This is a genomic window from Oscillibacter sp. 1-3, assembly GCF_000403435.2.
Classification (GTDB): domain Bacteria; phylum Bacillota; class Clostridia; order Oscillospirales; family Oscillospiraceae; genus Oscillibacter.
In genome coordinates, this window is sequence record NZ_KE159710.1 from 1 (window position 1) to 457,254 (window position 457,254).

Here is a 457,254-nt window from a genome sequence, read left to right on the forward strand (position 1 = left end):
AAAGCGTAAATCCTCTGGAAATCGCTTGCAATGCAGATGTTCACATGGTAAAATCAGGCCTCAATGAGATGTTGCCTTGTGATACTTTGTCCCCCACCCCCGCAAAACGGACAGAGTGTCCCAAATAAAATGACCACACATGGCTTTCAGCATACGGCGTTCAGCCGCAAGTGGCTTGCAGCTGAACGCTGTGTGCAGCCACAAAGGTCCGAGGTAACGACTTGTTGCCCCGGGCCTTTTCTTGCTTTCTCTTGTGACTTTTAGCCGCAGCCATATTTGAATATATCGCCGAAATGGCCTGGTTTTCTGACTTTTTTCTTCTTTTTCCCTGCTGAAAACCCTGCCTGGCCCGCAATACAGCCGAAGTCCATGGCTGCTGTACCTGCCAGGAGAAAACACTACGGTTTACACGGCCGAAAACCGTGATTTCTGATTTTTCTCTTATCTATACGGCTGAAAGTCGTGCGCTGAAGGCCCCTTGCGGCTGAAAGCCGCGTGCTGAAAGCCGCGTGCTGGGCCAAGATAAGAGGGAGAAAGAGAGCGAAATAAAAGGGAGAAGAACAATTGTCTCGATTACGGCCGCAGGCCCGGAGCAACTGTCGTTGCCCCGGGCCTTTTGCCAATATGCGGGAGAGAACAAGAGAGAGAAGAAGTGATATAGATGATTGTTCTGGACCTGGAGTGGAACCGCAGCTATGACAAGAAGCCTCTGGACGAGATCCTCCAGATCGGCGCGGTCCGGGTGGAGGAGATCGGAGGGCCTATTGTGGACACGTTCAGTGTCTTCATCAGGCCCACGGTCCACAAGCGGTTCGATCCAGGGGCGAGGAAGCTGCCGGAATTACAGGCCTCTGTTCAGTCTACAGTGGAATTTCCCGTCGCGTTGGAGCAGTTCCGGGCCTGGTGTGGGGGAGAGACCGCCTTCGCCGCCTGGGGCGGCGGAGACGACTTCAAGGCGCTGCGGCAGAACTGCGAGTACTGGAATATTCCCCCGGTGCCGGTGGAGACGGTTTGCGACCTCCAGACGGCCTTTTCCTACCTGGTGGGCGCCGGCCAGCAGGTGGCGCTGTGGCGGGCGGTGGAGTACTGCGGCATTCCGGATATTTTCGATTTCCATAACGCCCTGTGTGACGCCATGTACACCGCCGTAGTGGCCCGATGGATCACGCCGGAGGCCCTGGCCTACCGGCCGGAGAGGCGGGAAAAGTCTCGCCGCCTGCCCTCGCCCCGCCTCTCCAAGCTGTCCTTTTCCAAGCAGCCCCGCCGGAAGGTGGGCCCTCAGCCCACCCCGGAGGGCGTTCTGAACGCCAGGGCGGGGCGGCAGCCGGCCTGCCCCATCTGCGGGCGGATGGGCTCCGTCAGCCGGTGGAGCTTTGTACGGCCCAAGGGGAAGACGGTGCCCCTGGTCTATTATGCGGTGTTCCGGTGTCAGGAACACGGACGGTTTTTGTGCCGCATGACGCTGAGCCTCCGGGAGGACGGGACCTGGGTGGGACGGCGGTCTGTTCCGGCCATTACGCCGGAGCTGGCGCGGGAGTTTGAGGCGGCGCGGCAGGGCGGCACCCACGTCTGCCGGAGCGAGGGGGGAAAAAAGAGAAAATCCAGACCAACGGGAAAGCCGTCTGCCGCTGCGGACCGGAACGCTTAAAATCCGGAAAATGCCGCATACTATCCCCGGTGATGAAGAATGGAGTCAATTTGGACAAAGGAAACGGCTCTGCCCCGTTTTCCAACTCTGCAGGGGGAACTCCGCACGGATGTGCTGGTTATCGGCGGCGGGCTGGCGGGGCTTCTGTGCGCCCGGCGGCTGACGGAGCTTGGTGTGGAGAATGTGCTGGTGGAGGCCGACGGCATCTGCGGCGGCGTGACGAAGAACACCACTGCCAAGATCACCTCCCAGCACGGACTGATCTATGAAAAGCTCCTGCGGCAGTTCGGCGCGGAGCGGGCCGGGATGTATCTGGCGGCCAACCAGGCGGCCCTGCGGGAGTATCGCCGGCTGTGCGCCGGAGTGGACTGCGGTTTTGAGGAGCGGGACGCGTTTGTCTACTCCAGGAGTGACCGCGCCGGGCTGGAGCGGGAGGTGCGGGCCCTGGAGGCCCTGGGCTTCTCCGCGGAGCTGGCGGAGGAGGTGCCGCTGCCGTTTCCAACGGCGGGAGCGGTGCGCTTTCCCAAACAGGCGCAGTTTGACCCGCTGCGGTTCGCGGCCGCGGCGGCGAAGGGCCTCCGGATCTATGAGCACACGCCTGTTCTGGAGCTGGCCCCCCGTACGGCGGTGACGCCGGAGGGGAGGATTCGGGCGGAGAAAATCGTCGTCTGCACCCACTTCCCCTTTCTCAACAAGCACGGCAGCTATTTCCTCAAGATGTACCAGCGCCGCTCCTATGTCCTGGCGCTGGAGAATGTCCCGGATGTGGGCGGCATGTATGCGGACGGGGCGGAGGACGGACTGTCCCTCCGGAATGCCGGATCGCTGCTGCTTCTGGGCGGCGGCGGGCACCGCACCGGTGGAAAGGGCGGCGGCTGGGAGGAGCTGAAACGCTGCGCGGCCCGGTATTACCCCGCCTCCCGGGAGGCGGCCCGCTGGGCGGCGCAGGACTGCATGACATTGGACGGCGTGCCCTATATCGGGCCTTATTCCGCCCGTACCCAGGGGCTCTATACGGCTACGGGCTTCAACAAGTGGGGGATGACCTCCTCCATGGCGGCGGCTATGATCCTGGGGGATTTGGTGACGGGCCGGGAAAACCCGTGGGTCCCGGTATTCTCCCCCTCCCGGACCATGTTACGGCCTCAATTGGCAGTCAACGCCGCCGGAGCGGCGCTGAATCTGCTGACGCCCACAAGGCCCCGGTGCCCCCACATGGGCTGTGCGCTGAAGTGGAATCCCCGGGAGCGCACCTGGGACTGCCCCTGCCACGGTTCCCGCTTTACGGAGGAGGGGCGCCTGATTGACAACCCGGCCACAGGGGACCTCAAGCGCTGCGGACGGAAAGGGGAATAGCGGCAGGGCCGCCGGGAGACCGGCGGCTCTTTTTGCCGCCGAAAGGCATATCCCGCCGCTCTGCCGCATACAATTTCCAAGACTTAAAAGGGAGGGGACGGCCATGACCTCAAGGCAGGCGGGACGGAGAATCAGCACCATTGCGGCGGCGCGGCGGAGACCGGGCCGCGCAGGCGCGCGGCGGGCGGTCCGGCGGAAAGAGGATTCCCTGAGCGCCGGGGAACGCCGCCGTCTGATTCAGCTGGCGGCCTGCGTGGGGATTTTTATCCTGCTGGTGGCGGTAAAGCTGCTGCTGCCGGGGCGGATGGCCCAGATCAATCAGTTTCTCAACGGCCCCATGGAGCAGAACGTGGATGTGCGGGCGGTGTTCTCCGCCGTGGGGCGGGCCTTTGCTGGGGAGTCCGACGTGGGCGGCGCGGCCCGGGATGTGTACCAGGCGGTGTTTCACCCGGAGGTGCCGGGGGAGATTCTGGAAACTGCCGTTCTGGGAGAGCTGCCGGAATCATCCGCCATGGACACCCTGCGGGCCTATCGGGACGCGGAGGAGCCGCCGGCAGAGACAGAGGACGGCGGACAGACAGGCGGAGAGGGGCAGGCGTCCACTCTGGCCTATGTGCTCTACTCCGACCAGAATTTGCCAAGCAACGTCAGTCTGGAGCAGGCAATTCTTGATTTTGACTACCGCGCCCCTCTTTCCGGGGCTTTGAGCTCCAACTTCGGCTACCGGGAGCACCCGGTAGAGGGGGAGGAGCGGTTCCACTACGGCGTGGACCTGGCGGCGGAGACCGGCACGGAGATCTGCTGCTTTGCTGACGGCACCGTCACGGCGGTAGGGGAGAGCAGCAGCTATGGAAAGTACTGCATTGTAACCCATCAAGGGGGATATACCACGCTCTATGCCCACTGCAGCCGGGTGACGGCTTCCTCCGGCACAGCGGTGCAGAGGGGACAAAAGATTGCGGAGGTGGGGGAGACCGGCATGGCCACCGGGCCGCATCTGCACTTTGAGCTCCAGCGGGACGGCGTGTACTTAAATCCCATCTACTATGTGGCGGCTGTGTGACCTGCGGGGCCGCATCCGCATCTCGCCTGGGTTCTGCCTGCTGACGGTCTGGTTCGCTTTGGACAACGGCTGGGAGCTGCTGGGAACCGTGCTGGGCGCCGCCGCGCTCCATGAGCTGGGGCACTGTCTGGTTCTGCGGCTCATGGGGGTGCCCATCGCCGGACTGCGGATCGGCGTATTCGGCGCGGAGCTGGCGGCGGACCGGAGGGGGATGTCCTATCCCGGCGAGCTGGCGGCGGTGCTGGCGGGGCCGGGGGCAAACATTCTGTGTGCCGTACTGCTGACACTGCCGGGCGGGACGAGGTGGGCGGTATTCACGGGGGCGAATTTGGTGCTGTGTGTTTTCAACCTGCTTCCCGTGCGCCCCCTGGACGGCGGACGGGCGCTGTACCTGCTGGCCGCCTGGGCCGCCGGGCCGGCGGCGGGGGAGCGGGCTGTCCGATGGGCTGGCGGAATCACGGCGCTGGCTCTGTCGGCGGCGCTGGCTTTTGTGATGGCTCGCACCGGCGGCAGTCTGTGGCTTCTGCCCGCCGCGGCGGGCCTGCTGGCGGCAGGGGGCAGAGAGCTGGCCGGACGGGGCGGAGATTTGAAATATTCCTGATCTGTAAAAAAGTGCTTGCATTTTGTCGTGGTCTGTGGTATTCTATTCAGGCTACAAAGGGCGGTCCTCTGCCGTGCGCTGGCGAAATGCGCCGCGGCGCCGTAAAAGGCGGCATGAACGCCTATCATTTAGGAGGAATATATCCATGGATCTCATCAAGGAATTGAACAAGGAAACCCTGGCCCGTGAAGTGCCCGTCGTCAAGATCGGCGATACCGTGCGTGTCCATGTGAAGGTCAAGGAGGGCTCCCGTGAGCGTATCCAGGTCTTTGAGGGCACCGTCATCGCCAAGAAGCACGGCGGCATTGAGGAGACCATCACCGTCCGCCGCATCTCCTACGGCGTGGGCGTGGAGAAGGTGTTCCCTGTGCACTCTCCCTCTATCGACACCATTCAGGTCGTCCGCAACGGTAAGGTCCGCCGGGCCAAGCTGTACTATCTGCGCGGCCGCGTGGGCAAGAGCGCCAAGGTCAAGGAGAAGCTTTGATCCGGAGATAAAGAGAGGCTGCGGCCTCTCTTTTTTCTTGCCGCGGGCTTGTGGAACGGGGGATTATTTGCTATACTATATAAATTAATAAATCAGGAGCTTTGCCAATGGGAAAGAGAAAGAGGGCGCGGCCGCCGGGCCGGGAGCTGTACGAGTGGGCGCAGGCGCTGGTGTGCTCCGTGCTGACGGTGGTGGTGCTGTTCACCTTTGCCGTCCGGATTATCGGCGTGTCCGGCGGCTCTATGCGGGAGACCCTGCAAAACGGCGATCTGCTGCTGGTATTGGACGGGTGGCTCTGCGGGGACTATGGTCCGGGGGACATCGTGATTTTGCGCAAACCGGGCTTTCATGAGGGGAATCCCATCGTGAAACGGGTCGTTGCGGCGGCGGGCCAGACGGTGGACATCGACTTTGACGCCGGTACCGTCTATGTGGACGGCAAGGCAATGGCGGAGCCCTATATCCGGGAGCCCACTCACACGGACGAGGGGACGGAGTTTCCGCTGACGGTGCCGGAGGGCTGTATCTTTGTCATGGGGGACAACCGCAACGAAAGTGACGACAGCCGGAATCCGGCCCTGGGGGCGGTGGATACCCGGAGCGTCATTGGCAGGGCTTTTTTCCTGGCGGTGCCGGGAGCGGCGGAGGAGACGAAGGAGCGGGACTGGTCCCGCATGGGAATGTTAAATCGGGAGGACTGAGAGCAATGGCGGAAAATACGGAAAGGCTGGAAGATCAGAACCAGCAGGAGGAGAAGTCGGACGGCAGAGAATCCTACGAGTGGGTACAGGCGCTGGTGTGCTCCGTGCTGGCGGTGGTGGTGCTGTTTACCTTTGTGGCGCGGCTGATCGGGGTGGACGGACACTCCATGCTGCCCACGCTCCAGAACGGGGACCGGATGCTGGTGCTGAACTCCATACTCTACCACGACTACAAGTACGGCGACGTGGTAGTGCTGCGGAAGGACACCTTTTTGAAAGAACCCATCGTCAAGCGGGTCATCGCCACGGCAGGCCAGACGGTGGACATCAACTTTGACAGCGGCACCGTCTACGTGGAGGGCGAGCCCTTGCGGGAGGACTATATCAACGAGCTGACCTTCCTGGAGGAGGGGACAGAGTTTCCTCTCACCGTGCCGGAGGGACACATCTTCGTCATGGGGGACAACCGCAACCGCTCCAGCGACAGCCGGGATTCCAACCTGGGCACGGTGGACACCCGCTATGTCATCGGCCGGGCGGTGGCGGTGGCCTTTCCAGGGCCGGATGAGGAGACGCAGAAACGGGACTTCCGCCGGATCGGGGTGATCGCGTGAATATCCAGTGGTATCCCGGCCACATGACTAAGACCCGCCGGATGATCGCCGAGCAGCTGCGCAACGTGGACGCTGTGTGCGAGATTCTGGACGCCCGTATCCCGGTTTCCAGCCGGAACCCGGACGTGGACCAGCTGACGGCGGGAAAGCCCCGGCTGGTGGTGCTGAACCGGGTGGACCAGGCGGACCCGGAGGCCACGAAGCGATGGGCCGCGCATTTTCGGTCAAAGGGCTATGCTGTGCTGGAGTCCAACGCCAAGGGCGGCGCGGGGACGGCGAAATTTGCCGCCGCCGTGCGGGAGCTGCTGGCGGACAAGCTCCGGGCCTATGCCGAGAAGGGCCAGGCCGGCCGGGTGGTGCGGGTGATGATTCTGGGCATCCCCAACGTGGGCAAGTCCACCCTTATCAACAAGGTGGCGGGCCGGAAGACGGCCAGGACCGAGGACCGCCCCGGTGTCACCCGGAGCAAGCAGTGGGTGCCCATTGACAAGGGGCTGGAGCTGCTGGACACGCCGGGCATCCTCTGGCCCAAGTTCGAGGACCAGAGCGTGGGGCTGAATTTGGCTTACACCGGCGCGGTGAAGGATGATATTTTAGATGTGGAGACCCTGGGCTGTCATCTGATGGCCTACCTGGGGGAGCGGTATCCCGACGCATTGACGGCGGGGTATAAGCTGCCGTCTCTGCCGCAGCGGGAGGACGGGGAGAACGACATCGCCTACGGCTACCGCCTCCTGGAGGCCGCGGGCCGGAAGCGAGGCTTTCTGATCTCCGGCGGCGAGGTGGACACAGAGCGGATGGCGAAGATCCTGCTGGACGAATTCCGGGGCGGCAAGCTGGGGCGGTTCACCCTGGAGCTGCCCGAACAGGGGGAGGAAGCGGTATGAAGCGAGTGGGCCCCAGCTCATGGATGTTGGCGGTGTCGGTGCTGGTGTGGCTTTTCGCGGTGCTCTGCACCGTCTACGGCGTTTGGGCCCTGGTCACCGGCCAGGTCTCCTCGGACCCGGCGGTGCTGGAGTCCATCGGTGTGGCTCCGGGCCGGGAGAGGCTGATTTATTATCTTGGCGTTCCTCTCTTCGGGGCCTTCGTGGTGTATTTTGCCTTCCATATCTTCTTCATGGGTACAGGCTGTATCCTCTATGACGAAGAGATGGTGGTCTTTGTCCTGAACCGGCGGGAGCGCCGGTCCTACCGCTGGAGGGACCTGCGCCCCGGCGGTGTGACGGTGCGCAGCCTCCGGGAGATCGAACCCGGGGGAGCGGTGTTCTTGCTGGACGGCTGGTATTTTACCTTTTCGGACGGGAGGCGCTTTCCTGTCCGGGCCATCCTTCCAGGCTATGGAGAGTTTGTGAATCTGCTGGCGAAAAAGGGCCTGCTGACCGGGCAGAGAGGTGTGTGAATGCGTGGAAGGTGCCGATGGAACATACGAATCCGCGCCAGGAGCGGCTTTTGGGCCGAATGGTGTTTTCCGGTGTCAGCTGGGTGATTTTCCATGTCTGGGCTGCAATCTATAACGGCGTCCGCTCCATTGACCACGGCGATGGCCACAGCTACGGCTGGCAGGGCTATGCGCTGACGGCGGCATATCTGCTGAGCTTGCTGGTATTTGACGGGCTGGCGTATTTCGTCCGGAGCCGGAGCGCCGGCCGGGTGCTGGCAAAATTTTGGGCTGTATGCGGTGCAGTTATCGCCATGATTCTTGCAATATGTCTGACAGGAGCGACCGACAAAGGACTTGTAATCCTGCTCCTGCTTCTTCTGCCCTTTGTCCCTCTGCTCCCTGTTCTGGAACTGGTGATGGTGAACGATATTCTCATATTGGCGGTGATATTCGCGCTGTGTGCGGGCCATCTTGTCTGGTTCCTGCGGCTGTATCGTCTGGCAGGGGTCTGCAGGGATTTGCGGGCAGATGAAAGCTCCAAGTTGGAGGAGACAAAATGAGTGACAAGACAGGAAAGATTTGTACCATTGCGGTGCTGGCGATGTGGATTGTTCTCCAGCTGTACACAAATGCCATCACGTTTTTTGAGAGCTTTTATTATACCTACTCAGACCGGACCTAGATTGCCCTGGGGCTCTGGATTCTGAGTATACTGGTTCTGGACGTGCTGCTGTATTTTTGTGGAAGTGGAAGGCTGCTATGCAAATTGAAATGGTGGTGGGTGATCTGCTGTCTGTTTTCTATGGTCATGTCGATCATATTTTTGCTTGGGGAGCGTCTGAACGGAGCTGCCGATGGGGCGGGAATCCTGCTCGGTGCCTTTGTGATGCCGCTTTTCCAGTATGGTGCCCTATCGTGGCTGGCACTGGGGCAGAGGATTAGCATACGGATTGTGTTCTGCATCGGCTGCTTGGGAGGGGGACTGCTGTGTCTGGTCCAGTCTGCCTATATAGCTTGGCTCCGCCGCCGGATCAAAAAGAGAGGGGAGACGCCCGATGGACCTGTGGACCCCGGAGCGGGAACAGTGGAAAAAAGGGTATAGCCTCCTCTGCGGCGTGGACGAGGCGGGGGCGGGCCCCCTGGCGGGGCCGGTGTACGCCGCCGCCGTGATCCTTCCCCGGGAGATCGGCATTCCCGGCCTCAATGACTCCAAGAAGCTGACGGAGAAAAGACGGGAGGTGCTCTATGGCCGCATCACGGCCTGCGCCGCCTGGAGCGTGGCCCGGGCGGAGGTGGAGGAGATCGACCGGCTGGACATCCTCAACGCCCGCATGCTGGCCATGCAGAGAGCCATTGACGGGCTTACCGTAACGCCGGATTTGGCCCTGATCGACGGCAATCGGGACCACGGCAGCCGGGTCGCTGTCACTGCGCCCCACGTCACCATCGTGGGCGGCGACGGGAAGAGCGCCTCCATCGCCGCCGCTTCCATCCTGGCCAAGGTCAGCCGGGACAGGTATGTCTCCACGGAGCTGGAGACACGGTATCCCCAATATCAGTTTGCCAGGCACAAGGGCTACGGCACAAAGCTGCACTATGAGATGCTGGACCGGTATGGCCCCTGCCCGGCCCACCGGAGGAGCTTTTTGAAAAAGTGGGAGGCGAGGCGGCCATAAGCGGGACGAGAGATGCCGGAGACCGGGGCGAGCGGGCCGCGGCGGAATTTCTGGAGCGTCGGGGCTGTGAGATTCTGGCTGCCCAGTGGAGGTGCCGGTACGGTGAGCTGGATCTGGTGGCCCGGGACCGGGACGGCGCCGTCTGCTTCGTGGAGGTAAAGCTTCGGAGCACCAGGGCCATCGGCCTGCCCCGGGAGTTTGTGGACGGCCGCAAGCAGGAGCGGCTCCGCAAGACCGCCATGGCCTATTTGGTGGAAAGCGGCATGGAGGATGCCCCCGCCCGGTTTGACGTGGCGGAGGTCTATATGGGAAGGGACGGTTCCCTCCGGGTGGAATATCTGGAGGATGCGTTTACATAACAAATCTCCTGAAAGTGAGGAAATTACTGATGAAATATTACAGCACACGGGACAAATCCCTCCGCATGGACTCGGCGGAGGCCGTGAAGATGGGCCTGAGCCGGGACGGCGGACTGCTGACGCCGGAGGCCATTCCCCAGATCGACCGGGCCTTTTTGGAGAGCCTGGTGAACGCGCGGTATCAGACCCGGGCGGCCAGGGTTATGGGGCTGTACCTGACGGACTACACGGAGGAGGAGTTGCTCACCTTCGCCGAGAACGCCTACGGCCCCGACAAGTTCGACACGGAGGCGGTGGCCCCCGTCCGGACGCTGGACGAGAATACCCACTGCCTGGAGCTGTGGCACGGCCCCACCTCCGCCTTCAAGGACATGGCCCTCCAGATGCTGCCTCAGCTGCTGTCCGCGGCTCTGCGGAAGACCGGGGAGGATAAGACGGTCTGCATCCTGGTGGCCACCTCCGGAGACACCGGCAAGGCCGCCATGGAGGGCTTTGCCGACGTGCCTCAGACGCGGATCTGTGTGTTCTATCCCAAGGACGGCGTGTCCAGGGTCCAGGAGGCCCAGATGGTCACCCAGGAGGGGGACAACGTGGGCGTGTGCGCCGTGGCAGGTAATTTCGACGACGCCCAGGCCGGCGTGAAGCGCATCTTCTCCGATGAGGCTATCCGGGAGACTCTGGCGGGCCGGGGCTATTTCCTCTCCTCCGCCAACTCCATCAACTGGGGGCGCATTCTGCCCCAGGTGGTCTACTATATCTCCGCCTACTGCGACCTGGTGCGGGACGGAAAGCTGGACATGGGGGACAGGGTGAACTTCTGCGTCCCCACCGGCAACTTCGGCGACATTCTGGCAGCGTACTATGCAAAGCGCATGGGCCTGCCTGTTGGAAAGCTCATCTGCGCCTCCAACTGCAACGACGTTCTGACAGATTTCCTCCGCACCGGCGTCTACGACCGCAACCGCCCCTTCCACACCACCATGAGTCCCTCCATGGACATCCTGGTGTCCAGCAACTTGGAGCGGCTGCTGTTCGATCTCTCCGGGGAGAACGACGAAGAGGTGCGGGGCTACATGGAGTCCCTGACGAGGGACGGGAAGTACGAGGTCTCCAACGCCATCAAGGCGGCCCTGAAAGAGGCGTTCTGGGGCGGCTTCTGCGACGAGGCCGGTACTGCCGCTGCCATCGGGGACTACTATAAAAACGGGTATCTCATTGATACTCACACCGCCGTGGCCGCCAGCGTCATGGAGCAGTACCGCCGGGAGACCGGCGACGAGACTGTGACGGTGTTCGTCTCCACCGCTTCCCCCTATAAGTTTTGTAACCACGTCCTCACCGCCATCGGAGAGACCCCGGCGGGAGACGGCGTGGAGCTGCTGGACCAGCTATGCGGCGTCACCGGCGTGACGGTGCCCCGGCGGCTGGCGGCATTGAAGGGCAAGGAACGGCGCTTTGACCTCACCTGCGAGAAGCCGGGCATGGACGGTGTGGTGCTGGACTTCCTGAAATGAACAGGGGAACGGCAGAGAGGAAGGTCAAAACACTGTATGCATGTGGGCATGGTGTTCACTGGGGCTGCGGGTCCTGGGGACAGGACTGATAGCAGCCTCGCCGCTTCTGACTTGGGTCTGGAAGAAGATGGAGAGTCCCTGGGCCGCCAGCCACGCATATCTGCGGCCGGCCTTCATCTTTGACGATGAGATATAGGAGGCACCCTGTATGCAAAGACTGAAACGAAAGCACGCCAAGCTCTTCTGGGCCCTGTTCTGGGTGTTTTGGGGGTTGGAGGGCGCGGCGTGGGCGCTGCGGCTGGCAGGGGAAGAGCACCCCTGGCTTTTAGCTGCGGCCAGCTGGATTACGATTCTGGCCTTTCTCCCCTTGCTGGGGGCGGGCGTAATCTGGCGCCGCCGCCTCCAGTGTCCCAACTGCCATGACCGGGAGCGGAGCGGCTCCGTCCGGCTGAACCCAAAGAAAACGGACTGCTGCAAAAGCTGCGGCCAGCCCATACTCTTTGACGATCAGATTTGACCTGCCCCCTGCAAATACCGTTTTCAAAGCCGCCGCTCCGATTTGGATGATTGCCGGACCATCAGAGCGAGCTGAAATTTTTGGTTACATTTATATAAAAAGTAAGAAGCTGTATTCATGGGCGGGAATGCTGGACGGACGAGGGATTTCCGCGTCGGTCAAGGCAAATTTTTGCGGGAATACTGGATGTATTTCAAGATAATTTAACGGAGAACGGCGCGAAAAGACCCGTCCGGACGCGTTCAACGTCTGTGAATGCAGCTTTTAACGGAAGGGAGGGGCGTATATGGCCCTCTACGCCATCGGAGACCTGCACCTCTCCCTGGCGGTGGATAAGTCCATGGAGATCTTCGGCCCGGCCTGGGAGAACTATGTCGCCCGCATTGAGGAGGGACTGGCCGTTCTGGGGCCGGAGGACACCCTGATTCTGGCCGGGGATACCTCCTGGGGCATGACCCTGGAGGAGGCGGAGGCAGATTTCAAATTCCTGGACCGCTTTCCCGGGAAAAAGTACCTCATCAAGGGCAACCATGACTACTGGTGGACCACCGCCGCCAAGCTTCACCGTTTTTTTGACGAGCGGGGCATCCGAACCCTGGACATCCTCCACAACAGCTGCGTCTTTTATGGGGACTATGCCGTCTGCGGCACCCGGGGCTGGTTCCTGGAGGAGGATCAGAAGCCTCATAACGCAAAGGTCCTGAACCGGGAGGTCATGCGGCTGGAGACCTCCCTGGCGGCGGCCGGAGAGCGGCCCATCCTGTGCTTCCTCCACTACCCGCCGATGTACCAGGGCTACCAGTGTCCGGAGATCCTGGCGGCGCTGGAGAAGTACCGCGTCAAAAGCTGCTGTTACGGCCATCTCCACGGCCCCGCTATCCGCCGCAGGTGGGAGGGAGAGCGGCACGGAACGGAATTTTCCCTGATCTCCGCCGACTATCTGGGGTTTGCACCAAAAAAAATCTGCGAATAGTGGAAAATTAGTTGAAAAAAGGCTGGTAATTTCAGAATTCTTCTGGTAAAATATATACTCGCACCGGCGTGGAGCCGGCGATGAACGGAGGAGTAGACAACATGAGTGTGAAAAGCTGCGAAAAGATCGAAAAAAGCCAGGTCGCTCTGACCATCGAGGTCGGCGCGGAGGCATTTCAGGCCGCTGTCGAAAAGGCGTATCGGAAGATGCGCGGAAAGATCAATATGCCGGGTTTCCGTCCCGGCAAAGCACCCCGCAAGCTCATTGAGCGTATGTACGGCGCGGAGGTGTTTTTCGAGGAGGCCATCAATATAGCGTTCCCCGACGCCTATGAGGAAGCTGTGAAGGAGAAGGAGCTCCAGGTGGTGGGCTACCCGGCGGTGGAGTTGGTGGGCGACGCCTCTGCCGACGGCTTTACCTTCAAGGCCACGGTCCCCGTCTATCCCGAGGTCACCTTGGGTGAGTACAAGGGCTTGACCGCCGAGAAGGAGGAGGTGAAGGTCACCGCCGCCGATGTGGACGAGCGTCTCAAGCAGCTCAGCGACCGGAACACCCGTCTGGTGTCTGTGGAGCGGGAGGCCAAGGAGGGCGACACCGCCGTCATCGATTTTGAGGGCTTCCTGGACGGCGCTCCCTTTGACGGCGGCAAGGGGGAGAATCACAGTCTGGAGCTGGGTTCCCACAGCTTTGTTCCCGGATTTGAGGAGCAGATTGTCGGCATGAAGGCTGGCGACGAGAAGGACATCGACATCACCTTCCCCGAGGATTACCACGCGGACCTGGCCGGCAAGGCCGTGGTCTTCAAGGTCAAGTGCCACGAGGTGAAGGAGAAGGAAGTCCCGGAGATGGACGACGAGTTCGCCAAGGATGTCAGCGAGTTTGACACCATGAAGGAGCTGAAGGCGGACCTGAAAAAGAAGATCGCCGAGGAGCGCCAGAAGGCCGCTGACCGGGAGTTTGAGGACGCCCTGATGACCAAGGTGGCCGAGGGCATCACCGCCGACATCCCCGACGCCATGGTGGAAAATCAGGCCCGGCAGTTTGTGGAGAACTTCAAGATGCAGATCACCCAGCAGGGCATCCCCTATGATCAGTACGCTCAGATGACCGGCATTACCGAGGCAAAGCTCCTGGAGGACGCCAAGGAGCCGGCCCTGCGTCAGGTGCGGATGGACCTGGCCCTGACCGCTGTCATCAAGGCTGAGAACATCGAGGCCTCCGATGAGGATGTGGAGGAGGAGTTCAAGAAGCTGGCGGAGCAGTACGGCATGGACCTGGAGATGGTGAAGAAGTATGTCCAGGCCGACCAGGTCAAGGACCAGGTAGTCAGCCGGAAGGCCGTGGCCCTGGTGGTGGACAGCGCTTCCGCCGTGAAGCCGGAGAAGAAAAAGAAGACTGCCAAGAAGGCGGAGGACACTTCTGAGGGAGCCGCCGAGGGTGAGGAAAAGCCCAAGAAGGCGGCGAAGAAGACTGCCAAAAAGGCCGCCGACGGCGAGGAAAAAGCTGCCAATAAAGCCGCTGACGGTGAGGAGAAGACCGCCAAGAAAACTGCAAAGAAGGCTGTGAAGGAAGCCAAGAAAGAGGAAGAGTAAGCCGGACTTTTTCCCGTTTTACATCGGAACGGCCCCGTCCCGGCGGACCCCCACAGCCCGCCGGGGCGGATTTTTGGGATTGTTCATGGATTCGACACATTCTCTCATGGTGCTTGTGGTATCATGGGAGAATGGTTTATTGGGCAGATTCCGGATGGGCGCCGTATGCAGCGGAAGCCGGAGGGCCATGAACCGCCCCACGAAAGAACGGAGGTTTTCAAGTATGAGTTTAGTCCCCTATGTTGTGGAGCAGACCAGCCGGGGAGAGCGTTCCTATGACATTTTCTCCCGCCTGCTGAATGACCGCATCGTGTTTCTGGGCGAGGAGGTCAACGCTACCACCGCAAGTCTGGTGGTGGCCCAGCTGCTGTATCTGGAGGCCCAGGACCCGGACAAGGAGATCCAGTTCTATATCAACAGCCCCGGCGGCTCCGTCACCGACGGCATGGCCATCTATGACACCATGCAGTACGTCAAGTGTGAGGTGTCCACTATCTGCGTGGGTATGGCCGCCAGCATGGGCGCGTTTCTGCTCAGCTCCGGCGCCAAGGGCAAGCGGCTCGTACTCCCCAACGCGGAGATTATGATCCACCAGCCCTCCGCCGGCACCCAGGGCCAGATCACCGATATGGCCATCCACCTCAAGCGTCTGGAGACCATCAAGAAGCGGATGAACCGCATTCTGGCGGAGAACACTGGCCGCTCGGTGGAGGAGGTCACTGCCGCCTGCGAGCGTGACAACTTCATGAGCGCCGAGGAGGCGCTGGAGTTCGGCCTGGTGGATCAGATCATCACTGCCAGAAAATAAAAGCGAGACTGAGGGTATTTACCATGAGTGACGACGGCAAGAAGACGCTGCGGTGTTCCTTCTGCGGCAAGCATGAGCAGCAGGTCCACCGCATGATTCAGGGGCCCGGTGTGCGCATTTGCGACGAGTGTGTCCAGCTGTGCATGAGCATCCTGAACGACGGGTTTGACGATATGGAGTCCAACCCCCTGGAGGATATTCCCGACCAGCTCCCCACGCCCCGGGAGATCAAGGACGTGCTGGACCAGTACGTCATCGGCCAGGACGAGGCCAAGGTGGCGCTGTCCGTGGCGGTGTACAACCACTATAAGCGCATCTTTTTCGGCGGCGACGAGGACGTGGAGCTGCAAAAGAGCAACATTCTGATGCTGGGCCCCACGGGCTCCGGCAAGACTCTCTTTGCCCAGACCCTGGCCAGGATTTTGAAAGTCCCCTTCGCCATTGCCGACGCCACCACCCTTACCGAGGCGGGCTATGTGGGCGACGATGTGGAGAACATCCTCCTGCGCCTGCTCCAGGCTGCGGACTTTGATGTGGAGCGGGCCGAGCACGGCATCATCTACGTGGACGAGATTGACAAGATCGCCCGGAAGAGCGAGAATACCTCCATTACCCGGGATGTCTCCGGCGAAGGTGTGCAGCAGGCGCTGCTGAAAATTGTGGAGGGCACCGTGGCCAACGTGCCGCCTCAGGGCGGAAGGAAGCACCCCCATCAGGAGTTCATCCAGGTGAACACCCGGAACATCCTCTTTATCTGCGGCGGCGCCTTTGACGGGCTGGACAAGATCATTGAGAAGCGTCTGGACCAAAAGAGCATCGGCTTTGGCGCCAATATCCAGGGCAAGAAGGACAAGGACCTTGACAAGATTCTCCATGAGGTCCAGCCCCACGATATTCTCAAATTCGGCATTATCCCGGAGCTGGTGGGACGTCTGCCGGTGATCGCGCCGCTGAATGCGCTGAAGCGCGAGGATCTGGTGCGGATTCTGAAAGAGCCCAAGAACGCTCTGGTAAAGCAGTACCGGAAGCTGCTGGAGTACGATGAGGTGGAGCTGGTGTTCGAGGAGGAGGCCCTGGAGGCCGTTGCCGACAAGGCCATCGAGCGCAGCATCGGCGCCCGGGGCCTGCGGGCCGTGATGGAGAACCTCCTCACTCAGATCATGTACGACATTCCCTCCGATCCCACCATTGTCAAGGCGGTCATCACAAAGGACTGCGTGGAGGGGAAGGGAGAGCCTCAGCTGACCCGTGACCCCAATAAAATCAATTATTCCGTGAAATTAAACACCGGCAAGGGAGAGAAGCCGAGAAACGGCGGCTCTGCCCCGCGGTCGGCGTCTTAAAGAAAAGAGGAAGGGACGCCGCGCGCCCCTTTCTCTTTTTCCTCTGAAAGGAGAACGCCATGGAACCCATTACCATGAATATTCCTGTGCTTGCCCTGCGGGGCCTGACGGTTTTTCCCCATATGAATCTGACCTTTGATGTGGAGCGCCGGGTCTCCATTGCCGCCCTGGAGCGGGCCATGGAGGCGGATCAGGACATTTTCCTGGTCACCCAGCGGGAGGCGGGCGTGGATGTGCCGGGAGAGGGAGACCTGTATGAAGTCGGCACAGTGTCCCATATCCGGCAGATCCTGCGGCTGTCACCTCACGCGGTCCGCTGCGTGGTGGAGGGCCGGCAGCGGGCGCGGCTGCGCCGTCTGTGGCAGGCGGAGCCCTACCTCCAGGCCAACGTAGAGCTCATTGAGGAATCTGCCGCCGCTGTCCGGCGGGGGCCCAGGATGGAGGCGCTGCTGCGTCAGGCCTGCAGCCTCTTCGGCGAGTATGCGGGACTGGTGAACAGCCTGCCGGAGGAGGTGATCGCCCAGGTGATGGACTGCCAGGACCCCGGGTATCTGGCGGATTTCATCGCACAGAACATCAACCTGCGCTACACCGACAAGCAGGAGATTCTGGAGGAGCTGGTTCCCCATGTGCGGCTGCGCAAGCTCAACGGCTTCCTGGCCCGGGAGTGCGACGTGCTGGGCTTTGAGCATGAGATGGAGGGCAAGGTCCGGGATCAGCTGATCCGCACCCAGCGGGACCAAATTCTGCGGACCCAGATCCGGGTACTGCAAAACGAACTGGGGGAGGACGAGGAAGACGACGAGATCGAGGTCTACCGCCAGAGAATTCTGGAGCTCCAGCTGGAGGAGGATACGGAGAAGCATCTTCTGAAAGAGGTCGGCAAGCTGGCAAAGCAGCCCTACAGCAGCGCCGAGGCCGCGGTCATCCGGAACTATTTGGACGTATGTCTGGAGATGCCCTGGAATGTGACCACCCGGGAGCGGGTCAGCGTGGACGCCGCCCGGAAGGTGCTGGAAAAGGACCACTATGGCCTGGAGAAGGTGAAGGAGCGCATTCTGGAGACCATCGCCGTCCGGCAGATGAATCCGGAGGGCAAGGGGCAGATCCTCTGCCTTGTGGGGCCTCCGGGCGTGGGCAAGACCTCCATTGCCATCAGCGTGGCCAAGGCGCTGAACCGGAAGCTGGCCCGGATCTCTCTGGGCGGCGTCCGGGACGAGGCGGACATCCGGGGCCACCGAAAGACCTACATAGGCTCCATGCCTGGGCGGGTCATTGAGGCCATCAGCCGGAGCGGGTCTATGAATCCCCTGCTTTTGCTGGACGAGATCGACAAGCTGGGCAGCGATTATCGGGGCGACCCGGCGGCGGCCCTGCTGGAGGTGCTGGACAGCGAGCAGAATCACGCCTTCCGGGACCACTTTCTGGAGATTCCCGTGGACCTGCGGAAGGTGATGTTCATCACCACCGCCAACACCACGGACACCATTCCAAGGCCCCTGCTGGACCGCATGGAGGTAATTCAGCTCTCCAGCTATACCGACGAGGAGAAGGTGCAGATTGCCCGCCGCCACCTGCTGCCAAAGCAGCTGTTGGAGCACGGATTGAAGAAGAGCGCCCTGCGGATTGACGACGACGTGATCCGGGCCATCATCCGGGACTACACCCGGGAGTCCGGCGTCCGCAAGCTGGAGCGGCGGCTGGCCGCTATCTGCCGGAAGGCGGATATGCGGCTCCTGCAAGGAGATATAAAGCGGATTGCCGTTACAGAAAAAGAGCTGCCCAAGCTGCTGGACTGCCAGCCCTATCCCCCGGCGCTTCACACGGAGCGGGAGGAGATTGGCGTGGTGAACGGTCTGGCCTGGACGGAAAACGGCGGCGAGATTTTGGAGGTGGAGGTGCTGGCTTGCGACGGCACCGGCAAGCTGGAGCTCACCGGAAACCTGGGGGACGTGATGAAGGAGTCCGCCCAGGCGGCGCTCAGCTGTCTGCGGAGCCGAGCGGCGGTGCTGGGCATTGAGCCCAGCTTCTGGAAGGAGAAGGACATTCACGTCCACTTCCCGGAGGGGGCCGTACCCAAGGACGGACCCTCCGCCGGGATCGCCGTCGCCACCGCCATGCTCTCCGCGTTGACGGACCGGAAGGTCAAAGCCGGCATCGCCATGACCGGGGAGGTGACCCTCCGGGGCCGGGTGCTGGCTATCGGCGGCTTGAAGGAGAAGACCATGGCGGCCCTGCGAAACGGCATCGGCACAGTGCTGATCCCCCGTGATAACGAGCGGGATCTGGAGGAGATCGACCAGACCGTTCGGGCGGCTCTGCGGTTCATTCCGGTGAGCACGGTGGATGAGGTATTTGCCGCCGCCCTCTGCCCGGCCAAAGTGACTGTCCGGGAGGAGGAGCCGCTGCCGCCGCTGGCGCCTCTGGTGCGGGAACAGGCCGGAGAGGCTGTTCTGCCGCAGTAGACGAGAGAAGGAGGGTTCAAATGCCTCTGAACTTTGGAAAGGCGGAGTTTGTCCGCTCCGCCGCCTCGCCGGAGCAGTTCCTGCGGGACGGGCTGCCCCAGTTTGCCTTTGCGGGGCGGTCCAACGTGGGCAAGTCCTCGGTGATTAATCGCCTGCTGGGCCGGAAGAATCTGGCCTACGTGGGTTCCTCGCCGGGAAAGACCACCCAGATCAACTATTTCCAGGTGGACCGCCGGGCCTACCTGGTGGATCTGCCCGGCTATGGCTACGCCAAGGTCAGCCGGGCGGAAAAGGAGCGGTGGGGCCGCCTGATGGAGCGGTATTTTCAGGATGAGGGGAGCCTCATCACCACCGGAGTTTTGATTGTGGACATCCGCCACAAGCCCACGGTGGACGATATGACCATGCACGCCTGGTTCCGGGAGACCGGATGCCCGGAGATCGTTGTGGCCAACAAGCTGGATAAATTGAAGCGCAGCCAGGTGGAGCCGGCCCTTGCTCTGATCCGGGAGACGCTGGAGCTGACGGCGGCCGACACGCTGGTGCCCTTCTCCGCTGAAAAAGGGGCGGGCAAGGAGGAACTGATCCGGCTTTTGAACGAGGCCTGCGAAAAACCATAATTTGGCGCTTGGCAAACAGCCTTCCGGCTATTGCAATTTTGGAAACAATTGCGTATAATAGAAGCAGAGAAAAAGCGGGACGCGAGGATTCTCACGTCCCGCTTTACACAGATGAGATGGATGGGAGCGGAAAGCCATGAAAAAGGGGATTATTACGTTATTACTCACTGTTGTCCTTCTGCTGGGGACATCTGCTGCTGCGTCGGCAGCGTCGACGGGCTTCTCCGATATTCCCGCCGGGTACTGGGCCGGAGAGGCGATTCGGAATGTGGCCGGAAAGAACATTGTCTCCGGGTATCAGGACGGCACCTTCCGGCCTGGGCAGAAGGTGAGCAACGCCCAGTTCGCCGTGCTTCTGGCCCGGGCGTTTTATCCGAAGGAGGCCGCGGCCTATGAGGACCAGGGCTATGGCGGTTCGGCCCCCTGGTATTGGGCCAGCATGGCGGCGCTGCGGGACCATGATATTTTGAAGGGCACCGCCATGGGCTGGGACACCGGCTGGCCGGAGCTGGGCTGTGACGGCGATTATGTCACTCGGTACGATATGGCCCAGCTGGCCTATAACATCATGCTGGATCACGAGCAGACCGGCAGCGGGGTGGAGCGGGAGATCGTCCACCTGCGGGTCAGGGATTGGTCTGTCATTCCGGAGGAATATCAGGACGCGGTGACCGCATGCTACGTGCTGGAGGTTCTGCAGGGCCATCTCGACGGGGATTTTGACGGAGCGGCCCTGATGACCCGCGCTCAGAGCTGTGTGGTGATTGACCGCCTGGGGAAGGCGCTGGGCGTTACCATCGGCATGGGAGAATATACGCCCGCTGGGCCCGCGGGAGCGGCCCTGCTCAGCGGCCTGCCTGTTACGGAGGAGAACGTGAAGGACCTGCTTCAGCGGGTTGCCGCGGAGTGGCAGGGAGACGTCCGGGCCTCCACCTATGCTGCCGGCAACTCCAGCGCGGAGGTGCAGGCCGTGATCTGGTCCTATACGGACGCAAACGGCAAAAAGCTGAGCATGACAAGCGGCTCCGGCGGATATGCGGCGTTGCTCAGTGACCGCGTCTTTGGACGGTACGGTTTTCCTGCCCGGAAGCTGGATGACATCACAAAAATGCGGGCCGGAGACATTGTGATTACGCTGGACAATGGGAAGATTGTCCGGGTTTCCACGTACAGCGGCACGAAGGGGGATATGATGACCCTGGAGGGCAGACTGGAGACGGGATACGGCATGTTCTATTTGAAAGACGGCGGCACCGCCGGGAGTATGGTCATCACGCCGGATGATGAATTCCCCGGCAGGACTTACGAGGTTTGGACCCGGTATCCGGAATAAAGAGAACGAACGCCCCGCCGGAAGGCGGGGCGTTTTTCTATGGCAGTTCGGATGGTGAATGGGGAAGACCGCCGAAGTCGTCCCGCTCCGCTGCTTCCAAATACAGCAGCATCAGGCGGCACCAGCCCGATTCCTCCGGAGTAAACATTCCGCTGGAGAGCGTGGTGTTCAGAGTTTCACGGGCGGCGGCCAGCTCCTGGGGATGCCAGACACCGTCAAAGGCCGCGCCAAGGACAGAATGGAACCGCCAATCCTCCTTGCTGTCCAAGTCACGGGTAAGACTGCGGATGAAGCCGGCAGGATCATAAAAAAAGACGCGGGAGAGCAGGCCGTCGTAAGATTCCGCATAGGCGCCGTCGATTCCTTTTGCCACAGAGCCTGCCTGGGTCCAGAAGATTTCAGATTCGGTATAGGCGTCCTGCTGTTGCAGCCAGTCCATCAGGGCAAAAAAGATGTCCTCCGGGTACTCCGCCGCCCCCATCCCGCGCAGTTCTTCCCAGTCCAGGTCCGGCAGGAGGGTGAAGATATCCCGGCGATAGGCGTACCGCTCCTCGGCAGTGAGGTTGTTGTTGGTCGCCAGATGGTTGAAGGCGATGTAGACCCGCCGGGCATCGCTGAGCTCCTCCCGCTCCGGCTCCTCCCGAAGGGAGAAGTCCGGCTGGCCGTCCTTCATGGGGAAGCGGGAGACATTGTCTGCATTGTCCGGCGTGTAGCAGTCGCCCAGGTCATACATTCTCTCCATACGGATGCCGGATACGGTCCCTCGCTCAACATAGAAAAAAATGGTGGAGTATCCGTCCGCGAAGGCCGACCAGGCGTAGAAGCAGTCGTGGGGAACCAGGGTATAGCGCTCCTCTTTCAGGCAGTATACCAGCTCATCGCCATAAGCCGCCAGCAGGTCCGCCTCACTGCTTCCGGAGGCAATGCCGCGGGGAGTGGCGTATCCGGGCACGATGGTGGAGAGGGCGTCGATGTTTTCCCATTTCTGTGTCGTTCCCTCGGGCCCCGGAGGATCTTCAATGCGGCTGTATTCAATAAAGACAGCACCGCAGTCCGCCCGGTGGGCAGTCATGCTGCCAAAGTCCGTGTCCAGAACCTCCTCCGGCGCGTTCAGCTCCAGGGGGGCACCGAAGGGGAAGAAATCCGCCTGCGTACCCAGCTCCAAAAACTCCTCATGCCCGTCGCTGCTGGTCCAGATCAGGGCGAAATCTGTGGCCGGGGCAGGGATGGGCACAGTCGTCTCAGTGGAAACCGTGTCCTTTGGCGGCGGGGCGGCGGAAGGGAGTGTGTCCGGCCGGAAATTAGTCCATAAAATCAGTCCCGCGGAAAACAGGACCAGCGTCAGTAAAACGATCAGAGTGGGGAAGATGAACAGCCGCAGATTTTCCCGGGACGCTTTTTCCTCTTTCGGCTGTTCCGGCGTCTCCGTCAGTTCTGCAACAGATACGCCGAACTCCCTTGCCAGGGCGATGAGGTTCGCCATGTCCGGCGTGGCCGCGCCTGTCTCCCACTTGCTCACCGCCTGGCGGCTGACGCCCAGCCGCGCCCCCAGTTCCTCCTGGGACACGCCCTGGGATCTGCGGTTTTGACCGATCCTCTCGCCTAAGCTCATAAAGCCGCCTCCTTTTTCTCTCTCAGGATACCATATTTCCCGGGAAAAGGCTACCACCCGGGTGTCAAATATCGGTTGCGGGCTGCGGATTCGGGGATCTTTTTCCCGGAAAAGCAGTGCGGCGGAAGGGGAGGCGTGATGATTTATTTGTAAAATCTTTGTCTACCCCCTATGCAAAAGCGGAAAAATAAGTTAAAATAGACAAAATCACTCTTGTACCACAACAACAGAAAAATGGAGGGCTCACTATGGAAAAACCTGTTTACCGGCGCGTCCTTTTGAAGATCAGCGGCGAGGCCCTGGCCGGCGGCAAGGGCACGGGCCTGGATTTTGAGATGATCGGCAGCGTGTGCGACACCATCAAAGAGTGCCTGGACATGGGCGTCCAGGTTGGTTTGGTGGTGGGCGGCGGCAACTTCTGGCGTGGCGCCAAGAACAGCGGCGGCAGGATGGAGCGTACCCGGGCCGACCATATGGGCATGCTGGCCACCGTCATGAACTGCCTGGCCGTGGCGGATGTCTGCGAGCAGAAGGGAATCCCCGTCCGGGTGCAGACTGCCATCGAGATGCGCTCCATTGCGGAGCCCTATATCCGTTCCCGGGCCATCCGGCACCTGGAAAAAGGGCGGGTTGTCATCTTCGGCGCAGGTACCGGCAACCCCTATTTCTCCACGGACACCGCCGCCGTGCTGCGGGCCGCCGAGATTGAGGCCGACGTGATTTTGCTGGCCAAGAACGTGGACGGTGTGTACAGCGCCGACCCGGTAAAGGACCCCGCCGCCGTGAAGTACGACACCATCAGCTATGACGACGTGCTGGCCCAGCACCTGATGGTGATGGATACCACCGCCACGTCGCTGTCCATGGACAACCACATTCCTGTGCTCCTCTTTGCACTGAAAGATCCCCGGAATATCATCCGAGCCCTGTGCGGCGAGAAGGTGGGCACCATCGTCAAGGAATAACCGCAGACGCGTTTCACATATTTTTACATTGAAAGGAAGGACCCCATTATGCTGAAAGACGAGTATAAAGTTTACGAGGAGAAAATGAAGAAGAGCATCGACTCCGTAGCCGCAGACTTCGCCTCCGTGCGGGCGGGCCGGGCCAACGCCGCAGTGCTGGACCGCATTATGGTGGACTACTATGGCACTCCCACCCCCATTCAGCAGATCGCGGCCATCGCCTCTCCCGACCCCCGCTCTCTGGTCATCACCCCCTGGGACGGCTCCGCGCTGAAAGCCATTGAGAAGGCCATCCAGAACTCTGACCTGGGCATCAATCCCCAGAACGACGGCAAGGCCATCCGCCTGTCCTTCCCCCAGCTGACGGAGGAGCGCCGCAAGGAATTGGTGAAGCAGATCCGCAAATACGCCGAGGGCGGCAAGGTGGCGGTGAGGAACATCCGCCGGGACGCCATGGACAACTTTAAGAAGCAGGAGAAGAAGTCCGAGATCACTGAGGACGAGCTGAAAATGGTGGAGAAGGATCTCCAGAAGCTCACCGACGACAGCTGCAAGACCCTGGACGATCTGCTGGCGAAAAAAGAGAAGGAATTGATGGCGGTCTGATGGAAAGGCAAAACAACGATACGGGGCGGCTTACGCCGCCCCGCTCTAATGAGACTGGCGGACCGGGAGGGCCGCTTCCAGGCAGGTCTTTGCCCAAAGGAACGGAGCAAGACAGACTTAGCGGGAATATCCCAAGGCACATCGCCATCATTATGGACGGCAACGGCCGCTGGGCCACCCGGCGGGGCCTGCCCCGCACCGCCGGGCACAAGGCGGGGGCGGAGACCTTCCGGCGCATCGCCACTTACTGTAAGAACATCGGCGTGAAGTATCTGACGGTCTACGCCTTCTCCACGGAGAACTGGAAACGGTCCGAGACGGAGGTATCCGCCATCATGGCGCTGCTGAAAAAGTATCTCCTGGAGGCGGTGGATACCATGGAGCGGGACCACATCCGACTCCACTTCTTCGGGGACATGACGCCCATCGCCCCGGAGCTTCGGGCTCTGGCCAAGGAGACAGACGAAATCACGGAGCATCTGGCTGCCGACGATTTCCAGGCAAACGTCTGCCTGAACTATGGAGGCCGGGATGAGATCCTGCGGGCGGTGCGGCGGTTTGCGGCGGACTGCGCGGCGGGGGAGCGGAGGCCGGAGGAGCTGGACGAGGCTCTGTTCTCCGGCTATCTGGACTCCGCCGGGATTTCAGACCCGGAGCTGATTATCCGCCCCAGTGGGGAGCTGCGGCTGAGCAACTTTTTACTGTGGCAGTGCGCCTATTCGGAGTTCTATTACACCGATACCCTCTGGCCGGACTTTGACGAGGCGGAGCTGGACAGGGCGATCCAGGCGTTTCAGGCGCGGGACCGCCGTTTCGGCGGAGTAAAGAAATAAAGTTTTCGTCCACCTTTTCCAAAAGGTGGCGGGGTGCAGGGGCAGAGCTCCTGCGGATTGCGGCGATGCGAAGCGAGCCGTACACCAAAGGATGTGATAGCTTGAAATCAAGAATCCTGGTAGCAGTGGTGGGCGTCCCGGTGCTTGTTTGGGTGGTATTGTGGGCGCCGTCCATTGTGATGCTGGCCGCCCTGTGCCTCCTGGCGGGCATTGGGGCCATAGAGCTTCAGCAGTGCGTCAGCGGAGTGAAGCGGAGCGAGCTGGCAGGCATGGGTGCCGTGGCGGCAGTGTTTGTGGTGGAGTGGTACTATGACCGGCCTGAGGCCATTGCGCTCCTCTTGATTATTGAGGCGGTACTCTTCTTCGGCTACGCCATCAAAAAAGGCGGCGAAGTGAAGTTCAACCAGATCATGGCTGCGCTTTTTGGCAGTATCGCCATCGCCTGGTCCTTCTCCGCCTTCCTCCGCCTGGAATCCGCCGGCATCCACCGGGCCTGGCTCCTCCTGCCCTTTATCCTCAGCTTTGCCTGCGACACCTTCGCCTATTTCGCCGGCCTCACCCTGGGCAGACACAAGCTGGCCCCCAAGGTCAGCCCCAAGAAAACGGTGGAGGGCTCCGTCGGCGGTCTTGCGGGCAACGTGGTCTGTGGCCTGCTCTTTGCCTGCGTCATGGACCGCTGGTTCGGCGCGTCCATTGCCGCCGTCCCTATGGTGCTGCTGTCCCTCATCTGCGGCGTGGTGGCTCAGATCGGTGATTTGAGCTTTTCTCTCATCAAGCGGGAGTTCGGCATCAAGGATTACGGACACCTCTTTCTGGAGCACGGCGGCGTGCTGGACCGGTTTGACAGTGTGCTGTTTGTGGCCCAGACAGTTGAGATCGCCCTCATGCTTTTTCCCGCAGCTTTTTCGATTTGGTGAGGTAGGACAGGGGATATGACGAATATAATAACAATACTGGGCTCTACCGGCTCCATTGGCCGACAGACGCTGGATGTGGCGGAGCAGCTGGGGCTGACTGTCGCCGCCCTTACCGCCAACAGCAGCGTAGAACGGGTGGAGGAACAGGCCCGGAAATTCCGGCCCCGCCTGGCAGTTATGACCAACGAGACAGCGGCCAGGGAGCTGGCCGTCCGGCTGAAAGACACGGATACCAAAGTTTTGGGCGGCCCCGCCGCTCTGGAGGAAGCCGCCGTGCTTCCAGAGGCGGATACGGTGGTTACCGCCGTGGTTGGCATGGTGGGACTGAGGCCCACCCTCGCCGCCATCAGTGAGAAAAAGCGCATTGCCCTGGCCAATAAGGAGACTCTGGTCTGTGCCGGAGAGCTGGTGATGGACGCGGCGGACAAGAGCGGTGCGGAGATCATTCCAGTGGACTCAGAGCATTCCGCCATCTTCCAGTGTCTCCAAGGCTGCGGGGACCGGCGGGAGATCAAGCGGCTGATCCTGACCTGTTCCGGCGGACCCTTTTTCGGCATGAACCGGACGGAAGCGGGCAGAATGAAAAAGGCGGACGCCCTGAAACATCCCAACTGGAAGATGGGGCCCAAGATCACCGTGGACTGCGCCACGCTGATGAACAAGGGGCTGGAGGTCATTGAGGCCATGCGGCTCTACCGCCTGCCGCTTCAACAGGTGGACGTGGTGATCCACCGCCAGTCCATTGTTCACTCCCTGGTGGAGTTTCGGGACGGGGCGGTGCTGGCCCAGCTGGGGACGCCGGATATGCGTCTGCCCATCCGGTATGCCATGACGTACCCAAAGCGGGGAGAAACGCCGGCAGAGCCGCTGGATCTGCTGACCTGTCCGCCGCTGACCTTCGCAGAGCCGGACCGGGAGACATTCCCCTGCCTGGCTTTGGCGGAGGAGGCGGCCCGGCGGGGCGGTACCGCCTGCGCCGTGCTGAACGGCGCCAACGAGGAGACTGTCCAGCTGTTTTTGCTGGATCGGATCGGGTTCTATGATATTTTTCGTTTGACAGAAAAAGCCATGGCGGCCCTCCCGGTGGTGAAAGCCCCCTCTCTGGAGGAGATTTTAGAGGCGGACCGGGCGGCCCGCGAGATCGTGAGCAAGGAGCATTTGGCATGAAACTCATCTATATCCTGGCGGCAGTCCTGATATTCGGCGTTTTGGTTGCGGTCCATGAGCTGGGCCACTTTCTGGCGGCAAAGCTCTGCGGCGTGCGGGTCAATGAGTTTTCCATCGGCATGGGGCCCACGGTCTGGAGCCGGAAGCGGGGAGAAACACAGTATTCCTTCCGAGCCCTGCCGATTGGCGGCTTCTGCGCTATGGAGGGGGAGGACGAGGACACCGGCGACCAGCGCTCCTTCGTCCGCCAGGGCTTTTGGCAGAAGCTCCTGATTCTGGCGGCCGGAGCGGGGATGAATTTTCTGGCGGGCCTTCTGATTCTGCTGTGTCTGTACGCCGGGGCGGGGGTCTTTTACACCGACCAGATAGCGGACCTGGCCCCGGAGTTTTCCCGGCAGGGGGAGCTGCTGCCCGGGGACCGGATCTACAAGATCAACGGCTACCGCGCCTATCTTGCGGGGGATTCCAGCATGTTTTTGAGCTATGCCCGGGACGGCGTGGACCTGGAGGTCATCCGGGATGGTGAGCATATTGTGGTAAAGGACCTCCGGCGGCAGACCTACACCGCCCAGGACGGCGCCGCCTACCGGGGCTTCGGCCTGTACATGGGCCGGTATGCCGAGGAGGCCACACTGGGAAATAAGCTGAAATACACCTGGAACACGGCTTTAGATTTTGTCCAGCTGGTGCGGTTCAGTCTGGTCCAGCTGTTCACCGGCGGAGCTTCCGTGGAGGACCTCAGCGGCCCGGTGGGTATTGTTTCCGCCATCACCGAGGTGGGAGACCAGGCGAAGACCCAGCGGGACGCCTGGTCGCAGATCTTCTATTTCGCCGCGCTGATCGCGGTGAATCTGGCGGTGATGAACATGCTGCCCATCCCGGCGCTGGACGGCGGACGGGTGTTCTTCCTGTTGGTGGACCAGCTGACGCTGCTGCTGTTTAAGCGGAAGGTGCCTGAGCGGTACCAGGCCGCTGTGAACACGGCGGGCTTTGTGGTTTTGATGGGCTTCATGCTGCTGGTGACCTTCCATGATGTATTCAAGCTGTTTCAATAGGAGAAAAGGCTATGAACTTTACACTTCGTCCCTGGCGGGCGGAGGATGCCTCCGCCATTGTTCCCTATGCTGACGATCCGCTGGTGGCCCGGAACCTGCGGGACGTGTTTCCGAATCCCTATACCTTGGCGGACGCTGAGTCCTTCATCAGATCCTGCATGGAGATGGAGGGACGGGGCCAGTTGTGCCGTGCCATTGTGGTAAACGGTGAGGCGGCGGGAAGTATCGGCCTTTTCCTGGGAAATGACGTGTACCGCAGAAGTGCGGAGCTGGGCTACTGGCTGGGGCGTCCCTTCTGGCGGCAGGGCATCATGACCGCCGCCGTAAAGGAGATGTGTGCCCTGGGCTTTGGGGCATGGGACATTGTCCGCATCTATGCGGAGCCCTATGCCAAAAACGCAGGCTCCCGGGGCGCGCTGGAGAAGGCGGGCTTCACCCTGGAGGGGATCAAGCAGAAGAGCGTATTCAAAAATGGGGAGCTGCTGGACTCCTGCATCTATGCAAGGCTGAGAGAGGAAGCGGAGCAATGACAAAGCAGCTGATGGTGGGCAATGTCCTGGTAGGCGGCGGCGCCCCGGTGAGTATTCAGTCTATGTGCAATACAAAAACCGACGATGTGGAGGCCACTGTGGACCAGATCCTGGTCCTGGAGGATGCCGGGTGCGAAATCATCCGTGTGGCTATCCCAGATCAGGCGGCGGCGGAATCGGTGGACAAGCTCAAAGAGCGCATCCGCATCCCCCTGGTGGCGGACATCCATTTCAACTACAAGTACGCCCTCGCCTGCGCAGAGCGGGGGGTGGACGCTATCCGTATCAACCCTGGCAACATCGGCGGGGAAGAGAGGGTGAAGGCGGTGGCGGACCTGTGCCGCCGGAAGTCCATCCCGATCCGCATCGGTGTCAACGGCGGTTCTTTGGAAAAGGAGCTGCGGGCAAAGTACGGCGGCGTTACTGCAGAGGCTTTGGTAGAGAGCGCCATGGGCCATGTACATCTGCTGAATAAATTTGACTTTGACGACATCTGCATCTCCGTCAAGTGTTCTGACGTGCCGCTGACCATGGCGGCCTACTGCCTTCTCAGTGAGCGCACGGATTACCCCCTCCATCTGGGCGTCACCGAGGCGGGCACGCCCTCTATGGGGCTGGTGAAGTCCGCCATGGGCATTGGGGGACTGCTCTGCATGGGGATCGGCGACACCATCCGGGTGACGCTGACCGCCGACCCGGTGGAGGAGATCTACGCCGCCAAGAAGATTTTGAAGGCGGCGGGCCTGCGGAAACAGGGGGTGAACCTCATTGCCTGCCCCACCTGCGGACGTACCCGCATTGACCTCATTCCCATGGCGGAGGAGGTGGAGCGGCGGCTGGCGGACTGTGAGAAGAATATCACCGTGGCGGTGATGGGCTGCGCCGTCAACGGCCCCGGCGAAGCCGCCGCCGCCGACATCGGAATTGCCGGAGGCAAGGGTGAGGGACTTCTGTTCCGAAAAGGAGAAATCCTTTATAAGATGCCGCAGGAACGGCTTGTGGATGCCTTGATAGAGGAGATTGAGAAGCTGTGAGAACCAGAGGATGTTGATATGACAAAGCGGCAAAATTTGCCCGGAAATCCTATGTTTGTCCCATGTGAATTTGTCCTTGTTGATGTTTTGGCGTGTGTAGGAGGGTTTTGTTATGAAAGCGGCTTTTTTTGCGCTGGCGCTCGGCGTATTCCTCAATATGTCGACTTTTGACGGGCAGGTGTGGCCCATTGGTTCAGTTGCCGCCATTGTGATGATGGGTGTATGGATCAAGGTCTCCATGGACAGGCGTTTTGAAGAGCTTGAAAAGCAGATCAAGGACCGGAGTACGGCTCAGAACGAAGAGAAGGAAGATCAGTAAAACACTATGTCGAGAAACATCCCATTTTTTGAAATGTTCACGGAGCTGCAGCTCTCCCCGGAGCTGCGGCTGAAACTGGCGGGAGCAGTGCTGACCGGCGCCGCCATTGATCAGGGGGAGATGTCTATCCGTCTCCAGCTGACGGTGAAGAGCCAGCTGAGCGAGGGGGATTTGCAGAGAATTCAGGATGCCCTGCGGGCGGTCTACGGCTTTTCCAGGGTGGAGATGGACGTCACCTGCAAGGCGCCGGAGGCTCCGCGGCCTGCGCCGTCCGCCTCTGCTCCCAGGGCGGGGAAGGGCGGCAAGCCCGTTGTGGGCAAGGTGCTGATGGGAAACCCCATCAAGGCAAAGGCCGTGCCTATGAAGGATCTGGATCTGAAGATGAACAACGCGGTTGTGACGGGGAAGGTTTTTTCCTTCGAGTGCCGGGAGACCCGGCGGCCGGGCATGTGGCGGCTGAGCTTTGACATGACAGATTACACAAACTCCGTGACGGTGCAGAAAAACCTCACCGCCAAGGAGGCCCAGGCTCTGGAGAGCGCCGTCAAGCCAGGCATGTGGCTGTGCGTCCAGGGAAAGATGGAGCCCACCTGGGACGGCAAGGACATCCAGCTGAACCCCTACCACATCAATGTCACCGAGCACCAGCCCCGGCAGGACACTGCCTCGGAGAAGCGTGTGGAGCTCCACCTCCACACCAAAATGAGCAACATGGACGCCCTGACGGACACAAAGGAGGTCATCCAGACCGCCATCCGCTGGGGCCATCCCGCCATTGCCATCACAGACCACGGCGTGGCCCAGTCCTTCCCGGACGCGTGGCACGCCGCCGGGGACAAGATTAAGATTCTCTACGGCGTGGAGGGCTATTTTGTCAACAACTTGGACGACCGGGTGGCGGTTCACGGTTCTCTGGACTGCGCCCTGGATGACGAGATCGTCTGCTTTGACATTGAGACAACCGGACTCAAGGTGGACCGGGAGGCTATCACAGAGATCGGCGCGGTGGTGCTGAAAAACGGGGAGATCGCGGAGCGGTTCCAGACCTTTGTCAACCCGGGCCGCCGTCTGACGCCGGAGATCATCGGTCTGACAGGCATCACAGACGAGATGCTCAAAGACGCCCCTCAGCCCAAAGAGGCATTGGCGGATTTTCTGGAGTTTGTGAACGGCCGCCCTCTGGCGGCCCACAACGCGGAATTCGACATCGGCTTCATCCGGGCGGGGTGCCGGGAGGCGGGGCTGGACTTTCAGCCCACTTACATCGACTCGTTGATTCTGGCACAGAACCTGCTGCCGGGCCTGGGGAAATACAAGCTTGACGTTGTGGCGGAGCATCTGGACCTGCCCGCCTTTAACCACCATCGGGCCAGCGACGACGCGGCCACGGTGGGCTATATGCTGATTCCCTTCTGGAAGATGCTCCACGAAAAGGGCATTCACACCCTCCAGGCGGTGAACGGAGAGATGGAGAAGCTGCGGCCTCTGGGGGGGAAGTCCAACCGCTTCCCCAAGCACATCATCCTGCTGGCCCGGAATAAGGTGGGGCTGAAAAATCTCTACCAGATGATCTCCGCCTCTAACCTGAAATATTTTAAGCGGGTGCCGATTATCCCCAAGAGCCTTTTGAAAGAACACCGGGAGGGGATCATCGTGGGCTCTGCCTGCGAGGCGGGGGAGCTGTTTAAGGCTGTGGTGGACCACAAGGACTGGGACGAACTGAAACGGATCGCTTCCTTTTACGACTATCTGGAGATCCAGCCCCTGTGCAACAACCGCTTTATGCTCCGAAACGGCGATGCCAGAAGCGAGGAGGATCTGCGGAACTTCAACCGCACCATCGTCCGCCTGGGAGAGGAGCTGGGCAAGCCCGTCTGCGCCACAGGGGACGTCCACTTCCTGGAGCCGGAGGACGAGGTGTACCGCCGCATCCTGCTGGCGTCCAAGAAGTTTCCGGACGCCAATGAGCCTTTGCCCATCTATTTCAAGACTACGGACGAGATGCTGGAGGAGTTTGCCTATCTGGGGAAGGAGAAGGCCTACGAGGTGGTGGTATCCAACACCCGCCTCATAGCGGATCAGATTGAGACCTTTGAGCTGCTGCCTAAGGAGTTGTTCCCGCCAAGGCTGGAGAACTCCGAGGAGGATCTGAACCGCCTGGTGTGGGAGAAGGTCCACCGGCTCTACGGAGAGGAGCCGCCGGAGCTCATCGTAAAGCGGCTGGACGTGGAGCTGGGCGGCATCCTGGGCAAATACGACGTGGTGTATATGTCCGCCCAAAAATTAGTGCAGCGGTCCCTGGAGAACGGCTATCTGGTGGGCTCCCGTGGATCTGTTGGGTCATCTCTGGCGGCCTACATGTCCGGCATCACAGAGGTGAACTCCCTGCCGCCCCACTACCGTTGTCCCCAGTGCAAAAAGAGCGAGTTTATTGAGGACGGCTCCTACGGCTGCGGCGCTGACATGCCGGACAAGGTCTGCCCGGTGTGCGGCACGAAGTACGAAAAGGACGGCTTTGACATTCCCTTTGAGACCTTCCTGGGCTTTGGCGGCGGCAAGGTGCCGGATATTGACCTGAATTTCTCCGGTGAGTACCAGGCCCGGGCCCACCGCCACGCCATCGAGATGTTCGGCGAGACCCAGGTGTTCCGGGCGGGCACCATTGGAACCCTGGCGGAGAAGACCGCCTATGGCTTTGTGAAGAAATACTTGGAGGAGAACGCCATGACGGCGGGCCGGGCGGAGGAGAACCGCCTGACGCTGGGCTGTGTAGGCGCCCGGCGCACCACCGGGCAGCACCCGGGGGGGCTGGTGGTGGTGCCGGATGACAAGTCTATGGAGGACTTCTGCCCCGTCCAGCACCCGGCGGACGACGACGGCTCCGACACCATTACAACCCATTTTGAATACCACTCCATGGAGGCCAATCTCCTAAAACTGGACATGCTGGGCCACGATGACCCCACCATGGTCCGCATGATGCAGGACCTCACCGGGGTGGACCCCCAGAAGATTCCTCTGGATGACCCGGACACTATGTCCATCTTCACCTCCAGCAAGGTGCTGGGATATGAAAACGATGAGATTTTGGGCCCCACCGGGGCCGTGGCCATCCCGGAGTTCAACACCCGCTTCACCCGGCAGATGCTGGTGGACACCCAGCCGAAGGATTTCAGCACGCTGGTGCGACTCTCCGGCTTTTCCCACGGCACCGATGTGTGGCTGGGCAACGCCAAGGACCTGATTCTCAGCGGCACCGCCGGCGTTTTGGATACGGTGGGCTGCCGGGACGACATCATGCTGTACCTCATCAAAATGGGCCTGGACCCCAAGATGAGCTTTAAGATCATGGAGTCCGTCCGAAAGGGCAAGGTGAAGAAGGGGGGCTTTGAGCCTGGCTGGGAGGAGGCCATGCGGGAGCACGATGTGCCCGGCTGGTACATCGAGTCTCTTGCCAAGATCGGCTACCTCTTTCCCAAGGCCCACGCCGTGGCCTACGTTATGATGGCCTTCCGCATTGCCTGGTACAAGGTCCATGAGCCCCTGGCCTTCTACGCCACCTTCTTCTCCGTCCGGGCCAAGGCATTTGATGCGGAGTATTGCTGCGCCGGAAAGGATGCGGTGAAGCGGAAGATCCGGGAGATTGAGAACAACAAGGACGCCACCGCCGTGGAGCAGAACCTGCTGACCACGCTGGAGGTCTGCTATGAGTTTTACCTCCGGGGCTACCACTTCGACACCATCGACATCTACAGATCCGACGCCACGAAATTCCTGGTGACAGACGGCGGACTGCTGCCGCCCTTTGTCTCCGTCCACGGCCTGGGCGACGCGGCGGCGCTGGACACGGCGGAGAAGCGGGAAGGGAAGGATTTCATCTCCATCGAGGAGTTTGCCATGTGCTGCAGCAAGCTCTCCAAGACCCACATTGAGCAGCTGAAGGCTTTGGGGGCTTTCGCGGGGATGGCGGAGACCAGCCAGATGACGCTGTTTTAAGGCGGGAGGACCGCGAAAAAAAGAGGCTTTTTGATCGCCGCCGTCCTGCTTTTCGCGCTCCTTCTCTTTGCGCTCTTTGTGCAAGAGATGCTTCGCTCCCCTTATATCGCGGCGGCGGCGGTGTTCTGCCTCCTAGGCCTTGTTTGGCGAAAAAATCTCTCGCCGTTGGGCATTCCGCCATTCTTCAAACAAGGCCTAGCCGGACTTTTCCTGTGCGGGAATATTCGTTCACTGGCCCTGCGCTTTGCGCCGTGCCTGGTGGCCGGGCGGAGGCTGAGACGGTACGTCCAGTCCGGTGGAAAGGCCCGAGTGGTCTGTTTCGGCAGGCCGGAGGCAGGGGAGGAGGCTGGCTTCTATCTGGCTTTCGATACGGTGCTCCGGCAGGACAGCAGTCTCCGGTTTCTGCGATGTCGAGCCCCCGGGCCTCGCTGCGGCTTTGCCACAGGAACGGGGCCGGGAGGCGGAGGTCTACTGTTTCCAGAATCAAAGAGGCCGGGGAATCCGGCTCACCGGCAGCCTGGAGCAGGGGAGATGTTGGTTCGAGATTGCCGTACACAGAGTTCAGATTGCCGGAAGAGCGGATGAGGTGTCCGTTTTGAAGGGCTGATCTGAAAATTATGTTGCTTTTGCACTGGCTTTTTCCCTAAAATATGGTACAATATTTTTATAAATATAGAGAGGAGCATCTGTCATGCTGAATGAAAAAGTTGCCGCGCTGCTGAACGACCAGATCAACAAGGAGTTCTATTCTGCCTACCTCTATCTGGATTTTTCCAACTACTTTGAGGCCCGGGGGCTGGACGGCTTTGCCAACTGGTACAAGATCCAGGCCCAGGAGGAGCGGGATCACGCCATGCTGTTCTACCAGTACCTTCACAACAACAGCGCCAAGGTAACCCTGGACGCTATCGCCAAGCCGGACAAGGCGCTGGACAGCGACATGGCCGTATTGAAAGCCGGTCTGGAGCACGAGCTGTATGTCACCGGTCTCATCAACGACATCTATGCCGCGGCTTATGAGGTGAAGGATTTCCGCACCATGCAGTTCCTGGACTGGTTCGTAAAGGAGCAGGGCGAGGAGGAGGACAATGCCAACGACCTGATCTCCAAGATGGAGCTCTTCGGTTCCGATCCCAAGAGCCTGTATATGCTCAACAGCGAGCTGGCGGGCCGCGTGTACAGTGCGCCGTCCCTGAGTCTGTGAAAAGCCTTACATAAAAGGAATCCCCGGAGGCGTTCCTCCGGGGATTCCTTTTTTATGGATTATGGTTCCAGTTTTCCGTTGCACTTGTCCAAAAACCGCTGGCAGTTGATGATGGCCCGGGTGTGGGTGCCGCCGCCCACAGGACCGCGTTCATCCCATGCGGAGACCTTGAAGTCCACCATCTTTCCGTTTTCCGACACGCCGGTGATTTCCGCCTCCGCCCAGACCTTCATGCCGATGGGGGTGGGGGCGTCGTGGTGTATGTCCAGGCGGGTGCCTACGCTGCCCTGACCCTCCTCCAAAAAGTTCTGGAGGGCCGTCAGAGCGGCGTTTTCCATCATGGCGGCCATGAAGGGTGTGCCGAATACCGCCAGGGCTCCGGAGCCCACGGCGGCGGCCGTCAGCTCTTGGGTGACGGTCTGTTCCAACTGACATTTCGTTCCGATCAAAATCATAAAAAGACCTCCAAATCAGTAGATTTTCGTTGCTGCCGTGTCATCTCATCAGTCTCTGCCCATCAGAGCGCGAAAAAGCTTTTTGGGCTGCTTTTTTCAAAGACCAGCGAAGCCGTGTCTGATAAATGACGGAATGCCCGGCGGAAAAAGATCCGCCGCTTGGGCGCTTTGACATTTTTCGAGCGCCGCCTAGATCCCAAGCTCTGTCCAGAGGTCGTTGTAGAGTGCGCGGATGCTGGCGGGCAGGACCAAATAGGCCTCGCAGCGGTCCAGGACTTCCTGCGGAGCTGCCATGATCTCGTAAATCTCCGGGTCCAGCGGTTCGCCGTACAGTTCCTCATAATAGGCCGGGTACTGCTCCAGAGCCTCCTGATTGGGGGAGGCGTACCAGAGATAGTCCATGTTTTTGAGGTTTGCCTCCGTGGAGGCGATGAAGTTGATCCAGGCCATGGCCTCGTCAAAGTGGGGGGCGCCTTTCAGGACGCACATGGCGTCCATGAACCAGTTGGAGCCCTCCTCCGGTACAACAAAGGCCAGATCCTCGTTGTTCTCCAGCATGGTGAGGTAGTCTCCGGCGTAGTAGGCGCCGATGGCGGCGTTGCCGCCCTCCAGCTTCTGGAAAATCTCATCCATGACGAAGGATTGGTACACCCCGCGGCTTTTGGCGTCCTTGAGCAGTTCAAAGGCCTCCCGCAGCTGGATGGGGTCAGTGGTGTTCAGCGAATAGCCCAGATAGCTCAGGGCAGTGGCCATGGCGTCCCGGGAGTTGCGGAACATCAGCACGTTTCCGGCGTACTGGTCGTCAAACAGCGCGCTCCAGCTGGTAATGGGCTCACCGATCATTGTGGTGTTGTAGATAATACCCACGGTGCCCCAGGCGTAGGGGACGGTGTATCTGTTCTCCGGGTCATAGGGCAGGTTTTTGAACCGGCTGTCCACCAGAGAGAAATTGGGGATGCTTCCGTAGTCCAGCTCCTCCAGCATGTCCTCCTCGATCAGCTGAGAGATCATATAGTCGGAGGGGACGATGACGTCATAGTCCCCGGCGCCGCTTTTCAGCAGGGAATAGAGAGCCTCGTTGCTCTCCGCGGTCTGGTAGTTCACCAGGATGCCGGTCTCCGCCTCAAACTGGGTGATCAGATCCTCGTCAATATACTCGCCCCAGCTGCACACGTTTACCACCGGCTGTGCGTTGGTGGCGCTGGTGAGAAGGATCACTGTGACCAGAAAGGCGGCCGTCAGCACTCCCGCCGCGCCCCGGCGGAACCATCTTCCCCTGGGGGAGTCCAGGAACCGGGTCAGGCGCTGGAGAACCGGCTTGGGCCGGCGCTCCTGCTGTCCGGTGCGCTCCATGTGGGCCTCCCGGAGATTGACAATGACCAGCAGCAGCAGTACGGTCACAAAGAGCAGGGTGGAGATGGCGTTGATCTCCGGCGTCACCCGTTTTTTCGTCATGCCGTAAATGGTCATGGCCAGGGTGGAGCTGGAGGACCCGGCGGTAAAGTAGCTGATAATGAAGTCGTCCACGCTCATGGTGAAGGCCGTCAGGGCCCCGGAGGCGATGCCGGGCTTGATCTCCGGCAGAATCACCTTCCAAAAGGCCTGCATCCAGGTGCAGCCCAGGTCCTGGGCTGCGTCCACCAGATTTTTATCCATCTGCCGCAGTTTGGGGCCTACGGACAGGATCACATAGGGGATGTTGAAGGTGACATGGGCGATCAGCAGGGTGCCGAAGCCCAGCGTCAGCCTTGCGGGCAGGGTGACCATGTGCTGGACGCCGTTGAACCAGACGGCAAAGTCGCTCCAGAAGGCGAAAAAGGCCACAAAGAACAGGCACATGGCGACGCCGGTGACAATGTCAGCGTTCATCATGGGAATGCTGTTCACCGTGTTCAGCACGGCCCGGGGTCTGCGGCGGAGACTGTAAAAGCCGATGGCGGCAAAGGTTCCGGCGAAGGTGGCGATGGCCGTGGCCAGCAGGGAGACCAGCAGCGTGGTGTACACGCTGCGCATGATGAGGCGGTTGTGGAACAGGGACTTGTACCAGTCCAGGGAAAAGCCGGTCCAGACGGTGTTGCTGTTGCCCTTGTTGAAGGAGAAGACGATCAGCAGCAGAATCGGCGCATAGAGGAAGAGGAACACCAGCGCCGTAAAGACGCGGCTCATAGCGGAATAACGGCGTTTCACAGCATCACCGCCTGTTCCTCGCCCTCGCCGAAGCGGTTCATGACCACCATGCAGACGACAACGATAACCATCATCACCAGGGATATGGCGGCTCCCAGCTGGGGATTATAGGCCCCGCCCAGGAACTGCTGCTCGATCAGGTCTCCCAGAATCATTTCTGTGCCGCCGCCCAGCATTTTGCTGATGGCAAAGGTGGAGACCGAGGGGACAAAGACCATGGTAATGCCGGAGAGCACCCCCGGCAGGCTCAGGGGCAGGATAACCCGCCGGAAAACATTGAGGCCGTTGGCCCCCAGATCCCGGGCGGCCTCGATGAGAGAGCCGTCCAGCTTGACGATGACGGAGTAGATGGGCAGGATCATAAAGGGCAGATAGTTGTACACCATGCCCAGCACCACCGCCCCCTGGGTATTCATCATGGGGAAGTACTCCAGGTTTGCCCCGGACAGGCTGTTGTACAGGTCGATGAGACCAATCCTCTGAAAGAGCTGGTTCAGCAGGCCGTTGTTCTCCAAAATGGACATCCAGGAGTAGGTACGCAGCAGGAAGTTGATCCACATGGGCAGCATAATAAGCACCATGGCGGCCCGCTGGAACCGGGGCCCTTCTTTGCTCATCATGTAGGATACGGGATAGCCGATCATCAGGCAGATGACTGTGGCCACCAGGGCCAGCTTAAAGGAGCGGAGGAACACCACCCCGTACAGTCCCATCCGGGAGAAATTATCCAGGGTAAAGCCGCCCTCTGCGGCGGTGAAGGCGTAGACCACGACCATGACAATGGGCGCCACTACAAAGAGGGCCATCCAAACCACATAGGGAACGGCCAGCCGGGAGAGCTTATTCTTCATCCCCGCTCTCCTCCTCATCCAGCGCAAGGCTGGCGTCGTCCAACTCGTCGTACTCATCGGAGAAGGAGGAGTAGTCGCCGAACATGCCGGAGTACTGGCTCTTTTTCATGACGTGAATGCCGTCAGGGTCGATTTTGATGCCGATACGGGCGCCCTCGGGGCTGTGGTCCGTGGTCTGGATCAGCCACTTGAAGCCCTTAAAGTCCACGATGATGTCGTACTGCATCCCCTTGAAGGTGACGCTGGTGACGGTGCCTGTCAGCTGGCCCTGCTCCACGGGAACAATGTCGATGTCCTCGGGCCGGATGACCACGTCCACCGGTTCGCCGGGTCCAAAGCCGCCGTCCAGGCAGGGGAACTGGCGGCCGTACATCTGGACCAGCTGATCCCGGACCATAACGCCGTCTATGATGTTGGACTCACCGATGAAATCTGCCACAAAGGCGTTTTTCGGCTCGTTGTAGATGTCCTCCGGTGTGCCGATCTGCTGGATGGAGCCCTTGTCCATGACCACGATGGTGTCCGACATGGTCAGGGCCTCCTCCTGATCGTGGGTGACATATATAAACGTGATGCCCACCTGCTGCTGGATGCGCTTGAGCTCGATCTGCATATCCTTGCGCAGCTTCAGGTCCAGCGCGCCCAGGGGCTCGTCCAGAAGCAGAACCTTGGGCTTGTTCACCAGCGCCCGGGCAATGGCCACCCGCTGCTGCTGGCCGCCGGAGAGGGCGTCGGGCCTGCGGTTTTCAAAGCCCTTGAGGCTGATAATCTCCAGCATCTCCAAAACCCGCTCCCGGATTTCCTCCTCGGGGATCTTCACCTTTTTCCTGGGATCGGAGGGGGCCGGGCGGCGCTGCATCCGAAGGCCGAAGGCGATGTTCTCGAACACGTTCAGGTGCGGGAACAGCGCGTATTTCTGGAACACGGTGTTGATCTGCCGCTGGTGGGGCGGAACGTCATTAATCCTCACACCGTCAAAGAGGACGTCTCCCGACGTAGGTGTCGTGAAGCCGCCAATCATCCGCAGCGTGGTGGTTTTGCCGCACCCGCTGGGTCCAAGCAGTGTGAGGAATTCTTTGTCATTGATGTAAAGATTGATGTTGTTTAATACAAGTTCGTCGTCAAACGCCATGCAGATGTTCCGCAGGCGAATCAACTCTTTGGACATGTATCCTCCCCCATTTCAATAGTAATTTTTATAACAGCGCCGCTGAAAATGCCTTCCGCGGCGGTGTTCAAGAATCATACGCCTCTTTTCTCTGTTGAGGGGGAACCTTTCTCGTCGAAATTCAGCAATATCTGCATGATAACGGAAGCGGCCTGAAAAGTCAAGGGAATTATTGCATGGGAACTATTGATTTTTTTTCAGTAGTTCTATTGACTTCCGCGGGGAGAGGATGTATACTCATGACAACACCTACTGTGTTTTTTACAGTAGTTTTGAAAGGAGCGGCTATGATGGAGCGGGATTATCTCTCCAGGATGTCCCGGGCGGCCCGTTGGTGTCTGCCGCCGGCAGAGGCGGCGGAGGTGCTGGAGGACTATCGGGAAATTGCGGAGGGCAGGAGCGAGGAGGCGTTGCGGCGGGACCTAGGCAGCCCCTGGGAGGCCGCGCGGCAGCTGGCCCAGACGAGGGCTTACCGGCGGTGGGTGGCTGTGTTTGCCGTGCTGGCGGCCTGTGTGCTGCTTCCGGCGGTGCTGCCGGTGCTGAGTGTGCTGTCAGGTATGGCAATCTTTCGGTTTCAGGCGTATGGCGTAGATTGGCTGTGGTGGTTCCCTGGCCTCTGCGACACAATCGCACCCTTTCGCAGTGGATTCTTTGTGACGGGCACGGCGCTGGCCCTAGTCTGGTTCCGGCGCGGGAGCGGAGAGGGAAGGAGACGGACCCTGCCCAAAGGGGCCGTGCTGCTTCTGGTCTTTTTGCTGATCGGGATAGCATTTCAATGGCTGGTCGCCTGGATTATTTTAGCTGAGCCGGCGGAGATTTTGGAGGCAATGACCTACCAAATCGCGGACGCTATGCGGCTGACAATGACGTTGGATATGTTTGTCATGGGGGCCATTGGAATGTTTGCCCTGGTGCAAGCCCGGATGACGGACCGCCGCTGGCGGGCGGTGTACATTTTGGCGTTGGCCGGGTGCATTCTTGGGCTGTCGATCTATGCACTGTGGAGCAGCATGGACGTATCGTTTGGCTCTGCCGGATGGCAGGCGCGCATTCTGCTGCAGTACGTCGCCATCACCGCTCTGGGCCTCGTTGGAACGGGGGTTTCCCTATGCTGAAACGCGACCTTTTGGAGCTGTGCCTTCTTCACCTGATGGCCCAGGGGGACCAGTACGGCTATGAGCTTCTGCGCCGCCTCCATGATGTTTTCCCAGATGTGCAGGAGAGCGCCCTCTACGCCATCCTCCGCCAGCTCTGCCGGGAGGGGGCCACGGAGCGCTACCAGGGGGAGATTTCCGGCGGTCCGGTTCGGAAATACTACCGTCTCACCGAGGCGGGACAGGACCGCTATGCCGCCCTGCTGACGGTCTGGCGGGATATGCGGGACGCCCTGTCCGTCCTGGGGATACAATGAGAGACGGAAGGGCCCGTCCATACGGACGGACCCTTCGTCAGCGGTCCGAAAAATACTTTTTCACAAAAGGCACGTCGGGAACCGTGAACTCTCTGCCCCGCAGGTAGTTCAAAATTCCGGCGTCCGTGGGAAGGGGAAAGGCCAGCTTGTAGGAGTACAGCGCCTGACGGGTCTCATGATAGCGCCGGTTTACGTCGCTGGAGCCATATTTGCCGTCTCCCAGCAGGGGACAGCCGATCTCCGCCATGGAGACCCGGATCTGGTGAGTGCGCCCGGTGAGGAGGCGGCATTCCACCAGGGACAGCTCCCCGCGGCTCTCCAGGGTCTCATACAGCGTCACGGCGCTGCGGCCTCCGGGGACTGGGCGGCGGTAGAAGGAGACCTGCTTTTTTGTCTCGTCTTTTAATAAAAACCCCTCGATCTTTCCGGCGGCTGGTCTGGGACGGCCCACGGTGACGCAGAGGTAGGACTTCTCCAGCTCATGGTCCCGGATCTTCGCGTTGACGATTCGCAGAGTCTCCGCGTTTTTGGCGGCGATGACAATGCCGCCGGTGTTGCGGTCAATGCGGTTGCAGAGGGCCGGGGCGAAGGCGTTCTCCCACCGGGGGTTCCACTCCTTTTTTTGGTAGAGGTAGGCCTGGATGTGGTTGATGAGGGTGTTGACCTTCTCTGTCTCGTCGGCGTGAACCACCAGGCCGGGGCGCTTGTCTGCCAGAAGCAGATTTTCGTCCTCGTAGACGATGTCCAGCCTCGGCTGAAACAGGGTGAGGAAGAGATTTTCCTCGTTGGGCTTGTCAAAGAACTCGTCATTGATATATAATTGTAAAACATCGCCGGGACACAGCCGCACGTCCCGCTTGGCCCCCCTGCCGTTGACCTTGATCCGTTTGAGGCGGATGTACTTTTGCAGCAGGGCAGGGGGAAGCAGGGGCAGGTTCTTGGACACGAAGCGGTCCAGCCGTTGTCCGGCGTCGTTTTTTCCTATGGTGAATTCCCGCATAAAGACCTCCCGGAATGTGGAATTGTCTTTATCATACCTGTTCTTCCAGGAGTTGTAAAGCCTGGGAAGGCAGGAATTTAGAAAACCTGGAGGTAGAGAGCATGGATATGGAGATGCTTTGCCGGGCCGTTCAGGAGACGAAGCCCTGGATCGACGATTTTCGGAAGCGGACCTATGAGAAGGCATTCCGGGCCTATACGGACCGGTTTGGCCCCAGCTATCTGGAGGCTGTCGGAGAGGCGGGGGAGGAGGGGCTCCAGCGCCTTGCCGGCGAAATTCTGGACGGCATTGAGGCGGGTTGGAAGCGCCAGCGTCCCTGGAACCGGGCGGCGGTCCGGGTGATGGAAAAGCAGATGGCGGTGGACTATCTCTCTCCCATGCTGCTGGAGCTGCCGGAGCCCATGTGCCAGACCCTCTGCGAAATGCTGCGGGACGGCTGGACCGCCCGCTGGCCCAAGGACACATACGGCGCAGCCACTTATCAGGAGCTGAAGCGGGGATTCCGGGACACCATCATGGGTATTGAACTGGGAAGAAGGCGCAGGGACGAGGAGTGAGGCACATGGAGGTCCGGTACTTGAACGCGGCCGACGACCGTCTGGCCGTCAGCGGGATCTACGAGGCCAGCTGGAAGTACGCCTACCGGGATATTCTGCCCAGGGATTATCTGGAGAGTATCCCGGCGGGGAGGTGGGCCGCCCATCTGGACAGCGAGGGGATGACCACGCTGGTCATGTTGGAGAATGGGCGGTACGTCGGCACCTCCAGCTGCTGCGCCTCCCGTTTTCCGGAGTTTGACGGCTGGGGAGAGATCGTGTCCGTCTATCTCCTGCCGGAGTTTATGGGACAGGGCCGCGGAAAACGCCTGCTGGAGGCGGCGGTCTCGGCGCTTGTGTCCGGAGGATACCGGGACATCTTTCTGTGGGTACTGTGGAAAAACCGGCAGGCCAGGGCCTTCTATGAGAAGGCTGGCTTTCAGTTCTGCGGGGCACATCGGGAGGATGTGATCGGCGGAAAAACGGTGCGGGAGCTGGCCTATTGCCGCCATATTCCATAAATTGGTCTAATGGCTTGTATTTTGCGCGGATGTTTGGTATAATGCTTCTATATTTTGGGTTTTGACGACTGGAGAGGCCTCATGCTGCACTATCTGGAAAACCTGTTTCACGCCCTGGACCTGGGCTCCATGAGGGACGCTGCGGCGCGGATAGCGGCGGTCCTGCTGTGCCTGACGGTGCATGAGACCTGCCACGGGCTGGCGGCCTGCGCGCTGGGGGACCCCACCGCCAAGTCCAGGCGCCGTCTGTCTCTGAACCCCCTGCGGCATATCGACTGGTTCGGCCTTTTGATGATGTTTGCGGTGGGCTTCGGCTGGGCTAAGCCGGTGCCGGTGGACCCCAGGTATTTCAAGGACCCCAAGCGGGGAATGGCGCTGACCGCCCTGGCGGGGCCAGTATCCAATTTTCTGCTGGCAGTGTTGGCAATTGCGATCAGTAAAGTGATTTACCTTTGCGGATATTATCACCCGGCGCTGGAAGCTGTATTTATGTTCTGCCTGTACACTCTTGCGCCGCTGTCTGTGGGTTTAGGGCTTTTTAACCTGTTGCCCATCCCGCCGCTGGACGGCGCAAAGGTTTTGGGCGCGGCGCTGCCGGATGAGGCGTACTTCCGCGTCATGCGCTATGAGCGCTATGGGATGCTGGCGCTGATTCTGCTCTCCTTCACTGGTGTTGGAAGCACGGTAATCAGCTGGGGCATCATGGCCGTGTACAGAGGTCTGTTCAACTTGTTTTATTGAGGTGTGGCTTTGGAAAATCCCGTGTTCAAACTGGAAAAGGTGGTCCGCTCAAAAGAGGAGATGCAGGACTTTGAGGGACCGCTGGACCTGATCCTGTTTCTGCTGGGCAAGAACAAAATGGAGATTCAGGACATCTCCATCTCCCTGATCTGCGACCAGTACCTGGAGTGGCTGGCGGTGCGGCAGGGCATGGATTTGGAGGTGGCCAGTGAATTTGTCACCATGGCCTCCCATCTGGTGTACATCAAGACCCGGATGCTCCTCTCCATTGAGGACGAGGAGGCCCAGAGCGAGATGGACGCCCTGATCCAGTCCCTGGAGGAGCGCCGCCGGAATGAGCAGTATGTCCAGGTCAAGGCGGCAGCGGAGCAGCTGTCCCCCATGAGCGAGTTCGGGCGGAACATTCTGACCCGGCCCCCAGAGCCGGTGAAACGGGGAAAGATCTACGAGTACGACCACGTTCAGGCGGATCTGATTCTGGCTATGGCAGAGATCCAAAGCAGGGCGGAGCGGGCGCTGCCCCCGCCCAGAACGGCCTTCCAGGACATCGTTCAGCATGAGCCGTATCCGGTGGAGAACAAGGCCCGGGAGATTTTGCAGAGGCTGAAAACGTTTGGTGTCACCCGGTTCCACCTGCTGTTTCGGGGCAACCGCAGCCGCAGCGAGGTGGTGGCCACCTTCCTGGCGGTACTGGAGCTCTGCCGCGCCCATGTTCTGCGGCTGAACGGCTCTGAGACGGAGTGCACTGTCCGGCAGGAGGGGGAATACCCGGAAGACTTGACAATATAGTGCAATAAATAATTAATATATCGGAAATGGAGAACGACCTTGGAAACCTTGGAGACAAAAGAGATCGAGTCCGCCGTAGAGGCGATTCTGTTCGCCTCCGGCGAACCCGTGCAGACGGAGCGGGTCTGCATAGCCCTAGGCTTGGAACGGCCTGCGGCGGAGCAGATCCTGCAGAAGCTGATGGACTATTACGCCTACGAGCGCCGGGGGATTCGGCTGCTACACATGGAGGACAGCTGGCAGCTGTGCTCCGCCCCGGATCATGCGGACGCCGTCCGCCGGGCCTTTGAGATCCGCAAGCCCGCAAAGCTCAGCCAGCCGGCGCTGGAGGTGCTGACCATTATCGCCTACTACCAGCCCACCACCCGGGCTTATGTGGACCAGATCCGGGGCGTGGACAGTTCCTACACGATGAGCCTGCTGCTGGACCGGAAGCTGATCGAGGAGTGCGGGCGGCTCCAGGTGCCGGGGCGGCCCCGCCTGTACCGCACTACCAGACAGTTCCTGCGGGCTTTTCACCTGACCAATCTGGAGGATCTCCCAGAGTTGCCGGACTTCGGCGTGGAGGGGCAGATGCGTCTCAATGAAAACGGCGAGGTCGTTGATCCGGAGCTCGAAGAGGAGGAGACCGCCGAGACCCCGGCAGAGGGTGAAAGCGGCTCGGAGGCAGGTCTGTAAGGGCTGCGGGGATTGCTGATTAGAGAGGGGGCGGCCTGTGGACTGGCGCTGGATATTGGGTGTTCTGATCCTGCTGATCGCGCTGTTGTGCTGGACACGGGTCGGCGTGCTGGTCACGCTGGGGGATACGCTGCGCGTAGAGGTAAAGGCCGGCTGGCTCCGCTTTCAGGTTGTTCCTGGAAAGAAGAGACGGCCCAGGAAGAAAAAGCCCCCAAAGAAGGAAAAAGCATCCTCCGGCGCAGATCGTGCGGAGGGGGAGAAGAGGAGGGCTTTTCCGAAGTTCTCCCTGGGGGAGATTTGGGATGCGGTGCAAACGCTGGCCCCGCCGCTGAAAAGAGCTCTGGGCCGCACCCGCCGGGGCGTCCGCATAGCCCCCCTGCGTCTCTCGCTGATTCTTGGCGGGCAGGAGGACCCGGCCGCCGCCGCGAAGCTCTACGGGGAGCTCAATGCCGCCGTCTGGTCGGGAATGCCTGTCCTGGAGCAGCTGCTGGACATCCGGGACCCCCGTATTCACACAGAGGTGGATTTTGAAGCGGATAAAAACCGGATGGAGGGAACGCTGGGTATTACAATCCGCATTGGAACGGCGTTTGCCGTGGGGTTGGGGATTGCTGTCCCGGCGCTGCGGTGGCTTCTGCGTTATATAAAGCAGCATCGGAAGAAGAAGCCGGCACCGGAGAAATCCGGCGCTGCGGCGTGATAAGGGAAGGAAGGTTTTAGTATGGAGAACAATGTGGAAAAGAAGAGCCCTCTCAATGATCTCATGCGCTCCGCTATGGAGAAGGTCCGGGAGATGGCGGACACCAATGCCATCGTGGGGCAGCCCATCACCACGCCCGACGGCGTGACCCTGATTCCCATCTCCAGAGTTAGTCTGGGCTTTGGCTGCGGCGGCGGAGACTACGGAAAGGTCCAGCCCAGAAGCTTTGGCGGCGGCAGCGGCGCGGGGGTGAACATCGCTCCGGTGGCGTTCTTGGTCATCAAGGACGGCATTACCCGCGTACTGCCGGTGGCGGTGCCGCCGGTGTCCACTGTGGACCGGGTGGTGGAGATGGTCCCGGACGTGCTGGACCGTGTGGAAAAATTTTTCGACAAAAAAGAAGATAAAGATTTGGAGTAATGGGGGTATACTACCATCACCGTAAAAAACGAGGTGATGGTTCTTGCCAAAGCGTATACTCTGCTGCCTGACTGCAGTCCTTATACTATACAGCGCTTTTCCTTGTCGGTCATACGCGGTGAGTACCTCCGCTGCGTCCGCCATTCTGGTGGATGTGAACAGCGGACGGGTGCTCTATGAGCAGAACGCCGACGCGAAAATGCTGATTGCCAGCACTACCAAGATCATGACAGCGCTGGTGGCAATTCGGGAGGGAAACCTGGGCGACGTGGTGACAGTCGACCACGAGACCACGCTGACCGAGGGGTCCTCCATGTATCTGAAAGAGGGGGAGCAGCTGACGCTGGAGACGCTGCTCTACGGCCTGATGCTCTGTTCCGGAAACGACGCCGCCGTGGCCATCGCGGGCCACGTGGGCGGCAGTCAGGCGGGTTTTGTGGCGCTGATGAACGAGACGGCCAGGGAGCTGGGGATGGAGCACAGCTCCTTCGCCAATCCCAATGGCCTGGATCACGAGGACCACTATTCCACCGCCAGGGACATGGCCCGCCTGGCCTGCGCGGCGGTGCAGAACGAGACCTTGGTGCGCATCGCTTCCACCCGGACGGTGACCGCCGGCGGGCGCACCATGACCAACCACAACAAGCTCCTGAGCTATATGGACGGCTGCATCGGCCTGAAAACCGGATACACCCGTGCGGCTGGCCGGACGCTGGTCAGCTGTGCCGAGCGAAACGGGCAGCGTCTGGTAGCGGTGACGCTCCAGGACGGCAATGACTGGGCGGACCACCAGGCACTTTTTGAGTACGGATTTTCCGCCTACCCGGCCCAGCGGGCGGCGGTGCTGGGACACACGGTGGGTACGGCTGAGGTACAAGGCGGCGTGTCCGGCACGGTGCCGCTGACGGCGGCGGGCAGCTTCTCCTGGCCCGTGGGGGCGGGGGAGTGGCTGGAGACCCGGATTGAGCTGAACAGGCCCCTGGCCGCGCCGGTGCTGGCCGGCACATCGGTGGGGCAGGCGGTTTTTACGCTGGACGGCGCGGAGGTGGGCCGGGTGGATCTGTTGTGCGGCAGAACGGTGCCGCCGGAACTGAGGACCGCCATGAGCACCCTGAAAACAGGACTGCCGGAATGAGGATGGAGTTAAAGAGATGGAAGAGCGTCTGCAAAAGCTCCTCTCCGCTGCGGGCGTCTGCTCCCGGCGGACAGCGGAGGGATATATCGCTGCCGGACGGGTGACGGTCAACGGTTTTACGGCTTCTCTGGGACAGCGGGCGGACCTGGAACGGGACGAGATCCGCATTGACGGCCGCCGCCTCTTGTCCAAAGCCGCGCTGGTCTATCTGATGCTGAACAAGCCCCGGGGCTATGTGACCACGCTCTCGGATGAAAAGGGCCGCCATACGGCGGCGGATCTTGTGAAGGACTGCGGTGTCCGGGTTTACCCGGTGGGCCGGCTGGATCTGAACTCCGAAGGACTGCTGCTGATGACCAATGACGGAGAACTGGCTCAGCGGATGACCCATCCCAGCCACGAGGTCTCCAAGACCTACCATGTCTCGGTTTCCGGGGCGGTGGAGGGGGCGGCGGAGCGGCTGTCCGCCCTGCGGGATCTGGAGGGCGAGGTCATCCGTCCTGCCCAGGTTTCGGTGCTGAGAGGCTCCGAAGAGACGGCGGAGCTGTCCGTCACCATTCACGAGGGAAAGAACCGGCAGGTGCGGCGGATGTGCGCCGCCTGCGGTTTGACGGTTCGGCGGCTACGCCGTGTCCGGGAGCATACTCTGGAGCTGGGAACGCTTCCAATCGGGGCATGGCGGTACTTAACAAAGAAAGAAATAGATGAGCTGAAGCAGTTGTGAGAAAGCTGTTTTCTGTGTGAAAATGGCCGCCGTTTGGCGGCTGTTTTGCTGCCCGCGGGGCCTGACCGTCGGACACCTCGTGAACTGCGGCTGGAAAAATCGCGATTTTTCCGACGGATGATTGGAAAGTATTGCGAAACCCGGAAAATTCATATATAATGAAATAATCAAATTTTTACGATTCAGTCCCGTTTTTACTGGCGGGGCGGGAACGGTGCGGGGACTGCGTGCCGGAAATGGAGGGCTTTGTCATGAGCGCTGGCTTGAAACTGGCGGAATTTGTGAGTTTATCCCATTTGGAGATCCTGAACAAGGGCAGGGATTACGATTCCACGCGCCTGACGATTACGGATGTGAATCGTCCCGGCCTGCAGTTCCAGGGATTTTACGACTATTTTGATCCCATGCGTCTCCAGGTGATCGGCAAGGCGGAGGTTATGTACCTCAAGGGCCTGCCGGAGGAGGCGCGCCGGAAATGCTTTGACGATTTTTTCCTGTACGACATCCCGGCTCTGGTTATCGCCCGTGAGCTGGACTGCTTTCCGGAGTGTCTGGAGAGCGCCCGGCTCCACGGCCGGACGCTGCTGCGCACCAAGGAGACCACCGTGGACTTTACCAGCCAGACCATTGAGCTGTTGAACCGGGTGCTGGCCCCCTGCGTCACCCGCCACGGCGTGCTGCTGGACATCCACGGTGAGGGGGTGATGATCACCGGCGACTCCGGCATCGGCAAGAGCGAGGTGGCCATTGAGCTGATTATGCGGGGCCACCGCCTAGTGGCAGACGACGCGGTGGAGATCCGGAAGTTCTCCAACGGACTGGTAGGTACCGCGCCGGAGGTGATCCGGCACTACATCGAGCTCCGGGGCATCGGCGTCATCGACGTGCGGCAGCTCTTCGGCCTTCGGTCCATCAAAAATGAATCCCAGCTGGATCTGGTGGTCAATTTTGAGCAGTGGGACAACACGAAGTTCTATGACCGTCTCGGGATCGAGGATCATTTCATCGACATTCTGGATGTGCGGGTACCCTGCGTTACCATTCCAGTACGTCCGGGGCGGAGCCTTGCAAGCATTGTGGAGGTGGCGGCTATGAACAACCGCCAGCGCCGTCTTGGGTTCAACGCCGCAGAGGAGTTGGCCCGCCGTGTGGACCAGCGGGCAGACCTTGGAAGTGGAAAGATTGGCTGATACAGGCATAAACGGAGGATAAGATATGTATATCGGTATTGACGTGGGTGGAACGAACCTGAAGGCCGGTCTGGTAGACGGCGATGGGAAGATCCTGCGGGTCAAGCGAGTACCTCTGGACTTCCAGGGGCCGGAGAATTTCGCCGGGACGCTGGCGGAGCTCTCCCGGTCGGTTCTGGCGGAGGGGGGATCTGCCGAGTACGTGGGTATCGGCCTGCCTGGGGCGGTGTCCGGAGGCGATGTGCTGTTTACCACCAACATCCCTATGGAGAACGTGCCCCTGGAGCAGCTGTTCCGGCAGCATCTGGACCTTCCGCTGCTGCTGGGCAACGACGCGGACTGTGCCGCCGTGGCGGAGTTTTTTTGCGGGGCGGGCAAGGGTACGGAGGATTTCGGCATTGTGACCCTGGGCACTGGCGTCGGAGTGGGGCTGATTGTGAACGGAAAGCTTCGGGGCGGCCCCGCCTCCAGTGAGGCTGGGCATATCGTTATGCGCCGGGGCGGTGAGCTGTGCAACTGCGGCCGCTACGGCTGCTGGGAGCGGTACGCCTCCGCCACCGGCCTGATCCGCCTGACAAAGGAGGTTATGGAGTGCCAGCCGGACAGCCTGCTCCATGAGATCGCCGCCCAGCAGGGCGGCGTGGAGGGCAGGACGGCTTTCCTGGCGGCGGAGCGGGGAGACCAGGCCGCGCTGGAGGTGTGCCGGGAGTATGTGGAGGATCTGGCGGACGGCGCTGTCAGCCTGATTAACGTCATCCGCCCCGAGGTCATCGCCATCGGCGGCGGCGTGGCGGCGGCGCCGGATCATCTGCTGCTGGAGCCCCTGCGGGAGATCGTGGCACGGGAGAGCTTTTCCAGCCACGGCGGACGGGTCACGAAGATCCTCCGGGCGGAGCTGGGGAACGACGCCGGCATCATCGGCGCGGCGTTCCTGGGGCGCGTCATGTGAGAACCTGGATTCCCTGTCTCGAGCGGCGAAAACATCCCTCGCCCAGTCAGCGTTTTTGATGATGGATACAGGTTTCAGGCATTTTAATGAAGGAGGCCCGTGAATGAACTGGGTGGCAGAGCTTGACAAGTGGGCGGCGGACTATTTGCCGGATATGAGAATCGCGGAGGAGGAGCCGATGGCAAAGCATATCTCCTTCCGCGTCGGCGGCCCCGCCCGGCGGATGGCCTTTCCGGAGAGCGGGGAGCAGATGGTGCTGCTGCTGTCCTTTGCCAGAGAGTGTGGGGCGCGGCCCCTTGTGATTGGCAGCGGCACCAATCTTCTGGCCCCCGACGGTGGTCTGGACCGACTGGTGATCGTTGCGGCGGGTCTGCGCCGGGTGGAGGCCGGACCTGAGCCGGATACCGTTTTGGCGGAGGCAGGAGCTCCGCTGGCCCAGACGGCGGACTTTGCCTGCGGGCAGGGGCTGACGGGCCTGGAATTCGCCCACGGCATTCCCGGCACGGTGGGCGGCGCGGTGTACATGAACGCCGGCGCCTACGGCGGGGAGATGGCCCAGGTCATCCAGAGCGTGTCGGTTCTGTTTCCGGAGGAGGGGGTCAGGCTCATCTCCGGCGGGGAGATGGCCTTTTCTTACAGGCACAGTTTACTGATGGACTGTCCGGAGGCGGTGGTCCTCCATGCGGTGTTCCGGCTGTCCCCGGGCGATCCCGTTGTGATTCGGGAGAAAATGCGGGAACTGATGGCCAGGCGGAAGGCCGGCCAGCCGCTGGAATACCCCAGTGCGGGCAGTACCTTCAAGCGGCCGGAGGGCCATTACGCCGGTACGCTGATTGAACAGTGCGGGCTGAAAGGGTTGACCGTGGGCGGCGCCCAGGTCAGTGAAAAGCACGCGGGCTTTCTCATCAACCGGGGCGGGGCCTCCTGCGAGGATGTGCTGGAGCTGGTCCGCCAGGTGCAGGAGCGGGTGCTGGCAGAGACTGGCGTCCGTCTGGAACCGGAGGTCCGCATCCTGGACGTAGAGTGAGCCGCTTTCGGCTGGAAAGGAGAGCATATGGACGTTTTGATCATCTCCGGCCTCTCCGGAGGCGGAAAGAGCAAGGCGGCCTCCTATCTGGAGGACATGGGCTTTTATATTATCGATAATATGCCCGCCGCCATGATCCTGAAATTTGCGGAGTTCTGCGCCGGGGCCAGCAGCCGCTATGATCGGGTGGCCCTGGTCTACGACGTGCGGACCAGCAGCTCCCCCGCAGAGCTCTTTGGTATTCTGGACCAGCTCAAAGCCATGGAGTCCAGCTGCCGGATGCTGTTTTTGGACGCCTCGCCGGAGACCATTATCAAGCGCTACAAGGAGACCCGCCGCCGGCATCCCCTCAGCGCTCAGGCCGGCTCTTTGGAGGACGCCGTCCGCCGGGAGCGGGAGGTCATGGAACCGGTGCGGCAGCGGGCGGACTTCGTCATCGATACCTCCCGGCTCTCCACCGCCAAGCTGCGGGGAGAGCTGCTGCGTCTCTTCGGAAATGCGGAGGAGAAGGGGGGCATGGCGGTCAGCGTCACATCCTTTGGCTTTAAGTACGGGCTGCCCATGGAGGCGGATCTGGTGCTGGACGTGCGGTTTATGCCCAACCCCTTTTACATTGAGGAGCTGCGGCCGAAGACCGGTTTGGAAAGCCAGGTGTCGGACTATGTGTTCAGTTTTCAGCAGACCCAAGGGTATCTCCGGCGGCTGGAGGAGCTGATGGCCTTTACCCTGCCTTTGTATGCAGAGGAGGGCAAGGCCCTGCTGGTCATTGCCGTGGGCTGCACCGGAGGCCGCCACCGCTCCGTGGCGGTGACCCGCGCTCTGGCGGAGTTTATCCGGCAGCTGGGCTATCAGGTGACGGAGAACCACCGGGACATGGGCCGGGGCGGATAAAACCGCCGCCCGGGTACGGAGGTCTGGAAAGGAGCGAAAACGCCTGTGCGGCACTGGAATAAAATCCTTCTGGGTTTCGCCCTTTTGGGGCTGGTCCTGCTGATGAGCGCGAATATTCTGCTGATGTGCGCACCCAGCCATCTATATGGGAAATTGGCTCTTTTCACGGTTGGGCTTTTGATTTCCATAACAGCGATGATCCTGCAGGTGCGAACCTGGCGCCGGCGTCAGGGGAGCGGAAGGCGGATCTGAAATAAAAGGAGAGACCATGGAACAGCGAGTATCCTACCGGGTCCCCAGGGAATACGGGCCGCGGGTCGCCGTCATCGGCGGCGGACACGGCCTTTCCACCATGCTGCGGGGCCTGAAGCAATATACGGAGAATATCGCCGCTATTGTCACGGTGGCGGACGACGGCGGCGGCTCTGGAATGCTGCGCCAGGATCTGGGAATGCCGCCTCCCGGCGACATTCGCAACTGCTTGGAAGCTCTGGCCAACACAGAGCCGCTGATGAGTCAGCTGATGCAGTACCGGTTTTCCGAGGGATCTCTGGCGGGGCAGAGCTTCGGCAACCTCTTCCTGGCGGCGCTGAACGGCATTTCGTCCTCCTTTGACGCGGCAGTGAGCCGCATGAGCGAGGTCTTGGCCATCACGGGCCGGGTCCTGCCGGTGACCACGGCGGACGTACGGCTGGAGGCGGAGTTTGAAAACGGCGCCAGCGTGGTGGGGGAGTCCAAGATCTTCTACTGCAAGAAGCGGGAGGACTGCCGCATCAAGCAGGTGAGGCTGATTCCTGAGCGCCCCAAGGCCCTGGCGGAGGCCATCACTGCCCTCCGCCAGGCGGATATGATCGTCCTGGGGCCCGGGAGCCTCTATACCAGCATCATCCCCAACCTTCTGGTGGACGGCATCGTGGAGACCATCCAGGAGTCCAGTGCCCTGAAAATCTATGTGGCCAACGTGATGACTCAGGAGGGGGAGACAGAGGGATACACGGTCTCCGACCATATTGCGGCAATCATTCACCACTCCGCCCCGGGGCTTGTGGATCTGTGCCTATGCAATTCCTCTCCCATCCCCAAAAGCGTTGCCGCCCGGTACGCGGAGGAGGGAGCAGAGCCGCTGCGGGGAGACGTGGAGGCATGCGCCGCTCTTGGGGTGGAGGTGGTCAGCCGTCCCATTGCCACGGTGGAGGACGGCTATGTTCGCCACCATTCCGTCCATCTGGCCCGGGAGCTGATTCTGCTTCACGCCGAACGCAGCGTCCGGATTGCCGGGGACCGCTTTGGCCGTCGTGACAACGGCTACCGGATGGAGGGTAGGAGACGCACTGAGAGGGGATATGAAGATGAAAAAAAGTGAATTTCAGCAGTCTCTTATCTTAGCGTTTGATCAATCGGTCGACGGTATGTCTTTTGAAGAGCGGATGGAGCTCATAGAAAAATGCTTCTCGGAGTATCAGAAGAAGAATGACAAAAAGCGTGAGCGGCCAAATTACGGAAAGCCGTGGAGCGACCAGGATCTGCGGATTGTTTTGCAGAGCGCACCCACAGTTGAGAACTGCCTGCGGTATGCCAAACTGTTTGGAAGAGGGTACGGCAGTATTGAACTGATTTACCGCTGGGCGTCAACGGCGGATCAGGATATACCGGAGGACAAGTCTGACGACGTGTTTATTGCCCATGTCAAGCGGATTGCGAAGGAAGTGGGATGGCGGGCATCATAGGACCTGTTCGCATCAACCAAATCAAACGGCTTTCCGGCAAGATTTACATGGAATCCCGAATATTTGTCTTATTTGAACAGACGCTAGAGCAGTCCCCAAAATACTGAGAAGCGTTCAGCGGTTCGAGGATCTGACGTCCTTGACGGGCGCCAGCCCGCCTGCGTCCTTTGCCTACCGCAATCTTGATCCTCACTTTCTTTTTTTGATTATTTCCGGGAACTGCTCTGGGCTGATTTATGGCGAACAGGGAGATGTTTCTCATGTCCTTTTCCTACGACACGAAAAATGAATTATGTAAACTGCCTGTTCAGAAGCTGTGCTGCGCCCGGGCGGAGGCCTACGGAATCCTGCTGTACTGCAACACCTTCAGCTCCACCGAGGTCCGGATCATCACGGAAAACCCCAACTTCGCGGGCCGGCTCCCAAAGCTCTTCCAGCGGGCGTTCAGCTTCCAGTTCGACCGAAGGCCGGAGCGGGTCGAGGAGGGGCAGGGGAAGATGGTCTTTCAGATCACGGAGCGGAAAAAGCTGGAGCGGATCATCAATCTGCTGGGCTATGACCCGTTGCAAAATCTGGTGCTCCATATCAACTTCGGATTGCTGGAGGACAGCTGCTGCCGGGGAGCTTTTCTGCGTGGGTGCTTTTTCGCGGGCGGCAGCGCCATTGATCCCCTCAAGCGCTACCACCTGGAACTGACTACCTCCCATCTCCAGGCCAGCCGGGAGCTGGAGGTGCTGCTGCGGGAATGCGGATACCCGCCCAAGAGTATTGCCCGGAACAACAGCTTTGTGACCTATTTCAAACAGAGTGACCAGATTGAGGATTTTCTGACCTTCATCGGCGCGCCGGTGGCCTCCATGCAGGTGATGTCCGCAAAGATGGAGAAGGATCTGCGCAACAGCGTAAACCGGCGGCTGAACTGTGATACCGCCAATCTGGACAAGGCCGTGGAGGCTGCCCAGAAGCAGGCGGAGACCATCCGGAAGCTGCAGACGGCGGGCAGACTGGACCAGCTGCCGGACAAGCTGCGCCAGACGGCGGAGATGCGGCTGGAGAATCCGGAGCTGCCCCTGTCCGAGCTGGCACTGATTCTGGACCCGCCGGTAACAAAGTCCTGCCTGAACCACCGTTTGCGGAAGCTGATGGAACTGGCGGAAGAGCTGTAAAGAGAAAATGCTGTACAAGCGGTGGAGGGCAATGGATGAAGCATCATCAGTTTCACAGTGAGCTGACATGCGACGAGGTCTGGTACCGGCTGAATATTCTGCTCCAGAGCTTTGCGGTCTGCGGGGCGAAGCGGTATGAGGTCCGCGGCGAGCTGACGGACTGGGGGTGCTATCTCTGGCTGCGGAATTCGGACGGCTACGGCGGAACGCCTGTGCCCCTGCGGCTGTGGACAGAGGAGGGGCAGTCTCCGGGATGTGTTATTACCGGCTCCTTCCTGCCAGCGGGGCGGGAATTGTGGGGACTGCTGATCGGCGGCGTCGGCTTATGTCTGGAGTTTTTTCTCGCGGAGCTTGTGTGTGGCGTCCCATTTTCACGTGCGCTGATGACCGGACTCTGGGTGGGATGTGCAGCAGCCGCTGTGCTGTATCTTCTGACTTTTGGCATTATACGTTTTTTTTCCAGAAAGCGGGAGAGAGAACTGCTTCAATGGATTCAGAAATATCTGCTCCTTCGGGAGCCGGATGGCGTTTTGTTTCCAGATGCTGAGACCCAGCGGGCGGAGTGGGTAGGGCTTCCCCAGAGAGTGAAGTCCACGAGGAGGAGACGCTTTGTCTTTTACAGTGTCCTGCCGCCAGAGGAACTGCCCGCCGCTGTGGAGACCTGGATTTCCCAACAGGGAATGCTGACGGAGGATGTGCGGGTCAAGTGGTCTGCGGAGTGGCGGGGACCGTGTTTGAAGCTCTCCCGGACAGAGATAGAAGAGGGGCAGAGAGAGGCCGGATCTTTGCGGATTTTCGCAGGCTGGTTCAAAACCTGGCAGTTTGCGGACCCCTTTTGCGGCGCTGTGGAACCGGATGGCCGGGGCGGGAGTATCCTGCGGGGAGCGTTTTGCTGTGAGCCAGTTTCGTTTCTGCCGTTTTTGGTTGCTTTTTTTGTGGTTTTCAGCTGTCTTTGGCGGGAATATCCGCCTTGGATCGCCCTGCCGCCGTTCTTTTTCACGGTAGTCTGCGCTGTTCGTCAAATGCGGAGCAGCCCCTTAAAAAGCCCAGGTTCCCGCAAGATATTAGAGTTTTTGCAGACATATTTTGAGGAGGTGTGATATGTCCTTTGTCCATCTGCATGTCCATACGGAGTACAGCCTGCTGGACGGCGCGTGCCGCATCCGGGATCTGCCCAGAATCGTGAAGTCCATGGGACAAACCGCCTGCGCCATCACTGACCACGGGGTCATGTACGGCGTTATCGACTTTTACCGGGCCTGTAAGGCGGAGGGGATCAAGCCGGTCATCGGCTGTGAGGTCTATGTCACCCCCCAGGGCCGCACCCGGTTTGATAAGCTCCATGAATTTGACGCAGAGAGCCGCCATCTGGTGCTGTTGTGCGAGAACGAGGAGGGGTATCGGAACCTCTCCTACATGGTCTCCATGGCCTGGACAGAAGGCTTTTACAACCGACCCCGGGTGGATATGGAGCTCTTGAGGCGCCACAGCGGCGGCCTTGTGGCCCTGTCCGCATGTCTTGCGGGGGAGATTCCCCGGCGGCTGCGGAATGGGGAATACGAAAACGCAAAAAGTTATGCTCTGGAACTCAGCGGGATCTTCGGACCGGAGCGCTTCTATCTGGAGCTCCAAGACCACGGCATTCGGGATCAGGCTGTTGTGAACCAGGGTTTGCTGCGAATCCATCAAGAAACGGGCCTGCCCTTGGTCTGTACCAACGACGCCCACTACCTCCGCAAAGAGGATGCCGAGGCCCACGACGTACTGCTGTGCATTCAGACCGGCAAGACCCTGGACGATGAGAACCGGATGCGTTACGAGCCCCGGAATTTCTATCTCCGGGACGAGGCGGAGATGGAGAGCCTGTTTGGGGAATATGAGGGCGCCCTGGAGAACACGGCGAAAATCGCGGACATGTGCAATCTGGAGTTTACTTTCGGCAAGTACCACTTGCCGGAATTTCAGTTGCCCCCAGGGTACGACAGCTTTTCCTACCTGAAAAAACTCTGTGACGAGGGCTACCAAGCCCGATACGGCGAGGACGGCAGCCACCGGGAACAGTTGGAATACGAGCAGAACATGATCGAGAAGATGGGTTTTACGGACTATTTCCTCATCGTCTCCGACTTTGTGCGCTTTGCCAGGGAGGCCGGCATTCCCGTGGGACCGGGGCGGGGCAGCGCGGCGGGGTCCATGGTCAGCTACTGCCTCTCTATCACAGACATTGACCCGGTGAAGTACGATTTGTACTTTGAGCGGTTTTTGAACCCGGAGCGGGTGAGTATGCCGGATATTGACATGGACTTTGGCGATACCCGCCGGGGCGAGGTGGTGGACTACGTACGCCGGAAATACGGCGATGACCACGTGGCCCAGATCGTCACCTTCGGCACTATGGCTGCCCGGGGCGTCATCCGGGACGTGGGCCGGGTGATGAATCTGCCCTATGCCGACGTAGACCAGATCGCCAAGCAGGTGCCCAGCGGGCCCAACAATCTCCATATCACTCTGGAGGAGGCATTGCGGCTGTCCCGGTCCCTGCGGGAGATGTACGAGACCGACGAGACCGTAAAACGTCTCATTGACACCGCCAAGGCCCTGGAAGGGATGCCCCGTCACGCCTCCACCCACGCCGCCGGCGTAGTCATCACACGAAGGCCCGTCTATGAGTATGTGCCTCTGGCGAAAAATGACGAGTCCGTAGTCTGCCAGTATGTAATGACCACTCTTGAGGAACTGGGCCTCCTCAAGATGGACTTTCTGGGCCTGCGGAACCTGACGGTGCTGGACGACGCTGTAAAGATCCTCCAGGAGGAGCAGCCCGGTTTCCATTTGGAGGATGTGCCGGAAGGCGATGTGCAGACTTATGAGATGCTCTCCGCCGGAAAGACATCCGGCGTGTTTCAGATGGAGTCCGCCGGCATGACCGGCGTGTGTGTGGGACTGAAGCCCCGGAGTATCGAGGATATCACTGCCATTATCGCCCTGTACCGCCCCGGCCCTATGGATTCGATTCCGCAGTTTTTGGAGTGTGCCAGAAATCCGGAGAAGGTCCGCTATGACCACCCACTGCTGGAGCCGATTCTCTCCAATACCTACGGCTGTATCGTCTATCAGGAGCAGGTCATAAAAATCTTCCAGGAGCTGGCGGGCTATTCCCTGGGCCAGGCAGACATGGTGCGCCGGGCCATGAGCAAAAAGAAGGTTAAGGACATCGAGAAGGAGCGGGAGGCCTTCCTGCATGGTGACAAGGAAAGAGACATTACAGGCTGCCTGGCTCATGGGATTTCCGAGGCTACTGCCCAGCTGATCTACGACAAAATCTACGATTTTGCGGAGTATGCCTTCAACAAGGCCCACGCTGTTAGCTACGCGGTGGTGGCCTATCAGACGGCCTGGTTTAAGTGCCACCACACCAAGGAGTACATGGCAGCGCTGCTGACCAGTGTTCTGGATAACTCCGACAAGGTGGCGGGGTACATCAACGAGTGCAAGGAGTGCGGCATTGCTCTGCTGCAGCCGGACATCAACCGCTCCGCCGACTGCTTTGCTGTGGAGGAGGGAGGCATCCGGTTCGGCCTGGTGGCCATCAAGAACATTGGTCGAAGCTTTATTCAGGCGGTGATGCGGGAGCGGCAGGTCCGTCCCTTTGACTCCCTCCACGATTTCTGTGAGCGGATGCAGGGCACGGATATGAACAAGCGGGCGGTGGAGAATCTGATCCGCTCCGGGGCCTTCGACAGCACCGGGGCCCGCCGCTCCCAGCTGATGAAAGTCTATGAGGGGATTATGGACTCCGCCGCCGCCCAGCGGCGGGACAATGTGGAGGGACAAATGGACTTCTTCTCCATGGGAGCCTCTACTGGCAGGACGGCGCCGAAACGGGTCCGCCTGCCGGACATCCCGGAGTTCACCGCCCAGCAGATGATGACCATGGAGAAGGAGACCACCGGGCTGTATCTCTCCGGGCATCCAATGGACCAGTACCGCAAGCAGGTGCAGATGCTGAACGCGCCCACTATCGGCTCCATTCTGGCGGACTTTGCCCAGGAGGGCGGTCCTGTCAGGTTTGCCGATAACCAGCGGGTGGTTCTCGCAGGGGTGATTACCTCCAGCAAGACCAAGACCACCAAGAACAACAGCCTGATGGCCTACGTGACGGTAGAGGACGACACCGCCTCTATTGAGATGCTGTGTTTTTCCAGAACGCTGGATCTCTGCGGCGCCTATCTCAGAGAGAATCAGGCGGTGGTGGTAAAGGGAAAGCTGTCCGTCCGGGACGAAAAAGCGCCCCAGATCATGTGCGACAGCGCCTATCCGCTGGCCACAGTCACTGGCAGCCTGCCGCCGGAGCAGGCTATGGAGCTCCCTGCGGACAAGCTGGAGAAAGGGGAGGTTCTCTATTTGAAATTTCCCAGTTTGGACCATCCTGCCCTGAGACACTTAAAATTGGTGTTCACTATGTTTCCCGGGGAAACACAGGTGAAAATGGTGATGGCGGATACCCGAAAGGTCTATGGAACGCGGGTTCTGCTCCACAAGGCTTTGCTGAAAGAGGCCCGTGAAGTCCTTGGAACTGAGAATGTTGTGGTAAAATAACCGATATAATAGCTGATTTGACCAATATAAAGGAAACCGGTGCTGTGAGCAGCTCACAGCGCCGGTTTTGGCTGTTTTCTGTCACTTTTGGCTGGGGTCAGACGGCTCCTCAGCCAGCAGGACATTCATGATTTCACTGTATGTCCGTTCTGGGGCCTGACGGAACCGTTCTGCCAGAATGTTTGCCATATCCTCCCGGACTGTCATCAATTTCAGGTCCATAAGGCTGCCCATATCGTCATTCAGAGAGAGGCGCACCGTATAGGTCCCATTGGGGCGCTTCTCACAGGAGGCGCGCACCTGACTCTTGCGGCGAAGCTTCCGGTTACACTCGCTGATGTTTTTGTCACACCGCAGCCGGACAGAATAGGGAAGGCTGGATTCGCAGATCTGGCTGTTTCGCATCCCTTTTTCTGTGATCGTGTACATGCCGTCATTGGAAACTGTTAAGTGTTCTGTCTTTACAAGGTCCCGCAGGCATTCGGAGAAGTCAAAGTAGTCCACGCCCTCATCGCACATAGCCAGGTCCAGTACCAGATCAAAGGGAATGGGCTCGATGATTCTGGCGGCAATGTAGAGGATCAGGAATTTGATTTCCAGTTTGTCTTGGATAAATCCGGCCATGGCGGCACCTCCGTCGTGTTCTGATTTCCTGTCCTCCAGTATACCGCATTTCCGGCTCGGTTGTACAGGGCGAAATTCCCGAAATTTGTAGATTTTTGCCTTGACGGCTTGGACAGCGGTTGGTATGATTGGAGCAGCACAGGAAAGGCGGCGATTTTTTATGAAAAGACGGGTCCTGGCCCTGCTTTTGGCCATTTGGATGACCTGCGCGCTGGCGGGCTGCGGAAAGGAGACTCCGGCGCAGCCGGAGTCCCCGGCGGCCCCCCCGTCCGTGGAGGAACCGAAACCGGAACCGGAGCCCGAACCCTATGTTCCGGCCGGCACCAATCCGCTGACAGGGGAGCCCATGGAGCCGGAGTATGAGAACAACCGTCCTGTGGCGGTGATGCTCAATAATCTCAAAGCGGCGCAGCCTCAGCTGGGTGTCTCCCGGGCGGACATCATATACGAGGTGCCCGCCGAGGGCGGCATCACCCGGATGCTGGGGGTGTACCAGTCTCTGGAGGGCGTTGGAAATCTTGGCAGCGTCCGCTCCGCCCGCTCCTACTATCTGGAGCTGGCGCTGGGACTGGACGCGCTGTATGTACATGCCGGCGGCAGTCCCGGCGCCTATCGGGACATCCCCGCCTGGGGTGTGGACAACATGGACGGCGTCCGGGGTGACGAGGACGCCGAGATCTTTTGGAGGGACCAGGATCGGCGGAAGACCAAGGGCTATGAGCACAGTCTGCTGACCTCCGGAGAGAAGATTCAGGCGTATCTCGATACAGGCCGCCTCCGCACGGAGCACCGGGAGGGCTATGTCTATCCCCAGGCCTTCGTGCCGGACGGCACCCCGGCGGGCGGCAGTCCCGCGGAGCATGTGGCGGTGCGGTTCTCCGCCTACAAGACCGGCACATTTGACTACAACGCAGAAAGCGGCAAGTACCTGGCAGGGCAGTACGGCAAGGAGTATGTGGACGGCGACACCGGGGAGCAGGTGGCCGTCACGAATCTGCTGGTGCTGGAGACCGGCATCTCCGTGATCTCCGGAGACGCGGAGGGGCGGCTGAACGTGCGCCTTACCGGCGAGGGGACGGGGACCTTTTTCTGCGGAGGGAAGTCCGTGCCCATTCTCTGGAGCAAGGCGGACCGCAGCAGTCCCTTCGTCTATACGCTGGAGGACGGGAAGCTTCTGGCCCTGGGGCAGGGAAACAGCTACGTCTGTATCATCAGCCCCAAGACCAGCAGCGTGACATTTGAATAGAGGTCTTTCCAAGACGCGCCATATCCGGCGCGTCTTTTTTTCACCCTCCGGCCTCGGTGGCATACACTGGATTGAAAGAAATTTTCTTTCACCAGCTACTTATTAGGAGGTATTGCAATGCCCGAGAAAGTTATGCCCGGTCCCGTGGAGGATCTCGGCGGCATCCGGGAGGCAGTTTGCATCCATACCAGGAAGATCTATGATTCCTGCCGAGATAAGGACTGCATTGAGGATCTGCGCTTCTACCCCAAGATGCAGTATGTGGATGTCATCAACCGCGCCCTGTCCGTCAAGGGCGGCTCCGCCAAGCTGCTCTATACCTATGTGGATGTGGAGCCCGTCAGCTTCAACCGGGGTTTCTACACCGTGGATATGCGCTTTTTCTACTCCGTGACCCTGCAGGCCTACCTCAGCTGCCCCGCCCCTGTCACCGTGGAGGGCCTGTGCGTGTTTGACAAGCGGGTAATCCTGTTCGGCAGTGAGGGGAACGCCAAGATCTTCTCCTCCCAGATGAGCACCGGCGGCCCCGACGCCCAGATGGTGAAGCGGGCCAATGCCCCCATCGCCGTGGTGGAGGCGGTGGACCCCATCGTGCTGGACGCCCGTGTCATGGACTGCTGCGGCAAGCGGGACTGCGACTGCGACCTGTGCGAGGTGCCGTCCTTTGTCAACAACTTCTTTGACTGCGAGCTCTCCAGCGGGGACGACTCCCGCCGGATCTACGTCACCCTGGGCCAGTTCTCCATTGTGCGCCTGGAGCGGGACTCCCAGCTGCTGGTGCCCGTGTACGACTACTGCATGCCCGATAAGGAGTGCTCCTGCGGCAGCGACAAGGAGGACCCCTGCTGCATCTTCCGGAACATCTCCTTCCCGGTGGGCGAGTTCTTCCCGCCCAACACCGTGCGGATGCCGGAGAATTACGAGGATACCAAGAGCTTTTGCAGCTGCTGCAACAACTGAGAAAACGAAGAGGCCGTCCGAAAGGGCGGCCTCTTTTCGTCTACATCTCCTGCTGATAGCGAATCATCAGGCACAGCTCCAGCAGGCTTTTCGCCACGAATACTGCCGCCGTAAGCAGCAGTATCCAGGACGGCGCACCCAGACCGAAGGACAACCACGATATGCCGACAACAGCCCACAGCAGCACATCACCGGATAATGCCTTTGCCCGGCAGCGAATAGCCAGATTCCGCTCGTCCTTCCGCTCGATCTCATTCCGTTTCCGCAGGGAGGGATCGGTATCCTCCATCCGCAGGGTGAGCAGCTGAGAAACGCTCATACCGATTAGCCCCGATGCGATGCCCATCAGCGCACCGATTCCGCGGGGTGAAATTCCTTTGTCCAAAAACAGATACACCGTTCCAATCAGACCAAGGCCGACGGCAATCAGTGCGATATACAGGTTTTTCTTCCATTTCATAGCTGCTCCTCCTCATAGATGAATATCTCTTCAATGGACATCCCGAAGTACCGGGCGATCTTGAACGCCAGCAGAATAGAGGGGTTGTACCGCCCGTTTTCCAGAGAGCCGATGGTCTGGCGGGAGACCTCCAGCACGTCCGCCAGCTCCTCCTGACGGAGCCCATGGGCTTTCCGCAGCTCCTCCAGCCGGTTTTTCACTGGCATTACCCCCTTTATGGAAAGTTTGCTTTCCATAAACAACAATAACACAAACAAGAAATGATGTCAAGTATGCTTTCCGTTTTGAGGTGATTTTTTTCAAAGGGCAGAAAGAAAGATGGCATACCAGGGGACAACCTCTCATAGAGTGTAGCAATCGGAAAGGGGGAAGTCCCTTGCAAAAGGATTTGAATATTCTGCGTTATGAGGACGCGGCGGTCTGTCTGCCCGTCCGTTTGCGAAAGGCGGCCCTGGCCCTGCCGGAGGATCGGAAGGCCCTGGCGGAGGAATTCCGCCTCCGGGCCGGACAACCCATGACGGTGCTTCTGCCCACGGGGGAGGTGTCCCTGCCGGTTCATGTGGAGCCGGAGGAGCTGGAGGGATTGTGTGATCTTGCTACGGAGTTCTCCCGCTACGCCGCAGTGGAGACGCTGCGGGAGGGGTATCTCTCCGTCCGGGGAGGCTTTCGGATCGGTTTGTGCGGCACGGCGGTGATGAAGGACGGTGTCAATACGAATCTGAAAAGCCTCTCCTCGGCGGCAGTCCGCATCGCCCGGGAAAAGCCTGGGATCGCCGACGGTGTGGCCCCAGGGCTGTTTCGGGACGGAGATTTTGCCAGCACGTTGATTCTCTCCCCGCCGGGAGGTGGCAAGACCACCCTTCTGCGGGATCTGGTGCGGCGGCTGTCGGAGGGCGTAGGGGAGTATGGTCCCCGGCGGGTGTCCCTGATCGACGAGCGGGGGGAGGTGGCGGTGATGTACCGGGGAGAGCCCCAGATGAACGTGGGCCCCCATACCGACGTGCTGGACGCCTGCCCCAAGGCCCTGGGAATCCCCATTGTTCTGCGGGCCATGAACCCTCAGATTATCGCCGTGGACGAGATCACGGTGCGGGAGGACCTGAATGCTGTCTCCATGGCCGCCGGATGCGGCGTGCGGCTGCTGGCCACCATCCATGCCTCAGGGGTGGAGGAGCTGCGGCAGAAGCCCCTCTATGCCCAGCTTCTGGCAGACAGGGTGTTTCGTCTGGCGGTGCGGGTGATACCTACAGAGGCGGGGCGGTTTTATCAGGTGGAGGAACTGCCATGCTGAAACTCTTTGGGAGCGCCTGTATTTTGGGCGGCGGGATACTGGCCCGGTACTTCCAGGTGGCGGAGCGCCGCCGGGAGATGGACACGCTGTCCGATCTGCTGTGGGCCCTGCGGCGGATGGCGGAGGAGATCCGCATGGCCCGGACGCCTCTGCCGCTCCTGCTGGACCGGCTGTCCAAGGGCTGCGGGCGGGAGGCGGGGGCGTTTTTTCAGGAGGTATCCACCGCCGCTCGGCGGGGAGAGGACCTGGGAGTGGCCTGGCGGCAGGCGGCGGCGGCCCTGCCGCTGTCCGCCGTATCCTCCGCCGCGCTGGCGGGGATGGGGAATGACTTACACGGCGATGAGGAGAATATCTGCAAAGCAATTTCCCTTGTCATTTATTCCATGGCACAGGACATGGAGGAACGGACCCGCCGCCAGCCGGAGGAGAGCAAACAGGCCGCAGCGCTGTGGTTTTCCGGCGCGGCTCTGCTGGTGATTTTACTGATTTGAGGATTGCACGATATGGATGTGGATTTGATTTTTAAGATCGCGGCCATTGGAATTCTGGTGGCGGTGCTGAACCAGCTGCTGGTGCGCTCCGGCCGGGAGGAACAGGCGATGATGACCACCCTGGCAGGGCTGGTGGTGGTGCTAATGATTATGGTGCAGGAGATCAGCGACCTGTTCGATCTGATCAAGACGCTGTTTAACTTTTGAGTATGGAGCAGGTCTTTCAGGTGACTGGCCTTTGTGTGGTGGGGGCTCTGCTGGCGCTGGTGCTGAAAAAGGGGAGCCCAGAGCTGGCGCTGCTGCTGGCTCTGGCCGCCGTGGCGGCGGTACTGCTGTTTTTGGCGGAGGCCCTGGGGGAGCTGCTGGACTTTCTCCGGGAGGTCGGAGCGGCCAGCGGTCTCTCGGAGGACCTTTTCATCCCCCTGTACAAGACGGCGGGCATTGCCTTGGTGGTGAAGGCCGGCGGCAGTCTCTGCCGGGACGCGGGGGAGTCAGCCTTGGCCTCGGCGGTGGAGACGGCGGGGACGGTGTGCGCCCTGCTGGTGTCCCTGCCGCTTCTGCGGGCGGTGCTGGCGCTGCTGTTGGAGCTGACGCGATGAAACGACTGATTTTTTTGATCTTGGCCCTGGCGGCGCTGACCATTTCCGCCCGGGCGGCAGAACTCCCTCGGGACCTGACGGAGGCCCTGCCGGAGACGGCGGGAGATCTGCTGGAGCAGGTGGACGCCTCCGGACCGAAGGGACTCTCCTCCGGAATCAGCGCCATTTTGGAGTGGATGGGCCGGGAGGCGGGCGGGATTATCCGCCAGCGGATTCGAGGGGCGGCGCTGGTGCTGCTGGCGGTGGTTCTGTGCGGCGCTGTGGACGGTTTCTACCAGGGGGTGGACGGCGGAAAGGTGACGGTGTTTCTCCCCATGGCCGGGGCGCTGTCTGTGACGCTGCTGACGGCGGGGAGCCTGGACTCCCTGATGGGTCTGGGTGCCAAGACCATTGAGGAGCTGTCCACCTTTTCCAAGGTGCTGCTGCCTACGCTGGCGGCGGCCACGGCGGCCTCCGGGGCAGTGACCTCCGCAACGGTGCAGCAGGTGAGCACCGTTTTCCTGGCGGATGTGCTCATCAGCCTCATCGACCGGCTGCTGATGCCGCTGGTCTACTTATACGCCGGCGCGCTGGCTGCCTCCGCCATGCTGCCGGAGAACCGTCTGGGCGCTCTGGCGGAGGCTTTGAAAAAGGTTATTACCTGGCTCCTGACCACGGTGCTGCTGGCCTTTACGGTGTATCTCTCCGTGGTGCGGGTGGTCTCCGGGTCGGCGGACGCCGCCGCGCTGAAGGTGGCCAAGGCCGCCATCAGCGGTGTAATCCCGGTGGTGGGAAGCATCCTCTCTGAGGCGTCGGAGACCGTGCTGGCAGGTGCGGGGATGCTGAAAAACACCATCGGCGTCTTCGGGATGCTTGGAATCCTGGCGGCCTGTGCCCACCCCTTTTTGCAGCTGGGCGTTCAGTACCTGCTGTACAAGCTCACGGCCTTCCTGGCGGCCACGGTGGGCGCGCCCAGTCTCTGCAAGCTCATTGACGGCCTGGGAGGGGCCTTCGGGCTGGTGCTGGGCATGACGGGCAGCTGCGCCTTTTTGCTTCTGATCTCGGTGCTGTCCTCCGTGGCGGCGGTGACGCCATGATCGCCGCAGTGCGGGAGTGGCTGACGTCGGTAGTGGCGGTAACGCTGCTGCTGACGGTGGCCCAGACCCTGATCCCGGAGGGGAACATCCGAAAAATCGCCGCCTTCACCGGTGGACTGGCCCTGCTGGCGGCCCTGCTCCAGCCGGTTCTGCGGACAGATCTGAGCCGCCTGGAGTTGGACCTGGACACTTACAGCAAGGCAGTGGAGGAGCGGCAGGCGGAACTGGAACAGGCCAGGGAGGAGGAGCTGGCTTCGGTCATAGCTTCGCGGACGGAAGCATATATATTGGACAAAGCCGCCCAGCTTGGACTTTCCGTCACGGTCCGGGTGGAGACGGAGACCGGGGCGGAGGGCGTGCCCCTCCCCTCGGCGGCGGAGGTGGAGGGCCCCCGGTCGGAGGAGCTGGCGGCCTATATGGAGCGGGAGCTGGGCATCCCGCGGGAGAGGCAGGTTTGGCATGAAAATGAAAGCTGAAGGAGTGCGAAAGATATGGGACAGGTACAAATACGCGGCCCTGGTGGCGCTGATCGGCGCAGGGCTGCTGCTGTGGCCGAGTGGGGGGAGCGGCCCTGGCGGCGGTCTCTCCGTCGGACAGGAGAAGGGGGATCATCCGGAACTCCAGGCACAGCTGGAGGACATTCTGAGCACCGTCAGCGGCGTGGGACAGGTGCGGGTGCTGCTGACGGTGGACTCCGACGGGGAGCGGCAGCTGGCCCAGGACACGGAGCTGGAGTACAGCGGTCCCACATCCTCGCCGGAGGACTACTCCAGGCGCTCCGAGACCGTGCTGGTCAAAGGGGGAAGCGGTGCGGAGACGGTGACGGTCCGGCAGACGTATCCCACGTACCGGGGAGCCCTGGTGGTGTGCCAGGGGGGAGACCGGGCGGAGGTGCGCCTGGCAGTGACGGAGGCCGTGGCGGCATTGACCGGCCTCACCACAGACCGCGTCACAGTGGCAAAATGGCAGTAATTATTTGGAGGAGGAAACGACCCATGAGTGCGAGACTGAAACGAAACGCGGTGGTAGTGACCATGGCGGTGCTGGTGTGCGCCGCGGCGGCGCTGAACTGGAAGTATGCCGGCCAGGAGGTCCAGGAGGGCGTACAGGATGCCGGGACGAAGATCCTTGGGGAGGCGACGCTGGTCTCCGGCACAGAGGACGGCGAGGACACCCCTGCCGCCGCGCCGGAGGACGAGTCCGGCGTCTACACCGGTTCGGACTACTTCGCCTCCGCCCGGCTGACCCGCCAGCAGGCCCGGGACAGCGCCATCTCTCTTTTGCAGGAGGCGGCGGCCCAGGAGAACGCCGACGCCGCCGTGGCCAACGAAGCCTCGGAGAGCATCCAGGTCCTGGCCTCCTTCACGCTGAAGGAAGCGCAGATTGAAAATCTTGTCACTGCCAAAGGATACGCCGACTGTGTGGCCTTCATGGGGGAGGACAGCATCAGCGTGGTGGTATCCACCGCCTCCGGGGAGCTGACCGGGGAGGACGTGGCCAAGATCACGGACATCGCCATGACGGAGACCGGCTACGGCGCCGGCGGAATCAAGATCATGGCCGCAAATTAGAGGTTGTATTTTCCTGCTGGATGTGGTACAATAACAACTCGGAAATGTCGCTATTCTTTACACAATGATATTACGAGTTAAGGAGAGTCAAGCCATGGGCGAGAGCAGAGAATACATGACGCTGCCGGAGGAAAACGGGAGCATCAACATCTCGGAGGAGGTCATCGCCTCCATTGCCGTGGGCGCCGTGCGGGAGGTGGAGGGCGTGTCCGGCATGATGACCGCCATGGGCAACAGTGTCACCGACCTGATGAACAACCGTAAAAACGCCCAGAAGAGCGCCAAGGGCGTGAAGATTGACGCCACCGGCGCGGCGTTGACGCTGGACCTGTACCTGACAGTGGAATACGGCCACCCCATCCCCGAGGTGGCGGAAAACGCCCAGAGGGCGGTGATGTCCTCTGTGGAGGCCATGACCGGCTGCGCCGTGGAAAAGGTCAACATCCACGTGGGCGGCGTGACGCTGAACTAGAGAAAGACAGAGGAACAAAGAGTATGGTACGGAACACCGCGCGGGAGATCGCCATCCACCTCTCCTATGAGCTGAGCTTCACCGACAAGACCGTGGACGCGCTGCTGGACGAGCGGCTGACGGCGGAGGCCTTCGCAGCGCTGGCAGGGGAGGACGCCCTCTACGCCGAGGCCCCGGGCCCCAAGCAGGGGGAGTATATCCGCCGCCTTGTGAAGGGTGTGGACGAACACGGGGCGGAGCTGGATGGCTATATTGGAAAATATGCCAAGGGCTGGAAGTTTGCCCGCATCCCGCTGGTGGCCTCCGCCGTCATGCGGGTGGCCATGTATGAGATCTTGTACATGCAGGACATCCCCAACGGCGTTGCCATCAACGAGGCGGTGGAGATTGCCAAGAAGTATGAGACGCCGGAGACGGTGAAGTTCATCAACGGCATTCTGGGCAGCTTTGTCCGGCAGGAGATCGCGGAATAAATAAAAATAAGGCAGAGCGGGCATGGAGCGCGTCCATGTCCGGCTCTGCCTGTTTCCGTATGGGCAAAGCGTTACCGCGCGGCGGCGGACAGGCCCGCCCCGGTGCGGAGGCCCAGCAGGAAGGCGTGGATGGCCGTGAACTCCTCGCATTTTTGCAGGTCGGGGAGGAGCCCTTCGGGCAGGCTGTCTATGACATTTTGAAAGTGATCGATATATTCCCCCTCATGGATTTCATACAGTTGCGGGTGAATATAGTTGGCGTAGAGCCAGGGCATGAAGTCGGACATTGTTATCACCTTCTTTAATAAATTCAGCATATATGTGAAATTGATTTCGTGAAACCAGGATACTACGAAATTGGTTTCGTGTCAAGGGGTTATTATGGAATTTTCGGAAAGACTGCGAGAATTAAGAGCAGAGCACAAGGAAACACAGGTGCGGGTTGCAGAGGCGGTTGGGATGACATCCCGCCAGTATCAAGGACTTGAGGCTGGGACCAGTGTACCGAATTTTCACAACCTCTGCGCACTGGCGGACCATTTTGGCGTGAGCCTGGACTATCTGGCGGGCCGCACTGACAGGAGGTAGCTTCTAAAACTTGTGGGAACAGCCCCGGCAGAGTACTGCTGGATGTTGGGGGAATGGCCTGCACAGGGTGCAGGCCCCACAGTTCTCTTGGAAGGGAATGGTCTGGTCAGGAGTTTAGGCCCCACAGGGGTCTTCCACCGGAAAAGCTGGAGGTTGAGCAGAGGCCTGCTGGCCCCACAGATGTTCTATCGGAAAACAGAAGATTGTTGGGGGCGGGCCGGGTTAGAGCCCGGCCCCTACAAGAAAACCGGGAGAATAGAGTTTCATCTCACATGGAACGTGCTAGGCGCGAAGCGCGGGAAGAGGAGAGAGTCCTTGCGTCTACCAATCAAATTTTCTGCATGACCTTCAATCGAAGCAAAAAGCTCCCGCAACTACCAAAAAGTCTTTTTCTCTTTTGGACCGTGCACGGCCCGTTTTCTCTTTTTCTGCGCTCAGAAAAAGAGAAAATGGGGGGTGCATTGGACCAGCCATCGTCATGGCTGAAATCCCCCCGCCCGTCAGGGCAGATACATGCCATCTCTCATAAACTTTAGACACACTGACGTGAGGTAAGAATGGAACAACACATTTTCGGCGTGGCCGAGGTCAACCAGCTGGTCAAATGCCTGCTGGACAACGAGCCCATGCTCCAAAAGCTCTATGTCCGGGGCGAGCTCTCCAATTATAAAATCTATCCCTCCGGGCACCACTACTTCACCTTGAAGGACCCGGAGGGCGCTTTGCGCTGTGTCATGTTCCGGGGACAGGCGTCAAAACTCCGCTTCCGGCCGGAGAACGGCATGAAGGTCATCGCCGCCGGGCGGATCTCCGTCTTTCCCAGGGACGGGGCCTACCAGCTCTACTGCGATTCCCTGACCCCGGAGGGGGCCGGAGACCTGGCGGTGGCATTTGAGCAGTTAAAGACCCGCCTCTACGCTGAGGGCCTCTTTGACCCCGCCCATAAAAAGCCCCTGCCGCCCTATCCGGAGCGGATCGCCATTGTCACCTCCGCCGCCGGGGCGGCGGTCCACGACATGATCCGCATCCTGAACCGGCGGTATCCCCTGGCCAAGGTGATTCTGCTGCCCGTCCGGGTCCAGGGGGCCGAGGCCCCGCCGGAGATCGCCGGTGCCATTCGGTACGCCGACAAATGGAAAATCGGCGACGTCATCATCACCGGCCGGGGCGGCGGGTCCATGGAGGACCTGTGGGCCTTCAACGACGAGCGGGTGGCCCGGGCCATCTACGGCTGCGAAACCCCGGTAATCTCCGCCGTGGGCCATGAGCCGGACGTGACCATCGCCGACTTTGTGGCAGACGCCCGGGCGTCTACCCCCTCCAACGCGGCGGAGATCGCCGTGCCGGACCAAATGGAGCTGCGGCGGTGGCTCCGGGGCGCGGGGGAGCGGATGGAGCAGAGTCAGGAGGCCCGTCTGGAGACCCTGCGGCAAAGGCTGGAGACCCTGCGCTCCAGCCGGGTGATGACGGATCAGCTGGCCTATGTCCAGGACAGGCGCATGGAGCTGGCCCATGTCCAGCGGCGGCTGGGAGACCTGTCCGGAGTGCTGGTGTCCCGGAAGCGGGAGCGGTTCTCCGCCCTGGCGGCGGCCCTGGACGCCATGAGCCCGCTGAAAGTGCTGGGCCGGGGCTATGCCATGGCCCGGAGTGAAGCCGGGGCGGTTTTGAAGAGTTATCAAGACGTGTCCGCCGGGGACCATGTGTCGGTGACGCTGGGCGAGGGCGGTTTTTCCTGCACGGTGGACACATCCTACAAAAAGGAGCGGAAGAGATGAGCGCAAAAAAGGTGACATTTGAGCAGCAGCTCCAGCGGCTGGAGGAGATCGTGGCGGCACTGGAGAAGGGGGATGTGCAGCTGGCGGACTCCCTGTCTCTCTTTGAAGAGGGGACGAAGCTGATCTCCGCCTGTTCCAAACAGCTGGACCAGGCGGAGCAGCAGGTGGTCAAACTGATGAAGGGCCCTGACGGCGCGCCGGCGGAGCTGCCCTTTGAGGACGGAGAGGAGTAAGCCATGGATTTTACAAAGGAGATGGAGACGCTCCGCCGACTGACGGAGGACCGTTTACAGCAGTTTTTCCCCGGCGGGGGACTGGAGGAGGCCATGCGGTACAGCCTGCTGGCCGGTGGCAAGCGCGTCCGCCCTGTCCTCACCATGAAGTTCTGCGAGGCGGCGGGGGGAACGCCGGAGGAGGCCCTGGATTTCGGTTGCGCCGTGGAGATGCTCCACACCTACTCCCTGATCCACGACGATCTGCCCTGCATGGACGACGACGACCTGCGCCGGGGCAAGCCCACCTGCCACATTAAATTCGGTGAATGCACGGCCACCCTGGCGGGGGACGCCCTCCAGGCGGCGGCGTTTCAGACGGTGCTCTCGGCAGAGGGGGCCTGGCGCCACGGCGGACAGATGTACAAGGCGCTGGCGGCGGAGATCCTGGCGGAGGCCGCCGGTTTCCAGGGGATGTGCGGCGGACAGTACTGGGACACCCTCGGCGACGGACAACCCCGCACAGAGGAGGAACTCACCGCCATCAACGACAAGAAGACCGGGGCGCTGCTGCGGGCGGCCTGCATGATGGGCGTAGCGGCCTCCATGGGCCGCCGGGCGGTGGATAAGTCCTGCATGGACGCCGCCAGAGAGTACGCCGCGAACCTGGGCCTGGCCTTCCAGATCCGGGACGACATGCTGGATGTGACGGGGGACGCCGGGGAATTCGGCAAGCCCATCGGCTCCGACGCCTCCAACGGCAAGACCACCTATGTGACCCTGCTGGGCCTGGAGGCCTGCGGAGCCCGGGTCCTGGACTACACAGAAAAGGCCAAGGCGGCGCTGCGGCGCGGGAGCTGGGCTGGGTCCACGGCCTTTTTGGAGGCCCTGGCCGACAGCATGGCGGTGCGGAACTTCTGACTGGAAAAAAATTTACACTTTGTGTATACGGAATATATTGTATATTTATCAGGAATGTGCTATACTGGATACCGCTAAGCGGCGGCGCAGTATTCTAGTCAGATCTGCCGTTTCCCAGGAAGGGCCTAAAAATCCTTTGAAGGGCATATCGATGAAACCCGTGGTGCCTGCTTGATACGCCCAGTTTTGGGTGGGTGCTGGGGGGAAGCGCGTGAAAATGTGCTTGCGGATTCAGGGCGATGACCAATGGCATGGTCAACCCGCCCCTGTTTCTGTGGAGACCTGTTCTTGTGCGCGGACGTACTCCCATTGTGGTATTTCCGGCCCGCGTACGAAGCAGATTGTGAACCTGCAATGCGGTGCATCGGTCTTTCGGGGCCGTAACGCTGTGTGCAGCCGTAGCCTGCCTTGACGTGGGGCGGGTGGATGGGGGATCTACGTGGCGTTCCAGCTCCGGCCAGAGCGGGAGATCCACGATCGCCTCCTGAAACCCGGTCTGCAAAAGAGGCTAAAGAAGCGGACAGACTGTGGTGGAAAACACCTAGGCTGTTCTAGCGAGGCAGAAAAGGGATTGCAGTGCGGACTAAGTGGCAATCGGGTAGCGCGGACAGGCGACGCCGTGCCGGAGCGCTGAAAGGGGAACCGCCTCCATCGGCAACGAGGGGTGCGCTCCGGGGAAATCCAACCCGTACCTAAGCCGTAAGATTTACCTTTTTTGCCGCCGCCGTCTTAGCATATGATTTTTCTGTAAGCCGTTTCCAAATAGCGGCAGGGAGGATCTTTTGGCAAAGAAGGGAAAGAAAAAGAGTGGACCATCCGCCCAGTACCGCTGGGCGTTTACCGTGTTTTTGATGGCGGTAGCTCTGTCGGCCGTGCTGAGCCTGGCGTCGGAGTCGATGCTGAGCGGCGCGGGTGTGGCTGCCGCCCTTTTGATGCTGGCCGTCTTTATCGGTCTTGGCATCCTGTTTGACATCATTGGCGTGGCGGTGACCTCGGCGGACGCAAAGCCCTTCCACGCCATGGCCTCCCACAAGGAGAAGGGGGCAAAGCAGTCGTTGATGCTCCTGCGGAACGCGGAGCGGGTCTCCAGCGTCTGCAACGACGTAGTGGGGGACATCTGCGGCATCGTCAGCGGCGCCACTGGGGCAGTGATCGTAACCCAGCTCCAAAAGGCGTTGAATCTGCGGTCCGTGCTGATTTCTGTCGGTGTGACGGCGCTGATCTCCGGCGTGACCATCGGCGGCAAGGCGCTGGGCAAGGCCGTGGCCATCAAAAAGAGCACCCAGGTGGTCTATTGGGCCGGGCGTTTTTTGAATCTTTTCCACTGGTGAGAGGAGAAGCTATGCTGTTAGAATCCATCCATTCCCCAGCCGATGTCAGAGCGCTGCCGGACGGACAGCTCCCCCAGCTCTGTCAGGAGCTGAGGGAGTTTCTTGTCAAGAGTGTCTCTGAGACCGGAGGCCATCTGGCCTCCAACCTGGGGGCAGTGGAGCTGACGGTGGCCATCCACCGGGTGTTTGACACCGCTGCCGACCGGCTGGTGTTTGATGTGGGCCACCAATGCTACGTCCACAAAGCCCTCACGGGGCGGCGGGAGCTGTTTTCCACCCTGCGGCAGTTCGGCGGGCTCTCCGGCTTCCCTAAGCCCAGGGAGAGCGAGCATGACGCCTTTATCGCCGGGCACGCCTCCAACTCTGTCTCGGTGGCTCTAGGAATGGCAAGGGCAAGAACTTTACAGAACGGAAATTACAGCGTTTTGGCCTTGATTGGAGACGGTGCGCTCACCGGCGGGCTTTCCTATGAGGGCCTCAACGATGCCGGGGCCTCCGGGGAGCCGCTGATCGTGATCCTCAATGACAACGGCATGTCCATTGACCCCAATGTGGGAGCGCTGTCCAAGCACCTGAGCCGGCTGCGGAGCAAGCCCGCCTACTACCATTTCAAAAAATTCTACCGCCAGCTCTTTGGCGCCCGCCCACAGGAAAACCGGCTCTACCGGTTCAATCACAGGGTCAAGACCTCTCTGAAACGGGTCATGTGGCCCAGCAGCACGCTGTTTGAGGACATGGGCTTTACCTACCTGGGGCCCATCGACGGCCATGACCTGGACCGGCTGTGCCATGTGCTGGAGTGGGCCAGGGAGCTCTGCGGCCCAGTACTGCTTCATGTGCATACCGTGAAAGGGAGGGGATACTCCTTCGCGGAAAGGGACCCCAGCAAATTTCACGGGGTTTCGCCCTTTGACCCCGCCACCGGCCTTTTGCGAAAACCGGGCGGGGAGAGCTTCTCCGCGGTTTTTGGCAACACCCTCGCCGCCATCGCGGCGGAGAACGACAGAGTCTGCGCCGTCACAGCCGCCATGGCGGACGGTACCGGTCTCACCGGCTTTGCCCGGGAGTTTCCGGAGCGGTTTTTTGACGTGGCCATTGCCGAGGGGCACGCCGCCGCCATGGCGGCGGGCCTGGCGAAGCAGGACATGGTCCCTGTGCTGGCGGTCTACTCCACCTTTTTGCAGCGGAGCTATGATATGCTGATCCATGACGTGGCCCTCCAGGGTCTTCACGTGGTGCTGGGCGTGGACAGGGCTGGATTGGTAGGTCCTGACGGCGAGACCCACCAGGGCTGCTTTGACACCCTGTTTTTGTCGGAAATTCCCGGATTTACAGTGCTGTGCCCCGCCAATTTCGCGGAGCTGCGCTCCATGCTGCGGCAGGCCGTCCTTGAGATATCCGGCCCGGTGGCGGTGCGCTATCCCCGGGGCGGGGAGGGTGCCTTTCGGGAGGATACCTCAGCGGAGCCGGCAACCTGTCTCCGGCAGGGGAGCGGTGTGACGCTGCTGGCCTACGGTCTGATGGTGAACAATGTTCTGGGGGCGGCGGAGCTGCTCCGCGCAGAGCATGGAATCGAGGCGCGGGTCTTGAAGCTAAACCGGATCGCCCCGCTGGATATAGACCTTCTGACCCCCTGGTTTCAGGGCGGAGAGATTCTGGCGGTGCCGGAGGACGCCTTCGGCGCCGGATGCGTGGGACAGCGGGTGTCCGCTATCCTGGCAGAGCACGGAAAGGCCCCTGGCAGGCTGGTCCTGAAAAATCTGGGCAAGACCTTTGCTCCAGAGGGGTCCGTTGCCCAGTTGGAGCACAGTTTTGGTCTGGACGCCGCCGGTATTGCGGCGGCGGTGTGGGAGGCGGTAGTCCATGAGCAATAAGACGCGGCTGGATGTGCTGCTGGTGGAGCGGGGGGTTTTGGAGAGCCGTCAGAAGGCCCAGGCCACTATCATGAGCGGGCTGGTGTATGTAGGCGGCCGGCGGATGGACAAGCCGGGGGCCGCCGTTCCAGATGACGCGGAGATCGAGATTCGGGGAAATACGCTGCAGTACGTCAGCCGGGGCGGATTGAAGCTGGAAAAGGCCATGGCCTCGTTTCCCATCACCCTGGCGGGGGCGGTCTGCGCCGACATTGGCGCCTCCACCGGCGGATTTACGGACTGTATGCTGCAAAACGGCGCGGACAAAGTCTACGCCGTGGACGTGGGCTACGGCCAGCTGGCCTGGAGGCTGCGGAGCGATGAGCGTGTTGTCTGTTTAGAGCGTACCAACGCCCGGTATCTCAGCCGGGAGCATATTCCGGAGGAGCTGGACTTCGCCTCTGTGGACGTGAGCTTTATCTCCTTGAAGCTGATCCTGCCGCCCCTGTGCGCCCTGCTGAGAGAAGGGGGGCATGCGGCCTCCCTCATCAAGCCCCAGTTTGAGGCTGGGCGGGAGAAGGTGGGCAAAAAGGGCGTGGTCAGGGACCCGGCGGTGCACCGAGAGGTGCTGGAGCGGTTTTTGGAACACGCCCAGGCCGCCGGGTTTGCCGTCCTGGGGCTGACCTATTCTCCCATCCGGGGCCCGGAGGGAAATATTGAGTACCTGGGGTATCTGGAGAAGGGTCCATGGGCGCCCGTGGAGTTTGATCTGGAGGCGCTGGTGGCGGAGTCCCACCAGGTTTTACAAGAGCGCGGAGAGGGGAACAGCCAATGAACAGCAAAAAGATTATCCTGTGTCCCAACCCCAATCGGGACCAGGGCATGACAGTCACCAGGGCCGCAGAGAAGATCCTGCGGGAGTTGGGTTTCCAGACGGTGGTATGTTCCCCCTTCAAGGACCAGCGGCCGGGGCTCTTCGCCGGGTATGAGGTGCGGCCCCTGCTCCAGGAGCTGCGGGACGCGGACCTGCTGATTACCTTCGGCGGGGACGGCACGATTCTGCACCTGGCCAAACTGGTGGCTTTGAACAAGATCCCGGTCCTGGGCATCAATATGGGAGGCCTGGGGTTCGTGGCGGAGCTGGAGGCCGGTGAGCTGGATGCCCTGCGGAAGCTGGGGCAATGGAACTTTGCCGTGGAACAGCGGATGATGCTGGACGTGGCGGTCCTTCGGGAGGGCCGGCAGATCTTCACCAACCTGGGACTCAACGACGCCGTGATCCGGGAGGGGCCCATCTCCCACGTCATTCATTTGAAGATCTCCTCCGACGGGCGGCATCTGACGGACATTGCCGGCGACGGCGTCATCATTGCCACGCCCACGGGCTCCACGGCTTACTCCCTTTCCGCCGGCGGGCCGGTGGTGGAGCCGGAGGCACAGACCATGGTAGTTACCCCCATCTGCACCCACAATATGCGGTTTTCCTCCTATGTGCTGTCTCCGGAGCACACACTGACGGTGGAACTGGAGCGCAACGGCAGAAAGCCGGTCTACCTCTTTGTGGACGAGAGCCGTCCATTTGCCCTGCGGTCCGACGACAGGGTGGTGGTGCGGCGAAGTAAACATGTGACCAAGCTGGCCCGCCTGTCGGAGCGGAGTTTTTGTGAGATATTTGCCCAAAAAATGCTGCCGGGAGGGCTGAATGATGAAAAATAACCGTCAGGCAATGATTTTGGAGATCATCTCCCAGGAGAATATCGAGACCCAGGAGCAGCTGCTGTCCAGGCTCCAGGAGCGAGGGATCAACAGCACCCAGGCCACCATCTCCCGGGATATTAAGCAGATGCACCTGATTAAACAGCCGGCAGGGCAGGGCGTCTATAAATACGCTGTCTCCGACAACCGCAACCGCCTGAATTTTGCCGAGAAGCTGCGCACCATCTTTCGGGAGTGCATTACCAGCATTGATTACGCGCAGAACATCGTGGTCATTAAGACCATGCCGGGCCTTGCCAACGGGGCCTGTTCCGCCCTGGATAATATGGATCTGCCCTATATCGTGGGTTCCCTGGCAGGAGACGACACAGCGTTTTTGCTGATGAAGGACACGGAGGCCGCTGAGGCATTCTGTGAAGAGATCAAGGAAATGCTGTGAGACAGAGTGAAACACAGCGGCGATTGGACGCGATTTTAGCAAGACACGGTGTCCAGCCTGTGGGCAGCGGCTATATTGACTGCATCTGTCCGCCGGAGGAAGCCAAGGCCCTTTTGGAAGAGGTGCAATCCGCGGGGATCTCCGTGAGCGATTATAGCCTCTGGCAGTATGTGCCCTCACCAGAAGAGACGGGTCGGGGTATGGGCGGTCCCTGCTGCCGGTACTGGGCGGGCTGGTACAGTGAGATGGACGTTCTTCGCTCCTGGCAAGGCGTCGCGGAGCTGGAGACATTTCTCAACACTGCGAAAGAGCGGCTGCAATGTGCGCTGTCTCCGGGCTTTTGGCTGACGGTTCCAGAGCCTTGGCAGTACCTGCCGTGAGAGATGGGAGGTAAGAGGGAAATTTATGCTGGAAGTGCTTCATATTGAGAATATCGCGGTAATCGAGGAGGCGGACATCCAGTTCCGTCCGGGCTTCAACGCCCTGACCGGCGAGACCGGCGCGGGCAAGTCCATTGTCATTGACGCCATGGGCGCGGTGCTGGGAGGCCGTACCTCCAGGGAGCTGATCCGCACCGGCGCGGACAAGGCATTTGTCAGTGCCTCCTTCTCCGGTGTCGCACCGGAGCTGCCGGGACTGGCGGAGAACGGCGTCGCGCCGGAGGAGGACGGGACGCTCCTGCTCCAGCGGGAGATCGGGGGAGACGGGAAAAACGTCTGCCGGATCAACGGACGGCCCATCACCGTGGCCCAGCTGCGGCGGATCGGCGGGGAGCTGCTGAACATCCACGGCCAGCACGACGGCCAGCAGCTTTTGGACGAGGAACAGCACGGCGCATATCTGGACCGCTTCGGCAGGACGGAGACGGCGCTGGCAGCCTATCAGTCGGAATATCAGACTATGGAATCCCTGCGAACAAAGATGTGCTCTCTGCAAATGGACGAGGCGGAGAAGGCCCGCCGGGTGGACAGCCTCCGCTTTCAGATCGACGAGCTGGAGCGGGCAGAGCTGGTTCCCGGCGAGGAGGAGGAGCTGACCGCCCGCCGGAGTCTTCTGCGTAACGGGGAGAAATATCTCTCCGCCCTCTCCGGGGCGGATTACGCCCTGAGCGGCGGCGATGAGGGCGGCGGCGCGGTGAGCCAGCTTCGGGAGGCGGAGGACGCCCTGTCCGCCATCCGCACCCTGAGCGACGACCTGGGAGACTTGTACAAACGCTTGGAAGACCTCCGCTGTGAAGCCTATGACCTTGCAGAGACGATTCGGGATAGGCGGACAGAATTTGACTTCTCCCCGGCGGAGCTGGACGCGGTGGAGAGCCGCGCCGACCAGCTGTACCGCCTGAAAAAGAAGTACGGCGCCACGGTGGAGGAGTGCCTTTCATATCTGGACAAGTGCCGAGCGGAGCTGGACGCCATTGAGACGGCAGACGACACGCTGGTGCGTCTGGAGCAGAAGCTGAAAAAGGCGGAGAAAGCCGCTCTGTCCGCCGGAGCGGCCCTGACCAAGGTTCGAAAAGCGGCCGCAAAGGCCCTGGAATCCCGCATCCAGACCGAGCTGCGGGAGCTGGACATGGGGAAGGTCCGCTTCTCTATTGCCTTCGAGTCCAAGGAACCGTCTCCGGACGGGTGCGACGTTATCCGCTTTCTGATGTCGGCCAACGCCGGGGAGGATCTGAGGCCCATCGCCAAAATCGCCTCTGGCGGCGAGCTGGCCCGGATCATGCTGGCGCTGAAAAATGTGCTGGCGGAGCAGGAGTCCATCGGAACCCTGGTGTTTGACGAGGTGGATACCGGCGTCTCCGGCCGGGCGGCCCAGAAGGTGGCGGAGAAGCTGGCCCAGGTGAGCCGCCGCAAGCAGGTGCTGTGCGTCACCCATCTGCCCCAGCTGGCGGCCATGGCGGACACCCACTTCTCCGTGGAGAAGGGAGAGCGGAAGGGCAGAACCTACACAGAGGTGGTCCGGCTGGACCGGGAGCGGCGGAAAGCGGAGCTGGCCCGGATCACCGGCGGCACCAAGGTGACGGATGCCCTTCTGGAGAGCGCCGGGGAGCTGCTGGACGGTGCGGAGGCCTACCGGCGGGGCTTGTGAGATTTTTACAGAATACAAAATCGGCTGAGAGGAATGTCAGCCGGTTTCCCACTATGCCAAAGCCCTAAGTTTCTGAGGCGGATGAAGAAGCGGAGAAGGTGAACAAAACCAGTTGACAAACCGGCATCGATCCGCTATAATCCCCGATATATATGGTGAGGAAGAGGAAGAGTATCCGCCATGGCGTTGCGCAGAGAGCCCCTGTTTTGCTGAAAAGGGGAGAGGGTCAGACGGAGAATACCCCTCAGAGCCGGCACCCCAACGGCCTTACGGCCCAGTAGGCGTGCTCCGGGTGCGCCCGTTACCGCGCGGGAGTGTGCTGGCACTCCATGAGGCCGTCTCCGCGAGGAGGCGGCGAACCAGAGGTGGTACCGCGAAGTTGCTTCGCCCTCTGTCCCGGCCCGGGACGGAGGGCGAATTTTAATTGAAGGAGAAAGATTATTATGACTTGTTATGATGAACTACAGGCTCGCGGGCTGATTGCCCAGGTGACCAGCGAGGAGGAGGTCAAGGACCTCATCAACAACGGCAAGGCAACCTTTTATATTGGGTACGACTGCACCGCCGACAGCCTGACAGCCGGGCACTTTGTGACCCTTACCCTGATGAAGCGCCTCCAGATGGCTGGAAATAAGCCCATTGCCCTCATTGGCGGCGGCACCACCACCATCGGCGATCCCTCCGGCCGCACAGATATGCGGAAGATGCTCACCCGGGATGACATCGATCACAACGCCGAGTGTTTTAAGCGCCAGATGGAGCGGTTTATCGACTTTGGCGAGGGTCCCGGCAAGGCCATGATGCTCAATAACGCCGATTGGTTGCTGAGCCTCAACTATGTGGACCTGCTGCGGGAGGTCGGGGCCTGCTTCTCCGTAAACAATATGCTCCGGGCGGACTGCTACAAGCAGCGCATGGAGCGGGGGCTCAGCTTCCTGGAGTTCAATTATATGATTATGCAGTCCTACGATTTCTACCACATGTTCCAGACGGTGGGCTGCAATCTCCAATGCGGCGGCAATGACCAGTGGAGCAATATGCTGGGCGGTACAGAGCTGATTCGCCGCAAGCTGGGCAGGGACTCCCACTGCATGACCATCAACCTGCTCACGGACTCCCAGGGCAACAAGATGGGAAAGACCGCTGGCAACGCCGTGTGGCTGGACCCCAGCAAGACCAGTCCCTATGATTTCTACCAGTACTGGCGCAACGTGGGAGACGCGGACGTGATGAAGTGCGTCCGCTGGCTCACCTTCCTGCCTCTGGAGCAGATCGACGAAATGGACCATTGGAAGGATGCCCAGCTCAACCAGGCCAAGGAGATTCTGGCATGGGAACTGACCAATATGGTCCATGGCAAAGAGGAGGCGGACAAAGCCCAGGCCGCCGCCCGTGCGCTGTTCTCCACCGGCGGGGATGTCAGCAACATGCCCACCACGGAGCTGGACGCCGGGAAGTTTGAAGGCGGAAAGATCGGCGCCGTCAATCTGCTGGTGGCCTGCGGCCTGTGCCCCTCCAACGGCGAGGCGCGGCGGCTGATCCAGCAGGGCGGCATGGCGGTCAATGACCGGAAGGTGACGGACATCGGCGAAGCCTTCGACCAGTCGGACTTCGAGGGCGAGGGCATCATTATCAAAAAGGGCAAGAAGGTCTATCACCGGGCCGTTGTAAAGTGATAGGAGCTGTATCCCAGCCTGCGATGGTATTTGATAACTGATAGCGGACATCAAAATTTCCGGCAAATGGGCGGCCCCTACAGGCGATGCGTAGGGGCCGCCGTTTTGGTGCCCGCAATTTTGAGGATTGCTGTAGAAGCTGTATTCACAGGCGTTGAACGCCGTCTGGACGGGTCTTTTCACGCCGCTCGCGGAATTCTCTCGCCCATCCAGCATTTCCCGACTATGGACACGGTTTCTTAAATATTATCTCAAAACTATAAATTGGGGGATCAGAAATTATGAAAATTGAGAAATCTCCGCAGGTTTGTCCGGAATATCGGAAATCAACAGGTCCGTCCGCATCATCAAAAACCTTTGGACAGGTGATGCAGGCGAGATCTCAGGACCGTTGCGTTCCTAGCACGAATACCCAATTGTTCAATACAGAAGCGAATTTTACCAGTGCGGAATTGGCTTATGGGAATCCCGCTGTCTGCAACGCGACCTTTGCAAAACTCAATCAGCTGGCGGAAATAACCGAGCAGACGGACTATACCGGAATGAGTTCCGAAGAGATCTATGCGGAGATATGGAATCGCTATAATGAAGCCTTTGACGGGAATATGATCGCCATTACAGCCGGTATTACCAGGCCCATGGAATGGGCGCGGGTCAATAACCATTTTGTAAATGAGATCAACCGCCGTATTTTTATTCCTGAAGTAAATACCGCACGCGAAGCGGCTGGAGAAGCCAACAGTTATGAGGAAAAATGGCTTTGGAAAAAGCTGCCGGCAAGGTTCTCCATGATTCTCTTTTGAAGGGCCATATTTGAAAAATGGCGGAATGCCCAACGGCGAGAGATTTTTTCGCCAATCAAGGCAAATTTTTGCAGGCGGGCTGACGCTCGGCAAGAAAATTTAACGCAGAGTGGCGGATCAAGATCCACCGTTTGGGCGTTTTGACTTTTTTCAAACATGGCCTAGGCTATGATGGAATGAATTTTAATGAAATGGAGGCAGCAATTAGGGAGATATATGCCGGTAAAAATACGACTTTGTACTTCCTAAAAATGCAGAGTGAGCTGAGAAGAACTGGCGTTCTGGAACACAAGATGGGCGATCAGGCGTGCATTTGCTGCGCTCTCATACAGACTCAGTTTGAGTATGCCTTTAACCCCGACTACACCAAAAAAGACCGTTCAATAGGAGCCAATCTCCACATGTCAACGGATCAACGGAACCGTGTCGCAAATTAACCTTTCGACGCGGCGGAATTAGCGGCTGGAATAAAGGAACAGCTGAGCCGCATCCGCTCTGCAAATGAATATAGAGACGACATCGTAAAAATGATGGAGGACTGCATTGACCTGTTTGTCAAAGGGGTCATTGGCAATAGCTTTGAAGAGCTGGTCGGCGAGACAAAAGAATAACTGTACTGGAAATTCTAAATCCTCAAAGGGGGAGAGGGCCGCGGCCCTCTCCCCTGATTTTCCTGTTACCAGGCCGTTACTTCTTTTACCGCACTGTCATTTTTCTGTAACCGGGCTGTGGTAGACATAATATTCCATTTTCCGCTATACTGATTTCCATCAAGAGAGATGAGGGTGGAGCTTATGAAGAGAGAACAGATCATTGGCCTGTGTGCGCTGCTTCTGCTGACCGCTGGAACGGTTTTCGCGGTCTCCCGCGGTCCGGCGGCGGACGGCCTGTCCGACGGAGAGCGGGCGTACAAGGAGATGCTGGAGGCCGCGCCTCTGGCAGTGGTGGAAGGGGAGACCATCTCCCCCGATCAGCGGTTACTGGTCCGCACCGCGGGAGCGACGGATTTCTATGTCAGCGGCGTCCGGGTGCCGGAGAAGGTCCAGGTGGTGGACCGTCTTACAGAGGAGGTGCTGTGGGAGACGGAGGGCATGGTGAGCCAGAGGGCTCTCTGGTCTCCGGAGGGAGGGTATCTGGCCCTGGCCCGGTCCGCTCGGACCTGGTGCTCCGTCACCGTCCTTGAGACGGAGCACTGGACCGCCTGGGACTTCACTCTGCCGGATGGAAACTCCATCCCGGAGTACACCTTTCCGGCGTATTACGAGCCCTGGGGAGAGTGGCGGTCAGAGCACTGTCTGGACCTGACCTTTGACGATGTGAACGAGGGACAGTCCCGCTGCACCTGCTATATCACCACGGAGCAGGGGCAGATCACCGGCGAGACGCTGGAGCGTACGGAGGAGATCCTGCCGGAGACCTATGACTTCAACCACGACGGACAGCCGGAGACGGTGGAAATTACATCCGTTCAAAGCGCCCACACCCTCCGCGTTGTGGACGCGGACGGCGCCACGCTGTGGGAGGAGGAGGCTCACACCGCCCACGCCGGGTGGACGAGTATTTTCGCTTTCTCCATGGACGGACAGGACTATCTCATCCGGTATCTCCCTACCATGTACCAGGGCCAGGCAGAGTATTCGCTCCGGGTGTTCTCCCTGAACGCCGTAGGTGGGGAAGAGGTCCTCCATGAGAGCGGCGTGATCTGGGACTGCAATTTCCGCATGGACGGGCACCAATACGATGTGGAGGCCATGACAGATTTTTTGTGGGAGGTCCACACCTATCTTCGGGACAGCACGCTGCTCATAAGCACGGAGAATGGGATGTTTCAGTCCAATCTCCCGGGGCTCCGGCTGAATTACTATCCCTTTGGGGACGCTCTGGAGCTGGACAGCCGGGAGGCACTGGAAAAAGCGGTCCTTAAAGCTGAAAGACTTTACAAGGAGGAAGAGGGAATCACAGAATAAAGAGGCGGGGAAATCTCCCCGCCCCTCTTTACTCCGCCGGCAACAGCGCGTATTTCACCAGCGTCTCCCGGATGCGCGCCAGATTGGCGTCACTTGGCGGGCACAGGGGAAGGCGGAGTTCTCCCATCTCCCACCCCAGCAGATTCAGCGCCGTCTTGACGGGAATGGGGTTCACCTCGCAGAACATGGCGTCGCAGAAGTCCTTTAAGTACAGCTGGAGCTTCCCGGCCTCGGCAAAGTCGTTATCCAGGCACAGCCGGGCCAGGGTGTGCATCTCAGCGGGGAGGACGTTGGCCGCCACGGAGATTACCCCAACGCCGCCCAGGGCGCAGATGGGGACCGTCTCGTCGTCGTTGCCGGACCAGATGTAGAAGTCCTCCAGGCACAGGTTTTGGGTTCGCTGGATATTTCCCAGATTTCCGGAGGCCTCCTTGGTGCCGATGATGTTGGGGTGCTTCGCCAGCTCGGCGTACGTCTCCGGGGCGATGGAGACCCCGGTGCGGGAGGGCACATTGTAGAGGATGCAGGGGAGGTTCACCGCGTCGGCGATGGTCTGGTAGTGCCGGATCATCCCGGCCTGGGAGGCTTTATTGTAGTAGGGCGTCACCAGCAGCAGCCCGTCGGCCCCGGCGTTCTCCGCCTCCCGGGAGAGGGTGACGGCCACCTCCGTGGAGTTGGATCCGGCCCCTGCAATCACCGGGACTTTTCCCTTCACACGCTCTGCGCAGAACGCGATGACCTCTGTCCTCTCACGGGGTGTCATGGTGCTGGCCTCCCCGGTGGTGCCGCAGGCGATGACAGCATCCGTACCACTCTCCAACTGGAAATCCAGTAGCTTTCCCAGGGCGTCAAAGTTCACGCCGCCGTTTGTGAAGGGCGTGGCGATGGCCACACCGGAGCCTGTAAAAATCGGTTGTTTCAAGCGCATCACTCCTTTCATGATCGATGGACAAAAAGCGGATGCCCGGTTTGGGCATCCGCTTTCTTTTGTAGACAGTGCCGTTTATTTTGCCTCAATATATCCCTTTGCGCACAGCAGCTCCGCCAGCAGCACTGCGCCGCCGGCAGCGCCCCGGAGGGTGTTGTGGCTGAGGCCCACAAATTTGTAATCATACTGGGTGTCCTCCCGCAGACGGCCCAGGGAGACAGCCATGCCGTTTTCCAGATTCCGGTCCAGCCGGGTTTGCGGCCGGTCCGGCTCCTCGAAGTAGTGGAGGAACTGTTTGGGGGCAGAGGGGAGGTCCAGTTCCTGGGCGGGACCCCGGAAAGCGGCCCAGTCGGCCTTGATCTGTTCTGCGGTCGGCTTACGGCTCTCCTGGAACTTCATGAATACAGCCGCCATGTGGCCGTCCTGGCAGGCCACCCGAAAGCACTGGGCTGTGATGGCGGGGCCGGCGGCCTTGATGATTCTGCCGTCCTCCACCACGCCCCACAGCTTCAGAGGCTCCTGCTCGCTTTTTTCCTCCTCGCCGCCGATATAGGGAATACAGTTATCCACCATCTCCGGCCAGCGCTCAAAGGTTTTGCCTGCGCCGGAAATGGCTTGATAGGTACAGACCAGGGCCCGTTCCAGGCCGTATTTCAGCAGAGGGTGCAGGGCGGGGACATAGCTCTGGAGGGAGCAGTTGGACTTCACGGCGATAAATCCCCGCCGGGTCCCCAGACGTTTGCGCTGGGCCTCGATAACCTCCAGGTGCTCCGCGTTGAGCTCCGGCACTACCATGGGCACGTCGTCCGTCCAGCGGTGGGCGGAGTTGTTGGAGACGATGGGGCACTCCAGTTTGGCGTACCGCTCCTCTAAGGCCCGGATATCCTCTTTTTTCATGTCCACAGCGCAGAAGCAGAAATCTACCTGCTCCGCCAGTTTTTCCGCGTCAGCCTCCGCGTCCAGAATTACCAGCTCTTTAGCCGTCTCCGGCACCGGGGCGGACATGGCCCAGCGGCCCTCCACAGCTTCGCCATAGCGCCTCCCGGCGCTGCGGGCACTTGCAGCCACGGCGGTCAAGTGAAACCAAGGGTGGTTTTCCATCAGGGTGACGAACCGCTGGCCCACCATGCCCGTACAGCCGATGACACCCACTTTGTACTGTTTCATTATATGCTCCTCCTGCTGTGTTTGTTCCGGCGTCTTTTTTTGTTGCTTCTGGCGCCGTTTTGTACTATAATGTTTTTTACTGAGAAAAAAACAGCCCTGTATTTGTAAGACGGACATTTGTATGTATATTAACATACTTTTTGGGTTTCGTCAAGGTCAGGGCCATGGGGAGGTTCCATGAAAAAACTGCTTTTGACGGCCCTGTTCGTTGTGACTTTTTTCTCACTGTCTGCTGTCTCCGCATCCGCGGTGGTGAACGACAGGGTAAAGGTGGGACTCTGGTACGGCTCCAACGCGCTCTTTTCGGCCAATCTGGAGAACAGCCTGGGAGAGGGCTATGAATTCGGCTGGTTTGATGAGAGCCGGGAGTTCCGCTCCCTGGGGCGGACGGGGGAGACGCAGATCTCCATGACTGCCGCTGGTGATATTTATATGAACGGCAGCGGCGCTTATTCCCCGGACATCCCCTCCGGCGGCTACCGCTTTTTGGGCGGATGGCATGTGGAGCTTGCAGGTTTCCGGGACTATGAGGACGCTGCGGACGCCGCCCGGGAGTACGGCGGCTATCCCGCCTGGATCTCCGGCGAATTCGTTGTACGGATTGGCAGCTACCAGTCCCGGAGCGAAGCGGAAAACGACGTGAACCGCTATGGCGGGGACGGTGTGGCCCAGTCCTCCTCTACGGGCATTGTGGTGACAGTGACCAAGACAGACCAAATCCTCTTTGAGTTCGACTGCGGCGGCGCCCGTAATCTTGGCATACTGCCCGAGGGATGGCGGGGGGAGACTGCCACCTGGTTCAAGGGCTACAAATACGCAGGAGGCTTTGAGTACGCCCGGGTCACCGGCGGAAACATCAATGTCTCCAACGTGGTGGATGTGGAGGACTACGTCAAAGGCGTCATCCCCTATGAGATGAGCGGCGACTGGCCCCTGGCGGCTCTGGAGGCCCAGGCGGTTTGTGTGCGCACCTTTGTCTACGGCAACAACAAGCACACATCGCTCTACGGCTTCGACGTGTGCAACGGCGCTGACTGCCAGGTCTACCGGGGCCTGGGAAGCGGCGGCGCCGCCGGGCCCAGCGATCAGAGCAACGACGCCGTTGACAACACGGCGGGGGAGTGTCTCTACTACCGGGGCGAGCTGGTGAAGGACGCGGTGTACCACTCCTCCAACGGCGGCGCCACAGAGGACTCCGCCAACGTCTTCGGCGGAGACCCGGGGTATCTCATCGGCAAGCCGGACCCCAATGAGGCCCGGATCAATATCCCCAGTTACAGCTACTCCGTCACATACAGCGCGGACGAGCTTACCTGGATTTTGGAGCAGAAGGGCTACTCCATCGGCATGGTCCAAAACGTCTACATATCCGAGTACACCCCCATGGGCAACGTGAAAAAAGTGACCTTTGATGGGAGCCGCGGCTCCACCACCGTCAGCGGCGATACCTGCCGCACCATTTTTTACAGCAGCACATACAACAAATCCGTCCGCAGTATGCGCTTTGACATCAACGGCAGCAGTGCGGGCACCGGCGGCAGCGTCTATGTCAGCGGCGGCGGGCAGTTGCCGTCCCTGAATGGGACTTTCGTTATTTCCGGCGGCGGGACCATGGAAACGCTGGCAGGCGACTCCGCCTCCGTCATTTCCTCCTCCGGCATCTCCACGGTCAGCGGCGGCGGGGGAACCGTCTCCCAGCCCAGCGCCGGCTCCGCCAACGGCAGCTTTACCATCACCGGCACGGGAAACGGCCACAATGTGGGCATGAGCCAGTACGGCGCCCGATCCATGGCGGAGCAGGGATACAATTATCAGGATATTCTGGAATTTTACTATACAGACATCACCATTCGGTGAGGAACGGACACGATATGAAGACCAGCGATTTTTACTATGACCTTCCCCAGGAGCTGATTGCCCAGACGCCTATCCAGCAGCGGGACGCATCCCGGCTGATGACGCTGGACCGCTCCACCGGAGAGACCAGGCACTGCCATTTTTATGACCTGCCGGACTTTCTGCGTCCCGGCGACTGCCTGATCTTAAACGACTCCCGGGTTCTGCCGGCCAGGCTTCTGGGCCAGCGGCTTCCCGGCGGCGGCGCCTGCGAGGTTTTGCTGCTCACCGACAGGGGGGAGGGGACCTGGGAGTGTCTGGTACGTCCCGGCCGGAAGATGCGCCCCGGAGCAAAACTGTCCTTCGGAGACGGTGAGCTGACGGCGGAGGTGACCGGAGAAATTGAAGGGGGCAACCGCCTGGTCCGTTTCACTTACCAGGGAATTTTTCTGGAGGTCCTGGAGCGGCTGGGCAAGATGCCTCTGCCGCCCTATATCAAGGCGGAGCTCCAGGACCGGGAGCGGTATCAGACAGTCTACTCCCGGCACAACGGAAGCGCGGCGGCCCCCACGGCGGGCCTCCACTTTACGCCAAAGCTTCTGGAGACCATAGCGGCAAAGAGCGTGGGGATCGGATATGTGACCCTTCATGTAGGTCTTGGCACCTTTCGACCTGTAAAGGAAAAAGACATTACAGATCATACTATGCACAGCGAGTACTGCATCCTGCCTCAGGAGACAGCTGATCTGATCAATCAGACCCGGACCGCTGGGGGCCGGTGCGTGTGTGTGGGCACCACCTCCTGCCGGACGCTGGAGTCCTGGGCCGGGGAGGATGGACACATGGAGGCCAGAAGCGGCTGGACGGACATCTACATCTATCCCGGCTACCGCTTCAAGGTGACGGACGCGCTTGTGACCAACTTCCATCTTCCGGAGAGCACCCTGGTCATGCTGGTGTCCGCCTTTGCCGGGCGGGAGCATGTTTTGGCGGCCTATCAGGAGGCTGTCCGGGAGAGATACCGCTTTTTCTCCTTCGGCGACGCCATGTTTTTGTATTGATGGAGGAGGCTTTTGCTTATGGAATTGACAGATCTTCCCAATATCGGCCCCAAGCTGGCGGAAAACCTATGCCGGGTGGGCGTCACCACCCCGGAACAGCTGCGGGAACTGGGGGCGCAGGAATCATTCCTTCGCATTCGCGCCCAGGTGGACCCAACCGCCTGCTTCCATCAGCTGACCGCCCTGGCCGGCGCGGAGGACGGTATCCCCAAAAAGGCGTTGTCCCAAGAGAAAAAAGCGGCTCTGAGGACATTTTTCGACAGTCTTTAATAAAATTAAGGAGTAACGTCCATGTTCAGAGTTCTCAAAACTGAGGGCCGCGCCCGGCGCGGCGAGTTTTCCTGCGCCCACGGAGGCCTTGTCCAGACTCCTGTCTTCATGAACGTGGGGACACAGGCGGCCATCAAGGGCGGCGTCTCGGCCTTTGACCTGCAGGAGATCGGCTGCCAGATCGAGCTCAGCAATACCTACCACCTGCATCTGCGGCCCGGCGACCAGCTGGTGCGGCGTATGGGGGGACTGCACAAGTTTATGAATTGGGACGGCCCCATCCTGACGGATTCCGGCGGGTTCCAGGTGTTCTCCCTGGCAAGTCTCCGGAAAATTAAGGAGGAGGGCGTGTATTTCTCCTCCCACATCGACGGCCGGAAGATCTTCATGGGACCGGAGGAATCCATGCAGATCCAGTCCAACCTGGGCAGCGACATCGCCATGGCCTTTGACGAGTGCGTGGAGAACCCGGCACAGTACGACTACGCCAAGGCCAGCTGCGAGCGGACCTTCCGCTGGCTGGAGCGATGCAAGGCCGAGCACGACCGTCTCAACAGCCTGCCGGACACGGTAAACCCCGGTCAGATGCTCTTCGGCATCAACCAGGGGGCCACCTTCGCGGATCTCCGTGCCTGGCATATGCGGGAGATCGCAAAGATCGACTGCGACGGCTTTGCAATCGGCGGATTGGCCGTAGGGGAGCCGGCGGAGGTTATGTATGAGATGATCGACGTGGTGGAGCCCTTTATGCCGAGGGAGAAGCCCCGCTACCTCATGGGGGTCGGCACACCCAGCAACATTATCGAGGGCGTCAGCCGGGGGGTGGACTTCTTCGATTGCGTCATGCCCTCCCGAAACGGCCGCCACGGCAAGCTCTTTACCTGGGAGGGCACTGTCAATATCCTGAATGAGAAATATGCCGCGGATGCGCGGCCTATCAGCGAGAGCTGCGGCTGTCCTGTGTGCCGGCGGTTTTCCCGGGCGTACCTGCGGCATCTGTTCAAGGCGGACGAGGTACTGGCCCTGCGTTTGGCGGTGCTCCACAACCTGTATTTCTATAATGAGCTGATGACCCGAATCCGGCAGGCCCTGGACGAGGGAACCTTCGCGGACTTCCGCGTCCGGTACAGTGGGCGGCTGGAGGAACGGGCATAAAAATGCAAGGACGTATCCGGGGTGGATACGTCCTTGTCTGACTATTTTGTGCAGAAAAATCTCATAGAGCACATAAAGAGAAGATCTTCATATCCGGCGCTGCGCCAAGTCGGCCAGTGTCTCCAGGTCACCGCGCTGGATGGAGTGGAGCCCCTCCGAGATCCGCTCCAGGGGCCAGTCCCACCACCGCAGCTGCAGCAGGGTATCCGCCGTCTCATCGGAGAACCGCTTTCGAATAGGACGGGCCGGAACGCCGCCCGCAATGGTATATGGCGGCACATCCTTCGTCACCACGGCACGGGCGCCGATTACCGCGCCGTCGCCGATGGTAACGCCCGCCAGGATCACGGCCTCATAGCCAATCCATACGTCGTTCCCGATGACGATGTCCCCTTTGTTGTCCCAGGCCTCGGCGGGACTTATGCTGTGGTCCCATGCCTCGTAAAAGATAGGGAAGGTGTAGTTGGAAAGGGAGTGCAGGGTGTGGTTGGCGCTGTTGAAGAGAAAACGGGCGCCGCAGGCAATGGAACAGAATTTCCCGATGTACAGGCAGTCGCGGTTGATGGGGTAGTGGTAGAGAACATTGTTTTTCTGAAAGTCCCTGGGATCGCGTACAAAGTCGTTATAAATGGTAAACGCCCCAATTTGAATTGCCGGGTCGTCCACCACGTTTTTCAAATATACAGTCTGTGTATCTCCGGTCCTGGGGTATACTCTGGTGTGGTCTGGAATCGCCATAATCAAACTCCTTTTCTGATTACTTTTTCAAGACGATTCCAGAGACGGCAATGCAGCGTTTCACAGGCGTGTCCACCTCTCTTCGTTCCGTTTTCAGCGCATGCGCCGGAGAAATTTTACCACAAAACCGCCTCTTTGGCAATTCTTTTGGAAAACACAGGGGCAGTGTGGTTCATAATGCAAAGAAAGTTCTTGCAAAACCGGTTAATTCTGGTATAATGGTACCATTCTGAATTTACGAAGGAAAAGGAGTTTTATCAACATGGAACCTATTTTTATGATGGTTGCGATGCTGGCGATCTTCTACTTCATCCTGATCCGTCCGGAGAACAAGCGGAAGAAGCAGGCTCAGGAGATGCGGGACAGCCTGAAAAAGGGCGATACTGTCACCACCATCGGCGGGATTGTGGGGAAGATCGTCTCCACCGATCAGAACACCATCATCATTGAGACCAGCGAGGACCGTGTCCGCATGGAGCTGACTCGCTGGGCCGTCTCCACCGTGGGCGTACAGACCGGCGAGCAGCCCGAGAACGCCAAGAAGGAAAAGAAAGAGAAGAAGGAGGAGGCCGCCGATCCCGTTAACGAGATTCCAGCCCCTGAAAAAGAGGAAAAATAATCCCGGGCATTCATAAAAACCGCCTCCCTTGCAATATGTTCTGATTAGGAACGATTGTGAGGGAGGATTATTTATGGGCAAAGGAAAAAAACAATCGCCGAACGGGCTGGTATTTTTAGAAGGACTGTGTCTGTCCTTCGGGATCTATCTCCTGGGGCAGCTGCTGGTGACGCTGCTGGTGGTGAAGGGCGCGCTAACGGAGGCGGGTATGTTCCCGGCAGTGGCGGCACTCTGTCTGCTGTCCGCATTGGCCGGGGGATTTCTCTGCGCCCGGAGACCCATGTGGGGACCGCTGCCCAGCGCCATGATGTGCGCGGCGCTGTTCGCGGGTATTCTGGCGGCGGTGGGGATTCTTTGCTGGGAGAAGGGGATCAACTGGGCAGGACACGGCGGCATCCTGATACTGTGCGCCCTGGCGGGCGGCCTGCTGGCCGGCGTACTGGGCAGCGGACAGCGGAAAAAGAAAAAGCGGAAAATAGGAGCGCTGTAAGATTTCACAAAAATGTGTGCATTGCAAACTTATAGATGTTTTTGACTTGACAAAGGGCTGTGCAGGGAAGTGGGGCAGATATGGGGGCGTTGTCTGATACTGGAATACCAGATGTCGGCCTTTTCCAAAAGGTGGATCCCCCTGTTTGCTCAACTTTACGAAGTTTACATAAAATTGTTTACATAACATTTGTTCATAAATTACAAAAAAGATTTTTTTCATTGAAATTCCTTGATAATTTTGGAAATTTGAACTATTATTTAATAACAGTCGGTTTACGTCAACCATCTCATAAACCGCCCGCTTCGCTCATAGGATGAAGTGAGGTGAGGCGGTTTGATTTGGAAAAAACAAGGAAAAGACGGGCAGTCCGCCCCGCTGCCCCGCCTGGTGCTTCTGGCGCTGTTCTTTTTGGGCGGCGTGCTTTTGGGACAGGTCCTGTCAGGCCGTGTGCCGGACGCCACAGGAGACGAGTTGGGCCGCTATCTGACGGACTATCTCCGTTTGGACGGCGGCGCGGATCGAACGGCCTTGGCGGCGCTGTCCGCCGCGGTGATCTACTTCCGCTATCCGCTGCTGGCCTTTTTGCTGGGCTTTACCTCGCTGGGGGTACTTCTTTTGCCCTTTGCCACAGCGACCTATGGTTTTTTTCTGTCTTTTTCCGTCTGCTGTTTTACTGCCGCCTTTGGGACCGACGGAGTTCTGCTGGCTTTGGCGGTCTTTGGTCTGCGGTGTGCGGTGACGCTGCCCTGTTACCTTCTGCTGGCGGTCCCTGCATGGGGAACCAGCGCGGCGCTGGCCAGTCTGTCCTTCGGACGGGGAAGGCGGGCAGCTCCGGTGGTCTATGGCCGGAGCTGCTGGGTCCGGTTTGGCGGTGTGATAGCTGTGCTGCTGGCGGGTATGTGTGTGGACTTATTTCTATCGCCCTGGCTGCTCCAGCTGATCCTGGAGCGGATTCTGGGCATCGTCTGAACAGAAAGAGAGAGGGAGGTGTTTCTCCAAACATGGACGATGTGACACGATATGGTACATATTTGACTGAGGAGAAGCAGGCCTCCCGAAACACTGTCGCGTCCTATCTACGGGATGTGAACCAGTTTGCGGACTATTTGCAGAACCACCGGGAGTGCGGCCTTCGGCAGGCAAAGGCCGAGATGGTGCGGGATTACATGGATTGGATGCTGGGACACGGAAAATCCACAGCCTCTGTTACCCGGTTTCTGGCCTCCGTCAAATCCTTTTACAACTTCCTTCTGGCGGAGGGCTCCGTGGCGTCCAATCCCGCCAAAGGGCTGGCCGCCGCCAAATCAGAGCGCAAATACCCGGAGATCCTCACCTCCCGGGAGGTGGAGCTGTTTTTAGACCAGCCACAGTGCGTGGATGCCAAGGGCTTCCGGGACCACGCTATGCTGGAACTTCTGTATGCTACCGGCATTCGGGTCAGCGAACTGATCTCCCTGGATCTGGACGATCTGAACCTCTCCGCCGGCTTCATCCGCTGCCGGAGCAAGGGGAAGGAGCGGATTATCCCCCTGTACCACGGTGCCGTGAAGGCTTTGCAGGACTATGTGAAAAACATTCGCCCCCAGCTGATCGCCGATGGCGGGGAGGAGGCTCTGTTCGTCAATATGAACGGCGAGCGCATGAGCCGTCAGGGCTTTTGGAAGATTATCAAATGCTACCAGGAAAAAGCGGGTATCGAGAAGGACATCACGCCCCATACCCTGCGGCACTCCTTTGCGGTGCATCTGCTGGAGAACGGGGCGGACCTGCGCTCCATTCAGGAGATGCTGGGCCATGCTGACATCTCCTCCACCCAGATTTACACCCACGTTGTCAAGCGGCAGCTGAAAGACGTGTATCAGAAGGCGCATCCGAGGGCTTGAAGAAGTCCGCTCACTGTTGTATTCGCCACAAAGGTGAACGGACGGAGGTATATTGGGGCAGGCGCATGTCCAACCGAAAATGACTGTAATTTTTCCTTTCGTTTTGGGCGAAAGAATTGGGGGAGCCTAGGCGTCCCCCTAGTCCCTTTCCGGGCAGCACGGCAGAGCCGTGCTGTTTTTGCATTTCGGAAAATTTTTCTTTTGGAAAACAAAATGGAGTCCTGGAAACTCTAATAGATAAAGAAAGGAGGTGGCGCTTTGGACGGGGAGGAATTTGCCGGCAGGGTAGAAGCGGTGAAGGAGCGGCTGTACCGTGCCGCGTATCTGTATCTTGGCAGCGAGGCCGACGCCCTGGAGGCCGTGGACGAGGCAGTATACCAGGCTCTTCGGGGACTGAAAAAGCTGCGGCAGCCGGAGTTTTTTGAGACCTGGATCACCCGTATCCTGATCAACGAATGCCACCGGGAGCTGCGCCGCCGGAAGCATCTGGCAGGGGAGGAGACCCTTCCGGAGTCCGCCGGGCCGGACGAGTATGACGCCCTACCGCTGCGGGAGGCCGTCCGGCGGCTGCCGGAGGAGCTGCGGCAGGTGGTGGTCCTGCGGTTTTTTGCCGGGTACACCCAGGTGGAAACTGCTGCCGCCTTGAAGATTCCCCAGGGAACTGCGGCCACCCGCCAGCGCAGGGCTCTTGCGCTGCTGCGCCTGGAATTGGGAGAGGAGGAGTGCGTATGAACCGAAACGAGGAATATCAGGCCCTGCTGACAGGACTGGAAACAATGCCGGATGCGTTGGAAAGCACGGCACAGAGAGCATTGATAAGGAAAAATGCTTTACAAAAGAAGCGGCGTCTTTTTCTGGCTCCGGTTATTGGGATGGCCGCCTGCTTTACAGCCTTTGTGCTGCTGGTGAATCTCTCCATCCCCTTTGCCAGCGCCTGCGGGCGGATTCCCTGGCTGCGTGAGCTGGCGAAGGCTGTGGCCTTCTCGCCATCTCTCTCCGCCGCCGTGGAAAACGAGTATGTCCAGCCCATCGGCGAAACGAAGAGTCAGGACGGCATCACTGTCACGGTGGAGTACGTCATTGTGGACCGCAAGCAGGTGAATATCTTTTACACAGCGCAGTTTCCAAAGGAACAGGAACTGTATGTGAATTACGACTACGGTCTCGACGAAGACCACGGCAGCCTGGAATTTTCCGGCAGTACACAGGTGACCAGCGGCGAGCTCCAGCTGATCAAGCTGCAATTTGTGGAATGCGATGTTCCGTCTGTCATGGACCTGTGCTTTCAGTTTTATAACTATGACCAAGCGGCCCGCCTTAATGCGGAACTGAACGCTTCCGCCTTTGAGACGCCGGAGCACCGGGAGCCGGACTACCTGACCGAGATCCCTTTCCACCTGGAGTTCGATCCCTACTACACTGCCCAGGGGGAGATCATCCCTGTGGACACCGCCTTTACCCTGGACGGCCAGCGCTTCATCCTGACGGAGGTGGAGCGGTACCCCACCCATCTCCGGGTCAATCTGAGGGCCGGCGAGGGCAACACCGCGGACCTCACAGGATTGGACCTGTATCTGGAGAACGAGCACGGCGAGCGGTTTGAGCGCCCTGGCGGTCTCACCGCCTCCGGCGCCCCCGAGAGTGAGGAGGGGGCCACCTTCTGGCTGGACAGCACCTTTTTCAGCCACGGGCAACATCTGACCCTCTATATTACCCAGGCCCGGTGGAAGGACAAGGACGCCCCCAGAGTGCGGCTGGACCTGACGGAGGGCACCGTGGAAAATCTCCCCCAGGGTATCCGGCTTCTCAAGGCGGAACGTCCATACGGCGGCTCCTGGGAGGTGACGTTCCTGAAATTCACCGAAGAGATCGGAGACCTCGGCAACCTTATGAGCTGCCACGGCTTCTGGGACGAAGCCGGGAACCACTACGAGGTCTTGCAGAGCGCCTCCAACTACGGCTATCTGGACCCGGAGACGGAGGAGTGGGTCGAGGAGGACGGCGTCATCAGCGAGAGCTTCCCCCTGCGGGGCTTCTACGGCACCGTGGTTTATCTGGACCCCACCTCCAATCGGATCACGAAATTCGATACCCCTGTTGCCATCCCCATCAAATAAAAAAGAGCGCCTGCGGGCGCTCTTTTTTTATAGTTGCGCTTTTTCCTAAAATTTGCTATACTATCGAAGTATGCAATCTGAAAGGGGAGCGCCATGCGCATTTTAGGCATCGACCCCGGCTTTGCCACCATCGGCTTCGGCCTGGTGGAGGCGGAACGGGCACAAGTCCACATGGTGACGTACGGCGCCATTACCACTCCGGCGGGTCTGCCCCTCAGCCGCCGCCTGTACCAAATCAGCTGCGACATGGAGGAGCTGATCGGCCAGCTGAAACCGGATGTGATCTCCATTGAGGAGTTGTTCTTCAACACCAATATCACCACCGGCATCGCCGTGGCACACGGACGGGGGGTTATCCTCTGCGCCGCGGAGAAGTGCGGAATTCCGCTCTATGAATACACGCCCTCGCAGGTGAAGCTGGCAGTAACGGGCTACGGCAAGGCGGAGAAACGCCAGGTGATGGATATGACCAAGCGGCTCCTGAAACTGAAAACAGTCCCCAGGCCGGACGACGCCGCAGACGCATTGGCTCTGGCCCTATGCCATGCAAGGAGTTTTACTTCACGGATTCCCCAGGGGAGGGACGTGAGGGAGACTATTTGAGGAGGTCCCTATGTTCTACTATCTCGACGGTACCGTAGCGGAGCTGCTGCCGTATCTCGCGGTCATCGACTGCGGCGGCGTGGGCTACGCCTGCAAGACCACCAACAACACCCTCTCCGCCCTGAAAAAGGGCCAGCGGGGTCGGGTCTATACCTATTTGAATGTGGGGGAGGACCTCTTTGACCTCTACGGCTTTGCCACCCAGAACGAGCTCAACAGCTTCAAGCAGCTGATCGGAGTATCCGGCGTGGGCCCTAAGGCGGCTTTGGCGATTCTGTCCATCGGAACGCCGGAGACCCTGGCTATGGCCATTGTAACCGGAGATGAAAAGTCCCTGACTGCCGCGCCGGGCGTGGGGAAAAAGCTGGCACAGCGGATTATATTGGAATTAAAAGACAAAATGTCGAAGGATGTCTCGTCCGGACTGGATTTTTCCGGCGGCAGGGGAGTGCCTGCCCCGGCTATGTTCGCCAGCAAGGCCACGGAGGCGGCCCAGGCCCTGGCGGTGCTGGGCTACTCCAGCCAGGAGGTCTCCGCCGCCCTGAAAGGTGTGGACGTGGAGAAATTGCCTTTGGAGGAGATCATTCGTCAAAGCCTGAAAAAAATGGTGCGGTGAGGCATATTTATTTCATCGCGGCAGAGAGGAGGCCGTCCTGTGCGTTTTTCTGATCTGATCGGCTGGTGTTTTCTGGCCAGCATTTTCATGATGTGGCGGTTTTCCAAGTACAGCCGCATTCTTATCAACAGTAAGAAACTGGACGCAGAGGAGCAGGCGCGGTACCGCAAGAAGGCCCAGGTGGCTCTGGGGGCGGCAGGGGGATTTCTGGCCCTGAGTATCCTCAGTATTATTCTGGCGATCCTGTTCCAGTGACGCGCGGCAGAGAGGAGGAAGCGGCGTTTTGAGCATCGACTTTGGAAGCGACATTTACGAGGAGCCCATCGTGGCCAAGACCTTCCTCCAGGAGGATGTGCAGGAGGGCTCCCTCCGGCCGAAATCCCTGCGGGAATACATCGGTCAGGAGAAAGCAAAGGAAAATCTGGCCATCTTCATCGCCGCCGCCCAGAAGCGGGAGGAGGCCCTGGATCACGTTCTGCTCCATGGCCCCCCAGGGCTGGGTAAGACCACTCTGGCAGGGATCATTGCCCAGGAGATGGGGGTCAATATCCGTATCACCTCCGGCCCCGCCATCGAAAAGCCCGGGGATCTGGCGGCGCTTTTGACCAATCTCAACGAGGGGGACATCCTCTTTGTGGATGAAATCCACCGGCTGAACCGCTCCGTAGAGGAGATTCTGTATCCCGCCATGGAGGACTACGCCCTGGACATCATCGTAGGGAAGGGGCCCAGCGCCAACTCCATCCGGCTGGACCTGCCCCAATTTACCCTGATCGGCGCTACCACCCGGGCGGGACAGTTGTCCGCGCCGCTGCGGGATCGCTTCGGCGTGACATTGCGGCTGGAGCTGTATACGGCGGAGGAGCTTGCGAAAATCGTCACCCGGAGCGCAGGTATTTTGAATGTGGACATCGTGCCGGAGGGGGCCTATGAGATTGCCCGCCGCAGCCGGGGCACCCCCCGAATTGCCAACCGGATGCTGCGCCGGGTCCGGGACTTCGCCCAGGTGAAGGCCGACGGCGTCATCGCCCGGGAGGTGGCGGACCACGCCCTCTGCGCCCTGGAGATCGACTATCTGGGTCTGGACCCTGTGGACCGGCGGATGCTGGGGGCCATCATCGACCACTATAACGGCGGTCCCGTGGGGCTGGAGACCCTGGCGGCCACCATCGGTGAGGAATCCGTGACGCTGGAGGATGTATATGAGCCCTATCTCATGCAACTGGGATTACTGACCCGGACGCCCCGGGGCCGGTGCGTCACACAGAAGGCGTACCAGCATCTTCATAAGCCCATCCCCGGAGGCGCAGCGCCGGAGAATCCCATGGAGCAGCTGACACTGTGAAGAGGAGAGACGATGGCAGATCTGTTGTTTTGGCTGTTCATGCTGGTGTCGATGCTGCTGATCCCGGCGTGCATGCTGTATTTTGGCCGGTGTTTTCAGAAGAAACCGCCCCAGAGCATCAACAGCGGCTACGGCTACCGGACCGCCCGCTCCATGCAAAGTCAGGCGGCCTGGGACTTCGCCCATGCCTACAGCGGGCGGTTTTGGGTACTGTCCGGCAGGCCCGCGCTGGCGGTCTCGCTGGTCTGGATGCTCCTACTTTTCGGGCAGAGCATTGATAAGGTGGGTGCCTCCGCCATGGTCTTGACGGGAATCCAGATGATTCCATTTTTGGCGGTGATTCCCGCCACAGAAGGGGCTTTGAAGCGGAAATTTGGCTGATGGAAGGGAAGATGCGGCTGATTTTCCCGGAAAACGGCTGTTGAATTTCATAAAATCCCAGGTTTTTTCAGAAATTCCCTTGTTAATTTTGATAATTCGCTTGACATTTCTATCAGGAAACAGGTATAATGCAATATGTATAAATCTTATGAGCATCCACAGCTTTCTCTGGAGCAGATGATCGACGAGGACCTCTGTGGTCTGGCGGCCTCTGGAAACCGCATGGCGGAGGAGGTTCTGGTCACACGCTATAACCGTTTGGTCCGTACCTGTGCCCGTCCGTTCTTTCTCTTTGGCGGCGACAGCGAGGACCTGACCCAGGAGGGCATGGTGGGCCTCATCAAAGCCGTTCGGGAGTATGACGCCTCCAAAGAGGCATCCTTCCGGACATTCGCGGAAATCTGCATTCGCAGCCGGCTGTATTCCGTTCTCCGCGCCGCGGCGCGGGATAAGCATGCACCGCTTAATCAGTCGGTTCCTCTGGATACACCCTTCTTTGACAGTAATTCCTACACCTCTGGTACCAATAATTTGGCGCAGCGGAACCCTGAAGATGATCTGATCGACAGGGAGCACACGGCAGCCCTCTTATCCGGTGTCCGGAAACAGTTGTCCGAATTTGAAGCGAAGATTTTGGGGTACTATTTAGACGGTCTTTCATGCAGGGAAATTGCCAAGACGGTAGGCAGGCCCCCAAAGTCCGTGGACAACGCTGTGCAGCGCATTCGGCGCAAGGTAGCGCAGCAATTACTTTCCGGCGATGTCAGCGAGAGCTGAACGCAATATATTTTTCTTTTCAAAGAGAGGGTAAAAACATGTACGAAGACAAGACTTTAGTGTGCAAAGAGTGCGGCCAGGAGTTCGTATTCACCGCCGGTGAGCAGGAGTTCTACGCGGAGCGCGGCTTCCAGAACGAGCCCCAGCGCTGCAAGGCCTGCCGTGACGCCCGCAAGAACGCCGCCCGCGGCCCCCGTGAGTACTTCACTGCCGTGTGCGCCGCCTGCGGCGGTGAGGCGAAGGTTCCCTTCGAGCCCAAGTCTGACCGGCCCGTCTACTGCAGCGAGTGCTTCGCCAAGATGCGCGAGGAGCAGAGATAACGATTATTTCGTTTTGTCTCTTACAGAGAAAACCGGCGTCCGTATATACGGACGCCGGTTTTTTACGAAAACACCAAGGTTTTCTTCGGTTTTCTATTGAACTTGCGTGGATAATAGAGTATAATACCACATGAACAGTTTTTTGCCGAAAAAGGCCGCTCCGTTCCGTTGGAACACGGGCGGAGTCCCGGCATGACTATTTGAAATTGGAGGAAACATCTCTATGGTTACCATTACAAAAGATACCATCATCGGCGATATTCTGGACGTAGCACCCCAGACGGCGCCCATCTTCCTGTCCATTGGCATGCATTGCCTGGGCTGTCCTTCTTCCCGGGGTGAGACTGTGGAGGAGGCCTGCATGGTCCACGGTGTAGACGTTGACAAGCTTCTGACTCTGGTGAATGAGGAGGCCAACAAGGCCGCCCAGTAAAGGACGACTCTAACAAGGACGCATACGGGAATCCGTATGCGTCCTTCCGCGGGACGTTTCAAGGAGGTTTTCCATGAGGCACCTGGAGCTCTCGCCCCGGCTGCGGCTGCTGGCCGGCTGGGTGCGGCCCGGCGCGCGAGTCGCTGATGTTGGCACAGATCACGCCTATTTGCCTGTGTGGCTGGTACTTCACGGCCGCGTGGCCTCTGCCATTGCCAGCGACCTGCGAGAGGGCCCTCTGGCGCGGGCGCGGGAGACCGGACGGACCTATGGAGCGGAGGGCGTGGACTTCCGTTTGTGCAATGGTCTCTCGGGTATTCAGCCTGACGAGGCGGATACCATTGTTATTGCCGGGATGGGCGGGGAGAACATCGCCGCCATCCTTGCCAGCGCGCCTTGGACGGCGGACGGTGCCCACACGCTGCTGCTCCAGCCCCAGACCAGGGCGGAGGATCTGCGGCAGTTCCTCTCGGAGCATGGCTATCGGATCATCCGGGAGGCCCTGGTCCGGGACCGGGGGATTTTGTATCCCTGCATAGAGGTCACGGCAGGGCAGGAGGCGCTGAGTCTCGGCCAGCTCTACGGCGGGGCCAGGCTGCTCAAAGACCCGCTGGGGGAACAGTACATCATTGGGAAGATCATCCGCCTGCAGAGCGCTGTGGCGGGGCTGAACCGGGCCGGCGGCCCGGAAAATCAGGAAAAAGCGGACGCACTGCGGGAGGTTCTCACCGCGCTGCTGTCCATGAGAGAGGAGTGGCGCCATGCCAACTGTCCGTGAGATCGAGCAGGCTTTGTTCGACTGGGCGCCGAAGGAACTGGCTGCGGACTGGGACAATGTGGGGCATCTGCTGGGCGGCCCCGGCGATGCGGTCTCCCATGTTCTGGTGGCCCTGGATATTACGGAGGAAGTGGCGGACGAGGCCCTGGACCTGGGCTGTCAGCTGATTGTGTCCCACCATCCGGTCATGAACTGCAAGTGGCTGCCGGTACAGACTGTCCGGGAGGACCGTCCCCAGGGGCGGTTGCTGCTGAAGCTCCTGCGGAACAATATCTCCGCCATCTGTATGCACACCAATCTAGATGCGGCCCAAGGGGGCGTCAACGACCTGCTGGCAAAAGCGCTGCATCTGGCAGACCCCGTCCCGCTGCATGAATCGGGAATCGGACGGCACGGCACCTTGGCTGAGCCCATGGCTCTGCTGGAGTTCGTGCGGTTTGTCCGCAGGACACTGGGCTGCAGCGGCGTACGCTACGCCGGTGCCGGAGGTCTGGTTTCCCACGTAGCAGTAGGCGGCGGCGCCTGCGGGGATTTCGAGGATGACGCCATCGCCGCCGGGTGCGACACCTTCGTCACCTCCGACCTGAGCTACCACCAGTTTCTGGATGCGGCGGGGAAGGGGATTAGCCTCATTGACGCCGGACATTTCCCAACGGAGGATTTGATCTGCGGTGAGATTGTCTCGTATTTATTGGCCCGCTTTCCTGAGCTGACCGTTACAAAATCCGCTTCCCACCGGGAAGTGATTCAGTATTATATTGAAGGAGAGTAATACACTATGTCCGGACATTCCAAATGGCATAATATCCAAAAGACCAAGGGTGCGGCTGACGCCAAGCGCTCCGCCGCATTCACCAAGATCGCCCGCGAGATCATTGTGGCGGTGAAGGAGGGCGGCTCCGGCGACCCCAATAATAACTCCCGTCTGGCCACCGTCATCGCCAAGGCCAAGGCCGTGAATATGCCCAACGACAACATCAAGCGCACCATCGACAAGGCTCTGGGCTCCGGCAACACCGACAACTACGAGGCTGTGACCTACGAGGGCTATGGCCCCGGCGGCGTGGCCGTCATCGTGGAGGCCCTGACCGACAACCGTCAGCGCACCGCTCCGGAGGTTCGCCATGCCTTTGACAAGTGCAACGGCAATCTGGGCGCCCAGGGCTGTGTCAGCTGGTCTTTTGACAGAAAAGGCGTTTTGGTGATCGACAACGAGGAGGGCGAGTTGGACGAGGATACCGTCATGATGGACGCTCTGGACTCCGGCGCGGCGGACTTCGAGGCTGATGGCACCGCCCTGGAGATTACCTGCGACCCCGACGTTTTCAACGATGTGGTGAAGGCCTTGGAGGAGAAGGGGTATACCTTCGCCAGCGCCGAGGTGGAGATGGTCCCCCAGAATTACATCCAGCTCTCTGGTGAGGGCGATGTGAAAAACATGGAGAAGCTCATCGACATGCTGGAGGACAATGACGATGTGCAGAACGTCTGGCACAACTGGGACAACGGCTAAGACATGGGGACGGCGTGAGCCGTCCCTCTCTTTTTGGCAATATATAAACAAAAACTAGGTTTTGTTTATATATTGGTGCGCATTATTTGACTCTACCGCTGGTCGGTTGCTTTTTCAGCGGGGAGGGGTAGACTGAGGGCGAGGTGATTCCATAACAAAAGAACGGCTTGGCACATTTATCGCCGAAAACCGGAGAAGCCGGGACATGACCCAGCGGGACCTGGCAGAGCGGCTCCACATCACGGACAAGGCCGTGAGCATGTGGGAGCGGGGGATTGAGCTACCCGGACGTGACGCTGCTGGAACCGCTGGCGGAAGTCTTTGGCTTGGGGGTGGAAGAATTGATTGCCTGCCGCAGGGCAGAAGAGAAAAAGAAGGAGGAACAGCCTGTGAAAAACATTTTGGAGATTTCCCGGGAAAACCAACAAACGGACCGCCGGAGGACAGCCCTCCGCACGGCTCTGGCTGTTTTGGCCATTGTGGCCGCTGTATTGGCGGCGATTTTCTATGCGGCCACCACGATCCATGAACAGATGGGGACGTCTATTGTCCTCTAGGAGTCCGTGGGAAATAGCGACTACATCTACATTGAGAAGCAAGGCCACCTGATTCGCCTGAAGTGTGCCAGCGGTGTGGACTTTGATACCCTTACCACGGTGAACGAGTGGGGAGATATTCCTTCATACGAGATGGACTATCAGTGGAACCGTCTGACCCGCCGCGGTACCCTCCGTTCCTTTGAAGACCGGGGCACGGCTGTTTTGGGTGGGATGGTCAGTGTGACCTTTGAACCCGAGAGTGCTCCGATGCTTGGCTGTGATCAGGTATTCTATGAAAACGAGTCCCGGTATCCGGACCCTTACAGTGAGCCACGGGGCCGCGTGTACCTCAGCACCTACCGTTTCTGGACAGGGACATGGAACAGCGAGACTTTCGAGTGGGATGACCGGCAGCAAGTTCTCAAGGTGGAGGACTGCCTGTCAGTCACGCCGGCGGATGTCGATGGAGACGGGGAGAACGAGCTGATGGTCCGCAATCGCTGGCCGGAGAAGCCCTACCGGGTTACGACTGGGCCGATGGAGAGGTGACTGCATTCTGGCCGGACACGGTGCCGGAGGAGGTCCGGGAACGGCTGGTGTGCATTTGGGAACAGTAAAAAATACAGGGCCCCCGCTGGCGGATATGCCAGCGGGGGCCGTATTTCACGAGCAAAACTGTAAGCCGGGTTCTGTATTTGACAGTCATCTATCTAGGCGCACCGTTGCCGGTACGCTCAAGCCACCTCCTGAGGACGGCCGGGCCGGCCTTCTGTGTCCTCCCACGGTGTTGCTCCGGATAGAGTTTACAGCGACGGACAGTTCCCAGCCGTCGGGTGCGCTCTTACCGCACCTTTCCACCCTTACCGCCACAGAGAAGCTATGGCGGCGGTATATCTCTGTTGCACTTTTCCTGAAGTCGCCTTCGGCGGGCGTTACCCGTTATCCTTGCCCTATGGAGCCCGGACTTTCCTCATGGACGGCCTTTCGGCCTGCCCACGCGACTGTCTGTCTTACTCGCCCATTCATTTTACAGGAAAGGCACTGGATTGTCAACGGATAAAATCGCCCCCGGTCTCCCGCAGCCACCGCTCCAGGGCGGACAGATCCGACTCTGTGTGGAACCAGTGCTCCGCGGTCTCCTCCGTCCGCAAGCGGCAGGAAAACCGGTCCGCAAATGAGGCCGTCACAGCCGGATCGCACAGTGTGTCCCGACCTCCGGTCAAAATCTCCGTGGGAATGGGCCAGCGGCGGATAGGATGTTCCCGCACATAGCAGTAGTAATCCCAGTAGAGTGTCTGTCCCATGGGGGTGGGGACAGCCTGTTCCTGTTTCAGCCGCTCCGGAGACACATCAAACCAGGTCATCATGTTGTTAATCAAAGCGCCCATGTCCACCACAGGGGAGAGGAACCAGGCCCCCTCGATCCGGCGGTCCCAGCAGGCCAGCAGACTGAAATAAGCGCCCATGCTGACTGCAAAGAGCCCAATGTGTTTCCACCGGGCCTCTGCATAGTCCAGAACGGCAGTGAGGTCCCGGACACAAGACGGAGGCTTGCACAGCTCCCCCTGCCGGTCTCCATGATCCGGCAGGTCGAAGCAGAGGACCTGACAGCCCGCGGCGGTCTCCGCCAGGAGGCGGAAAGGCGTATCTTCCTTATGGGACTGCGCTCCGTGAATTCCCACAATGACCCGGTCTGACTCCGCTCCCCAGAGGACACAGGGAATTGTCTCGATTTCAAAACGCTGTAATTCCAAGCTCAGCGCCTCCTTATGTGTTTATATCGCTCCCATTATAGCACAACACGCCGTTTATGGCAAGGACAGGAGGACCTGAGAAAATTTCTCCGCCTCGTTGTAATTCGCCGCCGCTTGCGGTATAATTTCTATGTCTATTCTTTAATGAATATGTAAGGAGCGGTTTCCATGACATTTGAGGAATACCTAAAAAGTTTACAGGATAAGACCGTGGCCGTCATCGGCATTGGCGTCTCCAATCAGCCGCTGATCCAGCTGCTGCTCTCCCGGGACATCGACGTTACCGCCTGTGACAAAAAGAGCCGGGAGGCATTAGGCCCTCTGGCAAACGAGCTGGAGGCAAAGGGCTGCCGCCTGCGCCTGGGTGAGGGCTATCTCCAGGGCCTGGATCAGGACGTCATCTTCCGTACCCCCGGCATGCGGCCCGACCTGCCGGAGCTGAATGCCGCCGTGGAGCGGGGAAGCCGGCTCACCAGTGAAATGGAGGTGTTTTTTGAGGTTTGTCCCTGCACAAAAATTGCGGTGACCGGCAGTGACGGCAAGACCACCACCACCACCATCATTGCGGAATTGCTGAAAGCTGCGGGGAAGACCGTTCACCTCGGGGGAAACATCGGGCATCCTTTGCTGGCGGAGACAGGGAAAATGCGGCCAGAGGACATCGCCGTACTGGAGTTGAGTTCCTTCCAGCTGATGACCATGACCCATAGTCCTCACATCGCCGTCGTCACCAATCTGGCGCCCAACCATCTGGATGTTCACAGAGATTTTGCAGAGTATATATCTGCAAAGGAGAATATCTTTACACATCAGACAGCAGAGGATATTGCAGTATTCAATGCCGATAATGATATTACGCTGGAGGAATCCGGCCGCATTCCGGGACGGGCGAGGCTGTTTTCCCGGCGGCGGGAGGTGAAGGACGGCGTATTTCTGCGGGGAGACGCCGTAACTGCTCGGCGCGGCAGTGAGGAGCGGGAGGTCCTGCGCCTCTCCGGCATCAAGCTGCCCGGTATCCACAATGTGGAAAACTACATGGCGGCCATTGCCGCCGTGGACGGTATCGTGCCAGATGAGATCATCCGGAAGTTTGCAGCGGAGTTTGGCGGTGTGGAGCACCGTATTGAGCTGGTTCGGGAGCTGAACGGTGTGCGCTACTACAACGATTCCATCGCATCCAGCCCCAGCCGCACCATCGCAGGTCTCCGCTCCTTTGACCAAAAGATCATTCTCATTGCCGGCGGCAAGGACAAGGGGATTCCCTATGACGCTTTGGGGCCGGAGGTCAACGAACATGTGAAGCTCTTGATCCTCTGCGGCGCCACAGCCGGGGTGATCCGCCATGCCGTGGAACAGGCGGAGAACTATGCCGGACTGGAGGTTGTGGATGTAAACGACTACCAGGAGGCGGCCGCCCTGGCCCAGAGCCGGGCGGAGGAGGGCGACGTGGTGATGCTCTCTCCGGCCAGCACCTCCTTTGACCGCTTCGCCAACTTCATGGAGCGGGGCTGGGTGTTCAAAGAGATTGTCAACGCCCTGAAATAGAGAGATAAGGGCAAGCCGCCTCCGCATAGAATTGCCGGAGGGGGTGGCATTTATGAGGCCTGGATTTTTCTATTACCGCCGCTGGCTCAATCGCCGGACAATACTGCGGTCTCTTTTGTTCACGCTGGCAGTGATGGTTATCTCATCTCTGATTCTGACTACGGCCCATCTGCGTCCGGTGCTGGAGAGCCTGGCGGCCACCAGGGTCTCCTATGTGGTGAATTCCATCATCTCCCGGTCGGTGCAGGAGGCCATTGACAGCGGCGAGATCAGCTATGAGAAGCTGGTCTCCTTTGAGAAGGATTACGAGGGCAGGATTACCGCCGTCCACAGCAACATGATGGCCTGCAACCGGCTGCAGTCGGACATTCTGGACATCATTCTGGATCGAATCGACCAGGTGCCGCCCCAGGACCTGTCCATCTCCATCGGCAGTCTCAGCGGCTCTGTGCTGCTGGCGGGACGGGGACCGGAGATCTCCGTGCGGATGGAGTCGGTAGGGAGCTCCTCGGCCTGGTTTGAAAACGAGTTCATCTCCGCCGGCATCAACCAGACCAAGCACCAGATCGTTTTGAATATTGAGGTCTACGTCAGCATTCTGCTGCCCGGCTTTACGGCGGATACGCAGGTGTCCAACGCCGTCACCGTGGCAGAGACCATCATTGTGGGCTCCGTACCGGACACCTACACCTATTTCGCCACCGTTCCATCCAACTATGACGAGTATATCCTGAGTACCAATTGATATGGAGGAGTTTCCCATGGACTACCGCGAGGAGATCAGACATCTGCGCGACGTATTGAACGAAAACGGCTACCGCTACTATGTGCTGGACGCGCCCACTATGAGCGACCGGGAGTACGACCTGCTGAACCGCCGCCTGGAGGAGCTGGAGGCGGCTCACCCGGAGGAGATTACACCGGATTCACCCACCCAGCGCATCGGCGGAAAGCTCCTGGAGGGATTTTCCACCTACACTCATGAGGTGCCGCTGGAGAGCCTCCAGGACGTGTTCAACGCCGAGGAGGTGGCGGAGTTCTGCCAGCGTATGGACGAGGCCCTGGGGGCTCCGACGGAGTACTCCGTGGAGCCCAAGGTAGACGGTCTCTCTGTGGCCCTGGAGTACCGGGACGGTGTCTTTGTCCGGGGCGCCACACGGGGCGACGGCATGGTGGGAGAGGACGTGACGGAAAATCTCAGAACCATCCGTTCCATTCCCATGGCGCTGCCGGAGAAGCTGCCCCGGCTGATCGTTCGGGGTGAAGTCTACATGGCCCGGTCGGTGTTCGAGGAGATCAACGCTCTGCGGGAATTGCAGGGCAAGCCCCTGATGGCCAATCCCCGAAACGCCGCCGCCGGCTCTCTGCGGCAGCTGGACCCAAAGATCTGCGCGGAGCGGCGGCTGGACATTCAGATATTCAACCTGCAGATGGCGGAGGGACGGGAATTCTCCACCCATGCTGGGACACTGGACTATCTGGCCTCCCAGCGGTTCAAGGTCATCCCCCACGCAACGCTCTCCGGCGTGTCCGCCTGTCAGGCTGAGATCAGCCGCATCAACGATGAGCGGTTGAAATATCCCTTTGATATTGACGGCGCAGTTATAAAGATAAACACCTTGTCAGACCGCGCTGTACTAGGAAGTACCGCCAAATTTCCCAAGTGGGCGGTGGCCTATAAATACCCGCCGGAGAAGAAGCCCTCCAGGGTGCTGGACATTGTCATTCAAGTGGGGCGCACCGGCGTTTTGACGCCCAAGGCCGTACTGGAGCCCGTGCGTCTGGCGGGCACCACCGTCACCAGCGCCACCCTCCACAACCAGGACTATATCACAGAGAAGGACATCCGGATTGGCGACACGGTGATTGTGCAGAAGGCAGGAGAGATCATTCCGGAGATTGTGGAAGTGGACGTTTCCAAGCGCCCAGAGGGCACAGAGTCCTATTTCCTGCCGGAGTCCTGTCCGGTCTGCGGCGCACCGGCGCGCCGGGACCCGGACGGCGCCGCGCTCCGCTGTACCGGCGCGGAGTGTCCCGCTCAGCTGCTGCGGAATATCACCCACTTCGCCAGCCGAGACGCCATGGACATCGAGGGCCTGGGCCCTGCCGTTGTACAGCAGTTGGTGGACAGCGGGCTGATCCGGAACGCCGCCGATCTGTATGCGCTCCGCGCCGGTGACGTGGCTAAGCTGGAGCGCATGGGAGCCAAGTCGGCGGAGAACCTAATCCGGGCCATTGAGAAGTCCAAGGGCAACGACCTGAGCAAGCTGATCTACGGCCTTGGCATCCGCCAGGTGGGGGAGAAGGCCGCTAAGGTTTTGGCCTCCCACTTCAAGACCTTTGACGCCCTGAAGGCGGCCTCCCTGGAAGAACTGACGGAGATCGACGATGTGGGAGAGATTACAGCCCAATGCATCGCAGATTATCTGGCGGAGCCGCAGTCTCAGGATCTGCTCCGTCGCCTGCGGGAGGCAGGCGTCAATATGGAGAGTATCCAGCAGATGGTGGACGAGCGCTTCGCCGGAATGACCTTCGTCCTCACGGGAACCCTCACCCGGTTTGACCGCAAGGCTGCGCAGGCCATGATTGAGGAGCGGGGCGGCAAGGCCGCCGGCTCCGTCTCCAAGCGCACCACCTATGTGGTGGCCGGAGAGGCCGCCGGCAGCAAGCTGAAAAAGGCCCAGGAGCTGGAGATTCCTGTTCTGACGGAGGAGGAATTTGCGAACATGCTGGAGTGAGCGCAGGATCAAGCCCCCGGGCCGGAGAAAATTCTCCGGCCCGGGGGCCTTTTACATCTTCTGATTCCTATTTATCGAATGCGGGGTTCATATAATATACGTTTTTCTCGTTCATCTTGTCCTTGGCCAGCCGCAGACCCTCGCCGAACCGCTGGAAGTGGACCACCTCCCGAGCCCGCAGGAAGCGGATGACATCGTTGACATCCGGATCGTCGCTGAGCCGCAGAATATTGTCATAGGTCACGCGGGCCTTCTGCTCCGCCGCCAGGTCCTCCGTCAGATCGGCGATGACATCGCCGGTAACCTGCATGGTGGAGGCAGACCAGGGATAGCCGGAGGCGAACTGAGGATAGACGCCCGTTGTGTGATCCACAAAGTAGGTGTCAAACCCAGCGGTTCGGATCTGCTCCTCCGTCAGATTCCTGGTCAGCTGATGAACAAGGGTGCCCACCATCTCCAGGTGGCCCAGTTCCTCCGTTCCGATATCGGTCAGCAGCCCCTTCAGCTCGGCATAGGGCATGGAGTACCGCTGGCTCAGATACCGCAGGGAAGCCCCCAGCTCGCCGTCGGGCCCGCCGTATTGACTGATGATGACGGACGCCAGTCTGGGGTTGGTGTTCTTGATTTTCACCGGGTACTGCAATTTCTTCTCATAGACAAACATCAGTCATTCCCTCCAAAATCCCAGGGCCAGGGGTCCTTCAGCCAGGCATAGCCGTCCTCCGGGGTCAGATCGGTCTGGAGCAGGGGACCGTGCATCTTCTGATACTTCTCCTGTCCCTCTTTCAGCAGCTTGACGTAGGACCAGTACAGCTGCAGCGCCTCCTGGTCCTGGGCGTGAGTGGTCAGATACAGCCCCAGCTCGTCGACGGCGAAGCTCAGAGCCATCAGCTCCACCAAAGCGGTGTTGGCCAGCTTGGTTCTGGCCTGAATAGCCGCCTTGAAGGGCAAGTTCAGTCCGGGAAACAGGGTGCCGGTCTCCAGCGCCTCCATGCGGCTGTAACGGGCGGGATTGTTCTCCTGTATGGGAATATAGGGAAACGCCAGCTGAGCGCAGCTGGGCAGGGGACCCTGCCCTACGCCGCAGGCGGAATTTTCAGGCCTGTTCTGTTCAGGTTTTTCCATAAGTTATGGACGCCTCCTTCTGATGAGACGCGCAAATAAAGACGGCAGCGCTTTGATCTGCGCGCCACGCCTTGGCACAGCCCGCCCGAGATAGGCCGCCGTGCCGCGCGTTACTCCATTGTATGCCGGAATTAAGGGAAGGGGAACGCGGTCAAAATTAGGTTTGCTTTCCCCTTTGAAAACGGTATAATAAAAATAATATGCGGCGGTAAGCAGCATATGGGATAAGCTGTCTGGCATAGCCTCCAAACGGGGGTGCTGTCTGTGATTATTCTGATTCGTAAACGCGTATTTCTGCTCTCCGCGCTCTTTTGCTGTTTTCTTGCGGGCTTGGCTGCCGTCTTCTGGTTCGGACATACGCCTGCGGCGCCGGCTTTTGCCGCCCGGGACGACGTACCGGTCACGGTGGTGGTGGACGCCGGACACGGCGGGGAGGACGGAGGCGCCATATCGCCGGACGGAGTGGAAGAGAGCCATCTCAACCTGGAAATCGCCCTGCGGGTCAATGACCTGCTGCGCTTTGCGGGACAGCGGACGCTCCTGACCCGCAGCGAGGATATTACCATCGCCGACCCGGACCTGAATACCATCCGTCAGCGGAAGGTGTCCGACCTGAAAAATCGGGTGGCCTTAGTGAACAGTACGGAGAACGCCGTACTGCTGAGCGTCCACCAGAACAGTCTTCCATCCTCTGTTGTGACCCACGGGGCCCAAGTGTTCTGGAACCGGCAGGAGGGTGCAGAGGAACTGGCGGAGATCATTCAGGACGCGCTGAACGGGCACATCAATGCGGGAAATGAAAAGCATCCAAAACCTATTCCCACCACCATCTATCTGATGAAAAACATCACGGCTCCGGGAATCATCGTAGAGTGTGGTTTTTTGTCCAATCCGGAGGAGACCGTGCGGCTGCAGCAGCCGGACTATCAACTAAAGCTGGCCGCCGCCATTGCCGCCGGGTATCTGCGGTGCGCGGCGGGGGAGGAAGTGCCATGAAGCAAAGGACTATGTTCTACTGCACGGAGTGCGGAAACGAAACGGCAAAATGGGCGGGGAAGTGCCCTGCCTGCGGCGCATGGAATACCATTGTAGAACAGCCCGAGACACCCCGGGCTGGGGCGAAGGGCGGAAAAGCGGGCCGTTCCCCGCTGACCGCCCGCCGGGCCTGCCCGGTGACGGAGCTGGAGACGGACGAGGAGATTCGCTTTCCCACCGGAATGGGGGAGCTGGACCGGGTCTTGGGCGGCGGCGCCGTGAAGGGCTCCCTGGTGCTGGTGGGCGGCGCGCCGGGTATCGGAAAATCCACACTGATGCTGCAGATCTGCAGCAAACTCAGCGAGAGCTGCAAAATTCTGTATGTATCCGGCGAGGAGTCGGAGCACCAGCTGAAACTCCGGGCCCGGCGGCTCCGGGTGGAGAGCGGAAACCTCTATGTGGTCTCGGAGACCAGCCTGGGAGGGGTGCTGGAGTCCGTGGCGGCGGAACAGCCGGATGTTTTGATTGTGGACTCCATTCAAACGCTCTATAACGAGTCCCTGGACTCCCCGGCGGGCAGCGTCAGCCAGGTAAAGGACTGTACCATGGCCCTGATGCAGCTGGCAAAAGGGCAGGGGGGACTCACGGTTTTCGTCATCGGCCACGTGAACAAGGAGGGCTCCATCGCAGGGCCCAAGGTTTTGGAGCACATGGTGGACTGCGTGCTGTACTTCGAGGGCGACCAGCACACCTCATACCGCATCCTGCGGGCGGCGAAGAACCGCTTTGGAGCCACCAATGAGATCGGGGTCTTTGAGATGCGGGACGAGGGGCTGACAGAGGTGGAAAACCCCTCGGAAATGCTGCTCTCGGGCCGTCCGGAGGATACGCCGGGGACCTGCGTCACCTGCGTCATGGAGGGGATGCGCCCAGTGCTGGCGGAGATCCAGGCCCTGGTGGTGACCTCTGCCGGAGGCAATCCCCGGCGCACCAGCAACGGCTTCGACTACAACCGGGCGGCCATGCTGCTGGCTGTTTTAGAAAAGCGGGGGGGGCTGAAAGTCTCCGCCTGCGATGCCTATCTCAACATCATCGGCGGTCTTTGGCTGGACGAGCCCGCCGCCGATCTGGCGGCGGTGGTGGCTCTGTCCTCCAGCTATTTGGACAGGCCCATTCCCAACGACCTGGTGGCAATTGGGGAGGTAGGCCTGACCGGGGAACTGCGGACCGTCAATCAGCTGGCCCAGCGCATCTCCGAAGTGCGGCGGCTTGGCTTTCGGAAATGTGTCATTCCAGCCCACCGTGCGGGAAATCTGGGGCCGTTTCCCGGTCTGGAGCTGCTGCCGGCTCGAAATATCGGTGAGGCGATCCGAGCCGCTTTGCGTCCGCAGGAATGAAGTGGACGCAGGCGCCTCCCAGGGCGGGCACCCCGGCGGCCGCCGCACTGTCTAGGGTGCAGACGCCGTCAGACTGATAGACGCAGGAACTGGTGCAGGGAATCAAGCTCATGGCGATCATCCATTCTCTTTGAATTTTTCTTAGCTTGACCCGCCTGGGGAGATTTCATGCAAAAGAGGAGGCGGCAGACGTGAAGCCATGGCTGGATATTCTAGCGCTTGGAACAGTGACAGGCGTTGTAATCTATCTGCTGTATTGCCGTGGGATTGCGGTGACAAAGAGCGTTGCCGCCGTTCTGTTCGTCTTTCAGACCCGGAAAAGCGAGGACCGGGCCGCTCTGAACTCCTGTACCGGCTGGGTCCGGCATATGGGCAGGTTCCGCAGAAGAGGGACATATACGTTCACTCTGGACTGCCAGTTGTCAAACGGGGATGCCGCTGTGTCGCTGCTGGACAAAGAGAAGCGGGAATTACTGTGCCTGAACCGGTATGTAACCACCGGAAGCATAGAGCTGGAAAGCAGGTGTTATCTGCACTGGGAGTTCAAGGGCGCTACGGGAAAGTGCACCCTATACTGGAAAAACACCCCTATACCGTAGAGCTTTTAGGACTGTTGGATAACACATGGACATTGTGAAAATCTATGCGCTTGTTATAAACTGTTAAAAAAGTTCCGCTGTGATCCTCTGTAGGTTCAAACAGCACCCATTGCTCTTGCTCTTCATCATAATGTGGGTAAGCATTTGCAATCAGGCATTCAATTACAACATTGTTATCTAGTTTGATGCGTAAATCATACCACGGACTGATTTCCACAGAAATAACGGTACCATCAATGATTTCGGAATAGAATTTTTCCGCGTTGAACCATTCATCATTGTGGGTGCTTTCAGATAGATCCCACAATTGATAGTCAAAAGTCGTCACCAAAATATCATTGTTTTTGATTACTCTTGAACATCCCATAGCATGAAGTGCAAGAGGAGCAAAATCGAAATCCAGTATTTCAGCCTCACAGCAAAAATGGAGCAGTCTTTTGCCCACCAATTGATTTACAAATTGAGCAGCTGCGTAATCCATACCAAGTTGACCTCCATCATTTCTGATTTTGGAGGATGCTGTTTAATCAGGTCCGCACCCTCCGCCTATGAATACATTTTCTTAAATTTTACCATATGGACCATCCTCATTCAACAATTCGCTTTTGTGGAATTGTCGGAGTTCACGCCACAGAAGAGGGGACAATGACCTTTTGATTGACAGATCACCAATAAAGTGGTAAAATGCCAGCAGTCTGTTAATTATTGTATTTTATGTATGCGTCCGTAGCTCAGCAGGATAGAGCGTCCGCCTCCTAAGCGGAAGGCCAGCGGTTCGAATCCGCTCGGGCGTACCAGTTCAGAAATTCCCATCACCGCTCCGTTTTTGCCTTCCGGCGAAGACTGCGCTATGATGGGAGTTTCTTCGTTTTTGGTTTCGACTTGCTCCGCTGGACGCGGGACCGAAGGGAAAACGGATGCGGAAGTCTTCACGGGTTTCAGCCGTTCTAGGCCTTGTTTGAAAAAAGGCGGAATGCCCAACGGCGAGAGATTTTTTCGCCAATCAAGGCAAATTTTTGCAGGCGGGCTGACGCCCGGCAAGAAAATTTAACGCAGAGTGCCGGATAAAGATCCACCATTTGGGCGTTTTGACTTTTTTCAAACAGGGCCTAATACGGATTAGGGGAAATTTTGGCGAGAAGAGATCAAAGTGGAGATTGATTTTTGGCGGCTCCTGGACGCCATACATCGGAAAATATCCATCCGTTACGAAACTCTGATATTCTTCAAACAGGGCTGATTCAAAATTTAATAGGCAAATCCTCTGGAGGTTCTTGCAGAATTTGAAAAAAGCACAAAGCGCCGGAAATGCTCCAGCAATCCGCGGCACTGGACTTGCTGGGCAAGCCGTGGTATAATCATTTTTAGAATTCGGGGAGGAGGGATTTGCGGGTATAGATTTAATTGAACAAAATAAAAATTTTGTTCAATTAAGGGGAGCTGAAACCGTAGCAGAGGCCTCCGAGACGCGTTTTTGCCCATAGATCCGCAAAACAGTAAACATGGCCGATTATCTCACAGAAGCTCCGCAGATTCTGCGGGACTTTCTCTCATATCACGAGAATGTCAAAGCTCATTCCAAACGCACAGTCGATGAATACTTTTTGGACCTTCGAAATTTCTTTCGATATATCAAGCAAATTCGTGATCCGGCTCTGGCCGGCAAATCGCTGGATGAGATCGACATTATGGACGTCGACATCAGCTTAATCGCCAGCGTGTCGCTGACGGATATTTACGGCTATATGACCTATCTCAGCCGTGAGCGTGCCCAGCACCCCAACAGCCGTCACTCCGACTATGGCCTCAACGCCTCATCCCGCGCCAGAAAAATCGCCACCATCCGCTCCTTTTACAATTACCTGACCAACAAGGCCCACCTACTTCGTGAAAATCCTGTCAAAGATATGGATTCTCCCAAATTGCGAAAATCCCTGCCAAAATACCTGACTTTAGATGAAAGCCTGAATCTCTTGTCCTCCGTAGACGGCAAAAATCAGGAACGGGACTACTGTATTCTGACGCTGTTTCTCAACTGCGGCCTGCGGATCTCCGAGCTGGTGGGACTGAATCTCAACGACATCCAGGGCGATGCCCTGCGGGTCCTTGGCAAAGGCGGCAAAATCCGTATTATCTATCTGAACGACGCCTGCCAGGATGCCCTCTCCCGGTATCTGGCGGTACGGCGGAATATCACCGGCCGCCATGCGGGAGCCCTGTTTCTTTCGTCTCAGAATGAGCGGATCAGCCGTTCCACCGTCCATGCCATGGTCAAAAAGAGGCTGACGGCGGCGGGGCTGGACAGCACCCAGTACTCCTCCCACAAGCTGCGACATACCGCCGCTACTTTGATGCTGCAAAACGGTGTAGATGTCCGCGCGGTACAGGAGGTCCTAGGACACGACCACTTGAACACCACCCAAATCTATACCCATATTGACAATGAATCCCTGCGAGTTGCTGCAAAGGCAAATCCCTTGTCACGTGTTAAAAAATCAGGAAAAACTGACAATCAATAGAAAAACGCCGCCTCATAGGGCGGCGTTTTCCTATTCCCTGCCGCTCAGCTCACCAGCAGATTCATCCAGTTAAAGCTGGCCCTGGTCGGCACAATTCCAAGGCGCCAGATGGAGACATCCGTGATTCCCAGAAGCTTTGCGGCATTCAATTTTACCTGGACGCTGGTACTGTCATCATACCAGGTAAAATACCGCTCACCGCTCTCGGTCGTATAGATGGCGTAGCTGGTCTGATAGCTGTCCGACCAGCCGCGAATGGTGTCCGGCTGTTCCAGCCGTCTGTACAACGTCTCATTGGAGGGATACAGAGGCTTGCCGGAGACCAGCCGTTCGTTTTCGTCAATCTGCCAGGCGATATTTTTGCAGCTAAAGCCCAGCGCGATTTTTCCGGGGTCCTGAACCGCGGCGGCAATGGCCTCCAGCGACATAAATACCTGATCGATAGGTGCTGGGGCGATGTTTTTGTAGTACTCCGTCCCCTCGAAGCCGGAGAGATCCCGGGCGTCGTAGTCGTAGGCCATCAGAATGACCTGGTCTGCCAGAGCGGCAATGGAACGGTAGTCATATCCGTCGTAATAGGGCCCAGATAACAGCACCGGGGAGACACAGACATACAGCGTCTTTCCCAGACCGTGGACCTCCCTGCTCAAATCTGTCAAAAAGGCGGTGAAATCGCTCCGGGAGGCGGCCCGCAGGCCCTCAAAGTCCACTGTGACGCCGCTGTATGGATTCCGGCCCAGCTGACGGTAGGAGACGGTCAGCTCGTTGACGATCTCCTTCACGGCTTGGGCACGTCCCTCCCGGCTGGCCAGCAGCTCACGGGGAGCGGTACCGTCCATATAGACATTGAGGTGCATCCGCTTTCTGCCGTCTGCCAGAAAGGCGGCCACCTCCTGGTATCCGGTGGGGATGTAGTATTCATTGCCGCCGGCGCTGGTGGTGGTCAGCCGGGCTTGTCCACCGTCCCAGGTCATCCGGCTCCAGCCCACACTGACGGCGTCCAGATAATCCGTCAGATATAGCTGGCTGTAGGAGGCGCTGGCGTAAAACCCGTGGACCCAGCCGTTTTTCTGGTGGAGCTTCTCATAAATGCGTACCATCATGGCCGCGGCATGGGCCCGGGTAGCGGTGCTGTCCGGTGAAAATGTATCTGCAGAGGTGCCGTTGGTCATGCCGATGGTGTAGGCCACGGCGATGTATCCCCGGCGGTTGACAACATCGCCGAAGGGCAGGGAGATTCCCCTTTCAGCCAGCGCAGCCGCGCTCTTTAATCCCAGTGCCCGCACCAGCATCTCAGACATCTCTGCCCGGGTGATCCGTTCGCTGGGCCGAAATGGGGCATTGGCGTCCACCACATCGTTTTTTACGGCATAGTTAATGGCGCTCTGGTAGGTGTCAGAGAGCTTTGCCGGCAGCTCCATGGCGGAGGTGATGAAATTTTCTGCCGGGGAGGCCGCCCAATTCATCATCCGGCCCAGTACGGTTACAAACTGGGCCCTGGTCATGGAGTCCCCATAGCCGAATCTGGCGGCGCTGTATCCCTCCATCAGGCCGTATTGGACGGCTCTTTGAACCTCACCCGATAAAGCGCTCCCGGCGGGAATGTCCATATAGACGGCTCCTGCCGCCGGAACAGCCAAAATTGCTGTCAATACCGCCGCCAGAAGCCATGAAATCACACGTTTCATGGAGCTCCTCTCTCTTTCTCTCAATTCCTGAACATTTATGACTCCTATTTCTTTCCGGCAAGAGGAAAACGAACCTGAAAACCATCTTTTCCAACTGCCTGGCAAGGGCGGGAAAATAGCCGAAATGAAATATAATAGCCGCATTGCGGCTATTATAGCATAAATGGCGCTGAAATGGTAAGGTTTTTTAAGATTTTACAAATATTTTTTACGGCCAAATAATCCCAGTAATGTGTAAAAAACGGATGTCCCGATATTCGTAGGTGACCAGAGGGCGGTTGTCGGCATCATAGCTGTGGGCGGCAATGAGGATATTTTTCGGATCAGGACGCTCCCCCACGGATACTACGATGGGCGAATGCTGAAAGTCCTCCCCCTTGAAGGACAACTGGATCAGATCCCCGGGACGCAGATCCTCTATGGCGCAGGGCTCCCCTATCGGTCCGACGGAGGGTCCCCGGCGGGTCAGAAAATTGTAGAGATATGGGACGCCCGTCCAGGCCGGCGCCTTTTGGTTTGCGTCAATGTAGTACCACCCGATGTCCGGCGTAAAATTCATAACACCGCTTCCGGCGTAGATGCACTGAGAGGCGAAATTGGTGCAGTCTCCGCCCAGATTCTCGTAATCATAAAACCGGGGATTCCGCCCATAGGCCCACTTGTGGGCGTACATCACCGCGGCGGCGCGATTGTAGTTTTGGATAAAACGCATGGTCTCCCCTCCTCTTCCCCTCATCCTATGCAGAGGAGACCGGTGAGGACACAAAAGACCGGAGGCATAACGCCTCCGGTCCCTGACAGCTTGTAAATTACGCCTTGCCGTTGCAGCCCAGGACGTCCACCAGCTTGTGGCGAACCAGCTCCTTGATGTTGGCGCGGGCGGGCTTGAGATACTCGCGGGGATCAAACTTATCGGGATGCTCGTTGAAGAACTGCCGGATGGTGCCGGTCATGGCCAGACGCAGGTCAGAGTCGATGTTGATCTTGCACACGGCGCTGCGGGCGGCCTTGCGGAGCTGCTCCTCGGGGATGCCGACGGCGTCGGGCATCTTGCCGCCGTTGGCGTTGACCATCTTCACATAGTCCTGGGGAACGGAGGAGGAGCCGTGGAGCACGATGGGGAACCCGGGCAGGCGCTTGACAACCTCGTCCAGAATGTCGAAGCGCAGCGGGGGCGGGACCAGCTCGCCTTTTTCATTGCGGGTGCACTGGGCGGCGGTGAACTTGTAGGCGCCGTGGCTGGTGCCGATGGCGATGGCCAGAGAGTCGCAGCCGGTCTTGGAGACGAACTCCTCCACCTCTTCGGGCCGGGTGTAGTGGGACTGCTCGGCGGAGACATTGACCTCGTCCTCCACGCCGGCCAGAGCGCCCAGCTCTGCCTCAACAACCACGCCGTGGTCGTGGGCGTATTCAACCACCTTCTTGGTGATCTCAATATTCTCGGCGAAGGGCTTGGAGCTGGCGTCGATCATGACGGAGGTAAAGCCGCCGTCAATGCAGGACTTGCAGGTCTCAAAGCTGTCGCCGTGATCCAGGTGCAGCACGATGGGAATCTCCGGGCACTCGATAACCGCAGACTCCACCAGCTTCACAAGATAGGTGTGGTTGGCATAGGCGCGGGCGCCCTTGGAGACCTGGAGAATCACAGGGGCCTTCTCCTCGCGGCAGGCCTCGGTAATACCCTGCACAATCTCCATGTTGTTGACGTTGAAGGCGCCGATGGCGTAGCCCCCGTTGTAGGCCTTCTTGAACATTTCGGTAGAAGTGACCAGTGCCATAACAATCATCTCCTCATTATTATTGCGTCCGCCCTTCCCCATTCTGTCTTCACAAGGCAGGCGGTTCCCCGCCAAATTGAAAAAAACAGTTTTTGAAAAGGCGAAAACGTTTTTCTCCCTAGATAATATCACAAAAAAATTAAAATGCAAGTATTTACAATTCTTTTTTTCAATGATATGATAAATCACACCTTTGATTACCGCTTACGATCAGGGACAACACAAATTTTTAGGAGGTTTTTCCCATGAGTGAATTGAAAGGCGCCTGTATCTTTGGTCAGTCCGGAGGTCCCACCTCTGTCATCAACGCCAGCGCCTACGGCGTAATCAGCACCGCCCTGAAAAATCCCAACATCACCCGGGTGCTGGGCGCGGAGCACGGCATCAAGGGCGTTCTGAACGACCGCCTGTTCGATATGGGCCAGGAGGACCCCGCCGAGCTGGAGCTGCTGAAGTACACCCCATCCTCCGCCCTGGGCTCCTGCCGCTACAAGATCGCGGACCCGGACGTGGACGACACCGACTACAAGCGTATCCTGGATATTTTCAAAAAGTACGACGTCCGTTATTTCTTCTACAACGGCGGCAACGATTCCATGGACACCTGCAACAAGATCAGCAAGTATATGCAAAAGGTTGGCTATGAGTGCCGGGTGATGGGCGTGCCCAAGACCATCGACAACGACCTCTTCGGCACCGACCACTGCCCCGGCTTCGCCTCCGCTGCCAAGTATATCGCCACAAGCTGCATGGAGGTCTATCAGGACGCCCGGGTCTATGACACCGGCATGATCTGCGTCATTGAAATCATGGGCCGCCATGCCGGCTGGCTGGCCGGCGCCGCCGCCTTGGCCAGCGCCTACGGCGCGGGTCCCGATCTGGTATATCTCCCCGAGGTGGATTTCGATATGGAGCAGTTCCTCAGCGATGTGGACCGCATCTATAAGGAGAAGGGCAACTGCATGGTGGCCGTCTCCGAGGGCATCCACTACGCCGACGGCTCCTTTGTCTCCGAGGCGAAGACCTCTGCCACCGACGGCTTCGGCCACGCCCAGCTGGGCGGTCTGGCCGCCACCCTGGCCGAGGCCTGCAAGCAGAAGACCGGCGCCAAGGTCCGTGGCATCGAGCTGAGTCTGCTCCAGCGCTGCGGCGCCCATTTGGCCTCTGAGACCGACATCGAGGAGAGCTTCATGTCCGGCAAGGCTGCCGTGGAAAACGCCGTGGCCGGGATCACCGACAAGATGGTGGGCTTTGAGCGCAGCTATGAGGGCGGCCAGTACGTCTGCAAGACCAAGCTGCTGGGCCTCACCGACGTGGCCAACACCGAGAAGAAGGTGCCCCTGGAGTGGATCAATGAGACCCATAACGGCGTGAAGAAGGAATTTATTGATTACGCCCTGCCCCTGATCCAAGGCGAGCCCAAGCTGCCCAAGCAGGACTCCCTTCCCCGGTTTGCCAAGCTCAAGAAGGTTCTGGTGAAATAATCACAAAACGATATATGAAAGGCGTCCTATTTTCAAAAATGGGACGCCTTTTATATATTGGTAACCAAATATCAAACAGAAACCAGGAGGCTTTTTAGTTGTTCCTTTGTCAGCCAGGGACGCCTTCGATGAATCATACTGTGACAATTGGAACAAAGCAAAGAGATATCCTCTACCCGTGTCTGTTCACCGGGTTCCAACTCAGAAACTGGCTTTGTGTGGTGGCCTTCTATAAACTCCTGACCAATTTCACCATAATGCGCCTCAAAATCAAAACCGCAGACTTCGCATGCCAAATGTCCATGCTGTTCCAAATACCGCTTTTTTGCCAATAGGATTACCTGATGATTTCTCTCACGGAGAAGATGATTCCGTAAAACGGCACGTCCCTCTGGAAAGCCGGAATCATCCTGGGTAATATCCATGGATTCTACTGTGGGCACAAAGCTTCGCAATCCCCATTTCCCGCCGCCAAGCCCGTGAGCAGAGTAAAATAAATCCTGATTTCCATCAAAATTTTGAGAGTCAGAAGATGCTCGTTCCAACTCATGACGTACAGTGGCCTTCCAACTGCTGGTAAGAGACTTTTGGCTGCTGCTTTCGACGTAACTATAGATCTCTTCTAAATGTGCCTCTCCTCCCAATTGATTCAACGCGTCTTGAAGAAGTTCTTTCCAAGTCATAGTATCCCCCATCTCTATCTCTGTTTATCGATTCTTTTGGTAAATTGTCCAGAGCCCATCCATCAGCAAAAACTTATCATACACAATGGGATTCCGGCAGTACCGCACGATAACCGGGGCATTTCCTCCAGTGGCCACCACGCTGACCTCCTGCCCCGGAAACTCCTCTCGGATGCGGTCGATGATGCCGTCCAGCATTCCCGCGGTACCGTAGACAATTCCGGAGCGCATGCAGTCCTCCGTGGTCTTTCCAATCAGCGACTTGGGATGCTGGAGGGAGATGTCCGGCAGTTGGGCGGCCCGGCGGCTCAGGGCCTCCAGGGATACGTTGACACCGGGGAGCAGCAGTCCTCCCTCATAGTTCCGCCCCTGGGAGATGACGCCGATGGTGGTGGCGGTACCCATGTCGATGGTGATGATAGGCGGGGAAAACTTCTCCAGCGCCGCCACGGCGTCCGCCACAATGTCTGCTCCCACCTGGGTTTGGACCGTCAGCCGGATGTTCAGACCCGTCCTGACACCGGGGCCCACCACCATAGGCGGGCGGCCCAAGAGGCGCGCCAGGGCCTTTTCCATCATAAAGTTCAAAGGCGGTACCACACTGCACAAAATCGCACCGCTGACCTTGGTATAGTCAAAATGGTACAGAGTGAACAGATTCATCAGATCCACACTGATCTGGTCGGCGGTCTTCCGGCTGTCCGTGTCCAGGGAGGCCAGGAACTGCAGATTTTTTCCCCGGTCAAACAGTCCCACCGAGGTGTTGGAATTGCCCACGTCAATGGCCAGCAGCATAGCGGCAGCCTCCTTAAAATCTCAATTTCTTTTTATTGGAATTATGATACCACGTTTTTCCGCCTCTTGCAAGACTTCCGGAAAACCGGTATACTGAAAGGAAAGAAAGGAGGCGCGCCATGTTTTTCACTGACATCCCCTCCCCTGTCGGCCCGCTGCGTCTGGCCTCTGACGGGACATCCGTCACCGGACTGTGGCTGGAAAACCAGAAGTATTTTTCCACCGGATTGGACCCGGCGGCGCAAAAGGCGCCGGCGCTTCCCATATTTCGAGAGGCCGCGCTTTGGCTGGACGATTACTTTGCCGGAAACCGCCCCTCTGCCCTGCCGCCTCTGTCGCCTGCGGGGAGCGCGTTCCAACAATCGGTCTGGAACCGGCTGTTGGATATCCCCTGCGGACAGACCCGCACATACGGAGCCTTGGCGGCGGATCTGGGCTCCTCCCCCCGGGCGGTGGGAAGCGCGGTGAGCCGTAATCCCATCTCCATCCTCATTCCCTGCCACCGGGTGCTGGGGACAGACGGAAGCCTGACAGGCTACGCCGGAGGTCTGGAGAAAAAGCGGTTTCTTCTGATGCTGGAGGGTGTGGACACGACAAGGCCTAACAGCCGCGAACGCGGGAAAAGGCCGAAATTCCAGTACCTGCCGGAGGCCAGGAACAATCTGTCCCTCTCCCCAGAGGAGCCGCCTCCCCCGCCGGAGCCGGGGAAATTCCCCTGTCCCTGCTGCGGATACAAGACGCTTCCCGTGCCGAAGGCAGATGCCGCTGCCTGCATCTGCCCGGTGTGCTTCTGGGAAAACGATGTATTTGACCCCGGCGAGGACCAGCCTAGCGATGAAAACCGGGGCATGACCCTGCGCCATGGCCGGGAGGCCTTCCGGCGTCTGGGCGCCGTCCGGGAGGAGTTTTTACCCTATGTTCGGGAGCCTCTTCCAGAGGAAATTCCATGATTAAAGAGAGGGCATTGGACCGCCAATGCCCTCTCTTTAATTTATAGGATGATACAGATCAGCCCGCCGCTGCCCTCGTTGATAATTCGGGTCAGGGTCTCCTGGAGCTTCTTCCGGGCGTCCTCCGGCATCCGTTTCAGCTTGGCCTGCAAATCGTCGTTTACCAGCTCGTGGAAGCTGCGGCCAAAGATATTGGACTGCCAGATCTTGCTGGTATCCCCCTCAAACTCCTGGAGCAGGTAGTTCACCATATCCTCGGACTGTTTCTCATTGCCCACAATGGGCGAGACGGCGGTCTCTATATCCGCCCGGATCATGTGAATGCTGGGGGCGCTGGCTTTCAGCTTTACACCGTACCGTCCGCCCTGCTTCATGATCTCCGGCTCCTCCAGTGTCAGCTCGCCGATGCCGGGGACGACAATGCCGTATCCCGTCTCCCGCACGTCCCGCAGGGCTCCAGCCACCTTGTCGTACTCCGCCTTCACCGCCGCCAGACGGGTCAGCAGACTCATGAGGTCGCCATCGTCCCCCACCTCAAAACCAGACTGCTCCGAGAGCGTGTGGTAGAACAGCTCCCTGGGCAGGCTCAGTCTGGCTGTGGCCACTCCGGTGCCCAGGTCGATGCCTGTGATCTTTGCCTCGCTGATATTCTCGCAGCCGCCCAGAGCGCCGATAACGCCTTCAATCTCCCGGATATGGCGCAGCTCCGCCGTTCCCTGGCGGATGGCGTCGTACAGCCCCGCCTTGATGGGGTGATCCGCTGGCAGGGCGTCCACCCAGGGGGGCAGGAACAGATCCAGCTCCTGCATGGGAAACTCATAGAGAACGGCCTTGAGGATATTCGCCACGTCCTCCTCTCCCAGGTCCAGACAGTTCACCGGAGCGCAGTTTACCTCATACCGGGAGGTGATGTCCCTGGCGATGGCCTCCGCCCGGTCCCCCCTGGGGTCCGCGGAATTCAGCAGAACGATGAAGGGCTTTCCCAGCTCCTGGAGCTCCCGGATCACCCGCTCCTCCGCCTCCAGGTAGTCCTCCCGGGGAATGTCGGACACTGTGCCGTCGGTGGTGATGACAATGCCGATGGTGGAGTGCTCGGAGATCACCTTCCGAGTGCCGATCTCCGCCGCCTCGGTCATGGGAATCTCATGGTCGAACCAGGGAGTGGTGACCATCCGGGGCGCGTCGTCCTCAAACTGGCCGATGGCGCCCCGAACCATGTAGCCCACGCAGTCGATGAGCCGCACAGAGAAAGAGCCGCCGCCCTCCAGCTGGATCTGGGCCGCCTCCTCCGGTACGAACTTCGGCTCCGCCGTCATGATGGTGCGGCCGGACCCGCTCTGGGGCAGTTCATCCCGGGCCCGCTCCTTACGGTAGACATTTTCAATGTTTGGAATCACCTGGGTCTCCATAAAGCGCTTGATAAAGGTGGATTTGCCAGTGCGCACCGGCCCCACCACGCCGATGTAAATATCCCCCGCCGTGCGGGTGGCGATACTCTGGTAGATCGTGGTATTCATAGCATCCCGTCCTTTTTCCGCTCCATATTCATGGTTTACTCTATGTCCGGCAGCGGCAAAGTATGACAGCCCGTCTTTTTTTGGCAAAAGCGCACAAATTAGGCCTGGTTTTTCTCCATAGTTTCCGGTAGTTCTTCTTATTTACAGATACAATTTAGCGTGATAAACTGCTAATGTACTAAACGGACGGTCAGCCGCCCGAATCTGGAGGATGAAACGATGAAAAACAGGAAGAAGATTTTGACCTTGCTGCTGATGCTGGCCATGGTCCTGTCGCTGGCCGCCTGCGGCGGAAAGAAAAACGATGATCCCGTCATCGGCGGCGCGGACGGCCCCACAGACATTCAGGTGACCGACAGCGATCTGGCCTATGTCCAGGACAAGGGTACCCTGATCGTAGGCATCACGGAGTTCGAGCCCATGGATTATCAAAATACGAGCGGCGAGTGGATCGGCTTTGACGCCGACATGGCCAAGGCCTTTGCCGAGAGCCTGGGCGTAAAGGTCGAGTTCCAGGTCATTGACTGGGACAACAAGGTCTTTGAGCTGGATGGCAAGACCATCGACGTGGTTTGGAACGGCATGACTCTCACCGATGAGGTGAAGAGCGCTATGGAGTGCTCCAACGCCTACTGCAACAACACCCAGGTGGTGGTGGTCCCTGCCGCCAAGGCCGCGGATTACCAGAGCAAGGAGAGCCTGTCGGGCTTGAACTTCGCCGTGGAGTCCGGCTCCGCCGGTCAGGCCCAGGTGGAATTGCTGGGTGAGAGCTACACCGAGGTTCTGGATCAGGCCACTGCCCTGCTGGAGGTCAACTCCGGCACCGCTGACGCCGCCGTCATTGACTCCCTGATGGCCGGTGCCATGGTAGGCGAGGGCACCGGCTACGCCAATCTGACCTATACCGTCTCCCTCAACGAGGAGGAGGGCGAGCAGTACGGCGTGGGCTTCCGGAAGGGCTCCGACCTGGCCGCCGCGCTGAACGATTTCTTTAAGACAAGCTACGCTGACGGCTCCATGGTGACCTGCGCCGAGACCTACGGCATCCAGGCCGCGCTGATTGAGCAGTAATTCCGTAACACAGCTTTCTAAATCAAACCGCAGACAGAGAAACGCGGAGGGGATTTCTGCCCCTCTGCGTTTCCCCGTCTAGTAAAATCAACGACAAGGTGGGACTAACTGTGTTTGAAACCGTCCTAGGCGCCCTGACCATGGGCTTTCTCCAAACGCTGAAACTGTTTGCCGTCACCCTGATTGGGGCCATTCCCCTGGGATTGGTGGTCTCTTTCGGCTCCATGAGCCGTTTCACCCCCCTGCGGTGGCTGACCAGGACGGTGGTGTGGGTGATCCGCGGGACGCCGCTGATGCTCCAGTTACTGATTATCTTTTTCATCCCCGGCCAGCGGCTGGGTTCCAGTCCCTGGCCCAGCGGAGAGTCCGGCCGCTTTCTGGCCGCCGCCATTGCCTTCATCATCAACTACGCCTGCTACTTCTCCGAGATTTACCGGGGCGGAATCCAGAGTATCCCAGTGGGACAGCAGGAGGCCGGTCTGGTACTGGGCATGACAAAAAAACAGATTTTCTTCAAGGTAACGCTGCTGCAGATGATTAAGCGTATTGTCCCTCCCATGTCCAATGAGATCATCACCCTTGTGAAGGATACCTCCATTGCCCGCATCATCTCCCTCCAGGAGGTCATCTGGGCTGGCTACGCCTTTTTGAAGGGTTCCCACGGCTATTCCGGACTGACCTGGCCCCTGTTCTTCACCGGCGTGTACTATCTGGTGTTCAACGGCGGTCTGACTCTGCTCTTCGGCAGGGTAGAGAAGAAGCTGGACTATTTCAAGTAAGGGGGATAGCTACATGTCTATTTTGGAAGTACATAATATCGAAAAGCACTTTGGGGCCACCCGTGTGCTGGAGGACATCAGCTTCTCTCTGGAGCAGGGCCAGGCCTTGGCTATCATCGGTTCCTCCGGCTCCGGCAAAACCACCCTTCTGCGGTGCCTGAACTTTCTGGAGACCCCGAACAGCGGCTCCATCTCCGTCAATGGAAGCGTGATCTTCAACGCCGCGGACCCCGCAACGCAGCTGGAGAGCGAGATCCGGAAAAAACGTCTCCACTTTGGTCTGGTATTTCAGAACTTCAACCTCTTCCCCCAGTATACGGCCCTGCAAAACGTCACTCTGGCCCGGGAACTGCTGGCCAAGGAGCGGGGCGGCGAGAGCAGGGACCACATTTTGGAGGCCGGAAAGGAGCTTCTTGCCCAGATGGGCCTTGCGGACCGGGCGGGCCACTATCCCCACCAGCTCTCCGGCGGACAACAGCAGCGAGTGGCGATTGCAAGGGCTTTGGCTTTACAGCCAGACATCCTCTGTTTTGACGAGCCAACCTCCGCCCTGGACCCGGAGCTCACCGGCGAAGTTCTGCGGGTTATCCGGGGATTGGCAGAACAGAAAACCACCATGATTATTGTCACCCATGAGATGGCCTTTGCCCGGGATGTGGCGGATCAGGTCATCTTTATGGACGGAGGCGTAATCGTAGAACAGGGCGACCCCCGCCAGGTCATCGACCATCCCCAAGAGGAGCGGACCCGGCAGTTTTTGGCCCGGTACGGGGAGGGCTGACATGAATACGCTGACGCTCACCAGCCCCGCCTTTGCGAAGGGCTGTCCCATCCCGAAGAGGCACACCGGCTTTGGAGAAGACCTCTCCCCTGCCCTGTCCCTGTCTGGCCTCTGTGACGCAGCTGTCTCCATGGCTCTGGTTCTGGAGGACCTGGATGTTCCCTTCTGCAAAGCATACTGCCACTGGCTGGTTTGGAATCTGCCGCCCATGGCGGAGATCCCGGAGGGGATTCCCCACGGACCATCGGTCCCGTCCCTGGAAAACGCCGTTCAAGGCATAGGATACGGCGTCCATCGCTACCGGGGCCCCTATCCGCCGCCGTTTCTCCGCACCCCCCACCGGTATGTCTTTCGAGCCTATGCACTGGACTGCCGTCTGGACCTCTCCCCCACCGCCCGGCGGCGGTCGCTCATGAACGCCATGTCCGGCCACATTTTGCAAGAGACCTCCCTCCTGGGTACTTTTCAGCGAACATAAACTGAAAAAACGTGGAGACTGCCGGAAGGCGGTCTCCACGTTTTTTCCTCATGTCCGTTTTCTGGGGATCAGCAGCAGCTTCTCTCTGGGGATGTCCTGTTCCGTCTCCAGCTGGTTTGCCGACAGGATGGTAGGGATGGTGGTATTGTACTTCTTCGCAAGATCCCATGCGGTCTCCTGCTTACCCAGGCACCGCAGTACCAAAGACGGTGCGCCGCTGAGATCCTTGGCCGACTCTGTATCCAGCTTGGCTGCGGAGATACAGATCTTCTTCACTCTGGCCGTGGCCTCCACCCGGAAGTCCACCGGGAAACGCACTTCAATTCCCCGGTCTCCCAAGGTACCCTGCACCTCCTCGGCGCAGATGGCCCGGGCGGTAATCCGGCAATCCTCCGGCAACTCCAGCTGGCAGACTACATCAATGCACCGATCCGCCACCAGAGGCACCCCCCCCTCGTCCAGATACAGCGCCTGGACAGAGGCTCCGGTGCGCAGGGTAACTCCCTCTCCTTCCCGGATGGCGGACACCGGTCCGCAATTGACCGACAAGGACAGGATGGACTCCGCCACCACACCGATCTCCAGGACCTCCCGGACAGTCTGTCGGCGGCTCATGGTTTCGCAGAAGCTGGTCAGATTCAGCGGCGCCGCCTCGTACGTCATGTCATAGGCGGTGGAATAGAGGTCGTTCAGCATTGTGACCTCCTCCTCCGTCCGCAGAAGGGCTACGGCGTGGAAATACAGCGTCACCGCAATCTGGCGGCCCTCGTCGTCCGCGTTGTCGATCTGAAAATCCGTTCCGGTGAGTTGCAGCTGCACAGCGGCCGCGGCTCCCTCTGAAGCGCCCTCCATCTCCATGATCTGAGAGAAGGGCAGCTCGGCGGAGGTAGTACAGCAGCGGCCCTCTGCCGTTCGATACAGCAGGGCGACGTTAAACATACCCTTGAATACCAGTTTGCTGCCCACCACCTTTGCCTCGGTGACGGTACCGCACACCCGGCTGGTCAGAAGCTCCGCCGCTCCCTCCCTGCCCGGAGAGAGATTCATCTCCTCTGAAAAGGTATAATCCTTTTCAGCAATATGTGTCAGCAGGATTGCGTGCTGCTGTTCCTGCCGCTTCTCCACACACAGCTCCTTCTCTGCCTCCACGTCCGTGCAGAAGTCCAGCGGCACCCGCTGATAGCCGGTAAGGCGTGTCACCAGCTTGCAGTGCGTAAAGACCTTCCTGGGATTCAGCATTCGGGTCTCCAGAAATTCCGACTCTGTCTCCGCTGTCAAATATGTACAGCCCGCCATTGCCCGGCTGTCGCTCTCCACGGTGAATGGCATGGCAAATTCCAGCGTGCGAATTCCGCTCTCTCCATCCGGCGTGTACAGCACCGTCACTCGAATGGTGCCGGATACCTCCGCCTTACCATCCCGCAGCTCCCGGCTGTGGAGGAACACCTTCCCCTCTGTCTCAATGATCCGCGCAATGTCCGGGCAGTAGTCCGGCACAATGGTCTCCGTCGTCTCCTCCTGGGTCAGCGCCAGCTCCCCGCCTACCTCATAGGCGTCCAGACCGGCTCTTTTTAATTCCAGCTCCATATGACAGTCCTTCCTTTCCCGGCAGTTCATGTCCCAATCTATGAATTGCCGGCGGTGTTTATGCCACCTTTTGAAGGACAATTCGCTCTCTTAATCCTTAATCTTGAACAGGCGGCGCAGAATGCCCCGCAGAGCCTTGGGTGATTTCCAGACTACGATGTTCATAAAAATACTCCTTTCTACCGCTTGCAGCAGGCAAGGCCGCACGCGATCAGCACACAGGCCACCAGGAACATCAGCGCTCCCACAGGGAAAACAGCGGCGATCAGGATTCCGACGCCCAGCGCCACAGCGAAAACCCCGATAAACCAGCCGCCTCCCGGTTGTTGATTGCACATACGTCCCGCCCCCTCTCCTGATAACAGTATATCCAATGGGATTGTCCCAGGTGCAAGGGTATGAAAAAAGCCTGCCGAATGGTTTAATCATCCGGCAGGCCGTCTCTATATTCCGTTATAATGTTTTTTTAACTCAATATATCGGAATTATTTTTTGCCCTTTTGCACCTGCCAATCCTGAATCGGTTTCAGCTCCTCATAGAGCCGCAGATAGCTCCGATGGCGGCTCTCCTGGATCTTTCCCTGCCGCAGGGCTTCCAATACAGCGCAGCCCTTCTCCTTGGTGTGACTGCACCCCACAAACTGACACTTGTCCAAATAGGATACAAATTCCAGAAAGGTCTCCGGCAGCCGGCTTTTCAGCTCCAGGTTCAGCTCGTCCGTCTCAAAGGAGGAAAAGCCCGGGGAGTCCACTACCGCGGCTCCACAGCTCAGCTTGTAGAGCTCCACATGGCGGGTGGTGTGACGGCCACGCCCGAGGGCCTGACTGACCTCCCCCACCTGGATACGGAACGTCGGGTCCAACGCATTCAGAATGCTGGACTTTCCAACGCCAGAATTCCCTGTAAAGGCAGATAGCTTTCCAGCAATCAGATCTTTCAAATCCTCTATCCCCTCCCCTGTCTCCGCACTGACGCGGAGTGTGGGAAAGCCGGCGGCGTGATAGATTTCGTATAATTCATCCGCCCGATCCAGGTCGCATTTGTTCAGGAGAACCACAACCCGGCACTCTTTCAGCGCCGCGATGGCGGCCACCCGGTCTATGAGGTACGGGTCCGTCCTGGGAATGGCGGCGGAGGCGATGACCACCAGCTGGTCGATATTGGCCACGGCGGGCCGGGCAAAGGTGTTTTTTCGGTTGCAGATTCGCTCCACAAATCCCTCGCCGCCGCCCAGTTCCCGGACCTCTACCAAATCTCCCACCAGGGGGGAAATTCCATCCTTACGGAATTTCCCCCTGGCGCGGCAGGTGAGAATCTGACCGTTTGTCTCCACATAATAGAAGCCGCTGAGGGCCTTTTGAATCCGTCCCTCTGTCATCATGTGCCAAACGAAATATCTTCGTCCCGGAATAGCTCACCGTCAATATAGACGGTGATGTGGGCCGTTCCCGTTCCCTCCAGGAGTATGAAATAGCTGCCGGGACGGCAGTCCACAGGCTCGTTTAGCAGGCAATCCGCATCCTGGAAAATCTGCAGCACTGCACTGTCACGGTCTGCAGGCAGGGGGATGGTAAGACCATAAGTCATGATGTCGCCCTCTCCTTCTTCCGGACCGTCGCTGACCACCACGTTAATCTTAGTGCCGGGAGCAACCTCGCCAGTGCTGGGGTCCTGGCGAATAATCAGTCCCGCCCGCACTTCTGTGCTGGGCTCGGATGTGACCTCGCCAATCTCCAGGCCGCCAACCTGGAGCAAACTTTTCGCCAGATCCAGATCAATACCGGTCACAGAGATTACCTGGACCGGCTGCGGTCCTTTGCTGAGGACCACCCGGACCGTATCGCCGTCCTTTAGCACCGAGCCCTCGGCCGGCTCAAAGGAGATCACGTGGCCTTTGGTCACCTCATCACTGTACTCCCTCTCCCCCTCCTCAATGGTCAGATTGAACTTCTTCTTCAAATCCTGCATCATCACCGTGACTTCTGCCATAGAGCGGTCCTTTAGATTCAGCATGTTTCCGGTCTCCTGACCGGCGCTGATCCAGACCTTAATCTCCAGACTGTCGCCCTTGCGGGTCTCCCCTGCCGCCGGCTCCTGTTTGGCAATCTCTCCCGGAGCAAAGTCGTTGGAATAGATGGTCTCATTCTGTTGGGTAAGTGTAAAAATGCCTTTTATCTCCGCCAGCTCGCCCGCACTCTCCAGGGTCTGGCCCAGCACATTCGGCACGGCGTACTGCTCCGGCGCTGCCGGCTGGAAAGACCCCAGAATAGAGCGGAACAGCACCCCTGCCAGAGCCAGCGCCAACAGACATGCCACGACAACCAGCGCCACCCGTCCTTTGCTGACGACGGGCTCCGGCGGGTCATAGTCATCGTAATCCCAGCGGCGCTCCCGCTCCCGGACCGGGGTAGAGCGGTGTGAGACCGCGATGCTGCCGCCATGCGCCCCGCTGGTCCGCAGCTTCATGGTGGGCTCATCCACCTCCTCGGGCCGCAGGTCCTTCATCTCGAAGTCCAGGTTGGTGTCTGGATTCTTGCGGAATGTTTCCAGATCCAGGATCATCTCCTCCGCGGAGCTGTACCGGAGGTCGATGTTAGGGGCCATGGCCTTCATGCAGATCAGCTCCAGCTGCTCCGGAATCTCTGGATTGATCTCCCGGGGAGCCAGGGGGATGGAGCTCAGGTGCTGGATGGCTACGGATACGGCGGAGTCCCCCTCAAAGGGCAGCCGTCCCGCCAGCATTTCATACAGCACCACACCGGCGGAGTAGATGTCGCTGCGGGCGTCGGTCCGGTCGCCCCGGGCCTGCTCCGGCGAGATATAGTGGACAGAACCCAGGGCCTCCTGGGTCAGCGTCTGGGCAGAGTTTTCAAGGCAGGCGATACCGAAGTCGGCCACCTTCACGCTGCCGTCCCGCAGGACCATGATATTCTGGGGCTTGATGTCCCGGTGGACGATGCCCCGGCTGTGGGCGTGGGAGAGGCCCCGCATGATCTGGGTGATGAAGTGCAGAGACTCCCGCCAGTTCAGACGGCCCCGTTTTTCCATATACTGCTTCAGCGTAATGCCGTCAATCAGTTCCATGACGATATACTCAATATCGCCGCCCTTGGAGACGTCGTATACAGACACGATGTTGGGGTGGGACAGCTGGGCGACGGCCTGGGATTCCGCATTGAAACGGCGGCGGAAATCCGCGTCTTGGGCCAAGTCGCTCTTCAAAATCTTGATGGCCACCAGACGGTTGAGCCGGTGGCACTTGGCCTTGTAGACCACCGCCATGCCGCCCATACCGATCCGCTCCAGAATCTCGTAACGGTTATCCAGCATTTTTCCAATGTATTGATCCATATTGCCTCCCCCTTTCTTACACTACTTGCAGCAGCACGGCCGTCACATTGTCCGGCGCGCCGTGCTCTCTGGCGATCTGTAGCAGCTGCTCCAGGGACTGCTCCACTCCCTCGCCGTGAAGGACCACGGACAGCATCTCCTGGTCGGTGACCGTGTTGACCAAACCGTCGCTGCACAGCAGCAGAAATTCCCCTGCCGCCAGGGGGCAGATGTACCCGTCGCATTCGGCGTCGATGTCCGGACCCAAGGCCCGGGTAATGAGGTTCCGGTTGGGGTGGCGGCGAGCCTCCTCGGCGGTGATGTCCCCCCGCTCCACCATGCTCTGCACCAGGGAGTGATCCTTGGTGACCCGTGTAATCTCCCCGCCGGCGATGCGGTAGGCGCGGCTGTCCCCCACGTTGGTGATCACTGCCCCGCCCTCGTAGACCACGGCAGATACCAGGGTGGTGCCCATGCCGCCGTACTCCGGCGATTCCCCAGCGGCGGCTTGGATGGCTCGATTGGCCAGAGAGACGGCATAGGACGACGCCTCTCGCAGCTGCTCAGGGTCCATAGAGGCCGAGAGTACCTTCTCCAGCTCCTCCAGATAGGTGGTGACGGCGATCCGGCTGGCCAGCTTTCCGCCGGCAGTGCCGCCCATGCCGTCGCAGACCACGCAGACCGTGTGGCCGGAGGCGGTTTCCTCCCTCACCGCATAGGCGTCCTGGTTCTCCTTTCGGACCAGTCCCACGTCAGTGATGCCCTGTACTCGAATCATTGGGAATCCTCCCCTTTCTGTGCTTCTTCCAATGCCTTCCGGCGGAGCTGTCCGCAGGAGGCGTCAATATCTCCACCCAGGCTCCGCCGCACGGTGGCGGTGAGGCCGTGGGACTCCAGGCGCTTTTGAAAAGCCGCCAGCCGCTTCGAGGGCTTCAAGGGACTCTCCGCCACGTTGTTGAGTGGGATCAGATTTACGTGGCTGGGCATTCCCCGCAGCTTTTGGGCAATCAGATCCGCCTGCCAGTCATGGTCGTTGACGCCGTTGATCATAGCGTATTCAAAAGAGATCCGCCGCCCGGTCTTTTGGAAGTAGCTGTGGCAGGCGTCAAACAGCTCCTCCACGTCATAGGCCCGGTTCACCGGCATGATTTTAGAACGGGTCTCGCTGTCCGGCGCGTGGAGGGAGACGGACAGCGTCAGCTGCAGTTCCGCCTCCCCGAGGCGGCGGATGCCGGGGATCAGCCCGCAGGTGGACAGGGAGATGTGGCGCATCCCGATATTCAGCCCCTCCGGGTGGTTTACCAACTCCAAAAAACGCAGCACCGCGTCCAGGTTGTCCAGCGGTTCGCCAATGCCCATCAGCACGATGTTGGAGACCGCTTCCCCGGAATCCAGCTGGGTGAAAATTACCTGATCCAGAATCTCGGCGGGCGTCAGGTCCCGTACCTTTCCCGCAATGGTAGAGGCGCAGAATGCACAGCCCATCCGGCAGCCCACCTGCGTGGAGACGCACACGGTATTGCCGTGGCGGTACCGCATGAGAACGGACTCGACACAGTTGCCGTCCGCCAGCTCCCACAAATATTTTACGGTTCCGTCCAGCCGGGAGACCTGCTTCCGGACCGCCTTCGGCACAGCAAGGGGATAGGCTTCCGCCAGCTTCTCCCGAAGGCCTTTGGGTACATTTCCCATCTCATCATAGGATTGTATCCCCTTATGCAGCCAGGTAAACACCTGCTTTCCCCGAAAGGCCGGTTCACCCATGGCCCACAGGGATTCCGTCAGCTCCGGAAGGGTCATCGACTTCAGCTCGTTCATAATTTCCTCGCTTGCCGCCGCATACGGCAGATGTAAAAGCCGTCTGTCCCATGGCGCTGAGGCCACAGGGTGATCTCTCCCGGGACCTCGCCCAGAAACGGCAGTGAAAAGGTTTCCCGGGAAAAGTCCGGGTGCTCCGCCAAAAAGGCGTCTGCCGTCTGGCCGTTCTCCTCCGGCAGAACGGTACAGGTGGAGTACAACAGCACGCCGCCGGGGCTGACATAGGCGGCTGCGTTGTCCAATATATCGTGCTGTATCACCGGCAGGGAGAAGAGCTCATCCGCCTTCTTATAACGGATGTCCGGCTTTTTCCGGATAATGCCAAGCCCGGAGCAGGGAGCGTCCACCAGCACCGCGTCAAACTGACCGATCCATTCCGGACAAGCTCTCCGCCCATCGGCGGCAGAGGTCTCAATACTGGCGAGTCCCAGCCGTTCCGCGCCATCCTGAATCCGTTTCAGCTTTTTCTCGTGGAGATCACAGGCCAGAACGCGGCCCCGGTCCTCCATGGCGATGGCGGCGGCAAAGGATTTGCCCCCAGGGGCGGCGCATACGTCCAGCACCCGATCTCCCGGCTTCACATCCATTGCCATGACCGCCAGACGGGCCGCTGGGTCCTGGATATAGAACGCTCCGTCCCGAAAGGCTTTCAGACGCTCCAGCTCCCCCGTTCCGGACAGCAGTAGACAATCCGGAAGCCAGGGGTGGAAGTCGGCCTTTACACCCTCCGCTTCCAGTGACTTGCAGAGCTCCTCCGCCGTTCCCCGCAGAGAATTGACCTGAGCCGCCGCAGGCGGCTGGCTGTTGCCGGCGGCCAGGAACCGCTCTGTCTCCTCCCTGCCCAGCAGAATCAAAAGCCGCTTCACCAGCCACTTGGGATGGCTGTACCGGATAGAGAGGTACCTTGCCTCGTTCTGTTCCGAGATGGAGGGCAGACTGTCTCTATTTTGGGAGATCTTCCGCAGGACGGCGTTGACCAGGCCGGCGGCCTGTCCCCGCCCCGCCGCCTTTGCCAGCTCCACGGAGGTGTTCACCGCGGCGCTGTCCGGCACCTTGTCCAGAAACAGAATCTGGTACGCGCCGATGCGGAGAATGTCCAGCAGGGGCGGCTGTAGGTGGTCCGGCTTCTGGGAGCAGTAGGCGGAAAGATAGAAGTCCAGCAGCAGCCGGTTCTGGGTCACGCCGTAGACAATCCTGCTGCAAAGCGCCGCCTCCGGACCAAACAGGCCGTCCCGGCCCAACTGGGCTTTCAGGGCGGCGTCCGCCCAAGCCCCGCCCGCACGGCAGCTGGTCAGCACCCGCAGGGCCGTCTCCCGGGCGCTCACCGGCCGCCTCCTCTGCGCCCGTTATTGCTCCGGCCCAGAAAGATCAGCACGAACCGCAGCAGCTGCAAAGCCGACATCAGCAGCGCCGCCACATAGGTCATAGCCGCCGCCCGCAGAACTCTTTTCGCTCCGCTTACCTCGTCTCCCTCCAGCAGCCCCTGCCCCTCAATGGTCTGGATGGCCCGGGCGGAGGCGTTGAACTCCACCGGCAGCGTCACCAGCTGGAAAAGCGTGGTCAGGGAAAACAGCAGGATTCCCGCAAGAAACAGCGTCTGGCTGTACAGCGCCATGCCGACGATCAGCAGGATAAAGGAGAACTTGGAGCCGATCTGCGTGGCGGGGATAATCGCCCCCCGCAGCCGCACAGGGCCGTAGTTCTCGGCGTACTGGACGGCGTGTCCCGCCTCATGGGCCGCCACGCCAACCGCCGCAATGGTGGGGGCGTTGTAGACAGCATCCGAGAGATAGATGGTGTTATCCCTGGGATCGTAATGATCCGTCAGCTTTCCACGGCAGGAGCGGATGGGAACATCGTACACGCCGTGGGCCCGAAGGACCGCCTCCGCCGCCTGGGCTCCGGTCAGCCGCCTGCGGTTATTGACGGCGCTGTACCGCCGGAAATTCCCGCTGACCTGGGCCTGAGCCCAGAGAGAGAGGATCATCACCGGGATCAGCAGAACGCAGTAGATGTTGTTGGCAAGAAAATCACCGTAGTTGTAGTAATAAGGCATAGAATTCCTCGATTCAGCATTGGATTGGATGCCCCAGCAGGTAGGCCGCCGCAGTCATCCGCTTTCCCCCCTGGGCCTGGAGCTCCAGAATCCGGAGGAGTCTGCCGTCCCCGCAGGCGATGTCGATGCCCTGTTTTCCCGCCGCCGCGATGGTTCCGGGCCGGGCTGCGGTCTCCTCTCCGGTCTCCCGCACGGAGAACAGCTTTATGGGTGCCCCGCCGATCACGTCCGTGGCGGCGCAGGGCCAGGGGATCAGCCCCCTCACCTGACAGGCGATCTCATGGGCGGAGCGGGTCCAGTCCACGGGAGACATCTCCCTGCTGAGCATGGAGGCATAGGTCTGCCGGCTTTCATCCTGGGGCATCCTTTGGGCGGTCCCCGCCGCTAAAGCCGCCACCGCCTCGGACAGCGCCTCCGCCCCCAGCTCCGCTAACCGGGCCGTGAGAGACTGGGCGTCCTCCTCCACCCCGATGGAGGTGGACTTCTGCAGGATTACATCCCCGGCGTCCAGCTCTTTTGCCATATACATGATGGAGACGCCGGTCTCCGTCTCACCGTTCAAAATTGCCCAGTTGATGGGGGCCGCCCCCCGGTACTTTGGCAGAAGGGACGAGTGGACATTGATGGAGCCATAGGGCGGAACGTTCAAAATGTCCTCCGGCAAAAGCTTTCCATAGGCCGCCACTACGATCAGCTCCGGCGCCAGCTCCCGCACCAGGTCCAGAGCACTTCCGTCCCGCATAGAAGCCGGCTGATAAACCGGAACGCCAACTGTAACGGAATATTCCTTCACAGGGGAGAAGGTCATCTTATGTCCCCGGTTTTTCGGCTTGTCCGGCTGAGTAAAGACGCCGCAGACTGTATGTCCGTCCTCCACCAGCCGCCGCAGTGACGACACGGCGAACTCCGGTGTTCCCATGAACAAAACGCGCACAGACTCACTCCTCCTCTTCGTCCAGATACTCCTGCAGTTCCTCCTCCGTGAGGAAGTGGTCAATGTGCTCAGTGTACATATGGCCGTCCAGATGCTCGATCTCATGGCAGAAAGCCTGGGCTGTCAGACCCTCGCCCTCGGCCTCAAACCACTCCCCATTCCGGTCCTGGGCCCGTATCCGAACCACCTCCGGCCGGGCCACAAGGCCCCACTTGCCCGGAATGCTGAGACATCCCTCCAGACGCATCTGCTCGCCGCTCTGGGACAGGATCTCCGGGTTAATCAGCTCCAGATACTCCTCCGAATCCTCATCCAGCACCAGGCAAGCCCGGCGCAGAACCCCCACCTGGGGGGCCGCAAGCCCCGCTCCGCCGGCCTCCGACAGAGTCTCCGCCATGTCGTCCAGCAGCTGGTGCAGACGAGCGTTAAAGTTCGTCACGGGGCGGCAGACCTTTGTTAGGCAGTCGTCCCCCTGTTCAACGATTTTTCGCAATGCCATAAATTTTATCCTCCTAATGGTTCGGACAACTCTGTCCCGCTCTTACTCCAGGCCGTTGCAGTCCGCAAAAATATGAAGTCCGCGGTTTTCGCGGTTATTGGCAAATTCCTTCAAAACCCAGCTCACCAGTTCCCGGGCGGCCTTATCGTTTTTCCCCACCAAAAGCACCCGGTAACGGTAGCGGTTGTTCAGCTTTACCACCGGAGCGGGCGCGGGGCCCAGAACCTCCGGCTGGCTGGCCGAGACCGGCGGCGCGGCGCACAAGGTCCGCAGACGCTCCCGCAGGGCCGCGGCGGCCCGTAGAACGACGCCTTCCTCCGTCCCGGAGACTGTGAAAGTAAAGAGGTCCGCAAAAGGCGGATAGCGCCGCAGACGCCGCAGGCGGATCTCGTTTTCATAGAAGCCGTCGTAGTCCTGCCGGGCGGCGCACTGAATGACATCGTTTCCCGGCGTGTAAGTCTGAATCACCGCACGGCCCGTCCGGTTTCCTCGTCCCGCACGGCCCACCACCTGAGTCAGCAGACTGAAGGTGCGTTCGGCGGCGCGGTAGTTGTCCACATACAGCGAGAGGTCGGCGGACAGGACGCCCACCAGCGTTACATTCTCAAAGTCCAGCCCCTTGGCCACCATCTGGGTACCCAGGAGGATGGGGACTTTTTCTTTTTCAAAGTGAGACAATATCTCCTCGTGGCGGCCGGAGGCGGTATCCGCATCCATTCGCAAGACCCCCGCCTCCGGAAACAGATCCCGCAGTTCCTCCTCCACCCGCTGGGTGCCGGTGCCCACATGCTTCATCATTCCGCCGCATACGGGACATGTATCGTTCAGCGGCCGGGAGTGGCCGCAGTAATGGCACATCAGCCGCCCATTGGCGGAGTGGTATGTCAACGCAGTACTGCAGCGGGGACACTCCGGCACATGGCCGCACTCTCCGCACAGCAGCATGCGGCTGTTGCCCCGGCGGTTCAAAAACAAAATGCTCTGCTCCCCGCGGGAGAGGTTCTGCTCCAGCTCCCGGCGCAGAACGGCGCCGATCAAGCCCGGATTCCCGGCGCGGATTTCCTCCCGAAGATCCGCCACCAGCACTTCCGGCAGGCCCTGCCGGTTATACCGCTGCCGCAGCAGGGCCCTGTGGTAAATTCCGTTCTTCGCGGCCCAGGCTGTCTCTACCGCCGGTGTGGCGGACCCCAGCACCAGTGTGGCCCCTTGACGTCCGCAGAGATATTTCGCCACGTCCCGGGTGTGATACCGGGGCGGGTTCTCCGACTGGTAGCTGCCCTCCTGCTCCTCGTCCAGAATAATCAGCCCCAGGTTTCGAAGCGGCGCGAATATGGCGGAGCGAGTGCCCAGAACTACCTGGACCTCCCCCCGCCGGATACGCTTCCACTGGTCATAGCGCTCCGTCATGCGCAGGCCGCTGTGGAGCATGGCGGCCCGGTCTCCGAAATAGGAGGAGAACTTCCGCATCATCTGAGGCGTCAGCGCAATCTCCGGCACCAGCACCATTACCTCTTTGTTTTGGGCCAGCATCTCCTGTACCAGCCGCAGATAGACCTGGGTCTTTCCGCTGCCGGTGACGCCATGGAGCAGCACCGCCTGCGCCGAGGGTCTCTCCGTCAAAGAGAGGATCTGTTCAAAAGCGGCCTGCTGTTCCCCGCTCAGTATGATGGGCGGTCCCGGCTCCGTCTGCTCCGGAATCGTGAGCCGCAGCGCCTCCTCCTCGGAAAAAGCAATCAGCCCTCTCTTCTCCAAGGCCCGCAGGGTCCGCATGGACGCGCCGGTGAAGTAGCACACGTCAGCGGCGGAGATCCGCCCGGCAGCGGCCAGAAGACTTACCACCTCATACCGCTGGGGCGCGGAGCGCCGCTTCGGCTCCACCGCGGCCAGAGCCTCCTCCACAGGAACGGCCAGCTCCGCCATCCGGCGGGACCGGTCCCCGATCTTCCGTCTGGCGGCAGTCTCACAGGTAACCACGCCGGCCTTCTGGAGCTTGCGCAGCACCGCGTCCGTCTGACTGCCGCAGCTGCAGCGCAGAGTCTCCAGATCCGCGCTGCCGCCGCCGGCGTACAACATGTCCAGCACAGGGACCGCATGCTTGATAGAAGCGGCCATGCCGTCAGCCGTCAGCCGGTCCATCTGAATGTCCGCCAGCCTCCAGATTTCCCGGAGCTGATACCACAGCCCGGCAGGCAGGATGGTCTTCACCGCCTCGAACAGCGTGCAGAAATACCGCTGCCGCATCCACAGCGCCAGTTCAATCCCCGCCCTATCCAGCACTGGCGACTGGTCCAGCACTGCTTTCAGGGGCTTGAGTCTTGGCGTCCGCTCCCCTGTTCCCCGGGCCAGAACCACGCCCTCAGAGCTCCGGTTTCCCCTCCCAAAGGGAACCATCACCCGGACGCCGGGAACCGCGGTCTCCAGCATCGTCTCCGGAACCAGATAGTCATAGGGCTTGTCTATGGCATAGGGCGCGGCACTGACCGCGACCTTGCAAATCACAGCGGCCTCCATGCCCCGCCCCCTTTCGCCCTGTTATTCCCCGTCCTCTTCCGCCTTCAGATCCACGCTGCCGGCGTCCAGACGGCCCTCAGCCACCTCATGGATGGCCAGGGTCACTGGCTTCTCATCCAGCGGTTCGCCGATCTCCTCAGCGGCCTCGGCGATCTGGCGGGCCCGGCGGGCCACCACATTCACCAGCATATAGCGGTTGGGCACATAGCTTGTCAGTTTGTCCATTGCGGGATACAGCATCATAATACTCTACTTCCATTCTGCCAAATCTGGCTTAAAAATTTTGGCGGAAACTGCCGCATGTGAGAATAAAGCCTCAGTTTCCGTTTATAATCTCCATGCGCTCCTTGGGCTTGCAGTGTTCAGCGGTCATGATGGCCTCCAGCTCCCGCACCGCGTTCTCCACATTGTCGTTGATGACGAAGTAATCGTAGGTGTGGGCCGTCTGAAATTCCACCTTGGCCCGCAGCAGCCGCTTTTGAATCTTGTCCGGGCTGTCAGTTCCCCGCTCAGTGAGGCGGCGCTCCAGCTCCGTCCAGCTGGGCGGGGCAATGAAGACGCTCACCGTCTCCGGCCGCTTGCTCTTCACTTGGATGGCTCCCTGGATCTCAATGTCCAGAATTACATCCTCTCCCCGGTCCATGGCCTCATCCACATACCGCTTGGGCGTGCCGTAGAAGTTGCCCACATACTCCGCGTACTCCAGAAACTCCTCCCTGGCAATCCACTGACGGAAGGTGTCTACCTCCAGAAAATGGTAATGCACGCCATTCTCCTCCCCGGGACGGATCTCCCGAGTGGTTGCGGACACGGAGAAGTACACATCCCTCCGCCGCTCCAGCAGCGACTTGAGTACGGTACTCTTTCCGACTCCCGACGGGCCGGAGACGATAAAGGTCTTTCCCCTCTTCATATGCGCTCACTCTCCTCTGTATTCTCCACTTTGCCGCCAAACCGCTCCGGCGGTAAGGCCGACAGGATCACATGGCCGCTGTCCGCCACAAAGACGGAGGCGGTCTTCCGCCCGTAAGTGGCGTCGATCAGCAAGCCCCTCTCCCGGGTCTCCTGGATCATGCGCTTCACCGGAGCGGAGTCCGGGCTGATGACAGCCACCAGCCGCTCCTCCGAAACCAGGTTTCCAAATCCAATGTTGATCAGCTTCATTGCTCACTCCACGTTCTGGACCTGCTCGCGCATCTTCTCCACCTCGGCCTTGAGGCCCACCGCCACTTGGGCGATCTCCACATCGCTGCACTTGGAGCCAATGGTGTTGGCCTCCCGGTTGACCTCCTGGATCAGAAAATCCATCTTCCGCCCCATGGGCTCGTTGGATTCCAGCATGGTCCGCAGCTGGCTCACGTGGCTGCGCAGGCGGACGGTCTCCTCGTCCACCGCCACCTTGTCGGCGTAGATGGCCGCCTCGGTGAGGATGCGCTGCTCGTCCACCGATGCGTTCTGGAGCACCTCCTGCATTCTGGCGGTGAGCTTCCGGCGGTATTCCGCCACCGTCTCCGGGGAGCGCTCCTCCACCTGGGCGGTGTAGGTCAGGATGTTGTCCAGCCGGTTTGCGATGTCCTCCGCCAGCTTGGCGCCCTCCGTGGCCCGCATGGCGTTGAAGGCCGTCAGGGCCTCCCCCAAAACAGCGCACAGATCCTCGCTGACCACGTCCAGGTCCTCGTCCGCCTTGGTGACGGTGAGAACGTCCGGAAAGCGGGCCAGCTGGTCCGGCGTGACCTTGTAGGCTGTGGGGCCGCAGACCTTCGCCAGCTCGTTCAGGGCGGCGGCGTACTGTGCCGCCAGCTCTCGGTTGACCGTGACCTTCGCCACGTCGGCAGCGGAGGCGTCCACGGTGATAAACACGTCCACCTTTCCCCGGGAAACGGCCCTTTGTACGCACTGCTTCACGGCGTCCTCGGCAAAGGCGTACATCCGGGGCATCTTTACCGTGCAGTCCAAATAGCGGTTGTTGACAGCGCGCACCTCCACGGTGATGTCCCGCCTATGCAGCTCCTGCCGCGCCCGGCCGTAGCCGGTCATGCTCTTGATCAAATCAATCCCCTCCCCGACTCTCAGCAGCAGCAAAAATATCCGCCGCCGCTGCAGAACGTATAGATACAGCACAGCTCCAGGCACAGACTGCCCGGGCAGACCTCCGTCCCAAAGGGGCCGCCGCCGGGCCGGTAGGCGCCCCGGGGTCCGCCCGCCATAAAGTTCCGCGCCTGACGGTATTCCGGATTGCCCGGGTCCATCTGGCAGGCGGTCTCATAGTACCGCTTGGCCTCGTCCATCCAGCCCCGGCGGTAGCAGATCACTCCCTTGAGGAAGTTCCACTCGGCGTTGTGGTCGCTGTAATTGGCCAGCAGCGCCTCGGCCCGGCTCAAATCGCCGGAATTGACAGCCATGCGCGCCTGCTGGAGCACGGAGGATGTGGAGGACCCGGACTGGCGGTACTGCTGTCCGCCCCCGTATCCATAGCCGTATCCGCCTCCCGGCCGCCCGCCGCCTCCGCTGCGCTCCTTGGTGATCTGCTCATAGGCGGCGTTGATCTCCTTCATCCGCTCCTGGGCCAGATCCGCCAGGGGATTATCGTGGTAGTTGTCCGGGTGATACTTCCGTGCAAGGTCCCGGTAGGCCTTTTTGATCTCTTCATCTGTGGCGCTCTCAGAGACGCCTAAAACTTGATAGGGATCGTTCATGTGGTTTCCTCTTCATTCTTGTGATTCTTTCTGATCCTGCCCCGCCTGACCGCCTGGAACGTGCCGTCCAGCACAGCTTTTCCCACCTGAAAGAGACCGGTGTACAGGGTGCTTTCCAAAACCGGCGTCCATACGCCGAAGTCCCACAGCTCAAAAGCCGTCGCCATCATGTGGATCGAATGGTCCAGCGTTGCGGCGAACTCCCGCCGCGCCTCCGCCGTCCATACGCCGTCCTCCAGACCGAAGCGCAGCGCCACGGGATTGTAGTTTCCGGAGACGGCGTCTTTTTTCAGATCGTCAGCTGCGTCCACCAGGTAGACCCACCGTCCCAGGTGGTACAGCAGCTGTTCCAGCACCCGCCGCCGGATGGGGCCCTCCACCTCCTGAGCAGCCGCTTTCAACAGTGCCGCGAAGGCATCCGCCGCCCGGTCAATGGAGGAACACTGCTCCGTCTCTAACCGCCCCAGCAGCTCCAGCTGCCGGCGGGTCCTCTCGTCAAATCCGGGCCGCAGGGATGCCGCCTTGCGGTAAGCCGGTTCCAGAACCCTGGATACGCCCCGATATTTCAGCCCGTGCAGCCAGTCGTGATCCGCCGCGCCGTCCCGCAGCTGCCAATAGGCCAGGATGACGCTCTCATCCGCCGCCAGCTCCAGCGCGTTGTTGGACGACTGAAAGCATCGCCGCCGGACAGGACTGACAAGGCATCTGGATTTACAGCAGTTCCCCTCTGTAGGCTCAGAGAGGAGGACCGCCAAAAATGTGAAGTCGTAATTGAGAATGAACCGGGCCGCTGTGCCATACCGCCGCCCCAATGTGTGGCACAGTCCGCAGTAGACACGGCGGAACCGCTCCGTCTCCTCCTCCGGCAGCGCCCCAAGGGGCGGCCTGACATAGCCGTACATCAGAACAGCCGGACGATCTGAAAGGAGAGACCGCCCTGCCGGCGAAGACGGCGGTCATAGAGGACCGCCAGAAAAATCCCCACGGCAAAGCCGATTCCGGCAATGAGGTACTGAACGGCCGCGCTGGGTGTCACTGCCACGGTGATGAAGTACCCCGCCAGAAACAGCAGCACCGGCGTAAGATACACCAGGGCGATGATGCGCAGCATCTTATTGGTATCACTCTGCACCACCACCTTCTGCCCGGGAAGGGCGCCGATGGGATTCAGCGCCCGGGCGTGGACCGCCGCGCCGGTGACGCCGCAGCCGGCGCACTCCTCACAGTCATGCCCGCAGGCGGACTTTCTGGGCACGGAGATCTCCGCATGGTTTGCGTCGATAATCCTCTCCACTGTGGCGATCTGGGTCATGGCTCCTCACCTTCTTCCTCTCCGCCCTCCTCCGGGTTCATGGCGGGAATCTGGTCTTCCTCGGGAAGCTCTAGCTCGTCTCCAGGCTCCCGGATCGTCACCTGGATCTCATACTCCCCGGTGACGCCGATGTCTCCGCCGGAGTCAATCTCCACCTCTGCGGGAATGGCGTAGCTGCCCAGGGCAGAGCCGTAATCGCTGAGATCCGCCACCAGAGTGATATTCTCCCCGTTGATGGCCGACACATCCGCATCCGTGCCAAAGACTGTCACCACGATCTGCGGTGTCTGCACATCCAGATTCTTCCCCTCCGGAGCATTATCAAACCGGATACGGTCCGTCACCACTCTGGCCGTGATCTTGTCCGGGTAGGAGATGGTCAGCGTGGACCGGGTGACACCGCTGAGGTTGGTGCATCCATCCGGCACTGTGATACCGTAGGTGTGAGTGCTCTCCGTATTTCCAACGGACAGCAAATCAAAGTCGCCCAGGACGATGGTCTCCTGATCCCGCAGCACCTCCGCAGGTCCCGAGACCATAATGGTCTCCGGGTCCAGCTCGGCGCGCATATTCCGCCGCCGGGCTCCGGGCGCGTCAATATAATTCATCGTCAGCCGCAGCTCCTTGGTAACGAACACCGGCAGAGATACCTGAATCCGCTCCACAGTGGTTCGGATACCGGCGGAGTCCAGCGCCTCCCCCTCCGCGGTGTAATACTGCACTGCCAGCGTCTCGGAGATACTTCCCGTGGCGCTGCCGATGTCCAGCTTTACCTTGGCGTAGGCCACCTGGTCGATGAGCTCCTGCTGACCCCAGATCTCGATCTCGCTGTGGGACATCTGGAGCTGTCCGGCGTTGTAGCCCTCCGCCACGTTGCCCACCAGCTCGCACTTGACCTCCACCCGCTTGCTGTACAGCTCGCTGATGTTCACTGTGGCCATGGAGATGCTCTTCTTGGTCACCTGCACAAGATCATCAAAGCTTGAAACCACTGACAGCTGATAGGGCACCCGCTGATCTCCCGGAGAAGTGACATTCTTCAACTCTACAATCACACGGATGCTGCTGCTGTCCATCCGGGAGACGTCCCAGCGTTTTCCCTTGACGGTGACGTCCATGACAACGTCCGTGCCCTCCTCCAGCAGCATCAACCCCCGGTCCGCCAAAACCGTGTCCTCGTCCGTATAAATGATAGAAACGTCTGTGATCTCCCGTTCCACCACCTTGTCATTGGTCATATCCACGAAAAACCAGATCATGGCCGCCACGCAGAAGGCCAGGAGAAGGTATAGCACCTTGCGTATTCCGACGCTCTTATTCTCCATCGTCAGCACCTCCGTCCTTCCTGCTCCGCAGCAGGCGCAGCAGGCTGAACCTCTGCTTCGCGCCGTCAGGGTCCTCCTGGGGCAGCAGTTCATTGCGCAGCAGATTCTCCAGCGTCTCCGGTTTCAGGTGCCGCTTGAGCATTCCTCCGATGGCCACGGAGATGGAGCCCGTCTCCTCCGAGACAATGACCACCACCGCGTCGGAGTTCTCGCTCATGCCGATGCCGGCCCGGTGGCGCATTCCCAGGTCCCGGCTCAAATTCACGTTCTTGCTCAAAGGGAGCATACAGCCGGCGCCCAGAATCCGCCCGTGGCGGACGATCACCGCCCCGTCGTGCATGGGGGCCTTTACAAAGAAGATGTTCTTCAAAAGCTCGCTGGAAACCGACGCGTCCAGCACGGTGCCGCTGCGAACCAGATCATCCAGCATGATCTCCCGCTCGAAGACAATCAGCGCCCCCGTGCGGCTCTGAGACATCTCCGTGCAGGCCAGCACCGTCTGGCCGATGGTCTGCTCCATCACGTTCCCCGCCTCGCTGTGGCTGAAAAACGCAACAATGCGGCGGCTGCCCACCTGCTCCAGAATCCGGCGGATCTCCGGCTGGAACAGGATAATCAGGGCCAACACGCCCATCTCCATCATTTTGCTCAGGATGTAATAGATTCCGTTGAGCTGGCAGATGTAAGACAGGGCCAGCACAGCGAAAAACACCAGCAGACCTTTCAACAAGCTGGCGGCTTTGGTGCTGCGCACCAGCGTCAGCAGCTTGTACAGCAAAAACGCTATGATGAGAATATCCAGCACGTCGGTGATCTGGAGTGTCAGCAGATACCTGCCGGCAAACGCCGGGATCTGCGAGAACTTCAGTTCCATAGTTGGGTCATCATCCCTTTCAGGCCATGAATATTTCAATTATATAAAATATACCGGTAGATTGCAAGGCAAACCGGGGAAAAATTCACGGACTGTTTAGAAAATTCCAGTTATTTCAGGGAGAATCCGCCGCAGGAAGGGATTGGAAAATAAAAACCGCCTTCCGGCGGTTTTTATTTCGGAGTCATTTTCCGCATATCAGGCGAGAATCTCCCCCATGGCGGACACTAAGCGGGACACCTCCTCTGGCGTATTGAAGTCGGAGAAGCTGAGGCGGACGGTGCCGCTGCCCAGCGTTCCGGCGGAGCGGTGGGCCAGGGGCGCGCAGTGGAGCCCCGCCCGCACGGCGATGCCCCGCTCCGCCAGGGCCTGCCCCATGGCCTCCGCCTCCCAATCCTCCGCCGTAAAGGACAGCACTCCCAGCTGAGCATGGAGGCCCGGGCGGGCATACACCGTTACACCGGGCAGCCCTCTCAGCTCCTCCGCCGCCATGTAGGCCAGCTGGCGCTCCCGGCGGCAGATGGCCTCCAGCCCCCTCTGGCGGACATACCGGACGCCTGCCAGCAGGCCGGCAATGCCGGGCATGTTGTGGGTGCCCGCCTCCAGGCGGTCCGGCAGAAACTCCGGCATCTCCTGCTGGATGGAGAGGCTCCCGGTGCCTCCCTCTAAAAGTGTATAAGGCTTGACACCCTCTCCGCACAGCAGTACGCCGGTCCCTTGTGGCCCGTAGAGCCCCTTGTGGCCCGGCATGGCGGCGAACGCGGCCCCCAGAGCCGCCATATCCAGCGGCAGTACACCGGCGGCCTGGGAGTCATCCACAATCAGCGGCACGCCCCGGGTTCTGCAAAGGGCCGCCACCGCCTCCACTGGCTGGATGAACCCGAATACGTTGGAGACGTGGCTGCAGATCACCGCGTCCACCCCACTGTCCACCAGCTTGGAAAAGGATTCCGACACCGCCTCCGGATGAAACAGCGGCGCCTCCGCGATCATCACATCCGCCTCCAAAGCCGCCAGGGGCCGGGTAACGGCGTTGTGCTCATAGCCGGAGATCACTACCCGGCCACCGGGAGGCACCAGGGTCTTGATGGCAATATTCAGAGCATGGGTGGCGTTCAGAGTGAACACAACCTGCTCCGGGTTTTTCAGGCTGTACAGCTCCGCCAGCTCGCTCCGGCAGTCAAAGGCGGCATCGGCGGCCGCCATGGCGGCGGGATAGCCCCCCCGCCCCGGAGAACTCATGGTGCGCAGGGCATTCACCATGGCCGTCTCCACAGCGGGGGGCTTTTGGAAGGTGGTGGCGGCGCTGTCGAGATAGATCATCTCCCCACCTCCCGGTACAGTCCGCGTTGGTACAAAAATATTTGAACAGGGTCCAGCGATTCCCTGTGAAGGGCAGTCAATGCGTCGGTCAGGTCGCTGACCGCCACGCGCACGGCGTAAGCACAGCCCAGCTCCGTCAGATCCCGGGGGGCGCGGAAAATCTGGCAGCGGACGCCCGCCCGTGCCAGCGTCCGCTGCATCCGCTGCGCGTAGGTGACAGACCGTGCGATAATCAGATAGTGATCCACAGGCACTCCTCCTCTCTACCCATTCTATGGACGGAACGGAGAAATGTGCGCCAAAAGGGGGCCCCGCAGCAGCGGAGCCCCCTTTCATATTTCGCGTATATCGGTCCTGCCGCGAACCGTCTTTCAGATCTGCGGACTAAACCAGCTCAATCTCCAAAGAAGATCGTCCGCGCCGCATATGGCGTCAAATCCCATAACCGGCAAAGCTGACAGGGTTCATCTCAGCCTCTCCAGAAGCACTACGGCGTGGGCCGCCATTCCAGAGCCGTCCCCGGTGAAGCCCAGTCCCTCCTCGGTGGTGGCCTTTACATTGACCCGCTCAGACTCAATCCCCAGCGCCCCGGCGATATTCTCCGCCATTCGCTCCTTGTAGGGGGCGATCTTCGGCGCCTGGGCCAGGAGTGCGGCATCGATGTTCACCACGGCGAAGCCCCGCTCCACCATCAGACGCCCCACCTCTGCCAGCAGCTTGAGACTGGAGATCCCGGCATAGGCCGGGTCCGTGTCTGGAAACAGCCTGCCGATGTCCCCTAGGCGGGAGGCTCCGGTCAGCGCGTCCATGACGGCGTGAACCAGCACATCGGCGTCGGAGTGACCCAGGAGCCCACGCTCCCAGGGGATCTCCACGCCGCCCAGAATCAGCTTCCGTCCCTCCGCCAGCCGGTGGACGTCATACCCATGACCAATGCGCAGATTCGTCATCGCCCTTCCTCCCGGGCCCGCAGGATGGCCTCCGCCAAAATCAAATCCACCGGAGTGGTGATTTTCAGATTCTCCTCCTCGCCCTCCACCAGGAATACCGCCTTACCCAGACGCTCCACGGCGGAGCAGTCGTCAGTGACAGGCGCGCCACTCTCCAGCGCCGCCTGGAGTGCCGCCTTCAAAAGACTGGACTCAAACACCTGGGGGGTCTGGACGGCCCGCAGGGCATCCCGCTCAAGCGTCTCCGCCACAGCACCGTCGGCCCGGACCATTTTGACAGTATCCTTCACCGCCACGGCGGGAGCCGCCGCGCCGCAGCGGGCGGCGGCATGGATCACGCGGCCGATCAGCTCCGGCGTCACCAGGGGACGGGCGCCGTCCTGCACCGCCAGCAGCGCCGAATCCGGCGAGGCCTCCAGGGCCGCCAGCAGTACGGAGTGGACGCGGCTCTCGCCGCCCCGGACCACCTTGGCGCATTTAGTGATCCCATATGTATGACACAGCCGGGAGATCTCCACCAGATCCTCCTCCCGGACGGCCACCACGATCTCGTCCACCTCCTCCGCCAATTGGAGCGAGGTCAGCGTCCGCACCAGCACCGGCACGCCCTCCAGGGGCTCCAGCAGCTTGTTTACGCCCTCCATGCGGCTGGAGACACCCGCGGCGGCTACCAGCGCGGTGCAGCGCGGACGGCTTGCGCCTTTAATCCTGCGCAGAAAAGAAAACATATCGGCCTCCCTGCGCCTCTCCGGCGCTCTTAAAGAAGTGATACTCTGTATCCGCAGCTGCCGGTCAGACGGCGGCCTCCTGGGTCATGGCGCAGTCAACACGGGTCTCCACGGCCTCGTAGTCCACCTGCTCTGTCAGAACAATCTCGGAAATCAGAATCCGCTTTGCCGTCTGGAGCATCTTCCGCTCGCCGGTAGACAGACCCCGCCGGGTGTCCCGGGTCATCAGCCCTTTGATTACCCGGGATACCTCCCGCAGATCTCCGCTTTTCAGCCGCTGCAGATTCTCTTGATACCGCTTGTTCCAATTGGCGCTGCTCTCCACCTCCAGAGAGGGAATTCCCGCGATCAGCGCCTCCGCCTCCTCCGGCGTAATGATGGTGCGAAGGCCGATGGCCTCGCTGTTGGCCACCGGGATTTTCAGCAGTAGCCCGCCAACGGGCATTTTGAAGACATAATACTCCTGCGTGCTTCCCGCGACCTTCTCCTGAATAATGGCGTCTATGACGCCGGCCCCGTGCATTGGGTGCGCGACGAAATCCCCGATCCTGAACATGGCAAGCCCCTCCCCTTTTTCATCGGTTCATTGTGGTGCCTGGTATTCGCTTATACGCCATTTGCTATATTTTTCCTATGTAATATCTTTATTATATCCTTTTTTCCTCATTTTTACAAGCACTTTTTCAAAAAAATTACAGATATTTTTCCAAGAATGCTGCAAAAAATGGCGGACAGCCTCATACTGTCCGCCATTTTGAATGAATGCTTACCGCTTGTTGGAACGGCGCCAGATGTGCATCTTCTCCGCCTCGGCGATGAGTTCCTCTCGGAACTGGGGATGGGCGATGCCGATGATACCCTCGGCCCGCTCCCAGGTGGACTTTCCCTTGACGTTGAACTTGCCATACTCCGTCACCAAGTAGTGGAGATTTGTGCGGGTAGCGGTCACAATGGAACCCTCCAGCAGCGTCGGCCGGATTCGGGACTTTAACTGACCGCTCTTTTTATCCATGTAGGAGGAGGAACAGCAGATGAAGCTCTTGCCGCCCTTGGCCAGGTATGCGCCCATGACAAAGTCCTGCTGGCCGCCGGCGCCGGAGATGTGGCGGGTACCGGAGGACTCGGAGGACACCTGGCCGAAGAGATCGATGTCTACTGCGCCGTTGATGGAAATAAAGTTCTCAATCTGGGATACCCGGGCGATGTCATTGACGTAATTCACCGGCGCGGCCATGCACTCCGGGTTGCTGTTCAGGAAATCATACAGCTTTTGAGATCCCGCGGCGAAAGCGTAGGTCTGGCGGCCCCGGTCAAAGGGCTTGTGGATACCGGTAATCCGTCCCGCTTCGGACATATCCACAAAGGCGTCCACATACATCTCCGTATGTACGCCCAGATCCCGCAGATCGGACTCCGCCACCATCTTACCGATGGCGTTGGGCATTGCGCCGATGCCCAGCTGGAGGCAGGCGCCGTTGGGGATCTCCGGCACAACCAGACGGGCCACCGCCAAATCCACCTCAGAGGCGGCTCCGCCACCGCCCAGAACGTCCATGGGAGGATTCTCCCCCTCCACAATCATATCCACGTCGCTGATATGGATGCAGTTGTCATAGCCGCCAAGGCATACGGGCATATTTTCATTGACTTCCACAATAATGGTCTTTGCGCACTCGCAGACGGCCTTCAGGTGGGAACCGCCGGGACCGAAGTTAAACCAGCCGTGCTGATCCATCGGCGCAACCTGAAACATGGCCACATCCAGAGACTGGATGCAGTTGGTATAGTACCCCGGCAGCTCGGAATAGCGCAGGGGGATATAAAAGGCAAATCCTGCACTGACGGCCTTGCGCTCAATGCCGCTCATGTGCCAGGAGTTCCAGGTGAAATGGCTAGCGGCGTCGGGCACATCAAAAATCGCCGGCTGATGGGTCAGAATACCGCCCCGGATCTTCACATCCGTCAGCTCGTCCGCCCGCTGTGCCAGGGCCTTGTCCAGCGCGATGGGAGAACAGACGCTCCACCCGTAATCCAGCCAGTCGCCGGACTTGACCACCTTTACCGCCTCGCCGGCAGAGGTCAGCTTTTGTTTATACTCGTCCTGATAGTTCATCGTTGTTCCTCCTGTTTTCCCGTTTATATAACCAAGCGGACAAAAAACCGCAGCGGCGCGGCCTCCGCTTAGATCACTCAAAAAGCCATTCCCTCAATGCGGCCCTGGTCGCCCCCGCTTCATAAAACAAGCGGGGGCAGGATTGTCACACTTTTCACAAGAGAAAATTATACCACACCATTTCCCTAATTGCAACGAAAATGTCAAAAATATCACAATTTGTTCAAAAAGAGAGACGGGCCGTCAGCCCGCCTCTCTCCATGAGCACACTTATTCCTCGGTCTCCAGAACCTCGGCATCCTCCTCCGGCTCTCCGGCGGGGGCCAGCAGGGCGCGGATAGACAGGGAGATCTTCTGCTTCTCCTCGTCGATGGCGGTGATCTTCACATCCACGGTCTGATTCTCGGACAGCACATCCTCGGGCTTGTCGATGCGGCGGTCCGCGATCTGGGAAATGTGAATCAGGCCGTCCACACCGGGCACCACCTCGGCAAAGGCGCCGAAGGTCATCAGCTTGACGATGCGGACAGTGGCCACATCGCCCACGGCGTACTTATCCATGAACACCTGCCAGGGATTGACATTGTGGTCCTTGACGCCCAGGGAAATCTTCCGCTTCTCCGCGTCGAAGGAGATGACATACACCTCCATGGGATCGCCGACCTTGCACACCTCGGCAGGGGTCTTGATCCGGCTCCAGCTCAGCTCGGAGATATGTACCATCCCGTCCACGCCGCCGATGTCCACAAACACGCCGTAGCTGGTCATGGACTTTACGGTGCCGGAATAGCGCTTGCCCACCTCGATGTTGGCCCACACCTCTTCCTGGGCGGCCCGGCGGGCCTCGTCAGTGACGGCCCGGATAGAGCCCACCACACGGCGGCGGGCGCGGTTAACCTCGGTGACGCGCAGCTGCACCCTCTGCTTGACCATGGCGCTCAGATCCGCGCCGCGGGGCTGACCGCTCTGGGAGGCGGGGACAAACACCCGCACGCCCTTGACGGAAACCACGATGCCGCCCTTGTTCTCCTCGGTGACAGTGCCCTCCAGCACGGTCTTCTCCTCGACGGCAGTCTCGATGTTCTCCCACACCTTGACGGCATCCAGGCGCTTCTTGCTCAGCTCGGCGTAGCCCTCCACGTCGTTGACGCGGACGATGTAGGTCTCGATCTCGTCACCTACCTTGACGATGTCCTCGGGCTTTGCGTTGGGGTCGTCGCTCAGTTCACTGAACTTGATGTAAGCAGCCTGCTTGGCGCCCACATCCACCTGCACCTCAGTCGGCGTGATGGCCGTGACAATGCCGGTTACTTTCTCTCCTGTATTTAAAGTTTTGAAAGACTGATTCAGTAATTCCTCGAAGGACTCCTCTTTGCCCTCGGCCGCTTTGATTTCTTCGCTCATCGTTGCATATACCTCCTTAATAATGCCCGCTGGCGTGGAGGCTCCGGCCGTAAGGCCCGCAACAGAACAACCATCGAAAAAAACCGGCGAGAGCTCGTCCGCCCCCTCGATCTGGAGGACGCGGGGACATCTCTCTTTGCAAATTTCCGTCAAATGTTTGGTGTTGGCGCTTTTACGGTCTCCCACCACGACCATTACGTCCGCCCGGGCGGCGATTTCCACCGCCTCGGACTGGCGCTTGTGCGTAGCATTGCATATTGTATCAAATATTTTCGCGTTTGTACACTCTTTTTTTATGATTTTCCAAGAAGTTTCAAAAAGTTCACGAATACAGGTGGTCTGAGCGGCCACTGTCAGCGGAATCTCCCGGTTTTCCGGGGCGCTGTCCAGCCAGCGGCGGACGGCCTCCGGCCCGTCGAACACCAGGGGCTCCCGGCACCAGCTGGCCACGCCCGCCACCTCCGGATGGCCGGGGTCGCCGATGATCGCCGCCCGGCGGCCCTCCGCCTCGGCCTGGGCCACAAGCCGCTGGATGCGCACCACGTTTGGACATGTGGCGTTGACACAGCGCACTCCCCGGGCCTCCAGATCGTCCAGCACGCTCTTCCGCTCCCCATGGGAACGGATCACCACCGTATCTCCGGCCCCCAGTGAGAGCGGGTCCGCCGTCTTCCGGACGCCTTTCCGGGCCAGGTCCTCCACCACGTGGGCGTTATGGATCAGATCACCCAGCATCCAGCAGCCGTCTGTCTCGGCGGCAGTTTCCTCCGCCAGCTCCACAGCCCGCCGCACCCCATAGCAGAACCCGGCGCTTCGCGCCAGCAGAACCTCCTTCACAGCGGCTTCCCCCCTACGGCCTGGCCGCCCAGGGCATAGGCCGCCGCCAGAACATCGTCCGCGATCTTCTGCATCTCCTCCGAGGTGCCCCGCCGCCCGGTATAATGGGGCTCATAGGGCTCGCCGAAGATGATGCGGGTGCGGTGAAACAACTTCTTCTCCCCGTCCACAAACACAGGCACCAGCGCCGCGCCGGTCCGCACGCCGATCATGGCTACGCCCGCCTTGGCGTGGGCCGGCAAGCCGTCTATGTACCCCACGCCGTTCCGGACCACAGTTCCCTCCGGGAAGATCAGCAGATTGTCGCCATCCTTAATGGCCTGCATGGCGGTGCGCACGGTATTGATGTCGTTGTTCCCCCGGCTGACCGGGAATGCCCCCACCTTCCGCAGCAGCCAGCCCAGCAGCGGGTTTTTGAAGAGTTCCTCCTTGGCCATGATGTGAAGGCGGTAGTTCTTGGGCAGCTTCAGCGCCACCAGGATGGGGTCCCAGTTGCTGGAGTGGTTGGGACACAGCAGCGCACCGTTTTTTGGCAGCCGCTCCACCCCCTCCACGGAGACCGGATGCAGAATGTCCGCCAACAGACCCGCCGCATAATAGATAAAGACAAATAAACGGTTAAATGGCTTCATGCGCCGCCCGTCCTTTCGCGGATGATTGCCAGCAGCGCCGCCTCGCTCTCCTGAAAATCCAGCGCCGTGGTGTCCAGCAGCACGGCGTCCTCAGCCTGACGCAGAGGCGCGACGGGACGGTGGGTGTCGTTCCAGTCCCGCTCCTCAATTTCCCTCAGAACCTCCTCGTAGGGCTGCGGCGTTCCCCGCCGCTCCAGCTCCAGACAGCGGCGGCGGGCCCGGGCCTCCGGTGAGGCGGTGAGGAAGATCTTCACCTCCGCGTCCGGCAGCACCACGGTGCCGATGTCCCGTCCGTCCATGATGACGCTGTGCTCCCGGGCCAGCTTCCGCTGCATCTCCAGCAGGAAGGCCCGTACGCCCGGGTGGGCCGAGACAGCGGAGGCGCACAGGGAGATCTCCGGCAGGCGGATGGCCTCCGTCACGTCCTCCCCGTTCAGCAGCATGTGCTGCAGCCCGTCCTCTCCGTAGGTCATCTCCACAGAGACCTCCGGCAGAACTGCCGCAACGGCCTCCCCGTCTTTCAGGTCCAGGCCGCGGCTGCGGGCATAATAGCCGACCGTGCGGTAGATAGCTCCGGTGTCCACGTACAAACAGCCCAGCGCTCCGGCGGCCGCTCTGGCCAGAGTGCTCTTTCCCGCGCCGGAGGGTCCGTCAATGGCAATGCGGATGGTATTCATCTCTCTTCTCCCCTGTCAATCATCGTTATTCGCCGTCTCCGCCGCTGCGAATCCGGCGGCGCGGCCCGTCGCCCAGGCGATCTGCAAATTGAATCCGCCGGTATAGGCGTCCACATCGATCAGTTCACCCGCAAAGTATAATCCCTTTACAATCTTTGACTCCATTGTATTGGGGTTGATCTCCGCCACCTTGACGCCGCCGGAGGTGACGATTGCGTCCGTCACAGGGCACGGGCCGGCAATCACCACGGGAAAATGCTTCAAAACCGTCAAAAGGCCCCGGCGCTGTTCCCGGGTGACGTCATGCACCTTTCGGCGGGGCTCGATCTCAGAGAGCCGAATCACCATCGGAATCAGCTTTTTGGGCAGCAGATCGTCCAGGGCATTGCAGAAGTCGTGATTGGCGTATTTCTCAAAATCCGCCAGCAGACGCCGGTCCAATGTCTGCTCATCCAGCGCGGGCTTCAGATCGATCTCCAGATGATAGGCCCGCTCACCAAACCGCCGCATATGGGCGGAGGCCGACAGAATCAGCGGCCCGCTGACGCCGAAATGGGTGAAGACCAGCTCCCCGAAATCCGTGTAGATTTTCTTGTTGTTCTCAAAAACCGTCAGCCCCACATTCCGCAGGCTCAAACCCTGCAATTCCCGGCCCGTGCCAAAATCCCGCAGGGGGACCAGTGAACCTCGGAGGGGCGTCACTGTGTGCCCTATCTCCGCCGCCATGCGGTGCCCCTCTCCCGTGGAGCCGGTGGCGGGATAGGAGACGCCCCCCGTGGCCAGGACCACCGCCGCCGCCGGATAGCGGCGGCGCTCCCCTGCTACGCCTCGGATTGCGCCGTCCCCGGTCTCCAGTGTTACCGCCCGGTCCCGGACCAGGGAGACATCCAGGGCTCTCAGCCGCCGTTCCAGTGCGGCGCTGATGTCAAAGGCCCGGTCGCTGACCGGAAAGACCCGGTTTCCCCGCTCGGTTTTCAGCGGCACGCCCAGAGCCTCAAAAAAGGCCATGGCATCCCGTCCGTCAAAGCGGGAAAAGGCACTGTAAAGGAATTTTCCATTCCTGGGAATATTGGCCAGCAGCTCCTCTGTACCGGCGCTGCTGGTCACATTGCAGCGGCCCTTTCCAGTGATATTCAGCTTCTTCCCCAGCCGCTCGTTGGGCTCCAGCAGCGTGACCGCTCCTCCCTGCTCAGCTGCGGAGACAGCCGCCATCATCCCGGCGGCGCCGCCGCCGACCACAACAATTCCCTTACTCATCGTCCGTCTTCCCAAACACGTCGTAGGCATTCCAGATGTCCTCCAATTCCGCGAAGGTCTTGGCCGCGTTGGTTCCCAGACGGACGCCGATGGCAATCAGCAGCGCGTTGACCAGGGACAGCGGCGCCACCATGGAGTCTACAAAGGAGATCATCTCACAGGGGGCCAGCAGGGCCGCGTCCGCCATCTGGTACACCGGGGACAGCTCGTTGTCCGTAATGGCGATGATGGACGCCCCCCGGTCCTGGGCAAACTTCACGGTGTTCAGCGTCACCCTGGAGTACCGGGGGAAGCTGATGGCCACCATTACATCCTCCGGCCCAATGCGCAGCAGCTGCTCGAAGATCTCTCCGGCGGCGTTGGACTGCACCAGCGTCACGTTCTCCGTCAGCAGGTGCATGTAAAAATTCAGATAGCCCGCCACAAAGGAGGAGGAACGAACGCCCAGAATATAGATGTGGCGGCAGCTCAGCAGCTGGTCCACCACCCGGTCAAACTCGCTCTGATTGGCCTCGCTGGCCATCAGGCGCAGCTTCTCAATGTCCGACTGCACCACCGACGGCAGGATGGACCGACGGTCAAAGAGATCTCCAGCCGCCTGGATGCGCTGGGTAGAGGTCAGGCGGCTGCGGATCATCTCCTGCAGGGCCCGCTGCATACTGGGGTAGCCGTCGTACCCCAGCTCCGAGGCAAAGCGCACCACCGTGGACTCGCTGACCTCCGCCAGCTTTCCCAGCTTGCTGGCGGTCAGAAAGGCCGCCTTGTCGTAATTTTCAAGGATATAGTTGGCAATTCGCTTTTGTCCTTTGGAAAAGCCCGCCATATTGGTCTCAATGGTATGTAAAATGCTCTTTGCCACGGTAGTTCCTCCAGCCCGCTCCAGGCGATGGATTCACGGTCTCCAGTTTACAGGATGAGAAAATGCATCTTGTGGTATTGTACCACAAATTCCAGGGGATTCAACCGTTTTTTGCAGGATTTTTTTCGTGTCTTGCAAAATCACGGGGAAGATCTCCCCTGATCTCCTGTCCTGTCAGCTCAAAAGGCCGTTATTTTCCAAATTATTTTGAAAAATAGTTTGACAACCAGGCCGCTATCCCTTATAATACTAGTCGTGTCATTGCGAGGTAGCTTATGCTTTTAGATGTAAAACCGATCCTGCACACCCCGGGCGGACGCCTGGATTTCCAATTTGACCTGGACCTCTCCGACGTGGAGTTCTCCGGCCGGTATCCGGTCTCCAGTTCCGTCTCTGTCTCCGGCGAGGTGCGGAACGCCGCCGATGTGCTCCACCTGAATCTGACGGCCCGGACAACGCTGGACGCCGTCTGCGACCGCTGCGGCAGGGAATTTTCCATGGAGAAGGAGATTCCCTATCACTGTATGCTGGCGGAATCTCTGGAAAACGGGGAGAGCGACGAGATCGAGCTGCTGGAGGACGGCAAGGCGGATCTCGGCGAACTGGCCCGTACCGCGTTCATCCTCGGGATGGACACTAAAACCCTGTGTTCTGAAGATTGCAAAGGACTGTGCTCCCGCTGCGGCGCCGACCTGAACCTCGGCCCCTGCTCCTGCAAAAAGGAGATTGATCCGCGGCTGGCGGCCCTTGCCAAGCTTTTGGAGAACAAATAGAGAAATGAGATAAGGACAGGCCCCGCCTGTGCCTTTGAACGATCAAGGAGGTGTCACAATGGCAGTACCCAAGAGAAAAGTATCCAAAGCAAGACGCGACAAGCGCCGCAGCTCCACCTGGAAGCTGACGTCCCCCGCTCTCGTCGTTTGCCCGAAATGCGGTGCGCAGCACCTGCCTCACAGAATGTGCCAGGAATGCGGTACGTACAATGGCCGCGAGGTCAAGGTCGTCAAGTCCGTTGTCGCAAAATAAGGGATTTTGTACGCTTGCTTAGGAGGGAAGCTCTGTCTTCCCTCCTTGCTTTTTGTCTTGCTATCCTGTCCTTGGGCGGGTATAATACCTATATCAATCATCATTTATAGAGAGAAAGGAAGTGAGTGCCTATGAAACCCATCGTCGCCATTGTGGGGCGGCCCAACGTGGGCAAGTCCCAGCTGTTCAACAAGCTGGTGGGGCGGCGGGTCTCCATTGTGGAGGACACCCCCGGCGTCACCCGGGACCGCATCTATGGGGAGACCGACTGGAACGGGCGGCAGTTCACCCTCATCGACACCGGCGGCATCGAGCCCCGCACCGACAACCTGATCCTGGAGTTCATGCGGGACCAGGCCCAGACCGCCATTGAGACCGCCACGGTCATCATCTTCTTGACGGACATCCGCACAGGGCTCACCGCCTCCGACCACGAGGTGGCGAATATGCTGCTGCGCAGTGGAAAGCCCATTGTGCTGGCGGTGAACAAGATGGACTCTACCGGCGCACCGGACCCGGATTTCTACGAGTTCTACAATCTGGGTCTGGGGGACCCCATCGCCGTCTCCGCCGTCCACGGCCACGGCACCGGCGATCTGCTGGACGCCTGCGTGGCCCACTTTCCTCCCGAGGAGGCCGAAGAGGAGGAGGACGACGCCATCCATGTGGCGGTCATCGGCAAGCCCAACGCCGGTAAGTCCTCTCTGGTGAACAAAATCCTGGGCGAGGAGCGGGTCATCGTCTCGGATGTTGCCGGCACCACCCGGGACGCCATCGACTCCCGGTTTGAAAACGACAAGGGCAGCTTCGTCTTCATCGACACCGCCGGCATCCGGCGGCGGTCCAAGGTGTCGGAGGACATCGAAAAGTACAGCGTCCTCCGGGCCACCATGGCCATTGAGCGGGCGGACGTGTGCCTGATCCTCATCGACGCCGTGGAGGGCGTCACGGAGCAGGACACCAAGGTGGCAGGTCTTGCCCATGAGGCGGGCAAGGCCAGCATCATCGTAGTAAACAAGTGGGACCTGATCGAAAAGGACGGCAAGACCATGGACCGGATGCGGGAGGAGGTCCGGCAGGGCCTCAGCTTCATGGCCTACGCCCCCATCCTCTTCATCTCCGCCAAAACCGGACAGCGGGTGGAGCGGCTCTTCGAGCTCATCGACTACGTCTCCAACCAGGCCGCTACCCGCATCACCACAGGAATGCTGAACAACGTCCTGGCGGACGCCCAGACCCGGGTCCAGCCCCCCACCGACAAGGGCCGCCGGCTGAAAATCTACTATATGACCCAGGTGGGCGTGAAGCCGCCCCACTTCGTGGTCTTCTGCAACGACACCCGGCTCTTCCACTTCTCCTACCAGCGGTATCTGGAGAACTGTATCCGCAACACCTTCGGCCTGGAGGGAACGCCGGTCATCCTCTCCGTCCGGCAGCGGAGCGATAAGGAGGAGTGAGAGATGGAATGTTCAATCTACGCGATCCCCTCTGGAATAGAGCTGATTTTAATAGCGGTCGTCACAGCGGTGGCCTCCTATTTCCTGGGTTGTTTCAACGGTGCGGTCATCGTATCCAAGTATGTTCTGCGGGACGATGTGCGGGGCCACGGCAGCGGCAATGCCGGCCTCACCAACTTCTACCGCACCTTTGGCGGCGGGCTGACTTTTGTGGTGATCCTCTGCGACGTGCTGAAAGCGGTTATCGCCGTACTGCTGGGAAGCTGGCTCTTCGGCGGATTCTTTCTGGTCGGTAAATACTGGGCAGCTCTTTTCTGTCTCCTGGGGCATATGTTCCCCTGCATGTTCCATTTCAAGGGCGGCAAGGGCATCCTCTCCGGCGGCACCATCGCCATTATGATCGACTGGCGGGTTGCCCTAGTGGTCTGGGGCGGATTTCTGCTCCTGACCATTCTCACCCGGTACGTCTCTCTGGGGTCCCTGTGGGCCGGTGCCAGTTTCCCCTTCGCCACCTGGGTCCTCTACCCGGACCCGGTGATCGTGGTGCTGGGGTTCCTCTGCGGAGGCCTTGTGGTCTGGCAGCACCGAGCCAACATCAAGCGCCTCCTCTCCGGCACGGAGAACAAATTCAGCCTGCATCACAAAAAGGAGGACGGTTCATGAAGACGACAGTTTTAGGCAGCGGTGGCTGGGGCACGGCTCTGGCATTGGTCCTGTGCGACAACGGGCACAACGTAACCCTCTGGTCCCACTCCCCGGAGAAAGCGGATCAGATGGCTCAAACCCGGGAGAATCCTCTGCTGAAAGGCGTTCCCCTGCCGAAGACGCTCCACATCACCGGCAGTCTGGACTGTCTTGCCGGCGCGGACATGGTGGTCAGCGCTGCGCCCTCCTTCGCCGTCCGGACCACAGGGGAAAAGGCCCGGCCATATCTGCGGCCTGAGACCGTTCTGGTCACAGTCTCCAAGGGCATCGAACGGGAGACAGGGCTCCGCATGAGCCAGATCCTTCAGGAGGCAACCGGGAATATCTGCAGGGTGGCCGCCCTCTCCGGTCCCTCCCACGCGGAGGAGGTGGGACGGAAGCTGCCCACCGGCTGCGTCTCCGCCTGTCCGGACCGGGCTGCAGCCCGATTTGTCCAGGACGCCTTCATGAACGACTATTTCCGGGTCTACACCAGCTATGACATCATCGGCGTGGAGCTGGCGGCAGCCCTGAAAAATGTCGTTGCCCTCTCCTGCGGCATCTGCACGGGCCTTGGCCTCCAGGACAACACCAAGGCCCTGCTGATGACCAGGGCCATGGCGGAGATCACCCGCCTGGGGGAACAGCTGGGCGGCACCCGTCGGACCTTCGGCGGCCTTGCCGGCATGGGGGATCTGATTGTCACCTGCACCTCCCTCCACTCCCGGAACTACCGGGCCGGAATCCTCATCGGCCAGGGCAGGACTGTTCAGGAGGCCATGGAGGAGGTGGGCGCCGTGGTGGAGGGCTACTACGCCGCCGAGAGCGTCTACCAGCTGGCGGAGAAGGAGCAGGTGGAGATGCCCATCTGCCGCTGTGCCTACGAGGTCCTGTACCACGGCAAGCAGGCCCGGGATGTGGTCAGCGAGCTGATGGGCCGGGCCAAGAAAGACGAACTGCTGGAACGAACCTGGATGTAAATGAGAAAAACCGGGCGGAAATATTCCACCCCGGTTTTCTCCAAAGAAAAAATCCCGGACATCTGTCCGGGATTTCGTTTGTACATGTCAAATCGCTCTGGTGACCTTACCGGAACGCATGCACCGGGTACAAACATACACATGGCGAGGCGTACCGTTGACAATGGCCTTCACACGCTTCACATTGGGCTTCCAGGGACGATTGGAACGCCGGTGAGAGTGAGAGACCTGAATGCCGAACGTAACGCCCTTGTCGCAAAACTCGCACTTTGCCATCCTTTGCACCTCCTTGCTATTGCGCACTTTAATTATAATATCAGGAATACTTACAAAATGCAAGAAAAATTTTCAGCAATTTTCCCTGCCCTTGATCTCAAATCAGGCGACAGCCTTCTTGGCGATTTCGGTCAGCTGGGTGAAGGCGGCGGCGTCGCTGATGGCGATCTCGGAGAGCATCTTCCGATTAATCTCAATGCCGGCGGCCTTCAAGCCGTGCATGAAGGTGGAGTAGTTCATCCCGTTGAGCTTGCAGGCGGCGGAGATACGGGTGATCCACAGGGAGCGGAAGTCGCGCTTTTTCAGCCGGCGGCCGGTATAGGCGTAGGTCAGGGACTTCATGACCGCCTGGTTTGCCACGCGGAAGTGCTTGGACTTGGAGCCCCAGTAGCCCTTGGCCATCTTCATGACCTTATTTCTTCTCTTGCGCGTCATCATCGCGCCTTTGATTCTAGCCATTGTAAAAAGCCTCCTATTCTATACAGCTTACTTGTAGGGTATCATCTTGCGCACGGCATCCACATTGGTGGCGTCCGCGTAGCCGCCCGCCCGCAGACGGCGAGTGCGCTTGGTGTCCTTCTTGGTCAGGATGTGGCTCTTGAACGCCTTGGCGCGCTTCACCTTGCCGGTCTTGGTCAGGTTGAATCTCTTCTTGGCGCCGCTATGGGTTTTCAGCTTAGGCATAGTAAATTGCTCCTTCCGTTTGTTTGAAAATCCTCGGTTACTTGCCGCCCTTGGGAGAGAGGAAGATGGACATCATTCTGCCCTCCAGCTTGGGGGCCTTGTCCAGATTGGCTGTCTCGGCACACTGCTCGGCAAACCGCTCCAGCAGCTCACGGCCAATACTGGTGTGGGCCATCTCCCGGCCGCGGAAGCGGACAGAGACCTTTACGCGATTGCCGTCGGCGATGAACTTCTGTGCGTTTTTGAGTTTTGTGTTGAAATCACCAATGTCGATGCCGGGAGACATCCGGATTTCCTTGATCTCCACCACATGCTGGTTCTTTCTGGCCTCTTTTTCCCGCTTGCTCTGCTCAAACCGGAACTTTCCGTAGTTCATCAGCTTGCACACCGGCGGGGTGGCCTGGGGCGAGATCTTGACCAGGTCCAGACCCTGCTCGTCGGCGATCCGCAGCGCCTCTGCGGAGGACATGATGCCCAGCTGCTCTCCCTGAGAGCCGATCAGACGGACCTCTTTATCATTGATGGCTTCGTTCAGTTCATGCACTTGCTTACTAATGGCCGAAACACCTCCGTTCCAAAATTCACAAAACGCGGATACCAAACCGGCACCCGCGCAACAACAAACCACCTCCCGGCAGTTTGATTACAACGTTGTTGACCTCTTCACCCATCTGGCTGGAGGTGAGGCGGATGCGTCGCCTTCTTTGTTTTGCTTGATTAGTATATCAGCGCTCCGCCGGTTTGTCAACAATTTTTTTCCATTGCTGAATATTTTCCGGCCTTCTGGCAAAAATAACGCCTGTACGGGTGAAAGCGGCTCGTTCCGTTTTCATCCGCAACCGCATAGCAGAATTCCGAAAGGAGGTGTCCCCTCATGTCTCAGAACAACCAGAATCAGGAGCAGAACCGTCAGAACCAGCAGAATCAGCAGAACCAGGAGCAGAAGCGCAATCAGAAGGAAAACCGGAAGTAACACTTCTCTCTTGAGAAAATCGCGGCGGGAAACTCCCGCCGCGATTTTCTATGGTCTGCGGGGCGTCCGGCGCTTCTCCATGTGGACGGAGCCCTCCTTGTCCGGTTCTCCTCTGCCTTGCATATAGGCGTATCCCATCTTTTTGTAAAAGCCATGCGCCGTGATGGAGGAGCTGAGCTCGACCCGCTCCGCCCGCAGAAAGATCTCGTCCGCCTCCAGGGTCTCCAGGAGCTTCCTGCCCACACCTCTTCCCTGACAGCCGGGCAGGACAAATAGAGTCATGATATAGCTCTCCGTCTCGCTGCCGTCATAGCTGGAGACAGCGCCGCAGCCGACGACCGCGCCGTCCTCACACCCCACATACATATGGGACTCCCCTGCCCGCCGCAGCACGCCGGCAGGCGAGTAGAACTCCGCCAGCTCCTCGATCTCCTCCGCCGGATAGTCCGGTCCGTTGGTCTCCCGCAGGGCAGCGGCAATCATCCTGGAGGTCTCCTCAGCGTCCTCCGGACGAAATCTTCTGATTAGCATGTCCTCTCCCCCAATCTCCATTTTCCTTTTCTTTTCACGGGAATCGATTCCGCATCTTTAATTTATCAAAAACGGCTGAAAAAGTCCGAACTGAAAACAAAGTGCCAACACGGTCATCACGGCCTTTATTTTCTGCCTAAGCGCAGTTTCCGCCACTTCTCAAGCTCTCTTTGAACGTTCTCGGTATCCGAAAGCCAATCAAGCCACTCCCGATAGAATTCATTAAAACTGTGAGCCGTAAAAGCATAAGCGCCTTCATTGTCCGTATCAAACACCTGTCCCGTTCGCCCGCCTGATACGATGAGTCCGAAATCCCATTGGCATCCGCGGGTTCCAAGAAGGAAAAAACCGTCCGTTCCGCAAATGTCATCATCTTCTTTCTCATAGATAAAATATTTATCTGGCTCCTGCTCATAAGCGGCTTTGAAAAAGGAAAACTTTTCCACTTCCTCCAGCATCATCCGCCGGGGAGTAAACGGCTTTTTTAAGCTGCGTTTATATGCTTCCTGAAAACAGTTATACGCCCCGGTCATAAGCGACTCCTCAAACGGCATAATCCCATAATCAGGACCAGCTCCTCCGTTGGCGATCTTGGTGATAAAGCAGACATAGTCCTCCGGAAGTCTAAAATTATATCTTTCTTCTACCGCACGGACAACCGTCTCATCGATTGGCGGATTTAGTCTGTATTGATGTTTTGATGCGCCGAACAGTTCACATTTTTGGTCGATGCGGTGTGCCTGATCCAGTACTGCCGCTATTCTCTCATAAAACAGCTCTTCCATCTTTCACCCCGGCAATTGTAAGAAATGCCTGCCTTTATATCTCTCTTTGCGGAAAATACAGCGCAGAATTTGGACTTTTCAATAAATACAAGCGGCCTTACCGCTGCGCGCGGCCACGCAAAAGATCTGATTCTGCAACTCTGCTCTTTGGCGCCTCTGCCGGATTCAGCCATTCAAGCACGTTCGCCAAACCGTTTATTGCCATACCTCAATTCGTGCTCTTCTCCGCATTCATGTTCGCAGACAATATTGCCAACCAGGCACCACTGCCACCCCTGTCCCGCAGATGGTGCCTCATCTTTCGGTCTCACCGCATTTACCACCCTATAAATACCAATTCCATAAAAACTATATCATATCGGAACGACGTGCGCAAGTTTCTTTTACGAATCATGGATCGACTTTCCGCCAGCATCTTTCTGAAAAGGAAACGCGGTCTCATCCGCTTGCCTTTTCCCCGCCGATGTGTTATCATGAGCACCGTGTCGAATTTCCGGGGAAAGGACAAACTGCCATGAAAAACCGTGAACGGCTCACCGGTAATCTCTTCGCCATCTTCACCATTATCGTTTGGGGCTCCACCTTTATCTCCAGCAAAAAGCTTCTGGTCTCCTTCACCCCCGCCCAGATCATGCTGACCCGCTTTCTGCTGGCCTATTTCTCCCTGTGGCTCCTGCGGCCCAGGAGGCTGAGCCTCACCAGAAGACAGGAGGCCGCCTTTTTGCTGCTGGGCCTGACAGGCTGCTCCGTCTATTTTTACACAGAGAACACTGCCCTGACTTATACGCTGGCCTCCAACGTCAGCATCATTGTGGCGGCCGCTCCTATCTTTACCGCAATCGCCGCCCACTTCGCCGGAGAGGAGCGGTTTCGCCGGAGTACCCTCTGGGGCTTTCTGGTGGCCTTCACCGGCGTAGTGCTGGTGGTGTGCAACGGCACCTTTGTTCTGAAGCTGAATCCCCGAGGCGACCTGCTGGCCCTGTGCGCCGCACTCTGCTGGGCGGTATATTCCGTGCTGCTCCGGCGGGCGGGCCAGGGGCTGGACCCGGTGCTTGCAACCCGGCGGACGCTCTTCTGGGGAATCGTCACGGCCCTCCCCCTGGTAGTTCTGGAGGGCGCTCCCTTTCCCGCCGCAGCGCTGCTGACGCCGGCGGCAGCCGGAAACTTCCTCTTCCTGGGCCTGATCGGCAGCGGGCTTTGCTATGTGCTGTGGAACAACGCCTTCCGCCTGCTGGGCGTGGTGGCCACCAACAACTTCATCTATCTCAATCCCTTTATCACCATCGTCACAGCCCGAATTTTTCTGCAAGAGCCCATCTCCCCTCTGGCCCTGCTGGGCGCGGCGCTGATCACTGCCGGCGTCGTGGCGGCTCAGCGAGGACCCAAAGAGGCAAAGACAGCATCCTGACACCAAAAGAGGCGGCAGGCCGTTGGCCTGCCGCCTCTTCACATTTACCAGGGAATAAACTGGAGGTTGGCGTCCACCCGGCCCCCGATGCCGGCAATGGAACAATTGCTGGTGAACTGCCAGTAGTCCATCTGATAGCGGATGGTGGGGTACAGCTTCTCCGAGGTGTCGCTCTTATACTCCGGATACCAGCTGAGATACGGGGCAATGGCCCCCTGATCGTACTTGATGTAGCTGACATAGGTTCCCGCGTAGATCATGGGCGTATAGCCCGCCTCCGCGATGCGCTCACAAAAAGCAATCGCACAGGCCGTGGCCATCTCCGGCGGGGTGCCGTAGACACGGTAACGGGAGTCGCTCATCTCCCAGTCATAGGCCACCGGGCCGTTAATCTCGTGGTCCCGCAGCAGCTCGATGACGAAATCCGCCTCCTCGATGGCCTCCTCCACAGTGATGGCCTGGGCGAAGAAGTACACGCCGGTCTCAATGCCCGCCGCCATGGCCCCGTCGATATTTCTGGCATAGTAGGCGTCGGCGTTGATGCCGCCGCTGGAGTAGCCCCGCAGGCCGACGCGCACCATGGCGAACTCCACACCGTCGGCGGCCACGGCCTCCCAGTCGATGGTCTCGTTCTCGCTGGCCCGGTTCTGGTAGGCGGACACATCAATGCCGAAGCGGGTGCGGAAGCGGTCCCCGGTGTAGATCAGGCGGTCCCCGGTGTCGTTCCACATGAAATCGCCCTGATAGAGCTGGATGGGCTCCGCGTCGGCGTAGACGGGGATCTGCCGCTTGTCGTATTCAAAGGTCTCCCCGGTGGTGATGCCCGGAGTATAGACCTCGCTGGGCTGGATGCCGGGCCCTGCCGGCGTCACCGGGGTCACCGGCGTCTGGGTCTCCCCCGGCTGCGCGGGGTCCGTGGGCACCACCTGGAACACCGTGAGCTCCACGCTGCTGAAATTCCGGACGGCGCCCTGGACGGTCACGTTGTTCAGCGTCACCGGCCCGGAGACGCCAGGAGCCAGAATCAGGTCTCCAGCGATGGTCATATCCGCCAGGGACGCGCCGCCCTCGGCGTTAATCATCAGCGTACCGCTGACATCGCTGGAATAGTTCACAGTCTCCTGCACCAGCACCTGGATCATGTTGTTCAGGATGCTGACGATCTCCGCTCGGGTGATGGGTTCCAGAGGACGGAAGCTGCCGTCCTGGCTGTCGGTGATGTAGCCCCGGGACGTCATCTCCGCCACAGGGCCCCGGGCATACTCCGCAAACTGCTCAGCGTCCAGATAGGGCAGCGTATCGGTGGCCGCGTCAATGCCGAAGGCCCGGGCGATCATGGTCACCGCCTGCTGGCGGGTGATGGTATCCGAGGCCAGGGCTTTCCCGTTGTTTCCAAGGTAAATCCCGGCGGCATTGAGCTTGAGGATCGCCGACTCCCAGTAAGTCCCCGCCGTGTCAGAGAACGTCTCCGCCGGGGCCTGGGCCTGGAACTTCAAAAACCGATCCAGAATGCCGGCGAAGGCCCCCCGGGTGATAGAGTTGTCGGGGCGGAAGGTTCCGTCCTCGTATCCTTGAATGATCTGGTATTCCTCGCTCCACTTGGCGATGGCGTCCGCGGCCCAGTGGGCCTCAGTGTCAACGAAGGCGGCGGAAACCGGGGTCATGGCCAGCGCCCCCGCCAGCGCTGCGGCCAGGAGGCGTTTTGGCAGTCGAATATGCATGGCGGCAGTTCCTCCCTGTCGAAAATTGTCGGCACAAAATGAAAAAAATGCCGCGGCTCCGGAAAGAGCCGCGGTGTTATGTCACCTTTAGGCGCCGTTTCCCTATTATACCGAAAAAAACACACAGGGTCAATATCTCTTTTCCGGCTTATTCTTTCCAAACATTACGTTTTGAGGAAATCAATGCCGTCTTTTCGGCTGCCGCCGCAAAACGGCTTCAATTAAATGGCATGATTCCTGTGTTAAATCACAGAAATCATGCCGTAAAATGCTGTCAAAAGCTGGTAAACAGCGCATCCAGATAGGCGAACCGCCGGGGACCGTCGGCGCCGGCCACGGGGTCGTGGATCACGTCGAAGACGATCACCGGCTCCGCGTCCTTCATAAGCGATTCCGCCCAGGCCAGAAAGGCGGTAATCTCCCCCTCGTCCGCGTCTCCCTCCCGGGTCTCGCTGTCCCCCGCCGGGAAGAAAATCCGCTCACGGACATGGTCCAAAACCGCGCCGTCCTCCCCCAGGAAGAACTGGGCCGCCTGAAAATCCCCCCGGCCCGAGGCGGTATAGGGCGCGTACCACACAAGATAGTCCGCTCCCTCCTCTTTTTTCAGGTACAGCTCCCCCCACTGGCTGTGCTCCGCGCCGCAGGCAAACTCGTAAATGGGCAGGACCTCTCCGCCCTCCCTCGCCCGCAGTACCGTCACCTGGGCACGGGTAAAGCTGTCGGCGTCCAGGGTGCCGCCGTGGAGCGGCATGGACTCCCCGGTCCGGCTGTTCTCCACTGTCAGGACCAGAAGCTCCTCCACGCCGTCGTGGGTCAGGTCCGTGTAGACGGCGGAGCAGCTGGCTTCGCTGTAATGATCCATGAAGTATGTACGCAGAATCTGCCGGGCCTCGTCGGCGTCCAGCGCCGGCTCCGCCACGGGCTTTGGCAGGCGGTCCTCCGCGGTGCCCCAAAGCCGGCCCTCTTCCCACCGGGCCAAGCCGAAAGCCAACGCCGCGGCAAAAAACAATCCCATCACGCTCAGAGCGCGCCGTCTGTCCATTCCATCATCCTCTGTCTATAATCTCTCTGATTATTAAGACGTTTCAGGAGGCCGGTTTGTTTCACCATTTTTCCAAATTTGGAGAAATGCACAAAATTTTATTTTTCTTTTGTGGAAACAATCAATATTTTTATCCGCCACGGAAAGAAAGAACGGCCATTATCCGCCGACGGCTCATCCCGGAGGATACTGCCGCCCCGGAACACGGACAGGACCAGACCAATGAGCGCCAGATCCAGCACCGTGTGAAGATTTCCGACAATCAGAGGCAGATGGGATGAAAACATCACAAAACCCAGATTCAGCGCGGCGCTGAACAGAGTCTCCAGTCCCAGACTCATTACCACCGCCAGCGCCGTCAGGCGGCCCAGCTGCTGTTTCTGCCGCAGGCACCGGATCAGAAGCCAGACCAGCAGGGCGGCAATCGCTGCCATCAGCAGAAGATAAGCCAGCCAGCCCCATCCCGCCAGCAGCTTCAATGGCACAAAATCCTGATCCATACTAAATTCCACATAGCCCTTCTCACCGAACCAACTGCCGTATGCCCTGCCGCGGCTTGCAATGCCAAAAGAGGCGTGTTCATCCCGCCGGATGAACGGGACATCCCGCAGCGTCATTCTTGTCATCCAGCCCCAATATCCGCTTCCATAGGGGTCCAGCTCCGGATGGAACGCAAAACGCAGTCTCATGATGAAGGACGCTCCGTAACCCATTCCGAAAAAGAGGACGGGCACCCCCACAGCCAGAGCCAGCGCGGTTCCGGCAAATTTCCACCGGCCGGGACCGAACCACCCCATCCGGACAGCGCACAGCAGAAGAATCAGGCCGCACACCAGCAGAATAAACAGGCCGAAGCTGAAAGGGGCCAGCATGCAGATCAGCGCCAGTGGAATCCCTCCGGCAAGTGCCAGAACAAAATGTCTCCAGCTGCTTCCCCGGCAGCTGTACAGCCACAGTGCATATACAACCGGATAGAGCAGGATGATGTAGCGAGTGTAATAAGCGGCGTTGTTGACATGGGGCAGCAGCCAGGACAGCACACCCGCCGCCAGCGCCCCCGCATAGACGGCTCTGGGATGGCGGACCAGAGCCGTAAAATCCCAAAAATACGCCCCCAGCAGGGCCGCCGTCCCCAGCGTCAGCGCCAGAGCCGCCATGACCGGGCTGACGGCGTCCGCTCCATCCCCCCGGGTAAGCCAGACCCGCAAAAACGCCCCCACGCAGGCCAGGGCGATGGCCAGCCCCAGCAGCCCCCATTGGGGCCGGGGCCGGTGGAGCCGGTCCAGCTCCGTGCCCACGGACACCGGGTCCCCCATCTCCTCTACCGCCAGCCGCTCGGCGTCCTCCAGGCCCTCCGCCGCAAAATCGTCCCGCTGGTCTTCCATGTGGCGGCGCAGCTCCAGAGAAACCACGGATCGGGCCCGCCTCCAGCGGATCTGCTCCTCCACCGCCTCAATATACCCTTGAATGGTCTCAGGCAAAGCAGGCGCCCCCCTTCAAAACCCTTCCCACAGCCTGGGCGTAGGCGTTCCACGCCGTTTCCTTCTCCCGCAGGGCCCCATGGCCCCGCTTCGTCAGGCGGTAGTACCGCCGGGGCTTCCCGGCGGCGGCCTCTCCCTCGTAGGCGGTCACCAGCCCCTTCTCCTCCAGGCCGTGGAGCAGGGGGTACAGCGTCCCGGCCTTCAAGTGAAAGGTGTCGTCAGAGCGGCGGCACAGCTCCTCGATCATCTGGTAGCCGTACTTATCCCCGTCCTCCAGCAGTTTCAGCACCAGCATGGCCATACTGCCGCTGACCAGGCTCTTGTCCAATTCCATGGCGGTCTCCTCCTTTATATCGGTTATCTATATAATATATTGGCAGTCGATATATGTCAAGAAAAAACTGAGCGGCGTTTCCAAAAAACGCCGCTCAGCTCTGTCAGGTGTTTCGGACCGGATACCGGGTCAGGGGTTTCCTTCGGCCTCACTTCCGCCGCACAGGATAGCAGACCTCCGTCAAAAACTCGTCGGGGTTCCGGGTCTCATGGGGGCTGATGTGATAGATGTTGAAAAACAGCCCGTCAAACTCCCAGCCGTTCTCCCGCACCCAGGCGGCTACCGCCTCATTCACTTCGCCAATCTGGTCATAACTCCCCCGGAAAGTGGCGGAGGCCACCTGCACCGCCGGCACGGTCTTGAATTTCACGTGCTCCGTGTCGGGATAGGTCCCCACCACGTTTTTCTGGATTTCTACATCCACGTCCTGGTCCTTGAATTCGCCGTCATGATACATGGCGGTGCAAAGAACCGGGCTCCCGTCCTGGATGTTCATCCGGGCGGTCTCCTGGCAGTAGATGTGCCACAGGTCTCCCTCCCGGTCATAGTTGGGGATAATCTGCCGGACGCTGGCCACAGTCCGCTCCGGCACCGTTTTGATCGTCACATCGTATTTCATCTTTGCTTCGTCCTTTCTCAGCCGTTCCAGGGCTGTGTCCAGGAGCCGCAGACGCCGCTCCGCCTCCTCCAGCGCCGCAGAGGCCTCCGCCCGTTTCAGCCGCAGGCACCGCTCCAGCAGCGCTGGATCGTCATAGCAGTCCAGCACTTCAGAGACGGCACTTGCTGTAAAGCCCATATCCTTTAATGCTCTGATCCGATTTGCCGTAAGGAGCTGGTACTCGCTGTAATAGCGATAGCCGGTGAAGGGGTCGGTAGACTCCGGGGTAAGCAGGCCGCTCTCGTCGTACTGGCGCAGCAGGCGGATGCTGATCCTGGACAGCTTTGAAAATTCGCCGATTTTCAGCATGGTGTGTTCCTCCACATCGATGTGAATCTTGAGCTCAAAAACAGCATAAGCCCTCTCCCAGGGTGAGAGTCAAGAGGGATTTTGAAATTTTTTCTGCCGGTTAAAAAACCGCCCGCGTCTTTTGACGCGGGCAGTTGGAATCATTCCACAGTGACGGATTTTGCCAAATTCCGGGGCTTGTCGATGTCGCACCCCCGCTGCAGCGCCACATAATAGGCAAACAGCTGGAGGGGCACGATGCCAAGAGATGGCTGGAGAATGGGATGGGTGTCCGGCACGGCGACTACTGCATCGGCAGTCTTTGCCATCTTCTCCCGGAAGCCCTCTGTGGTAACGGCCAGAACCTCTGCGCCTCGGGCCTTTACCTCCACCACATTACTCATGGCCTTGTCAAACAGCGGCCCGTAGGTGCCCAGGGCCACCACCAGCGTTCCCGGCTCAATGAGGGAGATGGTGCCGTGCTTCAGCTCGCCGGAGGCATAGGCCTCGGAGTGGATGTAGCTGATCTCCTTCAGCTTCAAAGAGCCCTCCAGGCCCATGGCGTAGTCCAGATTCCGGCCAATGTAAAAGACGGAGTTGTGGTTGAAATACCGGGAGGCAAAGTACTGGGTATCCTGAAAATCTTTGAGATACCGCTCCATCTTCTCCGGCAGGATCTGGAGCTCCGCCAAAACGGCGTCATACTCGCTCTGTTCCACAGTACCCAGCAGGTCCGCCAGATACAGCCCCACCAGGTCCAGCGCCGCCAGCTGGGTGGAATAGCCCTTGCTGGTGGCCACGGCGATCTCCGGCCCAGCCCAGGTGTACAGCACATCGTCCGCCTCCCGTGCGATGGAGCTGCCCACCACATTGCAGATGGCCAGCGTCCTGCCTCCCAGTCGCTTGGCCTCCCGCAGGGCGGCCATGGTGTCCAGTGTCTCGCCGGACTGGCTGATGGTGATGACCAGGGTGTTCCCGTCCACCAACGGCTCGCTGTATCGGAACTCCGAGGCCAGCACCACCTCCACCGGCCGCCGCAGCAGCTGCTCCCAGACATACTTCCCCACGATCCCCGCATGATAGGCGGAGCCGCAGGCCACCATATAAATGCGGGAGATCTTTCTGGCGTACTCCGTTGTCAATGTAATGTCGTCCAGCACAATCCGACCATCCCGAATGCGGGGCGAAATGGTCTTGCGGATGGCCTCCGGCTGTTCCAGGATCTCCTTAAACATGAAATGGGCATAGCCGCCCTTTTCCGCCGCAGACACATCCCAGTCCACTATATTGTGCTTTTTGTCCACTGGAATCAGCTCATCGTCAAAGACGTCAATGCTGTTGGGCGTCACCACGGCGATCTCACCATCTTCCATGTAGATGACGTCCCGGGCGTACTTGATGATGGCCGTCACATCCGAGGCAATAAAATTGCCGTTTTCGCCTTTACCTAAAATCAGCGGGCTGTCCTTTCGGGCTGCAATCAAAGCGTTGGGATAGTCCGAGCAGACGATGCCGAAAGCGTAAGAGCCCTCGATCCGGCGCAGGACCCGGCCCACGGCCTCCAGCATATTATGGCACTCGTTGTAGTGGTACTCCAGCAGCTGGGCCACCACCTCTGAGTCCGTGTCGGAGGCGAAGTTCACACCCAGCTTCATCAGGTGCTCCTTAAGCTCCAGGTAATTTTCAATGATGCCGTTGTGGACCAGGGCAATACTGCCGTTCTCACTGACGTGGGGATGGGCGTTGACGTCGTTGGGCTCTCCGTGGGTGGCCCAGCGGGTGTGGCCGATGCCCAAAACTCCCTCCAGGTCCGCCCCGCCGCGGGTCAGGTCCGACAGCGCCCGCAGCCGGCCCTTGGTCTTGCGCACCTGGAGACCCCTGGTCTCCGAACGCACCGCGATTCCGGCGGAGTCGTATCCACGGTACTCCATCCGCTCCAGTCCGTCCAGCAGAATCGGGGCGGCCTGGTCCTGCCGTCCCGCAAATCCAATAATTCCACACATGATAAATCATCCTCCTGATTTTTGACCAAGAGAACAAACGCGCAGGATTTGTCACTCTCTCCGCGGCCGCGGCCTCTTTGTTTTGCGGTCACCCGCATATTTCAAGGCCCGCGTCACGCATCCGCGGGATACGGAGGGACATCCGCCGAATTTTCGATTCTTCCCTCTCCTCGTCATCCTGTAAAGTACAATTGCATTACAGGCTCTGGCGCTTTTGATGGGTGGCTCCCATTATCCTCCTTTCTCTCTGCGCTTTGTATGATAAAACCTCTTTTTTAGAGGCAATATCCAGGAATAATTTCACGGCGGAGGCAGAAACTATCCGAACGGAGGGAAACCGCTTATGATGACCGCCTTCGCACGCACCGTAATACTCTATTTCCTCATCATGATCGGCCTGCGGCTGATGGGCAAGCGCCAGATTGGCGAGCTTGAGCCCAGCGAACTGGTGCTGACCATGATGATTTCAGACCTGGCCACCGTGCCCATGCAGGATTTCGGCATCCCACTGCTGGCCGGGGTCATCCCCATTCTGACGCTGCTGGCCCTGTCCATACTGTTGAGCCAGCTGTCATTGCGGAACCTGCGGTTCCGAGAGCTGGTATGCGGCACACCCGCCGTGCTGATCCGCCGCGGGGTCATCCAGCAGCAGACCATGCGCGAAAACCGCTACACCCTGGATGAGCTCCTGGAGGAACTGCGGTGCCAGGGAATCTCCTGCGTAGAGGATGTAAAATACGCCATTTTGGAGAACTCCGGCCAGCTTTCCGTCTTGCCCTGGACGCATCAGCATCCCCCCACCGCCGCCCAGCTCCATCTGGAGGTGGAGGACGACGTAATGCTGCCCACGGTCCTCATCAACGACGGGCGGGTACTGCACAAAAATCTCACCGCCTGCGGCCATGACCGCGCCTGGCTGGAGGAGCAGCTGCAAAAACAGCACCTGTCCTCCCCCAGGGAGGCCTTTCTCCTGACCCTGGACGAACATGGCCAGGTATCCTGCGTGAAAAAGGAGGACGGTCCATGAGGGGAACCCTGCCGCCCCTGATCCTGCTGGCGTGTCTGCTGTCCTTTGCCCTGTGGAACGGAGCCCGGATCACAGACGACACCGCCCGCTGGCGGGCCCAATTACAGAAGGCGGACACCCTGGCGCAGTCGGAGGACTGGGCCGGGGCGGCCGCCGCCCTCTCAGAAAGCCACGAGGACTGGAGCGGACGCCAGCCCTACCTCCGCACCGTCTCCCAGCACAGCGCCGTGGACGAGGCGGAGTCTATGTACCGCCGCTGTCAGGCCTTTGCCGCCGCCCGGGAGCTCTCGGAGTTTCGGGCAGAGCTGGCCGGCCTGCGGGAACAGCTGCGGCTGCTGGCGGAGATGGAGCGGTTCAGCATCCAAAACATCCTCTGAACAGCCAAAATATCACTCATTCTCCAGAAGAAGCTTGTTCAGCTCCTCCTTGAAAGTGTCGATGTCCTTGAACTGGCGGTACACGGAGGCAAAACGGACGTAGGCCACCTGATCCACCTTCCGCAGCCGCTCCATGACCTTCTCCCCCACGTCCTCGGTGCTGATCTCCCGCTCCATGCTGTTCTGGAGATCCTGCTCAATCTCGCCGGCGATCCGCTCCAGATCCGCCAGAGGCACCGGACGTTTCTCGCAGGCGCGGATCATGCCGGAGAGCACCTTCCGCCGGTCAAAGCTCTGGCGGCTGCCGTCCTTTTTCATGACCACCATGGGGAGGCTCTCCACCGTCTCATAGGTGGTGAACCGCTTGCCGCAGGAGAGACACTCCCTCCGGCGCCGGATGCTGGCCCCCTCCTCGGCGGGCCGGGAATCGATGACCTTGCTCTCGCTGTACCCACAAAACGGACACTTCATAAAAATGGCCTTCCCTTCTCTCGCCGGCAGTCCGCCGGCGTTTTTCTTTTGCGCTCTCCCGCCCATCCGACCCGATATTCGCCAGGCGAACACGGATACCTATCTATATTTCCGGTAATTATAACACAAAAATGTCGAATGTGGTATACATTATTTTATTTTTTCAAAAGTTTTTTCCCGCTTCCGGGAAATGGCGGCGGCTTCTCACGGAAACACCGGGCGCTCCTCACTGTCAAAGACAAAAACGGCGTACTTTTCGCCGTTGATGGAGCGGACGTCGGCAAGGCAAAACAGCGTGGGCAGGGGGAATGCCTTTCCGCTGTCATAGGGCAGGGCCAGAAACATCCGCCCCTGCCCAGTTCGGACCAAGGCCCCCGCGGCGCCCCGCAGCCGTTTTTGCAGCCAGGGAGCATGGAACAGTGCCTCCGGGTCCGGCGCGGCCTTCCAGGCCTCCCGGTCCTCCGCCGCCGCAGGCCGGACCTCCCCCCGCAGCAGGCGCCCCAGGGGCTCCGTCATCCGCTTGGAAAACCGCCGCCGGATGACCGCCTCCTGGCCCAAGGGCTCCAGGACACCCAGGCGCAAAGAGCCCTCCCGGCCCACGGCCCAGGCACACCACAGCCCCTCCCCCGGCAGGCGGCAGCGGGCGTCAAACCAAGTGTAGAGGGCCTCCCGCTCCACGGTCAGCTCCCCCGCCGCCCTGCCGTCCAGCAGCAGCGGAAACTTATCCATACATCCTTTGTTCATGGAAACACCTCCCCGCCGGAGGAAATTTCAGCGCGTCATTTCACAGGCCGGGAAAAGATGCATACCCCGCCTGTGCCAATCTATGCACAGACGGGGGCTGTTATGTAAGAAGCTGTGCCAATCAGCAAAAATGTGCGTGCTGGAAGAAATTTTCTCGTCAATTCACGCACTTTTACTGATCGGCACAGCTTCTAATTGTTGTCTCAGGCGATGGTATACGATCCCCGCACCAGCAGCTTGGTGGTGGCGGCAGTGGCTCGGACGGCCCGGTTCTCAATGGTCATCATATACAGGTGGTTTTGGGCCAGGGCGCCGCCGTTGTTCAGCGTACCAGCAGTGGTCTCGTCGATCAGCCCCGGCGCGGACGGCGTCACACAGACGGCGGCGCCCACCCGCAGCATCACCTCGCAGCCGATGTCCCCGGTGAGGGTCTGTCCGTTGGAGAGAGTCACCACGGTGAATACAGACGCCGTGGCTGTCCCCGTGCCGGAGACCTGTCCTCCCAGCTGGCCGCTCCAAGCGGCAATCTTCTCATCCACCCGGGCCATGATGGTGTTCATAAACGTCTCGTTCAGGTAGCTCAGGGTCACCAGAGGGTCCTGGGCGGACCCGGCCTCCGCCGCAAACGCTGTAGTCACCAGCACACCGCAGAGGGCGGCTGCCGCAGCCAAACGCAAAAACCAGTTTTTCCTTTTCATATGTACCTCCTTTGTAAAACCGTCCTCCCGGAAGAGCGAACCTCCTCCGGGAGGATCGGCGACTCACACCAGTTGATCGTGCGGCAGTCCGAAGCTCGCCGCGATGGCCGTATCGCTTTCCCACACCGGCCCTTCGGGCCGCTGCGGGAGCCCTTTTGATCTCACTCAAATCGCCGGAAATGAATTCCGCCGATTTCAGGGTTTCGCCGCCGCGAAACGCCTGACGCCGCACTCGCGGCGGAGTCGATCCGGCGCTTTTCCACCGCACAACACATTCTCAAACCAGTTGATCGTGCGGCAGTCCGAAGCTCACCGCGATGGCCGTATCGACCTTTTCCATCACATGCTCCTCCACGTGGCCCATGCGCTCCCGCAGCCGCTTTTTGTCCAGGGTCCGCACCTGCTCCAGCAGGACCACGGAATCCCGGCTCAGGCCGCAGCTCTGGTCCACAGGGAGATCGATATGTGTCGGCAGCCGGGCCTTGCCCGTCTGGGAGGTAATGGCCGCCGCGATCACAGTGGGGCTGTAACGGTTTCCGGTGTCGTTCTGAATAATCAGAACCGGCCGGACGCCGCCCTGTTCGCTGCCCACCACCGGGGAGAGATCGGCATAGTAAATATCGCCGCGCTTGACACTCGTATCCACAAAGTTCACACTCCGCCGAAAGAAGTACCCGTCACCGAAGTCTCTTCGGTGAGGCCACTTTCATTCTCCCACGCAGTTCCGGAATTTATACGCTGCCCCGCAGGGAAAATTCCGGCGTCTCCGCCCCGCAGTATCCTATGCGCGGGACAGGGCCGAAGTGTGCGAATCAAACTCAGAGCAGCAGCCGCAGGCTCCGCTCCACAACCCCGCCCCCCTGGATATACAGCCGGGGCACCCGCTTACTGACCGCGCAGGTCAGCTCGTAGGGAATGGTCCCCAGGACCGCCGCCAGCTCGTCCACCGGCTGGCGGCCTCCAAAAATCTCCACCTCGTCGCCCTCGCAAACATCCGGCAGGCCGGTGAGGTCCACCATGGTCATATCCATGCAGATCCGTCCCAGGACAGAAGCGGGACCTTGGGCAGTCCACACCGCCATGCGGTTGGAGAGTCCCCGGAACAGCCCGTCGGCGTACCCGATGGGCAGCACTCCCACCCGGGTCTCTCCCCCTGTGCGGAAGGTCCTGCCGTAGCTGATGTCCGTCTCCGGTCCAAAGCGCTTGACGGTGTAGACGCAGGATTTCAGCGCCATCACCGGCCGCAGGCCCAGCCGCTCCCGGTCCGCTCCCGCCCCGTACAGGGCGATGCCGGGGCGCACCATGTCCAGATACATCTCCGGATACCGGGCCAGAGCGCCGCTGTTGGCACAGTGCCGCAGGGCAAACGTCCTGCCCTTTGCCGCCAGAGCCTCCAGTACCCGGGTAAAAACAGCGAACTGCCGCCGGGTGTAGGCCTCGCTGTCCCCGCCGTCCTCGTCGGACACAGCGAAGTGGGTGAAGATTCCCTCCGCCTCCAGGCCTGGCAGGGCGCAGGAGCGGGCAATGGACTCCACTCCGCTGTCAAAACGCCCGTCCCGCACCTGAACGCCCAGGCGGGACATACCGGTGTCCACCTTGATATGCACCTTCAGCGTTCCGCCGCAGGCGGAGGCGGCGGAACTGTAAGCCTCCGCCTTGGCCTGGTCGGAGACCGCCTGGGTGATATTATGGGCAATCAGCTGGGGCGTCATCTCCGGCGGAGTGTGGCCCAGAATCATGATGGGGGCCTGAATCCCTCCCCGGCGCAGCTCCTGGGCCTCGTCCAAACTGGCCACCGCCAGGTACTCCGCCCCCAGCCGCTCCAGGCAGGCGGCCACCTGCACCGCGCCGTGACCGTAGGCGTCCGCCTTCACCACACCCAGGTACCGGACCTCCGGCCCGGTCAGCGCCCGGGCCCGGTGGTAGTTGTGGGCCAGGGCGTCCAAGTCGATCTCCGCCCAGGTCCTTCTCAAAATCGTATCGTCCATTCTGCAGGGCCACCTTAAAACATCTCTTCCGCGGGGCCGGGAAGCCCTCAGGCCGCGCCACTCTCCCCCGCGGGCTCTATTGTATCACAAAAAGCAAAACTCGTAAAGTCCGCCGTCAAAATGATTTCCCCATCCACGGCGACCTCCCCCCGGAGAGGCGTTCCGTCCTCCTGCCGCAGCCAGACCGTGGAGACGATCTTTCCGTCCTGGAGGCCGCTCTGGTCCACAGAGAGCCGCAGACAGGGCGTCTCGTTCCACTCCTCCCGGTTCTCCTCCAGCAGCCAGCCGTCCCGCAGGGCGCTCATCAGCCGGGGCAGACAGACGGCGGGGCTAATCTCCTCGCTGCTGAGCGCTCCCGCGTTCAAACAGGCGTCCTCGTATTCGATCTGCCAGTCGCTGCCGCTGAGCATTGCCCTGACTCCGGCGATGGACTCCGGCTCCAGCACCTCCACGGTGCTCTCTCCGTCCGGCGCGTATTCGCACCGCAGCAGGGCCTCCCACTCCAGCCCCTCCTGGCCGCAGGTCACGACGGCCTCCATGGTACAGCCCGTCATGTCGTGGTAACGCTGGCGCAGATCCACAGTCTCCGCCTCCCCTGTCCCGCTGCCGGCGCAGGCCGCCAGCAGCAGGAGCAGAGCCATCATTGGTACACAGAATACTCTGCGCACCGAATACCCCCTTCTGAAAATCAGGAATGAGAAATTAGGAATTGAACCAGGTGGAAGGAGCCAGACCTTGTTTGAAAGATCAAATCGCCCAAGCAGCGGATTTTTTTACGCTGTGCCGCCTTAAAAATTTTTTGAGATCCGCAAAATGTCCCTGGGAATTTTTGTCTTGCCCGGCGCAGAAACCTCTCTCCGCTGGGCACTCCGCCATTTATCAAACAAGGCCTGGTGAAACACAGAATTTTCTCGAAAACACAAAGTCGATAATGAAGAGGAGCCAAAGTTTCCGAAAAGGAAAAATTCCTAATTTCCAATTCCTAATTCCATAAACGCCTCCGGCATTTCCCGGATCACAGCCTCCGGCGTCATGCAGTAGGCCGTCAGGCGTTCCGCCGCCAGATCCCCGGCGCGGCCGTGGAGCCATACGCCGCCCGCCGCCGCCCGGACCGGCACGGCCCCCTGGGCCAGGAGGGAGGCGATGATCCCCGTGAGCACATCTCCGCTGCCGCCCTTGGCAAGGCCTGAATTGCCGGTGGTGTTCACCAGCACGGTGCCCGCCTGTGTGGCCGTCACAGTCCTGTGACCCTTCAGCACCAGCGTACATCCGTGCCGGAGGGCAAAGCGCCGGACTGCATCCGCCCTGCCGGCTGAGAGATCCCCTCCAACGCGGGCAAACTCCCCGTCGTGGGGCGTCAGAATCGTGACCCTGTCCCGCCGGGCGTCCAAAGTATCTATATGCCCCTCCAGGGCGTTTATGCCATCGGCATCCAGCACCACCGGCTTTTCCGTCCGCTGCAGAATCTCCCGTACCAGCCGGGCGGTATCCTCATTCCGGCCCAGCCCTGGGCCGATGGCCAGCGCGTCGCAGCCCTCCAGCTTTTCCAGGATAGCCGGAAGCGCCGTCCTCTGGAGCTTCCCGCCCCCGTCCGCCAGGGGAAACGGCATGGCGGAGACGCACCGGGATGCCTCGACCGCCCAGATACTCTCCGGCACCCCCAGATACACCAGCCCGCAGCCGGACCGCACCGCCGCCGAGGCGGCGAGATACGGCGCGCCAGTATAACCCACCGCGCCGCCCACGATCAGGAGCTTGCCAAAATCCCCCTTGTGGCCGTCGGGCTTCCGGGGCGGCAGAGCCTCTTGGACATACTCCCGCTCCACCGTCATCACCATACAGGCGGTCCGGCGGACCAGGTCTGACGGAATGCCGATTTCCCGAACCTCTACCCAGCCGGAGCACAAAACACCATCCCCCGCAAATTGGCCGATTTTAGGCAGTGTAAAGGTAACTGTCCTGTCAGCTTTTACGGCACAGCCCAGGACCCTTCCCGTGTCGGCCTCCACGCCGGAGGCGATGTCCGCGGCCACCACCCTGCCCCGGCTTTGGTTTATCAGGCGGACGGCAGCCGCGGCGGCGGAGTCCGGAGCGATCTCCCGGGAGAGGCCCACGCCGAAGATCGCGTCCACCAGCACATGGCTGGCGGCGATCCACTCCGCCTGGTCCTGACTGCCGGGGTCAAAGGGCTCCAGCTCCACTCCGCACTCCGAGAGCCGCCGGGTCTCCTCCAGGGCGTCCGGCGTCAGCCGCTCATAGCGGCCCGTCAGAAACACCCGGACCCGGACCCCCTTCAAAAACAGCAGCCGGGCTGCAGCGATACCGTCTCCGCCGTTGTTCCCCGCGCCGCACAGCACAGCGGCCCGGGCCTTTCCCGGCTGAACGGGCAGCAGATCCAGCGCGGCCTCCGCCACGCCCGCCGCCGCCCGCTCCATCAGGTCGATGGAGGGAATCTTCCGCTCCTGAATCGCCCGCCTGTCCAGTTCCCTCATCTGGGCCGATGACGCAAGCTTCATTGTATCTCCTTCCTTTCTTCACAGGCCGTATTCAAAAAATGAAAGTCACAGTACTGCGCGCCGCCGCCCAATGTCCCGGAGCGTTCAAAACGGATCTTCGGCAGCAGTCCGGAAAAAACGATGTCGTCATTTTCACAATAGACGCGGCACAGCTCCGGACAGCCATGGGCGTTTGTCAAATCCCAATAGATACAGCGGTGCAAATTAAAATGAATCTCCTGCCCGTTCCGCTGGACCCACTCCGTCCGCCATCCCTCTTCCGGAAAGAATTTTTTCATATATCGCTTAACGGTCATCCTGTAAAGACGGTACGCAAAAGGGAAGCCCGCCAGATTCCGCATTCGCTCCCGCTTGCTCTCCGCCGCCCGGCGGGTTTCTCTCCTCACATATTCCAGCGCCTTCTCCAGGGAAATTCCCCGCTTTCGCAGCGTCTGGTAGAACGCCATGGCCGGAAACAGCTTCCGCCGCAAATGCTCCTGAATGGCGGCGCTGTCCGCTTCATCCGCGCCGCGCAGAAGCTCCTGAAAACGGGCCTCTGTCTGCTGGAAAACCGCCGCTCCTTCCGACTTAAAAAAACGGAGACAGTCCTCTTCCAGAAAGGAGAGCGTTGTCTCAGCCAGCATCATCTGCTCCACCCCCTGCAATCTTCCGGAAAACCTCCTTGGCGTGCCGCTCCAGTACGTCCGCCTTTGTGACGGCAAGCCCCCATTTCTCATCTCCAAGAACGATCATTGTGTCCCCCGCGCGGATCTGGAACACCTCTCTCGCCTCCTTTGGAATGACAATTTGTCCCCGCTCGCCCACCTTTACCGTGCCGAAAATGTAACGCCCCTTTGGAACCTCCATGTATTCCATCCTCCATTGCATATAAATCATATTTTTCATATTTTAATGAATTTTAGCGGATTGAACAGGAAAAGTCAAGGAAATTTTGCATGCAGTACTTCTTTACAGGCAAAAAAGCTGGTAGAATGGTACGCGCAACCCAAAGTTTACACGATTTTCTCCAAACGCAACACGAAATCGCTGGCGTTGCGGCCTCCGCTCCGGTACGCTGAGATCATCAAACACAAGGAGGAATTTCCTATGGCATTTCCCGAAAATCTGCAGTTCATCCGTGCCCAGGCCGGCATCACCCAGGAGCAGCTGGCGGAGCAGTTAGACGTCTCCCGCCAGTCCGTCAGCAAGTGGGAGGGCGGCCAGAGCTTTCCCGAGATGGACACTTTGCTGCGCATCTGCGACCTCTACAGCGTGAATCTGGACACCCTTCTCCGGGGCAGCGTGGAGGAGAGCCGGGTGGAGGACACCGCCCGCTATGACCGTTTCATGACCCGCTTTGCCAAAAAGATTGCCTTTGCCACCGGCGGAATCATCGCCGGTGTGGGCCTGTGCGGCCTGCTGGAGGCCCGGGGTGTGTCGGAGATGCTCAGCGGCGCATTTTTGCTGCTGGTGATCGCAGTCTGTGTGGTGGTCATTGTGGCCAGCAGCATCCAGCATGACATCTTCTGCAAACGCTATCCCGTCATTGCCGACTTCTATACCCAGGAGCAGAAGGACGCCTTCCACCAGAAATTCGTCTGGTACATCTCCGGAGGCGTGGGGGCCATTCTCTTCGCCGTGGCGCTTTTGCTGCTGTTTTTCTTCGTCTTCCCGGAGCAGGAGCCCTATGAATCCTACGGAATAGCCCTCCTCCTCCTCATCGTTGCCGGCGCGGTAACCTGCTTCATCTACGCGGGAATCAACGACGACAAGTATAACATCGCCAAATATAACCGGGACAACAATCCCACCCCGGAGGCCAGACAGAGACTGAATCTGATCGGCACCATCCAGGCCGCCATGATGCTGCTGGCCACAGCGGTATACGTGGGGCTGGGACTGACCCGGAACCTGTGGGGCACCGCCTGGTGGATTTTCGCCGTGGCGGGGATTCTCTGCGGCGTGGTGGCCGTGATTCTGAATCCCTACAAAGGCAGTGATTGACAAATTCCCCCATTCCGCCGTATTCCGGCGGAATGGGGATTTTCCCTCTTGCATTTCTTTTATTTCTATGGTATAAGTGATAGTTGAAATCAGCGATGAACGGGAAAATAATGGATTCCGCAGCGCTCAGAGAGGACTGGCCGTCGGCTGTGAGCCGGTCCGCGCCGCGCCGTTTGGTTCGCCCGGGAGCCGCCGTGGAGACACGGCCGGAGGCCCACCGTTACAGGGGCCAGAGCGCGCGCCGTCAGGCGCGAATCCGGGTGGTACCGCGGAGGGGTTGCCTTTCGTCCCAGGTCATGGGAGGGAGGGTCTTTTTTATACCCAAAGCGGCCGCACAACTACACAGAAAGAAGGAACTTCTCTTGCGTCACCCATGGAAGCGGGCCTTTTCCGCCCTTCTGGCCCTCGCGCTTCTTCTCTCTCTTATGGCCTGCCAGTCCTCAGGCGATCCGGAAAATCCGTACAGCGGCAGAAAACTGCCCGTCCTGATGTACCACCACGTGGTGGAGGACGGCCAGGAGTGCAACGACATGACCATCACCGTCTCCCGCCTGCGGGAGGATCTCCAGTGGCTCCAGGACAACGGCTACACCACCGTCCTCCCCCGGGAGCTGGCGGCGGGGGAACGTCTGCCGGAAAAGCCCGTCCTCATCACCTTTGACGACGGCTACCGCAGCAACTACAACCTGGCCTTTCCCATCTTTCAGGAGTTTGAGGCCAAGGTGGTCATCTCTGTCATGGTCTATATGCAGGACAACGCCGCCAGCGACTTCATCACCTGGGCCATGTGCCGGGAGATAACAGACTCCGGCCTCATCGAGATCGGCTCCCACACCTACCTCCTCCATAACCTGGACGAGCGGGGCGGCAGCTTTGACCCGGAGGGCGTCAACGGCGTCCAGCGAAAGCCGGAGGAGACCGACAGGGAGTTTCAGTCCCGGGTGCTGGACGACATCCAGCTGAGCTACGATTTGATCGCAGAGAAGCTGGAGCAGCCCCCCACCTTCTTCGCCTATCCCTTTGGCCTGACGGAGCCGGACGCCGACGGCCTGATCCAAGAGCTGTTTCCCGTCACGGCGGTGACGCTGCCCAAAACGGCGGACCTCTCCGACGGTCTGTACGACCTGCCCCGGCACACCGTCACCATGAACAAGAGCCTGGACAGTATTCTGAACCCGCCGCTGAAAACCGTGGTCAAGGCCAAAATCAAGGACTTTCTAGGTCTCTCGTAAAGGAGGCGCGTTATGCGTGTACGAGTTTACGACGAAATGTCCCGGACGTATTTCCACTCAGAGCTGTACGCCGTTTTGTACAGCGGTATCTTTGAGCAGTATCTCATCATGCAGAAAGACCGTCTGCTTCTGGCGGACAAGTGGCGCCGGGAGGGGAATTCCTATGACTCTCAAATCCATCTCATTGACACAGACTTTCCAGAGAACTGGATCGCCCTGACCAATGGAAACATTTCCAATTTCCCGGACTTCCCCAAGCGCCTGCCCGAGGACAAGTGGACCGCTTTCCGGGGCTTCCCCTGGGTCTGGGAGGACAAAGACGCGCTGCGCCGCATGCTGAGCGGGGAAGCGGTTCCTCTTTCAGAGACGGTTTTTCCGCCTGTCTCCTCCCTCCTCCCCGGCTGGAGCTATGTGCTCTCTCAGGAGGAGGCGGAGACGCTGCTGCAACGCTACCATGACTTTCACGATTCCGTTCTGGTGGACCTCCGCTATACCAGCGGCTCGAAACAGCTTCCGGACGGCAGTATGCTGGTCGCCGATTATGTCCGCCAGGTGACCATGCATTTCCACAGCGACTGGGCGCCGCCCCTCGAAATGGTTTTTGAGGGCGTAGAGGGATTGGACCTCCGCCCCGCTGACGAGGACTGCTTCTCCTGTCTGCAGGAAGCCGCTCTCCGCTTCCGGGACGGGGCTGTGTTCTTCTGCGACGGATTCTGTGAGGATGAAGCCTCGTACCCCGGCACTAAAATTTCAGCCTATTCTCTGCGCTGGCGGTTCCTGCCGCCTGTAAAGCAGCAACCCACATCCAAGTAAAGGAGTTAAACGCATATGAAAGCACAACTGGAAGCCATTCGCAAAGGCGCACTGGAGGCCATCTCCGCAACCCAGGCCGTGGCGGACCTGGAGTCCCTCCGGGTGAAGTATCTGGGCAAAAAGGGCGAGCTCACCGCGGTCCTCAAGCAGATGGGCAAGCTCTCCGCCGAGGAGCGCCCCGCCATGGGCCAGATGGCAAACGACGTCCGCACCCGGCTGGAGGAGGCCATTGAGGCCCAGTCCGCCGCCCTCTCCCAGAAGGCCCTGGAGGCCAGACTGAAGCTGGAGGCCGTGGACGTAACCATCCCCGGCAAAAAGCCCGCCCAGGGGCACAAGCACCCCATGTACTCCGTGCTGGACGAGATGAAGGAGATCTTTTTGAACATGGGCTTTGAGATCATGGACGGCCCGGAGATCGAGCAGGCGGACTACAACTTCACCAAGCTCAACGCCCCGGAGAACCACCCTTCCCGGGACTGGACCGACACCTTCTATTTGAAGGAGGACTCCTCCGTCCTGCTGCGGTCCCAGACCTCCCCCATGCAGATCCGGGCCATGGAGACCTACGGCGTGCCCATCCGCATGATCTCCGCCGGACGGGTGTACCGCAAGGACGAGGTGGACGCCACCCACTCCCCCATGTTCCACCAGATCGAGGGTCTGGTGGTGGACAAGGGCATCACCATGGCGGATTTGAAGGGGACGCTGAACGCCGTGATCCGGGAGATCTACGGCCCCGAGACCGTCACCCGTTTCCGCCCCCACCACTTCCCCTTCACCGAGCCCAGCTGCGAGGTGGACATCCAGTGCTACAAGTGCGGCGGAAAGGGCTGCCCCACCTGCAAGGGTGAGGGCTGGATCGAGATTTTGGGCGCAGGCATGGTCCATCCCAAGGTGCTCCGGAACTGCTGCATCGACCCGGAGGAGTACTCCGGCTATGCCTTCGGCATGGGCCTGGAGCGGCTGGCGCTGGGCCAGTACAAGATCAGTGATATGCGGCTGATCTTTGAAAACGACATACGCTTCCTGGAGCAGTTCTGAAACTGGCGGGAGGTTCTGATATGGCGGATTATGTATCGGTTTTCACCTATAACGACAAAGTGTCCCTTTCTTTTGCGGCTGAGGATCCCAAGGTCATGTCCCTGGGGGAAAACTGGAGACCCTCTCCCCGGAGAATGAGGCCCGGGCGGAGCGGTTTGAGAAGCTCATCCGCTCTTTGATAGAAAACGAGGAAGAGCTCTGCCGCATCGTCCGGGACGAGGGAGATGAAATCGAGTGGGACTGACCAACGATTACGCCGGACGGACGGAATTGACCTGGCCATCCTGAACAAGGACGCCGCCCGCCAGAACGCCATGTATCTCGTGCCTGGACCCATTGCCGAAAATATGAAAACCTATCCGAAGCGAAACGCTCCGGAAGAAGGAGTTTGACATTATGAAACTTTCCCGTAAATGGTTACAAGAGTTTGTAGACATCGGCCCGGTGAACGACCGGGATTTCGCCGAGGCCATGACCCTCTCCGGCTCCAAGGTGGAAGTCACCGAGGACCTGGGGGCGGAGATCTCCAACGTCGTCGCGGGCCGCATCAAAAAGATGGAGCGCCACCCCGACAGCGACCATATGTGGGTCTGCCAGGTGGACATCGGCGAGAAGGAGCCTGTGCAGATCGTCACCGGCGCCTGGAACATCCACACCGGCGACCTGGTGCCGGTGGCCAAGCACAACTCCACCCTCCCCGGCGGCAAGAAGATCACCCGGGGCAAGCTGCGGGGCGTGCTGTCCGACGGCATGATGTGCGGTCTCAGCGAGCTGGGCCTGGACGAGCGGGACTTCCCCTACGCCGTCATTGAGGCCGCCGCCCTGCTGAACGACTACAAGCCCATCGAACCGGAAAAGCCCTCCATCCCCGCGGACATCCAGCCGGGACATAAAATTTTCGGGCCGGTGGTCTGCGCCCGGGTGGAAACGGTGATGGACAACGGCGGCGGACACTGGACCTTCGCCCTGGACTGGGGTGAAAGCAGCGGCAATGTCCACAATGTCCGCCTCCAGAATATCCACCAGGGAGACCTGGTGGCCTACAACACCAAATCTCAGTCCATCTGCACCCTGGCGGACCTCCACGCAGAGCAGAAGGAGTTCCCCCACTGTATCCCCGACGGCATCTTTGTCATGCACGAGAAGTGCAGGCCCGGTGATGACATTAAGCCCATCATCGGCGCGGACGACCACGTGGTGGAGTTTGAGATCACCCCCAACCGGCCCGACTGCCTCAGCGTCATCGGCCTTGCACGGGAGGCCGCCGCCACCTTCGACAAGCCCCTGAAGCTCCATACCCCCGTGGTGAAGGGCTGCCCCGAGGACGCGGACAATCCCCTGGCCCAGTCCATCGCGGAGCGCCTGGACGTGGAGACCCCGGACCCGGATCTCTGTCCCCGCTACACCGCCCGGATGGTGCGGAACGTAAAGATCGCCCCCTCCCCCAAGTGGATGCGGGAGCGGCTGCGGAGCATGGGCGTCCGGCCCATCAACAACATCGTGGACATCACCAACTACGTCATGCTGGAGTATGGCCAGCCCATGCACGCCTTTGACTACCGCTATGTCAAGGGCGGAAAGATCGTGGTCCGCCGGGCCCAGGAGGGCGAGGAACTCACCACTTTGGACGGTAGCATCCGCAAGCTGAACGCCGACATGCTGGTGATTGCCGACGACACCCGGGCCGTTGGCCTGGCGGGCGTCATGGGCGGACTGAACAGCGAGATCGTGGAGGACACCGCGGACGTGGTCTTCGAGTCCGCCAACTTCGACGGCGCCTGCATCCGCAAAACCGCCCTGGCCCTGGGCATGCGGACCGAGGCCTCCGCCAAGTTCGAAAAGGGCCTGGATATTCTCAACACCCTCCCCGCCGTCAACCGGGCCTGCGAGCTGGTGGAGCTTCTGGGGGCCGGCGAGGTGGTGGACGGGGTCATCGACATTCTGAACTACGTCCCCCAGCCCACCGTCCTGAAAGTGGAGCCGGACAAGATCAACGCCCTCCTGGGCACCGATGTGGCGGAGAACGTGATGTACACCACACTGCAAAAGCTGGGCTTTGAGACCACAAAGGACCGCGGCATGATGAAAGTTCCCTCCTGGCGGAGCGACGTGGAGGGCATGGCGGACCTGGCCGAAGAAGTCGCCCGGTTCTACGGCTACAATAAGATTCCCGACACCCTCTCCTCCGGCCTGAATGAGCGCCGGGGCTGGAACTTTGTCCAGCGGGCGGAGAACGCCGCCGGGGCTCTCTGCCGGGCCGCCGGGTACAGCGAGATCATCACCTATTCCTTCATCAGCCCCACCTATTACGACAAAATCGACCTGCCGGCGAACTCCCTCCTCCGGAATTCCATGAAAATCCTGAACCCCCTGGGGGAGGACACCTCTATCATGCGCACCACCACCCTGCCTTCCATGCTGGAGATTCTGGCCAGGAACTACAACTACCGCAACAAGTCCGTGCGGCTCTATGAGCTGGGCCGCACCTACTTCCCGAAAAACGACGGCTCCGGCATGGCCGACGAGCCCAAGGTGTTGTCCCTGGGCGCCTATGGCGGCGGAATGGATTTCTTCACCCTCAAGGGCACGGTAGAGGCCGTTCTGGAGGGTCTTCGGATTGCCGGCGTGCGCTATGAGACGGAGCGGGAGAATCCCTCCTACCACCCCGGCCGCTGCGCCAGGGTATACAGCGGAGAGACTCTTCTGGGCGTCCTGGGTCAGATCCACCCCCATGTGGCCGACAACTACGGCGCAGACTGCGAGCTGTATACCGCAGAGCTCCAGTTTGACGCGCTGTATCAGTGCGCCGGCGGCAAGCCGCTGTACCGCCCCCTGCCCAAATTCCCCGCCGTCACCCGGGACATCGCCCTGCTGTGCAGCCGCAGCATCCCCGTGGCCGCGCTGGAGGACTGCATCCGCCGGGGCGCCAAGGGCCTTTTGAAAAATGTGACCCTGTTTGACATCTACACCGGTCCCGGCGTACCGGAGGACAAGAAGAGCGCCGCCTTCAGCCTGGAGCTTCGGGCCGACGACCGCAGTCTCACCGCCGAGGAGGCGGACGAGGATGTAAAGAGCATTCTGGAGCTGCTGAAAACCGAACTGGAGGCCGTTTTGCGCTGAAAAATGCCCCTCTCCCCGCCGCAAATCGTTCCCAGGCGGGGAGAGAGTAAAAATCTTTTATAAATTTCCAGCAGAAACTCTTTACAGTTTTTCAAAAAAAGTGTATACTAGCACTATAATGAGTTTTCCTGTGAGAGAAAGAAAGGTGGTGTCTGCATGGACGATTATACCCGGAAATTCAGCATTGCGATGGACAAGGATGAGGAGATTTATCAGATCCTGTCCACGGTCTATCGGGCTCTGGAGGAAAAGGGCTACAATCCCATCAATCAGATTGTGGGATATATCCTGTCCGAGGACCCCACCTATATCACCAATCACAACAATGCCAGGACCCTGATCCGCAAAATCGACCGGGACGAATTGTTACAGGTTCTGGTGCGGAAATACCTGAATCAGTAACAAAAGTAACAAAGATTACAATCTTGTAAAAATTTTTTCTGCGGAATTTTTCATGTCGCTTAACGGGTGATTTGAATGATTCCGCAGATTTTTTCGCACTTATTGGCGAATTTTTGCGGATTTCGGGAGAGATTTCAATCAAAATCCGCCCGTCGTTTCATTGACAAAGAGGGAAAAACATGTTACAATTTGGTTACAAAATTTCAAAGGAGTGTTTTGATGGCAGATAAGAAAAGCACAAAGAACGAAGGTCTCCTCTATAAGGGTCATCCTCTCCGCCGGGTGGACAACCTGATTTACTACGGATCGATGACGGACAAATATATTATTATGATGCAGGTCCTGGAGAACAGACAGGAACAAGACATCAAGCTGGCCACCAAGGTGTCCATCCAGCTCCAGCTGACGGAGCCGGAGAACTCCCGCAGCCGCATTGTGAAAAAGAGCGAAAAGGACAGCCTGTACGCCGCCATGGACATCGCTGCCATCTGGCTGGACCGAGCTCTGGCCGGAAAGTAATCCCTCACCACCTTCTACAAAAGCTGAAACGAAAGGATGCATATACGTATGACACACCTCGTTGGAAAGGCGGTCAGGATCGCCTCCCTCTCTGTGATTGCGGTCTTGCTGCTGGGCGTCACCGCCCTGGCCGCTGAAGAAGATATGGCCGTTGCCATCGGTGCCACCACCGGTTCCTCTCTGCGGCTCCGTTCGGGCCCCTCTCTCGACGCCTCCATCATTACCATGCTGGATGAGGACGTGCCTGTGGCCGTCCTGGACGACACGCTGGACGGCTGGTACAAGATTAACTACAACGGAAACACCGGCTACGTCTCCGCCGACTATATGCTCATCGACCAGGACAACATCTTCGACGCCTATGGCCGGGTGGAGGGCGACGGCGTCAACGTCCGCTCCAACTCCTCCACAGACGGCCAGGTGCTCACGGTGATGAACCGCAACAGCATCGCCACTGTCAACGGCTTTGAGGACGGCTGGTACAAGATCACCGCAAACGGCGTGGACGGCTACATCCGCAGTGACTATCTCACCATGTGCGGTTCCAGCGCCGCCAGCGCCACCGGGTCTCTTGGCAGCACTGCCAACGATGTGGTGAGCTTCGCCAAGCAGTATCTGGGCACCCGGTATGCCTACGGCGGCTCCTCCCCCAGCGGCTTTGACTGCTCGGGCTTTACCATGTATGTCTACAAGCACTTTGGCTACTCCCTTCCTCACACCGCCACCGGTCAGTGGCAGAGCGGCTACGGTACCCGCATTTACAATATCAGCGAGCTGCAGCCCGGCGATCTGGTGTTCTTCTGTGACCCCAGCCGCTCCAACGGCAAGGCCTGCTCTCACGCCGGCATCTATGTGGGCAATGGGCAGCATATTCACTCCTCCTCTTCCCGGAGCGGCGGTGTGATTATCAGCGACCTGACCAGCGGATACTACAATACATATTTTGTCGGCGGCATCCGCCTCTGAGGAAAATTATTTCAGAACCGGCACGGTTTCCGTGCCGGTTTTCCCTTGCTATTTTTTCAAAACTCTGCTATATTTGGACAGAAACCAACAAAAGGAATTGAGAATCATGGAACAGATATATGAACAGCTCGGCGTCAGCCGGGAAGTATATGAATACGGCGAGGCGGTGCTGGCCGCCCTGCGACCCCGTTTTGACGCCATTGACCAGACAGCGGAGTACAACCAGTGCAAGGTTCTGGCCGCCATGCAGAAAAACCGGGTCAACGCCACTCACTTTGCCGCCACCACCGGCTACGGCTACGACGACGAGGGCCGCGACAACCTGGAACGGGTCTACGCGGACGTCTTTCACACAGAGGCCGCCTTGGTGCGCCCTCAGATCACTTGCGGCACTCATGCGCTGACGGTGGCGCTGTCCGCAAACCTGCTTCCAGGTGATGAGCTCCTCTCCCCCGTAGGAGCCCCCTATGACACCCTGGAGGAGGTCATCGGCATCCGGGAGAGCAAGTGCTCCTTAAAGGAATACGGCGTCACTTACCGGCAGGCGGACCTGATGCCGGACGGCTCCTTTGACTATGACGCCATCCGGGCGGCCATCAATGACCGGACAAAGCTCATCACCATCCAGCGCTCCAAGGGCTACGCCACCCGCCCCTCCTTCTCCGTTGCGCAGATCGGAGAGCTGATCTTCTTCTGCAAGTCCGTGAAGCCGGATGTGAAAGTGATGGTGGACAACTGCTACGGCGAGTTCGTGGAGCGGCTGGAGCCCTCGGACCTGGGGGCCGACATGGTGGTGGGGAGCCTCATCAAAAACCCCGGCGGCGGTCTGGCCCCCATCGGCGGCTACATCTGCGGCACACGGGAGTGCGTGGAGCGGTGCGCCTACCGTCTCTCCGCCCCGGGCCTGGGCCAGGAGGTGGGGGCCAATCTGGGACTGATGCCCGCCTTCTACCAGGGGCTGTTCCTCTCCCCCACCGTGGTGGCCGGGGCGCTGAAAGGCGCCGTCTTTGCCGCCAGCATCTATGAAAATCTGGGCTTTTCCTGCGTGCCTGCCGCCGCGGAGGAACGCCACGACATCATCCAGGCGGTGACCCTGGGCAGCCGGGAGGCCATGGTGGCCTTCTGCCGCGGCATCCAGGCCGCCGCCCCGGTGGACAGCTACGTCACCCCGGAGCCCTGGGCCATGCCCGGGTACGACAGCGACGTCATCATGGCGGCAGGGGCCTTTGTCCAGGGCAGCTCCATCGAGCTCTCCGCCGACGGCCCCATCCGCCCTCCCTACGCCGTGTACTTTCAGGGCGGGCTGACGTGGTACCACGCCAAGCTGGGGATTTTGATGAGCCTCCAGAAGCTGACGGAAGCGGGGATTATTGTCCGGCTGCCGGAGTGAATAAAAGCCAGGCGGCCATGGGCCGCCTGGCTCTGTCAGTTATGCGCCAGGTCATAGGGGTAATAGGGATTTTGCGCGAACCCGCTGTCATCAACTCTGAATATTTTGGACAGCGCCGCGATTTCAAAACACCAATATCCGCAGTATGTATCGTTTTTAGAGCGGTGAGCATTATACCAATACGCGTCCTTGCGGCGCTGGTACCACTGGGACAATTCCAGGGACAAAATCTCGGCCGGGTTCTCGCCTTCTGCAATACGATTGAAATAATCCAGCTGAGACGGGCGTATGGTCAAGGGCTCATCTCGCAGAGATTGGATCAAACAGCAGATCAGCCCATCCCGGGAATCAAACTTTTCCGTAATGCTCTCCAGACCTGGGAGGAAGTTGGATTTTGCCGCCTGGAACAGCACCCCCAGCGAGAGCGCGTCAATGACATCATAGGCGCTGTCCACTGGGGCGCAGACATCCTTGTAACTGTCAATAAACTGGAGATAGTGAGCATACACGTCCTGAATTCCGGCTCCTGCGGAGTAAGCCGCCTTCAGAGAGTCCAGATGCAGCCTAGACAGCCAGCCCTTTCCAATTCTGATCCCGCGCTCGTTGGATGGCTCTATACCAGTGAGAAGCGTTTCAAATTTCAGAATACGCGCCTGGTTGGATTGTAGTTTATTGGTAAAATACTCCTCACTTTTGATGGTATCCCTCATACTCTTTCCCCTCTCGCTTCATGAGTGGTCCGGCGTCACGCCGGATCGTCCATCTTCATCCGCTGGTCCAGGCGGGCCAGGAAGTAGGCCAGGGCGCAGCCGCCCGCGCAGCAAAGCGCCGACAGCACAATCTCTTCCGCCCCCCGGTAAGAGGTTGGAATAATCACCAGTGTGGAAGCCAGCACAATGCCGAAAGTCCCGTGGAAGGCCACGGAGTACCAGCGGCGAAAACACCAGGTCACAAGGCGCGCCAGCAAAAACACCGTCAGCAGCAGTCCCGGCAGCGAGGCGGACAGCACCAGAAAATCTAAGTTTGCCAGCCCCTCCAGCACAGGCTGGTACAGGTCCAGGGCCATCATCACCGAGGAGGAGGTCATCCCAGGAATCACAACGCCCATCCCCCACAGCACACCGCAGAAATTGTACCACCAGAAGTTTGGCTCCGCCGAAAAACAGGCGATGCGGCTGATGTAAAACAGCCCGGCGAACACACTGCCAGCGCACAGTAGCAGGCTCACCCAGGAGGCGGCGGAGCGCCCCTCCTTCCCCGCCTCCCGGTACAGGGCGGGCACTGTGCCCACTATGAGCCCGATGAAGAGCCAGGTGGTCACGGTACTGGAGAAGTCGATGGCCGCCGCGATCCCCTTGGCAAAGCCCATAAAGCCCGCGCACCATCCCAGTCCCAAGGGCGGAAGCCATCTCCAGTACTTTGGAAGCGCCCGCTTGGGATGGGTGAGGATCTCCATAAAGGGGCGGTAGATGTCGAACACCACCGCCAGCACGCCGCCGGACACGCCGGGCAGAATCGCTCCGGCGCCGATCAGGATACCGCAGAGCAGATTCCGCAGCCAATGAATCACCCGGTTTCCTCTTCCTCTCACCCTTGGGTCCCCTCTCTTTCTCTGTATACTCATAGATAATAGCAGTTTTGCCCTCCCTTTTCAATCCAATACCGGCCTCCGACATGAAAAATTTTCCCCCAGAGGCCGGGATGTTTTTGCTTCTTTTGTCTAAATCCGATAAAGTTTCTGACAGAAAGCGCGGATATTATAGCGGTTTCCCCCGTTGACAGCCGCCCGCTTTTTGTGTAAACTGCAAGATACATAATTGCATACCGCAAAGACGATGAAGAGAAGAGTAAGCAGGCAGATACGGCACAGAGAGCCCCGGTCGGTGCAAAGGGGTGCGGAAGGGCCTGCCGAACATGGTCTTGGAGTTGCGTGGCCGACTGCGTCAGCATAGGTCACGACGGGAGCCGCCCGTCACAGCGCAGAAGTGTAGATTGCACTTCCAAAGGCCGTCTCCGTGAGGAGGCGCGCGAACCAAGGTGGTACCACGGCGTTTGTACGTCCGTCCTTGAAGCAGCTGCTTCAAGGATTTTTTTATTGTTTCCCTCCCAAATGAACCGTAAAGGAGTTTCGATACTGTGAGTCAATCGATTATTCAGATCCAGCATCTGAGCAAGACCTTCGGCAGCGGAGCGGAGGCCGTCCACGCCCTGGAGGACATCAATCTGGACATCCGGCAGGGCGAGATCTTCGGCATCATCGGCCTCTCCGGCGCTGGCAAGTCCACCCTGGTGCGGTGCATGAACCTGCTGGAGCGTCCAACCTCCGGCACGGTAATGGTAGACGGCCAGAACATGACGGAGCTCAGCGAAAAGACCCTGCGGCTGGCCCGGCGGAAGATCACCATGATCTTTCAGAGCTTCAATCTGCTGATGCAGCGCACCTGCCTGAAAAACGTGTGCTTCCCCATGGAGATCAGCGGCCTGCCTGCCGCCCAGGCGAGACAACGGGCGGCGGAGCTGCTGGAGATCGTGGGCCTTCGGGACAAGGCGGACGCCTATCCCGCCCAGCTCTCCGGCGGACAGAAGCAGCGGGTGGCCATTGCCCGAGCCCTGGCCACAGACCCCAAGGTCCTCCTCTGCGACGAGGTCACCTCCGCTCTGGACCCCACCACCACGGCCTCTATCCTGGACCTTTTGAAGGATCTGAATCAGAAGCTGGGCGTTACGGTGGTGGTCATCACCCACCAGATGAGCGTCATTGAGGACATCTGCACCCGGGTGGCCATTCTGGACGGCGGCGTTGTGGCGGAGCAGGGGGACGTGCAGGAGATTTTCTCCAATCCCTCCACTGACGCGGCCCGGCGGCTGGTGTATCCCGGCGGCGTCACCCCGGCCCAGTACCCCGCCAGCACCCACGTCATCCGGATCTCCTTCAACGGCGGCACGGCCTACGACCCGCTGATCGCCTCCCTGGCCATTGACTGCGGCGTCAAGGTGAACATCCTGGGTGCCGACACCCGCAACGTGGGCGGGAAAGCCATCGGCACCATGCTGCTGGGCCTTCCGGAGAATCCCAACGAGGCCGCAAAGGCCCTGAGCTACATCCGCGCGCAGAAAAATATTACGGTGGAGGAGGTTCCGGATTACCATGAGTGAGATATTTATTACCCTGTTTGAAAGCTGGGGTATTGCCAAAGTGCCGGAGCAGATCGCCTACCTCTCCGATTTCAGCACGCTTGCCTTTAATGTCTGGGAGACAGTCTACGCCCCCGCTCTGGCAACGCTGTTCGCCTATGTGATCGGTCTTCCGCTGGGCATTATCCTGGTCATTGGCGAGAGCGGCGGCGTGCGTCCAATGCCCAAAGCGCTGATGAGCGTTTTGAATACGGTCGTCAATCTCCTGCGGTCCGTGCCGTTCCTGATTTTGATGGTCATGGTGGTGCCCCTGTCGCGACTGATTCTGGGCACCAGCGTGGGTACGGCGGCAACCGTCGTTCCGCTGACTGTGGCGGCGGCCCCCTATGTGGCGCGGCTGGTGGAGATCTCCCTGCGGGAGATGGACCGGGGCGTTATCGAGGCGGCCCAGGCCATGGGCTGCTCCCCCTGGCAGATCGTGGTCAAGGTCATGCTGCCGGAGTGCCGCCCCTCCCTGATTAACGGGGCCACCAACGCCGCCATTACGATTCTGGGCTACGGGGCCATGGCGGGCGCCATCGGCGGCGGTGGTCTGGGCGCGGTAGCCCTGATGCGGGGCCACGGGCGCAATCAGGTCATTGTCATGTATGTGGCGGTGATTATCCTGGTCATTCTGGTCCAGATCATTCAATCCATCGGTACCGCCTGGTCGATAAAATCCGACCGGCGTATCAATCCAACCGAAACAAAAAGGAGAACGTAACATGAAAAGAAGAATTGCAGCTCTTGCGCTGGCCGCTCTGCTGGTCCTGGCTCTCACCGCCTGCGGCGGAAAGAAAGCGGACGGTACCACCATCAAGGTCGGCGCAACCCCCGCGCCCCACGCGGCCATTCTGGAAGTCGCCAAGGACATCCTGGCGGAACAGGGCTATACCCTGGACATCGTGGAATACGACGACTATGTGACGCCCAATACCTCCCTGGAGGACGGCTCCCTGGACGCCAATTACTTCCAGCACATCACCTACATGAATGAGTTCAACGCCGAGCATGGCACTCACCTGGTCAGCGTTGCGGACATTCACTACGAGCCCTTCGGCCTGTACGCCGGCAAAACCGCAGCCCTGGCCGACCTGGCCGACGGCGCACAGATCGCGGTTCCCAACGACGGCACCAACGAGGCCCGCGCACTTCTGCTGCTGGAGCAGGAGGGCCTGATTAAGCTCAAGGAAGGCGTAGGCCTCTCCGCCACGAAGAGCGACGTTGCTGAAAATCCCCACGACTATGAGATCATCGAGCTGGCCGCCGACCAGCTTCCCTCCAGGCTCCAGGACGTGGATATGGCCGTCATCAACGGCAACTACGCCATCGATGCGGGCTTGAAGGTCTCCGACGCGGTGGCGGTGGAAGCCGCTACCGGCGAGGCTGCGGAGGCCTATGTCAATGTGCTGGCCGTGAAGGAGGGCAATGAGAGCAGCGAGGGCATCCAGGCCCTGGTGAAAGCCTTGCAAAGCGACGCGGTAAAAACCTTTATCGAGGAGACCTACGACGGCGCCGTGGTGCCGCTGTTTTGAGAAAGACACCCAGACGGGGAGGAACTTTCGTTCCTCCCCGTTGTTCGTCTGATTACACAAATAGTATGTATTTTTATCGTAGAATTCAGCTGAAATTTCCGGCGGTCCCAGTGGCTTTTCCGCTAAGACCATGTTAAAATAATAGAAATCTGTATTCACAAACGGCGTTCAACGGCTGTCAATACAGGTTCCAAACGCCGGTTGAGACCGGCAAATTTACAGGAAACAGGAGGCTGTTGTTATGGCGCGGGGCCAGGGAAAAACCTATGAGATCGATATGTGCAGCGGGGCAATCCTGCCAAAGCTCCTGCAATTCGCCCTGCCGCTGATGTTCTCCAGTATCCTGCAGCTTCTCTTCAATGCGGCGGACATCATCGTGGTGGGCCGCTGGGCCGGGGACAATGCCCTGGCGGCGGTGGGCTCCAACGCTTCCATCATTGGCCTTTTGACCAACCTCTTCATCGGCCTGTCCGTGGGCGCCAATATTCTGGCGGCCCGGTTTTACGGTGCCCGGGAGGAGGAGAGCCTGTGTCAGACCGTCCACACCGCCATCCTTCTCAGTCTCCTGGGCGGGCTGTTTCTGACGGCGGCGGGCGTCTTTGGTGCCCATACCATCCTGGTATGGATGCTGTCTCCGCCGGAGGTGCTGAATCTGGCCACGCTGTACCTGCGCATCTACTTTCTGGGAATGCCCGCCATGATGCTCTACAACTTCGGCGCGGCGCTGCTGCGGGCCGTGGGCGACACCCGCCGGCCCCTGTACTACCTCTCCTTCGCCGGCGTGGTCAACGTGGCGCTGAACTTGTTCTTCGTCATTGTCTGCCGCCTGGATGTGGCCGGTGTAGCCATTGCCACCGTGGCCTCCCAGTGCGTCTCCGCCCTGCTGGTGCTCCGCTGCCTGACAAAGGCAGGCGGGGCCGTCTGCCTGGACCTGCGGCAGCTGCGAATCCACCCTCTCCGGCTCCGGCAGATCATGAAGGTGGGGATACCCGCCGGTATCCAGGGCATCCTGTTCTCCCTGTCCAACGTGGTGATCCAGTCCTCCGTCAATTCCTTTGGGGAGATCGTCATGGCCGGAAACGCCGCCGCCAGCAATATTGAGACCTTTATCTACGCCTCTGTCAATGCCTTTTATCAGGCCAACATCTCCTTCACCAGCCAGAACCTGGGCGCCGGGCGGATCGAGCGCATCCGCCCCATCATGGTGCGGGCCCTGGGCTGTGCCGTGGTAGTGGGCGGCGTACTGGGCGGCTCCGCCATGCTCCTGGGCCCCCAGCTGCTGGGCATCTACTCCGACAGTCCCGCCGTCATCGCCGCCGGGATGGAACGTCTCCGCATCGTCTGCGCCCTCTACGCCCTGTGCGGATTGATGGACGTGATCGTGGGCTCTGTGCGGGGCATTGGCCTCGCCGTCACGCCCATGCTGATCTCCCTTATCGGCGCCTGCGGCCTGCGGATTCTCTGGATCTCCGTCCTCTTCCAAATCCCGGCCTACCATACCATCCAAACCGTCTACATCTCCTACCCTGTCTCCTGGACCATCACTTTTCTATCTCAGCTTACCTGCTACTGTCTGGGAATGCGGCACTTGAAACGCCGCATGGGTGCGACGGAAATAACGCCGGACGCCGCATGACGTCCGGCGTTCACCCTGTTCACAGACCCAGCCAGAGCCTGACGGTCAGCACCCCGCAGCCGCCCAGCAGCAACGCCAGCGCTCCGGTGCCCCAGAGAAGGCTGTAGCTCACCGCCTCCCTGTCCCGGGACCGTCCAGCGGCCACGGAGGCAAAGACGTAGACCGATACCATGCCAAAGGCCACAGCCGTGATGTCCGCCGCCGTTTCCAGCCCCAGGGCGGACAGCGCCAGATACAGCAAAAACCCCAGGCCGGAGACGATTGCCCCAGCCCGCATCTGCGCTAATGTATAAAGCAGAAAACCTTTTCTCTCTTTCATTGCTTCCTCCATTATTTTCAAACTAGGATACAGCCCCCAGCTCGTTCCACATCGCAACAGACTCTGTGATACGTGATCTTCAGCCTGACGCTGTCGCGGGGGTCAACGTTGTCAAGCAGAGCAAATATATCGGCCTCAAAGCCCCTTTCCGCCCCCGACTCGTCAAAGGACAAGATCTCCAACTGCCGAAAGTCCAAAGCCTGCAGATGGCCAATGGGCTCCAAGTGCTCATCCGCAAAGGAGGGATACAGCTGCCCGCTCAAAAAACCGGCTCCAGCAGCTCGATCCTCCCCGGACCGGACTGGCTGACCTGAGGATAGGGGTTCTCCGGGTGTTCCCGGCAGACCTGTCAATATCCGTTGACGATCACATCCAGCACCTTTCCCGCCACGGTCCCGGCCACAGCGTTTCCGCCGCCGCCGTTCTCCACCAGCACCACAAAGGCATAGGGCGCGTCCTCGTTCCGCAGGAAGCCCGCGAACCAGGCGTGGGGCGTCTGCGCCTCCCCCACCTCGGCGGTTCCGGACTTGGCGCACAGGTCCATATTGGGAAAACGACCTGTGCCATAGGTCTTCTCCACATTGGCGGACATCATGTCCGCCAGCTTCTCCGCCGTAGCGGCACTCACCAGCGCCCCCGTTCTGCGGGAAAAACGGGGCAGAGACGGCAGTCCCAGGGCATTTTTTGTCCGCAGGATCAAGTACGGCTCCGCAGCCCTGCCGCCGTTGGCAATGGCGCCCATATAGACCATCAGGGCGCAGGGGTTCACCATATCCTGGTCCTGCCCCACGCCGGCCCAGCCCAGGCGGCCCTCCGTCATGCCCTCCCAGGTGAAAGTGCCCCGGGCTGTGGGAAGGCCGTCAACAGAATAACTGCTGGTGAGGCCCGCCTTCTCCGTGTACCGTTTCAGTGCGTCCGCTCCCAGCTCCGCCGCAATCTGGGCAAAGGCGGCGTTGCAGCTGTTGGCAAAGGCGTCCCCGATGTCCTGCTCTCCGTGGACGCCGGAGCAGACGATAGTTTCCCCCCCTGCCTGTACCGAGCCGGAACAGGTCCAGGTTCGAAGCTCCAGGTCCGGAATGTTATCCAGCGCCGCCGCAAGGGTGACTGTCTTATAGACAGACCCGGGAGTGAACGTGGAGGAGAGGAAGCGGTTCAAATACGCCCCCCTCCAGCAGTCACCGGTCTCGATGTCCTCCGGGACATGCAGCGGGTCATAGCTGGGAGCGGAGATCATGCAGAGGATTTCCCCGGTCTTGTAGTTGTACACCGCCGCTGTTCCGGCATGACCGTTCAGAGCACGGTAGGCCTCGTAGTTGTACCGGGCGTCCAGGGTCAGGTACAGCTCTCCGCCCCGCCCGGCGCCAAAGGCCCCGTTCAGCAGACTGTATCCCGTCAGCTTGTCGGCAAAGGCATTCAGCGCCCCGGTGCCAATGCTGCCCTGCAGGTCCCCCACCGCATGGAGGGTGGCCTTGCGGACGGTCTCGCCGTCATAGTAGGTCCGTTTCCCGTTCTCCACCCAGGACAGCAGGTCTCCGTCCCGGTCCAGCACCGTTCCCGCCGCCAGCTGGCCCTCGGTATTGTACAGGTGGCGGTTGAAGGGCGAGGAGGCCCAGTCCCCGGCGCTCCGAAAATACCGCGCCAGAAAGAGGCACAGCCCCGCCGCCAGCAGCAGCGCCAGAATGCGGCAGACCAGGGCCCGCTGTTCAATCTTCTTCATGGGATTCCTCCGTTTCCCGGACAAAGGGGGCAGACTCCGCCCGCCGCCGGGCCTCCTCCGTCAGACGGCGGGCGGGTCTCCGGCGGATGGCAAAACTGGCGTTTTCCCGGGTGTCCGTGGCCTTCAAAAAAGCCAGCAGCCCCCAGGCGGACATCATGGCGGAGCCGCCGTTGGACACAAAGGGAAAGGTCACGCCGGTGAGGGGCAGCAGGTCCACAGAGCCGAATACATTCAAACAGGTCTGGAACACCAGCAGGGAGCCGGCGGCGCAGGCGGCAATGGTATAGAAGCTGGACCGCCCCACCCGGACGGCCCTGGCGGCGAAAAAGGCCAGGGTGATGATGGCCCCCACCGCCAGCACGGCAATCAGCAGCCCCCATTCCTCACAGAGCATTCCGAAGACCAGATCCGTGTCCGCCGCGGCAACGCGGTGGAGCCAGCCGCTGCCGGCCCCCATGCCCAGAAGGCCGCCGGAGGCGGCGGCGGACATGGTGCGGGTCTGCTGGTAACCGGTGGTGGAGGCGGCCTCCCAGGCGTGGCCCCAGGAGGCAAAGCGGCTGAGAATGTAGGGCTTAAACCGCAGAATGATCCCCGCGCCGAACACCGCCCCGCCGCAGATCAGCGCCAGCGTGGCAAAGTCCCCGGAGCGGAGGTAGGCGATGACCAGGAAGGTGACAAAGAAGATGGCCGCCGTGCCAAAGTCGCTCATACAGCCCAAAAGGCCGATGCAGACGCCCGTCAATACGATGAAGAGAGTCAAGTTCCGCCGCCGGAACAACCGCTCCAGCGTGGCAGAGCCTGCGAAAATATAGCAGATCTTGGCGATCTCCGAGGGCTGGAAGGAGAGGCCCCCGATGGAGATCCAGTTCACCGCGCCGTATTTGGAGCGGCCCAGCACCAGGGTGATCCCCAGAAGGCCGATGGCCGCCGCGGCCATGAGCCAGCGGTTCTTCTGCACCCGGGTGAGGTCCCGGAGGAAGATACCCAGCACCAGGAACAGCCCCAGTCCCAGCACAATGGAGAGAAACTGCTTAAAAAGGCTCCCCGGGGCGCTGGAGGCCGTCACCGCGAGACACAGCGTGGAGAGGAAAAAGGCGATGGTCTCCATCTCAAATCCAACGCACCGGGTACAGCGCAGAACGGCGAAATAGGCCCACATCACTGCCGTCAGGCCCAGAAAGGCCAGGGGGATGGACACCGGCGCCGCCGCTCCCGCCGCCACGATCAACTGCAGACAGGCCAGCACCTGGAACACCGTCAGCCACAAGAAGGACGGGAAGATGGCGGCAGGACGCTCGCCGCGCCGCCGCCGCTCCAGCTCCTCCCGCTCCTGGACGGTCTGGGGCAAAAGCACCAGAGGCACGCCTCCAAGGGTAATAGAGTCTCCCATGGCCACCGGCGCGGAGCCCTCCACCCGTACGCCGTTGACCTCTGTTCCGCCCTTGGAGCCCAGGTCGTAGAGGGTCCAGCCCTCGTCCTCCCCCCGGCAGAGGGCCGCATGCTGGCGGGAGACGCTGGGATACCCCAGCTGTATGTCCGCGCTCCTGCCGCGTCCGATGATGTTCTCCCAGTGGGTCAGGGGGATGGAGGCGCCGTTGGGCAGACTCAAAAGTCCCCAGGTCTCCGGCGTGTGGGGAATCCTCAGCAGGGAACGCACCGCCCGCCACAGGATCAGTACCGCCAGCACCGGGAACAAAAACCGCACAAAGGCGGTGTACCAGACACCTGCCAGCGGATACTCCGCCAGCAGGCCGCACACCAGATCCAGCAGAGTCTGGAGAGGCGCCGTCAGCTGCTCCATGCGATGGTCCCCCTTCCCGATTGATGACTAGGCCTTGCTTGATGATAGTATACCATTTTTTCTCCCCGCTGTACAGCCTCCCCTCCACTCCTTTTTATTTTGCCTGGAATTTGAACGGAATTTCCCTTTTCCTCTTGACCTTTTGGGGGAAATCCATTAATATTGTATACTGCACATGGGTTCCACCGGGCACAGCCCCTCTGGATTCCCGGCTCCTATCCACATTACGAAAGGCCGATCAGAACATGACACATCCCTACAAGACGCGGGAGGGCGGCGCCACAGTGACGATCTTCGTCCCCTACGACTGCAAGAACCACTGCCCTTTCTGTATCAATAAGGAAGAATACGCAGATATGACGGGCTTCTCTCTGGAGAAGATCTGCCAGAGCATCCGGCGGATGGACGCCATTACCCCCCGGTGTGACTTTGTCTTCACCGGCGGCGAGCCCTTGTCCGACCTGGGCGCTCTCCAGGTCATGCTGGACGAGATCCCCACCACCCACAAAGTCTATATCAACACCACCCTCCCGGTCTCCGAGCACCAGTCCGAGGAGGATGTGCTGGCATTCCTGGAGCGGAACAAGCACAAGATCACCTGTGTCAACGTCTCCCGCCACATGCAGAAGTATGTGGTGGAGTCCAACGACGGCCTGCTTGCCAAGCTGCCGGTGCGCTTCCGGGTAAACTGCGTGCTGTATCAGGACTACCCGGCCAAGGACCTGGTCCCCTATCTGGACCGGTTCCGCCAGATTCCCGGGGCTTCCATCCAGTTCCGCTTCGACTACACCGCCACCACGCCGGAGAACCTGTACGAGGAGGACCAAGACAAGATTCTCCAGGACCTCAAGCAGATTGCCCGGTACACCGGTCTGGACGGCTGCCGGATGCGCTGCGGCTTCCACTTCGACTACCAGGGCATGGAGCTCACCTACCACAAGACCCTGCCCTACTCCACCATCGTGGAGACCGACGCGGCGGACGGCGTGACCTACGACATTCTGTACGACATCCTCATCAAGCAGAATGGCGACATCCACTCCGACTGGACGGGCGTTCTGCTGGATGTGGACGCCTATGAAAAGGTGGTCTACGAGCCCTATGACCTCCGCTGGCTGGCAAAGATCGCGTAAAAGCCGGGTCTGCCCGGATCAATCACAGCGGTGACAAAACGGCGCCTCAGTTTGAGGCGCCGTTTTCCTTATACTCCCAGTCTCGCCAGCAGGGCCGCCGGGTCCACCACCCTGCCGTAGGGATACTCCTTCCCTTCCGCCGAGGAGATGGAGACAGGGCTGGCCGTGGCCTGGGCCGCGGCCAGGAACTCCTCAAAGGTGACCTCCGGCCTCGCCTGGCAGGCCAGGGCGTACAGCCCCGCCACATAGGGGACTGCCCAGCTCATGCCGCCCTCGGCAAAATAGGCGTACTCCCCCTCCCCCGCCGGGGAGGCCGCGGTCCGGCGGTCCATGGGGACCAGGAGGAGAGAGCCGTCCGTGCCCCGGTACTCCCCGCTGTACAGGCTCTCCTCCCAGAAGGCCCCAGGGCGGCAGTCCACCCGCCGGTTGGGGTCGCCGTACGGAGTGCGGCCCATCCCCATCCAGGGCTCCAGCAGCGGGTCCCGGCTGTTGACACAGACGACAGCGATGCCCGCCGCCCGGGCCCGGCCGATGGCATCCTCCAGCTCCGCCGCTCCAGCGGTGTCCGCCATCCAGCCCACGGACATGGAGATCACCCGGATCTTCTCCCCCTCGAGCAGGGTCTCATTCAGAGCGACCAGCCGGTCCACGTCCTCCGCATAATACGTCATGTCCCGGACAAAATTCTCCCCTGTACCGGTTCCCACGTCGTCGGCGATGAAATACAGCAGGGCCTCCGGAGCCGCGCCCACTGTCTCTCCCAGGGCGATGGAGGCCACGGCGGGACCGTGGGTGGAGGCGTCGTCCTCCGCGGCGGTGTGGTACTCCTGATAGAGCCGCAGGCGGTTTGCGTACTCCTGGTGATCCACCAGCAGCGTCTGGTCGATGATGGCGATCCCAACGCCCTTTCCGGTGATCCCCTGCTCATGGAGCGCCCGAAGCCCCAATCCCGGGTCCTTCCCCAGCTCCAGAAGCCGCCCGGGGGCGAAAGCCGCCGGCAGACTGTCCGGCCACTGGGTCCGGGTGTCGAAGTCGGCTGAGAAAAGTTCCGTCTCCATGTCTGTGAGGTCCCAGCTCCGCAGGTCGGCGCAGCGGAAATCCCCCCAGCCGGCGTCAACGTTCGGGTCGTCCGCCAGGGAAGCTGTGACCGCCTGCGGACGGCGGCAGACCGTGCCCGCCCGCAGGGCATCGGCCTGCGGCGGGGCGCAGGCCGTCAGCAGGGCCAGCAGAAGGCACAGAGCCGGGTAAACGCGCTTTTTCAATGAAACCATCTCCTTTGTTTGGTAGCCCCATCATACCAGCCGTTTCTTACAAACAGCCTGACATTTTTCTTACAAATTTCTTACGATTTCCCGCAACCTTTTGCTCCGAAAGCCGTCTATATAGGTAACGACATAAAGGAGGAACCGTGATGAAAAGAAATCTCCTGCGCCTTTCCTGCCTGACGCTGACGCTGCTCCTGCTCACCGGCTGCGGAAGCGCTGGCGCCGCCCCCAAAAGCCTGACAGCGGATTTGAACACCCACACCCCCGACCTCCGGCCCATTACGGAAGCCCAGGCCGGGGCGCTGGCCGCCTTCGCCCTGGACCTTCTGCGGGAGAACTGGACGGGTGAGAACGTCCTGCTCTCGCCCCTCTCCGTTCTCTCCGCCCTGGGCATGACCGCCAACGGAGCCGGAGGCGAGACCCTGGCCCAGATGGAGTCCGTCCTGGGCCTTCCTGCGGAGGAACTGAATGCGGCCCTCGCCGCCTGGGCCGCCGGACTGCCCCAGGAGAAGGACTGCCGGGTAGACCTGGCCAACTCCCTCTGGCTCCGGGACGACGGGAGCTTTACGGCCGATCCGGACTTTTTGCAGACCGTCACGGACTGGTATGGGGCCGGGGTATTCCCCTCAAAGTTTGACAGCGAAGCAGTCAAGGACATCAACGGCTGGGTCAGCGGCAGTACCCACGGCATGATCCCGGAGATCATCCGGGAAATTCCGGACGAGGCGGTCCTCTACCTCATCAACGCCCTGGCCCTGGAGGCGGAGTGGGAGCGTATTTACAAGGATACCCAGGTCCATGAAAACCGCATCTTCACTACAGAGGACGGCCGGGAACAGTCCGTGACGCTGATGTACTCTGACGAGGGATTTTATCTGGAGGACGCCCGCGCCCAGGGCTTCCTGAAACCCTACAAGGGCGGCCGGTGGGCCTTTGCCGCCCTGCTGCCGGAGGAGGGCATGAAGCTGGAGGACTACGCCGCCGCTCTCACCGGGAAACGGCTCTATGAAATTCTGTCAGGCGTACAGGAAACTCTGGTGGAGACCGCCATTCCCAAATTTCAGTGCGAATTTGCCGCGGAGCTGTCCGACAGTCTGAAATCGCTGGGCATGACCGACGCCTTCGATTGGGCGACCGCCGACTTTGCCGCCATGGGCTCCTCCCCCAACGGCCCGCTGTATATCAGCAGGGTGCTCCACAAAACCTATATCTCCGTCGACGAAAAAGGCACAAAAGCCGGAGCCGCCACAGCAGTGGAAATGCCTGCCGGCGGCGCCGGTCCCGATCTCAGGACGCCCCCTCGTGTCTATCTGGACCGCCCCTTCCTCTACATACTGGTGGATCTGGAAACCAGCCTGCCCGTCTTCATCGGGGCTGTGACAACCATGGAATAGAGAAAAGCGGACGGCTGTGCCGTCCGCTTTTCTTATCTCAGGAAAATGCGCTTTCCGCCCCGGTACTCCTGAACTTCGCCGATTCTCTGGGCGCTTGGGACCGCACCGCGCAGCTCCACCAGCAGCGCCTCCGCATCCTCCGGGTCCACCGCCATCAAAAGGCCCCCGGCGGTCTGGGGATCGTAGAGCAAGTCCTGCTTCCACAATGGCGTATCTCCCGCGTCCACAGTGCTCTCGGCAAAGGCCCGGTTGCGGTACATCCCCTCCGGCAGGATGCCGATCTTCGCCAGCTCCGCCGCCTCGGGGATGAAGTCCACCGCGTCCGTCCAAAGCGCAATCTCCACGCCGCTGCCCTGGGCCATCTCACAGGCGTGGCCCAGCATCCCAAAGCCCGTCACATCCGTACAGGCGTGGACGCGGTAGTTTACCATAATATCCCGGGCAGACCTGTTCAGGGTGGTCATCAGCCTCTGGGTCAGCTCTATGGATTCCGGTGAGGCCATATCCGCCTTGGCGGCGGTAGTCAGCACGCCGATACCCAGGGGCTTGGTGAAGAGAAGCACATCCCCCGGCCTGGCTCCGGAGTTGGTCAGCACCTTGTCCGGGTGGACGAACCCCGTCACCGCCAGGCCGTACTTGGGCTCGTCGTCTAAAATACTGTGGCCTCCGGTAATCAGCGCCCCGGCCTCGTAGACCTTGTCATATCCGCCCCGGAGCATCTCATGGACCGCCTCTTTCGGCATGGAGTCCGGCACCGCCATGATGTTCAGGCACAGCTTGGGCTCGCCCCCCATGGCGTACACGTCGGAGAGAGCGTTGGTGGCGGCAATCTGGCCGAAGAGATAGGGATCGTCGGCGATGGGCGGGAAGAAATCTACCGTCTGCACCAGCGCCAGATCATCGGAGATTTTGTACACCGAGGCGTCGTCGCTCTTGTCAAAGCCCACCAGCAGATTCGGGTCCTCATGGACCCGGATGCCCTCCAGCAGCTGGCTCAGAACGCCCGCGCCCACCTTGGCCCCGCACCCGGCGCACTTGGCCAGCTTTGTCAGCTTCACTTCATTTTCAGCCATGGTCCTCTCCTTCCCGCAGCGCGCCGGACAGCGCCAGAATCGCCTCCAGCACACCGCCGCCCACCGCCAGCGCCTTGTCGCTGGCGCAGTAGCAGTGCTTTTCCTCACACCGGGGGTCAATGTCCCCGGCTTTCATCCCCTGACGGACCGGGGTCCCGTCCGCCAGGATGCCCCGCAGAACGCCGTCCAGGGTGCAGACCATGGGCCGTCCGTTCACCGTGGCGGCCACGTCCCCCATCTTCACCTGGGCGCCGATGTCTAAAATCCGGCGGAACACACCGTCCGCCGGGGCCCGGAGCACCCGCTCCCCGGCAAAGCCGCCGATGAGGCCCGGGATGCCGGTGTTGGGGATGGGGGACCCGTCATAGATCACCCGGCCCAGATAGTGGCCCCGCATGGTCTCCACCGCGGCGTGACAGTCCACCCCCGCCGTAAAGCCGGGGCCCACGCCGATGACCACCGGGGCGTCGGTAATCCTTGTGCCCAGGTTCCGCTTGGCTAAAATGGCGTCCACCACTGCGGCGGGCCGCAGGTCCGGGATGCAGCGTCCATCCGGGTCCGCCAGCACCGGGATCACGCCGCCGCGGAGTAGCTCCAGCGCCTGAAGGGCAGTCTCCACCCGCCGGGCCGTCACATCCTCCACCGTGGTCTCCCCATGGACAATGGCCTGAGAAAAGCACACCGTCCGCCGGATGGCGGTGGGCCGCTCTATGTCGGTCATCGCCACCTGGATATGGCTTCGCCAAAGCCGCAGGGCAATGCCGGAGGCCAGGTCTCCGGCCCCCCGAATCACCGTGAGCATTGTTGATACTCCCCCCTCCGCAGAGACCCCGCCAATACGGGGCAGTCCAGCAGTTTTGCCAGAGCGGCGGCGGACTCAAGAGCCTCCGCCGTCTCCGCCTGATTTACATAAACCCGGTTCTGCAGCCCCTCGGCCCGCAGAACTGCTGCCTCCGCCTCCGGCGTGACAGCGGCCGTCTCCGGCAATCCCGCGAGAAGCGCGTAGAGCGCCGGACGGTGGGCCGCCTCCGCAACGGGCTGGCCAAAGCCGGAGGCCCCCGCCACCAAAATCGTCTGATTCGCAAGGGGCGGGATCACCGGCTCATGGGGCGCGTGGGCCTTCATGGGCCGGCCAGCGGAGCCGTCCGCCTCCGCCAGCACATAGTCCGCAAGCCCCGCCAGCCGCTCCATGGGAACTTCCGGCGCCGTCAGCTTTCCGGCGCCGGGAACCGGCGCGCCGGCGCAGACCAGACGGTGCGCCGCCAATGCCGCCCGCAGCGTCTCCTCCACGGGGGAGAGCAGGTTCTCCAGCCCGGAAAAGGGAATAATCTTGGTTGTGGCGCACAAAAGCACTGTGTGTCCCCGCCGGGCCAGCTCCTCCCCCAGGGTCCGCAGAAGAGACGTCTTGCCGCCGCCGCCGATGACGGCGGTGACACCTGGCCGAATCTCCAGCAGCTCCGCCAATTCCACGGCGCTCCCTCCTCCGTTGTCTTTTCCATAGAATAACACTCTTCCCGTCCCGCCGTCAAGGTCAATCCGGCTGATATAAGGAAATTACCGATTAGGCCTTGTTTGACAAATGACAAAATGCACAGCGGCGGAAAAAGATTCGTCGCGTTTTGACATTTATCAAACGGAGCCGAGCGGTGCTCGGCATAGTGACAGCCCCACGGCCTTTGGCCGTGGGGCTGTCACTATGCCGCGGGGGTGTTCCAGAGGTTGTCAAACCAGTTTCCGTCGCCGGGGACGCTGGGGTCCGTCGCCGGGGGATCTGCGGGCTCCTGGGGCACGTCGGGCTCCGGCGTGGTGGTTCCCGGGTCCGGAGTCGTAGTGCCTGGGTCCACGGGCTCCACAGGCGGCTGATAGTTGGGATCAAAGGGGTTATTCGGGTCATAGGGATTGTTGGGGTCCTGCGCATTGGGGTCGTAGGGCATCCCGTTGCCTCCGTGGAAGGGACAGCCGCCGGCCTCCTCCGCCGCCTTCTGGATGTTCACCAGCAGATAGGCGTCGTCCTCCGCCGAGATGCTGGGACCGTAGTCCTCCCGCTCATAATTCAAAACGCCCTTTTCCACAATGGAGGACTCGGGGCACAGCGCCCCGGCCAGACAGTCGCCCTCAATACAGTAATTGGCCATAGTATGGAGGGTGCACTCCTCCGTGGGGGCCAGACCCGCAGGGATCTCAAAGGATATGGCCCGGCTGCCCCGAATGTCCGCGAGGCAGGCGTCAGTCAGTTTCATCCCGCTGTCGGCGCAGACTGTGACGGTGGTCAGGCCGCTCTCCGGCTTTTCAAAGGATTTATTGGGCAAGTCCTCATGGATCTGCTGCATAACCTTCTTCCACATGGTGATGGCTGGGTTGCCGTTGTAGGAGATGCGCTCGGCATACTGGAAGCCGGTCCACACCGCCGCGCAGTAGTATGGCGAAAAGCCCGCGAAGTAGCGGTCACAGGCGGTGTTGGTGGTGCCGGTCTTGCCGGCGATGGTCATGCCGCTGAAACTGGCGGAGGCGCCGGTGCCGGTGGTTGCCGCCATGTTGAGCATCTTGGTCATGAGGTAGGCCGTGGTCTCCTTCATGGCCACGTGGGACTCCGGCTCGTTCTCCAGAATCACATCACCCCTGGAGTTCTCCACATAGGTATAGGTGCGGGGCTTGTTGTAGATGCCCTTATTGAGGAAGCAGGAGTAGGCCGCCGCCATCTCCACGGTGTTCAGTCCGTAGGTCAGGCCGCCCATCCCTAAGGGGCTGGGGGCCATGTCGTTGGGATGCAGGTCCAGCCCCAGGTTTTCCGTGGCGAAGGCATAGGCCTCCACTGTACCCACCGACTCCAGCGACTGCACGGCGATGGTATTGATGGACCGCCGGATACCCTCCTGCACCGAGGTCCAGCCGGTGTAGCGGTTGGGGGAGTTCTTGGGCCAGGGACTGCCCCCCTCCAGCCGCACAGGGTAGTTGTCAAAGGTGGAGGCCGGAGTGATGACTCCTGCGTCCAGTGCCGGGGCATAGGCCGTCAGAGGCTTCATGGAGGAGCCCACCTGCTTTTTCATGGTGGCGTAGTTGGACACCAGATTCCCCTCCTTGGGGTCCATGGCGCCCACGATGGCCACCACATTGCCGGTATAGGGGTCCATGACAGTGATGCCCGACTGAATCACCTGTCCCTTTTTGGAGGTGACATCCAGGTTGCTGCGGTCCGCATAGACGGCCTCGGCGATATTCTGGATCTCCGGGTCCATGGTGGTGTAGATCCGGTAGCCGCTGCGGTACATCAGATCCAGAGCCGCGTCCTTGTCGATGTCGTACTTCTCGGCCAGGTCCTTGGACACGTCCAGAAGCACCTGGTCCACAAACCAGTTGTTGATGCCGCTGCGGCCCGCGCTGGCGGTGGCCTCGGCCACCAGCTCGTCCGCCTTCACAGAACCGTCCGTGAAGTTCAGCGGCTCCGCCTTGATCTGGTCCCGCTGCTCCTCGGTGAGATAGGGCTTGCCGGTATTGGGGTTGATGACCTCCTCGTCGGCCATCCGGTCCAGCACCCACCCCTGCCGCTTTTTGTTGGCCTCCCGGGGAGTAGTGGTGGTGCCGTCCTCTCGGGTGATGGTGATGGTGGACATGGGACCGTAGATCTCCGGGTTGTTGGTGATGGCGATGATGCTGGCGCACTCCGCCGTGGTCAGATCCCACACATCCTTGCCGAAGTAGTACTGGGCCGCCGTCTGGACGCCGTAGCACCCCTTGCCCAGATAGATGGTATTGAGGTACCGGGTGAGAATCTGCTCCTTGGTGGTGTTCTTCTCAAACTGCAGCGCCCGGATGATCTCCCGGATCTTGCGGTTGATGGTGACCTCCTTGTCCTTGGTGATATTCCGCAGCACCTGCTGGGTGATGGTGGACGCGCCTCGGGTGTCCCCACCCGTCAGGAAGGTCTTCACTGCGCCCAAGGTCCCGTACCAGTCCACACCGTGGTGCTGGAAGAACCGGTGGTCCTCGATGGCCACCGCCGCCTGCCACATGGCCTCGGGAATCTGGTCATAGGTCACCAGAATCCGATCCTCGACGCCGTGGATGGTCTGGTATTCCACCCACTCCCCCGTCTCCTTGTCCTGATAGTAGATAAAGGAGCTGAGGTCCAGCTCGTAATCATCCATGGACACGGTCAGATTGGGGGCCACCGTGGTGTTGATATACTGCAAAAAGATATAGGCGAAAATTCCGGCGGTGAGAACGCCGATCAGCGCCACTGTGAACAGCGCAAAAAACACGCGGCCAACAATCCCGGCCGCCGTGCGGGCCGGGCTGCCCCGCCGCTTCCGGGGACGCCGCTCCGCATGACCGCCCCCCCGGGGCGCCTGCGGTCTCTTATCGTGCTCCAAAACTAGGGCACCTCCATTTCTGAATCAAAAATTCCGGCAAACTCCGCTCAAAGCCTGTCCCGGCTGGACAGCCGCCTGCGGAAAACAATAATTCACCATAATATTTACTATTGTACCATCCCCTGTCAAGCTTGAAATTGTCGCATTTTCCGGAAAAATAGTTCTGGATTTGTATGATTCAGGCGGATTTGCGCAGAATATATCCCGTCAGAGGACTGTCTTTCCTGTATTTTCACAAGTTCCGCTCTTGCAATCCGGGAAAAAGTCATGTACAATACATTTTAATCTTACTTGAAACCGCCATGGCAGAAGGAGGACGCCCTATGAGCGAGGAGTTCGGCCCCACCTTTATTACCGTCACCGACGAGGACGGCAACGAGATCGCCCTGGAATTTATCGACGCCCTGGAATATAACGGCCAGATGTATCAGGCCTTCTTCCCCGCCGAGACCGAGGAGGACGAGGACGATCCGGACAACGGCCTGGTCATTTTGAAGGTAATCCACGAGGACGGCGAGGACCTTCTCTCCACTCTGGATTCCGACGAGGAGTTGGAGGCTGTGTACGAGCTGTTTATGGAGAGTTTATTTCAGGAGGACGGCGAATAACCTCTTGCGTTCCGGCAAATAGTGTGATAGGATAATAACTGCCCTGCGGGGTTCGTGATAGATCTTTTTTTAACCCACATTTCGTTATACGGGATGCCGGATCAGCGCGTGGTTCGCAGGCCTCCCGGCTGCCGTCTGCGGCTGGAAGTTGGAAGCGATAAAGCGCGTTGGAGGCGACCCACCTGTCCGTAAAGGTGCAGGTTATAACGGGTCTACACGGCCTTCGCGGGGTACGTCTTTTCAGGGCAGGTGATCTGCCCTGTTTTGCTGTGTAAAAATCGTTTCAGGCTGATTTCAGGCTGAGAGCCTATTATAAAGATTGTGTACGCTGAAAGGAGGTCATCGGATGCGGATCTTGCGCCAAATGCGGGCGATAGCGTCGGAGGACTGGACTATTTTTGGAGGTGATGAAAACATATAGACAAAAAGGAGAATTTTTATGAGGAAAATTCCGGACCCCAATACGATTTTTCCCAATGAATACAAGACCTCTTGTTTTCTTAAAAATGTGATTACGGCCCCCAACATCTCCGTGGGAGACTACACCTATTACGACGATCCCGTGGACCCCACGGGCTTCGAGCGGAACAATGTGCTCTTCAACTACCCGGAGTTTGGAGACCGGCTTGTCATCGGCAAGTTCTGCTCCATTGCCAGCGGCACCCGGTTCATCATGGGCAGCACCAATCACCGTATCAGCAGCGTCAGCACCTATCCGTTCAGCGTCTTCGGCGGCGTGTGGACGGAAAACACCCCGCCCCACCTCTCCCAGCTCCCCTTCAAGGGGGACACCGTGGTGGGAAACGACGTGTGGATTGGCCGGGAGAGCATCATCATGCCCGGCGTCCGCATCGGGGACGGGGCCATTGTGGCCGCCTGTTCCGTAGTTGCCAGGGATGTGGAGCCCTACACTGTGGCGGGCGGAAACCCTGCCCGGCCCATCAAAAAGCGGTTTGGCGAGGAACTGATCTCCCTTTTGCAGGAGCTGCGCTGGTGGGACATGGAGCCGGAGGCTCTGGCGGACTTCCTGCCCGTCCTGTGCGACAGCGATCTGGAGGCTGCAGAGCGCGCAATCCGGCGGATTTTGGAGGATCGGAGGCACATTCCGTCCAAAAAACTATAAATCCGTTGAGCGGTTTAGAATTTCCACTTGCACAATGGGCCGGAATCCAGTATAATAGGCAAGTGCGTAAAATCCCGGCCGCGGAGGCGGCAGGAACTACCAATACTTGAGAGGACTGAAACAACAAATGAGCGCATCTAGAGAAAAGAAATCCCGTCAGGAGCTGAACAGCACCGGCTGGACCGACCCCAAAACCGCCCGTGAAGCGCAGCAGCGCAAGGAGGAGCGGCGCAGCAGCATCCTCTACGGCGTCATCGCCGCGGCGTTTGTGCTGGTGGCCATCACTGTCGTCGTCTGGAAGTCCAACATCATCCAGAAGACCGCTACCGCCGCCACCATCGACGGGCAGAAATACACCGCCGCCGAGGTGAACTTCCACTACCAGAACGTCTACCGCAACTTTATCAACAACAACTATGATCTGCTCTCCTACGGGCTGCTGAGCCTGAATCCCAACGCCTCCCTCTCCAGCCAGACCATCAGCGACGGCGACGCCGCCATGCTGGGTCTGGAGTCCGACGCCGAGGGGCAGACCTGGAAGGACTACTTCGCAGACCAGGCGCTGAATCAGATGGCCGCCGTCCAGTCTGTGCTGCAAACCGCCAAGGACGAGGGCTTTGCCTATCCCAGCAGCGTACAGGAAAACTACGACGCCGATATGGAGTCCCTGCGCGCCGCCGCCTCCGCCAGCGGCGTCTCCGTGGACCGCTACCTCCAGGCCAACCTGGGCAGCACCATGACGGAGAAGGTATACGGCCAGCGGCTGATGGCCACCCTCCAGTACGAGGCCTATGCCACCGCCCAGGAGGAGAGCCTGGTCTATTCCGACGCGGATTTGGAGGAGGCCTACAAGGCCAACCAGAACACCTATGACCGGGTGAATTACGAGTATGTCACCATCCCCGGCACCGCTGATTCCACCACCGACGCCGAGGGCAACACCGTGGAGCCCACCGCGGAAGAGGCCACTGCCGCTATGGATGCCGCTCAGGCCAAGGCGGAGGAAATCCTGGCCGCCTATGAGGGCGGCGAGAGCCTGGAGTCCCTGGCAGACCCCGACAACGGCATCACCTATTCCCACTTGGAGACCGCCGCCTACTCCAACACCCCTGTTCTTGAGTGGGCCTTCAACGATGCCCGCCGGGAGGGCGACGCGGACGTGATCGAAAATTCTTCCTCCTACACCGTGGCCCTGTTCCACAGCAAGTCCCGGTTTGAGTACAACACTGTGGACATCCGCCACGTGCTGATCCGCCCCGAGGAGACCACCCTCTCCAGCGAGGACGAGGGCTACCAGGCGGACGTGGATGCTAAGCGGGCCGACGCCAAGGCAACGGCCGAGGCACTGTATGCCCAGTGGAAGTCCGGCGGCGCCACCGAGGACTCCTTCGCCGACCTGGCCCGTGAGAACTCCGCCGACGGCAATGCCGCTGAGGGCGGCATCTACACTGAGGTCTATCAGGGTCAGATGGTCCCCACCTTCAACGACTGGTGCTTCGATGACAGCCGCACCCCCGGCGACAGCGGCATTGTGGAGACGGACTACGGCTACCACATCATGTATTTCGTGGGCCAGAACGCACCCTACTGGCAGGTTCAGGTCCGTAACAACCTGATGAACACCGCTATGGACGAGTGGTACGAGACCTTCACCCTGGATCACACCATCACAAAGAGCGATTCCGGCATGAAGTACGTCGGCTGATCTCAGCGAATTCTTTGGATAACGGGACGGCCTGCGGCCGTCCCGTTTTTACGGAGGCCGTCTATGAACGAGCAATTCCTGCGCAATGAGATGCTGTGGGGCCGGGAGGGCCAGCAGCGGCTCACCGCCGCCCACGTCATCGTCTTCGGCCTGGGCGGCGTGGGCAGTTACGCCGCTGAGTGTCTGGCCCGCTCCGGCGTCGGGGAGCTGACGCTGGTGGACAGCGACACCATCTCTGTCACCAACCTGAACCGGCAGCTGGAGGCGCTGTGGTCCACTGTGGGCCAACCCAAAGCGGCGGCCGCAGCCGCCCGCATCCGGGACATCCATCCGGAGGCCGTCCTCCACCCCATCCACGCTGTCTATGACGCCGCCCACCGGGAGGATTTCTTCCCCGCCGGATGCCGTTACGACTACATCGTGGACGCCATTGACCTTGTGAGCTGCAAGCTGGACCTGGCGGAAACCGCCCGGCGGCTGGACATCCCCCTCATCATGGCCCTGGGCACCGGCAATAAGCTGGACCCCACACTTTTGCGGGCGGCGGACATCTCCGAAACCTACGGCTGTCCCCTGGCCCGGGTCATGCGGAAGGAGCTGCGAAACCGGGGCATTCTCCACCAAAGGGTGGTATTCAGCCCAGAGCAGGCCGCCCCATCCCGCCAGCTGGAGGCTCCGCCGCCGGGGCGGCGCAGCGTCCCCGCCAGCAATCCCTGGCTACCCGCCGCGGCGGGACTGCTGCTGGGCAGCGTAGTGGTACGGGACATTCTGAATCAGAAAGAGAGAGAATCCATATGCTGACAGGTACCATCATCAACGCCCTGGCGGTCTTGGCCGGCTCCATGGCGGGACTGCTGCTGAAATGGCTGGCGGCCCATTTCTCCTCCCGCCTCCCCGCCGGGAGCGCCGCCCTTGGGCAGCGGCTCCAGAGCATCATCATGAACGGTGTGGCCCTGTGTGTCCTTTACATCGGCGTCAGCGGCTCTCTGAAAGGCAGCAATACCCTGACCGCCATCCTCTCCATGGTGGCGGGGGCCATTACTGGCGAGCTGCTGGACCTGGACCGGCGAATGAGCGCGTTGGGCGACTGGGTGCAGAGAAAAACGGCCCGTCTGACACGGGGCGAAGGCGGCGCCTCCGTGTCGGAGGGCTTTGTCACCGCCAGTCTCCTCTTCTGCGTGGGAGCCATGTCCATTGTGGGAGCGCTGGAAAACGGCCTTACGGGGAACTACGAAACCCTCCAGGCCAAATCCCTGCTGGACGGCATCAGCTCTATTGTCTTCGCCTCCTCCTTAGGTGTCGGCGTGGCCTTCTCCGCTGCGGCGCTGCTTTTGTACCAGGGGAGCATCTCCCTGCTGGCCTCCGTCCTCTCCCCCTTTTTGGGGGACGCTGTCATTGCCGAGATGACCTGCGTGGGATCGCTGCTCATTGTGGCCCTGTCCTTAAATATGCTTGGTCTGACGAAGATCAAGGTAATGAATCTGGTGCCCGCCATTTTCTTCCCCATCCTGCTCTGTACATTTATGTAGAGGCTTTGAAAATCGGCGGAAAGACGGACTGGCGCAGATTTTTGCGCTGAACAGGGCGTTTTGGCGCAGGAATTCTGACGGATTGCGCGCGGTCCTCAGCGGAAAAAATGCGCCAAAGACGGCGTCTTGCCATCTTTCAAACAATGCCCAGACCAAAGACAAAAAGAGCCGCGAAAGCGGCTCTTTTTTCGATGTACCTCAGCGCACAAACGGCATCAGCGCCGAGGCCACCAGGGCCAGCAGCAACACCGCCACCAGCACAAGCGCCATCACGCGCTTCATCTTTCCTCTCATAGCCTCTCCCCCTCCATCAGGATTTTTCGGATGCTCTTCTCCGCCTTGGACCGGGGCACCATCAGCTCATGGCCGCAGCCCAGGCATTTCAGCTTGATGTCCATCCCCACCCGCAGGATCTCCCACTGGGTGCTCCCGCAAGGATGGGGCTTTTTCAACTCCACTTTGTCGTGCAGACGCAAGTCCATACGGTTCCTCCTGTCATCACTTTCGCATATACTGTCTCATATAAAAACGCCGCGCCTGGCGGCAGATAGGATGCGATCAATATGCCGGAAAACAAGCTGTTTCTCCCGGAGGGCCTTCGCCCTCCTATCCGCCTCACCCTCGACCGCCTGCGGGAGGCCCTGGAAAGCGGCGCTGTGTTGGAGGCCCCCGTCCAGCGGTGCGACACCAGCCATACCCTACATATCGACCTGAGCGGCATCCCGGGCCGGATCTTCCGGCCGGAGGCCATCGCCCCCTGGATCAACGGGGCCGGCAGGGACATCGCTGTCCTGTCCCGGGTTGGAAAGCCGGCCTGCTTCAAGGTCGAAAGTCTCCAGGCCGACGAAAAGGGCGCACCGGAGGCCCTTCTCAGCCGCAGGGCCGCCCAGGAGACCGCCATGGACTGGTTTCTTGAAAATCTGGAGCCGGGAATGGTACTCACCTGCCGGGTGACCCGGCTGGAACCCTATGGGGCATTTTTGGACATTGGCTGCGGCATCATCGCCATTTTGCCCATTGAGCTGATCTCCGTCTCCCGCATCAGCCACCCCGGCGTCCGCCTGCGGGAAGGGCAGAAGATTCTGGCGGCGGTGCGGTCCTTTGACCGGGAGAACCGCCGGATCACCATGACCATGCGGGAGCTGCTGGGCACCTGGATGGAGAACGCCAGCCGCTTTGCCCCGGGGGAGACCGTGCGGGGCATCATCCGCAGCGTCAAGGAGTACGGCAGCTTCATTGAACTGGCCCCCAACCTCTCCGGTCTGGCGGACAGCCGGGAGGACCTGTCTCCCGGAGACGGGGTGTCGGTCTTTATCAAGAGCATCCGTGCAGAGCGGATGAAGATCAAGCTCCAGGTGATCGAGAAGCTGCCTCCGCTGGATACGCCGGAGCCCCTGCGCTATCAGATCACCGACGGGCGGCTGGAACGCTGGACCTACTCTCCGCCGGGATATGAGAAGGAACCGGTGGAGACGGTGTTCACAGCTCCTTCCCCTTGAGCTTCTCCCAATAGGCCTTTGCCGCCTGCTCCGTCTTATTGTCCCCGAACTCGTAGTATTTCACGCCCTTTAAGGCGTCGGGCAAGTACTGCTGGTCCACCCAATGGCCGGTGAAATTGTGGGGATACAGGTAGTGCTGCCGGTTGTCAAAACCGGTGGTGTCGGCGTGGACATTCTGAAGCTGCCGGGGCACGTCTCCGGTGCGGCCCGCCTTCACGTCCGCCCGGGCCCTGCCGATGCCCTCGATCACGCTGTTGGACTTGGGGGCCGTGGCCAGCAGCACCGCCGCCTGGGCCAGGGGCAGCTGGGCCTCCGGGAGCCCAAGCTGCATGGCGGTATCCACGCAGGCCTTCACAATCGCCACGGCCTGGGGATACGCCATGCCCACATCCTCGCTGGCGGAGCAGAGGAGGCGGCGGCAGGGCGTCACCAGGTCCCCGGCCTCCAGAAAGCGGGCCAGGTAGTGGAGGGCCGCGTCGGGATCGCTGCCCCGAAGGGATTTCATCAGGGCGGAGGCGATGTCGTACATGGCATCGCCTCCCTTGTCATAGCGCATGGCGCTGCGCTGGGAGACCTGAGCAGCGTCCTCCAGCGTCAGACGGAGCTTCCCCTTCTCCGGCACCGCCGCCTGACAGAGGAGCTCCACGGCGTTGATGGCCTTGCGCACATCGCCGCCGCAGGCGGTGGCGATATGGAGGGGCACCCCCTCCTCCCAGGCAAGGGGCAGAGGACTGCGCTCCTTCTCAATCTCCAGGGCCCGCGCCACGGCGGGCTCCGCCTCCGCCGGGGAGACGGATTTGAACTCAAACACCGTACTGCGGCTGAGGAGGGCACTGTAGACATAAAAATAGGGGTTCTCTGTGGTGGAGGCGATCAGGGTCAGCTTGCCGTTTTCCATAAACTCCAGCAGGCTCTGCTGCTGCTTTTTGTTGAAGTACTGGATCTCGTCCAGGTACAGCAGCACGCCGCCGGGGGCCAGCAGGGTTCCCACGTCGCCGATGATGTCCTTGATGTCCTGGAGGGACGCCGTGGTGGCGTTGAGGCGGTACAGTGTCTTCTGCGTCCGCTCCGCGATAATATTGGCGATGGTGGTCTTTCCGGTTCCGGAGGGGCCGTAAAAGACCATATTGGCATCGGTGCCGCTCTCGATCAGGCGGCGGAGCACCGCGCCGGGGGCCAGGATATGGCGCTGTCCCACCACCTGGTCCAGTGTCTGGGGGCGGATCTCATCCGCCAGGGGGCGCTGCATAGGGAGACCTCCCTCCTGTTTTAGTCTTTCCGGTATGCCTCCACAAAACAAAGCAAGAGGCCGATACACATCACAACAGTCGAAACAATAAATGGGACCAGGGTATCCGCTCCCAGGAAGGAACCCATTAAGCCGCCAATCCCATTGTAAATGCAGGGATTCATAATCGTGTAAATGAAGCAGAATGCAGAAAACACAAATTCCGCAACTGTGACCAGAATCCCGAAAACCATTTTTTTGTTCACCCAAATCCCCTCCAAAATGGCTGTCATAAGGCTACCAGTGGATTATACCACAATTTACCGGGAGATTCCACTCTTTTTCACAGGGAGCTTTGCCCAATTAAAAAAATTCAATATTTCTCTCGCCAAGGGTCGAATTTTATGGTATCCTGTCATCGTGAGGTGACGAATATGAAATCCAAGGCCGCTGTCAAGCGCATCATTGAGACCCTAAAGGGCATCTACCCCGACGCCCTGTGCTCCCTGCAATACGAGAAGGACTACGAGCTGCTCTTCGCCGTGCGGCTCTCCGCCCAGTGCACCGATGCCCGGGTAAATCAAGTGACACCGGCTCTGTACGCCCGCTTCCCCACTCTGGAGAGCTTCGCGGAGGCCGACCCGGCGGAGGTAGGGGAATACATCCGCTCCTGCGGGTTCTTCAACGGCAAGGCCCGGGACATCGTGGGCTGCGCCCGGCGGCTGATCGACGATTTCGGCGGCAGGGTCCCCGGCACCATGGAGGAGCTGACCAGCCTCCCCGGCGTGGGCCGTAAGACCGCCAACCTGATTCTGGGGGACATCTTCGGTCAGGAGGGCTACGTCTGCGACACCCACTGCATCCGCATCACCGGGCGGCTGGGGATCACCGACGGCTCCAAGGACCCCCTCCAGGTGGAAAAACAGCTGCGGCTGGCCATTCCGCCGGTGGAGTCCAACAACTTCTGCCACAGGATGGTGCTCTTCGGCCGCGATACCTGCACCGCCCGGTCTCCCAAATGCCAGGGCTGTCCCCTGGCCGGGGACTGCGACACGGCAAAGGCGCAAAAATAAGAAGCTGTATTCATAGGCGGGGAATGTCGCATGGACGAGGGGGTGCAGTCCGGTAAGGCAAAGAATCGCAGGAATACTTGGTGTAATTCAAGATTTTTAACGCGGCAGGGCGGCAAAAGACCCGGCCAGCCGGCGTTCAACGCCTGCGAATACAGGTTCTAAGAGGAATGTGCCTGCGGAGATCCGCAGGCACATTTTCGCGCCCTCCCTCATATACTGGATAAAAACCACCGTTTGGAGGATGTTCTTATGGATGACAAGACCAGCCGGCTGGTAAACCAGCTGAAAGGCAACCCCGCCATGCTGCGGGCACTGATGCAGTCCCAGGACGGGCAGGCCCTGATGCAGATGCTGACCCAGGGCGACCAGGGCGCCGCTCTGCAGCGGGCGGTACAGTCCGCCGCCAAGGGGCGGCCCGAGGAGATGGTAAAGATGGTAAACCAGGTAATGCAGAGCCCCGAAGGGGCCGACCTGGTGGAACGGATCAACAAGGCGGTCCAGAAATAATCCGGCAAAGGGGTGGAGGATATGGCGGAATTTGACGATAAGCTGAACAGTATCCTGTCCAATCCGGACGCCATGTCCCAGATCATGCAGCTGGCCCAGTCCCTCTCCGGGCCCGGGCCGGGACAGGAGGCGCCGTCCGCTTCCCCGCCGCCTCCGCCCCAGCAGGCCGCCGCACCGCCGCCTATGGGGGGCGGAGACCTGTTCTCCTCCCTCTCCTCCCTGGCCGGGGGAATGGACCCCAAGCTGCTCACCCGGCTTCTGCCTCTGGTCCAGGAGCTGGGCGGCCAGCGGGACAGCAACGCCCGAGCGCTGCTCTACGCCCTGCGGCCCTATCTGAAGGAGGAGAAGCAGAACAAGGTGGAACGGGCCCTCCAGCTGGCCCGGCTGTTCCACCTGGGAAAGAAGTTTCTGTCCGGATGGGAGGGGTGAGGAATGTATAACCGCTATATCCGCAACGATAACGGCACCTACACCCGGATGCCGGAGGAGGAGCCCCATGCTCCCCCTCCGCCCCAGCCGGAACCACCGCCGCCTCCGCCGTCCGGCGGTTCCCCTCCTCCGCCACCGCCTCCGCCGCCAAAGCAGGAGCGGCCGGCGGGGCCGGGCAGGCCGCCACCAGGGCAGGCCGCCGACGGGCTGACCGGCTTTCTCCGGCACATTCTGGACCAGCTGCATCTGAACAATGTGGACACCGGCGACCTGCTGCTGCTGGGCCTCCTGTTCTTCCTCTCCAGGGAGGAGGCGGATGAGGAGCTGCTGGTGGCCCTGGGACTGCTTCTCATCTTATAACCGGCAGACCTGATTAACACGCGGCGGCAGAATTTCCTAAAGCCGCTGAAAGCGGCCGTTTTTCGATTTCACCGACTATAAAGCCAGCCGGAGCCTGCGGCTCCGGCTGGCTTTATTCCGCTTCCAAAAGCATCGTGCCGTCCGGCAGGGTGAAGTCCTCCGCGGTGGGGAGGTCCTGGTCCAGCGACAAAGCCGCCATGCGGTAGACCGGCTCTCCGTTCAGCATCCGTTCCGAAACTGTCAGCAGCCCCGTGTCCACGCTGACCCAGTACCGTAGAACATACCCGTCCGGGTCCTCCGCCGTCTCCACGTAGATACAGTTGACGCCGGAGATGGTCCGGTAATCCGCCGCGGCGATGGACTCCAACCGCAGGTCCAGGATCTCCTCATAGGTGGGGATGGTCTGCTCGTTGTCGGCGGAGATCCCCCCCGCCGCTACGGTGCAGACCTCCGTCTCACTGTCATACCAAATATAGGTGGTCTCCCCGTCGGTGATGGTGTGGCGAACCCGGCCCCCGGCCAGTGTCCTGTCTGTCCGGGTCCAGCCGCCGCTGACCGCCGCCGACGTCTCGTATGTGCCGCTGCCGCCCGTCCAGAGCTGCTCCACCGTCACCGTGCGGCGGTACTCCTGGGGCCGGGAGAGTGTGGCGACGGCTGTCTGGACCGTCTCCGGCGTCACCTCCACCACCGTCAGCGCGTCTCTGGTCACGGCGGCCTGACCCGGCGTCTGCTCACTGGAGGGCAGGGTGATATGGGAGGTGCGGTGCAGCGTGCCGCTGAGCATCACCGCGATCACAAGCACGGTAACCGCCAGAAAGGCCGCCGTAATTTGGCTCCGCCACCGCTTATCCATCTCTTCCCTCCTCTTGTTCGTGCGCTTAGGCCCTGTAGTCCTCCGGCCGCTCCTTCCGCAGGCCGTACCGCCACTCGATGGCGTCGGCAATGCGGCGGCAGGCCTGGCCGTCGCCGTAGGGGTTGACGGCGTGGGCCATCCGGTCATAGGCGGCTTTGTCACAGATCAGCCGCTCCGCCATGGTGACAATGTCGTCCTGTACCACCCCGGCCAGCTTTACGGTCCCGGCGGCCACAGCCTCGGGCCGCTCCGTCTCCCGGCGCATCACCAAGACGGGCTTTCCCAGGGCGGGCGCCTCCTCCTGCAGGCCGCCGGAGTCCGTCAGCACCAGATAACACCGGGCCATCAGGTTGTGCATCTCATCGGCGGGCAGGGGATCGATCAGGTGGACTCGGGGCGCGCCCCGGAGGTACTTGTCCACCGCCTCCCGAACCACCGGGCTCAGGTGGACGGGATACACCAGCTCCACGTCCGGGCGCTGCTCCGCGATCTGCCGCAGGGCCAGCATGATATTTTTCATGGGTTCACCGTAGTTCTCCCGCCGGTGGCAGGTTACCAGGATGACCTTCTTCTCTCCGTAGGGCAGCCGGTTCAGCTCCTCCGTTGAAAAGCGGTAATCCTCCCGCACGGTGGTCCGCAGGGCGTCGATCACTGTGTTGCCGGTGATGAAGAGATTTTCCCTGTGCCCCTCCCGCATCAGGTTCTCCCGGTTTCCTTCGGTGGGGCAAAAATACAGCTCCGCAATGCCGGAGACCAGCAGGCGGTTCATCTCCTCCGGAAAGGGAGAGTACTTGTCATACGTCCGCAAGCCCGCCTCCACGTGACCCACAGGAATCTGGTGGTAAAAGGCGGACAGGGCTCCGGCAAAGGTGGTGGAGGTATCCCCATGGACCAGCACCATGTCCGGCTTCAACGCCTCCAGCGCCTCGTCCATGCCGGTGAGGCACTTGCTGGTGATGGTGGACAGCGTCTGCCGCGGGGTCATGATGTCCAGATCCCAGTCCGGCTTCACGTCAAAGACATCCAGCACGCTGTCCAGCATCTGCCGGTGCTGGGCGGTGACACAGCAGAGGCTCTCGACCCCCGGACGGGATGCCAGCTCCTTTACCAGCGGACACATCTTTATGGCCTCCGGCCGGGTGCCGAAGACACTCAAAATACGCAGCTTGTCCATTTTTAAGAATCCTCGTCTTTCTTCTCTTCCTCGCGATGCCCATGGTCTTTCAGCTCCTCCAGCTCTTCCTGGAGCTCCTCCCGGAGCTCCTTGGGAAACACCACCCGGGCGGCCACCGCTCCCACAATGCACAGCGCGGCAAACAGCAGCATGGCCTTCTGCTCCCCGCCGGTGGTCAGCACCACGGCGGAGAGACCCAGAATGGCGGAGATGACGTACAACGTGGCCACCGCCTGCTTCTGGCTCAGTCCCATGTCGATGAGCCGGTGGTGGATGTGGCCCCGGTCGGCGTGCATGGGGCTTTGACCGTGGGCAATGCGGCGGATAAAGGCAAAGGCGGTGTCAAAAATAGGCAGGCCCAGAATCAGGAAGGGCACCGCGAAGGAAATCACCGCGTAAAACTTGAAAAGGCCCTGGATGGACATGGTGGCCAGAATATACCCCAGGAAGGTGGCCCCGGTGTCCCCCATAAACATTTTGGCCGGATTCAGATTGTAGGGCATAAAGCCCACACAGGCCCCCACCAGGGCCGCCATAACGATGGCCACCTGAATCTCCGATGCCATCAAGGCGATGACCAGCACCGTGGTGGCGGAGATGGCGGACACGCCGTCCGCCAGTCCGTCCAGGCCGTCAATGAGGTTCACAGCGTTGGTGATGGCCACGATCCACAGCACCGTGAAGGGCACGGACAGCCAGCCCAGGACCCAGTAGAGATTATCCGAGAAGATATTGGGATTGGAGAAGGCCTGGATTACCACGCCGTTCAGGGTGGGGATCAGGGCGGCCACGATCTGGATCACAAATTTCAGCATGGCGGGCAGGGCCATAATGTCGTCCACCACTCCCAGCACCACGATGATGGCCCCGCCCAGAAGGATGCTGCGCATCTCCGGCGTAATCTCCACAAAGAGCAGAATGCTGACCATAAAGCCAAAGAAGATGGCCAGTCCTCCCAGGCGGGGAATGGGCTCCTTATGCATCCGGCGGTCGTCCTTCGGCACGTCGATGGCCCCCACCTTGTAGGCAAAGGATTTCACCACCGGGGTCATCAGAAAGCTGACCACCAGAGCCGCCAGCAGGGCCAGCACCACATAGGCCACCGACTGTGTTTGAAAAGCCATGGCGCGCCCCTCTCAGCGGGCAATGAAGCCGACCTTGCGGTGGACCTTGTCCAGCGTCCGCTGAGCCACGCGGCCGGCCCGCTGGGCCCCCTCCCGGTAGACGCTCTCCAGATGGGCCTTATCCTTCATCAGGCGGGCCGCCTCCTCCCGGATGGGGCGCAGCAGCTCGATCACCGCATCACCCACGGCGGGCTTGAACACGCCGTAGCCCTGACCGGCAAAGGCCGCCTCGGCCTCCTCCAGACTTTTGCCCGTGGCGGCGCAGTAAATCGTCAGCAGGTTGGACACGCCCGGCTTGTTCTCCTTGTCGTAGCGGACGCTGGTCTCGCTGTCGGTGACGGCCCGCTTGAACTTCCGCTGGATCACCTCCGGCGGGTCCATCAGATTGACGCAGCCCTCGGGATCGGATTTACTCATCTTGTTCAGCGGATTCCCCAGGCTCATGACCCGGGCCCCCTGGTCCACTCGGGGGATAAACGCCTCCGGCAGAACGAAGGTGTCGCTGTACACGCCGTTGAACCGCTGGGCGATGTCCCGGCACAGCTCCACATGCTGGCGCTGGTCCTCTCCCACCGGCACAAAGTCCGCCTGATAGAGCAGGATGTCCGCCGCCATCAGCACCGGATACGTGAAAAGACCTGCGGTGATGTTGTCGGCGTGCTGCTGGGACTTCTGCTTGAACTGGGTCATGCGGCTCAGCTCGCCGAACTGGGTATAGCAGCCCAGAATCCAGCCCAGCTCCGCGTGCTGGGGCACATGGCTCTGGACAAACAGGATGCTCTTCTCCGGGTCCAGGCCGCAGGCCAGATACTGGGCCAGCTGCTCCAGCGCCCGGCGGCGCAGGTCCGCGGGGTTCTGGCGCACGGTGATGGCGTGCATATCCACGATGCAGTACACGCAGTCGTACTCGTCCTGCATGGCCACCCAGTTCTTGATCGCGCCCATATAGGAGCCCAGGGTCAGATCACCGCTGGGCTGGATGCCGCTGAACACTCTCTTTTTCCGCTCTTGATTTTCCATAATTAGACACCTCGTATCTGCGATTTGACGCCGCCCGTCCGGCGGCGGAGTGAACGTTTTGGGGTTTATCGGAGCTTATTCGGTAGATATTGTACCACGTTCTTCTCGTTTAGGCAACGAAAAGGCTCGGAATGAACGCCCGATTTGCCGGGAAATTTTAAGAACCTGCATTCACAGCCGCCGAACTCTGTTTTGGCGGTCTTTTTCCCGTCATACTGCGTCGATTTTCCCTGTCTGCCGGAAAATCCTTGACAATCCCGCATTCCCCGGCTATACATGCAGGTCCTGAGTCTGTTCACAGTATATGCGCCCTCTTTGGGACACGGCAAACAAAAAGCGCCCCTGTCCCCCGCATTTTGCGCTGGGACAGAAGCGGTTCCTCACTTCTGCGGTGCCACCCGGCTTGGCGTGACTTCCACGCCCGCTTAAGGCGTACAGACATACGCCGGATTTGATAACGGAGTCCCCTCCGGCTCGCCTACTTGACATCCGTTCGGTCCGCCCTCAAAAGCCCATTCCCGCCGACCGTCCCCGCTCCGCTTCCACCATCCGGAGCTCTCTGAAGAGTACCTGCCAGCGTTACTTACACTTTCTCAAAGGTTTTATTGGCGTATTGTACCACTTCATCAGAGGAATGTCAAGTTGTATTTCGCCGTGGCAGTATCCAATCTTGCATTATCATCCGCGATTTTGGCTTTGCGGCCGCGGCTTTGTAGGGGCGGGGCTCTGTCCCTGCATAAAATCCGCGAAGAAGCACGCCCTTTCGCTGGAGAGATTCACGGAGCAAAGCCTGTCCTCAGAAGCGCCCCCCTCCCCGGCGGTGATGAAAAATCGGCAAAAACACCTATCTCCAGGGCGATCCCAGCCTTGACAATCCACGCCGAAACCGCCATAATGTCAAATGTATGTCGAGACGAATTTCCAACAGGAGGTATTTTTATGGTCCTTGACCACGCTTTTTTTGAGGAGATGGAGAAGCGGATTCCCAGGGGGAAAGTCCGCACCCGCTTCGCCCCCTCCCCCACCGGCTATATGCACGTGGGCAACCTGCGCACTGCGCTGTACACCTGGCTCATTGCCCGCCACAGCCGCGGCACCTTCATCCTCCGCATTGAGGACACGGACCAGGGCCGTCTGGTGGAGGGCGCCACCGACGTCATCTACCGCACCATGCGTGAGTGCGGCCTGACCCACGACGAGGGCCCCGACGTAGGCGGCCCCGTAGGCCCCTATATCCAGTCGGAGCGGCGGGATCTCTACGGCAAATACGCCCACCTGCTGGTGGAGAAGGGCGCGGCCTACTACTGCTTCTGCGAGAAAACCGAGTCCGAGGAGGATTCCGGCAGCTTTGACCGGGCCGCAGACCCCTGCCGGGATCTTTCCCCGGAGGAGGTCAAGGCCAACCTGGACGCCGGCAGACCCTATGTCATCCGCCAGCGCATCCCGCAGGAGGGAACCACCACCTTTCACGACGTCAGCTTCGGAGACATCACCGTGGAGAACAAAACCCTGGACGACCAGGTCCTCTTAAAACGGGACGGCCTGCCCACCTACAACTTCGCCAACGTGGTGGACGATCATCTGATGGGCATCACCCACGTGGTGCGGGGCAGCGAATATTTGAGCTCCGCGCCCAAATATAATCTGCTGTACGAGGCCTTCGGCTGGGACATTCCCACCTATGTCCACTGCTCCCCCGTCATGCGGGACCAGCACAACAAGATGTCCAAGCGCCACGGGGACCCCTCCTACGAGGACCTGATCGCCGGAGGGTACCTGACCCCCGCCGTGCTGAACTACGTGGCCCTGCTGGGCTGGGCCCCCAAGGGCGAGCGCAGCGAACAGGAGATCTTCTCCCTTTCAGAGCTGGTGGAAGCCTTTGACATCGCCGGCATCTCCAAATCCCCCGCCATTTTCGACATGGCCAAGCTGGACTACTTCAACGCCACCTACCTCCGCGCCCTGCCCCCGGCGGCATTTGCCGCGGCTGCGGAGCCCTATATCCGTCAGACGGTAAAAAATCCCGCCATTGACATCTCCGCCGTGGCCGCCCTGCTTCAGGCCCGGTGCGAGAAGCTGACGGACATCCCCGAAAAGGTGGACTTCTTTGACGCGGCGCCGGACTACGGCGTGGAATTCTTCACCAACAAGAAGTCCAAGACCAACCCGGAGGTCTGTCAGGCGATGCTGGAGGCAGCCATCCCCGCCCTGGAGGCCCTGCCGGACTGGACGCAGACGTCGGTCCACGACTGCCTCATTGCCCTGGCGGAGTCCCTGGGCGTGAAGAACGCCACGCTGATGTGGCCCGTCCGCATCGCCGCCGCCGGCAAGCTGGTGACCCCCGGCGGGGCGGTGGAGATCTGCCACATTCTAGGCCAGGAGGAGGCCCTGCGCCGCCTGCGGGCGGGGCTTGAGAAGCTGCGGGCATGAACCTCTCTCCTTCCCCGCTGCGCGACCTCCGGGAGGCCTGGACCGACGGTCTCAAGGAGGAGGTCAAGCGCTCCGCCATCGCCTTTCTCACCATCTGGGCGCTGTTTTTCGCTGTCTGCGCCATCTTCCCGGACCTGCGGGCCAAATTGGTGCAGATGATGTTTTCCACTCTGAGCAGTAAGAATCTCTCCAACGAGAGCGGAAAGATCTCCGTTCTGGCGCTGTTTCTCAACAACGTGCAGGCCACCGCCTTCATCATGCTCTACGGCCTGCTCCCCTTCATCCAGCTGCCTGCTCTGGCCCTGGGCGTCAACGCCATGATGCTGGGGGTGATGGCTTCGTGGTATGCCGCGGAGGGGATCTCTCCTCTAGCCTATCTGGCCGCCCTGCTCCCCCACGGGGTCCTGGAGCTGCCGGCGCTGTTTCTGGCCTTCGGCACGGGGCTGTACATCTGCGGACAGCTGACCCGCCGCTGCCGGAAGGATCAGAGCGCCCGCTCCCTGTGGGCGTGCATGACGCTGGCCTCCCAGACGCTGCTGTCGGTTCTGGTGCCCCTTCTGCTGATCGCCTCCTTTGTGGAGGCCTACGTCACCCCGGCAGTGGCCGCCCTCTTCCTCTGATTCCCCAAATTCATATAAAGGACTGGTTTTATCACATGAGCAGACTCACCATCCCCGCCGGCTACAAAATGCCCCTGACCAACAATGAGCTCCAGCGGGCCATTGAGCTGATCCACGCGGACTTTCAGCACAACCTCACCGTGCGGCTGAACCTGCACCGGGTCTCCGCCCCCCTGTTTGTGGACGGCGCCACCGGCTTGAACGACGACCTCAACGGCGTGGAACGCCCCGTGTCTTTCGACATCCCCGACGTGGGAACCGAAGGGCAGGTGGTCCACTCCCTGGCCAAGTGGAAGCGTTTGGCCCTGAAACGGTATGAGTTCCAGGAGGGCACCGGGCTCTACACCGATATGAACGCCATCCGCCGGGATGAGGAGCTGGACAATCTCCACTCCATCTATGTGGACCAGTGGGACTGGGAAAAGCACATCTCCCCCCGGGACCGCACCGTCCCCTATCTGAAAGACACCGTGCGGGATATTGCAGGCTGCATCTGCGACACCGCCACGGCCCTGCGGAACGCCTACCCCGTCCTCACCTTCCGGCCCGACCGGGACGTATACTTCATCACCACGCAGGAGCTGGAGGACCGCTACCCCAGCCTTACCCCCTCCGAGCGGGAACGGGCAGTCTGCGAGGAACACCACACCGTGTTTTTGATGCAGATCGGCAAAACCCTGGCCTCCGGCATCAAGCACGACGGCCGGGCCCCGGACTATGACGACTGGGAGCTCAACGGCGACATTCTCATGTGGAACCCGGTGCTCCAGAGCCAGTTTGAGGTCTCCTCCATGGGCATCCGGGTAGACGCTGCGGCCTTAGACCGCCAGCTCACCGCCGCCGGCTGCGACCACCGCCGTTCCCTCCCCTTCCACCAGATGCTGCTGAACGGTGAGCTTCCCCAGTCTATGGGCGGCGGCATCGGCCAGTCCCGCCTCTGTATGCTGCTGCTGGGCACCTGCCACATCGGCGAAGTCCAGGCCAGCCTGTGGGATCGGGAAACCGTGGCGGGCTGTGAAAAAGCGGGGATCACCCTGCTGTAAATTCCTCCAAAGCGGCAAAGACGCGTTGGGAAAAGCAGCAGCTGGTTTTCCTTCTGTTTTCTCCCCAAATCAACAAACTGCCGGGTCGTGCCAAAGGGAAATGGACCATTGATGGATCACCTGTTTTTTGAGGAAACTGAGAAAATCGGACTTCGGAAGGGATCTATGCTCCATTTCGATGATCCAATTGACAGCGAAACCATTTTGAAGCTGGAAACAATTCTGGAACAATTTCTGATTCTATCACATACAAAGTTCAGCAAAAAACGGGGCGGCTTGGGCCATGTCAACATCCGGAATCTTCGAGGCAGCTGGAAACGGTTTTTTACAGAGAATTTGACAAACGAGAACAGGCGGACAGCCAGTGTTTAACACTGGAAAACAGCAGTCCCCAGCACCTCCAAACCAGCCGGGCTGTCATATCGCTGTCCAACAGGTCGCCAAACGTTTATCAAACGCTCGATTTTCAATGGCCCATCCAGACAGAATGGTCTGTTTTATACAATTTTTTGGAATCGGTGAGCGGACTGCTGGATTTGAAGTACGCAAGCACCGGGTACGATATGGCCCTCAATATTTTTTACTACCCCGGCAGCGTGGGGCAGGCCGTGCTGGCCGCTGAGGAATCCGCCTTATGTAAAAGCGAATACACGGAGTGGAGCCCCCGCATATCGTCTGAAAGCGAAGACCCAAAACGGAATTCCGTGTCCAAAGTTCATCCAGGCGTTCAGCTCCGAATTCTTTTCCAAAGTTCAAATTCCCTCAGCCGAATCCCATGCTGGACTGTATGCAAAGCACATGGACGGTCTCTGGTTTCTCGATATTCTCGATCACCGCGAACCGTCTCTCTCAGAAATTGCGAACCGCTACACAGCGCTTTATAAACGGCTCAAGCCTATGGTCCTCCTCTATGACTGGCCAAACCAGATGAATGGGCAAAGCTGCAGAACCGCTTTGCAGCACGGCCATAGACCGGCGCAAAGAAAAACAGTACCGCCCGGAGACCTGCACAGGTCTCCGGGCGGTACTCGCTTTTCCAGTCTGTTAAGTCAGATCCGCCGCAATCGTATCCGCCAGGGCCAGCAGTGCCTCCCGCTGGGGCTCCTGCACGGCGGACTTCACCGTCACGCCGCTCTCCAACACCGTCATGTTCTTCATTCCGGAGAGGATCTCCCGCATCAGCTTCCCGGCCTGGGGACCCCAGGAGCCGTTTTCAATCACAGCCGCCGTGCGGCCTTGCAGATTGTGAGCTTTCAAATCCAGTAGCAGGTTCTCCATGGGCGTGAAAATGCCGTTGTTATAAGTAGCGGCGGCAAACACCAGGTGACTGCATCGGAAGCACTCCGCCACCAGCTGAGACACATGGATGTGGGACACGTCGTACTGAACGATATTCCTCACACCCTTCTCCGCCAGCCGTACAGCCAGGATGTCGGCGGCGTTGTCCGTATTGCCGTAGACAGAGCCGGTGAAGATGGCCACCGCCCGGTCCTCCGGTGTGTAGGCGCTCCATATCTGATACTTTTCAATGAACCAGGCTATGTTCTCCCGCCAGATGGGGCCATGCAGCGGGCAGACCATGGAAATCTCCAGTCCGGCGGCCTTTTTCAGCAGGGACTGCACCTGCATCCCGTACTTGCCGACGATATTGGTGTAGTACCGGCGGGCGTCGTCCAGCCAGTCCCGCTCAAAATCCACCTGATCGGCAAAGAGGTTGCCGCTGAGGGCCCCGAAGGTGCCGAAGGCGTCGGCGGAGAAGAGGATCTTGTCCGTGGTATCATAGGTCACCATGACCTCCGGCCAGTGGACCATGGGGGCCATGACAAAGGTGAAGGTGTGCCGCCCCGAGGAGAGGGTATCCCCCTCCTTCACCACCACAGCCCGGCTGGAAATATCCTCCCCGGTGAACTGAGCCAGCATGGTGAGCGTCTTGGCGTTGCCCACCACCCGGGCCTCAGGCCAACGGCGCAGAACCCCGGCCAAGGACGCGCTGTGGTCCGGCTCCATGTGGTTCACCACCACGTAGTCCAGAGGACGTCCGCCCAGACTGTGCTCCAGGTTCTCCTGGAACCGCACAGCCACAGCCTCCTCCACAGCGTCCAGCAGTACGGTCTTCTCGTCCAGCACCAGATAGGCGTTATAGCTGACACCCCGGGGAATGGGATAGACATTTTCAAAAAGGGCCAGGCGTCGGTCCGAGGCCCCTACGTACACCAGATCCGAGTTAACATTCTGTATGCAATACATGGTCATTTCTCCTTTGTGCCGATATTTTCCGGAAACCACTTTACTCAACTTCTCCCTGTTTGTCAAGGTTCTTAGGAAAAATTGTGAATCTATAAACAAAACGAGAGGGCGGCAGGGGCCGTCCTCTCGTCTGTTCTGCTGGTCTTAGAATTACACCGGGTCCTGTTTGCTGCCAAAGGCCTCCACAGCCCTGGCATTCGCCGCCCGCTTCTCTTCCAGAGATTCCTTCAAAATCATGTCCTTCACCTTTATGGGGCCACGCTATTAGGCAGTGCTAACATATCACAAATAGTCCCATTTGTCAACGATTCCGCTTCCCTGTTCTCCCGGTTAGTCCCATCACTTCACAGCCAGTCCCAGCCTGGAAGCGGTAAGAATCCGGCAGCCCAAACAGCCTCTTTTCCCTCTGGCCTCTTGGCTTTTCCCATACTCAAAGCCCTGTATTTCAGCTCCCGAAGCGGCAAAAACCCGGTAAACCTCACGCCGCCTTTTGATAGTCAATCACAGCGACCTCCTGCATGAGCCGTTTGGCCGCAGATACCAGCTCTTCCAAACGCTCGGTAACTTCATCTGTGTAAAACTTTTCCCCACATTGCTCACATTCCTCGCAAGGAACGTTTTTGATTACAATAATACAATTTCTGTAATTTACCACATGCGTTGTAACAGATTCTTTCACTGTGTCGCATTTACAAAACATACACATAAATCAACGCTCCTTTCTGGTTCTCAAATCGGCTTCGAATTTATCCGTACTGGGATAGTAGGCGGTAATGACATAAGCGGTGGTTTCGTCCGCCCCTATTACAATATGGAGAACCTTGTCCTGTGTAGTATATCCAAAAATCAAACAACTCGGGTATGGGAAATCGTTGGGGTAGTCCTCTATGATCTCTCCCCGAAGCACGCAGGAGATTACATCATCCCTTAAAATATCACGCTCCTGCATCCGTTCCAAACAGTGGGTAGACCATTTGACAGAACGATTTTGAAACAGCGTTTGAATTTTATGAATGTCCATCTCTACCCCTCCAGCTTATGAATATCATATCGCATACCGGCTAAAAATTCAAGCGAAATATCTTGAAGCGGCAAAACCCCGGCAGCCCTCCCCCAAGGCTGCCAGGGCTTCTTTCTCATGCTAATAGTCTGTCGATACCTTCCAGCTTGTCAATCTCCTTCTCTTTCGTATCCTCCAAAAGGTGGACGTAAATATTATAAGTGGTCTTGACATTTGCGTGTCCCAACTGCTCACTGATTGCTTTAATGTCCACCCCGGCCTCAAAACATCTTGTAGCGTAAGTGTGACGCAACGTGTGCATGGTCGCTCCCTCAATCCCAGCCTTGGCGAAGATTCTACAAAGCAAATGCTGCAAATTTCGATTATGTACCATGTTCCCCCGTGTGTTCGGGAACACCAAACGGCTTTCGCTCCATTTCTCCCCGGATTGCTCTACCCGCTTCATCATTTCCGCTTTATGCTCTCTCAACACTCCGACCAAACCAGATGTAATAATCACCCTCCGCTTGCTGGACTTCGTTTTACAGAAGTCTTGAACCACCTGCGGCGCTGAATGACTGGTGTAGTCGTGGCAGACAATCGCCTTCTTATTCACTCGGATCGTCCGCTTCTCCAAGTCAATGTCCTCCCACGTCAGCGGGATTCCCTCCCCCATTCGCAACCCTGAATACAGATACATGAGCAACATGGGCCGATAGTATTCACCTTCCAACTGCTCAATAAACCTTTGCTGTTCCTCCTTGGACAGTACCCGCATTTGCTCCGTATCATCCTTTGGAAACGTCACGCCTTTACAGGGATTCCGAACCATCATCCCCAGTTCAACCGCCTTTTCCAAACTGCCATGAATGATGTTATAATTTTTCACGAAAGTCGAACAGCTTCCCCCGATTGCGTCCAAACATCTTTGAATATGATATGTACTCAACTCCCGCAATACAATTTCCCCAATGTATGGCCTGATATGGATTCTGAAATTATTGCGATAACTCGTCAAAGTAGCAGGAGCCAGCTTTGGAGACTTGTGCTTTTCAATCCATGTATTCATCCATTCCCCCGCCTTGATTGCCGCCTTGCTCTGACTAACCCCCATTCCCTTCTCCGCTTGAAGCTGGCGCAGAATCTCCGCCGCCTCCGCCTGCGTATCGGCGTAGCGGTAAACATATTCCCGCTTGCCATTTTCTTTATACAGACCCGTTGGAAAAGTCACCAGCCATTTGCCGTCTGTGCGTTTCCTGATACTGCCCTCGCCATTTGCCCGTTTCGCCATATCTTAACGCCCCTTTCTTAAATGAGTGGGGCAGATGATAACGCCATCCGCCCCACTTGTCAAGACTTTTCACTCATCCCAGTTTTGGAGAGGTGAAGTCAGCTTATCAACGGCATTTGCCCTTTGAGGATCCAACTTCTGCGAGAAGTATTCCATGTCGAGTAGGCAGTAGCACCACTCGAAAATAGCATTACCTTTCTCGTCTTTATGCGTCGGAACCTTGACCTGATACCCACAGCATGAATCTGTTAAGTAAAGAAGACGATTCTTTTTCAAAAGCTCCAGTAGCTTTTTATCGTTCATCTCCATTTCTCGAGCGATTCTTCCTACCTCCTGTTCGGTCAATATAAAGTATCCACCTCTTCGGTAGTACCTGGATACTTCTGAACAGTAAAAGTTTATGACTTTCAAAACCTCAGAGTACAGCTGTGCACGGCTCATTTCTGATCTCTCTGACACAACTGGAAGTTTACTCAAAACCTCCGCCAGAGAAGTAATTACCTCCAAAATATTGGGAATCTCCTTCCCACAGCACTTGTTGAGATAATCCGTCCGAATCCGCCTAAGGCATCTCCGGCAATCCCTTTTCGTTTCGGAGTCTTGCAAATTGCTTTCCATGCTTCCCAAAGCTACAGTCAGCAGATCACTCTGACTAATACTGAACTCAGGAGAATATCTCCCGTCCTGGTACTGCTGGATAAAACGGATATCCCTTTTACCATTTTCATTCTCCTGGACGTATGCAAACAAACGTCCACTAAACTTGTTGAGAATCTGAAGCATCCCCACAGTTGGCTCAAAAAACCCTTGGGCTTCATACTTTTTCATCTCATCAGGGATGCAACCAATTTCGGCTTGAGCGTCCTCTGAAACCAGTGCTTCAAAGGGGGTGATCAGCCTTGTAATAGTTGGCTGCGTTGTTTCTGAATCATCCAACGCAGTTGTCACTAATTCAAGATTCTTCGCCTGTCCCTCTGGTATAAATGCACCTGTGTTCATATCAATATTGTTTTCCATAATTTGTCTCCTTAAACTACTTCCTCGACTTGGCTGAGCCAAGCCAGGAACTTATCTCTACGTACCCGATACTGCTTCCCAATTCTAAAACTCGGAAAATCTTTACTATGGACAATCTCATAACATTTGTTACGAGAAATCCCCAGCACACGTGAAATGTCCTGGGGTGTTAAATTAATAGGTAGACCGCTTTCATCCATCTGTATCACCTCCTTTCGGGATGGTGACATGATAAACAACTGACCCCCTCCAACACAAGATTTTATTCTCCACGTTCAGACCCAATTCTTTATTTAATATGTATAAGTGTCCATTCTAAAAGTAACCAGTAAAAATAATAAATCATTGTCCCCATTGCCAACAGCTTATTTTGCATTTTAATTCTCAGTTAAATTTTCATTAGAAATATTTGTAATTTTAGCAATATCATAGAATATCAAACAACATCAAAGCCGTAATGTTATTTTTATAAGAATTTCTAAAAACGGTTGTTATTAATAATCCCCTAACCGACGCCGGAACTGTGGGTGTCCCGCATCCTATTATCAAGTTAGTCAACATCGAACATATTAAATAAACCCGCCAGCCTGATTCAATCAAGCTGACGGGTACAGTTGGAATTTTTAGAATTTTTGGAATTTTCAGTCGTCCCGCAGTTCCTCTAAACACTCTTGGAGCATTGATACCAACGCTTTTCCCACCTCCGCCAGTTCATGGAGCAGATACAGAAAGGCCACCATACTGCAACAAGTGAAGCCTGCCAGAAATTCAAAGGAGACGGTCATTTAGACCGCCCCCTCTCTGGCCCCCGTGGAACCCTCTGTGGCCTCGCTTACCTCCACCCCCTCATGGATTACCACCCAGCCCTTCTCGTCCAGTCTGGCACCCCCTACACGAATCAGGGACAACAGAGCCTTCAGCCTGTCAGCCTCCACCACTTCCAGCTTGAACCGATTGCTGACCAACTCGTAACGGTCGCCAGCCTTGCCGCCCTTGATAACCTTGGTAACTGCGAAATACTTCGATACGCCGCCGTCCTCGTCCTCCTTGATAGGCGTGAAGGTTGCAAGCCCGGTCTTGCTCAACAGGCCAGTGGTGAAGGTTTCATCCATCACAACCTCCCCGGCCTCGGTCACAGTCACGCCGTTGATCCGCTCACCCGCCGCAATCTTGGCTTTGATTTGTTTGTCAGAGTACCAAGTAAAGTCCCGGCTCTGATTCAGATAAACCGCCCAGCCCTCACGCCGCTTACCCAGCTTTTCCTCAAAGATAACAGTAGCCTTACACATAATAATTCATTCTCCTTCAATTTTGATTTTCTGAAAGTTCTTTTCCCTTTCAACAAAATCATCTTAACGCTGGGTTCATTGACGTGCAAGACACGATACTATACGGGAATGAATCCTTAAAATTGTGGAGTTTGTAGAAGTCAAACAGGTTGTAGCCGCCAACCGCTCTATTCTGGTAAACATTTCAGCCTTTTCATACTTCCCACATTTGTCATAATTTCAATTTGCAACATTTGAAACACAATCGCAACTAGCCTAAATCATGTCGAACCCTGTTCTGTTTCATCTTTCTTTCTCTTGCCTTCCTCTTCTGGAAAATCACCCATTTCCACCTTCTCAACCCTTCTAAATCTTTGAAAAAGTCACTCTGAATCTTAAATCTAAATCTCCTTGAAATTTTGAGCATATTTCAAAAATTGTCCTATGAAGTAGAATCCGACAAACTTACATTTGTCAAACTCCACGCATTTTCTGATTCCTTTAAGATATGCTTTATCTATGGAATGCTGACAGATTTGAATGGAGTGATAGGATTGATGATTAAAAATCAAATGCAGTTGGATATACCAACTGCATTTACTGGATATAGTATGTAGACTCGCTTGCATCTACTGCTGTATTGGGATTTATGATGTTTCCATTTTCGTCTATAATGGCCCCAGGCCTTAACTCGGGATGGGCCTCTCCTGTATTATGTTGATTTGCCCATGCATCCATACCAGCCAAAGCCAATTGACTGCATCCATGTTGTTTGTGATATTATTAGCCACCGTTTAGTAGCTTGCCTAGTATTTCTCTGTCTGCATCCGAATAGGTGTTGTTGCCTCCAGATGTAACTAGACCTTGGGATTCTAGGTCCTTTAACTGTTGTCTAATGCTAGGCTTTTCAGTATCAGATGGTTGTGTTTCGGTTTGCGTTTGCTGTGTTTGCTGCTGTTGTGTACTTTCACTCGGTTTTGACTGCTGTCCGACACTGGGGTTGCTGGTCTGCTGTTGCTGAACTACGGGCTTTGTGGTGCTTAAGTATTTGTTGCTCACATAAACTGTACTGCCATCACTTAATTGGATTCGGCTCCAACCTTCTGCGTCTGCTGTTCCAATGCCTACACGGGTTACGCTGTCACTTTTGTTGAGGGAACCCACTTTGTCATGCGCTGTACTCGGACCACTGCGTAAATTCACCGTTCCTGTGGCATAGACTGTCTCGTTGACCTCTGTGAAGGGGTCTACTTCCTCTAAGTCACTTTCTGCATTTCCAGCACCTTCTAATATACCAGCCCCGTCCGCTTCTTCTGGTTCTATGTCCTCCAACTCTGTTAAAGGTTTAGTGGTGTCGTTTTCATTTTTTACCTCCATTGATTCAACTGGGGGCGCAGTGCTGGTGGGCTCGCTCTGTTGGACTTTCCCTTGATCCGGCTCCTGCGGCTCCTGCTGGGCTTGCTGGCTTCCGCAACCCGCCATCCCTAGCATAAACGCAAGGGAAAGAGCAACTGCTAAAGATCTTGTTTTCATGTTCCTTTCCTCCAAACTGTATTCTTAACAGGTTCCGCATAAACCGCCCTGACTGGCGGTCAGGGACAGTCTATGCTTTCCCTGCCAAGAACAACAAAAGCAGTGCGACGGATTTGTGTAAACCCATCACACTGCCTGATTTTTCATCAAAGCAAACACAGCTATTTTTCCCGCCCTATTGCTAAATCTGATTTGGACAGGTATAATAATGCTGGGTGCAGAGTAACTCTGCTGTGCTGGGTAGTGCGTGTACCCGTACAGCCTGGGGGCGGGCCGCAATCCCGTCCCCAGGTGCCTGCAATTCGTTATTCTTGTATCTTTTATTCTACCGCAGGGCCTACTTTTCGTCAAGCCCTCTATTCCCATTAAAGTTCTCTAGGAGTTAAAATATCCATAGCTAAGTTTCCGTATATCTTTCCTAAACGGTGGCCTACTGTTGCCCCCACTCATATCACAAAACTACTTGTTAGCAATTTATTATACGTTTTACGTCGAATTGCAGGCTTTCGCTTACCTTTGCCATTTGGGGACACAAGTCATTCCAGTATCTAAAGATATTTTTTTAACCTCTAATGTTACCTTTGCTTATCCACGCACCAGCAACCTAAAAAATTTTCCGATTTTGAAAATCATGTCATTTTGACTCCAATGCTCCCCTAAAAATTTTACCGTGTATACCATCAAAAAAGCCCCATGTATCTGACATTTTTTTGATTGTAGAGAGCAAATTTGCCTTCCTTACTTTTTCATCACAAAGGATCCAGAAAGACAAAAAAAGCTGGTAGCTGTACTGCTACCAGCTTTTTTCACTATGTTTCCTTACAAATCAACAAACGGGTCATCCTCATATTCACGCACTTTTCGATACCATGTCGAGCGTGAAATTCCCAACTGTTTCGCTCCTGCGCTGGCTGACAGCCTCCCCTCCTTCACGTTGAGATAAACACCCTCGAAAGTATCAACCGCTTTCTTGGGTCTGCCAGTCATGCGGCCCTCTGCCTTGGCTATGGCGATTCCCTCGGCTTGACGCTCCAATATATTATCCCGTTCGAGTTCAGCCAAAGCGCCAAAGACCGCCAGTATGAATTTTCCTGCCGCTGTGCTGGTATCAATGTTTTCTTTCCTGCTTATGAACTGCACACCTTTTGCGTCCAGTGTTGCGGTTAGGTCAAGCAAGTCCCTCGTATTTCTAGCAAAGCGTGAAATACTCTCTACAGTCAGACTGTCACCCTCCCGCACAAAATCCATCATCTTGCGCAGTTCTGGCCTTTCCTGATTCTTTCCGCTGACCTTATCGGTGAACACCCGTTCTACCCCTAATTCCTGCATGAGCAAATCCTGTCTTGCCGTGTTCTGCTCCTTGGTCGATATCCTCACATATCCGACTTTCATTGTACTTGCTCCTTTCAACTAGATTTTCAAATGAAACCAAACACCGAAACTGTCCCGAAAGTGTTGCGCCCGGAAAGCTATACCATTCAGAGCGTCCCAAACCCTCCCCCTTCTCTCCCTCTGGAAGTGTCTCGAAAGCTCCGTTTCTGTTTTCGGCGCACTCTTTCGGTGCGTCTCATTTGATATTTAAACTTCATTTTAGAGCAAAAACAAAAGAATACCCTCCGAATTTTTGGTAATGTGGTAACTGCTGGCACAAAAAAGATACTGCCCGGGATCCATCCCGGGCAGTATCTTTTCTTTTCTAATGCTTTATATGACAGACAAAATCAAATTCCTGCCATCGTCAGCATCAATCATCAAATCACCGCAGTATGTACGGTGTTGGTCGTGGTCGGCGGGTGTCACCGCCTCCAACATTCCGGGCAGATGATTGAACTTACTTCCCTTGTGGTGAGCAAATTGTCCTACTTGCAATCCTGGACACAGCTCCCTGTGTAAGTAGACTGTCTTGCCATCACGGCAGGTACTAACGTAATTGTTAGTTCCCAACCAATATTCAGTTTTTATTTTTTTATAGTCCGTCTCACTCACAATAGTGAAATATGTTTCCCCTTTCTCGGTGTACTGCATGAAGACTATACCCGGCAAGTCTGGGCACATATATGCTGGATTCTTTTCAGCACTTTGCAACTTCACCATGTACCTCGCAATCACCATCATGCAAATAATTAACCTGTTGAACTTCATTGATAATGCCTCCTTAAATTTTTTAGACTTCAATTATAAATTAAAATCTACTTTCTATTCCTAACACAGCTTTTTGGTAGGCACTAACACTGATTTCCTAACAGTATCCAGTTTTCAACCTTGCTGACAAAAAAAGAGGTACTGCCCGGGATTCCTCCCAAGCAGTACCATCTTTCACTTTTTAGGCCCATCCTAGAAGCGGTAAATAAGCGGTACAGCTACCCCTTAAACCTCTGACGGCGCCTCACTCGAATCCCCGAAAGTCCTTATGGCTCTAGCGGTTTCAGCCCGCTTCTCTTCCAGGGATTCCTTCAAAATCATGTCCTTGACCTTCATAAGCCGGATGGTAGTGGCGCGGTCGTTCTCGTCCAGCTTCATGTTGATATATCGGATAGCCTCCTGGGTATTGGGGATCATCACATACTCCAACGCATTGACCCGGCGGCGGGTCTTCTCGATCTCCTCCGCCATCAGCTGGGCGGACTTCTCGATCTCCGCCAGCTTTAGCATCTTCCGAAACACTCTCCCCAGGGCGTCCACAGCGGTGTCCAGCTCGCCGGAGGTGGCCGCGAAACCGTAGGGATAGATGTCGGAATCAGACCGGGTCTGGGTCTGGAAGTCGTAGACAGGCACGTTGACGGACATGATGTTCTGGAAGGTCATGGTCAGCTCCACGCTCTGCTTTGGATAGACCAGAGCCTGCTCTAAGGCCTCGGAGCTCATGAGGGCGGAGGCGACGGTGAAGGACTTGTGCACCGTCATCAGCTCCTCCTCCACCTCGGCCCGGAGGGCCCGGACCTCCCGGACCGTATCCAGGAACTGCTTCATCAGCTCATCCCGCTTGTCTTTCAGCAGCTTGTGGCCCCGCTGGGCGGTGCGCAGCTTGCCTTTCAGGCGGGTGAGCTCCATTCGGGTGGGGCTTACCGTGATATTCGCCATGGCTCACCCCTCCTTACTGCTCGTCTTTCTTCGGCCAGTACTTCTCGATCAGCTCCGGTTTGATACGTTTCAGCTCGCTCTTGGGCAGGATGCTCAAAAGCTCCCAGCCCAGGTCCAGTGTCTCCTCAATGGAGCGGTTCTCCTCGTAGCCCTGGTTCACGTACCGCTTTTCAAACTCGTCGGCGAACTTGGCGTACAGCAGGTCCGTGGGCGTCAGGGCCGCCTCGCCCAGAATGGACATCAACTCCTTGTTGTCCTTACCGGTGGAGTAGGCGGCAAAGAGCTGGTTCATGGTGCTGGCGTGGTCTTCCCGGGTCTTGCCCTCGCCAACGCCCTTGTCCTTCAAACGGGACAGGGAGGGCAGCACGTCCACCGGCGGGTGGATGCCCTGTCGGTACAGCGCACGGCTCAGAATGATCTGACCTTCAGTGATATAACCGGTCAGGTCGGGGATGGGGTGGGTCTTGTCGTCCTCGGGCATGGTCAGGATGGGAATCATGGTGATGGAGCCCTTCTTGCCTAGCTGACGGCCGGCGCGCTCGTACAGCGTAGCCAGGTTGGTGTACAGGTAGCCCGGGAAGCCGCGGCGGCCCGGAACCTCCTTCTTGGCGGCGGAGACCTCACGGAGAGCCTCAGCGTAGTTGGTGATGTCGGTCATGATGACCAGCACGTGCATATCCTTCTCAAAGGCCAGATACTCCGCGGCAGTCAGGGCCATACGGGGAGTGGCAATACGTTCAACAGCGGGGTCGTTGGCCAAGTTGGAGAACAGCACGGTACGGTCGATGGCTCCGGTGCGCTTGAACTCGTTGACGAAGAACTCAGACTCCTCGAAGGTGATGCCGATAGCGGCGAACACCACGGCGAAGTTGGCCGCCTCGTCGCCCAGCACCTTGGCCTGGCGGGCAATCTGGGCCGCCAGGTTGGCGTGAGGCAGACCGGAGCCGGAGAAGATGGGCAGCTTCTGCCCGCGGACCAGGGTATTCAGACCGTCAATCGTAGAGACGCCGGTCTGGATGAACTCGTTGGGATAGTCACGGGCGGCGGGGTTCATGGGCAGGCCGTCGATGTCCCGGTACTCCTCGGCAAGGATCTCCGGGCCGCCGTCGATGGGACGGCCCATGCCGTTGAACACACGGCCCAGCATATCGCCGGACACGCCCAGCTGCAGGGGATGGCCCAGGAAGCGAACCTTGGCGTCCGCCAGGTTGATGCCGGCGGCGGACTCGAACAGCTGCACCACGGCGGTGTCGCCGTTGACCTCCAGCACCTGCCCGCGGCGGGTGCTGCCGTCATGGAGCTCCACCTCAACCAGCTCGTTGTAGGTGACGTTCTCCACCATGCGGACCATCATCAGAGGACTGACAATTTCCTCTACGGTTCTGTATTCACGGATCATCAGTTCTCACCTCCCTGAGCGGCCACGGCGTCGATCTGCGCCGCCATGTCCTTCTCGATCTGCTCATAGACCTGGACGTACTCCTCCGCCGGAACGCTCTTGGCGCGGCCGATCTGCTCCCGGGCCGGGATGTCGAAGAGCTTGGAAACGGGAGCTCCCTTGGCGATGGCAGCGCGGCACAGATCCTCGTAGCGCAGCACCATAGCCAGGAGCTTCTGCTGCCGGTCATAGCTGGAGAAGCCGTCGATGTCGGTGAAGGCGTTTTGCTGCAGGAAGTCCTCACGGACCATGCGGGCCACCTCCAGCGTCAGCTGGTCGGCGGGAGACAGGGCGTCCTTACCAACCAGCTGAACGATCTCGTTCAGGCTGGCCTCATTCTGGAGGATGCTCATGGCCTTGCTCCGGTCCTGCATAAACTCCGGCCCGAAATTCTCGTCAAACCAGGGCTTCAAGGTGTCCAGATACAGGGAGTAGGAGGTCAGCCAGTTAATCGCCGGGAAGTGGCGCTTATAGGCAAGAGAAGAATCCAGTGCCCAGAACACCTTGACGATGCGCATGGTGGACTGGGAGACAGGCTCGGACAGGTCGCCGCCGGGAGGCGACACAGCGCCCACGGCAGTCAGGCTGCCCCGCCGCTCGTCGCTGCCGAGGCACTCCACAGAGCCGGCCCGCTCGTAGAACTGGGCCAGACGGGATGCCAGGTAGGCAGGATAGCCCTCCTCGCCGGGCATCTCCTCCAGACGGCCAGACATCTCACGCAGGGCCTCGGCCCAGCGGGAGGTGGAGTCAGCGATGACGGCCACGTCGTAGCCCATATCGCGGAAATACTCGGCGATGGTGATGCCGGTGTAGACGGAGGCCTCACGGGCCGCCACGGGCATATCGGAGGTGTTGGCAATCAGCACCGTCCGCTTCATCAACGACTCGCCGGTGCGGGGGTCTTTCAGCTCAGGGAACTCCCGCAGAACGTCGGTCATCTCGTTGCCGCGCTCACCGCAGCCGATGTAGATCACAATGTCCACATCGGACCACTTTGCCAACTGGTGCTGCACCACGGTCTTGCCGGAACCGAAGGGGCCGGGGACCGCGGCGGTGCCGCCCTTGGCAATGGGGAACATGGTATCAATGATCCGCTGGCCGGAGCACAAGGGCCGCTCCGGGGAATACTTCTTCTCATAGGGACGGCCCACACGGACGGGCCACTTTTGGATCATGGTCAGGGGAACGTCCTTCCCGTCCTCGGTGGTCAGAGTGGCAATGGTCTCCGTCACGTTGAAGGACCCGCTCTTGATGTTCTTGATGGTGCCCTTCATATTGGGGGGCACCATGATCTTGTGGAGCACCACGGGAGTCTCGGGCACGGTGCCGATGATGTCACCGCCGGTGACCTTGTCCCCCGCCTTGGCGGTGGCGGTGAACTCCCACTTCTTCTCCCGGTCCACGGCGGGAACCTCCACGCCGCGGGAGATGTTGGCGCCCACCTTCTCCACGATCTTCTCCAGCGGGCGCTGGATACCGTCGTAGATGCCCTCGATCATGCCGGGGCCAAGCTCCACGCTCATGGGCGCGCCGGTGGTGATGACGTCGGCGCCGGGGCCCAGGCCGGAGGTCTCCTCGTAGACCTGAATGGAGGCGGTGTCGCCCTTCATGGTCAGGATTTCGCCGATCAGACGCTGGGGACCCACGCGGACCACGTCGGACATATTGGCGTCCGAAAGTCCCGTGGCGACTACCAGCGGTCCAGAAACTTTAACAACTTTTCCGCTCAAATTCTAAAACCTTCTTTCAGGATAAATTCGCCGGAAGGATGCCCTTTCCCGCCAAGGCACGCCCGGAAAAGGGTCCAGGGGAAAAGCCTGTTTTCCCTTGGTTTCTCCGCCTGCGGCGAAGAAAAATTTTTCAATCATTTTCGTCAGAGCGTGTACCTGACGAAAATATTCCGGCCCGTGCGCCCCCTGGGGCGCACACAGCAGTGAGCGGATCTCACTGGGGGTTCAGCGGAGAGGCGGGCAGCGCCCGCCGAAGCGTCTGAGGGGGACGCAGTCCCCTCCTTAGAGGATCAAAGGATGTCCGCCCCCACAGCCCGCTCAATGGCCCGCTGGATGTTATTTTTGCCAATGCCCAGGGAACCTTCCCGGCCGGGGATCAGGATGATGGCGGGACGCAGCCCGTCCTTGTACCGGGCCAGCACATCCTCCATGTCCTTTGCCAGCTGCTCCGTGAGATAGATCACCGCGCAGCTGGTCTTCGCCAGTTCCCGCACCTTTTCCCTGGCCTCGTCCACAGACGTGACGGGATAGGTGTCCAGCCCCAAGGCCCGGAAGCCCATAACGGACTCCCAGTCGCCGATGACGGCGATTTGATATGCAACAGCCATAACTTACACCGCCTTACACATAGCTCGCCCGCAGGCGGGAACGGATGACGTCCGGGTCAATGCCCGCGCCGCGCCCCATCAGGAGAATGCGCAGGTTGGTGTACTCCGTCTCCCGGGCCGCCAGATACCCCACCAGCGGGGCCTCGCCGAAGGGCACAAACAGCGCGCCGGCAAGGTAGTCCCCCACCACGTCGTCGCACAGCTTTTCGAACTCCGTCAGAGGACCGCCCTGGAGCGCCCGGGCGCCGCTCTCTGCAGTCGCCTGGAAGCGGGTGGGCGCGTACAGCTCCGCCAAACCGCCGCCTCTGGCGGCGCTGACCGCCAGGACCGCATCCGGAGCGATCTCACCGCCCTCGAAGAGGACGCCACGCAAAAACTCCTCGTTCTTGCCCATCCGCAGAGTGCGGACCAGAGTCCGCAGGTTGGCGGCGTCGATCTGCACCTGCACATAGCCGTGGAGAAAGGCGCTGCCGGTGGCCTCCGCCACGGCGTCCATATCTTTGTAGGACCAGCGGTCCAGCACAATATCGCACAGCTGGGGGTCCCGGGTGGTCTGCAAAACCTCTTTAGCCTCCGTCACGGCGGACGCCAGGAAGGGCGGCAGATTGTCCAGTTCCCCGGAGCGCATGGCCTCCCGCAGTTCCGCGGCGGGCACGCGGCCCATATCCATCAGCATATGGCCGGGATCGGTATCCATGGCCTCCGCCTTCAAGATGGCCTTCACGTTGTGATAGTCGTATTTCAGCTTGAAAACGTCGATATACCTGGGGTCCGGCGCACCGTCGGCCAGATCGGAGAGCGTGGCCTCCCGGGCGGCGGCAAGAGCCGCGTCCATGGCCTCCGGGTCCGCGGCGTCCAGCTCCGGATAGCCGCAGTCCTGGAGGATCTTCTGGACCTCCTCGCCGCTGCGGGCGTCCAAGAGCTGTTCCATCCGCTCCCGGGTCAGCAGGGTGCTCTCCATGGCCTTGATACGGGCGGAGATGACCAGGTAATCGGTGTCTTTGATTCTATTAGCCAAGACACTTCCTCCTTGTTGTGGAAGCTCTGATTCAATCAGCCTGCGCAGATCTTCGGCAGAAATTTCTGGCGCAAAGACTGCGTACGGAGATGGATTCAGAGGTTCCTTATGCCTCCGGGAACAGCTTTTTGGCAACCATCCCCGCGGTCTCCGCCTTCTGCAGGCGAACCAGGGTATCGAAGGTGCAGTTGACCTCCACGTTCTCATCTTTGAGAATAAAGCCGCCCTGGATCGCTCGGGTCTCCTTGGACAGCGTCAGCATTGCCGTGCCCTTGGCAATGGCGGTCACGCTGGTGGCCACCTTGCTCAAAAGGTCCGTCACCTTGGAGCCGCCCTGGGGAACGTCCGGCGCGGCCTGCTTGGCCAGAATCTCATTGGCCTTGGCCACAGCGGCCTTACCCACGCGGTCCCGGTCCGCCTGAGAGAAGATAACCTCCTCCCGTCCGGTGGAGGACGCCTGTACCAGCAAGTCCGCCAGCACCTGAACGTACCGCTCCTCCGGCATGGCGCACAGCTTCTCCAACGCCAGGGCGTAGGTCTTTTCCACCATTTCCTGCTTGGCAGCCAGCTGGACCTTGCGGGCCTCCATCTGGGCGACGCTCACAAGGCGCTCCTCCCGCTCTACGGCGGCCTTGGCGTTCTTCGCCGCCAGGTCTCCGGCCTCGGCCTCGGCCTCGGCCTTGTACTTCGCGGTGATCTGAGCGGCCTCCTCACGGGCGGCGGTCAGGACGCGCTCCGCCTCCGCCTGGGCGTCTGCGGTGATGCGTCCGGTGATTTTTTCAATTCCGTTCATGTTTGAATCCCCTTTCTGCGGGGCTGATTAAGAGATGTTGATAATCATCAGCATGGAGGCCAGCAGGGCGAGGATGGCGTAAAACTCCACGGTGATGCAGAGCACCATGCCCTTGGACCAGTCGTCGGGCTTCTTGGCCAGAATGTTGATGGAGCCGGCAGCCACACGGCCCTGTGCAATGGCGGAGAACAGACCGCCCAGCGCCATGGGCAGGCAGGCGCAGAGGTACTGAAGTCCCTGGGCCACGGTCATGCCGGAGACGTCGCCGCCCAGCAGACCCATGGAGTAAATGGCGAAGAACCACACCACCAGGCCGTACAGGCCCTGGGTGCCGGGGATGACCTGGAGAATCATAACCTTACCGAACTTGCTGGGGTCCTGGCACAGAAGTCCCGTGCCCGCCTCGCCGGCGATGCCGGTGCCCTTGGCGGAACCGATGCCGGGCAGCACCGCCGCAAGACCCGCGCCCAGCAGGGCCAGAGCCAGACCGCCGAAGGCGCCCAGGAAGGACTGCGCCGCCGCATTCTGTTCAATTGCCTGAATGATATCCGTACCCATAGTTGTGTTCCTCCTAAATTTTGATTACTTTGTGATGTCCACGTATTTCGTCTCCATGGCCAGGGGCCGGAAGGGTCTGCCGCCGTCCTCGTAGAACTTGCCGAAGTACTCCAGGCACTGGAGACGCAGGTCGTGGACATAGCAGCCCAGCAGGTTCAGCGCAAAGTTCAGCGCGTTGCCAGCCAGGGAGATGATGAGGAAAATAATGATGTTGTTGGGGATGGCGCCCAATGTATTGAACACTTGGGCGATAACGCTGCCCGCCAGCATCAGGGCCATAAGACGGGCATAGGAGAGAAAGTCTCCGAAAAAGCCCGTCACATGGTTGTAGAGGGACCCGAAGATGCCCATGATCTTGCCAAAGCCCTGTCCGGTAACCAGAGGACCGACGACAACCAGGGCCAGGCCCGCGTAGAGCACGATGTTCGTCACACCCGCAGCCATGAGGCCGATGCCGATAAAGACAATCCACCAGGTGGCCTCTTCAAAGACGGCGTCCAGCACCGCTCCGGCTTTAAGCTTGCGGATGAAGCTGACGGCCATGCCGACAACGATATGCACGCCGCCCAGCGCAATAGCGCCCACCAGGATCATCAGTGTGTCGTTCAGCGGCGTAAACAGCGCCGGCAGGGCGAAGTCTCCGCCGGTGGTGAGCTTCACCACCTGGGTGAGGAAGTCCCCGAAGAAGCCGCCGGTGATGGCCCCCATGATAAAGGTGGACACGCCGCACAGCTGCATCAGGCCCATCATGTGGCCCATGGTGCCCTTGGGGCGGTACTTTCTTGAGACGATAGTACCCGCCAGGAACATCAAAAGCCCGTAGCCCATGTCCGCCATCATGATGCCGTAAAACAGGATAAAGAACGGCGCCATCAGGGGATTGGGGTCCACATTGTTGTAGGCGGGGAGAGAGTACATCTCCGTCACCATGTTCAAAGGCCTTGTGAACCAGTTGTTTTTCAGCTGCACCGGAACCTCGGGGATCTCCTCCTCCGTGGGGTCCGACGCCTCCCACGCGCAGCCCAGCTTCTCCAGCAGGGCCTGCACGCCGTCCATACGCTCCGCCGGGGCCCAGCCCTCGAAAAAGAGGATGGTTCCGTCAGTCAGCAGACGCTCGGCGTTAATCTCCCGGGCCTCCTCGGCCCGCAGGCGGTCAGTATAGAGCTGGAGCAGCTCCTTCTCGCCGCCCTTGGCGGCAATGGCCTCCGCCGCCCTGGTCTGCGCCCCGCGGTTCTCCTCCAGCTGCCGGTCCAAGGCCTGGAGATTCTCCGCCGCCGTGCCGGTCATTCCCTGGAAGGACACCACGCTGAACGCATGGGGCCGCAGGAGCTCCATCACAGACGGTTCGTCCGCCTGATGGCACACCAGCAGGCAGTAAATCTGCTGTTTATCCGCGCTGAGCTCATAGATCTCAGCCGCTGTGTCCGCCGCCGCCAGTTCAGTCTTGACAGCACCGGTGTCGGCTCCGCCCGGCAGAACCCCCAGCCGGAACAGCACGTTTGCCGTGCCCTCCTGCTCCAGAGGCATGTCCAGTGATCTCCATGGCAGCAAGGACGCCTGCCTTGCCAGCAGGCGGCTCTCCTCGTTCTGGAGCCGGGTCAGAGCCTGGAGCTGCTCGCCGATTTCCCGGCTCACGGCTCTGGCCTTCTCCACGGTCTCCCCGCCCAGGAACTCCTCCTCAGAGATGGGGCGGCGCTGGATAAACAGTCCGTCCTTGGTCTGGGCGTACTTTTTCAGAGCCGCCAGGGCGGTGCCCGCCTGGGTGATGTCCTCCTTGGCGGAGAGCAGGCGGGACTGGCCCCGCCGCAAAAGCGCGGACCACTCCTGTTCCTTTCCGTCTGGCTCGCTGATCTCCACACACCCCAGGCGCAGAAGCCCCTCCAGCAGTTCCTCTCGCTGGCCGGCCATCGCGATCACGCGGAGCTTCTTCATTTTTACAATGGCCATATCAGTGCTTCACAACCCTTCCGACAATAAACTCCGCGGCCTCCTCCAGGTGCTGTCCGGCCGTCTCCCGCAGGGCGGCGGCCTCCGCCTGGGCAGTACGGCCGATCTCGGCAGAACGCTCCGCGGCCTTAGCTTCCGCCTGCCGCAGCAGCTCCTTTCCACTCTCCGCCGCGCTGGTCCGCGCCTGCTGCAAGAGCGCAAGTCCTTCCCGCTCCGCGTCGGCGACAATTCTCTGCGCCTCAGCTTCGGCGGCCGCCTTACGCTCTTTATTTTCGGCCTCCACCTGTGTGACCTTCTCGATTGCTTCCAGGGACATCCGTTTTCACCTTCTCTCCTGCAACGCGATTTTAGAACCTGTATTTATAATCGAAAATGCTAACTGGGCAAGGGATTTTTCCGCCGGTCAAGGAAAATTTTTCAGCGATACTCTGTGTCCCCGTAAAGGGGACGCCGGATCTCCGAGCGGCAAAGCCGCCAAAAGATCCGCCATATCACCATAAATTTTAACTTAACGGCGGCAAAAGACCCGCCCAGGCGGCGTCTGAGGTTTTGAATACAGGTTCTGAACGCCGCTGTCAAGCCGTCCGCCGGGTGTATGGACGGTTCTACATAAGCTAAATTATCATACCATATCCGCACCCACAACGCAAGAGATTTTTCCCAGTTCCGGTGGTTTTTGACTTTCCGCTTTCCCAGCGGCTCCGGCAGATTTTCCAGTCTTTCCCTCCTTAATTCCAGAGTCTGTTTTCAAACCGGCGGAAGCCGCCTCGAGGCGGCTTTTTGCAGGCGGGCTGTCGCCCGGCGAGAAAATTTTACGCAGAGCGGCGGAAAAGTATCCCCTTTGGGCGTCTTGACTTTTATCAAACAAGGCCCGCAGCGCCCGCGGTCAGCGGCGGGCAATGCGGCAGCCTTTGCCCGCCGCGCGGGAGAAATACGCAAAAACCGCGGCGGACACCTGGTCCGCCGCGCGCCGCTTAATCCTCTTTTTCCCTGCGCTCCAGCAGCGCCTCCAGCTCCTTCAGCTCCGCGCCGGACTGGTCCATAGCGCGGGGCAGCTGAGTGAGGTTCACCTCAATTTTCCGCAGCTCGCTGTTGACATGGGCGGCGGTGGTCTCAAAGGTGCTCATCAGCGCCCGGTACTGGGTTTGGAACTGGTCCGCCAGCCGCCGCAGACGGGTATTGGCCTCATCCTCCAGCCCGGCGGCCCGCTGGCGGGCCTCGCACTCAATAGCCCCGATCTGCTCCCGGAACCGGGCGTAGGATTCCGCGTCGCGCCGCAGGGCCTCCGCTTGGGCCCGCAGGCGCTTCGTCTCCGGCTCCAGCGCCTCCAGCTCCTCCCGGCGGGCGCTCTCCCGGGCCAGCTCCTCCTGCAGGCGGGTGTTCTCGGCCTCCAGGGCCTCCAGCCGGGCCTGGAGCTCCGAGACCTGACCGCCCAAGGCCTGGGACTCCTGGCGCAGGCCGTCGTTCTCCTGCTGGAGCTTCTCCTGGGCCTCCGCCGCCTCCCGGGCGGTCCTCTCTATATAACTGACGACATCCTGCTTGTCGAATCCTCCAAACGCCACGCTCTTGAAAATATTGTTCTCCATGGGACCACCACTTTCTTCATACTCTTTCGCCACTTTAACACACAATGCCACAATTTACAAGAGAAAATGAAACAGGCCGGGAAAATCCGGCCTGTTTCGCACTTTACTGGATTCCGGTAACTTGGTAATCCTGATCCTCCACGGCCTTTTTCAGCGCCGCGTCGGAAATCTCCCCGGACAGCGTCACCACGGCGGTGCCGCTCTCGTGGCTGACGGCGGCCTCCGCCACCTCCGGCAGAGCCTCCAGGGCCTTCTTCACCCGGGCCTCGCAGTGTCCGCACATCATGCCCTCGATCTTCATGGTCTTTTCCATAATATTCGCTTCCTCCTTGTGTTTTACTCTGATTTTTTTATCCCGGCCCGCGTCCCGAATGTCAAAGAGATTCAGCCGCAAGGCATTGGAGACTACGCAGAAGCTGGAGAGGCTCATGGCCGCCGCGCCGAACATGGGGTTCAGCGTCAGCCCCAGGGGGATGAAGAGCCCCATTGCCAGGGGAATGCCGATGGTGTTGTAGAAAAACGCCCAGAAGAGGTTCTGGTGGATATTCCGCAGCGCGGCCCGGCTGAGCCGGATGGCGGCTGGCACGTCGCTGAGGCGGCTTTTCATCAGCACCACGTCCGCCGCGTCGACGGCCACATCCGCTCCCGCGCCGATGGCGATGCCCGTATCCGCCCGGGTCAGGGCCGGGGCGTCGTTGATGCCGTCGCCCACCATGGCCACTCTCCCCTGCTTTTTCAGATTCCGGATCACACTCTCCTTGCCGTCCGGCAGCACCCCGGCAATCACCTCGTCCACCCCGGCCTGTCTGCCAATGGCCTGGGCGGTGCGTTCATTATCTCCGGTGAGCATGACGACCCGGATGCCCATGTTCCGCAGTTCCTTCACTGCCTGAGGACTGTCCTCCTTGATGACGTCCGCCACCGCCACCACGCCCAGCAGGGTCTTCCGGCTCTCGCTGGCGAAAAACATGGGGGTCTTTCCCTCCGCCGCCAGCGCCTCCGCCCGGGCGGCCAGAGGGGCGGGGTCAACGCCAGCCTCCCGGATCATGGCAAGATTGCCGCCGATGAGGGTCTCCTCCCCCACCAACGCCCGGACGCCCCGCCCATGGACGGCGGTGAAGCCGCCCACCGAGGTGACAGGCAGGTTGCGGCGTTTGGATTCCTCCACAATGGCCGCCGCCAGAGGATGCTCGGAGGGCCCCTCCAGGGAGGCCGCAGCGGTGAGCACGCTCTCCTCCGTGTTTCCGGAGGCGGGGATGACATCCGTCACCTTGGGCTCGCCTCTGGTGATGGTGCCGGTCTTGTCCAGGGCCACGATCTCCGTCCGTCCCGCCGCCTCCAGGGAGGCTGCGGTCTTAAAAAGAATGCCGTTTTTCGCCCCCATGCCGCTCCCCACCATGATGGCCACCGGTGTGGCCAGCCCCAGGGCGCAGGGACAGGAGATCACCAGCACGGAAATGCCCCGGGCCAGGGCAAAGCCCAGCCCCTCCCCCAGCAGAAGCCACACGGCGGTGGTGACGGCGGCGATTGCGATGACCGCCGGAACAAACACGCCGGACACGCGGTCGGCGATTTTGGCGATGGGGGCCTTTGTGGCCGCCGCGTCGCTGACCATCTGGATGATCTGGGACAGCGTGGTGTCCTCTCCCACCCGGGTGGCCCGGCACTTGAGAAAGCCGGACTGGTTCACCGTGGCGGCGGAGACACCGTCTCCCGGCGCCTTGTCCACAGGAACGCTCTCCCCTGTCAAGGCGGACTCGTTGACCGCGCTGGCGCCCTCTACCACCACGCCGTCCACTGGGATATTTTCCCCGGGGCGGACGAGAAAAATGTCGTCCCTCCGCACCTGCTCGACGGGGACCTCTGTCTCCCGTCCGTCCCGCTCCACCACGGCGGTCTTGGGGGCCAGCTTCATCAGACCCTTCAAAGCGTCGGTGGTCCGGCCCTTGGACCGGGCCTCCAGCATCTTGCCCACGGTGATGAGGGTCAGGATCATGGCGGCGGACTCAAAATAGAACTCCATCATATAGGTCATGACGCCGTCCATGTCCCCCCGGACCTGGGCGTCCGTCATGGCGAAGAGAGCGTAGGTGCTGTACACAAAGGCCGCCGAGGACCCCAGGGCCACCAGGGTATCCATATTGGGCGCCCGGTGCCACAGGCTCTTGAAGCCGCTGATAAAGAACTTCTGATTGATAACCATGACCGCCACTGTCAAAAGAAGCTGCAAAAGGCCCATAGCCACGTGGTTGCCATGGAAGAAGGCCGGAGCGGGCCAGCCCCACATCATGTGCCCCATAGAGAAGTACATCAGCACCAGCAAAAAGCCCAGGGACCACACCAGCCGCCGTCTCAGAACCGGGGTCTCATGGTCCCGCAGGGCCTCCTCAGTCTCCGGGGCGGAGACGGTCTTTCCGCCCGCGCCCTTGGGCGAGGCGCCGTACCCCGCCTCCTCCACCGCCCGGATGATCTCCCCGGCGGAGGCGCTGCCCTCCACGCCCATGGAGTTTGTCAAAAGGCTCACGGAGCAGGACGTGACGCCCGGCACCTTGGCCACCGCCTTTTCCACCCGGGCGGAGCAGGCGGCGCAGCTCATCCCAGTAACATTGTATTGTTCCATAGTTCCTCCCCGCGCGCACCCTACTCAGCACGCACCGCACATAAATTCCGTCACTTCATCAGCTTTTGGATCGTGGCAACCAGCTCGTCCAGGGTCTCCTGCCTGCCCTCCCGCACATCCCGGGCCACGCAGGTGCGGATATGCTCCGCCAGCAGCTCCCGGCTGAAGGCGTTCAGCGCCGCGTTGGCGGCGGCCACCTGGGCCAGGATGTCCGGACAGTAGGCGCTCTTTTCCACCATGCCACGGATGCCCCGGATCTGGCCCTCGATCCGGTTGAGGCGGTGGATCAGGCATTTGTACTCCTCCGGAGAGCGTTCCTTCGTCTTATGGCAGTTACAGTTTTGAGATTCCATCGCCATGCCTCCCGATTCACATATACCCCCTCGGGGTATTGTTATCATATACCCCTCACAGGTATTTGTCAAGCGCCCTTCAAAAGAATTTTCCCACCAGGGCAAAAATGTCTATTTTCGTATTTCGGAAACGTTTACGATTCTATATCTGTATATTATTTGAAAATTCAACCAATTTTTTCTCAAAAATTCCACAAACAGCAAGTTCCGCTCATTCCGCTCCCGCTTCAAGAGATGATTTTTGAAAAAAGCCGCCAAAAAACATACGGCTTTTTTATTGAAATAACCGAACTTTTTACAAAAAACGCAGATATGATTGACAATCTCCGTGGATGTATGGTAAATATAGATTGACAATTGCCGGAGAGCAGAAACGCAAACGTTTTCAACCAGTTCTCCGGTATCCCGAGCGGAAGATACGATTGGGGAAGAAGCGGCAGCGGCCGGTTCTTCTCCTCTCTTATTCCCTGACCCCGCCGGGAAACGGGAGGGAGGCTGTTTTTGTGATCGAGGCATTGGACTGCCTGCGGCAGTTGAACATCGCATCCGTGATGCTGCGGCTGACGCTGGCCATGCTGTTCGGCGGCATGATCGGCCTGGAGCGCGCCCGCAAGGGCCGACCGGCCGGCTTTCGCACCTATATGCTGGTGTGTCTGGGCGCGGCTCTGACCATGCTGCTGAGCCAATATGAGTACTATATGCTGAACCACAGGTGGGCGGCGCTGGCGGCGGAGGTCGGCATCCGCACGGACGTCAGCCGCTTTGGCGCCCAGGTGATCAACGGCATCGGTTTTTTGGGCGCCGGCACCATCATCGTCACCGGCCGGCAGGAGGTCAAGGGTCTGACCACCGCGGCGGGCCTCTGGGCCTCTGCCTGTATGGGGCTTGCCATCGGCGCCGGGTTCTACGAGTGCGTAGCCGTGGCGTTTTTGATGATCTTCCTGTCTGTCCACGTCCTCACCCCCATTGAACTTCTGGTGATTGAAAACGCCCGGAATATGAACATCTATGTGGAGTTCCAGTCTCTGGACAACGTTGGCGAGATCATCAACCGCATCAAGGCCCAGAATGCGCAGATCTATGAGGCGGAGGTGGATCACGGGCAGGAGAGCCTTTCCCACCACCCTAACGCCATCTTCACCATCCGGATGATCCACCAGAGAGGCGGCCACGCCCGGCTACTTGCCTCCATCTCCGAGATGGAGAGCGTTTATGTGGTCCACGACATTTAGGGAAAGGGGCAAGAAGTATGCTTTCAATTTTTGACGGCCTGCGGGAAGTCACACTGCTGTCAGTGTCCCTCCGGCTGCTGCTGGCCGTGATCTGCGGCGGCGTCATCGGCATCGAGCGGGAGTTCAAACGCCGTCCCGCCGGCTTCCGCACCCATATCCTCATCTGCCTGGGCGCGGCCATGACCACCCTCACCAGCCAGTACCTCTATTTATATATGGGCCAATATACCGACATGGCCCGACTGGGCGCCCAGGTGGTGGCGGGCATCGGCTTTATCGGCGCGGGCACCATCATCGTCACCCGCCGCCAGCGGGTCAAGGGCCTGACCACCGCGGCGGGCCTTTGGGCCGCCGCCATCATCGGCCTGACTCTGGGCGGCGGCTTCTACGAGGGCGGCCTGTTCGCCACGGTATTGATTTTGGTGGCGGAGCTGTTCTTCTCCCGCCTGGAATACAGAATGCTGAAGAACTCGCCGGAGGTCAACCTCTACATAGAGCACACCGACAAGGCCTGCATCGAGGTCATGCTCCGCTTTTTCCGGGAGACGGATCTGAAAATTCTGAACATGGGCATTATCCGCTCTGACCGCAGCGAAAAGCACAACGCCTGCGCCATTTTCACCCTCCGCCTGAAAAAGGGCACCAACCAGGAGGAGCTGATGGACCACATCCGTGCCATCGCCGGCGTGGTATCCGTGCGGCAGCTGTGATTTGCCGCGTGCAATCGGAAGCTCGATGGACCGTCCGCCAGTGCGGGCGGTTCATTTTGTCCATATATTAGGAATATACGTCTTTATAGAGCGGACATTTTGTGGGAAAACGCAATTGACAATTGCACAGGATCGTGATAAGGTAATACAACAATAAAAGAACGGCATAGGAAGTTTCTGGGAAAATGGCGTCTGCCTGCCGAAGGAGTAACACTCTCAGGTATCCGGAGGACCGGATGAGGACCAGGAATGGATGTGGCTCTGGAGAAACCCGGCAGAGCCGGGTACCGAAGGTGCAAGGCGGAATACCGCTGAATCTCTCAGGTAAAAGGACAGAGCGGACGTTTCCGCCGGCTGTGTGTGTGCCGGCGGATGGCCCGTTGATTTTCCGGAGCTGCGTTTGCAGCTCCTTTTTGCCGTTCAAAACCGATTATGGAGGGATTTTATGGAGATCTTTGATACCATCCTGGGGTTTTTGAAAGGCCCCCTGAACGACTTCGCCTGGATGTACACCTTTCTGCCCTGCGCCATTCTGGGCGGCCTGTTCCTGACCATCCGCAACGGCGGCGTGCAGTTCCTGCACTTCGGTCACGCCATGAAAAACACCGTGGGCAAAATGTTCCAGAAGCAGGAGGCCGGCGAGGGCGCGGTGACGCCCCTCCAGGCCGTAACCACCGCTCTGGCCGCCACCGTTGGCACCGGCAATATTGTGGGCACCTCCCAGGCCATCGCCCTGGGCGGCTACGGCGCGGTGCTCTGGCTGTGGCTGGCCGCTCTGGTGGGTATGGTAATCAAGTACTCCGAGATCGTCCTGGCCATCAAGTACCGTGAGCGGGACGCCAAGGGCGACTGGGTCGGCGGCCCCATGTACTATATCTCCAAGGGTCTGGGCAAAAATTGGAGATGGCTTGCGGCGCTCTTCGCCGTTTTCGCCGCTCTGGCCTCCTTCGGCATCGGCAACATGTCCCAGGTGAACAGCATCACCGGCTCTGTTATCGGCGCCTGCGCCGCCTTCACGGAGGTCTCCTCCGGCATGGAGCTGGCCCTCAAGTGGATCATGGGCATTCTGCTGGCCATTCTGGTGGCGGTGATCCTGCTGGGCGGCATCAAGCGCATCGGCGCCGTCACGGAGAAGCTGATCCCCTTCATGAGCGTTTTCTACATTCTCTTCACCCTCATCGTTATCGGTTTCCACATCGGCAGCGTACCAGATGCTTTCGTGAAGATTTTCTCCACGGCCTTTACGCCCCAGGCCATGTTCGGCGCCGCCACCGGCATCGTTCTGAAGCAGACCATCATCTGGGGCCTGCGGCGCAGCGCCTTTTCCAATGAGGCGGGTTTGGGCTCTGCGGCCATTGCCCATGCGGCGGCGGACACCAAGGGACCCGTGAACCAGGGCCTCTACGGCATCTTCGAGGTCTTTGTGGACACCATCGTCATCTGCACCCTCACTGCCCTGACCATCATTGCCAGCGGCGTGGCCATCGACTTCGGCGTAAAGCCCGGCAGCGAGCTGATTACCGCCGCCCTGGCTACCGTCTTCGGCGACAAGTTCGCGGCGCTGTTCATCGCTATCGCGCTGGCTCTCTTCGCCTTCTCCACCGTTCTGGGCTGGTCCCTGTACGGCACCCGCTGCATCCAGTATCTCTTCGGCCACAGGGCCGTTCGGGTGTTCCAGGTAATCTTCATTTTGGTGGTTGTGGTCGGCTGCGTGTCCCCTCTGGAGTTTGTGTGGGATGTGGCGGATACCTTCAACGGCCTGATGGCCATCCCCAACTTCATCGGCCTCTTCGCCCTCTCCGGCGTGGTGGCCATGGAGACCCGGAACTATTTCAGCGATAAGAACAACCTGCGATAAAGTAAGAAAGGCAGTATGGCATTCATATGAAAATCTCAGGAACAGTGCGATATTGGTTTAACTACCGCATCAAACGCCCTATGATTGAAAAGCTGTACAGCCTATGCAACGCCCTGCAAGGTAAGCTCGCAGACGGCGCAAAATTTCTGGAATGTCATGCGTATGGGCCCGCTATACACTATGAGCGGCCTACAAAAGCCGAGCGGGAGGAACGAAACAAAAATCTCAGAATCGGAACAGCTGTTGTCTTTGTAGTTACAGTCTTATTCGTATTAATTGGCTGGTTTGCAGAATACTATTTTACGGTTTGGGGAAACAGCTTATCTTTCGATGAGTGGAACAGCTCTGCCGGGTCATTCTGGGGCGCCGTTTTGGGCGCTGCGATTGCAGGAATTGTCACAGTATGTACCACCATTCTGGTTATCCAAAGAAGTTATAAAATCGATTATCATCGAGAACGGCTTGAAGCACTGCCTGTGTTAGATATGAAAGTTTTTCTGGAACACTGTACAATGACAGAAAACTTTGAAAAAGATCTCCAGCGCAAGGCAAAGGGTCAGGCAAGAGATTTTATGATTTCTTTTGGCGCCGCCAGTATTGGGGAGGATGTCCGCGTATATACCATCAAAAATATTGGGGCGGGGATCGCCTATAACATCCAGACCTCTCATTTCTTTTCAGAGGAATTTGAAGAGGCATATTTCAGAGGTATCCTGCCGCAGAACGACATATTATTACTTGCTACGAGCAAAAAATCAGAGGAGGAGGTTTTTATCACTTTTTTTGACCTGTATGAGAATAAATATCGCCAAAAATATTCCTTATATCAGTGTGGCGGGCGAACTCAGGTGACTACTTATCCCCCGGAGTTAATTCGCAAAACACAGCGTATCCGATATACTCAATAAAGTGAATAAGTCCCGCTTTTCAAACATCGTCATTGAAAAGCGGGACTTGTCATACTCAGATAACTTTAATACTGTATGATCTGTTTCCCTGCTGCCAAAAGAGCTTTCCCCAAACACGCCAGATTTTGTCTGAACATTGGTGGAATGACGGATTGGCGCAGAATATTTCGCCGAACATCTCCTTATGCCTTGTTTGAAAAATGGCGGAATGTCCAACGGCGAGAGATTTTTTCGCCAATCAAGGCAAATTTTTGCAGGCGGGCTGACGCCCGGCAAGAAAACTTAACGCAGAGTGGCGGATCAAGATCCGCCGTTTGGGCGTTTTGATTTTTTTCAAACAAGGCCTAATCCAAAGATTTTTTCACGGTCCCTCACTTATTAAAAGGGGGAATTTGCCGATATATTTTTTGAAATGCTGTTCGGAGAGTAAGAAGCTGCATCATAGGTGGGGAATGCTGGATGGGCGAGGGCGTTCCGCGCCGGGCGAGGCAAATTTTCACAGGAATACTGGATGTATTTCAAGAATATTTAACGAAGAACGGTGTGCCCCCCCCTCCAGACGGCGTTCATCGCCTGTGAATACAGCTTCTAAGCCTATTTTTCACACTTGGCGGTTACGGACAGCGAAAGAAAGAAGGAGACTGATAATTATGATTAATTACATACGGAATTTAAGAATCAGGTTAAAACTTTATATCCTCATAGGGGTCGCGCTGTTTGGAATGCTTATTATCAGCGGCATGTCATTTTATCTTATGGGCCAGATGAACGATACGACAAGTGACATCGCGGAAAGCTGGCTTCCCAGTGTTGATATAGGAAGGGACTTAAGCACCACCATCTCCAATATTCGTCTGAATGAATTGGGGTATCTTACCGCAATTTCTGACGATGTAGAGAAATCCAGCCTCCAGTACCTTCAAAGTGAGAAAGCAGATATGGCCGCCCTCTTAGCCACATACGGGGAATTAATTGACGAAGAGGAAAGTGCTTTCTATCATAATGCGATGAATTACTGGACTCAGTACAATGAAGCGGATGAAAGAATGATGGCGTTAGCCAAACAGGGCCGTATTGATGACGCACGCGCGATTCTGGAAGGCGAATGCGTAGATCTCTACAATTCCTTAAACAGCGCCTTCAATGATATTATCGCCTACAATACGGAGGGCAGTGACGGTGCGGCAGAGGAAAGCACTTCACTATACAAAACCGCTGTCTGCCTTATGGCGGTGGTTGTCATTGTCATAATCCTCGTGGGCGTCTTCTTCTCATTTGTGATTATACGCCTGATTAAGACTCCTATTTCCGAAATTGAGAATGCCGCCATCAAAATGGCCGAGGGTAATTTGGACGTTGAGATTTCCTATACCTCTAAGGATGAGCTGGGCGTTCTCGCAACCCATGTCAGCAGGCTGATCCATAAGCTTCAAGTGATTATTGATGATGAGAATAAATTCCTTGCTAAAATGGCTGAGGGAGATTTTACGGTGGATTCGATCTGCGAAGAGGAGTACACAGGCGGCTTCTATCCCCTGCTTGTCTCTTTCCGGGGCATTGCGGAAAAGCTCAGCGACACCATGCTGCAGATCAGTCAAAGCTCCTCGCAGGTTGCAAGCGGAGCGGACCAGGTGTCGAACGGCGCCCAGGCTCTCGCCCAGGGAGCAACCGAGCAGGCCAGTTCCGTACAGGAACTCGCTGCCACCATTGATGAAATCTCCAACAAGGTGAATCAGAACGCCAACAATGCGCGGCAGGCCAGCGCTGCGGCAGGCTGCGTCAGCACAAAAATGAATGTGAACAAAGAAAAGATGGAGCAGATGATACAGGCAATGAGCGATATTAGCAGCTGCTCCAGTGAGATCGGCAAAATTATGAAGATCATTGAGGACATTGCTTTCCAGACCAACATCCTTGCTCTGAACGCCGCCGTAGAAGCCGCCCGCGCAGGCACTGCCGGAAAAGGGTTTGCCGTGGTAGCCGATGAGGTCCGCAATCTGGCGAATAAAAGCACAGAGGCCTCTGAAAACATCTCCGCTTTGATTGAAAATTCCTTAAAGGCAGTCGAAAACGGAACGCAGATTGCAGACGATACGGCGCAGTCTTTGATTCAGACAGTCAATGACGTGAACGAAATGACAGCCATTATCGGACAGATTTCGGAGGCCAGCAGCGATCAGGCTGATTCTATCTCTCAGATCCTTACGGGAATTGACCAGATTTCCAGTGTTGTACAGACAAATTCGGCAACCGCAGAAGAAAGCGCGGCGGCGAGCGAAGAACTCTCCAGCCAGTCGCAGCTTATGAAAGGTCTCGTAGGGAGGTTTAAGCTAAAGGACAGCTCCTCAAAATGAATCCTGAAACGGCCCGCCTCAATTGAACAAGCCAAACAAGGTTTGTTCAAATCGGGGCGGGCCGCTCTGATATGAAACCATTGCTGCGCCAGGACTTTTACCCTATACCGCAAGAATATTCCCAAAAGAAAGAAACGCAGTTTCTCAGCGGCGTCCGCAAAAGAAGCGTTCGCCCTGCGTTGGTGGGGTCCGTAAGCCGGGATGATGCAGACCCAAAACAACCGATCATCTCACCCCCCAAATTGGCAGATCCGATGCTCACAGACAATCAGCCTGCGGGGCTGGTTCAGACAGAGATGGAACGTCAACTTGGCGAAGAAGCCGCCATCTGTCATAGAAAGGCACCAAGACGCCGAAGGCAGGGTTCTTCCAGGAAGAACGGGCGCAGTTTGGCATTCATGCGGCGCTGAGGTAAGATCGCATCTATTCTATTTCCGCCAGCTCCGCCTTCCAATCCCGTACGGCGGTTCCGGCATAGCATCCCAAAAACAGCACGATCTGCACGACGGTGGAACAGGGTGTCGCCAGCCCCACCTGGAACAGTGACACCGGCTCCAGCCGGCTCATGAACAGAGAAACGGGTATCCGAACCAGGAAAGCTCCCACGATGCCCTGGACCATGACGAAAGCCGTGTTTCCCCGCCCGTTGAAGTAGCCGATGAAGCAGAACAGGATCGCGGTCAGCAGGGTGTCGATGGCATAGGCCCGCAGGTAGTCCGCCGCCGCGCCGATCACCGCCGCGTCCCGAGCAAACAGGCCCGCCAGCAGACTGCCATGGAAAAAGGACAGCCATGCCAGCACCACGCCGCAGCAAAGAGAGGAACCCATGCCATAGAGCATCGCCCGTTTTGCCCGGTCTTTCCTTCCCGCGCCGATATTTTGCGCCACAAAAGCGGACAGGGACTGCCCAAAAGAGGACGGCACCAGCATGATAAAGCCGCACAGCTTCTCCGCCACGCCTACTCCGGCGGAGGCAATGACCCCCAGGCCGTTGACAATGGCGGCGATGGCCAGGAAGGAAACGCTCACCAGCACGTCCTGAAGGGCCACCGGAACGCCCAGCCGCAGGATACGCCCTGTATGCCTGGGATCAAAGCGAATATCCCGCGTAGAAAACGAAAAAGGCAATCCCCTTCTCTTGATAAACAGCAGACTCAGCGCCACACTCACCGCCTGAGCCAGCACCGTAGCCAGCGCCGCTCCGGCCACGCCCAGACCGCAGGGGCCTACCAGCAGCAGGTCTCCGGCGATATTCGTAGCACATGCGATGGTCACAGTGAGCAGCGGCGTATTGGAATCCCCAAGCCCCCGGAACATGGCCCCAAGAACATTGTAGGCCACGATGAACACCGCCCCGCCGGAGCAGATCCGCACATAGAGCACCGTCTGGGCAAATGCTTCCGCAGGGGCCTGCATCAGCCGGGCCAGCGGAGACGCCGCCCACAGCATCGCCGCCGTCAGGACCAGGGCCACAGCGGCAAACAGGGCGATGGCGCTGCCAAGGACCTTTCCGCCTTCCTCCGGCTTTCCTTCGCCCAGCTTTTGGCCCAGCAGAACCGTGGCTCCCATGGAAAGCCCGGTAACCAGGGCGGTAACCGTATGCATTACCTGACTGCCGGTAGATACGGCGGAGACGTCGGCGGGCTGGCCGAACTGCCCCACCACCATCAGGTCCACTGCACCGTACATCGCCTGTAAAAGCAGCGCCAGCAGGACGGGAAAGGTGAATCGCAGCAGAGGATTGAGAATTGGGCCCTCAATAAAACTTCCATTTCGTTTCATAAAAACCGGCCTCCAAGATATTTGCGCGAGAAAAAAGCCCGAATAAGCAACGGGCTTCTCAGCCCGCCATCTTATCCGGACTCACGCCTCCAACGGGCGCTTCTCCTCCGATGACTAGGCCTTGTTTGATAAATGGCAAAATGTGCAGCGGCGCGAGATTTTTTTGCCGGTCAAGACAATTTGACGCCGCCATACTTTGTGTATTGCAAGGAAAATCAACGCGGAACGGCGGAAAAAGATCCGTCGCTTGGGTGTTTTGACATTTTTCAAACAAGGTTAGAGAGAGTATACACCGGAAACGAGCGGTTGTCAAGCTTCTGTGCCGCACGGATGTGTTCAACCGCGCATTTTATCATCCGCGATTTTGGCTTTGCGGCCACGGCTTTGCAGGGGTGGAGCTCTGTCTCCCTGTTTTCCCGAAAACGCCAGGTTTCCTGCGGACGGGCCGGGACAGAACCCGGCCCCTACATAAGATCTGCGAGAAGCGGATACCCCCTCCCGCGCTCTGCCCGCTTCTGTGACAGACCATACGCGAAATGAACAGGATCTTTTATACTTCCAAGCTTTGTGGACGGTCATGCTCAGGAAACTCTTCCAAATTTCATATTTTCGCCCATGTGTTCAAAGGTATCCTCCCATTGGAGCACCCCGCCCTCATCCAGATAAAGCATTCCTGTCTCCTCCTCCAGCACGGCGGTGGACTGTATCTCCCCGCCGTCCAGCGTCTGCTCCGAATACCGGGCTCCAATATAATCAATCCCCTCCCAGATCTCGTCATAGGTCCCAGTGAAGCGCCAACGAGAGTCATCCCAGCGAATGTCAATGGCATAAATCCCATCCGCTCCACAGTCAATGGACAACCGGCATTGTCCGCCGGAGGGTCCGTCCTCAGCATCCTGCCACTCCCCCACATAGGCGTCCGCAATCCCCTGCGGGGCCGGTTCCTCCTCCGGCGGCGCATCCGCTTTCACAGGATTCGCCGGTGTCTCTGTCTGTGCCGCAGATGCCGGCGGCCCGGCAGAGAGATCTGCGGAAGGGGACTGCGTGCCACTGCAGCCCGCCAGCAGAACGCAGAGGACCGCCGTCAAAATTCCTGCCTGTCTCTTTTTCATACCAATACTCCTCACTCGTGATAGGATCAGCCTTCATCTGCGGTCTACAGAGGAAGCCCGTCATCATATAAGTCAGCAGTCGGGAAAAAAAGTTCTCATTCCCCGGCGCAGCAGAAAATTTTTTGGTCCTGTCTGAAAAATGGCCTGAGCGGAAAAGCCCTGCCGTTTTCACGGCAGGGCTTTTTTCAATCACTGCGGCAGCGTCTCCACCGCCCGTCGGATGTCTCCGGAGAGGTACAGCGATCCCAGGGCGCAGACAATGCCGGACCGTCCGGCGGCCTCCAGGGCGGATCGGACCCCCTCCCCTGCTGTACCGCATACCTGGGAGGGGACGCCCCGCTCCTCCAGGAGATCCGCCAGCGTCTCCGCCTCCATGGCCCGGGGGCTCTCCGGCCGGAGGGTAAAGACCCGCTCCGCCAGGGGCGTGAGGCAGTCCAGCATGGCGGACACATCCTTGTCCGCCAGAACCCCCAGCAAAAAGACGGCCTTCCGGCCCGGAAACAGGGCCCGCAGACTCTCCGCGGCGGCGGTCATGCCGTGGGCGTTATGGGCCCCGTCCAGCAGAAACACAGGGTCCCGGCGCAAAACCTCAAACCGCCCGGGCCAGCGCACCGCCGCCAGTCCCCGGCGGATGGCCTCACCGGAAATGCGCCACCCCTTTTTCCGGAGGATCTCCAGTGCGGTGATGGCCGCGGCAGCGTTTTTCAGCTGGTATCCCCCTGCCAACGGGAGGTACAGGTCCTCATAGGGCAAAAAGTCAAAACGGGCTCCGTCCAACCCCGCGGAGCGGGGCCGCAGACGGGAGAAATCCACCTCCACAAGGCAGGCCCCCCGCTCCCTGCACACCCGGCGGAACACCTCGTCCGCCTCCGGACAGCCGCCGTAGCTGACCACATCCCCGCCGGGCTTGATGATCCCAGCCTTGGCGGCGGCAACGTCCGCCTGGGTGGGGCCCAGCAGGGCCACATGGTCCATTCCCATAGCGGTGATGACCGCCGCCTCCGGCACGCCGATGACGTTGGAGGCGTCCAGCGCGCCGCCAAGGCCCACCTCCAGCACGGAGATGTCACAGTTTTTCCGTCGAAAATACAGCAAGGCCAAGGCGGTAATCAGCTCGAACTCCGTGGGATGCTCCTCCATGGCCTCCGCGGCGGGACGGATCTCCTCCACAAGCGCTGCCAGCTCATCTTCGGAGATCATCTCCCCGTCCACCCGGATGCGCTCATGGAAGGTCATGAGATAGGGCGAGGTGTTCAGCCCCACCCGGTACCCGGCGGCCCGAAGTACGGCGGCAATACAGGCACAGGTACTGCCCTTGCCGTTGGTGCCCGCCACATGGACAAATTTCCGGTCCGCCTGGGGGTTCCCCAGAGCACAGAGCAGGGTCCGGATGCGGTCCAGCCCCGGGGCGCGGTGTTTCCACTGGTGAGAGTGAATATAATCAACAGCCTCCTGTCCGGTCACAGCGCTCCTCCTATGCCCGGGCCAGTCCTTGGCGGCGCAGCAGCGCGGCTATGGGCAGGGCCGCGCTGGCGATGATCACGGCGATCAGAACGCCGGAGCCCAGGCGGTAGAGCAGTTCCCCGAAGACATAGGCCCGGGAGTAGTAGTGGCAGATCCACGCGTCCACGGCGATGACGGCGGTGTTGGAGATTGTGGTGCACAGCGCCGCCAGAATACAGACGGCGTACCCCAGCACCGGGCGGCGTTCCAGGGGACGGTCCGTGCGCCGGAGGGCCGCGGCCGCAATCCCGATGACCACCCCCCGCACTGCCGGGGGAATGAGCCACAGGCCCGTGGTGGCGGTGATGCCGTAGCCGCCGATCAGCTGGTTGATAAACTCCCCCACAAGGGCCGTCAGCGCGGACTCCAAGGGGCCGAACAGCAGCGCCGAAAGCACTACCGGCAGCGAGGCGAAGGTAATGCGCAGATTGCCCGCCTTAATGGCGATGGTGTTGTTCAGCAGTACGTACAGCGCCGCCAGCATGGCGACGCGGCACAGGGCCCGGGTGTTGAGTTTTTTGGACATAAAAATACCTCCTTCTGATACGGCAGTACGCCGCACAGAGGAGAGCTCCTTCATGCGGCAGCGGGATGCGGGACACACACTGCGGTTTCCCTTTCGTCCGGAAAGCAACTCCCCGTCTTCCCAGCACTGCGGACGGCCCTTGCCGCCCGTTGACACGTGTGTCCCTACTCTGCCTGTTGGTTACCATTATACATACTTTTCGGAAAATAGCAAGAGCGGAGATCTCCGGAAAAACATCCAAAAAAGAATCGGAAAAAGTGTTGCGTCCGCAACATTTTGTCATCTTCTTTTGCGGTATAATGCCGTCAAAGCACATGGGAGGAGATCACAATGCTGCGAAAGATCATCAAAATCGACCAGGAGAAGTGCAGCGGCTGCGGCGCCTGCGCCGATGCCTGCCACGAGGGCGCCATCGACATGGTGGACGGGAAGGCCGTTCTCACCCGGGAGAGCTACTGCGACGGCCTGGGGGACTGTCTGCCCGCCTGTCCCGCCGGAGCCATCACCTTTGAGGAACGGGAGGCCCCGGCCTATGACGAAGCCGCCGTTCTGCGGACAAAAGCGGAAAAAAACAAGGGCTGTCCCGGCGCCCGTCCCCAGACACTCCGCAGTCAGCCGACGGAAGAGGCCGCCGTTTCCAATGCCAGCCGACTGTCCCAGTGGCCGGTACAGATCAAGCTGGCTCCCGTCCGCGCCCCCTACTTCGACGGGGCAAATCTGCTCATCGCCGCCGACTGCGCCGCCTATGCCTTCGGTGATTTCCACAACACCTTCATCAAAGACCGCGTCACCCTCATCGGCTGTCCCAAATTGGACGAGGTGGACTATGCGGAGAAGCTGACAGAGATAATCGCCGGAAATCAAATCAAAAGCGTAACCATCGTCCGCATGGGGGTCCCCTGCTGCGGCGGTCTGGAAAACGCCGTGAAGCGGGCCCTCCAGTCCAGCGGGAAGCCGATTTCCTGGCAGGTGGCGGTCATCTCCACTGACGGAAGGATTTTGGAGCGGTAACAGGCGCAAAAACGGCCGTCCCGGTTTGGGACGGCTGCTTTTATTTTTCTCCCTTTTGGGAAACGTGTTCCATTAACTATTCCACAAATACAGAATTTGTGTTTATACAGGTTTAGGCCTTGTTTGAAAAATGGCCTAGGCTCTGTTTGATAAATGGCAAAATGTGCAGCGGCGAAAGATTTTTTTGCCGGTCAAGGCGATTTGACGACGCCATACTTTGTGTATTGCAAGGAAAATCAACGCGGAACGGCGGAAAAAGATCCGTCGCTTGGGCGTTTTGACATTTTTCAAACAAGGGCTGAGTGTAATTATAATTTTTCCTTAACGGATACGCAATTCCGAAAAGGGAGTTATTTTTTGAATTTTCCCTTGACAAGAACGAACGTTCGATATACAATAGAAATCGAACAAACATTCTATTTTGCCGCATATCTCCAGCGGCACCTTCAAGGGAGGTCTTTTCATGACTGGCTGGACTCTTTTCTTCATCGTCGTCGGTGTGGCCGTTCTCACCGCCCAGCTTTTCCGGCTGATCGACGCCATCGAGCGCCCCCGGCGGACCAGGTGAGCCGTTCCCATGGATGTCCTGGAAAAACTGACCATTCTCACCGATGCCGCCAAATACGACGCCGCCTGCACCTCCAGCGGCGGCAGCCGTACGGCAAAAAAGGGGTATATCGGCAACACCTCCACCTCCCTGGCCGGGTGCTGCCACACCTTCTCCGCCGACGGGCGGTGCGTCACGCTTTTGAAAGTGCTGATGACAAACCGCTGCGTATACGACTGCAAATACTGCGTCAACCGCCGCAGCAACGAGACAAAACGGGCCGCCTTTACCCCGGAGGAGCTGGCGGACCTGACCATCAACTTCTACCGGCGGAATTATATTGAGGGGCTGTTCCTCTCCTCCGGCGTGTTCCGTAGTCCGGACTACACCACGGAGCTGATGATCCGCACTCTGCGGCTCCTGCGGGAGACCTGCCGCTTCAACGGCTATATCCACGCCAAGGCCATCCCCGGCGCCGCGCCGGAGTTGGTGGAGCAGCTGGGATTTCTGGCAGACCGCCTCAGCGTCAACATCGAGCTGCCCTCGGAGGCGGGACTGAAGTCCCTGGCGCCGGACAAGACCAAGGGCGCGATTCTCGCCCCCATGCGCCAGATTCAGGTTCGGAACCGGCAGAGCAGAGAGGAGCTGGTGAAATACCGCCACGCTCCCAGGTTCGCTCCCGCCGGGCAGAGCACCCAGCTGATCGTGGGGGCCACGGCAGACAACGACCTCCACATCCTGCGGCTGACCCAGGGTCTCTATGACCGCTATCGGTTGAAACGGGTGTTCTATTCCGCCTATGTGCCGGTGGTGGAGCACGCCCTGCTGCCCGCCAGGGACGTAAAACCCCCGCTCCTGCGGGAGCACCGGCTGTACCAGGCGGACTGGCTGCTGCGGTTCTACGGCTTCCGGGCAGAGGAGCTGCTGGATGAGGAAACGCCGGATTTTGACCCTCGGGTGGACCCCAAGTGCAGCTGGGCCCTGGCCCATCTGGAGTTTTTTCCCGTGGAGGTCAACTCTGCGGACTACGAGTCATTGCTGCGGGTTCCCGGCGTGGGCGTCACCTCTGCCAGGCGCATCCTGTCCGCCCGCCGGACAGGACCGCTCCACATCGAAAACCTTCCAAAGCTGGGCGTGGTGATGAAGCGGGCCCAATACTTCCTCACCGCCTCCGGCAAAATTGCCGACGGCCTCCGCTTTACCCCGGACAGCCTCCTGCGGGGGCTGATCGCTGCGGAGCATCCCCTGCTGCCCCAGCCGCCCATGGAGCAGCTGTCCCTCTTCGCCGCTGTGTGAGGCTTTTATGACGGAAATGATCTATTGCTACGACGGCAGCTTTGAAGGCTTCCTGTGCTGCGTATTCGACAGCTACGCCAACAGAGAAGTCCCCACCGCCATCTGCCGCGATGAGGACTTTGTTCCAACGCTGTTTGCAAGCCGCTCCATTCCGACGGATCGGGACCACGCGGGCCGGGTATACCGAAAGGTGGTCAAATGCTCCCCCTGGGCGGCGGAGCTGCTGCGCAAGGGGTTTCTCACCTGCCTGCCAGATCGGGAGATCCATCTCTACCGCCTTGTTCAAAAGCTGCTGCGGGAGGGGCCGGGCTTCCTTGGAAACCTCTCCGACCCGGTCCTCTGCCCAGTGGCCGGGGCGGTGCGGCATCTGGAGGGCGAGGCACATCTCCTCAAGGGGTTTGTCCGCTTCTCTGATCTTGGGGGCGTGCTGGGCGGTGAGATCGAGCCGAAGAACCGAGTGCTGCCCATTCTGCGGGTCCACTTCTGCGCCCGCTATCTCAACGAGCGTTTTTTCCTCTACGACCGCACCCATCACGAGGCCCTCTTTTATGCCGCCGGAAAGGCTGTCATCCGTCCTCTGGCAGATTTTCAGATGGCCCCGCCGGACGAGGCCGAGGCCTCCTACCGGCTTTTGTGGAAACGGTTTTACGATACCATCGCCATCAAGGAGCGATATAATCCAAAATGCCGGATGACAAATATGCCCAAGCGCTACTGGAGCACCATGACGGAATTTCAGGACGAATCGTATTTCAAGGCCCGAAGCTCTCCCGCAGCCGTTTCAATCCCCGGCGCTCCAGCCGGGATACCTGCACCTGGGACACCCCCAGCACCCGGGCCGTCCGCTCCTGGGTCAGTCCCTTGAAGTAGCGGAGCAAAATGGTCATCCGCTCCTTCTCCGGCAGCTGGTCGATGGCCTCCCGCAGAGCGATCCGCTCCACCAGGGCCTCCTCCGGGGCCTCCGTGCCCAGCACCCCCTCCAGGGTCAGTCCGTCGATGGTCTCCTGCTGGAGGGATTCCGGCGTATCGGTGGCCAGGTCAATCTGGGCAATCTCCTCCGCCGTCAGGCCGGAGGCCTCCGACAGCTCCGACAGGGCCGGTTCCCGGCCCAGCTCGTGGCGCAGGCGCTCCCGCAGTCCGTAGAGCATCTGGGACTGCTCCCGCAGGCTCCGCCCCACCTTTACCGCGCCGTCGTCCCGCAGGAACCGCCGGATCTCCCCTGCAATCTTGGGTACGGCGTAGGTGGAAAAGCAGGTGCCGTAGTCGAAGTCAAAGCCCTGAATGGCCTTCAAAAACCCAAGGCATCCCAGCTGATACAGGTCGTCCGGGTCCACGCCCCGGCCATAGTACCGGCGCACCACGCTCCAGATCAGACCGTTGTTCTCAATGACCGCCTGCTCGCAGGCGTCCCGGTCCCCCTCCTGCGCCGCCCGCAAAAGCTCCAGCGCGGCGCTCATTTCGCCGCTTTCAGCCGGGGCGCCAGCCGCTTTTTCATCACTACAGCCGTACCCTTTCCCGGCACAGAGCGCACGGCCAGCTTATCCATAAAGCTCTCCATGATAGTAAACCCCATGCCGCTGCGCTCCTCTCCTCCGGTGGTAAACATGGGCTGCCGGGCCCTGTCCACATCCGGAATGCCCCGTCCATAATCCCGCACTGTGATCTCCAGAGTATTCTCCGGGCAGATACGCACCTTCACCACCACCTTGCCGATGGAGTCCGGATAGCCGTGGACAATGGCGTTGGTCACCGCCTCGCTGACGGCGGTCTTGATGTCCTCCAGCTCATTGAGCGTGGGGTCCATCTGCGCCGCAAAGCTGGCCGCCGCGGCGCGGGCAAATGATTCGTTGCTGCTGCGGCTGGGAAATTCCAGCGTCACTTCATTGAATGCTCTTGTCTTCATTATGTAAACCTCCCTCTATCGAATCGTCACCAGCCGGCCCACACCAGCGGCGTCCAAAACCCGCCGGGCCTGGGGCGGCACGTTGCAGACCAGAACGCTGCCGTCCAGCAGCTGCATCCGCTGCTGCGCCCGCAGGATCAGCGCGATGCCGGAGCTGTCCATAAACGTCACGCCGGTCATATCCAGCACCAGCCTGGCGGGCAGCGCCGCGTCCACCGCCAGCTCCAGCTCCCGCAGGGCATCCCGCGCGCCATGGTGGTCGATCTCCCCTGACAGCTCCAGCAGCAGTTTCCGGTCCGCGCTCTTTGCGTTGATCTCCATATTCTTCGCCCCTTTTTATCCTTTGCATAGAAAAACACCGTAAGGCTCTATGCCTTACGGTGATGATAGCATGTCTGACTTTTACTTTCTGTCGAAACCCTTGGAAACCCTATGGAAATTTTCATCTTTTTTCATTTTCCGGACTTTCCGGGCGGTTTTCGCAGCCGCAGGTCGATTCCCCGCCGGGCCGCCGCCTCTTTGCACAGCGCCGCGGCCCGGCCGGCTCGCTCCCGGGGCGGCAGTCCGGACGCCTCCTCCGAAAGCCGATCCAAAATCTCCCGCAGGTCCTCCAGCTTCAGCAGATTTGCCGCCAGGGCAAACAGGGTCTTCCGCCTGCCGTCGTTATAGTTCTCCAGCAGGAAACGCAGAATTCCGCACTTTTCCCTCTGCTCTGCATGATAGGACTCCATACCGGTCCGCCGGGCCTTTTCCAGATCCCGCAGACGGTTTTGATGGGTGATGAAGCTGTCGTATTCATCCTCCTTATAGCGGGCGCAGGGGAATTCCCCGCATTGAAAGCAGTATGCAATCCCGCCGTGTTCCAAACTGCACCGGGCAATGGCGCAGCTCTGGTTCCCCTCTCCTCCGCCGCAGCCAGGGCAGTACCCGCCAAGGCGCATGGTACAAAGGCCGCAGTTCAGCCCGCAGAGGGAGAACATCTGGTCTGATCTTGCAAAGTCCTTCATATGTACTCCAAATGCTCTGATTTTCGGAATGAAATTCATGAAAGAGGTCCTTTTCCGCTTCTGGACAGTTGCGTCGAATGGGAGGTCACGCCTCTCGCAGCAGCCATCCGCCAGAGCGGCAGTTACCAGGTAAAGACCGTACCCTTTGGCACGGCCCTCTGCCGGCAGGAACAGGCCGTCCCGGACGTCTGATGTCTCGCAGGGCCCCGCCGGTGTTCCGGTGGGGCCCTCGGTATTTTTACGTCCGCATGGCCCTGGCGGATTCCTCCAGCTTGGCGATCAGCTCCTGGAACTTAGCGGCCTTCTCCCGCTCCACGTTCACAACCGCCTCCGGGGCCCGGGAGACAAATTTCTCGTTGGAGAGCTTCTGTTCCACAATCCGCAGTCCATTTCTAGTCTTTTCAATCTCCTTTTCGATCCGCGCAAGCTCCTCGGCCACATCCACCAGCTCGCTGAGGGGCAGGTACACCGTGGCATTGTGGGTCACCACCGTTACCTGTCCGGCGGTGTCGGCGGGGGCCGCGTCAGCGAAGGTCACCCGGGAGGCATAGGCCAGCCGCTGAATGAAGTGCAGACCCTGGGCATAGATGTCCGGCGTGGCGGTGACCAGCAGGACCTCCGCCTTCTTGCTGGGGGGCACATTCATCTCCGCCCGGCGGGCCCGAATGGCCTTGATGGTGTCCATCACGGCCTCCATGGCGGTCTCCTCCGCCGGGAAGCTCAGCTCCGCCCGGTACTCCGGCCACTGGGAGGTCATCAGAAACTCGCCCTCATGGGCGGAGCCTGCCTGGCCGGGCAGGGCCTGGAAGATCTCCTCAGTAATGAAGGGCATGAAGGGGTGCAGCAGCTTCAAAAGCTCCACCAGCACATAGCACAGGACGTTCTGAGCCGTCAGGCTGGCGTCCCGGTCCTCTCCGTTCAGCCGGGTCTTGGTGAGCTCGATATACCAATCGCAGTAGGTATCCCACAGGAAGTCGTAGACCTTGGCGGAGGCCACGCCGATCTCGTAGCTGTCCAGATTCTCCGTGACCTCTTTTACCAGGGTGTTCAGCTTGGAGAGGACCCACTTGTCCTCCGGGGCCAATCTTTCCGCCTCCGGCAGGGCATAGCTGTCAACGGTCAGGTTCATCATCACGAACCGGCTGGCGTTCCAGATCTTGTTGGCGAAATTCCGCATGGCCTCGCACTTCTCGGTGTAGAAGCGCATATCGTTTCCGGGGCTGTTGCCGGTGATGAGGTTGAAGCGCAGGGCGTCCGCGCCGTACTTCTCCGCCACCTCCAGGGGGTCGATGCCGTTGCCCAGGGACTTGGACATCTTCCGGCCCTTGTCGTCCCGCACCAGGCCGTGGATCAGAACTGTGCGGAAGGGAATCTTTTTCATCTGCTCGCAGCCGGAGAAAATCATCCGGGAGACCCAGAAGAAGATGATGTCGTAGCCGGTGACCATGACGGAGGTGGGATAGAAGTAATCCAGATCCGCAGTCTTCTCCGGCCAGCCCAGGGTGGAGAAAGGCCACAGAGCGGAGCTGAACCAGGTATCCAGCACGTCCGGGTCCCGGGTCAGGTGCGTACTGCCGCACTTTTCGCACTTGTCGGGGTCCTCCCGGCTGACGTTGATGTGTCCGCAGTCGTCGCAGTACCAGGCGGGAATCTGGTGGCCCCACCAGAGCTGGCGGGAGATGCACCAGTCGTGGACGTTTTCCATCCAGTTGGTGTAGGTCTTGCTGAACCGTTCGGGGACGAACTTCACCTCGCCCTCCCGGACCACCCGGAGGGCTTCCTTCGCCAGGGGCTCCATCTTCACGAACCACTGGGCGGAGATCAGGGGCTCCACGTCGTTGTGGCAGCGGTAGCAGGTGCCCACGTTGTGGCTGTAGGGCTCGGTCTTCACCAGATACCCCTGCTCCTCCAAATCCTTCACAATGGCCTTCCGGCATTCATAGCGGTCCATCCCGTTGTAGGGCCCGCCGTTTTCGTTGATTTTCCCGTCGTCCCCGATGCAGCGGATGATCTCCAGATTGTGCCGGAGGCCCACCTCGAAGTCGTTGGGGTCGTGGGCGGGGGTCATCTTCACCGCGCCGGTGCCGAAGCCCAGCTCCACGTACTCGTCCGCCACAATGGGAATCTCCCGGTTCATAATGGGCAGGATGCAGGTCTTGCCCACCAGATGCCTGAACCGCTCATCCTCCGGGTTCACGGCCACGCCGGTGTCGCCCATCATGGTCTCGGGCCGGGTGGTGGCTACCACCAGGTCGCCGGAGCCGTCGGTGAGGGGATAGCGGATGTGCCAGAGGTGGCCGGGCTTGTCCTGGTACTCCACCTCCGCGTCGGAGAGGGCGGTGACGCAGTGGGGGCACCAGTTGATAATGCGGCTTCCCTTGTAGATGAGGCCCTTGTCGTAGAGCTCGCAGAAGGTCTCCCGGACGGCCTTGGAAAGCCCCTCGTCCATGGTGAAGCGGGACCGGGACCAGTCGCAGGACACGCCCATCTTCTTTTGCTGCTGGACAATGCGGTTTCCGTACTTTTCCTTCCACTTCCAGACCCGCTGGAGGAACTTCTCCCGGCCCAGGTCATAGCGGCTCAGGCCCTCGTTGACCCGGAGGTCCTCTTCCACCTTCACCTGGGTGGAGATGCCGGCGTGGTCCACACCGGGGACCCAGAGGGCGGCATAGCCCTGCATCCGCTTAAAGCGGGTGAGGATGTCCTGGAGGGTGCAGTCCATGGCGTGGCCCATGTGGAGCTGGCCTGTGACGTTGGGAGGCGGCATGACGATGGAAAAGGGTTTCTTTCTGGGGTCCGGGTCGCCCTTGAAGCAGTCCCCCTTCTCCCACATCTCGTAGATGCGGCCCTCCACCTGCTGGGGCTCGTACACCTTGGGCAGTTCTCTTTTCATATTGACTCTCCTATCTTAAGCGTTGTCGTTTTGCAGAATAGACCATTCTCAATGAACCGGACTGACCGGCAGGACCTGCTTTCCCGTCCGCTCCTGCCAGAGAGCCGGGAGATCCTCCGGCACACCCTTGGCGAAGGACCGCTTGGGGAGAATATAGATCCGGCAGCCCGGCAGAACCAGGTAATAGTGTCCGGCGTCCTCCCAGAGCTTATCCAGCAGCCCGTAATCATAGCGGTGATCGCTCTGGGCGTCGTAAATCCAGCAGCCCTCCCCGTCAAACCGGCAGCTGCGCAGACGCGGGGCGGCCTGATACCGTTTCCAGGCCCTCTTCGCCCAGCGGGGGCAGGACGGCGCCCGGGACTCCGAAGGGGATTTGGCGTCCCGCCGAATCTGCCGGAGGCACAGCGCGCCAAAGGCGATGACCAGCACTCCGCCAAGAGGCGTGGTGAGACCGAGATTCAAAAACCAGATGAACAGTCCGCCGCCCTCCATGCGCATACTCTTTCCCTGCCAGAGGCTGTTGACAATACACAGCGGGCCCATCACAATAAAAAACCAGCTGAAAAACCGCCCAGCCGCCAGCACGGGCTTTGGGGGAATGGTATTCGGTGGCGGGGCCCCCGGCGTCTTTTCCATGAAGCCATGCCAGAAGGCCGCGAAATCCTCCACAGCATAGTCCTCCAGGCAGATCTCAAATTCCACATGCTCGCCTCCCAAGATAAAAACGCCCCGAGCCTTTCGGCTCAGGGCGAACAGAAGTCCGTGGTACCACCTGAATTCGCGCCCGCAGGGGCGCGCGCTTACGGGCGCCTTCACGCCCTCTCCCGATAACGGGGGACCCCGCCGCGGCCTACTCTCCATTCAGCCGCGATGCTCCGGGACGACTTCTCCGGGGGCCTCCCGGGAGCTTGCACCATCCGCTCCCTCTCTTCGCTTCCGCCCGCCGGGTACTGCTTCCCTTCTCCGCAGTTCCATACTTGCGACAGTATAATATATCCGCTCCCAATTGTCAAGTCCTCTTCCTTCATGCCTCCGACCCGTTCAGCCAGTCCTCCACCACATCCCGGACCGCGGTGGGCGTAACGCCGCCCCGCACCAGGGTATCCAGCAGCGCCTGGATCTGCCTCTGGGAGCTGGTGATGTCCGCCACCGTCTCCGTCTCGTTCCCGCAGCTGACCTGGAGACCGTAGCGCTCCACCTCCGCCGTCTCCTCCGCCACCAGGTAATAGCATACCGCCGCTCCACAGCACTCCGACTGGCCAAACCAAATTTTCCGCACACAACGACCTCTCTTCACAAAAAATACGACCCCGCCTGAAACATGCGAAATACTCAGCGGTCAAAAAATCCGGTTCCGGGTATTTCGGCATTTTTCAAACAGGGTCATTGCAAGTATACCACCGTTTATTTGTTGTTTTTCATCGAATTTTGTCGTTTTCTGGAATTTTCGCAAGTTACAGCGGCTCCGCTCCCCGCCGTCCATCACCGCCCTGGAGCAGCGCTTCCAGCTCCTCCCGGTCATAGAGCAGGTTCAGCGCCTCCAGAAGGCCGTTGGCGGTCAGGTGCTCCGGCAGGTCCAGCTGCCGCAGCAAAGTCCTGCGCCGGGCGGCGCTGTCCTGCCCGCCTGTGAGACCCAGTTCAAAGAGATCCGCCTTGGTCAACCGCTCTTTATCAGCTGCCTCTGCCGTTTCATCCAGGAAGGTTGCCCCCGCCCTTTGGAGTGCCTCCAGCAGCACCTCCGGACGCATTCCCTCCACCCCCAGCTTGCCCTCCTTGCCGGGGCGGCGCTTGCGGCGCTCCTTGCCCTGGACGTCCGGGATATACGCCTGTCGCACCTTGTCCCTGGGCAGGGCGCCTTTCAGATAATTCCGAATGACAAAGCCCGCGCCGTCGCTGTCCGTCAGAACAATCAGGCCCTGTTTCTCCGCCAGGCGGCGGAGAAAGGCCAGCTTCTCCCGGTCGTTGAACACGGAGAAGCCTCCCAGGGTGACGATGACGGCCTCCACCGTCTGGGAGAGGGTATTTTTGTCGTACCGCCCCTCCACCACGATCACCTCTTTAATTTTCCTCATTTCCGCGCCGCCCCCAGCCGTACCAGCAGCAGCTTCAGCTCCCCCACCGGATCAATCCCCTTCTCGCTCTTCATCCGGCGGTCCAGGGTCTGGCACATACGCACCGCGTCTGCGCACCACTCCGCGGTGGTCCGCCGGGCGGCGGACAGCAGCAGCTTCGCCGGGTAGTCCGACCGCATATCCCACAGCTCCATGAGCCAGTACCTGTCATGTCCGCTGTCGATGGCCAGCCGGGCTGTGTAGATACGCCGCAGCTGCCCTCCCAGGGCCGCTAGAATCACGATAGGCTCCGTCTGCATCTTCAAAAGGTCTCCCAGGATGGCCGACGCCCGGTCATAGTCCCCCTGGAGCACCGCGTCGGACAGCCGGAACACCTCTGCGGACAGCACCGGGTCCGCCACGGCGTCAATGTCCGCCCGGGTGATGGACGGGCCCTTTGCGTAGGCCCCGATCTTGGCAATCTCCGGTACCAGCCCCGTCATCAGCCCGCCGCAGGTGAAGATCAGATACTCCGCCGTCTGACGGTCGATGTCCTTGCCCAGGGCCCGGAAGCGGCGGGCAATCCAGGCCTCCAGGTCGCTTCCGCCGGCGGGGCGGAACTCCACCGCCTCCACATGGCTGTCGATGGCCTTGCACAACTTCTTCATGGTCTTGTTGGGCTTGTACTCCACCGTGTCGTATACAAACACGATACAGCAATAGGGCGGGATGTCCTCCAGCAAGGCAATGAGCTTGTCCCGCTGCTCCTCGTTCAGCTTGAAGATGTCAAAGTCCACCGCTGCCAGCAGTGTCCGCTCCGCCATCATGGGCATGGCCTCCGCCATCTCGGCCAGCGTCTGGACGTTTACATCCTTTCCCTCCACCCGGTGATAGTTGAAATCCTCAAATCCCGCGGGAACCAGCTTTTTCCGCAGTGCCTCCAGATAGTACTCCCGCAAATAGCTCTCCTCGCCGTAGAAGATGTAAGCGCCGCCCAGGGTTCCCGCGGAGAGGTCCCCCTTGAACTTTTGAAACGCCCCGCCGATGCCGGACGATTTTTTTCCATAGGCCATGGTCAATTCTCCCAATTCAATGATAGATGGATGTCCCCGTGGAGGTCCGTGCGGAAAACGGTACACCCCTGCCGGGCCAGCCGCTCCAGGGCCTCCTCCGAGGGATGCCCGTAAGAATTGCTCCCCACGCTGACGCATGCCGTCTCCGGCCGAAGGGCCTCCAGCAGCTCCTCCGATGTGGAATACCTGGAGCCGTGGTGGCCGGCCGCCAGAATCTCAACATCCGGCAGGTCATACGCCGCCAGGAGCTTTTGCTCCGTGGCCCGGTCCATGTCGCCGGTGATCAGCAGGTCCAGATCCCCGGCGGAGGTCAGAACGGCCAGTCCCTCCTCGTTGTCCCCGCCCTCTCCCACCGGCGGATAGACGGTCAGCATCGCCGCGCCCAGGGAGAGCGTCCGCACTTCCTCCAGGGACGCGGCGGACGCGCCCGCCGCCTCTGCCGCGGAGAGGACAGTCTCCCGCAGTCCCGCGCTGTCCGCGCCGTCCGGCGCCAGCAGAACCTCCACGCCCATGCGCTCCGTCAGGGCGGTGACGCCGGAGACGTGGTCGCTGTCGTAATGGGTCAAGATGAGATAGTCCAGCCGCTTGCAGCCCAGGGACGAGAGGTGGTCCGCCGCAATGTCCCCGGCGCTGAGCCAGCTGTTTCCGCTGCCACAGTCCACCAGGGCGAAGCGGCCCTCCGAGGCCAGCAGCACGCACTGGCCCTGCCCCACATCCAGAACAAAAATATCCAGATCCGCCCGGCAGCGCCATTGACCCAGCTTTACCGCCGCCGCCAGTGTCAGCGCCGCTAAAAGGGCCGCGGCGGCGTACTTCCGGCGATTCCCGGGCCGGAGCACAAAGGCCAGGGCAAAGAGCGCGTAGACATAGACCAGCCAGTATTTCAAATAGGGGTTGGTGTAGTACAGCGCGTGACAAGGAATACCCGCCAGCAGACGGGCCGCACAGAGGATATACCCGGCCAGCGCCCTGGGAAGCAGCGCCAGCAGGGCCCCCAGAGGCGTGCAGAAAAATCCCACTGCCACGGACAGCAGCCCCAGCATAAACGCAAGCCCCGCCGCCCAGAGGCACAGCAGGTTGCTCAGGGGCGACACCAGCACCAGCCTCCCGAAATACCAGGCGGTCAGCGGTGTGGTGAACACCAGCGCGCCCATGGTAGCGGAAAAGCCGGCGGATACAAGGCGGAAGACCCTGCCCCGGGGCCGCTCCCCCGCTAAGGTCCTCATCAGCCTCGGCGTCAGCCACAGAAGGCCCGCCATGGCGGCAAAGGACAGTTGAAGGCTCACCGAAGCGGCAGCAAAGGGATTTACCAGCAGAATCAGAAACAGCGCCGCAGCCAGGGCCGTAGGCGGGTCGCTGTCTCGCTGGAGCAGCGGCGCGGCCAGCAGAAACGCCAGCATAACGCAGGCCCGCACTACTGAGGGACTTCCGCCGGTGAGCAGGACGTAAAACACCAGCAGCGGCAGCGTGAGCGCCGCCGTGAGACGGCGCCGTCTCCCCGTCAGCACTGTCACAAGGGTCAGGAGAAATCCGCAGTGCATCCCGGAGACTGCCATGATGTGGTACAGTCCCGCCTCGGACAGCGCGATGCCGTCCCTCTCGGAGAGGCCGCTCCTGTCCCCGGTGAGGACGGCGGTCAAAAAGCCCGCCGTGCCGTCCGGGCAGAGCTCCCGGATCTTCTCTGTCATGGCCCGGCCCAGGCGGGCAGGCAGCCAGCGGAGCGAACCGGCGGTCCCAGGGCCGTATGACATCTCACCCCGCCCGTAGGCCAGGAGAAATATCCCCTTGGAGGTAAATGCGGTAATGTCCGTATCCCGAATTTTCGCGGCGCTCTGAAAGCGGGCCGCGCCGGCAACCGTCTGCCCCGGCTCCAGCTCCAGCAGGGACGCGTCGCCGTAGAATACAGCCTTTCCTAAGGGAAATCCCTCCAGCTTTACAGACGCTCTTGCGCCGTAGTCCGTCTTCTCCGCATAGTCCCACAGGGTCATGACTGCCGCTCCCTCCGTGCCCGCCAGGGATTCCAGGGGCCTTTGCACCTGCCGGACGTACAGCCAGCTCCACCCCAGGGCCAGCGCCAGTGCGGCGAAGGCCGCCGCGCTCCGGCGGCGAACCTCCCAGGGCAGCAGAAACGACGCCCAGCCCAGCCCCAGAAACACCAAGGCTGCAGGAAGAACCCACTCCGGCCGCAGTAAATACTGTGCCAGAAAGGCCCCCAAGGAGAAGGCCCCGGCAAAAACCGCCAGCTTTCTCATCTCCTGCGGGCAGGCGGATAGGGCGTCCGCTGGTCCGTGCGGCCCAGGAGATAGTCGGTGCTGACCTTGTAGTAGTCGGCCAGCTTCAAAACCGCCCAGGTGGGAATTTCTCGTTTTCCCTTCTCGTAACGCCAATAGACGTTACGCCCCATGTTCAGGTATTCCGCAATCTCGATCTGCGTCTTGTCATGATCAACCCGCAAATCCTCCAAACGTTGAAAGTGCATGATATTCACCTCAGAAAAATGCTACCAAACGGTAACATTCCCTTGGCGAAATTCATCCATACGGATTCACTCTCATTTGTATTTTACCACAAGCGGCAAAAAAATGGAAGCATATATTCGCCATGCGCGGAAAAAATCGGGGGCCTGCTTGCAATCCGTTGAAATCACATATATACTTGTTATATTATGAGGTCCAGAAATTTCCAACCGGACAGAAAGCAGGTGTCCCTATGGCTCACTACGAGGAACTGCGCGCCGCCCTCCAGTCCATGCGGGAGGGCATTTTGATGATCGACACCGAGGCCAGGATCATATTCGCCAACCAGCCCTATCTGGACTTTTTGAAAAAGTCGGAAGCGGAGATTCTGGGCCGCCCCCTGCGGGAGGTGCGCCCGGGAGCGCGGCTTCCAGAGGTGCTGGCCACGGGACAGCCCATTCTCCACGCCCCCCGTATGGAGGAAAACGACGACGTCTACTTCGTCAATATGTATCCCTTCTTTTTGGACGGCGCAGTGGCCGGCGGGCTGTCGGTGGTCACCTTTATCCGGGACGCCTACGACTTCCGCACAGAGCTGGAGGCCTATGAAAAACGAAACAAGCAGGTGCTCCGCCGGGTAAATAAAGCCAACTCCACCCGGTACACCTTTGACTCCATCGTGGCCGTGGGCGAAAACGTGCGCGCTGTCAAGTCCTTGGCCCAGCGGGCGGCGGCCACGGACGCGGCGGTCCTGCTGGCCTCGGAGAGCGGCACCGGCAAAGAGCTCTACGCCCAGGCCATTCACAATGCCAGCCCCCGGTGCCGGGAGGTCTTTGTGGCCATCAACTGTGCAAACTTCAACGCGAATACCCTGGAATCCGAGCTCTTCGGCTACGTGGAGGGCGCTTTCACCGGAGCCAAGCGGGGCGGCAGGATCGGCCTGTTCGAGGCCGCCAACGGCGGCACCATCTTCCTGGACGAGGTGTCCGAGATGGATCTGGGGCTCCAGGCAAAACTGCTGCGGGTCCTCCAGGAGGGACGGGTGCGCCCGGTGGGCGGCGTGGAGGAGGTGGAGTTGGACGTACGCCTGGTCTGCGCCAGCAATGCAGACCTGCAGTCCTACATTTCCGCCGGGAAATTCCGCAGGGATCTGTACTACCGCCTCTCCACCTTCCAGATCCGCATTCCGCCCCTGCGGGAACGGCGGGGAGATATTCCCGCCCTGGCCTTTGTGATCCTGCAGGAGCTGTCCAAAAAGCTGAAACGATCCGTGACCATCTCCCCGGAGGCGCTGGAGGTTCTCACCGCCCATGACTGGCCGGGGAATGTGCGGGAACTGCGCAATGTGCTGGAATTTTCCGCCTACCTCTCCGACAACGGCGTCATCGTCCGGGACTCCCTGCCGGAGAGCCTGGTGCGCCCCGCCACAGAGCTTGAAAATATTCCCCTGGCCCAGCGGGTACGGATGTTTGAACAGAGCGAGATCCATAAGGCGCTGCTGCGCTGCGGCTCCTCACTGGAGGGAAAAAAACAGGCCGCGGCGGAACTGGGCATCTCCCTGGCCACACTTTACAATAAACTCGGCTCCGATTGAGTTCTACATTTTTAGAATCGACTTCTAATATTTTAGAACCCCAGTCATTACAGGCATAACGCTCAAAACCTTCTCAATTCTCTTTTGTGAAATTTCTAAAATTTTAGAATTTCTCTTTGCTGCTATGGACAAAACAGCGGAATGCACAAGCGTCCGGTCCCTAGTCTCCCAGACACTTGGTGATTTTTGCGAGGCGCCTCCTGCTGTTGGCATGATTTTTGCTTTTATAGTTGGCATAGCTGCAGCGTGCCCCGTGCCATTTCTGGGCCTGGCGACCCCGCGGTACATACAGGCCCAAAAGCGAAAGAGAAAAGAAGAGGAGGACAATTCTATGTTGGCATTTTTGGGCTTTCTGACCGTGGTGCTGATGCTGGTCCTTATTATGACCAAAAAAGCATCGCCCCTGGTGGCTCTTATTGCAGTCCCTGTGGTGACCGGCATCATCTCCTGCGCGTTTTTCATCACCGACCCTGAGAACGCTCCCGGCGTAATTGACTTCATGGCAAACTTCAAAAAGCTGGGCGGCTTCATCACCGGCTCCAGCGGCATCGGCTCTGTGGCCGCCACCGGTGTCATGTTTATCTTCTCCATTTTGTTCTTCGGCATCCTCACCGACGCAGGCACTTTCCGCCCCATCATCAAAAAGGTGCTGGACCTTGTGGGTACCGATCCCATCAAAATCGCCATCGGAACCGCCATCCTGGCAGCTATCGTGCACCTGGACGGCTCCGGCGCCGTGACCTTCCTGATCTGCGTCCCCGCCCTTCTGCCCTTGTATGACGCCCTGGGCATGAAGCGCACCACTCTGGCCACCATCGTGGCTCTGTCCGCCGGCACCATGAACATCCTGCCCTGGGGCGGCCCCACCATCCGCGCCGCCACCGCCCTCACCGCCGAGGGCCAGCAGACCGACGCCGTGGCCTTCTTTATGCCCGTGCTGCCCGCCGTGCTGGCAGGCCTTGTGTGCGTGCTGGTGATCGCCGTGTTCCTGGGCCGCGCGGAAAAGGCCCGTTTGGGCACGGTGGCCCTGGCCGGCAAGGCCTATGTGGAACCCGAGCTCTCCGACGAGGAGAAGGCGCTCCTGCGCCCCAAGCTGTTCTGGGTGAATATCATCCTCATCATTGCCGCCATTGCCGCCCTGCTGAAATCCGGCTTCGCCCCGGCGGTGATCTTCATGGTGTTCTATGTGCTGGCCACCCTCATCAACTACCCCAAGGTAGCCGACTCCAAGGGCCGGGTAGACGCCCATGCCAAGAGCTGTTTGATGATGTGCTCCGTGCTGTTTGCCGCAGGCTGCTTCACCGGCATCATGAAGGGCACCGGCATGATTACCGCCATGGCCGATGCTCTGGTATCCATCATTCCCGATACTCTGGGCCGCTTCTTCCCCATCATCGTGGGCGTTGTGGGTATGCCCGCCTCGCTGCTGTTTGATCCCGACTCCTTCTACTACGGCGTGCTGCCCGTGCTGGCCCAGACCGCCGAGGGCTTCGGCGTGGCCGCCCAGTCCGTGGGTCGGGCCGCTATCCTGGGCCAGATGACCACCGGCTTCCCCGTCTCCCCGCTGACCGCCTCCACTTTCCTGCTGGTGGGCCTGGCCGGCGTTGACTTCGGCGAGCATCAGAAGAAGACCATCCCCATGGCCTTTATCGTGACCATCGTAATGCTGGTGGTGGCTGTCGTCACCGGCGGCGTGACCATGTGAGAACCAGTTGATCCGTCCATCCAATTCTGCTGAAAGGAAGCGAGTTTTTATGAAGTCTATCCGCATCGGCTCCGGCGCCGGGTACGCCGGCGACCGCTTGGAACCCTCCCTGGAGCTCATCGAAAAAGGCAATCTGGATTACATCAGCTACGAGTGCCTGGCCGAGCGCACCATTGCCATCGGCCAGCAGGCCAAACTAAAAGACCCCAGCAAGGGCTACAACGGCCTGCTGGAGTACCGCATGGAGAGGGCCCTCCCCCTGTGCTGGAAGCATAAGGTGAGGCTCATTACCAACATGGGCTCCGCCAATCCTCAGGCAGCGGCGGCCAAATGTGTGGAAATCGCCAAAAAGCACGGCCTCACCGGCATGAAGATCGCCTGCGTCACCGGCGACGACCTGCTGCCCGTTATCGACAAGTACATGGACACGGAGGTGTGGGAGACCGGCGAGCCCCTCTCCAAGCTCCCCGGCGAGATCGTCTCCGCCAACGCCTATATGGGCGTAGAGGGCATCCTGAAAGCGCTGGAGCAGGGCGCCGATGTGGTCATCACCGGCCGCGTGGCCGACCCCGCCATCTTCATGGCTCCCGCTATCCACGAGTTCGGCTGGTCCTTAGAGGACTGGGACAAGCTGGGCAAGGGCACCATCATGGGCCACCTGCTGGAGTGCGGCGGCCAGGTCACCGGCGGCTACTTCGCCGAGCCCGGCAAGAAGGATGTGCCCGGCGTCGGACACCTGGGCTTCCCAATCATCGAGATCTCCGAGGACGGCTCCTTCTTTGTCACCAAGGTCCCCGAGGCCGGCGGCCTTGTGACTGTGGAGACCTGCTCCGAGCAGATCTGCTATGAGATCCATGACCCCGAGAACTACTTCACCCCCGACGTGGTGGCAGACTGCAAGAACATCACTTTCACCGAGACGGAGAAGGACAAGGTGATGGTCACAGGCGTCACCGGCAAGCCCAAGACCGAGACCTTCAAGTGCTCCATCGGTTACCGGGACTGCTTTATCGGCGACGGTGAAATCAGCTACGGCGGCCCCGGCTGTGTAGCGCGGGCCAAGCTGGCTCTGGAGATCATGAAAGAGCGTCTGGAGCTGGTGGCCCCCGGTCAGTTCGACGAGCTGAAATTTGACCTGATCGGCTGCAACAGCCTGTACTGGAACCCCGACCGCCCCGCCGGCGGCGAGCCCTCGGAGGTCCGCGTCCGGGTGGCCGGCCGGGCCAAGACCCGCGCCATCGCCGACCTGGTGCCCAACGAGGTGGAGGCCCTGTACACCAACGGCCCCGCCGGCGGCTGCGGCGCGGTGAAGCGCACCCGGGACATCGTGTCGGTGGCCTCCATCCTGGTGAGCCGCTATGACGTGAAACCCGAGATCCAGGTCTTTGAGGTATAAGAAAGGAGAAGCCGCCATGAAACTCTGGGAAATCGCCCACTCCCGCACCGGAGACAAGGGGAACATCTCCAACGTCTCCCTGATCGCCTATGACGCAAAGGATTTTGAGATGCTCAAGGAAAAGGTCACTCCCGAACGGGTAAAGGAGCATTTCAAGGGCATGGTCCACGGCGACGTGGTCCGCTATGAGCTGCCGAACATCCACGCTCTGAACTTCGTGATGTACGCGGCCCTGGGCGGCGGCGTCACCCGGTCGCTCTCCGTGGATATGCACGGCAAGGGCCTGTCTTCCTATTTGTTGGATATGGAGATTTGATTCTGATACCCTGCAAGAAGGGGCAGCCCGCCACAATGGCGGGCTGCCCCTGTTCTGCCGGATACCGCCGGAGATTTACCTGCGGCCGATATAGCCGCAGATCAGCTCCGCCGTCTTCTCCGGTCCAATGGAGCTGTCCACACTCAGCTCATATTGATGGGGATCTCCCCACTCATGGCCGGAAATGCTCTTGTAATAGGAACCTCTGGCGGCATCTGAGCGGGCGATGCTCTTCTTCCCCTCCTGCTCCGTATCGCCGTACATCTCCATAACCTTCCGCACCCGGTAGAGCTTGGGCGCATGGATGAAAATCCGCACCACATTCTCCCGGTTCCGCAGAACGTGGTCCGCCGCGCGGCCCACAATGACGCAGGAGCCCATATCGGCAATCATGTTGATGGCCTTTTCCTGGGCGATCACCGCCTGCTGGACGGCACTGGTGCTGAGATACAGCTCCCGCATCACCGCGTTTTCATTGGAGTTGATGTCAGAAATAAACTCCTTCGCCAGCCCGCTCTCCTGGGCGGCCAGGGCGGTCATCTCCTTATAGTAGCAGGGGATTCCCAGCTGCTGCGCCACCAGCTGTCCAATCCGCTTTCCGGCCGTGCCATGCTCCCGGGCAATGGTAATGATTACGCCGGGACGGGATGCTTGCAGAACGGTCTGCGTGTCCACAGGCTGGCCGTCCTCCGCCTTCAGCTGGCTCCAGAGGCGAACCATAACGGCCGCCGTCACCGCAGCCGCCAGAACGTCCGCTATGGGTGCGGCCCAGAAGATGCCGGTCACTCCCCAGAAGATTGGAACCGCGACGGAAAATACGATCAGCAGCACGTCCCGCAGGATCGACAGCGGTGCGGCGGCCTTTGCATGACCAATGGACTGAAGGAAAATGGCGCAGACCTTCTGAACGCAGGTGAACAGGATCAAGGAAAGATAAATTCGCAGGCATTGTACCGCGAATTGGGTATAAAGCTCCCCGTCCGCGCCGAACATCCGAATAAAGAACAGGGGAAACACCTCAAATAAAACGGTACAGATCAGGCAGACGGCAGCCGTCCACTTGACAATCAGCCCCAGCAGCTCCCGCACCCGGCCGTACTTCTTCGCGCCGTAATTGTACCCCACAATAGGCTGCGCTCCAGCGGCGATGCCGATGGCAATGTTCAGCACGATCTGGAACAGCTTCATAATGACCACAAAGGCCGCCAGAGGGATGTCCGCGCCATAAGGGGATACCGCGCCGTACTTCACCAGCAGGATGTTGTTGATGACTGTGATAATCACGATGGACAGCTGGGTCAAAAAGCTGGAGGCCCCCAGGGCCATGACCTGTTTCAGCAATGTCAGCTCCAGGCGGAAACTGGCCCGGCAAATGCGGAAGGATTTGCTTTGGGTCAGATAGGCCGCACAGATCAGGAAGCTGACGAACTGCCCCAGAATGGTGGCATAGGCCGCGCCCTTGATGCCCATGTCCAGCACAAAAATTGCCACTGGGTCGCCAATGATGTTCAGCACGGCGCCCACCAGCATGGCGCCCATGGCATACTTGGGACTGCCGTCGGCGCGGATGATGGAGGCCAGTGTGTTCTGCACCAGGGCCAGGGGCATCATGGCATAGATGATAAAGCCATAGTCATGGGCCAAGGTCAGGTTGGCATCTGTGGCGCCGATGAGCCGCAGAAGGCCGTCTCCCCAGCAATAGCTGATGAGGATAATCACCACGCCGCCCAGAAAGGAACAGAGGATGCTGTTCCCTACGCTGCGGTGGATGTGCTCCGTCTCATTTTTTCCCAAGGATACGCTGAGAGCGGCCGCCGCGCCGTCGCCGAAGAACAGCGACACGCCCCAGCCGACGACAGTGACGGGAAAAATGACCCCCGTAGCGGCATTGCCCAGATACCCCACGCCGTTGCCCACAAAGATCTGGTCAACGATATTGTACAGGCAGGAAATAATGAGCGAAAAGATGCAGGGAACCGCAAATTTCAGCAGTAATTTTCCGGTTTTTTCGGTTCCCAGGTAATTGGATGTCTCCATGACAACTCCTCCTTCAAAGTCAACGGACAGAGAAAGGCACATGCGGACGCATGTGCCTCAAAAGACGACACACGCAGAGCATCACTGTACCGTAATCAGATTTACGTGCAATGCACCACATGTGTCGTTGAATGACCGTATGAAATTGAAAATTAGTTTAGCAGAGCAAACCGGGAAAATCAAAGGGCAATTTTCACAAATTTTCAGCGGGCCTGAATGGGCCGGCTTTCAGAAAGCTGTACCATTAGGCGGCGGTACGCAGATTGGTACAGCTTCTATAGAAACCATGAGAATTCCCGGCAACCAGGCCGGCGCCTTTCCCCAATCCATTGAGGGGAAACGCGCCGGCCATAATCTTTTCTCTATATGACAGCGCCTCTACGGAAGACGACCATCATATTCCCTTTCTTTGGCATGTCACAAATCAGGTTCTGCCGCCTGCGGACCATTTTAGACAATACAGCCCGCTGTTTTCAGGCGGCCCCGCTTTCCGCCCCCCTTTAGAAGCTCAGGTCATTCCAATGCAGGCTTCCATTGACAATATTGATGCCCTTTACGTAATCGTTGTAAGCGACGTAAGTGGCCTCGCTGTAAAAGGGAATAATATTCCAGTTTTCGAACATCTCCTTCTGGATCTCTCCGACCTTCGCAATCCGCTCGTCCGCGTCCACCGTAGCCGCCGCATCGGCCACCGCGGCATAATACGCGTCCGTATTGCCCGGAGCATTCTGATCGTAATAGCAGGCGTTCAGGATCAGGATGGGTTCCGCCCACTCCAGCCATTCGATTCCGGCATCATACTCATCGTTGTTGATATTCTCGTAAATATAGTTCCAGTCAAGGGCCTCGATGTTCATCTTGATGCCGACCTGCTTTAGCTGCTCCTGCAGTCCCTGGGAAACGATCACGTTGGGGCCGGTGGACCAGGAGTAGAAGGTGAACTCCACATTCGTGCCGTTCTTGTCCACATAGCCGTCGCCGTTGCTGTCGGTGTAGCCCGCGTCCGCAAGGATCTGCTTTGCCCGTTCACGGTCATTGGCGTAATTTGCCTGGAAATTATCCTTCGCCTCCTGGGAGAAGCCCTGCATGGAATCATAGATCATGGAATAGGCCGGCAGAACGGCGCCGTCTGTCAACTCGCTGAGCGCCTCCCTGTCAATGCTGAGGGCCACGGCCTGACGGACAGCCACATCCGCGAACGCGCCTTTGTCCGTATTCATCTCAAAATAATCGATGTTGGGATAGGTCTTCTCCGCCACGGTCACGCCGCCCGCGGCCTCCAGCTGCTGCTTGCCATCCATGGTGATGCCGTTGATATAATCGATGTTTCCGGCTTTCAGCTCCTCAATAGCGGTGAAGTCCTCCATATTGAACTTGACCTCGACATGCTTAATGGCGGGCGCGCCCTTATTCTCCACCAGGGGATTGTCGGTCCTATACCCCTCGTTGGCCACCAGGGTCACACCGGAACCAGGCTCGTAGCTCTCCACGGAGTACATGCCGTAGGGAACCGCCTGCCACATCAGCTCGTCCTTGCTCAGGGAGTCCAGCTGATCCTTGTCGATGACACCCATGAAGACCTCGCCCAGGTAATAGAAGAGGTCCGAGCGGAACTCCGACAAGTGCATAATCACCTGCCGGCCGTCCACCTCCATGGACTCGATGTTGCTGTACCCATCGGCATAGACGCTGACTTCCTGGCCCCATTCGATGGAGGCCACCACGTCCTCCGGCTCCACCTGCTCGCCTGTTGCGTAGTACTTGCCCTCCGGGACCGTCATCGTCAGGGTCAGGCCGTCCTCACTGGCAGTCAGGTCTGTGCAGATGCCGTCCAGCAGGTCGCCGCCCTCCGGGTCCAGGGTAAACAGGGCGTCTGCGATCAGGGTCTGTCCGGAGCTCCAGGAGTCCTGCTGATAGAGATCCGTGCCGTACCACTCCTCGTCCGCCAGCGTAAAGGTATCCTTTCCGGCCCCATCGGCGCCGCCTTCCTTCGGCCCGGTAGCATCCACATAGCCCCCGCCCCCGCAGGCCGCCAGCGACAGGATCATGGCGGCAGTCAGCAAGAAAACTGTAACCCTTCTCTTTTTCATAATCTTCCTCCTTCATTTTAATGAAACCTCTGCCTTATGGTTCTATTTTCAGCGGATGCAGGCATGCGACCTGATGCCCATTTCCGGCACTCAGGATTTCAGGGTCCTCCTTTTCACATTCTGAAGTCGCATATTTGCATCTGGCAAAAAATCTGCAGCCTGTCCCAATGTTGATAAGACTTCCCGGATCGCCCTTCATCAGTTCCTTCTCCCTGCCCCGAAGGCGGGGGTCCAGAATCGGAGCAGCGTCCATCAGTCCCTTCGTATAGGGATGCTTCGGATGTCCCGTCACCTCCTCCGTCGGTCCGAACTCCACAAGCTTCCCCAAATACATCACGGCGATCTTATCACTGATATACCGGATCACGTTCAGATCATGGGTGATGACCAGATACGTAAGATTCATCTTTTCCTGCAGATCCAGAAGTAAATTCAGGATCTGCGCCTGCACGGACACGTCCAGGGCGCTGGTGGGCTCGTCCAGAATCATGATCTTCGGCGACAGGGCCAGGGCCCGTGCGATTGCGATCCGCTGCAGCTGCCCGCCTGAGAGCTGATGGGGGAAGCTGTCCAGATACCGCCGGTCCATCTTCACCATGTCCAGAACTTCCTTCGCCTTATTCTGCGCCTCCGCCCGGGGAACTCCGTGGATCACCATGGGCCGCATGATGGAGCTCTCCACCGTCTGGCGGGGATTGAGATTGGACGCCGGGTCCTGGAACACCACCGCGATCTCCCGGTGCAGCTTCTTCATGTCTTTTTTCGTGGCCCTTGAGAGGTCCACGCCGTCGATCATCGCCTTGCCGCCGGTCATCTTCGTAAGGCTCAAAAGCACCCGCGCAAGCGTCGTCTTTCCGCTTCCGGATTCTCCTACCAGACCGACGATCTCTCCCTCCTCAATGGAAAGGGAGACCTGATCCACCGCCCGCACCACTCTGTGGTCGGTGTCAAACATGCCTTTGGAGATCTTAAAATGCTTTTCCAGCTTCTCCAGCTCTACCATTTTTGCCATCGCTCACGCCCCCTTCCCGCTTGAAGCGTGTTCCCCCGACACCAGAAAGCACCGGCAGCGGTGGGTCTCACCGACCGTTGTCTCGCCCGGCGTCCGGCTTCTGCACAGCTCCTGCGCATAGGGACACCGGTTGGCAAAGCGGCACCCCGGCTTTTTATCCAGAATCCGCGGCACAGAGCCGTCGATGGTCTCCAGGCGCCCCTCCCGTTTCGTCTTTCGGGGGAGCGCCTTCATGAGCAGTCTGGTATACGGATGCATGGGATTTTCAAAAATCTCAAACACATCCCCGCTCTCCACCACTTCCCCCGCGTACATGACCGCAATCCGGTCCGCCGCCTCGGCGACCAGCCCGAAATTGTGGGTAATCATCAAAATCGCCGTATTCCGCTTCTCCTTGAGCTCTTTGATGATCTCCAGGATCTGCGCCTCGATGGTCACATCCAGGGCCGTCGTGGGCTCGTCCGCGATCAATAGCCTGGGATCTCTGGACAGCATCATTGCAATCATGACCCGCTGGCGCATTCCGCCGGAGAGCTCGTGGGGAAAGCTGTCCGCCCGCTCCTGAGCATCCGGCATCTTGACATCCTGAAACAGCTTGATGGCACGGCGCATGGCCTCCTGCTTGTCCACCCTGTCCAGCATGATCGCCTCGCCGACCTGATTTCCCACCGTGTACACCGGGTTCAGAGAATCCAGCGGGTTTTGAAAAATCATGCCGATCTCTTTTCCCCGGACGGCCTCCATCTCTTTTTCCGAGCAGATCATCAGATCCCGCCCGTCAAACAGGATTTTCCCCTCGATTTTCGCGTTTCCGCCGGAGAGCAGCCGCATGACGCTGTGGGCCACCGTGGACTTTCCGCAGCCGGATTCTCCGACCACCGCGAAGATCTCCCCCTGGCGGATGTCCATGCTGACATCGTTGACCGCGGACAGGTATCCGCCCTTGATCTTATAATCAATGCTGAGATGCTCCAGGCTTAACAATGTCTCCTTCATACCTCACACCTCTTTCATTGTGATTTCATATGGGGGTCCAGAATATCGCGGAGTCCCTCGCCAAGGAGGTTGAAGCCCAGCACCGTATACACCAGCGCAATGCCCGGAAAAACACTGAGCCACGGAGCCGTCCCAATGTAATCAATTCCCTTGGAAAGAGCCAGCCCCCAATCCGGCGAGGGCGCCTGGGAGCCAAGTCCCAGGAACGACAGCGTTGTCGTCGAGAGGATCGTGGCCGGAAGGCTCATGGACACCATGACGATAAGGGACGGCACAACATTGGGCAGGATGTAGCGGAACATCAGGGAGAAGGAGGACTCTCCAAAGGCCGTTCCCGTCTCCACAAAGGCCATGTTCTTCAAAGACATGGTCTTTGCGCGCACCGGCCTTGCGTAGGAGGCCCAGCTCACCAGGGAGATGGCGATTACGGAATTGGTCAGTCCCTTTCCAAGCAGGGTGACCACCGCCAGCGCCAGAATCGTCCCCGGAATGCACCAGGTGAGGTCGGTCAGGAAGGAGAACACGCGGTCGATCCACTTGCCGAAATACCCGCAGATCAGGCCCACCGTCACGCCGAGAACCAGCTCCAGCGTCGCGCCGATGAAGGCCACCCACAAGGTGATCCGCGTTCCCGCAACCACTCGGGAAAACACGTCCCGCCCCAGCTCATCCGTCCCGAACCAGAATTCCGCCGACGGCGGGGAAAATTTTCCGCCCACCAGCTGCTCCGTATAACCGTAGGGCGCGATCTGCTCGGAAAAGAGGGCAACCAGAAGGACGCTTAAAAGGATCAGAAATCCCACCATGAAATTTCCGTTTTTCAAACATGCCTGAAGGGTCTCTCTCACTTTTTCCCGGTCACGCATCACTTCTCACCCCCGCCCATAGAGATCCGAATCCGCGGATCCAAAATGCCGATGACGACATCGCTGATCAGATTGCAGACAACGGTCAGCGCCGCAACGATCATCAGCACCGCCTGCACCACCGGAAAATCCTGCACAATGATGGAATTCAAAAGCAGGCCTCCCATGCCGGGAATATCAAAGATCTTTTCAATGACCACCGCGCCGGAGATCAGCCAGGGAATGGACATAAACACCTGGACAGTGACCATAATCAGGGCGTTGCGAAGCACATGCTTCACCATAACAGTCCGCCTGGGAAGCCCCTTTGCCGTGGCTGTCGTCACATATTTTTCATTAAGTACCTCCAAAACCTCCGACTTTGTCAGACGGATGGTTCCCGCAATGCTGGCCGACACCAGGGCAAATACCGGGAGAACCAGATACTCCGCCCCCTTATAGCCGCTGATCGGCAGTATGTTCAAGCCCACGCCAAAGGCCAGGATCAGCAGCGCCCCCAGCCAGAATGCTGGCATCGCCGTCAGAATCAGGGTGAAGACCACGGTAAACCGGTCGAAAAACGAGTCCTTCTTAATAGCACAGAGAAGCCCAATGGGCAGGGCGATCAGCATCTCGATCAGCAGCGACCACCCGCAGAGCACCAGGCTTCTGGGAATCCTGTCCCTCAAAAGACTCACCACCGGCACTTTGTACCGGGTGGAGTTCCCAAAATCATGGTCCACCACGATCCCCTTCACCCACCGCATATACTGCTCCGGCAGAGGCAGGTCGTAGCCCATCTCATGGGCCAGCTCCGCCTTCTTCTCAGCGGACACCTTTCGGTCGACGATCATGTCCACCGGATTGCCCGGCATCATATACAGCAAACTGAATACCAGCATTGACACCGCCACAATCAAAAGGAGCCCTTGCAGCACTCGTTTGATCAGATACCCTTTCATAATTACCTCCTCTTTCGTACAGGTACGGCCGCCGGCCGGGACATATCCCGCACAAGCGCCGGCCTCTATCCGCCGGCCGCTGTGCGCTGATAGATCCTGGTGTCACATTTCACCCCCCAGGCCTTTCCGTCTCTGATATAAAACCGCAGGGTCTCCACACGTCTCTCCGGATGATCAAACTCCACCGCCGCAAAGCAGGTGCCGCCGCAGTGGAGCAGCCGGACCTTTCTTCCATGATAATCCGCCGTCAGCTCACCCTCCTCGACGCGGACGGCGCAGCGGGCCGGAAGTCCCTCCTTGGACAGAAAATCCCCGCAGAGCATGTCCGGCCTGCTGAATTTCCGTCCAGAGGGCACAGCGTAATCGTGCCTCGTCTCCAAAGGAAGCCCCAGGATAAAATTGTAGCAGATCCACTGGAACTCCTCCATGTCCAAATCGCCCTCGTTGCAGAGCACAACAGCCGCGTATCCGCCCTCCATGAAGCCCCCCTTGGAGGAGACCCCGTGGAGCCCGCCGGAATGCTCGCACACCATTTTCCCGCCGATCAGCCGCTTTTTCAGTCCCATGCAGTAGAAGGGCCTGTCCCGAAGGGGGAACTCCCTCCCATACATCAGCTCGGCGGCCTCCGCCGGAATCACCTGACGCCCCATCCACCGGCCGCCGTCCGCGAGCATCTGGTAGTATTTCGCCATATCCCTTGCCGTGGACTTGACGCAGGCGCAGCCCCGGAAGGGCGGCAGGACAGACCAGTTGTCGTCCCAGACCATTTTCCCGTCCTCATCCCGTTCAAAAAGGCTGGTGATATTGCCCTCCGCCAGCTTTCTCGCCTCGCTGCCGTCCAGATCGAGAACGGTCCGCGTCATGCCGAGCGGCCGAAAGATCCGCTCCTCCAGAAATTCCTCCAGCGTGATCCCCGCCGCCTGGTCGACAATATAAGAGAGCAGAGCATAGCCCTCGTTGGAATAGCTCATATATTCCCCAGGCGCGCCAAGGGGCTCATAATTTCCCGCGGAGATGTAGTCGACGATTTGCTCGATCCTGTCCATCTGGTTGGGAGCCGTCCGCAGCATCTCCCGATACCACCTGCTCTCGCGCTCGATGCTGTTTTTGGCGATAGACCATTCCAGGGGTTCCATGGGCGGAAGGCCGGCCCGATGCATGGCCAGCGTCTTCACCGTGACGCACTCGTCCGCCGCCCCGGGAATATGAAAATCCGGAAAATAGTCTGTCACCGGATCGTCAAGGCTCATCTTCCCCTCCGCCTGCAAAATGCAGCAGGCCAGTGCCGTCATGGACTTGCTCATGGAAGCGATTCCAAAGACGGTATCGCCGTCCACGCCCTTTTTCGGCTCCATGCTCCGATAGCCAAAGCCCTTTTCAAAAAGGACTCCCTCCGGCCCCCGGACGCATACCGCCATGCCAGGATACCCCCTCCTTTCAAACAGCTCCGCCAGGCAGCTTTCCAGTTTTTCCACATCTCCCATACCGCTCTTCTCTCCCTGCAATTCAATTTAGCTAATTAAATTATAAATGATATTGAGGATTTATGCAACCGCTTTCTGGAATTTCTTTACTTTTCTCAAAGCGGTCCGCCTGCTCCTCCGTCTTCCGGCAAGCCTTGGCTATGAAAGGACCCGGATATTCTTTGCGGCAGCAAATGATTCACAAAAGCCACAAAAGCACTTGCCCCAGGGCGTTTTTTTCTCTATAATAGCACTGTCGGCTGATCGGCCATATGTGAGCGCCGATAGACGCGGAGGCATTCCATGGAACTTTCATAGAAATGAAAGGATTTTCTAAAATGACAGATTATCATTATGAAAAGCAAGTTCTCGGCCATCGCATTGCGGTCAATCTTCATCAAATCGGGGAGGATTGGCTGGCAGAGATTTCAGGAGGATGCCGGCCTCACATCGGCAGCGTCAGTGTTGGAACATTCGTAAACGGACAGGTTTCTCTGAAAAAGATCCTGCTTCCAGAGCACCGGGATGACGTGATTGGCGACCTCTTCGCCGCAGAGCTGTCCAAATCCCTTCAAACCACCGTCACTGTCGTCTGCGGTATCCACTATGAGCTGCCGGGGCCGGAGGGGATTCAGCAAATAATCGTCTGTGCAAAAAGCCTGCTTCAAGAAATCAGCTCGGAGTTTTCAAAATAAGAAGCTGTCCCAATCGGCAACGGCACGCATTTTGATACAGCTTCTAAATCCGGAAACGAAACCGCCAGGTACCCCTGGCGGTTTCGTTTCGTTTGGAAAGTCACAGCATTTCGTTTATTCGCTTTGTCATTCTTTACAGCCAAAATACGAAAGCAAAAAAATTTGAAAAGCGATTCCGTTTTTTATCTGATCCGTCACATAACCGAACCCAGAATTGTCAAAATTAACAAAACTATTCCCGCCTTCCGTTTTGGTTTGGAATTTTCGACAAAAAAACCACAAGGGAACCACCCTTTATGTTAAGATTTTTGACAGGACATCATCGCGGTGAGGATTCCGATCCCAAAGGACATCCGGCGGATGCGCATCCGCCGGAACGAAAAATGAGCTGTTTTCTTGTTGAAAACAGCATGGAAGAAGGAGAGTCCAATATGACCAACAAAATGAAACGCGTCATATATCTGGTCCTGATTTTTGGCGGTTTCGCAATTCTGCACAACTTTGTGCCCGCAGGCCTTGACCAAGCCGGCTGGGACGGCTTTCTGGTACTCTTTGTCACCGTTCTTCTGTGGCTGACCGAAGCGGTGCCCATGGCGATTACATCCATTTTCGCCCTGTTCTTCGGCGCTTGGGTGGGCTTTGAGGCAGAGGGCGCCATTCTGGCGGGCTTTGCCGGTACAGGCGTATTCTTCCTGCTGGGCGCCATGATTATTGGCCAGATTTTCTCCAAAGTGGGACTGGGACGGCGTCTGTCCCTCTATGTCCTGCCCATGTTCGGCAATAAATCCAGGGCGGTTCTGCTCAGCGTCATGCTGGGCACCTGTATCATCTCCATGTTTCTGGCGGATATTCCCACCGCGCTGATCTTCTTTGGAATCTGCCACCCCCTGCTGGAGAAGAATAACTGTGAGCCCGGCAAGTCAAAATACGGAAAGGCGTTGATGCTGGGCATCCCCGTAGGCGCGGCCATCGGCGGCATCGGCACTCCCGCCGGCAGCGGCATGAACGCCGTCACCATGTCCCTGCTGAAATCCATCTGCGGCGTGGAGATCTCCTTTGCGCAGTGGTCCATTGTGGGCGTTCCCGTGGCGGTCATCAGCACGGTTCTGGCATGGCTGTTCCTCTGCGTGGTGTTCAAGCCGGAGATCGACGTCGTCAAGGGGCTGGATTCCCTGAAAGAAGACCGAAAGAGCATCGGCCCCCTCCAGGGCGACGAGCTGAAATTCGCCGTCGTCTTCTGTGTGATGATCGTGCTTTGGTTCATCCCCAAATATACGGGCATCGACATGTACATGACCACCTGGGCCGGTATCTTCGTGATGTCCCTGCCGGGTATGGACATGGTGGACTGGAAGGAGATGAGCGGACGGATCGAATGGTCCGCAGTCCTGATCTGCGGCGCCGCCACGGCTCTGGCAACCGTAGTCTCCAATTTGGGCACGGGCGAATGGCTCAGCGGCATTCTGGCCGACCTCTTCCTGACCAGAGTCGCCGGTATGGGCATTTTGATCCTGCTTCTGGTCATCAACCTCATGATGATGGCGGGTCACTATCCCATGCCCCAGGGCGTCTCTCTGGCAGGACTGTGTCTGCCCGTGGTGGGCGCGCTGGCGGTAAACCTTGGACTGAATCCCGCCGTTGTCTGCCTGCCCGTGTGCATGTCCACCAGTATGCTTCTTCTGGTCCCCATTGACCCCACCTGTTTCACCACCTATTCCGGCGGTTACTGGAAGATTAAGGACATGATGTGGACCGGCATTGTCATCACTTTGGCCTATGTGGTCGTCAACGCCCTTTGGACCACAGTGGTCAGCGGCATCGGCCTTCTGGGCTGAATTCCATCCCGTCCCCGCACCCCCCAGGTCTTGTTTGATAAATGGCGGAATGTTCAGCGGCGAGAGATTTTTCCGCCAATCAAGGCAGATTTTTGCAGGCGGGCTGTCACCCGGCAGGAATTGTGAGCGCAGAGCAGCGGAAAATATCCGCCAGTTGGGCGTTTCGTCATTTTTCAAACACACCTTAACCATTATGTAAAAAATAAGGAGGCGCTGCAATGATCCAGTTGGACGCAACGGACTATGCCATTCTGGAAATCTTAAAAGACGACGGCCGCTGTTCCTACTCGGACATTGCGGAACAGGTCCATCTATCCCGGGTAGCGGTTCGGGAGCGAATCAACAGCATGAAGGAAAGCGGCATTATTCACGGCTTTACCGTCGTAATAGACGCCAAAGCATATCAGAAAAAGGCCGGTGTATTTATGGATGTTGAGGTGGCGCCAAGCAAGCTGGAGTCTGTGGCCGCCAGGCTGGTGGAACAAAAAGAGATCGCCATCGTATCCCAGCATACTGGAACCACCGGATTACATGTCCATGCGTATATCGATGATGTCAACAAGCTGTCCTCTTTTTTGGAGGAGAACATTTACAGCATTGACGGCGTAAAAGCCGTTCGGTCCCAGCTTTTGATCCACCAGTACAAAACCAATTCCTATTTGGCCCGCTATCAGGAATAACGCATCTTTTAATTGAGGAGGCTACTTTATCTATGTGGGAATTCAAGTTTTATTCCCGCGGCGGTCAGGGCGCGGTCACCGCGGCGAAAATCCTGATTAACGCCGCGATTCTGGAGGGAAAATTCGGCCAGGCCATCCCCTCCTACGGCCAGGAGCGCAAGGGCGCTCCGGTCTATACATACGCCCGCATCGCCGATGGTCCCATCGAAGTCAAGTCCTATGTCTACCGGCCCAACTGTGTCATCTGCTTTGACACGGGCCTTGCCGATCTCGGCATTGACATTACCGAGGGGGTACGTCCCGGCGGAACGCTGGTGGTCAACACCAACGACCCCGGCTACGCCTGCCCCGCGTTTGCCAATGTGACGAAGATCGACGCCGACAGGATCACCCATGAAACCCTGGGAGAGGTCCCCCCTAATGTCGCCATGCTGGGCGCCCTGGCGAAGGCGACCGGCTGTGTCTCTCTGGAGAGCCTGATGCAGGCCGTCCAGATGAAAATTTCCGGAAAGGCTGGTGAGATGAATGCAAAAACTTGTGCAGCAGCGTATGAAAATGCTTGAGACCCTGCCCGAGATTCTGGGTCCTGTCTCCGTAAAGGTCTCCGATGTCCACACCGGCGCCTGGCGCTACCGCCGCCCGGTGATCCGCAAGGACGACTGTGTGCTCTGCGGCATCTGCGCGGAATACTGCCCCTGCGGCGTCATCGAAAAAGAGGACGGCCGGATGACCGTTGATTACACCTATTGCAAGGGCTGCGGCATCTGCACTGTGGAATGCCCCAAGAAGGCCATCGATTTTGTCCTGGAATCGGATTGTGAAAAGGAGGACGAGTAAGCATGGGCACCATCAAAGCACTGGACGGCAACGCCGCCATTGCCTACGGCGTAATGCGTTCCAAGGTACAGCTGGTCGCGGCGTACCCCATCACACCTCAGACCCCCATCGTGGAAACAATCTCCTCTTTGATTGACACCAAGCAGTATGACGCGACGTACATCACAGTGGAATCCGAACACTCGGCCCTCAGCGCCGTGATTGGAGCCGCCTCCACCGGGGTACGCACCTTCACCGCCAGCGCCTCCCACGGGCTGGCCCTGATGCACGAGGTCACCGGCGTCACCTCCGCCTCCCGCCTGCCGGCGGTGATGGCGGTGGTCAGCCGGGCCATTCCCGGGCCAATGTGCCTGTGGTGCGACCACTCCGACATCATGACCCAGCGGGACCAGGGGTGGATTCAGCTCTTCGCCAAGAGTCCCCAGGAGGCCCTGGACTTCATGATGATCGCCTACCGCACCAGCGAGGACGAGCGGGTGCTGATCCCCACCATGGTGGATATTGACGGGTTCTTCTGTTCCCATCTGACCGAACCGGTCAACGTCCCCTCCGTGGAGGAGGCCGAGCGGTTCATTCAGGACTTCAAGCCCGTCAACGCCCGGCTGGACACCGATCACCCCTACGCCATCGACAATCTGACCTCTCCCGCCATTTTCACCGAGATCAAACGCTCTCAGGATTTGGGAATGCGGGCCGCCGCCGGCGTGCTGGACCAGCGCTTCGCAGAGTTTGAGAAGCTCTTCGGCCGCGGCTACGGCCGGGTTATGTGCGACGGCACAGAGGACGCCGACACCGTGGTGGTCTGCATGGGTTCCATGTCCGGCACTGTACAGCACGTGGTCCATCAGCTGCGGTCTGATGGAAAAAAGGTCGGCATTGCCCGTGTGGTGGCCTTCCGCCCCTTCCCCCAGAGAGAAATCGCAGAGGCGCTGAAAAACGCCAGGACCGTGGCGGTCATCGACCGTGTCTCCGGTATGGGTTCCTTTGGTCCCCTGTATGAGGAGGTCCTGGCCAGCATGAGGATCAGCGGCAGCAACGCCAATGCGTACAGCTTTGTGGCAGGTCTCGGCGGCCGCGACATCTGGGAGCAGACCGTGGAGGACGTATTCACAAAAGCGGAATCCCTCAGCGCGGAGAATGCGGTCTGCGATCAGCCGATTTGGATCGATTTGAAGGAAAGCGAGGTGCGCACCCATGGCTAAACTGGACCTGTTGAGCAAGGGCCTGACCACCTGCCAGGGCTGCCCCATGGAGCTGATCGGGCGCGCCGCCCTGGAGGTTCTGGGGCCCAAAACCATTACCATGACCCCTCCCAGCTGCTCCGCCATTCTCACCGGCAGCGGCGATGAGACCGGCTGGGGCATCCCCTCCGTGCAGACGGTGCTGATGAGCCTGCCCGCCTTTGCCTCCGGCGTATCCGAGGCCCTGAAGATCCAGGGGCGAAACGATGTGACGGTGATGGGCTTTGCCGGAGACGGCGGCACCTTTGACATCGGTCTTCAATCGCTCTCCGGCGCCATTGAGCGGGGACATAAGGCGGTTTTCATCTGCTACAACAACGAGGCGTACATGAACACCGGCAACCAGCGCTCCAGCGCCACAACACTGGGCGCCTCCACCAAGACCACGCCCACCGGCAAGAAGGAGGTCAGCAAGAACATCGATTTCATGCTGCTCCACACCCCCCTGACCTATCAGGCCACCGCCTCCGTGGGCAACATCAAGGATTTCAAGCGCAAGCTGGCCAAGGCCGCGTCCAAGGACGGCCCCTGCTTCATCCATGTGCTGACACCCTGTCCCTCCGGCTGGAAATTTCCCACGGATCAGACCATTCAAATCGCAAAGCTCGCCGTCAATTGCGGCGCGTGGCTGCAATTTGAGCGGGAGGACGGTAAAATCACCATCAACCAGAAGCCCGCTGATTTTGAGCTGATTCACGATTACTTAAACCGGCAAAAGCGGTTCAGCCGCATCGACGACGGCATCCGCGCACGCATTATCGCCGAGGCCAGGTCCCGCTATGAAACGCTGCAGCGTCTGGCGGAGCTGGCGTGTCTGTAAGGCGCCTCTCTCTTTGGCGCGGGGGACTGCTCCGCCCTTACCTCCGGAACAGTCTCCCGCGCCGCTCTATGGATCTGTAAAAGGAGCGACATATATGGCAAAAATCATTTCAATCAACCAGGCGGTTGACCTCATTCAAGACGGTATGACCGTTGGCATCAGCGGTTTCGGCGCCTTTGCCTCCCCGGACAGCGTTCTGGCGGCCATGGGCAGAAAATTCCGTGAGCAAAACACCCCTAAAAAACTTACCATCGTCTCCGGCGTGGCCCCCGGCGACTTTGCAGAGGACGGCTGCGGCATGTCCAAGATCAAAGACGAGGGCCTCATCGACACCCTCATCGCCTCTCACCTGAGAATGTCTCCGGCCATTGGGCGGGCTGTCAGCGAAAATAAAATCGCCGCTTTCAGCATGCCTCTTGGCGTATACGGCCAGCTGATGGCCGCCATCGGCGGAAAACGCCCCGGCGTGCTGACCCATGTGGGCCTTCACACCTATGCCGACCCCCGGCAGGAGGGCTGCAAGCTGAACGGACGGGCCAAGGAGCAGGACCGGGAGATCGTCCAGCTGGTGCAGGTGGACGGAAAGGACTATCTCCTCTATAAGTCCTTCCGCATCGACGCCTGCATTCTCCACGCCAGCTATGCCGACGAGGACGGAAACATCTCCCTGCAGGACGAGCCCATCCGCGGCGAGCTGCTGGAGCTGGCTTCCGCGGTTCACAACAACGGCGGCATCGTCATTGTGGAGGTCAAGGACATTGTCAAATCCGGCTCCCTGGACCCCCGTCAGATCCTGATCCACAAATCCTATGTGGACTACCTGGTGAAGGCGGAGAACAGCGAAAACATCGCCCTGGCCTACAACGCCTCCCTGATCGGCGACATCCGGGTACCCACCGAGGGCAGCGTAAAGGCCCTTCCGATTTCCTATAAGAAGGTCATCGTCCGCCGGGCCGTAATGGAGCTTGAGAAGGACGCCCTGGTGAATCTTGGCATCGGTATCCCCGCGGGCGTGGCGAATGTCGCCAATGAGGAGGGGCTGAGCAATCAGGTGACGCTGTCTCTGGAAACCGGCATCTATGGCGGCGTGCCTCTGGACGGTCCTCTGTTCGGCGCCTCCGTGAATCCGGACTCCATCTCCCGCTCGGCAGATATGTTTACCACATACGACGGCGGCGGACTGGACATGACGGTGCTGGGCTGTGCGGAGATCGATCCCATCGGCAATGTCAATGTCTCCAAATTCTCCGGCCGGTGCGTAGGGCCCGGCGGCTTTGTCAACATCTCCCAGAACACGCCAAAGGTCTGCTTTGCCTTCTCCTTCACATCCGGCAAACAGGACATAGCCGTAGAGGACGGCAGGCTGGTCATCCGGCAGGACGGCTCCGGCGTAAAGTTCAAAAAGTCTGTGGAGCAGATCACCTTCTCCTCCGATTACGCTCAGGAGACAAATCAGACTGTGCTCTTTATCACTGAGCGGGCGGTATTCCGCATTCTGAACGGCAAGGTCACCCTGACGGAAATTGCCCCCGGCGTCGATTTGAAGCGGGATATTCTGAATAAGATGGAGTTTCTCCCGGAGATTGCCCCGGACCTGGCAGTAATGGACGAGCGGCTGTTCCGCCCGGAAAAAATGGACCTGTCCTTCTAGACCTTGTTCGATCAATGGCGGATTGCGCAGCGGGAAAATATCCGCCGGTTGGGTCTCTTGACATTTTCAAACACGGCCCGTATAATTTTCCGGAAAGCCGTGCGTCTGGGATTATATGAACAGGCCCTAAATTTTTTCTGGGAGGATCGCATATGCGGAAATTGATTATCGGCATCAGCGCCGCGGACGGCATGCGGATCGGCATGCGGCTTCTGGAACTCCTGCGGGAGATGCCGGAGGCAGAGACACATCTGGTGGTATCCCGCGCGGCGGAACGGAACCTCCAGCTGGAATGCGGAGTCAGCACGGCACAGATTCAGGCGCTGGCGGACTACTCCTATGCGCCGGAGAACATGGCGGCGGCAATTGCCAGCGGTTCTTTCCAAACGGATGGCATGATCGTGGCCCCATGCAGCATGAAAACGCTGGCGGGCATCGCCCATGGCTATACGGATAACCTCCTGCTCCGCGCAGCGGACGTCTGCCTGAAAGAACGACGGCGGGTCGTTCTGATTCCCCGGGAAACCCCCTTGAGCCGCATCCATTTGAAAAATCTGCTGGCGGCAGACAAGGCCGGCTGTATGATCCTCCCTCCCATGCTGACCTTCTATCATAAGCCGGCAGATGTCGCAGCCCAAATCGACCATATCATTGGCAAGGCGCTGATGCCCTTTGACCTGACGCCCGCCGCCTTCCGTCCTTGGGAGGGAATCACATAAATTGAGAGGTGCACAAATGGATCTGAAAGATTGCCTGAAAAAGATGGAGCAAGCCGGACGGCTGGCCCACGTCACCACACCGGTGGACGCGGTCCACGAGCTGAGCGGCGTCGCCGCCAAAATGGACGGCGGCAAAGCCCTGGTTTTTGATCGTGTAAAAGGGTACGATTACCCGGTATCCACAGGCATGTGGTGGAACCGGGAAAATGTGGCTCCTATCTTTGACACTCCCGCAGACCAGCTCTCCAATCTCTTCGCCCAGGCGACTGCCTCCCTGCGGCAGAATCCAGTCGCCCCTGTGACAGTGGAGAACGCTCCCGCCCAGGCGGTTACAATGCCGGAAGTGGATCTGGGAAAGATCCCCGTACCCACACACGCTCTGCTGGACGGGGGTCCCTATTTCTCCAACTGCGTAATCATTGCCAAGGACCCGGACACCGGTGTCCGAAACACCTCGATCCACCGCCTGATGGTCACGGGAAAAGACCGGCTGGGCCTTTTGATGGACATGGGCAGGCATCTGCGGGACTACTATGAGCGTGCGGAAGCCCGCGGTGAGCCCCTGGAGATCACCATCAATAACGGCGCTCATCCCGCCTACTTTGTAGCGGCCACCACGCCCAGCTCCGCCGCGCCCATTGACGTAGACGAACTGGCCGTGGCCTCCTATCTGCTGCGGGAGCCCGCGCGTCTTTGCAAAAGCCGGACGGTGTCTGTGGAGGGAATTGCCGATGCGCAGATGATTCTGGAGGCGGAGATTCTGCCCCATGTCCGGGAGCCGGAGGGGCCCTTCGGCGAGGTCAGCGGCTACTACGCCACGCGGGCAGACCGCTGGGTCGTTCATGTGAAGGCAATCACCATGCAGCGAGATCCCATCATCCACATGCTCCATCCCGGGCGGGAGGTCTGGAACGGGCAAGGCCTTGGCATTGAGGCCAATCTGTTCCAAACCATCGGCAAGCAGGTCAAGGGCTTAAAAAATGTTTACATGACCCATGGCGGCAGCCACTATCACATTGTTCTGCAGATGGACCCGCCCAATAACGGCATGGCAAAAAATGCGATTATGGCAGCATTTGCAGCCTTTTCCGATTTGCAGATGGTCACTGTGGTAAACAGTGATGTTAATATTTATGATGCCGAGGACGTAGAACGGGCGATGGTCACCCGCTGTGATCCGGCCAAAGACATTGTAATCATCCCGAATGCTTTCGGCCACGAGCTCAACCCCGTGGTAGAAAACAACATGGCTTCCAAAATGGGTTTCGACTGCACGTATCCTGTCCCTAAACCTGCCGCCTACACACGCGTCTCGTTCCAGGACGTTGACCTCTCAAATTACGAAATTCTATAATATATCAAATGAAGGCAGGCGGTTGGACAGCCAATTTGGACTGTTCAATATGCCTGTCCTCTTTTGCAAATCCCGCACGGTCAGTTTTCTATGCTGCCTTGCGGATTGTTCGTCTTGATTGTACCCAGAGAGCTGCCGCTGTAATCGTGGATTGGTAAACTGTTGAGAACAGCATCTGCCGGCCGCCGGCATGATCCCCATCTCAAAAGAGCGCTTCGCCGGCAGCATACGGCATCAGCGGCGCCGTTTTCCAAACAGAAAAACGGCCTTGCTGATTCCCTCTCCTCTCATGCCATTCTGCACCGTCCGCTTTTCTGCGCAGCCAAAAGGGCCCCGCCTGTCCGAAACAGGCGGGGCCGCCGTTTATGTAAGCTCAGACAAATACGCCCCAGACCAGCGCCAGCAGCAGCGAGCCCACCACAGGGATGATGCAGGTGGTGACGCAGACATCCCAGTAGGACTCCTTGTGGGTGCAGTTGGACACCGCCAGCAGCGTCAGAACCGCGCCGTTGTGCGGCAGCGTGTCCAATCCTCCGGAGGACAGGGAGGCGACGCGGTGCAGATACTCCGGATTCAGGCCAATGGTGTTTGCCATCTCCAGATATTTGGGGGCCAGGGCCTCCAGCGCGATGGACATGCCGCCGGAGGCAGAGCCGGTGGCGCCGGCCAGAAGGTTGACAGCCACGGCCTCAGAGAACAGGATAGAGCCGGGCATATTCAGCGCAGCCCTGGTCAGCAGTCCGAAGCCGGGGACGACCTTCACCACGGAGCCGAAGCCCACCGCGCAGGCGGTGTTCATAATGGCGCTCATGGAGCCCACGGCGCCCTCGTTGATGGCGCTGATGAAAATCTTAAACTGCGAGGCGTTCATCAGCAGACACACCAGAATGCCGCAGATCAGAGCAATGACGATGGCCTGGCTGGGAGTCAGGGCGATGCCGGCGGAATCCTCCAGCACCTTGGGAAACAGGTTCAGCATCAGAACAACCACGACCAGGGGGAGCAGTCCGGACAGCCAGTGCCAGGAGGGCAGCTCCTTCTCGCTGTGGTCGATCTCCTTGTGCTTGGGGTCCGCCACAAAGTGGAGCCCCTTGGCGCGGGCCTGGTGGACGCGCCACTCCAGATATGCATAGCCGGGAACTCCGACGATGATAATCGCCGCAATGGACATGGGCAGGCCGGCCATGGCGGTGGTGCCATAGTACTCCGTGGGAATCAGGTTCTGGATCTGGGGGGTGCCGGGAATGGCGGTCATGGTCAGACCGAACGCGCCGAAGGCGATGGCGCCTGGCAGCAGGGTGCGGGGCAGGTCTGCCGCGCGGTAGATGGCGTATCCCATGGGGTAGATAACAAACACCACAACAAACAGGGAGATGCCGCCGTAGGTCATCAGCAGGCAGGGGACCACGACGGCCGCCACGGCGAACCGGGAGCCGATCAGCCGCACCAGCCAGTCTGCCAGACTGCGGGCGGAACCGGTCATATCCATGACCTTGCCGTACACCGCGCCCAGGAAGAAGGCTGGGAACCAGGAGAGGACGTAGCCCGACATACCGGCCATGTAGTCGCCAAGATAGGCGTCCAGCAGGGAGTAGCCGCCCATCACAGCCACCACCATGGCGCAGACAGGGGCCAGCCAGATGATATTACAGCCCTTAAAGGCCAGGTACATCAAAAGGACCAAACCAATGATGATGCCGAACAGAGATACCAATTCCATAAATTCTCCTTTCTGGGCCCTGCTTGATAAACGATGAAATTATCAACGGCGGAAGGCCGCTTCGCCGCGTGCGGAAAAGCGCCGCCGGAGAGCTTGACACAGTTCAAACAGGGCCGAAACCACACACTTGATCTGCCCTGCCCCGCTCCGGAGGGAGAACCAGGCCGAAGCGGGAGGGGCATGGCTGTCATGCTTTTACTCGTACAGGCATTTGGCCAGCTTGGTGAACATCTGATCCCGGTACTCGATCTTCTCCTCCGCCTTGCCGCCGGAGTAGTCGTAGAACCCCTTGCCGGTCTTGACGCCGAACTCCCCTTTTTCGAACCGTTCCGTCAGAATGGCGCAGGGGTCCTTCCGGTCGCACAGGTCGGCGTAGAGATAGGAAGCGATGTTGTAGAAAATATCCAGGCCGCCCAGATCACAGACCTCAAAAGGACCTAGGCACGCGTAACGCAGGCCCAGACCGTACTTCATCACGTCGTCCACGCCCTCATAGGTGGAGATACCCTCGCTGACAATATGCAGGCACTCCCGGAGAATGGCAAGCTGGATGCGGTTCAGCGCGAAGCCCGGCGCGTCCTTGACGATGACCGGCTTTTTGTTGACCTTCAGCGCCAGATCACGAATGACGCCTGCAGCCTCATCGCTGGTCTTCTCGCCTTGGATAACCTCAATCAGCGGAATGATATGGGGCGGGTTGATCCAGTGCATGCCGCCGAAGCGCTGGGGCAGACGGACCGCCTCGGCAATTTTGGTGATGGAGAGGCCGGAGGTGTTGCTGGCCATCACCACGTCGTCGTCCACCAGGGCGGAGGCCTCAGCCCAGAACTTGTGCTTGACCTCCAGGTTTTCCAGCACGGCCTCCACCACAAAGTCCGCGGTACGAAAGGCCTCCATCTCACCGGTGTACTGGATGCGCCCCAGGAGCGCGTCGGACTCCGCCTGGGTGACGATGCCTTCAGAGACCTCGGTCTTCTGGTTCAGCGTAATTAGATTCCTGGCCTTCTCCAGCGCGGTGGGAAAGATGTCATACAAAACGACCTCATAGCCGTACCGGGCAAAAATCGCGCCCATAGACGCGCCCATGGTGCCGGCGCCGGCAATGACGATTTTTTTGATCTCCCGCATTTATTCTTCCTCCATTCTCTTGAGGTCGGGGCTGACGATGAGCTCGCAGCCGGTGGCGGCCTTGATGTCGTCCAGGGAGTAGTCGGGGTGCAGCTCCTTGAGGACGATGCCCTCGGGAGTAACCTCCATCACGCCCATCTCGGTGATAATCATGTCCACCACGCCCACGGCGGTCAGGGGCAGGGTGCATTCCTTGAGGATCTTGTGCGCGCCCTTCTGGGTGTGCAGCATGGCCACGATCACCTTCCGCGCGCCCACCACCAGGTCCATGGCGCCGCCCATGCCGGCCACCATCTTGCCGGGGATGATCCAGTTGGCGATGTTGCCCTTCTCGTCCACCTCCATGGCGCCCAGCACCGTGGCGTCCACGTGGCCGCCGCGGATGATGGAGAAGCTCTCCTCGGAGCCGAAGAAGTTGCCGTAGGGGGCGTAGGTGACGTAGGCGCCGCCGGAGTTGATGACGTCCACGTCCTCCTGGCCCTTCTCGGGGGCGCCCAGCAGGCCGGTAAAGCCGTTCTCGGAGTGCAGCACGATGGTCACGCCCTCGGGCAGGCAGTTGGCCACCATGGTGGGCAGGCCGATGCCCAGATTGGCGATGTCGCCGTCCTTAAATTCTTTCGCCGCACGCTTGGCGATTCTCATCTTCAGATCTGCCAAGGCTGCTCACCTCCTACGATATAGTTCACATACACGCCGGCGGTGGTGAAGGTGTCCACATCCACCTCGCCGATCTCCACAACCTTCTCCGCGCCGAGGATGACGGTGTCCGCCGCCATGGCCATGACGTGGTTGAAGTTCTTGGTGGCCTTGGCGCAGCTGAAGTTGCCGAACTTGTCGCAGATGCTGGCCCGGCACAGGGCGAAGTCCGCGCGGAGGGGCAGCTCCAGCAGATACTCCCGGCCCTCGATGGTCAATGTCTCCTTGCCGTCGGCGATGATGGTGCCAACGCCCGTGGGGGTCAGCACGCCGCCCAGGCCCGCGCCGGCGGCGCGGATCTTCTCCGCCAGGGAGCCCTGGGGCACCAGAGTGCATTTCAGGGTGCCGTCGTTCATGCCCTTGCCGATGATGGGGTTCATGCCCACGTGGGAGGCGATGATGTGGTCGATCATACCCGCGCTGAGGAGCTTGGCCACGCCCCGGTCCGTGGTGCCGGTGACGGAGGCGGGCAGCCCGCCGTCGTTGGCGATGACGGTCAGGTGTTTTACGCCCTTTTCCACCAATGCGTCGATCAGGATCTCCGGCGTCCCGGTCCCCAGGAAGCCGCCCACCATGACGGTCATCCCGTCCTGGATTCCTGCAACAGCTTCCTGGGCTGTTCTCATTTTGTTAATCATAGTCTGTTCTCCCTTCTTGGCAAACCATTTGTGGGACAAATTTCGTCCCACACAAACGGGCATGCCCGTTTGCGCAATGCTGCGCGCCCTGCGGCCCAAGGGCTCCCCTTCCCGCCGGAATCAGCCCGCAGTCCAACCGCCATCGATGGTCAGCGCGGAACCGGTGATGTGAGAGGCCGCGTCGGAGCAGAGGAATTTGATGACCTCGGCAATATCCGTGGGCTCCAGCAGCGTCTTAATGGCCGCTTTCTGCAGCATGATTTTGCTGACCACCTCGTCCTCGCTGATGCCGTGGTTCCGGGCCTGGTCCGCAATCTGGTTGTCAACCAGGGGCGTGCGCACATAGGCGGGGCAGACGGAGTTGACGGTGATGCCGTAGGGCCCGCCCTCCAGACCGGCGGTTTTGGTCAGTCCGGTCAGGCCGTGCTTTGCGGACACATAGGCGGATTTGAACTCAGAAGCCACCAGACCGTGGATGGAGTTGAGATTGATGATCCGGCCCCACTTCTGCGCCTTCATCTCCGGCCACACATACTTGGTCAGTAAGAAGGGAGAGGTCAGCATAAGGTTGATGATGTAGTCCCAGCGGTCCTCCGGAAACTCCTCGATAGAGCAGACATGCTGGATGCCGGCGATGTTCACCAGGATATCGGTCTTTCCGTACTTCTCCCTGGCGTAGTCCGTCACGGCTTTGCATCCCTCCCGCTTGCTCAGGTCCACGGCGAAGGGATCTCCGCCGATCTTCGCGGCGGACTCGGCCAGAAGGGTTTCATTCATATCGGCCATAACGACCGCCGCCCCCTCCCGGGCAAGCGCCTCCGATGTGGCATAGCCCATGCCGCTGGCAGCACCCGTGACGATAGCAACCCGATTTTTCAACATAGCAGTTTCCTCCTGAAATATAAGATTACGGCGCCAGGCTCCAAGGTCTTGCCCCTCTACCGCTGCCAGCTTATTCAAGCAAAAAATATGCCAGCTCTCCCCCACTCTCTAAAACCCAGAGATTGCAGGAAAAAGCTGGCATATACTGTCTGTAAATTTTTTGCTCTCAGCGTTTTCTGGCAGAAACGCCAAAAAAACGAAAGAGCATCCGTACATCTCTGTACGTTTTGATTTCAATCTGTAAGATTTTCCGTACATTACCAAAAATGTGTTGGTTTTCCGTACGGATATTCAAACACTCCCCTCTCCTTCACAGTCGTCATTCCCGCCTGTAAGCCGGTGCTGTGCCATTTTTTCATACAGTGTGGTCCTGCTGATCCCCAGCGCTTTGGCTGCTTTGGTCTTACAGCCGCCGTTAGTCAGCAGGGCATTGACCAGCACCTGCCGTTCCGCAGCCTCCATCATCTCCTTCAAAGTCTTCTCAGAGGCAGGCGCAAAATCCATATCCCCGCCGGTGATTCCCGCCGGCAGGTGCTTTCCCCTGACAATCCGGTCCTTTCCAATAAAATTGATGGACCGCTCCAACACGTTTTCCAATTCCCGTACATTCCCAGGCCACTCATAACGGGTGAGCAGCTCCATCGCGTCCTTGGAGATGGCCGCTATGCTCACGCCCTCCCGCGCGGCAATCTTCCGGGACAGCGCCTTGACCAAAAGGGGGATGTCCTCCCTGCGGTCCCGCAGAGCGGGGATATTCAAAGAGACCACGTTCAGTCGGTAGTAGAGGTCCGCACGGAACTTATCCTCCTGCACCAGGCTCCGCAGGTCCTTGTTAGTGGCCGCGATAATCCGCACGTCAATGCGCTCGCTGACGCTGGAGCCGATCTTGCGGATCTCCCGCTCCTGGAGGGCCCGCAGCAGCTTCACCTGGAGCGGCAGGGGAATATCGCCGATCTCGTCCAGGAAGATGGTTCCGCCGTTGGCGGCCTGAAACAGCCCCTGTTTACCGCCCTTCCTCGCCCCGGTAAATGCCCCTTCCACATAGCCGAAGAGCTCCGACTCAATGAGCTCCTGGGACATGGTGCCGCAGTTGACCACAACGAAGGGCGCCCCTGCCCGCGCACTGGCCTGGTGGATCGCGTGGGCAAAGAGCTCTTTTCCCGTTCCGCTCTCGCCCAGAATCAGAATGCTGGAACTGGTCTTGGACACCTGGCGCACCACCTCTTTCAGCTCCTTGATGGAAAGGCTCTTTCCGATAATATCATCCACGGAATAACGGGCGGTACTGACCTGCTCAAAGGCCTTCTTGTACAGGTTCAGCTCCATAATCATGGTATCCATCTTCTTGCTGAGATCCTGCAAATCCTTCATATTCCGCAGCAGTACCCGGCCGAAGGCACCGATGACCTCTCCGTTTTTGAAGATGGGAATCCGGGAGGCGATCATCTTCTCCCCCTTAATGACCTGCGCAACACCTACCTCGGGTATGCCGCTCTTGGCCACAGTGTCCATCCGCGTGTTCTCAATGACCTCTTTGACGTGCCGACCCACCACCAGCCCAGGGTCCACCTCCAGGAATTCCGCATAGGAGGTAGAAAGAGCCTCTATGTAACCGTCCTGATCCACAATGACGATCCGTTCATCCACCGCCGACAGCATGGTATCCAGCAGAATTCCCGCCTCAATGCTCTTCTTTCGCCTGACCTGTGTCAATGCTATCCCCCCCGTATATGCCGTACGCTCTGCGGCAGCCCCCGCTCGCGGCTTCCGCCCTGCCGGACGCTTGCTTTGATGTAGGCCCTGTTTGAAAAATAGCAAAATGCCCAACGGCGAGAAATTTTTTTGCCGGTCAAGGCGATTTGACACCGCCATACTCTGCGTATGGCAAGGAAAATCAGCGCAGAGCGGCGGAAAAAGATCCGTCGCTTGGGCGTTTTGACATTTTTCAAACATGGTCCAGTCCAGTTTACCAAAAATGGAAACGATGTTCAACTTTATTTTTCGGTCAGTCACGCATTGATCATCATGTCTCGAAGAACTTACAAGGGTTTGCCAAATTCCTCATTCCCGAATCACCGGCAATGCCCACTATGTGGCCTGCCGGCATATGGTTTATTGCTCACAGCATGGCGAAGGACACAGGCTGGTGTGCTGCCCGGATGGTATTTCAGCCCTCCGGCAGCGGGATCGAACGCCGTCTTCTTTCACGACTGCATCAAAAAACAATATGAAGTAATTGAAATTAGCAAAGGAATATGTTACCATAAACATAACAACAGCCGAGCGGCCTGAACCGGGCCGCAAAATAACTCTTAGGCGGCAGATAAAAAGCTTGGAAAATATTCGCCGTATCTGGAGCTGAGAAACTGCTTTACGGCTTTGGGCAAACGAACCGTATACAGACACGCTGATTCATGGAACGCAAGGCAGCCGGCGTCCTCCAGCCCTTTGGTCCGTGTCATTGAGACTGTCCGAAAAACCACGGTCCAGCAAGCATTTACTTTTAGAAGTTTTGTCATACGACAGAAAGGGCGGATGAGCTCTTATGCGGAAATATGAGCGGAAAGAGCAGCGCTCTCTGATTCTCAGCGAGCAGACTTTTCCCATCATCGAGCAGATCACTGCGGGAATGCCCGGCGGTTTTTTCATTTATCACGCCGATGAGGAAGAGCGTCTGATTTACGCCAATCAGGCGCTGATTCAGATATACGGCTGCAAAAGTCTGGAAGAATTTCAGGAGTATACCGGCTATACATTTCAAGGGCTGCTCCACCCAGAGGATATAGAAGCGACCCAGCAGAGCATCAAACAGCAGATTTTTACACACGGCAGCGATCTGGACCACGTGGAATACCGCATTGTGCGGAAGGACGGCACGGTCCGGTGGATTGAGGACTTCGGGCACTTTGTCCGCACCGACCTCTACGGCGATGTCTTTTACGTTTTTGTGGAGGACGCCACGGAAAAACACTTCAAAGCGATCAATGACGCTCAAACGGTCCAGCTGGCCCAGGAACGTCTGGAGGCGCTGGAGGCGCTGGAGCATGAAACCACGGCGCTGAAACTGGTACACGAGATCCTGAGCTCCGGGATGTGGACCATGGAGTTTAACCGGCAGGGGCAGATGGTCAGAGTCTTCTGGAGCCAGGATTTCCGCGCCATGATCGGCTATAAGGACGAGGAGGACTTTCCCAATGTCCTCTCCTCATGGTCGGATCTGCTCCACCCCGAGGACCATGACCGGGTGCTGAGGGAATACTATGCCACCATTGAGGATTACACCGGCCGGCGGCTTTACAATGTGGAGTACCGCCTCTTGACCAAGGACCGGGGCTATCGCTGGTTCCAAGCCACAGGCAAGCTCTCCCGACGGGAGGACGGCACACCCATCACTTACGTAGGTATGTTCGTGGATATTACGGAGCGCAAGGAGACGGACGAAAAGCTCCAAGAACAGCATAAGCTTTTGGAGGAAGCGCTGGTCAAGGCCCAGCGTGCCTCCCAGGCCAAGACCATGTTCCTCAACAACATGTCTCACGATATTCGCACCCCCATGAACGCCATCATCGGCTTCACAAATCTGGCGGCAACCCATCTGGACAACCAGGAGCTGGTACGGGACTATCTGAGCAAAATTACAGCCTCCTCCAGCCACCTCCTCAGTCTCATCAACGATGTGCTGGACATGAGCCGCATTGAGAGCGGAAGGGTGGTCATTGATGAGGCGCCCTGCAGCCTGCCCCAGCTTCTGATCGACCTTCAGTCCATCCTGCGGGCCGACCTTGATACCAAGGGACTGAACTTCCGCATGGACGGCCACGCCCTGCTCCATCCCTATGTGATCTGCGATCAGCTGCGGCTGAACCAGGTGTTGCTGAACATATTGAGCAACGCGCTGAAATTCACGCCTGCCGGCGGGCATATATCCATTTCAGCCGCCGAGCGGCCCGGAGACGCGGCGGACAGCGCCGTCTATGAATTCTGCATTCAGGACACGGGCATCGGCATGGCTCCGGAGTTTCTGGAGCATATCTTTGAGCCCTTTGAGCGGGAGCGGACTTCCACTGTCAGCGGCATCCAGGGTACTGGGCTGGGCATGTCCATTACCAAAAACCTGGTCGAGCTGATGAAAGGACGGATCACCGTGGAGAGCCGGCAGGGACAGGGCAGCACTTTCATCTGCACGTTTCCCTTCCGCCTCAGCGAGGCCCCGGACGCACAGGAGACACTGGAGAGCCCCTGCCCGCAGCAGCCCGCCGGCTGGCACATCCTGCTGGCCGAGGACAACGAGCTGAATCGGGAGATTGCCGTGACCATTCTGGAGGAGGCTGGCTGCATTATGGATGTAGCCTCAGACGGAGCTGAGGCGGAGGAAAAGGTCCGCAATTCCCTGGACGCTCCCTACGATCTGGTCCTTATGGACATCCAAATGCCTGTGATGGACGGCATCGAAGCCACCAAAGCCATCCGCGCCATGGCCGATCCCCGGCTGGCCCGCCTGCCCATTGTTGCCATGACTGCCAACGCCTTTGAGGAGGATCGCCAGCGCGTTCTCTCCGCCGGCATGAACGGCCATTTGGGCAAGCCCATCGACGTGGACAAGCTGTTTACAACATTACAGAACATTCTGGGTAGTGAACAATCGGGATAAGCCGGTATCTCTTTATGTAAAACAAGACAAATGGAAAGACACACTGAAAGTGTGTCTTTCCGTTTGTTCCGCTTGAATCAGCAGTATTTGGCAATGGCAGAACGAATCATCTCATGGGCCTGGACGACCGTTTCCTGATCGCCGGGCTCCAGCTCCAGCAAAGGCGCCCGGACGCCGCCGATGTCCGGCCCGCCCTGGAGACGGAGGATCTCCTTGATTACGGCGTACATATTCCCCTGAGCGGAGCACATCTTATAGATGATCCGGCAGCACTCGTTTTGGACCTCCCGCCCCTTGGCCAGTTCTCCGGCTTGGAAACAGCGGAAAATCTCCAGATACAGCTCCGGCATGGCGGCGTAGGTGCCACCGATGCCACCGGCGGCGCCGGCGGCCAGACCGCTGAGGAGCTGCTCGTCGGGTCCATTGAAGACCAAGGCCCCCTCGTCGTGCCACATCTGAATATCCTGGACGGGCATGGAAGAGTTTTTCACCCCGATTACCCGGGGATTTTTCAGCATCTCCTGGAGCAGGGGCACCGTCAGGGCCACGCCCGCCAGCTGGGGGATGTTGTAGATCACAAAATCCGTGTTGGGGGCGGCTTCGGAGATGTCGTTCCAGTACTTGCCGATGCCCTTGGGCGGCAGGTGGAAATAGATGGGCGGGATCGCGGCCACGGCGTCCACACCCAGTCTCTCGGCGTGGGCGGCCAGCTCCCGGCTGTCGGCGGTGTTGTTGCAAGCCACATGAGCGATGATGGTCATCTTACCGCCCACCTCGGACATGACGTTCTCCAGGGTTTCCTTCCGCTCGGCCACGCTCTGGTAAATGCACTCGCCGGAGGATCCGCCCACATACATTCCCTGTACGCCCTTGTCCAGCAGGTATTTCGCAAGAAGCCGGGCCGCCTTGCCGTCCACTCTGCCATCCCTATCGTAGCAGGCGTAAAAGGCGGGGAAAATGCCCTGGTATTTGGAGAGGTCTCTCATTGTTGTCACTCCTCAATCATCAATAATTCGTACCTTGAAGACCACCTTGCTCACAGTCTCCGGGCCGTCCAGCTGCATCTTAATGCGGTGGGCATCCCCTGGAAAGACCGTCAGGAAGTCCCCGGGGGAGAGCGTCAGCTTGTAGTGTCCCCGGCCCCGGTAGGCGTAGAAGTCGTTGGCCTCCGTGCGGTCGAATTCCTCCAGCGCCTCTGGCGGGGCGATCTCCACGCCCTCAGAGCCGTCCACCATGATGTGAATGTCCAGATATTTTTTGTGGGCTTCAAAGAAAGTGTCCTCCGCCGGGACGGTCTCGTAGGTGAAGCGGGTGGCGTAGACATCGCCGCCTTTGAGTTCCGTGCGCTCCGGACCCACGCCGGCGAGAAATTCCGGCGTAATGTGGTCCAGAGCGAGGTCCAGATTTGGGTGGATGCCCCGGTAAGCCGGGGCGTCCTTGTTTTTGGCATAGATCATATTGTCTCCTTGTTTTACGGGGGCAGGCGCAGCCTTCAAGGACAGGGCGGGACTTGGCTGCTGTCCTTTTTGCATGCCGCCTGCGCTACACGCGGCGCCGCAGGGGCTCTGCCCCTGCACCCCGCAAGCTTTTTGAAAAAAGCTTGCGCAAAAACCTTTATCTGCCGTTCAACCCTTTACGGCGCCCATGGTGATGCCCTGGGTGAAGTACTTCTGGAAGATCAGAAACACGGTGATGATGGGCGCCGCCGCCAGGGCCGCGCCGGCCATCAGCAGGCCGTTGTCCACAGAGGTCTCCGCCTGGAGGGTGGCAATGCCCAGAGGCATGGTATAATTGCTGCCGCTGGCCAGCATGACCAGCTGCATAAAGTAGTCGTTCCAGCAGTTAATGAAGGTGAAGATAGCCAGAGCGCCAATGCCCGGCTTAATCATGGGCATGACCACGGTGGAGAAAGTATTCCACTCGCTGGAACCGTCAATGCGGGCCGCCTCCAGAATCTCGCCCGGGATGCTCTCTGAGAACTGCTTCATGAGGAACACGCCGAAGGGCCAGCCCACTGTGGGGAAGATGACGGCCCAGAGGCTGTCGTACAGGTGCAGGGCAGACATCTCTTTCAGCAGGGGGATCAGGATGACCTGCTTGGGCAGGGCCATGGCGCAGACAATCAGAGAGAACAGGAGGGCACGGCCATTGAACCGCTTCTTGGCCAGGGCGTAGCCCGCCATGGCGGCGGTGAGGCAGGTGAGGAGCATCGCCATTGCGGACATGAGCACCGCATTGATGAGCCAGCGAATGGCGGCGGGGGCGTCCGGTCCGGCGGTGAGAAGGATCTTTTTCCCGCCGTTGAAGAAGCTGCCGAAGGGCAGATAGATCTCCCACAGGGGGACGCTGCGCTGCTTCATCAGCTTGTTGAAGTTATTCATCACCCACTCGGTGGGAACCCAAATGGGTTTGGGGGCGTTGATGTCCGCGCCGTTTTTGAACGCACCGGTGACGATCCAGTACAGCGGGAAGGTGAAGAGGAACGCCAGAATGATCAGAATCATGACAGAGGCGATCTTATACGCGCGGCTGCGCCCGTTTTCGATTTTCATACCAGCACCCCCTTACTTTTCTTTCGCCAGCTTGAACTGGAGGGCGGACAAGAGTCCGATGAAGATGGCCAGCACCACGCCCATGGCGTTGGCGTAGCCGAAGTGGCCCGCCTGCTCCGTCAGTTTGAAGGCGGTCCAGTAGATGTGGTACATCACCGTGTTGGTTCCTGCGCCGCCCTTGGTCAGCAGCTGGATCAGCGCGAAGCACTGGAAGGAGTTGATGGTGGTGATGACCAGGATGTACAGGGTGGTAGGCATCATCTGGGCCCACTTCACCTTCCAGAAGACCTGGAAGCTGGTGGCCCCGTCCACCTCGGCGGCCTCCACCAGGGTTTGGTCCACGTTGCCCAGAGCGGAGACGTACAGCACGATGGGCTGGCCCACGGAGGTGGTGAAGAGGATCAGGATGATGCACCAGAGGGCGTATCTGGAGTCGCCCGTCCAGTTGATGTTCTGTTCAATCAGGCCCGCGCCCTTGAGAACGTGGTTGAAGATGCCGGTGTAGTTGTCATACATCCACTTCCACACCACGGTGACGGCCACAGAGCCGGTGACCACGGGGAGGTAGAAGATGCAGCGGAAAGCGGACAGCACGGGTCCGCTGAGCTTATAGATGGCGGAGGACACCCACAGAGAAAATGCGCATACCGCCGGGACACTGACGATGACGATAATAAAGGTGTTTTTCAGTGCCTCCAGAAAGGTCTCGTCCGACCACAGCCGGGAGAAGTTGGAAAAGCCGATAAAATTGCCGAACATACCGGCGTCGTGCATGTTGGCGTCGGTTAGGCTGGTAATGATACAGATAATCATGGGGACGACCACGAAGCCGAGGAAGAAGATCAGGCTGGGCAGCAGGAACAGGTAGCCGGAGATGTTCTCCCGCCGTTGGAGAGCGCGGCTCATGGTACGGGTGGGCTGTCTTGCCAAGGTCAACACTCCTTTACAACTGGAATCGAGCCCTGGAGAGGGCGGGCCCTGCCGGGAAAAAGCAGGCCCCTCTCCCGCCCTTCGCGGGAGAGGGGCGCAGAAACCCTATATCGCTTTGACTGCTTATTGGGACTTAGCCGGCGTTGGCGTTGGCATTGCCGGCGTAGGTGGCGACGGTGGAGGCGATGTCAGCGCCCTCGCCCACCTTCTGGAGCATGGTCCACCACTCGGTACGGGCGCCGGCCCAACCCTTGGTAACCTGGTAGTAATCGCCCAGATAGGGCATGAGGACCTGATACTCGTTCATGATCTCATTGTCGGCCCAGATGTCGGAGAGGTCCGTGCCCTCGGCGGCAGAGCGGGCGGCGAAATAGTTGGCGGTCTTCACCGCGTCGACGGTGTGCTCGGAGTCGCACATCCACTTGATGAACGTCTTGGCGTTGTCGACCTTGGCCGGATCGCCGTTGTCAAACACGCCGAAGCCCCAGATGCCGCCCTGGAGGGCAGGCGTGCCGCTCTCAGAGGGGAAGCCCATGAAGACGATCTCTTCGCCATTGGCGGTGAGACCCGCGCCGGTGTCGGCCAGGTTGGGGTTGAGCTGCTGGGCGATGTTCCAGCAGAAAGCCATCTTCAGGATGCCCTGATAGAAGACCTTGATTTCATCGCCGCCTTCCAAGGAGGCGTCGAAGGCGATGCCGGGCATGCTCTTGAGCTGCTCCAGGGCCTTGATGTTCAGGGGATCGTCCCAAGTGTACTTGTCGTGGCTGGCAGTGGCGAAGGTGCCGCCGTACAGGTTGTTGACGAGGGCGCGGGTGCCCTGGTCGCCGCCCTGGCCCTTGCAGTACACAGCGCCCACGGGGGCGTTAAAGTGCGCATACAGGGCGTCCACGGCCTTGATGAAGTTCTCCGTGGTCCAGGTGTGCTTCTCGAGATCAAGGTACTGGTCGGCCCCTGCCTCCTTAAAGGCGTTGAGGTTGATGGCCATGCAGTGGGCCGTCACGACCAGGGGATACTCGTATACCGCGCCGTTGGAGTGGGTGCAGGCGGCCATGGCGGCGGCGTTGATCTCGCTCTTGTCGGTGTCGTCAAACATGTCGCTCAGGTCCACCAGATAGCCCTTGTCGCCCCAGTTGGTCACCAGGCGCTCGGGACCCTCCATAATCAGATCGGGGGCTGCGTTGGCAGTGATGGCGGAGTTGACCTTGTCGTCGCCGTCGGCATAGGCTAAGTACTCCACTTTTACGGTGATGCCGGTGTCGGCGGTGAAGGCGTCGGTGATGGCCTTGACCTTCTCCTCCTTGCCCCAGTCGCCGATGGGATAGGTCCACAGGGTGATCTCGCCGCCGTCGGCGGGAGCGGAATCACCAGGGGTGTCCTGGGTCTGATCCTGGGCGGGAGGCGTGTCATTGCTCTGGTTGCCTCCGCAGGCAACCAGGGCCATGACCATGGTCATGGCCAATAGGATTGCAAGCAGCTTCTTCATCGCGGATCCTCCTTCAATATCACAAAAAATAGGACTGTGAGGCGTTCCTCACTGTATAAATTATACAAGTAATTCCTATATCTGTCAATTAAAATCGAAAACATTTGCGAAAAATCCGCATATTTAGTGGATGTTTCAAAAATTATTTCGATTTTTAGGCAATTTACACTCAAAATTTTTTGCTGCTGCGCACAGGACTGCCTTGACAAACAAAAAAAAACTGGTAGCCTTATAGAAAAGAGGCATCCGGAGACGAGGAGATCTGAAAATAGAAAGGGAGCGGAGCCATGAAAAAACATATTCTCTGCCTGGGGGATTCCAACACCCACGGCTATTGCGCAGACCCCGCCGACTGCGCCGACGGCGGCATTCGATTCAATGAAGACGAGCGCTGGACCTGTCTTTTGCAAAAGGCGCTGGGACCGGAGTATCTCGTGACGGAGGAGGGGCTCAGCGGCCGCACCACTGTGTTCCCGGACCCCCTCCATGAGAGCATGGACGCCCTGGGCGTCCTCTACGCCCTGCTGAAAAGCCATGAGACCGTGGACCTGCTGGTCATCATGCTGGGGACCAATGATACGAAGGAACGCCTGGGGGTCAACGCCTCCTGCATTGCCATCGGCATGGAGCGGCTGGTCCGCAAGGCTCAAAGCGTGGACTGCTGGGGGAGCCACGCCCCCAATATTCTGATTGTCTGTCCGCCCCCCATCCGCCCGGAGATGGAGCTGGCGGAGTGCGGCCAGCCCATGGGACGGGGCTGCCTGGAGAAGTCCCGGGAGCTGCCGGGATACTATGAGAAGACCGCGGCGCTGGTAGGCGCCCACTTCCTGAACGCCAAGGACTGCGAGTTCAACGCCCTGGACGGGATGCACCTGACCCGCAAGGGTCATGCCCAGCTGGCGGCAATGCTGGCGGAGGCCGTGCCGGGACTGCTGTGACCGTCTCGCCTGGGAGATGGCGGCAGTCTCTGAAAAACAAAAACAGGTCTGACGCCAGTTGAAGCGGCAGACCTGTTTTTCTATTCGTTTGGATCGGACTCCTCCTGCGCAGCCAGCTCCGGGGAGTGCTTTTGAAAAATCCGCTCAAAGAACAGCGAGACCAGCAGCATGGCGATCACAGGCATAAACAGCACCGGCCACCACCGCTGGACGCAGAAGACGGCGGTCTGGGCCGTCAGCAGCACAACCACGACCGTGCTGGGCAGGTGAGCGACGGTCAGCTGGAGGGCCGCGCGGAACAGGCCCGCCACGGTGTACTCAAACCGCCCCAGCAGGGGGAACAGCCAGCACAGCACTCCCGCCGGGAGCGTCAGGGCAAAGTAGTAGGCCACATACAGGATATAGGCCGCGCCGCCCCATCGGGTGCCGTACCAGCGCACGATGAAATGACCGCCCAGCAGCGCCGCCGCTGCGGCCAGGGCGACGAGCCCTGCCAGAAATCCGGTCCGGAAGTTCTGCCGCAGAGAGCGGAAGTAGTACCCAAAGGCCCCGCTCTCCCGTCCCCGGACGCACTTGACCACCGTGTAGTACAGCGCCGCCGTGGCAGGACCGGCGGTGACGACAGGCAGGCACAGGAAAATCCACAGGATCGACAGTCCGCAGATGTCCACCATCGTACTCAGCCAGACCCAAATTCCCTTTTCCGGATTGAAAAAATCGCCCATGAACATCCTCCACGGAAGATTCGCCGTCCAAAGGCGGCAAATACAGTCAAATTTTGCATCCTGCGGCTCCGCCCGTCATCACACGCATTTCTTGGTCAGCGCCTTGCCCACGGACTGGCGGCTGCGCTCCGCTGTCTCCGGGTCCCGGCGGATAAATTCGCTGAGGAGCACCTCCACCACATAGAGCTGGGCCATGAGGGCGGAGGAGGAGCCGAACTGGAAAGGCTGCTCATTGGGGCCGCACAGCAGCACCGTGTCGGCGTAGGCGCTGGCGGGGGAGTTGAGATACCGGGTCACCAGAATCAGCCTCGCCCCACGGTTCCGGATCACCTCCGCCGCCTCCAGAACCTCGTGGGTGGCACCGGAGTAGGAGAAATAGAGCACCGCGTCCTCCGGCGACAGGGTGGCCAGCACCACCGTCTGCATATGGGAGTCCTGAATGGTCTTGAACTTGGGAGAGGTAGTGGAGAACTGGGCCCAAGCCGCCAGGGCAACCACGGAGTGGTTCCCCTGGCCCAGGCAGACCACCTGTCGGGCCCGCTGGATCAGATCCGCCGCCCGCTCCAGAGCGGTCTCCGACAGCATGTGGTAGGCGTTGTTCAAGGCGTCCTGAGCGGCGTGGAGCACCTTGCCCATCACCTGTCCCGTGGAATCCTCCCAGGTGATCTCGCCGCTGGACTGGCTGGCCTCCGGCACGGCGGGCAGCGCCGCCCGGGCCAGCTCCAGCTTGAAGTCGTTAAATCCCGCCAGCCCCAGCTTCCTGCAGAACAGCGACACCGTGGACACCGCCACCTCGCACTCCGCGCTCAGATCGGTGATGCTGATATACTGGGTCTCCTGCTGATGCTCCAGTACATAGTCCGCGATCTTCCGCTCCGAGCGGGTAAAGCTCTCGTACTCCTGCATCATCAGCGCCACGATATTCTTTCCCAAAGCGCACCTCCCGCCGGCCGCGGCGGTATCCCGCCCGTTACAGCCTTGCTGAAATCTCCTCGATCATCTTGTCCACCAGGACCATGCTCCGGGGCATGTGGAAGGGCCCCTTGAAGGTGCTGCCCTTGGTGGAGGGCTCTGTGGGCAGGCCGTCCCGGCGGAGGTAGCCGTACCACTCGCCGTATTCGGGGTCCGCGAAGTGCTCTTTGCAGTAGTCCACGGTCTTATAGAACCAATCCAGATACTTCTCCTCCCCGGTGTCCCGGTAGAGCATCATGGAGGCGATGAGGATCTCGTTGTGGGGCCACCACAGCTTCATGTCGTGCTCGTAGGCCTCCGGGGGCTTGCCCAGGCAGTCGGTGAAGTAGAGCAGTCCGCCGTACTCCTCGTCCCACCCGGCGGCAATGGCCCAGTCGAACATCTCCGCCGCCTTCTTCACCAGCTCCTTGTCCCCGGTGCGCCGGGCATGCTCCAGCAGGAACCACACGCCCTCAATGTCGTGGCCGGGGTTGACAGTGCGGCCCTCGGTGTAGTAGAGGCGCGGCGTACCGTCTGTGTCCACGTTCTCCAGGGTGCATTTCAGCTCCGGCTTGACGTGGTATTTGAAAATATCGTCTACGCACTGCTGGGCCCGCTCCTCATAGAGGGCCTTCCGCTCCGGGTCGGTGCGCAGCAGCACGCCGGTGACGTTGAGGATAATCATAGGGGTGCCGAAGGCCCGTCCCGTCCGGGTCTCGGGGATGGTCTTGGGCCCCATGCCGACAGGGTCGGGCATTCCCCGGCTCAGGTCCCAGTACAGATCGTAGCACTGCCGGGCCCGCTCCAGCCGGGATCTCTCGCCGGTGATGCCGTAGTACTCGGCGTTGGCGATGGCGCAAAAAGCCTCGGAGAAGTAGTAGCGCCGCTGGCGCAGGGGCTGTCCCTCCGCCGTGACGGTGAAGTACATCCGGTCCCCGGCCTCGTGGTTAAAGCAGTGGGCCTCCATAAAGTCCAGACAGCTTCTGGAGGCATCCAGCCACTCCTGCTTCACGCCGTAATGATGGCACAAAAACGCGAATATCCAGCCGCAGCGGCCCTGCATCCAAACGCTCTTGTCGGTGGAGTAAATCTCCCCCTTCCGGTCCAGGCAGGTGTACACCCCCCCGTGCTCTTTGTCCATGCCGTGTTCCAGCCAGAAATTGGCGGAGCGGTCCAGCTCCCCCCGAACCCAGGCCTGGGTCTCTAACAGTCTTTTCCGATCCATACGTTCACTCTCCTATTCTTTTTTGATTTCCGGCAAGATGGCGGCAGCCGCAGGCCAGGCCGCTCCGGCGAAACTTCTCCTCCTGAAGCGCCGTCCCGAAACGGCGCTCCAGGAAGTTTACGATTGCTTCGCAATCCCGCTTCCGCCTGTGCGCATGACGCTGATGCCAAAGTCTTTATGGAGCTGTTCTGATTCCGTCTGGTTTTTCTCCGCCTAGGCCTTGTTTGAAAAATGGCGGAATGCCCAACGGCGAGAGATGTTTTCGCCAATTAAGGCAAATTTTTGCAGTCGGGCTGACGCCCGGCAAGAACATTTAACGCAGAGTGGCGGAAAAAGATCCGCCGTTTGGGCGTTTTGACATTTTTCAAACAAGGCCTAAACATACTATGAACGTATTCTACCATAGATTTCCGGAATATGCAATCAGGCCTTGTCTGATAAATGGCAAAATGCGCAGCGGCGATGGATTTTTTGCCGGTCAGGGTGATTTGACACGGCCATACCTTGCGTATGGCCAGGAACACCAATACGGATTGGTGCAAAGATGTCTGCCGTTTGGGCGTTTTCACATTTTCCAATAAAACCGGGCTCTTTTCCAGCTGCACCGGCGGGCCAGCAGAATAATACTTGATAATTTCCCATAGGGATGATACAATATAAATTGTTTAATATTTGGAGCGAGCTGTCTTGGTTTACAGGAAGCGCTTATCAATACGAGGTTTAGAAAAGGCAGGAGATGAAAGTGTCGGTTTTTGATCGTTTTGTCTCAAGAGGGACGGGCGAGCAGGAAAGAAAATCATTTCTCCCCACTCCTTACATGAAGCTGTTCTCAGTGTTGGAAGTGTCAGGGAAAGAGGCGAAAGCCCAGTATCCAGACGACAGCATGATCGTGGATGATTTTATTTGGGCCTTAAAGGATGCGTGCAGGACCCGATATAAAAAGGCGCTGAACGACCCGGCCCCGCTGAAGGCGGAGACGCATTTTTTTCTGTCGAAGGACCGGATGAGCGCCTATGCGTGTGTGCTTCCGCCGGAGAACGACGGGGACGGGCTTACCCTGGAAAAATTCATGGAGGATATGTACTGCGAGGGCATTCACTACGGCGTTTTGCAGGAAGAGATCCCGCAGGAGTTTGCTTTGGGATACCTTCACATATTTCCGGCGGCGCGGGGAAAGCCGTTCCAGACGGGGGAAGACGGCAAAGTAACGGAGCTCTTCCAGCGGCGTAAAAATATGGGCCTTGAAGTGCAGAATGGCAGCGAGGTGGATTTTACAGAAGGCGCCCAGCTCCAGCCCATCAAAAAAGGGGGCGTTATCTGTCTGATCCGGCCTCCGCGGGCGGGAACTGACGGCATGGATGTAACTGGGCAGGAAATTCCCAGCCCGCAGACCGTCAGCGCCTTTGTTCCCCAGGGGAAGAATACCGTGATCGGCAGAGGCGGGCAGGCCCTGATCGCGCGTGTGGATGGAATCCTATACATCGAAAACGACCGATTCTGCATTCACGAGCAGAAGATCATAGACGGCGATCTGGACCAATTTCAGGGAACGCTCCAGATCTCCGGCAATCTCTATATAGGTGGAAATGTGGATGGCGGGGTTGATATTCAGGCCTCCGGAGACATCATCATCAACGGCAAGGTCGGACGGGCACGCGTAATGTCTACCAACGGAACCATCCGGGTTCAGCAGGGTATCCATGGAACGGACGGAGAGACTTTTATAACCGCAGCCTGTCAGGTGCAGTCCCCTATGATGGAATGGGCAAGAATCGAGGCCGGGACCAGCGTGATTGCGGAGGTCATCCTGAACAGCATCATCCGCTGCGGCGGAACGGTCTATGCTATGAGCGGGCGCGGGATGATCGCGGACAGCCAGATACAGGCGGGAGACAGCGTCCTGTGCATGCGGATCGGCAATCTGGCTGGGGGCCGCAGTCAATTTTCGGTGGGCTATCCTCCGCATATTCCAGAGCTGTGGAAGAAGCTCAAGGCAGATGTGGCAAACGTACAGTCCACCTTTGAAAAGCTGTGGGAGCCCATCACCGCCCTGCGGAAAAAGGGCACTCGGATCTCAGACGAGGAGGAGGCGCTGCTGGAGCAGTTGGTGGAGCAGCGGGACCTTTGCACCGAAAAGCGGAAATCGCTGGCCGCGGAACTGAAAGCTGTAAACAAGACCCTGGACAAAAAGAGCAGGGGAAGGATTCGTTGCGAGAAATTGTATCCTGCTCTGGATGTGCAGATTGGCAGATCGACAGAGGAAATTACCACAATAGAGGAAAACTGCAATATTCACGTCGAGGAAAATCGAATACTCTTGAAGTGAAAACCAATCGTTTTTATATACATTTATATACAAGACGCCGTCAGGACAAAGGTCCTGACGGCGTTATTTTAACGATGAGCAAACTCAATTCCCGGTGAGGTCTCGCTTGAAAAAGCCAAAACGCTGCCGCGCGGCATCTTCTTCTGTCAGGTCCGCGTTGATTTCTCTTGAAATCCGTCAGGATTCCTGCGCTCTTCTTCCCTTCCAGGCAAAAAATTCCCTCATTGGTCCACGCACAGCTGCCGATCGGTATGGCTACTCGCTGCCAGGGCGTCGTCGACGCACATTTGATCCGCTCTCCTCACGAACGGAACGGCGGCCGTTACCGCTGCACGCGGCCGCTGCCGTCGCCGCTCATCAGCTTTTCTACGTCAGAAACGCCAATCCGGTTAAAATCGCCAATGATGCTATGCTTCAGACAGGATGCCGCCGCCGCGAACTCCAATGCCCGCCGCTTGTCCTGATATGTATGCAGTCCATACAGCAGACCGCCGGCAAAGCTGTCGCCCCCGCCCACACGGTCAATAATATCATTTATCAAATACCGCTTGGACTCATAGAATCGCTCTCTGTCATTCAGACATGCCGCCCATCCGTTGGTGTCTGCGCTCCTGGATTCACGCAGGGTTATGGCAATCATCTCCATATTGGGATATTCTTCCAAAACCTTGTCTCCCAAGGCCTTATACTTGCCGCGGTCCAACTCTCCGGACTCCACAACAACGTCCGTTGTGATGCCAAGCGCCTTTTGGACGTCCTCCTCGTTAGCAATCGCAATATCCACATATTTTGCGATCTCGCGCATGACCTCACAGGCGTCCTTCCCGTACTTCCACAGGTTCTTCCGATAGTTCAAATCGCAGGACACCGTGATTCCCCGTTTTTTTGCCTCGCTCACAGCGTCTATGGACAGCTCCATAGCATTGCCGGACAGCGCCGGCGTGATGCCGGTGATGTGGAACCAGCCAACTCCTGCAAAGGCCTTCTCCCAGTCAATCGTCCCCGGCTTCGCCAGAGAAAGGGCCGAATCCCCGCGGTCATAGACCACCTTGCTGGGCAGCTGATTCGCACCGCTCTCCAAAAAGTAGATTCCCATGCGGCCGGAACCATACTGGACTCGGCTCATATCCACGCCGAACCCGCGCATCTCCCTGATACACGCCTCCGCAATTTCGTTTTGGGGCAGCACCGTTAAAAACGCCGCATCCATCCCATAGTTTGCCAAAGAAACCGCCACGTTGGCCTCGCCTCCGCCAAAGGTTGCCTCCAGCATTGGGCTCTGAAAAAAACGCTCATGCCCGGGCGCTTTCAGCCGAAGCATAATTTCGCCGAATGTCAAAAATTTCATAGTACTCCTTTTCCGTTATACGGCGAAGCCCATATTCAATAGGCGCCGTCATAATACACCGCGGGAAACGCGCTTGCCATGCGGGAGAGGAATTGCGCGGCTTTCTCCAGATGCGGAAGCGTCTGTATGATCTTCTCATCCGTAACGCTCCGTACAGAGCCGGATATGCTAATCGCCCCCACCGCCCTGCATCCGCCGCCGCGTACAGCCACTGAGGCGCAGCGAACCCCCAGCGTCTCTTCCTCATTATCCACAGAATACCCGTTTGCACGGATCTTCGCCAGCTCCGCAATCAGCCCGTCCTGCGTGCAGATGGTATTGGGCGTTGATTGGACCATGTTGTTCTCTGTAATCGCCAGAACCAGACTGTCAGGAAACGTGCTGAGAATCATTTTCCCCGCGCTGCAGCAGTGCAGCGGCAATGTCTTACCGGCAGTAGAATAGGCGGCAAAACGGCGGTCCGGATAGATTCCCTCAAGGATAATCAGTCTGTTCCGGTTCACTGTGGACAGGTAGGTAATCTCTCCTGTCAGGCGGGTGATGTCCTCCATAATCGGAATCGCGTACGAAATAATCGGAAGAGAATTCCGCACACAGTACCCCATCTCAAAGGGCTTCAATCCCAGCAGATAATTCTGAGACACCTCAGACTTCCGCAGAAATCCCTCACCCAGCAGAGTTTTGACCAGATTGTAGGTCGTGCTCTTCGGCACGCCGATCTTGGCGCTGATCTGCGCCAGGCTCTGTTCGCTGTGACCGATGTCAAAACTATTCAAAATCGCAAGCGCCTTGCCGACAGAACCTACCTTCCAGCTGTTCTTACTTTGCTCATTTGTACTCATGCAACCTACTCCACATATTATTATTGTACAAGATAATCTCGCCCGTACAATTTAATTTTAGGCGCATTTCCCTCAAAAGTCAAAGGGTTCCTCTATCTCTGCATCAGATGGACCGCAAAACCGCCGATCTCCTCCTGAAGGAACACGGCAATCAGCTCCCCCTTTTCATTGTAAGTCCATGTGTTTTCGTCCAACGCAATCCCCCGCCTGCGCATCTCGGCCACAGCGCAGGGGAGGCAATTCGTTTCCACCGCCAAATGTCCGCAGCTCCCCCGGCCGGAGTGCTTTTTGACCTCAATATCTCCGGAGGAAAAGTCAGAGGAGCCCTTCCCCGGCCTGTATGGAAAATCAAATGCCGCCTGAAACGCCATGCAGATCTCTCTGGCATTCTCCACGCCGCCGGCGTTGATGCCAATGTGACCCAGTTCAAAGCCGAGAATCCGTTTCCGCGTATCCCTGCACAGGGCTGTGATCTTTTCATAGTTTTCCGCTTCAATATCCGCCTTCGGGCAGGTCCAGCTCCCCCCTGCCGCAAACACAAAGGGCGCGCGAATAAACTCCCCCACATTTTCGGCGCTGATACCGCTGGTAGGAATAAATTTCACACCGGGGAACGGCCCCGTTAACGCCTTCATGGCATCCAGCCCGCCATAGATATTGGACGGAAAAAATTTTACGACTTCAATGCCGTACTCCAGCGCCGCCATAATCTCCGCGGCGGTGACACAGCCCGGCACAACGGGGACCTCGTGGTCCACGCACCATCCAACCACTTCCCTGCTGAAGCCCGGACTCACAATAAACTGCGCGCCGCTTTCCACCGCAAGCCTGCACTGTTCCAGGGAAATCACCGTGCCCGCACCCGTCAGCATATCCCGGCAAGACCCTCTGATTGCTTTGATCGCGTCCGCTGCCGCCGCAGTGCGGAAAGTGACCTCGATCACATCTACGCCTCCGTCCAGCATGGCCCTTGCCAGGGGAACCGCCTTCTCCACGGCGTCGATAACTGCGACGGGCACAATTCCAGACTGCCCGATCCTCTCCATAACCGCATTTTTTTCCATGTTCGATTCCTCCGATCCCAGTCATTCGGGGCTGCCGGCCTTCCCTGCCGAACAAAAGCACCTCGCTTTTCCCCGCGCCAAAACGTCATAAACGGCTACCGCTCAACCCTGCCCGTGGCATTGCCGCCCACAAGCTTCTCAACCTCTTCCGCCGTGGACAGGCTGAAATCCTTCTCCATGGTCTGCTTCAGGCAGGATGCCGCCGCCGCATACTCAATCGTGTGCTGCGGGTCAAATCCGCTCACCAGGCCGTAAATGAGGCCTGCGGCAAAGGAGTCCCCGCCGCCGACACGGTCCACCAGATGAATCATGTAGCGTTTTGAAAAATACGCCCTTCCATCCTGATAGAGCATGGCGCCCCAGTCGTTGTCAGAGGCGCTGAGGCTGCGGCGCATGGAAATCGCAGCCGTATGTATCCCATATTCCCTTTCAATCCGGCGCGCCGTTTCCTCATAGCCCTTGTCATCCAGGACCCCCTGCATCACGTCAGATCCCGCCGCTTTGATTCCCAGGACCAGCTCCGCGTCCTCCTCATTGGCAATCAAAACGTCGATATACGGCATCATTTTTTTCATCGTGACCCCGGCCTCCTCAGGCGTCCACAGGTTCGTTCGGTAATTCAGGTCACAGCTCACCGTCAGTCCGAGCTCGCGGGCCGTCCGGCACGCCTCAATACAGATCTCCGGCATTCCGCCTCCTAGGGCCGGCGTGATTCCGGTGATGTGGAACCATCCAAACCCATCCAATATCGCTCTCCAGTCATAACACTCCGGCGGGCTCTCGGCAGCGGCGCTGTGCTTCCGGTCATAAACAACCCTGGAGGGCCGCTGCGCCGCCCCCTTTTCCAGGTAAAACACGCCCATGCGGTCGCCTCCAAAGACGATCCTGCTGGTATCGACACCATGCCTGCGAAGCTCGCCAATCCCCGCATAGGCGATGTCGTTTTTTGGCAGCCGTGTCACAAACGCTGTCTGCACGCCCATATGGGCGAGCGCAACCGCAACATTGGCCTCCGCCCCGGTATAATTGATGTCAAAGCTGCCCGCCTGAAAAAAACGCTCGTAGCCCGGGGGGCTCAGCCGGACGATAAAATCTCCAAAGCCCAACATTTTCATCATAAAAACTCCATTCTATCCCCGCGCCGGCGGAACCGTGCCTCACCGGCAATATTTCCCGCCGCCTCATGCGGAGCGGGCGCATTCCGCAGCCGACCGCTCCAGCCGCTCCAGCATGGCCAAGGCAGAGGGCATGTTGTTTGCATACAGCATAACGCAGTCCAGCAGAAACGGCGACCACTCCAGCCCCAGCATCTCCTGTGCAAATCCCATGGCGGCGATTTCCGCCAGCGGGGGCAGGCACACCTTTCTCCCCAGGAAACCGAGGGGCTCTCGATAGGTGCGCGTAAATACGGTCTTGCTGTCACGGGTTTCAAGAAAGTGAAAAAACTCATGGCATAAGACCACATCCACACAGCAAAAATCACCTAGAAACGCATCCATCCCACTCTCTTTGACAAGACGGTCACAGCCGGAAAGGAGACCAGCCCGAACAAGGATGTCGGAAGGCGGCTCAAAAAGCGCGAAAATCTCCATATTCGGCAATTCCGGTATGGTGAGCTCGCGGACCTCCAGGCCATTTTCTGCGCACAGCTGAGACGCGCGCGCTCCCTCCGAACGAATCCCGTACATCCGTCCGCACGCGTCCGCCGCGGCGCCAAGCGTTCGCATATCTTTTATGGACTTTTGTCTTGTCAAGGCGCTGCGCAGAAAACACTCCCTCCAAAACACCTCGGCCGGCGCAGAGGCCAGCCGCGCGATCCTGCCGACAAAATTCTGATCCACCGCGTTCTCCCCCTGTATCCGGCCACGCCTTATAATTTAAGAGCGGCACCCACGATAATCACCTCATAATCCGGCTCATAGGCGCCCATCTCAAGCTCCATCAGCATCTTCACATTGTTAATGTCGATGGAACCGGAAAAATCCATCACCCTGCCGCCGGCACAGAGATAAAAGTCGGGTCTGGTAATCGAGTCGCCCTTATACTCCGCCAACTCGTCCCACATCCAGTCAACAAGCTTTTCATACTCGGCCGCCGAGGTTTTTCGGGCCATCGCACAGCTGCGCTGCACTTTGATAAAGCCCTTGCGGTCCAGAATCCGCAGACAGGTATTTCTCTTTTTATCCTCTCCTGCAAATACATAGAGCTGTCCGTTTGTGCACTCTGTGCGCACATTGCTGATGCCAGGGCCAAAGTCCTCCCTCGCAAGCTCCAGCATTTCCCCTTCGGAGCACTCCTTCAAAAGGTCGGTAGTCTTGACCTCCGTGGAACCCAGGGCAATCGCCGTGACCTTTTGCGTCTGGCTCTCGATTTCAATGTGCACCTCGACAGACTCCGGCACCGCACCGGATTCAATCGCTTTATCAATCGCCTCCTGTTTGATCGCACGAATCTCCTCGCTGGTGGGATTGGGTATCACCCGTTCCACCACGTCGCGGACCATGGACAGCGCGACACCGATAGAGGAAATGACCTCCGCGTTTTGAGGAATATTGTACTTAATGTTGTACTTTTGCGCATAGTAGCAGATCAATGCGGCAGCGCCGCCGCCCACGCCCACAAAGGACATCTGCTCCGGCTCCATCCGGTATTTCTCAGCCAACTCGTCAATAATCGGTTTAATCTTCTCCACAGCCCGATCCAAAATCTGCGCGGCGGCCTCGTCAACCGTTAAGCCGGCGTACTCCGCCAAAGGCTGAATCGCCCGACGCGCGGATTCCCGGTTTCCATGGGAAAAATATTTTGGATCTACCAGGCCCAGCGCATTGGCCGCGCATGTGTTCGTAATCGCCACCAGTTTACCGCTTGCAAGACGGATCGCCGCGTAATCCTCCGGATCGCCGGGTCTCGGCGAAATGAATTCGAGCTTGGGGTCAACCACTTCATCCTCCGGCGTGAATACCGCATACTCCAAACCCGCAATATGCGCACTGCGTGGACCAACGTCCACTACTCCCTCCCGGTTGGCGCGTATCATGCTTCCGCCCGCATCGCCAATTACCCGAACGTCCAGTGAGTTGACATAAGTCCGGTGTCCTCCAATGATCGTATAGTCAATTGCGGGGCGGCCGTTCTTGATGACGCCGATATTGGTCGTCGTTCCGCCCACCTCAAAATACACGCCGTTGGACGCCCTCAAATACATCAAAGACCCCATCACCGATGCCGCAGGACCTGAGAGCATGGTCAAAACCGGACGCTTTTTCATCTCGTTTATATCCATAACGCCGCCGTCGCCGCGCATAATCATCAGCGGTACGCCGACATTCGCCGCCCGGACCGAGTGCTCCGTGCTCAAAGCTGTATCCATCATTTTCGGCAATATGCTTGCGTTAATGCAGGCGGTGCGTGTTCTGCGGGTAAGCCCGTAGAGCTTTGTGATGTCGGAGGCCATCGTCGTAAAAAGACCGCGCTGCTGCGCCGCATCGGCAATGACCTGTTCCGGTCCGTTATCGTCAACCCCGAAGGCCATGGAGGACACAATTACCTGGGCCCCCTCCGCAACGAGCTTGTCCAAATTCTCCTGGACAGTCTTTGCGTTAAATTGCTTCTTCTTGAGGAAACTGTTGCTGACGGTTATCTTTTTGCCGTTGCCAAGGCCAATATCGTCGATCCTGCTCTGGCTCTTTGCCAGCAGGCCCTCCAGTCCGCCGGCCGCAAGGGCAAATACGCCCACATGCGCCACATCGCCCTCTACAAGCGCGTTTGTCGCCTGGGTTGTGCTGTGTGCCACGAAAATAATATCATCAGGGGCAATTCCATTTTCCTGCATACAATTTGTAAAAGACTGTACGACGCCTGCCGCAACGCCGTCAGGATGGTCATGGGTCGTTTTAACCTGTGATATACCGACGATTTCGTGGGTGTCGTTATCGATTGCCACCGCCTTGGTATGGGTCCCGCCGACGTCGATCCCCATGCGGATATTTCTTTTTTCCATTTGAATCTCCTCCTGTCCTGAAGGGAACCCAGCGGCCCTATTGGGAGTGGGGAAACCGCCAAACCCTTCCATTCGTCTTTACCGGGAAACAGCCGAACTTCCAACCTTGGAAACTCTTTTCCGAAGGGGTGCGCAAGTCCATTTTCAGGACCTGATTTCTCGCAAAAGCCCAATTGGGGAAAACGGGCATCCGTCCTTGCGGCTTTTGCACCAGCCGCATGACGGACACCCGTCCCGGCACTATGAAATTTAGAAGCTGTATTCATAAGCGGGGAACGTTGAATGGGCGGGGGATTTCCGGGCCGGTCAAGACCTGCGGCAGCGCTTCCGCAGAAAAACGCTGCCGCCAATAAGCCCCCGCTTTCAGACAGGCCGGCTGCCACAGCGCTGTCAGCCGCGCATGACCCAGCTGACAATCATCACCATCGCGGTCATAACCCAGCCCACAGGGATGGAAAGCTTCAAAAAGTCCTTGGTCTCACACTTCGTATAGCCTACCGCCCAGGAGTTCCAGGACTGCGTCAGGTCCGTCGCGCAGTTCATGATGATGGTTGTACCGGTCAGGAAGGGGAACATCAGCGTCGTCGGCATACCGATGGTGTTCAGAATGCCCACGGTCACAACGCCCGCGCCCATCAGCGTCAGCGGGCCGCGGTTCATGCCCAGAGGCGCCAGAACCGCCAGCGCAGCGGCAATCACCAAGGTGTTCTTCGGCACCACCGGGGCCAGAAGGACCTTGAAATATGGAGCGCACAGGGAGGCGGCGTTGCAAAACATCGGAACCGTCAGGAAGAAACCCATGATTGCGGCGGAGTCTACAACACCGTCGGCAAAGGCCTTGCTGATGCTGCGGGACAGCTCACCGCCGGATTTTCCTTTGCCGCACAGCAGCAGCGCCAGAATGGAGGTCACGATCATAGCAAGGATCACATTGACCTTGAAGATGATGACCAGAAGGATGGGAACCACCGGGCAGAGCAGCGCAATGCCGGGCACATGGCCGCTCTCCGGCACGCTCTTCGGCGCCGCCCAGGCGGCTGTTTTTCCGCCGCGGATCGTCAGTACGCTGGAATAAACCAAAATGACTCCCATCATGATGCCGCAGGCGACGGCGGCCCAGGGCAGGTTGTCCTGATAGGTGTACTCTGTGCCGCCCTCAGCATTGGCAAAGTAGGCCACGTACTGGGCAAAGATGACGGGATTCAGCAAAAAACCGGCCGCGACAGAGGCCACATAGGACCAGACAGCCACATTTTTCTTGATCCCCAGGGTCAGCAGAATGGGAAGCACAATAACGCCGATGGAAATAACGGCGCCGGGTCCCGTCATTGTGGTGAAGCAGGCGGCGGAAACGATGCAGAGCAGGATGTTTGTCACAACCGGCTTGTCGCCGCCCAGCTCCACGGTCTTGCGGATCAGCGTGGAAACAATGCCCGTATCCAGCAGGACGCGGCCGAAGAACGCGCCGAACATGACATTGACCAGAACAACACCCCAGCCCACAGGGCCCGTGGTGTAGACATTGGTCAAAATGTCATTGATGCTCATCCCAATGACGTTTGCGTTTTCCTCCGCGAATCCCGCTCCGCAGGCATATTTTCCGACAATCGCCAGAATGGTCCACAATGTGGCCATCATCAACATGGTGATCATCAGATTGCTGCCTCTCAGGATATAAATGATACACGCGATAAAAGAAAGAATGAGAATAATCGCAATTACATACTCCATATGGATGCTCCTCTCCAAATCGTGCTTCATATATAACATGATTCTTGTTATGTAAAGATTCTCTCCGGCGCCGGGGAATCCCCACCCATTTCCCGCAAACGCTTCAGAATCATTACATCAGGTAGTCTTCGCCTCCCGCGGGCAGAAGCACGGCGCTTGCAGCACCGGATCGTACTTGACCCCAAATTCCACCTCGTCCATAATGCCGATAAAAATATTGACCGTATTAAGCGCCTTGTTCCCCTCGCCCATCAGGTGGCCGCCGCTGACGCGTCCTTCTGAATCCGCAAAAGCGGCATGGACGTGGATGCTCCTCTCCCCGTTCTCCAGAATATTGATCTCTCCATGGGCGCTGATCAGCTCCGCCGGGTAACGGACGTAGAGCGGGTCGCCGTAGGAAATGCCCGCCGGATTGCTGTCATCGGGACGCGGGTCGTAGAAGACAGCCTCCTGAACGCTGCCCACCATGCTCATAATGCATGCGGCACGGATATTATGCTCCTCACAGGCGGCACGGATACTCCCCATGATGTCCTCGCCGCGGCACAGGCGGAGGACCAGCACACGGCTGATCCGGGCGATGGCCTTATCCACAGGCGCTTCCCTCCTCCCTCATCATTTTTCGGACCGCCGCCGCAATATCCGCTGTATTGGGGAAAAAAGCATCCTCCAGCGTATGGGCAAAGGGCGGAACGATATTTTTAGCGCCGATCCGCACCACCGGCGCTTTCAGCGCCCCAAACAGATTCTCCGAGATCTGCGCGGAAATTTCGCCTCCATAGCCGCCGCGGTTGACGCACTCCTGCGCCACAACCGCCCTGCCGGTCTTGGACACTGAGGCGGCGATTGTATCGAAGTCCAGCGGCACCAGGCTGCGGATGTCCACCACCTCAGCGCTGATTCCCTCTTTTTCCAGGATCTCGGCAGCCTCCAGCGCATTCAGCACCTGGCGGGACCAGCCGATCAGCGTCACGTCCGTTCCCTCGCGGCGAACGGCCGCTTTGCCAAACGGCACCGTATAGTCCCCGTCCGGGACCTCTCCCCGGATGTTGTAGCAAAGCTTATGCTCCAGCATCACCACAGGGTCGTCATCCCGAATGGCCGCCGTCAGCATTCCCTTGGCGTCGCAGGGAGTGATCGGCGCCACAATTTTCAGTCCCGGGATATGGGTGAGCAGGGACTCCAGATTCTGGGAATGCTGCCCCGCATTGCGGCGGCCGCTTCCCATGGGAAGCCGCAGCACCATGGGTACGCTGACCTGGCCGCCGGTCATGTAGCACATCTTCGCGGCCTGGTTGATGATCTGGTCCATGCAGACGCCGATAAAATCAATATACATGAGTTCCGCCACAGGCCGCATCCCCCGCATAGCGGCACCCACGGACATTCCGACAAACCCCGCCTCGCTGATGGGCGTTGCAATAACGCGTTTATCGCCGAACTCCTTTTCCAAATCCGTCGATACGCCGTAAAGCCCATCAAAACCGCACTCCTCTCCAATGGTGAACACCTTCGGGTCCCGGAGCATCTCACCGCGAAGCGCTTCATGGAGCGCCTCGCTGATCGTCATGACACTCATCTGACAACACTCCTCTCATTGTCGTTCTTATAGACATTCTCACATACCGTCTCCGGCGCGGGATACTTGGAGGCCGCAGCAAATTCGCAGGCCTCTTCAATTTCCGCATCGGCTTCCGCCTCCAGTTCTTCTAGCGTCTTCTCCGCAACGCCGCCGGCAAGAAGCTTCTCCCGGAGCCGCTTGATGGGCGATTTCTCCTCCCACGCGTCCCGCAGTTCCTGAGACCGGATCTCCTTGTCGGACGAGTTGTGGGCCCGCATCCGGAAGGTATAGAGCTCTACAATCGACGGCCCCCCGCCGGACCGCGCCCGCTCGACCGCCGTGCGGACCGCCTCATAGACCGCCTCCGCATCATTGCCGTCCACACGGACGCCAGGAATGCCATAGCCCGCGGCTCTCTCAGCAACACCAGGGGTGTTCAGCACCGCCTCCGCAGGCGTATTGACTGCCCACTGGTTATTTTCGCAGATGTAGACCACCGGCAGTTTCCAGATGGCAGCCATATTCACGGACTCGTGAAATGTGCCCTCATTGGAAGCGCCCTCGCCAAAGAAGCAGGCTGTCACCTCATCCGTCCCATTAATCCAGGAGGCCAGCGCCGACCCTGTGGCAATGGGAATTCCCCCGCCCACAATTCCATTGGCGCCCAAAATCCCCCTGCTGACATCCGCAACATGCAGGGAGCCGCCGCGCCCGCGGCAGTATCCTGTCTCCCGGCCAAAGAGCTCTGCCATCATTCTGCCGGTGTCCATTCCCTTGGCGATGCAGTGGCCATGCCCACGGTGGGTCGTCGTCAAAAAATCCTTTTTGTCCAGCGCACAGCAGGCGCCTACCACCGCGCCCTCCTGACCGATACAGGTGTGAAAATTGCCGTAGAGCATACCTTTCGGAAAGCAGTCGTCTACGATCTTGCACTCAAATTTACGAATACGCACCATATCCCGGTACATATCCAGCAGGACACCCGTTTCCATCAAATCGTCACTCCTTTTTTCATTCAGGTTCTATATACATGATGTCTGGCGACCAGGCGGAGCCCTCCGCCAAGGGCAGGCACCTGTACATCCGCAACAACGGGCGCCATGTTTTCCCCGTTGACCAGAACCCTGCCGTCCAAGCCAAGCTCTCTGAAAAACGCCAGCGCACGCTCCAGCGAATTTGCATAAAGTCCAGCCACAGGATTTCCGCTCAGATTTTGGACTTCTTCCGGAATCTCCGGCACATGGCCGCGTGCCTGGGAATAGAGACTCAGAGCCTCCGCAAGCCTCCTGCCTGCGGCGTCCAGCCTACTGCGGTCAACGTACATGAGCTCCAGCCCGAGCGACCCGGCCACGGTCTGCCGCGTGAACTTTGCGATCTTGTTCCAATCATGCGCCGCCACCAGCTCACGAGGCATCATGCACACGGTCCCAACCGCCATCACATATGGATTCGGCGCAAATTCCAGCAGGTCGTCATAGCTGATGCCGCCTGTCACCACATAGCGGACATCGCTGTAAATCTCACTAATCTGCCGGATGGCCTCCACTCCTCCCAGCTGCTTTACCGGAAAGTACTTGAAATACCGCAGTCCGCTTTGATAGCCGCAGCTGACCTCCGTGATCGTCGCGCAGCCGGGGATAACCGCCACACCATAACCGCAGCACCAATCGACAATCTCCTGGCTGTAATAGGGCGAGACAATATAGTCCGCGCCCGCGGCAGCCGCCTCCTTTGCAGCTTCCAAAGTCCGTACCGTCCCCGCCCCGACGACCATGCCAGGAATCGCCTCTTTCACCGCGCCGACAGCCCTCAGCGCATCAGGCGTTCTTTGCAGAAGCTCAATGACGCGAATTCCGTTCTCATGGAGGGTCCTGGATAGAGAGACGGTCTCCGCCACGTCGTACACAAAGGTCGTCGGCATAATTCCGCTCTCGATAATTCTCCTGTATACTTCCGAACCGTTCATCCATTATCACTGTCCAATCGTTTAGTATTACTGAATTATATCCCGCTTTTCTACATTTTTATTGTAAATTTGCATACTAAAAAAGTCAAGAGACTTTGCATTTTTCGTCGCTTTATACTACTTTCAACTCAAAAAAACGTTTGATTTCACCACGGTTTTCCGCCATTTTGAACTCACGTTTTTTATTTCTGAACGCACGTTTTTTAATGCGGAAAATGCGTACAGTGCCGTCTTGAGAACGCATCGAAAGATCCCCGCATTCAAAACGCGTGTACCGGAAGACCATTTGACTTTTCTTCCCCGATGTGCAATATTACCCTTACAGCATCCGCACATGCCACGCGCTGAAAACGGAGGTACTCATGAAAAATATACTGGTTATTGGCAGCATCAATATTGACTTGGCAATACAGGTCGACCATATGCCTAAAACGGGAGAAACCCTAAAAGGCTGGGGTCTGACCGCTAACGCCGGCGGAAAGGGCGCCAATCAAGCCGCGGCTATGGCAAAGCTCGGCGCCCCTGTGCGTATGCTGGGCGCCGTGGGACGTGACAGTTACGGCGCGCAGCTGCGAGCGGCTCTGGACGCCTGCGGCGTCGACTGCGCCTCAGTGTCCGCAATTCAAGACCTTCCAACAGGGCTTGCTCTGATCACCGTGTGCCGCGGAGACAACTGCATTATCATCGAATCCGGCGCAAACGCCGCGGTTCTTCCAGAGATGATCCATCAAAATGCCTCTCTTTTGGATTGGGCGGACCTTGTGGTCTTACAGCTGGAAATTCCGCTGGAAACCGTGGTATACGCCGCAAAGGCGGCAAAGGAGGCGCAGGCCTCCGTAATCTTAAATCCTGCCCCCGCATACCGCACGCTGCCGGAGGAACTATTCTGCAATGTGGATCTCCTGATTCCAAATGAACACGAGGCATCTCTGCTGCTGGATGGCAGACCGGTTTCAGAAAAAAATGCCCAGGAGGCGGCGCGGGAATTACATGAAAAATTCCACAGCAGCATAATTATCACGCTCGGCAGCAAGGGCTGCGTCTATTGCGACGGCAGAACCTCCCTGTATCAGCCCGCGGCTGCAGTTACCGCTGTTGACACGACAGCGGCCGGCGACAGCTTCATCGGCGGATTGTGCTGTGCCATCGCGGCTGATACTCCCATAAAAGACGCCATCCGGTATGCCACGGCGGTTTCCTCCGTAACCGTTACGCGGCGCGGCGCCATTCCCTCCCTCCCAATCAAGGCCGAGGCTGACGCCGCCTACGGAATGCTTTCTCAGTAAAATCGGCTCGTCCTCAAAAGTTTCGGAAATCTCATAGGAAGTTTTTTCTTGACAAAAGTTCCATTCTGTGGTAGTGTAAGTTTCGTAGTTAGTTTAAGCTAACTCCTGGCGGTAAGGTCATCACCCGTTCTCTTCTTTCCCAGGGTTCCCTTTCCTCTGGATTTCTTAACCGCGTGAGTTAGTTAAAACTAACTACAACCAAAAATATCCCGTAAAAGGAGTGCCTGATATGAACAAAATCGCAATCGTATTTTGGAGCGGAACCGGCAATACGGAGGCAATGGCCAACTATATCGCCGAAGGTATCCGGACCGCCGGCGGAGAGGCGGAATTATTTGGCCCCAGTGAATTTTCCGCCGGGCAGCTGGCGTCGTTCAGCGCAGCCGCCTTTGGCTGTCCTGCCATGGGCAGCGAGGTGCTGGAGGAAATGGAATTTGAACCCATGTTTGCTTCGCTGGAGGGCGCCCTCAGCGGCAAGCGGATCGCCCTCTTCGGCTCCTACGGCTGGGGCGACGGCCAGTGGATGCGGGACTGGTGCGCCCGGTGTGACAACGCCGGCGCCAGCCTTCTGGACGAGAATGGGCTGATCGTCAACGAAGCACCGGACGGGGACGGCGAAGCCGCCTGCAGGGAGCTGGGAAAAAGGCTGGCCCAGTGGTGAGTGCGGTTCCAGGGCCGGCCCGAACCTTTGAAAGCGTGTTGATCCGGCAATGCGCCCCAACGCTTGCGGGCCTGAAACCGGGAAGTATCTTCTGCGTTAAATTTCTCGATTCCGAGTCCGTTCAACAAAAGGTCCGGCAGTGGGACAAAAAGCTGAGCCCCCGGGGACTGTCGGCACAGGTTCTTTTGAAACGCCCTGATTCCATGCTTATTTACATTTATCGAAAAAAGCACCTGGAACAAATTCTGTTCCAGCGTGATTACCAGCAGTTTTTGAGGGAATCCGGCTATTCAAACGCAAATCTGGACGGCCTGTTGGCGCAGCTCATCCTCCGGCTTCGGACCCGTCCGGAGTTTCCCCACGAGATTGGCGTATTTCTGGGCTATCCGCTGGAGGATGTCATCGGATTCATCGAAAACCACGGGCAGAATTTTACCTGCTGCGGTTTTTGGAAGTCCTACAGCGACCCGGCGGAAATCCAGGCTTGTTTTGACCGATACCGCAGGTGCATCCATATCTACACCATCCTGTTTGAACAGGGAATCCCGATTGAACGGCTTGCAGTATCAGCATAGGGCAAGATCCCTGCCAGGCCTCCGCACGGTGTTATAGCCTACGGGGGCCGTTTCCCATTACAGACAAGGAGGTGGTTATCATGGAATTACGGGCGTCCGGAGAGGACTACCTGGAGGCGGTTTTGGTTCTGGACCAGAGCATGGAGCAGGTCCGCGCCATTGATGTAGCCCAATATCTGGGCTTTGCCAAGACCAGCGTCAGCCACGGACTGCGGCTGCTGCGGGAGGGCGGATTTCTGGATCGGGACGCAGCGGGATATTTGCATCTGACGGAGATCGGGCGGGAGACGGCGGAGAAGATCTATGCCCGGCACTGCTTTTTTGCCCAATGGCTGACCGGCGCGGGCATTGACCCCGAGACCGCCGAGCGGGATGCCTGCCGCATGGAGCACGCCATCAGTGAGGAAAGCTTCCGCATACTGATGAAGGCGCTGGAAAAACGCTGAACAAAGTTTCCCTAAAAATGCGCAAATTATAACAGTTCGTCTTGACTCCCCAAAGATTTGCGGGATATAATCCATTCAATTCCAACATACCAATCTGCGTATTCCCGCAAAAAAGCGTCGATATTCCCGTCAGATGGAGGTGATTCCAATGAAGCAGCACCGGTTCTGGGCCTGGGGCGCCGTCTTTTGTATGGTCATGGTGATGATCACGGGATACAAGCACAAATAACGGTCTTTGTTTAGGAGGAATGATTATGGATTATGATAAGTACTGCAAAAATCTGGCCGTCTTTGCGGGCGGCGTACTGTTCGGCTCCGCCGGAGTGCGGCTGCTGACCAGCCGGGACGCGAAAAAGGCGTATACCCACGCCACCGCCGCCGCTCTCCGGATGAAGGAGTCGGTGATGGAGACTGTGACCACAGTGCAGGAAAATGCCGCCGACATCCTGGCCTCGGCCAAGGACATCAACGCCCGGCGGGCGGAGGCGGAGACAGCGGTGGAAGATACCTCTGACGAAACCTGATCCATACGACAGGGGGACTGCTCTGCGGCCCCCTGTCTCTACATTTGGAGGTCAATATGAAGTTTATCATCAAGCATGAGGCACAGGGCCGCATGCGGATACAGCTCGCTCAGCCGCGGATGTCTCTGGAGCAAGCCGATCTGCTGGAGCTGTATCTGCGGGGCCTGCCGCAGGTCACCCGCACCGCGGTCCATGAACGAACCCGCTGCGCGATTGTGGAGTATCAGGGCCCAAGAGAGGACATCATTCCCGCTCTCAGCCGGTTCTCCTATCAAACAGAGGGCTTGAAAGAACATCTCCCATCCCACAGCACCCGCGAAATTAACCGGGCCTATGAGGAAAAGCTGACGGGGATGATCGCACTCAAGGCCGCCGGCGCGCTATTTTTCCCCGCCCCCCTCCGGGCCGCCTACACCATTTGGAAGGCCCTTCCCTACCTGCTCCGCGGGGCAAAATGCCTTCTGCGGGGACAGCTGTATGTGGATGTGCTGGACGGGTTGTCCATCGGAATCTCACTGCTGCGAAAAGATTTTGCCACCGCCTCCTCGGTGCGCTTCCTGCTGGGACTGGGAGAGCTGCTGGAAGAGTGGACCCACAAAAAGTCTGTCAGCGATCTGGCCCAGTGCATGTCCCTGAACATCGACCGCGTCTGGCTGAAAACGCCCCAGGGGGATGTGCTGACGCCGCTCTCGCAGATTCAGACAGGCGACCGGATATGCGTCCGGCTGGGCGGCATGATCCCCCTGGACGGCGTGATCGCAGAGGGAGAGGTCATGGTCAATCAGGCGTCCCTCACCGGGGAATCCGTCCCGGTGCCCAAGGGCGCGGGCATGACTGTCTATGCCGGGACCGTGGTAGAGGAGGGCGAGTGCGTCCTGCAGGTAGCCGGCCAGTCCGGCAGCAGCCGCTATGACAAGATCGTCGCCATGATCGAGCAGTCGGAGTTCCTGAAATCCACAGCGGAGAGCCGGGCGGCCAATCTGGCGGACCGGCTGGTACCCTATACTCTGACAGGCAGTATGCTCACCTGGCTGTTGACCGGAAATGTCACCCGGGCCCTTTCCGTCCTAATGGTGGACTTCTCCTGCGCCTTGAAGCTGGCTATGCCTCTGGCGGTCCTCTCCGCCATGCGGGAGGCCAGCGGCTTTCACATCACAGTAAAGGGCGGCAAATATCTGGAGGCTGTGGCCCAGGCGGATACCGTCGTCTTCGACAAGACCGGCACTCTGACCCACGCCTGCCCGGTGGTGGAGGCGGTCATCCCCTTCGGCGGGCAAAATGAGGCCGATATGCTCCGGGTGGCCGCCTGTCTGGAGGAGCACTTCCCTCACTCCATGGCCAACGCCGTGGTCCAGGCCGCCCGGGAGCGGGGGCTGTCCCACGAGGAGATGCACTCCGAGGTGGAGTATCTGGTGGCCCACGGCATTGCCAGCCGAATCAGCAGCAAGCGCGTTGTGATCGGCAGCGCCCACTTTGTTTTTGAGGACGAGGGGTGTGTTATTCCCGAGGGGGAACAAGTGCGCTACGACACCCTGCCGGAACACTATTCCCACCTGTATCTGGCCATTGGAGGCGTGTTGTCGGCGGTCATCTGTATTTCTGATCCCCTGCGGGCAGAGGCCGGTCAGGTTATCCGCAGTCTGCGCAGCCTGGGTATCCGGCGGATTGTCATGCTCACCGGAGACAGCGAGCGCACTGCCGCCGCCATTGCCGCCCAGGTAGGGGTGGACGAGTACCGCGCGGAAGTTCTGCCGGAGGACAAAGCCAGCTTTGTAGAGACGGAGCGGGCAAAGGGCCATACTGTAATCATGATCGGCGACGGCATCAACGATTCCCCTGCGCTGTCAAAAGCGAATATCGGCATTGCCATCAGCGACGGGGCGGCCATCGCACGGGAGATCGCGGATATAACCATTGCCGCGGACAGCCTCTACGAGTTGGTCAGTCTGCGTATGGCCGCTGAAAAGCTGATGAAACGCATCCGGTCCAACTACCGGTTTGTGATCGGCTTCAACAGCGGTTTGATTGCGCTGGGAGCGCTGGGTGTCATTCCGCCGGCCACGTCCGCCGCACTGCACAATCTGTCCACGCTGGCAATTAGCCTGAGGAGCATGACAAATCTTCTGGAAGCAAAATAAAACAGGGGTATGCCGTTTTGACATAGGCGTCGCCAAAAATCCCTATTATCAGGGTAGAATATCTAGGATTTTGGAGCCTCAAGAATATGACAGCACGAACTGCCGCCATGTAACCAATCAACAGATTTGCCCCCAATGCCGGTCAAAACTTCATATGCGCCAAGAAAACGGACATCAGAAGATGTCCGTTTTTTTCATTCTACAGAAGGTGAGAAATTTTGAGCCATCCTGACCCCGCCTCTCCCATAAGACGAAGCAGGTCATCAAAAACGCGGGAGATCTCTGCCCTCGGTTATTGCCCGGCCCATGAAGGAACTGCGTCAGTCCGAGAAACCAAACAGAGGACACCATGATGCCTCCCCCGCCTCCGCTCCTGCACATCCTGATAAGCGGCTTGCACTCATCCAGCCATATGGGGGTATGGCATCCAGGAGAAAATCACCCGTGCCGCGTATGGATCCCCAGAGGCTATCTGAAGGCAGCGAGGAGCTGCAGCCGAGTGCGCGTCACACCCGCACGGATACAAGTGATGTGGAATTTACGGAGACGACAGCCGTTTTATTGTTTGCCCGGATTGCAGGTAATAGAGAGCCACGCTGAATATCGAGATATTTGTGATTGTCTGAATCAATAGACCATTCTCATTTCAAATTGATAATTTGCTGATTATCTTGCGATTGATAGAAACTTACTTGTGTTTTTTGCCGCCGCCGGATACACTTGACTTAACAAAGGCGGCCTCATACACGCAGCCGGCCATGGCTTTGCTGCTGCGGGACTGCGGCCCGCATAATCGCGGACACCCGCCCAGAAGACCTTGAAACCACCAATAACCACCAAATGCTAAATGACGGAGGATGAGACCATGAGCTACTGCTTTGACCAGTTGAAAGACAGAAGGAATTCCGGCTGCACCAAGTGGAACGTCAAGGAAAATGAACTGCCGATGTCGATGGCAGACATGGACTTTGAAACCGCGCCTGAAATCAAGAAGGTCTTTGCCGACCGGATAGAGCACGGCGTGTTCGGCTATGCCGACTTGCCGGACACCTGGTATGACGCCTATATTGATTGGTGGGCCGCACGTCATCAGTTCAACATCCAGCGGGACTGGCTGATATACAGCGCCGGTGTGATCCCCACCATTTCCAGCGTCATCCGCAAACTGACCACCCCTGCCGAAAAGGTGGCGGTGCTGACACCCTCCTATAACATTTTTTATAATTCCATCCTCAATAACGGCCGTGTGGTGGCAGAATGCCCGCTGTGCTGCCATGAAGGTACATATGACATTGATTTCGCCCTGCTGGAGGAAACGCTGTCCGATCCCCAAGTGTCCATTTTGGTACTGTGCAATCCCCACAATCCCGTGGGAAAGATCTGGGGGCGGGACACATTATTGCAGATTACCGCCCTGTGCCGCAAATACGGCGTGCTGGTGCTCTCTGATGAGATCCACTGTGACCTGACAGACCCCGGTAAAGAATACATTCCCTATGCCAGCATTTCCCCTGATGCAGCGCAGATCAGCATCACCTGCGTGTCCCCCACCAAGGCCTTCAATCTGGCAGGCATCCAGAGCTCTGCCGTCATCGTACCCAACCCTGTCCTGCGTCATCGGGTATGGCGCGGCTTGAACACCGACGAAGTGGGCGAGGCCAGCATTCTGGGTGCTATTACCCCGAACGCGGCCTTCGGCCAGGGCGGCGCGTGGCTTGACGCGCTGCGGCAGTATGTGTTTGAAAACAAGTCCTACGTGCGGGATTATGTGGCCCGGCAAGTGAAAGAGGTGCGGATAACGCCCTCCGAGGCCACGTATCTTCTGTGGCTCGACTGCCGGGCCGTTTCCGAGCATTCCACACCGCTGGCCGGCTTTCTAAAAGAGAATACCGGACTGATCCTTATCGACGGCGCCGGCTATGGCCAGGGCGGCGACGGCTTTCTGCGGATCAATCTGGCCTGTCCCCGCTGCACGGCGGAGGACGGTATGGAGCGTTTTGTCCGCGGCGTCTGGGCCTTCCTGGAGCAGAAATAGCCTCTTCGGTTTTGAAAACCGTCTGTCCGACAGCGCAGCGCGTTTGGACGCCGGCGCCCCCATATGGCCGGCGATGGCGTTCAGGCCAATCGGTCCATTATCATAAACAATAGGAGGATTTAATATGAAAACAGTATTTACTCCCAAGGCTCCCGCGGCTATCGGGCCCTATTCTCAGGCAATTGGGACCGGTGATTTCCTTTTCATATCCGGGCAGACCGGCCTAGTGCCCGGCACCGGAGAAGTCTCCGGCAATACCGTTGACGCCCAGGCGGAACAGTGCTGCCAGAATGTGCAGGCAATCCTGGAGGCCAACGGCATGGGATTTGAAAATGTGGTTAAAACCACTTGTTTTCTGGCTGATATGGCGGACTTTTCGGCGTTCAACGCCGTGTACGAAAAGCACTTTGTCAGTAAGCCCGCCCGGTCCTGTGTGGCGGTGCGGGAGCTGCCGAAAAAACTGTTATGCGAAATTGAGGTCATTGCTGTTAAGGATGAAACGCTTCGATGAAAGGAGAAAGCGCATGAAAGACATAGTAGAAATCCGGTGGCATGGCCGAGGAGGGCAGGGAGCAAAGACGGCGTCCCTGCTGCTGGCGGATGCCGCGTTCAACACGGGGAAATACGTCCAGGGCTTCCCGGAGTACGGCCCGGAGCGGATGGGAGCGCCCATCACCGCCTATAACCGCATCAGCGCTGAGCGGAGCACAGTCCACTCCAATATCTACGAGCCGGATTATGTGGTCGTCGTGGACGAGACCCTGATCTCCGCGGTGGACGTAACAGCCGGCCTCAAAAAAGAGGGCGCCGTCCTCATCAACTCCAGCAAATCCCCGGAAGAGCTGCGGCCCCTGCTCGAGGGCTACGAGGGCCGGGTCTGCACCATCGACGCCGGCAGGATTTCCGAGGAGGAGCTGGGAAAGAACTTCCCCAACACCCCCATGCTGGCGGCGATTGTCAAGGTCAGCGGGGTGGTGGACGCCGAACAGTTCGTCAAGGATATGGAGGCGTCTTTCAAGCACAAGTTCGCCGCCAAGCCCCAGGTCATCGAGGGGAATATGCGGGCGCTCAAACGTTCGATGGAGGAGGTCAAGGAAGGATGAGCCATTCAGCGAAGGAAATGACCCCGCAGGTCACGTGGAAGGACATCACCCCCGGCGGCGCCATCTTTGAGGGCGGCACGTCCCAGGCCGTGGAGACCGGCGACTGGCGGACCGTGAAGCCGGTGCTGGATAAGGACAAGTGCAGACAGTGCCTGCTGTGCGCGCCGGTGTGCCCGGATATGTCCATCCCCGTGGGCGGGGACGGCAAGCGCCAGGACTTCAATTACTTTTTCTGCAAGGGCTGCGGCATCTGCGCCAATGTCTGCCCCTTCGGGGCCATCGCCATGGTCAAGGCCGAGAAGTAAGGAGGGGTAAGGAGAAATGAGTATCAGAGAAAGACTGTCCGGCAACGAGGCCGTAGCCTACGCGATGAAGCAGATCAACCCCGGCGTCATGGGCGCGTATCCCATCACGCCCAGCACCGAGATTCCCCAGTACTTCTCCGCTTACGTGGACAACGGGGAGGTAGACACAGAATTCATCGCCGTGGAGTCCGAGCACAGCGCCATGTCCACCTGCATCGGCGCGGAGGCGGCGGGCTGCCGGGCAATTTCCGCCACCAGCTCCTGCGGCCTCATCTACATGGCCGAGATGCTGTATGTGGCGGCCAGCGACCGCCTTCCCATCACTCTGGCGGTTTCCTGCCGGGCCCTCAGCGGCCCCATCAACATCAACAACGACCACTCCGACGCCATGGCGGTGCGGGACTCCGGCTGGCTGATGCTGTTTGCCGAGACGAACCAGGAGGCTTACGACAATTACCTCCAGGCCATGCGCATCGGCGAGGCGGTGAGCCTGCCCATCATGATCTGCCAGGACGGCTTCATCACCTCCCACGCCATCGAGAACATCGAGCTGGAGGAGACGGAGGCGGTGCGGAAGTTCGTGGGCGAGTACAAGCCGGCACACTTCCTGCTGAACAAGGACGAGCCCATGGCCGTGGGTCCCTACTCCACGCCCGTTTACTATATGGAGACCAAGCGCCAGCAGGCCCAGGCCATGCTGGACGCCAAGAAGGTCATTAAAGACGTGGCCGACGAATTCGCCGCCTGGACAGGCCGTCAGTACGGGCTCATCGAGACCTGCGAAATGGACGATGCGGAGACGGCGATCATCATCATCGGCTCCTCTGCCGGCACGGCCCGGGAGACCATCAAGCAGCTCCGCGCTCAGGGTAAGAAGGTCGGTATGATTAAAATCCGCTCCTTCCGTCCCTTCCCGGCCGAGGAAATCGCCGAGGCGCTGAAAAACGTGAAGGCCTTCGCCGCCATGGACAAGGACGACAGCTTCAACGCCCACTGCGGCCCCATCTTCGCGGAAACCTGCGCGGGGCTGTACGCCAATGGAATCAGCGGCCCCAAGGGCATCAGCTATATCTACGGCCTGGGCGGCCGGGACGTGCGCGTGGAGAGCATCCGGCACGTGTTCGCGGACCTGGAGAAGATTGCCCAGACCGGCGAGGCGGGCGAGACGTACCGCTATCTGGACGTGCGCGAGTAAAGGAGGGAACCGTCAAAATGGCCTATAATCTGAAAGAAAATGTCATGAAAGAGGACCGCTTTACCGGCGGTCACCGGATGTGCGCGGGCTGCGGCTGCCCTATCGCGGTGCGGACGGTGCTGCGGGCGCTAGAGCCGGAGGACCACGCGGTGGTCTGCTCCGCCACCTGCTGCCTGGAGGTCTCCTCCTTCATGTATCCCTATACGTCTTATAAAGACAGCTTCATTCACAACGCCTTCGAGAACGCGGCGGCGACCCTGAGCGGCGTGGAAACCGCTTACCACGCCATGAAGAAGCGGGGCAAGATCGACAGCACCTACAAATTCATCGCCTTCGGCGGCGACGGCGGAACCTACGACATCGGCTTCCAGAGCCTCAGCGGCGCCATGGAGCGGGGACACGACATGGTGTATGTCTGTTACGACAACGAGGCGTACATGAATACCGGCATTCAGCGCTCCAGCTCCACGCCGAAGTTTGCCGACACCACCACCACTCCGGTGGGGAAGGCAGTCCCCGGCAAGCCCCAGCAGAAGAAGAACCTGACGAAAATCATGGTGGCCCACGGGATTCCCTATGTTGCCCAGACCACCTTCATTGGGAACTTCAAGGACATCACGGAGAAGTCCCGCAAGGCGGTCTATACCCCCGGCGCGGCGTTTTTGAACGTCATGGCCCCCTGTCCCCGGGGCTGGCGGTATCCCAGCGAGAAGCTGATGGAGATCACCAAGCTGGCCGTTGAGACCTGCGTGTGGCCGCTGTATGAGGTGATCGAGGGCAGGTACATCCTCAGCTACAAGCCGAAGAACAAGCTCCCTGTCACGGAGTATCTAAAGGTTCAGGGCCGCTTCGCCCATATGTTTAATCCCGGTAATGAGTGGATGATTGAGGAGGTCCAAAAAGAAGTCGACAAAAACTGGGAGGACCTTCTCAAGCTCTGCGAGTTATAAATCTGCTTACCTTCTATTCTCTCTAAAAGGCTGCCAGGGTCTCGGATCTTCCGGGGCCCTGGCGGTCGTTATGGACCCGTCTAGGCGGCAATTGTTCCATAGGCGGCTGTTTATCCGGAAGTGGGTATATCCCCAACTGGTGTTTTGACGGATCAGCGACCAGGAAATGCAAGCGCGGCGGCATTGCTGCCGCTAAAATTGGCAGGTAATATCCTTTTTCTCCACACTCTGTGGCGAAGGGCCTGTAATTAGCGAGACCATCGAGAAAAGCAACCCCGGATTCGACTTCTTCTTTGAGAAAGACGAGGATACCCAAACCACGCAGCACACGCATTTTCCTTGACAAAACCAGCTTTTTCTCTGGCTAAAATACCAGGTACAGACATCTATTTCTTTCGCTCTGTTTCCTGAAAATCAACCCCATTGAAAATTTCAGGATCTGGCTCAAACATTTTTTGTGTTAAATCCTTCCGGCCGCCTGTTCTCTTACGGTGACGATATTATGGAAAGCTTTGGAGATATAACGACCGCCAGGGCCCCGGAAGATCCGAGACCCTGGCAGCCTTTTAGAGAGAATAGAAGGTAAGCAGATTTATAACTCGCAGAGCTTGAGAAGGTCCTCCCAGTTTTTGTCGACTTCTTTTTGGACCTCCTCAATCATCCACTCATTACCGGGATTAAACATATGGGCGAAGCGGCCCTGAACCTTTAGATACTCCGTGACAGGGAGCTTGTTCTTCGGCTTGTAGCTGAGGATGTACCTGCCCTCGATCACCTCATACAGCGGCCACACGCAGGTCTCAACGGCCAGCTTGGTGATCTCCATCAGCTTCTCGCTGGGATACCGCCAGCCCCGGGGACAGGGGGCCATGACGTTCAAAAACGCCGCGCCGGGGGTATAGACCGCCTTGCGGGACTTCTCCGTGATGTCCTTGAAGTTCCCAATGAAGGTGGTCTGGGCAACATAGGGAATCCCGTGGGCCACCATGATTTTCGTCAGGTTCTTCTTCTGCTGGGGCTTGCCGGGGACTGCCTTCCCCACCGGAGTGGTGGTGGTGTCGGCAAACTTCGGCGTGGAGCTGGAGCGCTGAATGCCGGTATTCATGTACGCCTCGTTGTCGTAACAGACATACACCATGTCGTGTCCCCGCTCCATGGCGCCGCTGAGGCTCTGGAAGCCGATGTCGTAGGTTCCGCCGTCGCCGCCGAAGGCGATGAATTTGTAGGTGCTGTCGATCTTGCCCCGCTTCTTCATGGCGTGGTAAGCGGTTTCCACGCCGCTCAGGGTCGCCGCCGCGTTCTCGAAGGCGTTGTGAATGAAGCTGTCTTTATAAGACGTATAGGGATACATGAAGGAGGAGACCTCCAGGCAGCAGGTGGCGGAGCAGACCACCGCGTGGTCCTCCGGCTCTAGCGCCCGCAGCACCGTCCGCACCGCGATAGGGCAGCCGCAGCCCGCGCACATCCGGTGACCGCCGGTAAAGCGGTCCTCTTTCATGACATTTTCTTTCAGATTATAGGCCATTTTGACGGTTCCCTCCTTTACTCGCGCACGTCCAGATAGCGGTACGTCTCGCCCGCCTCGCCGGTCTGGGCAATCTTCTCCAGGTCCGCGAACACGTGCCGGATGCTCTCCACGCGCACGTCCCGGCCGCCCAGGCCGTAGATATAGCTGATGCCCTTGGGGCCGCTGATTCCATTGGCGTACAGCCCCGCGCAGGTTTCCGCGAAGATGGGGCCGCAGTGGGCGTTGAAGCTGTCGTCCTTGTCCATGGCGGCGAAGGCCTTCACGTTTTTCAGCGCCTCGGCGATTTCCTCGGCCGGGAAGGGACGGAAGGAGCGGATTTTAATCATACCGACCTTCTTACCCTGAGCGCGGAGCTGCTTGATGGTCTCCCGGGCCGTGCCGGCAGAGGAGCCGATGATGATGATCGCCGTCTCCGCATCGTCCATTTCGCAGGTCTCGATGAGCCCGTACTGACGGCCTGTCCAGGCGGCGAATTCGTCGGCCACGTCTTTAATGACCTTCTTGGCGTCCAGCATGGCCTGGGCCTGCTGGCGCTTGGTCTCCATATAGTAAACGGGCGTGGAGTAGGGACCCACGGCCATGGGCTCGTCCTTGTTCAGCAGGAAGTGTGCCGGCTTGTACTCGCCCACGAACTTCCGCACCGCCTCCGTCTCCTCCAGCTCGATGTTCTCGATGGCGTGGGAGGTGATGAAGCCGTCCTGGCAGATCATGATGGGCAGGCTCACCGCCTCGCCGATGCGCATGGCCTGGAGGTAATTGTCGTAAGCCTCCTGGTTCGTCTCGGCAAACAGCATCAGCCAGCCGGAGTCCCGCACCGCCATGGCGTCGGAGTGGTCGTTGTTGATGTTGATGGGGCCGCTGAGGGCCCGGCAGGAAACCGCCAGAGTGATGGGAAGGCGGTCGCTGGCCGCCACATACAGCATCTCGGCCATGTAGATGAGGCCGCAGGAGCTGGTGGCGGAAATTGCCCGGCAGCCCGCCGCCTCCGCGCCGATGCAGGTGGACATGGCGCTGTGCTCGGACTCCACGGCGATGAATTCTGTGTCTACCTCCCCGTTGTCCACGTAAGCGGAGAAGTACTGGGGAATCTCGGTGCTGGGCGTGATGGGATACGCGCCCATGACGCCGGGGTTGATCTGCTTCATCGCGTAGGCTACGGCCTCGTTGCCGGACAGTCTTTCTCTGATACTCATTTCTCCTTACCCCTCCTTACTTCTCGGCCTTGACCATGGCGATGGCCCCGAAGGGGCAGACATTGGCGCAGATGCCGCAGCCCTTGCAGAAAAAGTAATTGAAGTCCTGGCGCTTGCCGTCCCCGCCCACGGGGATGGACATATCCGGGCACACCGGCGCGCACAGCAGGCACTGTCTGCACTTGTCCTTATCCAGCACCGGCTTCACGGTCCGCCAGTCGCCGGTCTCCACGGCCTGGGACGTGCCGCCCTCAAAGATGGCGCCGCCGGGGGTGATGTCCTTCCACGTGACCTGCGGGGTCATTTCCTTCGCTGAATGGCTCATCCTTCCTTGACCTCCTCCATCGAACGTTTGAGCGCCCGCATATTCCCCTCGATGACCTGGGGCTTGGCGGCGAACTTGTGCTTGAAAGACGCCTCCATATCCTTGACGAACTGTTCGGCGTCCACCACCCCGCTGACCTTGACAATCGCCGCCAGCATGGGGGTGTTGGGGAAGTTCTTTCCCAGCTCCTCCTCGGAAATCCTGCCGGCGTCGATGGTGCAGACCCGGCCCTCGTAGCCCTCGAGCAGGGGCCGCAGCTCTTCCGGGGATTTGCTGGAGTTGATGAGGACGGCGCCCTCTTTTTTGAGGCCGGCTGTTACATCCACCGCGGAGATCAGGGTCTCGTCCACGACGACCACATAATCCGGCTCGTAGATATTGGAGTGGACTGTGCTCCGCTCAGCGCTGATGCGGTTATAGGCGGTGATGGGCGCTCCCATCCGCTCCGGGCCGTACTCCGGGAAGCCCTGGACGTATTTCCCCGTGTTGAACGCGGCATCCGCCAGCAGCAGGGACGCCGTCTTTGCTCCCTGCCCTCCTCGGCCATGCCACCGGATTTCTACTATGTCTTTCATGCGCTTTCTCCTTTCATCGAAGCAAACCTTCTGAAAAAGTACAGGTCTTGCGCTTTTCGTCCCGTATTGCAGGTGACTGTACTCCGCTGTTGTCCAAGACAATCCGGATGGATCGCTCAGCGCAAAACAACCACTGCGCTGATTTCCACATCCAGGCCGCCCCAGACGCCAGCTTCTACGCACTGCCGCGCGGGAGGGTTCTCGGAATTAAAATATCGCCGGTAAACAGCGTCCATCTCATTAAAATCCTTCAAATCCCGCATGAAGATGTTGGTTTTGATGATATGTTCCATTGTGAGACCCATGTCTTCCACAATGTTTTTCAAATTTTCCAGTATTAACCGCGTCTGCTCTGCCACGGAAGTTCCCGTTATGACTTCGCCGCCGGCCTCTTGGGAGATCAGTCCGGAAACCCAGGCGGCTCCCAGAGCGTCCGATTTGCTGACCTGCGCAATCCAGCTGGAAGGCCGCGGAGCGCTGGGGGTTGACCATGCTGACTTCATAAATGGTTTTCTCCTACCTTTTTGTGACGACTACTTCACCGGTGCCGCCATCTAATTCCACCCAGTCCCCTGTCTTAATCGCTGTGAAAAGGTCGACACTTGCCGGAAAATCCGCCACGGCGGGGACCTCCAGGGCCGCAGCAGCTACGCCGCAGCGAGAGTCGATGTTTGAGAACAGCCAGCCTGCCGGGGAAAAACCGGCGACAGCGGCAGAGTGGAAATGCCCGGACCAGCCGGTGGAGCCCTTTCCATAGGGGATTACGAGGATCTTGCCCTGTATGCTTTTTCCAAATTCCGGGTGCCCCGCCTCAATAATGCAGCCGGTTTCCTCACTCACTCCGGCCCAGCCCTGGATGCTGTGGGGACAGACCAGGGCTTCTCCGGCAGCCCTGCCAGGATAGGCCGGACGTCCTTTTAACTTCAACCGTTCCATACTCACGTCTCCCATCTTCCTTGAATGGCGGCCTCCACGCACTGCGCCGTGCTGCCGTAAAACACTTTGCAGTTTCTGCCGTTTAAGTCGGAATGGACATAGTGGGACTGCTTCGCGCCGTCGGCGGCAAAGCCTGTGGTCACAATGTCATAAGCGGTTCGGGCAGCAACCATTGGGCAGGAGCTGTTGAGAAGATACGCTCCCGCGTCCCGGATGATCTGCGCGTAGCCATTGACCTCCGCCAAATGCTGCATTGTCATGTCCGTCCAGATTTGCAGCCGGACCCCATCGGCGACCTTTCGCCCTTTCAGCAGCATCGCCACATTGCGGATCTCCTCCAGCGTATAGTGGGGGCAGCCCAGCGTCACCAATTGTACATCAGCGGAGCCCTCGTCGCAGACTTCCGCAAGAGAATTGTCACAATCCCGCTGCGTGAGCGTGATCTGTGCGGCGGGCCGGCGGCCCATCAGAGCGGCTTCCAGCGTGGGAGCTTCCGCAGTGCAGCCTACAATATGGCAGATTTCGCAGCCGCTGGTAGTTGCCAGAGAACTAAAAAACTTCTTCAGTTTGTTCACATCGGGACGGTGAAAATTCCCGGTCAGGACCGGCCTGGCATTGCCGTCCGTCAAAAGCCGCCCCAGCGCATGTCCCATGAGGTCCCAATCCACGGCGGACTCGCTCCTGCACTGTACGTCGATCACATGCGTGGCATAACGGTTTTCAAGGATATGATTTCCCCACAGCGGCGTTCTGCCGCAGATCGCCGACCAGGCGGAGGCCTCCAGACCGTCGGCATTGGCGCAGGCGCCATAGACCGAATTGCAGAAAAGAATATTGCTGGATTCCGTGGATACAAAATGCTCACCCCGCAGGGGAATCCAGCCGCTGAGGTACGGGGTGCAGCTTCCGGCGATGCTGACTCCGACATCCCTCGTCAGATCGAGGAATCTACGGTTCTTCTCGTACACTTCCCTCGAGAGATTTACCGGCTCATAACAGAACTGGTCGCAGGCGCCCACGCAGGTCTGCGTAAAGCAGGTATCGCAAAATTTCTCCAAATGATACTTTTGATCACTGCACAGAACCATTCTGGAAAAAATCTCATCGTAATCTTCGGATTTCACCGCATCCAAATAGGCGTGATAGCCAAAATATACGGTGGCCTTTGTGACTTCGCACAGTTCCTCCGCGCCCAGGGCGTTGGCGTAATCGACAATCTTTCGGATGGCACGCTGCTTAAAAGGCCCCATCTCCCCATCCAGCATTTTCTGCTCGTATTCTGTAAGTTTTACCACACGTTTCACCTTCTTCATTTTGTAGACATCACCCGGCGGTCAAGCTCCCCTCGTCCGGCTTTGACTCGCGGCCCTTCTTAATAATGCTCGTTGTTTTCATAGAAGTGACTGCCAGGAAATTCTGTAAAAGTAACCTGAACAAAATCCTTACCCTTGGTTTTCATCAGCTGAGTCAGTGCGCCTGCTACATTGTCGCAGAGCTCCTGGGGGCGATGCATCCAGTAGACGTCCACCGCCACCTCCTCCGGCGCGTCTACCCGGCACACGGGAGAGTAGAAGACTTTTACATGCTCCTCTTTCACTTGGGCGGCGTCGACAACGGCCTTTTTCAGCTCCGTGCTCATTCCGCGGAGCTCCTGGGAATCGATTCCCCGAACAGTGATATGCGGCATAAAATTTCCTCCTTATAAAATTTTATATCTGTGATTTTTATTTTACAACAAATTCTCAAAATGCAAAGATGGTATATTGACGGTTTTTTATAAAAAAATTTGTAGAATAATACAATTTGAAATTGAAAACCAAGGGACTGCAGTGGTTTTATCGGTTCAAAAAATTTTATAAATGAAAATGGTTGATTATCTCAAAAAGGCCTTGATTTACGGGCATATAAGCAGGATTCTAAGCCGAATTTACTACTTTTAAGGGAAAGATCCTTGATATGCGCGGAATCCTGCAAGCCCCAATATCAGCACAGCATTGAAAGAACAAATGAAAACTGAATATGACATGGACACGGCGTTTCTCTATCCCATAACAGGGAGAACAGGAACGCCGCTTTTTCATACCCTCATGTTGCGCAATAGAAGCCCAAAGAGCCTTACTGCAAGCGGCTTTGTGGACGTGTTTTTGCAGGAGGATTTATACCTAACCCCGGCAAAATGGCGTTCTATTGCGTAACATACCCCAAGCAAAAGACGCTCTGAAGCTATGCAAGAGAATCACAACCGAATTTGCCCGATATTGGAAATCCAATGCAATTAAATAAAGATATACTAAATACTGATTTGGACGCTGGCTTTGTCATTCAGAATGGCGTGAAAATCCTTATCAAACGCCAGCGATTTGAGCAGTTTTTGGATGAGCTGTCGTCAATTTAAGCGCCGCACTTTGCGAAAAGTTTCAAGAAAGCGGTCAGATTGATATGGAAAATGAGCCTCGGTTATGGTATAATATAATTATATCGTGCCGAGGCTCTTTTCACAGAAAGGAGCATAGACGTGAGCGAAAAGCGACGTGACAGCAAGAACCGCATTCTTCGCAGCGGAGAGAGCCAACGCAAAGACGGACGATATGCGTACAAATACATCGACACCACCGGCAAGCCACAGTATGTTTACAGTTGGAAGCTGGAAGCCACGGACAGCACGCCCCAGGGCAAACCAGACGGGCTTTCCCTGCGGGAAAAGGAGAAGCAAATCCGGCGGGACATTGAGGACGCCATTATTCCCCGCGGCGGAGAGATGACCGTTCTGGATTTGGTGAAGAAGTACCTCTCCCAGAAAACCGGCGTCCGGCACAACACAGAAGCCAACTATAACTTTGTCCTCAATATCATCAAGAAAGAGGACTTCGGCAGACAGCGCATTGACCGGGTGAAGCTGTCCGACGCCAAGTGCTGGCTTATCAAGTTACAGCAGGACGGCAGGGGGTACAGCTCCATCCACTCTATTCGGGGCGTTGTCCGGCCTGCGTTTCAGATGGCTGTGGACGATGATTTGATACGCAAAAATCCCTTTGAGTTTCAGCTTGCCACCGTTGTTGTCAACGACAGCGTGACAAGGGAAGCGATCACAAGGAAACAGGAGCGGGCATTTCTGGAATTTGTAAAGGGTGACAAGCACTTTTCCCGGTACTATGATGGCATTTATATCCTGTTCAAGACGGGGCTTCGCATTTCGGAGTTCGTAGGGCTGACGCTGGCTGATCTGGACATGGAGAACCGCAAAATCAGCGTCAACCACCAGCTTCAGCGAAAGCGGAATATGGAGTACATCATTGAGGACACGAAAACTGCCAGCGGGACGAGGGAAATCCCCATGACGGACGATGTGTACCAGTGCTTCCAGCGCATTATCGCCAGCAGGCCAAGGCCCAAAACCGAGCCGATGATTGGCGGAAGGTGCGGCTTTCTGTATTTGGATAAGGACGGCAAGCCGATGGTGGCGCTTCACTGGGAGCATTACTTCAAGCACATCTGCCAGAAATACAACAGCATCTACAAGGTGCAGATGCCCAAAGTCACCCCGCACGTTTGCAGGCACACATTCTGTTCCAACATGGCAAAGAGCGGCATGAACCCCAAGACGCTGCAATACCTCATGGGCCACTCGGATATGGGCGTCACGCTGAACACCTACACCCACCTGGGCTTTGAGGACGCGCAGGCGGAGCTGGAACGGGTTGCCAGCGGCGGGTAGTAAAACGGGATAAGCACCCTTGATTTACTACCTTTCCTACTACTTTTGGGGTCAAAGCTGTGCTATTTTATGCCGGGATATGCCAAGAGAATGAGCAGAAGAAACTGCCGCAAAACACCTGCGAGGCCCGGAATATCAATACTTTCAAGAGGTTTCAGGATATGACAAGAATTTTGTTCGTCTGCCACGGCAACATTTGCCGCAGCCCGATGGCCGAGTTTGTAATGAAGGACCTGGTGAAACAAGCGGGGCTGGAGGGCCAATTCCAAATTGCCTCTGCCGCCACCAGCACCGAAGAGATCGGCAATCCGGTCTACCCTCCCGCCCGTCGGAAGCTGGCGGAACACGGAATCAGCTGTGCCGGGAAAACCGCCCGGCAGCTCACAAGGGCCGACTATGCCCGGTACGACCTCCTGATTGGCATGGATCGGGCTAACATCCGCAATATGAACCGTATCTGCGGCGGCGATCCGGAGGGGAAAATCAAGCTGCTGCTGGACTTCATGGACCGCCCCGGCGATGTGGCGGACCCCTGGTATACGGGTAACTTTGACACCACTTGGCGAGATGTGCTGGAAGGCTGCCAAAAGCTGTTAGAGCGTATTTCAAATCTAAGTGCGGGAAGAAATCAGAGGTAATGCCGTATGAGTTGTTCCCCAAAAAACGCAATTATAACTGTCCAGAACATCCCCGTGACAATTCTCAACTTGGATCAGCGGGAATACATCAGTCTGACCGATATGGCAAAAGCCCGCACAGATTCCTCCAGAGCCGCAGATGTAATCAAAAACTGGCTGCGTGCCCGTTCCACGTTGGAATTTTGGGGAACATGGGAGATTCTTTATAACCCAGATTTTAAAGTGGTCGAATTCGACCACTTTAAAATCTGGGTGGGACTGCATACATTCACACACAGCACAAAAGAGTGGATTGAGCAAACGCACGCCATCGGAATGTATGTACAGTCTGGCCGGTATGGGGGAACTTACGCCCATAAAGATATTGCCTTTGAATTTGGCTCCGCAATCAGTCCCGTATTTAAACTTTATCTCTTGAAAGAATACCAGCGCCTGAAAGAAGACGAGAATGACTGTCTCAAGCTGGAGTGGAACGCAAAGCGGTTCTTAGGCAAGAGCAAGATGAAAATTATGTTTCCCTTACCAAGATCGCCCAGGCTCAAAGCGAAGATTCACCGGGATATGTGATTCAAAGTTGGCTGCGGAGTGGTAACACATTGGCATTTTTGAACTTATGGGAGAAAGAGAATAATCCTGACTACAGTGAGGCCGGTTATATGGAACTGCTGGAGAAAAAGAAAGCGGCTTCATTTACGCTGACGCCAAAGCTGTGGATCGACAGAACAAAAGCGATTGGCATTTTTTCTAAGCAAGGCAAATCTGGAGGGACCTTTGCGCATCCGCTGATTGCCTGTGAGTTTGCTTCATGGCTTACTCCAGAGTTCAAAATGCTGTTGTTGAAATTGTCTTTGAATCGAGGCAAATTAAACTAAAAGTTTTATTTGATGTAGGAATCAGCGATGATGTGACAGGCTATGAAATACAACATCGCCTTGGTGTTATCGAAAGGAGGGAATTTGATTGCCCTTTGAGAACAAGTTCAGGCCGCTGACACCCAATGACGCGATTGACCTTCATCATTATCAGGAAGCCTTGGATTACGTATTTTTCAGCGGCAAAATCCGCAATATTGCCCTTACCGGCTCCTACGGTTCCGGGAAAAGCAGCGTTATCCGCAGCTATGAAAATATCCACAAAAAGCAAACCTTCATCCATATTTCCCTGGCCCGATTTGAAGAGCAAGGGCAATCCGCTGGCAATCCGGCCGACCCGACAAAAACGGTAAACATCCTGGAAGGAAAGATCATCAACCAGCTTCTGCACCAAATCCCGGAGAAAGAACTTCCACCGTCCTACATTCAGCCGCAGGGCAGAATCTCCTGGAAACGCCATCTCCTGATGGTGCTGAGCTTCTTGGCTTTTATCGTGTCCGGCATATACGTTTTTCAGTTTCAAAAATTGGTTTCCGCAGTCTCCGGTTTAGGCGAAAGCCAGGTAAAATCCCTTCTGCAAATTACCACCAACCCCTATGGCCGTCTGATTGGCATAGGGTTATTTCTGATTCTGCTTGGCTGCGGGATGTTCTACATTCTGCGGACATACCCTTTCCGGGTATTCTTTAAAAAGGTAGATTTAAAGGGACTTGTGGGTATTGAACTGTTCAGTGCCGAGGAGGATACGTATTTTGACAAATTCCTGCACCGTGTTCTCCAATTATTTGACCAGGCCAACGCCGACGCCATTATTTTCGAGGACTTAGACCGCTACGATGTGACCTTGATCTTTGAAAAGCTCCGGGAGATCAGCGACCTGGCATACAGCCGTGAAAAGCTGGGACTGCGTCAAAGGAAAAAGCCTCTTCGGTTCTTTTATCTCATTCGGGACGACGTGTTCACGGCCTCGGACCGAAGCAAGTTCTTCGATTTTATCATCCCTGTCGTACCCTACGTAGATGCCTCCAATTCCTGCGACCAGCTCTTGCAGCAATTCGAGGAAGCCGGCTTTTCTGGGCTTTTTTCCAAACTGTTTTTACAGGACGTGTCCTTATATCTTGGCGACATGCGCCTGGTTTCCAACATCGTCAACGAATTCAGCGTTTACCGTGGACGCCTCAGCGGCAGCGGGCTGGGGCCACGAAGCCGGACCGGCAGCTGGCCATGGTCATCTATAAAAATCTCTATCCCGAGGATTTCGATTTGCTCCAAAAAGGCCATGGGTATGTTTACGCCCTTTTTGAGCAGAAAAAGCAATTGCTGGGAAGCGCAAAGGCGTGCCTTGAAGATAAATTGCAGGCGCTTCACGACCGCCTTGACAATGCCGGAATGGAAACACTAAGGTCCATGGACGAGCTTAACGCCCTGTACTTCCCCCTCTCAGGGAGCGAGATTACTATTGAAGAAACCGACGTATCGAATCTGAGTCGTATAGAATTGGTCCGCCGGATTTTAGAAAAACCTGATACGGTAAAATACACTTACTTCACAAGGATTAATTATTCCAAATACACCAACACCGAATCTTGGATAGACGTGGCGGAAAACGGGCAGAAATGGAAGCAAATGAGGAGTATATCCGCCGCAAAGCCTATATAGAGGATCAAGGCTCCCAGCGGCAGAAAGAACTCTCGGAAGAAATCTGGAGTTTACAGGAAAAACTGGCAAAATGGGACACCATGAATCTGCGGGAAGTACTTTCGGACCTTGATCCGAAAATGGAAGACACCTTTTGGTCGCCCGAGCTCCCTTCCTATGAACCGAAAAACTATCTGGCAGAAATCCAGAACAGCAAGAATTTCGGTCTTTTAAAATACCTGGTGAGGAACGGCTATATTGACGAAAACTATGCCGCCTATGTCAGCTATTTCTATCCCAACAGCCCTACTGCTCAGGACCGGAACTTTCTTCTGTCCATTACAGATCGCGCATCTTTGGAGTATGTCTACCACTTGGATCAACCAGATGCGGTACTGGAATGCTTGGAGGAAGCAGATTTCTTCCACCGGGAGGTGCGAAATTTCGACTTGCTGTCTTATCTTTTGAGAACCAAAGGCCCCCACCTTCGCACACTTTTGCAAAGCGCTGCGACAGACCAAAGCGCTCATACTTTCTTTGTCGAGTTCTGGCGCACCGGGCGGCGGTCCACTCGCGCTTTCCGTTTCATCTGCGCATTATGCCAGGAACACCCGGAGTGGTTCCGTATATGGTGCGAAAGTAAGTCCATTCTTTTGGAAGGCGAATGGCGGCTTTTCGTCCTGGACGCGCTCTATTTTCTTCCTCCAGAGCGCCTCAGCCGTATCAATAAGGAAAACTGGCTGACCGAGAGAATCTCCGACGATCCAAAATTTCTCCAGCTGGACTCCCCCAATGTCCAGCGGCTCATACCAGCCCTGAAAGCGTTGAGCGTTCGATTCTCCCAAATTGATTACCGGGAGGAGGATATTTCCCTGGTGCGGGAGGTCTGCCAAGAAAATCTCTATACGCTGAATCTCTCCATGTTGAAAACCGCCATGGCAGTTATTTGGAGCATCCCGCCCGCCGAAGTGGAGAGCCGCAGTTATACCCACATCCTCCGCCATCCGGGGTAGCCGCCGTCTCTGCGGATTCTTGGAAACATGGATGTCTACGCCGGTGCGATTCTTCTCGAGAGCGATAGCCGCTTTTTCGACAGCGAAGAGGCCCTCATAGATTTTCTAAACTGCGAAAGCCTCTCTGAGCCGTATAAGGAGGAGTATATCCAGCGGTCAGATACTGTCTTGCCGGACATGAACACCATAGCCTCTCGCACACTTTGGCCTGAATTGATTGGGAGCCAAGCAGTTGCTTATGCTTGGCAGAATATGGCGGATTATTTTGCCGAATTTGGCAGAGATACAGACATCCTCCCGCCGGAACTGGCAGCTTTCATCAACAGCGGCAGCGGCTCTTTAGGCTGGAAGTATGAACAACTGAATCAGCGCATCAACGATCAGGCAGAAAATCTGCGCCAAGCAATTCTTGTCAACGAGGAGCTCTCCCTGGAACGCTATCAGACCGCCTTGGCAGGCATGACTTTCTCCTACAAGAAGTTTCCCCTCCACGGAATTCCTGATGAGCGGATGAAAATTGTCTTGGAGCTGGAAATTGTACCCGTTACCATCGAAAATATCGCAGTAATTAGAGAAGACTATCCGCAGCTTTGGAATGATTTCGTCCTGTCAAAAGACGCAGATGATTTGACAAAGCTGATGGATACCGATGAGGTCCAGCTGACAGAATCAGAGCTGGCAAGCCTTTTGGAGGATGCCCGGATGGAGGACAGCATTGCCGAAAACATGCTGTTCATTTTCTCTAAAACCGTTTCTTTGCAGAATAGAAAATTTTCCACTCCTGTCCGTGCCCGCATTGTAGCGGCCCATCTCGCTCCTGATGATTTGCCGTTCTTGCTGAAATCCTTTACTCAGGAGCCTCTCACTGTTCGTTCCGCATTTTTGGATTACACCGCAACCCATGCGGATTCGATTGCCGACGCGGCAGAGCAAGCCCAGTTTGTCCCTGTAGAGGTCTATGCCGTCTGCTTAAATAAATTGACGGAAGACCGGCTTCTTATCCTGCGGCCTTACCTGGCGGACAAGAATTTTGAGATCGTATGCATGGAAAATAAGAAGCCCAAATTCCCCAATACACCGGAAGTACGGGCAATCCTGGCTACCTTCGAAGCCTATCGCTGGATCTCCAGCTGGAAGAGCAAGGACGGCAAACTCATCGCCTATCCTACGCGCAAATAAATACAGTTAAATAATATCAAACGAAAGGATCTGTCATCGTGAGAAAAAAAGTTTACGCTATCGTATTTATGGCCTGCTTGACGCTGCTTTTGGGCTCCGGCTGTTCCGGGAAACCGTCGGCGGAGACGGAGGTAACCGGCCCCGAGACTCAGCAACCCGAACCCCCGGCGGAGAACTCCTACACCGCAGTCATTGAAATCGAGGGATATGGTACGATCACCCTGGAACTGGATGCCTCCGCAGCGCCTGTGACCACGGAAAATTTCGTGTCGCTGACCCGTGAGGGCTTTTACGACGGGTTGACATTCCACCGCATTATCGAAGGATTCATGATCCAGGGCGGCGATCCAGATGGAAACGGTACAGGCGGCAGTGAACAGACGATCAAAGGAGAGTTCCGCGAAAATGGGGTGGAAAACAGCCTGTCCCATACGCGCGGCGCAATCTCCATGGCCCGCTCCAATGACTACGACAGCGCCAGCTCACAATTCTTCATCGTCCACGAGGACAGCACGTTTCTGGACGGAAGCTACGCCGCGTATGGATATGTGACGGAGGGCATGGAGGTGGTAGACGCCATCTGTGCGGACGCTGAACCAATAGACGGCGACGGCTTTATCGCTCCTGAGAATCAGCCGGTGATTCAAAGTATCACCATTCAGTAAATCGCAAATTACAAAAAACGAGATGAGACGAGAGTGGTGAGACCCTGTGAGACGCCGGATCATGTGCTTTGGAGATTCCAACACCTACGGATATGATCCCCGGTCTTATTTAGGCGGGCGTTACCCAAGATCTGTCCGTTGGACGGGTAGGCTGGAGGAGGACGGCTGGGAGGTCTTTAACCAAGGCGAGAATGGCCGCTCCATCCCCCGGCTGGATTTTGAAATTGAGGCGGCGGTGCAGTCCGTCCCAAAAGCGCGGCCGGATATACTGACGGTCATGCTGGGAAGCAACGACCTGTTACAGTGCCCCGGTCTTACCGCTAGGGTATGCGGGGAACAAATGGAGCGGTTTCTACCGCATTCTTGAGGAAGGTCTCTGTGATTTTGCTGATTGCTCCGCCGCCTATGGAACCGGGGGATTGGGTGCCGAACGAACGCCTGCTGATAGAATCCCAGCGGTTAGCAGGCTGCTATGAAGAACTGGCCCGGCGGTTAAACATCCACTTTGCCAACGCTGGGGCTTGGAATATTGAGCTGACTTACGATGGAGTGCATTTTTCGGAGAGCGGACATCGGGCGTTTACCGATAATCTATTAAAAGTTTTGACTGCCATGTTTCCAGATACGAAATAGCCGGACGCTGATGGAAAATATCCAGATTGTCCGAGGATTCCATGATAAGTGGACAGATTGCACTAGGGGGGTAGTCTGTCCACTTTTATGTATAATCACATAAAACCTTTGTGCCGCAGTGATTTCATTGCGGTATTTTTATTTATAGAAGGAGAATTATAATGAACGTGATACAAAAAGAAGAAAATTGACCTGATTCTGAAGAAGTCTATCAGCCGTTTTGGCCGCAATACAGTGAATATGCTGCGTTCGCTGAGGGATCTGCACGGTTTGGGTGTAGAAGTCTATTTTGAGCAGGAGGATATGAGCCGAACTATGAAGTGCCCCCTGTCAAGTAGACAAAACAGAGAAAAAGAAAGGCAGGAATGGCAATGAGATAGCTTTTGCCTCTATTTCACCCCAGCTGCCAAGAATTCCATAGGCGTCACACACCCAAGCTTTTTTTGGTATCGTTCATGGTTGTAGAAATAGATGTATGCGGCGACCGCCTCGCAAAGCTGGCTGTAGTCATCAAAATGATGTAAATAGTACATCTCGGATTTCAAAGTACCCCAAAATCCTTCCATGGGCGCATTGTCCAGGCATTTTCCTGGACGGGACATACTTTGACAGACACCGGCCTCCTTCATCCTTTTTTGAAAGGCGCGGCTGGTATATTGTGCGCCCCGGTCGCTATGAACCAGCGGATGCGCATCGGGATACTGCCGGAACGCCCATTCAAAGGCTTCGAAGACCAAAGCGATGTTATTACGCTGCCCGAATGAAAAACCTACAATATTCCTTCCGTACAAATCCAGGACTGCGCACAAATAAGCTTTTCCGCTTGTCCCATATTTGAATTCTGTTACATCCGTCAGCCACTTTTCATTTGGTTTCTTTGCCGCAAAGCCCCTGTTCAAAATATTTTCCGCAAGATATTCATCCGAAGACTTCTTCCTGCGTGTCCGCTTTCTTCTCCTGCATACAGAGCGGAGGTCAAGGAGCCGCATCAGCCGGTATACCCTCTTCAGATTACACTTGATTCCATACCGTCGTTCCAAAATGATCTGCATCTGCCGGTAACCGGGAACGCCGTGCTGGCTTTGGTATATTTCAACAATTAGATGAGCCAGCTTTTCGTCTTCCCTCTGCTTGGGACTTGCCGCTCGGTTGAGCCATTTGTAATACCCAGCCCGGCTGACGCCTGCTGCCATACAGAGCTTGCACACAGGCCAGTGATACGTCTCATGCAGTTCCTTGACGGTTTGATAGGCCGTTTCATGCCGGACCCCGCTGAAGTCCGGCAGCTGATTTCTGGGCCAGCATATCTGCTGGTATCTCTGCTGTACCGCCATTTTCATTTCCAGTTCCAGGCTGTTCATCCGCAGGCGCTGGTTCTCCGCGGCAAGGCCGGACGAACGATGGTCACCGTCCAACCCCTCCAAGCCTGCCTTGTGGTATCGCTGTACCCAGCCATAAACCTGCTGATATGTGAACCCGAAGCAAGCCGCGGTCAGCTTGTAGTTTTTTCCATGAGTGATGCAATACTCCACCGCTGCTTTACGCTCTTCATAAGATACCATGGTCAACGGAACACTCCTTCTGCCTCCGGGAGAACGGAATCCTTTTTGACCATTATACAACTTAATCCACTGTTCCAGCTGCGATCTTGACCGCAGCTGATATTTTTTGCAGACTGCCTCTATACTTATCTGACCGGACAGATACAGCTCTGCCGCCTGCTGCTTTACGATTGCGGGATAGTGATGATTCCCCTTCCGGTGACGCAGCCCTTCCTCACCAAACAGATCATAATTCTGAAGCCATTTCTGTAGGGTGCTGCGCTGCACCCCAAATCTTGCTGCGATTTGATTCAGGCTCCCGGCTCCGGCATAGCACTGCTTCACTGCATCGATCTTTGTTTCCGCACTGATTGCTGACATAATGATGCTCCCCTTCGAGTAGTCTGCAAGTTTTTCTCGCTTTGTCTACTCTATGGGGAGCATATCACTATCAAATGGGGAATCAAGAGAGGCTTTGAAAAGGGCACCTCGGGCTGCGCTGAATTTGTGTGTTTTGGGTATAAGCGTGGAGATGATGGAAGGCTGGCTATTGATGAGCCTGACGCTAAAATTGTTCGGAAGATGTTTGAGATGAGGGCTGCTGAAAGTAGGCCTTGTTTGATAAATGGCGAAATTCGCAGGGGCGAGAGATTTTTTCGCCGGTCAAGGCGATTTGACGCCGCTATACTTTGTGTATGGCAAGGAAACTCAACGCGGAGCGGCGGAAAAAGGTTCGCCGCTTGAGCGTTTTGACATTTTTCAAACAAGGCCTAGTCTTGGAGCAATTTCAAAATGGCTGTATGAGAGTAAGGTTCCATCCCCAACAGGGAAACCCCATTAGAGTCGGGAGACAATCAGCAAGCTGTTGAGAAACGAGAAATATGTGGGGGATGTTCTGCTCCAGAAAACCTTTATAGCGGATTTGTTTTCTGGGAAACAGGTTAAGAACCAGGGTGAGTTAGAGAGATTTTTGATACAGGAGCACCACCCGGCGATTGTAGGCAGGGAGCTGTTTGAAACAGTCAATCAGGCACGCGAAATAGATCCATAAAGGACTGATAAAAGTCAATACCGGCAAACAACAAAGTGATTGCTTTTCCCTCTCCGGCATCAGCCTTTCTTCCTGAATCGTTGTGCCGCAAGGGATTCAAAGAAAAATCGATTTTGTCCGTTTACTCCAAAGCCACGGAAATTCATTGGATTTCCGTGGCTTTGGTCTTGCTTTCTGCACTTTTGGGGGCGGTTGAATTTTGTGGCTCCGGTTTGACCCAAGCCGTGACCCATACGGGAACTTGGAGCAGAAATCATCAGAGCGTACCGGAGAGGAAACTCCCTACGAGGGAATCAGAATCAGATCAAAGTCCTTTTGCAGCATAGCAGCCCGCAGCACTCCGGCGCTGGTATCTTCCGCATGGACAAAGAGCAGCTTGTGAAAAGTCGGGGCCTTTTCGCCGGATAACTGCCGGTAGGCGTATCTCACCAGCATATCCTGTAGCAGCATCCCTTTCATTTTGTCCATACACAGCGTCGCGCCCCGTTGCTTGGCCTCCTGTTCGTAGTCCTCTTTATCATGACAGGACACCAGAATAAAAGGCAACTCCTTGTCTGTGGCCCGCACCTCGTCCAGAAAGTCCATGCCGGAACCGTCCGGCAGGTCGAGATCACAGCAGATTACCAGAGGCATTTCCTCTTGGATGACTGTCCGAGCTTCTTTCAGTGTGGAAGCCGTTTCTACCGGGTAGCCTCGTCGTTGTAAATATTTTTGCAGACATCATATATAGGTGTCGCTGTCGTCGATCAGCAGTATCTTTTTCATATGTCCTCACCCACAATATTGATTTACTACAAGCATAAACTACAAATGTTACACAAATGTCCGAGGGGCATTTGATTTCGACAGAAAAACAGGCTGAATTGTTACAAAGCTCGGACATTTCAAAATATTTTATCAAGGGATAGCAAAAAATCAGTGGCGCAGCTAATGAACCGCTCCACTGATTTTCCCAAATGTCCAATTTACTTTTGTGTTTTCTTTCACTTTGCATATTCATTCGTAGTGGCATTTGTTTTCCCTTTTATGGGAATCTATAACAGTAGCACTATGATTAAATAGTATTCGTTCCTATTTCTCAAAAACTACAAAACCACATTCATAAGGATGGTCGCAATACACACTTTCTTGCTTATCAGTGCGGTATAACATACTTTTCAGTATAATTAGAAAATCTCCACCACCCGATAGAATCATGTATTCTGCCAGAAAAAACAGCAGTAATTGATTTACCATTACAGCAACTACTGCAACTCCGCCTCCTAAAACTAATGTAGGCATAGCAACCCCCAAGAGATATTGCCATTTTTTCAGTGGATTTGAACAAGTGCAGTACGGAGAAAAACTACTCCAAATAATTCCAAAATCAATTGAGTGAAAATGATTTTTTGCAAAAAGGCTCCAGGTAATTCCATGTATTAACTCATGCAGAATGGATAGACATAAAATAAGCATAAGTAATGCTACAACAAATCCCCACGAAAGACAATCTAAATCAAAACCATTCACATTATAGTATATCCAAAATGCTAAAGCCATAAATGGCAGCATAATTAAAAGACATAACGGTTTTGCTTGTTGAGTATTGATAATTATATTCTTCATTTTATATCCTTTTTGTTGCATTTCAGAATTGAACTTTTCAAAGTTATTTTTACGATTCAATTCTTTTTCTGTTAATTTTCTTTTATCGTTATCCATAGATAATTCCTCCAAATTTTATACGCTTATTCCATCGCCCGCATTTGTTCAATCAGGGATTGTTTTTTCTGTCTGCGGATTGTCCAAACAGACAAGATCAGCTCCATTCCAAACAATACCAGAATGAACAGGCCCATTTCCAAAACCGGGAATTTGTAGGGTACTACATTTCCGGCAAAAGTATCTATGCTCATTTTTCTGCAAGCAAAGATGGAAACAGGAAGCCCAACAATCAGCATCGCTAATGTTGCAAAGAACGCATAGCATAGGCCCTCGCAGATGTTCATTTTACATAGCTGCTTTTGGGTCAGACCGATGGAACGCAAAACACTGTTTTCTTGCTTTCGGGCTATCTGGTTAGAGAGTGTCGTGTTAATCAGGTTGATAACGCCAAAGAGGAATACCAGCCATGAAAGTACCTCCATGCTGCCAAATGCAAAGGAATTTGTCATTTCTTCATATTCAATCACTGTATTGATTTCATCTAAGGCAATATTACTATGGCTGGCAACAATATTTTTCAATTCAGCCCCCACATAGTCCGTTTTTTTCGGGTCGTTCACGATGCTCCATGAATAATCGAAAGAAGCGATTTCCGGGTGCAGTTCATGGAACAACGCTTCTGGTGCAAAAAGAGTCGCTCCATCTAAGTGCATCCTGCCATGTCCTGAATATGCCTTTGCGGGAGCATATAACCCCGATATAGTAACAGAAACAGATGGCTGTCCCTCTCCAAAAGAAATTTCAACCATTGAGCCAACCCCCATATCTTCATTCTTCTTTACCACATTATAGTCAATTACAATACTACGAGAATCTGTTGGCATGGTTCCCGCTGTCAGAGCTGCTTCAACGGTCGCATAATTCTGGTCGGTCAGCATATCACACATACCACCAGCTTGATGAATCTCCGTTTTATAAGTTGCATGGAGAGATTGCCTGCTTGGAATTATATCAGTAATGCCATCAATAGATAAGATTTCCTGCTTTAATTCCTCATTCAAAGGATTTCCCGCTGCCATAGTTTTTTCTTCTGTTACTTCGGAATCCAAATAAATTTTATAGTCACCGTCTGGGAAAAACTGTCTTGCAAGCGTCTCTGGGGAGCGTAGCAAAACAACGGAGGATACCACAAGCAGGATAATTCCACCCAAACTCAAAGACGCTATAATAGAGATTGTCTTTTTGCGGTCACGCTTAAAATTCGCAATTCCCATTGAAACAGGATTGAGCTTAATATTCTTTTTCCGACTGCGGATGTCCTTTTGCGCCGGGGTAAAACGGACGGCTTCAATGGGGGAAATCCCTGCTGCAATCTTTACTGGCTTACGGATGGAAACAGATACCATGATCCAACTGCTTATGAGTGTCAAAATAACCGTTGTCACATAGGAAACAGCGTTAAATCCCTTGGAAAACAGGAGAAAACCGCCGCATACGCCCAGCACTGTACCAATCAGAATCCCGATACTGCCGAGTTTGTGTCCCTCCTGTTTTACAATCCGCTTGATTTGCTTTGGCGTTGCGCCAATCGTCCGAAGCTGCCCGTAGCTCTGGATTTTGTCATTGATGGAGATACGGAAGATACTCTGGATCACAATATAGCCGCCGATCAGAACAATAGCAATCACACCAACAATCGGTAAAAAATCAAAGGATTTAGAAGCATAAGCAAAATATTTGCTGTTCATTTTGGGCATAGAAAGCTGATATTCCTCCGCAACCTCCCTGCAATAAGAGGTCATCAGTTCTTCGTCCAACTGAACGCTGTTTTTGAAATGGGCATAGGCGCGATACCCAGCGGGGTTAAACCCGTCCCATTCTTTCAGGGCAGCTTTGGAAAGAATGATGGCACAGGTATTCGCTTCTTTTTCATTTACGCTGTCCAGAATGCCGGTAACGACATAATCGCCATGAAAACTCTCTGTATCTAAGGTCACAGTGTCCCCGATCTTGGCATTGTGTCCATAGGTGGAAAGAAAGTATTCGCTTACGACAACTTCATTTGCCTTTTGGGGCAGATTTCCCTCCAATAGCTTCATTTGGTCGCGCCCAATCTCCATCATTTCTGCGTCATTATATACATAAGAGGCATGATAGCCCTGTTCTGAAAGTTCCTCACCCAGCATATAGTAGCCGCCTACGCGCTCAAACTCCGGCACTCCTTTCAGGGTTTCAATGTCGTTTTCCTCTATACCCAGCCAAACCGCCTCATAAGTATCGACAACCTGATTGCGCTGCATTTGTGTCAGGGAAGTAGACACAATTCCCGTAAAGCAGATCAGAAACGCCGCCAGCGCAACGGCGATCACCACCATCAGATTCCGGCGCTTCTCGCTTATCAGACTTTTCTTTGCCAGCTTCTTTGTAATGGCGCTGGTATCATTCTCAAAAGGCCATGTCATAGCCTGCCACCTCCTTATTCCACAATCCTGCCATCCTCAATGCGGACAATCCAATCTGCAAGGCGGGCAATGTCATTGTTGTGGGTAATCATCACGACAGTTTGCCGGAACTCCGCGCTGGTGCGTTTGATAAGCCCCAGCACCTCGGCGCTGGTCTTGCTGTCAAGGTTGCCGGTCGGCTCGTCGGCCAGCACGATAGCCGGTTTGGTAATCAGGGCGCGGGCAATCGCCACACGCTGCTGCTGGCCGCCGGAGAGATTGTTCGGCATATTCTTCAGTTTATCTTCCAGCCCCAGCAGGTGAACAATCTCGTCTAAAAACGTTTGATCCACCGTGTCCCCGTCCAGCTCCACCGGCAGGACGATGTTCTCATACACATTCAGGATGGGAACAAGGTTATAGTTCTGGAAGATAAAACCGATGTTGCGGCGGCGGAAGATGGTGAGCTGTTCGTCGTTCTTCTTTGCCAGTTCTTCGCCCCGGACAATCACGGTTCCGCTGGTGGGAGTGTCCAGCCCGCCCATCATGTGAAGCAGGGTGGACTTGCCGCTGCCGGAGGTTCCCACAACGGCCACAAATTCGCCCTCGTCCACGGAGAAGTTCACGCCGTCAAGGGCGCGGGTGATGTTCGGCTCTGTGCCGTAATACTTTTTCAGGTCAATCGTCTGTAAAACGCTCATACTCAAAACTCCTTTCAAGGCTTTCTGGCTGTTGATAAGGCTATTGTAAAACCCAAATGTCCGCGAAATGTTGCAGCGGACCAAAAAAATCATTAAAAATCGGGGTGAAATGTTACAACGCTCGGACATTTCAAAAAAATTTACGGCGGGCAGCCGGAAATGGCCGTCCGCCGCGTTCTATTTTATTGAAATTGAAAGACAGCAGTAGCTCAAAGCAAGCTGCCTTTCAGCCCTTTTTTGAAAACTAATACGGCTCTTTCTGTTCCCCAAAATGACATTGTGACAAGCCGATAACTTTGCTTTTCCATTTCTTCTATTTTTGCATTGATTTTCTCTGTTACATTTTCAACGGTAATTTCTTCGACTAATTCAGTCCAATACATCTTTATTACCTCCGTCAAGTGCATTTATCAGTTCTTGTACCTCATTAAAAAATCTACACAAATGAAACCCATCTGCCACAGCATGATGAATGTTCATAGTAAGCGGCATCATGTACCTGCCATGTGACATTTCATATTTTCCCCAAGTAATGACTGGTGCAAGAAATTTACCCTCATCAAAAACATGAACATCAAAGTGGCTGTATTTTACCCATGGTAAACAAGATACATCAAAAAAGTTCAAGGGCTGGTTTTCCACAAAAGCACGATCCGCTTCATGTTTTTCTTTGTCAACCATGAAACGCTCAGAAAATTCAAATATATCATCAGAAAATTCCGTGACTAATTTTGTGAAATTTTCATCTTCTTTATGAAATTCTGTATATGACGGACTAATAAAATTCCATTTTATTAGATCACCAGTATCGTTCCAGCTATATTTGAACTCATCATGTGTATTAACAACTTTTGATACAATCCATATCATAGACGGATAAAATTTCAGATTATTTCTCTTTGAAAATTCTATTAGATTTGTCACATCAATCTCCACAGTTAAGCTCATAACAATACGCATATTTTCAATGTAGCTCTTAAATAGCTTTCCTCTGCTCCACTCATTCAAATCAATTTTTGTATAGCTCATTTCCATATTCATTCTCCTTTTCATTTTTAAACTTTTTAAGAAAACACAAGCCTCTCCGAATTGTATAGAACTTCATACACTTCTAAAACCAATTCGCCTTTTGATTTCTAAATTGAGGGATGTCGCTTTCTTGATAGGGATTATAAGTATTGCGGTTACACCCAAACTCTTTTAATGCTTTTATTTTATTGTCCTCTGTCCATTCAACCAAAGAAATGCCGTCAAATTCCTCTATATCCCCATTGTTCATTTCATTTTTGAAATACCATTCTACAATCGTTTGATTTTCTTTATGGAAGAATTGCCTGATTTCCCAAATTACCACCTTTCCACGGGTATTCCACTCCTGAAACCAATGCTTTACGGTTTTACGATTGCTATACTGGGGACACCAACTTTCTGTATAGAGGACATCTTCTGTAAAAATATCATCAATGCCCATATCTTTCTGATAAAGCCACATATCAAACCACAGTCGGATCGTTTTTTCTCGTTCATTCATAATAGAAACACCTCGCTCATTTACTTTCATTTTGTAGGCAGCATAATGGAAAATTCCGAACCCTTGCCCGGTTCCGAAACTACTCTGATATAGCCGCCCTGCCGCGTTGTGATCTCGCGCGCCAGATACAGGCCAATGCCAACGCCCTGCTGTTCGTGTACTTCTTCCTCACGATAGAAGCGCCGGAAGATGGCGGCCTGATTGCTTTCGGAAATGCCCTTGCCGGTGTCGGCCACTTTGATCTCCACATACATTTCCCACAGTACCACCGACACATCAATTTTCCCGCCTGCCGGGGTGTACTTCACCGCATTGTCCAGCAGGTTAAAAAGGGCTTCGGATGTCCACTTGCTGTCATGGGAAACGGCCAAATCCTCCGGGCAGTCCACGGACACGGCGATTTCCTTTTTCTCCGCTGCATACACAATCCCACTCATAGCCTGCGCCACGGTATCAAAAAGGCGGCCCGGTTTCTTATCCAACTGGATCACGCCCGTTTCCAGCCGGGAGGTTTTCACAAGGGCCTGAAAGAGAAAGTCCAGCTTATCCGTCTGGCTGCGGATTCCCCGGATAAAGTCAGTGCGCTCCGCCTCAGTCATAGGCTTTTCCAGCAGGGTGTCCGTCGCCATTTTCAGGTTGCTTACCGGTGTTTTCACCTGATGGGAAATATCCGATACAAGGGCCTGTAACTCCTGCCGTTCCTCGTCCACAAGACGGCGGTTCTCCTGCATGATCTGGTAAAGCCTTGCCAGCCGGTGTCCGATTCTGGCAAGCTGGGTTTCGCTGTCCTCTGGCCGCTGGGGCGCTTCATTCCCGGCGATCATGTGGTCTAAAGTCTGGCACAGGTCAGCGGTAAACTGTGACAGCCGTTTTCCAAACGCCTGCGTCAGTACAAAAATCCCCACAAGGGCGCACAGCAGCAGCGCCCCGCCAGTCAGCAGCACCGCTGCCTGTTTTGTCACAAAACACAGGGCTATGGTAATCCCGGACATAGAGAGGACAAGTCCCATTGCTACCCGGCCAAACAGCCGCTTTACCGAGAGGTTTTGAAACTTCATTTCGCCTCGCCTCCCGTCCACTGATAGCCCATGCCGTAAACGGTCTTGATGTAGGGCGCGCCGCCGTCGGATTCAATCTTGCTGCGAATCCGGCTGATGGAGGTTGTCAGGGTGTGTTCATCCACAAATTTCTCGTCTATATCCCACAGCTTTTCCAAAAGCTGCCCACGGGTCAGCACTTGCCGGGGATTTTTGCGGAACAGGTTCAACATTTTGTATTCCATCGGGGATAGGGTCAGGGGCTTGCCGTTTAGGGAAGCCGCCTGCTCCGAGAAGTCCAGAAACAGCCGCCCGTCGTCGTAAATGTCCTTGGCCGGTTTGTGGTGTTCCAGCATGGCGAACATGGCTTTGATTTTCCGCTGCAAGGCCCCGATCACAAAGGGCTTTGTGATGTAGTCCACCGCGCCCACCTCATAGCCTCGTATCTGGTCGCTTTCCTGATCGTTGGCGGTCAGGAAGATTACAATGGTGTCCGGGTGCTGGGGCTTTATCAGCCTGCACAGTTCAAAACCGTTCCCATCCGGCAGGTTGATGTCCAGCAGCACTAAATCAAATTCCCGCTGGCGTAGGACATCGGCTGCGGTTCTGGCAATTAGGACAGAAGTCACGCCGTATCCGTCTGCGGTCAGGTTATAGGCTAACATCTTATTCAAAAAACTGTCGTCCTCGACAATTAAAATCTGCTTCATATCCGCACTTCCTTTGCTTTTTGCAGATAGTATAACAGGCAAATGTCTGCGAAATGTTACAGCGGACAGATTTTTTCAAAAAATATCCACCTCTATTATAATTTGATTTGGTTAATGATACAAGGATAGCGTTTATATCTCACTAAAAAAACAGTATAATCATACCTGTTAGTCGGCACAATAAGGTTATTCCTTTGTTTAAATCGGCACAATAGAATATATTTGAGATGAATGATTATGCCGATTGATGATTTAACAGCTTTGGGGCAAAAAATGCGGGAAGCCCGAAAAAGAAAAGACCTGACACAGCAGGAGCTTTCTGATTTGAGCCATGTATCTGTAAAGCAGATTGCCAAGATTGAAAAAAGGCAGATGAATCCGTCCTTTTTGATTTTGAAGGCACTGGCAAAGGTACTGCTGATTTCTCTGGATTCTTTAATCAATCCAGATGTTTCCCCGGAAGATGAGGGAGCCAGTCAGATGAAGATGCTGTATTGCGGCTGCCCGTCAGAAATGCGTGAACCCCTCTTCCAGAATCCTTTCCCAAATTCCCTTATCCCGCCATCGACAAAACCGTCGGTGTACATTCTTCCAGTTTTCATAAGTTTCTGGCAAGTCCCGCCAAGGCGCTCCGGTGCGCAGAATCCAGAATACTCCGTCGATAAACTGCCGGGTGTCTCGAGCATTCCCTCCTTGTGTTCCCTTTTCGCCTATAGTGTATGGCTTGATTTTCTCCCAACCTCTATCGCTTATACCGTGTCGCCGCTGTTCCTTTCCCATTTTTCAGCCCCCTATTTCTTTGAGGACTATTTTATCATATTTATATTGATGATACCATCTAATCGCCAAAAATCTCCTCTCCCTTATACACTGGTACAATCCGCAAACTGTCCAGCAGCATTTTTGCAGCTGACTGACACCCCATGTAGAAGGACCTCGGCAAATGCGGCAGACTCTCCGCATTTGCCGAGGCATTTTCCGCTCTATATCTACACTACTGGTATTCTGCAATTTTCCAATTCCGTCTGATGGCTTATCCGTAAAACCGCAGAGACTCAATCGCAAACCGCTCCAAAGAACAATCCCTTTTTTCCTGCGCCTGCCGCCAAGTTCCCCGTAAGGCCGTCTTTCCTGGGGATGCCTTCTCTTTCAAGCATTTCCGCCCCTGAAAAGCCCGCTGTTGAACAAAATGTACCGAAACGTTCATTATCTAACCCTCCAGCATTTAGATTTATCAAAACATCGATGGATACCGGCTGTTTCTATTTTTAGTATACGGTACAAAATTCACCTTTTATATGTTGACACTCTACAAATTTATTCTTATAATTTATGATAGCATCACAATAAAGAAGAGGTACTGCACAGTGGAACACGCAAATTATCCAACCCTTGAGGAATTATTGCGACAGGATATATTTTCAAATAGCCAAGTGCTGAGCGGAGAGGCCGCCCTGGATATTCCCGTCGCCGGTGTAAATTTGACAGACACGCCGGATTACTATGACTGGGTCTCCCCCCATGAATTGTTGGTTACAAACTGCTACGCCATCTGCGGTGATGCACCCGCTCTGTCCGCATTCATTGGACACCTTGCGGAAAAGGGGTTGGCGGGTGTATGTATCAAGCCCTCACGGTTTCTGGGAACAATTCCAGAATACATGATCTCGGCGGCAAGAGAGCAGGAGTTTCCTTTGATAGCGCTGCCGCCTACGATCCGGTTCGCCGATATCACCAAGGCGGTCTCTGACGAACTTCTCCGCCGGCAGACCGCTCTGCTACACAACAGTATCGCGGTAAACCAGATGCTGCTCCAAACCATTACAGAGGGAGCGTCCCTGGAGGATCTTGCCCGAAGGATACGAGAAATTGCAGGCGGAAGTGTTCTTTTGGTGGATAGCATCAACCAACGCCAGGCATGCAGCCTATCCAAGGCGGACTCTGCGCGGCTGGCCGCTTTGGAGCATGACGCCCTATGCCAAACCCTTCTGGAAGAGGCGGATGTCTATGAAATGCAAATCGATGGCCACTTGTTCGGTACCGTCTGTCTGTGCCGGGCGAAAGATCAGCCCCCGCTTCAAACGGACATTCTCTCCCAAATTCTCCAGACAATCCCACTCGAAATATCCAGGGAACACTCCATACGGAAAACCGAAAGCCGGAGCTTTACTGAGTTTTTTCAGCACCTGATTTCTGACCACATTCTGGATGACAGTTGGGAGCAATCCCGCGCCAACGCCTTCCATTTGGATTTATCCGCATCGCATGCTTTGTTGGAACTTCATTTTCAGTCAAACAATTCTATCAGCGAATATACAGCCACCTTTCAGCGTACTGCTTTTTTTCATACTCTGCGTCAAAGTCTGGAACAGCTTGGTATAGATGCCCACATTATGGATCAACCCGACGGCTGTCTAATCCTTATGGGTTCCAAAGAGGACTCCATCCCGCTGGATCATGCGTTAGCCCGTCTGTCCTCTACCTTTGAGACCTTTCGAACCGGCTACCCAGATTTGTCCCTCGCCGGCGGATGCAGCCGCTCACACGCCGGAATCCCCGGTCTCTCTCTCTGCCGTTGGGAAGCACAGCTTGCGCTGAAAGCCGCCTGTTCAAAGAATGGAAATTCTTTTTTCCACTTTGACCAGCTTGGAATTTTACGGCTTTTATACTCCAGTAATCCGTCCCGTGAAATCGGGCGGTTCATCAGAGAGACGCTGAAAGAACTGGCATCACCGAAACTGTCCCACGAAAAAGAACTGCTTGAAACGCTGGAATCCTACTTCCGAAACCTCGGCAACCAACGCCGCATCGCGCAGGAACTCTATATTCACTATAACACTGTAGCATATCGGCTGAATAGTATCCAAGAACTCACACGGATGAATCTGGATAATCCTGAGCATCGTATGCAATTAGAGTTGGCGTTGTACCTCCGGCGGATCCACATCATGGATAAATTAGGCCATGTTTGAAAAAAGTCAAAACGCCCAAACAGTGGATCTTTTTCCGCCGCTCTGCGTTAAATTTTCTTGCCGGGCATCAGCCCGCCTGCAAAAATTTGCCTTGATTGGCGAAAAAATCTCTCGCCGTTGGGCATTCCGCCATTTTGCAAACAAGGCCTAGCTTCTTTTGTAAACGGGGATCCATAATTCGGAATCACCATATTGGGATCAAACAAGCCAGTGGTAACGGCGAAATTGCATTTGACCCATTTTTGACCCAGAACAGGAAATTCCTCTGCGGAACCAACGGAGCGGATGGTAAATGAGGGACTCTATCAGCTGAACGAACACTGCCAAACAAGGCTGAAAGAGTCTGCCACCATCCCTCCAAGCTACGGACCAGCCGGTGTTACCCAGCGTGGCGGCGCAAGACGCCACGCTTTTATCCTGCTTTTCCTTCGTTCAATCATCAGGGCTGGTTTGAGTACTGCCTTTGTACATAATGATGCGGCCTCCGCCTTGCCAACAACGCCTGTAGAAGTCTTAACACGGTGCTTCTTTTCGCTGGATAGGATATCCAGTTCCACTGGCCCACACGCCGAAACACGGGCTATCCTGCCAGTCTGCAGCGCGTTTCCCTTCTCGGCACTCCTTTCTCCTCTCCCCCTTCAGGTGGTATGGGGTGCCAGGGCTTTGCCCCGGCGCGTGTGGCCGTCGGTAAGCCTGCGGCAATGCTTGGTCCCACCCCCGGGTGGAAAAACTCGCCTTTACAGCTGCACCTTATTGGGGAATTTTGGTATTTTGTTTTGCCGCATACCGCTGCCTGTCGATGGGGACACAGATGCCCCCCGTCCTCAAATCCCCTGATTTCCTCTGTTCCGTTCCTTGTTCGGGGATGGAGACCGTATGCGTTTCATCCGCAATGATCGTTCCCACTGTGGACATCTGCCGCTTATTCGTGCTATGATGAAAAAAACAGTTCACGGAGGCAGATCTCATGCAAAAGATCATGATCGTAGAAGATGACCCGGCCATTCGGGAGGAACTGGCGCTGCTCCTGGAAAATGAGGGATATACGCCTTTTGTAATTACGGAGTTTATCGATATACCCGCTCAGGCGGCGCTGGAACGCCCGGACTTAATTCTTTTGGACATTGGCCTTCCGGGCAAGGACGGTTTCTCTCTTTGTGCGGCGCTGCGGAAGGCCATTCCCGCGCCGGTGGTTTTTGTCACCAGCCGGGACGCCGGTGTGGACGAAGTACGGGCGCTGAGCCTGGGCGGGGATGACTACATCACCAAGCCATACAGTGTTCCCGTCCTGCTGGCCCGGATCAAGGCCGTCCTGCGCCGAACCGGCCGCGGGCTGGCGCAGGCGGATATTCTGGAGGCTGGCGGGCTGTGCCTGAGCCTGACAAAAGGCATTGTGTCGGCCAATGGAAACACCGCGGACCTCACCCGAAATGAGCTGCAAATATTAGCCTGTCTGATGGCTCACGCGGGGCAAATTGTCTCCAGGGCCGATCTGATCGATACGCTATGGGACCATCAGATTTACATCGACGACAATACGCTCAGTGTGAATATGACCCGGCTGCGGGGGAAACTGGCGGCGCTTGGCCTGCCCGATGCCGTCAAGACCCGGCGGGGAATGGGGTATCAGCTATGACCCCTCTGGAATTTTTGTCGGACCGGCTGGGGCGGCTCGCGCTCCAACTGATTTGTATTGGGCTGGCGGTGCTGTTCCTCTTTGCCACAGGAACACAGCCGGGTGTTCTGATTATTCTGCTGTTTGTTCTGCTGTTTATTTTCGCAGCGGCACAGATTTACGACTTTTTCCGTCAGCGTATCTATCTTCAGGAGCTGGAATCCATCCTGGACAGTTTGGACCAAAAATATTTGTTTGCCGAGTGTGTTCCGCCTCCCCAAAATCTCTATGACCGGCGGTTGTTTAATTTAACCCGCCGGGCGGGCCGGGCCATGACGGGGGCGGTTTCCGATGCCCAGGCCGCTCAGCGGGAGTACCGGGAGTATGTGGAACGCTGGGTACATGAAATCAAGGCCCCGATCACCGCCGCCCGGCTTATCTGCCGGGATCTGGACGGGGACACCCGTCGGAAGCTCACAGCGGAACTTGGTCAAATCGAGGCTCATGTAGAGCGGGCATTATTCTATGCCCGGGCAGAAAACCCGGAGCAAGACTGCCTGTTCCGGAAGATAGAGCTGGAGAAAATTGCTGCCCAGGCCATTGAAAACCACCGCTCCCTATTGATTCAAAATGGCATCCAGGTGGAGACAGAGGGGCTGAGCGGTACGGTTTATACCGATGAAAAATGGGCGGTCTTTATCCTGGGCCAACTGCTCCAAAACGCCGCCCGCTACCGGGGAGAATCCCCGGTCATTACAATCTCAACCCGTCCCCTCGGAAAGCGGGTACAGCTTACCGTCTTCGACAATGGCATCGGCATTCCCGCCCATGAGCTGCCCCGTGTGTTTGAGCGGGGCTTTACCGGCAGCAATGGACGCTCTCGCGGCGGCTCTACCGGCATGGGCCTGTATCTATGCAGGAAACTGGCCGGTTTTCTGGAGCTGGGACTGGATATTTCTTCCCGGGAGGGGAAGGGAACGGCGGTAACGCTGACCTTTCCCGCAAAGGAAAGCCTTACAAAACTGTAAGGTAAATCAATATAACCTCGATACAACGGCCTTCGCTTTTGGTATACCATAGAGCCGCAAGCAAAGGAGGCAAACGATATGCTGCAGGTACAAAACATTGAAAAATATTACGGAAGCAAAAACAACGTCACCAAGGCGCTGGACCGGGTAAGCTTCGATGTGGAGGCCGGGGAGTTCCTGGCCATCATGGGTGCGTCAGGAAGCGGAAAAACTACTCTGCTCAACTGCATCTCCACCATCGATACCATCAGCGCCGGGAAGATTCTCTTGGACGGGGTGAGTGTAGCCGACCTGTCGGAAAGTGAACTGGCTAAATTCCGCCGGGAGCGGCTGGGCTTTGTGTTTCAGGACTTCAATCTGCTGGATACCTTGACCATCGAGGAAAACATCGGTTTGGCCCTCTCTCTGAATCACCAAAACCCCGGGACAGTACAGAACCGGGTGCGGGAGGTGACTGGAAAGCTGGGCATCACCGACATCCTGGCGAAATTTCCGTATCAGGTTTCCGGAGGCCAGAAGCAGCGCACCGCTGTCGCCCGGGCAATGGTTGCGGGACAATCCCTGCTCTTGGCTGACGAACCCACCGGGGCGTTGGACTCCAAGGCATCTAAGAATCTGCTGGAAATCATGACCACCATGAACCAGGATATGGGCGCCACCATCCTCATGGTCACCCACGACGCCTACAGCGCCAGCTATGCCAAACGGGTGCTGTTCCTGAAGGACGGACGGGTGTTCAACGAGCTGCTCCGGGGAGAACGGGGGCGGCCTGTGTTCTACCACGAGATTCTGGATGTTCTGGCCGCGCTGGGGGGTGATGTCAGTGACGTTATCTGAGCTCTCCCTGCGCAACGCCAAGCGGCAGGCCCGGGACTATCTGGTCTACTTTGTCACAGTGGTCATGGCCGCGGCCCTGCTGTATTCGTTTAACGGGCTGGTATTCTCTCAGGAGATCATCACCTTGTCCAAGGGTATCTCCGTACTTCCCCTGATGATTGTGCTGGCCAGCGTGGTGGTGGTGTGCGTCTTTGGCTGGCTGGTGGCCTACGCCACCAGATTCATGCTTCTGCGCCGGGGCCGGGAGCTGGGGCTCTATCTGCTCATTGGCTTGGAAAACCGGCAATTGGCCCGGCTGTTCTTTCTGGAAAATCTGGCTGTGGGCGGCTGTGCCCTGGTGCTGGGGACCGCCCTGGGCGGGCTGCTCTATCAGGCCTTCCGCGCCATTGTGCTGGCGCTGTTCGGCCTGCCCTACGCCTTTTCGTTTGGATTTTCCCTCCCCGCCTTGGGGCTGACGGTCCTCTATTTTGCCTTGATCTATCTCTTTGCCCTTCGCCGCAGCCGCAAATATATCCGCAAGGCGAATATCCACGACCTGATTTATGTTGACCGCGCTAACGAGGGCATGGTCATTCAAACGGGAACTGTGCGCCGCTGGATGTTCTCTTTCTCCATTGTGCTGGGTGTGGCCGGAACCTGTCTGCTGATGGCGGGAGGCGCCATTTTGGGCGTCATCGGGGCGGGATGCGTCATTGCGTTCCTGTTCGGATTTTTCCTTAGCTTCGCCTCCGGTGTACCCGCCTTCTTCGACCGGCGGCCCGCCCGGAAGTACCGGGGGCAAAGCCTGCTGGTATTTCGTACCCTGACAGCCAAGCTGGCCACCATGGGTGTGCTGATGGCCACCATCTCCATGATTTTTACGGCCACCCTGATCTCCGAGGGGGCCGGGTTGGTTTTCCGGGGGCTTTTCGCGGGCCGTGCGGCGGAAAACGCCTGCTTCGACCTGTATATCGGCGCTGCCGGCGACGGACCGGTCAGCCGGGATTATTTCGATTTCATCCAGGACAATATTTCCGTAGAACGGGAGCTGCACTACTGCGTCTACCAAGCGGAGGACAGCCGGGTCATGGACTATGTGGAGCGCATGGGAGAGGACTATCACCGCTACTTTGACCGGGACCCGGTGCTGCGGTACAGCGACTACGCCGCGCTCCGCGCCATTGCTGGATACCCGCCGGCGGAATTGAAGCCGGGGGAGTATCTCATCCACTGCAGGGCCTACCTGGAAAAGCACTTGACCGGCTACACCAAGCCCATCTCCCTGGGAGGCGCCAGCCTGATTCCCGGCGGGGTCCATGCGGAACACCTGCTGCAAAATTACGACACGGGCAACGGGGCGCGGTATATCCTCATAGTGCCGGACGAGGCGGCGGAGGGCCTTCCGGTGTTTCACCACGCCTATGCGGCCAAGACTGCCCAGCCGGTGGCGGAGTCCCAATTTGACCTTCTGTGTGACATCAATTACAGGCTGGGAGAGCAGAATCTTCTGGAGCCAAGCTATGATGAGATTCACACCAGAGCCTCGGAAAAGGCGGAAGAGGCGGCCCAGACGGTCCTGTTCGTCTTTCCCCTCTTCTATCTGGCCCTGGCCTTGACCATGACCGCCGCCACGATTCTCACCATCCAGCAGCTCAGCGAGACAGAGCGGTACAGGCGGCAGTTCCAGCTCCTGCAAAAGCTAGGGATGGACCGGCGAGAGATGGCAAAGGCCCTGGGCCGCCAGTTCACGATTTACTATGCCCTGCCCGCCGTGCCGCCTGTGCTGATCGGCATACCCTTTATCCTCCACTTGTCCCGCGCCCCCGAGCCGGGAGTGATGGTGGGGATGAACAGCCCTGGGGCCATTGTGGCAATCTCACTGGGGATTTTCTTCCTGATCTATGCTATCTACATTCTGCTGGCCTATACCAGCTTGAGGCGGAACGTACTGCCGCAGTGAGCGTAGGGAGAAGCGGCCTCCTGTCCCCCGCTGGGCTGTTTGACCCATAACTTGACCCGGAACAGGAAATTCCTCTGCGGAACCAACGGAGCGGATGGTAAATAGGGGACTCTATCAGCTGAACAAACAGTGCCAAACACGGCCGAAAGAAGCCGTCGCCATCCCTCAGACAAGCTACGGACCAGAAGGCCGGGGGTTCGAATCCCTCAGGGCGTACCAAAGCAAAAGCCCACTTTAGATGCCGTAGGCTGAACGCCTACGGCATCAGTGGTTTCCGGGGATTTCAACCCCCGATTTTTCACCAGTCAAACGGGAGATGTAAATAAGGGTTTTCGAGCAACTTGGGGGATTTGAACCCTCGTAATATTCAATTGAAAAAAGGCGCTAAATTTCAAGCGCCAATTTTATGCGTCGATCAGGCGGCAATGAACAGCCAACTGACCGGCGCTTTTTTTATTGCAGGCAAAAAGGGCACCGCAGCAATGAAGTGCCCCCTGTCAAGTAGACAAAACAGAGAAAAAGAAAGGCAGGAATGGCAATGAGATAGCTTTTGCCTCTATTTCACCCCAGCTGCCAAGAATTCCATAGGCGTCACACACCCAAGCTTTTTTTGGTATCGTTCATGGTTGTAGAAATAGATGTATGCGGCGACCGCCTCGCAAAGCTGGCTGTAGTCATCAAAATGATGTAAATAGTACATCTCGGATTTCAAAGTACCCCAAAATCCTTCCATGGGCGCATTGTCCAGGCATTTTCCTGGACGGGACATACTTTGACAGACACCGGCCTCCTTCATCCTTTTTTGAAAGGCGCGGCTGGTATATTGTGCGCCCCGGTCGCTATGAACCAGCGGATGCGCATCGGGATACTGCCGGAACGCCCATTCAAAGGCTTCGAAGACCAAAGCGATGTTATTACGCTGCCCGAATGAAAAACCTACAATATTCCTTCCGTACAAATCCAGGACTGCGCACAAATAAGCTTTTCCGCTTGTCCCATATTTGAATTCTGTTACATCCGTCAGCCACTTTTCATTTGGTTTCTTTGCCGCAAAGCCCCTGTTCAAAATATTTTCCGCAAGATATTCATCCGAAGACTTCTTCCTGCGTGTCCGCTTTCTTCTCCTGCATACAGAGCGGAGGTCAAGGAGCCGCATCAGCCGGTATACCCTCTTCAGATTACACTTGATTCCATACCGTCGTTCCAAAATGATCTGCATCTGCCGGTAACCGGGAACGCCGTGCTGGCTTTGGTATATTTCAACAATTAGATGAGCCAGCTTTTCGTCTTCCCTCTGCTTGGGACTTGCCGCTCGGTTGAGCCATTTGTAATACCCAGCCCGGCTGACGCCTGCTGCCATACAGAGCTTGCACACAGGCCAGTGATACGTCTCATGCAGTTCCTTGACGGTTTGATAGGCCGTTTCATGCCGGACCCCGCTGAAGTCCGGCAGCTGATTTCTGGGCCAGCATATCTGCTGGTATCTCTGCTGTACCGCCATTTTCATTTCCAGTTCCAGGCTGTTCATCCGCAGGCGCTGGTTCTCCGCGGCAAGGCCGGACGAACGATGGTCACCGTCCAACCCCTCCAAGCCTGCCTTGTGGTATCGCTGTACCCAGCCATAAACCTGCTGATATGTGAACCCGAAGCAAGCCGCGGTCAGCTTGTAGTTTTTTCCATGAGTGATGCAATACTCCACCGCTGCTTTACGCTCTTCATAAGATACCATGGTCAACGGAACACTCCTTCTGCCTCCGGGAGAACGGAATCCTTTTTGACCATTATACAACTTAATCCACTGTTCCAGCTGCGATCTTGACCGCAGCTGATATTTTTTGCAGACTGCCTCTATACTTATCTGACCGGACAGATACAGCTCTGCCGCCTGCTGCTTTACGATTGCGGGATAGTGATGATTCCCCTTCCGGTGACGCAGCCCTTCCTCACCAAACAGATCATAATTCTGAAGCCATTTCTGTAGGGTGCTGCGCTGCACCCCAAATCTTGCTGCGATTTGATTCAGGCTCCCGGCTCCGGCATAGCACTGCTTCACTGCATCGATCTTTGTTTCCGCACTGATTGCTGACATAATGATGCTCCCCTTCGAGTAGTCTGCAAGTTTTTCTCGCTTTGTCTACTCTATGGGGAGCATATCAGAAAACGGCGCGCAGCCAACCGGCAAAGCTGCCGGTCCCCAGACAAACGGTCGGGGAGGAAATCGTATGAGCTATGTGATCAAGGCGGTGCTGTCCAATCCCCGGCACCCGGAATGCGGGCAGATCACCATTCCCTTCCCCATCCCCGCTGATCAGTACGATCAGACGATTGAGATGCTCCAGGCGATGGATCTGGGGTACTCCGTAAACCGGGACTGCACGGTGGATGAGGTGGACAGCCATTACCGTGTGCTGGGCGCCCTGAATGGTACGCTGGTCAATGTGGACCAGCTGGACTATCTGGCGAAGCGGCTGGACAGCTTTTGTGTGGGTGAGGACGCCCAGTTCCAGGCAATGGCCCATAAGATGGAGTTAGCCGACATCAAGGACTTCATCAATCTCACGTTCTGCTGCCAGCAGGCCACGGTCATCACAAACTTTTCCGATTTGGAATCCATAGGGCGCGGCCATTTTCTGAACCTGAATGGCGGCAGCGCCAGGACGGAGGAGCTGGAAAACCTGGACGGCGCCGAAACCGCCTTGCTGCTGATCGACAGCGGCGGCGAAACGGTCACCCCTTACGGTGTGGTCTACAGCAACGGCATAGTGCTGGAGGAGCTCTATAACGGGCATCAATTCCCCGCATATCTCTATGACAATCCCCTCATGGTGCTGGAGATTACGCCAAATCGGGGCCTTGCGGAGGGAAAAAACCCGGAATACCTGTACCTCCCCGCTTCGGAACACCAAATTGAGCGGACACTGCTCCGCGTCCATGTTGATACAGCGTCCGACGCGCGTCTGCGTTTTGACTTCAATGAACTGCCGGAAAAAGTGGCGGACGCCCTGGATCTGGAACAGCTGTCCGGTGATGACCTTCCCAGCTTTAACCGGCTGTGCCAGGCCATAGAGCCGCTAACGGACGCGGACATCGAAAAGCTGAACGCGGCAGTGCTGATGACAGAGACCTCTGGCATTCTTTCTGTCTGCCGCCTGGCGGAGAATCTGGACCAATTCAGCTTTGTTCCCGGCGTCCAGACTCCGGAGGAGTATGGCAAATACATGATCCAGCAGTCCGGCCACTTCGAGTATGACAAAAATCTGGAGGGCTTCTACGACTACCGGCGCTATGGGGAACAGCGCATCCGGGAGGATGGCGGACAGTTCAACGAGTGCGGTTATGTGGCATATCAAGGCGCGATTCCACTGGAGGAATTGATGCGGGACAATCCTGAAGAACCGTGTCAGCAGGGACCCCAGATGGGAGGACTGTCATGCTGAGACTTCACATATCAAGCGGAATCAGCAGGGCGGGACAGCTGGAGCTGCCGATGCCTCCGGGTGATCTCAAACGGCAGACGGAAACGCTCCGCCCTCCAGCGTCTAATCACCCCCTCCATGTCTCCTCAGTGGACTCCCCCATCCCCAGCCTCGGCTGGCATCTCCAGCACGTCAGGCTGGACAGCGGCACCACGCTTCAAAAGCTGAATCGGCTGGCGGAGACAATTGATGGGATGAACGAGGCGGGATACTACCATCTGGGCAAAGCTCTGAATACAGAGTCCCGGCAGAGTCTGGATGAGGTGCTTCGGACCGCCGCCCATATAAAACCGTCCAGTATGGACTGTTATGAAATCATCCCGGATGTCACCACCCACCAGGCGCTGGGCGAGTGGCTTGTAGAGCATGACAGCCTGGAGGAAAAGGTTCCCGAGAGTCTGCGGCCCTATCTGGACTACCACAGCATTGGCGTGGATTATTGCATCGCCCATGAGGGGGAATTTCTGTCCACCGGATATGCGGGAATCCGAATGGGGGCGGCAGAGCAGGTTCTGGAGGAACAGGGAATCCTCCACCTGACGCTTACCACAGCGGAAAGCTGGTATTACCTGACGCTTCCCGCCTCAGAGGAAAAGCTGGAGGACGCGAAAAGGGATCTGGATGTGGAGGATTTTGCCCAGGCGATGATCGCAGGCGTAAAATATACGGCGCCTCATTTAGGCCGGCTGATTCCCGCAGACTGCATCACGGTGGAGAACGCCAACGAACTGGCGCTGTGTCTTCGGGAGATGGAGCAGGAGGAGGGCGAAGTAATGAAGTTCTGCGCAGTCCTGGAGGCGGAGCAGCCGGATACCTTTGCGGAGGCCCTCAACATCGCCATGGACCGGGACGACTATGAGCTGGTTCCGGAGAACGCGGAGGGGTACGGAAAGCAGGTGCTCCGCCGCATCGGGGCGGATGACGAGATCATCGACACCATCGACAGCTATATGGATTTCGCCCAGCTTGGCACAGATTCCCTGGCGGAGGATGGCGTTCGCCGGACAGAGTTCGGTATGGTGCGCCGCCTGAGCAAACCGTTCCCACCTGCGCCGGAAATCGGACAGGCAATGATGTGAAAACTTCTGCTGGACTTCCAGGCGAAACTGTGGTATCTGTTGAGATCACAAACGAGAAAAAGGAGATGAACGCGTTGTACATCGACATCTACAAGGACCAGATGCTCCCGATAGAGCTGTTTGGCAGGCAGGTACTTTATACCAAGCACCCCATTGCCCGAGAGGAGGTTCCGGAGGGGTGGTGCTGTTATGACCTCTGCGGGACAGACCGAAAGCCGAACCAGTCGCTGAAGCTGACGGACGCCGCCCTGATCTACCATACCGGTACGGTGCTCTCCCCGCGGCCATTGAAGCGAAGTACCACATTGGAACGAAAAGTGACGGATTTATTTTTCCCAAATGCGGAGCCGCTCACTCTGGCGGAATTCTGCCGCAATCAGAATCTGCCCTTTCCCCAGGACCCGAGAAAATACGTTCTGCGTCCCGCTTCCCCCGAGGAGGCGGGATTATTTTACGCCCTGCCGCCGGAGAGGGATGAGGCGCTGGGCGCTATCGGCCATGTCCGCATTGACTTTGGCGGCGGCGGCAGCAACTTCCATCACAGCTGGTGGCCCAGAGGCCCCGAGGAGCTGAATACTCAGGAGTTCAGGGATGAGCTGGGCAGTGTGGTGGATGAACTCCGCAGAAGCGTTTTGAAAGACCTCTCCTCCATGCGGCGCTATTGCTGGGGCCATAGCGGAGAGATCAAGGGCGGCGTCTGCTGCCAGAATTACGGCTATGTGGTGGAAACAGACCGCTGTCTCTACCGCCTTCGGTGCAACCCAGCACAGGGAGATTACCATGCCTATCTCGGGTGCTTTGATAAGCAGGCGCAGAAGCAGATCATCGGACGTGTCACGTTTGCCAGCGGCGTGAGCGAGGACTTTACGGACCCGCAGAAATACCTCCGGACCCTCCGGGAGGAACTTCCCTATCACCCCACCACTGGCTTCCGCTATGAGACCCTGACCGATGATCCGGAAATCCGCAAGGCGGTAGATGACATGCTCTATGATCTGTATGGCGAGGAAAATCCACGTCCTTTGGAGGACTATGGCAGCAGCGGCATGATGGGGGGCATGAGCCTGTGATGGAAATGACGAAAGACGGCTTCTGGGACCTGATCGCGGAGGCAAAGAAGAGATACGGCCAGGACCAGGACGGCTCGTTCCAGTGGCTGAAAGACCAGCTCACCATCCTTGGCCCCCAGCAGGCCCAGGACTTCCATGACATTCTCCACGGATACCAGCAGCTTGCCAATCAGTACGGACTCTGGAGCGCCGCAATATTGATATGTGAACACGGCTGTACGGACGACGGCTTTATTGACTTCCGGGCCTGGCTGATCGCCCAGGGCAGGGAAGTCTATCTGGCGGCGCTGGCAGATCCGGACTCCCTGGCGGAGGTGGAGGCATATGGCGGCTGCCAGTTTGAGGAGCTGACCGATACGGGGAATACGGTGCTGGAGACACTGACAGGCCAAAGCGCCTATGAGGGCACAGACCTGGCCGCCTGCAATGCGCTGGCGGCGGAGCTGCGGCAGGATATTGCCTATGGCGGGGGTATCGGCTATCCCTGCGAATGGGATGAGCTTGAAGCGCATTTCCCCCGCCTGTGCGCCAAATATCTGGAGCCGGGCACAGTGGAGTCCATGCTGGAGACCGACAATACGATATGGTACTCCGGCAGTCCGGACATCCAGAAAGCGCGGGCGGGCGGCCCGCCGCAGCTCAATATGAATATGGAGGGGATGTAAATGAACCAAATATCAAAAGAGTGGCTGGACTTCCTGCGCCAGCAGTTTCCGCAGGGCAGCCGGATACAGCTCCGTGAGATGAAAGACGTTCCCCGCCCGGTGGAGCCGGGAAGCAGGGGTAGGCTGGAGGGCATTGACGACGCCGGAAACTTCCTGGTACGCTGGGACAGCGGACGCAGCCTGAATCTGGCACCGGGCGAAGACAGCTTTACCGTCCTTCCCCCACCCCTCCAGATACTGAAGTTGTATATGCCCATGACCGCGACCTATTATGATGAGGAAGACGGTGTAGAGAATGAGATCACAATGGACTACCGCGAGACAGTGGAGTATGCCCCGCAGATCATCGCGGCGTTTCAAAAGGAGCGTGCGTGGCTGGAACAGCACGCGGGCAGCCTTGAAGATGCGGAGCGCGGTCTCATGGCCTATTTCAGCGGTACGGAAAGTGTACATCAGAAAGTACGATCCTGCTATTTCACCGCTGAGGTGCGGGAGGGACAACTCTGGGGTGTGGCGGAATGCAAGATATGCGGCAGCCTGACGCCGATGGAACTGGAGCACCTCATAGATGAGATTGGCGGACAGGCCAGCGATGGTGTTGGAGAGGTCTTTGAACAGCATGAGATCCAGATAGGCAACGGCCTGAAAATCTACCCTCACCTGTGGCAGAGCGAGGGTTGGAGTATCATGCCGGAACAGGATCGCTTCGATCCCCACTTTTCGGAGCGGCTCCCGGATATTTGCCTCTCGGTTCTGCCGGAAAACAACGCCCTGATCTATATTACCAAGGGCACTGGCTGCCAGATATCGGAAGACAGCAGTGAGAAGCCCGGCCTGAACCGGCACATGGCAGACTACTGCAATAGAAAGCGGGGCATCAGCAAGGCTCAGGAGGCGGCTATGCTGGGCGGATGTCTGCACGGCTGGGAGTCCACCGCCGCTGATCCCAAACGCTATATGCAGGAACAGTGCCAGACTTCCGGGCGGAAAGTGACAGAGGAGCTTCCGGAGCTGTGCTTCTCTGTCCTTCCCAGCACCGGGGCACTCATCTGCATCAAGCGAGGCGAGAGCGGCTATTTTCCCTCGGACTGGGATACCGGCGATCCGGCTCAGAACCGGGAGCTGGCAGACTACAACAACCAGCGCCTCGGCGTCACGGCCGCCCAGCGGCTGGCGATGGAGGCTGGGTCTATGCATGGCTGGGACTGCCCTGCCGCTGATCCCAAGACCTATGAGCAAACCCCGCAGACGATAGGGGGGATAACCCTTGCGTAAAGTGTTTGAGGTCTATCTGGCGAAAGCGGACCAACCGGACAGCGCCGCGTGTGCGGAGCTGTCCCTCCCTGCGGCGCCCTATCAGCTTCAGGACGCATTTGACAAGCTCCGATTGGCAGACGGCGAGTCCCTGTACTGGGAGATCACAGGGTATCAGCAATTTGAAGAGCTGTCCTCCGTTTTGAACGATACCTGCGGGCTGTACGACCTGAACGCCCTGGCGCAGAAAGTGTCAGAGCTGGATGAACAGCAACGCGCCGCTTTCGCGGGGCTTCTGGCCATAGAACAGAGGAAAAACCAGCCCATCCCAATCTCAAGGCTGATTGACATTGCCCATAGCACGGATTGCTGTCATATAGTGGGTTCGGCTCTGAACGACTCCCAGTTGGGCCTCTTCTGCGCGGAAAACGGTTTTCTTCCTGAACTGGATAATCTGCCGGATACGGTGTTCAGCCTGCTGGACTTTGAGCGGATCGGGCGGGAATACCGTCTGCGGGAGGGCGGAGTCTTCATAGAGCGCAGCACGGACCATCCCGGAGGTTATGTGGAACAGAGCAACGCACTGGCAGAGGTATACAAAACGCTGGACCTGACTCCCGAAATACCGGACTACGCCATACTGCTGGAGTTGTCCAAGGGGTTCTTCAACGATCCCGGGTATGACAGCGATAAGACCGCCCAGCTGAAGTTGCCCGCTTCGCCGGAGGAGTTGTCCTCCGCGCTGGATGCTGTGGAAGCCCGGGACTGGCGGGAAGCTGGCTGGAGCTGCCTGGACTGCCGGGTCCCGGCGCTGACGGAGATGATCTCTGACGCCGGGGAGGGGATCGACTTTCTCAATTGCCTGTCCCAGCGGCTGGCGGACATGGAACCGAAGGCCCTGACCGCATACAAGGCCCTGCTGGACGCGGTAAAGTGCCATGATCTTCAAAACGCCGCTCTGCTGGCAGATACGCTGGACAGGTACATCTTCTCTCCGCAGTACAGCTCCCCCGCCGAAGTGGCGAAAGGGGAGCTGTCTGCGATCCTCTGCGAAGTGGAGTCGGAGATTATCATGCCCCATGTGAACCTGTATCAATATGGACAAGCGCTGATCCAGAAGTACGGCGGAACGCTGACCTCCTATGGCCTGATCGAGCGGGTGGATGGACAGCCGGTCCTGAATATGGAAAAAAGACCCCAACAGGGCGGAATGGAGTTGAAGTAACATAGAAAAGTTTAATCATCTGCTGGAGCTGCCCGGCACACCCCAGGAGCGGATGTGGCTGGAGGAGCGGCTGGAAACACTGAGCGTTCGGGAGAGCTATATCCTCGCCGCCATTTCTATGCGGCATCCGCCTGAAACCGCGGGCAACGCCATCAACAGCATTCAAAATCTGTCCGGGTGTGAGACGCATCCGGCTGGCTGTTACGAAGAATTAGGCCGGTTCAGTTTGGGTCAGGCGTCCCAATTGCCGGAGGAGGTTCTGCCCTATGTGGACTTTGAGCATATCGGGCAGCAGTTTGAGAATGAGCATCCCGGCCTGTTCATCGGAAGTATTTATGTGGAATATCCAAAAGAACCGCCAGAGCCAGCTTACTGCGGAAAGAACACGCTTCTGCCGGAGGACAGCGATTGGAGCGTCAAGCTGAAGCTGGCCTCCCCCGCTGTGCCGGATGGGGTATGGCTTCGCCTGCCGGACTATGATGGGCAGACGCCGGAAAAATCCGGCGAGGTCAAGCTGGTTCTGGAGGAACTGCGGGTCAAGTCTCTGGAGGACTGTACGCTGCTGAAGGCCCGGTGTATTCTCCCGGAAGCCGGCGATCTGATGAAACAGTATGACAGCGTCACGGATCTGGTTCGGGACGGAGATAATCTGGGCTATGTCCTGGATGAGCAGGGGCAAGGCGCCCCCCACTGGCTGGAGAAGTTCGCCGCCGCGCTGGAATACGAGAACTGCCGCACCCTGAAATTTGCTCTGGATATATCCCAGAACCTCCACTGCTATGAGTGGGTGCCGCGCGGCAGTTTGAAAGAATTTGCTGCGGACAATCTCCGTTCCCATGGCGTGTCAGAGGCGCTGATCCAATCCGGCAATATCAATCTGAGGGAGTACGGTTCAGATCTGCTGGATGCCTCCGGATATATGGAGGCCAGCGGCGAGACCGGCTATCTGGTCCGTAACAGTCAAATATTTGTCCACGAATACACGGCCTCTGTGGAAGGTTCCCCCTCCTGGCGGGATATTTTGAAGGCGCTCCCCCGTCTGGAACAGCTCTCCAGCCAGGCCGGCCCGGAGGAAACCGCCAGCGCAAGAGCCGCCATGATGGAAGCTCTCGCAGAGAGCGGCACTGACGGTATCCGGCATCTCCAGACGGCGATGGAATATGAGAGATGCGGCAGTCTCGAGGAGGCCGCGGAAATAGCCGCCCATCTGGGCAGCTATGACTTTGTGGAGAAAGCCGAATTTGAGGAGAGTGTAAGGCAGGAACTGCTGGCAAAGGGACTGAGTGAAGAAATGATCCGTTCCTGCATTGACTTTAAGGCTTATACGGCAATCGCCTATGGATATGATTCCATCTACAGCTCTTATGAAACCGGACTGTACGTCCACAGAAGCGCCGCCCTGTCCCAGCCGGAACAGGGCGGCATATGCATGCAGTGAGCATACCGTCAATTTGAGGAGGTGGTGTGAAATGGGCGCAGCCCATACCCGGCGAAAAATGAATAATTAAATCATCACAGGGGCCGTTTTCCGAAAGGGACAGACGGCCCCTTCTTTTTTTATGTCCATTTTCGGAAAACCGACTCCGGAAAGGACGAGAAAATGCGGAAAAAACAGCTGTTAGCCTACCTGAAAGACGCCTGCCCCGGACGCCGGTATACCGTGAAAGGCGCCGAGCTGGAGCAGGTGCTTCACCTCAGCGGCACAGACCTGCGGAAGCTGGTAAACCGCCTGCGTCAGGACGGCGTCCCCATCTGCAGCAGCCGGAACGGGTACTTCTACGCCAGAACTGCCGGCGAGATCTACACCACCATCCTCCAGCTCCAAGCCATGGTGCGGGGCCTGGAGGCCGCCATCCGCGGTCTGGAGTCCGCGCTGGAATACTTTGGAGAACCCCGCGAGGCTCCCGCCGGGCTCCCGCGAAGCGGAACCGGCGGCGAGGAAGGAGGTGTCTGAGATCGCAAGGCCGGTCATTCCATGGGTAGGCGGAAAAGAAAAGCTGGCGCCCTATATCACCCAGATCTTTCCGCCCAACATGAAGCAATATCTGGAGCCTTTCGGCGGCAGCGCCGCCGTGCTGCTGAGCATGCCGTCCTGCCCCGGCAGGCTGGACATCTACAATGACCTGAACGCGGAGCTCAGCAACCTCTTCCTCTGCGTGAAAGAGCGGTGTAATGCCCTGCTCCGGGAACTTAGCTTTCTTCCCATCCACTCCAGGGAGGTTTTCGAATTCTACAAAGACTTTGCCGCCCACAGGGAGATCACCCTGCGGAATATTCAGGAGGAGCTGCGGATTCTGGACGATCCGGCGTGCTTCACCCCGGAGCAGGCTGCGGAACTGCGGCCAATTTTCCAGGAGAGGCTGGAGCTCTATGACGTCCAGCGGGCGGCGGCCTATGTCATGCGGGTCCGGGGCAGCTTCAACGCCACCACCACCTCTTTCGCGGTGAAAGGTTTGAACCTGCCCCGGTTCCTGTACCTGTTCAAGCCCGCATCCGAGCGGCTCCAGGATGTGGCGATTGAGAACAAGGACGCCATCCAGATCATCCGGGAGCGGGACGGCGTCAACAGGCTCACCTACTGTGACCCGCCCTATTTCGGCGCGGAGCGAAGCTATGATCTGGAGATCGCGGCGCAGTATCACACCCGGCTCCACCGGGTCTTGCGCAAATGCCGGGGACCCGTGGCGGTATCTTACAATGATCACCGCTTCATCCGGCGGCTGTATGACGACTTCCACATCCTGGCTTTCGCGCGGGACAACCCCATGGCGAAGCGGAGCGGCGCGTTATATGGCGAACTGCTCATGACCAATTATGACCCCACTCCATTCCTGGCGGACCAGCTGACGCTGTTTGGCGGGCAGGAGACGGAAAAGCTCCGGCTGGAGCTGGTTCATATTCCGAAAAAATCACTGATTACACTTTGATATTGGAGGTTTCCTATGAATTCCCAGAAAATGATGAACTGCAAGAAGTACAACACGGCAGAATCCGCCGGCCCTCTGTCCCTGATCCTCACCGCCGGCGGTATGGAGCCTGATACGCCTGTCGATATCCATGCTTCCGCGGACACGGCGGTAGTTTTGAGAGAGACGATGACTGCCGCGGAGCTGGTCAGGACCATCCAGTTCCTGCGGACAGTTACGACAAATCTGCTGATCCATCTGGCAAAGGCGTGCGGCCCCTGTGACAACTGCGATGTGGACTGTCCCTGCCTGAAAGATGAGGAGGCGTTTCCGATTCCGGACGCGCTGCTGGAAGAGGCCGGCATCCCCCGTGGCGCCAGGCTGGACGTCTTTGCGGAGGATGGTGCGATCCACATCACAGCCGCGGAGGGGCCGGACCTGCGGGACGTGCCGGTGGACCTTCTGGAGCTGTTCCGGCAGACGGGGATCTGCCTGGATGAGCTGGACGGCCTGCTGCGGGAAAACGGGGTGATCTATGGCGGCTGATTATCCCTGCCTCTACCCCTATTCCCGGCAGGAGGCCCAGCGGCGAAAAGAGGTGAAACTGCACACGGAGAGCTTCAAGATAAACGTCAGCTGTGCGCGGGCCATTGAATGCGCTGTCCGTGACTATTGCAATGAGGCGGATGGGAGTCTGGCGGAGAACTGCGCACAGTCCGTGCTGGAGCAGTACGGATTTAAGCGGGTGTGCTTCGTCCTTTCCAACTCTATCAGACAGATGGCTGATCCGGACCAGATCAGCGGCGAAGCCCGCCAATGGGTGCGGAGAACTTTTGTGCCTCCCGGCCGCAGATACAACATCTATTTTGCAGTGGATGCTGCGGCGCCGCAGCTGGAATCTTTTATCAGGCAGACACAGGAGGCATATCAGTCCCTTGGCCTGTTTGGACCGGAGCATTGCACCGGCGTCCGGTATGAACAGGACTATGAGGGCAAGGTGCTGGTCATGAGTCCGGATACCCTGCGGGAGAGCTGCTGGGACCCCCGCAGTCAGCTCTGGCTGGGTGAAAGCGGCTTTGGATGCTCCCCGCACGCTAGAGGGCAGGCGGTCTACGCCACCTGCCTGGGGGACGGGGAACGGACCCGCTGGAACCGTGCCGACTTCACCGGTGTATTGGATGAGCAGTACCTGCCGGACTGGGCGCGGGAGAAGCTGGAGGAATTACGCAGCGCCCGGCAAGAGCAGCACGTCGGTCCCAGTATGGGCGGTATAAGCTGAAGGAGGCGTTTGCTGTGAAGAAGGCGGAATTACAAAATCAGCTCATAGGAAAGGTACAAAAATGCTGGGATACCTATACAGACAGTCTGCTGGAGCTGAGTCCCGGCGAACTCATCAGCAGCGCGAATGAAATCGCCGCTGCCAGCTGCTGCCACGAACAGCTGAATGGCTGTGCCGACTCTTGCTCGGAGGATTTACTGGAATATCTCCTCCGTTTTGACGACCCGCTGAAAGCCATACGGGATCAATGGATGGCAGAACTGGATATGGATTGCGGCGAAACGTTCAAACAGGTCCTGTGGAGCCTGCGGCAGTACGGTCCCGAACCGGAAAACAGCCCCGCTGTGGGCGGTTTGACTATGGAGTGACCCTGTTTTATCTAAACTCTGTATTACTTCAAGGAGGAAACGATTATGCAAAACACCCCTGCCCCGGCATCCACTCCCCAGCGAGAAGTGTTTCCCATGCAGGTGGATGTGAAAATCCACACGCTTCACACCAGCAGCCCGGTGCTGAACGCTTACCAGCAGGCGCTGAACCAGATTCCTCAGCGGCAGCAGGAGAGTCAGGAGGCTCCTCCCGTCCGGGAAATGAAAATGTAAAGGAGAAGTGAATATGAAAAGATTAACCACCGTCTGCGCCTTGGCACTGGCGTTGACCATGGCCCTCACTCCCGCCGCTCACGCGGCGGAGTGGGCCGATCCCGCCCAGGTGTGCTATCCCACCTCTGTTACCCAGAATGAGGACAGCACCGAGATCCGCAAGTTCTACGACCTGTCCCCAGAGGACGATCCCACTGGCATCCCCCGCTCGGACTTCCAACAGGACGGGTACCATTACACGCTGGTAGAGCTGCTCAAGCAGGAACTGCCGGAGAATGAGAGCCGCCAGCACACCGAGACCGTGACGCTGGAGAGCAAGAACAAGGATATGGCCTCCGTTCTGGCCCTTCTGCCGCAGCAGCGGGAATTCGTGACGGATGATGGGCTCACAGGCATCCTCACCCTCCAGCTGGATACCGTACAGGTGGATGTATCCGGCTACGGCAGCTCTACCAGAGCGGTCAATGTCACCCGGTCCTATCCCAATTTGGCGGGGCAGGACACCCAGTACATCCCCAAGACCATTACCGATAACGGCAGAACCCTGACGCTGCAGGACATCAACTGGCAGACGGACAATACCGGCAGTCTGGACGGCTATGCCCTGGGCGACCGCTACACTGCCGTGGCCACCTACACCGGCAGCGCCACCAGCAGTTATGTCAAAGGATATACTGTCACTGCCGACTATACCGGCACTGTCAGCCGGATCGCACTGAACAAGACCCGATATGTGGCTATATTTGAGGGAACTCCCCTCCAGCCGGTGGAGCCTGTGTTCGATGCCGCGAATACCGCCGGTTCCAACTTTCACTGGGCCTATGTTCTGATTCCACTGGGCGTAATCACCGTGGCCGGCGGCGGAATCGGTATCGCTTTGTTCCTCAAGCGGCGCAGTGAGCTGGCCGAGTGTGAGGACGGAAATGTGTGATCTCAAGCCCATATCATAGGAAAGGACAGGAGAATATTATGAAGAAGAAACTGATCACGCTCCTGCTGACGCTGTATGTGACGGCCTTTATGACGGCGGCCGCCTATGCTGCGGAGCCGCTGGAGTACACCATTGCCGGCACAGACAATCCGGAGTACGGCAAACCCACCTCCATTGAGGTAGTGCATACTCCTGACGGCGGGGCGATGAAAAACGAGGACATCAGCAAAAACGCTGCCCTTGCCCCACCTGCCTTCGGCAGTGCCAGTGCGGATACCCTGCATACCGGTATACCCATTACTCCCAATCTGGCTCCCGGCTATATGCCGGATACCAACGCGGTTATCAATGGCAGCGCCGCCGCGGTTCAGCCCCCCGCCATGGGCGGCGGAACGGCCTCCGATACCGGGGCGCTTTATGTCCCCGGTTCGTCCACCGTGACAGTGACCAATCCCGGCGGTGCTGCGGGCGGTTATACGGAGGTGACAGATGACCTCTATTACAGAGGCGGGCATCTCGGCACACTGGAGATCCCCGCTATTGACCTGGATGTGAAGATCTACCAGGGTACGGACAGCAGAACCCTGGCAAAGGGCGTGGGCCACTTTACGGAGACCACCATCTGGGCTGGAAATGTTGGGCTGGCCGCTCACAACCGGGGGACTAACTCCTACTTTGGGAAAATTCACACACTCAAAGCGGGAGACCGGATCACCCTGACCACCAAGCTGGGGACGCGCGTCTACGAGGTAACCACAGTTTCCAAGGTCAGCGAGACGGATCGAAGCAGCCTTGCGGACACGCGGGACAACTGCTTGACCCTGTATACCTGCGTCCGGAATGAGCGGGACCAGCGGTGGTGCGTCCGTGCTGTGGAGGTGAAATGACTATGTAATCTGCTTCATTTCGCCCCTCTTTTTCTACCTTTGCTTTTCCATGTTTCCATAGCTTTCATGTCCGTTTTGCGGTATGATATGGGACAAGAAAAGTCATAGGAGGCACAGAGAATGAAAAAGAGAGAGCTCGGAACACTGGCTGTGGGCATGGCGTTGGGCGCGGTGCTGACCGGCGGCGCTGCTGCTGCGGGAGTCATGGCAGAACCCTCCTGGTCTCCCATCTATGTAGACGGCCAGCAGGTGCAGATGACCGCCTATAACATTGCGGGCAATAACTACGTCAAGCTTCGGGACATCGGGCAGGCAGTGGGCTTCAACGTCTACTGGCAGGACGGCGTCCAGGTGGACAGCACCTCCCCCTACACCGGAGAGGCGCCGGCCCAAACACCTCCGACCACAACGGCGCAGGCGGTCCGGGTGAGCAGCTACAAAGGAGATACCCTGAGTGTCGGAGACCGCAGCGGCATCATGATCTCTCCCAGTGGAACGACCTATACGGTGACCTCCAGCAACCCGGCAGTCATTGCAGTTGAAAAGGTATCCGGGAACTGGGTTGCCGTGGCGAAATCCGCCGGGACTGCTGCAATCACCGTCAAAAGCAGCTCTGGGGAGACCGGACAGCTCACGCTGACCGTGACCGGCGGCACAGCAGATCCCGAGGCTGATAGACAGCTCTCTGCCCCAGATGGCGGGATCGATCTGTCTGCCAATATGGAGATCCGGCAGGAGATGATTCGGCTCATCAATGAGGTGCGCCGCAAAAACGGTGTGGCGGAGCTGGAGGTAAATGAGGCTCTGATGAATGCCGCACAACACTGCTCTGCACAGGGTTTCACCACACACCACACTGAGTATGAGTGCAGGACAGCACTGCGATACGGCTACCCATACGGTTTTGGGGATAACCTGACAATTTTTACACCCACCAATACAGCAAGCATCGCACAAAACGCTGTTTCCAATTGGGAATATTCGCCCGGTCACTTCCAGACAATGACTGCGGAGCGATACGACTGCATTGGCGTCGGCGTGACGATCATAGACGGAAGAGCCTACTGCTATATGTTCGCAGGAAATCCCAATGGACATAATCCCTACGAATAAGCGAAACAATCACGTTCCCATCCTGAGTTCCCCGGAATACCGGGGAACTTTTTTCTGAATTTTTTTGGAAAGGAATCACAATATGAATCGATTACAGCATACATTGCAGACACGCCTGACTGCAATGTTTTTGGCACTGATTTGTTTGTTCAGTCTGTTACCCGTTCCTGCATCCGCAGCAGGGCCAAGCACGATCAAGCTGGACCGTTTCGGGTTTTCGGGTGTCACCTATGAATCCGCCAGTTTGGGCCGGTGTCTCATCCACCAAATGTACTACGACTATGATGGAAAAAGTACCATCGGGTTTTGTGGTACCAAGGGTGCCACAATGAACCAGTCCCTGACGGGGCAGACCTGGGGTAATCCACAGGCCATCTCAGATCCTACCGTGGAGATGATGATGGCCTATTATTATGCCCACTCCACCAACAATTTTACCGATCAGGCACACGCCCTCGGTGTAGATGATGTCTGGGACAGCGGTTATACATGGTATATGAATGCCTGGGTGCAGGCAATCGTATGGCGCTACAAAGCCGGGACTCTCTCCGATCCTGTGGTGGCCTGCGCTGAGGAACTGATGGCTGTATTTAACTCGCTGGAGGGTACACATTTTACCAGTATCGATCAGGAGAAAGACGGCACTTCGTTTCGATCCCGTGCCCAATATATCCTTGATCTGGGGCGGCAGGGTGTTTGGGACAATTGCTCGGTACAGGAATATACTTTCACTGGAGCAGCAGCCGGCAATGTACAGAAGATCATGATTGGCACTTTGGATTCGCCGATGACAGAGGATAAATATGCGCTGACCATCAAAAAAGTAGATTCCACAAATCCCGCCAAAGGCTTGCAGGGAGCAAAATTCCATGTTGAAGCTGTGAACGGTTCATACAACAAAGAGATTGTAACTGGACCCGATGGTACCTACACGTTAGAGAATCTGGATGCAAACACCTACGCCGTGACGGAAACAGCCCCTCCTCCCGGCGGGTATGAGATTGACAATCCTGGCCCGGAGTATGTGGTCCTGCCCAACGGTTCCAGCAATACCGTGACCGTTACCTTCACAGACACGCCGCCCTCCACCGGCGAGGGAACCATCCGTAAAGTGGACGTTGATGATCCCTCCAAAGGACTTGCCGGAGCGGTTATCAAGATCACCGGCGTGGACAACAACTTCGTGGGCACCTACACCACCGGCGCGGGCGGCTATCTCACAGATGTCCCCTGGGATCAGATGCCTGTGGGCAGCTATACCGCAGAGGAGGTCACGCCGCCGGAGGGGTACACCAAGAGCCCGGATGTCAACAAGACCAAGCAGACCTTTGTATGGGACGGACAAACGGACATCTCCCTCATTTTTGAGAATGACGCCCACGTAAAAATCCGCCTCATAAAGTTAGATGATTCCAATAATCCCCTCCCCGGCGCTGTGTTCAACATCTTGCGGGATGGGCAAATCATCGGCACGGAGGCCACCAAAACCGATGGCACCATCACCGTCACCGATGTCACCGAGGGGATGTACGCATTTGTTGAGGTAAGCGCTCCGACGCCTTTCGCCAGGCTTACAGAGCCTGTCATTGCCCACGTGGATCAAGCTACAATCAACGGCGGCGGAACAGTCACCGTAACAGCGTCGGACAAGCGCCTGCCCAATCTCACCATTTTGAAGAGGGATGCCCAGACACAAGACCCGGTCCCCGGCACGGTCTTTGAGGTCAAGGGCATCCATTTTCATTACCATGAGGATGTGGAGACCGGGCAGGACGGAAAAGCGGTCCTGTCCAATCTCCCCGTGGACAGTTATGAGGTCCGGGAGAAGTCCGTGCCGGACCCTTATGTTATAGGAGACGAGCCGGTCCAGACCATCTACCTGGGCCCCGGCGAGAACCGGGAGCTGATTTTTGACAACCTCAAGCAGCCGCTGCTCACCATCTCGAAAGTGGACGCCGTGACCGGCAATCCGGTCCCCGGCACAGTCCTGACCGTTGAGGGCATCGACAGCGATCACAAGCACGACGTTACCACCGGAACGGATGGCACCGTCTCTCTGCGGCTTGCTCCCGGCAGCTTCAAAATCACGGAGAAATCTGTCCCCTCTCCCTACTACCTGCCGGACAAGGACGCGGACCGGGTACAGATCATCTCCCTGAACGCAGGCGATGAAAAGACCGTGGTATTCAAAAACCACCGGATGCCGGAGGTCATGGTCTATAAGGAGAACAGCATCACCAGGGAGCCGATTGAACATGCCAAATTCCACATTACCTATACGTCCAACGGTGAATCCGCAGACGCACCTTCCACCATTGACTATGGGTACTTTTTTACGGACGTAAAAGGCGAGATTCGCCTCCATGAGCAGGGCAAGCGGCTGTACCCCGGCGAATTTACCATCACCGAAGTGGAGCCGGCGGACGGTTTCCAGCTGAAAGAACCCATCACTCAGAAAGTCATTCTCCACGGAAGTGAGAGCAAGACAGTTGTGTTCCAGAATACCCCGCTCTCCGCTTTGGTAGTCTGGAAATATGATTCCGTCACTGGTGAGCCTGTTGAGGGCGCCGTCTTCCAGGTCCGGTATATGTCCGGAACCAGCGGCAGCGGCGGAACAGTCATCGGCACCTACAAGACCGGCCCCGGCGGCAGTTTCACTATCAACCGGCTCAAGGCAGGCGCATACACCGTGGAGGAGCTCGCCAGCGACGGGAACCATGTGATTGACACGGCCCCGCAAACAGCCTATATCTCCGGCGAGGAGCAGGACGTGGTGCAGCTCTACTTCGGCAACAGTCCCAAGGGCAGCCTGCTCGTCAAGAAAATTGACGCCGCGACCCACGAGCCTTTGAGCGACGTTGAATTCCTTGTCACCGACAGCCACGGGACTATGCTGGGCGATGCCAACGGCAAGTTTGTGACCGACAGCGCGGGCACCATCCTGATTTCCAACATCAACCCCGGTACCACACTGGTGGTGCGTGAGACCAGAACCAGAGAAAACTACATTCTGGACGATGTGCCCCAGACGGCCACCATCCAGGCGGGCCAGACTGTGAGCCTTGAATTTAGGAACCAGCCGAAAGGCTCCGTCACTCTTTATAAGTTTAGCAGCCTGGACCGGAGGACTCCCCTGGAGGGCGTGGGCTTCAAGATTACCTTTGCGGACGGCAAGGTCGTGGACAACATCGGCGGCAAGCTGTCCAGTAATGGTATCTACTACACGGACTCCGACGGTTATATATCATTAGTATAAGAAAGCCTATAAAAAAGAGATGCCGGTGATTTGGCGTTCTTTGTCCACGCGGATTTCCTTTATCACGGAGCGCCAGAGGGTGCGCTTTTCCTCTCGCTCCAGACCATCATAGATTTTGCGGAAGCCGGATGCAAGGATCGCTTCGACGGCTTCAAAGTTGGGGCGCTCCTCCTCGGCGGAGGGGGCGGTACGCTCGGAAAGCTGGGCGGTGTATAGTTCATAGTCCCGGCGGTATTCCTCCAGGTCGATCATCTCATTCACGTAAAGTTCTTTTAGGCGGGACAGCTTGCGGCGGATTGCCGCCCGGTCGATGGAGGCGGCGGTCTGCCTGCGCCGGGCCTCTTTGATGTCCCATTCAAGGCGCTGCTTTTTCAGCTCGTCCCCCAGGAAGGTAAATAGCCATTCCTCAACGGCGGTTTCCCGAATCTGCTTTTTATGGTCGCAGGTCCGGCGGCTGTAGTGCTGCGGACAGCGGTAATAAGGGCCGTATCCGGTTTGAAGACCGGCCAGCCGGTGGCCGCACTCGGCGCAGATCAGGAGAGAGGTAAAGAGGAACACCCGCCCGGTGGGGTTGGCCTTTGTGTTATTGGACAGGAGCTTTTGCACATCGTCGTACAGATCGCGGGGGACAATGGGAGGGCAGAAGTTGGGGTTCACTCGCCCATTGCTCTCATAGTGGCCGATGTAGAGCGTCTGGGCAAGGTTCCGGCGGCAGCGCACATTGTCCCAGTTCAGGCCATAAGTCCGCTGAATATAGGCGGCGGTGGCGCGGACGGAGACGGTAGAGCGGTAATGCTCAAAGGCATCCAGGATGATTGCCGCATTTTCGGGAACGACCTCCAGGCGCTTTTCCTCGTTGATCCGGTAGCCGAAGGGGATTTTGCCGGAGACCACCGTACCGTGCTTTACCTTGCTGTCCAGCACGACGCCGATCCGCTCCCCGCATAGGTCTGCTTCGTTCTGTGCAATGGAGAGGCGGAGGTTGATATACAGCCGCCCGCCTGCCGTGGTGGTGTCGTATTGCTCCTGGGTGGTCAGCCAGCCGCAATTATGGGCGTCCAGAATCTCCATGACCTTGTAATAGTCGGCCACGGAACGAAACCAGCGGTCAAGGCGGGTAAACAGGATCAGGTCTACGTTGTCCTGCTTCACGCTCTCCAGCATCCGCAGGAAGTTTGTGCGCTTGCCAAGGCTCTTGCGGGCCGTCTTCGCCGCGTCGATGTAGACGCCGACGATTACCCAGCCTCGTTCCCTGGCGTACTCCTCCAGGCTTTCTTGCTGGGCCTCCAGAGACAGGCCCTTGATTGCCTGCTCCTGACCGCTGACGCGGACATACAGCGCAACCCGCAGCGGGGCCACCTCGTTTTTTCCCATAAATATAACACCTGCCCTTCAAAAAGGTTGCAATCAACCAGGGGCAGGTGTTATAATAGCACTGTCCAGGTGACTATTATCGGGCCTGCCCCGGTAAGGTTCACTCCCCGCCCCCGGTGCTGGTAACACCGGGGGCGGATTTTTTATTTTCAGAATGTGCGATAGAAAATATCCTCCAGATGGATGTTCAGGTCGTCATATAAACTGCACTTGAAACGTGTGACAACCTCGGCACGCTCTTTTTCGGTCATTCTGGCAGGCATCCAGTCAGGAGGCAGAACGTAAATGGAGTTTAGAACCAAATCCCCATCTCGCAAAAGGTACTGTTCAACCGCCTTATCACCTGGGCTGATGATCCAGTATTCCAGAACGCCGCACTTTGCGTAGACTTCTTTTTTACGGGTCTTATCGTTGCGCATTGTGCTGGGGGAAAGAATTTCCACCACCAGATCGGGAGCGCCGTGGACACCGTCCGGCTTGATCTTCTCCCGGTCACAAACAACCATCATGTCCGGGACAAAATGATCTTGTTCAGTGAGAAATACTTTTACCCCATCCATAAAGGGAACGCATTTTTTACCCTTCAAGTAGTTTCCGAAAATGCTATAGACATTGCCGGAGACGAGAACATGGTTGGTGGAAGCGGGAGCCATAAGAAATACTTCCCCGCCAATCAGCTCTTCCCGCATCTTCTCCTGGCAATCATCCCGATAGGCCAGATTACCACTCATACAGAATACTCCTTTCTTCTGCCCGGTGAGTTTATGCCTCGCCGGGCTTATTTTTTATGCGTGTCTCGCCGTGCCACCGCCAGCCAGCGGCTCGGAAGATTCCGACAACATTCCCGCAGCGGCTTTCTTTTCAGAAAGAATCTGCTGGTAAATAAGCTGGGCCTGCTGCTCCGCCTCGGCGTGGGCCTCCTCCTCAATGGTAGAGAAATGGGCGGGGGCAAAGGCCGGGGCGGCGGGGTCTTTCATCAGCTCCAGGGCGACGGCCTCCAGCGCCTCCCATTGTTCCGGCCGCAACCGGGACAGCGCGGTTACAAGCCGACGCCGGAAGTCCGCGCTTTCCTCCGCCAGTAGTTCATCCATGAACGCGGCCAGTTCATCGTCCCTGGTCCGCTTCACAAACATTTCCCCTTCGCCGGTCCGCAGCCATGTTTCCGATACATTGAACTCCCGGCAGATCAGATTGATAACCGCCTCGGCGGGATTGTTTTTGCCGACTTCGTAGGTGGCAATGTTGCTCCGGCTTACTTTCAGTTTGTCCGAAAATTCTTGCTGGGTGAGGCCCAGGGCCTTGCGTAGATTTTTTAGGCGCTCGCCTATTGTCAAATTGTTCACCCCCTTCTGTATTGCCAATCATAACACGCAAAATGTCGGATGTCAACAATAAAGTTGGAAACCGACATTTTGGGTATTGACAAATGTCGGATAATGATTTATTATTGTCGTAATCCGACAAACGAAAGGAGGGAAACGGGGTGGACGAAAAAAAGAGTGCCGCCCCAGCGCCGGAGGTGCAGGAGCGGCAGGGAGACATCAATCCTGATAGGTTTCGGAAATCAGTGATTCTAGGTCTGGCAAGGTTATTCCATGTTTCGATAGGTACTGCGACAGAATACAGTGATATTCTCGCAGCGCAAGCGAAACAAAACGGTGTTGAGCTGAAATAGCAATCTGGTGTTCGTACACTTTTGCGGGGTCTTCAACATCTGCAAAATCGTTGGCGAGCGAATAGTGTCTTTCATCAACTGCAAGGAATGATGGGTTACATACTCGCTTGTAACCTTGTCCTCGAATTTTTCAGAGCATCCGCAAAGACTTCCTCCTTTCTATGTACTCGGCCCTGGCGGGGGCTTGTACCTGGATTATACGGGAGGACGGTGGGAAATGCAAGGGACGAGCGGGAGAGTTGGGAGGGCAAAGCGGCAAATGAAAGGAGGGAAACGGGATGGACACGCTGGAGGCTATAGATGTGTTTGCGGAGCATTTCGCCAAACTGCAAGCGGACAGCAAGCCAATTTCAGAAAATTCCCTGGCAAACGACGAGCGCCATGTAGAAATGCTGAAAAGAATTACTCTGCGGCGGTTGGATGGAAAAGAAAAATTCAGGATCGTAGTGGATTACGACCCCGAATTTCCTTTGATTGCTGTGGATGTATTCAACCTACACTAGCGGGTTTTCTGTAATCCGACAGGCTGGCGGGAGCTGTGGATAGACCGGATCGCCAAATCTTTCCCACATGAAATAGTAGGTTTCTATGGATGCGACCCCAGTCAAACGGTCAGACCTGGGCGCATTGGCTCCGTCGTAAATCCAGCCGCAAGTCTCGAAAGCCTTTTCGACATCGGCTTTTTGTTCGCGGGTCTCCAGGCCAGACACATCAACAGCAATCAGTAGATCAGGGCACACAACATTTTGCTCCTTTCTATCAGTTTCGGCGGCGGTGACGCGCCGTCCGGAAACAGTATAGCAGAGGAGGCCGGAAAAAGAAAGAAGGAGGTACAACCATGTCCGAGAAGGAAAAGAAGATCATGGAAACGATTGCAAAGGTCGTCAAGGGAGCGTCCGCACCGACAAAGGACTACCTGCTGGGGTGGGCCGAGGGCGCCGCTTCTGTGGTGTGTGGCCCGCTGCTGCCGGAACAGGCGGCGGCGGAGCGGCCCGGCGCGTGAGCCGGGCCGCGTGGAAGGGGGCGTGGAAATGGACGGCGTGAAAGTGACTGGCACGTTCAACGCCAATGCGTTTTTCCAAACGCTGGCCGCGATCCTCTCCCGGAAGTACGGGAAGGAGATCACCGTCACCGTGACGCCGCCCGCCCAGGACGAGCGGGCGGCACGTCCGGCCAAGGACCGGAGCAAATCCAATCAGCGGGTGAGCGCATGAACGCGGCGGACTGGTCCAGGACATGCAAGGGCTGTCGGTATGTGGAAACCGTGATGTGGCCGGTAAAAGGCAGTTATAGCAAGGAAACCGAGGCTTACCGGTGCAATGCGCCGGGGCCGCACCAGGGATACCACATCGGGACAGGGGTTTTTCTACCGTATGTTCCGGCGTGGTGTCCGGAAATGGAAGCAAGGAAAGGGGACGCACAATGCTTGAAATCGTCCCAATGACATTGAAAGAGGCAAACGCCTTTGTAGAGCAAAACCATAGACACCATGGGAAAGTTACGGGCCACAAGTTTTCTATCGGCCTTTCGGACGGTGTGTCAACGCCAATTTGAAATTGTAAGAAAACGCCGAAGAAATTTTGTAGTTTTTCGGCGGGGGGGGGGGTAACAGAATCAGTTATTTCCTTGCAGGAAAAGAGTATTTACGATTTGCTGTTTCTGGCGCATAAATTCCTTGCGCTCCTTCAGGCGGTAAGACTCACCCTTGATGTTGATAACGGTGCAGTGATGCAGTACACGATCCAGGATGGCGGAGGCGATGGTGACGTCGGCAAAGACCTCGTTCCACTGGGAGAAGGTTTTGTTGGAGGTGAAGACGGTGGATGTTTTCTCGTACCGCCTGGCAATGAGCTGAAAGAACAGGTTTGCACCCTGGATGTCCATGGGGAGGTAGCCGATTTCGTCGATGATGAGCATCCTGTACTTGGCCAGAACCTTGAGCTTGTCCGGCAGACGGTTCTCAAAATGGGCCTTCTTGAGCTGTTCAATGAGCTGGTGGCAGTTGATGTAGTAGGTGGAGAAACGGTGCTGTGCCGCCACCAGGCCCAAAGCGGAGGCCAGATGGGTCTTGCCCACGCCGGGCGGGCCGAGGAAGACCACATTCTCCCCGTTTTCCAGGAAGCGCATGGTAGCCAACTCATCGATCTGGCGCTTGTCGATGGAGGGCTGGAAAGAGAAATCGAAGTCGTCCAGGGTTTTCTTAATGGGAAAGCCAGACATCTGGATCTGCTTCTCATAGGCCCGTCTCCGCTTGGATTTGGCTTCTTCTGAGAAAATGTGATCCAAAACCTCCACAATGTTGAGCTTGTCCGCCACCGCCCGTTCCAGGTAGTTGTCCAGAATCTCCAGGGTGTTTTTCATTTTAAGGGCTTCCAGGTTTTCCCTCAGCCTGTCCATAGTAAATTCAGTCATACAGCACCTCGTCATATCTGGATAAATCGGAGGGCTTCAAGGGGAAATCTATTACTTTGCCCTGTTCCAGCAGAACATTTTCCGCATCTATTGTCTGTTTCAGCGTAATCCTTCTATAGTGCTGAGGATTGACAACCATGTCCTTCCTTTGATACGATATTCGATGCAGAGCGATCTGCTTTCCCTCATAGTAGGCGGCCAGCATACTGTCGAGGGCCACGACTGCCACATCTTTGCCGATGTACTCCGCTGGCACGGAGTACTGATTCCCGGCGTATGAGATGAGGCAGTCTTTTTGTACCCGCCTAAGGTTGATCTTGTCGATGATGTACTCACGGGAAAGAGGACTCAGCCCCTCTTTTTGCAGCCGCTCAAAGGGAATCTCGTTGGTGGTGGCATGGACTTTGCCATTGACCTTATTACACCAAGCCAAGGCTTGTCCATTCAAATCTGCCAGGCTGTTGTACTTGATCCCGACCATGAAGTTGTCCCGCACAAACTGCACCGTCCGCTCCACTTTTCCTTTCGTCTGACCACGATATGGCCGGCACAGGATGGGTTTGAATCCATAGAATCCCGCGAAGTCCTCAAACTGCCGGTTTAGTGTGGAGTCCTCCTGCTTCAAAAGCCGCTTGATGACTACCTGCTTCATGTTATCGTACAGAATCTCCTCCGGGTAGCCTCCGAAATACCGAAACGCGTTCTGATGGCACCGTATCAACGTGTTTGTGCTCATATCTGTGACAAATTCGATGTACCGCATCCTTGAGTACCCCAGAATCATGAGAAAGCAGTACAGCTTCTTCCACTTTCCGTCCTCGTATACCAGGTGATCCTCGAAGAATCCCCAGTCCATCTGCCCTTGCTTTCCTGGCATCGTCTCAAACCGCACCGTTGCTTTCTCATTCAAGTCCATCTTCCGGCTGCTCACATACGCCTTGACAATACTGTAACCTCCGTCAAACCCCATCTCCCGCAGCTTCTCCAGTATCCGCAACGCTGAATACGGCGCCTCTTCCAGCCACTCGTCCACGATCTGCTTGTACGGGTCCATCTTTGTTGGCTTGGGTTCGCTCAATGTGTACTCCGGCTTCTGCGGCGATTCCGCGTACCGCTTTGCCGTCCGCGGGTCCATGTGGTACTTCCGTCCCAGCTCCACATAGCTCAGCCCTTTTTGTCTGTCGCTTCGGATATCCATCCACTGTGCTCCTTTCATTTTCTGACTCCCTTTCCGGGCTCTTTCTCGCCCTGATTGGGAGTCTATCTTTTTCCCTTCACCTCCGCCACTAAACTACATTTTTTCCTCGGCGTTTTCTTACATTTTATCACTGGCGCTGACAGGTGAAAAAATTGTGGGTGTTGCTATTGTAGGCCGTCCGGTTGCCCGGCACTTGGACGACGGGTGGACGCTGGAGGTAAACCGGCTTTGCACAGATGGGAGCCGCAATGCCTGCTCCATGCTGTATGCTGCGTCCTGGAGAGCGGCCCGCGCTATGGGCTATAAACGGGTGGTGACATACATCCTGGAAAGCGAAAACGGGGCAAGCCTGCGGGCCTCCGGCTGGAAGTGTGTGGGACAAGCTGGGGGCCTGCGTTGGACCGGGAGACGCCGCCCGGAAGTGGACCTTTACCCGGCGCAAATGAAAATCAGATTTGAAAAGGAGGAAGCATGAACACAATCTACAAACCGAAGGGCGCGGCGGCGGAGTACGGCGACTATGCCGTGAACATCTACACCGGATGCCCCCACCGCTGCTACTACTGTTTCGCGCCCCAGGTCCTCCACCGGGACCGGGAAGCGTTTCACTCCTGCGTGGAGCCGCGCAAGGGAATTGTGGAGGAACTGCGGCGGAAGCTGGAGCGGGAGAAAATCACTGGGAAGCTGGTCCACCTGTGCTTCACCTGTGACCCGTATCCCACCGGCTGCGACACGACCACCACGCGGGAGGTCATTCAGACGTTGAAGGAGTTCGGGAACCACGTCCAGATTCTCACCAAAGGGAGCGGGATTTGCGACTTTGACCTGCTGGACGGCGGGGATTGGTACGGCGTGACCATATCCTGCGGGCGGCCTATGGAAGATGCGGCGGAGCCCGGAGCGGTCAGCCTGGAAAGCCGCCTGTATGACCTGGAGGAAGCGAAGCGCAGGGGGATTAACACATGGGTATCGTTCGAGCCGGTCCTTGACCCGGAAGCCGTACTGGCGTGTATTTATGGATGCGCGTACTTCATCGACAAAGTAAAAGTCGGGAAGCTGAACTACCACCCGTCGGACATCGACTGGGGACAGTTTGGCCGCAACGCCGAAATGATGTGCCGGGAGCTGGGTCTGGACTACTACATCAAGGACAGCCTGCGGGCGGAAATGGACAAGCCGTGAGCGGCGGAGAGGACTTCACCCGGACCTGCGAGGGGTGCGAGTACATACGGACAGAGCCGTGGCCGGTCAAGGGAAGCTACAGCGAAAAGACTATTGCTTTTCGGTGCTTTGCGCCGGGGAAACACAAGGGCTATCACATGGGGACTACCTACCTCCTGCCCTACGTCCCGGCGTGGTGTCCGAGGATAGCGCAGGAAAAGGAGGTGATTTAGGTGGAACATTTGGGTGACATTACAAAACTGAACGGGTACGAACTGTACCCTGTTGATGTGGTCATTGGTGGTTCGCCTTGTTAGCCAGGACCTTTCTGCGGCAGGGAAAAGGGCTGGTCTTGCTGGAGAGCGGAGCGGCCTATTTATGGAGCAAATCAGAATTATAAAAGAAATGAGGGAAGCAGATGTACGCAGAGGCCGTACAGGAAAGTTTATTCGGCCCCGATTCATGGTGTGGGAGAACGTACCTTATGCGTTGAAGCACATAAGGTACGTTATGAATAGAAAGCAATTATGCAAAGCACCTCCTAAAAATGCAAAGAAACAGCACCGTTAGGCGCTGTTTCTTTGCACATAATATTTCGCTAAAAGTATTCACCCAAGAGATGAGAGCCAGTCAATGAGTTCAGCGTCTTGCTCCCAATCTGAGAATGTAGGCAGGCCAAGATGCTCTGTGGCTTTTTCCAATGCAGCCCGTTTCGCCTCATTATCTGCTCTGGCATAAATCTCAGTTGTTGAAATATCCGCATGACCAAGAAAGTCCTTGATATATACTGGATTAACATTGGCCTGCACAAGATGCATGGCTTTTGTATGACGGAGTTTATGCGGCGTAATATTAGGCGGCATCTCAGGCGAGACTTTTCGCGCCATCTCAACGTATTTTTGGAGAATGTAGGTAACTCCCGAGCGTGTTAGCTTTTGTCTATGGGCATTCCAGAACAAGGGCATATCAGAATGCAGATGAGGATCAATGCGGTTTTCCGTAAAATAGGCTCTTATTAGTTCAACTGTCTGCTTCATAAGCGGCACAGAACGTATCTTCCCACCTTTCCCATGGAGCGTGATTACGGCGGGGGCATCCAACCGTACATCGCGGATTCGAATATCAACCAATTCACTGACACGCGCCGCTGTGTCATACAAGACTGTAAGCAGAACCAGGTTCCGCCGCCCTCTCCTTGTGGATGCGTCAGGCATGGAAAGCAGCAATTTCAGACTATCCGCAGTCAGATATTGAGCTGGCGGAGACGATGCAACCTTTCTGGGGATATTGTGGATTTGAATGCATTGCTCCATGTATCCTGGCTCCTCCGCTATCACATAATCAAAGAACGCATGAATTGCACAAAGGCGCTGGTTATAGGTGGACGGCGATGCACCACGAACATTAGCCAGCCACAGCAGAAACTCTTCTACACAGTTCTTATCCAACATGGGCAGCCTCAATTTGGCGATGTTGTATCCTTTCACATCTCTGCAAAATATGAGAAGCAGCTTGAAGGTGTCTCGGTAAGAGCAAATTGTATTGCTGCTTAAATTTCGTTGCACGGGCAGATAATGTGTAAGGTAGCGTGTAAGAAGGGTGGAAAAATCAGTCGTTTTCATTTGCCATCCCCCTCTGTGGAATCAGCTCGCCAAATTGCGTTTCCAACTTTGAGGTAATATCCGGATACATTTGAGCGGTTAACTGTAAATAGTTCTGTGTTCCCCTTATGCCATTATGTCCCAAATACCGAGAGAGTACAGGCAGCACAGCAGTGAGGTCATCTCCAGAAAGCACCCAGTTATTGAGACAGTGAACAGCGAATGTGTGACGAGTATCGTGCGGACGCGGCCCTTTCCCGACCCCATAGTAAGGGATCTTCGCATGGTCGAGCAGCATACGGAATTGCACTTGAAGCCAGGTGGCTCCATACGCACCGCAGTTACCATGAGGTTTTGGACTTGGAAACAGTAGGGAATCCTCAGATTGCGGCGAAAGGACTTTCAAGTATTGTGTCAGTGCATCAGAGACAGGTTCGGAGAATGGGACAATGCGATTCTTGTGAAATTTTGTATCCCAAATCGTGAGCGTATTCTCTGTAAGATCCACATCGCCTGTGCGCAAATGCCGAAGCTCAGCGGAACGCAGGCCACAGTTGAACAAAATGCGGAACATAACTGGAAGCTGATGATGCCGGAGTGGATTTTGCTCTGTAGGAAGCACATGGTCGGCTGCATCCAGCATCCTTTCAATTTCATCGTCTGAGAAGATATATGCCTTAAAACTTCTGGATTCCTTGGGCAAAGAGCGTGGCGGAATTTTGTATGCCTTAAACCCTTTTCGTACCACAAAGTCAAGAAAACCATTGATTGCACTGGCTTCCCTGAGAACCGTATTGACTTTTTGGTTCAATCTGTTTCCAATGTGCTGGAGGACATAATCTTTTGTGAACTCTATATCGCCATCTTCTGGTTCCACATAATCTTGCAAGAACCTTCGGATGCAGTCCCTGTCAGTTTTCCCGACAAAGCCGAGGGCATGGCGCTCTGCCATATATTGCTCAAGCAGCAGCTTCGCAGTCATGACATTTCCCTCCTTGAGCCATAGGATAATGCACATTTACGAAGTGCTGGAAGATCGATCTTTGTGTAGGCAATCGTTGTCTTGGGGGTGTCGTGTCCTAAAATATTGCTGATTGTCATCAACGGAGTACCATCCCTAAGCAGCGTACTCGCCACTGTATGTCGCATGGAGTGTGCAACCTTGCGATCCTTTACCGTTAACCCGGCTTTCCGCATATATCGCTTGATACTTTCGGACAAAGTAGAACTGGATGCAATTGGACCATAAGGATGAACATGGCGTATAAACACATTATCGCAATCAGAGTCTAATCTTCCGTTTTTCAGATAACTGATGATTGCTTCACCGATTGGCGGCAACAGAGGCAGCGAATTGATCTTGCCGCTTTTTTGCTGCCTATAGGTAATCACTTTCTTGTGCCAGTCAATCTCTTTGAATTTCAACGCACAGATATCACCAGCCCGCATCCCCAATAGAACCGCCAACAGAATCATTGCGTAATCACGTTTTCCTATTGCGGTTCTACGATTGATTGCAGATAAAAGCTGCTGGATTTCTTCCGGAGTCCACGTCTCTGGAAAAGACTCTTCCACATAGATTTTGGGCCTTGGAACATCACCAGCCAAATCACTTTTTAGAATGTTAGACGTATGAAGATAGCGAAAGAAATCTCTCAATACGCTGCTGATGATGTGAATAGTCGCCCTTTTATACTGGCATAGTGTGGTCATGTAGTCTGAAATGTTTGAAGCTGTAACATCTGGCAGAAGTATTTGCTGCCCATCAAGATAGCACAGAAATTGCTTCAGTTTTGTTCGCTTGACATCAATTGTACCAGAAGCTCCATTGTTTTTGATGCAATTGTTGAGGTAGGCTTCTAAAACATCGGCATATGCGACTGGCACCCTATAGTCGTGGTGACTATTTCGCCTGGCACAGCCAAACTGGTAGATGTCGTCCAGGAATCGAATTGTCCGGCGGGTCGCGCGTTCTTTTTCCGTGAGTTTGATTGTACTGTCTGTCATGTCTAAACCATATCGCTGCAAAAAATATGCGATTCCGGTATCAAACCTATAGATTTGTATTGCGTTTTGAGCGCAGTAGTCAGCAAGCTCCTGAAGTTCTTTACAATGCCCATAGACTGTCCTTGGGGAAAGCTGTAGCCGTCGCAGTTCTTGATCTGCGGTATCCATCATCTGGTCAATTGTTATCTGCACTGTGTCCCCCATCACATAGATCGTCCTCCTGTCTCCGTTATTTCAACGTTTGTCGGCATATCTATGGTAACGGGTTATGCAGAGAAAAACCAGTCTGTTTTTTGCGTTTTTTACCAATTACACTGAAAGGTTGACCATTTTCTCTATACAACGTATTTCGTGAATAACGTCATAGGATACCTTTCATCAAGCGACTGAGTGGACTATGTATCTGTGCTTCGAGTGTCCGCAAATATCGAGATTCCAATTCCTGTTTCTGGAGGATAGGACTATACTGGAATGGTGAGAGAACAAGACGTTGAGCTCTGTTGGTGGTACTTGGATGTTCAATAGAATATTCGGAGACATATGCTGCTTTGAAGTATTTGGTCTTCAGAGTCGTTTTCGAAGTACCTCGTCCAAAAACTCCTTTTGAGGAAAACAGACCTCCGAGGAATACCCCAGTTCTCCAGCCCGACACCCTCCTTGGCATATTGGCATGAATACGCAAGTATGGCACTGTGTTTTCAATTCTGTATTACACCAACAAGCCATGGCTGCTTCATTTGTAATTCCATTCCAGACATCTCCCACCTTGGCATTAGAATCTGTCATGGCCATAGGGCATTTGAATAGTACCCCCTCTGGTGTGATTACAAATCCCTTAGTTTGACAGGCAAAACACCGAGTTCGCCTTATCCAAAGAGAAAATGCCTGTTCCGGTGTTGTAAATCTATGGCGTATCAGGGCATTTTGGATAGTGAACCACTCTTCTTGCCGATGTTGATCCGCTGGATTTTGAGAATCAGTACTATATAGGTGATATGCATATACTCGTAAGTTCTCAGCATGAGGTAGGGTTCTTCCCAACTGTTCAATCAACTGTAGGATATCTGAGTAATTGTTGTAATCATAGTTCAGCCGTATCACAGTCCGAATTCCAGATTGGATAGCCAACTGGATATTCTGGAGTACTGTTCTAAAGGGATCGGCCAAGCCGACATAGTTTTTCCGTCTCGCATACTCTTTATCTGTGCCATCTAAGGTAATCTGAATTTGGGAAATATTCCAATCATTGATCATTTTATGAATCAGTTCATCGTTAATAAGAGATCCATTGGTAATTATGCTAAATTGAAGATTGTTGTCGTTAATCTGTTGTCTCAGCAGCATCGTCATATATTCTATGATTTCTGGGTTCAATAGTGGCTCTCCACCAAACCACTGGACTCGGATTGACGTATTGCCACTCCGTTTCTGAATAAACCGAGCGACTTGCGATGCTGTTTTCCTATCCATAGATACGGCATGATTACGATTTTCATAGCAGTAGAAGCAACGGGCATTGCAGGCGGAAGTTGTAAGAATTCGGTAAACTGCAGTATTACTATTGAGGATGCCATCAGCCCGAGCCCGGTCCAGTAAAGCATTTTCATTTCTTCCTTCTGGAACCAAAAAACCATTTTCGATACATGATCTTTGATCTGCAAGAGAAAGCAAATCACCACCACGCTCAAGCGCCGAAAACTCCTCCAAACGCAAAGCAGCCAGTGCTTGAGTAAAGGTGTTGTATAGGCCAACAGTTTCTTCATCGATCTGAAAATTGTAATTGAATTTGGATGGTTTATAATTCATGTTTACATTACCTTTCACAAAAAATGTAGACAGGCCATGCTTTGAAATCATGCTTCAAACCATGGCCTGTCCACCATAATATAGATTTCTCAAGTATCCGCATCGCAATTCCAATCTGCCGTCTTACAACTATCACCAGTGCACTCCCCGGAACAATTCGCTTTCATGAGAAAGTCATTTACCTCGTTCTCAGCCATACCAAACACTGCCTTTTCAATTAGAACCACCTATCTCACCTCCCGTAACTAAATATTGGAATCCTTCATAGCATAAAAAGTCTTTTAATATTATAAAAGACTTAGGCGTTGTTGTCAAGAGGCTCCCTTTCTTAGTTGGCCATCACTTACGAGATAAAGACACATTTGCGCAAAAATATCCAGGCTGTGCATAATTTATTTCTTATCATAACGTACCTTATGCGTTGAAGCACATAAGGGACGTTTTCCCAGCACATCCATCGCGGGCGAACAGAGAACCCTGTCCGTCCTCGTTCCATATCTGCATTACGCATCTCCTTTACAATACGAACTTGTTCCATGAAAAGGCCGGAGCGGGCGCCGGACAGACCAGCTCTCGCTCCGGCCACAGACAGTCCTGGCATGGACTGCCGCCGCAGATAATGTCCACTGGCGGGAGCTGTGCCCCGTCCAGTTTGGTGATGTCGCCCACATGGATCATGTCAGGGAAGTGGCGTTTCGTGATGGAGACGGGGGCCTTTTCGATCTCGCTGGCCCACAGGGGGACGATCCCCTGACGCCGGGCGGCCAGGGGGAACACACCGAATGCTGATAGGTAAGTCTCCGATGAAATCATCTCGGACTTTTCCCCCAGCCCACACCGTGCGGGCGCCTTTCGACGCACACGGCGCACCATCTTACTTTGTGAAGCGGCACCTCATTTCAATGTGCCGCTTTGCTGATGAAGGGAATACATATTCACGCCGCTTTGTCATATAAAGCCTCAATAAGTGCCTTGATTCGCTTCTTTTTCTTAGGAAACAAATCATAGAGCCGTTCCGGGGTAGTGCTGTGCAGAATAGTGTGTTCCAGCTCGGACAAGACGCAGAGATTGTTAAAATCATTTGTGCCGCCGTTTTTCAAAGGCTTGATGTGGTGGCAGTGGTATAGCCCAACCGGGACATATTCCCCGGACAGATAGCTGATACCCTTTGTCGAACTGTACTTGCTGATTCTGAACAGTGCCAATCTGCTGTTTTTGATGTGCTTGGATACCCTGACGAGATATTCAATGTCGTCGATGGACACTCCGGGCCGCTTTTGCCGTTTTTTCTGCGAATACGGATTTTCCCGTTTTACAACGCCGTTTCCGCCAGCCAGAAGCCAGCTGTCCCAGCTTGCCCACTGGATTTCAATGACCGGATACCCGTTAAAGCAGTAGTAGCCGTTGCCTCCCCAGGAACGATAGCCTCCTCTCTGAAAGTTATTTTTATATGACTGCTCTTGCGTAAACGTAACATTTCGCTCCATCGTGTGGTAGAACAATTTCTTGATTCGCCAACCTATCTTTCTAAAATTCATGCAGAAGTGCGACATACCCTTGTAGTAGTTGTGGATGCCTACCACATAGGTATTCCAATCGTGTATTGTCTCAAAATTCGGATGTTTCCTGACGGCCCGGAGCAATTCCCGGCACCTGTCAACGATTTCGTCTTCCTTTTTCTGTGGAAGCGTATTGGCAACCATATACATACCTTTTTGCTGAACACATTTGGGCGGCGGCTTGAATACATAGAACTCATATCCCAGGTATTTCATTTTCTCTTTCGTGAGGTCATATATCCTGGTCTTTTCCTCATTGATTTTCAGCCGCATATTTTGTGTTAGGTAATGGGTGACACTGTAACGAAATCGCACAGCGTCCTCATAGCTTTTGCAAATCACCAAAATGTCATCAGCGTAGCGAACATGGATGCCAATTTTCAGACCTGTGCGCTCCAGATTGCGCCGCCTGTGGTTATTGTGAAATTTTCCCACCGTCTTGTCATGCCAGCAGTCCCCTTGTTCCCTCAGCCAAACATCAAACCGATGCAGATAGATATTGCTGATGAGCGGACCCAGTATGGAACCCTGCGGAGAGCCTTTTGGGTCTTCTACTTTGCAGGAATCCTCATAGTAGCCTTTCTTGATAAATCGGTAGATATAGTTGAGAATGACCTGGTCACGAATGCCAATATGCCATAGCTCCCGGTAGGCGATGTCTGCGTCAATCGTTCCAAAGTAGTCCTGCATATCAACAGACAGCACGTAGGGCATGGTCATGCACTGGGTCTTCACCTTTGCCAGCGCCTGGTGCTGGCTGACCTGGGGACGGACGCCAAAAGAACTTGGCACGAATTTTGTTTCACAGTAAGGCTCTATCACAAGCTGGATACATTTCTCCACCAGCTTATCCCAGATGGAGCATATCCCCAGGGGGCGCTTTCTGCCGTTGCTTTTGGGAATGTATGTCCGTCGCACATAGTCCATTTTCTTGTTCAGCAAGCGGTCTTTCACGGTTTCCGCTAATTCCAGGATGGAATACGGCTCTAACGTCTTGATATTCGTACCATCAGGCCCCAGCGCCATCCGCCCTCCGCTTTGGCTCAACTGCCGCAGCGCAAAGGCCACATTGTCAGCGTCATAGACCATGGGATGAAGCGCCCGCATATCCATTTTCCCCTTCTGGTAGTCATTAAACCGCTGCTCCATATCCACAAAATAATTGTAGCTATTGGTCAAAAGTTGCTTTCATAGGTTGGTTGGCCTCATTTCCGTAATGAATAGTCTCTTGCGTCTAATCAGGCGAATAGAAATGATTGTTCTGCCGTTCAAAGTAAGACTAAGGCCCTTCGCTCCTCCGTATTTCTTGATACGGTATCTTCACTACTATGGCCCCGCTGACTACCCGTGCGTAATCTTTCTGGCCCTACCCTTTCGGTGCGGGCCGTCCCCGATTACTACATGACAAAAATTTCTTGCCATGCCGGGCAGTTCTCCCATATCAATACGACTGCCTTAATGCCGCACTTAGGACTCCTCTTTACTCCGCAGGCTTGGGTCTCCCCGGTCCGTTTCCCACGGACTCTATGGCGGCCATAACGCCATCCCCCATAATGACACGGAAAAATCACGTGAGGTAAGCCTGTTTTTCCATCCTCTCCTTACGGAGCAGGACAGCCATTCGTTACGAAGCGTACAAGAAAGGAATTTCTATCCATATGCGGCGGAACCCGAGGTGTGCTGTCGCCAGCAGTGTCCCCGTCTTCACCTATGCTTCGCGACTGCCTGTTGCCAGACAGCCGGCAGGAGTATTAGTCGCGGTCGGATACATGAGATATTTGGCTCTCATGCCGCCGCCAGCCGTATCAACACCTACAGGGTACACGAATGAAATGCCCCTGTCAGGTTCACAGTGGTGTCCTCGCTACTACGCTGGTTTTACACTGTGATTCGGGACGCACTCCCATCGAAGAGGCTTCCCATGGTCAGCTTCATCCCATCACCATCCCCTGGGTGGGTGATATTTTCATGGATCGGATCTCTTCCGCGCTCACCTGCTTCACAGGGATACCCAGGGATTCCGCCAGTTTCCGTTCTCCCTCCATGCCGGGACTGATCCGATCCCCGCACAGCCACAGTTCATCACACAGTTCCAGCATTTGGCTTCCCATATCGACGCCCAGCTGACGTTCCGCCGGGTCGCTGTCATCCAGCATCTGGGGATACAACAGATGTGGAGCGAACGGCGTGGCGCCCTGGGTAATGGCATAGCGGCAAGCCTGCCGCGCAAAATCAAGATTTCGCTCTACTTCCCCGGATAGGGGTGAGGCAATATATACCAGTTGATTTATACCCATGTTTTCCTCCTGTCCTATTTCGCTGCCGCCTGTACAACGGTGCGGGTGGTATTGACGGCGGCCTGGGCGGTATAGACGGCGCTCATGATGTTGGCCCGCGTGGTAGTGTCCAGTCCGAAAGTCCCGGCAATCCTGGGCACCTCTCCTGCGGAGAGCATGAGCCCCAACCCCAAGAGGGCATTTTCCCGGAATACCATTAACCCCGCCACAAGGATTGTGGACTGCAGGAAAGCCGTCAGGCACAGGCCGATCACCTGCTTCATCCACTGGACAAAGCCGTCGATGTACCCTCTGGGGATACTGAACATATAGAGGCTCCCCACGGCGATCTGGATGAGCAGGATGCCGCCCCGCTTCAGATTTGCGAAAAACACCTTGATCACGGCGTAGGCCATCATGATGATGCAGAAGATCAGCATAATGGGGCTGGTGAGGACGCTGAGTCCGAAGCTGGGTGCGCCCGCCATATCCGCGAGGCTCTCCACGCTGGTCAGCTCCTCAATGATCCGCTCTCCCACTGTGCCAATGCTGGTTCCGTAGCCGGTCAGCCCTGTGGCAAAGGTGCCCTGCAAGGAAACCGACAGGGCGTAGAGCCGGACGGGCGCCACGGTGAACAGACTGACGGACATGAAGCCCTTGATGGCGTTGAGGGCGGTCTGCCGGAGGTTTCCCCGTCCGGAGGAGTATTCGATGCCGAATTCGAAGCCAGAGACCACCAGGCTGACGCCGAAGAGGGCCCAGCCCAGCTGTGAGAAAAACAGGACGATGGCCTGTACCCACTCCAGCTCAAACAGCTCGACGCCCATGTTTCCCATGGCCGAGAAGAAGTTGCCGAGGAAGCCCACCACCTGGCCGTAGAACCAGTCGATCAGATTGTCCATGATGGTGGACGCTACAAAGTCAAAGATAAAGATTGATATTCACCTCGATTCCAAAGCAGGCTTCCGGAAGAGGCACAGATACTCCTCCGCCAATTCCGAGAGTGCATCTATATCCGGCACAGGGCGGGCAATGTCCCATGCTATGCTCTCTTCATGGTCTGGGACTGCTTTTCTCCCACCGCGGGGCAGATCCCAAAAACTGACTGTCACGGAATCCACGGGCCCGCTCCGCCGGTTCAGGACCGTCAGCCGAAGCCCATTATATCTGCCGCCGCGGGAGGTGAACTCTGCTTTTGCCAGATTGCCGCCATCCAAACGGAGGTAACAGACGCCGCCCAGACACACAGTGTCCGGGTGGCGTCTCTCCAAGGCTTTCTTCAGTTCCTGCGCAAGTGTCATACCGTTCAGATCCCGATGATGCCCCAGATGTAGGATGGGGCGGTGAGCGTGAAGACCAGACAGGCGAAGAGGATCACCGGCCCTGTCCATTCAAACTGTCCATGCTTACGATAATCAAAATACGCCATCCCAAGTTTGGTGAAGAAGGCGATGGCAAGAACCATGTCCAGTGCGGGAAAGACCACATTTTCCACCACGGTCTTGATCTGTGTGGCGGCGCCCTTCCAGGTGCTTTCCACAGCGGCGGCTACATCTCCCGCGGCGAGAGCGGGTGTGCAGCAGAGAGCGGTCACTGCCGCAATGGTCAGAAGAACGCAAATTGCTTTCTTGTGGTTCATATGGGTTCCTCCTGTAATCAGATAGAATTTTAGGCGGAAGGAGCCGCCCTTAACAGGCGGCTCCTTCACAATGAAATACCTTAATATCCGGTGCGGGGCAGGGGCTTGGAGGGCTTGTAGACCCTGGTGACCCACCGGCTGGCGGCCATGATCCACTGCCCGTTATACACACCGCCCACATCCGCCTGGTTGACGAACTGGGTACCGCCGTTGAGCCAGGACACTACGCTGCAGTATACCCGGGGCGCTTCCACCTGCCGGAAGTTTCCGGGAACGACGCCAAAAGAGACCATAAACTCTGTGACATACTCATTGGAGGCAAGACCCAGCGCGGCGGGAGAGGCGTCCAGCACGTTGTTCTGCTGGGTATTCAGGTTGTCGTACATGGTGCGGTATTCGCCGTTCAGGTTGGTCTTGAACACGATCTTGTAATTCCCCTGGACGTTGTAGGTTCCGGTGACGATCTTGTCCAGCCGCAGGGCAGTGGGCAAGGTGTCCCTCCAGAAGAAGGAGGTGAGAGCTGTGGTGGAGTTGTTGGCGATACCGCTGAAATCATAGCGGATCTGCTGGCCGGGCATGACCTCCACAAAGCCTGTCTTTTTGATGCTGACGTTGGTGTAGAGTGCCTTGTTGGTCATAGCCGCCTTGACGATCTGGCCGGCATACTCGATCTCCACCTCAATGGGCGTCTTGTCCAGCCCGTAGAAATCTGCCGCTTTGGACTCTACGATTTTGTACCGTCCTAAAGGCAGGGGCTTGGACACAGCTGCACCATTTTTATCGGTACGGATGGTATCCACCAGATTGCCGGTGCGGTAGTGGTAGATCTCAAATTCCGTGCCGGGAATGGGGGTGCCGGCGGGCCAGCCATTCATGGAGTTGTAGTCCTCGGAGGTCTTGGTAATCTGAATCTGACCTGTGATGGCGGTGTTCTCCCAGGTGATTTCGGTGGTGGTCCCATCGGTGACGTAGACCGTTTTCAATTGGGTATCCACCAGGTAGCCGTCATTCTCCAGTTCCCGCAGGTAGTATCGGCCAGAGCCGGGCAGGTCGTCGATATAGACGTAACCGCGGTCATCGCTGCTGTACTGCCCGATGGGTTTTTTGTCGGCGTCGTAGAGGAGGAAGGTCACTCCATAAATTCCGATCTTGCTAGCGGAATCAATCTTGTGGATCAGGATACCACTGAAAGCCCTGTTGGTCACGGTCAGGGTTGTGGTTTTGCCATCCTCAATGGTGAAGTAGTGGGGGGTATTGTCCACCTGAAAGCCCTTGGCAGCTTCGATCTCCACGGCGTAGTAGTTTCCGGCATCCAGCTCCACATGGACGCGGCCATTGTCGCCGGTGATGACGGTATCAACCAGCCCTCCGTCCATCCTTCTGATTTCAAAGGTGGTGTTGGGGATGCGCTGGGTTTTGTCCGCCTCATTGACCTTGATAAGTTCGAGCCCGCCAATGGGGGTATTGTAGACGGTGACAGTCTGCGTGTCCGCCGGATTGACGGTAACCACCTGCCGCTTTGTCCCTTCATCAATGATATAATTGGGGAGTGTTTTGGTCTCCTCGATAACCACTGTTCCTACGACAGGAATACGAATTTCACCGTTCTGGTCTGTCCTGTACAGACCCAGGGAGGACAGATGTCCGTATGCGTCATCCACATATTCACCGGAGGCATAGGTCAATTTGAACTCCACCCCGGCTAACGGCTCATTCGTCATCTTGTCCAGTTTCTTGATTACGAGGTATCCGGTGGCCTTGTTGACGAATCGGAGGGTTTGACCGCCCTCGCCGCCCTTGATCTCGATGCTCTTGGGGGTGGAGTCCAGCACCACGCCGTCAGGCACGCGGATCTCTTTTGCGGTAACGGTGATGCCCGGCTCCAGATTGGGGATCACGATGCGGCCATTTTCATCGGTTGTGTACTCTCCATTGCTGCTGCCGACCACCGCGCCGCTGGAATCGGTGACAAGGAATGTGACGCCTTTCAGCGGCCGGTCACCGGTCTCAGTTTCCAGGTACTTCTCAATCGTCAATGTCGTCTTGGGGATGTTCTCCACGGTAATATTGTTGCCCCCAGAGTTTCCGCTGGAGGACCCGCCGGAACTGCCGCCATTCACAATCCCGGAACTGCCGCCCGCGCCAGAGAGCGTGTTGCTGCCGTTGCGGACGATGATCGTCCTGGGCGTGGGGTCCAGGACGTAGTTGGAGGGGACCTTGGTTTCTACCACGACTACCGTGGAATTGGGAACGAGGCCCGTCACCGTCACTGTCCCGTCGGCTCCGGTAGTATAGCGTCCAATGATATTTCCATCGCCGTCTTTCAGCGTAAACTCTGTGTTGGGAATGGGTTTTCCGGTGACGGCATCCAGCTTTGTCAGTGTCAAGGAGCAAAGCGGCTCATTATACACTACCAGGGTCTGGGTATCAGCCGGATTTACGGTTACGGTCTGGATTCTGGTGGCCTCATCGATCACGTGAGTGGAGAGAGTTTTGACCTCCTTCACCACAATGGTGCCAACCACGGGAACCCGGATCTCCCCATTGGCATTGGTGGTGTACAGGCCCTTGGAGGACAGATGTCCGTAAGCATCATCAACGTACCCACCCTCGGCGTAGGTCAATTCAAACTGAACGCCGGGCAGCGGCTCCTTGCTGATCTTATCCAGTTTTCTGACCACAAGAGTCCCGATTTTCTTATTGTAGAAGCGGAGGATATTGGCGCCATCGGCGCTGATCTTAATGGTTTTGGGAATGCCGTCCAGCACCACGCCCTCGGGTACCTTGATCTCCCGCACGGTGATGGTGGTTCCAGGCTCCACACCGGAAATAACCACCCGGCCATCGTCGCCAGAGACATACTCGCCGTTGCTGTTGCCGATCACGGCGCCGCTGCTGTCGGTGACGAGGAAAGTCACGCCTTTCAACGGCTCATTCCCGGTTTCGGTTTCCAGGTACTTCTCAAGAATCAGGGTGTTTTTCGGCGTGTTATAAAAATAGGCGTGCTGTACATCATCGGGATTGACCACGATGGTCTGGCTCCGGGTTTCCGGGTCAATGGTGTACCCCGGAATTGTCGCCTGCTCGGTGATGATCACGGTGCCCACGATGCCATTGATCGTGATGGTTCCGTCCAATTCCGTGTAATAGATGCCGTTAGAAGAGACCTTGCCGTTCTCATCATCTACAACACAGCCGGGGGCATAAGTCAATTTGAACTGGACACCAGCCAGCGGTGTTTTCCGGTCCAGGCTGCTGTACTTGTGGATGACAAGGCTTCCCAGTGGCTGGTTGAACAGCTCGATATTATAGGTGCCGGAGCCTTTGACCTCAATGGTTTTCGGCGTATCGTCCAGCAGGAATCCGGATTTTGCCTTGACCTCCTGCACGATATAGCTGCCGGGCTCCACGTCTACCTTGATGAAGCCGTTTTCGTCCGTCCGGAACTCGCCATTGGACTCTCCGACGACGGTGCCGTCCGTCCGGGTGATGCGAATGATAACATCACTCAGGGGCTCCTTGGTAGAGCTGCTCATTTTCTTCACTACGATGGAACCAATGGGCTGGTTGTAGAAGTAGACAGACTGGTGGTCATTGGGATTGACCATGATGGTCTGGCTCTTGCGGTTCTCGTCAATCAGGTACCCCGGAATTGTGGAAATCTCCGTGAATACCAGTGTTCCTGTCACACCACTAATGTTGATCTGGCCCTCCGGGAGACTGAGCATCATGGACAGCAGGCCCTTGGCCTTGAAGGAAATGGTCTTGTCCCGCAGGTGATAGTTGCTCATGACGGTGTAATTGTTGGTGCGTTCCACTCGAAAAACTGCCATAATATTTTACTCCTTTATAATAATTGGGCGGCGGAGAAAATACTTCTCCGCCGCTTGCGATTAATAGGGGTCTGCTGTTTAGTTGTAAACGGGGCAGCCATATCCCCAAATTTCGTAATGCCCCACATTGTAGCTGCGCTGCCGGCAGCTATCGCCGGAGTTGCCCTCCACGGTGTAGACCACGCCATTCTCCACCCGTTCCACGATGCCTACATGGTCAGGTACATCGTCCTGCGGCCCGGAGCCGCCTTTTTCGTTCCAATCAAAAAATATCAGGTCTCCAGGGCGCAGCTCGTAGCTACCGTCCTGCCACTGGCCCCGATTCTTGAACCAGTTGGAGCCGCCTGTGCATCCGGCGAACTTGGGGATCACCCCAGCGTCAATGTAGCCGCACTCATTGGCGCACCAGCTCACGAAGCAGGCGCACCACTCCACCCGGCTGTTGAAGCCGTACCAGCTCCAATAGGGCTGGCCGCCCACGTTGCCCACCTGGGACAGCGCTACGGCCACGATCTCGCCGCTGGAGCCGTAAAGGAGGGTATTCCACATCTCCCGGTTTGCTGCCGTCAGCAGCTCGTCCAGGGCGGCGTTCTGCTGATCCGTGAACGCATAAAACACCCGCATATCGTCCGGTGTCCTGGGCGTGACGGTGATGGTCAGTACCTTCTCCATCCAGGCTTCGGTGTCACCCTCGGCGGGATGCTCCACGTCCGCCTCCGCCGTGGTGATCTTGGTCATATCCCAGAACACCGTCCGCAGCTTCTCAACTGTGTCCGTGTTCAGAACAGCCACGGACTATCCGTCTGCTGCCCCGGCAGTTTTGGCGGCGAACACTGCAAACACGTCCGCCCAGGACGGCGGGAGGCCCTGGATCTCCACCCGGTCATAGGTCCCACCGGTCTGGAGGCTGGACAGCCTGTCCGCGTACTCGCTGTTGATCTGGGCGATCACCGCAGTGGGGGATGCCGCATCCGGGGAGCCGCCGCCGTCCGAAAAGAAGATGCCGAAAGGCGAGGCGATGAGCAGGCCGATCATGCAGATCACCAGCACCACCACGAGTACCACCCAGCCCCCTGCGGCGATGGCGGCGATCAACTCCTGCATGGCCGCAATGGCCGCTTTTATCGCCGCCACGGTGGCTTTCGCTGCGGCCTTGGCGGTGACCGCCGCCGCTTTTGCCGTGGCACGTGCGGTCTGTACGGCCCGCTGGGTGGCCTTTACGGTGGCCTGGGCGAATCTCTGGGCGGTCTTGACCGTCTGCTGGGCAGTTTTCGCCGTCCGCTGGGTGGTTTTGATGGCCTTTCTGGAGGAATGCTCCGCTGTTTTGATGGTCTGGCGGGCGGTGCGCTTGGCGGTCTTTCTCCCGGAACGGGCCGTTTTGATGATCGTCCGTCCGCCCTCCCACATAGGCCGGGTATCCGATTCTTCCGGACTTGGCGGCCTGCGCACAGCCTGGGTGGGGGTATACCTGCCCTGCCCACCAGCGTACTTGCGCCGGGTCGGAGCGGGAGGGGATGCAATCTCCCCACCATTCGCCATCCGTTGGCCCTCCGCCCGCTTCATGGCCGCAGCACGGCCACGCTCCCGCACAAACTCCTGCCCGCCCTGCGCAAACGCTTGGGGCGGCTGTTCCAAGGTGTCTGTCGGATGGCTTTGGATGTAGACGTTCTTTGTTTTGATGGTCATCTGGTCGGGTGTACTCGGCTTATGGTCAGAGGGCAGAGCGGTGCTGTCACCAGAGAGAGCGCCGGTGACGGTATCCCTCGTCTTGATCTTCGGCGGCTCCGATCTCACCCGTGGGGCCGATTCCGCATCCGCAGGAATATCATGGACAGCAGTCTCCCTCGTTCTGACCTGGGGTAGCTCCGGTGCAGCCTGCGGCGCAGGCGAAACATCCAGGCGGGGATCATCATGTACAGCAGACTCCCTCGTTTTGATCTGCCTCTGCTTCATCCGCTCCCCTGGGGGTGGCCCAGCCCTGCCGCTATCAGACGGCCCAGCGTTGGCACCACCCTCCCTGGCGGAAACAGCTTCCCGTGTCTTGATCCGGGGACGCTCCCGTGGGGGTAGCTCATGGGGCGAAGGCTGCTCCCCTGGAACTTCTGGCGGCGGTGGATCTGCCGGAGGTGCCTGCGTGGACGGATCTGCGGCAGTGCGCGGTTCCCCGTCCGCCTCCCGGCCCTTGGCGGACTTTTTCTTCTTCAGCAGAGATTCCACCCCACGCCGGGCCTGATAGGCCCCACGGGCGGCGGTGTCCTCAATCCGGTCGCCGCCTTAGTCGCTGGCCTGCCCTCGCTGGGCGGTTTCCCGGAGCTGGCTCCGCAGGCGTTCCGTCCCGTCATCCAGCCCACGGCGGACAAGCTCTTTCGGCGTAGACGTAACCTTTTCTTTTAATTTACCCTTTACTGTGCGCTTTTCTTTGATTTTTTGATACTCTCTCACATCACTTTGCGTTCTTCGTCATTTTATGCTACACTGTCCTCCAAAGGAGGGAGCCTCAATGGAACAGATTCACAGATGCGAATGGGCCGGCCCCGACCAGATATATATTGACTACCACGACAACGAATGGGGCCAGCCCCTCCACGATGACAATAAACTGTTTGAAATGCTGATCCTGGAGGGGATGCAGGCCGGACTGGCATGGATCACGGTGCTGAAAAAGCGGGAAGCCTTTCGCGCCGCCTTTGACGATTTCGCACCCCAAAAGGTCGCGCTGTATGATGACGCAAAGGTCGAAGCCCTTATGTCGGACGCTGGGATCATCCGGCACCGGGGCAAGATCAACGCCGCCATCGGGAACGCAAAAGCGTTTCTCGAAATTCAAAAGGAGTATGGCAGCTTCGACCGATTTATCTGGGCCTATGTCAATCACACACCTATCATCAACGCCCCACACAGCATGGCGGAGCTGCCTGCATCCACCCCGTTGTCTGATCAGATCAGCAAAGACTTGAAAAAGCGGGGCTTCAAATTTGTGGGGTCCACCATTGTCTATTCATTTATGCAGGCTGTCGGGATGGTGGACGACCACATGATTTGGTGTTCCTGGCACACAAACAACAGAAAATGAGGTCAGTTATTCAGGCGGCGTTCGTCTCACTGAGCTTGGTGGTCATGAGCTTATAGAGCCGGTTTTTGGGAAAATTGTCCATAAACGGCACGATGGCGCTGCCACACTTGATGAGGCCCCTGCCGAAGTCCACGTTGGTGATGTAGGAAAGTTGGTTGTCCGAGATGTTCAGCAGCCGCGCCAGCTCCGCCCGGTCTGTCGCCGCCTGGTTCAGCATGACCAGGAACTCGCTGTTGGCCAGCATGGTCCGGGCGGTGTGGGACTGGAGCAGATCGTCCACATTCTGAGTAAGCCCGGTGCAGCAGGCGCCGTACTTTCGGACTCGTTTCCAGAGGGTAAACAGGAAATTCGCACTGTATTCGTGCTGGAAAAGGAGGTGGGCTAAACCACAGGCGCCTTGCCGTCTCACGGCGGCAGGTTTCCCATGGTTCGCCCCCGAACCGTACTTACACCTCTCGATGTATACGGCTCTCTATTTATCCACCCTACGAATTGGTGATTGATTTGTAGCAGTCCTCGCACACAATCAGCGTCTTGCGGCGCTTTTTCAACATAAATTGTTCCCATGGCTCATTGCCAGCAAGACTTTTCAGGCTTTTGACCTGGTAAATCATAACCGGGAGTTCATTTTTACAGCACAGCTCGCAGTATCCGGTCATAAACCTGGCAATGACTTCCTTGGGACGGATGGGGTATCTGTAATCCGGCTTCGTATCCATGTCTAATTTAGATGGCATGTTTTTTCGGAAACCGTCATGGTAAAACTCGGCCCGTTTTAGTCCCTGCTTCGTCTCGTACTCTATGCCAAATATGCGGTCTCTCGTATATTTCTTCTTGATTTTCGCCGCAGAACACCGCATTTTCCTTGCAATGGTCTTGTACATACTGTACTCCATGACATAGCGAAACTTATTTAGGACAGATATATTCCGTGCTAGACGGTAGTAGTTGTAAATACCCCTGATTTCTCCGTTGAATTGTGCGAGGATTTCAATAGGTTCTTTGTCTTGCAGGCCGTTCCTTGCCACAGGCATCCAGATTTCTTTTCCCATGCCATCCTTTTGGATATGAAGTGCCCCATATTCTTGCAGTTTGCCCATCCATTTTTCTTTTGGAAGCAGGAGAACAACGCGCCCATTGTAGGCCCGCTTTATGCCGCCCTTTGTCTTTTTGACAGCTTGGTCTTTGCTGATGGTGATGTCATATCCCAGGAATCTGGCCTTGTCATGTCCGTGGGTAATCAGGGTTTTCTCCGGCGACATGGTAAGGCTTAACTCCTGTTTCAGAAAATCACTGACGGCGGTCTTGATGTGTTCGGCGTCTGCTCTGCTTCCAATCACGCCAATCAGAAAATCATCGGCGTATCGGACATATAGGACTCTGCGGTAGTTGGGGTCCATTGGCTCCCGGCTGGGAGTAGAGAGTAGGATTGTCTGCAATTTCTTCTGCATGATTTTAGCGTCGTTCCGTTCTTCTTCGCTCATGGTATTCCATTTTTTGGCGTTTCGTTCCCTGGTTCGCGCATAGTGGTGATTGGCATTGACATAGTCGTTGCTAAACCGCCGTTTGTCACCCCTACTGAACTGTACCCGGAGTTTTTCCATAAATAAGTCCAACTCATTCATATAGATATTCGCCAAAAGCGGACTTACCCCGGAGCCCTGCGGCGTACCGCTGTATGTCTGGTGCTTCATCCAATCCTCCAGATACCCGGCCCGGAGCAGCTTCCAGATCAGGTCGATGAAAGCCTCGTCCTTTATTCTTCGTTTCAGAATATTGACCAGGATGTGATGGTCGATGTTGTCGAAACATCCTTTGATGTCACCCTCCACGAACCAGCTGACGCCAGTAAAGGTTTTCTGTATCTGTGACAGGGCGGTGTGACAGCTTTTTCCAGGTCGAAAACCATGAGATGTGCTTTGAAAGGTCGGCTCATAAATACTTTCCAAAATCATGCGAACGGCTTCTTGTACCAGTTTGTCATCTGCCGCCGGAATACCCAGCGGGCGCAGCCCGTTTCCACTTTTCTTGGGGATGTACTGCCTTCTGGCGGGGTGGGGCTGATAACTGCGGTCCCGTAGCTTTTGAATCAGAGACTCGATTCGCTTCAGGCTCATACCGCTGAGGGTAGCGCCGTCTGCTCCAGCCGTCATGCTCCCTTTGTTTGCGTATAGGTTCTGGTATGCCAAAAGGTAGAGTTGAGGGTTGTACAGGTTGCGGTAAAGACGCTCGTACTGGTAGTGCGCTTCCAGCGCGTGCTTTCGTAGGGTTTCCAATACTGTCTGCGGACTTCTCATAGTGCCTCACGCACCTTTCCTTTTCAGTATTAGGGGATAAACTGCCACCCTTATGGTGTCGACGTTCATCTTGTGTACCTCCTGCGTTATTTTTGCTGTCAAGGGAGGGCGGATGGTTTGGTGCTCTCCGGATCGTCCCCGGCCTTCACTAAGCAGCCCCGCTCTTTCACTCGGGAGCGGCGGGCGGTTCAGGTGCTTTCCGGTTCGTCCCCGCCCCTCACTTGGCGGCCCGGCTGTTCCCTTACTGTGATTATAATATAGAATATCCATATGGATATTTGGATTGACACAATACACAATATCCATATTAATATATCGTGCAAATTGTATACTGATATGGATAGATTTTTAGGGTATAATACAGCTATAATAAGGGGGAGACTATCTAAAAAAACAGCCTCCCCGAAGGGAGGAACATCATGCCAGCTTCAAAGGCGCAGCAGAAAGCCGTCCACAAATACACAAAAGAAAATTACGACAGATTTTTAGTAACAATGAAGCCGAAAGGATTTCTTGAATCAGTAAAAGCCCACGCGGCGGCCCGTAGCGAGTCCGTAAACGGCTTTATCAACCGGGCCATATCTGAGACTATGGAGAGGGACGGGGCCGCTCCTGATGGCTCTGAGGAGGCAAAATGAGCCAATATGAGCCAATATGAGAAGCTGCTTTTGCCCATCCTAAGCGGCACAAGGGACAGGAACATTCTCTTTGCCGATTTACAGATGGTTTTAGACCGCCTGGGCTTCCAATGCCGCATAATGGGAGACCATTTCATTTATACAAAGGACGGGGTGGAGGAGATCATCAACCTCCAGCCAGTTGGCAGCAAGGCGAAACCGTATCAGGTAAAGCAAGTTCGCAATATCATCTTGAAGTACCAGCTTGGAGGAAGCATTTATGAAGTATGAGATCATTCTGTACTGGAGCGAAGAGGACGGCGCTTACATTGCCGAGGTCCCCGAGCTGGCCGGGTGCATGGCGGACGGCCCCACTGCGAAAGAGGCGCTTCACAACGTGGAGCAGATCGCCCGGGAGTGGATCGAAACGGCCCGGGAACTGGGCCGGTCTGTCCCGGAGCCGAAAGGGCGCCTAAGATACGCGTAAAGGCTATTCTAGCGGGCTTTTCTCTGCGCTAGTGGTTCTATTTCCACAGCGCATGGAACGAGACAGCGTAGAAGGTCCTCAGGAGGCCGCAGGAGCCATTCCGGGGGCGGGATAGTATCCCGACACTCGGAGGATTCCGAAACGGCGCAGAGGGCCGCAGAAGGCGAACAGGAAAAGGAGGCATGATCATATGGCATTACCAGCAGAGAAGGATCGGTACACATTCGCAGATGTTCTTGCATGGCCGGATAACGAGCGGGCGGAGCTTATCAATGGGGAAGTCATCATGATGGCCCCGGCCCCGTCCAGGGGACACCAGAGAATCAGCTTTGAGATGTGCCGGCAATTTGGAAACTATCTGGAGGGGAAACGCTGTCAGGCTTATTCTGCCCCCTTTGATGTGCGTCTCTTTGAGAAAGACGGTGATACCCCGGAGGATGTGGACACGGTGGTGGAGCCTGATATAACTATCGTGTGCGACCACTCCAAGCTGGATGATCGTGGGTGCAAGGGCGCCCCGGACATGGTAGTGGAGATTCTTTCCCCCTCCACACAGCGCCATGACCGGCTTGTGAAGCTGGGCTTGTACCAGCGGGCCGGGGTGCGGGAGTACTGGATTGTGAGCCCGGAGGAACAGACGGTACAGGTGTTTTTGAACAAGGACGGCTCTTTGCTTCCCCATGAGGTCTATGACCGGACAGGCGTGGCAAAGGTCAACGTCCTGGACGGCTGCTTTATCGAACTGAGCAAGGTATTTCCTGAGTAAACAGGAAAGGAGCGGTGTATGGTGAATATCAAGAGAATTGACGGCAAAACCGGCGTCAGCTACAAGATTACCGTCACCAGGGGCCGGGACAGCTCCGGGAAGCAGATACGCCATTATATGACTTGGACGCCCCGGCTGGCATGGGGGAAAAGCGTGCAGAGCGGGAGGCCCAGTAAGCCGCCATACAGTTTGAGACGCAGATCGAGCAGGGGTTCCAGGCCGATGACCGGCAGAGCTTTGAGCAGTATGCCTGCTATGTGATCGACCTAAAGGAGCGCAACGGAATAAAGCATAACACGATCCGTTCCTATCGGGACATTCTGCGCAGGATCGTGCCCTCTATTGACAGTATGAAGCTGGGCGATATTCGCCCGCAGCATTTGAACAAGTTGTACAAGGCCCTGCAATCCCTGGATGAGCGATTGTCCGGGGCGAAGGCCGTCAGCAAGGAAACCCTCCTGGAGTGCATTAAAGGCTCAGGGATGACCCGTGAGGCGCTTTCAAAGGCGGCGGAGGTATCCCATACTACCGTGACACAGGCCTGCCGTGGTGCGGCTGTCAGTGTGGAGAAGGCGGCGTTGATCGCAAAGGCGCTTGGTGAACAGGTTGAAAACCTTTTTACCTTGACACATGTTCAGCGACCGTTTTCCAATAAGACCGTGCTGGAACACCACCGGTTCATACATGCGGTTTTAGACCAGGCGGAAAGGGAGATGCTGGTTCCATACAATGCCGCGGCGAGAGCCTCTCCTCCATCTGTGGAGCGGAAACCACCGGAGTATTTTCAGCCGGAGCAGATTGCCGCTATCCTGGAGGCTTTGGAGGAGGAGCCGGAGAAATGGCGCGTCATAACGCATCTCCTGATCGTCACAGGCTGCCGCCGCGGTGAGATCGCCGCGTTGAAGTGGCAGAAAGTCGACTTGGAGCGAGGGAGACTTGAGATCAGCGCAAACCTCTGATTCGAAAGAGCGGGGTATCTATGAGACCTCTACCAAAACCGGGAATGTTCGCTTTGTAAATATCCCGGTGGAGACGGTTGCGCTTCTAAAACGGTACAGAGCCTCGCAGGCAGAGCTGCAGCTTGCGAACGGTGACTGCTGGCAGGATACCGGGTACTTGTTCACGCAGGATGACGGGCGCCCCATGAATCCCACCAGCATCACGGCATGGCTGAATAAGTTTTCCCGGCGGCGGGGGCTGCCCCATATTCACCCGCACAGCTTCCGGCACAGCGTCGCCAGTGTTCTGATTGTCTCTGGGGTCGATATTGTCACAGTCTCGAAACAGCTGGGACATGCCCAGGTATCCACGACCGGAGATGTTTATGCCCATGTGATCGAGGAGGCGAAGTCACAGGCAACAGAGTGTATTGCGGACGTTATGTTCCGCAGAAAAAAGCATAGGGAAAGGGCGGTCTCCGCTGCGAGAGGCTGCCCTTTTTTAGTGCTGTGCGCCAAGTGTGGATTCTTCAATTTTAATTTGTTCTAAAAGCTAGTAAAACCAGCCGATTCATCGAGAATCAGCGGGTTTTACTGGACTAAGGCGGCAAAATCGATTTTTCTTTGAATCCCTTGCAGCACAACGATTCAGGAAGAAAGGCTGATGCCGGAGAGGGAAAAGCAATCACTTTGTTGTCTGCCGGTATTGACTTTTATCAGTCCTTTATGGATCTATTTCGCGTGCCTGATTGACTGTTTCAAACAGCTCCCTGCTTACAATCGCCGGGTGGTGCTCCTGTATCAAAAATCTCTCTAACTCACCCTGGTTCTTAACCTGTTTCCCAGAAAACAAATCCGCTATAAAGGTTTTCTGGAGCAGAACATCCCCCACATATTTCTCGTTTCTCAACAGCTTGCTGATTGTCTCCCGGCTCCAATGGGGTTTCCCTGTTGGGGATGGAATCTTACTCTCATGCAGCCATTTTGAAATGGCTCCAAGACTACTTCCAGCAGCCCTCATCTCAAACATCTTCCGAACAATCTTAGCGTCAGGCTCATCAATCGCCAGCCTTCCATCATCTCCACGCTTATACCCAAAACACACAAATTCAGCATAGCCCGAGGTGCCCTTCTCAAAGCCTCTCTTGATTCCCCATTTGATATTTCGGCTCATGTCCTCGCTCTCAGCCTGGGCCAAGGCACAGTAAGCGGTCAGCAGGATTTGTATTCGCTGTTCGTTCAGCCACATATCCTCCTGCTCAAAATAGACTTCTACACCCAAGCCACGCAGATCCTGCAGCAAACGCAGCATATCCAGCGTATTGCGCCCAAAGCGGCTAATAGACTTTGTCAGGATCAGGTCAATTCTCTTTTTGCGGCACTGTGCGATCATCCGGCGAAACTCTGGCCGTTCTTTTGTGCTTAAGCCAGTAGCTCTTTCTGCAAAAATGCCGGCACTTTCCCAATTGGGATTTGATGAAAGCAGCTGTGAATAGTGCCGCTCCTGCAATTCGATACTGCTGGTCTGCTCCTCCAACTCTGTACTGACCCGGCAGTAAGCAGCTACACGAAGATGACGCAGTTCCATTGGACGATGACTTTGCGCAGGAAGAATTTCAGTCACCTTTCGCATTTACACGACCTCCTGCAGTTTTCTTCATTATATCAAAGCGAGAGCTTCATGGCAATGTGATTTTGCGGTTCTTTGGAGCGGCTGAGTTTCTCCTGTTGTACCGCCATGAACATCTTATCAGAAATAATGGCCTCATGGGAGCCGGTGTAGAGATACCGTTCCATGAGGCCATTGTTTTCGATCTGAACAGCGCCAGTGCTGAGCGTCTTCTGTAGCAGCACCCGTCCGGTGTATTTTTCATTAGAGAGCAGTTTGTCAATTGCCTCCCGATTCCATTTGGGCCTGCCGGTGGGGGAGGGAATGCCCTGCCTTTCCAGACCCGCAGCAATTTTCCCAAGGCTGTCACCAGCAAGATACCGTTCAAATATCCAGGTCACCACCTTGGCTTCGTCCGGATTTATTTCCAGTTCTCCATCAGAATTGATCGTGTATCCGTAGCACTTGCGCTTTGCCATTTTGGAGCTGCCGTCCTGAAAGCCTTTTCGGAGACCGTTCTTAATTGCTTCACTTTTTTGTATCATGTTCATGATAATTCTCCTTCTATAAATAAAAATACCGCAGTGAAATCACTGCGGCACAAAGGGTTTATGTGACTATACATAAAAGTTGACAGACTACCCCCTTGGTGTAGCCTGTCAACTTATTATGTCTCTCGTTGGCAAAAAAGATGCACCGTCAAAGCCATTGCACTGCAACGGTTTCCGGCTTTTTGGAACGCCTTTCGCAAAACGACAGTCAGATTTCCTTAACCTGATTATAGCATGGCTCAAAGCCCCTGTAGGGGAGAAATTGAAAGCGGATAGAAACGCCTCGGACATATCCGAGACATTTCTATCCGCTCTCACTCTTTCGATCTGATGATCTGCTCGTACAGCAGAACATATTTTTCCCGTATGACCCGGTTTGTATGGTAGTGTCCAAAAAACTGGTATTTGAACCGGCAACGCTGGGCCACTTCCTCCAGGAAATCGGTCAGGGCATCGGCTCTGTAAAAACCGCCGCTCAGTTCGTCCTGCACTGTGGTTGGGCAGCAGTGGCTGATGATGTAGTCCACCGCCCAGCCCGCTCTGTCCAGGTTGGCCCTGGCGGTCTGGTACTCCTCCTCGCTGGGCAGCTCCTCCTTCCACCAGGAGCGGTGGCCCACCCGGTACATCGCGCCCCTGGCGTCCAGCCTTCGGCATTTCTTCTTGAACAGCGGATCGTCCGGCTCCAGGATGCCGTCCTGGATGTCGTGGCTGCTGGCCCCACCCGGCTCGTCGCAAAGTCCGCTAAGCTCCGTTTCCGGCTTCGCCAAAAACTGCGCCCGCTCCCTTGCTCCTCGTCTTCGCGGCAAACCCGCTGCGCTGGGCTTTGCCGCGATTTTGATTCGCCATGCCAGTCCTCAATCGGGAACTCCGCCAGCATATCGAAGTTCTCATGGTTGCAGGAAACGAACAAGGTGGTGAAGGGCTTCGCCTCCAGCCAGTCCAGCCGGTGGCGTTCCTCCGCGCTGCCGTCCCAGATACCGCCGAAGTCGCCGGCGATCATGACGCAGTCATCCTTGGTCAGTTCCGCCTGCTCATAGAAAATTTTCTTTTTGAACCGGGTAAGATCGCCGTGAGTATCACCTGTTATGAAAATTGCCATACCATATTCCTCCATGCGCTATTTTAGCACAGTTTCCCATCGATCACAACCTCCGTGTCCCTGATCCTGACTTGGATAGTTTCGGCGTCCACCACGGTGATTCGCTCCACGAACCTGCGGGTGAGAGTGTCATCGTACTCCGTAAAACACATGGGCTGCTGATCCAGCCATTCCTCCATCTCCCGCTGCCTGGAGGCTTGGGCAGCCCGCTGTTCCTCGTCCTGCTGGCAGGCCGCGATCTGGTCCAGGACCCTCTGCTTCTCAGTTGTCACTGCTTCGAGCTGGGCGTTCAGTTCCGGGCTGTTCATATTCTCCAGAATCTGATCCAGTACGACCGCCTGCTCTGCCGATAGAGCATCCAGTCTCTGCCGCAGTTCCAGAAGGCTCATGCCGCCGTCCTCGCCGCCGCTCCGGGCCAGCTCTGCCAGTTCCAGGACATCGGCCTTGACCTCCGCCCGAATGGCGCCGTACTCGTTCAGTGCGGTCACGATGGCCCGGTGGAGCCTGTCCTCGTCCAGCGTGGGGGAGCTGTGACAGTATTTCGTCCCAAACTCCAGCCGGGAGACGCACCGCCAGACGATCCGCTTCTTCCCATTTCTGGCCCAGGTGCATCGCTTATAAGGCGTTCCGCACTCCCCGCACACCAGCAGCTCGGACAGGGCATATCTGGCGGAGTATTTCCCCTGCTCGGTCTTGGCGGTTTTTTGCATCACCTTCCGTTTGCTGGCCCTGCGGGCCATCTCCTCCTTCACCCGGTAGTAGATATCCCTGGGGATGATGGCGGGGTGATGGTCCCTACTGTAGTACATGGGCAGTTCACCGTTGTTTTTCACCGTCTTTTTGTTCCCGATGGGGCCGGTGGTGTAGGCCTTTAGCTTAATGAAATTGGGTCTGGACCTGCACATTTCCTGGCCTGCGCGTCCGGGACAGGCCGCAGAATATAGGACTTTGAGGGCGGCTGACTGACATGTAAAAAGTTTGCTTTCCCCACTTATTTTGGAATATTCTGTGCCGATGTTACTGATAGGAGAAGGTTAGGTTCACCGGGAATCACACACCTGCTTTCCGCCGGTCGGGCGGAAGAAAAATGGTCATTTTGATGGAATATTCCATAAGAAAGGTGGGAGTTCAATGTGCAAGGGGCAGTTAGGAAGACAAGATTATATTGATGAGCGCAACAGAGAGGGAGGACTGAGAATCGAACCATTTAATGAACATATCGATCTGAAGCTGGCCTCTTACGACATTACGCCGACCATGATTGCCATGTCAGCCAAATGTGGGTTGCTGGAGACGGTATACCAGAAGAAGGACATGTCCCTCTATATCAAGGTGAGACCGGGGGATACTGTTCTGGTGGTCAGCAACGAGTTTATTTCCGTCCCACCGTATATGGCGGGCTATGTAGTCTCGCGGGTATCGAAGGTGGCGGACGGCTTTGGCCATGTCAGCACGAGCATCGACCCCAACTGGCAGGGCGCACTGCTCATCGCCCTCAGCAATCCCACCAATAAGCCGATTGAAATCTGCGTGGGCAGGGAGCGGGGCCCAAATGCAAGGGGCGATTCCTTGGCTACCATATCCTTTCACTATCTGAACGAATCGCCCCCGGAAAGGACTTCGCCAGACCCAAACTTTACTGGTATGCGCCTGGATCTCCTGCAAAACAAACAGTATTCCGCACGTTCAGACATAAAAGCTGCGCTTTACGGATTTCTTCACTTCCGGCGCCGCAAATTTACAAAAGCCTTTTTCGAGTATATTAACGGTTTTTATAATATTTCACTGGAGACCTGGTCGGAAGTCTCAAAGGCCTTTAACGGCCTTGCTCTGTCGGATTCCCAAAATCCCTTTGCCCAATATATCGTGAAGGAAACCTGGTGCACACGCGTGCTGAACTGGATGAAAAAGCACTGGAAGGCTTTACTTATCATAGCAGTTGTCCTTTTGCTCATGTCAGGGATCCTCCCCAAAGAATTCCAGGACTGGATACTATCTTTTTTTAAGAATTTCACTGATATCAAAAACCAGCTCCCCACCCTATAGGACTGGGCTTGATTATGGAGGTGTGCGATGGGAATTGAGATCACCAACCAGCGAAAATACATCGCTGAGCTGCTCAAACAGCACGAGGAGTTTATCCTCATTGGCCTGACCGGCCGGGTGGGCTCCGGTTGCTCTGAGGCATCGGAGATTTTCGGCTCGACCTACGAAGAGCTGGAGCTGCCCCACGAGTCGGTAGGCACTGACAGTCTGGACCCGGGCGTTGAGAGGGCAAAAGGGCTTGAGAGCGACGCCAGGAGGGACAGGCGCATCCTGCTGCGGTACGCCTGCCATCACTGGCTCCGCTTCGACGTGATTCAGGTGAGGACGGTGATCGTGTCTTTCCTACTCAGCCGGATCGAACAGTTCTGCCAGGAGGTCGTAGAGGCGCGCCCGGACCTGGGCGGTAAAAAGCATCTGCCTGCAGATTTTCAAAAAGGCCTGATTGAGAGAACATCAAAGATACTGGAAACGTTTGCTAATCATGACTATTCCTTTTCTCAGGTGGCAGTACAGTCGGCTTTGGTAGAAAACTTGCTTTGGCAGTCCGGAGAGTCTGCCAAAGCAGAAAAGCTGAAACAGTACTGCCCGTTCTGGGATGAGCTTTCACCGCAGCTGACCGGCAATGACGCGCCCATAGAGATCCCCAATCAGGTCATGAAAAATTTCGGAGAGCTGTTCAGGGTACTGTACAGTGTTGCGGACAGGCCGGAGCACTATCAAATCAGGACCCCGCTTTTGAAAGCGGTGGACGAACTTTTGGAAATATTGTCGGCTCAAATCGCCTTCAAGTGGTGGAAAAAGCATCTGGATAGCTATACCGACAAAAAAGCAGTGCAGGAAAAGCTGTCACAAATCGGGGACTTCCTGATGAAGCGGTCGATGTCCGGCGACGCCGACATTCCGATGTTTTATGAGTATATGCTGGTACACAACATCGTGCCGGCCCTGAGCAACGCGATACACGAGGTGATCGCCCAGCGCGATTCCTCCCTGTTTACGGAGCTGTTTCAAAAATACGGGAACAGCATCCGGCGCTACGGGGACGTGAGCTTTACGGGCGGGAAGGATATTCCGGCTGGACAGGCCGACCGCATCGGCGACAACGCCTTTGCCATCCCTCGGCGGATCAACCAGTTCATCAAATCCTTCCGCCACCCCTTCGACCGCTCCTACGCAAGGCCCACCCGCATTGTGATCGATTCCATCAAAAGCGTGCTGGAGTCCACCTACCTTCGGGAGAGGTATTCCGCCTTTTACCTGTTCGCCATCTCGGCGGACGACCGCGTACGGGAACAGAGACTTATCAATAGCCACAAAAAGAAGCTGAATATTCGAGACATCCGTATCATCGACTGGAATGAGTTCTCCAACCACGGCGCGGAAATCTACAGGGACTATAACGATGAGGCCAAGCGGAAATTGCTGGACGAGGACGAGAAAGAATTTGCGAAGATCGTGGTCGGCGAGCAGGGCGGCGGCCATATCGTGGACAGTGTACGGAAAGAGGCCTACGAGAGCGGCTTGCAGCAGTTTGTTCTGCAGGACGTGGGGTCGGCCATTCAAAACGCGGATGTGTTCATTTCCAACAACCACAACTCGACGGCCAAGAATATGGAACTGCGCTGGGAAATCGTCCGCAGCGTGAGCCTGATTATGTACCCCGGTTTGCTCCTGCCTACCCCCATAGAGCGGTGCATGCAGACCGCCTTCGTCGCGAAAGCCAACTCCGGGTGTCTCTCCCGGCAGGTGGGGGCGGTGGTCACCGACGCAGAATACAACATCCTCTCCGTGGGGTGGAATGATGTTCCCGACTGCGACATCTCCTGTGCGCGGAAGAACCTGCTGGATATCCAAAAAGAGCTGGATATACCCGCGTATTCAAAGTATGAACTTGAAAATAAAAACTTCCGCCGGCGGCTCGGCCAGATTTTCGACCAGAACCTGGGCGATGACCGGCAACGACTGGGAGAACTGCTGTGCGGCTTGCCATGGAGCTACTGCTTTAAGGACATCCACCGGGACGATCGGCAGCCCATGCGCTCCCGCGCTATGCACGGTGAGGAGAAGGCCCTGACGAAGGTGCCGGAACAGGTGCCAGGCGGCTGCCTGTTTACCACGTCAAGCCCTTGCGAGATGTGTTCCAAAAATGCGAAAAACCACCACATCCAGAAAATTTACTATATCGAGCAGTATCCCGGCATCTCCGCAGAGCAGTATAGCGAGTCAGGCTATACCTGCAACCGGGCCCAGCATATCCTGTTTACCGGCGCGGTCGGGCGGGCATATATCCAGATGTATACCCCGATTATGCCCCATAAGGACGCTTTGAAGTTTATGGGCATTAACTATAAATTGGACTGATGAGAAAATCGCTATGACAATTAGGCATAGTGAGAAGCAGGGCCCGGGCAGTTTGCCTGGGTCCTATCTGTTCAGGCCCTTCCACCTCTCGGAAGGGCCTGATTTTTTAAAGATTGCCAAGCCAACCGAACACTTTTTTGAAAAATTTTTGTAGACGACATTTTGCGTTGTGTACGAAGCGTTCGGGCGGGGGTTGGACAGGTTTGGACACACTAAACCAGACCAGTGGGTAGGAGCCTGTTGGTCTAGTTGTGTTTATGGGCGGTTTGGCTAGGTAGTCAGTTTGGCAAGTTCTTGCTCCAAAAGCTCCCGAGCGGTGGCGTAGCCGAGAATTTTCCAGGACGGATTTGTGCAGAAGAAGCCGAAGGTGAAATGGCAGTGGGACCCGAGCGCACAGAAGCGGCGGACCATCAGCAAACCGGCCTAGTGGCCGGACCGGTATGTTCACCATGCACTTATCCAAGCCCTGCAACCGACCTTTATACGCGGGATAAACCGCATTGCTGCGGAAGCATCCGGGGCTGGGGGACCAAGCGGGGCAAGGAGGCCGTGGAACGGTGGATGGAGAAGGACCTAAAGGGAATAAAGTACGAGTTTTCGGGAGACGTGTATCACTTCTACAACAGCTTGAAGCCGGACATGGCCCGTATTCGCCAGCGCTTCAAGGACAGGCGGGTGCTGGACCTTATCTGGAGAATCGTCAAGGCCGGCGTTCTGATTGGGGCGTATCCATCACCGTGGTTTGCCAATACCGTCCTGCAACCTCTGGACCAGCTTATCCGGCAGAGCGGGCTATGCGCCCATTATGTACGGTATATGGACAACTTGACAGCCACCGGGCTGAAAAAACTCCGTTTCATCGTGGAGGAATGGCTGAACGGACACGGCCTGCGGCTAAAGGGAGACTGGCAGATTTTCAAAACGGTGGGCAAGGTGCCGAAGAAGCCGCTGGAGCCTCCGCGAAACGGGTACGCGCAGCCAAAGGCGAAGATGCCGGACGCCATATGGTACATAGGTCAATGTCCTCGTTGATTTTATCCCGTCCTCTACTGAAACTGGTTTCACATCTGCTCTAGGTATGCTATTATGATACCATAAAGTCGAATTTTTGTAAACGAGCGTTTATTATTGCTCATGGCAACAGCAAACACGATTTACATATCAGCAGGAGGGGAAAGATTGCCTTTGAAGTATTCAATATCAGATAGAACTCTGACTGTTACGCGATACCATTCTGGAGAAAAAGTAACCGATTTGTGTGCCGAACTAAATATCTCTAAAAGTACGCTCTACAACTGGATCAAGCAATATAATATAACATCTGTAAAGACCAACAGTCCACCCATCACAGCAAGAACTGTGTATTTGCTGGAAAAGCGAATCAAAAAACTGGAATCAGAACTGGAAATATGGAAACGTTGCGGCTGTACGTTGGATTCACCACTGCATGAAAAGTTAGCTGCTATTGAAAAACTCGTTCCTGAGTTTGGTGTCCATGCACCATGCAGAGTACTCGGAGTTCTTCGCTCTACATATTATCATCATACTTTGCGCCGGCCAGAACAGACAGTGATTGAAAAAGAAGATGAAGTATTTCGTCCCATTATTCAGAGGATATTTGAAGAGACGCAAGGCCGGATTGGAGCAAAAAAGATTCGGGCAATTATGATGGCCCAAGGATATACAATCAGTCCAGAGCGGATTAGCCGGCTCATGAAGGAGACGGGGCTTGTATGTATATCCACCATGAAAGGTACTCACTGCAATTTTACGCCTAAAGGGATATATCGACATAACAGGCTTAAGCAAGACTTCCACCAAGAGCACCCCAACAAGGTTTAGGTCAGTGATATTACCATGCTGTATGTGAATTATGAGCGATATTACCTCTGTGTCATCATCGATCTATTTTCTCGAAAGGTCATCGCCCATCAAATTGATAACAACCAAGAAGCCCCAATTGTAGAAAAAGCGTTCCTGGATGCTTATCGCAGCCGGAACGTTCCATCTGGATTATTATTCCACAGTGACCAGGGCTCACAATATACCGCTTATAGTTTTCGAAAATTACTTCGGTCTCTCAACGTCGCACAATCCTTTTCTGCTCCTGGTTGTCCATACGATAACGCTGTGGCCGAAGCGTTCTTCCGAACAATCAAAGCCGAGGAAGTTGCCCGTCGTCAATATAAAACTGAGGAGGAACTAAGGGATTCTGTTGCTGAGTACATTGATTTTTTCAACAACCGCAGACCGCATCAAAAGTTTGGTTACCGAACTCCAAGCCAAGTAGAAAGCGATTATTACTAGGCATAAAATCAGCGAGGGTATTTTGGACTTTCCAAAAAAGATTGTCCAAAATACCCCCGCCAATTCAATTCGAACCCCCAGCCTTCTGGTCCGCAGCTTGTCTGGGAGATGGTGACAGCTCTTTTCAGCCTTGTTTGGCACTGTTTGTTTAGCTGATAGAGCGTCTTATCTACCATCCGCTCCGTTGGTTCCACAGGGATATTTCCTGTTCTGGGTCAGGTTCTGGGTCAGAGCTTTTCTAAAAGTATCATGTTCTGCCGGTATGTGTGCGGCCTTAACTTTTTGCAGTAAGGAAGAAGACATTAATAAATCTGCACCAGTAAATGCCAATGCTTTTGCTGTGATGAGTCCCTGGGTATATGCATAGTCTGAATTTACCTGCCTGGCAAATTCTCTTGTGTGAAGATCTGCGTGTGATGTGCCACATACATTAAAATAAGGATGGATAGCAGGACATATGTGGCTTACGTCGCCCATATCGAGAGAAAAGGGCTGTGTCATTGCTGGGGCGATTTCAAAACAGTTTAGAGCGTGAAGATTTTTTGTGAAGCAGTCAGAAAGAATTTGATTTGTAACCATTTCTTTATAAGGCGTTTCAAAATGTGAGATTTTTACAGTTGTCCCAGTTGAATCAGCCGAGTGTTTTGCGTAAGCTGCGACTTTTTCATGGAGTTCGTCTAGTTTAGCGCTTGTGGAAGCGCGCAGGTGGAAATCTCCGCAGGCATAATCTGGGATAAGATTAGCAACAGCGCCTCCCTGAGATATAATTCCATTGAGTTTTATGTCAGGCGGCAGTTGCCGCTGTAAGTTGATACACTCATGAAAAAAGAGAACAAGACCTTCCAGAGCGTTGCGTCCCTGTGATGGGTATTCGACCGCATGGGCCTCTTTTCCAAAAAACTCAAATCGCAGCGGTTCCAACGCAAGAGAACTCCCACTTTCGCAAAAGCAATCATATGGATGGGCTAGCATCGCCGCGTCAACATTCCGAAAAGCACCCTTTTTGACGAACTCTACCTTTGCACCGCTGCTTTCTTCCGCTGGACAGCCCAGTACTACCACACGACCGCCAGTTTTATGAATCACTGATGTGAGCGCGATAGCGGCAACAGTGCTGACCGCGCCTAACAGATCGTGACCACACCCATGTCCAATATTTGGGAGGGCATCGTATTCAGCTAAGTAGGCGATTGTAGGTCCGGAGGATTTCCCAGCAAACACCGCCTTAAAAGCTGTATCGATTCCGGCAAAAGGGTATTCGATGTTAAAGTTATTTTGTGCCAGCAACTCCATATGGCATTTGGATGCGTAATATTCCTGACCGGATAATTCTGGATAATTGTGAATGGATTGAGCGAGTAGAATCATGTTCTCTTTGAGTTCATCTGCTCGTTTTGATATTTGGTTTTTCATGGTTCGCGCCTACTTTCGTTGTTTTGGGGAACCGGTGGTGCTGCGCTTAAAAAAGGTTTTGTTGTTCTACTTCTTGGATTTTATAATTTCTTCAAAAATATTTAAAGTTTTATTATGAAGAACAGTACATAAAATCCATACACTCAATATGAAATTGAGAAAGACAATGGTAATAGATTTAAATTCAAGGACAAGGTTTGTGCATATAAAACCAATTTGCATCAGGCGCATTATTGTTGAGTTCAAAATACTTTCCCTTGTGTCGGGCTCCTTATTGGTATGAGAAGTTTTGCTTCTTTTATCGATTTCTTTAACAATGAGATAGTTCCATACCACATACGAAATGTATATGCATAAATAAGAATAAATAATGATTTTGATTATGTTTTGCCCTAGCTCAATGCTTGAGATTTCTGTTATTCCTGTTGAGCTTTTTTGCACCTCAATAAGGATGTATATTTGCCAAAAAAAGATAGCGAGGGTTATAATGTCTATCAATAATAATATGCTGTTGTAAAATGATTCAAAATATTTTGAGATGGAAGCGCAATTATTTATAATTTCTAGAAAGTTTAAAATAACAACAAGAATTAAAAAAACTAGTGATTGCCATGACTGTTTTCTAGCATACTCATTAAACAAACTATGATATAACAGATTTCCAATAAATGTGGCATTCATAACAATAACAGCGAGGCATGCTGTTTGAAAAGCAGTTAAAACTAATGACGTATTTTTTGGTACTTTGTCCTGATCAGACTGTGTTGGTCTACTTTTTTCTTGCCTCCTTGCCCCATAATTATCAACACCTCCCATACAAATTTTATGATTAGATTATATGCCAAATATGAGGAGACTGTCAAATATTTCTGGTTTGCTATTTTGATTGAGAGAAATATTTTTTTAGATTTTGAAATTGGAAATAATAAAGATGTGCTTTATTGGCATATAAAAATGCATTTAGTCATGATATTCAAGATAAAGAAAGTGGAGGGCAGACTATAGCTGCACTCCACTTTCAAAAATCTGTTGAGGCTATTTTGGCGAAATGCTCTCGGCCATACGGATCATCACGTCCTTGTCCAACGGGGCCAGGAGGCGGAAGGTGATGCCGGTCTGCGGGTCTGTCCGGAGGAGGGTGTTCATCTGGGCCTCTGTTGTGGAGATAGAGATCACCGTTTCACCGGCGGAGGCCGTTGAGGGTTCCGCGTTGGGATCAGTCCTCCAGTATTGGGCCTGAATACCCTTTATCGTTATCGTCTCTGGCGTTCCCGCAGGGGCAGCCTGGAGGCCTCTGGAGTAATACCACCTGAACTGGGTGCTGATGCGGGGCTGTCCATCAGCTTGGGTGGCTCTTTCCCACCGCTCGGTCACCATCTGGGGCGTGACCGTGGAATTACGCTTCAAAAAGCCATCCGGCATCCAACCCATTTGATACACTGGAAGTGCCTTTTCCTTGAGTTCCTTCACACTGCTGGCAATTTTCTCCAGGGTGGCCTGATCCAGATTGCTTTCAAGCCAGAAGAGATTCCCCACGCTGTCCTCCCAGACCAGATTTGCCATGTTATTGATCTGGTAGAAGTCTGCGGAGCGTCCCTGGACGGTGGCTGCCCACAGCAGGGCGGCAGTGTCCACCTCCACACCGTAGCCTGAGCCGCAGGGCTTTTCAGTGGGGCGGTAGCAGGTGAAGGACACCAGATACTTCCTGTCCTTCTCGTAGTTCCAGCCTACGGTAGAATTGGGTGTACTGATGGGGCTGACCCAGACGCCGTTCAGCGCAAAGCCCTCGGGAAGCCAAGTGGGCTGGAATGCGGGGAGATCGGTGTACTGGGACACCTTGCTGGCCTTGGGCCAGTAGTAGTGGATGCCGCCGTTTTTTAGCTCCCGCAGCCATTGGCGGCCAGGGACAGTCACCGCCTCGCTCCCCGCCTCATACTCCAGCGGCATCTGATTTGTCTGACCACCCAAAAGGATTGTTTTCGTGGCGGAGTCATACCCGATCTCCACCCCCAGCAGCTCGCTGACGGCCCGGATGGGCAGGTAGTTGGTCTTGCCGCCCTCGGCATCGGTAAAGAGGATGGTACCGGGGACCATCTGCCCGTTGGCGGCGGTGATATCCTGCCCGGCGGTGATCTTCGTCTCCCCGTCCAGGGAGACGTTGGCGAAGTTATAGCTCACCTTTCCGCCGGCTGCCAGGGCGGTGGTCAGGCAGCTTACCGTCAAAAGTGTAACTGCAGCTCCGCTCAAAAACGAAACAATTTTTTTGCCGGTTTTCATACTGCCATTCCTTCCCGAACAAATGATTTGTTAATACTGATACGCATCAATTGTGAAATTCACGTTGTAGAGATCAGAGGGATAGACACTCCAAGTAGCTTTAACCTCGCCCGTAAAATCAAACAACCCGTTCAGTGTAACCCTGTATGTCCTGTCAGTGTTCATAACACAATAAAAACTATCGCTGCTGTTGCCGACCCAAACATCCAGAGTCAAATCACCAGCACTTCTGTTGTCAAGGTCAAATGCCAGCGTATTCCCATATGCCTTTTTGCAGGTAGCATTGTCGCCAAACACCTCAGTTTTTGTCCAGGTTCGAGTGGGAACGAGATAATGTTTGCCTGCTCTGGCTGTATTGAGGGCCTCTGCCTCATCTACTTCATCCATTGAAATGGTAATTCCGTTGACGGTGACCGAATCGCCTGCCCTCAGACAGATAGCATTTTCCTTAGCGACCTCTTGGGGCTCAGCGGCAAAGCTGGGGACGGCCAGGGGCAGACTCATGACCAGCGTCAGCAGCAGGGCGTTCAGCTTCTTCATCTTCTTTATTTTACAAACTCCTCTCATTTGTCATGTGGTTTTGGGTGTCGAGTTTTCTTCGCGGCGCTCCCGCTCTTCGGTGGAGCGCCTGTTTACTTCTGCATGGGACTTACCTCTTTCTCTTTTGTAGTCCGGGGCCTTGACTGCCCTCTAATATATTAAAGACAATCAAGCGCCCAAAGTGCAACATTGGAATTTTGCTTTTTTTGAAGAAATCTGATTTCTCCGGTTTGGTTCCATTGCTGCCCTCTATTACTGAAAGACACCTGCGGTTGAAAAGTGCAACATAAAAAGCAAGGCCGGAGCTTTTTCTCCGGGCCTTGCCAAATATGATTTAATAGCTAATCTCATCAGAATATGCTTCTGCGCTTTCTACCAGATTTCCTCTGCTATCGTAATCAAGTAAAGATCAATCAATTACCCATTCCTTCCCTATCCTTTCCCCTACCCCTCCCTTTGGGAAACAGGCGGCAGAACCGCCGGAAGGGAATGGAACTGAAAGAGACCGAATAGTAGCAGGGGTTATCAGGGCCGTTATTTGAACTACACTGGACAAGGGCATAAAAAGAAATTGGTCTGACGGTATACCCACCGTCAGATTTTCCATTCAATTTGCAGCTTCTCGCTGGTGGCGCGAATAACGGTAATCATCAAATCCACCACCTGCTGCTTGTCCTCAAAGCTGACATTCTCCCAATCATCCAGATAATTGGAAATCGTGTCAATCTGCTCCGGGGACACGGCCTCGGCGGTCAGCTTGGCAATCTCGCTGGCAAGGGCCTGACGGCGGCTGTCCAATTCCTCAATCTTGGCATTGGCATAGGAGATCAGCACCGGGGTCGCGCCCGTCAGCGTGTCCAGCAGCTTTTCAATCTCGCTCTCCACCTGGGCCAGCTCCATCTGCTTTGCCGTCAGTTTCGGGCTGGCGGCTCTTCTCTTTTTGCGGCCCGTCAGCGTCTTGTAGTCCTCCAGCTTCTTCACCATCTGCTGGTAAACTACCGCCTCTAAATCGCGGAGACGGATTGTACCGCAGCCGGAACAAAACTTGCTGTCAGCGTGTTTCGTACAGCGCAGATAGAGATACCCGCAGGAGTGGGCCGACATCAGAGCATAGCCACATTTGCCGCACTTGATTTTCCCCGCCATCCAGGTGTTGCGGGCTTTCCTGGCCGGTTGATAGGTCTGGTTCGCCATCATCTTCTTGCGAACTCTAAGCCACAAATCAGACGGGATAAAGCCCTCGCTGGGGGCCAGCACCAGCGTCTGGCCTTCCAAGTGCGTGTGCTTATTCTCGGTGCTGTCCTTGCTCCGGTAGTAGTAACATCCGTTTGTCCCTACGAAGTCGGCGGCATCGTTGTAGATGTTCGTCCCTTGGCTCTTGAAAAACTCGTAAATATCCAAGTCAGCCATGGTGTAAATGGGATTACGAAGCATGATGCTGATGGTCGCCCTGGAAAACGGTTTGCCGAAGTATGTCCGCATCCCCTGCTCGGTAAGCTGCCGGGTGATGTCGTGAAGCGACACCTGGGGGTCAATATACATCTCGTACATCTTACGCACGAACGCCGCCTCGGTCGGCTCAATCACCAGCTTCTTTGTATGGATGCCGTCAATGATGATAGGCTCCGTCCGAAATCCATAAGGCGCACGCCCGCCCATTTTGAAACCGCGCTGACACCGGGCATACCATGCGTCCTGCACCCGCTTCTGGATTGTCTCGCGCTCCAACTGTGCGAACACAATGCAGATGTTCAGCATCGCCCGGCCCATCGGCGTGGACGTGTCGAACTTCTCTGTGGAAGAAATAAATTCCACGTTGTACTCCTGGAACAAAGCCATCATGTTTGCGAAGTCCAGAATGGAACGGCTGATGCGGTCGAGCTTGTAAACGACCACCCTGGCAATCAGCCCGCGCTTGATGTCCTCTACCAGCATTTGAAACTGGGGCCTGTCCGTATTCTTACCACTGTAACCCTTGTCTTGATACTCCTGGCAGCTTCCACCCCTCAACTCATATTTGCAAAACTCAATCTGACTTTCGATAGAGATACTATCCTTTTTGTCAATGGACTGTCTTGCATAAATCGCGTCAATTCGGTTGTTCATTTTGCGCTCCCTTTCTGAAAAGAAACGGAGCTGCTGACAGCTTCATTATACTGTCAGCAGCCCCGCAAATCAATCTCTATCTGAAAAAATCACGAGGCAGGCGTTTCCCTCTGCTGGTACTTGCGGAACACTTCATAAAGCCGCTGCTCCAACTCCCGGCGCTTCGCCGCCTCCTGTTCCGGGGAGAGAATGGGCATGAGGTTTTCCAGCGGGATTTCTCGGCCCTGGAAATTGACAATCTCGGTCTGTTTCTTGTAGCTGATATGCTCCATAGGCAACTCCTTGTTTTCAAATTTTCAAACGGGCCTGTGATGTAGCTGCGGACATTTGTCCGGCGTTTGTCCGAAAAGTGGGCGCTATTTACTCCCACTCGTTTGATTCATTTATTTGTTTCTATTTGTTTGATTTGGGGGTAGTTTTCTATCTGCGGAAGGTCTTGTTTTCTAACTGTTCCGAAGGTCATTTTCTGCCCCCGTGATGGACAATCCTTTGTCCATCTGGGATGGGATAATTCTTTGTCCATCAGGCAGTTTCACATAAATCAGATTGGGCAGGAACTGTCCCCGCCGCTTTCGCTCAATCAGCCCTGCCGCCGACAACTCGGCCAATGCGTTCTTGGCTGATGAAAGGCTCCTGTTCAGCGCCGCCGCAATTTTCTCCACGGGGAAAATGAGATAGACCCGCCCGGCCTCGTCCGTCCAGCCGTTAAGCTGGGAGAGGTGCGCCCTGTCCAGCAGGAGGGCGTAGGTCAGGGCGGCGGTATGGGACAATGGCATATCCATCAGGAATTGGGGGTAAGGGAAATAGGGCGGCAAATCGGTATCTACCGCCATGTAGTCAGTCATGGTATTGGCCTCCTTAATGTGGGGCTGTCAGACCACCGCTGTGGGCCATTAGAGGCCCGTTTTCGGGGCTGGGAAGGAAATGTATCAGGCCCCCGTTGAGGGCGGTCTTGAAAGCCTTGATATGACTGTGTTTTCATCGGGTACTTTTTCTACACTCCTGCCCGGTTTTTCCTTGCCCATGCCCGCTTGCTGCGTTTGGTTCGTTCTGCGGCACAGGTGGAGCAGTAAAGGGTGTTATGCTTGGGCGGGGCAAATAGCCTCCCACATTCCCAACACCGCCGCCGTCCGACAGAGGGAGCCGGGAGCAGGGCGGCACACAGGCCAGCGTCCAGAGGGAGGACGGCGGTGCGGAACCATTTGCAGATCAGCGAGTAGGTGATGCTTTGAGGGCAGATACATTCCTCGCCGTTGTCCAGGAGCAGACAGTTTCCGCAATCATAGTTGCAGCACTCATGCACCAGCCTCCGAGCTGTGCGGTACTGCTGGTAGGTCATGTGGGGAATTTCGGATGCCGCCATTTCACACGCTCCCCCGATAAAATCCTAAAAACGCCAATTTGACATTTTTAACGTGAGTGCCGATCTGGCAGTAACGATACCTGACCCGCAGAAACGGAACAGACGCGAAGCGGGTGTTCCGTTTCTGCGGGTGCGCAAGGGGTTTGGGGAATACAATTCCCCATCGCGTCCGAAGGACGCAACGCCCCCGGCAGGGCGCACGACACCGGAACGGTGTATAAGTGCGCTGTTGGAAACAGACGGGGTTTCCAGCACAAAAAATAATGGTGTTCACCGTGACCTCCTTAGCGTAGGAGGGACAAGCCGCCGAAGCAGCTTGTCCCTCCCGGTGATAGGGCGATTGCCCCTCACCTTGTAGCCATCATGCCGGGGTGATCGTTGGGTAGGTCAGCGGAAAAATTTGAAAAACTTGTTCCGCACACCCTCAATGCTGTCATGGACTGCGGCCTTGGAGCAGCCACACAGCCGCCCAATCTCCGCATAGGAAAGGTCATACAAAGCGTGGAGCAAAAACCGTTCCCGCTGGGTCTTGGTGCAGAGGGCCAGCACCGCCAGAATTTCGTCCAGCGTTTCCTGCTGGCAGACCAGTTCCTCCGGGGTGGCACAGTATGGCAGAACGCCCTGGGCGGCAATTATGTACTCGTCACATTCGCGTCCGTCCCAATGCCGCCGCTGTTCCCGGTCAAGGCTCCGTTCGGTACGCTTGGCCAGCTCCCAAAATTCCTCAAGAGTGGCGGCATCCTCATAGGTCATTTTGCGGCTGTATCTCTTGATGGTAATTTCCATCGTGTTATCCTCCTGTTCAGATTTGGGAAAATGCGAAATCTGAACAGGAAGGGCGGGCCGCGACACCGGGGCCGGATGGGACAGTCCCCTGAAAAAGCAAAAATGCCCGAACAGCACAAGGCTGTTCGGGCGTTGGGGGTGGCGATATGGGTAGACAAGAAACGACTATTTTCGCAAACCTGGGTAGGGGATGCCGCTGTGAAGATTAGGCTTTTTTTGACAAGTACCTATCTATTCGTAATCGCATGGCGACATCCTCCTGTTGCCGCCAAAACGCAAAAGAGCGGCGGCTCTGACTTCTCAAAGCCGCCGCTCCGGGCGTGATTATACTCCTGCTTGTACGACGGCTTTTTTTCTTTTGCCGTCGTGCGGCAAGTTATTTCAATATTCAGAAATGTTATTGTGAGCTTTCACTACTTTCACGTTGCTCCTGCTCCTGTTTTAACCGGGCTTTTGCATCCTCCACGGTTTCGCCGTCTCTGGTGAGATAGCGATCAACAAAAGCGTCCTCCACTTTTGTATATCCTCCAACGACAGCTTCCTCAATCTTCTCAAATGTGTCTACCACTTTCTTGGCGATTTCCTCATTTGCCTTTACAAATTTAGACTGTGCCATGTGTGTTCTTCCTTTCTTTGCCGCTTGTTAAAATTGTAAAAATCCCCAGCAGCAATATAAACAAGCATACTGATATTCCTGTTAGGCTGTTCATAAGGGCAATATCTTCATTGTCCATTGAACCGAATGATATGAGCATAGAGCGTTGTAGCGTCAGAAGTGATGCAGCTACTTCCGCATATCCGATTGTACGGATAACAACGAGTAACGGGACTGTATTTTTGCGCTGTTTTATGGCCCGTATGACTGCAACTGTGATTTTATAAAACGTGTACGTTGCAATCGTAATCATAACAATTTCGTGGTGTTTGACTGCGATGTTTTGGGAGAGGCTGATATAGACAATGCCACCCAAAATGAAACTCAAAAGAACCAGTAAACCACCGCATAGTTTCGCCACAAAATATTCTGTATCCTCAGAAGCCAAAGACTTGCGTTTCCACTCACATAGGACAGCAGAAAAACGCATGGAACTTAAAATCATGTAATATGCAAACATTGTTACGAACCACAGGGATTGATTGACTACGCCCAGAGCCCCATGGTAAATGGCATACATGATGTTGGCCAGCAGGCCCACAGCGGCAGAGAAAACTGCCCGGAACCGTTGTTCTTGAATAAACCGCCTTCCTAAGTTGGTCCTCTTGATTTTTTGGATGGCAGCTTGTTTTGCGTTCATCCCTTCAAGCCCTTAGTCAAAGGAACCAGGCAGAGCAGGATAACAATACCAGCCAGCCCAATGATGATACCGACCACCATTTTGCCCCAGACCATGCAGAAGCACATACCAACCCCCAGCGCCAACGCGCCAATCACACCGACCACGGCTGCAAGAATTGTCTTTGCAGAAAAGTGGATGGGGGCCTTGTGCTCCATTTTCCGCCAGATCATTACCGTGACCAATCCCAGCAGAAGCCCTACACAGCCGAACACAATCCCCGGCTGGAACGCGCCCCACTCCGGGATGAGTGCCATGCACATTCCCAGCGCAAACAGCACTCCGCTCACCGTTCCCATAAGCATCGCAACAAAACTACTTTTCTTCATTTGAGTACCTCCTTTAAGGCAACGGTTGATTGTTTATTGCAAGAATAGTATAATGGAACCGAAAATCAAAAACAATCAACAATGTTTGCACAGATGTTGGATTAAAGGAGATTTCCATGAATACAAAAAATAATCGGCGTAAACGAGCCTCTATGCAGAAAATTGAACAGGTTTTAGTGGAGCTTCTGCAAACGAAAGAACTAAATCAAATCAGCGTGTCTGATATATGCAAAAGAGCTGGCCTAAACCGCAGTACCTTTTACGCAAACTATGTGGATATATACGGGCTAGCTGACGCAATACGGGAGAAGCTGGAGGCCCAGGTTGCGGAGCTATACAAGGATGAGGTTGAACAAGGATTTAACTCCAATAATTACTTGATATTATTCCAGCACATAGCACAAAACCAGATTTTTTATCGCACGTACTTTAAGCTGGGATATGATGAAAAATATAAGATTTTAGCTTATGACTACAATCTCGCAAAGAAACACCTTGATAACCGTTTTATTGAATACCACATGGAATTTTTTAAGAGCGGACTTACAAAAATTATTAAGCTGTGGCTACAAAACGGCTGCAAGGAAACTCCCGAAGAAATGTTTGAAATTGTAAAAAGCGAATACCGGGGACGGGAAGAAATTTTTGCGGAATAGTTTACAAAAGGAACAGGGGACATACAGCGATGTCCCCTGTTCACAAGGAATAATTGTCAGCAGCTCCGCTTAAATTTTTGTGGTCTTGTCCATATCAGTGACCCGAAGAAACCGTACAGACGCGAAGCGGGTGTACGGTTTCTTCGGGTGTCACAAGAGGGCCGTAGGCCCTCTTGTGACAGCACAGTTTTACAGTTCAGCAGAAACCGGGGCAGGAGCACCGGGGTGTCGGCTTCCTGTCCCTAATTTTTTTGTGTCCATCTCTACGCATTTAGAACCTCGTTTTTGAGGGTGCAGGTCAAATCGTATTGTCCTCTGTGTGACCGCCGCTCAGAAGCCTTGGAAATAGGCAGCTGAATAGGTCCTAAATGCGTAGGCTGCTTGTAGTAAATATCTTGGTAAACGGTTAATTTTTTATTTACATGCCCCAATAACATCTCTGATCTTTTGTGCGACCTCTGATAAACTTTTTGTACTTTTCAAAAGTTTTTGATAAAACCGGCTTACGTCAGTGTCGCCCAAAATATAAAGAACCTGGCTATTACGCAGTGCAATTTCAAACAGAGTATCTTTTTGCTCATTTGTCCAGCTATCAATCTTTTGTAGTTTACTGATGACAGAATGCGTCCCCGCAAAGCTACTACTATTTTCCAATTCAATAATCAAGTCAGTCTTTTCCCGTTCTTCATGGCTACTGGCTCGATCTGCGGCTATGCGTTCTCTCTTACATTGGTAATGAAGTGCTTCTAGTGCTTCATTTGCCGCAGTGCGGTCGATGATGGCTTTCACCAGCGCATCTAATTCAGTTCCCTCCGAATAATCCGCCGG

At 57.6% G+C, this 457,254-nt stretch carries 473 protein-coding genes, 1 tRNA gene, 2 other RNA genes, 7 pseudogenes, 2 riboswitches and 1 other annotated feature (1 of these 486 only partly in view); of the genes and pseudogenes, 257 read left to right on the forward strand and 226 right to left on the reverse strand.

The features are described 5' to 3' along the window. Positions 1-661: 661 nt before the first annotated feature. The 22 genes from C816_RS15770 to C816_RS15870 all read left to right on the forward strand — a co-directional run bounded on the left by C816_RS15770 (position 662) and on the right by C816_RS15870 (position 21,051). Positions 662-1,648 carry a 3'-5' exonuclease gene (locus tag C816_RS15770; protein ID WP_016323400.1) on the forward strand — a complete coding sequence of 329 codons (987 nt, stop codon included), beginning with the start codon at positions 662-664 and terminating at the stop codon, positions 1,646-1,648. Between the two features lie 39 nt (positions 1,649-1,687). Beyond that, positions 1,688-3,004 carry an FAD-dependent oxidoreductase gene (locus C816_RS15775; RefSeq protein WP_016323401.1) on the forward strand — a complete coding sequence of 439 codons (1,317 nt, stop codon included), beginning with the start codon at positions 1,688-1,690 and terminating at the stop codon, positions 3,002-3,004. A 103-nt stretch (positions 3,005-3,107) separates the two neighbouring features. Next, positions 3,108-4,067, forward strand: coding sequence for a M23 family metallopeptidase (locus C816_RS15780; protein ID WP_016323402.1), 960 nt, complete (start codon positions 3,108-3,110; stop codon positions 4,065-4,067). Continuing rightward, the gene (locus C816_RS15785) at positions 4,051-4,668 is read left to right on the forward strand and encodes a zinc metalloprotease (protein WP_016323403.1); all 618 of its coding nucleotides are present in this window, start codon (positions 4,051-4,053) and stop codon (positions 4,666-4,668) included. Before C816_RS15780 ends, C816_RS15785 begins: the two co-directional genes overlap by 17 nt. Positions 4,669-4,813: 145 nt before the next feature. Continuing rightward, positions 4,814-5,155, forward strand: coding sequence for a 50S ribosomal protein L19 (rplS, locus tag C816_RS15790; RefSeq protein WP_016323404.1), 342 nt, complete (start codon positions 4,814-4,816; stop codon positions 5,153-5,155). A gap of 107 nt (positions 5,156-5,262) precedes the next feature. After that, on the forward strand, positions 5,263-5,856 hold the full coding sequence (gene lepB, locus C816_RS15795; protein WP_016323405.1) for a signal peptidase I: 594 nt from the start codon (positions 5,263-5,265) through the stop codon (positions 5,854-5,856). Between the two features lie 5 nt (positions 5,857-5,861). Continuing rightward, the gene (gene lepB / locus C816_RS15800) at positions 5,862-6,470 is read left to right on the forward strand and encodes a signal peptidase I (RefSeq protein ID WP_016323406.1); all 609 of its coding nucleotides are present in this window, start codon (positions 5,862-5,864) and stop codon (positions 6,468-6,470) included. Further along, positions 6,467-7,357: a ribosome biogenesis GTPase YlqF gene (gene ylqF, locus C816_RS15805; RefSeq protein WP_016323407.1), complete on the forward strand. Its 891-nt coding sequence runs from the start codon at positions 6,467-6,469 to the stop codon at positions 7,355-7,357. Before lepB (C816_RS15800) ends, ylqF begins: the two co-directional genes overlap by 4 nt. Then, complete coding sequence (locus C816_RS15810) at positions 7,354-7,869, forward strand: hypothetical protein (protein ID WP_016323408.1); 516 nt, start codon at positions 7,354-7,356, stop codon at positions 7,867-7,869. The genes ylqF and C816_RS15810 overlap by 4 nt, the downstream gene beginning before the upstream one ends. 17 nt (positions 7,870-7,886) lie before the next feature. After that, positions 7,887-8,411, forward strand: coding sequence for a hypothetical protein (locus C816_RS15815; protein WP_040655926.1), 525 nt, complete (start codon positions 7,887-7,889; stop codon positions 8,409-8,411). Further along, the gene (locus C816_RS25370; RefSeq protein ID WP_016323410.1) at positions 8,408-8,533 is read left to right on the forward strand and encodes a hypothetical protein; all 126 of its coding nucleotides are present in this window, start codon (positions 8,408-8,410) and stop codon (positions 8,531-8,533) included. Before C816_RS15815 ends, C816_RS25370 begins: the two co-directional genes overlap by 4 nt. Positions 8,534-8,906: 373 nt before the next feature. Next, positions 8,907-9,527, forward strand: coding sequence for a ribonuclease HII (locus C816_RS15820; RefSeq protein ID WP_016323411.1), 621 nt, complete (start codon positions 8,907-8,909; stop codon positions 9,525-9,527). After that, on the forward strand, positions 9,506-9,886 hold the full coding sequence (locus tag C816_RS15825) for a YraN family protein (protein ID WP_016323412.1): 381 nt from the start codon (positions 9,506-9,508) through the stop codon (positions 9,884-9,886). The genes C816_RS15820 and C816_RS15825 overlap by 22 nt, the downstream gene beginning before the upstream one ends. A 29-nt stretch (positions 9,887-9,915) precedes the next feature. Then, entirely contained in the window at positions 9,916-11,400 is a 1,485-nt protein-coding gene (thrC, locus tag C816_RS15830; RefSeq protein ID WP_016323413.1) for a threonine synthase, read from the forward strand. A gap of 208 nt (positions 11,401-11,608) precedes the next feature. Beyond that, positions 11,609-11,917, forward strand: coding sequence for a hypothetical protein (locus tag C816_RS15835; RefSeq protein ID WP_016323414.1), 309 nt, complete (start codon positions 11,609-11,611; stop codon positions 11,915-11,917). Positions 11,918-12,203: 286 nt separating this feature from the next. Next, positions 12,204-12,890 carry a metallophosphoesterase gene (locus C816_RS15840; protein ID WP_016323415.1) on the forward strand — a complete coding sequence of 229 codons (687 nt, stop codon included), beginning with the start codon at positions 12,204-12,206 and terminating at the stop codon, positions 12,888-12,890. Between the two features lie 101 nt (positions 12,891-12,991). Continuing rightward, a complete protein-coding gene (gene tig / locus C816_RS15845) occupies positions 12,992-14,482 on the forward strand; it encodes a trigger factor (RefSeq protein ID WP_016323416.1) in 1,491 nt (496 codons plus the stop codon). A gap of 223 nt (positions 14,483-14,705) precedes the next feature. Then, positions 14,706-15,290, forward strand: a complete 585-nt coding sequence (locus C816_RS15850; RefSeq protein WP_016323417.1) for an ATP-dependent Clp protease proteolytic subunit — start codon at positions 14,706-14,708, stop codon at positions 15,288-15,290. A 23-nt stretch (positions 15,291-15,313) separates the two neighbouring features. Next, on the forward strand, positions 15,314-16,633 hold the full coding sequence (gene clpX / locus C816_RS15855) for an ATP-dependent Clp protease ATP-binding subunit ClpX (RefSeq protein WP_016323418.1): 1,320 nt from the start codon (positions 15,314-15,316) through the stop codon (positions 16,631-16,633). Between the two features lie 59 nt (positions 16,634-16,692). Then, positions 16,693-19,098, forward strand: coding sequence for an endopeptidase La (gene lon / locus C816_RS15860; RefSeq protein ID WP_016323419.1), 2,406 nt, complete (start codon positions 16,693-16,695; stop codon positions 19,096-19,098). Between the two features lie 20 nt (positions 19,099-19,118). Next, positions 19,119-19,718, forward strand: a complete 600-nt coding sequence (gene yihA, locus C816_RS15865) for a ribosome biogenesis GTP-binding protein YihA/YsxC (RefSeq protein ID WP_016323420.1) — start codon at positions 19,119-19,121, stop codon at positions 19,716-19,718. A 136-nt stretch (positions 19,719-19,854) separates the two neighbouring features. After that, complete coding sequence (locus C816_RS15870) at positions 19,855-21,051, forward strand: S-layer homology domain-containing protein (protein ID WP_016323421.1); 1,197 nt, start codon at positions 19,855-19,857, stop codon at positions 21,049-21,051. A 37-nt stretch (positions 21,052-21,088) separates the two neighbouring features. On the opposite strand, the gene C816_RS22015 is transcribed toward C816_RS15870, so the two are convergent. Beyond that, positions 21,089-22,663 (reverse strand): helix-turn-helix domain-containing protein, encoded by a 1,575-nt coding sequence (locus C816_RS22015; RefSeq protein WP_016323422.1) that lies wholly within the window; start codon positions 22,661-22,663, stop codon positions 21,089-21,091. 248 nt (positions 22,664-22,911) lie between these two features. Here C816_RS22015 and pyrH point away from each other — a divergent pair, with 248 nt between their 5' ends. The 12 genes from pyrH (at position 22,912) to C816_RS15935 (ending at position 35,289) form a co-directional block, all read left to right on the forward strand. Then, on the forward strand, positions 22,912-23,628 hold the full coding sequence (gene pyrH, locus C816_RS15880; protein WP_016323423.1) for a UMP kinase: 717 nt from the start codon (positions 22,912-22,914) through the stop codon (positions 23,626-23,628). 48 nt (positions 23,629-23,676) lie between these two features. Further along, positions 23,677-24,234: a ribosome recycling factor gene (gene frr, locus C816_RS15885; protein ID WP_016323424.1), complete on the forward strand. Its 558-nt coding sequence runs from the start codon at positions 23,677-23,679 to the stop codon at positions 24,232-24,234. 152 nt (positions 24,235-24,386) lie between these two features. Next, on the forward strand, positions 24,387-25,067 hold the full coding sequence (gene uppS / locus C816_RS15890; RefSeq protein WP_040655931.1) for a polyprenyl diphosphate synthase: 681 nt from the start codon (positions 24,387-24,389) through the stop codon (positions 25,065-25,067). A 101-nt stretch (positions 25,068-25,168) separates the two neighbouring features. After that, positions 25,169-25,984, forward strand: a complete 816-nt coding sequence (locus C816_RS15895) for a phosphatidate cytidylyltransferase (protein ID WP_016323426.1) — start codon at positions 25,169-25,171, stop codon at positions 25,982-25,984. Between the two features lie 15 nt (positions 25,985-25,999). Continuing rightward, complete coding sequence (locus tag C816_RS15900; protein ID WP_016323427.1) at positions 26,000-27,151, forward strand: 1-deoxy-D-xylulose-5-phosphate reductoisomerase; 1,152 nt, start codon at positions 26,000-26,002, stop codon at positions 27,149-27,151. Beyond that, entirely contained in the window at positions 27,148-28,206 is a 1,059-nt protein-coding gene (locus tag C816_RS15905; RefSeq protein WP_016323428.1) for a M50 family metallopeptidase, read from the forward strand. Before C816_RS15900 ends, C816_RS15905 begins: the two co-directional genes overlap by 4 nt. An 11-nt stretch (positions 28,207-28,217) precedes the next feature. Next, positions 28,218-28,736: a GNAT family N-acetyltransferase gene (locus tag C816_RS15910; protein WP_016323429.1), complete on the forward strand. Its 519-nt coding sequence runs from the start codon at positions 28,218-28,220 to the stop codon at positions 28,734-28,736. Beyond that, positions 28,733-29,770 carry a flavodoxin-dependent (E)-4-hydroxy-3-methylbut-2-enyl-diphosphate synthase gene (gene ispG, locus C816_RS15915; protein ID WP_016323430.1) on the forward strand — a complete coding sequence of 346 codons (1,038 nt, stop codon included), beginning with the start codon at positions 28,733-28,735 and terminating at the stop codon, positions 29,768-29,770. The genes C816_RS15910 and ispG overlap by 4 nt, the downstream gene beginning before the upstream one ends. Before the next feature lie 112 nt (positions 29,771-29,882). After that, a complete protein-coding gene (locus C816_RS15920; RefSeq protein WP_016323431.1) occupies positions 29,883-30,089 on the forward strand; it encodes a hypothetical protein in 207 nt (68 codons plus the stop codon). Between the two features lie 6 nt (positions 30,090-30,095). Next, positions 30,096-34,085 carry a PolC-type DNA polymerase III gene (locus C816_RS15925; protein ID WP_016323432.1) on the forward strand — a complete coding sequence of 1,330 codons (3,990 nt, stop codon included), beginning with the start codon at positions 30,096-30,098 and terminating at the stop codon, positions 34,083-34,085. Between the two features lie 436 nt (positions 34,086-34,521). Beyond that, positions 34,522-34,692 (forward strand): hypothetical protein, encoded by a 171-nt coding sequence (locus tag C816_RS24585; RefSeq protein ID WP_207636944.1) that lies wholly within the window; start codon positions 34,522-34,524, stop codon positions 34,690-34,692. Positions 34,693-34,776: 84 nt separating this feature from the next. Then, complete coding sequence (locus C816_RS15935) at positions 34,777-35,289, forward strand: ferritin (RefSeq protein WP_016323433.1); 513 nt, start codon at positions 34,777-34,779, stop codon at positions 35,287-35,289. A 59-nt stretch (positions 35,290-35,348) separates the two neighbouring features. On the opposite strand, the gene C816_RS15940 is transcribed toward C816_RS15935, so the two are convergent. From C816_RS15940 to C816_RS15955, 4 genes are all read right to left on the reverse strand, one after another. Beyond that, a complete protein-coding gene (locus C816_RS15940; protein WP_016323434.1) occupies positions 35,349-35,744 on the reverse strand; it encodes a thioesterase family protein in 396 nt (131 codons plus the stop codon). Between the two features lie 189 nt (positions 35,745-35,933). After that, complete coding sequence (locus C816_RS15945; RefSeq protein ID WP_016323435.1) at positions 35,934-37,931, reverse strand: extracellular solute-binding protein; 1,998 nt, start codon at positions 37,929-37,931, stop codon at positions 35,934-35,936. Next, positions 37,928-38,782, reverse strand: a complete 855-nt coding sequence (locus tag C816_RS15950; RefSeq protein ID WP_016323436.1) for an ABC transporter permease — start codon at positions 38,780-38,782, stop codon at positions 37,928-37,930. Before C816_RS15950 ends, C816_RS15945 begins: the two co-directional genes overlap by 4 nt. Continuing rightward, entirely contained in the window at positions 38,772-39,950 is a 1,179-nt protein-coding gene (locus C816_RS15955; RefSeq protein ID WP_016323437.1) for an ABC transporter ATP-binding protein, read from the reverse strand. The genes C816_RS15950 and C816_RS15955 overlap by 11 nt, the downstream gene beginning before the upstream one ends. Positions 39,951-40,189: 239 nt before the next feature. Here C816_RS15955 and C816_RS23885 point away from each other — a divergent pair, with 239 nt between their 5' ends. Both C816_RS23885 and C816_RS15965 read left to right on the forward strand, forming a co-directional pair. After that, complete coding sequence (locus C816_RS23885; protein ID WP_155979062.1) at positions 40,190-41,065, forward strand: DUF1700 domain-containing protein; 876 nt, start codon at positions 40,190-40,192, stop codon at positions 41,063-41,065. Continuing rightward, positions 41,059-41,361, forward strand: coding sequence for a PadR family transcriptional regulator (locus C816_RS15965; protein ID WP_016323439.1), 303 nt, complete (start codon positions 41,059-41,061; stop codon positions 41,359-41,361). Before C816_RS23885 ends, C816_RS15965 begins: the two co-directional genes overlap by 7 nt. A 37-nt stretch (positions 41,362-41,398) precedes the next feature. Here C816_RS15965 and C816_RS15970 read toward each other — a convergent pair whose 3' ends face one another. Next, positions 41,399-42,361: an RluA family pseudouridine synthase gene (locus C816_RS15970; protein WP_016323440.1), complete on the reverse strand. Its 963-nt coding sequence runs from the start codon at positions 42,359-42,361 to the stop codon at positions 41,399-41,401. Positions 42,362-42,462: 101 nt separating this feature from the next. Between C816_RS15970 and C816_RS15975 the strand changes: the two genes are divergently transcribed. The 18 genes from C816_RS15975 (at position 42,463) to C816_RS16065 (ending at position 60,154) form a co-directional block, all read left to right on the forward strand. Next, positions 42,463-42,918 (forward strand): hypothetical protein, encoded by a 456-nt coding sequence (locus C816_RS15975; protein ID WP_016323441.1) that lies wholly within the window; start codon positions 42,463-42,465, stop codon positions 42,916-42,918. Positions 42,919-42,923: 5 nt separating this feature from the next. Continuing rightward, on the forward strand, positions 42,924-43,418 hold the full coding sequence (locus C816_RS15980; protein WP_016323442.1) for a GNAT family N-acetyltransferase: 495 nt from the start codon (positions 42,924-42,926) through the stop codon (positions 43,416-43,418). A gap of 81 nt (positions 43,419-43,499) precedes the next feature. Continuing rightward, complete coding sequence (locus C816_RS15985) at positions 43,500-44,159, forward strand: site-2 protease family protein (protein ID WP_016323443.1); 660 nt, start codon at positions 43,500-43,502, stop codon at positions 44,157-44,159. A 21-nt stretch (positions 44,160-44,180) separates the two neighbouring features. Next, positions 44,181-44,948, forward strand: coding sequence for a segregation and condensation protein A (locus tag C816_RS15990; RefSeq protein ID WP_242832224.1), 768 nt, complete (start codon positions 44,181-44,183; stop codon positions 44,946-44,948). Between the two features lie 39 nt (positions 44,949-44,987). Beyond that, on the forward strand, positions 44,988-45,626 hold the full coding sequence (gene scpB, locus C816_RS15995; protein WP_016323445.1) for an SMC-Scp complex subunit ScpB: 639 nt from the start codon (positions 44,988-44,990) through the stop codon (positions 45,624-45,626). Between the two features lie 37 nt (positions 45,627-45,663). Beyond that, positions 45,664-46,326: a DUF2953 domain-containing protein gene (locus C816_RS16000; RefSeq protein WP_016323446.1), complete on the forward strand. Its 663-nt coding sequence runs from the start codon at positions 45,664-45,666 to the stop codon at positions 46,324-46,326. 21 nt (positions 46,327-46,347) lie between these two features. Further along, complete coding sequence (gene ytfJ, locus C816_RS16005) at positions 46,348-46,746, forward strand: GerW family sporulation protein (protein WP_016323447.1); 399 nt, start codon at positions 46,348-46,350, stop codon at positions 46,744-46,746. A gap of 118 nt (positions 46,747-46,864) precedes the next feature. Beyond that, positions 46,865-47,881: a D-alanyl-D-alanine carboxypeptidase family protein gene (locus tag C816_RS16010; protein ID WP_242832225.1), complete on the forward strand. Its 1,017-nt coding sequence runs from the start codon at positions 46,865-46,867 to the stop codon at positions 47,879-47,881. Positions 47,882-47,897: 16 nt separating this feature from the next. Next, positions 47,898-48,605: a pseudouridine synthase gene (locus C816_RS16015; protein ID WP_016323449.1), complete on the forward strand. Its 708-nt coding sequence runs from the start codon at positions 47,898-47,900 to the stop codon at positions 48,603-48,605. 251 nt (positions 48,606-48,856) lie between these two features. Next, positions 48,857-49,795, forward strand: coding sequence for an HPr(Ser) kinase/phosphatase (gene hprK, locus C816_RS16020; protein ID WP_016323450.1), 939 nt, complete (start codon positions 48,857-48,859; stop codon positions 49,793-49,795). A 25-nt stretch (positions 49,796-49,820) separates the two neighbouring features. Further along, a complete protein-coding gene (locus C816_RS16025; protein WP_016323451.1) occupies positions 49,821-50,744 on the forward strand; it encodes an ROK family protein in 924 nt (307 codons plus the stop codon). A gap of 103 nt (positions 50,745-50,847) precedes the next feature. Beyond that, positions 50,848-51,771: a UDP-N-acetylmuramate dehydrogenase gene (murB, locus tag C816_RS16030; RefSeq protein WP_016323452.1), complete on the forward strand. Its 924-nt coding sequence runs from the start codon at positions 50,848-50,850 to the stop codon at positions 51,769-51,771. 27 nt (positions 51,772-51,798) lie between these two features. Continuing rightward, the gene (rapZ, locus tag C816_RS16035) at positions 51,799-52,662 is read left to right on the forward strand and encodes an RNase adapter RapZ (protein ID WP_016323453.1); all 864 of its coding nucleotides are present in this window, start codon (positions 51,799-51,801) and stop codon (positions 52,660-52,662) included. A gap of 268 nt (positions 52,663-52,930) precedes the next feature. Further along, positions 52,931-54,025 (forward strand): gluconeogenesis factor YvcK family protein, encoded by a 1,095-nt coding sequence (gene yvcK, locus C816_RS16045; RefSeq protein ID WP_016323454.1) that lies wholly within the window; start codon positions 52,931-52,933, stop codon positions 54,023-54,025. Beyond that, positions 54,012-54,389, forward strand: coding sequence for a hypothetical protein (locus C816_RS16050; protein ID WP_016323455.1), 378 nt, complete (start codon positions 54,012-54,014; stop codon positions 54,387-54,389). The genes yvcK and C816_RS16050 overlap by 14 nt, the downstream gene beginning before the upstream one ends. A 260-nt stretch (positions 54,390-54,649) precedes the next feature. After that, a complete protein-coding gene (whiA, locus tag C816_RS16055) occupies positions 54,650-55,555 on the forward strand; it encodes a DNA-binding protein WhiA (protein WP_016323457.1) in 906 nt (301 codons plus the stop codon). Positions 55,556-55,590: 35 nt separating this feature from the next. After that, positions 55,591-56,655 (forward strand): hypothetical protein, encoded by a 1,065-nt coding sequence (locus C816_RS16060; RefSeq protein ID WP_016323458.1) that lies wholly within the window; start codon positions 55,591-55,593, stop codon positions 56,653-56,655. A gap of 1 nt (position 56,656) precedes the next feature. Continuing rightward, complete coding sequence (locus tag C816_RS16065) at positions 56,657-60,154, forward strand: DNA polymerase III subunit alpha (protein WP_016323459.1); 3,498 nt, start codon at positions 56,657-56,659, stop codon at positions 60,152-60,154. Between the two features lie 81 nt (positions 60,155-60,235). Here C816_RS16065 and C816_RS16070 read toward each other — a convergent pair whose 3' ends face one another. Next, a complete protein-coding gene (locus C816_RS16070; RefSeq protein ID WP_016323460.1) occupies positions 60,236-60,778 on the reverse strand; it encodes a DUF4364 family protein in 543 nt (180 codons plus the stop codon). Positions 60,779-60,938: 160 nt separating this feature from the next. Between C816_RS16070 and C816_RS16075 the strand changes: the two genes are divergently transcribed. Further along, positions 60,939-62,024 (forward strand): DUF3048 domain-containing protein, encoded by a 1,086-nt coding sequence (locus C816_RS16075; protein ID WP_016323461.1) that lies wholly within the window; start codon positions 60,939-60,941, stop codon positions 62,022-62,024. A 117-nt stretch (positions 62,025-62,141) separates the two neighbouring features. Further along, positions 62,142-62,984, forward strand: a complete 843-nt coding sequence (locus C816_RS16080; protein ID WP_016323462.1) for a hypothetical protein — start codon at positions 62,142-62,144, stop codon at positions 62,982-62,984. A gap of 40 nt (positions 62,985-63,024) precedes the next feature. Here C816_RS16080 and C816_RS16085 read toward each other — a convergent pair whose 3' ends face one another. Together C816_RS16085 and C816_RS16090 are read right to left on the reverse strand one after the other, a co-directional pair. Then, positions 63,025-63,444 (reverse strand): hypothetical protein, encoded by a 420-nt coding sequence (locus C816_RS16085; protein WP_016323463.1) that lies wholly within the window; start codon positions 63,442-63,444, stop codon positions 63,025-63,027. Continuing rightward, positions 63,441-63,644: a helix-turn-helix transcriptional regulator gene (locus C816_RS16090; RefSeq protein WP_040655948.1), complete on the reverse strand. Its 204-nt coding sequence runs from the start codon at positions 63,642-63,644 to the stop codon at positions 63,441-63,443. Before C816_RS16090 ends, C816_RS16085 begins: the two co-directional genes overlap by 4 nt. Positions 63,645-63,820: 176 nt before the next feature. Here C816_RS16090 and C816_RS16095 point away from each other — a divergent pair, with 176 nt between their 5' ends. The 10 genes from C816_RS16095 to nusB all read left to right on the forward strand — a co-directional run bounded on the left by C816_RS16095 (position 63,821) and on the right by nusB (position 69,417). Next, positions 63,821-64,735, forward strand: a complete 915-nt coding sequence (locus C816_RS16095) for a stage III sporulation protein AA (protein WP_016323465.1) — start codon at positions 63,821-63,823, stop codon at positions 64,733-64,735. Further along, entirely contained in the window at positions 64,729-65,226 is a 498-nt protein-coding gene (locus C816_RS16100; protein ID WP_016323466.1) for a stage III sporulation protein AB, read from the forward strand. Before C816_RS16095 ends, C816_RS16100 begins: the two co-directional genes overlap by 7 nt. A 12-nt stretch (positions 65,227-65,238) precedes the next feature. Further along, positions 65,239-65,433: a stage III sporulation protein AC gene (gene spoIIIAC, locus C816_RS16105; protein WP_016323467.1), complete on the forward strand. Its 195-nt coding sequence runs from the start codon at positions 65,239-65,241 to the stop codon at positions 65,431-65,433. A 2-nt stretch (positions 65,434-65,435) separates the two neighbouring features. Then, the gene (locus C816_RS16110) at positions 65,436-65,825 is read left to right on the forward strand and encodes a SpoIIIAC/SpoIIIAD family protein (RefSeq protein ID WP_040655951.1); all 390 of its coding nucleotides are present in this window, start codon (positions 65,436-65,438) and stop codon (positions 65,823-65,825) included. Next, positions 65,822-66,901, forward strand: a complete 1,080-nt coding sequence (locus C816_RS16115) for a stage III sporulation protein AE (protein ID WP_016323469.1) — start codon at positions 65,822-65,824, stop codon at positions 66,899-66,901. The genes C816_RS16110 and C816_RS16115 overlap by 4 nt, the downstream gene beginning before the upstream one ends. Continuing rightward, on the forward strand, positions 66,898-67,377 hold the full coding sequence (locus tag C816_RS25375) for a stage III sporulation protein AF (protein ID WP_016323470.1): 480 nt from the start codon (positions 66,898-66,900) through the stop codon (positions 67,375-67,377). The genes C816_RS16115 and C816_RS25375 overlap by 4 nt, the downstream gene beginning before the upstream one ends. Beyond that, the gene (locus C816_RS16125; RefSeq protein WP_016323471.1) at positions 67,361-67,873 is read left to right on the forward strand and encodes a stage III sporulation protein AG; all 513 of its coding nucleotides are present in this window, start codon (positions 67,361-67,363) and stop codon (positions 67,871-67,873) included. Before C816_RS25375 ends, C816_RS16125 begins: the two co-directional genes overlap by 17 nt. A gap of 23 nt (positions 67,874-67,896) precedes the next feature. Next, a complete protein-coding gene (locus tag C816_RS16130; protein WP_016323472.1) occupies positions 67,897-68,472 on the forward strand; it encodes a SpoIIIAH-like family protein in 576 nt (191 codons plus the stop codon). A 94-nt stretch (positions 68,473-68,566) separates the two neighbouring features. Beyond that, the gene (locus C816_RS16135) at positions 68,567-68,944 is read left to right on the forward strand and encodes an Asp23/Gls24 family envelope stress response protein (protein ID WP_016323473.1); all 378 of its coding nucleotides are present in this window, start codon (positions 68,567-68,569) and stop codon (positions 68,942-68,944) included. Positions 68,945-68,967: 23 nt separating this feature from the next. Next, positions 68,968-69,417, forward strand: coding sequence for a transcription antitermination factor NusB (gene nusB / locus C816_RS16140; protein ID WP_016323474.1), 450 nt, complete (start codon positions 68,968-68,970; stop codon positions 69,415-69,417). A gap of 71 nt (positions 69,418-69,488) precedes the next feature. Here nusB and C816_RS16145 read toward each other — a convergent pair whose 3' ends face one another. Continuing rightward, entirely contained in the window at positions 69,489-69,734 is a 246-nt protein-coding gene (locus tag C816_RS16145) for a hypothetical protein (protein ID WP_207636945.1), read from the reverse strand. A 64-nt stretch (positions 69,735-69,798) separates the two neighbouring features. Between C816_RS16145 and C816_RS22975 the strand changes: the two genes are divergently transcribed. From C816_RS22975 to C816_RS16220, 14 genes are all read left to right on the forward strand, one after another. Continuing rightward, a complete protein-coding gene (locus C816_RS22975) occupies positions 69,799-70,005 on the forward strand; it encodes a helix-turn-helix domain-containing protein (protein WP_040655953.1) in 207 nt (68 codons plus the stop codon). A 557-nt stretch (positions 70,006-70,562) separates the two neighbouring features. After that, positions 70,563-71,780 (forward strand): exodeoxyribonuclease VII large subunit, encoded by a 1,218-nt coding sequence (xseA, locus tag C816_RS16155; RefSeq protein WP_016323476.1) that lies wholly within the window; start codon positions 70,563-70,565, stop codon positions 71,778-71,780. Continuing rightward, the gene (xseB, locus tag C816_RS16160; protein WP_016323477.1) at positions 71,777-72,013 is read left to right on the forward strand and encodes an exodeoxyribonuclease VII small subunit; all 237 of its coding nucleotides are present in this window, start codon (positions 71,777-71,779) and stop codon (positions 72,011-72,013) included. The genes xseA and xseB overlap by 4 nt, the downstream gene beginning before the upstream one ends. A 3-nt stretch (positions 72,014-72,016) precedes the next feature. Continuing rightward, positions 72,017-72,913, forward strand: a complete 897-nt coding sequence (locus C816_RS16165) for a polyprenyl synthetase family protein (RefSeq protein WP_016323478.1) — start codon at positions 72,017-72,019, stop codon at positions 72,911-72,913. A gap of 782 nt (positions 72,914-73,695) precedes the next feature. Continuing rightward, positions 73,696-74,244, forward strand: coding sequence for a hypothetical protein (locus C816_RS16170; RefSeq protein ID WP_016323479.1), 549 nt, complete (start codon positions 73,696-73,698; stop codon positions 74,242-74,244). 11 nt (positions 74,245-74,255) lie between these two features. Further along, positions 74,256-76,118 (forward strand): 1-deoxy-D-xylulose-5-phosphate synthase, encoded by a 1,863-nt coding sequence (gene dxs / locus C816_RS16175; RefSeq protein WP_016323480.1) that lies wholly within the window; start codon positions 74,256-74,258, stop codon positions 76,116-76,118. Continuing rightward, positions 76,108-76,932 carry a TlyA family RNA methyltransferase gene (locus C816_RS16180; protein ID WP_016323481.1) on the forward strand — a complete coding sequence of 275 codons (825 nt, stop codon included), beginning with the start codon at positions 76,108-76,110 and terminating at the stop codon, positions 76,930-76,932. Before dxs ends, C816_RS16180 begins: the two co-directional genes overlap by 11 nt. Next, positions 76,929-77,813: an NAD(+)/NADH kinase gene (locus C816_RS16185; protein ID WP_016323482.1), complete on the forward strand. Its 885-nt coding sequence runs from the start codon at positions 76,929-76,931 to the stop codon at positions 77,811-77,813. The genes C816_RS16180 and C816_RS16185 overlap by 4 nt, the downstream gene beginning before the upstream one ends. Continuing rightward, the gene (gene argR, locus C816_RS16190; RefSeq protein ID WP_016323483.1) at positions 77,800-78,252 is read left to right on the forward strand and encodes an arginine repressor; all 453 of its coding nucleotides are present in this window, start codon (positions 77,800-77,802) and stop codon (positions 78,250-78,252) included. Before C816_RS16185 ends, argR begins: the two co-directional genes overlap by 14 nt. Further along, positions 78,249-78,632 carry a hypothetical protein gene (locus C816_RS16195; RefSeq protein WP_016323484.1) on the forward strand — a complete coding sequence of 128 codons (384 nt, stop codon included), beginning with the start codon at positions 78,249-78,251 and terminating at the stop codon, positions 78,630-78,632. Before argR ends, C816_RS16195 begins: the two co-directional genes overlap by 4 nt. 25 nt (positions 78,633-78,657) lie before the next feature. Then, a complete protein-coding gene (gene recN / locus C816_RS16200) occupies positions 78,658-80,340 on the forward strand; it encodes a DNA repair protein RecN (protein ID WP_016323485.1) in 1,683 nt (560 codons plus the stop codon). 149 nt (positions 80,341-80,489) lie between these two features. Continuing rightward, positions 80,490-80,735, forward strand: a binding site (T-box leader). A 48-nt stretch (positions 80,736-80,783) separates the two neighbouring features. Then, entirely contained in the window at positions 80,784-82,016 is a 1,233-nt protein-coding gene (gene tyrS / locus C816_RS16205) for a tyrosine--tRNA ligase (protein WP_016323486.1), read from the forward strand. 281 nt (positions 82,017-82,297) lie between these two features. Beyond that, a complete protein-coding gene (locus C816_RS16210) occupies positions 82,298-82,819 on the forward strand; it encodes a hypothetical protein (RefSeq protein WP_155979064.1) in 522 nt (173 codons plus the stop codon). A 794-nt stretch (positions 82,820-83,613) separates the two neighbouring features. Continuing rightward, positions 83,614-84,786 carry a hypothetical protein gene (locus tag C816_RS16220; RefSeq protein WP_016323488.1) on the forward strand — a complete coding sequence of 391 codons (1,173 nt, stop codon included), beginning with the start codon at positions 83,614-83,616 and terminating at the stop codon, positions 84,784-84,786. Positions 84,787-84,814: 28 nt separating this feature from the next. On the opposite strand, the gene dapA is transcribed toward C816_RS16220, so the two are convergent. Next, on the reverse strand, positions 84,815-85,708 hold the full coding sequence (gene dapA / locus C816_RS16225; RefSeq protein WP_016323489.1) for a 4-hydroxy-tetrahydrodipicolinate synthase: 894 nt from the start codon (positions 85,706-85,708) through the stop codon (positions 84,815-84,817). A gap of 81 nt (positions 85,709-85,789) precedes the next feature. Then, on the reverse strand, positions 85,790-86,881 hold the full coding sequence (gene asd / locus C816_RS16230; protein WP_016323490.1) for an aspartate-semialdehyde dehydrogenase: 1,092 nt from the start codon (positions 86,879-86,881) through the stop codon (positions 85,790-85,792). Positions 86,882-87,058: 177 nt separating this feature from the next. Between asd and C816_RS16235 the strand changes: the two genes are divergently transcribed. Genes C816_RS16235 through tgt form a run of 4 tightly spaced genes read left to right on the forward strand, consistent with a single transcriptional unit; the run spans position 87,059 to position 91,203 of the window. Continuing rightward, positions 87,059-88,738, forward strand: coding sequence for a SpoIID/LytB domain-containing protein (locus C816_RS16235; RefSeq protein ID WP_016323491.1), 1,680 nt, complete (start codon positions 87,059-87,061; stop codon positions 88,736-88,738). Between the two features lie 14 nt (positions 88,739-88,752). Further along, positions 88,753-89,778 (forward strand): tRNA preQ1(34) S-adenosylmethionine ribosyltransferase-isomerase QueA, encoded by a 1,026-nt coding sequence (queA, locus tag C816_RS16240; protein ID WP_016323492.1) that lies wholly within the window; start codon positions 88,753-88,755, stop codon positions 89,776-89,778. Positions 89,779-89,796: 18 nt separating this feature from the next. Further along, positions 89,797-90,048 (forward strand): TfoX/Sxy family protein, encoded by a 252-nt coding sequence (locus C816_RS16245; RefSeq protein ID WP_016323493.1) that lies wholly within the window; start codon positions 89,797-89,799, stop codon positions 90,046-90,048. Positions 90,049-90,069: 21 nt separating this feature from the next. Continuing rightward, positions 90,070-91,203 (forward strand): tRNA guanosine(34) transglycosylase Tgt, encoded by a 1,134-nt coding sequence (gene tgt, locus C816_RS16250; RefSeq protein ID WP_016323494.1) that lies wholly within the window; start codon positions 90,070-90,072, stop codon positions 91,201-91,203. An 87-nt stretch (positions 91,204-91,290) separates the two neighbouring features. Here tgt and C816_RS16255 read toward each other — a convergent pair whose 3' ends face one another. Further along, the gene (locus C816_RS16255; protein WP_016323495.1) at positions 91,291-91,941 is read right to left on the reverse strand and encodes a CatB-related O-acetyltransferase; all 651 of its coding nucleotides are present in this window, start codon (positions 91,939-91,941) and stop codon (positions 91,291-91,293) included. A gap of 262 nt (positions 91,942-92,203) precedes the next feature. Here C816_RS16255 and yajC point away from each other — a divergent pair, with 262 nt between their 5' ends. The 19 genes from yajC to C816_RS16350 all read left to right on the forward strand — a co-directional run bounded on the left by yajC (position 92,204) and on the right by C816_RS16350 (position 104,907). Further along, the gene (gene yajC, locus C816_RS16260) at positions 92,204-92,560 is read left to right on the forward strand and encodes a preprotein translocase subunit YajC (RefSeq protein ID WP_016323496.1); all 357 of its coding nucleotides are present in this window, start codon (positions 92,204-92,206) and stop codon (positions 92,558-92,560) included. Positions 92,561-92,633: 73 nt separating this feature from the next. Then, entirely contained in the window at positions 92,634-93,050 is a 417-nt protein-coding gene (locus C816_RS16265; RefSeq protein ID WP_016323497.1) for a DUF3792 family protein, read from the forward strand. 336 nt (positions 93,051-93,386) lie between these two features. After that, entirely contained in the window at positions 93,387-94,022 is a 636-nt protein-coding gene (locus C816_RS16270; RefSeq protein ID WP_016323498.1) for a hypothetical protein, read from the forward strand. Positions 94,023-94,054: 32 nt separating this feature from the next. Beyond that, positions 94,055-94,936: a site-specific tyrosine recombinase XerD gene (gene xerD, locus C816_RS16275; RefSeq protein ID WP_016323499.1), complete on the forward strand. Its 882-nt coding sequence runs from the start codon at positions 94,055-94,057 to the stop codon at positions 94,934-94,936. 258 nt (positions 94,937-95,194) lie between these two features. After that, the gene (locus C816_RS16280; protein ID WP_016323500.1) at positions 95,195-95,668 is read left to right on the forward strand and encodes a sigma-70 family RNA polymerase sigma factor; all 474 of its coding nucleotides are present in this window, start codon (positions 95,195-95,197) and stop codon (positions 95,666-95,668) included. Continuing rightward, positions 95,665-97,053 carry a DUF4179 domain-containing protein gene (locus C816_RS16285; protein ID WP_016323501.1) on the forward strand — a complete coding sequence of 463 codons (1,389 nt, stop codon included), beginning with the start codon at positions 95,665-95,667 and terminating at the stop codon, positions 97,051-97,053. The genes C816_RS16280 and C816_RS16285 overlap by 4 nt, the downstream gene beginning before the upstream one ends. Before the next feature lie 93 nt (positions 97,054-97,146). Beyond that, a complete protein-coding gene (gene ruvC, locus C816_RS16290; protein WP_016323502.1) occupies positions 97,147-97,656 on the forward strand; it encodes a crossover junction endodeoxyribonuclease RuvC in 510 nt (169 codons plus the stop codon). Positions 97,657-97,666: 10 nt separating this feature from the next. Then, entirely contained in the window at positions 97,667-98,272 is a 606-nt protein-coding gene (gene ruvA / locus C816_RS16295; protein WP_016323503.1) for a Holliday junction branch migration protein RuvA, read from the forward strand. Between the two features lie 39 nt (positions 98,273-98,311). Next, on the forward strand, positions 98,312-98,527 hold the full coding sequence (locus C816_RS16300; RefSeq protein ID WP_016323504.1) for a hypothetical protein: 216 nt from the start codon (positions 98,312-98,314) through the stop codon (positions 98,525-98,527). A gap of 28 nt (positions 98,528-98,555) precedes the next feature. After that, complete coding sequence (gene ruvB / locus C816_RS16305) at positions 98,556-99,617, forward strand: Holliday junction branch migration DNA helicase RuvB (protein ID WP_016323505.1); 1,062 nt, start codon at positions 98,556-98,558, stop codon at positions 99,615-99,617. A gap of 12 nt (positions 99,618-99,629) precedes the next feature. Continuing rightward, a complete protein-coding gene (locus tag C816_RS16310; RefSeq protein ID WP_016323506.1) occupies positions 99,630-99,998 on the forward strand; it encodes an SdpI family protein in 369 nt (122 codons plus the stop codon). Between the two features lie 135 nt (positions 99,999-100,133). Beyond that, entirely contained in the window at positions 100,134-100,775 is a 642-nt protein-coding gene (locus tag C816_RS16315) for a sigma-70 family RNA polymerase sigma factor (protein ID WP_016323507.1), read from the forward strand. 38 nt (positions 100,776-100,813) lie between these two features. Then, positions 100,814-101,095 (forward strand): zinc-ribbon domain containing protein, encoded by a 282-nt coding sequence (locus C816_RS16320; protein ID WP_016323508.1) that lies wholly within the window; start codon positions 100,814-100,816, stop codon positions 101,093-101,095. A gap of 223 nt (positions 101,096-101,318) precedes the next feature. Further along, a complete protein-coding gene (locus tag C816_RS16325; protein WP_016323509.1) occupies positions 101,319-101,528 on the forward strand; it encodes a DUF1858 domain-containing protein in 210 nt (69 codons plus the stop codon). A gap of 73 nt (positions 101,529-101,601) precedes the next feature. After that, entirely contained in the window at positions 101,602-102,306 is a 705-nt protein-coding gene (locus C816_RS16330) for a tRNA (adenine(22)-N(1))-methyltransferase (RefSeq protein ID WP_016323510.1), read from the forward strand. Continuing rightward, positions 102,290-103,078 (forward strand): Nif3-like dinuclear metal center hexameric protein, encoded by a 789-nt coding sequence (locus C816_RS16335; protein ID WP_016323511.1) that lies wholly within the window; start codon positions 102,290-102,292, stop codon positions 103,076-103,078. Before C816_RS16330 ends, C816_RS16335 begins: the two co-directional genes overlap by 17 nt. 6 nt (positions 103,079-103,084) lie before the next feature. Continuing rightward, entirely contained in the window at positions 103,085-103,819 is a 735-nt protein-coding gene (locus tag C816_RS16340) for a YebC/PmpR family DNA-binding transcriptional regulator (protein WP_016323512.1), read from the forward strand. A gap of 275 nt (positions 103,820-104,094) precedes the next feature. Next, positions 104,095-104,376 carry a hypothetical protein gene (locus C816_RS16345; RefSeq protein ID WP_016323513.1) on the forward strand — a complete coding sequence of 94 codons (282 nt, stop codon included), beginning with the start codon at positions 104,095-104,097 and terminating at the stop codon, positions 104,374-104,376. Positions 104,377-104,382: 6 nt separating this feature from the next. Further along, complete coding sequence (locus C816_RS16350) at positions 104,383-104,907, forward strand: hypothetical protein (RefSeq protein WP_016323514.1); 525 nt, start codon at positions 104,383-104,385, stop codon at positions 104,905-104,907. 113 nt (positions 104,908-105,020) lie between these two features. Here C816_RS16350 and rnpB read toward each other — a convergent pair. After that, positions 105,021-105,375, reverse strand: an RNA gene (rnpB, locus tag C816_RS22085) — RNase P RNA component class A. A 32-nt stretch (positions 105,376-105,407) separates the two neighbouring features. Further along, positions 105,408-106,112 (reverse strand): alpha/beta hydrolase, encoded by a 705-nt coding sequence (locus C816_RS16355; RefSeq protein ID WP_016323515.1) that lies wholly within the window; start codon positions 106,110-106,112, stop codon positions 105,408-105,410. A 168-nt stretch (positions 106,113-106,280) separates the two neighbouring features. On the opposite strand from C816_RS16355, the gene murD reads away from it, so the two are divergent. From murD to ligA, 3 genes are read left to right on the forward strand one after another with little or no spacing between them, the layout of a single operon-like run. Then, positions 106,281-107,657, forward strand: a complete 1,377-nt coding sequence (gene murD, locus C816_RS16360; RefSeq protein ID WP_016323516.1) for a UDP-N-acetylmuramoyl-L-alanine--D-glutamate ligase — start codon at positions 106,281-106,283, stop codon at positions 107,655-107,657. Between the two features lie 52 nt (positions 107,658-107,709). Then, positions 107,710-108,402 (forward strand): sporulation protein YunB, encoded by a 693-nt coding sequence (gene yunB, locus C816_RS16365; RefSeq protein ID WP_016323517.1) that lies wholly within the window; start codon positions 107,710-107,712, stop codon positions 108,400-108,402. A 16-nt stretch (positions 108,403-108,418) separates the two neighbouring features. Beyond that, positions 108,419-110,395, forward strand: a complete 1,977-nt coding sequence (ligA, locus tag C816_RS16370; protein WP_016323518.1) for an NAD-dependent DNA ligase LigA — start codon at positions 108,419-108,421, stop codon at positions 110,393-110,395. 67 nt (positions 110,396-110,462) lie between these two features. Here ligA and C816_RS16375 read toward each other — a convergent pair whose 3' ends face one another. The 3 genes from C816_RS16375 to C816_RS24590 are packed head-to-tail and all read right to left on the reverse strand — an operon-like array spanning position 110,463 to position 111,877. Continuing rightward, entirely contained in the window at positions 110,463-111,059 is a 597-nt protein-coding gene (locus C816_RS16375) for a manganese catalase family protein (RefSeq protein ID WP_016323519.1), read from the reverse strand. Next, positions 111,059-111,520, reverse strand: a complete 462-nt coding sequence (locus tag C816_RS22020) for a spore coat protein CotJB (RefSeq protein WP_016323520.1) — start codon at positions 111,518-111,520, stop codon at positions 111,059-111,061. The genes C816_RS16375 and C816_RS22020 overlap by 1 nt, the downstream gene beginning before the upstream one ends. A gap of 3 nt (positions 111,521-111,523) precedes the next feature. Beyond that, positions 111,524-111,877: a hypothetical protein gene (locus tag C816_RS24590; RefSeq protein ID WP_207636959.1), complete on the reverse strand. Its 354-nt coding sequence runs from the start codon at positions 111,875-111,877 to the stop codon at positions 111,524-111,526. Between C816_RS24590 and C816_RS16385 the strand changes: the two genes are divergently transcribed. The 3 genes from C816_RS16385 (at position 111,851) to C816_RS16395 (ending at position 114,491) form a co-directional block, all read left to right on the forward strand. Further along, positions 111,851-112,516: an N-acetylmuramoyl-L-alanine amidase gene (locus tag C816_RS16385; protein WP_242832227.1), complete on the forward strand. Its 666-nt coding sequence runs from the start codon at positions 111,851-111,853 to the stop codon at positions 112,514-112,516. The genes C816_RS24590 and C816_RS16385 overlap by 27 nt on opposite strands. After that, positions 112,513-113,892: a DNA repair protein RadA gene (radA, locus tag C816_RS16390; protein WP_016323522.1), complete on the forward strand. Its 1,380-nt coding sequence runs from the start codon at positions 112,513-112,515 to the stop codon at positions 113,890-113,892. Before C816_RS16385 ends, radA begins: the two co-directional genes overlap by 4 nt. Positions 113,893-114,083: 191 nt before the next feature. After that, the gene (locus C816_RS16395; protein WP_016323523.1) at positions 114,084-114,491 is read left to right on the forward strand and encodes a hypothetical protein; all 408 of its coding nucleotides are present in this window, start codon (positions 114,084-114,086) and stop codon (positions 114,489-114,491) included. Here C816_RS16395 and C816_RS16400 read toward each other — a convergent pair. After that, entirely contained in the window at positions 114,481-114,972 is a 492-nt protein-coding gene (locus C816_RS16400) for a hypothetical protein (protein WP_016323524.1), read from the reverse strand. The genes C816_RS16395 and C816_RS16400 overlap by 11 nt on opposite strands. A 239-nt stretch (positions 114,973-115,211) precedes the next feature. Here C816_RS16400 and C816_RS16405 point away from each other — a divergent pair. The 3 genes from C816_RS16405 to C816_RS16410 all read left to right on the forward strand — a co-directional run bounded on the left by C816_RS16405 (position 115,212) and on the right by C816_RS16410 (position 117,010). After that, positions 115,212-115,288 (forward strand) — tRNA-Arg (locus C816_RS16405). Positions 115,289-115,341: 53 nt separating this feature from the next. Further along, positions 115,342-115,542, forward strand: coding sequence for a hypothetical protein (locus tag C816_RS25095; RefSeq protein WP_242832228.1), 201 nt, complete (start codon positions 115,342-115,344; stop codon positions 115,540-115,542). Between the two features lie 451 nt (positions 115,543-115,993). Next, positions 115,994-117,010, forward strand: coding sequence for a tyrosine recombinase XerC (locus C816_RS16410; protein WP_016323525.1), 1,017 nt, complete (start codon positions 115,994-115,996; stop codon positions 117,008-117,010). A 44-nt stretch (positions 117,011-117,054) separates the two neighbouring features. Here C816_RS16410 and C816_RS16415 read toward each other — a convergent pair whose 3' ends face one another. The 3 genes from C816_RS16415 to fba all read right to left on the reverse strand — a co-directional run bounded on the left by C816_RS16415 (position 117,055) and on the right by fba (position 120,476). Then, complete coding sequence (locus C816_RS16415) at positions 117,055-118,698, reverse strand: glycosyl hydrolase family 18 protein (RefSeq protein WP_051147110.1); 1,644 nt, start codon at positions 118,696-118,698, stop codon at positions 117,055-117,057. A 208-nt stretch (positions 118,699-118,906) separates the two neighbouring features. Then, positions 118,907-119,410 carry an amidase domain-containing protein gene (locus C816_RS16420; RefSeq protein WP_016323527.1) on the reverse strand — a complete coding sequence of 168 codons (504 nt, stop codon included), beginning with the start codon at positions 119,408-119,410 and terminating at the stop codon, positions 118,907-118,909. Positions 119,411-119,507: 97 nt separating this feature from the next. Continuing rightward, positions 119,508-120,476, reverse strand: coding sequence for a class II fructose-1,6-bisphosphate aldolase (fba, locus tag C816_RS16425; protein WP_016323528.1), 969 nt, complete (start codon positions 120,474-120,476; stop codon positions 119,508-119,510). A gap of 245 nt (positions 120,477-120,721) precedes the next feature. Here fba and C816_RS16430 point away from each other — a divergent pair, with 245 nt between their 5' ends. Continuing rightward, positions 120,722-121,960, forward strand: a complete 1,239-nt coding sequence (locus tag C816_RS16430) for a 6-phosphofructokinase (protein ID WP_016323529.1) — start codon at positions 120,722-120,724, stop codon at positions 121,958-121,960. Between the two features lie 71 nt (positions 121,961-122,031). Here C816_RS16430 and C816_RS22980 read toward each other — a convergent pair whose 3' ends face one another. Together C816_RS22980 and C816_RS16440 are read right to left on the reverse strand one after the other, a co-directional pair. Further along, the gene (locus C816_RS22980; protein ID WP_016323530.1) at positions 122,032-122,643 is read right to left on the reverse strand and encodes an HNH endonuclease; all 612 of its coding nucleotides are present in this window, start codon (positions 122,641-122,643) and stop codon (positions 122,032-122,034) included. A 24-nt stretch (positions 122,644-122,667) separates the two neighbouring features. Further along, on the reverse strand, positions 122,668-123,438 hold the full coding sequence (locus tag C816_RS16440) for a type III pantothenate kinase (protein WP_016323531.1): 771 nt from the start codon (positions 123,436-123,438) through the stop codon (positions 122,668-122,670). Between the two features lie 119 nt (positions 123,439-123,557). Here C816_RS16440 and C816_RS25720 point away from each other — a divergent pair, with 119 nt between their 5' ends. After that, positions 123,558-124,388: a methylated-DNA--[protein]-cysteine S-methyltransferase gene (locus C816_RS25720; protein WP_016323532.1), complete on the forward strand. Its 831-nt coding sequence runs from the start codon at positions 123,558-123,560 to the stop codon at positions 124,386-124,388. Between the two features lie 41 nt (positions 124,389-124,429). On the opposite strand, the gene spoIVA is transcribed toward C816_RS25720, so the two are convergent. Then, positions 124,430-125,905: a stage IV sporulation protein A gene (gene spoIVA / locus C816_RS16450; protein ID WP_016323533.1), complete on the reverse strand. Its 1,476-nt coding sequence runs from the start codon at positions 125,903-125,905 to the stop codon at positions 124,430-124,432. A 219-nt stretch (positions 125,906-126,124) separates the two neighbouring features. On the opposite strand from spoIVA, the gene C816_RS16455 reads away from it, so the two are divergent. From C816_RS16455 to C816_RS16470, 4 genes are all read left to right on the forward strand, one after another. Continuing rightward, complete coding sequence (locus C816_RS16455) at positions 126,125-126,976, forward strand: transporter substrate-binding domain-containing protein (protein WP_016323534.1); 852 nt, start codon at positions 126,125-126,127, stop codon at positions 126,974-126,976. Positions 126,977-127,116: 140 nt separating this feature from the next. After that, positions 127,117-127,755, forward strand: a complete 639-nt coding sequence (locus C816_RS16460) for an amino acid ABC transporter permease (protein ID WP_051147119.1) — start codon at positions 127,117-127,119, stop codon at positions 127,753-127,755. A gap of 13 nt (positions 127,756-127,768) precedes the next feature. Continuing rightward, on the forward strand, positions 127,769-128,536 hold the full coding sequence (locus C816_RS16465; protein ID WP_016323536.1) for an amino acid ABC transporter ATP-binding protein: 768 nt from the start codon (positions 127,769-127,771) through the stop codon (positions 128,534-128,536). Position 128,537: 1 nt separating this feature from the next. Then, a complete protein-coding gene (locus C816_RS16470; RefSeq protein WP_016323537.1) occupies positions 128,538-129,014 on the forward strand; it encodes a YbhB/YbcL family Raf kinase inhibitor-like protein in 477 nt (158 codons plus the stop codon). Between the two features lie 48 nt (positions 129,015-129,062). On the opposite strand, the gene C816_RS16475 is transcribed toward C816_RS16470, so the two are convergent. From C816_RS16475 to C816_RS16620, 31 genes are all read right to left on the reverse strand, one after another. Beyond that, positions 129,063-130,601, reverse strand: a complete 1,539-nt coding sequence (locus C816_RS16475) for a DUF3794 domain-containing protein (RefSeq protein ID WP_016323538.1) — start codon at positions 130,599-130,601, stop codon at positions 129,063-129,065. Between the two features lie 179 nt (positions 130,602-130,780). Continuing rightward, positions 130,781-130,939, reverse strand: coding sequence for a hypothetical protein (locus C816_RS24345; protein ID WP_016323539.1), 159 nt, complete (start codon positions 130,937-130,939; stop codon positions 130,781-130,783). Positions 130,940-131,086: 147 nt separating this feature from the next. After that, positions 131,087-131,983 (reverse strand): ribosome small subunit-dependent GTPase A, encoded by an 897-nt coding sequence (rsgA, locus tag C816_RS16480; protein ID WP_016323540.1) that lies wholly within the window; start codon positions 131,981-131,983, stop codon positions 131,087-131,089. After that, positions 131,980-133,953 (reverse strand): Stk1 family PASTA domain-containing Ser/Thr kinase, encoded by a 1,974-nt coding sequence (gene pknB, locus C816_RS16485; RefSeq protein WP_016323541.1) that lies wholly within the window; start codon positions 133,951-133,953, stop codon positions 131,980-131,982. Before pknB ends, rsgA begins: the two co-directional genes overlap by 4 nt. A gap of 16 nt (positions 133,954-133,969) precedes the next feature. Continuing rightward, positions 133,970-134,710 (reverse strand): Stp1/IreP family PP2C-type Ser/Thr phosphatase, encoded by a 741-nt coding sequence (locus tag C816_RS16490; protein WP_016323542.1) that lies wholly within the window; start codon positions 134,708-134,710, stop codon positions 133,970-133,972. Next, a complete protein-coding gene (rlmN, locus tag C816_RS16495; RefSeq protein ID WP_016323543.1) occupies positions 134,707-135,750 on the reverse strand; it encodes a dual-specificity RNA methyltransferase RlmN in 1,044 nt (347 codons plus the stop codon). The genes C816_RS16490 and rlmN overlap by 4 nt, the downstream gene beginning before the upstream one ends. Further along, positions 135,747-137,075, reverse strand: coding sequence for a 16S rRNA (cytosine(967)-C(5))-methyltransferase RsmB (gene rsmB / locus C816_RS16500; RefSeq protein ID WP_016323544.1), 1,329 nt, complete (start codon positions 137,073-137,075; stop codon positions 135,747-135,749). Before rsmB ends, rlmN begins: the two co-directional genes overlap by 4 nt. Then, on the reverse strand, positions 137,072-137,806 hold the full coding sequence (locus tag C816_RS16505; protein ID WP_016323545.1) for a zinc metallopeptidase: 735 nt from the start codon (positions 137,804-137,806) through the stop codon (positions 137,072-137,074). Before C816_RS16505 ends, rsmB begins: the two co-directional genes overlap by 4 nt. Before the next feature lie 13 nt (positions 137,807-137,819). Beyond that, on the reverse strand, positions 137,820-138,740 hold the full coding sequence (gene fmt / locus C816_RS16510) for a methionyl-tRNA formyltransferase (protein ID WP_016323546.1): 921 nt from the start codon (positions 138,738-138,740) through the stop codon (positions 137,820-137,822). Positions 138,741-138,744: 4 nt separating this feature from the next. Further along, a complete protein-coding gene (gene def / locus C816_RS16515) occupies positions 138,745-139,239 on the reverse strand; it encodes a peptide deformylase (RefSeq protein ID WP_016323547.1) in 495 nt (164 codons plus the stop codon). 42 nt (positions 139,240-139,281) lie between these two features. Continuing rightward, positions 139,282-141,738 (reverse strand): replication restart helicase PriA, encoded by a 2,457-nt coding sequence (gene priA, locus C816_RS16520; protein ID WP_242832231.1) that lies wholly within the window; start codon positions 141,736-141,738, stop codon positions 139,282-139,284. Between the two features lie 33 nt (positions 141,739-141,771). Continuing rightward, positions 141,772-141,993, reverse strand: a complete 222-nt coding sequence (gene rpoZ / locus C816_RS16525; protein WP_040655966.1) for a DNA-directed RNA polymerase subunit omega — start codon at positions 141,991-141,993, stop codon at positions 141,772-141,774. Positions 141,994-142,066: 73 nt separating this feature from the next. Beyond that, positions 142,067-142,663: a guanylate kinase gene (gene gmk, locus C816_RS16530; RefSeq protein ID WP_016323550.1), complete on the reverse strand. Its 597-nt coding sequence runs from the start codon at positions 142,661-142,663 to the stop codon at positions 142,067-142,069. Further along, complete coding sequence (locus C816_RS16535) at positions 142,660-142,914, reverse strand: DUF370 domain-containing protein (RefSeq protein ID WP_016323551.1); 255 nt, start codon at positions 142,912-142,914, stop codon at positions 142,660-142,662. Before C816_RS16535 ends, gmk begins: the two co-directional genes overlap by 4 nt. Positions 142,915-142,917: 3 nt before the next feature. Continuing rightward, positions 142,918-143,799 (reverse strand): YicC/YloC family endoribonuclease, encoded by an 882-nt coding sequence (locus C816_RS16540; RefSeq protein WP_016323552.1) that lies wholly within the window; start codon positions 143,797-143,799, stop codon positions 142,918-142,920. A 20-nt stretch (positions 143,800-143,819) separates the two neighbouring features. After that, the gene (locus tag C816_RS16545) at positions 143,820-144,446 is read right to left on the reverse strand and encodes a J domain-containing protein (protein ID WP_016323553.1); all 627 of its coding nucleotides are present in this window, start codon (positions 144,444-144,446) and stop codon (positions 143,820-143,822) included. Beyond that, the gene (locus C816_RS16550; RefSeq protein WP_016323554.1) at positions 144,443-145,348 is read right to left on the reverse strand and encodes a DUF5685 family protein; all 906 of its coding nucleotides are present in this window, start codon (positions 145,346-145,348) and stop codon (positions 144,443-144,445) included. Before C816_RS16550 ends, C816_RS16545 begins: the two co-directional genes overlap by 4 nt. After that, positions 145,348-145,758 carry a SoxR reducing system RseC family protein gene (locus tag C816_RS16555; RefSeq protein ID WP_016323555.1) on the reverse strand — a complete coding sequence of 137 codons (411 nt, stop codon included), beginning with the start codon at positions 145,756-145,758 and terminating at the stop codon, positions 145,348-145,350. The genes C816_RS16550 and C816_RS16555 overlap by 1 nt, the downstream gene beginning before the upstream one ends. Continuing rightward, a complete protein-coding gene (locus tag C816_RS16560) occupies positions 145,755-147,083 on the reverse strand; it encodes a CdaR family protein (protein ID WP_016323556.1) in 1,329 nt (442 codons plus the stop codon). Before C816_RS16560 ends, C816_RS16555 begins: the two co-directional genes overlap by 4 nt. Continuing rightward, positions 147,073-147,957 carry a diadenylate cyclase CdaA gene (gene cdaA / locus C816_RS16565; RefSeq protein ID WP_016323557.1) on the reverse strand — a complete coding sequence of 295 codons (885 nt, stop codon included), beginning with the start codon at positions 147,955-147,957 and terminating at the stop codon, positions 147,073-147,075. Before cdaA ends, C816_RS16560 begins: the two co-directional genes overlap by 11 nt. A 198-nt stretch (positions 147,958-148,155) precedes the next feature. Then, on the reverse strand, positions 148,156-149,280 hold the full coding sequence (locus C816_RS16570) for an aminotransferase class V-fold PLP-dependent enzyme (protein ID WP_016323558.1): 1,125 nt from the start codon (positions 149,278-149,280) through the stop codon (positions 148,156-148,158). After that, a complete protein-coding gene (locus tag C816_RS16575; protein ID WP_016323559.1) occupies positions 149,277-149,528 on the reverse strand; it encodes a putative Se/S carrier protein in 252 nt (83 codons plus the stop codon). The genes C816_RS16570 and C816_RS16575 overlap by 4 nt, the downstream gene beginning before the upstream one ends. Positions 149,529-149,744: 216 nt before the next feature. After that, positions 149,745-150,230: a 2-C-methyl-D-erythritol 2,4-cyclodiphosphate synthase gene (gene ispF, locus C816_RS16580; protein ID WP_016323560.1), complete on the reverse strand. Its 486-nt coding sequence runs from the start codon at positions 150,228-150,230 to the stop codon at positions 149,745-149,747. After that, a complete protein-coding gene (ispD, locus tag C816_RS16585; RefSeq protein WP_016323561.1) occupies positions 150,227-150,958 on the reverse strand; it encodes a 2-C-methyl-D-erythritol 4-phosphate cytidylyltransferase in 732 nt (243 codons plus the stop codon). Before ispD ends, ispF begins: the two co-directional genes overlap by 4 nt. 64 nt (positions 150,959-151,022) lie before the next feature. Beyond that, positions 151,023-151,514 carry a CarD family transcriptional regulator gene (locus tag C816_RS16590; RefSeq protein ID WP_016323562.1) on the reverse strand — a complete coding sequence of 164 codons (492 nt, stop codon included), beginning with the start codon at positions 151,512-151,514 and terminating at the stop codon, positions 151,023-151,025. Positions 151,515-151,724: 210 nt separating this feature from the next. Beyond that, complete coding sequence (locus C816_RS16595) at positions 151,725-153,071, reverse strand: butyryl-CoA:acetate CoA-transferase (protein WP_016323563.1); 1,347 nt, start codon at positions 153,069-153,071, stop codon at positions 151,725-151,727. Between the two features lie 270 nt (positions 153,072-153,341). Next, the gene (locus C816_RS16600; RefSeq protein ID WP_016323564.1) at positions 153,342-155,312 is read right to left on the reverse strand and encodes a bifunctional 4-hydroxy-3-methylbut-2-enyl diphosphate reductase/30S ribosomal protein S1; all 1,971 of its coding nucleotides are present in this window, start codon (positions 155,310-155,312) and stop codon (positions 153,342-153,344) included. Beyond that, a complete protein-coding gene (locus C816_RS16605; protein WP_016323565.1) occupies positions 155,309-155,944 on the reverse strand; it encodes a lysophospholipid acyltransferase family protein in 636 nt (211 codons plus the stop codon). Before C816_RS16605 ends, C816_RS16600 begins: the two co-directional genes overlap by 4 nt. Further along, entirely contained in the window at positions 155,941-156,621 is a 681-nt protein-coding gene (gene cmk / locus C816_RS16610) for a (d)CMP kinase (protein WP_016323566.1), read from the reverse strand. The genes C816_RS16605 and cmk overlap by 4 nt, the downstream gene beginning before the upstream one ends. 15 nt (positions 156,622-156,636) lie before the next feature. After that, the gene (locus C816_RS16615) at positions 156,637-157,878 is read right to left on the reverse strand and encodes a BaiN/RdsA family NAD(P)/FAD-dependent oxidoreductase (RefSeq protein ID WP_040655969.1); all 1,242 of its coding nucleotides are present in this window, start codon (positions 157,876-157,878) and stop codon (positions 156,637-156,639) included. Beyond that, complete coding sequence (locus C816_RS16620) at positions 157,871-158,737, reverse strand: MurR/RpiR family transcriptional regulator (RefSeq protein WP_016323568.1); 867 nt, start codon at positions 158,735-158,737, stop codon at positions 157,871-157,873. Before C816_RS16620 ends, C816_RS16615 begins: the two co-directional genes overlap by 8 nt. 275 nt (positions 158,738-159,012) lie before the next feature. On the opposite strand from C816_RS16620, the gene C816_RS16625 reads away from it, so the two are divergent. The 5 genes from C816_RS16625 to C816_RS16645 all read left to right on the forward strand — a co-directional run bounded on the left by C816_RS16625 (position 159,013) and on the right by C816_RS16645 (position 162,884). Then, positions 159,013-159,510 carry a YceD family protein gene (locus C816_RS16625; RefSeq protein ID WP_016323569.1) on the forward strand — a complete coding sequence of 166 codons (498 nt, stop codon included), beginning with the start codon at positions 159,013-159,015 and terminating at the stop codon, positions 159,508-159,510. Between the two features lie 58 nt (positions 159,511-159,568). Continuing rightward, on the forward strand, positions 159,569-159,763 hold the full coding sequence (gene rpmF / locus C816_RS16630) for a 50S ribosomal protein L32 (RefSeq protein WP_016323570.1): 195 nt from the start codon (positions 159,569-159,571) through the stop codon (positions 159,761-159,763). Between the two features lie 131 nt (positions 159,764-159,894). Then, positions 159,895-161,220 (forward strand): ribosome biogenesis GTPase Der, encoded by a 1,326-nt coding sequence (gene der / locus C816_RS16635; RefSeq protein WP_016323571.1) that lies wholly within the window; start codon positions 159,895-159,897, stop codon positions 161,218-161,220. A gap of 3 nt (positions 161,221-161,223) precedes the next feature. Next, on the forward strand, positions 161,224-161,883 hold the full coding sequence (plsY, locus tag C816_RS16640) for a glycerol-3-phosphate 1-O-acyltransferase PlsY (protein ID WP_016323572.1): 660 nt from the start codon (positions 161,224-161,226) through the stop codon (positions 161,881-161,883). Further along, complete coding sequence (locus tag C816_RS16645; RefSeq protein WP_016323573.1) at positions 161,880-162,884, forward strand: NAD(P)H-dependent glycerol-3-phosphate dehydrogenase; 1,005 nt, start codon at positions 161,880-161,882, stop codon at positions 162,882-162,884. The genes plsY and C816_RS16645 overlap by 4 nt, the downstream gene beginning before the upstream one ends. An 87-nt stretch (positions 162,885-162,971) precedes the next feature. On the opposite strand, the gene rpmB is transcribed toward C816_RS16645, so the two are convergent. From rpmB to C816_RS16670, 6 genes are all read right to left on the reverse strand, one after another. Next, positions 162,972-163,160, reverse strand: a complete 189-nt coding sequence (gene rpmB, locus C816_RS22985; protein ID WP_016323574.1) for a 50S ribosomal protein L28 — start codon at positions 163,158-163,160, stop codon at positions 162,972-162,974. A 102-nt stretch (positions 163,161-163,262) separates the two neighbouring features. Continuing rightward, positions 163,263-163,619, reverse strand: coding sequence for a 50S ribosomal protein L20 (rplT, locus tag C816_RS16650; protein ID WP_016323575.1), 357 nt, complete (start codon positions 163,617-163,619; stop codon positions 163,263-163,265). 27 nt (positions 163,620-163,646) lie between these two features. Beyond that, positions 163,647-163,844: a 50S ribosomal protein L35 gene (gene rpmI / locus C816_RS16655; RefSeq protein WP_016323576.1), complete on the reverse strand. Its 198-nt coding sequence runs from the start codon at positions 163,842-163,844 to the stop codon at positions 163,647-163,649. 37 nt (positions 163,845-163,881) lie between these two features. After that, complete coding sequence (infC, locus tag C816_RS16660; RefSeq protein ID WP_016323577.1) at positions 163,882-164,388, reverse strand: translation initiation factor IF-3; 507 nt, start codon at positions 164,386-164,388, stop codon at positions 163,882-163,884. Between the two features lie 477 nt (positions 164,389-164,865). Continuing rightward, the gene (locus C816_RS16665) at positions 164,866-165,348 is read right to left on the reverse strand and encodes a GNAT family N-acetyltransferase (protein WP_016323579.1); all 483 of its coding nucleotides are present in this window, start codon (positions 165,346-165,348) and stop codon (positions 164,866-164,868) included. 125 nt (positions 165,349-165,473) lie between these two features. Continuing rightward, the gene (locus tag C816_RS16670; RefSeq protein ID WP_040655972.1) at positions 165,474-166,133 is read right to left on the reverse strand and encodes an SMI1/KNR4 family protein; all 660 of its coding nucleotides are present in this window, start codon (positions 166,131-166,133) and stop codon (positions 165,474-165,476) included. Between the two features lie 514 nt (positions 166,134-166,647). On the opposite strand from C816_RS16670, the gene C816_RS16675 reads away from it, so the two are divergent. Then, positions 166,648-167,541, forward strand: coding sequence for a DMT family transporter (locus tag C816_RS16675; RefSeq protein WP_016323581.1), 894 nt, complete (start codon positions 166,648-166,650; stop codon positions 167,539-167,541). A gap of 44 nt (positions 167,542-167,585) precedes the next feature. Here C816_RS16675 and C816_RS16680 read toward each other — a convergent pair whose 3' ends face one another. From C816_RS16680 to glmS, 6 genes are all read right to left on the reverse strand, one after another. Beyond that, on the reverse strand, positions 167,586-169,262 hold the full coding sequence (locus C816_RS16680; RefSeq protein ID WP_016323582.1) for an S-layer homology domain-containing protein: 1,677 nt from the start codon (positions 169,260-169,262) through the stop codon (positions 167,586-167,588). 274 nt (positions 169,263-169,536) lie between these two features. Then, positions 169,537-170,304, reverse strand: a complete 768-nt coding sequence (locus C816_RS25380) for a hypothetical protein (RefSeq protein ID WP_016323583.1) — start codon at positions 170,302-170,304, stop codon at positions 169,537-169,539. A 98-nt stretch (positions 170,305-170,402) separates the two neighbouring features. Beyond that, entirely contained in the window at positions 170,403-171,785 is a 1,383-nt protein-coding gene (locus C816_RS16690; protein WP_016323584.1) for a permease prefix domain 1-containing protein, read from the reverse strand. Further along, entirely contained in the window at positions 171,778-172,119 is a 342-nt protein-coding gene (locus C816_RS16695) for a PadR family transcriptional regulator (RefSeq protein WP_016323585.1), read from the reverse strand. The genes C816_RS16690 and C816_RS16695 overlap by 8 nt, the downstream gene beginning before the upstream one ends. A gap of 148 nt (positions 172,120-172,267) precedes the next feature. Next, positions 172,268-173,086, reverse strand: coding sequence for a MerR family transcriptional regulator (locus C816_RS16700; protein ID WP_016323586.1), 819 nt, complete (start codon positions 173,084-173,086; stop codon positions 172,268-172,270). A 140-nt stretch (positions 173,087-173,226) separates the two neighbouring features. Then, the gene (gene glmS / locus C816_RS16705) at positions 173,227-175,068 is read right to left on the reverse strand and encodes a glutamine--fructose-6-phosphate transaminase (isomerizing) (protein ID WP_016323587.1); all 1,842 of its coding nucleotides are present in this window, start codon (positions 175,066-175,068) and stop codon (positions 173,227-173,229) included. Between the two features lie 343 nt (positions 175,069-175,411). Here glmS and C816_RS16710 point away from each other — a divergent pair, with 343 nt between their 5' ends. Then, positions 175,412-176,095: a DUF421 domain-containing protein gene (locus tag C816_RS16710; RefSeq protein WP_016323588.1), complete on the forward strand. Its 684-nt coding sequence runs from the start codon at positions 175,412-175,414 to the stop codon at positions 176,093-176,095. Then, positions 176,092-176,472 carry a DUF4363 family protein gene (locus C816_RS16715; protein WP_016323589.1) on the forward strand — a complete coding sequence of 127 codons (381 nt, stop codon included), beginning with the start codon at positions 176,092-176,094 and terminating at the stop codon, positions 176,470-176,472. The genes C816_RS16710 and C816_RS16715 overlap by 4 nt, the downstream gene beginning before the upstream one ends. A 12-nt stretch (positions 176,473-176,484) precedes the next feature. Here the strand turns inward: C816_RS16715 and nrdR are convergent, their stop codons facing one another. From nrdR to C816_RS16760, 9 genes are all read right to left on the reverse strand, one after another. Next, positions 176,485-176,943 (reverse strand): transcriptional regulator NrdR, encoded by a 459-nt coding sequence (gene nrdR / locus C816_RS16720; protein ID WP_016323590.1) that lies wholly within the window; start codon positions 176,941-176,943, stop codon positions 176,485-176,487. A gap of 204 nt (positions 176,944-177,147) precedes the next feature. Continuing rightward, on the reverse strand, positions 177,148-177,672 hold the full coding sequence (locus C816_RS16725; RefSeq protein ID WP_207636946.1) for a hypothetical protein: 525 nt from the start codon (positions 177,670-177,672) through the stop codon (positions 177,148-177,150). 218 nt (positions 177,673-177,890) lie between these two features. Beyond that, a complete protein-coding gene (locus C816_RS16730) occupies positions 177,891-178,385 on the reverse strand; it encodes a hypothetical protein (protein WP_016323592.1) in 495 nt (164 codons plus the stop codon). Positions 178,386-178,662: 277 nt separating this feature from the next. Beyond that, positions 178,663-179,031, reverse strand: a complete 369-nt coding sequence (locus C816_RS16735) for a type II toxin-antitoxin system PemK/MazF family toxin (RefSeq protein WP_016323593.1) — start codon at positions 179,029-179,031, stop codon at positions 178,663-178,665. Positions 179,032-179,203: 172 nt separating this feature from the next. Next, positions 179,204-180,373: an alanine racemase gene (gene alr / locus C816_RS16740; protein ID WP_016323594.1), complete on the reverse strand. Its 1,170-nt coding sequence runs from the start codon at positions 180,371-180,373 to the stop codon at positions 179,204-179,206. 47 nt (positions 180,374-180,420) lie between these two features. Then, positions 180,421-181,017 carry a hypothetical protein gene (locus C816_RS16745; protein WP_155979093.1) on the reverse strand — a complete coding sequence of 199 codons (597 nt, stop codon included), beginning with the start codon at positions 181,015-181,017 and terminating at the stop codon, positions 180,421-180,423. A gap of 324 nt (positions 181,018-181,341) precedes the next feature. Further along, a complete protein-coding gene (locus C816_RS16750) occupies positions 181,342-182,889 on the reverse strand; it encodes a bifunctional ADP-dependent NAD(P)H-hydrate dehydratase/NAD(P)H-hydrate epimerase (RefSeq protein WP_016323596.1) in 1,548 nt (515 codons plus the stop codon). Beyond that, complete coding sequence (locus C816_RS16755) at positions 182,886-183,515, reverse strand: L-2-amino-thiazoline-4-carboxylic acid hydrolase (RefSeq protein WP_040655974.1); 630 nt, start codon at positions 183,513-183,515, stop codon at positions 182,886-182,888. The genes C816_RS16750 and C816_RS16755 overlap by 4 nt, the downstream gene beginning before the upstream one ends. Beyond that, a complete protein-coding gene (locus C816_RS16760; RefSeq protein ID WP_016323598.1) occupies positions 183,502-183,735 on the reverse strand; it encodes an AbrB/MazE/SpoVT family DNA-binding domain-containing protein in 234 nt (77 codons plus the stop codon). Before C816_RS16760 ends, C816_RS16755 begins: the two co-directional genes overlap by 14 nt. Positions 183,736-183,975: 240 nt before the next feature. On the opposite strand from C816_RS16760, the gene C816_RS22025 reads away from it, so the two are divergent. The 9 genes from C816_RS22025 to C816_RS16810 all read left to right on the forward strand — a co-directional run bounded on the left by C816_RS22025 (position 183,976) and on the right by C816_RS16810 (position 194,355). Then, complete coding sequence (locus tag C816_RS22025; protein WP_016323599.1) at positions 183,976-184,872, forward strand: helix-turn-helix domain-containing protein; 897 nt, start codon at positions 183,976-183,978, stop codon at positions 184,870-184,872. A 362-nt stretch (positions 184,873-185,234) separates the two neighbouring features. Further along, the gene (locus tag C816_RS16770; protein WP_016323600.1) at positions 185,235-186,104 is read left to right on the forward strand and encodes a polysaccharide deacetylase family protein; all 870 of its coding nucleotides are present in this window, start codon (positions 185,235-185,237) and stop codon (positions 186,102-186,104) included. A gap of 12 nt (positions 186,105-186,116) precedes the next feature. Beyond that, the gene (locus C816_RS16775) at positions 186,117-186,917 is read left to right on the forward strand and encodes a hypothetical protein (RefSeq protein ID WP_016323601.1); all 801 of its coding nucleotides are present in this window, start codon (positions 186,117-186,119) and stop codon (positions 186,915-186,917) included. Between the two features lie 15 nt (positions 186,918-186,932). Beyond that, positions 186,933-187,958 carry a phenylalanine--tRNA ligase subunit alpha gene (gene pheS / locus C816_RS16780; protein WP_016323602.1) on the forward strand — a complete coding sequence of 342 codons (1,026 nt, stop codon included), beginning with the start codon at positions 186,933-186,935 and terminating at the stop codon, positions 187,956-187,958. A gap of 396 nt (positions 187,959-188,354) precedes the next feature. Further along, positions 188,355-191,078: a phenylalanine--tRNA ligase subunit beta gene (pheT, locus tag C816_RS16790; RefSeq protein ID WP_016323604.1), complete on the forward strand. Its 2,724-nt coding sequence runs from the start codon at positions 188,355-188,357 to the stop codon at positions 191,076-191,078. 156 nt (positions 191,079-191,234) lie between these two features. After that, the gene (locus tag C816_RS16795; protein ID WP_016323605.1) at positions 191,235-191,480 is read left to right on the forward strand and encodes an IreB family regulatory phosphoprotein; all 246 of its coding nucleotides are present in this window, start codon (positions 191,235-191,237) and stop codon (positions 191,478-191,480) included. Positions 191,481-191,699: 219 nt separating this feature from the next. After that, a complete protein-coding gene (locus C816_RS16800; protein ID WP_016323606.1) occupies positions 191,700-191,999 on the forward strand; it encodes a hypothetical protein in 300 nt (99 codons plus the stop codon). A gap of 48 nt (positions 192,000-192,047) precedes the next feature. Continuing rightward, on the forward strand, positions 192,048-192,965 hold the full coding sequence (locus C816_RS16805; protein ID WP_016323607.1) for a C40 family peptidase: 918 nt from the start codon (positions 192,048-192,050) through the stop codon (positions 192,963-192,965). A gap of 106 nt (positions 192,966-193,071) precedes the next feature. Further along, positions 193,072-194,355, forward strand: a complete 1,284-nt coding sequence (locus C816_RS16810) for a methionine gamma-lyase family protein (protein ID WP_016323608.1) — start codon at positions 193,072-193,074, stop codon at positions 194,353-194,355. A 35-nt stretch (positions 194,356-194,390) separates the two neighbouring features. Here the strand turns inward: C816_RS16810 and C816_RS16815 are convergent, their stop codons facing one another. Further along, positions 194,391-195,065 carry a PoNe immunity protein domain-containing protein gene (locus tag C816_RS16815; protein ID WP_016323609.1) on the reverse strand — a complete coding sequence of 225 codons (675 nt, stop codon included), beginning with the start codon at positions 195,063-195,065 and terminating at the stop codon, positions 194,391-194,393. Positions 195,066-195,100: 35 nt separating this feature from the next. Then, on the reverse strand, positions 195,101-195,925 hold the full coding sequence (locus C816_RS16820) for a DUF368 domain-containing protein (RefSeq protein ID WP_242832236.1): 825 nt from the start codon (positions 195,923-195,925) through the stop codon (positions 195,101-195,103). Between the two features lie 566 nt (positions 195,926-196,491). Between C816_RS16820 and C816_RS16825 the strand changes: the two genes are divergently transcribed. The 4 genes from C816_RS16825 to C816_RS16840 all read left to right on the forward strand — a co-directional run bounded on the left by C816_RS16825 (position 196,492) and on the right by C816_RS16840 (position 200,700). Then, positions 196,492-197,511 carry a methionine ABC transporter ATP-binding protein gene (locus tag C816_RS16825; RefSeq protein ID WP_016323611.1) on the forward strand — a complete coding sequence of 340 codons (1,020 nt, stop codon included), beginning with the start codon at positions 196,492-196,494 and terminating at the stop codon, positions 197,509-197,511. Then, positions 197,504-198,253, forward strand: coding sequence for a methionine ABC transporter permease (locus C816_RS16830; RefSeq protein WP_016323612.1), 750 nt, complete (start codon positions 197,504-197,506; stop codon positions 198,251-198,253). The genes C816_RS16825 and C816_RS16830 overlap by 8 nt, the downstream gene beginning before the upstream one ends. A gap of 1 nt (position 198,254) precedes the next feature. Continuing rightward, entirely contained in the window at positions 198,255-199,064 is an 810-nt protein-coding gene (locus C816_RS16835; RefSeq protein WP_016323613.1) for a MetQ/NlpA family ABC transporter substrate-binding protein, read from the forward strand. Between the two features lie 241 nt (positions 199,065-199,305). Continuing rightward, complete coding sequence (locus C816_RS16840) at positions 199,306-200,700, forward strand: MATE family efflux transporter (protein WP_016323614.1); 1,395 nt, start codon at positions 199,306-199,308, stop codon at positions 200,698-200,700. Positions 200,701-200,719: 19 nt separating this feature from the next. Here C816_RS16840 and C816_RS16845 read toward each other — a convergent pair whose 3' ends face one another. The 3 genes from C816_RS16845 to C816_RS16860 all read right to left on the reverse strand — a co-directional run bounded on the left by C816_RS16845 (position 200,720) and on the right by C816_RS16860 (position 204,537). Further along, positions 200,720-201,019, reverse strand: a complete 300-nt coding sequence (locus C816_RS16845; protein ID WP_016323615.1) for a hypothetical protein — start codon at positions 201,017-201,019, stop codon at positions 200,720-200,722. Between the two features lie 349 nt (positions 201,020-201,368). After that, positions 201,369-202,736, reverse strand: a complete 1,368-nt coding sequence (locus C816_RS16855; RefSeq protein WP_016323617.1) for a penicillin-binding transpeptidase domain-containing protein — start codon at positions 202,734-202,736, stop codon at positions 201,369-201,371. Next, on the reverse strand, positions 202,723-204,537 hold the full coding sequence (locus C816_RS16860) for an FtsW/RodA/SpoVE family cell cycle protein (RefSeq protein WP_016323618.1): 1,815 nt from the start codon (positions 204,535-204,537) through the stop codon (positions 202,723-202,725). Before C816_RS16860 ends, C816_RS16855 begins: the two co-directional genes overlap by 14 nt. 245 nt (positions 204,538-204,782) lie before the next feature. Here C816_RS16860 and C816_RS16865 point away from each other — a divergent pair, with 245 nt between their 5' ends. Continuing rightward, positions 204,783-205,670 carry a 4Fe-4S cluster-binding domain-containing protein gene (locus C816_RS16865; protein ID WP_016323619.1) on the forward strand — a complete coding sequence of 296 codons (888 nt, stop codon included), beginning with the start codon at positions 204,783-204,785 and terminating at the stop codon, positions 205,668-205,670. A 68-nt stretch (positions 205,671-205,738) separates the two neighbouring features. On the opposite strand, the gene C816_RS22030 is transcribed toward C816_RS16865, so the two are convergent. After that, positions 205,739-206,932, reverse strand: a complete 1,194-nt coding sequence (locus C816_RS22030; protein WP_016323620.1) for a S8/S53 family peptidase — start codon at positions 206,930-206,932, stop codon at positions 205,739-205,741. 149 nt (positions 206,933-207,081) lie between these two features. On the opposite strand from C816_RS22030, the gene C816_RS16875 reads away from it, so the two are divergent. Continuing rightward, positions 207,082-208,329: a serpin family protein gene (locus tag C816_RS16875; protein WP_016323621.1), complete on the forward strand. Its 1,248-nt coding sequence runs from the start codon at positions 207,082-207,084 to the stop codon at positions 208,327-208,329. A 32-nt stretch (positions 208,330-208,361) separates the two neighbouring features. Here the strand turns inward: C816_RS16875 and selD are convergent, their stop codons facing one another. From selD to C816_RS16895, 4 genes are all read right to left on the reverse strand, one after another. After that, positions 208,362-209,402, reverse strand: a complete 1,041-nt coding sequence (gene selD, locus C816_RS16880) for a selenide, water dikinase SelD (RefSeq protein ID WP_016323622.1) — start codon at positions 209,400-209,402, stop codon at positions 208,362-208,364. Further along, positions 209,395-210,204, reverse strand: coding sequence for a selenium-dependent molybdenum cofactor biosynthesis protein YqeB (gene yqeB, locus C816_RS16885; RefSeq protein ID WP_016323623.1), 810 nt, complete (start codon positions 210,202-210,204; stop codon positions 209,395-209,397). The genes selD and yqeB overlap by 8 nt, the downstream gene beginning before the upstream one ends. Beyond that, on the reverse strand, positions 210,192-210,872 hold the full coding sequence (yqeC, locus tag C816_RS16890) for a selenium cofactor biosynthesis protein YqeC (RefSeq protein ID WP_016323624.1): 681 nt from the start codon (positions 210,870-210,872) through the stop codon (positions 210,192-210,194). Before yqeC ends, yqeB begins: the two co-directional genes overlap by 13 nt. A 224-nt stretch (positions 210,873-211,096) precedes the next feature. Further along, complete coding sequence (locus C816_RS16895; RefSeq protein ID WP_016323625.1) at positions 211,097-213,772, reverse strand: transglycosylase domain-containing protein; 2,676 nt, start codon at positions 213,770-213,772, stop codon at positions 211,097-211,099. 323 nt (positions 213,773-214,095) lie between these two features. Between C816_RS16895 and C816_RS16900 the strand changes: the two genes are divergently transcribed. The 6 genes from C816_RS16900 to C816_RS16920 all read left to right on the forward strand — a co-directional run bounded on the left by C816_RS16900 (position 214,096) and on the right by C816_RS16920 (position 218,737). After that, complete coding sequence (locus C816_RS16900; RefSeq protein ID WP_016323626.1) at positions 214,096-214,380, forward strand: DUF1292 domain-containing protein; 285 nt, start codon at positions 214,096-214,098, stop codon at positions 214,378-214,380. Positions 214,381-214,417: 37 nt separating this feature from the next. Further along, a non-coding RNA gene (gene ssrS / locus C816_RS22990) (6S RNA) lies at positions 214,418-214,616 on the forward strand. 203 nt (positions 214,617-214,819) lie between these two features. Continuing rightward, entirely contained in the window at positions 214,820-215,503 is a 684-nt protein-coding gene (locus C816_RS16905; RefSeq protein ID WP_016323627.1) for a CatB-related O-acetyltransferase, read from the forward strand. Between the two features lie 127 nt (positions 215,504-215,630). Then, the gene (locus C816_RS16910) at positions 215,631-217,208 is read left to right on the forward strand and encodes a peptidylprolyl isomerase (RefSeq protein ID WP_016323628.1); all 1,578 of its coding nucleotides are present in this window, start codon (positions 215,631-215,633) and stop codon (positions 217,206-217,208) included. Positions 217,209-217,271: 63 nt separating this feature from the next. Continuing rightward, positions 217,272-218,009 carry a tRNA threonylcarbamoyladenosine dehydratase gene (locus C816_RS16915; protein ID WP_016323629.1) on the forward strand — a complete coding sequence of 246 codons (738 nt, stop codon included), beginning with the start codon at positions 217,272-217,274 and terminating at the stop codon, positions 218,007-218,009. Continuing rightward, positions 218,006-218,737: a DUF554 domain-containing protein gene (locus tag C816_RS16920; protein ID WP_040656087.1), complete on the forward strand. Its 732-nt coding sequence runs from the start codon at positions 218,006-218,008 to the stop codon at positions 218,735-218,737. Before C816_RS16915 ends, C816_RS16920 begins: the two co-directional genes overlap by 4 nt. Positions 218,738-219,027: 290 nt before the next feature. On the opposite strand, the gene C816_RS16925 is transcribed toward C816_RS16920, so the two are convergent. Next, the gene (locus tag C816_RS16925) at positions 219,028-219,219 is read right to left on the reverse strand and encodes a DUF951 domain-containing protein (RefSeq protein ID WP_016323632.1); all 192 of its coding nucleotides are present in this window, start codon (positions 219,217-219,219) and stop codon (positions 219,028-219,030) included. Between the two features lie 81 nt (positions 219,220-219,300). On the opposite strand from C816_RS16925, the gene C816_RS16930 reads away from it, so the two are divergent. Then, positions 219,301-220,236, forward strand: coding sequence for a S1 RNA-binding domain-containing protein (locus C816_RS16930; RefSeq protein WP_016323633.1), 936 nt, complete (start codon positions 219,301-219,303; stop codon positions 220,234-220,236). Here C816_RS16930 and C816_RS16935 read toward each other — a convergent pair. Both C816_RS16935 and C816_RS16940 read right to left on the reverse strand, forming a co-directional pair. After that, positions 220,217-221,485 (reverse strand): replication-associated recombination protein A, encoded by a 1,269-nt coding sequence (locus C816_RS16935; RefSeq protein WP_016323634.1) that lies wholly within the window; start codon positions 221,483-221,485, stop codon positions 220,217-220,219. The genes C816_RS16930 and C816_RS16935 overlap by 20 nt on opposite strands. Positions 221,486-221,505: 20 nt before the next feature. After that, complete coding sequence (locus tag C816_RS16940) at positions 221,506-221,730, reverse strand: hypothetical protein (protein ID WP_242832237.1); 225 nt, start codon at positions 221,728-221,730, stop codon at positions 221,506-221,508. Positions 221,731-221,898: 168 nt separating this feature from the next. Here C816_RS16940 and nth point away from each other — a divergent pair, with 168 nt between their 5' ends. The 4 genes from nth to C816_RS16960 all read left to right on the forward strand — a co-directional run bounded on the left by nth (position 221,899) and on the right by C816_RS16960 (position 223,833). Next, positions 221,899-222,537 carry an endonuclease III domain-containing protein gene (gene nth, locus C816_RS16945; protein WP_016323636.1) on the forward strand — a complete coding sequence of 213 codons (639 nt, stop codon included), beginning with the start codon at positions 221,899-221,901 and terminating at the stop codon, positions 222,535-222,537. A gap of 249 nt (positions 222,538-222,786) precedes the next feature. Beyond that, the gene (locus C816_RS16950; RefSeq protein WP_016323638.1) at positions 222,787-223,044 is read left to right on the forward strand and encodes a hypothetical protein; all 258 of its coding nucleotides are present in this window, start codon (positions 222,787-222,789) and stop codon (positions 223,042-223,044) included. Positions 223,045-223,065: 21 nt separating this feature from the next. Further along, positions 223,066-223,473, forward strand: coding sequence for a hypothetical protein (locus C816_RS16955; RefSeq protein ID WP_016323639.1), 408 nt, complete (start codon positions 223,066-223,068; stop codon positions 223,471-223,473). 3 nt (positions 223,474-223,476) lie between these two features. Further along, complete coding sequence (locus C816_RS16960) at positions 223,477-223,833, forward strand: hypothetical protein (protein ID WP_016323640.1); 357 nt, start codon at positions 223,477-223,479, stop codon at positions 223,831-223,833. Positions 223,834-223,945: 112 nt separating this feature from the next. Here the strand turns inward: C816_RS16960 and C816_RS16965 are convergent, their stop codons facing one another. From C816_RS16965 to trpS, 4 genes are read right to left on the reverse strand one after another with little or no spacing between them, the layout of a single operon-like run. Next, positions 223,946-224,686, reverse strand: a complete 741-nt coding sequence (locus tag C816_RS16965) for a hypothetical protein (protein ID WP_016323641.1) — start codon at positions 224,684-224,686, stop codon at positions 223,946-223,948. A gap of 25 nt (positions 224,687-224,711) precedes the next feature. Further along, a complete protein-coding gene (gene wecB / locus C816_RS16970) occupies positions 224,712-225,860 on the reverse strand; it encodes a non-hydrolyzing UDP-N-acetylglucosamine 2-epimerase (protein WP_016323642.1) in 1,149 nt (382 codons plus the stop codon). 2 nt (positions 225,861-225,862) lie between these two features. Beyond that, entirely contained in the window at positions 225,863-226,984 is a 1,122-nt protein-coding gene (locus C816_RS16975) for an MraY family glycosyltransferase (protein WP_016323643.1), read from the reverse strand. A 12-nt stretch (positions 226,985-226,996) separates the two neighbouring features. Next, positions 226,997-228,004 carry a tryptophan--tRNA ligase gene (trpS, locus tag C816_RS16980; RefSeq protein ID WP_016323644.1) on the reverse strand — a complete coding sequence of 336 codons (1,008 nt, stop codon included), beginning with the start codon at positions 228,002-228,004 and terminating at the stop codon, positions 226,997-226,999. Between the two features lie 939 nt (positions 228,005-228,943). Between trpS and gltX the strand changes: the two genes are divergently transcribed. Genes gltX through asnA form a run of 3 tightly spaced genes read left to right on the forward strand, consistent with a single transcriptional unit; the run spans position 228,944 to position 232,097 of the window. Next, a complete protein-coding gene (gene gltX / locus C816_RS16985; protein ID WP_016323646.1) occupies positions 228,944-230,434 on the forward strand; it encodes a glutamate--tRNA ligase in 1,491 nt (496 codons plus the stop codon). Beyond that, positions 230,431-231,054 (forward strand): stage II sporulation protein M, encoded by a 624-nt coding sequence (locus tag C816_RS16990; RefSeq protein ID WP_016323647.1) that lies wholly within the window; start codon positions 230,431-230,433, stop codon positions 231,052-231,054. Before gltX ends, C816_RS16990 begins: the two co-directional genes overlap by 4 nt. Before the next feature lie 35 nt (positions 231,055-231,089). Then, entirely contained in the window at positions 231,090-232,097 is a 1,008-nt protein-coding gene (gene asnA, locus C816_RS16995) for an aspartate--ammonia ligase (RefSeq protein WP_016323648.1), read from the forward strand. 1,044 nt (positions 232,098-233,141) lie between these two features. Here asnA and C816_RS17005 read toward each other — a convergent pair. The 24 genes from C816_RS17005 to C816_RS17110 all read right to left on the reverse strand — a co-directional run bounded on the left by C816_RS17005 (position 233,142) and on the right by C816_RS17110 (position 256,185). Then, the gene (locus tag C816_RS17005) at positions 233,142-234,344 is read right to left on the reverse strand and encodes an FprA family A-type flavoprotein (RefSeq protein ID WP_016323650.1); all 1,203 of its coding nucleotides are present in this window, start codon (positions 234,342-234,344) and stop codon (positions 233,142-233,144) included. 478 nt (positions 234,345-234,822) lie between these two features. Next, complete coding sequence (locus C816_RS17010) at positions 234,823-235,050, reverse strand: type II toxin-antitoxin system MqsA family antitoxin (RefSeq protein WP_016323651.1); 228 nt, start codon at positions 235,048-235,050, stop codon at positions 234,823-234,825. Between the two features lie 3 nt (positions 235,051-235,053). Continuing rightward, on the reverse strand, positions 235,054-235,365 hold the full coding sequence (locus C816_RS17015; RefSeq protein ID WP_016323652.1) for a DUF4258 domain-containing protein: 312 nt from the start codon (positions 235,363-235,365) through the stop codon (positions 235,054-235,056). A 115-nt stretch (positions 235,366-235,480) separates the two neighbouring features. Next, entirely contained in the window at positions 235,481-236,635 is a 1,155-nt protein-coding gene (xerC, locus tag C816_RS17020; protein WP_016323653.1) for a site-specific integrase, read from the reverse strand. 69 nt (positions 236,636-236,704) lie between these two features. Then, complete coding sequence (locus tag C816_RS17025) at positions 236,705-237,652, reverse strand: hypothetical protein (protein ID WP_016323654.1); 948 nt, start codon at positions 237,650-237,652, stop codon at positions 236,705-236,707. 11 nt (positions 237,653-237,663) lie between these two features. Beyond that, entirely contained in the window at positions 237,664-237,852 is a 189-nt protein-coding gene (locus tag C816_RS17030) for a helix-turn-helix domain-containing protein (protein WP_016323655.1), read from the reverse strand. Between the two features lie 441 nt (positions 237,853-238,293). Next, positions 238,294-238,437, reverse strand: a complete 144-nt coding sequence (locus C816_RS23890; RefSeq protein ID WP_016323656.1) for a hypothetical protein — start codon at positions 238,435-238,437, stop codon at positions 238,294-238,296. Then, positions 238,438-238,941 carry a hypothetical protein gene (locus tag C816_RS17035; RefSeq protein ID WP_016323657.1) on the reverse strand — a complete coding sequence of 168 codons (504 nt, stop codon included), beginning with the start codon at positions 238,939-238,941 and terminating at the stop codon, positions 238,438-238,440. Positions 238,942-239,703: 762 nt separating this feature from the next. Beyond that, the gene (locus tag C816_RS17040) at positions 239,704-240,453 is read right to left on the reverse strand and encodes an SH3 domain-containing protein (protein WP_016323658.1); all 750 of its coding nucleotides are present in this window, start codon (positions 240,451-240,453) and stop codon (positions 239,704-239,706) included. An 819-nt stretch (positions 240,454-241,272) separates the two neighbouring features. Then, a complete protein-coding gene (locus C816_RS17045) occupies positions 241,273-241,845 on the reverse strand; it encodes a recombinase family protein (RefSeq protein WP_016323659.1) in 573 nt (190 codons plus the stop codon). Between the two features lie 312 nt (positions 241,846-242,157). Then, complete coding sequence (locus C816_RS17050; RefSeq protein WP_016323660.1) at positions 242,158-242,595, reverse strand: hypothetical protein; 438 nt, start codon at positions 242,593-242,595, stop codon at positions 242,158-242,160. Positions 242,596-242,820: 225 nt separating this feature from the next. Beyond that, the gene (locus C816_RS17055; protein ID WP_016323661.1) at positions 242,821-243,534 is read right to left on the reverse strand and encodes a V-type ATP synthase subunit D; all 714 of its coding nucleotides are present in this window, start codon (positions 243,532-243,534) and stop codon (positions 242,821-242,823) included. Positions 243,535-243,547: 13 nt separating this feature from the next. Further along, positions 243,548-244,933 carry a V-type ATP synthase subunit B gene (locus tag C816_RS17060; protein ID WP_016323662.1) on the reverse strand — a complete coding sequence of 462 codons (1,386 nt, stop codon included), beginning with the start codon at positions 244,931-244,933 and terminating at the stop codon, positions 243,548-243,550. Next, a complete protein-coding gene (locus C816_RS17065; protein ID WP_016323663.1) occupies positions 244,933-246,702 on the reverse strand; it encodes a V-type ATP synthase subunit A in 1,770 nt (589 codons plus the stop codon). The genes C816_RS17060 and C816_RS17065 overlap by 1 nt, the downstream gene beginning before the upstream one ends. Before the next feature lie 290 nt (positions 246,703-246,992). After that, a complete protein-coding gene (locus C816_RS17070; protein WP_016323664.1) occupies positions 246,993-247,310 on the reverse strand; it encodes a V-type ATP synthase subunit F in 318 nt (105 codons plus the stop codon). Between the two features lie 13 nt (positions 247,311-247,323). After that, positions 247,324-248,328 (reverse strand): V-type ATPase subunit, encoded by a 1,005-nt coding sequence (locus C816_RS17075; RefSeq protein WP_016323665.1) that lies wholly within the window; start codon positions 248,326-248,328, stop codon positions 247,324-247,326. Between the two features lie 106 nt (positions 248,329-248,434). Continuing rightward, the gene (locus tag C816_RS17080; RefSeq protein ID WP_016323666.1) at positions 248,435-249,121 is read right to left on the reverse strand and encodes a V-type ATP synthase subunit E; all 687 of its coding nucleotides are present in this window, start codon (positions 249,119-249,121) and stop codon (positions 248,435-248,437) included. A 27-nt stretch (positions 249,122-249,148) separates the two neighbouring features. Further along, positions 249,149-249,679 (reverse strand): V-type ATP synthase subunit K, encoded by a 531-nt coding sequence (locus C816_RS17085; protein ID WP_016323667.1) that lies wholly within the window; start codon positions 249,677-249,679, stop codon positions 249,149-249,151. A gap of 24 nt (positions 249,680-249,703) precedes the next feature. Beyond that, positions 249,704-251,626 carry a V-type ATP synthase subunit I gene (locus tag C816_RS17090; protein ID WP_016323668.1) on the reverse strand — a complete coding sequence of 641 codons (1,923 nt, stop codon included), beginning with the start codon at positions 251,624-251,626 and terminating at the stop codon, positions 249,704-249,706. A 1-nt stretch (position 251,627) separates the two neighbouring features. After that, positions 251,628-251,942: a hypothetical protein gene (locus C816_RS17095; protein ID WP_016323669.1), complete on the reverse strand. Its 315-nt coding sequence runs from the start codon at positions 251,940-251,942 to the stop codon at positions 251,628-251,630. A gap of 306 nt (positions 251,943-252,248) precedes the next feature. Next, positions 252,249-252,494, reverse strand: a complete 246-nt coding sequence (locus C816_RS23895) for a hypothetical protein (protein ID WP_155979071.1) — start codon at positions 252,492-252,494, stop codon at positions 252,249-252,251. A gap of 106 nt (positions 252,495-252,600) precedes the next feature. Next, positions 252,601-253,212, reverse strand: a complete 612-nt coding sequence (locus C816_RS17100; protein ID WP_016323670.1) for a hypothetical protein — start codon at positions 253,210-253,212, stop codon at positions 252,601-252,603. Positions 253,213-253,315: 103 nt separating this feature from the next. Then, positions 253,316-255,832 (reverse strand): heavy metal translocating P-type ATPase, encoded by a 2,517-nt coding sequence (locus tag C816_RS17105; RefSeq protein WP_016323671.1) that lies wholly within the window; start codon positions 255,830-255,832, stop codon positions 253,316-253,318. Positions 255,833-255,882: 50 nt separating this feature from the next. Beyond that, positions 255,883-256,185 carry a metal-sensing transcriptional repressor gene (locus C816_RS17110; RefSeq protein WP_016323672.1) on the reverse strand — a complete coding sequence of 101 codons (303 nt, stop codon included), beginning with the start codon at positions 256,183-256,185 and terminating at the stop codon, positions 255,883-255,885. Between the two features lie 159 nt (positions 256,186-256,344). Here C816_RS17110 and C816_RS25105 point away from each other — a divergent pair, with 159 nt between their 5' ends. From C816_RS25105 to C816_RS17135, 6 genes are all read left to right on the forward strand, one after another. Then, complete coding sequence (locus C816_RS25105; RefSeq protein WP_242832238.1) at positions 256,345-256,539, forward strand: hypothetical protein; 195 nt, start codon at positions 256,345-256,347, stop codon at positions 256,537-256,539. A 149-nt stretch (positions 256,540-256,688) separates the two neighbouring features. Next, on the forward strand, positions 256,689-257,417 hold the full coding sequence (locus C816_RS17115) for an MgtC/SapB family protein (RefSeq protein WP_016323673.1): 729 nt from the start codon (positions 256,689-256,691) through the stop codon (positions 257,415-257,417). 17 nt (positions 257,418-257,434) lie between these two features. Further along, on the forward strand, positions 257,435-258,127 hold the full coding sequence (locus C816_RS17120) for an MgtC/SapB family protein (RefSeq protein ID WP_016323674.1): 693 nt from the start codon (positions 257,435-257,437) through the stop codon (positions 258,125-258,127). A gap of 251 nt (positions 258,128-258,378) precedes the next feature. After that, a riboswitch (glycine riboswitch) is annotated at positions 258,379-258,473 on the forward strand. Positions 258,474-258,572: 99 nt separating this feature from the next. Next, positions 258,573-259,985, forward strand: a complete 1,413-nt coding sequence (locus C816_RS17125; RefSeq protein WP_016323675.1) for an alanine/glycine:cation symporter family protein — start codon at positions 258,573-258,575, stop codon at positions 259,983-259,985. 80 nt (positions 259,986-260,065) lie between these two features. Beyond that, a complete protein-coding gene (locus C816_RS17130) occupies positions 260,066-260,893 on the forward strand; it encodes a hypothetical protein (RefSeq protein WP_207636948.1) in 828 nt (275 codons plus the stop codon). A gap of 650 nt (positions 260,894-261,543) precedes the next feature. Beyond that, on the forward strand, positions 261,544-263,247 hold the full coding sequence (locus C816_RS17135; protein WP_016323677.1) for a methyl-accepting chemotaxis protein: 1,704 nt from the start codon (positions 261,544-261,546) through the stop codon (positions 263,245-263,247). A gap of 423 nt (positions 263,248-263,670) precedes the next feature. Here the strand turns inward: C816_RS17135 and C816_RS17140 are convergent, their stop codons facing one another. The 5 genes from C816_RS17140 to C816_RS22035 all read right to left on the reverse strand — a co-directional run bounded on the left by C816_RS17140 (position 263,671) and on the right by C816_RS22035 (position 268,170). Beyond that, the gene (locus C816_RS17140) at positions 263,671-265,029 is read right to left on the reverse strand and encodes an MATE family efflux transporter (protein ID WP_016323678.1); all 1,359 of its coding nucleotides are present in this window, start codon (positions 265,027-265,029) and stop codon (positions 263,671-263,673) included. A gap of 58 nt (positions 265,030-265,087) precedes the next feature. Continuing rightward, the gene (locus tag C816_RS25110) at positions 265,088-265,303 is read right to left on the reverse strand and encodes a hypothetical protein (RefSeq protein WP_242832240.1); all 216 of its coding nucleotides are present in this window, start codon (positions 265,301-265,303) and stop codon (positions 265,088-265,090) included. Positions 265,304-265,610: 307 nt separating this feature from the next. Next, the gene (locus tag C816_RS17145; protein ID WP_016323679.1) at positions 265,611-266,141 is read right to left on the reverse strand and encodes a hypothetical protein; all 531 of its coding nucleotides are present in this window, start codon (positions 266,139-266,141) and stop codon (positions 265,611-265,613) included. A 189-nt stretch (positions 266,142-266,330) separates the two neighbouring features. Beyond that, positions 266,331-267,605, reverse strand: coding sequence for a bifunctional folylpolyglutamate synthase/dihydrofolate synthase (locus C816_RS17150; protein ID WP_016323680.1), 1,275 nt, complete (start codon positions 267,603-267,605; stop codon positions 266,331-266,333). A gap of 10 nt (positions 267,606-267,615) precedes the next feature. Next, entirely contained in the window at positions 267,616-268,170 is a 555-nt protein-coding gene (locus C816_RS22035; RefSeq protein WP_016323681.1) for a folate family ECF transporter S component, read from the reverse strand. Positions 268,171-268,226: 56 nt separating this feature from the next. Continuing rightward, a riboswitch (THF riboswitch) is annotated at positions 268,227-268,344 on the reverse strand. Between the two features lie 156 nt (positions 268,345-268,500). On the opposite strand from C816_RS22035, the gene C816_RS17160 reads away from it, so the two are divergent. The 3 genes from C816_RS17160 to C816_RS17170 all read left to right on the forward strand — a co-directional run bounded on the left by C816_RS17160 (position 268,501) and on the right by C816_RS17170 (position 271,889). Beyond that, positions 268,501-269,181 (forward strand): ATP-binding protein, encoded by a 681-nt coding sequence (locus tag C816_RS17160; RefSeq protein WP_016323682.1) that lies wholly within the window; start codon positions 268,501-268,503, stop codon positions 269,179-269,181. Positions 269,182-269,758: 577 nt separating this feature from the next. After that, positions 269,759-271,024 (forward strand): putative DNA modification/repair radical SAM protein, encoded by a 1,266-nt coding sequence (locus C816_RS17165; protein WP_016323684.1) that lies wholly within the window; start codon positions 269,759-269,761, stop codon positions 271,022-271,024. A 7-nt stretch (positions 271,025-271,031) separates the two neighbouring features. Further along, complete coding sequence (locus C816_RS17170; protein ID WP_016323685.1) at positions 271,032-271,889, forward strand: TIGR03915 family putative DNA repair protein; 858 nt, start codon at positions 271,032-271,034, stop codon at positions 271,887-271,889. Here the strand turns inward: C816_RS17170 and C816_RS17175 are convergent. The 11 genes from C816_RS17175 to C816_RS17235 form a co-directional block, all read right to left on the reverse strand. Further along, positions 271,777-272,481 carry a sigma-70 family RNA polymerase sigma factor gene (locus C816_RS17175; RefSeq protein WP_016323686.1) on the reverse strand — a complete coding sequence of 235 codons (705 nt, stop codon included), beginning with the start codon at positions 272,479-272,481 and terminating at the stop codon, positions 271,777-271,779. The two genes, C816_RS17170 and C816_RS17175, sit on opposite strands and share 113 nt — an antisense overlap. Beyond that, positions 272,478-272,927 (reverse strand): anti-sigma F factor, encoded by a 450-nt coding sequence (spoIIAB, locus tag C816_RS17180; protein WP_016323687.1) that lies wholly within the window; start codon positions 272,925-272,927, stop codon positions 272,478-272,480. Before spoIIAB ends, C816_RS17175 begins: the two co-directional genes overlap by 4 nt. Before the next feature lie 15 nt (positions 272,928-272,942). Beyond that, positions 272,943-273,248: an STAS domain-containing protein gene (locus C816_RS17185; protein WP_016323688.1), complete on the reverse strand. Its 306-nt coding sequence runs from the start codon at positions 273,246-273,248 to the stop codon at positions 272,943-272,945. A 131-nt stretch (positions 273,249-273,379) separates the two neighbouring features. After that, positions 273,380-273,934, reverse strand: a complete 555-nt coding sequence (locus C816_RS17190; RefSeq protein ID WP_016323689.1) for a DUF3795 domain-containing protein — start codon at positions 273,932-273,934, stop codon at positions 273,380-273,382. Positions 273,935-274,172: 238 nt separating this feature from the next. Further along, positions 274,173-276,827, reverse strand: coding sequence for a valine--tRNA ligase (locus C816_RS17200; RefSeq protein WP_016323690.1), 2,655 nt, complete (start codon positions 276,825-276,827; stop codon positions 274,173-274,175). Positions 276,828-276,875: 48 nt separating this feature from the next. Further along, complete coding sequence (locus tag C816_RS17205) at positions 276,876-277,529, reverse strand: YcxB family protein (RefSeq protein ID WP_016323691.1); 654 nt, start codon at positions 277,527-277,529, stop codon at positions 276,876-276,878. A gap of 322 nt (positions 277,530-277,851) precedes the next feature. Continuing rightward, positions 277,852-278,106, reverse strand: coding sequence for a DUF6514 family protein (locus tag C816_RS17215; RefSeq protein WP_016323692.1), 255 nt, complete (start codon positions 278,104-278,106; stop codon positions 277,852-277,854). Between the two features lie 175 nt (positions 278,107-278,281). Continuing rightward, positions 278,282-278,899, reverse strand: a complete 618-nt coding sequence (locus C816_RS17220; RefSeq protein ID WP_016323693.1) for a ribonuclease M5 — start codon at positions 278,897-278,899, stop codon at positions 278,282-278,284. Next, on the reverse strand, positions 278,896-279,951 hold the full coding sequence (gene holA / locus C816_RS17225) for a DNA polymerase III subunit delta (RefSeq protein ID WP_016323694.1): 1,056 nt from the start codon (positions 279,949-279,951) through the stop codon (positions 278,896-278,898). The genes C816_RS17220 and holA overlap by 4 nt, the downstream gene beginning before the upstream one ends. 2 nt (positions 279,952-279,953) lie before the next feature. Then, positions 279,954-282,203: a DNA internalization-related competence protein ComEC/Rec2 gene (locus C816_RS17230; protein WP_016323695.1), complete on the reverse strand. Its 2,250-nt coding sequence runs from the start codon at positions 282,201-282,203 to the stop codon at positions 279,954-279,956. Then, the gene (locus C816_RS17235; RefSeq protein ID WP_016323696.1) at positions 282,200-282,430 is read right to left on the reverse strand and encodes a helix-turn-helix domain-containing protein; all 231 of its coding nucleotides are present in this window, start codon (positions 282,428-282,430) and stop codon (positions 282,200-282,202) included. The genes C816_RS17230 and C816_RS17235 overlap by 4 nt, the downstream gene beginning before the upstream one ends. Positions 282,431-282,660: 230 nt before the next feature. Here C816_RS17235 and C816_RS17240 point away from each other — a divergent pair, with 230 nt between their 5' ends. The 4 genes from C816_RS17240 to C816_RS17255 all read left to right on the forward strand — a co-directional run bounded on the left by C816_RS17240 (position 282,661) and on the right by C816_RS17255 (position 287,418). Then, positions 282,661-284,001, forward strand: coding sequence for a sigma-54 interaction domain-containing protein (locus C816_RS17240; protein ID WP_016323697.1), 1,341 nt, complete (start codon positions 282,661-282,663; stop codon positions 283,999-284,001). 331 nt (positions 284,002-284,332) lie between these two features. Continuing rightward, positions 284,333-285,706, forward strand: a complete 1,374-nt coding sequence (locus tag C816_RS17245; protein ID WP_016323698.1) for a CitMHS family transporter — start codon at positions 284,333-284,335, stop codon at positions 285,704-285,706. A 49-nt stretch (positions 285,707-285,755) separates the two neighbouring features. Continuing rightward, positions 285,756-287,102, forward strand: coding sequence for an acyclic terpene utilization AtuA family protein (locus C816_RS17250; protein WP_016323699.1), 1,347 nt, complete (start codon positions 285,756-285,758; stop codon positions 287,100-287,102). 16 nt (positions 287,103-287,118) lie between these two features. After that, positions 287,119-287,418 carry an AtuA-related protein gene (locus C816_RS17255; protein WP_016323700.1) on the forward strand — a complete coding sequence of 100 codons (300 nt, stop codon included), beginning with the start codon at positions 287,119-287,121 and terminating at the stop codon, positions 287,416-287,418. Between the two features lie 75 nt (positions 287,419-287,493). On the opposite strand, the gene C816_RS17260 is transcribed toward C816_RS17255, so the two are convergent. Further along, positions 287,494-289,455: an MATE family efflux transporter gene (locus tag C816_RS17260; RefSeq protein ID WP_016323701.1), complete on the reverse strand. Its 1,962-nt coding sequence runs from the start codon at positions 289,453-289,455 to the stop codon at positions 287,494-287,496. A 139-nt stretch (positions 289,456-289,594) separates the two neighbouring features. Here C816_RS17260 and C816_RS23900 point away from each other — a divergent pair, with 139 nt between their 5' ends. Continuing rightward, the gene (locus tag C816_RS23900) at positions 289,595-289,825 is read left to right on the forward strand and encodes a hypothetical protein (protein ID WP_155979073.1); all 231 of its coding nucleotides are present in this window, start codon (positions 289,595-289,597) and stop codon (positions 289,823-289,825) included. A gap of 130 nt (positions 289,826-289,955) precedes the next feature. Here C816_RS23900 and C816_RS17265 read toward each other — a convergent pair whose 3' ends face one another. From C816_RS17265 to C816_RS17290, 6 genes are all read right to left on the reverse strand, one after another. Further along, a complete protein-coding gene (locus C816_RS17265; RefSeq protein WP_016323702.1) occupies positions 289,956-291,545 on the reverse strand; it encodes an ABC transporter substrate-binding protein in 1,590 nt (529 codons plus the stop codon). 34 nt (positions 291,546-291,579) lie between these two features. Then, positions 291,580-292,557: an ABC transporter ATP-binding protein gene (locus C816_RS17270; protein WP_016323703.1), complete on the reverse strand. Its 978-nt coding sequence runs from the start codon at positions 292,555-292,557 to the stop codon at positions 291,580-291,582. 3 nt (positions 292,558-292,560) lie between these two features. Then, entirely contained in the window at positions 292,561-293,553 is a 993-nt protein-coding gene (locus C816_RS17275; protein WP_016323704.1) for an ABC transporter ATP-binding protein, read from the reverse strand. Between the two features lie 14 nt (positions 293,554-293,567). Further along, the gene (locus C816_RS17280; protein ID WP_016323705.1) at positions 293,568-294,419 is read right to left on the reverse strand and encodes an ABC transporter permease; all 852 of its coding nucleotides are present in this window, start codon (positions 294,417-294,419) and stop codon (positions 293,568-293,570) included. Then, positions 294,419-295,360, reverse strand: coding sequence for an ABC transporter permease (locus tag C816_RS17285; protein ID WP_016323706.1), 942 nt, complete (start codon positions 295,358-295,360; stop codon positions 294,419-294,421). Before C816_RS17285 ends, C816_RS17280 begins: the two co-directional genes overlap by 1 nt. A gap of 65 nt (positions 295,361-295,425) precedes the next feature. Next, positions 295,426-296,844 carry a serine hydrolase domain-containing protein gene (locus C816_RS17290; protein ID WP_016323707.1) on the reverse strand — a complete coding sequence of 473 codons (1,419 nt, stop codon included), beginning with the start codon at positions 296,842-296,844 and terminating at the stop codon, positions 295,426-295,428. A gap of 299 nt (positions 296,845-297,143) precedes the next feature. On the opposite strand from C816_RS17290, the gene C816_RS22040 reads away from it, so the two are divergent. From C816_RS22040 to C816_RS17340, 10 genes are all read left to right on the forward strand, one after another. Beyond that, positions 297,144-297,518: a prenylated flavin chaperone LpdD gene (locus C816_RS22040; RefSeq protein WP_051147113.1), complete on the forward strand. Its 375-nt coding sequence runs from the start codon at positions 297,144-297,146 to the stop codon at positions 297,516-297,518. 431 nt (positions 297,519-297,949) lie between these two features. After that, positions 297,950-299,353: an SLC13 family permease gene (locus C816_RS17300; RefSeq protein ID WP_016323709.1), complete on the forward strand. Its 1,404-nt coding sequence runs from the start codon at positions 297,950-297,952 to the stop codon at positions 299,351-299,353. A gap of 218 nt (positions 299,354-299,571) precedes the next feature. Beyond that, a complete protein-coding gene (locus tag C816_RS17305; protein ID WP_016323710.1) occupies positions 299,572-300,033 on the forward strand; it encodes an Lrp/AsnC family transcriptional regulator in 462 nt (153 codons plus the stop codon). Between the two features lie 32 nt (positions 300,034-300,065). Beyond that, a complete protein-coding gene (locus C816_RS17310; RefSeq protein WP_016323711.1) occupies positions 300,066-300,596 on the forward strand; it encodes a 2-oxoacid:acceptor oxidoreductase family protein in 531 nt (176 codons plus the stop codon). Next, positions 300,583-300,870: a 4Fe-4S binding protein gene (locus tag C816_RS17315; protein ID WP_242832243.1), complete on the forward strand. Its 288-nt coding sequence runs from the start codon at positions 300,583-300,585 to the stop codon at positions 300,868-300,870. The genes C816_RS17310 and C816_RS17315 overlap by 14 nt, the downstream gene beginning before the upstream one ends. Before the next feature lie 2 nt (positions 300,871-300,872). Further along, the gene (porA, locus tag C816_RS17320; protein WP_016323713.1) at positions 300,873-302,072 is read left to right on the forward strand and encodes a hypothetical protein; all 1,200 of its coding nucleotides are present in this window, start codon (positions 300,873-300,875) and stop codon (positions 302,070-302,072) included. Continuing rightward, the gene (locus tag C816_RS17325; RefSeq protein ID WP_016323714.1) at positions 302,065-302,931 is read left to right on the forward strand and encodes a thiamine pyrophosphate-dependent enzyme; all 867 of its coding nucleotides are present in this window, start codon (positions 302,065-302,067) and stop codon (positions 302,929-302,931) included. The genes porA (C816_RS17320) and C816_RS17325 overlap by 8 nt, the downstream gene beginning before the upstream one ends. Positions 302,932-303,025: 94 nt before the next feature. Continuing rightward, complete coding sequence (locus tag C816_RS17330; RefSeq protein ID WP_016323715.1) at positions 303,026-304,582, forward strand: acyl CoA:acetate/3-ketoacid CoA transferase; 1,557 nt, start codon at positions 303,026-303,028, stop codon at positions 304,580-304,582. A gap of 152 nt (positions 304,583-304,734) precedes the next feature. Next, a complete protein-coding gene (locus C816_RS17335) occupies positions 304,735-305,301 on the forward strand; it encodes a UbiX family flavin prenyltransferase (RefSeq protein WP_016323716.1) in 567 nt (188 codons plus the stop codon). Between the two features lie 16 nt (positions 305,302-305,317). Then, positions 305,318-306,655: a UbiD family decarboxylase gene (locus C816_RS17340; RefSeq protein WP_016323717.1), complete on the forward strand. Its 1,338-nt coding sequence runs from the start codon at positions 305,318-305,320 to the stop codon at positions 306,653-306,655. Between the two features lie 373 nt (positions 306,656-307,028). Here the strand turns inward: C816_RS17340 and C816_RS17345 are convergent, their stop codons facing one another. The 6 genes from C816_RS17345 to C816_RS17370 all read right to left on the reverse strand — a co-directional run bounded on the left by C816_RS17345 (position 307,029) and on the right by C816_RS17370 (position 313,432). Further along, on the reverse strand, positions 307,029-308,375 hold the full coding sequence (locus C816_RS17345) for a GntP family permease (RefSeq protein WP_016323718.1): 1,347 nt from the start codon (positions 308,373-308,375) through the stop codon (positions 307,029-307,031). A gap of 195 nt (positions 308,376-308,570) precedes the next feature. Then, positions 308,571-309,503: a 3-hydroxyacyl-CoA dehydrogenase family protein gene (locus tag C816_RS17350; RefSeq protein ID WP_016323719.1), complete on the reverse strand. Its 933-nt coding sequence runs from the start codon at positions 309,501-309,503 to the stop codon at positions 308,571-308,573. Next, positions 309,504-310,160: a 3-oxoacid CoA-transferase subunit B gene (locus C816_RS17355; protein WP_016323720.1), complete on the reverse strand. Its 657-nt coding sequence runs from the start codon at positions 310,158-310,160 to the stop codon at positions 309,504-309,506. Further along, entirely contained in the window at positions 310,148-310,837 is a 690-nt protein-coding gene (locus C816_RS17360) for a CoA transferase subunit A (protein WP_016321248.1), read from the reverse strand. Before C816_RS17360 ends, C816_RS17355 begins: the two co-directional genes overlap by 13 nt. A 120-nt stretch (positions 310,838-310,957) precedes the next feature. Then, positions 310,958-311,719, reverse strand: coding sequence for a 3-hydroxybutyrate dehydrogenase (locus C816_RS17365; protein WP_016323721.1), 762 nt, complete (start codon positions 311,717-311,719; stop codon positions 310,958-310,960). Between the two features lie 291 nt (positions 311,720-312,010). After that, positions 312,011-313,432, reverse strand: a complete 1,422-nt coding sequence (locus C816_RS17370; RefSeq protein ID WP_016323722.1) for a sigma-54 interaction domain-containing protein — start codon at positions 313,430-313,432, stop codon at positions 312,011-312,013. A 168-nt stretch (positions 313,433-313,600) separates the two neighbouring features. On the opposite strand from C816_RS17370, the gene C816_RS24600 reads away from it, so the two are divergent. After that, complete coding sequence (locus C816_RS24600) at positions 313,601-314,011, forward strand: hypothetical protein (protein ID WP_207636949.1); 411 nt, start codon at positions 313,601-313,603, stop codon at positions 314,009-314,011. 253 nt (positions 314,012-314,264) lie between these two features. Continuing rightward, the gene (locus tag C816_RS22045; RefSeq protein WP_016323723.1) at positions 314,265-316,370 is read left to right on the forward strand and encodes a hybrid sensor histidine kinase/response regulator; all 2,106 of its coding nucleotides are present in this window, start codon (positions 314,265-314,267) and stop codon (positions 316,368-316,370) included. Positions 316,371-316,447: 77 nt separating this feature from the next. Here C816_RS22045 and C816_RS17380 read toward each other — a convergent pair whose 3' ends face one another. The 5 genes from C816_RS17380 to C816_RS17400 all read right to left on the reverse strand — a co-directional run bounded on the left by C816_RS17380 (position 316,448) and on the right by C816_RS17400 (position 321,335). Beyond that, positions 316,448-317,356 (reverse strand): dihydrodipicolinate synthase family protein, encoded by a 909-nt coding sequence (locus C816_RS17380; protein WP_016323724.1) that lies wholly within the window; start codon positions 317,354-317,356, stop codon positions 316,448-316,450. Between the two features lie 12 nt (positions 317,357-317,368). Then, entirely contained in the window at positions 317,369-317,827 is a 459-nt protein-coding gene (locus C816_RS17385; RefSeq protein WP_016323725.1) for a NanQ anomerase/TabA/YiaL family protein, read from the reverse strand. A 168-nt stretch (positions 317,828-317,995) separates the two neighbouring features. Next, complete coding sequence (locus tag C816_RS17390) at positions 317,996-318,922, reverse strand: carbohydrate ABC transporter permease (RefSeq protein WP_016323726.1); 927 nt, start codon at positions 318,920-318,922, stop codon at positions 317,996-317,998. Positions 318,923-318,934: 12 nt separating this feature from the next. Beyond that, complete coding sequence (locus C816_RS17395) at positions 318,935-319,828, reverse strand: carbohydrate ABC transporter permease (RefSeq protein ID WP_040655991.1); 894 nt, start codon at positions 319,826-319,828, stop codon at positions 318,935-318,937. Between the two features lie 157 nt (positions 319,829-319,985). Beyond that, a complete protein-coding gene (locus C816_RS17400) occupies positions 319,986-321,335 on the reverse strand; it encodes an ABC transporter substrate-binding protein (RefSeq protein WP_016323728.1) in 1,350 nt (449 codons plus the stop codon). A gap of 287 nt (positions 321,336-321,622) precedes the next feature. Between C816_RS17400 and C816_RS17405 the strand changes: the two genes are divergently transcribed. Beyond that, on the forward strand, positions 321,623-322,273 hold the full coding sequence (locus tag C816_RS17405; RefSeq protein ID WP_016323729.1) for a GDSL-type esterase/lipase family protein: 651 nt from the start codon (positions 321,623-321,625) through the stop codon (positions 322,271-322,273). 80 nt (positions 322,274-322,353) lie between these two features. Here the strand turns inward: C816_RS17405 and C816_RS17410 are convergent, their stop codons facing one another. From C816_RS17410 to C816_RS24605, 4 genes are all read right to left on the reverse strand, one after another. After that, positions 322,354-322,998, reverse strand: a complete 645-nt coding sequence (locus tag C816_RS17410) for a YesL family protein (protein ID WP_016323730.1) — start codon at positions 322,996-322,998, stop codon at positions 322,354-322,356. Positions 322,999-323,076: 78 nt separating this feature from the next. After that, positions 323,077-323,931: a MurR/RpiR family transcriptional regulator gene (locus C816_RS17415; protein ID WP_016323731.1), complete on the reverse strand. Its 855-nt coding sequence runs from the start codon at positions 323,929-323,931 to the stop codon at positions 323,077-323,079. Between the two features lie 37 nt (positions 323,932-323,968). After that, entirely contained in the window at positions 323,969-325,174 is a 1,206-nt protein-coding gene (locus C816_RS17420; protein WP_016323732.1) for an AGE family epimerase/isomerase, read from the reverse strand. Between the two features lie 423 nt (positions 325,175-325,597). Beyond that, positions 325,598-325,816 (reverse strand): hypothetical protein, encoded by a 219-nt coding sequence (locus tag C816_RS24605; protein ID WP_207636950.1) that lies wholly within the window; start codon positions 325,814-325,816, stop codon positions 325,598-325,600. 190 nt (positions 325,817-326,006) lie between these two features. Between C816_RS24605 and C816_RS17425 the strand changes: the two genes are divergently transcribed. Then, positions 326,007-327,500: a DUF342 domain-containing protein gene (locus tag C816_RS17425; RefSeq protein ID WP_196803658.1), complete on the forward strand. Its 1,494-nt coding sequence runs from the start codon at positions 326,007-326,009 to the stop codon at positions 327,498-327,500. 322 nt (positions 327,501-327,822) lie between these two features. Here the strand turns inward: C816_RS17425 and C816_RS17430 are convergent, their stop codons facing one another. The 11 genes from C816_RS17430 to C816_RS17480 all read right to left on the reverse strand — a co-directional run bounded on the left by C816_RS17430 (position 327,823) and on the right by C816_RS17480 (position 340,012). Next, a complete protein-coding gene (locus C816_RS17430; protein ID WP_016323734.1) occupies positions 327,823-328,848 on the reverse strand; it encodes a sugar kinase in 1,026 nt (341 codons plus the stop codon). Between the two features lie 35 nt (positions 328,849-328,883). Beyond that, positions 328,884-329,690: an IclR family transcriptional regulator gene (locus tag C816_RS17435; protein WP_016323735.1), complete on the reverse strand. Its 807-nt coding sequence runs from the start codon at positions 329,688-329,690 to the stop codon at positions 328,884-328,886. A gap of 92 nt (positions 329,691-329,782) precedes the next feature. Then, positions 329,783-330,754 (reverse strand): bifunctional 4-hydroxy-2-oxoglutarate aldolase/2-dehydro-3-deoxy-phosphogluconate aldolase, encoded by a 972-nt coding sequence (locus C816_RS17440; protein WP_016323736.1) that lies wholly within the window; start codon positions 330,752-330,754, stop codon positions 329,783-329,785. A gap of 95 nt (positions 330,755-330,849) precedes the next feature. Beyond that, positions 330,850-331,872: a sugar kinase gene (locus C816_RS17445; protein ID WP_016323737.1), complete on the reverse strand. Its 1,023-nt coding sequence runs from the start codon at positions 331,870-331,872 to the stop codon at positions 330,850-330,852. Between the two features lie 63 nt (positions 331,873-331,935). Then, on the reverse strand, positions 331,936-332,223 hold the full coding sequence (locus C816_RS23905) for a hypothetical protein (protein WP_155979074.1): 288 nt from the start codon (positions 332,221-332,223) through the stop codon (positions 331,936-331,938). Between the two features lie 401 nt (positions 332,224-332,624). After that, a complete protein-coding gene (locus tag C816_RS17455) occupies positions 332,625-334,754 on the reverse strand; it encodes a hydantoinase/oxoprolinase family protein (protein ID WP_016323739.1) in 2,130 nt (709 codons plus the stop codon). A gap of 390 nt (positions 334,755-335,144) precedes the next feature. After that, entirely contained in the window at positions 335,145-336,485 is a 1,341-nt protein-coding gene (locus tag C816_RS17460) for a hypothetical protein (protein ID WP_016323740.1), read from the reverse strand. A gap of 117 nt (positions 336,486-336,602) precedes the next feature. Then, a complete protein-coding gene (locus C816_RS17465; RefSeq protein WP_016323741.1) occupies positions 336,603-337,079 on the reverse strand; it encodes a PPC domain-containing DNA-binding protein in 477 nt (158 codons plus the stop codon). Continuing rightward, the gene (locus C816_RS17470; RefSeq protein WP_016323742.1) at positions 337,072-338,064 is read right to left on the reverse strand and encodes an alpha-ketoacid dehydrogenase subunit beta; all 993 of its coding nucleotides are present in this window, start codon (positions 338,062-338,064) and stop codon (positions 337,072-337,074) included. Before C816_RS17470 ends, C816_RS17465 begins: the two co-directional genes overlap by 8 nt. Then, the gene (locus C816_RS17475; protein ID WP_016323743.1) at positions 338,061-339,038 is read right to left on the reverse strand and encodes a thiamine pyrophosphate-dependent dehydrogenase E1 component subunit alpha; all 978 of its coding nucleotides are present in this window, start codon (positions 339,036-339,038) and stop codon (positions 338,061-338,063) included. Before C816_RS17475 ends, C816_RS17470 begins: the two co-directional genes overlap by 4 nt. A 23-nt stretch (positions 339,039-339,061) precedes the next feature. After that, positions 339,062-340,012, reverse strand: a complete 951-nt coding sequence (locus C816_RS17480; RefSeq protein ID WP_016323744.1) for a bifunctional 4-hydroxy-2-oxoglutarate aldolase/2-dehydro-3-deoxy-phosphogluconate aldolase — start codon at positions 340,010-340,012, stop codon at positions 339,062-339,064. A 362-nt stretch (positions 340,013-340,374) separates the two neighbouring features. On the opposite strand from C816_RS17480, the gene rbsK reads away from it, so the two are divergent. The 12 genes from rbsK (at position 340,375) to C816_RS17540 (ending at position 351,230) form a co-directional block, all read left to right on the forward strand. Beyond that, positions 340,375-341,298: a ribokinase gene (rbsK, locus tag C816_RS17485; RefSeq protein ID WP_016323745.1), complete on the forward strand. Its 924-nt coding sequence runs from the start codon at positions 340,375-340,377 to the stop codon at positions 341,296-341,298. Positions 341,299-341,527: 229 nt separating this feature from the next. Further along, a complete protein-coding gene (locus tag C816_RS17490; RefSeq protein ID WP_016323746.1) occupies positions 341,528-341,959 on the forward strand; it encodes a flavodoxin in 432 nt (143 codons plus the stop codon). A 35-nt stretch (positions 341,960-341,994) separates the two neighbouring features. Further along, positions 341,995-342,534, forward strand: a complete 540-nt coding sequence (locus tag C816_RS17495) for a DUF3793 family protein (RefSeq protein WP_207636951.1) — start codon at positions 341,995-341,997, stop codon at positions 342,532-342,534. Between the two features lie 80 nt (positions 342,535-342,614). Continuing rightward, positions 342,615-342,980, forward strand: a complete 366-nt coding sequence (locus C816_RS17500; RefSeq protein ID WP_016323748.1) for a metal-dependent transcriptional regulator — start codon at positions 342,615-342,617, stop codon at positions 342,978-342,980. 254 nt (positions 342,981-343,234) lie between these two features. Beyond that, entirely contained in the window at positions 343,235-343,504 is a 270-nt protein-coding gene (locus C816_RS17505; protein WP_016323749.1) for a DUF6110 family protein, read from the forward strand. A 56-nt stretch (positions 343,505-343,560) separates the two neighbouring features. Continuing rightward, entirely contained in the window at positions 343,561-345,642 is a 2,082-nt protein-coding gene (locus tag C816_RS17510; RefSeq protein ID WP_016323750.1) for a heavy metal translocating P-type ATPase, read from the forward strand. Between the two features lie 865 nt (positions 345,643-346,507). After that, on the forward strand, positions 346,508-347,677 hold the full coding sequence (locus C816_RS17515) for a MalY/PatB family protein (protein ID WP_016323751.1): 1,170 nt from the start codon (positions 346,508-346,510) through the stop codon (positions 347,675-347,677). A 124-nt stretch (positions 347,678-347,801) separates the two neighbouring features. Then, positions 347,802-348,188: a RidA family protein gene (locus tag C816_RS17520; RefSeq protein WP_016323752.1), complete on the forward strand. Its 387-nt coding sequence runs from the start codon at positions 347,802-347,804 to the stop codon at positions 348,186-348,188. Between the two features lie 13 nt (positions 348,189-348,201). Then, positions 348,202-348,780 carry a 2-oxoacid:acceptor oxidoreductase family protein gene (locus C816_RS17525; RefSeq protein ID WP_016323753.1) on the forward strand — a complete coding sequence of 193 codons (579 nt, stop codon included), beginning with the start codon at positions 348,202-348,204 and terminating at the stop codon, positions 348,778-348,780. Further along, on the forward strand, positions 348,777-349,085 hold the full coding sequence (locus tag C816_RS17530) for a 4Fe-4S binding protein (protein WP_016323754.1): 309 nt from the start codon (positions 348,777-348,779) through the stop codon (positions 349,083-349,085). The genes C816_RS17525 and C816_RS17530 overlap by 4 nt, the downstream gene beginning before the upstream one ends. Positions 349,086-349,101: 16 nt before the next feature. Then, positions 349,102-350,280, forward strand: a complete 1,179-nt coding sequence (gene porA / locus C816_RS17535; protein WP_016323755.1) for a pyruvate ferredoxin oxidoreductase subunit alpha — start codon at positions 349,102-349,104, stop codon at positions 350,278-350,280. A gap of 17 nt (positions 350,281-350,297) precedes the next feature. Next, positions 350,298-351,230, forward strand: coding sequence for a thiamine pyrophosphate-dependent enzyme (locus C816_RS17540; protein WP_016323756.1), 933 nt, complete (start codon positions 350,298-350,300; stop codon positions 351,228-351,230). A 22-nt stretch (positions 351,231-351,252) separates the two neighbouring features. Here C816_RS17540 and C816_RS17545 read toward each other — a convergent pair whose 3' ends face one another. The 9 genes from C816_RS17545 to C816_RS17585 form a co-directional block, all read right to left on the reverse strand. Further along, on the reverse strand, positions 351,253-351,558 hold the full coding sequence (locus C816_RS17545) for a hypothetical protein (protein ID WP_040655999.1): 306 nt from the start codon (positions 351,556-351,558) through the stop codon (positions 351,253-351,255). 264 nt (positions 351,559-351,822) lie between these two features. Continuing rightward, positions 351,823-352,755: a thiamine pyrophosphate-dependent enzyme gene (locus C816_RS17550; protein ID WP_016323756.1), complete on the reverse strand. Its 933-nt coding sequence runs from the start codon at positions 352,753-352,755 to the stop codon at positions 351,823-351,825. Positions 352,756-352,772: 17 nt separating this feature from the next. Next, positions 352,773-353,951 (reverse strand): pyruvate ferredoxin oxidoreductase subunit alpha, encoded by a 1,179-nt coding sequence (porA, locus tag C816_RS17555; RefSeq protein ID WP_016323755.1) that lies wholly within the window; start codon positions 353,949-353,951, stop codon positions 352,773-352,775. Positions 353,952-353,967: 16 nt separating this feature from the next. Beyond that, positions 353,968-354,276 (reverse strand): 4Fe-4S binding protein, encoded by a 309-nt coding sequence (locus C816_RS17560; RefSeq protein ID WP_016323754.1) that lies wholly within the window; start codon positions 354,274-354,276, stop codon positions 353,968-353,970. Then, positions 354,273-354,851 carry a 2-oxoacid:acceptor oxidoreductase family protein gene (locus C816_RS17565; protein ID WP_016323753.1) on the reverse strand — a complete coding sequence of 193 codons (579 nt, stop codon included), beginning with the start codon at positions 354,849-354,851 and terminating at the stop codon, positions 354,273-354,275. The genes C816_RS17560 and C816_RS17565 overlap by 4 nt, the downstream gene beginning before the upstream one ends. A 116-nt stretch (positions 354,852-354,967) precedes the next feature. Continuing rightward, positions 354,968-355,354, reverse strand: a complete 387-nt coding sequence (locus C816_RS17570) for a RidA family protein (protein WP_016323757.1) — start codon at positions 355,352-355,354, stop codon at positions 354,968-354,970. Positions 355,355-355,367: 13 nt separating this feature from the next. Further along, the gene (locus tag C816_RS17575) at positions 355,368-355,787 is read right to left on the reverse strand and encodes an aconitase X swivel domain-containing protein (RefSeq protein ID WP_016323758.1); all 420 of its coding nucleotides are present in this window, start codon (positions 355,785-355,787) and stop codon (positions 355,368-355,370) included. Positions 355,788-355,789: 2 nt separating this feature from the next. Next, positions 355,790-357,082: an aconitase X gene (locus C816_RS17580; RefSeq protein WP_016323759.1), complete on the reverse strand. Its 1,293-nt coding sequence runs from the start codon at positions 357,080-357,082 to the stop codon at positions 355,790-355,792. 77 nt (positions 357,083-357,159) lie between these two features. Next, positions 357,160-357,474: a DUF1904 family protein gene (locus C816_RS17585; protein ID WP_016323760.1), complete on the reverse strand. Its 315-nt coding sequence runs from the start codon at positions 357,472-357,474 to the stop codon at positions 357,160-357,162. 582 nt (positions 357,475-358,056) lie between these two features. Between C816_RS17585 and C816_RS25725 the strand changes: the two genes are divergently transcribed. The 13 genes from C816_RS25725 to C816_RS25125 all read left to right on the forward strand — a co-directional run bounded on the left by C816_RS25725 (position 358,057) and on the right by C816_RS25125 (position 366,515). Next, on the forward strand, positions 358,057-358,182 hold the full coding sequence (locus tag C816_RS25725; protein WP_081646402.1) for a MerR family transcriptional regulator: 126 nt from the start codon (positions 358,057-358,059) through the stop codon (positions 358,180-358,182). Between the two features lie 120 nt (positions 358,183-358,302). Then, a complete protein-coding gene (locus C816_RS17590; RefSeq protein ID WP_016323761.1) occupies positions 358,303-359,502 on the forward strand; it encodes a site-specific integrase in 1,200 nt (399 codons plus the stop codon). Positions 359,503-359,663: 161 nt separating this feature from the next. Further along, a complete protein-coding gene (locus C816_RS17595; protein WP_016323762.1) occupies positions 359,664-360,140 on the forward strand; it encodes a low molecular weight protein-tyrosine-phosphatase in 477 nt (158 codons plus the stop codon). A 6-nt stretch (positions 360,141-360,146) separates the two neighbouring features. Continuing rightward, on the forward strand, positions 360,147-360,707 hold the full coding sequence (locus tag C816_RS17600) for a KilA-N domain-containing protein (protein ID WP_016323763.1): 561 nt from the start codon (positions 360,147-360,149) through the stop codon (positions 360,705-360,707). Beyond that, positions 360,608-361,012, forward strand: coding sequence for a KilA-N domain-containing protein (locus tag C816_RS23000; protein ID WP_081646403.1), 405 nt, complete (start codon positions 360,608-360,610; stop codon positions 361,010-361,012). The genes C816_RS17600 and C816_RS23000 overlap by 100 nt, the downstream gene beginning before the upstream one ends. Positions 361,013-361,100: 88 nt before the next feature. Then, positions 361,101-362,414, forward strand: a complete 1,314-nt coding sequence (locus C816_RS17610; protein WP_016323765.1) for a YobI family P-loop NTPase — start codon at positions 361,101-361,103, stop codon at positions 362,412-362,414. Between the two features lie 5 nt (positions 362,415-362,419). Continuing rightward, positions 362,420-362,671: a hypothetical protein gene (locus tag C816_RS24610; RefSeq protein WP_155979076.1), complete on the forward strand. Its 252-nt coding sequence runs from the start codon at positions 362,420-362,422 to the stop codon at positions 362,669-362,671. 80 nt (positions 362,672-362,751) lie between these two features. Further along, complete coding sequence (locus C816_RS17615; RefSeq protein ID WP_155979077.1) at positions 362,752-363,663, forward strand: hypothetical protein; 912 nt, start codon at positions 362,752-362,754, stop codon at positions 363,661-363,663. Between the two features lie 27 nt (positions 363,664-363,690). Further along, entirely contained in the window at positions 363,691-364,842 is a 1,152-nt protein-coding gene (locus C816_RS17620; RefSeq protein ID WP_016323767.1) for a hypothetical protein, read from the forward strand. 38 nt (positions 364,843-364,880) lie between these two features. Next, the gene (locus C816_RS17625) at positions 364,881-365,507 is read left to right on the forward strand and encodes a peptidylprolyl isomerase (protein WP_016323768.1); all 627 of its coding nucleotides are present in this window, start codon (positions 364,881-364,883) and stop codon (positions 365,505-365,507) included. A 46-nt stretch (positions 365,508-365,553) separates the two neighbouring features. After that, the gene (locus C816_RS25115; protein ID WP_242832249.1) at positions 365,554-365,874 is read left to right on the forward strand and encodes an SGNH/GDSL hydrolase family protein; all 321 of its coding nucleotides are present in this window, start codon (positions 365,554-365,556) and stop codon (positions 365,872-365,874) included. A gap of 11 nt (positions 365,875-365,885) precedes the next feature. Continuing rightward, the gene (locus C816_RS25120) at positions 365,886-366,140 is read left to right on the forward strand and encodes an SGNH/GDSL hydrolase family protein (RefSeq protein ID WP_016323770.1); all 255 of its coding nucleotides are present in this window, start codon (positions 365,886-365,888) and stop codon (positions 366,138-366,140) included. 186 nt (positions 366,141-366,326) lie between these two features. Then, the gene (locus C816_RS25125; protein ID WP_256378434.1) at positions 366,327-366,515 is read left to right on the forward strand and encodes a recombinase family protein; all 189 of its coding nucleotides are present in this window, start codon (positions 366,327-366,329) and stop codon (positions 366,513-366,515) included. 14 nt (positions 366,516-366,529) lie between these two features. Here the strand turns inward: C816_RS25125 and C816_RS23010 are convergent, their stop codons facing one another. Beyond that, complete coding sequence (locus tag C816_RS23010; protein WP_016320743.1) at positions 366,530-368,062, reverse strand: IS3 family transposase; 1,533 nt, start codon at positions 368,060-368,062, stop codon at positions 366,530-366,532. A gap of 244 nt (positions 368,063-368,306) precedes the next feature. On the opposite strand from C816_RS23010, the gene C816_RS25130 reads away from it, so the two are divergent. Then, on the forward strand, positions 368,307-368,522 hold the full coding sequence (locus C816_RS25130) for a hypothetical protein (RefSeq protein ID WP_242832252.1): 216 nt from the start codon (positions 368,307-368,309) through the stop codon (positions 368,520-368,522). A 24-nt stretch (positions 368,523-368,546) separates the two neighbouring features. Continuing rightward, the gene (locus tag C816_RS23015; RefSeq protein ID WP_040656000.1) at positions 368,547-368,732 is read left to right on the forward strand and encodes a recombinase family protein; all 186 of its coding nucleotides are present in this window, start codon (positions 368,547-368,549) and stop codon (positions 368,730-368,732) included. A gap of 285 nt (positions 368,733-369,017) precedes the next feature. Here the strand turns inward: C816_RS23015 and C816_RS17645 are convergent. The 9 genes and pseudogenes from C816_RS17645 to C816_RS17680 all read right to left on the reverse strand — a co-directional run. Further along, a pseudogene (locus C816_RS17645) lies at positions 369,018-369,449 on the reverse strand (response regulator); the annotation flags it as partial. Positions 369,450-369,803: 354 nt separating this feature from the next. After that, positions 369,804-370,433 (reverse strand): DUF3267 domain-containing protein, encoded by a 630-nt coding sequence (locus C816_RS17650; protein ID WP_016323772.1) that lies wholly within the window; start codon positions 370,431-370,433, stop codon positions 369,804-369,806. Positions 370,434-370,459: 26 nt separating this feature from the next. Beyond that, positions 370,460-372,838 (reverse strand): ABC transporter permease, encoded by a 2,379-nt coding sequence (locus C816_RS17655; protein ID WP_016323773.1) that lies wholly within the window; start codon positions 372,836-372,838, stop codon positions 370,460-370,462. Positions 372,839-372,852: 14 nt separating this feature from the next. Next, entirely contained in the window at positions 372,853-373,518 is a 666-nt protein-coding gene (locus C816_RS17660; protein ID WP_016323774.1) for an ABC transporter ATP-binding protein, read from the reverse strand. A 209-nt stretch (positions 373,519-373,727) separates the two neighbouring features. After that, a complete protein-coding gene (locus tag C816_RS24350) occupies positions 373,728-373,901 on the reverse strand; it encodes a hypothetical protein (protein WP_016323775.1) in 174 nt (57 codons plus the stop codon). After that, the gene (locus tag C816_RS17665; protein ID WP_016323776.1) at positions 373,888-374,553 is read right to left on the reverse strand and encodes a CatA-like O-acetyltransferase; all 666 of its coding nucleotides are present in this window, start codon (positions 374,551-374,553) and stop codon (positions 373,888-373,890) included. Before C816_RS17665 ends, C816_RS24350 begins: the two co-directional genes overlap by 14 nt. Positions 374,554-374,629: 76 nt before the next feature. Next, positions 374,630-375,049: a nuclear transport factor 2 family protein gene (locus C816_RS17670; protein WP_016323777.1), complete on the reverse strand. Its 420-nt coding sequence runs from the start codon at positions 375,047-375,049 to the stop codon at positions 374,630-374,632. A 26-nt stretch (positions 375,050-375,075) separates the two neighbouring features. After that, positions 375,076-376,107, reverse strand: coding sequence for a sensor histidine kinase (locus tag C816_RS17675; protein WP_016323778.1), 1,032 nt, complete (start codon positions 376,105-376,107; stop codon positions 375,076-375,078). After that, a complete protein-coding gene (locus C816_RS17680; RefSeq protein ID WP_016323779.1) occupies positions 376,104-376,796 on the reverse strand; it encodes a response regulator transcription factor in 693 nt (230 codons plus the stop codon). The genes C816_RS17675 and C816_RS17680 overlap by 4 nt, the downstream gene beginning before the upstream one ends. A 237-nt stretch (positions 376,797-377,033) precedes the next feature. Here C816_RS17680 and C816_RS23020 point away from each other — a divergent pair. Continuing rightward, positions 377,034-377,333 (forward strand): annotated as a pseudogene (locus C816_RS23020) (helix-turn-helix domain-containing protein); the annotation flags it as partial. Here C816_RS23020 and C816_RS17685 read toward each other — a convergent pair. Further along, a pseudogene (locus C816_RS17685) lies at positions 377,322-377,576 on the reverse strand (transposase); the annotation flags it as partial. The pseudogenes C816_RS23020 and C816_RS17685 overlap by 12 nt on opposite strands. 587 nt (positions 377,577-378,163) lie before the next feature. On the opposite strand from C816_RS17685, the gene C816_RS17690 reads away from it, so the two are divergent. The 7 genes from C816_RS17690 to C816_RS23925 all read left to right on the forward strand — a co-directional run bounded on the left by C816_RS17690 (position 378,164) and on the right by C816_RS23925 (position 385,729). Next, on the forward strand, positions 378,164-379,768 hold the full coding sequence (locus C816_RS17690) for a PucR family transcriptional regulator (RefSeq protein WP_016323782.1): 1,605 nt from the start codon (positions 378,164-378,166) through the stop codon (positions 379,766-379,768). Further along, positions 379,761-379,919 (forward strand): hypothetical protein, encoded by a 159-nt coding sequence (locus C816_RS23920; RefSeq protein WP_155979078.1) that lies wholly within the window; start codon positions 379,761-379,763, stop codon positions 379,917-379,919. Before C816_RS17690 ends, C816_RS23920 begins: the two co-directional genes overlap by 8 nt. An 816-nt stretch (positions 379,920-380,735) precedes the next feature. Beyond that, the gene (locus C816_RS17695) at positions 380,736-381,404 is read left to right on the forward strand and encodes a response regulator transcription factor (protein WP_016323783.1); all 669 of its coding nucleotides are present in this window, start codon (positions 380,736-380,738) and stop codon (positions 381,402-381,404) included. Further along, positions 381,401-382,411, forward strand: a complete 1,011-nt coding sequence (locus C816_RS17700; RefSeq protein ID WP_016323784.1) for a sensor histidine kinase — start codon at positions 381,401-381,403, stop codon at positions 382,409-382,411. The genes C816_RS17695 and C816_RS17700 overlap by 4 nt, the downstream gene beginning before the upstream one ends. Positions 382,412-382,489: 78 nt before the next feature. Beyond that, on the forward strand, positions 382,490-383,248 hold the full coding sequence (locus C816_RS17705; RefSeq protein ID WP_016323785.1) for an ABC transporter ATP-binding protein: 759 nt from the start codon (positions 382,490-382,492) through the stop codon (positions 383,246-383,248). Continuing rightward, the gene (locus C816_RS17710) at positions 383,229-385,187 is read left to right on the forward strand and encodes an FtsX-like permease family protein (protein WP_371254402.1); all 1,959 of its coding nucleotides are present in this window, start codon (positions 383,229-383,231) and stop codon (positions 385,185-385,187) included. Before C816_RS17705 ends, C816_RS17710 begins: the two co-directional genes overlap by 20 nt. A 371-nt stretch (positions 385,188-385,558) precedes the next feature. Further along, positions 385,559-385,729, forward strand: coding sequence for a hypothetical protein (locus C816_RS23925; RefSeq protein WP_207636953.1), 171 nt, complete (start codon positions 385,559-385,561; stop codon positions 385,727-385,729). A gap of 14 nt (positions 385,730-385,743) precedes the next feature. On the opposite strand, the gene C816_RS23025 is transcribed toward C816_RS23925, so the two are convergent. Next, a complete protein-coding gene (locus tag C816_RS23025) occupies positions 385,744-387,276 on the reverse strand; it encodes an IS3 family transposase (protein WP_016320743.1) in 1,533 nt (510 codons plus the stop codon). Between the two features lie 133 nt (positions 387,277-387,409). On the opposite strand from C816_RS23025, the gene C816_RS17720 reads away from it, so the two are divergent. From C816_RS17720 to C816_RS17800, 17 genes are all read left to right on the forward strand, one after another. Continuing rightward, the gene (locus tag C816_RS17720) at positions 387,410-388,624 is read left to right on the forward strand and encodes a hypothetical protein (RefSeq protein ID WP_016323787.1); all 1,215 of its coding nucleotides are present in this window, start codon (positions 387,410-387,412) and stop codon (positions 388,622-388,624) included. Further along, the gene (locus C816_RS17725) at positions 388,618-389,742 is read left to right on the forward strand and encodes an antirestriction protein ArdA (RefSeq protein ID WP_016323788.1); all 1,125 of its coding nucleotides are present in this window, start codon (positions 388,618-388,620) and stop codon (positions 389,740-389,742) included. The genes C816_RS17720 and C816_RS17725 overlap by 7 nt, the downstream gene beginning before the upstream one ends. Beyond that, on the forward strand, positions 389,739-390,812 hold the full coding sequence (locus C816_RS17730) for an LPD28 domain-containing protein (protein ID WP_242832254.1): 1,074 nt from the start codon (positions 389,739-389,741) through the stop codon (positions 390,810-390,812). Before C816_RS17725 ends, C816_RS17730 begins: the two co-directional genes overlap by 4 nt. After that, a complete protein-coding gene (locus C816_RS17735; RefSeq protein ID WP_016323790.1) occupies positions 390,812-391,477 on the forward strand; it encodes a DUF4240 domain-containing protein in 666 nt (221 codons plus the stop codon). The genes C816_RS17730 and C816_RS17735 overlap by 1 nt, the downstream gene beginning before the upstream one ends. After that, a complete protein-coding gene (locus C816_RS17740; RefSeq protein WP_016323791.1) occupies positions 391,478-392,752 on the forward strand; it encodes a DUF4314 domain-containing protein in 1,275 nt (424 codons plus the stop codon). Position 392,753: 1 nt separating this feature from the next. Continuing rightward, a complete protein-coding gene (locus C816_RS17745) occupies positions 392,754-393,956 on the forward strand; it encodes an antirestriction protein ArdA (RefSeq protein WP_242832267.1) in 1,203 nt (400 codons plus the stop codon). A 52-nt stretch (positions 393,957-394,008) separates the two neighbouring features. Further along, entirely contained in the window at positions 394,009-395,394 is a 1,386-nt protein-coding gene (locus C816_RS22065; RefSeq protein ID WP_016323793.1) for a hypothetical protein, read from the forward strand. Between the two features lie 162 nt (positions 395,395-395,556). Then, positions 395,557-395,910 carry a helix-turn-helix domain-containing protein gene (locus tag C816_RS17755; protein WP_016323794.1) on the forward strand — a complete coding sequence of 118 codons (354 nt, stop codon included), beginning with the start codon at positions 395,557-395,559 and terminating at the stop codon, positions 395,908-395,910. Next, a complete protein-coding gene (locus C816_RS17760) occupies positions 395,903-396,883 on the forward strand; it encodes a DNA adenine methylase (protein ID WP_016323795.1) in 981 nt (326 codons plus the stop codon). The genes C816_RS17755 and C816_RS17760 overlap by 8 nt, the downstream gene beginning before the upstream one ends. Positions 396,884-396,898: 15 nt before the next feature. Further along, positions 396,899-397,408: a hypothetical protein gene (locus tag C816_RS17765; protein ID WP_016323796.1), complete on the forward strand. Its 510-nt coding sequence runs from the start codon at positions 396,899-396,901 to the stop codon at positions 397,406-397,408. Then, positions 397,398-398,141: a DUF3849 domain-containing protein gene (locus C816_RS17770; RefSeq protein WP_016323797.1), complete on the forward strand. Its 744-nt coding sequence runs from the start codon at positions 397,398-397,400 to the stop codon at positions 398,139-398,141. Before C816_RS17765 ends, C816_RS17770 begins: the two co-directional genes overlap by 11 nt. Before the next feature lie 14 nt (positions 398,142-398,155). Beyond that, positions 398,156-398,509: a hypothetical protein gene (locus tag C816_RS17775; RefSeq protein WP_016323798.1), complete on the forward strand. Its 354-nt coding sequence runs from the start codon at positions 398,156-398,158 to the stop codon at positions 398,507-398,509. Between the two features lie 45 nt (positions 398,510-398,554). Further along, positions 398,555-398,743 carry a hypothetical protein gene (locus C816_RS17780; protein WP_016323799.1) on the forward strand — a complete coding sequence of 63 codons (189 nt, stop codon included), beginning with the start codon at positions 398,555-398,557 and terminating at the stop codon, positions 398,741-398,743. A 13-nt stretch (positions 398,744-398,756) separates the two neighbouring features. Next, a complete protein-coding gene (locus C816_RS17785; protein WP_016323800.1) occupies positions 398,757-399,674 on the forward strand; it encodes a hypothetical protein in 918 nt (305 codons plus the stop codon). A 38-nt stretch (positions 399,675-399,712) separates the two neighbouring features. Next, on the forward strand, positions 399,713-400,561 hold the full coding sequence (locus C816_RS17790) for a class D sortase (RefSeq protein ID WP_016323801.1): 849 nt from the start codon (positions 399,713-399,715) through the stop codon (positions 400,559-400,561). 120 nt (positions 400,562-400,681) lie between these two features. Further along, positions 400,682-401,674, forward strand: coding sequence for a CAP domain-containing protein (locus C816_RS17795; RefSeq protein WP_016323802.1), 993 nt, complete (start codon positions 400,682-400,684; stop codon positions 401,672-401,674). Between the two features lie 82 nt (positions 401,675-401,756). Next, positions 401,757-404,930 (forward strand): SpaA isopeptide-forming pilin-related protein, encoded by a 3,174-nt coding sequence (locus tag C816_RS17800; RefSeq protein WP_016323803.1) that lies wholly within the window; start codon positions 401,757-401,759, stop codon positions 404,928-404,930. Positions 404,931-404,936: 6 nt separating this feature from the next. Here C816_RS17800 and C816_RS17805 read toward each other — a convergent pair whose 3' ends face one another. The 3 genes from C816_RS17805 to C816_RS17815 form a co-directional block, all read right to left on the reverse strand. Beyond that, on the reverse strand, positions 404,937-406,304 hold the full coding sequence (locus tag C816_RS17805) for a recombinase family protein (protein ID WP_016323804.1): 1,368 nt from the start codon (positions 406,302-406,304) through the stop codon (positions 404,937-404,939). A gap of 149 nt (positions 406,305-406,453) precedes the next feature. Further along, positions 406,454-407,035: a Uma2 family endonuclease gene (locus C816_RS17810; RefSeq protein ID WP_016323805.1), complete on the reverse strand. Its 582-nt coding sequence runs from the start codon at positions 407,033-407,035 to the stop codon at positions 406,454-406,456. Positions 407,036-407,089: 54 nt separating this feature from the next. Continuing rightward, on the reverse strand, positions 407,090-407,638 hold the full coding sequence (locus C816_RS17815; RefSeq protein ID WP_016323806.1) for a helix-turn-helix domain-containing protein: 549 nt from the start codon (positions 407,636-407,638) through the stop codon (positions 407,090-407,092). Between the two features lie 149 nt (positions 407,639-407,787). On the opposite strand from C816_RS17815, the gene C816_RS17820 reads away from it, so the two are divergent. From C816_RS17820 to C816_RS17835, 4 genes are all read left to right on the forward strand, one after another. Continuing rightward, a complete protein-coding gene (locus C816_RS17820) occupies positions 407,788-407,979 on the forward strand; it encodes a hypothetical protein (protein WP_040656005.1) in 192 nt (63 codons plus the stop codon). 278 nt (positions 407,980-408,257) lie between these two features. Further along, the gene (locus C816_RS17825) at positions 408,258-408,482 is read left to right on the forward strand and encodes a hypothetical protein (RefSeq protein WP_016323807.1); all 225 of its coding nucleotides are present in this window, start codon (positions 408,258-408,260) and stop codon (positions 408,480-408,482) included. Between the two features lie 335 nt (positions 408,483-408,817). Further along, positions 408,818-408,982 carry a hypothetical protein gene (locus C816_RS23930; RefSeq protein ID WP_016323808.1) on the forward strand — a complete coding sequence of 55 codons (165 nt, stop codon included), beginning with the start codon at positions 408,818-408,820 and terminating at the stop codon, positions 408,980-408,982. 28 nt (positions 408,983-409,010) lie between these two features. Beyond that, a complete protein-coding gene (locus C816_RS17835) occupies positions 409,011-409,193 on the forward strand; it encodes a hypothetical protein (protein ID WP_016323809.1) in 183 nt (60 codons plus the stop codon). A 400-nt stretch (positions 409,194-409,593) separates the two neighbouring features. Here the strand turns inward: C816_RS17835 and istB are convergent, their stop codons facing one another. After that, positions 409,594-410,391: an IS21-like element helper ATPase IstB gene (gene istB / locus C816_RS17840; RefSeq protein WP_016320839.1), complete on the reverse strand. Its 798-nt coding sequence runs from the start codon at positions 410,389-410,391 to the stop codon at positions 409,594-409,596. Then, entirely contained in the window at positions 410,384-411,589 is a 1,206-nt protein-coding gene (gene istA / locus C816_RS23935; protein WP_016320838.1) for an IS21 family transposase, read from the reverse strand. The genes istB and istA overlap by 8 nt, the downstream gene beginning before the upstream one ends. 148 nt (positions 411,590-411,737) lie before the next feature. On the opposite strand from istA, the pseudogene C816_RS17850 reads away from it, so the two are divergent. From C816_RS17850 to C816_RS23040, 4 genes and pseudogenes are all read left to right on the forward strand, one after another. Then, positions 411,738-412,064, forward strand: a pseudogene (locus C816_RS17850) (XF1762 family protein); the annotation flags it as partial. Then, positions 412,061-412,771: a radical SAM protein gene (locus tag C816_RS17855; RefSeq protein ID WP_016323810.1), complete on the forward strand. Its 711-nt coding sequence runs from the start codon at positions 412,061-412,063 to the stop codon at positions 412,769-412,771. The pseudogene C816_RS17850 and the gene C816_RS17855, both read left to right, overlap by 4 nt. Continuing rightward, the gene (locus C816_RS24615; RefSeq protein WP_016323811.1) at positions 412,768-412,983 is read left to right on the forward strand and encodes a hypothetical protein; all 216 of its coding nucleotides are present in this window, start codon (positions 412,768-412,770) and stop codon (positions 412,981-412,983) included. Before C816_RS17855 ends, C816_RS24615 begins: the two co-directional genes overlap by 4 nt. Positions 412,984-412,989: 6 nt before the next feature. After that, positions 412,990-413,239 (forward strand): annotated as a pseudogene (locus C816_RS23040) (DNA cytosine methyltransferase); the annotation flags it as partial. Positions 413,240-413,358: 119 nt separating this feature from the next. Here C816_RS23040 and C816_RS17865 read toward each other — a convergent pair. The 14 genes and pseudogenes from C816_RS17865 to C816_RS23950 form a co-directional block, all read right to left on the reverse strand. Beyond that, entirely contained in the window at positions 413,359-414,372 is a 1,014-nt protein-coding gene (locus C816_RS17865) for a site-specific integrase (protein WP_016323812.1), read from the reverse strand. Then, positions 414,359-415,333 (reverse strand): tyrosine-type recombinase/integrase, encoded by a 975-nt coding sequence (locus C816_RS17870; protein ID WP_016323813.1) that lies wholly within the window; start codon positions 415,331-415,333, stop codon positions 414,359-414,361. Before C816_RS17870 ends, C816_RS17865 begins: the two co-directional genes overlap by 14 nt. Continuing rightward, positions 415,330-416,562 carry a site-specific integrase gene (locus tag C816_RS17875; protein WP_016323814.1) on the reverse strand — a complete coding sequence of 411 codons (1,233 nt, stop codon included), beginning with the start codon at positions 416,560-416,562 and terminating at the stop codon, positions 415,330-415,332. The genes C816_RS17870 and C816_RS17875 overlap by 4 nt, the downstream gene beginning before the upstream one ends. 360 nt (positions 416,563-416,922) lie before the next feature. Further along, complete coding sequence (locus tag C816_RS23045) at positions 416,923-418,215, reverse strand: radical SAM/SPASM domain-containing protein (protein ID WP_081646407.1); 1,293 nt, start codon at positions 418,213-418,215, stop codon at positions 416,923-416,925. A 382-nt stretch (positions 418,216-418,597) separates the two neighbouring features. Beyond that, positions 418,598-418,977: pseudogene (locus tag C816_RS17890) on the reverse strand (DNA cytosine methyltransferase); the annotation flags it as partial. Positions 418,978-419,099: 122 nt separating this feature from the next. Beyond that, positions 419,100-420,791, reverse strand: coding sequence for a reverse transcriptase domain-containing protein (locus C816_RS17895; RefSeq protein ID WP_242832256.1), 1,692 nt, complete (start codon positions 420,789-420,791; stop codon positions 419,100-419,102). An 863-nt stretch (positions 420,792-421,654) separates the two neighbouring features. Then, positions 421,655-422,020, reverse strand: coding sequence for a DUF7768 domain-containing protein (locus tag C816_RS17900; protein WP_016323818.1), 366 nt, complete (start codon positions 422,018-422,020; stop codon positions 421,655-421,657). A gap of 14 nt (positions 422,021-422,034) precedes the next feature. Beyond that, positions 422,035-422,934: a conjugal transfer protein TrbL family protein gene (locus C816_RS17905; protein WP_040656017.1), complete on the reverse strand. Its 900-nt coding sequence runs from the start codon at positions 422,932-422,934 to the stop codon at positions 422,035-422,037. A gap of 6 nt (positions 422,935-422,940) precedes the next feature. Beyond that, positions 422,941-423,300, reverse strand: coding sequence for a hypothetical protein (locus C816_RS17910; RefSeq protein WP_016323820.1), 360 nt, complete (start codon positions 423,298-423,300; stop codon positions 422,941-422,943). A 5-nt stretch (positions 423,301-423,305) separates the two neighbouring features. After that, a complete protein-coding gene (locus C816_RS17915; protein ID WP_016323821.1) occupies positions 423,306-423,638 on the reverse strand; it encodes a DUF3852 domain-containing protein in 333 nt (110 codons plus the stop codon). Positions 423,639-423,718: 80 nt separating this feature from the next. Then, positions 423,719-427,471, reverse strand: coding sequence for an MSCRAMM family protein (locus C816_RS17920; protein ID WP_016323822.1), 3,753 nt, complete (start codon positions 427,469-427,471; stop codon positions 423,719-423,721). Positions 427,472-427,549: 78 nt separating this feature from the next. Further along, entirely contained in the window at positions 427,550-428,263 is a 714-nt protein-coding gene (locus tag C816_RS23940; protein WP_016323823.1) for a CHAP domain-containing protein, read from the reverse strand. A 3-nt stretch (positions 428,264-428,266) separates the two neighbouring features. Then, entirely contained in the window at positions 428,267-429,424 is a 1,158-nt protein-coding gene (locus C816_RS23945; RefSeq protein WP_155979084.1) for a hypothetical protein, read from the reverse strand. Positions 429,425-429,745: 321 nt separating this feature from the next. Next, positions 429,746-429,913, reverse strand: a complete 168-nt coding sequence (locus tag C816_RS23950; protein WP_155979085.1) for a hypothetical protein — start codon at positions 429,911-429,913, stop codon at positions 429,746-429,748. 58 nt (positions 429,914-429,971) lie between these two features. Here C816_RS23950 and C816_RS17935 point away from each other — a divergent pair, with 58 nt between their 5' ends. Beyond that, the gene (locus C816_RS17935) at positions 429,972-430,544 is read left to right on the forward strand and encodes a DNA-3-methyladenine glycosylase I (RefSeq protein WP_016323826.1); all 573 of its coding nucleotides are present in this window, start codon (positions 429,972-429,974) and stop codon (positions 430,542-430,544) included. 10 nt (positions 430,545-430,554) lie between these two features. On the opposite strand, the pseudogene C816_RS17940 reads toward C816_RS17935, so the two are convergent. Beyond that, a pseudogene (locus C816_RS17940) lies at positions 430,555-430,923 on the reverse strand (hypothetical protein); the annotation flags it as partial. A gap of 106 nt (positions 430,924-431,029) precedes the next feature. Further along, the gene (locus C816_RS17945) at positions 431,030-432,841 is read right to left on the reverse strand and encodes a reverse transcriptase/maturase family protein (RefSeq protein WP_016323828.1); all 1,812 of its coding nucleotides are present in this window, start codon (positions 432,839-432,841) and stop codon (positions 431,030-431,032) included. Between the two features lie 419 nt (positions 432,842-433,260). Between C816_RS17945 and C816_RS17950 the strand changes: the two genes are divergently transcribed. From C816_RS17950 to C816_RS25390, 6 genes are all read left to right on the forward strand, one after another. Continuing rightward, complete coding sequence (locus C816_RS17950; RefSeq protein ID WP_016323829.1) at positions 433,261-433,479, forward strand: hypothetical protein; 219 nt, start codon at positions 433,261-433,263, stop codon at positions 433,477-433,479. Between the two features lie 6 nt (positions 433,480-433,485). Then, on the forward strand, positions 433,486-433,749 hold the full coding sequence (locus tag C816_RS17955) for a hypothetical protein (RefSeq protein ID WP_016323830.1): 264 nt from the start codon (positions 433,486-433,488) through the stop codon (positions 433,747-433,749). Continuing rightward, positions 433,739-433,945, forward strand: a complete 207-nt coding sequence (locus C816_RS17960) for a type II toxin-antitoxin system HicB family antitoxin (protein ID WP_016323831.1) — start codon at positions 433,739-433,741, stop codon at positions 433,943-433,945. Before C816_RS17955 ends, C816_RS17960 begins: the two co-directional genes overlap by 11 nt. A gap of 190 nt (positions 433,946-434,135) precedes the next feature. After that, positions 434,136-434,711, forward strand: a complete 576-nt coding sequence (locus tag C816_RS17965) for a Uma2 family endonuclease (protein ID WP_016323832.1) — start codon at positions 434,136-434,138, stop codon at positions 434,709-434,711. Between the two features lie 257 nt (positions 434,712-434,968). Then, complete coding sequence (locus C816_RS25385) at positions 434,969-435,670, forward strand: tyrosine-type recombinase/integrase (RefSeq protein WP_016323834.1); 702 nt, start codon at positions 434,969-434,971, stop codon at positions 435,668-435,670. After that, positions 435,648-436,199: a tyrosine-type recombinase/integrase gene (locus tag C816_RS25390; RefSeq protein WP_016323835.1), complete on the forward strand. Its 552-nt coding sequence runs from the start codon at positions 435,648-435,650 to the stop codon at positions 436,197-436,199. The genes C816_RS25385 and C816_RS25390 overlap by 23 nt, the downstream gene beginning before the upstream one ends. Positions 436,200-436,373: 174 nt before the next feature. Here C816_RS25390 and C816_RS17985 read toward each other — a convergent pair whose 3' ends face one another. The 3 genes from C816_RS17985 to C816_RS25730 form a co-directional block, all read right to left on the reverse strand. After that, entirely contained in the window at positions 436,374-437,282 is a 909-nt protein-coding gene (locus tag C816_RS17985) for a recombinase family protein (RefSeq protein ID WP_016323836.1), read from the reverse strand. 32 nt (positions 437,283-437,314) lie between these two features. Continuing rightward, positions 437,315-437,809 (reverse strand): recombinase family protein, encoded by a 495-nt coding sequence (locus tag C816_RS17990; RefSeq protein ID WP_016323837.1) that lies wholly within the window; start codon positions 437,807-437,809, stop codon positions 437,315-437,317. Positions 437,810-438,123: 314 nt separating this feature from the next. Next, the gene (locus C816_RS25730) at positions 438,124-438,576 is read right to left on the reverse strand and encodes a hypothetical protein (protein ID WP_016323838.1); all 453 of its coding nucleotides are present in this window, start codon (positions 438,574-438,576) and stop codon (positions 438,124-438,126) included. A gap of 77 nt (positions 438,577-438,653) precedes the next feature. Here C816_RS25730 and C816_RS25735 point away from each other — a divergent pair, with 77 nt between their 5' ends. Then, positions 438,654-438,935 carry a hypothetical protein gene (locus C816_RS25735; protein WP_371254405.1) on the forward strand — a complete coding sequence of 94 codons (282 nt, stop codon included), beginning with the start codon at positions 438,654-438,656 and terminating at the stop codon, positions 438,933-438,935. Here the strand turns inward: C816_RS25735 and C816_RS18000 are convergent. Continuing rightward, complete coding sequence (locus C816_RS18000; RefSeq protein WP_016323839.1) at positions 438,932-439,813, reverse strand: recombinase zinc beta ribbon domain-containing protein; 882 nt, start codon at positions 439,811-439,813, stop codon at positions 438,932-438,934. The two genes, C816_RS25735 and C816_RS18000, sit on opposite strands and share 4 nt — an antisense overlap. Positions 439,814-440,039: 226 nt before the next feature. Here C816_RS18000 and C816_RS18005 point away from each other — a divergent pair, with 226 nt between their 5' ends. The 5 genes from C816_RS18005 (at position 440,040) to C816_RS23055 (ending at position 445,622) form a co-directional block, all read left to right on the forward strand. Continuing rightward, a complete protein-coding gene (locus C816_RS18005; protein WP_016323840.1) occupies positions 440,040-440,954 on the forward strand; it encodes a dCTP deaminase domain-containing protein in 915 nt (304 codons plus the stop codon). 27 nt (positions 440,955-440,981) lie between these two features. Further along, positions 440,982-443,315 carry a cytidine/deoxycytidylate deaminase family protein gene (locus C816_RS18010; RefSeq protein ID WP_016323841.1) on the forward strand — a complete coding sequence of 778 codons (2,334 nt, stop codon included), beginning with the start codon at positions 440,982-440,984 and terminating at the stop codon, positions 443,313-443,315. A 549-nt stretch (positions 443,316-443,864) separates the two neighbouring features. Further along, positions 443,865-444,347 carry an RNA-dependent RNA polymerase family protein gene (locus tag C816_RS18015; RefSeq protein WP_155979087.1) on the forward strand — a complete coding sequence of 161 codons (483 nt, stop codon included), beginning with the start codon at positions 443,865-443,867 and terminating at the stop codon, positions 444,345-444,347. A 102-nt stretch (positions 444,348-444,449) separates the two neighbouring features. Beyond that, entirely contained in the window at positions 444,450-445,157 is a 708-nt protein-coding gene (locus C816_RS23050) for an IS3 family transposase (RefSeq protein WP_155979088.1), read from the forward strand. 9 nt (positions 445,158-445,166) lie between these two features. Further along, positions 445,167-445,622, forward strand: a complete 456-nt coding sequence (locus C816_RS23055) for an IS3 family transposase (protein WP_305809370.1) — start codon at positions 445,167-445,169, stop codon at positions 445,620-445,622. Between the two features lie 165 nt (positions 445,623-445,787). Here the strand turns inward: C816_RS23055 and C816_RS18020 are convergent, their stop codons facing one another. The 12 genes from C816_RS18020 to C816_RS18080 all read right to left on the reverse strand — a co-directional run bounded on the left by C816_RS18020 (position 445,788) and on the right by C816_RS18080 (position 455,770). After that, positions 445,788-447,035, reverse strand: a complete 1,248-nt coding sequence (locus C816_RS18020) for a M20 family metallopeptidase (protein WP_016323844.1) — start codon at positions 447,033-447,035, stop codon at positions 445,788-445,790. Positions 447,036-447,101: 66 nt separating this feature from the next. Continuing rightward, a complete protein-coding gene (locus C816_RS18025) occupies positions 447,102-447,851 on the reverse strand; it encodes a hypothetical protein (protein WP_016323845.1) in 750 nt (249 codons plus the stop codon). A gap of 219 nt (positions 447,852-448,070) precedes the next feature. Beyond that, entirely contained in the window at positions 448,071-449,312 is a 1,242-nt protein-coding gene (locus tag C816_RS18030; protein ID WP_016323846.1) for a DUF4367 domain-containing protein, read from the reverse strand. A 30-nt stretch (positions 449,313-449,342) separates the two neighbouring features. Continuing rightward, positions 449,343-449,852: a hypothetical protein gene (locus tag C816_RS18035; RefSeq protein WP_016323847.1), complete on the reverse strand. Its 510-nt coding sequence runs from the start codon at positions 449,850-449,852 to the stop codon at positions 449,343-449,345. A 594-nt stretch (positions 449,853-450,446) separates the two neighbouring features. Then, on the reverse strand, positions 450,447-451,958 hold the full coding sequence (locus C816_RS18040) for a recombinase family protein (protein ID WP_016323848.1): 1,512 nt from the start codon (positions 451,956-451,958) through the stop codon (positions 450,447-450,449). 89 nt (positions 451,959-452,047) lie between these two features. After that, entirely contained in the window at positions 452,048-452,230 is a 183-nt protein-coding gene (locus C816_RS18045; RefSeq protein WP_016323849.1) for a hypothetical protein, read from the reverse strand. A gap of 171 nt (positions 452,231-452,401) precedes the next feature. Next, on the reverse strand, positions 452,402-452,803 hold the full coding sequence (locus C816_RS18050) for a replication initiator protein A (protein ID WP_016323850.1): 402 nt from the start codon (positions 452,801-452,803) through the stop codon (positions 452,402-452,404). Between the two features lie 149 nt (positions 452,804-452,952). Beyond that, positions 452,953-453,321, reverse strand: coding sequence for a cysteine-rich VLP domain-containing protein (locus tag C816_RS18055; protein WP_016323851.1), 369 nt, complete (start codon positions 453,319-453,321; stop codon positions 452,953-452,955). A 387-nt stretch (positions 453,322-453,708) separates the two neighbouring features. After that, positions 453,709-454,107 carry an RNA polymerase sigma factor gene (locus C816_RS18060; RefSeq protein ID WP_016323852.1) on the reverse strand — a complete coding sequence of 133 codons (399 nt, stop codon included), beginning with the start codon at positions 454,105-454,107 and terminating at the stop codon, positions 453,709-453,711. 397 nt (positions 454,108-454,504) lie between these two features. Continuing rightward, positions 454,505-454,723 carry a hypothetical protein gene (locus C816_RS18070; RefSeq protein ID WP_016323853.1) on the reverse strand — a complete coding sequence of 73 codons (219 nt, stop codon included), beginning with the start codon at positions 454,721-454,723 and terminating at the stop codon, positions 454,505-454,507. Continuing rightward, positions 454,710-455,402 (reverse strand): hypothetical protein, encoded by a 693-nt coding sequence (locus C816_RS18075; RefSeq protein WP_016323854.1) that lies wholly within the window; start codon positions 455,400-455,402, stop codon positions 454,710-454,712. The genes C816_RS18070 and C816_RS18075 overlap by 14 nt, the downstream gene beginning before the upstream one ends. Next, positions 455,399-455,770: a hypothetical protein gene (locus tag C816_RS18080; RefSeq protein WP_016323855.1), complete on the reverse strand. Its 372-nt coding sequence runs from the start codon at positions 455,768-455,770 to the stop codon at positions 455,399-455,401. The genes C816_RS18075 and C816_RS18080 overlap by 4 nt, the downstream gene beginning before the upstream one ends. Before the next feature lie 116 nt (positions 455,771-455,886). Here C816_RS18080 and C816_RS18085 point away from each other — a divergent pair, with 116 nt between their 5' ends. Further along, positions 455,887-456,426 (forward strand): TetR/AcrR family transcriptional regulator, encoded by a 540-nt coding sequence (locus C816_RS18085; RefSeq protein WP_016323856.1) that lies wholly within the window; start codon positions 455,887-455,889, stop codon positions 456,424-456,426. 414 nt (positions 456,427-456,840) lie between these two features. Here C816_RS18085 and C816_RS18090 read toward each other — a convergent pair whose 3' ends face one another. After that, a protein-coding gene (locus C816_RS18090; RefSeq protein ID WP_016323857.1) for an HAD family hydrolase crosses the window boundary here: on the reverse strand, positions 456,841-457,254 show its end. It continues 762 nt past the right edge of the window; 414 of the gene's 1,176 nt are visible here — the last part of the coding sequence; its start codon lies beyond the right edge, outside the window — the gene reads right to left on this strand; it ends in the stop codon at positions 456,841-456,843.

Coding starts and splice junctions, on each gene's coding strand:
- C816_RS15770 (WP_016323400.1), top strand. CDS start 662: ATGATTGTTCTGGACCTGGAGTGGAACCGCAGCTATGACAAGAAGCCT.
- C816_RS15775 (WP_016323401.1), top strand. CDS start 1,688: ATGGAGTCAATTTGGACAAAGGAAACGGCTCTGCCCCGTTTTCCAACT.
- C816_RS15780 (WP_016323402.1), top strand. CDS start 3,108: ATGACCTCAAGGCAGGCGGGACGGAGAATCAGCACCATTGCGGCGGCG.
- C816_RS15785 (WP_016323403.1), top strand. CDS start 4,051: ATGTGGCGGCTGTGTGACCTGCGGGGCCGCATCCGCATCTCGCCTGGG.
- rplS (WP_016323404.1), top strand. CDS start 4,814: ATGGATCTCATCAAGGAATTGAACAAGGAAACCCTGGCCCGTGAAGTG.
- lepB (WP_016323405.1), top strand. CDS start 5,263: ATGGGAAAGAGAAAGAGGGCGCGGCCGCCGGGCCGGGAGCTGTACGAG.
- lepB (WP_016323406.1), top strand. CDS start 5,862: ATGGCGGAAAATACGGAAAGGCTGGAAGATCAGAACCAGCAGGAGGAG.
- C816_RS15810 (WP_016323408.1), top strand. CDS start 7,354: ATGAAGCGAGTGGGCCCCAGCTCATGGATGTTGGCGGTGTCGGTGCTG.
- C816_RS15815 (WP_040655926.1), top strand. CDS start 7,887: ATGGAACATACGAATCCGCGCCAGGAGCGGCTTTTGGGCCGAATGGTG.
- C816_RS25370 (WP_016323410.1), top strand. CDS start 8,408: ATGAGTGACAAGACAGGAAAGATTTGTACCATTGCGGTGCTGGCGATG.
- C816_RS15820 (WP_016323411.1), top strand. CDS start 8,907: ATGGACCTGTGGACCCCGGAGCGGGAACAGTGGAAAAAAGGGTATAGC.
- thrC (WP_016323413.1), top strand. CDS start 9,916: ATGAAATATTACAGCACACGGGACAAATCCCTCCGCATGGACTCGGCG.
- C816_RS15835 (WP_016323414.1), top strand. CDS start 11,609: ATGCAAAGACTGAAACGAAAGCACGCCAAGCTCTTCTGGGCCCTGTTC.
- C816_RS15840 (WP_016323415.1), top strand. CDS start 12,204: ATGGCCCTCTACGCCATCGGAGACCTGCACCTCTCCCTGGCGGTGGAT.
- tig (WP_016323416.1), top strand. CDS start 12,992: ATGAGTGTGAAAAGCTGCGAAAAGATCGAAAAAAGCCAGGTCGCTCTG.
- C816_RS15850 (WP_016323417.1), top strand. CDS start 14,706: ATGAGTTTAGTCCCCTATGTTGTGGAGCAGACCAGCCGGGGAGAGCGT.
- clpX (WP_016323418.1), top strand. CDS start 15,314: ATGAGTGACGACGGCAAGAAGACGCTGCGGTGTTCCTTCTGCGGCAAG.
- lon (WP_016323419.1), top strand. CDS start 16,693: ATGGAACCCATTACCATGAATATTCCTGTGCTTGCCCTGCGGGGCCTG.
- yihA (WP_016323420.1), top strand. CDS start 19,119: ATGCCTCTGAACTTTGGAAAGGCGGAGTTTGTCCGCTCCGCCGCCTCG.
- C816_RS15870 (WP_016323421.1), top strand. CDS start 19,855: ATGAAAAAGGGGATTATTACGTTATTACTCACTGTTGTCCTTCTGCTG.
- C816_RS22015 (WP_016323422.1), bottom strand. CDS start 22,663: ATGAGCTTAGGCGAGAGGATCGGTCAAAACCGCAGATCCCAGGGCGTG.
- pyrH (WP_016323423.1), top strand. CDS start 22,912: ATGGAAAAACCTGTTTACCGGCGCGTCCTTTTGAAGATCAGCGGCGAG.
- frr (WP_016323424.1), top strand. CDS start 23,677: ATGCTGAAAGACGAGTATAAAGTTTACGAGGAGAAAATGAAGAAGAGC.
- uppS (WP_040655931.1), top strand. CDS start 24,387: ATGGACGGCAACGGCCGCTGGGCCACCCGGCGGGGCCTGCCCCGCACC.
- C816_RS15900 (WP_016323427.1), top strand. CDS start 26,000: ATGACGAATATAATAACAATACTGGGCTCTACCGGCTCCATTGGCCGA.
- C816_RS15905 (WP_016323428.1), top strand. CDS start 27,148: ATGAAACTCATCTATATCCTGGCGGCAGTCCTGATATTCGGCGTTTTG.
- C816_RS15910 (WP_016323429.1), top strand. CDS start 28,218: ATGAACTTTACACTTCGTCCCTGGCGGGCGGAGGATGCCTCCGCCATT.
- ispG (WP_016323430.1), top strand. CDS start 28,733: ATGACAAAGCAGCTGATGGTGGGCAATGTCCTGGTAGGCGGCGGCGCC.
- C816_RS15920 (WP_016323431.1), top strand. CDS start 29,883: ATGAAAGCGGCTTTTTTTGCGCTGGCGCTCGGCGTATTCCTCAATATG.
- C816_RS15925 (WP_016323432.1), top strand. CDS start 30,096: ATGTCGAGAAACATCCCATTTTTTGAAATGTTCACGGAGCTGCAGCTC.
- C816_RS15935 (WP_016323433.1), top strand. CDS start 34,777: ATGCTGAATGAAAAAGTTGCCGCGCTGCTGAACGACCAGATCAACAAG.
- C816_RS15940 (WP_016323434.1), bottom strand. CDS start 35,744: ATGATTTTGATCGGAACGAAATGTCAGTTGGAACAGACCGTCACCCAA.
- C816_RS15950 (WP_016323436.1), bottom strand. CDS start 38,782: ATGAAGAATAAGCTCTCCCGGCTGGCCGTTCCCTATGTGGTTTGGATG.
- C816_RS15955 (WP_016323437.1), bottom strand. CDS start 39,950: ATGTCCAAAGAGTTGATTCGCCTGCGGAACATCTGCATGGCGTTTGAC.
- C816_RS23885 (WP_155979062.1), top strand. CDS start 40,190: ATGACAACACCTACTGTGTTTTTTACAGTAGTTTTGAAAGGAGCGGCT.
- C816_RS15965 (WP_016323439.1), top strand. CDS start 41,059: ATGCTGAAACGCGACCTTTTGGAGCTGTGCCTTCTTCACCTGATGGCC.
- C816_RS15970 (WP_016323440.1), bottom strand. CDS start 42,361: ATGCGGGAATTCACCATAGGAAAAAACGACGCCGGACAACGGCTGGAC.
- C816_RS15975 (WP_016323441.1), top strand. CDS start 42,463: ATGGATATGGAGATGCTTTGCCGGGCCGTTCAGGAGACGAAGCCCTGG.
- C816_RS15980 (WP_016323442.1), top strand. CDS start 42,924: ATGGAGGTCCGGTACTTGAACGCGGCCGACGACCGTCTGGCCGTCAGC.
- C816_RS15985 (WP_016323443.1), top strand. CDS start 43,500: ATGCTGCACTATCTGGAAAACCTGTTTCACGCCCTGGACCTGGGCTCC.
- ytfJ (WP_016323447.1), top strand. CDS start 46,348: ATGGAGAACAATGTGGAAAAGAAGAGCCCTCTCAATGATCTCATGCGC.
- C816_RS16015 (WP_016323449.1), top strand. CDS start 47,898: ATGGAAGAGCGTCTGCAAAAGCTCCTCTCCGCTGCGGGCGTCTGCTCC.
- hprK (WP_016323450.1), top strand. CDS start 48,857: ATGAGCGCTGGCTTGAAACTGGCGGAATTTGTGAGTTTATCCCATTTG.
- C816_RS16025 (WP_016323451.1), top strand. CDS start 49,821: ATGTATATCGGTATTGACGTGGGTGGAACGAACCTGAAGGCCGGTCTG.
- murB (WP_016323452.1), top strand. CDS start 50,848: ATGAACTGGGTGGCAGAGCTTGACAAGTGGGCGGCGGACTATTTGCCG.
- rapZ (WP_016323453.1), top strand. CDS start 51,799: ATGGACGTTTTGATCATCTCCGGCCTCTCCGGAGGCGGAAAGAGCAAG.
- yvcK (WP_016323454.1), top strand. CDS start 52,931: ATGGAACAGCGAGTATCCTACCGGGTCCCCAGGGAATACGGGCCGCGG.
- C816_RS16050 (WP_016323455.1), top strand. CDS start 54,012: ATGAAAAAAAGTGAATTTCAGCAGTCTCTTATCTTAGCGTTTGATCAA.
- whiA (WP_016323457.1), top strand. CDS start 54,650: ATGTCCTTTTCCTACGACACGAAAAATGAATTATGTAAACTGCCTGTT.
- C816_RS16060 (WP_016323458.1), top strand. CDS start 55,591: ATGAAGCATCATCAGTTTCACAGTGAGCTGACATGCGACGAGGTCTGG.
- C816_RS16065 (WP_016323459.1), top strand. CDS start 56,657: ATGTCCTTTGTCCATCTGCATGTCCATACGGAGTACAGCCTGCTGGAC.
- C816_RS16070 (WP_016323460.1), bottom strand. CDS start 60,778: ATGGCCGGATTTATCCAAGACAAACTGGAAATCAAATTCCTGATCCTC.
- C816_RS16075 (WP_016323461.1), top strand. CDS start 60,939: ATGAAAAGACGGGTCCTGGCCCTGCTTTTGGCCATTTGGATGACCTGC.
- C816_RS16080 (WP_016323462.1), top strand. CDS start 62,142: ATGCCCGAGAAAGTTATGCCCGGTCCCGTGGAGGATCTCGGCGGCATC.
- C816_RS16085 (WP_016323463.1), bottom strand. CDS start 63,444: ATGAAATGGAAGAAAAACCTGTATATCGCACTGATTGCCGTCGGCCTT.
- C816_RS16100 (WP_016323466.1), top strand. CDS start 64,729: ATGCTGAAACTCTTTGGGAGCGCCTGTATTTTGGGCGGCGGGATACTG.
- spoIIIAC (WP_016323467.1), top strand. CDS start 65,239: ATGGATGTGGATTTGATTTTTAAGATCGCGGCCATTGGAATTCTGGTG.
- C816_RS16110 (WP_040655951.1), top strand. CDS start 65,436: ATGGAGCAGGTCTTTCAGGTGACTGGCCTTTGTGTGGTGGGGGCTCTG.
- C816_RS16115 (WP_016323469.1), top strand. CDS start 65,822: ATGAAACGACTGATTTTTTTGATCTTGGCCCTGGCGGCGCTGACCATT.
- C816_RS25375 (WP_016323470.1), top strand. CDS start 66,898: ATGATCGCCGCAGTGCGGGAGTGGCTGACGTCGGTAGTGGCGGTAACG.
- C816_RS16125 (WP_016323471.1), top strand. CDS start 67,361: ATGAAAATGAAAGCTGAAGGAGTGCGAAAGATATGGGACAGGTACAAA.
- C816_RS16130 (WP_016323472.1), top strand. CDS start 67,897: ATGAGTGCGAGACTGAAACGAAACGCGGTGGTAGTGACCATGGCGGTG.
- C816_RS16135 (WP_016323473.1), top strand. CDS start 68,567: ATGGGCGAGAGCAGAGAATACATGACGCTGCCGGAGGAAAACGGGAGC.
- nusB (WP_016323474.1), top strand. CDS start 68,968: ATGGTACGGAACACCGCGCGGGAGATCGCCATCCACCTCTCCTATGAG.
- C816_RS16145 (WP_207636945.1), bottom strand. CDS start 69,734: ATGCTGAATTTATTAAAGAAGGTGATAACAATGTCCGACTTCATGCCC.
- C816_RS22975 (WP_040655953.1), top strand. CDS start 69,799: ATGGAATTTTCGGAAAGACTGCGAGAATTAAGAGCAGAGCACAAGGAA.
- xseA (WP_016323476.1), top strand. CDS start 70,563: ATGGAACAACACATTTTCGGCGTGGCCGAGGTCAACCAGCTGGTCAAA.
- xseB (WP_016323477.1), top strand. CDS start 71,777: ATGAGCGCAAAAAAGGTGACATTTGAGCAGCAGCTCCAGCGGCTGGAG.
- C816_RS16165 (WP_016323478.1), top strand. CDS start 72,017: ATGGATTTTACAAAGGAGATGGAGACGCTCCGCCGACTGACGGAGGAC.
- dxs (WP_016323480.1), top strand. CDS start 74,256: ATGCTGTTAGAATCCATCCATTCCCCAGCCGATGTCAGAGCGCTGCCG.
- C816_RS16180 (WP_016323481.1), top strand. CDS start 76,108: ATGAGCAATAAGACGCGGCTGGATGTGCTGCTGGTGGAGCGGGGGGTT.
- C816_RS16185 (WP_016323482.1), top strand. CDS start 76,929: ATGAACAGCAAAAAGATTATCCTGTGTCCCAACCCCAATCGGGACCAG.
- argR (WP_016323483.1), top strand. CDS start 77,800: ATGATGAAAAATAACCGTCAGGCAATGATTTTGGAGATCATCTCCCAG.
- recN (WP_016323485.1), top strand. CDS start 78,658: ATGCTGGAAGTGCTTCATATTGAGAATATCGCGGTAATCGAGGAGGCG.
- tyrS (WP_016323486.1), top strand. CDS start 80,784: ATGACTTGTTATGATGAACTACAGGCTCGCGGGCTGATTGCCCAGGTG.
- C816_RS16210 (WP_155979064.1), top strand. CDS start 82,298: ATGAAAATTGAGAAATCTCCGCAGGTTTGTCCGGAATATCGGAAATCA.
- C816_RS16220 (WP_016323488.1), top strand. CDS start 83,614: ATGAAGAGAGAACAGATCATTGGCCTGTGTGCGCTGCTTCTGCTGACC.
- asd (WP_016323490.1), bottom strand. CDS start 86,881: ATGAAACAGTACAAAGTGGGTGTCATCGGCTGTACGGGCATGGTGGGC.
- C816_RS16235 (WP_016323491.1), top strand. CDS start 87,059: ATGAAAAAACTGCTTTTGACGGCCCTGTTCGTTGTGACTTTTTTCTCA.
- queA (WP_016323492.1), top strand. CDS start 88,753: ATGAAGACCAGCGATTTTTACTATGACCTTCCCCAGGAGCTGATTGCC.
- C816_RS16245 (WP_016323493.1), top strand. CDS start 89,797: ATGGAATTGACAGATCTTCCCAATATCGGCCCCAAGCTGGCGGAAAAC.
- tgt (WP_016323494.1), top strand. CDS start 90,070: ATGTTCAGAGTTCTCAAAACTGAGGGCCGCGCCCGGCGCGGCGAGTTT.
- C816_RS16255 (WP_016323495.1), bottom strand. CDS start 91,941: ATGGCGATTCCAGACCACACCAGAGTATACCCCAGGACCGGAGATACA.
- yajC (WP_016323496.1), top strand. CDS start 92,204: ATGGAACCTATTTTTATGATGGTTGCGATGCTGGCGATCTTCTACTTC.
- C816_RS16265 (WP_016323497.1), top strand. CDS start 92,634: ATGGGCAAAGGAAAAAAACAATCGCCGAACGGGCTGGTATTTTTAGAA.
- xerD (WP_016323499.1), top strand. CDS start 94,055: ATGGACGATGTGACACGATATGGTACATATTTGACTGAGGAGAAGCAG.
- C816_RS16285 (WP_016323501.1), top strand. CDS start 95,665: ATGAACCGAAACGAGGAATATCAGGCCCTGCTGACAGGACTGGAAACA.
- ruvC (WP_016323502.1), top strand. CDS start 97,147: ATGCGCATTTTAGGCATCGACCCCGGCTTTGCCACCATCGGCTTCGGC.
- ruvA (WP_016323503.1), top strand. CDS start 97,667: ATGTTCTACTATCTCGACGGTACCGTAGCGGAGCTGCTGCCGTATCTC.
- C816_RS16310 (WP_016323506.1), top strand. CDS start 99,630: ATGGCAGATCTGTTGTTTTGGCTGTTCATGCTGGTGTCGATGCTGCTG.
- C816_RS16315 (WP_016323507.1), top strand. CDS start 100,134: ATGTATAAATCTTATGAGCATCCACAGCTTTCTCTGGAGCAGATGATC.
- C816_RS16320 (WP_016323508.1), top strand. CDS start 100,814: ATGTACGAAGACAAGACTTTAGTGTGCAAAGAGTGCGGCCAGGAGTTC.
- C816_RS16325 (WP_016323509.1), top strand. CDS start 101,319: ATGGTTACCATTACAAAAGATACCATCATCGGCGATATTCTGGACGTA.
- C816_RS16330 (WP_016323510.1), top strand. CDS start 101,602: ATGAGGCACCTGGAGCTCTCGCCCCGGCTGCGGCTGCTGGCCGGCTGG.
- C816_RS16335 (WP_016323511.1), top strand. CDS start 102,290: ATGCCAACTGTCCGTGAGATCGAGCAGGCTTTGTTCGACTGGGCGCCG.
- C816_RS16340 (WP_016323512.1), top strand. CDS start 103,085: ATGTCCGGACATTCCAAATGGCATAATATCCAAAAGACCAAGGGTGCG.
- murD (WP_016323516.1), top strand. CDS start 106,281: ATGACATTTGAGGAATACCTAAAAAGTTTACAGGATAAGACCGTGGCC.
- yunB (WP_016323517.1), top strand. CDS start 107,710: ATGAGGCCTGGATTTTTCTATTACCGCCGCTGGCTCAATCGCCGGACA.
- ligA (WP_016323518.1), top strand. CDS start 108,419: ATGGACTACCGCGAGGAGATCAGACATCTGCGCGACGTATTGAACGAA.
- C816_RS16375 (WP_016323519.1), bottom strand. CDS start 111,059: ATGTTTGTCTATGAGAAGAAATTGCAGTACCCGGTGAAAATCAAGAAC.
- C816_RS22020 (WP_016323520.1), bottom strand. CDS start 111,520: ATGGAAAAACCTGAACAGAACAGGCCTGAAAATTCCGCCTGCGGCGTA.
- C816_RS24590 (WP_207636959.1), bottom strand. CDS start 111,877: ATGTCCGAACCAGAAGACGGCAGCCAAGCCCGCAAGAAAACAGCAAAA.
- radA (WP_016323522.1), top strand. CDS start 112,513: ATGAAGCAAAGGACTATGTTCTACTGCACGGAGTGCGGAAACGAAACG.
- C816_RS16400 (WP_016323524.1), bottom strand. CDS start 114,972: ATGGATTACGCAGCTGCTCAATTTGTAAATCAATTGGTGGGCAAAAGA.
- C816_RS25095 (WP_242832228.1), top strand. CDS start 115,342: ATGATGGGAGTTTCTTCGTTTTTGGTTTCGACTTGCTCCGCTGGACGC.
- C816_RS16410 (WP_016323525.1), top strand. CDS start 115,994: ATGGCCGATTATCTCACAGAAGCTCCGCAGATTCTGCGGGACTTTCTC.
- C816_RS16415 (WP_051147110.1), bottom strand. CDS start 118,698: ATGAAACGTGTGATTTCATGGCTTCTGGCGGCGGTATTGACAGCAATT.
- C816_RS16420 (WP_016323527.1), bottom strand. CDS start 119,410: ATGCGTTTTATCCAAAACTACAATCGCGCCGCCGCGGTGATGTACGCC.
- fba (WP_016323528.1), bottom strand. CDS start 120,476: ATGGCACTGGTCACTTCTACCGAAATGTTCAAGAAGGCCTACAACGGG.
- C816_RS16430 (WP_016323529.1), top strand. CDS start 120,722: ATGAGTGAATTGAAAGGCGCCTGTATCTTTGGTCAGTCCGGAGGTCCC.
- C816_RS22980 (WP_016323530.1), bottom strand. CDS start 122,643: ATGACTTGGAAAGAACTTCTTCAAGACGCGTTGAATCAATTGGGAGGA.
- C816_RS16440 (WP_016323531.1), bottom strand. CDS start 123,438: ATGCTGCTGGCCATTGACGTGGGCAATTCCAACACCTCGGTGGGACTG.
- C816_RS25720 (WP_016323532.1), top strand. CDS start 123,558: ATGTTTTTCACTGACATCCCCTCCCCTGTCGGCCCGCTGCGTCTGGCC.
- spoIVA (WP_016323533.1), bottom strand. CDS start 125,905: ATGAATACCACGATCTACCAGAGTATCGCCACCCGCACGGCGGGGGAT.
- C816_RS16455 (WP_016323534.1), top strand. CDS start 126,125: ATGAAAAACAGGAAGAAGATTTTGACCTTGCTGCTGATGCTGGCCATG.
- C816_RS16460 (WP_051147119.1), top strand. CDS start 127,117: ATGGGCTTTCTCCAAACGCTGAAACTGTTTGCCGTCACCCTGATTGGG.
- C816_RS16465 (WP_016323536.1), top strand. CDS start 127,769: ATGTCTATTTTGGAAGTACATAATATCGAAAAGCACTTTGGGGCCACC.
- C816_RS16470 (WP_016323537.1), top strand. CDS start 128,538: ATGAATACGCTGACGCTCACCAGCCCCGCCTTTGCGAAGGGCTGTCCC.
- C816_RS16475 (WP_016323538.1), bottom strand. CDS start 130,601: ATGGAGCTGGAATTAAAAAGAGCCGGTCTGGACGCCTATGAGGTAGGC.
- C816_RS24345 (WP_016323539.1), bottom strand. CDS start 130,939: ATGTGCAATCAACAACCGGGAGGCGGCTGGTTTATCGGGGTTTTCGCT.
- rsgA (WP_016323540.1), bottom strand. CDS start 131,983: ATGATGACAGAGGGACGGATTCAAAAGGCCCTCAGCGGCTTCTATTAT.
- pknB (WP_016323541.1), bottom strand. CDS start 133,953: ATGGATCAATACATTGGAAAAATGCTGGATAACCGTTACGAGATTCTG.
- C816_RS16490 (WP_016323542.1), bottom strand. CDS start 134,710: ATGATTCGAGTACAGGGCATCACTGACGTGGGACTGGTCCGAAAGGAG.
- rlmN (WP_016323543.1), bottom strand. CDS start 135,750: ATGAACGAGCTGAAGTCGATGACCCTTCCGGAGCTGACGGAATCCCTG.
- C816_RS16505 (WP_016323545.1), bottom strand. CDS start 137,806: ATGCCTTATTACTACAACTACGGTGATTTTCTTGCCAACAACATCTAC.
- def (WP_016323547.1), bottom strand. CDS start 139,239: ATGGCATTGCGAAAAATCGTTGAACAGGGGGACGACTGCCTAACAAAG.
- rpoZ (WP_040655966.1), bottom strand. CDS start 141,993: ATGATGCTGTATCCCGCAATGGACAAACTGACAAGCTATGTGCCCAAC.
- gmk (WP_016323550.1), bottom strand. CDS start 142,663: ATGAAGAGGGGAAAGACCTTTATCGTCTCCGGCCCGTCGGGAGTCGGA.
- C816_RS16535 (WP_016323551.1), bottom strand. CDS start 142,914: ATGAAGCTGATCAACATTGGATTTGGAAACCTGGTTTCGGAGGAGCGG.
- C816_RS16545 (WP_016323553.1), bottom strand. CDS start 144,446: ATGAACGATCCCTATCAAGTTTTAGGCGTCTCTGAGAGCGCCACAGAT.
- C816_RS16550 (WP_016323554.1), bottom strand. CDS start 145,348: ATGTACGGCTATGTCAGGCCGCCCCTTGGGGCGCTGCCGGAGGAGGAG.
- C816_RS16555 (WP_016323555.1), bottom strand. CDS start 145,758: ATGACCCAGATCGCCACAGTGGAGAGGATTATCGACGCAAACCATGCG.
- C816_RS16560 (WP_016323556.1), bottom strand. CDS start 147,083: ATGGAGAATAAGAGCGTCGGAATACGCAAGGTGCTATACCTTCTCCTG.
- cdaA (WP_016323557.1), bottom strand. CDS start 147,957: ATGGAACTGAAGTTCTCGCAGATCCCGGCGTTTGCCGGCAGGTATCTG.
- C816_RS16570 (WP_016323558.1), bottom strand. CDS start 149,280: ATGATCTATCTCGACAGCGCCGCCACCACCTTCCAAAAGCCCCCCGCT.
- ispF (WP_016323560.1), bottom strand. CDS start 150,230: ATGACGAATCTGCGCATTGGTCATGGGTATGACGTCCACCGGCTGGCG.
- ispD (WP_016323561.1), bottom strand. CDS start 150,958: ATGTTTTCTTTTCTGCGCAGGATTAAAGGCGCAAGCCGTCCGCGCTGC.
- C816_RS16590 (WP_016323562.1), bottom strand. CDS start 151,514: ATGTTCAGGATCGGGGATTTCGTCGCGCACCCAATGCACGGGGCCGGC.
- C816_RS16595 (WP_016323563.1), bottom strand. CDS start 153,071: ATGAACTATCAGGACGAGTATAAACAAAAGCTGACCTCTGCCGGCGAG.
- C816_RS16605 (WP_016323565.1), bottom strand. CDS start 155,944: ATGAAGCCATTTAACCGTTTATTTGTCTTTATCTATTATGCGGCGGGT.
- cmk (WP_016323566.1), bottom strand. CDS start 156,621: ATGAATACCATCCGCATTGCCATTGACGGACCCTCCGGCGCGGGAAAG.
- C816_RS16615 (WP_040655969.1), bottom strand. CDS start 157,878: ATGAGTAAGGGAATTGTTGTGGTCGGCGGCGGCGCCGCCGGGATGATG.
- C816_RS16625 (WP_016323569.1), top strand. CDS start 159,013: ATGCTTTTAGATGTAAAACCGATCCTGCACACCCCGGGCGGACGCCTG.
- rpmF (WP_016323570.1), top strand. CDS start 159,569: ATGGCAGTACCCAAGAGAAAAGTATCCAAAGCAAGACGCGACAAGCGC.
- der (WP_016323571.1), top strand. CDS start 159,895: ATGAAACCCATCGTCGCCATTGTGGGGCGGCCCAACGTGGGCAAGTCC.
- plsY (WP_016323572.1), top strand. CDS start 161,224: ATGGAATGTTCAATCTACGCGATCCCCTCTGGAATAGAGCTGATTTTA.
- C816_RS16645 (WP_016323573.1), top strand. CDS start 161,880: ATGAAGACGACAGTTTTAGGCAGCGGTGGCTGGGGCACGGCTCTGGCA.
- rpmB (WP_016323574.1), bottom strand. CDS start 163,160: ATGGCAAAGTGCGAGTTTTGCGACAAGGGCGTTACGTTCGGCATTCAG.
- rplT (WP_016323575.1), bottom strand. CDS start 163,619: ATGGCTAGAATCAAAGGCGCGATGATGACGCGCAAGAGAAGAAATAAG.
- rpmI (WP_016323576.1), bottom strand. CDS start 163,844: ATGCCTAAGCTGAAAACCCATAGCGGCGCCAAGAAGAGATTCAACCTG.
- C816_RS16665 (WP_016323579.1), bottom strand. CDS start 165,348: ATGCTAATCAGAAGATTTCGTCCGGAGGACGCTGAGGAGACCTCCAGG.
- C816_RS16670 (WP_040655972.1), bottom strand. CDS start 166,133: ATGGAAGAGCTGTTTTATGAGAGAATAGCGGCAGTACTGGATCAGGCA.
- C816_RS16675 (WP_016323581.1), top strand. CDS start 166,648: ATGAAAAACCGTGAACGGCTCACCGGTAATCTCTTCGCCATCTTCACC.
- C816_RS16680 (WP_016323582.1), bottom strand. CDS start 169,262: ATGCATATTCGACTGCCAAAACGCCTCCTGGCCGCAGCGCTGGCGGGG.
- C816_RS25380 (WP_016323583.1), bottom strand. CDS start 170,304: ATGGACAGACGGCGCGCTCTGAGCGTGATGGGATTGTTTTTTGCCGCG.
- C816_RS16695 (WP_016323585.1), bottom strand. CDS start 172,119: ATGGAATTGGACAAGAGCCTGGTCAGCGGCAGTATGGCCATGCTGGTG.
- C816_RS16700 (WP_016323586.1), bottom strand. CDS start 173,086: ATGCTGAAAATCGGCGAATTTTCAAAGCTGTCCAGGATCAGCATCCGC.
- glmS (WP_016323587.1), bottom strand. CDS start 175,068: ATGTGTGGAATTATTGGATTTGCGGGACGGCAGGACCAGGCCGCCCCG.
- C816_RS16710 (WP_016323588.1), top strand. CDS start 175,412: ATGATGACCGCCTTCGCACGCACCGTAATACTCTATTTCCTCATCATG.
- C816_RS16715 (WP_016323589.1), top strand. CDS start 176,092: ATGAGGGGAACCCTGCCGCCCCTGATCCTGCTGGCGTGTCTGCTGTCC.
- nrdR (WP_016323590.1), bottom strand. CDS start 176,943: ATGAAGTGTCCGTTTTGTGGGTACAGCGAGAGCAAGGTCATCGATTCC.
- C816_RS16725 (WP_207636946.1), bottom strand. CDS start 177,672: ATGGATAAGTTTCCGCTGCTGCTGGACGGCAGGGCGGCGGGGGAGCTG.
- C816_RS16730 (WP_016323592.1), bottom strand. CDS start 178,385: ATGAAAAGGAAAAACTGGTTTTTGCGTTTGGCTGCGGCAGCCGCCCTC.
- alr (WP_016323594.1), bottom strand. CDS start 180,373: ATGGACGATACGATTTTGAGAAGGACCTGGGCGGAGATCGACTTGGAC.
- C816_RS16745 (WP_155979093.1), bottom strand. CDS start 181,017: ATGATGGCTCTGCTCCTGCTGCTGGCGGCCTGCGCCGGCAGCGGGACA.
- C816_RS16750 (WP_016323596.1), bottom strand. CDS start 182,889: ATGAAGCTTGCGTCATCGGCCCAGATGAGGGAACTGGACAGGCGGGCG.
- C816_RS16755 (WP_040655974.1), bottom strand. CDS start 183,515: ATGATGCTGGCTGAGACAACGCTCTCCTTTCTGGAAGAGGACTGTCTC.
- C816_RS16760 (WP_016323598.1), bottom strand. CDS start 183,735: ATGGAGGTTCCAAAGGGGCGTTACATTTTCGGCACGGTAAAGGTGGGC.
- C816_RS22025 (WP_016323599.1), top strand. CDS start 183,976: ATGGCATTTCCCGAAAATCTGCAGTTCATCCGTGCCCAGGCCGGCATC.
- C816_RS16775 (WP_016323601.1), top strand. CDS start 186,117: ATGCGTGTACGAGTTTACGACGAAATGTCCCGGACGTATTTCCACTCA.
- pheS (WP_016323602.1), top strand. CDS start 186,933: ATGAAAGCACAACTGGAAGCCATTCGCAAAGGCGCACTGGAGGCCATC.
- pheT (WP_016323604.1), top strand. CDS start 188,355: ATGAAACTTTCCCGTAAATGGTTACAAGAGTTTGTAGACATCGGCCCG.
- C816_RS16795 (WP_016323605.1), top strand. CDS start 191,235: ATGGACGATTATACCCGGAAATTCAGCATTGCGATGGACAAGGATGAG.
- C816_RS16800 (WP_016323606.1), top strand. CDS start 191,700: ATGGCAGATAAGAAAAGCACAAAGAACGAAGGTCTCCTCTATAAGGGT.
- C816_RS16805 (WP_016323607.1), top strand. CDS start 192,048: ATGACACACCTCGTTGGAAAGGCGGTCAGGATCGCCTCCCTCTCTGTG.
- C816_RS16810 (WP_016323608.1), top strand. CDS start 193,072: ATGGAACAGATATATGAACAGCTCGGCGTCAGCCGGGAAGTATATGAA.
- C816_RS16815 (WP_016323609.1), bottom strand. CDS start 195,065: ATGAGGGATACCATCAAAAGTGAGGAGTATTTTACCAATAAACTACAA.
- C816_RS16830 (WP_016323612.1), top strand. CDS start 197,504: ATGAGTGAGATATTTATTACCCTGTTTGAAAGCTGGGGTATTGCCAAA.
- C816_RS16835 (WP_016323613.1), top strand. CDS start 198,255: ATGAAAAGAAGAATTGCAGCTCTTGCGCTGGCCGCTCTGCTGGTCCTG.
- C816_RS16840 (WP_016323614.1), top strand. CDS start 199,306: ATGGCGCGGGGCCAGGGAAAAACCTATGAGATCGATATGTGCAGCGGG.
- C816_RS16845 (WP_016323615.1), bottom strand. CDS start 201,019: ATGAAAGAGAGAAAAGGTTTTCTGCTTTATACATTAGCGCAGATGCGG.
- C816_RS16855 (WP_016323617.1), bottom strand. CDS start 202,736: ATGAAGAAGATTGAACAGCGGGCCCTGGTCTGCCGCATTCTGGCGCTG.
- C816_RS16860 (WP_016323618.1), bottom strand. CDS start 204,537: ATGGAGCAGCTGACGGCGCCTCTCCAGACTCTGCTGGATCTGGTGTGC.
- C816_RS16865 (WP_016323619.1), top strand. CDS start 204,783: ATGACACATCCCTACAAGACGCGGGAGGGCGGCGCCACAGTGACGATC.
- C816_RS16875 (WP_016323621.1), top strand. CDS start 207,082: ATGAAAAGAAATCTCCTGCGCCTTTCCTGCCTGACGCTGACGCTGCTC.
- selD (WP_016323622.1), bottom strand. CDS start 209,402: ATGGCTGAAAATGAAGTGAAGCTGACAAAGCTGGCCAAGTGCGCCGGG.
- yqeB (WP_016323623.1), bottom strand. CDS start 210,204: ATGCTCACGGTGATTCGGGGGGCCGGAGACCTGGCCTCCGGCATTGCC.
- C816_RS16900 (WP_016323626.1), top strand. CDS start 214,096: ATGAGCGAGGAGTTCGGCCCCACCTTTATTACCGTCACCGACGAGGAC.
- C816_RS16905 (WP_016323627.1), top strand. CDS start 214,820: ATGAGGAAAATTCCGGACCCCAATACGATTTTTCCCAATGAATACAAG.
- C816_RS16910 (WP_016323628.1), top strand. CDS start 215,631: ATGAGCGCATCTAGAGAAAAGAAATCCCGTCAGGAGCTGAACAGCACC.
- C816_RS16915 (WP_016323629.1), top strand. CDS start 217,272: ATGAACGAGCAATTCCTGCGCAATGAGATGCTGTGGGGCCGGGAGGGC.
- C816_RS16925 (WP_016323632.1), bottom strand. CDS start 219,219: ATGGACTTGCGTCTGCACGACAAAGTGGAGTTGAAAAAGCCCCATCCT.
- C816_RS16930 (WP_016323633.1), top strand. CDS start 219,301: ATGCCGGAAAACAAGCTGTTTCTCCCGGAGGGCCTTCGCCCTCCTATC.
- C816_RS16935 (WP_016323634.1), bottom strand. CDS start 221,485: ATGCAGCGCCCCCTGGCGGATGAGATCCGCCCCCAGACACTGGACCAG.
- nth (WP_016323636.1), top strand. CDS start 221,899: ATGAAATCCAAGGCCGCTGTCAAGCGCATCATTGAGACCCTAAAGGGC.
- C816_RS16950 (WP_016323638.1), top strand. CDS start 222,787: ATGGATGACAAGACCAGCCGGCTGGTAAACCAGCTGAAAGGCAACCCC.
- C816_RS16955 (WP_016323639.1), top strand. CDS start 223,066: ATGGCGGAATTTGACGATAAGCTGAACAGTATCCTGTCCAATCCGGAC.
- C816_RS16960 (WP_016323640.1), top strand. CDS start 223,477: ATGTATAACCGCTATATCCGCAACGATAACGGCACCTACACCCGGATG.
- C816_RS16965 (WP_016323641.1), bottom strand. CDS start 224,686: ATGGATAAGCGGTGGCGGAGCCAAATTACGGCGGCCTTTCTGGCGGTT.
- wecB (WP_016323642.1), bottom strand. CDS start 225,860: ATGGACAAGCTGCGTATTTTGAGTGTCTTCGGCACCCGGCCGGAGGCC.
- C816_RS16975 (WP_016323643.1), bottom strand. CDS start 226,984: ATGGCTTTTCAAACACAGTCGGTGGCCTATGTGGTGCTGGCCCTGCTG.
- trpS (WP_016323644.1), bottom strand. CDS start 228,004: ATGGAAAATCAAGAGCGGAAAAAGAGAGTGTTCAGCGGCATCCAGCCC.
- gltX (WP_016323646.1), top strand. CDS start 228,944: ATGGTCCTTGACCACGCTTTTTTTGAGGAGATGGAGAAGCGGATTCCC.
- C816_RS16990 (WP_016323647.1), top strand. CDS start 230,431: ATGAACCTCTCTCCTTCCCCGCTGCGCGACCTCCGGGAGGCCTGGACC.
- asnA (WP_016323648.1), top strand. CDS start 231,090: ATGAGCAGACTCACCATCCCCGCCGGCTACAAAATGCCCCTGACCAAC.
- C816_RS17005 (WP_016323650.1), bottom strand. CDS start 234,344: ATGTATTGCATACAGAATGTTAACTCGGATCTGGTGTACGTAGGGGCC.
- C816_RS17010 (WP_016323651.1), bottom strand. CDS start 235,050: ATGTGTATGTTTTGTAAATGCGACACAGTGAAAGAATCTGTTACAACG.
- C816_RS17015 (WP_016323652.1), bottom strand. CDS start 235,365: ATGGACATTCATAAAATTCAAACGCTGTTTCAAAATCGTTCTGTCAAA.
- xerC (WP_016323653.1), bottom strand. CDS start 236,635: ATGGCGAAACGGGCAAATGGCGAGGGCAGTATCAGGAAACGCACAGAC.
- C816_RS17025 (WP_016323654.1), bottom strand. CDS start 237,652: ATGGAAAACAATATTGATATGAACACAGGTGCATTTATACCAGAGGGA.
- C816_RS17030 (WP_016323655.1), bottom strand. CDS start 237,852: ATGGATGAAAGCGGTCTACCTATTAATTTAACACCCCAGGACATTTCA.
- C816_RS23890 (WP_016323656.1), bottom strand. CDS start 238,437: ATGACCGTCTCCTTTGAATTTCTGGCAGGCTTCACTTGTTGCAGTATG.
- C816_RS17035 (WP_016323657.1), bottom strand. CDS start 238,941: ATGTGTAAGGCTACTGTTATCTTTGAGGAAAAGCTGGGTAAGCGGCGT.
- C816_RS17040 (WP_016323658.1), bottom strand. CDS start 240,453: ATGAAAACAAGATCTTTAGCAGTTGCTCTTTCCCTTGCGTTTATGCTA.
- C816_RS17045 (WP_016323659.1), bottom strand. CDS start 241,845: ATGAAAGTCGGATATGTGAGGATATCGACCAAGGAGCAGAACACGGCA.
- C816_RS17050 (WP_016323660.1), bottom strand. CDS start 242,595: ATGAAGTTCAACAGGTTAATTATTTGCATGATGGTGATTGCGAGGTAC.
- C816_RS17055 (WP_016323661.1), bottom strand. CDS start 243,534: ATGGCGAATATCACGGTAAGCCCCACCCGAATGGAGCTCACCCGCCTG.
- C816_RS17060 (WP_016323662.1), bottom strand. CDS start 244,933: ATGATCCGTGAATACAGAACCGTAGAGGAAATTGTCAGTCCTCTGATG.
- C816_RS17070 (WP_016323664.1), bottom strand. CDS start 247,310: ATGGCTGTTGCATATCAAATCGCCGTCATCGGCGACTGGGAGTCCGTT.
- C816_RS17080 (WP_016323666.1), bottom strand. CDS start 249,121: ATGAACGGAATTGAAAAAATCACCGGACGCATCACCGCAGACGCCCAG.
- C816_RS17085 (WP_016323667.1), bottom strand. CDS start 249,679: ATGGGTACGGATATCATTCAGGCAATTGAACAGAATGCGGCGGCGCAG.
- C816_RS17090 (WP_016323668.1), bottom strand. CDS start 251,626: ATGGCCATTGTAAAAATGAAGAAGCTCCGCGTGATCGCGATGGCCGGC.
- C816_RS17095 (WP_016323669.1), bottom strand. CDS start 251,942: ATGTCCCTGGAAGCAATCGAGAAGGTCACACAGGTGGAGGCCGAAAAT.
- C816_RS17100 (WP_016323670.1), bottom strand. CDS start 253,212: ATGGAGAACAATATTTTCAAGAGCGTGGCGTTTGGAGGATTCGACAAG.
- C816_RS17105 (WP_016323671.1), bottom strand. CDS start 255,832: ATGGAACAATACAATGTTACTGGGATGAGCTGCGCCGCCTGCTCCGCC.
- C816_RS17110 (WP_016323672.1), bottom strand. CDS start 256,185: ATGGAATCTCAAAACTGTAACTGCCATAAGACGAAGGAACGCTCTCCG.
- C816_RS17120 (WP_016323674.1), top strand. CDS start 257,435: ATGCTTTCAATTTTTGACGGCCTGCGGGAAGTCACACTGCTGTCAGTG.
- C816_RS17125 (WP_016323675.1), top strand. CDS start 258,573: ATGGAGATCTTTGATACCATCCTGGGGTTTTTGAAAGGCCCCCTGAAC.
- C816_RS17130 (WP_207636948.1), top strand. CDS start 260,066: ATGATTGAAAAGCTGTACAGCCTATGCAACGCCCTGCAAGGTAAGCTC.
- C816_RS17135 (WP_016323677.1), top strand. CDS start 261,544: ATGATTAATTACATACGGAATTTAAGAATCAGGTTAAAACTTTATATC.
- C816_RS17140 (WP_016323678.1), bottom strand. CDS start 265,029: ATGAAACGAAATGGAAGTTTTATTGAGGGCCCAATTCTCAATCCTCTG.
- C816_RS17145 (WP_016323679.1), bottom strand. CDS start 266,141: ATGAAAAAGAGACAGGCAGGAATTTTGACGGCGGTCCTCTGCGTTCTG.
- C816_RS22035 (WP_016323681.1), bottom strand. CDS start 268,170: ATGTCCAAAAAACTCAACACCCGGGCCCTGTGCCGCGTCGCCATGCTG.
- C816_RS17160 (WP_016323682.1), top strand. CDS start 268,501: ATGCTGCGAAAGATCATCAAAATCGACCAGGAGAAGTGCAGCGGCTGC.
- C816_RS17165 (WP_016323684.1), top strand. CDS start 269,759: ATGGATGTCCTGGAAAAACTGACCATTCTCACCGATGCCGCCAAATAC.
- C816_RS17170 (WP_016323685.1), top strand. CDS start 271,032: ATGACGGAAATGATCTATTGCTACGACGGCAGCTTTGAAGGCTTCCTG.
- C816_RS17175 (WP_016323686.1), bottom strand. CDS start 272,481: ATGAGCGCCGCGCTGGAGCTTTTGCGGGCGGCGCAGGAGGGGGACCGG.
- spoIIAB (WP_016323687.1), bottom strand. CDS start 272,927: ATGAAGACAAGAGCATTCAATGAAGTGACGCTGGAATTTCCCAGCCGC.
- C816_RS17185 (WP_016323688.1), bottom strand. CDS start 273,248: ATGGAGATCAACGCAAAGAGCGCGGACCGGAAACTGCTGCTGGAGCTG.
- C816_RS17190 (WP_016323689.1), bottom strand. CDS start 273,934: ATGAAGGACTTTGCAAGATCAGACCAGATGTTCTCCCTCTGCGGGCTG.
- C816_RS17200 (WP_016323690.1), bottom strand. CDS start 276,827: ATGAAAAGAGAACTGCCCAAGGTGTACGAGCCCCAGCAGGTGGAGGGC.
- C816_RS17220 (WP_016323693.1), bottom strand. CDS start 278,899: ATGAGGAAAATTAAAGAGGTGATCGTGGTGGAGGGGCGGTACGACAAA.
- holA (WP_016323694.1), bottom strand. CDS start 279,951: ATGGCCTATGGAAAAAAATCGTCCGGCATCGGCGGGGCGTTTCAAAAG.
- C816_RS17230 (WP_016323695.1), bottom strand. CDS start 282,203: ATGAGAAAGCTGGCGGTTTTTGCCGGGGCCTTCTCCTTGGGGGCCTTT.
- C816_RS17235 (WP_016323696.1), bottom strand. CDS start 282,430: ATGCACTTTCAACGTTTGGAGGATTTGCGGGTTGATCATGACAAGACG.
- C816_RS17240 (WP_016323697.1), top strand. CDS start 282,661: ATGGCTCACTACGAGGAACTGCGCGCCGCCCTCCAGTCCATGCGGGAG.
- C816_RS17245 (WP_016323698.1), top strand. CDS start 284,333: ATGTTGGCATTTTTGGGCTTTCTGACCGTGGTGCTGATGCTGGTCCTT.
- C816_RS17250 (WP_016323699.1), top strand. CDS start 285,756: ATGAAGTCTATCCGCATCGGCTCCGGCGCCGGGTACGCCGGCGACCGC.
- C816_RS17255 (WP_016323700.1), top strand. CDS start 287,119: ATGAAACTCTGGGAAATCGCCCACTCCCGCACCGGAGACAAGGGGAAC.
- C816_RS17260 (WP_016323701.1), bottom strand. CDS start 289,455: ATGGAGACATCCAATTACCTGGGAACCGAAAAAACCGGAAAATTACTG.
- C816_RS23900 (WP_155979073.1), top strand. CDS start 289,595: ATGAAATTGAAAATTAGTTTAGCAGAGCAAACCGGGAAAATCAAAGGG.
- C816_RS17265 (WP_016323702.1), bottom strand. CDS start 291,545: ATGAAAAAGAGAAGGGTTACAGTTTTCTTGCTGACTGCCGCCATGATC.
- C816_RS17270 (WP_016323703.1), bottom strand. CDS start 292,557: ATGGCAAAAATGGTAGAGCTGGAGAAGCTGGAAAAGCATTTTAAGATC.
- C816_RS17275 (WP_016323704.1), bottom strand. CDS start 293,553: ATGAAGGAGACATTGTTAAGCCTGGAGCATCTCAGCATTGATTATAAG.
- C816_RS17280 (WP_016323705.1), bottom strand. CDS start 294,419: ATGCGTGACCGGGAAAAAGTGAGAGAGACCCTTCAGGCATGTTTGAAA.
- C816_RS17285 (WP_016323706.1), bottom strand. CDS start 295,360: ATGAAAGGGTATCTGATCAAACGAGTGCTGCAAGGGCTCCTTTTGATT.
- C816_RS17290 (WP_016323707.1), bottom strand. CDS start 296,844: ATGGGAGATGTGGAAAAACTGGAAAGCTGCCTGGCGGAGCTGTTTGAA.
- C816_RS22040 (WP_051147113.1), top strand. CDS start 297,144: ATGAAAGGATTTTCTAAAATGACAGATTATCATTATGAAAAGCAAGTT.
- C816_RS17300 (WP_016323709.1), top strand. CDS start 297,950: ATGACCAACAAAATGAAACGCGTCATATATCTGGTCCTGATTTTTGGC.
- C816_RS17305 (WP_016323710.1), top strand. CDS start 299,572: ATGATCCAGTTGGACGCAACGGACTATGCCATTCTGGAAATCTTAAAA.
- C816_RS17310 (WP_016323711.1), top strand. CDS start 300,066: ATGTGGGAATTCAAGTTTTATTCCCGCGGCGGTCAGGGCGCGGTCACC.
- C816_RS17315 (WP_242832243.1), top strand. CDS start 300,583: ATGAAAATGCTTGAGACCCTGCCCGAGATTCTGGGTCCTGTCTCCGTA.
- porA (WP_016323713.1), top strand. CDS start 300,873: ATGGGCACCATCAAAGCACTGGACGGCAACGCCGCCATTGCCTACGGC.
- C816_RS17325 (WP_016323714.1), top strand. CDS start 302,065: ATGGCTAAACTGGACCTGTTGAGCAAGGGCCTGACCACCTGCCAGGGC.
- C816_RS17330 (WP_016323715.1), top strand. CDS start 303,026: ATGGCAAAAATCATTTCAATCAACCAGGCGGTTGACCTCATTCAAGAC.
- C816_RS17335 (WP_016323716.1), top strand. CDS start 304,735: ATGCGGAAATTGATTATCGGCATCAGCGCCGCGGACGGCATGCGGATC.
- C816_RS17340 (WP_016323717.1), top strand. CDS start 305,318: ATGGATCTGAAAGATTGCCTGAAAAAGATGGAGCAAGCCGGACGGCTG.
- C816_RS17345 (WP_016323718.1), bottom strand. CDS start 308,375: ATGGAATTGGTATCTCTGTTCGGCATCATCATTGGTTTGGTCCTTTTG.
- C816_RS17350 (WP_016323719.1), bottom strand. CDS start 309,503: ATGCGGGAGATCAAAAAAATCGTCATTGCCGGCGCCGGCACCATGGGC.
- C816_RS17360 (WP_016321248.1), bottom strand. CDS start 310,837: ATGATTAACAAAATGAGAACAGCCCAGGAAGCTGTTGCAGGAATCCAG.
- C816_RS17365 (WP_016323721.1), bottom strand. CDS start 311,719: ATGTTGAAAAATCGGGTTGCTATCGTCACGGGTGCTGCCAGCGGCATG.
- C816_RS24600 (WP_207636949.1), top strand. CDS start 313,601: ATGGCAAGGAAAATCAGCGCAGAGCGGCGGAAAAAGATCCGTCGCTTG.
- C816_RS22045 (WP_016323723.1), top strand. CDS start 314,265: ATGCGGAAATATGAGCGGAAAGAGCAGCGCTCTCTGATTCTCAGCGAG.
- C816_RS17380 (WP_016323724.1), bottom strand. CDS start 317,356: ATGAGAGACCTCTCCAAATACCAGGGCATTTTCCCCGCCTTTTACGCC.
- C816_RS17385 (WP_016323725.1), bottom strand. CDS start 317,827: ATGATCTATGCCAAAAACAAGGACGCCCCGGCTTACCGGGGCATCCAC.
- C816_RS17390 (WP_016323726.1), bottom strand. CDS start 318,922: ATGAAAATCGAAAACGGGCGCAGCCGCGCGTATAAGATCGCCTCTGTC.
- C816_RS17395 (WP_040655991.1), bottom strand. CDS start 319,828: ATGAGCCGCGCTCTCCAACGGCGGGAGAACATCTCCGGCTACCTGTTC.
- C816_RS17400 (WP_016323728.1), bottom strand. CDS start 321,335: ATGAAGAAGCTGCTTGCAATCCTATTGGCCATGACCATGGTCATGGCC.
- C816_RS17405 (WP_016323729.1), top strand. CDS start 321,623: ATGAAAAAACATATTCTCTGCCTGGGGGATTCCAACACCCACGGCTAT.
- C816_RS17410 (WP_016323730.1), bottom strand. CDS start 322,998: ATGGGCGATTTTTTCAATCCGGAAAAGGGAATTTGGGTCTGGCTGAGT.
- C816_RS17420 (WP_016323732.1), bottom strand. CDS start 325,174: ATGGATCGGAAAAGACTGTTAGAGACCCAGGCCTGGGTTCGGGGGGAG.
- C816_RS24605 (WP_207636950.1), bottom strand. CDS start 325,816: ATGGGAAATTATCAAGTATTATTCTGCTGGCCCGCCGGTGCAGCTGGA.
- C816_RS17430 (WP_016323734.1), bottom strand. CDS start 328,848: ATGAAATTTTTGACATTCGGCGAAATTATGCTTCGGCTGAAAGCGCCC.
- C816_RS17435 (WP_016323735.1), bottom strand. CDS start 329,690: ATGAGTACAAATGAGCAAAGTAAGAACAGCTGGAAGGTAGGTTCTGTC.
- C816_RS17440 (WP_016323736.1), bottom strand. CDS start 330,754: ATGGAAAAAAATGCGGTTATGGAGAGGATCGGGCAGTCTGGAATTGTG.
- C816_RS17445 (WP_016323737.1), bottom strand. CDS start 331,872: ATGATGAAAATGTTGGGCTTTGGAGATTTTATCGTCCGGCTGAGCCCC.
- C816_RS17455 (WP_016323739.1), bottom strand. CDS start 334,754: ATGGAAAAAAGAAATATCCGCATGGGGATCGACGTCGGCGGGACCCAT.
- C816_RS17460 (WP_016323740.1), bottom strand. CDS start 336,485: ATGGAGTATGTAATTGCGATTATTCTCATTCTTTCTTTTATCGCGTGT.
- C816_RS17470 (WP_016323742.1), bottom strand. CDS start 338,064: ATGAGTGTCATGACGATCAGCGAGGCGCTCCATGAAGCGCTTCGCGGT.
- C816_RS17475 (WP_016323743.1), bottom strand. CDS start 339,038: ATGGAAACGGGTGTCCTGCTGGATATGTACCGGGATATGGTGCGTATT.
- C816_RS17480 (WP_016323744.1), bottom strand. CDS start 340,012: ATGAACGGTTCGGAAGTATACAGGAGAATTATCGAGAGCGGAATTATG.
- rbsK (WP_016323745.1), top strand. CDS start 340,375: ATGAAAAATATACTGGTTATTGGCAGCATCAATATTGACTTGGCAATA.
- C816_RS17490 (WP_016323746.1), top strand. CDS start 341,528: ATGAACAAAATCGCAATCGTATTTTGGAGCGGAACCGGCAATACGGAG.
- C816_RS17500 (WP_016323748.1), top strand. CDS start 342,615: ATGGAATTACGGGCGTCCGGAGAGGACTACCTGGAGGCGGTTTTGGTT.
- C816_RS17505 (WP_016323749.1), top strand. CDS start 343,235: ATGGATTATGATAAGTACTGCAAAAATCTGGCCGTCTTTGCGGGCGGC.
- C816_RS17510 (WP_016323750.1), top strand. CDS start 343,561: ATGAAGTTTATCATCAAGCATGAGGCACAGGGCCGCATGCGGATACAG.
- C816_RS17515 (WP_016323751.1), top strand. CDS start 346,508: ATGAGCTACTGCTTTGACCAGTTGAAAGACAGAAGGAATTCCGGCTGC.
- C816_RS17520 (WP_016323752.1), top strand. CDS start 347,802: ATGAAAACAGTATTTACTCCCAAGGCTCCCGCGGCTATCGGGCCCTAT.
- C816_RS17525 (WP_016323753.1), top strand. CDS start 348,202: ATGAAAGACATAGTAGAAATCCGGTGGCATGGCCGAGGAGGGCAGGGA.
- C816_RS17530 (WP_016323754.1), top strand. CDS start 348,777: ATGAGCCATTCAGCGAAGGAAATGACCCCGCAGGTCACGTGGAAGGAC.
- porA (WP_016323755.1), top strand. CDS start 349,102: ATGAGTATCAGAGAAAGACTGTCCGGCAACGAGGCCGTAGCCTACGCG.
- C816_RS17540 (WP_016323756.1), top strand. CDS start 350,298: ATGGCCTATAATCTGAAAGAAAATGTCATGAAAGAGGACCGCTTTACC.
- C816_RS17550 (WP_016323756.1), bottom strand. CDS start 352,755: ATGGCCTATAATCTGAAAGAAAATGTCATGAAAGAGGACCGCTTTACC.
- porA (WP_016323755.1), bottom strand. CDS start 353,951: ATGAGTATCAGAGAAAGACTGTCCGGCAACGAGGCCGTAGCCTACGCG.
- C816_RS17560 (WP_016323754.1), bottom strand. CDS start 354,276: ATGAGCCATTCAGCGAAGGAAATGACCCCGCAGGTCACGTGGAAGGAC.
- C816_RS17565 (WP_016323753.1), bottom strand. CDS start 354,851: ATGAAAGACATAGTAGAAATCCGGTGGCATGGCCGAGGAGGGCAGGGA.
- C816_RS17570 (WP_016323757.1), bottom strand. CDS start 355,354: ATGAAGTCAGCATGGTCAACCCCCAGCGCTCCGCGGCCTTCCAGCTGG.
- C816_RS17575 (WP_016323758.1), bottom strand. CDS start 355,787: ATGGAACGGTTGAAGTTAAAAGGACGTCCGGCCTATCCTGGCAGGGCT.
- C816_RS17585 (WP_016323760.1), bottom strand. CDS start 357,474: ATGCCGCATATCACTGTTCGGGGAATCGATTCCCAGGAGCTCCGCGGA.
- C816_RS25725 (WP_081646402.1), top strand. CDS start 358,057: ATGCAATTAAATAAAGATATACTAAATACTGATTTGGACGCTGGCTTT.
- C816_RS17595 (WP_016323762.1), top strand. CDS start 359,664: ATGACAAGAATTTTGTTCGTCTGCCACGGCAACATTTGCCGCAGCCCG.
- C816_RS17600 (WP_016323763.1), top strand. CDS start 360,147: ATGAGTTGTTCCCCAAAAAACGCAATTATAACTGTCCAGAACATCCCC.
- C816_RS24610 (WP_155979076.1), top strand. CDS start 362,420: ATGGACGAGCTTAACGCCCTGTACTTCCCCCTCTCAGGGAGCGAGATT.
- C816_RS17615 (WP_155979077.1), top strand. CDS start 362,752: ATGAATCTGCGGGAAGTACTTTCGGACCTTGATCCGAAAATGGAAGAC.
- C816_RS17620 (WP_016323767.1), top strand. CDS start 363,691: ATGGATGTCTACGCCGGTGCGATTCTTCTCGAGAGCGATAGCCGCTTT.
- C816_RS23010 (WP_016320743.1), bottom strand. CDS start 368,062: ATGTCAGCAATCAGTGCGGAAACAAAGATCGATGCAGTGAAGCAGTGC.
- C816_RS25130 (WP_242832252.1), top strand. CDS start 368,307: ATGGCGAAATTCGCAGGGGCGAGAGATTTTTTCGCCGGTCAAGGCGAT.
- C816_RS17650 (WP_016323772.1), bottom strand. CDS start 370,433: ATGGATAACGATAAAAGAAAATTAACAGAAAAAGAATTGAATCGTAAA.
- C816_RS17655 (WP_016323773.1), bottom strand. CDS start 372,838: ATGACATGGCCTTTTGAGAATGATACCAGCGCCATTACAAAGAAGCTG.
- C816_RS17660 (WP_016323774.1), bottom strand. CDS start 373,518: ATGAGCGTTTTACAGACGATTGACCTGAAAAAGTATTACGGCACAGAG.
- C816_RS24350 (WP_016323775.1), bottom strand. CDS start 373,901: ATGTATTGGACTGAATTAGTCGAAGAAATTACCGTTGAAAATGTAACA.
- C816_RS17665 (WP_016323776.1), bottom strand. CDS start 374,553: ATGGAAATGAGCTATACAAAAATTGATTTGAATGAGTGGAGCAGAGGA.
- C816_RS17670 (WP_016323777.1), bottom strand. CDS start 375,049: ATGAATGAACGAGAAAAAACGATCCGACTGTGGTTTGATATGTGGCTT.
- C816_RS17675 (WP_016323778.1), bottom strand. CDS start 376,107: ATGAAGTTTCAAAACCTCTCGGTAAAGCGGCTGTTTGGCCGGGTAGCA.
- C816_RS17680 (WP_016323779.1), bottom strand. CDS start 376,796: ATGAAGCAGATTTTAATTGTCGAGGACGACAGTTTTTTGAATAAGATG.
- C816_RS23920 (WP_155979078.1), top strand. CDS start 379,761: ATGTTTGAAAAAAGTCAAAACGCCCAAACAGTGGATCTTTTTCCGCCG.
- C816_RS17695 (WP_016323783.1), top strand. CDS start 380,736: ATGCAAAAGATCATGATCGTAGAAGATGACCCGGCCATTCGGGAGGAA.
- C816_RS17700 (WP_016323784.1), top strand. CDS start 381,401: ATGACCCCTCTGGAATTTTTGTCGGACCGGCTGGGGCGGCTCGCGCTC.
- C816_RS17705 (WP_016323785.1), top strand. CDS start 382,490: ATGCTGCAGGTACAAAACATTGAAAAATATTACGGAAGCAAAAACAAC.
- C816_RS17710 (WP_371254402.1), top strand. CDS start 383,229: ATGTCAGTGACGTTATCTGAGCTCTCCCTGCGCAACGCCAAGCGGCAG.
- C816_RS23025 (WP_016320743.1), bottom strand. CDS start 387,276: ATGTCAGCAATCAGTGCGGAAACAAAGATCGATGCAGTGAAGCAGTGC.
- C816_RS17720 (WP_016323787.1), top strand. CDS start 387,410: ATGAGCTATGTGATCAAGGCGGTGCTGTCCAATCCCCGGCACCCGGAA.
- C816_RS17725 (WP_016323788.1), top strand. CDS start 388,618: ATGCTGAGACTTCACATATCAAGCGGAATCAGCAGGGCGGGACAGCTG.
- C816_RS17735 (WP_016323790.1), top strand. CDS start 390,812: ATGGAAATGACGAAAGACGGCTTCTGGGACCTGATCGCGGAGGCAAAG.
- C816_RS17740 (WP_016323791.1), top strand. CDS start 391,478: ATGAACCAAATATCAAAAGAGTGGCTGGACTTCCTGCGCCAGCAGTTT.
- C816_RS22065 (WP_016323793.1), top strand. CDS start 394,009: ATGTGGCTGGAGGAGCGGCTGGAAACACTGAGCGTTCGGGAGAGCTAT.
- C816_RS17755 (WP_016323794.1), top strand. CDS start 395,557: ATGCGGAAAAAACAGCTGTTAGCCTACCTGAAAGACGCCTGCCCCGGA.
- C816_RS17765 (WP_016323796.1), top strand. CDS start 396,899: ATGAATTCCCAGAAAATGATGAACTGCAAGAAGTACAACACGGCAGAA.
- C816_RS17770 (WP_016323797.1), top strand. CDS start 397,398: ATGGCGGCTGATTATCCCTGCCTCTACCCCTATTCCCGGCAGGAGGCC.
- C816_RS17780 (WP_016323799.1), top strand. CDS start 398,555: ATGCAAAACACCCCTGCCCCGGCATCCACTCCCCAGCGAGAAGTGTTT.
- C816_RS17785 (WP_016323800.1), top strand. CDS start 398,757: ATGAAAAGATTAACCACCGTCTGCGCCTTGGCACTGGCGTTGACCATG.
- C816_RS17790 (WP_016323801.1), top strand. CDS start 399,713: ATGAAGAAGAAACTGATCACGCTCCTGCTGACGCTGTATGTGACGGCC.
- C816_RS17795 (WP_016323802.1), top strand. CDS start 400,682: ATGAAAAAGAGAGAGCTCGGAACACTGGCTGTGGGCATGGCGTTGGGC.
- C816_RS17800 (WP_016323803.1), top strand. CDS start 401,757: ATGAATCGATTACAGCATACATTGCAGACACGCCTGACTGCAATGTTT.
- C816_RS17805 (WP_016323804.1), bottom strand. CDS start 406,304: ATGGGAAAAAACGAGGTGGCCCCGCTGCGGGTTGCGCTGTATGTCCGC.
- C816_RS17810 (WP_016323805.1), bottom strand. CDS start 407,035: ATGAGTGGTAATCTGGCCTATCGGGATGATTGCCAGGAGAAGATGCGG.
- C816_RS17825 (WP_016323807.1), top strand. CDS start 408,258: ATGGACACGCTGGAGGCTATAGATGTGTTTGCGGAGCATTTCGCCAAA.
- C816_RS23930 (WP_016323808.1), top strand. CDS start 408,818: ATGTCCGAGAAGGAAAAGAAGATCATGGAAACGATTGCAAAGGTCGTC.
- C816_RS17835 (WP_016323809.1), top strand. CDS start 409,011: ATGGACGGCGTGAAAGTGACTGGCACGTTCAACGCCAATGCGTTTTTC.
- istB (WP_016320839.1), bottom strand. CDS start 410,391: ATGACTGAATTTACTATGGACAGGCTGAGGGAAAACCTGGAAGCCCTT.
- istA (WP_016320838.1), bottom strand. CDS start 411,589: ATGGATATCCGAAGCGACAGACAAAAAGGGCTGAGCTATGTGGAGCTG.
- C816_RS17855 (WP_016323810.1), top strand. CDS start 412,061: ATGAACACAATCTACAAACCGAAGGGCGCGGCGGCGGAGTACGGCGAC.
- C816_RS17865 (WP_016323812.1), bottom strand. CDS start 414,372: ATGAAAACGACTGATTTTTCCACCCTTCTTACACGCTACCTTACACAT.
- C816_RS17870 (WP_016323813.1), bottom strand. CDS start 415,333: ATGACTGCGAAGCTGCTGCTTGAGCAATATATGGCAGAGCGCCATGCC.
- C816_RS17875 (WP_016323814.1), bottom strand. CDS start 416,562: ATGGGGGACACAGTGCAGATAACAATTGACCAGATGATGGATACCGCA.
- C816_RS23045 (WP_081646407.1), bottom strand. CDS start 418,215: ATGATTTCAAAGCATGGCCTGTCTACATTTTTTGTGAAAGGTAATGTA.
- C816_RS17900 (WP_016323818.1), bottom strand. CDS start 422,020: ATGGGTATAAATCAACTGGTATATATTGCCTCACCCCTATCCGGGGAA.
- C816_RS17910 (WP_016323820.1), bottom strand. CDS start 423,300: ATGACACTTGCGCAGGAACTGAAGAAAGCCTTGGAGAGACGCCACCCG.
- C816_RS17915 (WP_016323821.1), bottom strand. CDS start 423,638: ATGAACCACAAGAAAGCAATTTGCGTTCTTCTGACCATTGCGGCAGTG.
- C816_RS17920 (WP_016323822.1), bottom strand. CDS start 427,471: ATGGCAGTTTTTCGAGTGGAACGCACCAACAATTACACCGTCATGAGC.
- C816_RS23945 (WP_155979084.1), bottom strand. CDS start 429,424: ATGAAGCAGAGGCAGATCAAAACGAGGGAGTCTGCTGTACATGATGAT.
- C816_RS17935 (WP_016323826.1), top strand. CDS start 429,972: ATGGAACAGATTCACAGATGCGAATGGGCCGGCCCCGACCAGATATAT.
- C816_RS17945 (WP_016323828.1), bottom strand. CDS start 432,841: ATGAGAAGTCCGCAGACAGTATTGGAAACCCTACGAAAGCACGCGCTG.
- C816_RS17950 (WP_016323829.1), top strand. CDS start 433,261: ATGCCAGCTTCAAAGGCGCAGCAGAAAGCCGTCCACAAATACACAAAA.
- C816_RS17955 (WP_016323830.1), top strand. CDS start 433,486: ATGAGCCAATATGAGAAGCTGCTTTTGCCCATCCTAAGCGGCACAAGG.
- C816_RS17960 (WP_016323831.1), top strand. CDS start 433,739: ATGAAGTATGAGATCATTCTGTACTGGAGCGAAGAGGACGGCGCTTAC.
- C816_RS17965 (WP_016323832.1), top strand. CDS start 434,136: ATGGCATTACCAGCAGAGAAGGATCGGTACACATTCGCAGATGTTCTT.
- C816_RS17985 (WP_016323836.1), bottom strand. CDS start 437,282: ATGCGAAAGGTGACTGAAATTCTTCCTGCGCAAAGTCATCGTCCAATG.
- C816_RS17990 (WP_016323837.1), bottom strand. CDS start 437,809: ATGAACATGATACAAAAAAGTGAAGCAATTAAGAACGGTCTCCGAAAA.
- C816_RS25735 (WP_371254405.1), top strand. CDS start 438,654: ATGCCAGTCCTCAATCGGGAACTCCGCCAGCATATCGAAGTTCTCATG.
- C816_RS18000 (WP_016323839.1), bottom strand. CDS start 439,813: ATGTGCAGGTCCAGACCCAATTTCATTAAGCTAAAGGCCTACACCACC.
- C816_RS18005 (WP_016323840.1), top strand. CDS start 440,040: ATGTGCAAGGGGCAGTTAGGAAGACAAGATTATATTGATGAGCGCAAC.
- C816_RS18010 (WP_016323841.1), top strand. CDS start 440,982: ATGGGAATTGAGATCACCAACCAGCGAAAATACATCGCTGAGCTGCTC.
- C816_RS23050 (WP_155979088.1), top strand. CDS start 444,450: ATGGCAACAGCAAACACGATTTACATATCAGCAGGAGGGGAAAGATTG.
- C816_RS18020 (WP_016323844.1), bottom strand. CDS start 447,035: ATGAAAAACCAAATATCAAAACGAGCAGATGAACTCAAAGAGAACATG.
- C816_RS18025 (WP_016323845.1), bottom strand. CDS start 447,851: ATGGGAGGTGTTGATAATTATGGGGCAAGGAGGCAAGAAAAAAGTAGA.
- C816_RS18030 (WP_016323846.1), bottom strand. CDS start 449,312: ATGAAAACCGGCAAAAAAATTGTTTCGTTTTTGAGCGGAGCTGCAGTT.
- C816_RS18035 (WP_016323847.1), bottom strand. CDS start 449,852: ATGAAGAAGCTGAACGCCCTGCTGCTGACGCTGGTCATGAGTCTGCCC.
- C816_RS18040 (WP_016323848.1), bottom strand. CDS start 451,958: ATGAACAACCGAATTGACGCGATTTATGCAAGACAGTCCATTGACAAA.
- C816_RS18045 (WP_016323849.1), bottom strand. CDS start 452,230: ATGGAGCATATCAGCTACAAGAAACAGACCGAGATTGTCAATTTCCAG.
- C816_RS18050 (WP_016323850.1), bottom strand. CDS start 452,803: ATGACTGACTACATGGCGGTAGATACCGATTTGCCGCCCTATTTCCCT.
- C816_RS18055 (WP_016323851.1), bottom strand. CDS start 453,321: ATGGCGGCATCCGAAATTCCCCACATGACCTACCAGCAGTACCGCACA.
- C816_RS18060 (WP_016323852.1), bottom strand. CDS start 454,107: ATGGAAATTACCATCAAGAGATACAGCCGCAAAATGACCTATGAGGAT.
- C816_RS18070 (WP_016323853.1), bottom strand. CDS start 454,723: ATGGCACAGTCTAAATTTGTAAAGGCAAATGAGGAAATCGCCAAGAAA.
- C816_RS18075 (WP_016323854.1), bottom strand. CDS start 455,402: ATGAACGCAAAACAAGCTGCCATCCAAAAAATCAAGAGGACCAACTTA.
- C816_RS18080 (WP_016323855.1), bottom strand. CDS start 455,770: ATGAAGAAAAGTAGTTTTGTTGCGATGCTTATGGGAACGGTGAGCGGA.
- C816_RS18085 (WP_016323856.1), top strand. CDS start 455,887: ATGAATACAAAAAATAATCGGCGTAAACGAGCCTCTATGCAGAAAATT.